This window comes from Polyangiaceae bacterium, from assembly GCA_020633205.1.
Lineage (GTDB): Bacteria > Myxococcota_A > Polyangia > Polyangiales > Polyangiaceae > JAHBVY01.
The window spans coordinates 115,343-576,715 of record JACKEB010000011.1 but is presented as its reverse complement, the minus strand read 5'-3'; the positions used below and the strand labels follow the sequence as shown (position 1 = coordinate 576,715).

The 461,373-nt window shown below is 64.1% G+C and carries 378 protein-coding genes, 1 tRNA gene, 1 other RNA gene and 2 pseudogenes (2 of these 382 only partly in view); 216 read left to right on the top strand and 166 right to left on the bottom strand.

What is annotated here, in order from left to right; translation table 11 throughout:
* Positions 1–1,453: the 5' portion of an extracellular solute-binding protein gene (locus tag H6718_09070; GenBank protein MCB9585537.1), read on the bottom strand. 698 nt of this gene lie to the left of the window's left edge; only the first 1,453 of its 2,151 coding nucleotides appear in the window; the start codon lies at positions 1,451–1,453; its stop codon lies beyond the left edge, outside the window.
* A 525-nt stretch (positions 1,454–1,978) separates the two neighbouring features.
* Here H6718_09070 and H6718_09065 point away from each other — a divergent pair.
* Positions 1,979–3,127, top strand: coding sequence for a hypothetical protein (locus H6718_09065; GenBank protein ID MCB9585536.1), 1,149 nt, complete (start codon positions 1,979–1,981; stop codon positions 3,125–3,127).
* 29 nt (positions 3,128–3,156) lie between these two features.
* Here the strand turns inward: H6718_09065 and ugpC are convergent, their stop codons facing one another.
* Genes ugpC through H6718_09040 form a run of 5 tightly spaced genes read right to left on the bottom strand, consistent with a single transcriptional unit; the run spans position 3,157 to position 10,144 of the window.
* Positions 3,157–4,230 (bottom strand): sn-glycerol-3-phosphate ABC transporter ATP-binding protein UgpC, encoded by a 1,074-nt coding sequence (gene ugpC, locus H6718_09060; GenBank protein ID MCB9585535.1) that lies wholly within the window; start codon positions 4,228–4,230, stop codon positions 3,157–3,159.
* Positions 4,231–4,235: 5 nt separating this feature from the next.
* Positions 4,236–5,372: a chorismate synthase gene (gene aroC / locus H6718_09055; protein MCB9585534.1), complete on the bottom strand. Its 1,137-nt coding sequence runs from the start codon at positions 5,370–5,372 to the stop codon at positions 4,236–4,238.
* A 44-nt stretch (positions 5,373–5,416) separates the two neighbouring features.
* Positions 5,417–6,676: a M50 family metallopeptidase gene (locus H6718_09050; protein ID MCB9585533.1), complete on the bottom strand. Its 1,260-nt coding sequence runs from the start codon at positions 6,674–6,676 to the stop codon at positions 5,417–5,419.
* Positions 6,677–6,716: 40 nt separating this feature from the next.
* A complete protein-coding gene (locus tag H6718_09045) occupies positions 6,717–8,549 on the bottom strand; it encodes an alpha-amylase (protein MCB9585532.1) in 1,833 nt (610 codons plus the stop codon).
* Between the two features lie 2 nt (positions 8,550–8,551).
* Positions 8,552–10,144 carry a carbohydrate porin gene (locus H6718_09040; protein ID MCB9585531.1) on the bottom strand — a complete coding sequence of 531 codons (1,593 nt, stop codon included), beginning with the start codon at positions 10,142–10,144 and terminating at the stop codon, positions 8,552–8,554.
* 579 nt (positions 10,145–10,723) lie between these two features.
* Between H6718_09040 and H6718_09035 the strand changes: the two genes are divergently transcribed.
* The 3 genes from H6718_09035 (at position 10,724) to H6718_09025 (ending at position 15,055) form a co-directional block, all read left to right on the top strand.
* Positions 10,724–13,303, top strand: coding sequence for a VCBS repeat-containing protein (locus H6718_09035; protein MCB9585530.1), 2,580 nt, complete (start codon positions 10,724–10,726; stop codon positions 13,301–13,303).
* A 227-nt stretch (positions 13,304–13,530) separates the two neighbouring features.
* On the top strand, positions 13,531–14,313 hold the full coding sequence (locus H6718_09030) for a FadR family transcriptional regulator (GenBank protein MCB9585529.1): 783 nt from the start codon (positions 13,531–13,533) through the stop codon (positions 14,311–14,313).
* Positions 14,297–15,055, top strand: coding sequence for a hypothetical protein (locus tag H6718_09025; protein ID MCB9585528.1), 759 nt, complete (start codon positions 14,297–14,299; stop codon positions 15,053–15,055). The genes H6718_09030 and H6718_09025 overlap by 17 nt, the downstream gene beginning before the upstream one ends.
* Positions 15,056–15,066: 11 nt before the next feature.
* Here the strand turns inward: H6718_09025 and H6718_09020 are convergent, their stop codons facing one another.
* Both H6718_09020 and H6718_09015 read right to left on the bottom strand, forming a co-directional pair.
* The gene (locus tag H6718_09020; protein ID MCB9585527.1) at positions 15,067–16,617 is read right to left on the bottom strand and encodes a hypothetical protein; all 1,551 of its coding nucleotides are present in this window, start codon (positions 16,615–16,617) and stop codon (positions 15,067–15,069) included.
* The gene (locus H6718_09015) at positions 16,614–19,499 is read right to left on the bottom strand and encodes a protein kinase (protein ID MCB9585526.1); all 2,886 of its coding nucleotides are present in this window, start codon (positions 19,497–19,499) and stop codon (positions 16,614–16,616) included. Before H6718_09015 ends, H6718_09020 begins: the two co-directional genes overlap by 4 nt.
* Before the next feature lie 394 nt (positions 19,500–19,893).
* Here H6718_09015 and H6718_09010 point away from each other — a divergent pair, with 394 nt between their 5' ends.
* On the top strand, positions 19,894–20,187 hold the full coding sequence (locus H6718_09010; protein ID MCB9585525.1) for a hypothetical protein: 294 nt from the start codon (positions 19,894–19,896) through the stop codon (positions 20,185–20,187).
* 141 nt (positions 20,188–20,328) lie between these two features.
* Here H6718_09010 and H6718_09005 read toward each other — a convergent pair whose 3' ends face one another.
* Both H6718_09005 and H6718_09000 read right to left on the bottom strand, forming a co-directional pair.
* Positions 20,329–20,586, bottom strand: coding sequence for a hypothetical protein (locus H6718_09005; GenBank protein ID MCB9585524.1), 258 nt, complete (start codon positions 20,584–20,586; stop codon positions 20,329–20,331).
* 14 nt (positions 20,587–20,600) lie between these two features.
* Positions 20,601–21,542: an HDOD domain-containing protein gene (locus tag H6718_09000; GenBank protein MCB9585523.1), complete on the bottom strand. Its 942-nt coding sequence runs from the start codon at positions 21,540–21,542 to the stop codon at positions 20,601–20,603.
* Between the two features lie 177 nt (positions 21,543–21,719).
* Here H6718_09000 and H6718_08995 point away from each other — a divergent pair, with 177 nt between their 5' ends.
* The 5 genes from H6718_08995 (at position 21,720) to H6718_08975 (ending at position 29,612) form a co-directional block, all read left to right on the top strand.
* Entirely contained in the window at positions 21,720–21,899 is a 180-nt protein-coding gene (locus H6718_08995; protein MCB9585522.1) for a hypothetical protein, read from the top strand.
* A gap of 340 nt (positions 21,900–22,239) precedes the next feature.
* Entirely contained in the window at positions 22,240–24,534 is a 2,295-nt protein-coding gene (locus H6718_08990) for a hypothetical protein (GenBank protein MCB9585521.1), read from the top strand.
* On the top strand, positions 24,531–26,927 hold the full coding sequence (locus H6718_08985; protein MCB9585520.1) for a glycosyl hydrolase: 2,397 nt from the start codon (positions 24,531–24,533) through the stop codon (positions 26,925–26,927). Before H6718_08990 ends, H6718_08985 begins: the two co-directional genes overlap by 4 nt.
* A gap of 189 nt (positions 26,928–27,116) precedes the next feature.
* Complete coding sequence (locus H6718_08980) at positions 27,117–27,905, top strand: hypothetical protein (protein ID MCB9585519.1); 789 nt, start codon at positions 27,117–27,119, stop codon at positions 27,903–27,905.
* Between the two features lie 312 nt (positions 27,906–28,217).
* Complete coding sequence (locus tag H6718_08975) at positions 28,218–29,612, top strand: hypothetical protein (GenBank protein MCB9585518.1); 1,395 nt, start codon at positions 28,218–28,220, stop codon at positions 29,610–29,612.
* 96 nt (positions 29,613–29,708) lie between these two features.
* Here H6718_08975 and H6718_08970 read toward each other — a convergent pair whose 3' ends face one another.
* Positions 29,709–32,858, bottom strand: a complete 3,150-nt coding sequence (locus H6718_08970; protein MCB9585517.1) for a carboxypeptidase regulatory-like domain-containing protein — start codon at positions 32,856–32,858, stop codon at positions 29,709–29,711.
* Positions 32,859–32,935: 77 nt separating this feature from the next.
* Between H6718_08970 and H6718_08965 the strand changes: the two genes are divergently transcribed.
* Both H6718_08965 and H6718_08960 read left to right on the top strand, forming a co-directional pair.
* Positions 32,936–34,141, top strand: a complete 1,206-nt coding sequence (locus H6718_08965) for a VWA domain-containing protein (protein ID MCB9585516.1) — start codon at positions 32,936–32,938, stop codon at positions 34,139–34,141.
* A 17-nt stretch (positions 34,142–34,158) separates the two neighbouring features.
* Positions 34,159–34,440 carry a chorismate mutase gene (locus tag H6718_08960; protein ID MCB9585515.1) on the top strand — a complete coding sequence of 94 codons (282 nt, stop codon included), beginning with the start codon at positions 34,159–34,161 and terminating at the stop codon, positions 34,438–34,440.
* A 74-nt stretch (positions 34,441–34,514) separates the two neighbouring features.
* Here the strand turns inward: H6718_08960 and H6718_08955 are convergent, their stop codons facing one another.
* The 3 genes from H6718_08955 to H6718_08945 form a co-directional block, all read right to left on the bottom strand.
* Positions 34,515–35,186: a methyltransferase gene (locus H6718_08955; protein MCB9585514.1), complete on the bottom strand. Its 672-nt coding sequence runs from the start codon at positions 35,184–35,186 to the stop codon at positions 34,515–34,517.
* Positions 35,187–35,236: 50 nt separating this feature from the next.
* On the bottom strand, positions 35,237–36,460 hold the full coding sequence (locus H6718_08950) for a hypothetical protein (GenBank protein MCB9585513.1): 1,224 nt from the start codon (positions 36,458–36,460) through the stop codon (positions 35,237–35,239).
* Between the two features lie 468 nt (positions 36,461–36,928).
* Positions 36,929–37,690 (bottom strand): hypothetical protein, encoded by a 762-nt coding sequence (locus tag H6718_08945; protein MCB9585512.1) that lies wholly within the window; start codon positions 37,688–37,690, stop codon positions 36,929–36,931.
* 393 nt (positions 37,691–38,083) lie between these two features.
* On the opposite strand from H6718_08945, the gene H6718_08940 reads away from it, so the two are divergent.
* On the top strand, positions 38,084–39,562 hold the full coding sequence (locus tag H6718_08940; GenBank protein ID MCB9585511.1) for a hypothetical protein: 1,479 nt from the start codon (positions 38,084–38,086) through the stop codon (positions 39,560–39,562).
* 4 nt (positions 39,563–39,566) lie between these two features.
* Here H6718_08940 and H6718_08935 read toward each other — a convergent pair whose 3' ends face one another.
* From H6718_08935 to H6718_08925, 3 genes are all read right to left on the bottom strand, one after another.
* On the bottom strand, positions 39,567–42,230 hold the full coding sequence (locus H6718_08935) for a HEAT repeat domain-containing protein (protein ID MCB9585510.1): 2,664 nt from the start codon (positions 42,228–42,230) through the stop codon (positions 39,567–39,569).
* Between the two features lie 184 nt (positions 42,231–42,414).
* Positions 42,415–43,350 carry a hypothetical protein gene (locus tag H6718_08930; GenBank protein MCB9585509.1) on the bottom strand — a complete coding sequence of 312 codons (936 nt, stop codon included), beginning with the start codon at positions 43,348–43,350 and terminating at the stop codon, positions 42,415–42,417.
* Positions 43,351–43,922: 572 nt separating this feature from the next.
* Positions 43,923–44,885, bottom strand: coding sequence for a hypothetical protein (locus tag H6718_08925; protein MCB9585508.1), 963 nt, complete (start codon positions 44,883–44,885; stop codon positions 43,923–43,925).
* Positions 44,886–44,986: 101 nt separating this feature from the next.
* Here H6718_08925 and H6718_08920 point away from each other — a divergent pair, with 101 nt between their 5' ends.
* Positions 44,987–46,162 carry a hypothetical protein gene (locus tag H6718_08920; protein ID MCB9585507.1) on the top strand — a complete coding sequence of 392 codons (1,176 nt, stop codon included), beginning with the start codon at positions 44,987–44,989 and terminating at the stop codon, positions 46,160–46,162.
* Between the two features lie 77 nt (positions 46,163–46,239).
* Here H6718_08920 and H6718_08915 read toward each other — a convergent pair whose 3' ends face one another.
* Positions 46,240–47,202, bottom strand: coding sequence for a phosphoribosylaminoimidazolesuccinocarboxamide synthase (locus H6718_08915; GenBank protein ID MCB9585506.1), 963 nt, complete (start codon positions 47,200–47,202; stop codon positions 46,240–46,242).
* A gap of 247 nt (positions 47,203–47,449) precedes the next feature.
* Between H6718_08915 and H6718_08910 the strand changes: the two genes are divergently transcribed.
* The 4 genes from H6718_08910 (at position 47,450) to H6718_08895 (ending at position 51,457) form a co-directional block, all read left to right on the top strand.
* Positions 47,450–49,315 carry an acetate/propionate family kinase gene (locus H6718_08910; GenBank protein MCB9585505.1) on the top strand — a complete coding sequence of 622 codons (1,866 nt, stop codon included), beginning with the start codon at positions 47,450–47,452 and terminating at the stop codon, positions 49,313–49,315.
* Between the two features lie 206 nt (positions 49,316–49,521).
* Entirely contained in the window at positions 49,522–50,724 is a 1,203-nt protein-coding gene (locus tag H6718_08905; protein MCB9585504.1) for a VWA domain-containing protein, read from the top strand.
* Positions 50,725–50,819: 95 nt separating this feature from the next.
* On the top strand, positions 50,820–51,191 hold the full coding sequence (locus H6718_08900; GenBank protein ID MCB9585503.1) for a response regulator: 372 nt from the start codon (positions 50,820–50,822) through the stop codon (positions 51,189–51,191).
* The gene (locus tag H6718_08895) at positions 51,188–51,457 is read left to right on the top strand and encodes a hypothetical protein (protein MCB9585502.1); all 270 of its coding nucleotides are present in this window, start codon (positions 51,188–51,190) and stop codon (positions 51,455–51,457) included. Before H6718_08900 ends, H6718_08895 begins: the two co-directional genes overlap by 4 nt.
* Here the strand turns inward: H6718_08895 and H6718_08890 are convergent.
* On the bottom strand, positions 51,416–52,270 hold the full coding sequence (locus H6718_08890) for an SAM-dependent methyltransferase (protein MCB9585501.1): 855 nt from the start codon (positions 52,268–52,270) through the stop codon (positions 51,416–51,418). The genes H6718_08895 and H6718_08890 overlap by 42 nt on opposite strands.
* A gap of 176 nt (positions 52,271–52,446) precedes the next feature.
* On the opposite strand from H6718_08890, the gene H6718_08885 reads away from it, so the two are divergent.
* The 6 genes from H6718_08885 to H6718_08860 all read left to right on the top strand — a co-directional run bounded on the left by H6718_08885 (position 52,447) and on the right by H6718_08860 (position 57,270).
* Positions 52,447–53,625, top strand: coding sequence for an acetyl-CoA C-acyltransferase (locus H6718_08885; protein MCB9585500.1), 1,179 nt, complete (start codon positions 52,447–52,449; stop codon positions 53,623–53,625).
* A gap of 71 nt (positions 53,626–53,696) precedes the next feature.
* Positions 53,697–54,371, top strand: coding sequence for a hypothetical protein (locus H6718_08880; GenBank protein MCB9585499.1), 675 nt, complete (start codon positions 53,697–53,699; stop codon positions 54,369–54,371).
* Between the two features lie 67 nt (positions 54,372–54,438).
* Positions 54,439–55,320, top strand: a complete 882-nt coding sequence (locus H6718_08875; GenBank protein MCB9585498.1) for an MBL fold metallo-hydrolase — start codon at positions 54,439–54,441, stop codon at positions 55,318–55,320.
* Positions 55,317–55,538: a hypothetical protein gene (locus H6718_08870; protein ID MCB9585497.1), complete on the top strand. Its 222-nt coding sequence runs from the start codon at positions 55,317–55,319 to the stop codon at positions 55,536–55,538. The genes H6718_08875 and H6718_08870 overlap by 4 nt, the downstream gene beginning before the upstream one ends.
* Positions 55,535–56,191, top strand: a complete 657-nt coding sequence (locus H6718_08865; protein MCB9585496.1) for a hypothetical protein — start codon at positions 55,535–55,537, stop codon at positions 56,189–56,191. The genes H6718_08870 and H6718_08865 overlap by 4 nt, the downstream gene beginning before the upstream one ends.
* On the top strand, positions 56,188–57,270 hold the full coding sequence (locus H6718_08860; GenBank protein ID MCB9585495.1) for a site-2 protease family protein: 1,083 nt from the start codon (positions 56,188–56,190) through the stop codon (positions 57,268–57,270). Before H6718_08865 ends, H6718_08860 begins: the two co-directional genes overlap by 4 nt.
* Here H6718_08860 and H6718_08855 read toward each other — a convergent pair.
* The 3 genes from H6718_08855 to H6718_08845 form a co-directional block, all read right to left on the bottom strand.
* On the bottom strand, positions 57,233–58,570 hold the full coding sequence (locus H6718_08855; protein ID MCB9585494.1) for a D-alanyl-D-alanine carboxypeptidase family protein: 1,338 nt from the start codon (positions 58,568–58,570) through the stop codon (positions 57,233–57,235). The two genes, H6718_08860 and H6718_08855, sit on opposite strands and share 38 nt — an antisense overlap.
* An 804-nt stretch (positions 58,571–59,374) precedes the next feature.
* Positions 59,375–59,860, bottom strand: a complete 486-nt coding sequence (gene coaD / locus H6718_08850; protein ID MCB9585493.1) for a pantetheine-phosphate adenylyltransferase — start codon at positions 59,858–59,860, stop codon at positions 59,375–59,377.
* Positions 59,861–59,951: 91 nt separating this feature from the next.
* Positions 59,952–61,385 carry a hypothetical protein gene (locus H6718_08845; GenBank protein ID MCB9585492.1) on the bottom strand — a complete coding sequence of 478 codons (1,434 nt, stop codon included), beginning with the start codon at positions 61,383–61,385 and terminating at the stop codon, positions 59,952–59,954.
* 360 nt (positions 61,386–61,745) lie between these two features.
* Here H6718_08845 and H6718_08840 point away from each other — a divergent pair, with 360 nt between their 5' ends.
* The 5 genes from H6718_08840 (at position 61,746) to H6718_08820 (ending at position 67,854) form a co-directional block, all read left to right on the top strand.
* Positions 61,746–61,916, top strand: a complete 171-nt coding sequence (locus H6718_08840; protein ID MCB9585491.1) for a hypothetical protein — start codon at positions 61,746–61,748, stop codon at positions 61,914–61,916.
* A 133-nt stretch (positions 61,917–62,049) separates the two neighbouring features.
* Positions 62,050–62,595: an HNH endonuclease gene (locus H6718_08835; GenBank protein MCB9585490.1), complete on the top strand. Its 546-nt coding sequence runs from the start codon at positions 62,050–62,052 to the stop codon at positions 62,593–62,595.
* Between the two features lie 33 nt (positions 62,596–62,628).
* On the top strand, positions 62,629–63,282 hold the full coding sequence (locus tag H6718_08830) for an AgmX/PglI C-terminal domain-containing protein (GenBank protein ID MCB9585489.1): 654 nt from the start codon (positions 62,629–62,631) through the stop codon (positions 63,280–63,282).
* Between the two features lie 334 nt (positions 63,283–63,616).
* Complete coding sequence (locus tag H6718_08825) at positions 63,617–66,193, top strand: MMPL family transporter (GenBank protein MCB9585488.1); 2,577 nt, start codon at positions 63,617–63,619, stop codon at positions 66,191–66,193.
* 74 nt (positions 66,194–66,267) lie between these two features.
* Positions 66,268–67,854 (top strand): hypothetical protein, encoded by a 1,587-nt coding sequence (locus H6718_08820; protein ID MCB9585487.1) that lies wholly within the window; start codon positions 66,268–66,270, stop codon positions 67,852–67,854.
* A 620-nt stretch (positions 67,855–68,474) separates the two neighbouring features.
* On the opposite strand, the gene H6718_08815 is transcribed toward H6718_08820, so the two are convergent.
* Positions 68,475–68,762: a hypothetical protein gene (locus H6718_08815; protein MCB9585486.1), complete on the bottom strand. Its 288-nt coding sequence runs from the start codon at positions 68,760–68,762 to the stop codon at positions 68,475–68,477.
* Between the two features lie 385 nt (positions 68,763–69,147).
* On the opposite strand from H6718_08815, the gene H6718_08810 reads away from it, so the two are divergent.
* The 3 genes from H6718_08810 to H6718_08800 all read left to right on the top strand — a co-directional run bounded on the left by H6718_08810 (position 69,148) and on the right by H6718_08800 (position 72,765).
* Complete coding sequence (locus H6718_08810; protein MCB9585485.1) at positions 69,148–69,924, top strand: OmpA family protein; 777 nt, start codon at positions 69,148–69,150, stop codon at positions 69,922–69,924.
* Positions 69,925–69,946: 22 nt separating this feature from the next.
* Positions 69,947–70,870 carry a Ppx/GppA family phosphatase gene (locus tag H6718_08805; GenBank protein ID MCB9585484.1) on the top strand — a complete coding sequence of 308 codons (924 nt, stop codon included), beginning with the start codon at positions 69,947–69,949 and terminating at the stop codon, positions 70,868–70,870.
* 1,388 nt (positions 70,871–72,258) lie between these two features.
* Positions 72,259–72,765, top strand: a complete 507-nt coding sequence (locus H6718_08800; GenBank protein ID MCB9585483.1) for a CarD family transcriptional regulator — start codon at positions 72,259–72,261, stop codon at positions 72,763–72,765.
* A 147-nt stretch (positions 72,766–72,912) separates the two neighbouring features.
* Here the strand turns inward: H6718_08800 and H6718_08795 are convergent, their stop codons facing one another.
* Both H6718_08795 and trpS read right to left on the bottom strand, forming a co-directional pair.
* Complete coding sequence (locus H6718_08795; GenBank protein ID MCB9585482.1) at positions 72,913–73,410, bottom strand: hypothetical protein; 498 nt, start codon at positions 73,408–73,410, stop codon at positions 72,913–72,915.
* Complete coding sequence (gene trpS / locus H6718_08790) at positions 73,407–74,441, bottom strand: tryptophan--tRNA ligase (GenBank protein ID MCB9585481.1); 1,035 nt, start codon at positions 74,439–74,441, stop codon at positions 73,407–73,409. The genes H6718_08795 and trpS overlap by 4 nt, the downstream gene beginning before the upstream one ends.
* A 147-nt stretch (positions 74,442–74,588) precedes the next feature.
* Between trpS and H6718_08785 the strand changes: the two genes are divergently transcribed.
* From H6718_08785 to H6718_08775, 3 genes are all read left to right on the top strand, one after another.
* On the top strand, positions 74,589–75,644 hold the full coding sequence (locus H6718_08785; protein ID MCB9585480.1) for a site-specific DNA-methyltransferase: 1,056 nt from the start codon (positions 74,589–74,591) through the stop codon (positions 75,642–75,644).
* Between the two features lie 54 nt (positions 75,645–75,698).
* Positions 75,699–76,109 (top strand): hypothetical protein, encoded by a 411-nt coding sequence (locus tag H6718_08780; GenBank protein MCB9585479.1) that lies wholly within the window; start codon positions 75,699–75,701, stop codon positions 76,107–76,109.
* A gap of 72 nt (positions 76,110–76,181) precedes the next feature.
* Positions 76,182–77,204, top strand: coding sequence for a peptidyl-prolyl cis-trans isomerase (locus H6718_08775; GenBank protein ID MCB9585478.1), 1,023 nt, complete (start codon positions 76,182–76,184; stop codon positions 77,202–77,204).
* 85 nt (positions 77,205–77,289) lie between these two features.
* On the opposite strand, the gene H6718_08770 is transcribed toward H6718_08775, so the two are convergent.
* Entirely contained in the window at positions 77,290–77,724 is a 435-nt protein-coding gene (locus tag H6718_08770) for a hypothetical protein (protein ID MCB9585477.1), read from the bottom strand.
* Positions 77,717–78,442 carry a ribonuclease III gene (gene rnc, locus H6718_08765; GenBank protein MCB9585476.1) on the bottom strand — a complete coding sequence of 242 codons (726 nt, stop codon included), beginning with the start codon at positions 78,440–78,442 and terminating at the stop codon, positions 77,717–77,719. Before rnc ends, H6718_08770 begins: the two co-directional genes overlap by 8 nt.
* 115 nt (positions 78,443–78,557) lie before the next feature.
* Here rnc and H6718_08760 point away from each other — a divergent pair, with 115 nt between their 5' ends.
* Together H6718_08760 and H6718_08755 are read left to right on the top strand one after the other, a co-directional pair.
* Positions 78,558–79,232: a hypothetical protein gene (locus tag H6718_08760; protein ID MCB9585475.1), complete on the top strand. Its 675-nt coding sequence runs from the start codon at positions 78,558–78,560 to the stop codon at positions 79,230–79,232.
* A gap of 168 nt (positions 79,233–79,400) precedes the next feature.
* On the top strand, positions 79,401–80,297 hold the full coding sequence (locus H6718_08755; protein ID MCB9585474.1) for a hypothetical protein: 897 nt from the start codon (positions 79,401–79,403) through the stop codon (positions 80,295–80,297).
* Positions 80,298–80,334: 37 nt separating this feature from the next.
* Here H6718_08755 and H6718_08750 read toward each other — a convergent pair whose 3' ends face one another.
* Positions 80,335–81,405: a hypothetical protein gene (locus H6718_08750; protein MCB9585473.1), complete on the bottom strand. Its 1,071-nt coding sequence runs from the start codon at positions 81,403–81,405 to the stop codon at positions 80,335–80,337.
* 297 nt (positions 81,406–81,702) lie between these two features.
* Here H6718_08750 and H6718_08745 point away from each other — a divergent pair, with 297 nt between their 5' ends.
* Positions 81,703–82,233: a tRNA (cytidine(34)-2'-O)-methyltransferase gene (locus H6718_08745; protein ID MCB9585472.1), complete on the top strand. Its 531-nt coding sequence runs from the start codon at positions 81,703–81,705 to the stop codon at positions 82,231–82,233.
* A gap of 57 nt (positions 82,234–82,290) precedes the next feature.
* On the opposite strand, the gene H6718_08740 is transcribed toward H6718_08745, so the two are convergent.
* A complete protein-coding gene (locus H6718_08740) occupies positions 82,291–84,180 on the bottom strand; it encodes a protein kinase (protein ID MCB9585471.1) in 1,890 nt (629 codons plus the stop codon).
* Positions 84,181–84,317: 137 nt separating this feature from the next.
* Between H6718_08740 and H6718_08735 the strand changes: the two genes are divergently transcribed.
* Complete coding sequence (locus H6718_08735) at positions 84,318–86,219, top strand: hypothetical protein (GenBank protein MCB9585470.1); 1,902 nt, start codon at positions 84,318–84,320, stop codon at positions 86,217–86,219.
* Positions 86,220–88,514: 2,295 nt separating this feature from the next.
* Here the strand turns inward: H6718_08735 and H6718_08730 are convergent.
* Positions 88,515–90,203 carry a DnaJ domain-containing protein gene (locus H6718_08730; GenBank protein MCB9585469.1) on the bottom strand — a complete coding sequence of 563 codons (1,689 nt, stop codon included), beginning with the start codon at positions 90,201–90,203 and terminating at the stop codon, positions 88,515–88,517.
* A 191-nt stretch (positions 90,204–90,394) separates the two neighbouring features.
* On the opposite strand from H6718_08730, the gene H6718_08725 reads away from it, so the two are divergent.
* Positions 90,395–91,756 carry a sigma-54-dependent Fis family transcriptional regulator gene (locus tag H6718_08725; GenBank protein MCB9585468.1) on the top strand — a complete coding sequence of 454 codons (1,362 nt, stop codon included), beginning with the start codon at positions 90,395–90,397 and terminating at the stop codon, positions 91,754–91,756.
* 31 nt (positions 91,757–91,787) lie between these two features.
* Here the strand turns inward: H6718_08725 and H6718_08720 are convergent, their stop codons facing one another.
* Complete coding sequence (locus H6718_08720) at positions 91,788–92,138, bottom strand: hypothetical protein (GenBank protein MCB9585467.1); 351 nt, start codon at positions 92,136–92,138, stop codon at positions 91,788–91,790.
* Positions 92,139–92,322: 184 nt separating this feature from the next.
* Here H6718_08720 and H6718_08715 point away from each other — a divergent pair, with 184 nt between their 5' ends.
* The 3 genes from H6718_08715 to H6718_08705 all read left to right on the top strand — a co-directional run bounded on the left by H6718_08715 (position 92,323) and on the right by H6718_08705 (position 94,621).
* Positions 92,323–92,955 carry a methyltransferase gene (locus H6718_08715; GenBank protein ID MCB9585466.1) on the top strand — a complete coding sequence of 211 codons (633 nt, stop codon included), beginning with the start codon at positions 92,323–92,325 and terminating at the stop codon, positions 92,953–92,955.
* A gap of 240 nt (positions 92,956–93,195) precedes the next feature.
* Positions 93,196–94,356, top strand: a complete 1,161-nt coding sequence (locus H6718_08710; protein ID MCB9585465.1) for an FIST C-terminal domain-containing protein — start codon at positions 93,196–93,198, stop codon at positions 94,354–94,356.
* Between the two features lie 10 nt (positions 94,357–94,366).
* Positions 94,367–94,621 (top strand): hypothetical protein, encoded by a 255-nt coding sequence (locus H6718_08705; protein ID MCB9585464.1) that lies wholly within the window; start codon positions 94,367–94,369, stop codon positions 94,619–94,621.
* Between the two features lie 125 nt (positions 94,622–94,746).
* Here H6718_08705 and H6718_08700 read toward each other — a convergent pair whose 3' ends face one another.
* Both H6718_08700 and H6718_08695 read right to left on the bottom strand, forming a co-directional pair.
* Positions 94,747–96,840 carry an elongation factor G gene (locus tag H6718_08700; protein ID MCB9585463.1) on the bottom strand — a complete coding sequence of 698 codons (2,094 nt, stop codon included), beginning with the start codon at positions 96,838–96,840 and terminating at the stop codon, positions 94,747–94,749.
* A gap of 483 nt (positions 96,841–97,323) precedes the next feature.
* Positions 97,324–97,653, bottom strand: a complete 330-nt coding sequence (locus tag H6718_08695; protein MCB9585462.1) for a DUF2288 family protein — start codon at positions 97,651–97,653, stop codon at positions 97,324–97,326.
* Between the two features lie 165 nt (positions 97,654–97,818).
* Between H6718_08695 and H6718_08690 the strand changes: the two genes are divergently transcribed.
* Both H6718_08690 and H6718_08685 read left to right on the top strand, forming a co-directional pair.
* Complete coding sequence (locus H6718_08690) at positions 97,819–100,155, top strand: prolyl oligopeptidase family serine peptidase (protein MCB9585461.1); 2,337 nt, start codon at positions 97,819–97,821, stop codon at positions 100,153–100,155.
* Positions 100,156–100,347: 192 nt separating this feature from the next.
* Positions 100,348–101,718 carry a chloride channel protein gene (locus tag H6718_08685; GenBank protein MCB9585460.1) on the top strand — a complete coding sequence of 457 codons (1,371 nt, stop codon included), beginning with the start codon at positions 100,348–100,350 and terminating at the stop codon, positions 101,716–101,718.
* 22 nt (positions 101,719–101,740) lie between these two features.
* On the opposite strand, the gene H6718_08680 is transcribed toward H6718_08685, so the two are convergent.
* A complete protein-coding gene (locus H6718_08680; protein ID MCB9585459.1) occupies positions 101,741–102,418 on the bottom strand; it encodes a cysteine hydrolase in 678 nt (225 codons plus the stop codon).
* 118 nt (positions 102,419–102,536) lie between these two features.
* On the opposite strand from H6718_08680, the gene H6718_08675 reads away from it, so the two are divergent.
* A complete protein-coding gene (locus tag H6718_08675; GenBank protein MCB9585458.1) occupies positions 102,537–103,529 on the top strand; it encodes a hypothetical protein in 993 nt (330 codons plus the stop codon).
* 14 nt (positions 103,530–103,543) lie between these two features.
* On the opposite strand, the gene H6718_08670 is transcribed toward H6718_08675, so the two are convergent.
* The 3 genes from H6718_08670 to H6718_08660 all read right to left on the bottom strand — a co-directional run bounded on the left by H6718_08670 (position 103,544) and on the right by H6718_08660 (position 108,202).
* Positions 103,544–104,146, bottom strand: coding sequence for a DNA-3-methyladenine glycosylase I (locus H6718_08670; GenBank protein MCB9585457.1), 603 nt, complete (start codon positions 104,144–104,146; stop codon positions 103,544–103,546).
* 145 nt (positions 104,147–104,291) lie between these two features.
* A complete protein-coding gene (rimK, locus tag H6718_08665) occupies positions 104,292–105,197 on the bottom strand; it encodes a 30S ribosomal protein S6--L-glutamate ligase (GenBank protein MCB9585456.1) in 906 nt (301 codons plus the stop codon).
* Between the two features lie 122 nt (positions 105,198–105,319).
* Entirely contained in the window at positions 105,320–108,202 is a 2,883-nt protein-coding gene (locus H6718_08660) for a tetratricopeptide repeat protein (GenBank protein MCB9585455.1), read from the bottom strand.
* Positions 108,203–108,373: 171 nt separating this feature from the next.
* Between H6718_08660 and H6718_08655 the strand changes: the two genes are divergently transcribed.
* Entirely contained in the window at positions 108,374–108,697 is a 324-nt protein-coding gene (locus H6718_08655) for a YbjQ family protein (GenBank protein MCB9585454.1), read from the top strand.
* On the top strand, positions 108,697–109,158 hold the full coding sequence (locus H6718_08650; GenBank protein ID MCB9585453.1) for a heavy metal-binding domain-containing protein: 462 nt from the start codon (positions 108,697–108,699) through the stop codon (positions 109,156–109,158). The genes H6718_08655 and H6718_08650 overlap by 1 nt, the downstream gene beginning before the upstream one ends.
* Positions 109,159–109,198: 40 nt before the next feature.
* Here H6718_08650 and H6718_08645 read toward each other — a convergent pair whose 3' ends face one another.
* The 3 genes from H6718_08645 to H6718_08635 all read right to left on the bottom strand — a co-directional run bounded on the left by H6718_08645 (position 109,199) and on the right by H6718_08635 (position 111,362).
* Positions 109,199–110,089 (bottom strand): SAM-dependent chlorinase/fluorinase, encoded by an 891-nt coding sequence (locus tag H6718_08645; GenBank protein MCB9585452.1) that lies wholly within the window; start codon positions 110,087–110,089, stop codon positions 109,199–109,201.
* The gene (locus H6718_08640; protein ID MCB9585451.1) at positions 110,086–110,427 is read right to left on the bottom strand and encodes a hypothetical protein; all 342 of its coding nucleotides are present in this window, start codon (positions 110,425–110,427) and stop codon (positions 110,086–110,088) included. Before H6718_08640 ends, H6718_08645 begins: the two co-directional genes overlap by 4 nt.
* 116 nt (positions 110,428–110,543) lie before the next feature.
* A complete protein-coding gene (locus H6718_08635) occupies positions 110,544–111,362 on the bottom strand; it encodes a hypothetical protein (protein ID MCB9585450.1) in 819 nt (272 codons plus the stop codon).
* Positions 111,363–111,933: 571 nt separating this feature from the next.
* On the opposite strand from H6718_08635, the gene H6718_08630 reads away from it, so the two are divergent.
* The 3 genes from H6718_08630 to H6718_08620 all read left to right on the top strand — a co-directional run bounded on the left by H6718_08630 (position 111,934) and on the right by H6718_08620 (position 117,353).
* Complete coding sequence (locus H6718_08630) at positions 111,934–114,144, top strand: hypothetical protein (protein MCB9585449.1); 2,211 nt, start codon at positions 111,934–111,936, stop codon at positions 114,142–114,144.
* A gap of 72 nt (positions 114,145–114,216) precedes the next feature.
* A complete protein-coding gene (locus H6718_08625; protein MCB9585448.1) occupies positions 114,217–115,494 on the top strand; it encodes a hypothetical protein in 1,278 nt (425 codons plus the stop codon).
* Positions 115,495–115,679: 185 nt separating this feature from the next.
* Complete coding sequence (locus tag H6718_08620) at positions 115,680–117,353, top strand: IPT/TIG domain-containing protein (GenBank protein MCB9585447.1); 1,674 nt, start codon at positions 115,680–115,682, stop codon at positions 117,351–117,353.
* Between the two features lie 119 nt (positions 117,354–117,472).
* On the opposite strand, the gene H6718_08615 is transcribed toward H6718_08620, so the two are convergent.
* Complete coding sequence (locus H6718_08615; GenBank protein MCB9585446.1) at positions 117,473–119,497, bottom strand: CHASE domain-containing protein; 2,025 nt, start codon at positions 119,495–119,497, stop codon at positions 117,473–117,475.
* A gap of 137 nt (positions 119,498–119,634) precedes the next feature.
* On the opposite strand from H6718_08615, the gene H6718_08610 reads away from it, so the two are divergent.
* The 3 genes from H6718_08610 to H6718_08600 are packed head-to-tail and all read left to right on the top strand — an operon-like array spanning position 119,635 to position 122,799.
* The gene (locus H6718_08610) at positions 119,635–120,627 is read left to right on the top strand and encodes a hypothetical protein (protein ID MCB9585445.1); all 993 of its coding nucleotides are present in this window, start codon (positions 119,635–119,637) and stop codon (positions 120,625–120,627) included.
* Between the two features lie 3 nt (positions 120,628–120,630).
* Positions 120,631–121,107 carry a hypothetical protein gene (locus tag H6718_08605; protein ID MCB9585444.1) on the top strand — a complete coding sequence of 159 codons (477 nt, stop codon included), beginning with the start codon at positions 120,631–120,633 and terminating at the stop codon, positions 121,105–121,107.
* A 39-nt stretch (positions 121,108–121,146) separates the two neighbouring features.
* Positions 121,147–122,799 (top strand): mechanosensitive ion channel, encoded by a 1,653-nt coding sequence (locus tag H6718_08600; GenBank protein MCB9585443.1) that lies wholly within the window; start codon positions 121,147–121,149, stop codon positions 122,797–122,799.
* Positions 122,800–122,824: 25 nt separating this feature from the next.
* On the opposite strand, the gene H6718_08595 is transcribed toward H6718_08600, so the two are convergent.
* The 4 genes from H6718_08595 to H6718_08580 form a co-directional block, all read right to left on the bottom strand.
* Complete coding sequence (locus tag H6718_08595) at positions 122,825–123,808, bottom strand: hypothetical protein (protein ID MCB9585442.1); 984 nt, start codon at positions 123,806–123,808, stop codon at positions 122,825–122,827.
* A gap of 32 nt (positions 123,809–123,840) precedes the next feature.
* Positions 123,841–124,029: a CPXCG motif-containing cysteine-rich protein gene (locus tag H6718_08590; protein ID MCB9585441.1), complete on the bottom strand. Its 189-nt coding sequence runs from the start codon at positions 124,027–124,029 to the stop codon at positions 123,841–123,843.
* Between the two features lies 1 nt (position 124,030).
* Positions 124,031–124,837, bottom strand: a complete 807-nt coding sequence (locus H6718_08585; GenBank protein MCB9585440.1) for a DUF481 domain-containing protein — start codon at positions 124,835–124,837, stop codon at positions 124,031–124,033.
* 63 nt (positions 124,838–124,900) lie between these two features.
* On the bottom strand, positions 124,901–125,938 hold the full coding sequence (locus H6718_08580) for a ferritin-like domain-containing protein (GenBank protein ID MCB9585439.1): 1,038 nt from the start codon (positions 125,936–125,938) through the stop codon (positions 124,901–124,903).
* Between the two features lie 153 nt (positions 125,939–126,091).
* On the opposite strand from H6718_08580, the gene H6718_08575 reads away from it, so the two are divergent.
* Both H6718_08575 and amrS read left to right on the top strand, forming a co-directional pair.
* Positions 126,092–126,859, top strand: a complete 768-nt coding sequence (locus tag H6718_08575) for a TetR/AcrR family transcriptional regulator (GenBank protein ID MCB9585438.1) — start codon at positions 126,092–126,094, stop codon at positions 126,857–126,859.
* Between the two features lie 90 nt (positions 126,860–126,949).
* A complete protein-coding gene (gene amrS, locus H6718_08570) occupies positions 126,950–128,038 on the top strand; it encodes an AmmeMemoRadiSam system radical SAM enzyme (protein ID MCB9585437.1) in 1,089 nt (362 codons plus the stop codon).
* A 64-nt stretch (positions 128,039–128,102) separates the two neighbouring features.
* Here the strand turns inward: amrS and rph are convergent, their stop codons facing one another.
* A complete protein-coding gene (gene rph, locus H6718_08565) occupies positions 128,103–128,867 on the bottom strand; it encodes a ribonuclease PH (GenBank protein MCB9585436.1) in 765 nt (254 codons plus the stop codon).
* Positions 128,868–128,892: 25 nt separating this feature from the next.
* On the opposite strand from rph, the gene H6718_08560 reads away from it, so the two are divergent.
* The 4 genes and pseudogenes from H6718_08560 to H6718_08545 all read left to right on the top strand — a co-directional run bounded on the left by H6718_08560 (position 128,893) and on the right by H6718_08545 (position 132,835).
* Positions 128,893–129,588: a DUF2238 domain-containing protein gene (locus tag H6718_08560; protein ID MCB9585435.1), complete on the top strand. Its 696-nt coding sequence runs from the start codon at positions 128,893–128,895 to the stop codon at positions 129,586–129,588.
* Positions 129,589–129,643: 55 nt separating this feature from the next.
* Entirely contained in the window at positions 129,644–130,426 is a 783-nt protein-coding gene (locus H6718_08555; GenBank protein MCB9585434.1) for a 7-carboxy-7-deazaguanine synthase QueE, read from the top strand.
* Between the two features lie 358 nt (positions 130,427–130,784).
* Positions 130,785–131,633: pseudogene (locus H6718_08550) on the top strand (hypothetical protein).
* Between the two features lie 350 nt (positions 131,634–131,983).
* A pseudogene (locus tag H6718_08545) lies at positions 131,984–132,835 on the top strand (hypothetical protein).
* A 42-nt stretch (positions 132,836–132,877) separates the two neighbouring features.
* On the opposite strand, the gene H6718_08540 reads toward H6718_08545, so the two are convergent.
* Both H6718_08540 and H6718_08535 read right to left on the bottom strand, forming a co-directional pair.
* Positions 132,878–134,752: an SUMF1/EgtB/PvdO family nonheme iron enzyme gene (locus H6718_08540; GenBank protein ID MCB9585433.1), complete on the bottom strand. Its 1,875-nt coding sequence runs from the start codon at positions 134,750–134,752 to the stop codon at positions 132,878–132,880.
* A gap of 123 nt (positions 134,753–134,875) precedes the next feature.
* Complete coding sequence (locus H6718_08535) at positions 134,876–135,550, bottom strand: hypothetical protein (GenBank protein MCB9585432.1); 675 nt, start codon at positions 135,548–135,550, stop codon at positions 134,876–134,878.
* A gap of 238 nt (positions 135,551–135,788) precedes the next feature.
* On the opposite strand from H6718_08535, the gene H6718_08530 reads away from it, so the two are divergent.
* A complete protein-coding gene (locus tag H6718_08530; GenBank protein ID MCB9585431.1) occupies positions 135,789–137,285 on the top strand; it encodes a L,D-transpeptidase in 1,497 nt (498 codons plus the stop codon).
* Here H6718_08530 and H6718_08525 read toward each other — a convergent pair whose 3' ends face one another.
* Positions 137,286–137,543 carry a hypothetical protein gene (locus H6718_08525; protein ID MCB9585430.1) on the bottom strand — a complete coding sequence of 86 codons (258 nt, stop codon included), beginning with the start codon at positions 137,541–137,543 and terminating at the stop codon, positions 137,286–137,288.
* A gap of 155 nt (positions 137,544–137,698) precedes the next feature.
* On the opposite strand from H6718_08525, the gene H6718_08520 reads away from it, so the two are divergent.
* The 7 genes from H6718_08520 (at position 137,699) to H6718_08490 (ending at position 149,579) form a co-directional block, all read left to right on the top strand.
* A complete protein-coding gene (locus tag H6718_08520; protein MCB9585429.1) occupies positions 137,699–139,891 on the top strand; it encodes a CehA/McbA family metallohydrolase in 2,193 nt (730 codons plus the stop codon).
* 470 nt (positions 139,892–140,361) lie between these two features.
* Positions 140,362–140,682, top strand: a complete 321-nt coding sequence (locus tag H6718_08515) for a four helix bundle protein (GenBank protein MCB9585428.1) — start codon at positions 140,362–140,364, stop codon at positions 140,680–140,682.
* Positions 140,683–140,826: 144 nt separating this feature from the next.
* A complete protein-coding gene (locus H6718_08510; protein MCB9585427.1) occupies positions 140,827–142,497 on the top strand; it encodes an SAM-dependent DNA methyltransferase in 1,671 nt (556 codons plus the stop codon).
* A complete protein-coding gene (locus H6718_08505) occupies positions 142,487–143,872 on the top strand; it encodes a restriction endonuclease subunit S (GenBank protein ID MCB9585426.1) in 1,386 nt (461 codons plus the stop codon). Before H6718_08510 ends, H6718_08505 begins: the two co-directional genes overlap by 11 nt.
* 79 nt (positions 143,873–143,951) lie before the next feature.
* Entirely contained in the window at positions 143,952–144,995 is a 1,044-nt protein-coding gene (locus H6718_08500) for a virulence RhuM family protein (GenBank protein MCB9585425.1), read from the top strand.
* A gap of 14 nt (positions 144,996–145,009) precedes the next feature.
* Positions 145,010–148,096 carry a type I restriction endonuclease subunit R gene (locus H6718_08495; GenBank protein MCB9585424.1) on the top strand — a complete coding sequence of 1,029 codons (3,087 nt, stop codon included), beginning with the start codon at positions 145,010–145,012 and terminating at the stop codon, positions 148,094–148,096.
* 145 nt (positions 148,097–148,241) lie between these two features.
* On the top strand, positions 148,242–149,579 hold the full coding sequence (locus H6718_08490) for a flavodoxin family protein (protein ID MCB9585423.1): 1,338 nt from the start codon (positions 148,242–148,244) through the stop codon (positions 149,577–149,579).
* A 5-nt stretch (positions 149,580–149,584) separates the two neighbouring features.
* Here H6718_08490 and H6718_08485 read toward each other — a convergent pair whose 3' ends face one another.
* Both H6718_08485 and H6718_08480 read right to left on the bottom strand, forming a co-directional pair.
* Positions 149,585–150,049 (bottom strand): hypothetical protein, encoded by a 465-nt coding sequence (locus H6718_08485; GenBank protein ID MCB9585422.1) that lies wholly within the window; start codon positions 150,047–150,049, stop codon positions 149,585–149,587.
* A 265-nt stretch (positions 150,050–150,314) separates the two neighbouring features.
* Positions 150,315–151,643 carry an NHL repeat-containing protein gene (locus H6718_08480; GenBank protein MCB9585421.1) on the bottom strand — a complete coding sequence of 443 codons (1,329 nt, stop codon included), beginning with the start codon at positions 151,641–151,643 and terminating at the stop codon, positions 150,315–150,317.
* A gap of 221 nt (positions 151,644–151,864) precedes the next feature.
* Here H6718_08480 and H6718_08475 point away from each other — a divergent pair, with 221 nt between their 5' ends.
* Complete coding sequence (locus H6718_08475) at positions 151,865–152,362, top strand: hypothetical protein (protein MCB9585420.1); 498 nt, start codon at positions 151,865–151,867, stop codon at positions 152,360–152,362.
* On the opposite strand, the gene H6718_08470 is transcribed toward H6718_08475, so the two are convergent.
* The 7 genes from H6718_08470 to H6718_08440 form a co-directional block, all read right to left on the bottom strand.
* Entirely contained in the window at positions 152,356–154,641 is a 2,286-nt protein-coding gene (locus H6718_08470; GenBank protein ID MCB9585419.1) for a sulfatase-like hydrolase/transferase, read from the bottom strand. The genes H6718_08475 and H6718_08470 overlap by 7 nt on opposite strands.
* 80 nt (positions 154,642–154,721) lie before the next feature.
* Positions 154,722–159,266, bottom strand: a complete 4,545-nt coding sequence (locus H6718_08465; protein ID MCB9585418.1) for a response regulator — start codon at positions 159,264–159,266, stop codon at positions 154,722–154,724.
* Between the two features lie 118 nt (positions 159,267–159,384).
* Entirely contained in the window at positions 159,385–160,455 is a 1,071-nt protein-coding gene (locus tag H6718_08460; protein MCB9585417.1) for an isocitrate/isopropylmalate dehydrogenase family protein, read from the bottom strand.
* 102 nt (positions 160,456–160,557) lie between these two features.
* Positions 160,558–162,105, bottom strand: a complete 1,548-nt coding sequence (locus tag H6718_08455; protein ID MCB9585416.1) for a DUF4388 domain-containing protein — start codon at positions 162,103–162,105, stop codon at positions 160,558–160,560.
* Positions 162,106–162,109: 4 nt separating this feature from the next.
* Positions 162,110–163,837: a response regulator gene (locus H6718_08450; protein MCB9585415.1), complete on the bottom strand. Its 1,728-nt coding sequence runs from the start codon at positions 163,835–163,837 to the stop codon at positions 162,110–162,112.
* Positions 163,838–163,843: 6 nt separating this feature from the next.
* Complete coding sequence (dapF, locus tag H6718_08445) at positions 163,844–164,725, bottom strand: diaminopimelate epimerase (protein ID MCB9585414.1); 882 nt, start codon at positions 164,723–164,725, stop codon at positions 163,844–163,846.
* Positions 164,726–164,844: 119 nt separating this feature from the next.
* The gene (locus H6718_08440; protein MCB9585413.1) at positions 164,845–165,135 is read right to left on the bottom strand and encodes a DUF167 domain-containing protein; all 291 of its coding nucleotides are present in this window, start codon (positions 165,133–165,135) and stop codon (positions 164,845–164,847) included.
* A 115-nt stretch (positions 165,136–165,250) separates the two neighbouring features.
* Between H6718_08440 and aroB the strand changes: the two genes are divergently transcribed.
* From aroB to H6718_08425, 3 genes are all read left to right on the top strand, one after another.
* Positions 165,251–166,840 carry a 3-dehydroquinate synthase gene (gene aroB, locus H6718_08435; GenBank protein ID MCB9585412.1) on the top strand — a complete coding sequence of 530 codons (1,590 nt, stop codon included), beginning with the start codon at positions 165,251–165,253 and terminating at the stop codon, positions 166,838–166,840.
* An 88-nt stretch (positions 166,841–166,928) separates the two neighbouring features.
* Positions 166,929–167,648, top strand: coding sequence for a hypothetical protein (locus H6718_08430; GenBank protein MCB9585411.1), 720 nt, complete (start codon positions 166,929–166,931; stop codon positions 167,646–167,648).
* A gap of 35 nt (positions 167,649–167,683) precedes the next feature.
* On the top strand, positions 167,684–168,325 hold the full coding sequence (locus H6718_08425) for a hypothetical protein (GenBank protein MCB9585410.1): 642 nt from the start codon (positions 167,684–167,686) through the stop codon (positions 168,323–168,325).
* A gap of 59 nt (positions 168,326–168,384) precedes the next feature.
* Here H6718_08425 and H6718_08420 read toward each other — a convergent pair whose 3' ends face one another.
* A complete protein-coding gene (locus H6718_08420; protein MCB9585409.1) occupies positions 168,385–168,612 on the bottom strand; it encodes a hypothetical protein in 228 nt (75 codons plus the stop codon).
* 41 nt (positions 168,613–168,653) lie between these two features.
* Here H6718_08420 and zapA point away from each other — a divergent pair, with 41 nt between their 5' ends.
* Positions 168,654–169,037, top strand: coding sequence for a cell division protein ZapA (zapA, locus tag H6718_08415; GenBank protein MCB9585408.1), 384 nt, complete (start codon positions 168,654–168,656; stop codon positions 169,035–169,037).
* Between the two features lie 172 nt (positions 169,038–169,209).
* Here the strand turns inward: zapA and H6718_08410 are convergent, their stop codons facing one another.
* Entirely contained in the window at positions 169,210–169,809 is a 600-nt protein-coding gene (locus H6718_08410; GenBank protein MCB9585407.1) for a TetR/AcrR family transcriptional regulator, read from the bottom strand.
* A gap of 1,503 nt (positions 169,810–171,312) precedes the next feature.
* Here H6718_08410 and H6718_08405 point away from each other — a divergent pair.
* Both H6718_08405 and H6718_08400 read left to right on the top strand, forming a co-directional pair.
* Positions 171,313–172,440 (top strand): 8-amino-7-oxononanoate synthase, encoded by a 1,128-nt coding sequence (locus H6718_08405; GenBank protein ID MCB9585406.1) that lies wholly within the window; start codon positions 171,313–171,315, stop codon positions 172,438–172,440.
* A complete protein-coding gene (locus tag H6718_08400; protein ID MCB9585405.1) occupies positions 172,401–173,060 on the top strand; it encodes a dethiobiotin synthase in 660 nt (219 codons plus the stop codon). The genes H6718_08405 and H6718_08400 overlap by 40 nt, the downstream gene beginning before the upstream one ends.
* A 68-nt stretch (positions 173,061–173,128) precedes the next feature.
* On the opposite strand, the gene H6718_08395 is transcribed toward H6718_08400, so the two are convergent.
* Positions 173,129–173,800 carry an ABC transporter ATP-binding protein gene (locus tag H6718_08395; GenBank protein MCB9585404.1) on the bottom strand — a complete coding sequence of 224 codons (672 nt, stop codon included), beginning with the start codon at positions 173,798–173,800 and terminating at the stop codon, positions 173,129–173,131.
* 341 nt (positions 173,801–174,141) lie between these two features.
* On the opposite strand from H6718_08395, the gene H6718_08390 reads away from it, so the two are divergent.
* From H6718_08390 to H6718_08380, 3 genes are read left to right on the top strand one after another with little or no spacing between them, the layout of a single operon-like run.
* Complete coding sequence (locus H6718_08390) at positions 174,142–175,107, top strand: MoxR family ATPase (GenBank protein MCB9585403.1); 966 nt, start codon at positions 174,142–174,144, stop codon at positions 175,105–175,107.
* A 6-nt stretch (positions 175,108–175,113) separates the two neighbouring features.
* Positions 175,114–176,205: a DUF58 domain-containing protein gene (locus tag H6718_08385; GenBank protein MCB9585402.1), complete on the top strand. Its 1,092-nt coding sequence runs from the start codon at positions 175,114–175,116 to the stop codon at positions 176,203–176,205.
* A complete protein-coding gene (locus tag H6718_08380; GenBank protein MCB9585401.1) occupies positions 176,202–178,352 on the top strand; it encodes a DUF3488 domain-containing protein in 2,151 nt (716 codons plus the stop codon). Before H6718_08385 ends, H6718_08380 begins: the two co-directional genes overlap by 4 nt.
* Positions 178,353–178,505: 153 nt before the next feature.
* Here H6718_08380 and H6718_08375 read toward each other — a convergent pair whose 3' ends face one another.
* The 3 genes from H6718_08375 to H6718_08365 all read right to left on the bottom strand — a co-directional run bounded on the left by H6718_08375 (position 178,506) and on the right by H6718_08365 (position 181,087).
* On the bottom strand, positions 178,506–178,958 hold the full coding sequence (locus H6718_08375; protein ID MCB9585400.1) for a hypothetical protein: 453 nt from the start codon (positions 178,956–178,958) through the stop codon (positions 178,506–178,508).
* Positions 178,959–179,108: 150 nt separating this feature from the next.
* On the bottom strand, positions 179,109–180,212 hold the full coding sequence (locus tag H6718_08370; protein MCB9585399.1) for a hypothetical protein: 1,104 nt from the start codon (positions 180,210–180,212) through the stop codon (positions 179,109–179,111).
* Positions 180,213–180,409: 197 nt separating this feature from the next.
* Entirely contained in the window at positions 180,410–181,087 is a 678-nt protein-coding gene (locus H6718_08365) for a ribulose-phosphate 3-epimerase (GenBank protein MCB9585398.1), read from the bottom strand.
* 337 nt (positions 181,088–181,424) lie between these two features.
* Between H6718_08365 and H6718_08360 the strand changes: the two genes are divergently transcribed.
* The 3 genes from H6718_08360 (at position 181,425) to H6718_08350 (ending at position 183,357) form a co-directional block, all read left to right on the top strand.
* Positions 181,425–181,865 (top strand): GNAT family N-acetyltransferase, encoded by a 441-nt coding sequence (locus tag H6718_08360; protein ID MCB9585397.1) that lies wholly within the window; start codon positions 181,425–181,427, stop codon positions 181,863–181,865.
* Positions 181,866–181,928: 63 nt separating this feature from the next.
* Positions 181,929–182,750: a TIGR02266 family protein gene (locus H6718_08355; protein ID MCB9585396.1), complete on the top strand. Its 822-nt coding sequence runs from the start codon at positions 181,929–181,931 to the stop codon at positions 182,748–182,750.
* A 70-nt stretch (positions 182,751–182,820) separates the two neighbouring features.
* Positions 182,821–183,357, top strand: a complete 537-nt coding sequence (locus H6718_08350; GenBank protein MCB9585395.1) for a cyclic nucleotide-binding domain-containing protein — start codon at positions 182,821–182,823, stop codon at positions 183,355–183,357.
* A gap of 80 nt (positions 183,358–183,437) precedes the next feature.
* On the opposite strand, the gene H6718_08345 is transcribed toward H6718_08350, so the two are convergent.
* From H6718_08345 to H6718_08325, 5 genes are all read right to left on the bottom strand, one after another.
* On the bottom strand, positions 183,438–183,842 hold the full coding sequence (locus H6718_08345; protein ID MCB9585394.1) for a hypothetical protein: 405 nt from the start codon (positions 183,840–183,842) through the stop codon (positions 183,438–183,440).
* Positions 183,839–184,420, bottom strand: a complete 582-nt coding sequence (locus H6718_08340; protein ID MCB9585393.1) for a hypothetical protein — start codon at positions 184,418–184,420, stop codon at positions 183,839–183,841. The genes H6718_08345 and H6718_08340 overlap by 4 nt, the downstream gene beginning before the upstream one ends.
* A gap of 125 nt (positions 184,421–184,545) precedes the next feature.
* A complete protein-coding gene (locus H6718_08335) occupies positions 184,546–184,947 on the bottom strand; it encodes a hypothetical protein (GenBank protein ID MCB9585392.1) in 402 nt (133 codons plus the stop codon).
* Between the two features lie 85 nt (positions 184,948–185,032).
* Positions 185,033–185,869, bottom strand: coding sequence for a prephenate dehydrogenase/arogenate dehydrogenase family protein (locus H6718_08330; GenBank protein MCB9585391.1), 837 nt, complete (start codon positions 185,867–185,869; stop codon positions 185,033–185,035).
* Complete coding sequence (locus H6718_08325; protein ID MCB9585390.1) at positions 185,866–186,732, bottom strand: hypothetical protein; 867 nt, start codon at positions 186,730–186,732, stop codon at positions 185,866–185,868. Before H6718_08325 ends, H6718_08330 begins: the two co-directional genes overlap by 4 nt.
* Before the next feature lie 291 nt (positions 186,733–187,023).
* Here H6718_08325 and H6718_08320 point away from each other — a divergent pair, with 291 nt between their 5' ends.
* The gene (locus H6718_08320; GenBank protein MCB9585389.1) at positions 187,024–188,829 is read left to right on the top strand and encodes a protein kinase; all 1,806 of its coding nucleotides are present in this window, start codon (positions 187,024–187,026) and stop codon (positions 188,827–188,829) included.
* Between the two features lie 175 nt (positions 188,830–189,004).
* Here the strand turns inward: H6718_08320 and H6718_08315 are convergent, their stop codons facing one another.
* The 9 genes from H6718_08315 to H6718_08275 all read right to left on the bottom strand — a co-directional run bounded on the left by H6718_08315 (position 189,005) and on the right by H6718_08275 (position 202,163).
* On the bottom strand, positions 189,005–191,686 hold the full coding sequence (locus tag H6718_08315; protein MCB9585388.1) for a hypothetical protein: 2,682 nt from the start codon (positions 191,684–191,686) through the stop codon (positions 189,005–189,007).
* 745 nt (positions 191,687–192,431) lie between these two features.
* Positions 192,432–193,007 carry a hypothetical protein gene (locus H6718_08310; protein MCB9585387.1) on the bottom strand — a complete coding sequence of 192 codons (576 nt, stop codon included), beginning with the start codon at positions 193,005–193,007 and terminating at the stop codon, positions 192,432–192,434.
* Positions 193,004–194,368, bottom strand: a complete 1,365-nt coding sequence (locus H6718_08305; GenBank protein ID MCB9585386.1) for a hypothetical protein — start codon at positions 194,366–194,368, stop codon at positions 193,004–193,006. The genes H6718_08310 and H6718_08305 overlap by 4 nt, the downstream gene beginning before the upstream one ends.
* 113 nt (positions 194,369–194,481) lie before the next feature.
* Entirely contained in the window at positions 194,482–195,606 is a 1,125-nt protein-coding gene (locus tag H6718_08300; protein ID MCB9585385.1) for a hypothetical protein, read from the bottom strand.
* Between the two features lie 32 nt (positions 195,607–195,638).
* Positions 195,639–196,325 (bottom strand): hypothetical protein, encoded by a 687-nt coding sequence (locus H6718_08295; GenBank protein MCB9585384.1) that lies wholly within the window; start codon positions 196,323–196,325, stop codon positions 195,639–195,641.
* On the bottom strand, positions 196,322–196,879 hold the full coding sequence (locus tag H6718_08290) for a sigma-70 family RNA polymerase sigma factor (protein MCB9585383.1): 558 nt from the start codon (positions 196,877–196,879) through the stop codon (positions 196,322–196,324). Before H6718_08290 ends, H6718_08295 begins: the two co-directional genes overlap by 4 nt.
* Positions 196,880–197,251: 372 nt before the next feature.
* Complete coding sequence (locus tag H6718_08285; GenBank protein MCB9585382.1) at positions 197,252–198,274, bottom strand: hypothetical protein; 1,023 nt, start codon at positions 198,272–198,274, stop codon at positions 197,252–197,254.
* A 117-nt stretch (positions 198,275–198,391) separates the two neighbouring features.
* Complete coding sequence (gene ltrA / locus H6718_08280; GenBank protein ID MCB9585381.1) at positions 198,392–199,609, bottom strand: group II intron reverse transcriptase/maturase; 1,218 nt, start codon at positions 199,607–199,609, stop codon at positions 198,392–198,394.
* Positions 199,610–200,435: 826 nt separating this feature from the next.
* Entirely contained in the window at positions 200,436–202,163 is a 1,728-nt protein-coding gene (locus H6718_08275; protein MCB9585380.1) for an alanine:cation symporter family protein, read from the bottom strand.
* Positions 202,164–202,496: 333 nt separating this feature from the next.
* Here H6718_08275 and H6718_08270 point away from each other — a divergent pair, with 333 nt between their 5' ends.
* The 5 genes from H6718_08270 to H6718_08250 all read left to right on the top strand — a co-directional run bounded on the left by H6718_08270 (position 202,497) and on the right by H6718_08250 (position 209,754).
* A complete protein-coding gene (locus H6718_08270; GenBank protein ID MCB9585379.1) occupies positions 202,497–204,347 on the top strand; it encodes a Na+/H+ antiporter NhaC family protein in 1,851 nt (616 codons plus the stop codon).
* A 223-nt stretch (positions 204,348–204,570) separates the two neighbouring features.
* Positions 204,571–206,898 (top strand): PAS domain S-box protein, encoded by a 2,328-nt coding sequence (locus tag H6718_08265; GenBank protein MCB9585378.1) that lies wholly within the window; start codon positions 204,571–204,573, stop codon positions 206,896–206,898.
* A gap of 39 nt (positions 206,899–206,937) precedes the next feature.
* Complete coding sequence (locus H6718_08260) at positions 206,938–207,369, top strand: response regulator (protein ID MCB9585377.1); 432 nt, start codon at positions 206,938–206,940, stop codon at positions 207,367–207,369.
* 48 nt (positions 207,370–207,417) lie between these two features.
* Positions 207,418–208,740, top strand: coding sequence for a 6-phosphofructokinase (locus H6718_08255; protein ID MCB9585376.1), 1,323 nt, complete (start codon positions 207,418–207,420; stop codon positions 208,738–208,740).
* Between the two features lie 120 nt (positions 208,741–208,860).
* Positions 208,861–209,754 (top strand): hypothetical protein, encoded by an 894-nt coding sequence (locus H6718_08250; GenBank protein MCB9585375.1) that lies wholly within the window; start codon positions 208,861–208,863, stop codon positions 209,752–209,754.
* 6 nt (positions 209,755–209,760) lie between these two features.
* On the opposite strand, the gene serS is transcribed toward H6718_08250, so the two are convergent.
* Complete coding sequence (gene serS, locus H6718_08245) at positions 209,761–211,074, bottom strand: serine--tRNA ligase (protein ID MCB9585374.1); 1,314 nt, start codon at positions 211,072–211,074, stop codon at positions 209,761–209,763.
* A gap of 90 nt (positions 211,075–211,164) precedes the next feature.
* Here serS and H6718_08240 point away from each other — a divergent pair, with 90 nt between their 5' ends.
* The 3 genes from H6718_08240 (at position 211,165) to H6718_08230 (ending at position 214,800) form a co-directional block, all read left to right on the top strand.
* Positions 211,165–211,725, top strand: a complete 561-nt coding sequence (locus H6718_08240; protein MCB9585373.1) for a hypothetical protein — start codon at positions 211,165–211,167, stop codon at positions 211,723–211,725.
* Between the two features lie 122 nt (positions 211,726–211,847).
* Positions 211,848–213,182, top strand: a complete 1,335-nt coding sequence (locus H6718_08235; protein MCB9585372.1) for a hypothetical protein — start codon at positions 211,848–211,850, stop codon at positions 213,180–213,182.
* A 364-nt stretch (positions 213,183–213,546) separates the two neighbouring features.
* Positions 213,547–214,800 (top strand): VWA domain-containing protein, encoded by a 1,254-nt coding sequence (locus H6718_08230; protein MCB9585371.1) that lies wholly within the window; start codon positions 213,547–213,549, stop codon positions 214,798–214,800.
* A gap of 25 nt (positions 214,801–214,825) precedes the next feature.
* On the opposite strand, the gene rnr is transcribed toward H6718_08230, so the two are convergent.
* Positions 214,826–217,237, bottom strand: a complete 2,412-nt coding sequence (gene rnr, locus H6718_08225; GenBank protein MCB9585370.1) for a ribonuclease R — start codon at positions 217,235–217,237, stop codon at positions 214,826–214,828.
* Positions 217,238–217,437: 200 nt separating this feature from the next.
* On the opposite strand from rnr, the gene H6718_08220 reads away from it, so the two are divergent.
* Together H6718_08220 and add are read left to right on the top strand one after the other, a co-directional pair.
* The gene (locus H6718_08220) at positions 217,438–218,592 is read left to right on the top strand and encodes a thioredoxin domain-containing protein (protein ID MCB9585369.1); all 1,155 of its coding nucleotides are present in this window, start codon (positions 217,438–217,440) and stop codon (positions 218,590–218,592) included.
* A gap of 191 nt (positions 218,593–218,783) precedes the next feature.
* Positions 218,784–219,986 (top strand): adenosine deaminase, encoded by a 1,203-nt coding sequence (gene add / locus H6718_08215; protein MCB9585368.1) that lies wholly within the window; start codon positions 218,784–218,786, stop codon positions 219,984–219,986.
* A 335-nt stretch (positions 219,987–220,321) separates the two neighbouring features.
* Here add and H6718_08210 read toward each other — a convergent pair whose 3' ends face one another.
* The 3 genes from H6718_08210 to H6718_08200 all read right to left on the bottom strand — a co-directional run bounded on the left by H6718_08210 (position 220,322) and on the right by H6718_08200 (position 222,504).
* The gene (locus H6718_08210) at positions 220,322–221,266 is read right to left on the bottom strand and encodes a DnaJ domain-containing protein (protein MCB9585367.1); all 945 of its coding nucleotides are present in this window, start codon (positions 221,264–221,266) and stop codon (positions 220,322–220,324) included.
* Between the two features lie 120 nt (positions 221,267–221,386).
* Positions 221,387–222,223, bottom strand: a complete 837-nt coding sequence (locus H6718_08205) for a class I SAM-dependent methyltransferase (protein MCB9585366.1) — start codon at positions 222,221–222,223, stop codon at positions 221,387–221,389.
* A 50-nt stretch (positions 222,224–222,273) separates the two neighbouring features.
* Positions 222,274–222,504, bottom strand: a complete 231-nt coding sequence (locus H6718_08200) for a DNA-directed RNA polymerase subunit omega (GenBank protein MCB9585365.1) — start codon at positions 222,502–222,504, stop codon at positions 222,274–222,276.
* Between the two features lie 221 nt (positions 222,505–222,725).
* On the opposite strand from H6718_08200, the gene H6718_08195 reads away from it, so the two are divergent.
* A complete protein-coding gene (locus H6718_08195) occupies positions 222,726–223,139 on the top strand; it encodes a DoxX family protein (protein MCB9585364.1) in 414 nt (137 codons plus the stop codon).
* Between the two features lie 27 nt (positions 223,140–223,166).
* Here H6718_08195 and H6718_08190 read toward each other — a convergent pair whose 3' ends face one another.
* Positions 223,167–223,958 carry a hypothetical protein gene (locus tag H6718_08190; GenBank protein MCB9585363.1) on the bottom strand — a complete coding sequence of 264 codons (792 nt, stop codon included), beginning with the start codon at positions 223,956–223,958 and terminating at the stop codon, positions 223,167–223,169.
* Between the two features lie 233 nt (positions 223,959–224,191).
* Between H6718_08190 and H6718_08185 the strand changes: the two genes are divergently transcribed.
* The 3 genes from H6718_08185 to H6718_08175 all read left to right on the top strand — a co-directional run bounded on the left by H6718_08185 (position 224,192) and on the right by H6718_08175 (position 226,784).
* Entirely contained in the window at positions 224,192–224,932 is a 741-nt protein-coding gene (locus H6718_08185) for a hypothetical protein (protein MCB9585362.1), read from the top strand.
* 103 nt (positions 224,933–225,035) lie between these two features.
* Complete coding sequence (locus tag H6718_08180; GenBank protein ID MCB9585361.1) at positions 225,036–226,277, top strand: UDP-N-acetylmuramoyl-L-alanyl-D-glutamate--2,6-diaminopimelate ligase; 1,242 nt, start codon at positions 225,036–225,038, stop codon at positions 226,275–226,277.
* Positions 226,278–226,286: 9 nt separating this feature from the next.
* The gene (locus H6718_08175) at positions 226,287–226,784 is read left to right on the top strand and encodes a hypothetical protein (protein ID MCB9585360.1); all 498 of its coding nucleotides are present in this window, start codon (positions 226,287–226,289) and stop codon (positions 226,782–226,784) included.
* Between the two features lie 118 nt (positions 226,785–226,902).
* Here the strand turns inward: H6718_08175 and H6718_08170 are convergent, their stop codons facing one another.
* Positions 226,903–227,712 (bottom strand): hypothetical protein, encoded by an 810-nt coding sequence (locus tag H6718_08170; GenBank protein ID MCB9585359.1) that lies wholly within the window; start codon positions 227,710–227,712, stop codon positions 226,903–226,905.
* A 221-nt stretch (positions 227,713–227,933) separates the two neighbouring features.
* Between H6718_08170 and H6718_08165 the strand changes: the two genes are divergently transcribed.
* From H6718_08165 to H6718_08155, 3 genes are read left to right on the top strand one after another with little or no spacing between them, the layout of a single operon-like run.
* A complete protein-coding gene (locus H6718_08165) occupies positions 227,934–228,449 on the top strand; it encodes a serine/threonine protein kinase (protein ID MCB9585358.1) in 516 nt (171 codons plus the stop codon).
* Positions 228,446–228,631 (top strand): hypothetical protein, encoded by a 186-nt coding sequence (locus tag H6718_08160; GenBank protein MCB9585357.1) that lies wholly within the window; start codon positions 228,446–228,448, stop codon positions 228,629–228,631. Before H6718_08165 ends, H6718_08160 begins: the two co-directional genes overlap by 4 nt.
* Entirely contained in the window at positions 228,631–229,320 is a 690-nt protein-coding gene (locus H6718_08155) for a hypothetical protein (protein ID MCB9585356.1), read from the top strand. Before H6718_08160 ends, H6718_08155 begins: the two co-directional genes overlap by 1 nt.
* A 34-nt stretch (positions 229,321–229,354) precedes the next feature.
* Here the strand turns inward: H6718_08155 and H6718_08150 are convergent, their stop codons facing one another.
* From H6718_08150 to H6718_08120, 7 genes are read right to left on the bottom strand one after another with little or no spacing between them, the layout of a single operon-like run.
* Positions 229,355–230,449 carry a hypothetical protein gene (locus tag H6718_08150; GenBank protein ID MCB9585355.1) on the bottom strand — a complete coding sequence of 365 codons (1,095 nt, stop codon included), beginning with the start codon at positions 230,447–230,449 and terminating at the stop codon, positions 229,355–229,357.
* A 2-nt stretch (positions 230,450–230,451) separates the two neighbouring features.
* Positions 230,452–230,949: a GFA family protein gene (locus H6718_08145; protein MCB9585354.1), complete on the bottom strand. Its 498-nt coding sequence runs from the start codon at positions 230,947–230,949 to the stop codon at positions 230,452–230,454.
* Positions 230,950–230,968: 19 nt separating this feature from the next.
* The gene (locus tag H6718_08140) at positions 230,969–231,724 is read right to left on the bottom strand and encodes a hypothetical protein (GenBank protein ID MCB9585353.1); all 756 of its coding nucleotides are present in this window, start codon (positions 231,722–231,724) and stop codon (positions 230,969–230,971) included.
* Positions 231,725–231,727: 3 nt separating this feature from the next.
* Entirely contained in the window at positions 231,728–232,528 is an 801-nt protein-coding gene (locus H6718_08135) for a hypothetical protein (GenBank protein ID MCB9585352.1), read from the bottom strand.
* A 2-nt stretch (positions 232,529–232,530) separates the two neighbouring features.
* Positions 232,531–232,923, bottom strand: a complete 393-nt coding sequence (locus H6718_08130; protein ID MCB9585351.1) for a tetratricopeptide repeat protein — start codon at positions 232,921–232,923, stop codon at positions 232,531–232,533.
* A 5-nt stretch (positions 232,924–232,928) separates the two neighbouring features.
* Entirely contained in the window at positions 232,929–233,576 is a 648-nt protein-coding gene (locus tag H6718_08125; protein MCB9585350.1) for a hypothetical protein, read from the bottom strand.
* 12 nt (positions 233,577–233,588) lie between these two features.
* A complete protein-coding gene (locus tag H6718_08120; GenBank protein MCB9585349.1) occupies positions 233,589–233,792 on the bottom strand; it encodes a hypothetical protein in 204 nt (67 codons plus the stop codon).
* Between the two features lie 374 nt (positions 233,793–234,166).
* Here H6718_08120 and H6718_08115 point away from each other — a divergent pair, with 374 nt between their 5' ends.
* Both H6718_08115 and H6718_08110 read left to right on the top strand, forming a co-directional pair.
* Positions 234,167–234,718, top strand: coding sequence for a hypothetical protein (locus H6718_08115; protein ID MCB9585348.1), 552 nt, complete (start codon positions 234,167–234,169; stop codon positions 234,716–234,718).
* A 192-nt stretch (positions 234,719–234,910) separates the two neighbouring features.
* A complete protein-coding gene (locus H6718_08110) occupies positions 234,911–236,278 on the top strand; it encodes a peptidoglycan DD-metalloendopeptidase family protein (protein ID MCB9585347.1) in 1,368 nt (455 codons plus the stop codon).
* A gap of 35 nt (positions 236,279–236,313) precedes the next feature.
* On the opposite strand, the gene arfB is transcribed toward H6718_08110, so the two are convergent.
* On the bottom strand, positions 236,314–236,739 hold the full coding sequence (gene arfB, locus H6718_08105) for an aminoacyl-tRNA hydrolase (GenBank protein ID MCB9585346.1): 426 nt from the start codon (positions 236,737–236,739) through the stop codon (positions 236,314–236,316).
* Positions 236,740–237,266: 527 nt separating this feature from the next.
* Here arfB and H6718_08100 point away from each other — a divergent pair.
* Complete coding sequence (locus tag H6718_08100) at positions 237,267–238,727, top strand: hypothetical protein (protein MCB9585345.1); 1,461 nt, start codon at positions 237,267–237,269, stop codon at positions 238,725–238,727.
* Between the two features lie 123 nt (positions 238,728–238,850).
* Positions 238,851–239,300: a hypothetical protein gene (locus tag H6718_08095; GenBank protein ID MCB9585344.1), complete on the top strand. Its 450-nt coding sequence runs from the start codon at positions 238,851–238,853 to the stop codon at positions 239,298–239,300.
* A 2-nt stretch (positions 239,301–239,302) separates the two neighbouring features.
* Here the strand turns inward: H6718_08095 and H6718_08090 are convergent, their stop codons facing one another.
* Entirely contained in the window at positions 239,303–239,995 is a 693-nt protein-coding gene (locus H6718_08090; protein ID MCB9585343.1) for an SUMF1/EgtB/PvdO family nonheme iron enzyme, read from the bottom strand.
* Positions 239,996–240,193: 198 nt separating this feature from the next.
* Positions 240,194–241,111, bottom strand: coding sequence for a metallophosphoesterase (locus H6718_08085; GenBank protein MCB9585342.1), 918 nt, complete (start codon positions 241,109–241,111; stop codon positions 240,194–240,196).
* 13 nt (positions 241,112–241,124) lie between these two features.
* On the opposite strand from H6718_08085, the gene H6718_08080 reads away from it, so the two are divergent.
* Positions 241,125–242,183, top strand: a complete 1,059-nt coding sequence (locus H6718_08080; GenBank protein MCB9585341.1) for a hypothetical protein — start codon at positions 241,125–241,127, stop codon at positions 242,181–242,183.
* 104 nt (positions 242,184–242,287) lie between these two features.
* Positions 242,288–244,645 (top strand): VCBS repeat-containing protein, encoded by a 2,358-nt coding sequence (locus tag H6718_08075; protein ID MCB9585340.1) that lies wholly within the window; start codon positions 242,288–242,290, stop codon positions 244,643–244,645.
* Between the two features lie 11 nt (positions 244,646–244,656).
* On the opposite strand, the gene H6718_08070 is transcribed toward H6718_08075, so the two are convergent.
* Entirely contained in the window at positions 244,657–245,997 is a 1,341-nt protein-coding gene (locus H6718_08070; protein ID MCB9585339.1) for a serine protease, read from the bottom strand.
* A gap of 978 nt (positions 245,998–246,975) precedes the next feature.
* Here H6718_08070 and H6718_08065 point away from each other — a divergent pair.
* The 8 genes from H6718_08065 to H6718_08030 all read left to right on the top strand — a co-directional run bounded on the left by H6718_08065 (position 246,976) and on the right by H6718_08030 (position 256,329).
* Complete coding sequence (locus tag H6718_08065; GenBank protein MCB9585338.1) at positions 246,976–248,322, top strand: sigma-54-dependent Fis family transcriptional regulator; 1,347 nt, start codon at positions 246,976–246,978, stop codon at positions 248,320–248,322.
* 304 nt (positions 248,323–248,626) lie between these two features.
* Positions 248,627–249,655 (top strand): HAMP domain-containing histidine kinase, encoded by a 1,029-nt coding sequence (locus tag H6718_08060; protein MCB9585337.1) that lies wholly within the window; start codon positions 248,627–248,629, stop codon positions 249,653–249,655.
* Positions 249,652–250,803 carry a response regulator gene (locus H6718_08055; protein MCB9585336.1) on the top strand — a complete coding sequence of 384 codons (1,152 nt, stop codon included), beginning with the start codon at positions 249,652–249,654 and terminating at the stop codon, positions 250,801–250,803. Before H6718_08060 ends, H6718_08055 begins: the two co-directional genes overlap by 4 nt.
* Before the next feature lie 87 nt (positions 250,804–250,890).
* On the top strand, positions 250,891–251,295 hold the full coding sequence (locus tag H6718_08050) for a hypothetical protein (protein ID MCB9585335.1): 405 nt from the start codon (positions 250,891–250,893) through the stop codon (positions 251,293–251,295).
* Positions 251,296–251,297: 2 nt separating this feature from the next.
* Positions 251,298–252,176, top strand: coding sequence for a hypothetical protein (locus tag H6718_08045; GenBank protein MCB9585334.1), 879 nt, complete (start codon positions 251,298–251,300; stop codon positions 252,174–252,176).
* Positions 252,177–252,367: 191 nt separating this feature from the next.
* Positions 252,368–254,539, top strand: a complete 2,172-nt coding sequence (locus H6718_08040; protein ID MCB9585333.1) for a hypothetical protein — start codon at positions 252,368–252,370, stop codon at positions 254,537–254,539.
* A gap of 3 nt (positions 254,540–254,542) precedes the next feature.
* Complete coding sequence (locus H6718_08035; GenBank protein ID MCB9585332.1) at positions 254,543–255,289, top strand: metallophosphoesterase family protein; 747 nt, start codon at positions 254,543–254,545, stop codon at positions 255,287–255,289.
* Positions 255,286–256,329 (top strand): dual specificity protein phosphatase family protein, encoded by a 1,044-nt coding sequence (locus tag H6718_08030; protein ID MCB9585331.1) that lies wholly within the window; start codon positions 255,286–255,288, stop codon positions 256,327–256,329. Before H6718_08035 ends, H6718_08030 begins: the two co-directional genes overlap by 4 nt.
* Here H6718_08030 and H6718_08025 read toward each other — a convergent pair whose 3' ends face one another.
* From H6718_08025 to H6718_07995, 7 genes are all read right to left on the bottom strand, one after another.
* Positions 256,330–257,631, bottom strand: coding sequence for an MFS transporter (locus H6718_08025; protein MCB9585330.1), 1,302 nt, complete (start codon positions 257,629–257,631; stop codon positions 256,330–256,332).
* A 180-nt stretch (positions 257,632–257,811) separates the two neighbouring features.
* Positions 257,812–258,834 carry a hypothetical protein gene (locus H6718_08020; protein MCB9585329.1) on the bottom strand — a complete coding sequence of 341 codons (1,023 nt, stop codon included), beginning with the start codon at positions 258,832–258,834 and terminating at the stop codon, positions 257,812–257,814.
* Between the two features lie 11 nt (positions 258,835–258,845).
* A complete protein-coding gene (locus H6718_08015; protein MCB9585328.1) occupies positions 258,846–259,232 on the bottom strand; it encodes a hypothetical protein in 387 nt (128 codons plus the stop codon).
* Between the two features lie 212 nt (positions 259,233–259,444).
* The gene (locus H6718_08010) at positions 259,445–260,503 is read right to left on the bottom strand and encodes an ATP-binding cassette domain-containing protein (GenBank protein ID MCB9585327.1); all 1,059 of its coding nucleotides are present in this window, start codon (positions 260,501–260,503) and stop codon (positions 259,445–259,447) included.
* A gap of 336 nt (positions 260,504–260,839) precedes the next feature.
* Complete coding sequence (locus tag H6718_08005; GenBank protein MCB9585326.1) at positions 260,840–261,709, bottom strand: hypothetical protein; 870 nt, start codon at positions 261,707–261,709, stop codon at positions 260,840–260,842.
* A gap of 178 nt (positions 261,710–261,887) precedes the next feature.
* Positions 261,888–262,433, bottom strand: a complete 546-nt coding sequence (locus tag H6718_08000; protein ID MCB9585325.1) for a YaeQ family protein — start codon at positions 262,431–262,433, stop codon at positions 261,888–261,890.
* A 34-nt stretch (positions 262,434–262,467) separates the two neighbouring features.
* Positions 262,468–263,436 (bottom strand): helix-turn-helix domain-containing protein, encoded by a 969-nt coding sequence (locus tag H6718_07995; protein MCB9585324.1) that lies wholly within the window; start codon positions 263,434–263,436, stop codon positions 262,468–262,470.
* A gap of 131 nt (positions 263,437–263,567) precedes the next feature.
* On the opposite strand from H6718_07995, the gene H6718_07990 reads away from it, so the two are divergent.
* The 3 genes from H6718_07990 to H6718_07980 all read left to right on the top strand — a co-directional run bounded on the left by H6718_07990 (position 263,568) and on the right by H6718_07980 (position 269,330).
* On the top strand, positions 263,568–263,870 hold the full coding sequence (locus H6718_07990) for an antibiotic biosynthesis monooxygenase (GenBank protein MCB9585323.1): 303 nt from the start codon (positions 263,568–263,570) through the stop codon (positions 263,868–263,870).
* 124 nt (positions 263,871–263,994) lie between these two features.
* The gene (locus H6718_07985; protein ID MCB9585322.1) at positions 263,995–264,954 is read left to right on the top strand and encodes a diguanylate cyclase; all 960 of its coding nucleotides are present in this window, start codon (positions 263,995–263,997) and stop codon (positions 264,952–264,954) included.
* Positions 264,951–269,330 (top strand): PAS domain S-box protein, encoded by a 4,380-nt coding sequence (locus H6718_07980; protein MCB9585321.1) that lies wholly within the window; start codon positions 264,951–264,953, stop codon positions 269,328–269,330. Before H6718_07985 ends, H6718_07980 begins: the two co-directional genes overlap by 4 nt.
* Position 269,331: 1 nt before the next feature.
* Here H6718_07980 and dauA read toward each other — a convergent pair whose 3' ends face one another.
* From dauA to H6718_07965, 3 genes are all read right to left on the bottom strand, one after another.
* Positions 269,332–271,068, bottom strand: a complete 1,737-nt coding sequence (dauA, locus tag H6718_07975) for a C4-dicarboxylic acid transporter DauA (GenBank protein MCB9585320.1) — start codon at positions 271,066–271,068, stop codon at positions 269,332–269,334.
* Between the two features lie 90 nt (positions 271,069–271,158).
* Complete coding sequence (locus H6718_07970) at positions 271,159–272,061, bottom strand: haloalkane dehalogenase (GenBank protein MCB9585319.1); 903 nt, start codon at positions 272,059–272,061, stop codon at positions 271,159–271,161.
* Positions 272,062–272,150: 89 nt separating this feature from the next.
* On the bottom strand, positions 272,151–272,747 hold the full coding sequence (locus H6718_07965) for a TetR/AcrR family transcriptional regulator (GenBank protein MCB9585318.1): 597 nt from the start codon (positions 272,745–272,747) through the stop codon (positions 272,151–272,153).
* Between the two features lie 128 nt (positions 272,748–272,875).
* Between H6718_07965 and H6718_07960 the strand changes: the two genes are divergently transcribed.
* Together H6718_07960 and H6718_07955 are read left to right on the top strand one after the other, a co-directional pair.
* A complete protein-coding gene (locus H6718_07960) occupies positions 272,876–273,652 on the top strand; it encodes a helix-turn-helix transcriptional regulator (protein MCB9585317.1) in 777 nt (258 codons plus the stop codon).
* An 85-nt stretch (positions 273,653–273,737) separates the two neighbouring features.
* The gene (locus tag H6718_07955; protein ID MCB9585316.1) at positions 273,738–274,109 is read left to right on the top strand and encodes an antibiotic biosynthesis monooxygenase; all 372 of its coding nucleotides are present in this window, start codon (positions 273,738–273,740) and stop codon (positions 274,107–274,109) included.
* 16 nt (positions 274,110–274,125) lie between these two features.
* Here H6718_07955 and H6718_07950 read toward each other — a convergent pair whose 3' ends face one another.
* Together H6718_07950 and H6718_07945 are read right to left on the bottom strand one after the other, a co-directional pair.
* Positions 274,126–274,761, bottom strand: a complete 636-nt coding sequence (locus H6718_07950; GenBank protein ID MCB9585315.1) for a hypothetical protein — start codon at positions 274,759–274,761, stop codon at positions 274,126–274,128.
* 137 nt (positions 274,762–274,898) lie between these two features.
* A complete protein-coding gene (locus H6718_07945; GenBank protein MCB9585314.1) occupies positions 274,899–275,939 on the bottom strand; it encodes a hypothetical protein in 1,041 nt (346 codons plus the stop codon).
* A 90-nt stretch (positions 275,940–276,029) separates the two neighbouring features.
* Here H6718_07945 and H6718_07940 point away from each other — a divergent pair, with 90 nt between their 5' ends.
* A complete protein-coding gene (locus tag H6718_07940) occupies positions 276,030–276,590 on the top strand; it encodes a hypothetical protein (GenBank protein MCB9585313.1) in 561 nt (186 codons plus the stop codon).
* Here the strand turns inward: H6718_07940 and H6718_07935 are convergent.
* From H6718_07935 to H6718_07915, 5 genes are all read right to left on the bottom strand, one after another.
* Positions 276,587–277,183, bottom strand: coding sequence for a hypothetical protein (locus H6718_07935; GenBank protein MCB9585312.1), 597 nt, complete (start codon positions 277,181–277,183; stop codon positions 276,587–276,589). The genes H6718_07940 and H6718_07935 overlap by 4 nt on opposite strands.
* Positions 277,184–277,432: 249 nt before the next feature.
* Entirely contained in the window at positions 277,433–277,570 is a 138-nt protein-coding gene (locus H6718_07930; GenBank protein MCB9585311.1) for a hypothetical protein, read from the bottom strand.
* A gap of 19 nt (positions 277,571–277,589) precedes the next feature.
* Entirely contained in the window at positions 277,590–278,372 is a 783-nt protein-coding gene (locus tag H6718_07925; GenBank protein MCB9585310.1) for a hypothetical protein, read from the bottom strand.
* A 19-nt stretch (positions 278,373–278,391) separates the two neighbouring features.
* Entirely contained in the window at positions 278,392–278,988 is a 597-nt protein-coding gene (locus H6718_07920) for a hypothetical protein (GenBank protein ID MCB9585309.1), read from the bottom strand.
* Positions 278,985–280,118 (bottom strand): exo-alpha-sialidase, encoded by a 1,134-nt coding sequence (locus tag H6718_07915; GenBank protein MCB9585308.1) that lies wholly within the window; start codon positions 280,116–280,118, stop codon positions 278,985–278,987. The genes H6718_07920 and H6718_07915 overlap by 4 nt, the downstream gene beginning before the upstream one ends.
* Positions 280,119–280,606: 488 nt before the next feature.
* Here H6718_07915 and H6718_07910 point away from each other — a divergent pair, with 488 nt between their 5' ends.
* The 6 genes from H6718_07910 to H6718_07885 all read left to right on the top strand — a co-directional run bounded on the left by H6718_07910 (position 280,607) and on the right by H6718_07885 (position 287,170).
* Positions 280,607–281,086 (top strand): hypothetical protein, encoded by a 480-nt coding sequence (locus H6718_07910; GenBank protein ID MCB9585307.1) that lies wholly within the window; start codon positions 280,607–280,609, stop codon positions 281,084–281,086.
* Between the two features lie 77 nt (positions 281,087–281,163).
* Positions 281,164–283,071, top strand: coding sequence for a hypothetical protein (locus tag H6718_07905; GenBank protein MCB9585306.1), 1,908 nt, complete (start codon positions 281,164–281,166; stop codon positions 283,069–283,071).
* A 169-nt stretch (positions 283,072–283,240) separates the two neighbouring features.
* Entirely contained in the window at positions 283,241–283,837 is a 597-nt protein-coding gene (locus H6718_07900) for a TetR/AcrR family transcriptional regulator (GenBank protein ID MCB9585305.1), read from the top strand.
* Positions 283,838–283,935: 98 nt separating this feature from the next.
* Positions 283,936–285,258, top strand: a complete 1,323-nt coding sequence (locus H6718_07895; GenBank protein MCB9585304.1) for a cytochrome P450 — start codon at positions 283,936–283,938, stop codon at positions 285,256–285,258.
* Positions 285,259–285,636: 378 nt separating this feature from the next.
* Entirely contained in the window at positions 285,637–286,023 is a 387-nt protein-coding gene (locus H6718_07890; GenBank protein MCB9585303.1) for a DUF4156 domain-containing protein, read from the top strand.
* 157 nt (positions 286,024–286,180) lie between these two features.
* Complete coding sequence (locus tag H6718_07885) at positions 286,181–287,170, top strand: hypothetical protein (protein MCB9585302.1); 990 nt, start codon at positions 286,181–286,183, stop codon at positions 287,168–287,170.
* Positions 287,171–287,176: 6 nt separating this feature from the next.
* Here the strand turns inward: H6718_07885 and H6718_07880 are convergent, their stop codons facing one another.
* Complete coding sequence (locus tag H6718_07880; protein MCB9585301.1) at positions 287,177–288,901, bottom strand: hypothetical protein; 1,725 nt, start codon at positions 288,899–288,901, stop codon at positions 287,177–287,179.
* A gap of 314 nt (positions 288,902–289,215) precedes the next feature.
* On the opposite strand from H6718_07880, the gene H6718_07875 reads away from it, so the two are divergent.
* Entirely contained in the window at positions 289,216–289,872 is a 657-nt protein-coding gene (locus H6718_07875; GenBank protein ID MCB9585300.1) for a hypothetical protein, read from the top strand.
* Positions 289,869–292,109 carry a VCBS repeat-containing protein gene (locus H6718_07870; GenBank protein MCB9585299.1) on the top strand — a complete coding sequence of 747 codons (2,241 nt, stop codon included), beginning with the start codon at positions 289,869–289,871 and terminating at the stop codon, positions 292,107–292,109. The genes H6718_07875 and H6718_07870 overlap by 4 nt, the downstream gene beginning before the upstream one ends.
* Here H6718_07870 and H6718_07865 read toward each other — a convergent pair.
* The 5 genes from H6718_07865 to H6718_07845 all read right to left on the bottom strand — a co-directional run bounded on the left by H6718_07865 (position 292,066) and on the right by H6718_07845 (position 299,726).
* The gene (locus tag H6718_07865; GenBank protein MCB9585298.1) at positions 292,066–292,644 is read right to left on the bottom strand and encodes a hypothetical protein; all 579 of its coding nucleotides are present in this window, start codon (positions 292,642–292,644) and stop codon (positions 292,066–292,068) included. The two genes, H6718_07870 and H6718_07865, sit on opposite strands and share 44 nt — an antisense overlap.
* On the bottom strand, positions 292,641–292,808 hold the full coding sequence (locus H6718_07860) for a hypothetical protein (GenBank protein ID MCB9585297.1): 168 nt from the start codon (positions 292,806–292,808) through the stop codon (positions 292,641–292,643). The genes H6718_07865 and H6718_07860 overlap by 4 nt, the downstream gene beginning before the upstream one ends.
* A gap of 67 nt (positions 292,809–292,875) precedes the next feature.
* The gene (locus tag H6718_07855) at positions 292,876–293,880 is read right to left on the bottom strand and encodes a class I SAM-dependent methyltransferase (GenBank protein MCB9585296.1); all 1,005 of its coding nucleotides are present in this window, start codon (positions 293,878–293,880) and stop codon (positions 292,876–292,878) included.
* Positions 293,877–295,793 carry a hypothetical protein gene (locus tag H6718_07850; GenBank protein ID MCB9585295.1) on the bottom strand — a complete coding sequence of 639 codons (1,917 nt, stop codon included), beginning with the start codon at positions 295,791–295,793 and terminating at the stop codon, positions 293,877–293,879. The genes H6718_07855 and H6718_07850 overlap by 4 nt, the downstream gene beginning before the upstream one ends.
* 9 nt (positions 295,794–295,802) lie before the next feature.
* Positions 295,803–299,726, bottom strand: coding sequence for a hypothetical protein (locus tag H6718_07845; protein ID MCB9585294.1), 3,924 nt, complete (start codon positions 299,724–299,726; stop codon positions 295,803–295,805).
* A gap of 450 nt (positions 299,727–300,176) precedes the next feature.
* On the opposite strand from H6718_07845, the gene H6718_07840 reads away from it, so the two are divergent.
* Together H6718_07840 and H6718_07835 are read left to right on the top strand one after the other, a co-directional pair.
* The gene (locus tag H6718_07840) at positions 300,177–301,307 is read left to right on the top strand and encodes a hypothetical protein (protein ID MCB9585293.1); all 1,131 of its coding nucleotides are present in this window, start codon (positions 300,177–300,179) and stop codon (positions 301,305–301,307) included.
* A gap of 104 nt (positions 301,308–301,411) precedes the next feature.
* Entirely contained in the window at positions 301,412–302,401 is a 990-nt protein-coding gene (locus tag H6718_07835; protein MCB9585292.1) for a hypothetical protein, read from the top strand.
* A 2-nt stretch (positions 302,402–302,403) separates the two neighbouring features.
* Here H6718_07835 and H6718_07830 read toward each other — a convergent pair whose 3' ends face one another.
* Both H6718_07830 and H6718_07825 read right to left on the bottom strand, forming a co-directional pair.
* Positions 302,404–303,051: a glutathione S-transferase family protein gene (locus H6718_07830; GenBank protein MCB9585291.1), complete on the bottom strand. Its 648-nt coding sequence runs from the start codon at positions 303,049–303,051 to the stop codon at positions 302,404–302,406.
* A gap of 78 nt (positions 303,052–303,129) precedes the next feature.
* Entirely contained in the window at positions 303,130–304,299 is a 1,170-nt protein-coding gene (locus tag H6718_07825; GenBank protein MCB9585290.1) for a hypothetical protein, read from the bottom strand.
* A gap of 238 nt (positions 304,300–304,537) precedes the next feature.
* Here H6718_07825 and H6718_07820 point away from each other — a divergent pair, with 238 nt between their 5' ends.
* Both H6718_07820 and H6718_07815 read left to right on the top strand, forming a co-directional pair.
* Positions 304,538–305,119, top strand: a complete 582-nt coding sequence (locus H6718_07820; protein ID MCB9585289.1) for a hypothetical protein — start codon at positions 304,538–304,540, stop codon at positions 305,117–305,119.
* Positions 305,120–305,122: 3 nt separating this feature from the next.
* Positions 305,123–305,737: a hypothetical protein gene (locus H6718_07815; protein MCB9585288.1), complete on the top strand. Its 615-nt coding sequence runs from the start codon at positions 305,123–305,125 to the stop codon at positions 305,735–305,737.
* Here H6718_07815 and H6718_07810 read toward each other — a convergent pair.
* Positions 305,668–306,780 carry a hypothetical protein gene (locus tag H6718_07810; protein MCB9585287.1) on the bottom strand — a complete coding sequence of 371 codons (1,113 nt, stop codon included), beginning with the start codon at positions 306,778–306,780 and terminating at the stop codon, positions 305,668–305,670. The genes H6718_07815 and H6718_07810 overlap by 70 nt on opposite strands.
* A 28-nt stretch (positions 306,781–306,808) precedes the next feature.
* Positions 306,809–308,653, bottom strand: a complete 1,845-nt coding sequence (locus H6718_07805) for an SLC13 family permease (protein MCB9585286.1) — start codon at positions 308,651–308,653, stop codon at positions 306,809–306,811.
* Between the two features lie 102 nt (positions 308,654–308,755).
* Between H6718_07805 and H6718_07800 the strand changes: the two genes are divergently transcribed.
* Together H6718_07800 and H6718_07795 are read left to right on the top strand one after the other, a co-directional pair.
* Positions 308,756–309,547, top strand: coding sequence for a GNAT family N-acetyltransferase (locus H6718_07800; GenBank protein MCB9585285.1), 792 nt, complete (start codon positions 308,756–308,758; stop codon positions 309,545–309,547).
* Between the two features lie 191 nt (positions 309,548–309,738).
* Positions 309,739–310,383, top strand: a complete 645-nt coding sequence (locus tag H6718_07795; GenBank protein MCB9585284.1) for a hypothetical protein — start codon at positions 309,739–309,741, stop codon at positions 310,381–310,383.
* Positions 310,384–310,986: 603 nt separating this feature from the next.
* Here H6718_07795 and H6718_07790 read toward each other — a convergent pair.
* The 3 genes from H6718_07790 to H6718_07780 all read right to left on the bottom strand — a co-directional run bounded on the left by H6718_07790 (position 310,987) and on the right by H6718_07780 (position 314,133).
* A complete protein-coding gene (locus tag H6718_07790) occupies positions 310,987–312,486 on the bottom strand; it encodes a hypothetical protein (GenBank protein ID MCB9585283.1) in 1,500 nt (499 codons plus the stop codon).
* A gap of 256 nt (positions 312,487–312,742) precedes the next feature.
* The gene (locus H6718_07785) at positions 312,743–313,945 is read right to left on the bottom strand and encodes a hypothetical protein (GenBank protein ID MCB9585282.1); all 1,203 of its coding nucleotides are present in this window, start codon (positions 313,943–313,945) and stop codon (positions 312,743–312,745) included.
* Positions 313,942–314,133, bottom strand: a complete 192-nt coding sequence (locus H6718_07780) for a hypothetical protein (GenBank protein ID MCB9585281.1) — start codon at positions 314,131–314,133, stop codon at positions 313,942–313,944. The genes H6718_07785 and H6718_07780 overlap by 4 nt, the downstream gene beginning before the upstream one ends.
* 163 nt (positions 314,134–314,296) lie before the next feature.
* On the opposite strand from H6718_07780, the gene H6718_07775 reads away from it, so the two are divergent.
* The gene (locus tag H6718_07775; protein MCB9585280.1) at positions 314,297–315,628 is read left to right on the top strand and encodes a hypothetical protein; all 1,332 of its coding nucleotides are present in this window, start codon (positions 314,297–314,299) and stop codon (positions 315,626–315,628) included.
* A gap of 45 nt (positions 315,629–315,673) precedes the next feature.
* Here H6718_07775 and H6718_07770 read toward each other — a convergent pair whose 3' ends face one another.
* The 10 genes from H6718_07770 to H6718_07725 form a co-directional block, all read right to left on the bottom strand.
* Positions 315,674–316,045, bottom strand: a complete 372-nt coding sequence (locus H6718_07770; protein MCB9585279.1) for a hypothetical protein — start codon at positions 316,043–316,045, stop codon at positions 315,674–315,676.
* A 1,004-nt stretch (positions 316,046–317,049) separates the two neighbouring features.
* Positions 317,050–318,075: a hypothetical protein gene (locus H6718_07765; protein ID MCB9585278.1), complete on the bottom strand. Its 1,026-nt coding sequence runs from the start codon at positions 318,073–318,075 to the stop codon at positions 317,050–317,052.
* A 110-nt stretch (positions 318,076–318,185) separates the two neighbouring features.
* Positions 318,186–321,083: a helicase gene (locus H6718_07760; GenBank protein ID MCB9585277.1), complete on the bottom strand. Its 2,898-nt coding sequence runs from the start codon at positions 321,081–321,083 to the stop codon at positions 318,186–318,188.
* A gap of 20 nt (positions 321,084–321,103) precedes the next feature.
* Positions 321,104–323,290: a hypothetical protein gene (locus tag H6718_07755; GenBank protein MCB9585276.1), complete on the bottom strand. Its 2,187-nt coding sequence runs from the start codon at positions 323,288–323,290 to the stop codon at positions 321,104–321,106.
* Positions 323,287–324,669 (bottom strand): hypothetical protein, encoded by a 1,383-nt coding sequence (locus H6718_07750; GenBank protein MCB9585275.1) that lies wholly within the window; start codon positions 324,667–324,669, stop codon positions 323,287–323,289. The genes H6718_07755 and H6718_07750 overlap by 4 nt, the downstream gene beginning before the upstream one ends.
* Before the next feature lie 381 nt (positions 324,670–325,050).
* Positions 325,051–326,238: a type I restriction enzyme HsdR N-terminal domain-containing protein gene (locus H6718_07745; protein MCB9585274.1), complete on the bottom strand. Its 1,188-nt coding sequence runs from the start codon at positions 326,236–326,238 to the stop codon at positions 325,051–325,053.
* A gap of 492 nt (positions 326,239–326,730) precedes the next feature.
* Positions 326,731–327,225: a hypothetical protein gene (locus H6718_07740; protein ID MCB9585273.1), complete on the bottom strand. Its 495-nt coding sequence runs from the start codon at positions 327,223–327,225 to the stop codon at positions 326,731–326,733.
* Positions 327,226–327,333: 108 nt separating this feature from the next.
* Positions 327,334–327,732 (bottom strand): hypothetical protein, encoded by a 399-nt coding sequence (locus tag H6718_07735; GenBank protein ID MCB9585272.1) that lies wholly within the window; start codon positions 327,730–327,732, stop codon positions 327,334–327,336.
* On the bottom strand, positions 327,729–328,523 hold the full coding sequence (locus tag H6718_07730) for a hypothetical protein (protein MCB9585271.1): 795 nt from the start codon (positions 328,521–328,523) through the stop codon (positions 327,729–327,731). The genes H6718_07735 and H6718_07730 overlap by 4 nt, the downstream gene beginning before the upstream one ends.
* Positions 328,524–328,631: 108 nt before the next feature.
* Entirely contained in the window at positions 328,632–328,964 is a 333-nt protein-coding gene (locus H6718_07725; GenBank protein ID MCB9585270.1) for a hypothetical protein, read from the bottom strand.
* Between the two features lie 120 nt (positions 328,965–329,084).
* Here H6718_07725 and H6718_07720 point away from each other — a divergent pair, with 120 nt between their 5' ends.
* Positions 329,085–330,107, top strand: coding sequence for a WYL domain-containing protein (locus H6718_07720; GenBank protein ID MCB9585269.1), 1,023 nt, complete (start codon positions 329,085–329,087; stop codon positions 330,105–330,107).
* Here H6718_07720 and H6718_07715 read toward each other — a convergent pair.
* Positions 330,104–330,643: a hypothetical protein gene (locus tag H6718_07715; protein ID MCB9585268.1), complete on the bottom strand. Its 540-nt coding sequence runs from the start codon at positions 330,641–330,643 to the stop codon at positions 330,104–330,106. The two genes, H6718_07720 and H6718_07715, sit on opposite strands and share 4 nt — an antisense overlap.
* Before the next feature lie 439 nt (positions 330,644–331,082).
* Here H6718_07715 and H6718_07710 point away from each other — a divergent pair, with 439 nt between their 5' ends.
* The 6 genes from H6718_07710 to H6718_07685 all read left to right on the top strand — a co-directional run bounded on the left by H6718_07710 (position 331,083) and on the right by H6718_07685 (position 340,069).
* Positions 331,083–331,700 (top strand): hypothetical protein, encoded by a 618-nt coding sequence (locus H6718_07710; protein MCB9585267.1) that lies wholly within the window; start codon positions 331,083–331,085, stop codon positions 331,698–331,700.
* Positions 331,701–331,918: 218 nt separating this feature from the next.
* A complete protein-coding gene (locus H6718_07705) occupies positions 331,919–334,303 on the top strand; it encodes an SAM-dependent DNA methyltransferase (protein MCB9585266.1) in 2,385 nt (794 codons plus the stop codon).
* An 89-nt stretch (positions 334,304–334,392) separates the two neighbouring features.
* Positions 334,393–335,667 carry a restriction endonuclease subunit S gene (locus tag H6718_07700; protein ID MCB9585265.1) on the top strand — a complete coding sequence of 425 codons (1,275 nt, stop codon included), beginning with the start codon at positions 334,393–334,395 and terminating at the stop codon, positions 335,665–335,667.
* Complete coding sequence (locus tag H6718_07695; protein MCB9585264.1) at positions 335,664–338,948, top strand: type I restriction endonuclease subunit R; 3,285 nt, start codon at positions 335,664–335,666, stop codon at positions 338,946–338,948. The genes H6718_07700 and H6718_07695 overlap by 4 nt, the downstream gene beginning before the upstream one ends.
* A 57-nt stretch (positions 338,949–339,005) precedes the next feature.
* Positions 339,006–339,527 (top strand): hypothetical protein, encoded by a 522-nt coding sequence (locus H6718_07690; protein MCB9585263.1) that lies wholly within the window; start codon positions 339,006–339,008, stop codon positions 339,525–339,527.
* The gene (locus H6718_07685; protein MCB9585262.1) at positions 339,524–340,069 is read left to right on the top strand and encodes a hypothetical protein; all 546 of its coding nucleotides are present in this window, start codon (positions 339,524–339,526) and stop codon (positions 340,067–340,069) included. The genes H6718_07690 and H6718_07685 overlap by 4 nt, the downstream gene beginning before the upstream one ends.
* Positions 340,070–340,461: 392 nt before the next feature.
* Here H6718_07685 and H6718_07680 read toward each other — a convergent pair.
* A tRNA-Ser gene (locus tag H6718_07680) sits at positions 340,462–340,549 on the bottom strand.
* A 453-nt stretch (positions 340,550–341,002) separates the two neighbouring features.
* On the opposite strand from H6718_07680, the gene H6718_07675 reads away from it, so the two are divergent.
* The 7 genes from H6718_07675 to H6718_07645 all read left to right on the top strand — a co-directional run bounded on the left by H6718_07675 (position 341,003) and on the right by H6718_07645 (position 348,194).
* A complete protein-coding gene (locus H6718_07675; GenBank protein MCB9585261.1) occupies positions 341,003–341,425 on the top strand; it encodes a DUF4281 domain-containing protein in 423 nt (140 codons plus the stop codon).
* Positions 341,426–341,479: 54 nt separating this feature from the next.
* A complete protein-coding gene (locus H6718_07670; protein ID MCB9585260.1) occupies positions 341,480–342,586 on the top strand; it encodes a hypothetical protein in 1,107 nt (368 codons plus the stop codon).
* Entirely contained in the window at positions 342,586–343,731 is a 1,146-nt protein-coding gene (locus H6718_07665; GenBank protein MCB9585259.1) for a hypothetical protein, read from the top strand. The genes H6718_07670 and H6718_07665 overlap by 1 nt, the downstream gene beginning before the upstream one ends.
* 150 nt (positions 343,732–343,881) lie before the next feature.
* On the top strand, positions 343,882–344,892 hold the full coding sequence (locus H6718_07660) for a hypothetical protein (protein MCB9585258.1): 1,011 nt from the start codon (positions 343,882–343,884) through the stop codon (positions 344,890–344,892).
* Positions 344,893–344,987: 95 nt separating this feature from the next.
* Complete coding sequence (locus H6718_07655; GenBank protein MCB9585257.1) at positions 344,988–346,082, top strand: HEAT repeat domain-containing protein; 1,095 nt, start codon at positions 344,988–344,990, stop codon at positions 346,080–346,082.
* Between the two features lie 210 nt (positions 346,083–346,292).
* On the top strand, positions 346,293–346,919 hold the full coding sequence (locus tag H6718_07650) for a TetR/AcrR family transcriptional regulator (GenBank protein MCB9585256.1): 627 nt from the start codon (positions 346,293–346,295) through the stop codon (positions 346,917–346,919).
* Between the two features lie 75 nt (positions 346,920–346,994).
* Entirely contained in the window at positions 346,995–348,194 is a 1,200-nt protein-coding gene (locus H6718_07645; GenBank protein ID MCB9585255.1) for an FAD-binding domain, read from the top strand.
* 10 nt (positions 348,195–348,204) lie between these two features.
* Here H6718_07645 and H6718_07640 read toward each other — a convergent pair whose 3' ends face one another.
* From H6718_07640 to H6718_07630, 3 genes are all read right to left on the bottom strand, one after another.
* On the bottom strand, positions 348,205–349,005 hold the full coding sequence (locus tag H6718_07640; protein MCB9585254.1) for a hypothetical protein: 801 nt from the start codon (positions 349,003–349,005) through the stop codon (positions 348,205–348,207).
* A 142-nt stretch (positions 349,006–349,147) separates the two neighbouring features.
* Complete coding sequence (locus tag H6718_07635) at positions 349,148–350,359, bottom strand: MFS transporter (protein MCB9585253.1); 1,212 nt, start codon at positions 350,357–350,359, stop codon at positions 349,148–349,150.
* A 106-nt stretch (positions 350,360–350,465) separates the two neighbouring features.
* Positions 350,466–351,347 (bottom strand): helix-turn-helix transcriptional regulator, encoded by an 882-nt coding sequence (locus tag H6718_07630; protein MCB9585252.1) that lies wholly within the window; start codon positions 351,345–351,347, stop codon positions 350,466–350,468.
* A gap of 114 nt (positions 351,348–351,461) precedes the next feature.
* On the opposite strand from H6718_07630, the gene H6718_07625 reads away from it, so the two are divergent.
* The 5 genes from H6718_07625 to H6718_07605 all read left to right on the top strand — a co-directional run bounded on the left by H6718_07625 (position 351,462) and on the right by H6718_07605 (position 360,370).
* Positions 351,462–352,355 carry an alpha/beta hydrolase gene (locus tag H6718_07625; protein MCB9585251.1) on the top strand — a complete coding sequence of 298 codons (894 nt, stop codon included), beginning with the start codon at positions 351,462–351,464 and terminating at the stop codon, positions 352,353–352,355.
* Between the two features lie 211 nt (positions 352,356–352,566).
* Positions 352,567–354,888, top strand: a complete 2,322-nt coding sequence (locus tag H6718_07620) for a VCBS repeat-containing protein (protein ID MCB9585250.1) — start codon at positions 352,567–352,569, stop codon at positions 354,886–354,888.
* Positions 354,888–356,411, top strand: a complete 1,524-nt coding sequence (locus tag H6718_07615; GenBank protein MCB9585249.1) for a LamG domain-containing protein — start codon at positions 354,888–354,890, stop codon at positions 356,409–356,411. Before H6718_07620 ends, H6718_07615 begins: the two co-directional genes overlap by 1 nt.
* Before the next feature lie 39 nt (positions 356,412–356,450).
* On the top strand, positions 356,451–358,856 hold the full coding sequence (locus H6718_07610) for a VCBS repeat-containing protein (GenBank protein MCB9585248.1): 2,406 nt from the start codon (positions 356,451–356,453) through the stop codon (positions 358,854–358,856).
* Positions 358,856–360,370, top strand: coding sequence for a LamG domain-containing protein (locus tag H6718_07605; GenBank protein MCB9585247.1), 1,515 nt, complete (start codon positions 358,856–358,858; stop codon positions 360,368–360,370). The genes H6718_07610 and H6718_07605 overlap by 1 nt, the downstream gene beginning before the upstream one ends.
* A 1-nt stretch (position 360,371) precedes the next feature.
* On the opposite strand, the gene H6718_07600 is transcribed toward H6718_07605, so the two are convergent.
* Positions 360,372–362,123, bottom strand: coding sequence for a hypothetical protein (locus H6718_07600; GenBank protein MCB9585246.1), 1,752 nt, complete (start codon positions 362,121–362,123; stop codon positions 360,372–360,374).
* 182 nt (positions 362,124–362,305) lie between these two features.
* Here H6718_07600 and H6718_07595 point away from each other — a divergent pair, with 182 nt between their 5' ends.
* The 3 genes from H6718_07595 to H6718_07585 all read left to right on the top strand — a co-directional run bounded on the left by H6718_07595 (position 362,306) and on the right by H6718_07585 (position 366,520).
* Positions 362,306–363,475 (top strand): hypothetical protein, encoded by a 1,170-nt coding sequence (locus tag H6718_07595; protein MCB9585245.1) that lies wholly within the window; start codon positions 362,306–362,308, stop codon positions 363,473–363,475.
* Between the two features lie 156 nt (positions 363,476–363,631).
* Positions 363,632–365,644, top strand: a complete 2,013-nt coding sequence (locus tag H6718_07590; protein ID MCB9585244.1) for a hypothetical protein — start codon at positions 363,632–363,634, stop codon at positions 365,642–365,644.
* 33 nt (positions 365,645–365,677) lie between these two features.
* A complete protein-coding gene (locus H6718_07585; GenBank protein MCB9585243.1) occupies positions 365,678–366,520 on the top strand; it encodes an SDR family NAD(P)-dependent oxidoreductase in 843 nt (280 codons plus the stop codon).
* A 2-nt stretch (positions 366,521–366,522) separates the two neighbouring features.
* Here the strand turns inward: H6718_07585 and H6718_07580 are convergent, their stop codons facing one another.
* Genes H6718_07580 through H6718_07570 form a run of 3 tightly spaced genes read right to left on the bottom strand, consistent with a single transcriptional unit; the run spans position 366,523 to position 370,825 of the window.
* Positions 366,523–367,407 (bottom strand): hypothetical protein, encoded by an 885-nt coding sequence (locus H6718_07580; protein MCB9585242.1) that lies wholly within the window; start codon positions 367,405–367,407, stop codon positions 366,523–366,525.
* The gene (locus tag H6718_07575; GenBank protein ID MCB9585241.1) at positions 367,407–369,002 is read right to left on the bottom strand and encodes a serine/threonine protein kinase; all 1,596 of its coding nucleotides are present in this window, start codon (positions 369,000–369,002) and stop codon (positions 367,407–367,409) included. The genes H6718_07580 and H6718_07575 overlap by 1 nt, the downstream gene beginning before the upstream one ends.
* Entirely contained in the window at positions 368,999–370,825 is a 1,827-nt protein-coding gene (locus H6718_07570) for a hypothetical protein (protein MCB9585240.1), read from the bottom strand. Before H6718_07570 ends, H6718_07575 begins: the two co-directional genes overlap by 4 nt.
* A 349-nt stretch (positions 370,826–371,174) precedes the next feature.
* On the opposite strand from H6718_07570, the gene H6718_07565 reads away from it, so the two are divergent.
* Positions 371,175–372,002 (top strand): hypothetical protein, encoded by an 828-nt coding sequence (locus tag H6718_07565; protein ID MCB9585239.1) that lies wholly within the window; start codon positions 371,175–371,177, stop codon positions 372,000–372,002.
* Complete coding sequence (locus H6718_07560) at positions 372,002–372,517, top strand: GNAT family N-acetyltransferase (protein ID MCB9585238.1); 516 nt, start codon at positions 372,002–372,004, stop codon at positions 372,515–372,517. Before H6718_07565 ends, H6718_07560 begins: the two co-directional genes overlap by 1 nt.
* Before the next feature lie 55 nt (positions 372,518–372,572).
* On the opposite strand, the gene H6718_07555 is transcribed toward H6718_07560, so the two are convergent.
* The 6 genes from H6718_07555 to H6718_07530 all read right to left on the bottom strand — a co-directional run bounded on the left by H6718_07555 (position 372,573) and on the right by H6718_07530 (position 378,526).
* A complete protein-coding gene (locus H6718_07555) occupies positions 372,573–372,893 on the bottom strand; it encodes a four helix bundle protein (GenBank protein ID MCB9585237.1) in 321 nt (106 codons plus the stop codon).
* 463 nt (positions 372,894–373,356) lie between these two features.
* The gene (locus tag H6718_07550) at positions 373,357–374,067 is read right to left on the bottom strand and encodes a TlpA family protein disulfide reductase (protein ID MCB9585236.1); all 711 of its coding nucleotides are present in this window, start codon (positions 374,065–374,067) and stop codon (positions 373,357–373,359) included.
* Positions 374,064–374,753 (bottom strand): OmpA family protein, encoded by a 690-nt coding sequence (locus tag H6718_07545; GenBank protein ID MCB9585235.1) that lies wholly within the window; start codon positions 374,751–374,753, stop codon positions 374,064–374,066. The genes H6718_07550 and H6718_07545 overlap by 4 nt, the downstream gene beginning before the upstream one ends.
* Positions 374,754–374,761: 8 nt before the next feature.
* Positions 374,762–376,012, bottom strand: coding sequence for a hypothetical protein (locus H6718_07540; protein MCB9585234.1), 1,251 nt, complete (start codon positions 376,010–376,012; stop codon positions 374,762–374,764).
* Between the two features lie 104 nt (positions 376,013–376,116).
* Entirely contained in the window at positions 376,117–376,788 is a 672-nt protein-coding gene (locus H6718_07535; protein ID MCB9585233.1) for a hypothetical protein, read from the bottom strand.
* A gap of 172 nt (positions 376,789–376,960) precedes the next feature.
* A complete protein-coding gene (locus tag H6718_07530; GenBank protein MCB9585232.1) occupies positions 376,961–378,526 on the bottom strand; it encodes an alkaline phosphatase family protein in 1,566 nt (521 codons plus the stop codon).
* Between the two features lie 122 nt (positions 378,527–378,648).
* Between H6718_07530 and H6718_07525 the strand changes: the two genes are divergently transcribed.
* Together H6718_07525 and H6718_07520 are read left to right on the top strand one after the other, a co-directional pair.
* Entirely contained in the window at positions 378,649–379,938 is a 1,290-nt protein-coding gene (locus H6718_07525) for an ATP-binding protein (GenBank protein ID MCB9585231.1), read from the top strand.
* Positions 379,935–380,522: a hypothetical protein gene (locus tag H6718_07520; protein MCB9585230.1), complete on the top strand. Its 588-nt coding sequence runs from the start codon at positions 379,935–379,937 to the stop codon at positions 380,520–380,522. The genes H6718_07525 and H6718_07520 overlap by 4 nt, the downstream gene beginning before the upstream one ends.
* Here H6718_07520 and H6718_07515 read toward each other — a convergent pair.
* Both H6718_07515 and H6718_07510 read right to left on the bottom strand, forming a co-directional pair.
* Positions 380,519–381,868, bottom strand: a complete 1,350-nt coding sequence (locus H6718_07515) for a HAMP domain-containing histidine kinase (protein MCB9585229.1) — start codon at positions 381,866–381,868, stop codon at positions 380,519–380,521. The genes H6718_07520 and H6718_07515 overlap by 4 nt on opposite strands.
* Positions 381,865–382,569: a response regulator transcription factor gene (locus H6718_07510; protein MCB9585228.1), complete on the bottom strand. Its 705-nt coding sequence runs from the start codon at positions 382,567–382,569 to the stop codon at positions 381,865–381,867. The genes H6718_07515 and H6718_07510 overlap by 4 nt, the downstream gene beginning before the upstream one ends.
* A gap of 99 nt (positions 382,570–382,668) precedes the next feature.
* Between H6718_07510 and H6718_07505 the strand changes: the two genes are divergently transcribed.
* The 7 genes from H6718_07505 (at position 382,669) to H6718_07475 (ending at position 395,267) form a co-directional block, all read left to right on the top strand.
* Positions 382,669–383,808 carry an efflux RND transporter periplasmic adaptor subunit gene (locus H6718_07505; GenBank protein ID MCB9585227.1) on the top strand — a complete coding sequence of 380 codons (1,140 nt, stop codon included), beginning with the start codon at positions 382,669–382,671 and terminating at the stop codon, positions 383,806–383,808.
* Complete coding sequence (locus tag H6718_07500) at positions 383,805–386,915, top strand: efflux RND transporter permease subunit (GenBank protein MCB9585226.1); 3,111 nt, start codon at positions 383,805–383,807, stop codon at positions 386,913–386,915. The genes H6718_07505 and H6718_07500 overlap by 4 nt, the downstream gene beginning before the upstream one ends.
* A gap of 195 nt (positions 386,916–387,110) precedes the next feature.
* Complete coding sequence (locus H6718_07495) at positions 387,111–388,019, top strand: hypothetical protein (GenBank protein ID MCB9585225.1); 909 nt, start codon at positions 387,111–387,113, stop codon at positions 388,017–388,019.
* Positions 388,020–388,034: 15 nt separating this feature from the next.
* Positions 388,035–389,813, top strand: a complete 1,779-nt coding sequence (locus H6718_07490; protein MCB9585224.1) for a hypothetical protein — start codon at positions 388,035–388,037, stop codon at positions 389,811–389,813.
* Between the two features lie 232 nt (positions 389,814–390,045).
* Entirely contained in the window at positions 390,046–391,725 is a 1,680-nt protein-coding gene (locus tag H6718_07485) for a trypsin-like peptidase domain-containing protein (protein ID MCB9585223.1), read from the top strand.
* A 16-nt stretch (positions 391,726–391,741) separates the two neighbouring features.
* Complete coding sequence (locus H6718_07480; GenBank protein ID MCB9585222.1) at positions 391,742–393,514, top strand: trypsin-like peptidase domain-containing protein; 1,773 nt, start codon at positions 391,742–391,744, stop codon at positions 393,512–393,514.
* Positions 393,515–393,548: 34 nt separating this feature from the next.
* A complete protein-coding gene (locus H6718_07475) occupies positions 393,549–395,267 on the top strand; it encodes a trypsin-like peptidase domain-containing protein (GenBank protein MCB9585221.1) in 1,719 nt (572 codons plus the stop codon).
* Between the two features lie 77 nt (positions 395,268–395,344).
* Here H6718_07475 and H6718_07470 read toward each other — a convergent pair whose 3' ends face one another.
* Together H6718_07470 and aspS are read right to left on the bottom strand one after the other, a co-directional pair.
* Positions 395,345–396,466, bottom strand: coding sequence for a hypothetical protein (locus H6718_07470; GenBank protein MCB9585220.1), 1,122 nt, complete (start codon positions 396,464–396,466; stop codon positions 395,345–395,347).
* A gap of 139 nt (positions 396,467–396,605) precedes the next feature.
* Positions 396,606–398,498 carry an aspartate--tRNA ligase gene (gene aspS / locus H6718_07465; protein ID MCB9585219.1) on the bottom strand — a complete coding sequence of 631 codons (1,893 nt, stop codon included), beginning with the start codon at positions 398,496–398,498 and terminating at the stop codon, positions 396,606–396,608.
* Positions 398,499–398,854: 356 nt separating this feature from the next.
* On the opposite strand from aspS, the gene H6718_07460 reads away from it, so the two are divergent.
* The 12 genes from H6718_07460 to H6718_07405 all read left to right on the top strand — a co-directional run bounded on the left by H6718_07460 (position 398,855) and on the right by H6718_07405 (position 408,517).
* Positions 398,855–399,181: a hypothetical protein gene (locus H6718_07460; GenBank protein ID MCB9585218.1), complete on the top strand. Its 327-nt coding sequence runs from the start codon at positions 398,855–398,857 to the stop codon at positions 399,179–399,181.
* A 119-nt stretch (positions 399,182–399,300) separates the two neighbouring features.
* Entirely contained in the window at positions 399,301–400,146 is an 846-nt protein-coding gene (locus tag H6718_07455) for a hypothetical protein (GenBank protein MCB9585217.1), read from the top strand.
* 6 nt (positions 400,147–400,152) lie between these two features.
* Positions 400,153–400,461 (top strand): hypothetical protein, encoded by a 309-nt coding sequence (locus H6718_07450; protein ID MCB9585216.1) that lies wholly within the window; start codon positions 400,153–400,155, stop codon positions 400,459–400,461.
* Positions 400,462–400,584: 123 nt separating this feature from the next.
* Positions 400,585–401,154, top strand: a complete 570-nt coding sequence (locus tag H6718_07445; protein MCB9585215.1) for an SMI1/KNR4 family protein — start codon at positions 400,585–400,587, stop codon at positions 401,152–401,154.
* Positions 401,155–401,339: 185 nt separating this feature from the next.
* Positions 401,340–401,714, top strand: a complete 375-nt coding sequence (locus H6718_07440) for a helix-turn-helix transcriptional regulator (protein MCB9585214.1) — start codon at positions 401,340–401,342, stop codon at positions 401,712–401,714.
* A 65-nt stretch (positions 401,715–401,779) separates the two neighbouring features.
* Complete coding sequence (locus tag H6718_07435; GenBank protein ID MCB9585213.1) at positions 401,780–402,190, top strand: VOC family protein; 411 nt, start codon at positions 401,780–401,782, stop codon at positions 402,188–402,190.
* Positions 402,190–402,399 (top strand): hypothetical protein, encoded by a 210-nt coding sequence (locus H6718_07430; GenBank protein ID MCB9585212.1) that lies wholly within the window; start codon positions 402,190–402,192, stop codon positions 402,397–402,399. The genes H6718_07435 and H6718_07430 overlap by 1 nt, the downstream gene beginning before the upstream one ends.
* A 13-nt stretch (positions 402,400–402,412) precedes the next feature.
* Positions 402,413–404,857, top strand: a complete 2,445-nt coding sequence (locus tag H6718_07425) for an excinuclease ABC subunit UvrA (GenBank protein MCB9585211.1) — start codon at positions 402,413–402,415, stop codon at positions 404,855–404,857.
* Between the two features lie 105 nt (positions 404,858–404,962).
* Positions 404,963–406,921 (top strand): hypothetical protein, encoded by a 1,959-nt coding sequence (locus tag H6718_07420; protein ID MCB9585210.1) that lies wholly within the window; start codon positions 404,963–404,965, stop codon positions 406,919–406,921.
* A 148-nt stretch (positions 406,922–407,069) separates the two neighbouring features.
* A complete protein-coding gene (locus H6718_07415) occupies positions 407,070–407,477 on the top strand; it encodes a hypothetical protein (GenBank protein MCB9585209.1) in 408 nt (135 codons plus the stop codon).
* A gap of 136 nt (positions 407,478–407,613) precedes the next feature.
* A complete protein-coding gene (locus H6718_07410; GenBank protein MCB9585208.1) occupies positions 407,614–407,994 on the top strand; it encodes a hypothetical protein in 381 nt (126 codons plus the stop codon).
* A 64-nt stretch (positions 407,995–408,058) separates the two neighbouring features.
* Positions 408,059–408,517 carry a hypothetical protein gene (locus tag H6718_07405; protein MCB9585207.1) on the top strand — a complete coding sequence of 153 codons (459 nt, stop codon included), beginning with the start codon at positions 408,059–408,061 and terminating at the stop codon, positions 408,515–408,517.
* Here H6718_07405 and H6718_07400 read toward each other — a convergent pair.
* On the bottom strand, positions 408,514–409,515 hold the full coding sequence (locus H6718_07400) for a class I SAM-dependent methyltransferase (protein ID MCB9585206.1): 1,002 nt from the start codon (positions 409,513–409,515) through the stop codon (positions 408,514–408,516). The two genes, H6718_07405 and H6718_07400, sit on opposite strands and share 4 nt — an antisense overlap.
* 59 nt (positions 409,516–409,574) lie before the next feature.
* On the opposite strand from H6718_07400, the gene H6718_07395 reads away from it, so the two are divergent.
* Positions 409,575–409,949, top strand: a complete 375-nt coding sequence (locus tag H6718_07395) for a hypothetical protein (GenBank protein ID MCB9585205.1) — start codon at positions 409,575–409,577, stop codon at positions 409,947–409,949.
* Here H6718_07395 and H6718_07390 read toward each other — a convergent pair whose 3' ends face one another.
* Positions 409,950–410,597 carry a hypothetical protein gene (locus H6718_07390; protein ID MCB9585204.1) on the bottom strand — a complete coding sequence of 216 codons (648 nt, stop codon included), beginning with the start codon at positions 410,595–410,597 and terminating at the stop codon, positions 409,950–409,952.
* A gap of 229 nt (positions 410,598–410,826) precedes the next feature.
* On the opposite strand from H6718_07390, the gene H6718_07385 reads away from it, so the two are divergent.
* The 9 genes from H6718_07385 to H6718_07345 all read left to right on the top strand — a co-directional run bounded on the left by H6718_07385 (position 410,827) and on the right by H6718_07345 (position 419,964).
* Positions 410,827–412,236, top strand: coding sequence for a response regulator (locus H6718_07385; GenBank protein MCB9585203.1), 1,410 nt, complete (start codon positions 410,827–410,829; stop codon positions 412,234–412,236).
* 59 nt (positions 412,237–412,295) lie between these two features.
* A complete protein-coding gene (locus H6718_07380; protein MCB9585202.1) occupies positions 412,296–412,736 on the top strand; it encodes a hypothetical protein in 441 nt (146 codons plus the stop codon).
* Between the two features lie 37 nt (positions 412,737–412,773).
* Complete coding sequence (locus tag H6718_07375; GenBank protein MCB9585201.1) at positions 412,774–413,556, top strand: hypothetical protein; 783 nt, start codon at positions 412,774–412,776, stop codon at positions 413,554–413,556.
* A 21-nt stretch (positions 413,557–413,577) separates the two neighbouring features.
* Positions 413,578–415,530: an Hpt domain-containing protein gene (locus tag H6718_07370; GenBank protein ID MCB9585200.1), complete on the top strand. Its 1,953-nt coding sequence runs from the start codon at positions 413,578–413,580 to the stop codon at positions 415,528–415,530.
* Positions 415,531–415,650: 120 nt separating this feature from the next.
* Positions 415,651–416,127 carry a ribosomal protein S18-alanine N-acetyltransferase gene (gene rimI / locus H6718_07365; GenBank protein ID MCB9585199.1) on the top strand — a complete coding sequence of 159 codons (477 nt, stop codon included), beginning with the start codon at positions 415,651–415,653 and terminating at the stop codon, positions 416,125–416,127.
* 8 nt (positions 416,128–416,135) lie between these two features.
* Positions 416,136–416,975, top strand: coding sequence for a dihydroorotate dehydrogenase electron transfer subunit (locus H6718_07360; GenBank protein ID MCB9585198.1), 840 nt, complete (start codon positions 416,136–416,138; stop codon positions 416,973–416,975).
* Positions 416,972–417,889, top strand: coding sequence for a dihydroorotate dehydrogenase (locus H6718_07355; protein ID MCB9585197.1), 918 nt, complete (start codon positions 416,972–416,974; stop codon positions 417,887–417,889). Before H6718_07360 ends, H6718_07355 begins: the two co-directional genes overlap by 4 nt.
* Positions 417,890–418,630 carry an HAD family hydrolase gene (locus H6718_07350; protein MCB9585196.1) on the top strand — a complete coding sequence of 247 codons (741 nt, stop codon included), beginning with the start codon at positions 417,890–417,892 and terminating at the stop codon, positions 418,628–418,630.
* A complete protein-coding gene (locus H6718_07345) occupies positions 418,627–419,964 on the top strand; it encodes a hypothetical protein (protein MCB9585195.1) in 1,338 nt (445 codons plus the stop codon). The genes H6718_07350 and H6718_07345 overlap by 4 nt, the downstream gene beginning before the upstream one ends.
* Positions 419,965–419,983: 19 nt before the next feature.
* On the opposite strand, the gene H6718_07340 is transcribed toward H6718_07345, so the two are convergent.
* A complete protein-coding gene (locus tag H6718_07340) occupies positions 419,984–420,607 on the bottom strand; it encodes a hypothetical protein (protein ID MCB9585194.1) in 624 nt (207 codons plus the stop codon).
* Positions 420,608–420,879: 272 nt separating this feature from the next.
* Between H6718_07340 and H6718_07335 the strand changes: the two genes are divergently transcribed.
* The gene (locus tag H6718_07335) at positions 420,880–421,617 is read left to right on the top strand and encodes a metallophosphoesterase family protein (GenBank protein ID MCB9585193.1); all 738 of its coding nucleotides are present in this window, start codon (positions 420,880–420,882) and stop codon (positions 421,615–421,617) included.
* Positions 421,618–421,623: 6 nt separating this feature from the next.
* Here H6718_07335 and H6718_07330 read toward each other — a convergent pair whose 3' ends face one another.
* On the bottom strand, positions 421,624–422,430 hold the full coding sequence (locus H6718_07330; protein MCB9585192.1) for a rhomboid family intramembrane serine protease: 807 nt from the start codon (positions 422,428–422,430) through the stop codon (positions 421,624–421,626).
* A gap of 182 nt (positions 422,431–422,612) precedes the next feature.
* Here H6718_07330 and H6718_07325 point away from each other — a divergent pair, with 182 nt between their 5' ends.
* The 6 genes from H6718_07325 to H6718_07300 all read left to right on the top strand — a co-directional run bounded on the left by H6718_07325 (position 422,613) and on the right by H6718_07300 (position 427,094).
* Positions 422,613–423,155 (top strand): hypothetical protein, encoded by a 543-nt coding sequence (locus tag H6718_07325; GenBank protein MCB9585191.1) that lies wholly within the window; start codon positions 422,613–422,615, stop codon positions 423,153–423,155.
* The gene (locus tag H6718_07320; protein ID MCB9585190.1) at positions 423,155–423,997 is read left to right on the top strand and encodes an ABC transporter permease; all 843 of its coding nucleotides are present in this window, start codon (positions 423,155–423,157) and stop codon (positions 423,995–423,997) included. The genes H6718_07325 and H6718_07320 overlap by 1 nt, the downstream gene beginning before the upstream one ends.
* 188 nt (positions 423,998–424,185) lie before the next feature.
* The gene (locus H6718_07315) at positions 424,186–424,716 is read left to right on the top strand and encodes a MerR family transcriptional regulator (protein MCB9585189.1); all 531 of its coding nucleotides are present in this window, start codon (positions 424,186–424,188) and stop codon (positions 424,714–424,716) included.
* A gap of 660 nt (positions 424,717–425,376) precedes the next feature.
* Positions 425,377–425,838, top strand: coding sequence for a DUF2203 domain-containing protein (locus tag H6718_07310; protein ID MCB9585188.1), 462 nt, complete (start codon positions 425,377–425,379; stop codon positions 425,836–425,838).
* A 3-nt stretch (positions 425,839–425,841) separates the two neighbouring features.
* On the top strand, positions 425,842–426,414 hold the full coding sequence (locus H6718_07305) for a GTP cyclohydrolase I (GenBank protein MCB9585187.1): 573 nt from the start codon (positions 425,842–425,844) through the stop codon (positions 426,412–426,414).
* The gene (locus tag H6718_07300; GenBank protein ID MCB9585186.1) at positions 426,411–427,094 is read left to right on the top strand and encodes an LON peptidase substrate-binding domain-containing protein; all 684 of its coding nucleotides are present in this window, start codon (positions 426,411–426,413) and stop codon (positions 427,092–427,094) included. Before H6718_07305 ends, H6718_07300 begins: the two co-directional genes overlap by 4 nt.
* A gap of 63 nt (positions 427,095–427,157) precedes the next feature.
* Here the strand turns inward: H6718_07300 and ffs are convergent.
* An RNA gene (gene ffs / locus H6718_07295) (signal recognition particle sRNA small type) lies at positions 427,158–427,247 on the bottom strand.
* A 319-nt stretch (positions 427,248–427,566) separates the two neighbouring features.
* Between ffs and H6718_07290 the strand changes: the two genes are divergently transcribed.
* From H6718_07290 to H6718_07265, 6 genes are all read left to right on the top strand, one after another.
* Positions 427,567–428,310 (top strand): hypothetical protein, encoded by a 744-nt coding sequence (locus H6718_07290; protein ID MCB9585185.1) that lies wholly within the window; start codon positions 427,567–427,569, stop codon positions 428,308–428,310.
* A gap of 387 nt (positions 428,311–428,697) precedes the next feature.
* Complete coding sequence (locus tag H6718_07285) at positions 428,698–429,168, top strand: hypothetical protein (GenBank protein MCB9585184.1); 471 nt, start codon at positions 428,698–428,700, stop codon at positions 429,166–429,168.
* A gap of 112 nt (positions 429,169–429,280) precedes the next feature.
* A complete protein-coding gene (locus H6718_07280) occupies positions 429,281–430,279 on the top strand; it encodes a hypothetical protein (protein MCB9585183.1) in 999 nt (332 codons plus the stop codon).
* A gap of 103 nt (positions 430,280–430,382) precedes the next feature.
* Positions 430,383–431,486, top strand: coding sequence for a hypothetical protein (locus tag H6718_07275; protein ID MCB9585182.1), 1,104 nt, complete (start codon positions 430,383–430,385; stop codon positions 431,484–431,486).
* Positions 431,487–431,627: 141 nt separating this feature from the next.
* Positions 431,628–432,842 (top strand): hypothetical protein, encoded by a 1,215-nt coding sequence (locus H6718_07270; protein MCB9585181.1) that lies wholly within the window; start codon positions 431,628–431,630, stop codon positions 432,840–432,842.
* A 95-nt stretch (positions 432,843–432,937) separates the two neighbouring features.
* On the top strand, positions 432,938–434,101 hold the full coding sequence (locus H6718_07265; protein ID MCB9585180.1) for a hypothetical protein: 1,164 nt from the start codon (positions 432,938–432,940) through the stop codon (positions 434,099–434,101).
* Positions 434,102–434,122: 21 nt separating this feature from the next.
* Here the strand turns inward: H6718_07265 and H6718_07260 are convergent, their stop codons facing one another.
* The gene (locus H6718_07260) at positions 434,123–435,694 is read right to left on the bottom strand and encodes an acyl-CoA carboxylase subunit beta (protein MCB9585179.1); all 1,572 of its coding nucleotides are present in this window, start codon (positions 435,692–435,694) and stop codon (positions 434,123–434,125) included.
* A 282-nt stretch (positions 435,695–435,976) separates the two neighbouring features.
* Between H6718_07260 and H6718_07255 the strand changes: the two genes are divergently transcribed.
* Positions 435,977–436,882, top strand: coding sequence for a fibro-slime domain-containing protein (locus H6718_07255; protein MCB9585178.1), 906 nt, complete (start codon positions 435,977–435,979; stop codon positions 436,880–436,882).
* A 34-nt stretch (positions 436,883–436,916) separates the two neighbouring features.
* On the opposite strand, the gene H6718_07250 is transcribed toward H6718_07255, so the two are convergent.
* From H6718_07250 to H6718_07240, 3 genes are all read right to left on the bottom strand, one after another.
* Entirely contained in the window at positions 436,917–437,804 is an 888-nt protein-coding gene (locus H6718_07250) for a DUF4349 domain-containing protein (GenBank protein MCB9585177.1), read from the bottom strand.
* Positions 437,805–438,211: 407 nt separating this feature from the next.
* Positions 438,212–439,369 carry a KamA family radical SAM protein gene (locus tag H6718_07245; protein ID MCB9585176.1) on the bottom strand — a complete coding sequence of 386 codons (1,158 nt, stop codon included), beginning with the start codon at positions 439,367–439,369 and terminating at the stop codon, positions 438,212–438,214.
* Positions 439,326–440,408 (bottom strand): peptidyl-prolyl cis-trans isomerase, encoded by a 1,083-nt coding sequence (locus tag H6718_07240; GenBank protein MCB9585175.1) that lies wholly within the window; start codon positions 440,406–440,408, stop codon positions 439,326–439,328. The genes H6718_07245 and H6718_07240 overlap by 44 nt, the downstream gene beginning before the upstream one ends.
* A gap of 158 nt (positions 440,409–440,566) precedes the next feature.
* Between H6718_07240 and H6718_07235 the strand changes: the two genes are divergently transcribed.
* From H6718_07235 to clpB, 12 genes are all read left to right on the top strand, one after another.
* Positions 440,567–441,295, top strand: a complete 729-nt coding sequence (locus tag H6718_07235) for a UMP kinase (protein MCB9585174.1) — start codon at positions 440,567–440,569, stop codon at positions 441,293–441,295.
* 220 nt (positions 441,296–441,515) lie between these two features.
* Entirely contained in the window at positions 441,516–442,022 is a 507-nt protein-coding gene (locus H6718_07230; GenBank protein MCB9585173.1) for a hypothetical protein, read from the top strand.
* Between the two features lie 135 nt (positions 442,023–442,157).
* Positions 442,158–444,491 carry a heme lyase CcmF/NrfE family subunit gene (locus tag H6718_07225; GenBank protein MCB9585172.1) on the top strand — a complete coding sequence of 778 codons (2,334 nt, stop codon included), beginning with the start codon at positions 442,158–442,160 and terminating at the stop codon, positions 444,489–444,491.
* Between the two features lie 7 nt (positions 444,492–444,498).
* On the top strand, positions 444,499–445,755 hold the full coding sequence (locus H6718_07220; protein MCB9585171.1) for a zinc ribbon domain-containing protein: 1,257 nt from the start codon (positions 444,499–444,501) through the stop codon (positions 445,753–445,755).
* A gap of 4 nt (positions 445,756–445,759) precedes the next feature.
* Positions 445,760–447,193 (top strand): carboxypeptidase regulatory-like domain-containing protein, encoded by a 1,434-nt coding sequence (locus tag H6718_07215; GenBank protein MCB9585170.1) that lies wholly within the window; start codon positions 445,760–445,762, stop codon positions 447,191–447,193.
* Positions 447,194–447,676: 483 nt separating this feature from the next.
* Positions 447,677–448,816, top strand: a complete 1,140-nt coding sequence (dnaN, locus tag H6718_07210) for a DNA polymerase III subunit beta (GenBank protein MCB9585169.1) — start codon at positions 447,677–447,679, stop codon at positions 448,814–448,816.
* 111 nt (positions 448,817–448,927) lie between these two features.
* On the top strand, positions 448,928–450,049 hold the full coding sequence (gene recF, locus H6718_07205; GenBank protein MCB9585168.1) for a DNA replication and repair protein RecF: 1,122 nt from the start codon (positions 448,928–448,930) through the stop codon (positions 450,047–450,049).
* 352 nt (positions 450,050–450,401) lie between these two features.
* Complete coding sequence (gyrB, locus tag H6718_07200) at positions 450,402–452,876, top strand: DNA topoisomerase (ATP-hydrolyzing) subunit B (GenBank protein MCB9585167.1); 2,475 nt, start codon at positions 450,402–450,404, stop codon at positions 452,874–452,876.
* A gap of 315 nt (positions 452,877–453,191) precedes the next feature.
* Positions 453,192–453,779 carry a hypothetical protein gene (locus tag H6718_07195; GenBank protein ID MCB9585166.1) on the top strand — a complete coding sequence of 196 codons (588 nt, stop codon included), beginning with the start codon at positions 453,192–453,194 and terminating at the stop codon, positions 453,777–453,779.
* A 324-nt stretch (positions 453,780–454,103) separates the two neighbouring features.
* Complete coding sequence (locus tag H6718_07190) at positions 454,104–454,817, top strand: hypothetical protein (GenBank protein ID MCB9585165.1); 714 nt, start codon at positions 454,104–454,106, stop codon at positions 454,815–454,817.
* Between the two features lie 105 nt (positions 454,818–454,922).
* Positions 454,923–455,624: a hypothetical protein gene (locus H6718_07185; GenBank protein MCB9585164.1), complete on the top strand. Its 702-nt coding sequence runs from the start codon at positions 454,923–454,925 to the stop codon at positions 455,622–455,624.
* A gap of 132 nt (positions 455,625–455,756) precedes the next feature.
* The gene (gene clpB / locus H6718_07180) at positions 455,757–458,411 is read left to right on the top strand and encodes an ATP-dependent chaperone ClpB (GenBank protein ID MCB9585163.1); all 2,655 of its coding nucleotides are present in this window, start codon (positions 455,757–455,759) and stop codon (positions 458,409–458,411) included.
* A gap of 74 nt (positions 458,412–458,485) precedes the next feature.
* Here the strand turns inward: clpB and thpR are convergent, their stop codons facing one another.
* Together thpR and H6718_07170 are read right to left on the bottom strand one after the other, a co-directional pair.
* Positions 458,486–459,094, bottom strand: a complete 609-nt coding sequence (gene thpR, locus H6718_07175) for an RNA 2',3'-cyclic phosphodiesterase (GenBank protein MCB9585162.1) — start codon at positions 459,092–459,094, stop codon at positions 458,486–458,488.
* A complete protein-coding gene (locus H6718_07170) occupies positions 459,091–460,365 on the bottom strand; it encodes a competence/damage-inducible protein A (protein ID MCB9585161.1) in 1,275 nt (424 codons plus the stop codon). The genes thpR and H6718_07170 overlap by 4 nt, the downstream gene beginning before the upstream one ends.
* A gap of 255 nt (positions 460,366–460,620) precedes the next feature.
* Between H6718_07170 and H6718_07165 the strand changes: the two genes are divergently transcribed.
* Positions 460,621–461,373, top strand: the 5' portion of a protein-coding gene (locus H6718_07165; GenBank protein MCB9585160.1) for a hypothetical protein. 579 nt of this gene lie beyond the right edge of the window; the window shows 753 of its 1,332 coding nt (coding positions 1–753); it begins with the start codon at positions 460,621–460,623; its stop codon lies beyond the right edge, outside the window.

The following is a 461,373-nucleotide window of genomic DNA, read 5'->3' as shown; positions in this document are numbered from 1 at the left end:
TCAGAAGGGGCGCGCCACGCGCCGTGAGGATCTCCCAAAAGTTCGCCAACCCGACGTAGTGCATGCTGCCCTGGGGCCCAGCGTAGAGGCTCGCCGCCGCGCCAACGAAGATCGGCACGAACACCAACACCCCCACGGCGATCACCGCGTGAGCCACCCACAGGTAAGCAGGCAGAGAGCGCTTGATGGGTGACCACAACTCGCCGCGCTCCGCTTGACGCCAAAGCCGGAAAGCGCCCAGCAAACACAGGCCGCCCACCACCAACAAGAGCGGCGTCGGCGACGCGGGCGGTGGCGGCGGCCGTACCATGTCGTCAAAGCGGCGGGTCGCTTCCTCGAGCGCGGCTTCAGGGCTGACAGCTCCGCTCAACGCCTTCTTCAGTGCACGATTCGCGGGCTCCCAGCTGGTGCGCATGCGGTCACCGGAAGGCATCGGAACCGCATGCTCCGCCTGGTTGGCAAACGCCTGAATGAACGGATCCCCCGCAGCGGAGGGAGGCAACTTGCGCAGCGCCACGAGCTGCCGCCCAACCTTCACTCGGATCTCAGCGCTCTCAGGCCCGGCCAAGTAGCGGGCTAGCTGCAGCGCGCGTGTGTTCTGCGCGCCGCGCGGAGTGAGGGCCGCTGCCTCCACCGTGAGGTACGGCTCCAGCGGCTTGCCAGTGGCCGCCAGCTGTGGCAGCGGTACCGCGCGGTAATTTACCTTGCCGTCTAGCTCACCCGCACTCCACGGTCCGCTGATGTAGGCTGCCGCCTTTCCGCTGATGAACAGCTGCTTGACGACGGACCCTCCAGCTTCCTCCGGGATCTTTCCCCGCTGCATCAGGTCGCGCACGAACTCGATGCTGCGCACCGCCTCGGGACCGCTGAAACCGAAGCTACCGTCGGGGTTCAGTTGCCGCGCGCCGAACGCATGCAAGAACGCAGCGTGGTAGTACGCGTCGTTCGCCTCGTAAACAAGGGGGAACACGCCACTCGGAAGCGGCGTGTCGATCAGCGCCTCGACGCTCTCCGGCGCTTGCTTCAGCAAGTCCGTGTTGAGGTAGAGAACCAGCGCCTTCAGCGCCAGCGGTAAGCCGTAGAGCTTGCCATCGAGGGTCAACGCTTCGACGGCTCCCCGCGGAAATGCCGAAGAGTCGATGCTCTCAGGCAGCGGGGTGACGACGCCACGCCGGATGTAGTCGCCAAAGCGTTCGTGGGCGTCGATGAAGACATCCGGCCCCGCTCCCCCGGGCGCGGCAGCTCCGAGCTTGGACGCGTAAGCGTCGTGGGGCAGCTGGAGCACTTCCACCTCGACGCCGCTCGATTTCTGGAACGCAGCAACCGCCTGATCGAGGGCCGCCTGTTCGCCACCTCGATAGGCGTGCCAGAGGCGCACGGGCTCACCGTCACTCGCAAATGAGTCACGTCCCCAAGTGAGCAAAAATACGAGTGGAAGGAGCCAGCGAAGCATTGGGCGAGATCCCGATCGAGAGCGAGCGCGAACACCGCGACCCCCGAGCCGCAGCACCTCATGGGCCTCGCTCGTCGAGCGCCGTTGGCCCAGTCGCCGGGATGTTACGAGTCGGAAGCGTTCCCGAAAAGAGCGGACACGCGGTTCCAGGCGAGGCCCGAACATCGACCGCTCGCTTCTCTCGTCGTGGAAAGAGGTAGTGAGCCAGGAACACACGCCGTTAATCGGCACACGCTGGCACAGGCAGAGGCGTCAGAAATCACACACCCCGCCCCGTGTAGCCTTAGAAGCCCACGAATTGCGTGCTGTTCGCGTTTGGGGTGGCTGGCTTGGAGGTTGCTTTAATTGAACCTCGCAATGGCACAAGAGGACCTGACCCTGAACGACGCTGCTGAACACGTGTTTGGTTTACCGAGCCTGGAACTGGCGCCACACTCGAGGCCCCTCTCAGAGTCTGAGAATGCAGCGTCCCCAGCGCTTCTCAGCGATCCCCAACGCACGCCAGACAGGAGCTTCGAAGAGCCCGTGACCAGCGCAGCTGACGGTCAGTCCCGCCGTAACGCCAAACGCAACAAGAAGCGCCGCAAGAACCAGCGGGGCCGCCGCTCGGAGGCGCCGTCAGCGCGCACCAGTCAGGCGCCGAGTTCCTCGCGTTCCCCTGCGGAAAAGCAAGCGAGCCCGGAAGCACAGCCGGAACCGCAGGTCGAGCTCTCGCAGAGCAAAGAGACCTCCAAGACTGAGGAGGTCAGCGCGGTCGCCGCGAAGTCGGCCGAAGCGGCCGAGCGTGAGCCGGTAGCCGACGAGGTTGAAGCCAAGGCAACCGCTAGCGACGCGCAGCTGGCGCAGAAGGGCGCAACTGAAAAGGCAGTCGCAGCCACTTCGCCGGTTGGGGGTGAGGAAGCACCCAAAGCAACCACCAAGGCGAAGTCCAAGGCGGGCAAGGCCAAGGGCCACAACGCCAAGTCCAAGCAAGCCGACGGTCGCGACGACTCGGTCCACGACCACGAGGAAGAAGCCGCGTTCTTCGACGCGGGCGAGCGCATCAGCGAGACGGATCACCACCGCGCTACGCTGCACTCCACACCTGAGGAGGACTTCCCCCAGGTGCTGCCCCTCACCCCCGAACAACAACAGCACCACCGCCGTTTCATCCCCTATGTGGCCGGCGTCGTTGGGCTGTTCGCGATCTTGGCGGGCATCGGCCTGTTGAACCGCAGCAGCGACGAAAAGGTCGCAGCGACCGCGCCGCACACCGAGAGCGCAGTCGCCACGGAAAAGGCCGTAGCGGAGCGCCCGGCAGCACCCCTGCCTGAGCCGGCCAAGGCTGAAGAGAACAAGCTCCCCACGGAAACAGCCGAAGCAGCAGAGCCTGCCGCGGAAGAGCCCGCAGCGGAAGAAGTTACAGCTGAAGAGCCTGGGGAGGAGCCGGCGGCAGTCGCCGAAGCGGAGCCGACCGCGGAAGCCCCCAAGCCGGAGCCCGTGAAAGCTGCTGAACCCACGAAGCCGGTCCCCGTGAGCGCGCCAAAGCCAGCAGCCAAGCCGAAACCGGCTCCGAAGCCCGTGGCGGTGAAGCCAGTGGCCGCGCCCCCACCGCCCGCGCCCGCGCCTCCTCCGGCACCTGCGCCCCCTCCCGCCGGCGAGCGCCCGCCAACGGCGAGCTTCCCCGTCAACTGAGCTGCAGGAGCTGCGCTACGATGTCTGCTTCAGCGCAGCGCAGCGCCGCTTTCAGGGTCGAAGAGGTGTAGTTCTTCGGGGGCGGCGCCGAGCGTCAGCTCCTGACCGGCGCTCACCTTTGCGCCGGAATCCAGCCGCGCGACGACGGTCGCCTCGCCGACTTTTCCGTGTGCAAACGTCTCGCTGCCCAGCGCTTCGATTACCTCGACCCGAAGCTTGACCCCGCCATCCGCGCGCTGTTCGAGGGCATGGGGCCGCACTCCCAGAGTGAGCGGCTGAGAATCAGCGATCCCAGACAGCCCCTGCATGGGCGCGCGCAAACTCAGCCCAGGCGCCTCGACGGTCCAGCCGTCTGCCCCCTGCTTCGCCAGCACGTCGATGAAGTTCATGGCGGGGCTACCAAGGAACGCCGCCACAAAACGCGTCGCTGGCCGCGCGTAGATCTCGAGTGGTGCGCCGCTCTGCTCGACCAAGCCTTGATTCAACACGAAGAGCCGATCCGCGAGGGTCATCGCTTCGACTTGGTCGTGGGTCACGTAGACGCTGGTTGCCCCGAGTGCGTCGTGCTGCTTGCGGATATCGACGCGCACCTGGGCGCGCAAGGCGGCATCTAGGTTGCTGAGAGGTTCGTCGAAGAGAAACAGCGCGGGGCGGCGCACGATGGCGCGTCCCATGGCGACACGCTGGCGCTGCCCGCCAGAGAGCGCCTTGGGCATGCGATCCAAGAGCTGCTCGAGGCCGAGCATCGCGCTGACCTCCTTGACGCGTGATTCGATCTCACTGGCGGGTGTCCCTTTGAGTTCGAGGCCGAATGACAAATTTTTCCGCACGGTTAAATGCGGATACAGCGCGTAGGACTGAAACACCATGGCCACGTCGCGCTCGCGCGGCGGGAGCCGCGTGACGTCTCGCTCTCCGAAGCGGATGCTCCCTTCGTCGGATAGCTCCAGCCCCGCGATCAGCCGCAGCAGGGTCGACTTGCCGCAGCCACTGGGTCCCACCAACACGGCGAAGCCGCCGTCAGGCAAGTCGATGTCGACCCCCTTGAGCACCTGAGTCTGACCGAAGCCCTTCTTCAGCCCTTCGATCGCAACACGTACCACCCCGCCTACTCCTCCCCGTGCGCCATCGAGCGCTGCCCTCTCCAGCGCAGCCAGTGGTCAGCCAAGACGATGGCCACCATCGCCTCTGCCATTGGAATGAAGCGAGGCAAGAGACACGGGTCGTGACGACCCCGAGTGGCGATCTGCGTCACTTCACCGTTCTGGGTCACCGTGTCCTGAGGCTGAGAGAGGCTGCTTGTCGGCTTGATCGCCGCGCGCAGCACGATCGGCATTCCGCTGGAGATCCCCCCGAGCATCCCGCCGTGGCGATTCGTCCGAGTCACGATACGAGAGCTGCCGTCGGGGCGTCGTTCGCTAGTGAACACGTCGTTGTTCTCGCTGCCGCGCAGCGTCGCGCAGCCAAATCCGTTTCCGTATTCGACGCCCAACACCGCCGGCAAGCTGAAGAGGGCGTGTCCCAAGTCGGCCTTCAGCTTGTCAAAGACCGGCTCGCCGAGTCCGGCGGGGACTCCCGTTGCCACGACCTCCGCGACGCCCCCGATGGAGTCCTGGGCCATGCGGACCTGATCGATCAACTCGATCATTTTCTGCGCGGCATTTTCATCTGGGCAGCGCACCGGGTTCGGTGAGCCGTCAGCAAACGTTTCGACCTGAGCGAGCTCGAGCGCTTCAGGGTGCTCAATCACCGCTTTGATGTCACCCACCTGGGTCACGTAGCTCAGCACGCGACCACCAAACGCCTCCCAGATCAGCTTCTTCGCTACGGCACCAGCAGCGACTCGAACCGTGGTCTCTCGGGCGCTCGAGCGTCCCCCGCCACGGTAGTCACGAAACCCGTATTTCGCGTCGTAGCCATGATCCGCGTGCCCAGGGCGGTACTTGGCTTTGATGTCCGAGTAGTCCTTCGAGCGCTGGTCTTGATTGCGGATCAGGATCGCGATGCTGGTGCCCGTGGTGCGACCTTCAAACACGCCGGAGAGGATCTCAGGTTCGTCCGCCTCCTGACGTTGCGTCACCAGCTTGCTCTGCCCTGGGCGTCGGCGAGCGAGATCAGGAAGCAGATCATCCACCGAGAGCGGCAGCCCCGGCGGACAACCGTCGATGATCACCACATTGCCGGGGCCGTGAGATTCCCCTGCCGTGGTGATGCGAAACGCCTGTCCGAAGCTATTCCCCGCCATTTGCCGCCCGTCAAATGCACGCGCCGCGCGAGCGCGACAAGCATTTATGCGTCGAGATCCTCACTGCTCGGTGTGCGGCTGTGAGTTCCGGGTTCTGCACTCGAAGCGAACCGCGGATCGACGTCCGCCAACAGACGGCGGATCCGAGCCGCTGGGCGCCGCATCGCCAGCTCATGTAAGTACACGCGCGCACGCTGCGCGATACCAAGTCGGGAGTAGCCGACCGCCAGCCACGCAAACACCCGCTCGAGCTCCGCCTCGTCGCTCACAACCCGGCTGGCGAGTTCGAGCTGCTCGATCCCGGACTCCACATGCTCGAGCTCGATCAACGCCGCCCCTTTGATGCGCAGCGCGTCCGCGGCGTTGGCGCGTAGCCCCAAGGCTAGATCTGCCAAGCGACGCGCATCGAACAAGCGCTCGCGGGTTCCTGCAAGGAGCGCAACCTCGGCGCCAGTCGTGAAAATCAACGCCTTGAGGTCTGTGTCATACGCTTCGAGCTCGCCAAACTCATCGAGCTGTTCAACCGCGGCTTGGTCGTCCCCGAGCGCGGCCCGACACAGCACCCGACTGAGCCGGAGGCGCGGGTGCAGAGGCAGGCGCTCGAGCCCTTGGTCCGTGACCTCCAAGGCCTTCTCGCTCCGCTCGTCGTCAAGTAGGCGCTCGGCACGAATCGCCCAAGGCGCAGCCAGCTGCCACTCCAGTTGTTTCCGCGGAGTAACAAAGCTCAGCAAGAGTCCCATGCCGTCGGAGACACCGCCCTTCACGGCAAAGGGAACCAAGTTGAGCACACCGCCGATCGCCGCAGTGAGGCACACGCTCTGCAGGAGGACCCAAGGCACCGAACTCGTGCGCTGGAGCAAGCGATCGCCAGCAACGAGGTAGGCGATGAGCACCAAGAGCAGCTCGATCCCTGGTCCTGCTGCGAAGACCATCGCTTGCTTGAAGCGAGCGTAGCGCAGGTCGCTAGGGACGGTGCGCACGTGCCCGGTCAGCGGCACAAGCTTCCACCGTATGACCGCATCCCCGAGGACGAAGCGCGCGACATCACGCCCCTGGCCGATCACGACCTCATACACCTGCCAGCCAAGCAATCGCGCCATCAACGCGTGGCCCAGCTCGTGAAGCACCAAGAGTGGTACCCAAGCCGCGACCACGAAAACCAACCCCAGCTTCATGGGGGTGAAGTCACGCAGTAGCTCACCGGCTAGCGATCCAAAGAACACGACGAAAAACAGCGCCGCGATCCACTTCTCGTCCCGCGCGAGCGGACGACGAGGAGCGGGGTCGTAGAGAGGTGAAGACATGCTTGGGGTCAACACTCAACGCCTAGCATGTATGCCGACGCTAGAGACCCGCTTTGACCTGAGCCTGCGGGACTAGAATCTTGCCACTCGTCGCCGGCACGTCCAGCGCTAGGGTGCCGTCGGCGGCTACGGTGTAGCTGGGGCCGCTCGGATCCAGAACGTCGACCAGCACGGAGCCCGCTGGCGCGTTGACCGACATCGCAGTCCCTTCGAACTCCGTACGGCTCGTGTGCGCGGCGTTGCTATTGATCACGACGAGCGCATAGCTCTCACCGGCGTCGCCGCCTCGGCGCTCAAACGCTAGGATTCCAGCGTCTGGCTCGTCTGCCACGCGATCCGTCACCCAAGTGAAGTTCAGCTCGCCTCGCGTAAGTGCCGGATAGTTACGGCGCAGCTTCGACAGACGGCTGATCCAACGGTAGGTGCGGTAGTTCTTATCGTAACCGCTGCTCCACAGATCTTCGCGGTTTGCAGGATCGTTTCCACCGCGGAAACCTTGCTCGGTTCCGTAATACACGCACGGGATGCCGTCCTCGGTGAACAGGAACAGCAGGGCATTCTCCAGCGCCGTATCGTCATCCCGACTGTACTTGAAGCGCGCAACGTCGTGGTTGTCGATGAAGTTGACCAGCGCGCGATTCGGCGCGATGCCAATCCCCTGCTCCTGAGCTTGCGTCCCGTAGAGCCCGCTCTGGTCACGCGTCTGGAACAGGTTGGCGACCTGCGTGGTGGCCGCGCCGTTTTGGAACACGTCACGGAAGACCTGGAAGTGCTGGGGGAAGAAGAAGACGCTATCGACCTCGCCCGGCAACGTGTAGGGCCCCACCACGTCGCTGCGCCCATCGAAGGCCTCGCCGAACATGAAGAAGTTCGTCTTGCCTCGCTCCGCCAAGCGTCGCCGCACTTCCGGCGCGAACACCTGCCAGAACTCATGCTCTACGTGCTTGAGGGTGTCGATGCGGAAGCCATCGAAGTCCGCTAGCTCCACCCAGCGCACGAAGCTGTCGATCAAGACCTCCTGCACTTGTGGGTCGAGGGTGTTCAGATCCTTCAAACCACCAGGGAAGTCGCCTTTCTCGACTTGCTCCGGGATGTCGTAGCTCCACACGCGACCGCGTCGGTTGTAGGAGGAAGCCCGGCGCAGCACGGCTTGGCTCGGCGGCATGTGGTTGGTCGCGGCGTCGCGCTGGAAGATGATGGGCGCTGGACCCGCCTCCCCAAGCGACGTGAAGGCCTGTATTCCGCGCGGATCGAAGTCCGGATCGTACTCGTTGATCGCCTTGACCTGACTGGTGGTTCCGTTGCCTTCGACACGCTCGTCGGGCTGACCGTTCAAGTTGATGTCGTAGTAGAACAGCTGACCCATGTGATTGGTCACGATATCGAGGATCACCTTGATGCCTCGTGCGTGGGCTGCATCGATCATCCGACGCAGGCTCGCGAGATCCCCGAAATGGGGATTGAGCATCGTCAGGTCCTGGGCCCAGTAACCGTGATAGCCATCTACGCCGGCGTCGGTCTCGACGTTCTTTACGATGGGCGAGATCCAAAGCGCCGTGACGCCGAGGTCGCTCAGGTAGTCGAGGTTCTCTTCGATGCCTCGCCAGTCACCTCCGTGGTAGCGAGCCGGCGCGCTCAGGTCGACGCGGTAGTCGTTCCCGCGGTCGCCATTCGCGAAGCGATCGACCATCAGCTGATAGATGACCTCGTCCCGCCAGTCCTGGACGTGAGTGCTGATTTCGCGCTCTCCTTCGAGCCCCTCGAAGTCCATGCAGCCGGTGTTGCACACGCCCATCAAGAGCGCGGCTCCCAGCCAGCGCAGGCCGCTCAGCCGTGAACCTGACCCTTTTTTCCTTGCGGATATTTTGTTCATGATCACTGCCCGTAGCTCGAAGAGTTGAACCACCACTCGGCGCCCACGCCCAAGAACTGCTCGGTCTGGCGACGCGCAAACGGATCGGTGTTCGGGTACAGCGAGCGCGCCCCCGCATCCCTGGATGTCACCACGTAGATCAAGCGTAGCTGAGGCCGCTTGAAGCTGCCCCGCCCCGCAGGGGAAATGAACGGCATCAGGCCGAAGCGGAGCAAGCTGCCCATCAGCGGTTGGTTGTCCACCGTGCTCAGCACACCGCGCTGCTGAGCTTGGTATGAGCCTTCGACCCCGAGCCCCAGATGGTCGGTGAAGTAGACCTGAGGCCGAACCACGAAGATGCCTTCGTCGACGTTGTCGAAGCGGAACTTCTCTGGAGATGCGTCGCGGAAAGAGCGGAAGTAACCCCCGACCAAGACGCTCACCCAGCGGGAGTCCCAGTTTCCGCTGAGCCCAATCAAGAGCTCATGTGCACCGGATGAGTCGTTGGACTCCGAGGTGCCTTGGGGAGTGGAGAACTCACCGTACGCAGCAAGGCCGGTCGAATAGCGTACGAACAAGTTTGCGAAGGTGTCGTCCTCACCCTTGAAGCCACCGACCTGTCCGCCAATCACCGCACCAGAGTCGCCGGGCAGGTCCTCCCGACGACCGTCGTCGAGCTCGCGTTCTCCCGCCGGTAGGTTGTGCACCTCACCGTACAGCACGGCCTTCAGCCCCGCCTTTTCTCCCATCGGGAAGATGTGGCTTAGCTTCAGCGACGAGATGGTGCGCGGGCGATCCAAGAGCGGGATTTCATCCGTTCCTGGCTGATTCTGTGCGGCGGGCCGCAAGACGCTCTGCTGCTGAAACGGATCGTCCACCAGGTTCATACCAACGTGCCACGCGACGAAGGTGTGGTCGTCGTTGAAGCTGAACTTGAGCCCGCCGCCTACCGTGTTCAGATTGTCCAACGGCCAGAAGTCGAGCAAGTAGATGTCGTCTCCGCGATACATGCGCGAGCCGACCCAAGCGCTGAGCCCCGGGTCGAGCACGCCGCGCTCTTCGACGTAGAAATTCCGCAAGGCAATCGTTGCGTCGAACGTCCCGGAGTCATGGAAGACCGGCTCGCCGATGGCCAATGTCGAGACGACGCGAGAGTGGATTCCGTCTTCCCACTCGTCGTCTCGGACCAACTCCAGCTCGCCGTAGCTGCCCTCGTCGATGCGCGCCCCGTGGGCGACGATGTCGGCATCGCGACCGCGGCCACCCCGCAAGTCCCCCGCCGCAACTACTCGGCCATAAGAGCCAAAACTGAAGCTGCCGCGGGGGTAGGTCAGCTCGAGAGGCGCTGGCTTCTCCGGAGTGGGAGCGGAAGGTGCCCGCTCTGCGTTTCCTCGCGGCTCAGTCTCCGCCTGGGGGCGCGTCTCCGGTTTCGGCTCTGGCTTCGCCTCCGGTGCGGGAGGTGGAGCGTCTTCCAACTGGACGTCCGCGGGCTCCGGTTCCGGAGCTGCGGCGGCCTCCTCCGGCAGATCCACAGGTTGAGCCAACAGCCGCGGACTGAACAGGGCGACTCCCAGCGCCACGCTCAACCCCATCCCGCAGAAACGTCGAAGCTCCATTAGTGACTCACTCCAGAGTTACTATACCGAATCCTCCAGGTTTCGGTCGTGTTAATTCGCCGCCCGGGAGGTCGCCAGCCATAGCAGCCCTGGCGTCACGCTGAGTGAGTCGAAGGGCGTATCCACCGAGGAGCGCGTAGATGACTGAAATCGTTCGAGACTGATTGCTCTTTGCCGGCTGGAGCGGGCCTCTCGAATCGCGGCGTCGTCGAGAGCTGGGCCCGCTCGGGGACACACCGCGCAGCGCGTCATCAGCGGCGAGCGAGGCATCCGTTCAGCGCTCCCTCCCCCAAAAATCCGCCTGGAAATTGCCAAGAGCGGTAGTGTCAGCTTTTCTCTGCGTTGCGCTCTCCGCCACGCGGGCCGTGCTCGCTTGGCGCTGTGCTGACTCGACCCGAGGCGACTCGGCCCTGTGCTGACTCGGCCCCAGCGCGCCTGCGAGCGCGCAGACCAAGCGGTGGGGTGCCGACGCGGAAAACCGTTCTTGAGTGACGAGTTACGCAGCTCGACCCAACGCCCGTTCTGCTACCCGAGTCGCATACTCCGGGTGTTAGACTGGGAGCCCTTTTGGAGGTCTCCATGGCTCAGGCTCCCCGATCACGCTCCCTCACTTCTCTTTCCGCACCCACGCTAGGGCGCGGCGCGGTCTTCCGCGCCCTGGGCCTTACCGGGATGGCGTTGTACCTCGCAGGCTGCTCATGCTCGTCGGAGGGCGAGACGGCCGGCTCAGGCGGAAGCTTGAGCTTCGGTGGTTCCGCGGGGAATAGTGGCAGCGGCGGGTCAAGCAGCGGCGGCACACTGAACGGCGGTTCGGGAGGTATCATCGGCGACGGCGGCGGCGGCAAGGGCTGCAAGACCGACGACGAGTGCGACGGCGGGGTGTGCAGTGCAAGCGGCGAGTGTTGCGCCACAGCGGAGCAGGCGTGCGGAAACGTGTGCTGCAACGCGGGCGAGTTCTGTAGCTTCGAGCGCTGCGTGGTCCCAGGCAAGGCCTGCCAGACGCCTGCCGACTGCGAAGACGGTCAGTACTGCGAGACGGCGCTCGGCGACAACGGGAGTGGCGGCGCGGGCGGGTCAGGCAGCGGCGGAGCCAGCAGTGGTGGCGCCGCAGGGACCGGAGGCACCGGTACCACCTGCACGCAACCAGTGCCCCAGAGCGGGCGCTGCGTCGATCTGCCCCCAATCTGTGATCCGAACGGAACCGGCGGGGCCGGCGGCGCGGGCAACGCATGTATCGAGAACTGCGAGTACTTCCCGCCTCCAGGCGCGCTGGATCCGATCATCGAGTGGCAGTGGGGGCTACCGCCTAACACTCCGAAGCAGTACCCGAACCAGGCGGACGTCTGGTCTACGCCCACCGTCGCGCGGGTGTACGATGCGAACTGCGACGGCAAGGTGGACGAGAGCGATCCGCCGAACGTGATCTTCGTCTCGTCGAACAACCAGGGCACGTGTTGTCACTGCAACGGCAGCACACCGCACTCCTGCCTGACCGGCGTACTGCGCATGCTCGACGGACGCAGCGGCGAGGAAATCTGGAGCTTGAACAAGGCCAAGACGGGCAACTTCGGCTTCGCCGGCACCACCGTCGCGCTGGGTGACGTCGACGGTGATGAGCGCGTCGACATCATCACGATGACCGGCGATGGCTACATCGCGTGGATCGATAGTACCGGCGCCGTGAAGGCAATCAGTGACAGCCCGACGGACACCGCGGACACCAACAGCAACGCGTTCGGCTGGGGCGGTGGCATTTCCCTGGGCGACATGGACGGAGACGGCAACGTCGAGGTCGCATACGGCCGCACCCTGTGGAGCATCCAGGGCAATCAAATCGTCCGTCAGTGGGTAGGCACCCATGGCCGCGGCGGGACAAACTCCAACACCGCGATGTCATTCTTCGCTGATGTGGACGAAGACGACAAGCTCGAGCTGGTCGCAGGCAATACCATCTACGAGCGCGACGGCACGGAGCTTTGGCGCCAGACGAGCGTCAGCGACGGTTTCCCTGCGGTAGCAGATTTCGACGGCGACGGCAAGCCCGAGGTCGTGCTGACGGGCTCGAACCGCGTGGACATCCTCGAGGGCGCGACGGGCGCCCCAGAGCTCAGCGTGGCGTTGCCCGACAGCGGCGGTGGGCCGCCAACGGTCGCGGACTTCGACGGCGACGGTAAGCCGGAGATCGGTGTTGCGCAGAAGAACGTCTACGTGATGACCAAGCCAAACTACACGACCAACACCATCGACATCGTGTGGTCTGCGCCGAACCACGACCTTTCCTCCAACGTGACGGGCTCGAGCGTCTTCGACTTCGATGGTGACGGAAAGGCCGAGGTCATCTATGCGGATGAGTGCTTCCTCTGGGTGTACGACGGTACGACCGGCGCCGTGCTCTTGGCGGAGCTAACCACCTCCTTCACAGGTACGGAAAATGCGCTCGTGGCGGACGTCGATGGTGATGGCCACGCGGAAATCGTCATGGTGTCGAATGGCGCGGACCCGAGCGGCTCTGGCTGGAAGTGCGACGTCGCGCCCTGGAACCAGCCAGATCCCACGATGAACCGCAAGGCCTGGGTCAAACCCCAGGGTGCAGCGGCCTACCGTGGCATCACGGTCTTCGGCGATCGTGAGAGCAGCTGGGTCGGCACGCGCACCATCTGGAGCCAGCACTCCTACTACGTAACCAACATCTGCGACTCGCGTGACAGCGCGTGCAACGCGCCTCAGACCTACGGTCTGATCCCCACGGCAGCAAAGCGCAACTGGGAGCTGGGCTGGCTGAACAACTTCCGTCAGAACGTCCAGGACAGCGGCCTGTTCAACGCGCCAGACGCCGTACTCACCCTGAACGTGCTGTGCACCACACCGGTGAGCTTCGAGGTGCGAGTGCAGAACCAAGGCCTCTCGGGGTTGCCGGCGGGTGTAAACGTCGGAGTCTTTGATGCCTCGGGGAACCAAGTTGCGAGCGGCGTCACCACCAAGGAGCTGTTGCCAGGCCAGACGGAGCTCTTGGTGGTCACCGCCACGGATGGCTCCCTCTCCGCGAAGGACACCTACGTCGCGCGCGTCATCATCGACCCCCAGAACCGCACGTTCAACGAGTGCCGTGAGGACAACAACGAGAGCGAGCCCGCGGCGGGGCACTGCGGTCCGTCCTGATCCGCGCACTGCCCAAGCCTCGAGGGCGAGCTGTCAGCTGACGGCTCGCCCTTTGCCGTTTTGCGGGTACCCGATGCATCAGGCGAAGTCCTGATTTTATTTCAGGATTTTTCGGGGGTGAGGGAGCGACGAGGCGCACGCCCAGAGGCGCTACACGCGGCACCGAGCGGCCCTTGAATGGTTCCTCTTGACCAGCTCAATTGGTCGGACCAACATACCAATCCTCAATGAGCCTGAACGTCTCTCCCATCTCCCCTGCGTCCGCCGTCGACGCCTGCGTCACAGCCTTGCAGCGAGCGATCCTCGAGGGTGAGCTGAAGGTCGGCGAACGGCTACCCCCAGAGCGCACCCTGGCCGCCAGCTTCGGGGTGAACCGCGTCACCGTCCGCACCGCGCTCAGCCGCCTGCAGACCGCAGGGCTGCTGAGCGTGCGCCAGGGCAGCGGCTACACCGTGCACGACTTTGCCACTCACGGCGGGCCTGAGCTACTGCCAGACATGGCACGGGTCGCGCGAGAGCGCGGGCAGCTGCTTCTGCTGATCGAAGACCTGCTGCGCATGCGCCGGCACATGGCGCGGGCAGTGCTCGAGGTGCTGCCCGAGCGCGCCACCTCCGAAGACCTCGATATAATCCGCGCGGCAATTAACGAGTTCGAGCGGCTCGCTGGCAGCGGGGATCTCGCCGCTTTGACGCAGGCAGATTTGGAGGTCGTTCGGTGCATGCTGCGCGCGACCCACAGCCCGGCGCTTGCACTATGCATGAACCCGATCAGCAGTGCTGTCTCGGAGATCCCGGAGCTGCCCCCGCTGATCTACGCACAGCCAAGCACCAACGTCGCCGGCTACCGACTGCTGTTGTCCTGGCTCGAGTCCAAAGCGCACGCTCGGCCTGACGCCGCGCTGCTGGTGGCGGAGCTCGAGCGCCGAGACAGCGATACCTTGGCGCGACTCAAGCGACTCCTGAGCCGCCCCAAAGCGAGAGGAAAGAAGCATCGTGACCCAATCGGTTGAAAGCTGCGCGACCGGCGCGCCTCACCCACAAAATCCTGACCTGGACCTGCGCCAGGAGATCCCGTGGCACGCGTATCTGCTCTTGGTGAATCCGCGCAAGGTGCTGGAGTCTCTAGAGAAGATCGCAGACCTGGGCGAGCTCACGCGGGTGCCGAACCTCTGGCAGATAGAGCTGGGAGTGATCTCGATGTGGCATCGCGTCTTATTCCGCTCGGATACAGTCGGAACTTGCAAGGCGGATGCAGTGCGCAGCAACTGGCGCGCTCGAGCGCTTGAGTGGCGGCCACTGCGCTTTCCGTTCTTGCTACGCGAAAAGGCGGTCGCTCCCCTCGACTTCTCCGGCCTGGTGAGCAGCCCGGAGCGCATCATCAGCCATCTGCTTGGTGCGCATCACGACGGCGCTCAGTTTGCCTATGATCTGGAGCTCCTGCGGCTCACTCCCGGAGGGCTCGAGCGCGCGTTCGAGGCGACCTTGACCGTCACTCAGGTTGATTCCCCGCGGAGCCGATGGTTGCGAGACTTGGTCGTCTACGAGGGCTATCACGAGCGCCTGGAAGAAGCCCTGCGCGACGCGCTCACAGACGGCATTTCCCTTCCACCGGAGCAAGCCAACGACCCCGACGTGGCGTTTGGAGCCTACCTGCGCTGGTGCGCGAAGCAGCCCGCAACGCCCCAAGAGACGTATGCTGCTTGGCGGCGGGGGGAGCTGCACCTCTGGCGCACTACCGGCGAGACCGTTTAGCAGGCAGCCTGCTAGGGCTTGCCGAAGAAGACCTGCGCGAGATTGAAGCGGGCTTCTTCGGAAGTGACGATGCGGCGGATCCCGGACACGCTGGTTTGCTCCAGATCCACCTGCAAAGGCACCGACTGAGGATTGCCCTCGGCGTCGGTCACCAAGCGCAGCGCGGGACGGTGGTACGACTGAGTCGCCTTGGGAGCGGAGACGATGGCCCATTCGCCACCCTCCAGCTCCACCACGGTTCCCGTCGGCAGGATCCCAAGCGCCCTGGCCAGCAGGCGCACGATGCCGGGGTGCAAGCCCGGACGACGAATCAGCGCGCCGAGCGCTTGTGGAGGCGCCACACCTGGTCTGCCGCTGCCTGGCGCCACGCACTCCAGGTAGGCGCGAGCAACCAGCAACATACGCGAACTCAGTAGTGCCCCCGCTTGGCCACCGTAGAGTTTCCCGAGCTGCGCCTCGCGCTCGAGCCACGCAACCTCGAACGCCCCGACGGTGCGCAGCCACGCCTGAGGCTCCCAGCCGCCACTGGCGATCATTGCGGCGCTGGTAGCCTCCAGGCTCATCAGCTCTGCGGCATCAGAGGCCGCCGTCACGACCGCCCCTGCGGCCCGTACGCGGCCGACTTCGGCCAGCAGGCACATGATGGCCAATTCCCCAAGGATACGCCTGTCACGCGTAATAACCCGCGCCATGGCCAGCAACAAGAGCGCTGAGTGCACGACCCGACCCGCGACGTCGCGATGGGAAGTCGAGAGTGTGGTGAGGTGGAGGAATGACTCCTCGCCGCTGAGTGCGCTCATCACCCAGCGCTGGGCGAGGCGTTTCACCCGCTTGGGCAACAGGTTGCTCCCCGCGGCAACGTCCTTGTAGAAGTCCCGCATCACCGCGATGCTCACACCATACAAGTCGAGCGCACGACTAGCGGGGTCCCCGCCCTCCGCGCCGACAGGTGCATAGGCCAGCTCAGGTACGTTGCGCACCCTGATGCGGGGATTGTCGAACGTAGAGAGATCGGCACCTTGGTTCAGCGCGCCCACCCACGCATCGACCAACTGAATCAGGTCGTGGCCCGAGACGCCGGCGCCGAAAGCCAGCTCGTTCACCCCGGTCGCCGAGAGCAACGCCCCGAGCTCTCGCGCCGCCTCGTAGGTCACACGTCCCGCGCGCAGCAGCTCCCCGCAAACGAAGACGAGATCGCCCATGAAGGTGAGCCTGGCGGGACGATTCGCTACCGCGGAGAAACGCCGCAGGGCTGACGTTGCTTGCTCCGCCGCCAGGACCACCGCAGCATTGTCGATGCGATGGACCCGCCCGTTCTTGAACAAGCGGAACAGGGCGGTCAGCGGCTCGGCGGCGTCATCTCCTTGGATGCGCCCCGGCGCTTGTGAGCGCCGCTGCGCCGTCGGGGGGTTGCTACGGGGCTTGGGCGCCGCAGACGAGACGCGGATCGGCCCAACACGCTCCATCGACGGCGGCCCGCTGTCCTCGGTTTGCTCTGCAGCGGGAGGTTCGCTTGGCACCCTGGGCTGGGTGGTGCGGGTCTGACGATCCCATTCACTCATTGCTCAGGATCTCCCGGTGGAGGTGGCACGCTGCGGCGTCGCAAAGACTCCAGCGCTCGGGCCGATGCATCGCGAACTCGCTCGCTATTGCGGAACCGACGTCCCTGCTCACGCTCGAGGGCGCGCTCTGCGTCGGCACCCGTCGCGGTTCGCCCCAAGAGCTCCGCCGCAAGCTCCCGCGTCTCGTCGTGAGCGCGAGTAGCAACCAGGGGATTCCGCTCCAGGAGCTCGACCGCGACGTCTTCTGCGCGCGAAGGCAAGAGCCGCGCTAGGGCATCCAACGCCATCCCGCGCTCGTGGGGTGTCAGCTCGTCGAACTCTTCTGAGCGGATGCGCATGGCGAGGGCCGGCCCGACCACTTTGACCTCGTGGTCGGCGATGGTGCGCAGCGTGGCCAGACGCACCTCGGGACTTGGATCTTCCAGAAGCTGGCGCAGCTCGAGGTTGGTGCGCTCTGACGAAGCGCCCAAAGCGTTCAGTGCTTCGAGTCTGACCACGGGTTCCGGGTGCGCACAGGCCTCCATCAACGCAGCGCGCGCGGGCGCGTTGTCACCCCTCGCGAGGGCCCGCACCAGAGTCAGCGCTTGAGCGAGCCCTGCTCGCAAGATCGCTTGGCCGAGGGCCTGTTCGTTTCCGCGCGAAACAGCGACTAGCTGCACCAAGATCGCACGCTCGAAGTCCGGCGACACTTGGGTCAACACATCAGCCAGCGCCTGAGCGTGGTGGTCGTCCAAGAGCCGCGCGAGGCGTGCCCACAACAGCTCTCGCTGCTGAGCCTCGAGCTCGTCGAGCGCCACAACGCTTTCCTCCACCACCCGCGCGGTCAACACGCGGGAAATCAGCGTCTCTCGTAGAGTGGCGTCCCGACCCGCCGTTTCGATCAGGGAGAGCGCGCACTCGAGGCGAACCAAGGCGGACTCGGCCCCCAGTCGGTTGAGCGCTTGCTCCAGGGGCACCAGAACCATTGGCAGCGAGCTGGACCTCAGAGCGTGCAATAGCCCGCTGCTCGCCACGTAGACGAAGCGGTTCACGCCCTGGGTGCGCTCACCCTCCAGGGCAGAGGCCAGCTCCTTGATGCGGTTGGCCTCCGCCTCGAGCAGTTCGCTGAGGCGACGGCCCGTGGCACCCAGTGAGCGCTCCAGCTCGCCCTGCCAGTCCTGCTCGTTAGCTGGGTCGCCGCGAAACTCGCGCCAGCAGTCGCTCAGCTGGACTTGGCTGTCGAACCTCGCGACAGCGACGACGGAGCGACGGACCTCGTCCAGCGCCTCGCGGGCGCGTCCGTCACCTTCTTGAAAAACGTCTACCACCTGACACACGACATGGGGCAGATCCGCGTCCCACAGCAGCGTCGTGAAGTCGTTCAGCGGGTCGTCGTCCAGGTCCGTGAGCATGCACTCGGAGAGCTTCTCCCACTCGTCCAGGGTCATCCCCGCGCGGAAACCCAAGACGCGAACACCATCAGCGAACAAGCGATAAGGGATGCGCTCGAAGCTACCGCTTGGCTCCCAAACCGGCTCGTCCGCCAGCATGAAGGCGTAGGGGCTCAGGTTACACAGGAGCGCGCCGTCAGAGGCCTCGAGAGCGCGGGCGATGTGAGCCCAAGCCCGATGACGCGCGCGCTCGCTCTCCGGGTGCTCCGGCCCATACTGCAGGCTCGCACGCAGCGAGCGCTCCCAGTGTGCAAACAACTCGCGCAGCACCCGCACTTCATCGTCACTGATTGGCTCGAGATCCAGGCTGCCAGATACCCCTTGCAGCTCTTGGGTCGCCGCGCTCGAAAGCTCCACCGCGCCGGGAGACCCCGCTTGCCCAAGCAGCGGGTCAGCAGGCACAGCCGCGTACGTGGGAGACTCCGCCGGTCCGGCCACATCTGCGTGCGCTGCACCAACCCTTGGCGACGCCGCCGCCGAGACCGCTGTCAGATCGGGCAGGGCTGGTGCCGCAGGGATACGTTCGTGAACGACGACCTTGGGTTCGCTCGGTACGTCCTCCCGGGGAATCGGCGGCTGGGTCTTGGCCACAGCGGTCTTCAGCTGCCGAATACTGCTGACGAAACGCCCCGGCTCCTCTAGCTCCCGCAGCCGCCGCGCGCGACGCGCAGCGCGGTACATATCAGCTGCGGTCTGGAAGCGCCGTTCCGGGTCACGCATCAGCGCACGGTCCACCAACTCCACCAGCTCCAGCGGAGCATCGGGCAACATCAGGCCGAAGCTCGGACGGTCGAAACTGCTCGAAGCCCGCGAGAGCGGAGTCTCGCCGGTGAGCAAATTGAAGCAAATCGCGCCGAGAGCGAACAAGTCGCCTCGGGAGTCTAGAGCGCCGGTGCCCTGGCTCAGTCGCTCTGGGGGAACGAAGGCAAGGGGCGCCGCAACACCACCAATCTCGCGCAGCCGCGCGAAACCAAAATCGCGGATCCACACCTCCCCCAGCTCTGACACGACGATGCTCTCGGGGCGCAGATCTCGATGCACGATGTTCTGGCCGTGAGCGACGTCGAGGATCTCCAGCGCACCGCACATCACCTTGAGCGCGTGCGCGGGGCTAAAGGTGTCGGGCCCTAGGGCAAGCAGGTCTGCAACCGACTGCCCGTCGGCCAGTTCGCTCACTAGAAAGGGCAGCCCCTGATGATGACCCGAGTCGAGCACACGCACACAGAAGGGGTGCTGGACCTCATTCGCGATCATCGGATCCCGGAGGAATCGCTCACCAAGCTCGGGGATGCCAGCCAGGTTGGAGTGGAGAAAGCGCAGCACCCCGCGCTTGCCTCCACGCTGTGCACCGAACGCGTGGGTGAGGGAGCCGCTGCCTCGAGAGCCGAGCACGGACCAACCAGCCACGTTCGGGCCGGGGTTGAAATCGGGGAGAGCTGGGGAGCCGATCATGGCGGGGTCCGAGGTAGTAGCTGAGTGTGCGCAAAAGTCACACCCGGCAGAGCCGACCGTAGAATAGATACCAATTCGTATCTAAAGTTGCCTAGCCCTCTTCAGCAAATGGCTCTCAACCGTTTGGTTTTCTTCAAGAATTTACACTGTGGAGGCCGCAGGAATGGCCTGCGATTCTCGCACCTCCGGGTCAGAGTTCGGCGCCGACGCGCAAACGAGAGTGAGCCGCGCGTGGGTCACACCCACGCGGCGAAGCGGCTGACATCCGGTGACAATCAGCGCCCCGCTCCAGGGCACTCCGACAACCTGACATTGTTTGTCACACCGAAACTTGCGCGGCGACGGCAAAGCGAAGATGGTTGTCCCGCGGGGCACAAGCCGCGCAAGGAGCAACATGACCCACCTACGTTCCCCCGCTTCGACTCATCGTTCGGCGCTCCAGCTGCAGCTCCACGCTGAGGCGCTGGAAGAGCTGAAGGCTGGAAACTACGCAGCGGCGCAGGTGCCCTTGTCGCGCTTACTGCTCACCCTCCCTCCGGAGCACCCCGGCCGACCTGGCTGCTTGGCGACGCTGGCGTTCGTGTTCGCGCAGCTCGGCCGCGCAGTGGACGCCAGCCGTACCGCAGAGCAAGCGTTGGCGTTGGCGCCTGACCTCGTGGTCGCCCGCTCATTCCTCCTCGCGAGCTAGTGACGCTAGCCACAGCTGCGGGACAGGACACGAGTGGGACTGCAAGGTGCACGGTGTCCGGCGGGCACGCCGACCTTCAAGTCCAATCAGCCTCAGCCGCGCAAGCCAGCGATGGACCCGCACGGAAGCGGCCGTACGAGACTAGGCAGCAACTCGCAGCGCTTCGGGCTGACGGCGCCGGGGTGTCAGACGTCGCGCCGGTTGGCGCTGAGGGCGACTCGCGGCGCGCACCCGGGGTGCGCGCTCGGGATCGCGAAAAGTACGACCCTTCAGGGCGTCGCTGCGGGGCGTCTTCATCGCGAAGTAGCGCACATCTGCCCAGAGCCACAACACCACCTCTTCCACCGGCAACGTGGGAAATCGCCGGGGTGAGCACTCGAGCGAGGGGTCCGTTTCCATCCGACGCACTCCTCTCAAGCGAACAGCGCCAGGGCCTCGCTGCGTTCCTCGCGGAAACTGTCCCAAGCCGAGTCCAGTTGCGCAGCCGTGAGCTGCAAGTATTCCGCCGCGGATCGCTTCGAGAGGTCCTCGGTGGAGCAGCTGGCGGTTTCTGCTAGGCACTTCTCGATGTTGTCAGCGAGGTCGAGCATCGCGACCATCAGCCCGACATCGCCTCCCGCAGTTAGAGCTCGCCCGAGCTGATGGTGCCAAGCGATTGCAACGGGCAAAGGCTCAGGGACCTCCCACAGACGCAGCGCGTGGCCGCCAAGCACCGCGTGGTCGTATCCCAGCGCCACGCGCTCTCCAAGGTGCACATCGACGCCCCCATCCGGCGCGTAGTCGTATTCGTCAGCCTGCATGATCAGCAGCTTGCCGACGTCATGCAGGAGGCCCGCTAGAAACACCTGGGAGCCGCCGGACCAGCCGCACAGGTTCGCAAGGCGCCGGGCAACCACCGCTACGCCGACCGAGTGTTCTCGTACGCGGAGACCGGCGCCCCACGCGTCCTTGAACAGCCCCATCGCGGCCACCGCCAGGAGCATGTCCATGACCGTCTTACCACCCAGGCGGACGACTGCGGACTCGATGCTTGCGATTTTATTTCCGCGCGAAAATAGGCTAGAGTTTGCCACACGCAGCAGCTTGGTCGCGAGCGCTGTGTCACCCTCGAGCAGCTTGGCGATCTGTCCCAGGTCGAAGTCCGGGTCATTGAGCAGCGCCAGCACCCGTTGTGCGACGACCGGGAAGGGCTTCAGCCCCTGCACATCCGCAAGTCGAGCAGCGAGGCTCGCGGCGGCGTGGGCCTCGTCCTGAGAATCATCCACATCGCCAAACCAGAGCTCCTCGACCACATTGTCGGCTATCGCCCCCGGGCGCTTCGCGCCCGTGCCCCCTAGAATTGCTGCGTCATTCATCTGACTCGACCTCCGCCAGTGGCCCGGCGCCAAGTGGGCGTAGCGGGCTGTTGTTGAATCGCTGGACCTTGGAATCCCCGTAAATCGTCGAGATCTCCGAGAGTCCTGCCCTGCGACAATCCAACATGCGTGCCAACCCTTGCGGCCAGCCCAGCTTCGGGTAAGGAAAGCGGCGTCATGGACAATGGCCTAGTCAACTTGGTCGCCATCGTGGGCTCACTGGTCTGCGCGATGAGCCTCATCCCGGTCATCTTCTTCAAGAACTCGAGTGGCGAGACGAAGGAGCCGCCGATCGAGGAGCAGTTCGCGTGGAAAGACACGGATGACCTCGACGACTTCGTCAAGGCTCGCCACTAGTCCGAGACACTCCGGGTTCAGCTTCGCGTAGGACCCACACATAGAGCCGGTAATCCGCGGATCTCCGAGAGACCGCTGGGCACGGGGTACCGGGTCAGCACTCGTCAAATCGACGAACGCTTTGACAGAAAGCGGCGCGCACTCGCGCGTCGCGACACACTGTCAGGGCGAGCCGACCCACAGGGGGATCATGTCCAGCACCGCTTCGACTCAACACTCGCGCCAGCAGCTACGCCGGTCGCTCGTCCGCCCAACAAGTGCGTTGGGAGTGCTCGCAGCGTTGAGCTTATGCGCGACCGCTCACGCGCAGGTGGCCCCACACCGCTCCACCAATACGCTGGTGTCGACCAATGGACGCTCCGCGGTCGTCTACGACGTGGCTCAACACCGCATTGGCGGCTTCCTTGAGCATATCTATCGAGCGCGAAGTAACGGCGCGCAGACCCGCGACTTCGCCTACGACAGCTACCCCGGCGTGCGGGTTGGCGGAAGCGGCAGCTGGCTCGGCGAGGTGACTCCAAGCCTGGTCGAGTACGAGGTCGGAACGGGCATCATCCACGTCCGGCGTGACGTGATGGGCCTGCGAGTGGACGAGTACATCTTCGCGCCGACTGAGCTAGGTGAGCACGCCTACGTGGACCTAGTACGGGTCGAGAGAACATCCGGCAGCCCAACCAGCGTAGACGGCTACTTGCTGTACAATTTCCACATGGGATCTGGCGCTCCCGAGCCCGCTAGCTCTGGCGAAACCATCGTCTGGCAAAGCAGCGAGAACGCATTCATGGAGTGGGGACCCAGCGGCGCGGCGATCGGATACGGAGCCATCGCGACGCCCGCTCACCATGGCGCCTCGCCGAGCAACCCCTACGGGTCACTCCAGGGTGGTAACGATCTGGCGGACAACGCTGGCACCAATGGCACCTTCGACGACGCGGTGGGGGGGCTGCAGTGGTCCCTCGGCACGCTGAACGTCGGGGACTCAGCGTGGTTCGGCGGCTATGCCGTGGTCGACTCCGGAGGGGACGTGCTGCCGCGAATCCAGGCCGTCAGGAGCTGGATCGCTGGCCGCTCGCCGCAGCAGCTGCTCGAAGCGGAGCGCGCCGAATGGCAAACTTGGCACGCCTCGGCCTCCTATCCTTCGCTGCAAGGGGCAGAGAAGAGCCTGTTCGAGCAGTCGATGGCGATCTTGCGCATGGGTCAAGTGCGTGAGCCGGGGCGGGGCAACGGACAGATCCTGGCCAGCCTGCCAACCGGCATGTGGAACATCTCTTGGGTTCGCGACATGGCGTACGCCGTGGTGGCGCTCGCGCGCGCCGGACACCTCGCGGAAGCAAAGGCGGCCCTGGAGTTTCAGCTCGGAGCAGACTCTGGGCACTACCAGACCGAGGTAGGTGTGCCGTATCAGATCTCCATCACGCGCTATTTCGGTGACGGCGTGGAGGAGACGGACTTCAACGAGTTTGGGCCAAACATCGAGTTCGACGGGTTTGGGCTCTTCCTGTGGACGATCCACGAGTACCTGCAGCAGAGCAGCGATCTAGACTGGGTGAAGAGTGTCTGGGCGGACGTCAGTTCCAAGGTGGCTGACCCACTCCTCGCATTGCAGGAACCGTCCGGCCTCATCGCTGCTGATTCGTCGATCTGGGAGGTGCACTGGCAGGGCCAGCAAAAGCACTTCGCATACACAACGCTCACCGCGGCCAACGGACTTTGCCGCGCGGCAACGATGGCCGAGCAGGTTCTCGACACCACCAAAGCGGCGGCGTATCGAGACGCTGGGTCCGCCGCGCAGAATGCGCTGCTCACGGAGCTTCGCGCCCCAGACCACACGCTCGCCCAGAGCCTCGAGGAGCTGCAGTCGGGCTCCGGCTTCCTGGACGCCGCCGCCATAGAAGCCGTCGGCTTTGGCTTGCTCGATCCTCAAGGTGAGAGCGCGAAGGCGACCCTCGCTTCGATGCGCTCGGCCCTGGTTCCAGCAAGCGGTAGAGGCTTCTTCCGAAACGACGACGGCGGCTGGTACGACAGCCAGGAGTGGGTGTTCGTCGACCTGCGAACCGCCTATGCGATGCGCAAGATGCAGGACCCGGGGCGTACCGAGCTGATCAGTTGGATCACCGATCAAGCGTCGGAGAACTATCGGCAGATCTCGGAGTTGCACGACGCCACGAGCGCAGACTACCGCGGCGAGAACCCCATGGTGGGTTTCGGCGCCGGGGCCTACAGCTTGGCGCTGATGGACCGCGAGGCACCCCAAAATCTAATTCCGTGTGGAACTTATGCGGAAGGCTCTACGGGCAGTGGCGGAGCGGGCAGCTCGGGAGCCGGTGGTTCCAGCGCGGGCAGTGGCGGTAGTAGCCAGGGCGGCTCCGCGGGCGCGAGTTCTGGCGGTATGAGCGCCGGTGCTACGGGCGGCGGCGGCAGCGCAGGGACGGGTGCGAACGCCGGCGCAGGGGCAACTGGAGGCAGCGAAAACGGCGGCGCAGCGGGCGCGATTGACGATGATTCGGGCTGCGGGTGTCGGATGCCTCAGGGCAACGGACGAGGGCTTGGCGGCAGCCTCGCGTTGCTGGCGGGAGCACTCTTGATGCAACGTCGGCGCAGGCTTCGCAACGGATCCGTGGGGAGAAGAGCATGATAAGTTCGACGCTACGAGGTTCCGCCTCGCTCTCGTGGGCACTGCTCGGTGCCTTGTGGCTCGTTGCGTGCAGCGGGGACACCGGAGAACAGACGCCGAAGGGATTTGGCGACGGCGGCAATGGCCAAGGCGGCAGCGCCGCGCAAGGTGGTAGTTCCGGGCAGGCTGGTAGTGCCGGAGCAGCTGCTAGTGGCGGCAGCGGTGGAACGGCCGCGGGTGGTTCAGCTGGCACTTCCCAAGGCGGAAGCGCCGGAATGAGCAGCGGGGGAACCGCCGGCAGCGGCGCAGTGACTGCCGACTGCCCCGTGAGCCTCACCTACGACCCACCTGCAGGCAAGGTGGTAAGTCAAGCCTCAATCGCCGGCGAATGGAATGGCTTCAGCGCTAGCGCGCTCCCGATGCAGGGTCCTGACAGCCAAGGCAATTTCCACGCAGATTTTCAGTTACCACCGGGGCTCTACGGGTACAAGCTGGTGTTGGATGGCACTGAGTGGGTGTTCGACCCCGCGCAAGGCTACCGAAAGTACGTCGACCAAACCGAAAACTCGGGCCTGCGCGTCGAGGACTGCACGCGCCCCCGCTTGAGCGTGACCAGCAGCTCCAAGACGCAGAGCTCCTTCCAGGCGAAGCTCGACGTGTTGCGCGCGATCTCAGGCGCCGCAATCAGCAGCGTCAGCGTGAGCCACAGGAGCCCTAGCGGGGAGCAAGGCGCGCCAAGCACGCTCAGCGCCGACACCATCGATATCGACCTCAGCGGGCTCGCCCAAGGCAAGCACACCCTGGTCGTCCACGTCCAAGATGTGGACGGCCACCAAAGCGACGACTTGCTGCTGCCGTTCTGGATCGAGAGCGCGGAATTCAGCTGGCAAGACGCCGTGATCTACATGGCGGTCACTGACCGCTTCGAGGATGGCGACACGGGCAACGACCCGGGCCCAACCTCTGGGGTCACTGATGCCCGCGCCGACTGGAACGGCGGAGATTTCGACGGACTACGCGCCCGCATCGCCGATGGAACCCTGGATGCCCTCGGTGTACGCGCATTGTGGCTCACCCCCTTCCAAACCAACCCCGCTGTAGCGTACGGGGCCGCCGATGGCGTGCATCAGGTCACTGGCTATCATGGCTACTGGCCCGTCGAACCCCGAACGGTCGAACCTCGATTGGGGGGAGAGGTAGCGCTGAAAGCGTTGGTGAAGGAAGCCCACGCCCACGGTATCCGCGTGTTGATGGACTTCGTCCTCAACCACGTGCACGAGAATCACCCCTACGTGACTCAACACCCGGACTGGTTCCGCACGGGATGCGTGTGTGGGACGAGCGGCTGCGACTGGACCGACAAGCGCCTTGAGTGTCTCTTCACGGACTACCTGCCCGACGTGAACTGGACGGTCACCGCGGCTAGCGAGCAGTTCGTGGACGACGCGGTGTGGTGGCTCGAGGAGTTCGACCTCGATGGCCTGCGAGTGGACGCCGTGAAGCACGTCGAGGACGCCGCGATCCGCAACCTGGCGACGCGCGTGCGTCAGACCTTCGAGGGCGCCGGTAACCGCTACTTCATGATGGGGGAGACGGCCATGGGCTGGAGCGACTGCTCAGTCGACTGCAACAAGAGCCAGTACGACACCATCTCGAACTACATCGGCCCATACGCCCTGGATGGGCAGTTCGACTTCGTGCTGTATCATGCCGTTCCCTATCGGGTGTTCGCCTACCAGGACAAGGGGCTGCTCCACGCGGACTACTGGACCCAGCAGAGTCAGCTTCAATATCCGCAAGGAAGCATCATGACGCCGTTCATCGGCAGCCATGACTCATCACGCTTCGTGTCAATCTCGACCTATCGCGGGCAAAGCGGCTACGACCGCTCCGTAGCCTTCAATCAATGGAGCAACCTGCCCAGCGCCCCGCCAAACTCGGAGCCCTACTCCAGGCAACGGGTTGCGCTCGCGTGGCTGCTCACCCTGCCCGGAGCGCCGCTGCTCTACTACGGGGACGAATATGGGCAGTTTGGCGGGGCGGACCCGGACAACCGAGCGATGTGGCGGGGACCAGGAGCCTTGTCCAGTGACGAAACCACGACGCTAAATTTCACACGGAAAGTGGGCCAAGCGCGACGCGAGCTGGCAGCGCTGCGGCGCGGAGACTACCGCTCGCTCTACGCTACCGAGACCTTTCTCGCGTATGCTCGGGTCTACATGGGACAGGTCGCGATCGTCGCGCTGTCTCTGGATCCGAACAGCACGACGACCCAGATCACCCTGCCTGTCTCCCTTGGACTCAGCGATGGCAGCTCACTCACCGATCGGCTGAACGGTGGCTCCGTCAGCGTCAGCAGTGGCAAACTCACCATCAACCTCGCTGGATTCGGAGCGGCAATCCTCGCCCCTTGAGCCGGCGACAACTGACGCCTGGCAGCGGTTTAACCGGTAAAAGACAGCGCTCGGACCTCAGCGCGCATAAGCTTCGGCCAGAATGAAATCCACCGTGGCCGAAGATCGCCCGACGTGCCTTGAAACCCGCGCGAGAGACCGGCGTACTAGTGCCCCAGCCGGAACACATGCCGGCGCAAAGGAGATTCGATGATTCGACGCATTTGGATGCCGGCACTCGCTCTTGGTCTCGCACTCGGACTCGGCGGGTGTGACGAAGGGCCTTCGAAGAACGCCGCCCCGGTGTCCTCCTCGCTGGAACCTGCCGCCAAGCCAACCGAAGCAAGCGCCTTCGACGTCAAGACCGACGCCTCGAAGGTAACGTTCCTGATGGACGCGCCCATTGAGAAGATCTTCGGCGACGCGCCCGGGTCAGCCAGCGGGGAATTCTATGTGGATTTACACGACGTGACGAAGTCCACGGGCCTCGTGAAAATCGACCTCGAGAAGCTGGTCGTCTATCAGCAGAAGCGCGAAAACGAAAACGCCGAGTTCGGTGAGAAGGTCAAGAGCGACACTCAGAACGAACACGTGATGAACTGGCTCGAGATCGGCAAGGACGCACCCGACGCCGAGAAGGCGAAGAACCGCTACATCGAGTTCAAGGTCAAGAAGGTCGAGACCGACGGCGAGAAAGACATCACGAAGCTCAGTGGCGCCGAGCGCAAGCTCGACCTCACGGTCACGGGAGACTTTCGGCTACATCAGCGCACCGTGGAGAAGACAGCGAAGCTGGAACTCACGGTGAAGTACGAGGGGGACAAGCCGACCCAGCTGTTGATCAAGAGCAAGGAAGCGATCCCCGTGGACATGGAGAAGCACGACGTGCGTCCTCGTGAGGCGTTCGGCAAGCTCGCTCAGGCGACATTCGACACGCTGAGCAAGAAGGTCAACAAGATGCCCCAGGTCAGCCTGGAACTCGAAGCGACGCCAAAATAGAGCAACCTTCGGTTAAGCCGACCGCGCGGCTTTGTAGGACGGATGTGCAGTGCGGATGTGCAGTCCGGATGTGCAGAGCCGCTTCCTCTGCAGAGCGCCCATCCAGAACGGCTGTGTAGAACGGCTGTGTAGAACGGCTGTGTAGAACGGCTGTGCAGAACGGCTAAACAAGGCCAAACACCCGCGGAAGCGTGGCTAAAAGCAGGGCGGGGCTTCCGTAGGAGCCTCGCCCTGCGGTCTATTTTCGTGCAAGACTTAGCTGGGGCCTGTGGCCCGGTTGGGGCCTGTCCTCCACGCTTGTTCGGAGATCTTATGCGCAGTCAACTTTTGGTTTCGGTGTGTTGTCTTGGCCTGCTCGTCGGCTGTGCCGCCAAGGAGCGCGACTCGAATGTCGACAACGGCGGTTCCGCGGGGCAAACCTCTGGCGGTAGCGGAGGGCTCGCGGGCTCAGGTGCTGACGGCGGGATGGGCGGGAGCGCTGGAACCGGAGCGGGCGGCGGCTCCGCTGGAACCACCGGCGGCGGCGGCTCGACCGCTGGAACCGGAGCAGGCGGAGCAGGAGGCTCCGCCGGAACCGCGGGTGCGGGCGGGGCTACCATGTTGACTTGCGTCGCGGGGACGGCGAGGGAGCTGACGACCGACACCTCGTTGCCCCCCATGGACGATGAGCCAAACTTGGCGGTCACCCGCTGCGGCGAGGACGGCTTCATCGCGCGCGAAACCGTGGAGGGCGTTGACTTCTTCCGAGTGCGCTTCGGGAACGACGGCAACCCCATCGAAAACCAGTGGAGCTACAGCGCGGCGGGCGTGACCGTGGATGGGCTGAGCTGCGACGCAAACAACTTGAAGCTGCTGACTCGGACCCCAAACGGGCTCGCCGAGTGGTTGTTCCCTCTGCAGGGTCGCGACCTTCAAACGCCGCTGAATCCCACCGCAACGCCGATCACCATCCCCTCCGAGTGCATCGGGCAAACCAACTATGCGCTACCTTCCTATAACGGCGGGTTGCACTGGATGCTGGATTGCCACCCGAATGCCAACACGACGAAATTGGTCGCCGGTCCCCCCGTGATCGACTTCATCAATGGGCCCAACGGAGAACAGCTCCAGCTGGCCGCCTATGCGTATGCTGGCGGTATCCATGTGGGAATGAACGAGCAAGGCGAAGGCTGGGCAGGCGCCACCGCCGCTCAGCTTGGGGTTACGCAGAAGCTCGCGTTTGAAGACCCAACGCTCCGCCCCACTGCCTTGGCGACCATCACCAGTAACAGCGCCGGTTTCTTCGTGATGGGCATCACCGTCAATCAGCCACCAAATCTGCTGCCGGGCAAGCTCTTCACCGGCCCGGTGCTCCCCTCGAAGATCAACGACATCTTCGTCGGTGGCTCGCTGCCAAGCAGCGTGAAGGAGCGGCGGATGATTACCAGCACCGACGAGATCGGCCCGACCAGCCCGCTCGCGACAGGCATGAACACCGTCGTGTTCTCAACGATCAACCTGAAAAACCAAATCCTCTTCAACATCATGAAGCCCGACGGAGAAATCCGGGCCTGGGCCCAGCTAATCCACGACCCAACCAACGGCGGGACGATTCGCCGAACCGTCTCGCTGACCAACACCGCGGGCAACGGCAACTTCGTCGCTTGGTCCGAGTACGACTCCTCGGACAAGTACCGCGCGTTCATGCGCAGCATGATCTGCCTGTAACTTCTTGCCTCGCGGCAACGTCTCAACGCTTTCGCGGGCAACGGCTGGGGTTTTGCGCCGTTGCCCAACAGCTCTGGAGACGCACGCACCGTTCGGCTAGCGTCGAACCCGCTCGCGCCGCACCCGAAGCGTGAGCGGGCCGCCGTTGCGTTCGATCTCCAGCACCACGTCGCCCCGCACCGGGCCGCTCATGCGCCGTCGCGCATCTACCATGCCGGTCACGTCGACTCCGTCTACCGCAAGCACGAAGTCGCCTGCCAAGAGGCCTGCTCGCTCCGCCTCACTCCCTGGTGCGACGTGAACCAGCACGACGACCACCCCTTGATCCGTATCGTTCTCGCCCAGAGTCACTGCGACTGAGCCAGTCGCAGCAGGCTCCGTGTCGCTAACCGGAAGGTTCAACACGATTCGCACACCCCGCGTGGCATCGCCTTCGCTCACCTCGGTCTTGAGCTGCCCTCGCCCTACATCCGCCGCGTATGCCTCGAGCAGCACTGCTCCAGCGCTCAGGCCGCGGAGGACGAAGTGTCCCTTGGAGTCGGTAACCGCAACTCCCGGCGGCAGCGCGCCGACAGGCAAGAACGCGGGAGCGACGTCCACTGCCACGCGAGCACCGGCGACGGGTTCGCCGTCAGTATCCACGACGTCTCCCTCGACATCGCCGGGCGCGCTGAGGTCCACCGTCTCGAGTTCAACCGGGCGGTCTTCGCGCTCTGTGCGCTCAATGCTCAAGTTGCGCTCGACGCGAGCGAACTCCGGATGGCTCACCACGAGCCGCCCAGGACCCGGCGTCACATTATCTATGCGGAATTTCCCGTCGGAGTCAGTAAGCGCGCCCTTCTGCTCGCCACCGCTGATCAAGAGGATGTTCGCGCCCTCCACGGAGCGCCGACCGCGCACCGCCGTCACCTGGCCAATCACACTGACTGCGGTCTCGAGCTTGACGCTGACCAGCTCAGCCGCCTGCTTCAGCTGCACCTGCGCGCGTGCGTAGCCAGGCGCCGTCACCACCACTTCGAGGGGCAGACCGCGAGCGTCCTCGACCTTCACCTCACCGCGCTCGTCGCTGAAGAAAGTGGCCCGCAGGGGCTCCTCGGGGTCGAGGCTGAGCACGCTCACCTGAGCCATCTCGACCGGATCACCACGCCCTGCCTCCACCCGCACCACAATCGGCTCACGTTCTTCAGGCAGTGTGATCTCGATCTCTTTCTTCCCGCCCTCGGGGACCTCGATCACCTTCGTGATGACCACGCGATCGAAGTCATCGGGTCTGTAGACGTTCAGCAAGATTTGCTCGGGCACTGCAGCAAACGCGAACGTACCGTCGCTCGCGGTCACGGTTGTGCGCTCGAGGGTTCCCTCGAGCGCCATGATGTCGATGCGTGCACCGCTGACCCCAAAACCGCCCTTGTCGACCAGTCTGCCCTCAAGCGTACCACCCGCTTTCAGCACCACCTCGACCTCCGCTTCACCCCCGGGCCCCAAGGTCACGACGTCGCTGATGCCTTCGACGTACGCCGGGTGGCGCACCAGCGCGCGCACGCGACCTGGCGTCACTGGGTGCGCTCTGAAGCGGCCGTCCAGCCCGGTCACCCAAGGCACATAGTCGGATTGGCGTCCCTGATCGAAGTCTTGGAAGACCATCCCCGCGGAACTAGGAGGCCAGTCCTTGGGGATCGGCGGAATCGGTCCCGGCATGACCCCGAGCTCGCCCGCGGGGATCAGCGGACTTGGTCCCGCCAGCGCCCAGGCAAAGTGCAGGTCGCGGAAGGCGGTGAGCTGCGGCGTTTCCGCGACGGGCATGCCGTCGATGTCAGTTCCGATGATCTCGATGGACGCACCGTCAACGGGGTTGTCATTGGTGTCCTTAACCAACCCGATCAGCGTGGCGCCCTTGAGCAAGCTGATCTTCACGGGTCCGTCGAGCTGCTCTGGAACCGGCACTCCCCCTCGCGCAACGAACCCCGTCGCGCGAGCCGAAACCGTCGCAGGCCCTGGCGCGATGGGGCCAAGGGTAACGCTGCCGTCGCTGCCCGTGGTGCCTTGAATGGGAAACGAGCTCAAGCCGAACTCCGTGAGCACGACATCCGCACCTTGGACTAGCTCGCTCTGCTCCTCGCTGCCACCGCTGACCACGACCTGCACCATGCGCCCAGGCAAGAGCTGGAGCGTGACCTCGGCGTGCTCACCCTTGGTGACCTGGTGTCCGATCAAGGTATGGCTAACCGCGCTGGCTTTTTCCGCGCGGATGTCATATGCGCCCGACAGCAAGCCGCCGATACGGGTGATTCCCAGCGCGTCGGTGCGCGCTCGGCGCGCCGGCCACAACCCAGAGCCCGAAATCAGCACGTCCGCGCCTTGGGCCGGCCCACCGCCTACGTCGACCACCTTCACGCTCAGGCTTCCCAGACGACGCAGGGTCAGCATCAAGTCCCCGGTCACTCCCGACTGCGTCTGGGATTCATAACCTCGAGCGGAGGCCTTCACCGTCCACGGCGCGCGCCCCAGACTGGTGAACTCCAGCTTGCCGTGCTTGTCGGTGAGCCCGCCGTGGGGCAATGGGTCACCACCCGTCGCGAGCACGGTGGCGTCTGGAAGCGGGTTGCCCGCTTCATCTTGCACTCTGACGGTCAGCTGCTGCGCGGGCTCGAGCACCACCCGCGCGCGACGCACGTCTTCGGGAGCCTCCAGGCCTTCGACCACGAGCTGGGCGCTGCTGCGAGCGAAACCCTCCGCGTTCACGAGCACCCATGTGGCTCCGCGCGGCAACGCCTCTAGAGACACGGTCCCCTGTTCGTCCGTGGTACCCTGCCCCGACGCGTAGTAGCGATCGCCAAGCCGTAAGAACAGCCTCACCGTCGCGCCAGCCACCGGCGGCGCGCTACTGCAATCCACCGCTCGGTCGCCCCCAGCGTCGGCTCCCGCATCGACAGGGGTCTTCACGCAACCGCGACCATCCACCGCGAGCACCAGCAGCCGTCCGTCTCGCTCCTCGACCGGGGTTGGGGGTGAGGGTGCAACGGGACCTGAGGTCAGCGGCGGGATCAGTCGAGTGTCCATCAGCCCCGCGAGGAACACCAAACACACCAGCGCGGCGAGCCAGTAGGCCCAGCGCGCGAAGCGCTCGCCGCGCACGGCATTCTTCGCTGCGTCCCCGACGCGAGCACCCTTGGCTCCAGCATCCCCTGCTTCCGGCGTGGGACGCTTGCCTGGCGAATCGGCTGATTTGCGTTTCGGGTCGCTCAACCCCGGGACGATACCTCCAGCTCGAGCCCGGACCAGCGTTTGCCGTCCAATACGCGGCGAAGTACCCTGCTTGGGTGGTGAAGTGCGCCCCTCCCCCGCCAGTCAGCGCGCTGCACAAGCGCCTGTCTCAAGCCATCGTGCTGGGCCTCGCGGTGGCTGGGGGAGCGCTGATGGCAGCCGGCTGTGGCGCCGAAGAGCGCGCGCCCCCGCCCGCCGCGACCCAGAAACCGGTCAATGACGCGGGCTTCATCGAGAGCGGAACCGATGATCCACCGCCGCTCGACGCAAGCGGGCTCTGCGGCAACGAGTTGATCCCAATCGTGGATGAGCGGCCGAACCTGTACTTCGTTGTGGACCACTCGGGGAGCATGAACCAAGAGGTCTCTGGGCGGAGCCTCGCGGAAGCAACTCACGATGCGATCAGAGACGTGTTGCAGCTGGTCGGTCCTCACGTCCGCTACGGCGCGGCGGTGTTTCCGAATCCGGGGATCGGTGAGTGTGCCGCCGGCTCCGAGGTGTATGCGCTGCGAGCCGGCGAACCCAACCCGGAATCGGGAACGAGCGCCACCCTGCGCGGTCTGCTCAACGCGCTGGACGACGCGCCCGTGCGAGGCGGCACGCCCGTCTCCTCCACCCTCGAGGTGCTCCGCTCGTCGTTGCTCAACGAAGACCGCCGCACTTACGTGATCTTGGCCACCGACGGCGGGCCAAACTGCAACTCCAAGCAGGACTGCACCGCCGAGGAGTGCCAGCTGAACATCGAAGGGGCTACAGTCGGTGGTTTCGAGTGTGATGCGAAGCTGAACTGCTGCGACCCCAACTTTGCCTTGGGTGCTCAGCTCAACTGTCTGGATCGAGAGCCCAGCGTCGCTCGCGTGGCTGAGCTACGCGCCGGCGGCGTAGATACCTTCGTGATTGGCATGAAGGGCAGCGAGCCTTACCAGGACACCCTGAACCAGCTCGCGGTAGCTGGTGGGCGCTCTCGTGGAGTTGAGCCCCGCTACTATCCGGCGGATTCTCCTCAGGCGCTCAGCGATGCCCTGGTTCAGATTGGTCTGGCGGTAGCGATCAGCTGCACCATCGAGCTCAACGCGAAGCCGCCGGATCGGAACAAGGTGAACGTCTACTTCGACAGCGCTCTGATCCCCAGCGATCAGAGCGACGGCTGGCGCTGGGTAGACGACACGCACATCGAGATCGTTGGCGACCGCTGCGTGGAGCTGCAGAGCGCCAAAGTCGACCAGGTTCAAATCGTCTCAGGCTGCCCGACCGAGCTGAAGTGAGTGTAGAGTAGCCGGCTGTGGACCCCGAGCTAGCTGAGCTGCGAGACGCTATCGACGCGCTGGATCGAGAGATCTTGGAGCTTGTGGCGAGACGCGTGGAGGTGGTGCTGAGAGTCGGAGACTTCAAACGCGCTCGCAACTTGCGCGTCTACGATCCTGCTCGAGAGCGGGACGTGTTGGACAAGCTCTCCGCTGCGTGTCGCTCGCCCCTCACCCAAGAGACCGTACGACGCATCTTCGAGCGCTTGATCGACGAAAGCCGGCGCCTCGAGCAAGTGCACGTGAGCCAGCAGAAATAGCTCGCCACATGGATTGCCGCACGGCAACGCAGTGCATCAGCAAGGCAGCTCTGCATCAGCAAGGCAGCTCTGCGTCAGCAGGGCAGCTCCACGACACCGAGCTCCTTGAGGATGCTGCCGTCCAAACCAGTATCCGTAGGCGCCAGCACCCGCGCGATTTCCCGGGCATTCACGAGCGAAGCATGACCTCGCCCCGGTTCGCCGATGAGCACCCGCACCCCGCGCCTGGCTTGCCGCCGGAGCCACGGGAGCACACGCAAAGCCAGGGCCTCCTCGTACAGCACGTCGCCGACCAGGATCACCTGTTCATCGACGTCACGCCCAATCAAATCCTCGAGCCGCACCTGCATGTCCTGCTTCGGCAGGGCTGGGCTCAAGCCCAGGTTGAGCTGCGCCGCGATGCGCGCCCAGGGATCCAGCTCGCTCAGCACGACGCGTCGCGCTCCCGAGCGGAGCGCCGCCAGGCTGAGCACCCCCCCGCCACCACCAAAATCCAAGACATCGAGCCCACGCACCAGTTCCGGTTGGTCGAGGACGACGCGCGCCAGCGCTTGCCCGCCGGGCCATGCGAAGGCCCAGTAAGGCTCTGGGCACTGCCAAGCGTTGAGCTCGGCCTCGCTGGCGCGCCAGAGCGGCGTTTGGGGAGAGCCAAGCCACATGGGCAGCTCGGGGCAACTGTACGGGGCGCTGACCTCCGTCAAACTTTGAATCCGCGCGGCAATATCGACATCCGATGTCGCAGTCATGGGAAGTAGCCGCGGCACCATCACGCCGACGCATTCGAGCGGCGAGGGCCTCAGTGCAACGTATACCAGGAACCTTCGTGTCGAACCTTGGGCACGCCTCGGTCGCTTGGCGGCGCCATCTCGCCGCTGGGTCGCTCCTCGTCGACTTCTTCCGTGTCGATCTCGCTGCCCATCTCACGCAGCGCAATGCTGGACTCGGCACCGGGAACCACGATGTGCACGCGGACCGCATTTTGTGCCAGAGCGCGGCGCCGGTCTTCCTCCGCCTCTTCGCGTTCCCAGCGCGCGAGCGTCTCGTGGTGATGCTTCCGACGGCGGCGCCAGGCCAAGCCAAACAGCACCAACGCGCCTGCCCAAACAAAGCCACCGCTGAAGAGTACCGGCCAGAAGGTGTAGCGCTTCGCGGCGTCTGCGCGCCACTCGAACTCGAGCTGGCTGAGACTGGTGCCGTATGCGTCATTGAACGCGGCCTCGAAGGGCTGCCCCGGCTTCCCCGCGCGTGGACGCACGCGCTCGAGCAAGCTGCCAAAGCGCTCGGTATCTTGCTTTCGCAGCAGGTAGCGCACGATGTCCGCGCTCTGAGCATAAGCAACGGCGGCCCGGTCAGAATCCGCAGGGAAACCGTTATCCAGAGTCGAAAGCGGGATCAACGTGTTACCGACCGTGGAGACCCACAACGTCTGAAGCCGTGCCAGGGAGCTCTCACCGGAGACGTGCACCGCGAAGCCTTCATTGAACCAGCGCGGAACATGAGCGCCACCCACCGCGTCGTACAGCGCGACGTGCGCTAGCTCGTGGCGAAAAACTTCTTCCAGCACATGGGGCTGACCTGGGCTCACCGGATCGATGGTCAGCAACACCAGACCAATCGAGGAGTAAGCCACCCCGGAGGCGTACGCTGGGGGCGGGTAGCCGTCGGGAGCAAACGACACCATCTCTACTGGAGAGCGCGCCACGATCACCCAAACCGGGGGCTCCTTCTTGTCGCCAGCGAGCAAAACCGGCCGCCCGAGCGAAGTCGACAAAACCTTGCGGAAACTGTCGGCTTCCGCAATCAACGGCTGCACCTTGTCGCGCATGGCGACTGGGTAGACGATGGTGAGCCAACCACCCTGATAGCTGGTGAAGCCAGGGGGCACTCTGCGCGCCGCCACCAGCTCTGGCGGGACGTGAGGCGCGTCATGAGGTGGAACGTAACCCTGAGTTCCGGGCGGCGCGCTAGCTTCCGGCTCAGCGAAGGCGCTGCTCACCCCCAAACCCACGAGCAGAAGCACCAACAGCGCGGCTAGGCGACGAAACCAGTGGTGAGCGCGCGGCGAACCAAGCGTCGATCGACGCCGAGCGAGAGCCGTGCTCGAGGAGGGGTGCGAAGCTGCGACGCGCACAGAAGACAAAAGTTAAGTTTGCCACTGCCCCTCGTCAACGCGACGCGGTGCACTCTTCGAGTCAACCTGCCTTGGCCGGCACGAGCTTTCGGAGAGTCCCCCCGGCCGCGACCTGACAAGGCTGCGGATTGCTCACGCGTTCAGCACATGACGCATTGCGGCCTGCTCAGCTGCATTGCGCTCTGTTCAGCCGCATTGCGGCCTGCTCAGCCGCATTGCGGCCTGCTCAGCTGCACTGCGGCCTGCTCAGCTGCACTGCGGCCTGTCGAGCTGCGCTGCGGCCTGTCAAGCTGCACTGCGGCCTGGAGGCGCCACCAGCAAACGCGACTCCGCCAAGCGGCTTGCGACCCAGGCCGTTCAGCCCCAGAGCCAGCCAGCGCCCAGGCTGACGGGAGCTTGCTTCTGCAAGGTCTCCAGCAAGTCACCGGAGCGCAGCAACACGCCGCTCATGACGCTCAGCAGCAGACACAGCGCGACACCAACCCGCGCCAGCGTGCCGCTGACCTTCGGTAGACCGAGCCAGCACAGCGCGCCAGAGACTCCAATCAAGAGCAGCGCGCCGAGCAGCGCACCCTTGCCCGCCCCGAGCAACGGGAGTGAAGCGTAGAGCAGTCCTAGCGCTCCCACGCCAACGGCGACCTTCAAGAGCAGGGCGGCACGCTTCCCCGCGGCACCGTCACGACCCGCGAAGCTACCCAAGCGCCCTACCACGGCCAGCGCACCCAGCAGGGAGATCAGTGCCAAACCTGCGAACGTCGCCGCACCGAGAGGGCGATGGTGCGTGCCCGTCTTGAGCAACTTGAGCAGAATACTGAGTACCGGCGCGCTGAGACCCAAGCTCGCGACGAGTACCATCAACCCGCGCCGCCCCACAGCACCGCGCCCGAGCTGGATCCTCAGGGCAATGCAGAAGGGCAACAGCAGCAACGCCGAACCACCGACCAGCGCCACCCAGGCCAGAGGGAAAGACGCCCCGGCTGAACTCGCGCTCACCGCGCCAGGCACCGCGCCAAGCAAGCTGGCGATGAGCGCCGCCCACGCGGCCGTGCCGAGCAACTCCAGAGTGGCCGAGCCCTCGGTGTCCGCGTCGGCGATGGTCTGGCTTGCTTCGTGGGTCATGGTTCGTTCGCTGCTTTAGCCTAGCCCCATGTGAGTAGGCTACCTAATGTCGCGTCGCTGAAAACTGAGTCCGCGGCACCTGTCTGCGCCTGATTCCCCTATGCTGCGGGAATGCGGCGACTGCTGGTGTTCGGCGCGCTGATTGCGCTGGGTTGTGGCGAATCGGGTGGCTCAGCGGGGTCCGGCGGAAACCTGGGAAACGCGGGCGGCGGCGGAAATCAAGGCGGCGGCGGAAGCACGGCTGGCGGCGGAGGCTGGCCAGACGGCGCGGGAAACGGCGGCGCAGGCGGAACGGTCGGAGGAGCTGGAGCTGGCGGCAGCGCAGCGGGAGGCAGCGCAGCGGGAGGCAGCGCAGCGGGAGGCAGCGGCGCTGGAGGTAGCGGCGGCGGCTCTTTGGCTTACCCCACGCGCAGCGCGTATCGCATCAAAGGACTCCAGCCGGACTTCTGGAGCCCGATCTCGGAGGTGGTGGGCAACAACGCCGGCGGCGTGGCGATGAATCTGGTGTGGTCCAGCTGGGAAGGCAGCGTCAGCGCGCCGCCTTGCGGCGCTGACAGCCAAGAATACGACGGACACTGTTTCCGTATTGATACGAACGTCGACAACGCAATCCGCGACTACACCGCCGCAGGAGTGGTCGTCAGCGCGGTCGTGTACGGCGTCCCTGCCTGGGCACGCGTGGATAACTGCAGTCCAGTGAGCGCCGGCTTCGAGATCTTCTGCGCGCCAAAAGACGCAGCAAACTACGGGCGCTTCGCGGGCATGCTGGCCCAGCGCTACGACGGCACGCGAGGCAACGGGCGGATCGCAGACTTCGTGATCCACAACGAAGTCAACGCGAACGATTGGTTCGATATCGGGTGTGGTCAGGGCACGCCCTGCGACAAGGACGCCTGGATCAGCACCTATACGGCCAATTACTCCGCCGCATATGACGCCATCTTGGGCGAACAGACCACCGCGAAGGTGCTGGTATCCCTCGAGCACCATTTCGGCGCGTCATTCGACGCCCCTTCGGCCACCAACCCGCTGCTCTCCGGCGAGACGTTCCTCAAGCAGTTTGCGGGCCTGGTAGGCAACCGAAACTGGCGCGTGGCCTATCACCCGTACCCCCCAAACCTGCTCGCCCCTGAATTCTCTGCCGATGATTACCCCAAGGTGACCTACGGCAACATTGGGGTACTGGCCGGCTGGCTGCGGCGTGAGTTCCCGAGCAAGCCGAGCACCTGGGAAATCCAGCTTACGGAGAGTGGAGTCAACTCACTCGCGCCCCAGTCGACCCCAGAAGCGCAGGCGAGTGGTGTCTGTGACTCCTTCCGGAACGTGCTCGGCACGCCGGGCATCGAGAACTACATCTACCATCGCATGAAGGATCACCCTGCGGAAACGGCCGCTGGCCTCGGTCTGGGGCTGCGCGACGAGGCGGGGAACGCCAAGCCCGCTTGGGCTACTTGGGCCCTCGCAAATCGTAACGACCTGAGCCCGCCCCAGCTGAGCTGTGGCTTCGAAGACCTCCCCTACGTGCGACTGACCCGCAGCAGCCACCCCACCCGTGGACACTGGGCATCCACCCGCCTCGCTCCTCCGGGGTTCACCGCCGAGTCATCCTACCGGTTGAATCGTGACGCCGTGGCGGGCTCTCGCCTGCTCTACGAGTGCGCCGTTGGGCAGCACAACCTATTGAGCACGGATCCCAACTGCGAGAATCTTCAGCCCCTCGGGCCCGTCGGCTACGTGATGCAGAACCCAACCAGCGGTTGGGTAGAACTCTACCGTTGCCGCGTGGATTCAAACGGCGATCACTTCGTGTCGACCAGCCCCACCTGCGAGGGGCAAGTCACGGAGAGCCTCCTCGGCTATGTGCTGCCCTGACGGCTCAGCTCTTCGGCTTGCCACACCCGGGGGGTGCCTTGAGCATGGTCTCGGCGGCTTGTTTCGCTGCGCGGGGCGCTTCTGGCTTGAAGAATGGCTCGAGCCGCGCGCGTAAATCCGTGGGGTGAAGCTTGCCGAGGCTCAAGAGCGCTGCGGCGGCCACGGGACGGAGCTCTGGATCCGAAAAGGGGTTCGCCAGTTTCGTCGCGTACGACTCCAGCAGGTCCACCTGGTCCACGGCGCACATCCGCCCCAAAGCCAACGCAGCCGCAGCGCGCACCTCGGCCTTTTCTTCACGATCCTCGAGGCGTTCTGCGACCGCCTTCGAGTAGCGCAATGCGCCCCGCGCTCCGAGTGCCAGCACCACTGGACGGCGAACATGAGGCGACTCGTCCTCGAGCGCCGAAGCCAGCGCGGCGTCGACGCGAGGTGAAGCCGGAAGATCACCCAGGCTGCGAGCAGCGGTTGCGCGCACCAGGGGCCAGCGGTCTTCCGTTAGTCGAGAAGTCAACGGAGCCTCGGCGAAACCAGCGTTGGGCCCCGAGAGCACCGACGCCGCGGCCTCGCGCACGCGCACCTCGCGATCCCCGAGCGCCGTGAGCAACTCCTTCTGGAATTGACTCGGCTCGTCGATGGATCGAGCCGCTTCCGCACGAATATGGCCGCTAGGGTCCTTCGCCAACAGGCGCGAAAGCTCCGCGCGCGCTGCAGGAGACTTCTTCGCCAGCTCGCTCAGCGGCGCTATCAGGAGGTACCGCGTGCGAAAATCGCCGCCTTGGCGCAGCAAAGTATTCAGGCTGGCCAGTGCACCTGGGTGCCTAGCGACACCGCCGCCAAGCGCCCGCAAGAGGTCGATGCGCGCGTTCTTGGGCAGCGCTTTGGCGAGCTGCTTGGCCACCACCTGGGTCGCCGCAGGTTGACTAGCGGCCACCGCAAGCGCCGAACGGTAGGCCGCCCGGAGCTTGCTGTTCTTCACCTGCGCCGCGCGTTGCTGCTTGTACTTTGCGATGCCTGCCTTCGTGCGCGGCGCTGCTGGGGGTGGCTTCGCGCCGGGCGCGAGGGCAACCAATTGCGCCATCAGAGCGTCCACCGCTGCTGCGGGTGCAACTGCCGCGAGGATCTGTGCCGCGCGCGGTCCGGAGGCGCCACCGAGCGCTGACGTCAGCGGCTGGACAGCGGCCTCACCGCAGCGCCGAATTCTCGCTTCCGCATGGATTCGATGAGCCTCATACTTGGAGAGTAAGGCCTCCACATACACGGTCGCGGAGTCAGAGCACGGCGCGTGATCCATCACGTCGAGAGCCACTCGCCGACCGCCGGCATCGAGGGACTTGAAGCGCTTGCGGATCTCCGCAAAAGCGGGCGCGCCAAGACCTCTCAGCACGGCGCCAGCAGCCTCGGCGCGCTCGCCGCCTCCGGCCAGCGCACCCACCAACCCTTCGAGGTTTTGCGTGTCGAAGCTGCTCACGGCGTTCAGCTCGGCGAAGCTGACCTGGGACGACTTGCTCTCGTCGAACGCATCATCCGTCACCAGTGCGACGCAGTCGCTGGTCACTGCCTCGTTTAGTTCCACGCGGTAACGCCGACCAGGGAACTGCCATGCGTCTTCAGGCATCTCTACCTTGAAGAGCTGCTTGGTCAGCGCCAAAAAGAAGCTCTTTGGCGCGCTGCCGTGGGCCACCTCACGACTCGGGGGCCGGATGACGAACTCAAAGGCGCTGAGCGGCACCTCCGGCGGCGACAGCATCAAGGCAAACTCTCCACGCCCGGAGCCTCCGCGTCCCTCCGCCCAGGTAGTCTCGAGATCGCCATCGGTCAACGCGCTCGGGTTCCCCACCGCGCTGCTGGCAGAGATGGCGCGTAGCAAGCTCGGACCGGGCTTGCTCTCGGGGTCGACCACGGTCGCGGTCAGTGAGATCGCACTGGCTCGCTCCTCAGGGGTCAAGCGCTGCACCTTCGCCGAGTGCAGCTTCATGTCCTTTGGGAGCAGCAGTTTGGGGGAGAGGACCGCCGGCCGCCCACACAAGGACATGCTCTCCAACATCTCACCCACGACGACGCGCCGAGAGCCATCGCTGGTGGCTTCAGAGACGTTGACAACTGCACCACTACGTTCGCCCTCAGCACCGGTTACCGGCCCCGTCTCTCCGGCGAAAACAACGACTACCTTGCCACCACGTTGCCCAACCAACGCCTCCCAGGCCCTGCCTGGTGTCCGTGGCACAGCGACGTGCACGACATAGCTGCCTTTTCCGAGCGGAACTATCGAGAGCCTGGCCTTCTCCTTGCTGGCGCGCAACTCCTCGGGCAGGCCCACGCTCTGACCACTGCCGATCTCACACGGCTCCTTTCGGCAGAGCGCGCCCTTCAGATCTCCCATGGCATCGAAGCCAACCGCGAGCTTGGCACCGCCAGGTGGCGCAGGAGTGACGGCATTGGCCCCCGCAGCACTCGCTGCCCAGAGCAACGACGCCCCGGTGAACACGCCGAAGGTCAACGAGCGAAGGAGAGAACGCGACTTCACCCCCAAGCCCGTAGCGAGGCGCTGAAAGCAGCGCAAGCGCATCCCCGCTTCCGCGGCGCACAACGCCCAACAGCCGACCAAAAAATCCGGATTCCGCCCGCCCGCACCCTCATACGGGCGGGCGAAATCCGACCACATTCGCATCGCTCACCTCGGGGCCCCTCAGCCCCGGCGACGGTTCCAACTCGAGCCGTCACGCGGCGTTCAATCTTCGAATGTGGCTCCCCTTCTCTTCTTGTTGCCCCACTCAGTGCCATTCCGCACTGAATGAACTCTGCCGACCCCTGTTGATTCGCCACATGACGTGAGCATTCAACAGCGAGCCGGACTAAAAATCCTGATCCCGCCCAGTGGGCCCGTCAGGCTGTGCCAGCTTCCGGCTCCACAGAAACGCGTCCTTGCGCTCGCCGTGCTGGAGCAGGTGACCTTGTAGGAAGCCCGTACGCTTGAAGCCGTTGATCAAGAACGCGGCCCCGAGGTCGTGATCGTCTACCGCCGTGAGCGCGAAGGCGCTGACCACATCTTGCGCGAGCAGTCGGTCACACACTTCACCGATGGCCCGCGTAGTTAGCAACGTCTCTTTCTCCGTGCGCGGCGCCTGCACCAGCTCGATGAAAGCGTTCGAGTAACACGGCTGGCTCTCGACGCTGACGAGCAACGAGAAACCTCCCCGCGCCGTGCACATGAAGGACTGGCGTTCCACGTCGCGCCCAAACGGCTCGAGATGTGAGAGCACGCGATCCGCGCGCTCTGCAGAGGCCAAGCAGCGCTGTACGTCCGCGTCGCGTCCGAGCTGCACCCGCACCGGGGGAGTTGGCATTGCCTCGCGGTCCTTCGCGAGCTTTCGCGTGGCCTGATAGTGCGCGGCGTTGGGCCCCGTGGCCACTGCGGCTGAGTAGTCCAAGTACACCGGACGCGCACCGGACTCATCCGGGTTCTCCGGGGCTCCCCGCGGAACCAGCGCGCCGAGCAGGTGCGCATCGCTACGCTTGTAGAAGGCTGGGATGCTTCCTTCCTTCATGAAACCGAGTCGCGCCCAGGAGGATACCTCTTCACGCTCCACCAGCGTGTAGACGCGGTCGATACCCTCGCGCTGAGCCAGGCTCATGACGAAGATGCGCTTCGCGGGACTCGGCCCCGAACGGAAGTCGATCACGCGCATCGTGCGAGAGCGCCTGTTCACCAACAGGCACAAGGAGACGCGATCGTTCTGAAAGAAAATCTCATCACTCGCCGCACTCGAGACGTCGATCTTGGTTGCCATCAAACCCCCCGGAGAGTTGCTCCGTCTGTCTCTCGTTTCCCCACCGACTCTGGACGGAAGCGCCGCTTTCGAAGCGACGACTGCCCCTCCAGCTAGCCCCCCCTCACACCACGTGTTGGGTAGCTGCCGACCCGTCTGGAGTTGTTGCTCGGCGGCTCTTCGGTGAGAGCGAACCGAACCGGCGCCTGCCGCCAGCCTGTGTCAGAACCCCCTGATTCGACACAGTTTCAAGATGTTAGCTGGCTTCGGCCCCCCATGACCTTTCAAACTTGAAAACCCGAGTACCACGAGGGTCCGAGTTCGGCAATCCGAGATACCGAAAATTTGCCCGCCGCGAGTGACAACTTATCCCCATACAGTCCACACGAAAGCAACCGGGGCCGAACGTCTGGCCAAGCGTTCAGAAGCTCCTAGACGCGTGTGCAAGTACAGGGCGCCCGGGGCGACACCCGATGCCACCAGACCGTTTCCGCGCGCAATGGTCCGCAAGGGAAAACATTCGCGTACGGCCACGCGACCGAACAACGATCCGAGAATTGGTCTGATGAGCTGACTAGTTCAGGGACGCCCCGTCAGGCGCCAAAGTCCCTGAACGCTTCCGAGTCGACCCGCAAGGCACGCAAGACCATCCCAAGCTGATTGCGAGGGACGCTGACTCGCGTCGGCATGCCCCCCTGGAGACCAAACAGCTCGAGGAAGTTGAAACCGCTGTCATAGGCCGCCGCCACGGAGACGCTGGCCGAGTCCAAAACGATGCTCACCGGCTCGCGCTCCTGCCCAAGCAACAAGAGCAGCGTTTTGTCCACGAGCTTGAAACCCTGAGCAATATCGACGATCGCAACGCCAGGGGCATACCGCACGTAGCTGGCGGCTGCCCGGCGCGTCTCTTTCTCTATGGGAATGAGCTCACGCGCCGCCTCGTCGATGGGTGTCCAAAGGTGGCGGTCAGCGAGCCCGCTTGCCAAGTGGCGAACGATGATGCCGAACAGGCCGCCGTCACGCGGCCGCGCTCGGAGCGCGCGATCGAAGCGCTCTGCCGTCTCGCTCGGGCGCCCCGTACGCGTGTCGATGGCGTGGGCATCCGCATCGCATCCGGGATAGGGCTCATGCCCGCCACGAATCCATTTTGCCGCAGACGCCAGACCGTCAAAATCCGTGTGGCAAACGATCGTGTCCACCGCGCCGATCCGCTCGACCAACGCTTCGTCGATCATCTCGGGGCAGGCGCCGTGTTCCGCCTTGGTCGCCAAGACGAAGCGAGGGTCTTCCGCGTACTCCTGGTGCAGCTCGTGGTCGTGATGATCGACCCAGGCAGCCAGGCGCGGACCGAGACCTTGCAGGAAGGGCTTGGTGATCTTGTCGAAGCCACCTCCGCCCATGCCTGCGAAGGCGATGTCCAGAACCACGACTCGACCGGAAAGGCTCTTCGGTTTCGGCAACTTGCGCGGTGTGGCAAAGGCCAGGGCCGGGGCATCGCCGCCAGCTGTGGGAGAGTCGGGTTTGGTGGCTTGTGAGGCAGATTCGTCAGCAGACACGTTGGGATCCAGGGCGGGGAAGGGCGGCTATACTACAAATGAATCGTGACGCTTCTGCTGCGTCAGAGTCTTTGCATCGAGACTTGGAGGAAGAACGGATGATGAGCCAAGAACCAGCCCCGAGCCGCACGGCGGCGCTAGGCGGCCTGCGACCGCGCCCGCTTTGGGGGTCGCTCGGCTGTGGTGCAGCCCTACTCTTGGCCTTCGGAGCGGTGGCCAGCGCCACACCGGCGACTGCCCCCGCTGACTCGAGCGCGACACCCTTGGCCGAAACCCAGGCAGACGGACCAGAGACCGACACCGGCGCTGGACCGACCTGCATCATCAGCGGCACCGCCGCACCTCCCAAAGAGCTCGAGATCTACGACAAGGCGAGTGGTGGAAGCGTCGTAGCGCGCCTCACCGGCGTGGATACCCCGCTCAAAGCCTTCGAGTTTCCGAAGGGAAGCGACGCTCGGGCGCGCCTGGACACGGGCACCGGGAAGGGTCACTTCCGCATCGAAGGCTACGTGCACACCAAGCGGCTGCCCATCTACACGAAGAAGGCGCTGACGGTGACTCAGGGTCATTTGTGGATCGGCGCCCACCGTGAAGTTCACTTCGACGGGTCAAGCCCGAAGCGTATCCGCGTGGCAAAGCGCATGACGACGCCCCTCGCGCAGACGTTCAAGACCTGGACCTCCTGCACAAACCTCAGCTTCGATCAAGGCACTCCGACGGGTTGGTCCATCGACGGCGATGCGCGCGGCTACAGCATGAAGACCGACTCCATCACGCTCTACGACGACTACGGGCGCGACAAGACGGAGGTCATCACGCTGAACCGAGCCGCAGGGCAAGAGATGCTCTTCTGGAGCACCAAACGCCACGGGGGCTACGTCCAGGTTGCGTACCAGGGCGAGATCATGCTGGAGGCTTGGGCGAAGGCCTCTGCCTTGAAAGCGCTGCCCAAAGGCGAGGTCATGGACCAGTACATTCCCCCGAAGCGACAGGTGTCCGGCTCTCGCGTTCAGGTTCAGGGTGAGACGAAGCTCGTGAAGACCACCCGGGAGCACTATATCCGCTTGGAAGCAAAGGAAGACGCCGCCAAGATCGGTCGCATCGAAATCGATACCGAGGTGTTGGTGCTCGACGTGGTCGCCGGCTGGGCCAGCGTGATGCCAAAGGACGCGACGGTGATGCCGCCCAAGGACGGGCAGTTCTGGGTCAATGCCGAAGACCTGGGCATCAAACCGCCTCCGTCCAAGCCAGCACCAGCGCCCGCACCCGCGGGCTGACCCCTGCTCGATGGCGCCGAAACGAGAACGGGCCGCGACCTCGAAGAGGCGCGGCCCGAGCCGTTTGGCATCGCGAGTCAGAGACCGAGGTTCTTCTTCATGCGCGGACCAGGATCCTCGAGGTTTGGTTCGAAGGCCTCGCCGCTGATCGTCTCGATGGCCTCGATGTAGCGCTTCACGGCTTCAACCTTCACGTCGTCCGGGATCTCCGGGATGGGGCCATCGCCCATGAAGCCCTTGTCCTTCAGCCAGCGCCGCACGTACTCCTTGTCGAAGCTCTCAGGATTTTCCCCAGCTTCCATGCGCTCAGCGTAGGTCTTTTCGTACCAGAAGCGTGACGAATCAGGCGTGTGGATCTCGTCGATCACCACGATGCGTCCGTCCTTCGTCTTTCCAAACTCGTACTTCGTATCCACAAGGATCAAGCCGCGCTCGGCGCAGGTCTTTTGTCCAAAGGCGAACAGCTCCGCTGCCATCTTCGCTGCGGTGTCGAAGTCGCTCTCGGGCATGCCGGTGAGCTTGAGGATTTCTTCGCGAGAAGCTGACACGTCATGATCGCCATGAGCCGCCTTGGTGCTCGGCGTCAGAATCGGCTTCGGGAGCTTTTGGTGCTTCTTCATGCCTTCTGGCAGGTCGTGACCACAGAAGGTGCGCGCGCCATTTTCGTAGTGCACCCAGATGCTGGTGCTGGTGGTGCCAGTCAGGTACGCACGCATCACCATCTCGACGGGCAACAGCTCACACTCGTGGGCCACCATCACGTTCGGATCCGGCACGCTGATCACGTGGTTGTCCGCGATGTGGCGCGTCTTCTCGAACCACCAGGCGGCGATCCAGTTCAGCACCTGCCCCTTCAACGGCAACGTCCCGAGCACACGATCGAATGCACTGATGCGATCGCTGACTACGATGTACCGCTTGCCATCGGCAGAGCTGTAGTTGTCTCGTACCTTGCCCTCGTACTTCTTCCCGAGCGCGTCCAAGTCGCTTTTCAGGAGGGGGTGAGAGAGCGCCTGTCGGATGATTTCGTCGCTGACCACGGGGGCGCGAACCTAACGAAGGTTGAGGCGCCGTTCAATGCGTCCCGCGAACAGATTTCGCGAATCGGCGCGGAGTGGTTACGACGCACCTCCCCCCCAAAAACGCGTAGGCAACTGCAGTTGCTAGCGCAGCGGTGGAGTGGACTTCCGGAGCTTCAAGGCCGCCACACGGTGACAAGCGTGCAGCATTGTTCCGATTGCGGCGCTTCTGCTCGGCGGCGGCGTCGATATTGGTACCCTCCGCCGCATGGCGAATACCTGGGTGTTGGTGATCAACTGTGGCAGCTCGTCCATCAAGCTCGATGTGCTGGACCCCGCGACCGGCGAACGCGCCAAGCGCGGAGAGCTGACCCTCAGCGGTAAGGTCGAGCGGGTTGGCAAGCCTGGGTGTCAGTTCACGTTGGGAACTCAAACGCAGGACTTGGATGGTGCCGACCATGGGGCTGCGCTCGGGCGCGTGCTGCCTGGGTTCCTGGAAGGCATCCAGATCGCCGCGGTGGGTCATCGAGTGGTGCACGGCGGCGCGGACTTCAACAGCGCAGTGCGCATCGATGAGTCCGTACAGCGCAAGATCGACGAGCTCTCGAAGCTCGCGCCGCTACACAACCCGCCGAACCTGGCTGGGATCCGCGCGGCAATGGAACTGTTGCCCAGTTCTGCCCATGTGGCCGTCTTCGATACGGCGTTCCACAGCACCTTGCCAACGCGGGCAAAGGAGTATGCGCTACCCGCGAAGCTGCGCGAAGAGCACGGCATCCGTCGTTATGGCTTTCACGGCCCGAGCCATCGCTGGGTGGCGAGTAGCGCCGCAGCGCACCTCGGAAGCGACATGCGTGACCTGCGAATGATCACGTGTCACCTGGGGAACGGCGCGAGTGTTTGTGCGGTGGAATACGGACGCAGCATCGACACCAGCATGGGCATGACACCTCTCGAAGGCCTGGTCATGGGGACACGCTCGGGCGATGTCGACGCCGGAGTGCTGCTCGAGCTCTTGCGGCAGGGCAAGAGCGTCGATGAGCTCGACGATTTGTTGAACCGCCAGTCAGGCCTCGCGGGGCTGAGCGGCGTTGGCAACGACCTGCGAGACATCGAAGCCCGCGCCGCGGAGGGCGACGAAGCCTGCCGCCTGGCATTGCAGGTGTTTACCCACCGCTTGCGCAAGTACATCGGGGCCTACGCCGCGGTGCTCGGCGGCGTAGATGCGATCGTTTTCACCGGCGGCATTGGCGAGAACTCCGCGCTGATCCGCCACCGCACACTGCAGCGGCTCGAGTTCTTGGGCGCACGCCTGGACGAGGACAAGAACCGCGACGCCAAGCTCAGTGAAGCCTCCCCCGTCGCTGAGATCCACGAGCCGCACAGCCGCACCAAGCTGCTGGTGGTGGCAACGGACGAGGCGCGCGCAATCGCTCAGGACGCGGCGCACCTGGCCAAGCTCGACGACCAAGTGGAGCGCGGCCTGAGCATCCCGATCGCAATTTCCGCGCGGCATATACACCTGACGGATGAGGCGGTCGAGGCACTGTTCGGCAAGGGACATCAGCTGACACCCAGGAAGGACCTCAGCCAACCTGGGCAATACGCGTGCGAGGAGACGCTCACGGTGGTCGGCCCGAAGGGGCAGCTGGAGCGAGTGCGCGTTCTTGGCCCGACGCGCGGAAAGAACCAGGTCGAGGTCTCGCGCACCGACGAGTTCAAGCTCGGCGTCGACGCGCCGGTGCGTGATTCGGGGGACACCAAAGATAGCCCCGGCGTGACCTTGATTGGACCCCAGGGCAGCTTGACTCTCGAGAGCGGGCTCATCTGCGCGCGCCGTCACATCCACATGACACCGGCCGACGCCGAGCGCTTCGGCGTGAAGAACAAGGACGTCGTGGAGGTTGCGATCGACTCTGACGGTCGCGATCTAGTCTTTGGAGACGTCTTGATTCGCGTCAGCGATAAATACTGCCTGGAAATGCACATCGACACCGACGAGGGCAACGCCGCAGAGATCAACCCGGGAATGGGCGCGGCGATGCTACCGGACAATGAAACGTTTCAGGACGGTATGCTGATCCCGACCAAGGGCACGGCACGCCTCAGGCGCCGCAGCACTCGCTTCGACTGATCTCGGGTACGTCGATGTAGGCGCGTTTTGCGGGTTTCGATGCGAGCTGCCGCAGAACGCGGTGAATTGTCACCCTGGCGCACGCGAGAGGAGAACAATCTCCACTCCCGCTGCTAAACTGCCAGCTGCTTTTGCCCATGCATATTTCGCCTCGCTCCGCCTCTTCAGTTCGTTCCAGCCAACCCAAGCGTCAGTTGCCGAGGCTGGTGACGTTGGCCTCGCTGATGCTCCTGCTCAGCCCGTTCGCGGCATGCTCCGCCTCGAGCTCCAGCCCTTCCAGCAACGGAGGCTCGAGCTCCGCGGGTACTGGTGGAAGCGGCGCCGACGGCGGCTCCGCCGGCTTCGGCGGTTCGCTCCTCGATTCGGGCAATGATGCGGAGCTACCCGAGTGCGCGACGGATTCCTACACCGGCGCGGTGATCCCCCTCGACATCTACGTGCTGCTGGATCGCTCAGACAGCATGCTCGACGCGGACACCAACGGACTGCAACGCTGGAGCGCGATCACGCAAGCGATCAAGAACTTCGTGGACTTACCAGGCAACTCCGGCATCGGCTTGGGCCTTGGTTATTTCCCCGTGGCACTGACCAAGCCGTTGCCCACGAACTGCACCAACGCGGACGGCTGCTTCCCTTACATTGCGCAGTGCACGCTCGGTTCGTGTTGCTACGGCAACTTGTGTAACGAGAAGCCAACTAGTTCCTGCCTACCCACCGACTACGTCACGCCGGCAATCGCGATTCAGGCCCTGCCAGGTGTGGCGGCGATGGTGAAGCAGTCCATCGACAACACCAACCCAGAGGGTGGCACGCCGATGGGCCCCGCTCTCGAAGGCGCCATCGACTACGTGCAAACGTGGGCGGCGGCGCACCCCGATCACATCACCGCAGTGGTGCTCGCGACGGACGGAGCGCCCTCCGGCTGCAACCCCGAAGGTACAGACGTGGTGGCGGCACGGGCCGAGGAGGGCAAGAACCAGAACCCCTCGGTGCTGACATTCGTGATCGGTCTGGGGGAGCAGCTCTCCACGCTCAACTCCATCGCGCTCGCTGGCGGCACCAAGTCGGCGACGCTGGTCGACTCAGGCGTCAACGCCGGACAAGAGTTCCTCGATGCCCTGAACAAGATCCGCGGGGATCTACAGTGCACCTACTCGATTCCGGTGCCCAAGCAGGGTGACGTCGATCCTGAAAAGGTCAACGTCACGTTCACTCAAGCCGGGATCCGTGAGTTCGTGCCGCGTGTGGACGGCGCTGCAAACTGTGGCCTCGGTGACACCGCCGGCTGGTACTACGACACGCCAACCAACCCATCTCGCATCACGCTCTGCAAGCACTCCTGTGAGGCCGTTCAGGGTGGGGGCGTGACGGTGGATGTGGTGTTGGGCTGCCAGACGGTCGTCAAATAGCGGCGAAGCGTGCAAGTTCGCGCCCGTTGGTAGCGAAGTTGAAAAGCGACTTCAGTGACCCTCAAGTCGACGGGGCGTCTGCCGTTTAGCTGGAGGTGAACGCTGTACCCGACGCCACCCATGGAAAACGCATCTTGGTCGTCGACGATGTCGAGATGTCCCGCCGCGTGGTGGCGCGCATGCTGAGCCACGCTGGGTACGAGCCGATTTGTGTTCACAGCGGGGGCACGGCGCTGGCTTGCCTGGAGCGTGCGCACTTTGACGGCATGGTGCTCGACCTCAAGATGCCAGGCATGAATGGCTGGCAGGTGCTGTACGCGGTGCGTACGCTGGCTCCGGATTTGCCCATCGTGTTGCACAGTGCCCACGAGCTCACGGATCCGGTGCTGATGACCGACCAAGTGTGCTTCTTGCGCAAGCCGTACCGCCCGGGTGACCTCCAGGCAGCCCTGGAGCGAGTGCTGTGAGCGAGTCGGGAGCGCTAGAGCATAGCCTGCTGAACCTGGCCCATGAGCTCAGGAACTATCTGCTCGTGGTCCAGGGCAACATCGGACTCATTCAGCGGCAGCCGGCAGACGTGTCGGAGGTGCTCGAACTGGCAGGCGACAACGATGAGGCTTCCCGCCGCGCGGACGAGGTTGTCACCGCGATTCAACGTAAACTGCGGGAGCACTTGAACGCCGCCAGCGGCTCAAGCCCGGCGCGCGACCACGAGGCGTTCCCACACGCGTAGGCCCCCAGGAGCGTGCTGCCAGTAGCGCTGCGCCCAGTCGTGAGCGTCGGTGTCCGATAGCAGGCTAAAGCCGCGACGCTCGAGGCGCTCTCGAACCTCAGTCTTTTGCAGGGTGCCGAGGATCGGTTCGCGTATTTTCTTTGCGGAAAGTAAGCCGGCGCGACGAATCACTCCGCTCTGGGGAGTGACGTAGGTCATGCACAGCACACTCCCCGGCGCGCTATAGAGCGACACGGCATCCAGCGTCGCGTCGATCGCACCCGGCGTCAGGTACATCGTGACGCCTTCCCAAATCCAACAGCTCTTGCGCTGGGTGGCGAACCCCGCTGCCCCCAGCACTTCGCCGATCGACTGCCGTTCGAAATCGATGCTGCAGAAGTGCACCGATTTCGCCAGCGGGTCGAGGGAGCCGACGCGCAAGCGCTTGTAGGCCTGGGTGCTTGGGTGGTCGAGCTCGAAGACTGTGCACTCGGAGAGCTCGGGTAGGCGATAACCTCGAGCATCCAGCCCAGCGCCGAGCAAAACCAGCTGGTCGCAGCCTGTGCTGGCCTCTTCACGCAGCACTTCATCGATCGCCGCAGTGCGGAGCGGAACTCCATAGGAGAGTCCGAAGCTCGCGTGACCCAGGGCGCGATGCACCAGACGGGAAACACCGGGTTGCCCCATCGCCCGCACGAGCAGGGTTAGGGGGAGAGGGAGCAAACTCGAGGCGACGGGATCGCTCGCAACATCCAGATCCGCGGGAGTCTCGCTGTAGAAGGCGCGCATCGCGGCGACCAGATCGCTGGTGAAGCTACGGTGTTGGTCTCTCACGCGTTCACTCTAACCCAGATGCCGACGGAGCCACCCTTGGAAGCGTTGTTGCGACCCCGGAGACACGTAACGCCGTGCGCCATGGCGGCCAACACCAAGGGAAGACGCGGAGCAGCGCTCCTCGGCGCTTTTCAGGGGTGGTGACGGGGCACCCTTGGCGATACATGTCCATCGCTATGACTCGAGAGGTTTACGTCGTCAGCGCCGTGCGCACACCCATTGGCTCCTACCTCGGTTCCCTGAGCGGGCTGAGCGCGCCCGCGCTCGGCAGCACCGCGATCGCCGCCGCGCTCGAGCGAGCGAAGGTGAGTCCCGAGCAGGTGGAAGAAGTCTTCATGGGCAACGTACTTTCCGCAGGGATTGGTCAAGCGCCCGCTCGCCAAGCGTCCCTGGGCGCGAAGATCCCCAACACCGTGCCCTGCACGACGGTGAGCAAGGTCTGTGGCTCCGGCCTGCAAGCGGTGGTTTTCGGCGCCAAGACCGTGTTGCTCGGTGATGCCGACATCGTGGTGACTGGCGGCATGGAATCGATGAGCAACGTCCCGTACTACCTGGACAAGGCTCGCCAAGGCTATCGCATGGGTGATGGGAAGCTGGTCGACGGCATGATCTTCGACGGCCTGTGGGACCCCTACAACAATTACCACATGGGTAATGCCGGAGAGCTTTGCGCCCGCGAGTACAAGCTCACTCGGGAAGCTCAGGACGACTACGCCAAGGAGAGCTATCGCCGGGCGATGGCCGCGCAGAAGGAAGGGCTCTTCAAGTCAGAGCTGGTCGACGTCAGCATTCCGCAGCGCAAGGGCGACCCCATCGTGGTCAGCGAAGACGAAGAGCCTGGCCGCGGCAATCCAGACAAGTTCGGCGCGCTGCGACCGGCCTTCGCCAAGGAAGGCACGATCACGGCGGCCAACGCCTCCACCATCAACGACGGCGCGAGCGCCCTGGTGTTGGCGTCGGAGAAGGCAGTGAAAGAGCACAACCTCACCCCCCTCGCCCGCATCGTTGGCTATGGCAACGCGGCGCAGGCCCCGGAGTGGTTCACCACCGCGCCGGCCAAGGCGATCGAGAACACCACGAAAAAGCTGGGCATCGACAAGTCCAGCATCGACCTTTGGGAGATCAACGAAGCGTTCAGCTGCGTGACGATGGCCTGCAATCAGCTCGCAGGCATCGACCCGAAGACAGTCAACGTGCGCGGCGGCGCGGTGGCCCTCGGCCACCCGATCGGGGCGTCGGGTGCACGCATCCTCACGACGCTGCTCTTCGCGATGCAAGATCTCGGCAAGAAGCGCGGACTTGCGACGCTGTGCATCGGCGGTGGTGAAGCCGTGGCGCTCGTCGTCGAGCGCTGAGCCAGGCGTTCCGAAGCGAGCACGCGGAAACGCGAGCGCTCCGCGGCGACCTTTCAGGGTAGGTTGGCCCCATGGCTAGCCACACTTGGAAGGTCGCCCTGCTTTGCGGGCTCTTGCTCGCGGGATGCGGTGGCAAGAGCGTCAACAGTGACGTCAACGGCGCTGGCGGCACTGGCGCTGGTAGCCAGGGCGCGAGTGGCGGCTCCGGTGGCACGACGTCGGCTGGTCAAGGCGGAAGCAAGGGCGGCGGAATGGCGGCAGGAGGCGGGCCCTCCATGGGTGGTTCCAGCGTCGGAGGCTCTGGGTTTGGCGGTGAAGCTGGCTCCGTCCCCGAATGTTTCCCTGGGGAAGAGAACACATGCAACTGTGGTGGCTTCTCGAGCTGCCAGCCCGATGGCACCTGGAGCCCGTGTGACTGCCCCGGTGGCGCTTGCGACAACGACGAAACTCAGACGCTGGACGTCTACGGTCAGTGCACCCGCGTGACGTGTATCGGAAAACTTGGCGGCCCAGACTTCCGGCCGTGCGTGGTTGAGTGCGCGGAGCAGCTGGTGGGGGTGAGCACGGGTTGCGCGAGTTGCCTCTCAGAACTGGTGGAGTGCGCGGCAACCACGTGCATCAACCAATGTCTCAATGACACGACCGGCGCGTGCGACGCCTGCCTCTGCGAGACCGGTTGCGCCCAGCGTGTCGCTGATTGCGCCGGGCCGAACACCCAAGGTTTTCCCGTCTGTGAGGTCCCTTGACGCTCCGTGGAGGTTAGAGCCGCCTCGGGGTGTGGCCACCCGAGCCATTGAGCACTAGAACCACTCCATGTCTGCGACGCCCGCCTCCCCCGTCGAGCGACCCATCGAGATCGCGCCGGGGCTCGCTGCGTTCGCGACGCTCACGCCCACGCTTCCGCCGGCAACCCACACGAACAGCTACGCCCTGGGGGACCGCGAGATCCTGCTCGTGGAGCCGGCCACGCCCCATGAGGCGGAGCAACGGGCATTCGTCGAGTGGGCGCGCGGACTCGCCTCCGGGGGCAGAAGGCTGCGAGCCATCTTCGTCACTCACCATCACATCGATCATGTGGCAGGAGCTCACGCGCTGAGTGAGGAGCTAAAGCTCCCGCTGCTCGCCCACCGCGAGACGGCGCTACGCCTCGGCGATGCCTGGCGCCCGGAGCTCGGCCACCGACACCTGAGCGACGGCGACGTGATCGAACTCGACGGTCCGACGCCCCAGCGCTGGGAAGCACTGCATACCCCTGGGCATGCCCCAGGTCACCTCTGCCTCCACGAACCGAATCTGAGCGCGCTCGTGGTGGGCGACATGGTAGCGAGCGTCGGCACCATCTTGATCGAGCCGCAAGACGGCCACATGCAGACCTATTTGGAACAGCTCACGCGGCTGAGCGAGCTCTCTGCGACCCGCGCACTACCTGCCCACGGAGCGGTCATCGACCAGCCCAGCGCCTGGTTCGACCACTACGTGAGCCACCGCAAGATGCGCGAGGCGAAGGTTTTATTTTCCGTGCAGCAACTGAGCAGGGCGTCCTTGGATGAGCTGGTGGCGCTGGCCTACGACGATACACCGCGCCCAATTTGGGGTTTGGCGAAGCTCAGCCTGGAGGCCCATCTGATCAAGCTCGTCGAGGACGGCTTGGTGCGCCAGGAAGGCGAAACCTACGTGACGGACGGCAACCGATGACCCCCGAACATGACGGATTCCAGCGAGGCTTCGTGGCTGCGGCCTACCTGATCGGGCGCCGGGGAAAGGGCCTGCTCGATGGACTACCAGAGCCCAGCGCGCGCACGAAGAGCCTGGCGTCACAGCTCGCCCACCCAGAGCGTCAGTCCCGCGCCGCAGCCCTGGCGCCTGAACTCGCTGCGTTGATCCGAAGCTTGGATTCTCGGAGGTTGGTGTGAAGATCCGCAGCGCACGTCGCATCCCCCGGGAAACACTACCGGCCAACCTCGCGCCCATCGGCACCGGCCCCGACCCGGCGCCGCGCAAGGCGCGCCTGGTGTTGCGCCCCGAGTTGGAAGCTGAGGCACGCGCCAAGACGATCGTCGAGCGAGCCGAGAACGAAGCGCGCGCCATCTTGGACCAGGCCGAGCGCGCCGCCAGCGGCGTCCGCCTGATCGCTGAGGCGGAGGGCCGCGCCAACGGCGCCGCGAGTGTTGCCGCCCAGGCGCTCAAGCTCGCCAAGCTCGAGCGAGAACTCGACAGCCGGCACCTGGACCGCAGCATCGCCCTGGCCCGCCTGCTGGCAGAACGCTTGATTGGAGCGGAGTTGGCTCAACATCCCGAGCGCATCGCGGAGCTCGCGCGCACGGCGCTGCGAGAGACCGGCGGCGCGCGCCAAGTCGTGATCCACGCGCACCCCGAAGACGCAAGAACACTCGAAGCGACCCGGGAGACGCTGGGCTTGCCCGCCGAGGCGGTGCGAGTGCAGCCAGACGTAGGCCGCGGTCGAGGCAGCCTGCGACTGGATACGGAGATCGGCGTCTTGGATGCGGAACTGGCGCCGCAGCTCGAGCGCTTGAGCCTGAAGCTGAGAGAGACCTTGGGCGCATGAGCGACTCGCTAGCTCCTCCTGGCAGCTTCCCTAAGCCCCCGCAAGGCTTCATCCCACCCCAGCTCGAGCAGCAAGCTGGTGAGCCTGTTTGGGCCGATGACGGCTATGGCGCGCCAGCATCCGAGCCGCCGCCCTTCGCTCCTAAAGCGCGCACCAATGTACTGCTGTTCTTCGCGACGCTCGCCAGCGTGTTCTTCGTGGGCAGCCACTACGCGAGCGCGCACTTCAAGATCGACTCGCTGTTGCGTTCAATTGGTGCCGCGTGGATCTACGCAGTGCCACTGATGGCCATCCTCCTGGCCCACGAGTTTGGGCACTACATCGCCGCGCGCATTCACAAGGTACCGGCCTCCTTGCCCTATTTCCTGCCGCTGCCGATCTTGAATCCATTCGGCACACTGGGTGCCGTGATCGTGATGCCCGAGCGAATCCGTTCGCGCAACGCGCTGATGGACATCGGCGCCGCAGGTCCACTCGCTGGAATGGTCGTTGCCATCCCGCTGATGTTCATCGGCATCCGCTTGTCCGACGTGACGCCGGGCCTGAACCAAGGCGTCGTGGTCTATGAAGGGGATAGCCTATTGTATTGGGGCTTGAAGCGGCTCGCCCTTGGAGAGTTGCCGCCCGGATACGACATCCAGACGCATCCGTTGGCCCTCGCCGCGTGGGTCGGCTTCTTCGTTACGTTTCTCAACCTGTTCCCGATCAGCCAGCTGGACGGCGGCCACATCGCCTACGCCTTGTTTGGGGAACGGCAGAATCGTTTCGCGCGCTGGTTCCGCTTTTCGCCGCTGATACTCGCCGTTTACAACTTCGTCGCCCACGGTGTGCCGGCGATTCAGCGCTACCTTGCCAACGGCCGCAAAGAGACCCTGGATCTCCTGCCGATGGGCACCATCGTCAACTGGGTGATGCTGTTCTTGCTGCTGTGGTTCATGACCCGCAAGGTCGGGCCGGGGCATCCGCCGGTGGACGACGATCAGCTGAGCCCCGGACGCAAGGTCATCGGGGTGGTCAGCTTGATCGTCTTCATTCTGGTGTTCACACCGACGCCTTGGCTGCAGTACGTCTTTTCCTGAGCAGCACCAGCGCGCCGCCGAGGATCAACCAACCCACGCCGCTGCCGGACTGCTGCCCCGGAGCCGCCACACTGCAGCTCGACGAGTCCCGCGTCACCGTCGAGGGGCCAAAGCCGTTTTCGGCTCCAGCGCCGCCCGCTCCGCCGCCTGCGCCTCCTACGTACTCACCTTCACCCGGCTCTCCGCCAGTGGCCCATCCACCACCGCCGGTCCCGGGCTCGCCGCCGGTACCACCGACTCCACCGTTGCCTGAGCCTGGCTCGAAGGTCCAACACAGGTAGTTGTCGCCCCACGTGTCGGGGTCGTTCGGCTCGTTGAACTGCACGCAGTCCCCAGCGAGTGGGCCTGCGGAGCTCCAGGTGAAGTAATAGGGTGAATCCGGCGGCACGCAGATGAAGTTGTCATTCCACGTGTCGGAGTCCGAACCCTCGGTGATCGCCGTGCAGCGCATGCCCGCGATCTCCCCGGCATTCGACCACTGCAGCCCCAGCTCGCCCTCGCTGCACAGGTAGTTGTCGTCCCAAGAGTCAGGATCTGCCGGCTCGGAGATCTGCACGCAGCTCAGCGAGTCGATGGGTCCAGCGCAGTCCCAGAAGAAGGGCGCGCTGCCGTTCGCACACTGCACTGGCTGAGGCGGCTCAGGGTCGCAGGCGCCCTTGGCGAAGCCACCCGCCGGCGACTTCGCGAGACGCGCCTCTGTCTGCGGACCGTAGGCGCCGTCTTCATCGATGATGTCCTCGGGGTGATTCACGTTCCAAAGGTGCTGAAACGCGAGGATCGCGTCAGCGCGCCCGTCGCTGCCCGGGCAATCGAAATGCACCGGATCGGAGCTGCCGAGCCAGGTGCACCCGGCACTCTGCAAGGCACTCTTCGCTGCCGAGTAGTTCTGCACGTCGATCGCGCGCCCCGACTGGTGATTGCTCTTGCCAGGCTTGGCGGCGAGCCCACATCCGCCGGAGTAGTAGAGGACGTACTGATCCGCGAGGGTACGGAACGCGCTGTTGATCGTGATGTTGAGCTTGCTCGCGGCAGACCACAGCGCGTCCCTCGCGCTCGCCTGCAAGTAGGGGTGAATCTTCGAGGAGCTGAGGGTTACGCCAGCGTGCGGCGCGAACTTCACGAACGCATCGGGGCGGATGCACATCTGAGCCTCAGCCAGCTGCTCCGAGATCCCTTCAAGACCTGAAGTGCTGCACTGGCCGCGAGCGGCCAGGTCCGCGACGGTCTGCGCCTGGGCTGCTCCGGCAAAGACGGAGAACGAGAAGAAGACGGGCAAGGAGAAGAACAGAGTTCGCTTCATGGCTCTTGCTGGGCCAGCACACCCTCGAGGGGGTTTAGGGGGTGAGGTGCGCTCGCGCGCGCTCTCCACTGCACGCGCGGTGCCAGCCCAAAAAACACCAATTTGCCCGCGTTTAGGCTGTGCGCCGGGATCAGCTGCACGTCGTTGCGCTGCACGGATTGTGCAAGCCTTCACAAGCCTGCACAGCAACGCACAACCGCGACTCTAGCGGTGCCAGCAGCCGGCATTCTGCACAGCGGGAATCTTCCGTTGTGAGTCGTTCTCTTCTGGAAGCGTATGGCTACTCTCGCCGAACCCCGAGCGTCATCCTCATCGGCTGATTGACCGCCAAGGACGCCAAGAGCGCAAAGGACTTGGGGGGGCTCGCTCTATTAGTGCCGCAAGGAAACACAGATGGGCAAAATGAAGCCTAGCGTGTCCCAGCGCTAGGAAATCGCCTGTCGGTAGCTTGGGGCGCATTCCAAAAAATCTTGGCGCCCTTGGCGGTTCCCTCCCCAAATCGAGACCCGATCCAGCCCGCAACCCGCGTGGCTACTCTCGCGGACCCGAGCGTCATCCTCATCGGCGGATTGACCGCCAAGGACGCCAAGGGCGCCAAGGGTTGGGGCTCGCGCTCTTAGTACCGCAAGGAAATGTATCGAGGCGAAACGAGCCGTGAGAGGGGCAAGCGTGTCGCAGCGCTAAGACATCGCCTTCGGGTGACTTAGGGCGCATTCCAAGAAATCTTGGCGTCCTTGGCGGCCTTGGCGGTTCCCCTAAACTTCAAAGCGGCGGCCCCTGCGCGTCGAACGAAAGAAAAGGAGCTCAGGCGAACTTCTTGGAGAGCGCGTCGCACACCGCGGGTGGTGCGTAGCGGCTCACATCGCCGCCGTGGCTCGCGATCTCTCGCACCAGGGACGCGGAGATGAATCCGTAGTTCGCGCGCGTAGGCAGGAACACCGTATCAATTTCCGGGCGTAAATCAGCGTTGGCGTGCGCGATCTGCAGCTCATACTCGAAGTCCGTTGCCGCACGGAGACCGCGAACGATGACACGCGCGCCGACGGACTTCCCGTAGTCGACCAGCAGGCCCTCGAAGGAGCTGACCCGCACGTTGTCGAATGGCTTGCAAACCTGCTCGAGTAAGCCGATGCGCTCCTCCACAGAAAACAGCGCTTTCCGCGTCGGGTGGATGCCCAGAGCAACAATCACCTCTGGGAAGAGCTTGGAAGCGCGCTCCACCAGATCCAGGTGCCCGTTCGTCGGCGGATCGAAGCTTCCGGCGTAGATCGCAAGCTGGGCCCGGTTCATGGGCGGGCCTTATAGCACGCCCGCCACACGCACCTCACTCGTCAGCTCACGCCATCCGCGATCGCGTGAGCTCGAGAGACTGCCGCTTGAGCTACTTCTTCTTCGCCGGCGGCTTCGCAGCGCCTGGCGGCTTGCTTGGCTTCTCGTCGTCGTCGGCTGGCGCCGCGACATCCGGTGGTGCGAGCTGAGGCGCTTTCATCCCAGGCGCCTGGGGGACCACCGGCACATCTCCAGGGGCCGGCAGCTCGGTGTCCGGCGCCTCGTCCGGAGGTGCCGGGTGACTGCCGTCGCGCAGCTGAGTGGTGTCCTCGAGCCACATCGAGCGGCCGCCGTCGAACAGCGTGACACGGAACGCCGCCAGGAGCGGCGCGCCGATGGTTCCGTCGATCTCGATCTCGAGATCTTTCGGCGCATCTTCGAGGTGCACGGCTTCAACCTTGGGCAGCTCGAAGGCGCCGATCTGCATGTACGGGATCACGCCGGCTTTCAGCTGCGGCGCGCCGGGTACGGGTTGCAGACTGGCCAGCGCAACACCCGCCTTCTTCCAGCCCGGATCCGCAAAGGCGAAGGGGAAGTTCATCGAGGTGTCGACGAACAGCGCCACTTGAGGTGCCTTGGCGTCGCGACCGAGGGCGCTCCGCAGCACCATGCCACCGCCGCGCACGTAGTTCACGTGCACCGTCGTAGCGGCGGGAGGAGGCGGCGGCTCGAAGCTGCGCACGACGAACTGTCCACCCTCGAAGTCGAAGGTCGGGTGCAGGTGCCGCAGCAGGTTCACGCCGAGCAACACCTTGATCGGAGCGTTGAGGCCCCGCGACAGACCCGAAAGGTCCTTCGTGATGGCGGGAACGTCCTTCACCTCGAGGTGGGACGCGCCGGGCTGCCGTGAGTCACCGAAGCGCAGGGAAATCCAAGTTGGATCGCCGGCCCCGTCGACCACAGTCTCGGCGTAGCCGGTGTGCACCAGGCCCAGCGCTTCTTCACCGTTTACTTCGACGGGGATCACCAGGCTCATGTTGCTGGCGCTGATGCGCGGCATCTCGCCGTAGCCGAGCAAGCCGGACAGCGTGAACGGCGACCGACCACCGCCACGACGGGCGAGCTTCGCGACGTTCTCCGCCCACTCGTCGCGCACGTTGGGATCAGCGAGCAGCGCCTCGAGCTCGTCAGCGGCTTTGTCGATGTTGCCCGAGTACCAGAGCGCACGACCACGGATGCTGCGCGCGTCTTGAGAGTCGACGCCGTTCAGCAGCTTGACGGTGCGATCGTAGTCGAGCTTCGCGAGCGCGACGCGCGCGCCCAGGAGCTTCACCTCCTCCTTCTCGGGAGTGATGCGAAGCGCGTTGTCGATGGAGGTCTCGGCGTCCTCGATGTCTGCCGCGCGGTAACTCTCGAGGGCGCGGTCGTACCACTTCTTCGAGAGCGGCGGCCACGCGGGCCCCTCGCCCTCACCAGCGCCGAGCGGGGTGCAACCGGCAGCAAACAAACTCAGGCCGACGCCCAGTACCGTCACGGCGCGCAACACGCGCTGGCGTCCGCTGCGAGGCGAGCGAACAGGGACTGAAGTGGACGATGCGGATGTTTCGAACAAAGGGTCCTCCGGTGCGCCGTGCCGCGAAGAAAGACGAGGGACACGTGCGCCAGGTAGCTCCGGTTGGACGAGGATCAGCGCCAACCGGCTCAATCGGCGCCTCGCATAGCCCGACTGACTACGGCGGTCGAGCCACACAGCATTGGCCAAGCAGCTGCTCCTCCCCCCCAAACCCGACACGTTGCTCAACGCAGGAAGACAACTCCATGAAATTTCTAATGAATCGTTCGCGCCGCCGGGCTTCGTGTGACGTCTATGAGGCAAACTCAAGCGAACCTACTGAACGAAGCTTCCGTGCTACAGTCCCTGGAACGTGAGGACGCAACGGGGGAAGGGCTCCGCGGCACACGCGGAGGGACCAAGACAACCGGCGAACAGCCGGTCTGCTCCTTCGGTCTCGGCCAGGCCGGCCTCTTCGGGGAAGGCTTCTTCGAAAGCGAAGAGCCGTACTCGCCTGAAGAATAGTCGCCTCAAGGGTTCGATCGACACGGCGCCCCTTGAGAATCATTCCCGCGCGGAACCGGCGACAGTCTCCGCTTTGGATGACCATCGCGAGCGACCGCGCACGCATGGCAACGTGCTCAACCTGCCGGTGCTGGTGCTGAATCGCTTCTTTGCGCCGGTGTGTCTGACCACCGCCAGGCGAGCGATCTTGCTCTTGTACGGTGGCGCTGCGCACGCGCTGGACGAGAGCGGCGACCTGTACGCCTTCCCGGAGTGGAGCCAGCTCGCGCCCCGGCTGGTCGACGACATCGTGCCGACGGTGAGCGGTGGGTTACGGGTACCGCGGGTGCTTCACTTGTTGCGCTATGAGCGCAATCCACGTGTGGATATCCGCCTCACGCGAAAGAACCTGCTGCTGCGCGACGACCACTCCTGCCAGTACTGCGGAGTGAAGCCTTGCTTGCGGGACCTCAACGTCGACCATGTCTTGCCCCGCTCCCGTGGCGGCGCGGATAGCTGGGAAAACCTGGTGATTTCGTGCCGGCGCTGCAATTTGGTCAAGGGTCATCGCACCCCGGAGGAGGCGGGCATGCGCCTGAGGGCTCGCCCCAACAAGCCGCGCTGGTCAACCACCAAACACATCTTGTTGAGCGCCAAGCAGCCCTACAGCGAGTGGTCTCCGTTTCTCCAAGCGGGCTGAGGGTTTCTCCTAGCTGAGTGATATAACGAGCGCATGCGGACCTGCGCCTGGACCAACTTGCTCACTGCCTCCGTGCTCACTGGGGTGATCCTCTTCGGCTGCGAGGCGTCGACCTTGCGCAGCACAGCGCCCAGCGACACCGATAACACGGAGGTCGCACCGCCCACGGTTGGGGAACCAACGGGCAACAAAGCGGGCGACTCCAGCGGGAGCGCGGCGGGTGGTGACGAAGGCAGCACAGGCGGCGCTGAAGGCAGCACTGGTGGCGATGAAGGTGGTGAGGGAGCACAAGCAGGAGGCACGAACCCCGCCGACGGAAAGAGCCGCACTTGGTGTCCCCTCGATGAGGGCGACGGCTCGAAGGCACCCGAAGTCGCCGGCGTAGCTGGCAAGCCTCGAGACATCGAGACCATGCAGAAGATCGTGCAGACTTATCGCGGCTGCGTGCGGCGCTGCTACGAGGCCGTGCAGAAGGAAATTCCCGGACTCAAAGGCGACCTGACCATGAGCCTGGTGATCACCCCGAAGGGCAAGGTGAAGGAGGCGACCATGAACAAGGATCGCTCCACCCTGTTCACCCCAAAGATCGTCGATTGCGCCGCCAACACCCTGAAGAAGCTCGAGTTCGGCGAGCACCCGAAAGGCATGGAGAGCAAGCTGAACTACCCGTTCAACTTCGCTCCCTGAGCGGCTCCCTCGCGTTCCACGGATTTTTGGGGGGAGAGGTCCAGCGCACGGCGTGGCAATGGCTCCCAAGGACGCCTCGAGCGGGGAAACCGACCAGGATCATTGGTGAGGCTCGCGCGACGAACGGGTGAAAGCGCGAAGGCGTTCAGCCTGACGTTCGACAGCGCCCACTGATCCGGGTAAGAGGCAGCACCTACATCGACGCCTTGCTCGGCGCGTCGCTTGAGTTGGGCTGGCACGTGCACTGCACAGGTAGCCGCAAGCGGGCCGCACCGGCCCTCACTGCCTTACTTCTCGAGACTTGGCCGCCAGCGAGCGGCCGCTCCCAGAGTCCATGAACGACCAGAACGTCCTTGCTCGCATGCACCGCTGGTTGGCAGCGATCCAGGTAAAACATCCTGGAATCGTGCTGATCGTGGCGCTCCTGACGCTGCTACCCGCCGGCTTCTTCGCCAGCAAGCTCAGCCTCAAGAGCAGCTTCAAGGAGCTGCTCCCCGATCACAAAGCCAGTGTTGTCGAAATGCGACGCGTGAACGAGAAGCTGGCCGGGGCTTCCACTCTCACTGTCGTCATCAGCGGCTCCAGCACGGAATCGTTGAAGCGCACCATCGACGCACTCAGCCCGAAGCTGCGCGCGCTGCCTGCAGACTACGTGGTTGGCGTGGATGATGGCACGCGTGCCGTGCGGAAGTTCTTCGAAGACAACAAGGCGCTCTACGCCGACCTCAAGGACATCCAGCAAATCCACGACGACGTGGAGGAGCGCTACGACTGGGAGGTCCAAAAAGCCGCCGGCACCGCCCTCGATTTTGGTGAAGACGAAGTCCCCGACTTGAGCGCTGAAGCGCTCAAGAAGCGCTTCCAGCGCAAGGTCGACGAAGCCAACAAGAAGAGCCCTGGAGTCGATGGCTACTACATCGGAGAAGACGGCAAGCTCGGCGCCATCCTGGTGCGCACGCCCCTGGGTAGCGGCAGTCAGGAAGCGTTCGAGCTGCAACGAAAGATCGAAGCGCTCGTTGCTGACATCAACCCGAAGAGCTGGGACCCCGCCACGGAGGTCCACTTCACTGGGAATCTCATCACCAGCGCGCAGCAACAGAAGGCCATCACCGACGACTTGATCAGCGTTGGAGGCTGGGGCGTTGGCCTGATTTTGGGCGTCGTCTTCCTGTTCTTCTTGCGTTTCCGCACGCTAATGGCGATGGGTATCACGATCGCCATCGGCTGCGTGTGGTCGTTCGCGTTCGCGTACCTGAGCGTCGGCTACCTGAACATGGCCACCGGCTTCTTGGCGTCGATCATCGCGGGCAACGGCATCAACTTCGGTATCATCTACATGGCGCGCTATGTGGAGGCGCGACGCGACGAGAAGCAGCCAGTCGAGCAAGCCGTCTTGACGGGTCACCTCGAAACCTACCGCGCGACCCTCGCCGCCTCCCTCGCCGCGGGCATCGCATACGGTTCCCTCGCGGCAACGGATTTCCGCGGCTTCAAGCACTTCGGCATCATCGCGGGCTTGGGGATGGCGCTGTGCTGGGTCGCGACCTACTTCGTGCTGCCTTCCATCCTGGTGCTCAGCGAGCGCATCAAGCCGATGTACAGCGACCGGGAGGCCGTGTGGCGCACCAAGCTACGCGGCGTATACGGTGTTCCCTTCGCCTGGGCCGTCAACAAATTCCCCAAGAGTATCGCGATCATAGGCTCCGCCCTCGGAGTCATCTGCGTGGTCCTTTCGGTGCGTTACTTCGTCAACGATCCGATGGAGTACGACCTCAGCAACGTTCGCAATGAGCGAACGCAGCCGACCGCCGCGGGTCTGCTCTCGGTGCGCGTCGACAAGATCGTGGGCCGCCTCGGCCAAGACGGAAAGGCCATCGTCACCGATCGCATCGACCAAGTGCAGCCGCTGGTTGAAGAGCTGAACAAGCGTTACCGTGAGGCACCGCCTGACAAGAAGCCCTTCGAGAAGATCGTCAGCATCTACGATCTACTGCCGGACAAACAGCAAGAGAAGCTCAAGCTCCTCAAGGAGACGAAAGACCTGCTCGAGCGTGCTCGCAAGCGCGGCTTCATCAGCGACAAGGACTGGAAGGCAATTGAAGAGAACATGCCGGAGAAGCTCGCTGCGATCGGCATCGCAGAGCTACCGGAGCTCGTCGCACGCCCATTCACCGAGAAGGACGGGGCACGGGGACGCGTCGTCTACATCGTCCCGAAGGAGGGGCGCAGCGTCTACGACGCGCACTACTTGATGCTGTGGGCGGACTCCTACCGCGACGTGAAGCTGCCGAGCGGTGATGTGATCCATGGTTCCGGCGATTCGGTCATCTTCGCCGACATGTTGATCGCCATCGGCGAAGACGCCCCCATCGCGGTACTGCTCTCGCTGATCGGTACCGTGCTGGTGATTCTGATCGCGTTCCGTGGACGTGCCGCGGGTTGGGCCACCCTGATCACGCTGCTCTGTGGGGTTGCCTACCAGATAGGCACGATGGCGCTGCTCGGCATCAAACTGAACTTCCTGAACTTCGTCTCGCTGCCGATCGGTATCGGCGTCGGCGCTGACTACTGCATCAACGTGATGAAGCGGCGTGAGCTGATGGGCGACCGCGACCTGCAGCGCGTGCTCATCGAGACGGGTGGTGCGGTCGTGCTGTGTTCACTCACCACCACGCTGGGCTACTTGGTGCTGCTGACCAGCATCAACCGGGCGGTGCAGAGCTTCGGCCTGGCGGCTGCCATTGGAGAAATCACCACCATCGCCGCCGCGGTGCTGGTCCTGCCAGCGGCGCTGAAATGGCGCACCATGCGAGCGGGTAAAGACGGCTCTGGAGACTCCAGCCGTCAACGCGCTGCGGACCCAACGAACGCGAAGCCCGCAATCGCCGACAAAGCCGCAGTGGCGGAGTAGTCGCCTGCGAAGCGCGCTAGCCAACCAGCGCGAAACCTGAGACGGTTCGCGGAGTGATCGACTCGCTGCTTCCGATGCGCAGCCTGGCACCCTCCGCGCCAGACACGGACGCCTACGACGATCTGCTCACGCGCACCCGCGGCCTGCCCCGGGAACAGCGTGCCCAGCGCGACTTCTGGTTCTCGACGCTGCCCCTCGAGGCCAAAGATGACGTGCTCTTCGAGCTCGAGATCTTGCTCAAGAGCGCCGCCTGCTTCGCAAACCCGCGAAATCATCCAGGGCCTCCGCGCCGGGCGCCGGTGGTCGCGCAAGACTTCCGCCAGCCGATGATGCTGTTCCGCGACGGCATGCAACGCATCATCGAGCTGCAACGACAGCTGCTCGGTTCCCGCGACCGCACACTCGTCTTTCAGCGCTACCTCGAGACAGTGATCCCTGAGGATTCCATGCGCACGCGCCTGATGCGTACAGGGGAGAACCAGCACACTCCGGAAGAGAGCTTGGTCTCGTTGCGCACCTCGCTCACCAGTACGCAAGAGATCATCGAAGGCTTGCTGCGCGCCCCGCGCATTCCCTTTCGGCTGTTCTACTCCGTGCTCTCCACGGTGCAGCGTGACGTTGGGCGCAACGTCTTCTTCAACCCGCTCACCGCCCTCGAGTTTCGCCCGGAGTTCGACCGCATCAAGAGTCGTCAGGTGCTCGACCTGATTCGCAGCGTGCCGGGTGAGGAAGCGCATCGCCTGGTCGCGCTGACGTTCCTCAGCCTGTTCCGCATGCTGCGCTACCTGCGGCTGCTCGAGCGTACGTTGCTCACAGCGCCGCGACGGCGCGGCTACGCAGGCCGCACCCACCTAGTGCTCAGCGTCCTGCGAAGTGACGCGCGCGCGTTGTCGGACTACTTGAGGCGTCGTTCAGGCACGCTGCTGGCCGAGAGCTTCGAGCGCGATCTGTTCCGAGTACGTGCCACGGATCTCTCCGCGCGCTCGGATAACCTGCGCGCTGCAGGGCATCGCCTGCTCGGCATCAAGAGCGCCCTCGAAGGCATCTCAGGGAATATCCGCCTGGAAATGCGCCGAGCATTCCAGCATGACTTGCCGCCGCCTGATGCCCAGGTGAACGACACGGATCTACGCGATGCGGTGACGGCAAGCATCAGCAACCTGCGGCCCGCGATTCGCGGAGCCATCCTCTTCCTTGGCAAGGCCCTCGGCGTGAGCCTGGAAGGCGACGGTGTGTTCGATGACGGCGCCGCCCAGCGCGAAACCAGCGAGCGGTTGCGACGAGATATCTGGATGTTCGCCCAGATCGTCCGCGCGTTTTCCTCCAAGGCGCAGCACTCACCAGCCGAGGATCGCTGGGCACCGGTCTACAACTTCCAGTACGTGCGAGAGTTCCTCGCCTACTTCCGCGCCATGGGTTACCCGCTGCTACGCGCGAGCGACTACCCGCGCTTTGATGCGTTCATGCAGGCCATGGGTCGGCTGGAGGATACGGACCTCGTTGACCCGCAGCGCTTGGAAGCCGCGATCGACGAGTGCATGGCGTTCCACGGCTTCTTGTTGAAGCTGTTCGACGACATCTCGAAGCGCGATGCGCTGGATGGCGTTTCGTTCGACCGACGCGCGGCAGCTTCAGCGTTGAAGCTGTACCTCGGCGACTGAGCGTCGGCGGGGCATCTCACAGCGCGACCCTCACCCCCAAACCCGCCGCGGGGAGGGGTTGGACAACGGACGCCCGGCGCAACAAAACGCCAAGAACCGGAGCACTGTTTCGCCTCAGCAGCTCACGCGAAGCTTATTCCGCGCGGCAGTAACTGCTGAAGGAACGCACAACCGGTTCCAAACACATGAGGACTGGGTGCGGAACGCAAGCGAACCACGCGCCTCTCGCAGAGAGACTGCCAACCCCTGTGTCGCCAAGCGCGAATGACGCGCCTTTGGCTGACGATCACCCCTCTGTGCAGTCCGCCAACCGCACGGAAAGTAAGGCCCAAGGATTCACCTCGCGCAGGGCCTAGCTCGCGAGGCGCCTGACCCAGCTGATGTCAGGCTATCAGGCACCCTCCAAAGGACGGTGCGTTTGAGCTTCTGCGTTCGCCGACCGGAAGATCCGATCATTGAACTCGACGGGCGACCGAAGTCGCTTCGTCGAAGGTTGACTCGTCCCGCGTCCTGAAGGCCCGGCTCTGAACTCCCAATGGAGGCTCTCGGCTCAGGCCCGATTCCAGCCACCCAGGAAGGCGCTGTCTCAGGACGCGGTCAGAGGCACTTCAGCAGTCGACTCAGGCCTTCTTGGCGGCCTTGCGCTTGGCAGCCTTACGCTTGGGCGCCTTCTTGGCGACCTTCTTCGCAACCTTCTTGGCTGCCTTCTTCGCCGCCTTCTTCGCGGGCGCCTTCTTGGCAACCTTCTTCGCAGCCTTCTTAGCGGCCTTCTTCTTGCCCGCCTTCTTGGCGGCCTTCTTCTTGCCCGCCTTCTTGGCTGCCTTCTTCGCGGTGCGCTTCTTGGCAACCTTGGGGGCTGCGGCGGGAGCGCTGGTCTTTGCCTTGGTCTTGGTCTTCTTTGCGGCCATTTGTGCCTCCTACGAACGAACCAGGGATCAGCACCGAATGAACTAATCCCGAGGTATGTTGCACGACGTATATTGCCACCTATTGTGATGTGTCAACGAAAAACTTTCAGGGAGGGGTTGCGCGAGCCTTGGAAACATGGGGTGGTGACCACGCAACGAGTGCGGACCGAGCACCTGTTCAGACCCCTCCAAACGCACCCTGTGGCGGCTGTTCAGGGGGTAGGAAATCGCCCCGCGTTGACGTCAAAAAGTTCTTTCAACACGCATGCTTGACGCGCCGCACACCAGAGCGCTAAGCCCAGCGACCCACCCCCTCTGAGGACCCCTCTGCATGTCTTTCACGACCCCGAAATTTCGCCCTCGCCAGCTGCTGATTTTTTCCCTGATGGGCGCCGGATTTTTTTCTTCGGCGTGCGGGTACAGCCAGGACGAGTGGGACCAAAAAGTACGCGAGCTCGAAGCCGCGCGTAACCAACTCGCCGCGCAGCGCACGGCACACAAGAAGTGCGAACAGGATCACTCCGACGCGGTCGCTGAAGTCGACGCGTTGAAGAAGCAACTGCGCGAGCGCGGTGTGAACCTCGACAACCTCAGCGCCTCGCTGAAAGAAAACATGAAGGCGCTAGAGGAGTACAAGCGCCGCGCGGAGCAGCTCGATCAAATCCGTCAGCGCTTCGAGAACCTGCGCGACCGACTCAAGAAGCTCACTCAGCTTGGGTTGAAGGTGGAGGTGCGAGACAACCGCATGTTGATCCAGTTGCCTGGCGACGTGCTCTTCGACTCCGGCAAGGACAGCTTGAAGAAGGAAGGCATTTCCATCCTGAAACAGGTTGCCGAAGTCATCAGGACTGACTCCGAGCTCTCCAAGCGCGAGTTCCAGGTCGCCGGTCACACCGACTCCGCACCACTCAAGGGCGGCTTCTTCAAAGACAACTGGGGCCTCTCCGCAATGCGCGCTCGCTCAGTCCTCGTGTTCCTCACGGATTCGGAGGACAAGGGTGGTGGGCTGGACGCCTCCCACTGGAGTGCCGCTGGTTACGCGGACACCGATCCGGTCGCGAGCAACGACACCGACGAGGGCCGCGCAAAGAACCGTCGCGTCGAACTCGTGGTGCTGCCTGACGTCGAAGAGATGCTCAACTTGAACAGCCTCGCGAAGTGAGCGGGGCGGGACTCCAATCCCCTTGAAGCAAGACCAACAGCGCGCTGCGGCGATCGACATCGGCACCAACTCGGTGTTGCTTGCGATCGCCGAACGCGCTGAAAACAGGCTGGTTCCGCTGCTCGAGCGGGCCACCATCACGCGCCTTGGTCAAGGCGTAGACAAAACGCGCACGCTCGCCCCCGAAGCGGTCGAACGCAACCTCGCGTGCCTAGCGGACTACGCCGACCTGCTGCGGGACTTTGGTTCCCCACGGCTACGGGTTGTGGGCACCAGTGCCATGCGCGACGCGGCCGGGGGTGAGGACTTCCGTGAGCGCGCCGCTCAGCTCCTTGGGGTAACACCAGAGGTGATCAGCGGCGACGAAGAGGCGCAGCTGACCTACCGTGGAGCGCTGAGCGGACTGCCGGTCAACGAAGAGCCGGTGGTCGTCTTCGACATCGGCGGTGGAAGCACCGAGATCATCCAAGCCACCGCTGGCAAGATGCATGCTGCGGTCAGCTTGAACATCGGTTCGGTGCGTCTCACCGAGCGTCACTTGCCCACGGACCCCCCGACGCAAGAAGAGCTCGCGAGCCTCCAAGCGGACATCGCGAGCGAACTCGCAAAGGTCCCGCCGCCAATCCCACAAGCGCATCTGATTGGTGTCGCCGGCACGCTCACGACCCTGTGCGCCGTACACCAGCGCCTGACCAGCTACGACTCGACCCGAGTCCATGGCGCGGAGCTGAGCCTCGAGCAGGTGCAGGAACTCTGCAGCAGCCTCGCGGCGTTGCCGGTCGCGGCGCGGCGCGAGCTGCCCGGTCTCGAGCCGAAGCGCGCGGATGTAATCGCCGCCGGCGCGCAAATAGCGCTGGGTGTTCTGACGTGGGCCGGCGCGCAACATCTCACGGTCTCGGATCGCGGAGTGCGCTGGGGCATCCTCGAGCAACTGCTCGGCAGCTGACCCGCTCGTTGCCCCACGGCAACGCTCCGCATTGTTTCCGCGTGAATACGAGGCTATCAACGCCCGATGCACGGTCGCGGCCAGCGTACAGGCCCCCCGAAGGTGCGGCTCGAGCGGCTACTGGTGAGCACTGGACATCCGTCGCTGGACAGCTTCCGCGCCACGCGCAGAGTGTTCAGTCGCGCCACCCCGCTGACCGCTCAACGCGCGAGAAGTCCGCGAAAACGCGCAGGAATAGCCCCTCCACGAGCGCTCGAGCAAGTTTCTGCTACGATTTCTTGACGAGTTAGGCGCGTCTGACTAGAGTGGCGCGCCTGGCGGACCTCTACCCCTTGGTTCATGACGCCGCCAGAGAGCACCAAGCACCGGCGCTCAGATCTGTCATAATTGTCTGTTCGCGCCAACGAGGGCGCGACGTGTTCACGCTGCAGAGCGCGAAACAACGCCGAAACAGTACGCGCTCCGAGAGCGCTCCAGGCATCTGCAATTATCAGGCGGAGAGTTCGAATAGCGCAAAGTTCAAATAGGCGCAGCGTCATCAGGCGCAGGTTCGCAGAGTCAGTCAGCCGAACGGCGCCAGGTCAGAGTTCCACCCCGGTTTACTCGCTCCACGACGGACCCGGCGATTCAAGAGGTGGACCCGTCACAAGGCAACGACGGCGCCTGGATTCAAACAACGAGCACGGATGCAAAAACGAGGAATCAACCCCAGCGAGCGCTCCCACAGCGCCTTCCAGCAGACCTCCGCAGCGAGCCGCTCAGCATCTCCGAGCGGCAGCCCCGGAACCAGGGCCTTCACGGCTCGGTCGAGCGCGGCTGATAGCTCTCCGAGCTTTCAGGTCTGCGCCAAGGGAATCACTGGGTTCTTGACCTCTTGAGTCTTAGTTCAGCGTGAGCTCGCTGGCGCGGTGTCAGCGGGCTTTCGGCTGTTCCATGGTTCTGGCGTGAGTCAGAGCACGAATGAAATCGAGGAAAATTAAAGCGTCTCAGACGGTTCGGACTCCCAACCGTTGGGTCGCGTAAACACTGAATCGAAGAAACGTTGGAGGCGGCAGTCAGAGCCGTACGGCGTTTCTCAACTAGAGCGTTTGGCGGAGACAAGCGGAGTTCAATCACTCCCAATTCCACCAAGTGTTCAGAAAACAGAAAAACCACAGGGAATGATTCCCGTGCCCAGCCGTTGAGCGCCAAGCACCAGTGGCTGAGCAGCCCGCGCCAAAGCGATAGCAAGCAAAGCAACCTACGCAGAGCGAGCACAGAGCCCGAGCAAGCCATGAGCGATGCAGGGCAAACGCCAACAGCGCGAGCAGCAACTCTACGAAACAACATTGGCCGGGTCTGAGACTTCAATCGAAATCACTGACCCTCGGCCCGCGACAGGAGACGACATGCAGGCAAGCCCCGAAGTTGAGTTCAAGATCGGTGACAAGGCCGTCTACCCCGCTCAGGGCGTGGCGGAGGTCATCAGCATTGACGAGAAGGACATCGCAGGGCAGCGGCAACGCTTCTACGTGCTTCGGATTCTCGATACCGACCGCAAGATCATGGTTCCCGTCTCCAACGCGGACGCCGTGGGCCTGCGCCAGGTGATCAGCGAGCAGGAGATCCGCGAGATCTTCGACATCCTGAAGGAACGCACGATTGGCTTCGACACCCAGACTTGGAATCGCCGCTATCGCGGGTTCATGGACAAGATCAAGACTGGCTCCATCTACGATGTCGCCGAGGTCTTGCGTGACCTGTACCGGTTGAAGGCGAACAAGCAGCTCTCCTTCGGCGAGCGTCGCATGCTGGACACCGCGCGTTCGTTGATCGTCAAGGAGATCGCAATCGCGCGCAAGCAGACCGAAGAGGATGTGAAGACGGAGATCGAAGCGATCTTCTTCTCCAACTGATCCCTTTCAAGACGCGACGAGAGGCGCGGCCGCAAGGTCGCGCCTCGTTGCTTTTTGTGGGCCGCATGTGTCGTCGCTCCAACGCGAGCCAATATTCCGCAAGGAATCTGGCGGCAGGCGACTCTGAGCTCTTCCGGGCGGCGACGCTCAGTCTTCGGTCTTGCGCTTGCGGATAGGCGGCGGCTCGGGAATGTCCATCACGACGCGCCATCCCGACTCTTCGCGCACACAGTGCACGTCGAAGCGCTCTCCGGGGGACGCTCCAATCACCGCAACCACCGCGCGCTGCCCTTCAACGCGGGCCTTGAAGCGGTGCGGCTCGAAACGCAGGGAGAAGCGCGAAGGCGCGAGCATCTCTTCGGGCCCCAAGTTGCGGCCCACCACGGCGCTCGCGCGCTTGGCACGCTCCGTGAGCACGCGCTGGGCGTCAGACCACATCAGGTCGTAGGCCAAGCGGGCCATCTTCGGATCGCCATGCACGCTCTCCATGCGATCGATGAACAGCTCGACGACGCGCTCCGGCGTCTCTTCTTCCTGCTCGCGGCCGCAGGCCGGCGCCAACACGAGGCATGCGGTCGCGAGCAAGCAGTAGCGCAGGCAAGCGCTCCCTCTATTTCCTCGCGGTAGCATGCTGGAGCGATTCACTTCTTGTAGTGCCCTGTGCCGAGGCCCATCGTTTTGCGCACGTCGCGCATGGTGCGCTCGGCGAGCCGAGTGGCTTGTTCACGGCCCTGGTCGAGGATCTCGAGCACGCGCTTCTTGTCGGCGCCAAGCGCTGCAGCGCGCTCGCGGATCGGGTCGAGCTCCCGATTCAAGTTCTCGCAGAGCGCGGCCTTGCAGGTGCCGCAGCCAAGCGCGCCGCTGCGGCAGTCGCGGTTGATTTCCGCGACTTGCTCTGCGGGGCTCACCGACTTGTGGATGGTGAAGATGTTGCAGATGTCGGGGTTACCGGGATCGCCTTGACGCAGCTTGTCTGGATCGGTGAAGGCGCTCTTCACCTTCTTCTCGACGACCTTCGCCGGGTCCAGCAGGTCGATGCTGTTTCCGCGCGATTTGCTCATCTTGGTCTTGCCGTCGACGCCCATGATGCGCGGAGCGACGGACAAGAGCGGCTTCGGCTCTGGGAAGATCGCTTTGAAGCGATGATTGAACCGGCGCGCGATCTCGCGAGTCAGCTCCAGGTGTTGGACTTGGTCATCTCCAACGGGGACCACCGTCGCGCGGTAGACGAGGATGTCTGCCGCCATCAGGATCGGATACGTGAAGAGCCCCGCGTTGACGTTCTCTTTGTGTTCGTCGCTCTTCTCCTTGAACTGCGTCATGCGGTTCAAGTCACCCATGGGTGTGACGGCAGCCAGGTACCACGCGAGCTCGGTGTGCTGCGGAACGTCGCTCTGCACGAAGATGGTGCACTTCTCCGGATCGAGACCGGCAGCGATGTAGCTCACTGCGGCATCGAGGATGCGTTGCTTGAGCAGCTTCGGGTCGTACTCGATGGTGATCGCATGAGCGTCAACGATGCAGAACAGCGCCTCGTGCTCGCCGGCGTTGACGAGCCCCACCCAGTTCTTGAGCGCACCCAGGTAGTTACCGATGTGGAGACCACCGGTAGGTTGCATGCCTGAGAGGATGCGGGGCTTTGGCCCAGAAGATGGGAGGGGTTGCTCTTCGCTCATTGGACGAGAGGAGGTAACCCCAGTGGCTCAGCTCAGCAAGCACTTGCACCGAGTTGGAGCGTAGGGCCGCATGCCCTCACCCCCAAAAAACCGGCGTGCAACAACTTGGCCCCGTGGGATCGCCGCCAGCTACGATTTCGAACGAGCATGAGCATCAGCGAGCCTCGCGTCCGTTTGACTTGGGACGATAAGCCGAGTGAGCCAACGCCGAGTTCCGCGCGCCTCGAAGTGGTGGAGCCGGGACATCCGTCCAGCATGTTGGTGGAGGGGGACAATCTCGAGGCGCTGGGCGCTCTCGCGCGGCGTGCCGGCGCCTCTGTGGCGCTGGTTTACCTGGACCCGCCCTTTCTCACTGGCAGACAGCACAACCGCGTGGAGCGGGGACGCGACGCGAGCGGGCGCATCCAGCGCAGCGAGCGGCCAGCGTTCGACGATCGCTGGAGCGGCATGCACGACTACCTCGGGGCGCTGCACGGTCGCTTGAGCCTCGCGCGTGACCTGCTGGCGCCCCACGGCAGCCTGGTGCTGCATGTCGATCCGAAGACGAGCCACTACGCCAAGGTGATGTGCGACGAAATCTTTGGACCAGAGTGCTTCGCAAGCGAAATCGTGTGGCGCTACCGCCGCTGGCCGGCGAAGACCAAGAACTTCCAGCGCGTACACGACGTGCTCTTGCGCTACGTGAAAGATCCCGACGGCGAGCCACGCTTCAATCAGCTGTATGAGCCGCTGGCCGCGTCGACGCGCGCAACCTGGGGCACACGGAAACAGCGCGCGGTAACGGACGACAGCGGCCGACGGCAACGCTCGAGCAGCACCGAAGAAGAGAGCCCCGGCACGCCCCTCGGCGACGTGTGGGAGATCGGCATCGTGGCACCCGTCGCGCGGGAGCGCACCGGCTACCCAACCCAGAAGCCGATGGCGCTGCTCGAGCGCTTGGTCGCGTCGCTGACCGATCCCGGCGACTTGGTCGTGGATCCCTACGTCGGAAGCGGCACCACGCTGGCGGTGTGCGCAGCGCTCGGCCGCCGCGCGATCGGCATTGACCAGAACCGTGAGGCGCTGGAGATCTGCAAGCAGCGTCTCGGTGAGCTTGGCATTGCACCGCTCAGAGAGCGCGTCAGCGCCACGCTGAGCGTCCGCAAGGCGGCTCCGGCGTCCGCACCCACCGCATCACGTAAACGCCTCAAGCGAGCGAGCTGAAGCGCGTAGCGCCGAAGTGTTGCGAGGCTCACGCTTGTGTGAGCAACTTCGGGTGTGGCGAGCAACAAGCGCGCAAGCCGTGAGGCCATCCAGAAGCGCCGTGCAGGGCGCGCGCTGAACGATCTGTTCGCCGGTCGGGGTAACGGACCGCTCGATGGGCGCACCGAGAAGCGTCGTCAGCGCCTGCTGGAAGAGCTGCGCGAGAACAAGCGGCGCGGGTCTGGTGAGGAGCTCAAGCCTCTCGAGGTCCTGAGCCACGCCAACGAGCTGCTCGATATGGGCGAGACGGTGGTGAGCCTCCGCAAGCTCTGTGCGCAGCGCAAGCCGCCGGGAGACCGCGACCAGCTGGTCTACGTGGTGCGCCAGGTGCACGAGGCGTATGGCTTTCGCTCCGAGGTCTGGGGCCTGGTGGGCGTCGCAGACGAAGTGCTGCGCGAGGCTGGGGTGCCGCTGGTGGAGGAGTGACCGTGCTGGCGTGCCCGGCCGGTATCAGCGGCCTGCGTGCGCCAAGGAGAGTGTGCTAGCGATAGCGAGCCCATGGGAATCCTGCAACTCCGCGTCCGCCAGCTCGCGAGCCTGGCGCTCTTGACCGCCGCCAGCCTGGCCTCCAGCGCAAGTGCTCAGGCGGACGATCCGGTGGTGGTGCGCATCGGCAGCGTCGAGCTGCGCCAGAGCGATGTGGAGCGGCGCTTGCGTGAAGTGCCGGCCTTCCAGCTCAAGCAGTACGGCAACACGCCGGAAGAGATCAAGCGCGCCTTCATCGAGCGCGACTTGGTGCCCGAGGTGTTGCTGGGCCTCGACACCAAGCTGGACGACGCGATGAAGTCTCCGATTGTCCGCGCGGAAATCAACCAGGCAAAGCTCCAGGCGCTACAGTCCGCGTTGCGCAAGGAGCTCGAGCAGAAGAAGCCGGTCACCGACGCCGACATCGCGAAGTACTACAAGGACCACGAGACGCGCTTCAAGACGCCTGAGCGCATCAAGCTGTGGCGCATCCTGCTGCCGACTGAAGAAGCAGCCAATGAGGTGCTGAAGCAGGTCAAGGCCAAGGGCGACGTGAAGACCTGGAGCAAGATCGCTCGTGAGAAGTCGATCGACAAGGCGACGAACATGCGCGACGGCGACCTTGGCTTCGTGCTCCCAAGCGGACTCACCAACGTGCCTCGCGTGCGCGTGGAGCCGTCGCTCTACGAAGCAACCAAGGACCTGAAGAACGGTGAGCTCGCCTCCAAGCCGATTCCGGAAGGCAAAGGCTTCGCCGTGGTGTGGCGCCGCGGCAGCCTGAACGCCGTGGAGCGCAGCCTGGAGAGCGAGAGCGGCAACATCCGTCGCCTGCTAGAGCGCGAGCGCACCCGTAGCCAGCTCGATGAGCTCGTCAAGCAGCTGACAGCAGCCCATGTGAAGGACCGCAACGACGCCCTGCTGGAGAATGTGGCGCTCGACAAGATTGGCGCCATCGGTGCCGAGCGGAAACCAGGCCTGATTGAGGAGCACCCGCCCAAAGGCGACGTGAAACCGACCTCCAGCGGGGACGAAGCCGCCGGCGCCGGCAAGCGCTGAGCAGACTCCTCCAGTCGCTGGTGCGCTTCTTTTGGGGGTGAGGTGCACCGCAGCTCACCCGAGCTGGCGCTGTAGATTCGCCTCACTAGACGCTGGGCAAGTCCCAGCCAAGCTGCTTGAGCACGCCGCGGAAGATGCGCTCTTCTTCCCGCGCCTCGAGCTGCTTCTTGAAGAACTCCGCGTTGTCCCCCTTGGTGGCGGCGTGGGTCGCGCGCTCGTAGTGCTCGAGCATCATCAAGAGGTGGGGGTGCGCGTCGGCGACCTGCTTCGGCACCTGCATGTGCCGCGCGGAACTAAGTCGCGAGTCAGCTTGCTCGTGGACGTACTCTGCCAGATCCTTGTCGGACAGGTGATTGCGCAAGAAGTCCGCTTCTTTGCGCGCGTGGGCGACGATCAGCGCCGCGCGGTCAAGGTAGCTTCCGGCGAACGCTTCACTGGCCCAGGCGATGGCCCCGAGGGGCAGCGCGCACAACAGGGCGCGACGAAGCTCACGCTTTCCAAGAAGTTGTCTACTACGCATCTTCGGCTCCGACGGGTGTCTCCTCGCGGATCCACGATTCACTCTCGAGGGCGTTTTGCGCCGCGGCGCGTTCTGCCAAGCGCTTGCTCCGACCGCGCCCTTGCCCCAGCGCGCGACCCTCCACACTGACTTCGACCTCGAACCAGCGCTCGTGGGCGGGACCGCCTTCATCGACTACGGCGTACGCGGGCACAGCGCCACCACCGGCCTGCAAACGCTCTTGCAGCTCGCTCTTGGCGTCGCGCCCCGCGTCTGCCTTCAAGCCCACGACGTGGGGCTCCAGCAAGCGGCGACACACTTGGCGAGCCAACGGCCAGCCGCCTTCCAAGAACGCAGCGGCGATCAGCGCCTCCACTGCGTCAGCGACGACGTTCAGGCTCCCCCTCAGACCGGCGCTATCCGCGCCCTTGCCCAAGCGGAGCGCCGCGGACAGCTCGAGCTCCTGCCCAATGCGCTGCAAAGACTCCGCGTTGACCAACTGGGCGCGGAGCCGCGTGAGGCTGCCCTCGGGCGCCTGGGGAAAGCGCTCGAACAAGAGCTCGCTGGCGCACAGTCCAAGCACCGCGTCTCCCAGAAACTCCAAGCGCTGGTTGTCTTCCGCCGTTTGACGCTCGTTCGCGAAGCTCGGATGAGTCAGAGCTTGCTCGAACCATTGCGACTCGGTGTTCAGCCCAAGGAGCTGAGCGAGCGCCGCTGCGGATTGCTCGGAATTCGCCATCTCAAGAACGGAGGCAGCTTTGCCATATCAGCCTCTCAGGGCAAGGCTCTTGCCCCAGGAACTCGAGGGGCAGCTCGGGTGTCGATGCTCGCTGCCCATGAGCTATGCTGCCGCCGTGAGTCGCCTGTTGGCCTGCCCCTTCTGCCGCGAGCTGTACACCGAGGGCGAAGCCGCGCGCTGCAAGGAGTGCGGGGTGGAGCTGCAACCCCTGGAGAAGCTTCCACCTTCTCATGAAGCGCTGCTCGAGGAAGCGCTGGAAGCCGCAGAAGCCGGAGAGCTTCCGCCGGAACCAATCCCGGCCGTGGACTATCCGTTGCCGTGGTCCTTCATGGGGCGCGGGCGACTTGCGCTCGTGCTGTGTGGCTTGGTCGGCATTGGGATGTTCTTTGCGCCGTGGGTCTCCGTGGTGAAACCGGATCTGGCGCTGCTCAGCGGCTTCGATCTGGCGCGCGGTCGCGCCGGTTGGCTGTGGAGTGGGCTCGCCGGTTGGCTCACGTTGATCCCGCTGGTCGCGAGTCGGCGCACCGTGAACAAGATGCGCGGCGTCCGCGCGGTGTGCGCGATGTTCGCGAGCATGACGCTGGTGGAAACCATCATGCTGCTCGCGCGACCACCAGAGAGTCATCCACGCGTTCCCGTAGAGATACACTGGCAGTGGGGGCTGTACGCCAGCTTGGGGGTCGCTGCCCTCGGCGTGCTCTTCAGTCTGCGCTTTGGCGGAAAGGCGGATGATCTTCGCGACCTTCCGTTGCCTGGCACCGCCTCGGACACCGACGAAACGATGCACTGAAGTGTGTCCTTGAGCTGCACGATGCTGCGGTGCCGCCTCCCCCCCGAGATCTCAAGCTCCCGTCATACGTAGGAGCCCGATCGGAAGCGCGACGCAGCGCTTGATCAATTGTTCTCGCCATCACGGGCGCAATTCGCCGCGAACGCCAGTCCGTGCTACCGCTCAGACATGGTGCCCAGGGCGGATGTGCGCTCAGATCCGGAGCTCGCGGAAGCGAGTGAGGAAGAGCTGCGTCCGGATGCTGAGCCTCGGTTGAGAGCCGCGTTTGATTCCGAGCCATCGTTTCCGGCGGCGCGCTTGGTCAGCGATCCCGAGCTCACACCTGAAGAAATCGAACTGACCGACGTGCCTGCTGCGGTCGTCGAGATCCCCCAGCTGGATGATTTCGACTACGGCTCGGGCGTCGTCGTGATCGTGCCTTGGGAGCGACCGCTGCAAGGTTTCTGGCAGCGCTTGTGGAACACCGCAAAGCTCACCACGCAGCACGGGCAGACATTCTTCGCGCGCTTCCCCGATGGAGACTTGGTGAGCGCGGCGCGCTTTGCGCTCACCGCCGAGGCAATCGCGGTGAGCGGTCTGTGTTTGATCGTTGGCCCCATTCTGTGGCTCGTCGTTCCAGGCTTGTCCGAGGTGGCGTCCCAGGACCCGGTGCTGGGCAGCCTGCTCTTGCGCACCATCGTTGCCGGCGTGCCCACCTTGGCCATCGCCATGGCGCTGCTTCACGCGCTGTATGGGCTCGGGCTCGATCTGGCGGCACGCCGCGAAGGCGGACGCGGGCGCCTGGGGCACGCGCTGCGCTTTGGCCTCTACAGCGCCGGCTGGGATTTGGTCACCATGCCGCTCGGCTTGATCGCCCTCGCCCTCTCCGACGGGGTGAAGAGCGCCGGACAGGTGGCGCGCAACACTTGGATGTTGCCACGCACCTGCTCTCAGGCTTTTCTCTGTGGAATTTATGGACTGAGCAAGGAAGCTGCCCAGCGCGCACACCGCGCGGCAATGCTCAGCACCATCGTTGGGCTCGCGCTGGGCTTGGTCGCCTGCATCGCCCTCGCGATGCTGCGCTAGGCCGCGTTTAGAAGCCGCGGCTCCAGAACACGCCGCTTTAGAACATCGCACCGAGGTCGATGATCACCGACCACTGGCGATCTTCACCCTTGAGCGCTGCCTTCGACGCGTCGTCGCTCTGCGCGTCTGCAGGATCCACCAGGTCCGTGATGAACTCGCCACCGACGGTCACCATCTCGTAGCGGTAGTTCAAGCCAAACATCAGGCGCTGGCGCTTCAAGCGCGCCTTGTCGAACACGACGTTGTTGTTGAAGTCCTGCGCGCTGCCGCCGCGACAGACCGGCTGCCCGTCGTAGATGTGCTGGCCTTGACCGTCCACCTTGCTGGGGTTCCCCACGTCGGGGTTACCCGGCACATTGGGCCCGGCGTAGTTGCAAAACCCGATCGGATCCGTCGCCGGCGTGGTGTCGATCAGACCCGAGTCGCCGAAGATCCACACGTACTGGTAGCCAACCCAAGGCGTCAGCACCTGGGAGTCGGCGATGGGCAGCGGCTTGCTGATCTGCATGTCCAGCGCCGCGACGGTCAGCTGAAACTGCGGCGTACCCGTGATGGTGCGCACCCCGCCACCGACGGCGAAATCCGGGAGGATCCCGCCCACTCCCGTGCGGAAACCTTCGAGCAGGCTCATGCGCACGTCCGCACCACCGGAGATGATGCTGGTCTGGGGGATGAAGCCCACCTGACCCGTCAGCTCGAGACCAAAGCCGAAGCCCTTGCGGATCTTGACGGAGTACAGGTTGAGCGTGCTGTCGGGGCTCGAGTTGCGGATCGACGCCTTGTCAGAAGACGGATCACGCGGACCTTGAGTACCCTCTTTCCAGTAGCTCTTGCTCTCGTCGATGTCGTGGATGCCCATCTCCAGCGACAGGTTGAAGCCGCCGAAGCCGGTGGTGCGGGCGGAGTGCATCGCTGAAGGCGCGATCACCCAACCCCACTGATTCATCAGGCGCTTGAACGCTGCATTATCCGCCCGGCAAGTCAGACCCGCAGCGCCCGCGGTACTGATTTCGCCAGAGTCGGTGCGACAGCCCTTGGTATCTTCAGTGACCAAGCGCTCCATCGCGGGATCCATCGGTTCCGCGTGAGCCACATCAGGCGCACACAACACCGCGCCCAACGCGGCGACGCCTAGCCCAACGGCGAGCGCGCGACGCGCAACGCCAACATGGACTCCAGCGCGCTCCCCCCGGGAGGCAGCAAGCGATTCGGGCGCCTGGTCAGGCGCGCAAACTGAACTTCGTGCACGAACGGCGCGAAACAACGACTTTCCCAAGAATCAGGCCTCCGCCGAGGGGAGGCTACTGACCGACGGAAGCCGGCGTCAAGCTTGGGGACCGAATCCGCCTTCATCCCATCGAATCCCCTGCAACCGCCCGCCAAAGCCGCTAGACACAAACCCGCGATGGACACCCCCGAACGGCTGCGCGCGCGCCCCCAGCAGGCGCCCTTTCACGTGGTGTTGGTGGAGCCGGAGATCCCACCCAACACCGGCAACATCGCGCGCCTGTGTGGGGCGACGTGCGCGCCTCTGCACCTAGTGGGCAAGCTCGGCTTCCGCATCGACGAGCACGCCGTCCGTCGCGCAGGACTGGACTATTGGCATCTGGTGGAAATCCACACCCACGAGACGCTAGGCGACGCCGAGGCGTTTATCCGCAAAAACAGCCCAGATCGCACACCTCAGACGTGGCTCTTCAGCGGCAAGGCCCAGCGCAGCTACCTCGAGGTGGAGCTCAAGCTGGGAGACATCCTGGTGTTCGGTAAGGAGTCTGTGGGCCTCCCGGAGAGCCTGCTGGCGGAGCGAGCCGACGAGGCGCTGGGGATCCCGACCCTCGGCGCGGTGCGCTCACTGAACCTGGCGAACTCGGTCTCCATCGCGCTCTTCGAAGGCCTGCGCCAGAACGGGGCACTCAGCGTCCAACGCGACACTTAATGAAGCGCGCTGCAGAATGACGCGCGCCGCGGAGTGACGCGCGGCTGAGCGGCGCGGCTACTGAATCACTCGAGGGGTCGCGCCGGTGAAGTCGACGTGGACGCGCTTGGACTGACCCGCCTTGAGCTGGATCTGCGCCGGGACGCGCTCCCCCAAAGTCGGATTGGTGAAGACGACCAGGTACGCGCCAGGCGCGAGCTTGAGGCCCATGATGGGTGTCGTCCCGCGGGCGCGGCCGCCGACGGAGACCTGAGAAGGAGGCATCGAAGTCAGGTTCAAGGTCGCGTCCTGCACTTCGCTCGGCGCGCTCTTCACCGGTGCCGCCACGGATTGGGTCCCGCTCGGCTCCGGAATTTGGGGGGGAGGCGCGCTGCCTGCCACCCGAGCTGATGTGGGCGCGCTGTTCTCGGGCGCGCTCGATGACCCGCGCGGCGCTGAGGCGGAAGCAGTGGGCTCCGCGGACAGGCTTGGCTGCCCAGACGGCTGAGGCGCTGCCGACTGGTTCCCCGCGGCAACACCTGACGACTGAAGCGATGCGCTCGGCACGTCACGCGAGGCGGGTACTTGGCCGCTCTGTTCGTCCCCCGCGAAGACTCGACTCAAGACGAAGAGCAGCGCCCCAACGCCCACCAGCGCTGCCAACAGCCAAACGAAGCTGGGGCTGGACTTCGTCTCACTCGCGTCTCGCTGCAGCGCGCTGTCCAGCTCTCCGCTAGGCTCGTGCTTATCCTCTGAATCGGCATGAGCCAGCTCGTCTCCGCCCTTCAGCGCCGCTGCCGGCATTTTTGGTGTGCCCTCGGACTCGATGCGCCGGGTGGCAGGCCCGGTTTCCGCTTCAGGGCCGGGCGTCGAGGGGCGCGCCACCGGCGTGACTGGAGTCGGCTGGGGCGTCGCGCCGTCGAGGAGCTGGTCGACGTCGCCATCTTCTGGGGCGACCCCATCGACGCGCCGAGTCCAGATCTCGATCTCCTGATTTGCGGCAAACGTCTGAGTGCTTCCGTCGGGCAACGTCGGCACCCGGCCGTCGCCCTGGGGGCGCTCGAGGTCGGGAATCGACGCGACCGAGCCCGCGGCTTCTCGCCGCGCGAGGCGCACACGGCGCCCGAGCCGCCGCTCGACCTCACGCCGGTCCGAGCGGCGCAGAAAGTCGCGAAGGGGCTTTGCCAGCTCTTCCGCGTCTGCGGGGCGCTTCCGAGCGTCGGGATCGACGGCGAGCCCAATGACTGTATCCAGCTCCGTGAGCCGCTCGTCGTAGCGCGACGGAGCGGCGGGGCGCTCCTTCATCACCGCCTCGTGGGACGCCTTGGCCGTTGCGCGACGAAACGGTGGACGCCCGGACCAAGCCTCGAGCAGCAACGCTGCCACCGCGAACACATCCGTGGCCGGTACGACTTCGCCCTTGAGCTGCTCCGGTGGCATGTGCCCCGGGGAACCGAACGCCTCGACCGTTTCGCCGTCGCTGCGCACTGGAGCTGCGATACCGAAGTCGATCAAGCGCACGGCGCCTTCCTCGTCGATCAGCACGTTGCGCGGCGTAACGTCGCGATGCACGACCTTCGCGCGGCGGTGGGCGTAGTCCAGCGCACGACACGTCTCAACGCCCAGGTACGCGCCCTCTTCGGCGTCGAGGGGTCCAGTCGCCGTGAGCAAATCACCCAGCGTGATGCCCTCGCAGAACTCGAGGGCGATGTAGTAGACGCCTTGCTCGACCCCCAGCTCGTAGACGGGCACGATGTTCGGGTGGTTCAGACCAACGGTGGTCTTCGCCTCCTCCACGAAGCGCGCGACGAATCCTGGATCCGATGCCAGCTCCGGTCGGATCTGTTTCACGACCAGGCGCTTCTGAAAACCCACGGCACCGCGCAACGTGGCCAAGTACACGTGAGCCATGCCGCCGGAGGCGATCTCTCGCTCCAGCACGTATTTCCCAAAGATTTGGGGAAACATTCAAACGCCTTCAAGCAACCCGACGGGCGGCTTGTAACAGTAAGTGTGCTGAATGTTTAGGCAGCGCGCACTGCCTGGCTCGACGTATCCTGTTTGAGTCGGCAATCACCGTGGGGTTTGCCTTCAGTCTTCGCTCCATGTCAGCCCGAATCGGTCATCCAGCGCGCGCTCGCAGTTGCCTGCTGAGTCTCATGCTGGCGCTCGCGAGCAGCCCCTTTTTGGGCTGTCGCCCCGATCCGGAGCCCGATCAGCTGCAACCCATCGCGGTGCACACGTTCTCGGCCTGCGCACCAGGTCGCGACGCAACCCTCGACCTGAGCGCCCTCGGTGACTTCACGGTGGACAACTCGAGCGCCGAGTCGTTGCCGTTACACGCCGAGAACCGCGCGTTGCGCCTGCCCCTCGCCACGGAAGCGCTCGAAGGCGTGGCGCGGGATGGCAGCGGAGAGTGGCAGGGAGTGGGCCTCGTGCGCGGCGCTCACGCCGACCTGAGTCTATGGCCCAGCGACCAAGCATGTGAGTTGGCCCGCGCCAACGACTTTCCCCTTGCCTCGAGCTCGATCGGAGTCAATCCGCGCAGAAACGAGGTCTTGGTTGTTGGGGGAGAGGACGCCGGGCCCAATGCCGCCCGCGCGCTGCTCTTGAATCTCGACACGGCGGAGGCCAGCGAAGTACCCGGAGGCATCCTTCCAGCCCGCGCCGACGCACGCCTCAGCCCGTTCGGCGATGGCATGTTGCTGAGCGGCGGCATCGATCCTCGGGAGCGCGGCGACGAGCGCTTCGACCTTGCGACGCCTCTCGGCTCGGCGATCGCCTACGACCCGGAGTCCGGGCGCTTCGACCTCAATCGAGAGATCGTGATCTCAGCGCGGGCGGCACACGCCGCGATCAGCCTGATCACCGGGGAAACGCTGCTCGTTGGTGGACGTTCGCCCCAGAGTCCTGCTCTGGCGAGCATCGAAGCCGTCTCCCCCGAGACCCTAACAGCGCGCATCGCCGGCCTCACCCAGCTAGTGCAACGACGCGCGGGTCCGATAGCCTTCGTCGTAGAAGACGGTCGCGTGTTCGTCGGCGGCGGAGTCGACGCAAGCAAGCTACCGGTACAAAGCGTCGAGTGGCTGAGCCCAGACGCGAGTCAGCACCTGGGCAGCACCGCGCTGCGCACCTCCGAGAACGCACGCTTCACCCCAATGCCCGGCTCCAGCGTGCTGGGCGTCGGCGTGTGCGCCGTCAGCGACCCCACGTGTGATCCAGCCCGCGGCGCCGTATGGCTTGCGGGGGAGCGGGTGTACCCGCTCCCGCCGCTGCCCGTCGCACTGGATGCTCCGGTGTTGATCCCAGCGGCACGCGGCGAACCGTGGCTGATCACGGGCAGCGGCCAGGAGCGCGTAGGCTACCGGTTTTTCCCCTGGGAATCCCGGTTCGTACCAAGTCCTGACCCCCCGTCCGCGCTCCCACCGCAAGCCGCCTTTGCAGTGGACGCTGGTGCCTTCGTCTGGAGCGAAACGGGGCGCCTCTTCGGGGTGCGCAGCGACCTGCGCGAGGCCTACGCACGAGACGTAGGTCCGCAACTGCTGACCCAGCCTACCCTCGCCACCAGCGTCGTACCCAGCGCACCGCCAAGCTTGGAGGACACCACGGCCGCCATCAGTTACACCGCAGCGGGCCTCGGCTTGCGCAACGTCGGTTCCGTATGGATTAGCGAGACGACTTACGATGGCTTTGAGCTCGAGCTGGTGCGCGTCGCCGGACCGCCACCACGAGTGATCCTGCAAGGCGCCAACTCAGACTGCAGCGGAGCGGAGTGCGGCGCCTCCAAGCGCCTGGGCGAAGCAGACTGCGCGTGGCCAGCCACCGCGACCGAAGCCTCAACCTTGAACGTGCTCCGCAAGGCATCCGCCGTGACGTTGAGCGCCGGAGACGAAACCACCACGTGTGCGCTATCCACCCTGGCGGAATCCCGCGTCCGCATCGGCCTCGCCGCCGCCAGCAATGAAGTCTCCACGCTGCGCAGTCTCGAAGTCGTGCGCAAGCGCTGACTGAGGCAATCGGCCGAAGCCCCGAGCCGTGAAGCCTGAGGCAATGGGCGAAGCCCGAGCCGTGTCGCAAGCCTAAGGCAATGGGCGAAGCCCGAGCCGTGAAGCCTGAGGCAATGGGCCGAAGCCCCGAGCCGTGTCACAGAAGCCTAAGGCAATGGGCGAAGCCCGAGCCGCGTCACAGAAGCCTAAGGCAATGGGCGAAGCCCGAGCCGCGTCACAGAAACCGGAGGCAATGGGCGAAGCCCGAGCCGTGTCGCCAGAAACCGGAGGCAGTGGGGCGAAGCCCCGAGCCGTGTCGCAGAAACCGGAGGCAATGGGGCGAAGCCCCGAGCCGAAGTGACTCGTGCCCACCCCGCCAAGACCCAAAAGCCCGCCAGCCTCCAATCACCATGAGTCACTGCCGGAGGCAATGGGGCGAAGCCCCGAGCCGAGACGTAAGGCGCACAAGGCGACGGAAGGCTCAGTCTCCCCGAGGCAACGCCGAGACGTAAAGCGCACAAGGCGACGGAAGGCTCAGTCTTTGAGAGACTCTGAGCGCCTTCGCCCCTGGAAATACGAGGGAGTTGTGGAGGCGGCGGAACGGCCCGCAGGGGCGGGCGCAGAGGCGGGCAATGAGGCGATCACGCAAGCCCTCACGATGCTCTTCAGAGAAGGCGCAGGCCGTACTGTATCCAATGTTCCAAGCGAAGGCCGAGACTAGCCAGTTACCGCGCGGTAACAAGGCGATTCAAGCCCGCCCATCGCGGGCAGGCGCTCTACGACTGAGTTAACCGACTCTGAGCGCCTTCGCCCCTGGAAATACGAGGGAGTTGTGGAGGCGGCGGAACGGCCCGCAGGGGGCGGGCGCAGAGGCGGGTGAGCGTAACCGAAATGAGGACGATCACGCAGCGGGCCCTCACGATGCTCTTCAGTAGAAGGCGCAGGCCGTACTGTATCCAATGTTCCAAGCGAAGGCCGAGACTAGCCAGTTACCGCGCGGTAACTTAGCTAGCGACCCCATTCAAGCCCGCCCATCGCGGGCCGTGGGATGCCGCCGCGCTCTACGACTGAGTTAACCTCAGTCTTTGAGAGACTCTGAGCGCCTTCGCCCCTGGAAATACGAGGGAGTTGTGGAGGCGGCGGAACGGCCCGCAGGGGCGGGCGCAGAGGCGGGTGAGCGTAACCGCAATGAGGACGATCACGCAGCGGGCCCTCACGATGCTCTTCAGTAGAAGGCGCAGGCCGTACTGTATCCAATGTTCCAAGCGAAGGCCGAGACTAGCCAGTTACCGCACGGCAACTTAGCTAGCGACCCCCATTCAAGCCCGCCCTTCGCGGGTCGTGGGAGCCGCCGCGCTCTACGACTGAGTTAACCTCAGTCTTTGAGAGACTCTGAGCGCCTTCGCCCCTGGAAATACGAGGGAGTTGTGGAGGCGGCGGAACGGCCCGCAGGGGCGGGCGCAGAGGCGGGTGAGCGTAACCGAAATGAGGACGATCACGCAGCGGGCCCTCACGATGCTCTTCAGTAGAAGGCGCAGGCCGTACTGTATCCAATGTTCCAAGCGAAGGCCGAGACTAGCCAGTTACCGCGCGGTAACTTAGCTAGCGACCCCATTCAAGCCCGCCCATCGCGGGCCGTGGGAGCCGCCGCGCTCTACGACTGAGTTAACCTCAGTCTTTGAGAGACTCTGAGCGCCTTCGCCCCTGGAAATACGAGGGAGTTGTGGAGGCGGCGGAACGGCCCGCAGGGGGCGGGCGCAGAGGCGGGTGAGCGTAACCGAAATGAGGACGATCACGCAGCGGGCCCTCACGATGCTCTTCAGTAGAAGGCGCAGGCCGTACTGTATCCAATGTTCCAAGCGAAGGCCGAGACTAGCCAGTTACCGCGCGGTAACTTAGCTAGCGACCCCCATTCAAGCCCGCCCATCGCGGGCCGTGGGAGCCGCCGCGCTCTACGACTGAGTTAACCTCAGTCTTTGAGAGACTCTGAGCGCCTTTACCCCTGGAAATACGAGGGAGTTGTGGAGGCGGCGGAACGGCCCGCAGGGGGCGGGCGCAGAGGCGGGTGAGCGTAACCGAAATGAGGACGATCACGCAGCGGGCCCTCACGATGCTCTTCAGTAGAAGGCGCAGGCCGTACTGTATCCAATGTTCCAAGCGAAGGCCGAGACTAGCCAGTTACCGCGCGGTAACTTAGCTAGCGACCCCCATTCAAGCCCGCCCATCGCGGGCCGTGGGAGCCGCCGCGCTCTACGACTGAGGCATCCCTTCGCGGGTCGTGGGAGCCGCCGCGCTCTACGACTGAGGCCGCCTGAGTTAAGATTTGTCCTTCTTGAACAGCTTGCCCCAGATCTGACCGATGTCGGCGTTTAGCCCGCCCTTTCCCGGAGGTTCCGAGGTCTTGGGTGGGGGCCCAGACGGCTTGACCGAGTGACCTGTCTGGCGCCGCATCTCGTACAGGCGGACCTCGCGCTGCGCGTCGACATGACGCGGGTTCTTCTCTAAAACCCAGCGGAAGTCCCGGATTGCAAGCTTCACATTGTCGGCGCGCTTGTGGAGTTGCCCGCGATACCAACGGCAACGCAAGTTCTCGGGCTCCTGTGCGACACAGCGGTCCAGCAATACGATCAGATCGTCGTAGCGGTTCTGCTCCAGCCGCTCTGGGAGCTGGCTCGTCACCCAAGCGTAGAAGGCGAGGTAGTCAGCTTGCTCGGGGTCATCGTCCGCCGCCTTCTTCGCCAGCTCCGCGGCACCTGCGAGGTCGCGCTTCTTGAGTAGAACTTCGGCCTTCTGAAAGCTCTGGGCAGCGCGCAGGACCTGCTGCACCTTCTCCTGCTCATCTGCGCTCGCGCCGCCCTCGCGCATCAAACGCTCGTACTCGCCACGCCGCTCGTCGTCGGTGAGCACCTGGTTCGCTTCGCTGATGCGTGCGAACACCTTGTTGACCTGCTCCCGCAGCATGGGCAGCTGAGACGCGACCTTGTCGGGGTGGAAGCGCTTGGCGAGCTGAAAGAAGGCGCCCTGGATCTCGGTCGTACTGGCGGTCTCCGGCACGCCCAGCATCTCGTAGTAGTTCTGCTTGTCGATGACGGTGAAGCGGTCCATCACCTCGCGTCTGAGTTCCTTCGCCTCTGGGGAGAGGTCCCCAGCAGCCGTTTCCGCGGGGGTATGCTCGCTAGGCTTCATGCTGCGCGGCTCACCCCGCGGACGACTCGGCTCTGGCCGCCGAGAGGACGCGGGGCCTGCCTCACCCCCGATGGGGTCGCCAGAGCCCTCCCCCAGATCGAGATGCCGCGTGATGAACAGTACGAACACCAGACGCTTCAACGTTTGCGCGTCGACGAGTTCGGCGCGCATCAGCGACGAAACGGGTTGAGACTTGGCTCGAACCACGTCGATCACGGAGTTTTCCGCGTTGTTCAGGCCAAACTTTTTGATCGCCGCGTCGGGGTGAAAACGCAGGGGGCGCTCACCAAGGCGCTGCAGCGCGGCATCGACTAGGTGATTCGGCCCAAAGCGGCGCACGCCCCGCCACAGAGCCGCCAAGGGGCGAATTGGCGTAGGCTCACCACCATATCCCTGCAGAAAATCGACGTCCTGATAGAAACCGTATGCGGTTGTTTCGGGCAGACCGCACATCCACTCGACCTTGCGCGTCACCTGCTCTTGGAGAGACTTGATCAGTTGCTCGCGCGTCAGCGCCCCTTGTTCCAAGAGGAGCTGCCCGAAGAGCTTCTTCTCCGAAACGACCCGAGATAGCGTGGTGGCTTCAATGTTGTCGTCGATCAGCCCTTGCTCCATGAGCAAGCGGCCGAGGTAGATCACCGCGTCCGACGTGCGCGCCTTGGCGGGCACGCCGCGCACGAAGCTCAGCGCGCTCTTTGCGCCATCAGGGGTTTCCAGCACCAAGGTTCCGCTGAGTTCTCGGTCCAGGATGTAGACCAAGAGATTGCTGAGCGGCGTCTTGGAGAGGACGCCGGAGGCAACTGGCCGGGGCGCGCTCATGGGTCTCAAAGCCTACAGCGAGCATTCCCGGAGGTGGCGATGTTCTGCGCGGTCCGGACGAAATCGCTCCGGGCGCCGCGGATTCGCCGCGCAGAGCAGGCTTCGCCCAAGAGCCCTCGGCACCTTCCTTACACCGTGAAGCGAGGCGTCGGGTAGTCGCACACTGGAGGGGCTTGGCGTAGGCTGTCCCCATGTCTCGAGCCCATCTGTTGGTGGTGGATGACGAAGTCGCCATCTTGAGCACGCTGAAGAAGGCGCTGACCCTTGAAGGTTACTCGGTGGACGTGGCTGGGGGCGTCGGCTTGGCGGCTGAGCGGCTGAGCCGCGGCAGCTACGATCTGATGATCCTCGACGTGGCGCTGCCGGACGGTGATGGCGTCGACCTGCTCGAACGACTACGCAACGAGGGCAACGACACCGCGGCTATCATGATGAGCGGACACGCGACGATCGACGCCGCGGTCAAGGCAACGCGCCTCGGCGCGCTCGACTTCTTGGAGAAGCCGCTCTCCACCGACCGCTTGCTGCTGGTGGTTGAGAACACCTTGCGACTGCTGCGCGCGGAGGCCGAGGCTCAGGAGCTGAAGGCCGAGGCCGGTTACTTCGATGAGCTGATCGGCGAGAGCCGAGCGATGGAGGAGCTGCGCGCACAAATCGGCAGAGCCGCAAGATCCCAAGCCAGCATTCTCATCACCGGTGAGCGGGGCACCGGCAAAGAGCTGGTTGCTCGAGCCATCCACCGAGCGTCGCCTCGCAGCTCCGGCCCTCTCGAGAAGCTGAACTGTGCGGCGGTCCCGAAGGATCTGATCGAGAGCGAGTTGTTCGGACACGAGGCGGGAGCTTTTACAGGAGCAACCAAGCTGCGCCGCGGCAAGTTCGAACGTGCGAGCGCTGGCACGCTATTCCTCGATGAGGTCGGCGACATGCCCCTCGACATGCAGGCCAAGCTGCTGCGCGTGCTGCAAGAGCATGAGGTGGAGCGAGTCGGCGGGAGCGAGACCTTCAAGGTCAACGTACGCGTGGTGGCCGCTACCAATCGCAACCTGGTGGAAGCCTGCAACGAGGGGCACTTCCGACCCGACCTGTATGACCGCCTCAACGTCGTGCCTCTCGCGCTTCCGCCGCTCCGAGCCCGGCGCGAAGACATTCCGCTACTCGCCGCGCGTTTCCTTGCGGCAGCAGCAAAGCACAACGACCGCCCTGGAGTGCGCCTTTCACCGGAGGCCGTGGAGAGCCTGGGGCGGCACTCGTTTCCTGGCAATGTGCGGGAGCTGAAGAACCTGATCGAGCGCCTGGTGATTCTCAGCCCGGACGACACCGTTACCGGAACTGACGTGGAACACGCGCTCGGAATGGGTGCTCAACCAAAAACAGCCGGGCTCTATCGGCCGGACGTGCCCTTCCGGGTACTCGTGGAAGAGGCGGAGCGAACCATTTTGGAGGAAGCCCTCGCTCACCACTCTGGCCAAATGGCGGCGACGGCACGCGCGCTCGGGCTGGAGCGCTCCCACTTGTACAAGAAGGCCAAGTCCCTCGGACTGCGGGACGAGTAGTCCCTGCGTAGGCGTGTCCCAGACAGGCGTACTAGCCGACCTTGGGCAACGTGCCGCTGGACAAGTTCATCAGCCGTCTCGCCAGCGTAGCGCGCATTGGTCGACTGGACGACTCCACGCGGAGCACTTGGCGCACCCGTTGGTCCAACTGGGGCAAGCCCTCGAACAGCGTCTTGAGATAGTCGTACGAGAGCGTGAGCGGGCCATCCAGTACCAACACGACGCGTGAGTGCTCAGCCACCGCGGGCAGCAACACGCGGCTCCGAAAGCGTGCTGGAGGCAGCGTCCCCACAGGACACGTGCCGCCGTCGAGCACGCTGACGTACTCAGCCAGCTCGATGCGCACTTCCGATGCGCTGGTTTCGCGGACGCCCAAGATCATCGTGCCAACACTGCCCCTTACACCAAACACAGTCGCGCCAGAGACAGCGACCGCGCCGTCCCAACGACTGCTCCAGGCCTGCTAACGACCGTCCAACGTACGCGCTGTAGCGCAAACCGACCTGGTTCTCGTCATGAGGCCGACAAAGCTGTGACCGCCGCTCGAGACTGGGGACAATGGCTAGGTGTCGTCCCCAGCAAAGGAACTCGCTGCTCGTTTGTCTGCCGGGGAAACGCCGGACGATGAGGCTTTCGACCAACTCCTGCCGACGCTGCAGCGCGCTCACTCGCGGCAGTATTGGACCCCGGTGGCGGTGGCCTGCCGCGTCGCGGAGTGGCTCGTCGAGCAGCGCTGCAGGCGCTTGCTCGACATTGGCTCCGGCGCCGGAAAGCTCTGCGGGATCGTGGCGCTGAAGACCGAGCTCAGCGTAGTGGGGCTCGAACACCGCGCGGACCTGATAGACTGCAGTCGTTCCCTCGCGGAATCTCTCGGTGTCGCGGCGCGCGCGACCTTCATCCATGCGGCGCTGGGCGAAGTCGCCCTGCCGGCGGTCGATGCGTACTTCCTGTACAACCCATTCGGGGAGAATCTGCTGGGCAACGACGGGCAGATCGACCAAAGTGTAGACTTCAGCGAAGCGCGCTTTCGCCAAGACGTGCGCCTCGTTCAGGGGTTACTGCGACGGGCACCCCAGGGGACGTGCCTGATCACCTACAATGGCTTTGGAGGTGTGATACCTCCCGGATATGTGGACCAGCGTGTGGAACGCCACGGCTTGAACGATCTCGTCCTGTGGCGCCGAGATGGACCAGCGTAGGACGGAGCCAAGGTGCGGCGGAGCCAAGATGCGGCGGAGCCAAGATGCGGCGGAGCCAAGGTAAACAGTTGCTTCGCGGAAATGTCTTCCAACCAAGGCGGCAGGACAAATTCGTCCGGGCCCACGAGCCGAAGTCGGCTTGAACAGAGAATATGGGGCGCTTGTGGCAACGAATGACTGGTCGCGTTCCTCGCCCTCAAGGGTGCGCACAAAGCGCCGTTCCTTCTCAGGAGACTCCCGATGCCGACTCACATCGCCACCGCGATAGCACCTCGCCTGGACACGGTGCTCGACACCTTGGTCCTGCGCCTCGACCGGCAGGAACCGGTGTTGATTCTCGCCTTCGCCTCACCTGAACACCCCCTCGGGGATGTCCTGGATGGTGTCGCGACGCGCTTTCCTGGTGCGCAAGTTCTGGGTGCGTCGTCGGCGGGTGAGTTCACGGAGCAACGAGAGGCGAAGGGCGCAATCTCACTGTTTGCGTTGGCTGGAGACTTCCGCATCGAGACGGGACTCGGCATCAGTTTGACTGAAGACCCCGAAGCCGCGGTCCGAAGCGCCCTGGGCGAGTCGACGCCAGACAGCGAGTACCCCAACGAGACCGTGATCATGCTGTTGGATCCACTCACCGGGCGCGGTGAGGAGGCGACGTTGCTAGCAGCCTCGTTGCTGGGTCCGTCAGTGCCCCTGGCAGGCGGCGCGGCTGGAGACGACCTCGCGATGACGAGTTGCCAAGTCGGCATTCCTGGGCGCTCGGGAAGCGACGCGGTGGCCATCGCGCGCGTGCGCAGCAGACGCCCCCTTGGCCTTGGCGTAGCCCATGGTCACAGTCCGCTCGCCGGGCCGTTCCGGGTGACACGCGCATCGGGCAGCGTGATTCACGAACTCGACGGCAAGCCGGCGTTCGAGGTGTGGGCCGAAGCAACTAGTCAGGACGCGCGCACCCGGGGGATGGATCCGCTGCTGCTCGAAGCGGACCAACTTGGTGGTTTCCTCCTACAGTATGAAGCCGGTCTGCCCAACGGAGACGAGTACAAGGTGCGTGCCCCGCTCTCCAAGAACGAAGACGGCTCACTCAACTTCGCCTGCGGAGTCGCCCAGGGGGCGCAGATCCACGTGATGCAAGGGCGACCCGAACAGCAGATCAGCAGCGCGCAGCGTGCGGCGGCAGCGGCCCGCAAGGACTTGAAGGACGAGGTAGCGGGCGCGCTCGTGTTCGATTGCATCTGCCGAAACCTAATCCTCGGGGAATCCTTCAACGAAGCCCTCGCAGAGATCTCCAAGGAGCTCGGCGGCGCGCCGCTCGCAGGCTTCGAAACCTACGGAGAAATCGCGCTGGCCGCAGGCGATTGGTCCGGTTTCCACAACACCACCAGCGTGGTGCTCGCGTTTCCCCGTTGAAAGCATCCGAATGAGCGCATCCCACAGCTTCGCAGCCCGCCCGCGCATCGACGCTTCGACACTCGTCGAGCTGCTTGCGCCTGCGTTGGGAAAGCAAGCAGCGCAAGAAGCAGTGGACCATGCCCGCATGGTCATCGGGGAAACGCGCCCCGACCTGAGTCGCGATCAGGCGTTGCACCTACTTGAAGTCGTCGCGGAGCAGCCGGGGCTGGTGGGCATCACCGGGCGCTTCGCCAAGAGCCGCGTGCTCTTGCAGTGGAAGTAGGGCGCTTCCTCGGCTTTCCTACGGCGCGCCCTCCCCCCCAAAATCACGAGTTGCTGCCGTCGACCCTACAAACGCGAAAAGGCCCCCGGAGTTAACCGAGGGCCTTTCGCGTCGGAGCTAGCGGCTCACTTCTTGGCGAGGCGAGCTTCGCGCTCCTTCACTTGCTCCTTCACCTTCTCGACGATCTGGCGCGGGCAAGTTGAGTAGTGGCTGAACTCCATCACGAACTGGCCGCGGCCAGCTGTCATGGAGCGCAGGTCACCGATGTAGCCGAACATCTCGGACAGCGGGCATTCCGCACGGATATGCACGTTGGTAGCGCCCGGCTCCTGGCTCTTGATCATGCCGCGGCGGCGGTTGAGGTCGCCGATGACGTCACCGACGTTCGCGTCGGGCACGTAGACGTCGACCTTCATGATGGGCTCGAGCAGCTCGGGGCCACACTTCGGCATCGTCTGGCGGTAGGCGGCACGCGCGGCCGTCTCGAACGCCATCTGCGAAGAGTCGACGGCGTGGAAGCCACCGTCCCGCAGCGTGACCTTGATGTCGACGACGGGGAACCCACACTGCGGGCCCTTGTCGAGCATCATCTTGAAGCCCTTCTCGACGGACGGGATGAATTCCTTCGGAACGTTACCGCCGACGACGTTGGACTCGAAGATGAAGCCTTCACCCTGCTCGAGAGGCTCGATGGTGTAGTCGATCTTCGCGAACTGACCGGAACCACCCGTCTGCTTCTTGTGGGTGTAGCTGTCGTCGGTGGCCTTCGTGATGGTCTCTCGGTAGGCAACCTGGGGCTCGCCCACGGTGGCCTCGACCTTGTGGGTGCGCTTGAGGATGTCGACCTTGATGTCGAGGTGAAGCTCGCCCATGCCCTTGAGGATGGTCTCGCCAGACTCCTGATCCACTTCCACGTGGAAAGAGGGGTCCTCGGCGACCATCTTGGAGAGCGCGTTGCTCAGCTTCTCGCTGTTGGCCTTGTCCTTGGGCGTCACGGCGACGGAGATAACCGGATCCGGGAACACCATGGGCTCCAGGGTCGCGGGCTGCTTCTCGTCGCACAGCGTGTGGCCGGTGCGCACGTTCTTGAGACCGACGATCGCGATGATGTCGCCAGCCTGAGCCGAGTCCACCATGGTGCGATCGTTGGCGTGCATCTCCACCATGCGGCCGATACGCTCGGTCTTGCCCGTGGCGGTGTTCAGCACGGTGTCACCCTTGTTGATCTTACCCGAGTAGATGCGGGTAAAGGTCAGGGCACCGAAGCGGTCGTCCATGATCTTGAACGCCAGCGCGCGCAGGGGCTTGCTGGGATCAACGATCGCGAACTCACCCGTCTCGTTGCCTTCCAGGTCAACCTCGGGCTGCGGGGGAACCTCGGTGGGGTTCGGCAGGTAGTCGACGACGGCGTCGAGGACTTGCTGCACGCCCTTGTTCTTGAAGGACGAACCGCAGAACGTCGGGAAGAACTTGAGCTCGATGGTGCCCTTGCGGATGCACTTCTTGATCGTCTCGACGTCGGGCTCTTCGCCGCCGAGGTACTTCTCCATCACGTCGTCGTCCATCTCGACGGCCGACTCGATCAGTTCCGCACGGTACTTCTCGACGTCGTCCACCATGTCGGCGGGGATGTCTTCGACCTTGAAGTTCTCCGGGAGCCCGGAGTCGTCCCAGACGTACGCCTTCTTCTCGAGCAGATCGACGATGCCCTTGAACTCGCTCTCGATGCCGATCGGCAGCACCATGACCACGGGACGTGCCGCGAGCACTTCCTTGATCTGCTTCACCACGCGGTAGAAGTCAGCGCCCATGCGGTCGAGCTTGTTGACGTAGATGATGCGCGCGACCTTGGAGTCGTTCGCGTAGCGCCAGTTGGTCTCCGACTGGGGCTCAACGCCGCCGGAACCGCAGAACACACCCACGCCGCCGTCGAGCACCTTGAGGGAGCGGTACACCTCGATGGTGAAGTCCACGTGCCCGGGAGTGTCGATGATGTTGAAGCGGTGCCCCTTCCAGAAGCACGTCGTGGCGGCGGACTGAATCGTGATGCCGCGCTCCTGCTCCTGCTCCATGAAGTCGGTCGTGGCGGCACCGTCGTGCACCTCACCGATCTTGTGGATCTTGCCGGTGAGCTTCAGGATGCGCTCGGTGGTCGTGGTCTTGCCCGCGTCCACGTGGGCGAAGATCCCGATATTGCGGTATAAACTCAGGTCCGTCATGGCTTCTCGATTTCGCGCCGACCAGGCGCAAGGTTCAGGGGCTGTTGGGGGGAGACTCGACTGACTGTGCGCCTAGGGCGATCCAGTCGGGCACACCTTCTAGCGGTTTGGTGTGGGTTACTTTTGGGCCGCGCTGACACCAGCCGCGCGTTGGATTCGGTCACGCGCGGTTCCGCCAAAGGGCAGGAAGGGGCCGCGTCGTGGCGCCGGGACGTAATCGATCTTGGGCCGACAGTCCAATGCAGTATCCAAACCGCGGAGCCGGGAGCACTGCGATCGCCGCACGGATGTCGGCCAGGGCGCGAAGCGTGCTAGGCGACGGCTCATTTTGACTAGTCATTTCACAGAGTTAAAGAAGCAACTCGGGTCGTGGCTACACACCCGCTCAGAGCTTCGGGCAGCCATGTCCCAGCTCATTGGCCCGCCGGATTTGGGGGGGAGGGGTGGAGTCCTTGGTGAGAGCGCGACGGGGCGCGCGTGACCTCAGGAGACATCGCCCATCTCCCGCGTGACCTGAACCAGCACGTAGGGCTGCACGACGATGGCCGTCCAGGCGGCGTCCGCCGTATCCGCCCAACGCGACCGCTCCTGACGGCTCGGTTTGCGCAGGTGCCCAGCCTCGATCAGGCCGTGGACGCGCTCCACGTCGTCCAACGCGACCGCAACACCGCACTCCACCAAGCTCACCTCGGCCGCCACCACGAACACCGCGTCCCGCACCAAGTGTGCTTTCAAGTCGCTGAAAAACACCGGCCCAACCGTCTCACTCAACCTCGTGCGGATCGCCGTCTCTTTGTTCATGGGTTCGGACATCGGGCCCAAGCATGAACGCACCGACCGCATGGCACAAGTCGGCCTGACACGTACTCCGCCTGACCTGGGCACAGCTCGGTCCCATGACCTCCAAGCGCTCGCTTCCGCACGGTTTCGCCTGATTCGATGACAAGCCGCGATCCGAACCGCTAAGCTCTAGCGGTGATGAAACGAGTCTTGCCAACGTTGATCTGCTGCCTCGCCGTGGGTTGCACCAAGGCCCCACGCGGAGCCGAAGCGCCCGGCGCCGCGCAGCCAGCCAGCGCTCAAGCGAGCGGGCCCCAGCTCCTGCTGCAACCGCAGCTCGTCCGCCAACAAGGCGAGCCAACCTTCAACGGCACTGCGTTCTTCTTGACCACTGGCAAGCACGCGCTGGTCGTGTCCTCAGCGCACTTCATCACCGAGAAGATTGACGCATTCAATTTCTGGAGCATGCAAGGCAAGCCGCTGTTTCAGTCCCGCTACTCGCTATGGGGATTCGACGAACAGGGCACGGATGGCGCCATCCAAGACCTTACGCTGGACTTGATGGTGACCGCTGTTCCCCGCGTTCCCGCGGGCTTTCAGGTGCTTGAAGCCGACCCGCGCAAATACATCCCTCCTGGGGAGCGGGTGTGGCTCCCGAACAAGCAGGAGAGCGCGGCGGGTCACGAACGCGTCGAGGGTCGCATCGTCGAGTGGGATCCTGGCTTCGTGGACGTGGATCTGGACCGTCCCATTCAGTTTCACTCCCAGAGCGGCAGCCCGGTGATCAGCGTCACCTCCGGAAAGGTCGTTGGGGTGGTGAGCCGCGTCGGTGGCAACAGCCGGATGCGACTGACGCCGATTTGGATCGCGCATCAAATGCTCCGCATGTTGGTCGTTGGACCGAAGGACCAGTCTAGGCTCAGCGAGAGCGGGCCAGCTGACGTGGGCTCGTCAGTTCCTCAAGGCAACGCTCCGCGGTCCATCGCGCCTACCTTCGCATGGCCCGACGCCGATTGGTCACTCGTAACGGCGACCAGCAACAAGGACGACCTGTCGTTCGCCAAACAGAACATCCAGGTGCGCAAGGTGGAGAGCGGCGCGCATGTGACCTCGCTGACGGATAGCTCAAGCTACTACGAGTTCGACCTGAGCGCAGATGGCAGCTCGCTCCAGAACTTCCAATTCGCACCCACGTTCCGCAACAGGCTCAGGGCCGACGCCGCGCCGGGCGTGACAGACCAAGACATCGACGCCTACCTCCGCCGTCTTGAAACCGAATACAGCGGCGCATTTGGCTCGTTTTCGGTCAACTGGGTTGGTCAGACGTTCCGCGTGGGGTCCGACTACGAGCGAAAGATCGACGTCAATCTGTTTGGGATACCAGCAACACTCCACGAAACGTTCAGGCTTACGCGTACCCACCGCTGCATGCGTGAAAAGGCCCGTCGATGCGTAGAACTCAAGCTCCGTCGCCAGTATGGTGCCACTGAAATCGCGCGTATCCACTCGGAACTGGCGCTGCGCGGCGACCCGCTCGCAGCGCAAGAGATCCCAGACGTCCGCTACATGGCGAGCGTCAGCTTCGAGGAGCAAGGGATGGTCCCCCACACGCTGGTTACGTGGCGCACTGCGTACACCAGCGAACCCAGCGTTACCTGGAAGCTGTGGTACTTCGCCCACCCAGATCCCGCACGAGAGCGCACGAAGGCGGATTCACGCAAAACGGCTGACAGCGGGACGACGCAGCCGCGACTTCCCAATGACGAACCGATTCCGGCGTTGGGGGTCCCCGTCAACGCTGGCGTTTCCCTCAGGGAGCTCCGCGCGGCGGCAAGACCCCTCTACATGACGGGTCCAGGCCCGGAGGCAGCGCCTGTTCCGCCTCCGCCGGGCGCCCAGGAGATGCTCTACACCAGCGGCGCGCTTCAGCTCCGCGGCTGGCTAGCCAAGCCGAACGCGCCAGGGAACGCGCCGATCGTCGTGTACCTACACGACGCTTTCAGCCCAAGCCCGGCTGACTGGAGCGCGGCGGGCGAGTTCTTGAAGCGGGGCTTCGCAGTGTTCGTCCCCCAGCTCCGAGGTGAGGCGGGCAACCCTGGCGCATTCAGCCTGTTCTTCAACGAAGTAGACGACGTAGTCGCCGCGGGCAACGCTTGCGCCGGACTGCCTGGTGTTGACCCGAAGCGCATCTACCTAGTCGGCCGCGGGAACGGCGGCACCCTCGCGCTGCTGGTGGCGGAGCAACCAAGCCCGTTCGCCGCGGCAGCCGCGATCACCCCCGTAGAGACGACACGGCTAGCCTTTCAGTACCCCCTTGCGATGCCCTTCGACACGAGCGACACGCGCGAACTGGCGCTGCGCGACCCGTTGCGGTTCCCAGGCGAGCTCCGATTGAAAACGTTGATCCTCACCCCCAATCCCGCCCAGCCAGCCGCCGCGTTCTGCACGAAGGTGCCCAGCGGAGGCTGCAGTGTGAGCAAGCTGGGCGAAAGCCCCGCGGCAGATGCGCAAGCGATAGTTACCGCGTGGCAATAACGCTGCGCACGTGCAGTGGCGCAGGCGACATCCATTCCCTGCTAACGCGCTGCGACTCGTGAGTCCCTGAACCAATCAACACAGCGTTTCCTCGTCTCAAGAGTAGAGAGACAGGACAGTTTGTCCCAGACGAAGCGGACAGACAGTTTCCGCCGGACTCCACGGCGATCGCAGTGCTAGCGTAGCTCCAAGGTGTCCGAGCCGAGCGAGCCAGCGTCGGGAGATGTAGCCCGAAACCCCGTCCGCGACGCGTCGGAGCCAGGCGAACCATCCAGATTTCGCTATGCGCTGGGGTTGATTGGCGTCGCCGTCGCATCCGCTGGTTTCGCCATCGTGTTTCGTGCATCCCTCGCGTGGCTGAACAAGACCTTGTTCGGGGCGTCGGACGTGGTCGCCGCTGTGAGCACCCTGAAGCCTTGGCAGCGCGCTTTGATGCCAGCGATTGGCGCGCTGGTGGGCGGCTTCGTATCACGTCTAGTGACCCGCTCCGGCGGAGTCGGCGATGTGATGGAGGCCGTCGTCCTGGGGCGCGTCACCCTCTCGATGCGCAGCACGCTGCTCAAGTCTACTGCTTCCTGGCTCGCGATCGCGAGCGGCGGCTCCCTCGGGCGAGAGGGGCCCTTGATTCAGTTCGGCGGTGCCGCGGGGCAAAGCCTCGGCGGCGCGCTCCGCCTCCCCCTCAGTCAGACTCGGATCTTGATCGCCGCAGGCACCGCAGCCGGCTTCGCCGCGGCCTACAACACTCCGTTTGCAGCAGTGCTCTTCGTGCTCGAAGTGGTGATCGGCGTGGTCGTGCTCGAGGCGTTCTGGCCGCTGTTGATCGCGACTGTGTTGGCCACCAGCATCACCCGCGCAGTAGCTGGCCCTGGGCCGATCTATGGGGAGCACAGCTTCGCCATGAACAGTCGCTGGGAGCTTCTGGCGTTCGCGGGGCTAGGACTCGTGGTCGCCTTGGGCGCGCAAGTCTTCATGCGCTTGTTGCGCTGGGGCGAACACGCCTTCAAACGGCTACCCGGCGGCAAGCCTTTCCGCGTGGCAATCGGCGGGCTGCTCGCAGGCACGGTAATCGCCTTTCTCCCCGAGGTCGCCGGGAACGGCTACGAGCCGCTAAATCAGCTGATCAGCGGGCACTTTTCCGTGACTTTCGTGCTGCTCTTGCTGTTCGGCAAGATGGTGGCGACCACGTCCTCCGTATCCTCAGGCAGCCCAGGTGGTGTCTTCACCCCCACGCTGCTGGTGGGCGGCTCGATCGGCTTCCTGGTTGCGTCAGGCATGGTGCAAGCGGGTTGGCTGCCAGCCACGGCGATCGGGGGCTACACGCTGGTGGGGATGGCTGCGGCGACGGCGGCTACGACCCACGCGCCGCTACTCGCCGCGGTGATGGCCTTCGAGCTCTCTGGGGACTACGCGATCGTGCTTCCGCTGCTCCTGGCCACGGCGCTCGCCGCGGCCTTCTCCCGACGTCTGCGAGCGCAGTCCATCTACACCGCAGAGTTGAGCGACGGCGGAGCCGAATGGCAGCTCACCCTGAGCGGACGCCGCGGCAGCGTGAACGACGGGTGACTTGCGCTCGCCGTGAGCAGCGCTAGACCGCTTTGGGCTGGCTCTGTGCGGGCCGCGACGCCGTTCGATGTTTCCCCGAGGCATCGTAGAGGCGCGCATGCAGGTCTTCGGCCGAAACCATTTCACACAACGGATCGAGGATCTCCAGCGCCATGTCGTGGCGCTCCCGCGACCCCGAGGCGCAGCAGTCTTTGATCACCATCACGCGAAAGCCGCGGTCAAAGGCCGCGAGCGCCGTCGCAAGCACCGCGTAGTGAGTGACCACTCCAGCGATCGCGAGTGTGTCGATGCCCCGCTTGTTCAACCAGTGCCCCAGGTTACTGCTCTCGAAAGGCGAAAGCGTGTTCTTCCAGAAGACATGCTCGTCCGCCGTGGGGATCAGCTCAGGCACCTGAGCGGTTCCAGACGTCCCTCGCTCAAAGGCGGCGCTCTCCATGACGTAGTTCTCGAACGAGCTCAATCGGCCACCGACCAACTCTGGATAGCCAGACTCGAAACCATGGGCCACGAACGCGTAGTGAGGCGCGCCGGGCGGCAGATCCCTGAGCTGCTCGAGTAACCAACCCGCCTGGGAGCGGACGCCCTCGAAGCTAGCGATCACTTCATCGGATTGGCTCACCATGCGCCCACCGCGAGCGCATACATCGTGCTGGAAGTCGATAAACAGCACGGCCGTATCATGAACGTTGATAGACGCCATGTTCCCCCCTCTCCAACGCGGCACCGTGAGGCGCCAACATCCAAGGGTAGCGCGCTCCGGCGAGTCGTAAAAGTCAGCTCCCGAGTCACACTCTGGGGCTCATCGTCGATAGCTCCTCATGCCTTCGCGTACCGTCCGAATGCTGATTGCGGCTGCAATCCTGCTCTGCTCCACAGCGGCAACTGCGGAAAAGCTCGGCAAAACTCGCAGTTCCGGGGCTAGCAAGAGCAAGCCTCCAGCGTCAGCCCCGAAAGCGGAGGCGGGCTGGGGGGACGCCTACCCAAGCATCAAGACGGATCTCGAAGCGGGCAGGCCGCTCTTGATTCACGTCACCGTGCCGCTGTGCTCCAACGCGCAAATCGACTGCGGTGCGAGCTGGGCAGGTCAACCGGGACGCCTCGAGACGAACCTGTACTGGGGAGCCATCTTCGGCGCGCGCCGCATCTTCGATGGCAAGCGCAGCGGCTGGGAGCGCGTCGAGGTCAAGCAGCAAGACGACGTCTACCTCGAGCGAGTCGTCTATCGCCGCTACGTTTCCGCGAAGAATTGGAAGTTGGCTCGCTGCACCAAGCACGCGACCGCAGCAGGGGAGCAATCCCCCGAGTGCCGGATCGAACAGCTGGTGGTGCTCCAGGCGGTGCACGGCAGCAAGATTGATCGCGCCGTCGACGATTTGTGGAAGAACGCCACCGAAGGAGCGACCGTTAGCTTCAACGATCCCAAGCGCCCCGAGGGCAAGCAGCTCAGGAGCGAGACGATTCACGTCGCAGGCTACGCAGGCCACAACCGACTGATGGACGGCAAGCGGCTGCCAAGCCCAACACCAGCAGATGCGCTCAAGCGCCCCCAGCCGGCGCACCCAGCCTTCGTGCTCGCCTGCTATTCCGATCGCTACTTCAGCAACTCACTCGAGCAGGCGGGCTCGAAGAACTTGGTCTCTACCCAGACCTTGATGGCACCCGAAGGCTACCTGGTCGACGCGGTCGCCAAAGGCCTGGGAGAAAACGACTCGGACAACCAGCTCACCGAGCGCGCGATCCGCACCTACGCCAAGTGGCAACGCATCAGCGTCGGCCAGGCCCGGCGCACTTTCCGCGCGGCTAAACGCTAGAGTGGAAGCAGGGGCTAGCCCCGCCGCGCTGCCTCCACCTGCAGACGCACTGGGCAACCTTCGACGTGGTCGTTCACCAGACCCATCGCCTGCATGAAGGCGTACACCGTGGTGGGCCCGACGAAGCTAAACCCCCGCTGCTTGAGCGCCTTGCTCAGCGCCACGGACTCCGGTGTCTTCGATAGAGCCAAGAGCGCCTGCTTCGTGCAGCGCTTCGGTCGGGTTTGGGGGGGAGGGGTGAAACTTTGCACGAACGCATGCAACGAGCCGTGTTCTTTCACCAGCTCCAGCGTGCGCTTTGCGTTGTTGATCGTCGACTCGATCTTCCCGCGATGGCGCACGATGCCGGCATCTGCGAGCAGACGCGCCACGTCCTTGTCCGTGAAGCGCGCGACCCGCGCGAAGTCAAACCCCTCAAATGCCTTGCGGAAATTTTCTCGCTTGTTCAGGATCGTGAGCCAGCTCAAGCCGGACTGAAAACCCTCTAGGCAAAGCTTCTCGAACAGGCGCTTGTCGTCGCTGACGGGGAAGCCCCACTCCGTGTCGTGGTAGCGCTGGTAGATCTCGGGCTGTGCGCCCCACCAACAGCGCACCACGTTGTCTTCCCCACGCACCAGTCCGTCTGCGAGCTTGGTCACTGGGCGACGCTACCACTTCCGCTCCATTGCGAAGCAGGCCACGCCGTTGCTCCTGACACTGCGCTGGCAGTAGCAGTGTTGTGGCCCGCCGAGTGGCCGGCTCCGCTGAGCCTGGGAAGTCAGGTCAGCCCTTGCCCTTCGTCTTGGTCTTGTTCGGCTTGGCGTTGGCCTCGATGAACTCGATGATCTTGCCAGCGACGTCCACTTCCGTCGCCTTCTCCACGCCCTCCAGGCCGGGTGAGGAGTTGACCTCCATCACGACCGGCCCAGTGTTGGAGCGGAGCATGTCCACACCGCAAACGTTGAGCCCCATCGCCTTCGCGGAGGCGAGCGCCGTGGCGCGCTCCACGCTGCTCAGTTTGACGGCAGCGGCGCTCCCGCCTCGGTGTAGGTTGGAGCGGAACTCACCTTCCGCGCCCTTGCGCTGCATCGCAGCGACCACCTTGTCGCCAATCACGAATGCGCGCACGTCGGAGCCGCCAGCCTCCTTGATGAACTGTTGAACCAGGATGTTGACGCCAGCACCGCGGAACGCCTCGACCACGGACTTGGCGGAACGTGGCGTGTCGGCGAGCACCACACCGATGCCCTGGGTCCCTTCGAGCAACTTGATCACGACCGGCGCGCCACCCACCGTCTCGATGATTTCCCCGGTGAAGCGCGACTCATGGGCGAAGGTGGTGTTCGGCAAACCAATGCCCTTGCGAGCCAGGAGCTGCATCGAACGCAGCTTGTCTCTGGAGCGGCCGATGGCCACCGACTCGTTCAGCGGATAGGTGCCGATCATCTCGAACTGACGCAGCACTGCCAGGCCGTAGAAAGTAACCGAAGCGCCGATACGCGGAATGACAGCGTCGTAGTACTCGAGCTCCTTGCCCCGATAGAACAGCGACGAACCCGAAGCCTTGATGTTCAGGTAGCACCGTAGCGTATCGATGATGTCGAACTGGTGGCCGCGCGCTTCCGCTGCCTCCTTGATACGCTGATGGGAGTACAGGTTGGCGTTCCGAGCCAGCATCGCAATTTTCACGCTTCGCCCCTTTCCGTTGCGGTGAGCGTCGACAGTATCAAATCGTCGGGCGCAAGTCTGCCAAGCAGCTCGCGCCAGCGCGGCGCAGATTGCCTCGATTTGTTCCCCGCGGAATCCTTGTGCTACTTGGCTTTCTTCAGCACTTCGGTCGCGAGCTTGCGGTGTTTAGCCGCCTCCTTCGCGTTCGGAACAGCGGCATAAGCTCGGGCCAGTAGGTCGTGGACCTTGGCTTGGTCCTTCGGGCGACCCCTGCACAACAACGCGGATTGGCCCTCGAAGATCGCCCGCGGCACCATTTTTGAAGCCAGCAGCACTTCCCCGAACACCCGGTGCGTGTCCATGCCCTCTAGGTCGGCCCAGGTAGCCGCTTCTCCCGCGGCCCGGGCCTCTGCCAGCTCCTTCTTCTCGAGCAGGCGCTCCATCAAGCGGCGATAAACCCGTGGATCGTGCTGCTCGAGCTTCGCGAGCTTACGGAGGCCGTCCAGCTCCCCGGCCGCGTCTTTGCTCTTGGTAGCCAGGTCGACCAACGCTTGCACCGGCTCAGCCATGCTGGGGTCGAGCTTGCTTGCAGCCTCGAGTTCAGCCTTCATGCCCGCGGCGTCGCCGGTGGCTTCGGCAATGTCCGCGAGTAGCATCCTTACCGCATAGCCATCGTCGCCGTTGGTGATGAGCTGCTTCAAGAAGCGCTTGGCTTCGCCAGCGTCGCGCTTGGCCATGGCGAGCTGAGCCTGGAGATAGATCGCATCGGCAAACTTCGGGTCAGCCTTCACCGCAGCCTGAAGCGCCGAGTCTGCCTGCTTGGCTTTGCCTTGGCGTAACAGCGCTAGAGCGTAGACGGTCTGGGCGCGTGCGTTGCTCGGGTCTTTCTTCGCCGCATCTTCGGCGTCCTCGAACGGGCCCGTGCGGCGGATGGGCATGAACTGTGTCTTGTAGCGAGCCAAGAGCTTCCCCGTGAACGCCGCAAACTCCTTGTCGAGCTCGGTGCTGTCCTTGCCCAATGCGAGCTTGAGCACCTCTGGGGTACGTTTGCCCGCGGCCCACAGCTCGAGCATCTTGTTGAGCTTCGCGCGGCCGTACTTCTCCCCCAGCATCACCAAGATTTGGCTCGATGCGTAGTACGCGGTGGCGATGTCGCTGAGCTCTTCGGCACGCGTGAACGCCTTGTTCATATTGCCGAGCTTCGGCAGGCGATCGTCCCGCAGGGCGGCGAACAGATCTTGATCTTGCTCGCGCTGCCACTCCGGCCGCGCGACGATTGTCTCGTACTCCGCCATGCCTTCGGTGAACCAGCGCGGAACGTGGCTCTTGCTCATTTGTATGTGGAAAACATGGGCCAGCTCATGCCACACCGTCATGCCGACATTGAAGGTCTCGTTGTAGGGGCTCATCGAGGCCAGCGTCTTGCCGAAGCACACGCCCTGGATCGCCGTGCCCGGTAGGCCGCTGGTACGGATCGCGAAGTCTTGCCGCTCCGCATACAGCTCCACGCCGATCGGCTGACTCGGAGTGAAGCCGTAGTACTTGACCATGGCCTTCCAGGCGTCGCGCATCAGTCCGGGGATGTAGCGCTCGAGGATGGCCTTCTCCTTCTTGTAGTAGCGGAAGGTGAACTGGCCTTCTTGCACGGACTCGTAGTCCTTGCGGATGGTCTTCTCGTACAGGTTGAGCGTGTTGAACACACGCACGTTGAAGGCGTCTTTGTCGAAGGCGGAGTTCAGCGCCTTCAGGCCCTCCTGGTCATTTCCGGCGCGGATCAGGTTCAGGCCCAGCTGAGCCTCTGCCTTGGCGTCCTCGGAGTCGATCTTGATCGCCTCGCGCATCATCTCGACGATTTCGTCGTAGCGATGCTCCCACTCCGCGTACTCCCCGACGATCTGGAACATGCGCGAGTACTGTGGGTTCAGCTTGAGCACCTTGCGCTTCGCCTTCTGGAAACCGGCGTCATCATCCGCGAGGAAACGCACCGCCGCCTTGAGGCTCAGCAGGTCGAGGTCTCGAGGGTTGTACTTCAGCCCGTCGTCCAGGTGTTGATCCGCGTCGGCGAGTTCCATGTCCCGCAGGTTGATACCAGCGAGCACGAAGTGGGCATTCCCCAGCTTGGGGTTGGTCTTCAGGGCCTGGTTGACCAAGCGAGTCGCCGCGTCGAAATCCAGCGCTTGGGCCAGCTTGACGTGGGCCATCCACACCAGCGCCTCGGGGTGATTCGGCGCCTGGGTCAGTACTTCTTTGATGACCTCTTCGGCGTGTCCTGGATCGTACTTTTCGAGGAACAGCTCAGCGCGCCAGAGCAGCGTTTGGATGTCCCCGGCCTTGGCGCGCTCCGCCTCGTTGAACGCATCGTTCGCGTCTTGGGGTGAGCGTAGGAGGTGGGCAGCGCGCCCGACCATCGCGAGGCCGGTGGCGTCCGTGTCGTTGATCTTATCGCTGTTGTAGTCTTCGATCAGCGTCATCAGCGGCGACTCCGCTGCGCGACGGTCGCCTTTTTCCAGGAGGATTTCTCCTTGGAGTAGGCGCGCAGCGCGAGCGTCGGGGTCCTTCTCGACTTTTGCCAACCAATCGAGGGCCTCGTCCAGCTTGCCTTCGGCGCGCAGGGCCTTGGCGGCGATCGTGCTGGCCTCCGCCTTGAACTGCTTGCTCTTGGCTGCAGATTTCGCCGTCGACACCGCATCGTCGTAACGACCGGTGATCAGCAAGAGCTCCGCTAGGCGGGTCTCCGCCTCCGCCTTTTGCTTGCCCACTAGCGCCGCCCGCAGGTTGGCTTCCGCTTCGGGGTACTTGCTCTTCACCAACAGGTCTTTGCCCTGCTCGAGCGCCTTCGCGGGATCGCGAGGCGGCTTCGGCGCGGCCTTGACTGCCTTGCCGGGGGCTGCCGCGGGCTGTGCTTGTGCACCAGCGCAGGCGCATGTGGACCCTGCCAGGGCACCGCACAACAAGAGCAGCGAAGCGAACGGGCGACGACGCCAGGAGGCAGTGGAGGTGGACCCGGTGGCGGAGGAAAAATGCATCAGACGCGCAGGCACCCCGGAATACTGTCGGAGCTACCGCAGCGAGGCCAGCGCGGATTCCCCGGCGGGCCGCTCTTGCGTGGCGCAGTCTGCTCGCAACACCCGCCGAAGGTGTACGGGAGCGCACTCCCACTGCTCGCCGACGCCAGCTTGTGCGATACCAAACTCCTGATGATCGTCGTCAACACCGAAACAGTAGCGGGCTATCGCGTGCAGCGGGTGCTGGGGCTCGTCCAAGGAAACACCGTGCGCGCCAAGAACTTTGGCCGCGATTTCCTAGCTGGGCTGAAGAACATCGTGGGCGGAGAGCTCTCGGAGTACACGGAGCTGCTCACAGAGTCCCGCCAGCAGGCGACGCAGCGCATGCTGGACGAGGCGACTCGCCTGGGTGCAAACGCCGTAATCAACGTTCGCTACTCCACGAGCGCGGTGACTGCCGGCGCCGCCGAGCTGTATGCCTACGGCACCGCCGTTTTGCTCGTTCCGGAGAGCTGATGGAAGCGATCATCGGAGTTCTCTCCGTCAGCTCGCTGCTCTTCATCGGTTGGTACTGGGGTGCGCGCCGACGGGCGCGTCATCGCGAGTCCCTCGCCGAGCGCGAACGCGAGCTCAGCCATGTGCGCGTCAGCAACGCGAAGCACTATGACGGCTCGCCTCAGCTTCCGCCGCGCTTGGTCACCGTGGAGCTGGTATGGGGCCTGGATCGCTTCCAGGCGTTTTTGGCTGCGCTGGTGAACTTCTTCGGTGGGGAGATGGAGAACGTCAGCGAGGTGATGGCGCGCGCACGCCGAGAAGCGTTGGTACGACTCAAAGCCGACGCCGAGCGCGCTGGGTACGACGCACTTGCCAATCTCCGCCTGGAAACGGCGGACATCGGCAACGACCCCCAGCAGCGCGATCTGAAAGTTGCGGTGATCGGCAGCGCGACCGCCTACAAGCAACTCCCGCTGGGATGAGCTCGTTCAACAGCGGTCTCGCGGGTCTCGCGTGGCTAGTTCAATCGGGGCGCGCGGCGATCTCGAGCAACCGAACGCGGCTGCTCACCCCCCAAGAATCCGCGTTCGTTGGAGGATCACCGTGCAACAGCCGCGTTAGTTGCCGCGCGGCACTACCGTTGCGCTCGGCGATTTCCAGAGTGCCGAAGGAGTTCACCAACGCACACAGCTCCCCCTCCGCGACCTCTGAATAGGTGCGGACGAGCGGGATATCCAAGTGCTGTACGCGCACGCGAAAGCGGCGCGGCTCTTTGAGCGCCTCGGGGCAGTACTCCGCGAGCTCGAGGTTCGTGATGCCATTGCCGAAGTGGTCCACCACCACCACCTCCGCCTCGAAACCAGTGGCCAGCTTCAAGACGGCTTGGTTGGGAGTTGGAACGACTTCGTGGACCTCCGCGCCGACCTCCGCGAATGGCAGGCCCGCCACCAGCTTGGCGCCGACCGGCGCGAACAAATCTCGCCCGTGAAATGTGTGACTCGTGAGCTCGACTTTCAGCCCCGGCGAGCTCACGTCGATCTCCCGAACCTCCGCCTGATCGCCCCGACGCCGTGCCAGCGCCAGCACCTCCCCCACCAAGCCGTTGTCAGGCAACACGAAGCAATGTCCTTGCACACTGACGACCAGTGCGCGGCGCTGACTCCCGACCCCGGGGTCGACCACCGCCACGTGGACGGTGCCTCGCGGAAACCAATGAAAGGCGTGCCGCAGGTAGAAGGCTCCAGCTCGAATGTCTTGAGGGCGGATGTGATGAGTCAGATCCACGATGCGCGCATTGGGCGCGCGCTGGAGTACGATGCCGTGCATGATGCCAACGAACGGGTCCTTCAACCCGAAGTCGGTCAGCAGCGTGAGCACACCGCTGCGCTGACCAGCTGGCCCGCGGTGGGTCACGCCGACGACGACTCCTTCCCTGGTAGCGGCGCCCGCCAGCGGGTCAACCGACGTGGGAAGTCGTCGACCTTCGCGGTGCGAGGCGATTCCACGCCTCGCCAGGCTGAACGCAGCGCCGCAGTGACGTGTGCCGCGAGCCAGTCCGGGGGCGCCTCATGTTTTTCCCCAAGGCAATTCAGCTCCAGCTCGACCCCGCCGCGCTCCAGCTCGACCCGGGCCACACCGGCCCAATCCGCTTCCGGGGTCGAAAGCGCGAGGTCGTACTGGACGCAGCCGTCGGTCAGCGTGATGCGGCGCGCCACGAAGCGGCCACCGGTGGTTGGTCGGCTAGCAGACACTGCGGGACCATAGCACCTCCAACGCATTGGAGGGCCGCCCACTCACACACCAGCACCGGTCGCCCCCACGCGAGTTCGCGCCGGCAAGGCGCAGACAAGCAACGGGTCTGAAGCCTTCAGGATGGCCGCCCGGAAACTAACGGAGCGAGCCGCTGCTCCAAGACGCTCTGCAGCGTGGCGAGTGCTTGATTGAACCCACGCAGGCGCTCCCCGCGTGTGGACTCGATGTCGAGGTCGCACAGCAAGAGCCGCAGGGGTTCGATCACGGTGGGGAGCATGCCCCCCGCCTCACCGAGCTTGGAGAGGAAGTCCACGTAAGTCAGGCACTGCAAGGGGCTTGCCGGACTACCAGGGGCTACGGGTTGAGTGACGGCCTCACCAATCGCCTGCTGCTGCAAGCGAAAGACCTGACGATCCCCTTCGCCGGTGTGGAGGCGATTGCTGGACAGCTCACGGATCATGCGGTCGAGCTCACTCACCACTTCGTCCTTTGCATCGCGAGCGCCGAACACCTCTTCCCCGATCTCGAGGCGCAGGATGCGATCCATGAAAAATAGCCGAGCGAACAGGTAGAGCGTGGAGTTCATGTAGTAGCTGTGAGTCATCGACCAGCTGGGGGCGATGTGCTCCTCGCAGTCTTGGGCCAATGCGACGTGGGCGCCGCTGACCAAGATGTTGTCGAGGCGCCGACGCAGGCTCTTCACCGCGTCGAACGCGTCGTCCCCCCAGCGGTCCACCGCTTCGCGAACACGCTCCCGGCGCCGCGCTTCGCCCTCGCTCGCCTGCTGATGATCGAAGCGTCGCGTGGCCAGGTCGCTCTCGAGCTGCTTGATGCGCTCCGTCGTACGGCGGGTGATGAAGTGCTGCGTCAACGCGCTCACCACGACCGCGGTCACGGCGGGGTTCACGACGGCTGCGATCCACATCGGGTCCATTGGCCGCAGTTTCCAACGTTGGTGCGATTGTGGCAACGAAACAAGCCTTGCGCGCGCGAGGTCGGACTTTGATTGACAGGCTAGTCCGAATCCAGCCCAGTTCGCGAGCGCTGCGAAGGTCGGGGCGCCGCGTATCCGCACGGTACGTTGTCCAAAGCGCCTGCTTCGAGCGCTGGTGGCGCGAGGCACGTCGTGGTCAAGCTGGGCGGGTCTAGTGACTCTGCCGGGAGGGTCTAGTGACTCTGGGTTCAGCTTTCGCACGCACGCTAGCGATGCCCCAACGCCGTGTCAGAACCGGAACCAAGACTCGCATTTGGCTGACCAGCCGAATGGGCTGCGAGGTTGCGAGTACGACTCAGGCTACGCCTGGCTAATGCGGCCTCCCTGGGCGGCGCCGCGTTTTGCGCACGAAAACGCCATCCGCCTCGAGCGCCGTAGGACTGAAGGAGCTCTGTAGCGCTCGCTCCAAAGGGAACGAACCCTGCGTTCCCATCCGCAAAACGTCAGAGCACGGCCGTTGTGCACCAAAATAGAGGCGGCCACGTAACGCGACTCGCGTTAGCCTGGCGAAATGCTTGGGAGGACATGGGCGCGACGCGCTCTTGGGACGAGTCTGATCAGTGGTCTGGCGCTGCTAGCGAGTGCTGGTGACGCTCATGCGTTCTCGACCCGCATTCACATCATGATCGCCAACGATATCCGCAAGGAATTGATCGCTGGTGGAGGCAACAGCGTCGCCCTGAAGCTGAGCGGCTACAGCGTCAGCCTCAGCGAAGAGGACGCGCGCGCCATTCGGGACAACCCATTGGAGTTCCGCGCAGGTGCCATCGGTCCGGATAACACCGTGTTCCCCGGCATGACGGATCCGAGCCACGCGCTGCACCAACAACCATACGCCCAGTGCCAGCTACTCTACGATGAAGCGCTGACCGACGCCGAGCGCGCGTACGCGCTGGGTTGCTTTCTGCACGGCTCGACGGACGCGATCGCGCATCACTATGTCAACTACATGAGCGGTGAGACGTTCACCCTCACCCCCATCACCTCAGCTCGGCAGTCTTCCTGGGACAACGTGGTGCGCCACATTGTCGCCGAGTCTCAAATCCAGAAGGCCGCGTACGAGCAGAGCCCGAGTGCTTTCGGCGCGGGCACCCTGGCGCACACGATTCCGCAAGGATTCGTCCTCCGAACCTACTTCGGAACGCAGAACCCGGTGTGGCTCGCGATGACCGAGCATGCACGGGCGAAGTTCGAAGCAGCGAAGAGCGCCAACCCGGGCGCCTCCTTCGTCAGCATCGTCAACTCCGCGGAGCTGCCGGCCGCGGACCACCTGGCGCTTGCCCCGTTCTACATCGAGGAGATCGACCGCGAGCGACTGGACATCCGCTTGGATATCGAGACGCGAATCGCCGAACTACAGGACCCAAGCACGGCTGACGGGTTCGAGCTTGGAGTCACTGCAGGCAGCGACGGCCAGCTGGGGACGCCAGACGACCAAACCGACTGCGACTTCAGCTGCCCCGTGCTGTTCTCCACCTACAAGACCTACGTCGCGATGCTGACGCCGCGCTTCGATGCGAACAATCAGCCGCTGCCAAGCGCGTTCGACAAGCTCAGCGAGAAGCTCCACGACGACCTCTACGGATTCATGCCGGCGTACGCGCAGACGGTGACTGGGCTGTCAACCGAGCTGAACAGCCCCCTGACTCCGGGCGCTCCCCAGTTCAGCCTCAGCAAGAGCCGACTCGGCGTGCTGATGCAGCCGATGAAGGACTGGGCGAACAACATCACCAACCTGGACTACGAGACAGTCGCTCAGGCCGTGTTGCCCCAATGGTACCTGGACTTGCAGAGCACGCTGGAGACCCTGGGCATCAACATCCCGCCAGCGGACATCATTCGCGCCGTGTTCGATCCCATCGTTCAGCCGATCAAGGACACCCTGAAGGACAAAGCCATCGACCTGGCGGAGGAGTACGTCGGGACGCTGATCGACGAGCTGGAAGCGAAGGAGGACGCAGTGCTCAGCGAGTACGACACGCGCCTGAGCGCGGCAGCGGACCCGAACCTGAACGGCACGGCGCTCGACAACCTCTTCGACTCGGGGCTGTATGCCCACGCCTTCAACATCGCCGCTGTCACCTTCGCCGACCACCGCATGGTCGTACCGGCGAGCGGTGATCAAGGACCAGCCTCCTTCGACGCGAGCCATACGCCCGCTTGGATGCAGCCGGGTGTGTGCGACTACCTGCGTCCGGCCGTGTTTCCGCTCGGCATCGATACCAAGGCGCTGCTGAGCGTGCGCAAAGACGGCACGGACTATCCGGCGACCATCACCGAGGACGCGCCGGTCGAGTGCCACTCCGGGAAGCTCGAGAGCTTCGCTCCCAATGCGTCTACGGCGGACTGCGCCGTCACCGACCTGGCAGCTCTGATCCTCGACCCTGGACATCAGGGCTCCGTGAGCCGAGCCTTTCCGCCAGGGCTCTCAGACGCCCCAGCGACCTGCTTGAACGTCGCTGTGCCTGGGCTCCCGGATCCACCAGCGAACCCGAGCGGTGGCGCTGGTGGCACTGCGGGCACTGCCGGCACCGGCGGCGATGCGGGCAACCCGAGCGGCGGAAGCGCTGGAGCTAGCGGTTCCCCGGGGAACAATGCAAGCGGTGGAGGTGACGACGGCGGCTGCGGTTGTCGCACCACCGGTGGGGGCGACAGCCACGGTTCCACCGCGCTGCTCTTCGGCCTTGGCTTGCTTGCGCTCCGTCGGCGCAGGCGGGGCTGAGCCCCTCGAGCCACTCATCCTCCAGCATTTTCCACTTTTGAACGCCGCGAAGCGCGGCCCAGCGAGAAGCCAATGAAGATCCCCATGATGCGGTTGAGCGTGTTCGGTGTGTGCCTTGGATGCGGGCTGTTCGTTGCCTGTGGTGGAGACGACGGCGGAGGCGGAACAGGTGGCAGCGGAGCACAAGGCGGCGTAGGTGGAGTCGCGGGAGCGGGAGGCAGCACTGCAGGGGTTGGCGGCGACGCCGGGAACGCCGGGAACGCTGGCACCGCCGGCGCCGCTGGGGGCGGCATGGGTGGAACTGCCGGAGTCGGCGGGGTCGCGGGAAGCGGCGGGAACGCTGGCACCGGGGGTAATCCAGCCGGGGAGCTGCTCGCCGACTTGGGGCAGTCCGTGTGGCACGGCCTGCAAACCCGAAACGGCGTGGAACGCGCATACGAGCTCTCTTTCGATGCAGACCAAACGCTATGGGCCGAGGTGCAGAACCCCTTCGGTCCCGCAAGGAAACGCGAGATGCGGGTCTTCAGCGTCGGCAGCGATGGCGCGAGTGTCTCCACGACGGTGATCACGCCCCAGGGCTGGCCAGTGCCGCAGAACAACGGCGAGAAGAAGGACTACACGGTGACGGTCGTCGACGGCTCCCCACGCCAGTTGGTGGTCGAGCGTGACGGGGCAACCGAGACTTATGACGAGGGTCCCTATCCAGAGCCTCAGACGGGTCTGACGGCCTTCGTGCGGGTCTTTCCCTCGAGTGGCGCGGTCTACGATGCCTTTTGCGGGAAGGGCACCCTCGAGCTACAGCCGGACCGCTTGCCCATCTGGGACTTTGCGCGGGACAACTCCCTGGAGCAAGAGCTGGGCTCCGATATCGTCGCTGGCGTCCCCTTGGACACCTGGAGTGATCCGAGCGGAAACAACCAGTTCGCGGTGCGCAACGTGCCCGGCTTTGACCAGCTCGGTGGAACGGAGCTGAGCGACCAGTTCAACTTCATCGTGACGTACTGGGGAACGCTGACCCACGCTGGCGGCAACATCGCCCTGCGTGAGCAGAACGACCAAGTGCAGGACGCGCTCTGGGCGTGGCTCGGTGACGGCGTGGGCAGCAACAACACGAACGATCTGTTCCTAGAGGTCCACAGCCTCGCCGGCGCTGATCTCACCCCGGACGAACCTTCAGCGAGCTTCGCTGCTGGCTCGGTCGACTTCGAAGCCATGGTGCTCCGCTGCAACGACGCGATCACCAAGCAGATCGACGTGCAGGTTCGCTTTGGCAACGGCGCCTGGACGCTGGTTGGGAACGCTCCCACCACGCCGCTGATCAACGACAGCCTGTTCCCGCCCGCGTTGTAGCGCGCCTCAGCCCGCCCGCGCCCTCGACTGGCGTACCCCTCACAACCTGCGGTCGGTCGCCCGGCGCTCCCTCACCCCCAAAGCCGAAGGAGCTTTTGGGTGACCTGCGATCAGTCCGAGCGGCGCTCGCTTCGGTGAGCTCGTCGTGCAACCCCAGTGTGCCTGTGCTCAACTGGGATGTAGCAATGACAACTTCTTACTTTTGTCAGCGGGTGTGCTTGTGCCTCCCCCTGGTCGCCCTAGGCTGCAACGGCATCATCGGTCCTGAGCAGGGGATCACCAGCGCGGCAGGAGGTGCTTCCGGAGCGAGTAGCGGGGGCGACGCCGGAACCGTGTCAGCGGGAGGCAGCGGTGCGGCGGGCAGCAACGTGGGAGGTAGCGCCACGGGAGGCAGTGGTGCCCAGGGCGGGGACGCGGGCAGCGCGGGCGCTGGTGGCAGCGGCGGGGCTACGCCGACTGGGCCCATTCCGAAAATTTTCTATACGGATATCACGCATGCACCCGTCAGCGGCGGTCCTGCCGGCGGCGGTGCCCTGGTGACCCTCTACGGTTCTGGCTTCGGTTCGACCCAGGGCAGCGTGGAGTTCAACGGTCAGCCCCTCACCCCTGTCAGCTGGGGTGCCGATGCGGTCCGCGGGTTGAAGAAGGTGGTGGTCCAGCTACCACCGGGCACCCCTGCGGGCGCCGGCCAACTTCAGCTCGTTACCTCCGGGAATCAACGCAGCAACGAGCAGCCGCTCGTCGCGACCAACAAGCGGATCTGGTACGCGACGCCGAACGGAAGCGGAGACGGCGAGAGCGTCACCACGCCGATGTCGCTGTCGGACATGGGCTCGGTGTACCTACCCGGTGACCTCGTCTACCTGATGGATGGTGACTACGACTACGCAACTCCCAACTGCTTTGACACCACCTCCTGCTCTTGGTTGCTGAAGCTAACGGACGCACCCTCAGCCAGCGAGCCTGTGCAGGTGATGGGTTACCCTGGAGCACTCGCGCGCTTCAGCGGGGAGCCGTTCGGGATCCGCGTTGACCAGAGCTACACCCGCTTGGGCAACATCAGCGTCCGGTTGCCCGACGTGGCTGGCATTGGTGTGATGGTTCACGGCCGAAACGTGACGCTGGTAGGCAACGACGTGAGCGCCGTTGGACACACCCAAGGCGCGAACAGCGGCGTAGCCATGGGAGAAAACGCGTCGGATCTAGACGTCGTCGGGAACTACTTTCATGGTCTTTTTGGCGGAACCGAAGTGTTCAACGGCGGCGCTCGCGTCGAACGCTACAACGAGTTTCGTGCCCTTGCCCGTGTGGTCTCCGTCGACCCTTCCGCGCCGCTGGCCCACTACGCGAACCACGCAGTCGACGTGTACCAGTACGCCATCGTCGCCTCCGGCGGCGGGGCACCAGCGAAGGTCGAGCTGTTCGACAACGTGTGCGAGATGGCGCGCTACGCGATCTATCAAACCGCGAGCGCGGCCACCGGGGAAGTCTTGATTCGGAACAACACCATCGACGGCGAGTGCCTGGTCGGATCGGACACCGACGGAGTCAGCATACCCGTGCGCCTCGAGGCCAACGCATTCATCCTGAGCGCCGGGCACGCGTGCACTGACGAGCCAGGAGCGACGGCCACGCTGACTTTTGGTGCCGCAGGGAACCACTGGGGAACGATGGGAGCACCGACCGAAGACGCGAGCCCAAGACTTGGAGACGCTCAGCTCGATTCCGACCTTACACCCGGTGCAGCGAGCGCCTTGTGTGGGGCGGTGCCGAAGCCCGCCGCCCCGGACGACTTCGACTACCTGGGCGAGCAGCGACGCGACCCCACGGCCATTGGCGCCTTCGAGTGCCCCCAATAGGGTCAGCGAAAAACCGGTGTTTCGGGCTCGCAACTGATACGAAAGGGGAGCCACCGAGCGAAATTCGCGTGCGCACATTTCCGCGCAGCAACGCTCAAAGCGACCGACACCGCGTCAGGTCAAGACCTGGAGCTGAAGTCGACGGTGATGGTCCGGCGATTGCCCGACACCGGTCCTTCCAACACTTCCACTTCCGGATTGTCCTTGCGGCTCCACCACAGCCGCGCCGCCTCGGGGTCCCAAGGAGCGACACCCTCCAGATGCTGAAGCCGTCGCAACACCTCGAGCGCCGAACTGGGACGGTTCGCCACGTCTTTCTCTAGCAGCTGCAGGACCAGCGCCTCGAGCTCTGGTGGCACCCGGCGCCCCAAGCGGGACGACGGTGGCTCCGGTTGTTGGTTGAGGTGGCCCATACAGACCTCGACGGCCGTGGCTGCCTGAAAAGGCGGCGTTGCCGTGAGGAGATAATACGCGAGGCCGCCAACCGCATACAGGTCCGCAGCTTCTGAGACGGTCTCGTCCCGGATCTGCTCTGGCGACATATAGGCAGGAGTGCCGATGGGCACGTTGCGGCCGGTCAGTGTCTCCTGCATCGACAGGTCACGCACCAAACCGAAGTCGAGCACGGTCACGAAGTCTGGCACCCCGCCCTTGCTCTGAATCATGATGTTCGCCGGCTTGATGTCGCGATGCACCAGCCCCTCCGCGTGGGCCTCTGCGAGCGAGCCGACGATCTGTTCGAGAAAGTGCACGACCCGTGCGGGAGACTGCGGCCCTTCACTCTTCACCAGCTCCGACAGGCTGATGCCAGCGACGAACTCCATGGCGTAGTAGAGCGCGCCCTCCGGAGTGCGTCCGTAGTCGTAGATCTGTACGGTGTTTGGGTGACGCAGCCGTGAAGTGACCCGCGCTTCACGCTCGAAGCGCGTCCGCAGGCTCTCGCTAGGGCGCGTGAGCAGCTTGATGGCCGTCGCCCGGCGCAACGTGGAGTGGCGAGCCTTGTAGACGACGCCCATGCCGCCGCGGCCGATTTCCTCGAGCACCTCGTACTGCCCAAGCTGCTCCGCTGCGCGGGACGCTGCGTTGACCACGCGCCGGGTGCGCACCACCGCAAGAGTGAGCGCCAGGAGTAAGGTCAACGCCACGCCGCCTATTGCCACATGGAAACGATAGCGTGGGGACAAGCGTTGAAAGCCGATACCTGGGGCGAACATCGCCCGGAGCTTGCGGTCCCCGAGGCGCACAGGAAAGGTCGCCGCCTCGGGCGCTGCCTCGATCCCAACTTCTGCACCCAGGGAGCTCTCGTACAGCAGCGCTCCCTCTTCGCTGCTCGCGCCTGGGTCGACCAGGGCCACGTCGAGGGTCGCGGCGTCGAGACCAGCAAGACCATTGGGGACCAGCTCACCTGGGCGCAGCACACCGGCGACGACCCCCATGAAGGCATCTCGACGTTGCTGCTCCGAAGCCACCGGTTGCCCCGGCCGATACACAGGGATGTACGCCGCCAAAGCGGGCGCCGGTTGCTGCTCCTCAATCAGCTCGAAGCGCTCGGAGACGACCGCCTTGCCCGAGTCTCGAGCGCGCTCCACATTGCGACGCCGAGACTCCTCGCTGTAGAGATCGAAGCCGAGGATCTCTGGGTTGGCGGGCTCGACGAACAGGATCGGGACGTACATCGCGCGCGCGTCGGCGTGCACCAGCAGGCCGGCGCCCTTTGCCTCGCGGATCTCGTAGTTCTTCGCGACGTCAGCCTTGGCAGCAGCTTCGAACTCCTTGCGCTGCCCCTCCGCGACCTTCGGCGCCCACTGCAATGCGGCGTGCTCCTCGCCAGCCTGACGCACGAAGCGCGAGAAGTCGCGAGAGTTCAAATCCGGCTTCACGGCGATCAGCGCTGGCACCGTGTTCATCAGCTCGAAGGAGCGGTCCAGACGCTTCTGCAACATAGCCGCGAAGAGCCTCGCGTGCTGACGGAAGGCGGCGACCTCGCGCTGTTGGTCGAGCACCCGTGCGTACCAATAGGCTGCCGCGGTCGCGACCAAGCCAACCAGCACGACCAGCGTCGCGCGGTCCAACCCCAGTCGCCTAGCCCGCCGAGCGAGGCTGCTGGGCTCAGGCCCCAGCGGTGGCTTGGACGGGGCAACCATCGCAGAAAGCACTAGTGCAGGCCCCTGGAGAGGTCGAGCGCCGTCGAAGATTCGTCTTCAGACGTCGGACCCGTCCTGGCGCGTGGTGCACATCGGTCAGCCGTTTGGTTGTGGATCAGCCGTGTTACGCTTGCGTGATGAAACTGCGACACGGGGGGCTCCTGGCGGTTTGCCTCGGCGTGTGGTGGGGATGCAACGCCGAGCAAGACGCGGTCTCTGGGGGATCGGGGGGTGAGGGTGCGATGTCGGTCGGCGGCAGCGCCGGAGCGAACACCGGCGGCTCCGCTGGCGTCGCTGGCAGCCTGAACAGCGGCGGAACAACTACGGGTGGAACCGCAGGTGCCGGCCCAAGACGCTGCAACGGCCACGCAGCGCTGTGCGACCGCCCCTTCGACCAAGTCGCGTTCGCGACCACTCACAACTCGATGTCAAACGCCGACGAGGGCTGGATCGCCCCAAACCAAGAACACGGCTTGGAGCAGCAGCTCGCCGACGGGATCCGCGGCATGCTGCTCGACACCCACGACCTCGACGGAGTGCCGTTCCTGTGCCACTCCAATTGTTCCCTGGGGAAACGCGACCTGGCGGATGCGATGAGCGCTGTGAGGAGCTTCCTCGAGCAGCACCCCAACGAGGTGCTGGCGTTCCTGATCGAGGACTACGTCAGCCCAAGCGACACCGCGAAGGTGTTCGACCAGACAGGCCTCACGGCGCTCACGTACTCCCACCCGAGCGGCGCGCCCTGGCCGACGCTCGGTGAACTAGTGGACACCGACCAACGCCTGGTGGTGATGGGTCAAGACGGCGCACCTCCCCCAAGCTGGTACCTACACCTGTGGGACGAAGCCTGGGATACCCCCTACTCCTTCAAGAACGTGGGTGAGTTCAGCTGTGACGAGAACCGCGGCTCCCGAAGCAACGCGCTCTTCCTGCTGAATCACTGGGTGGAGAACCCGCTAGCCAACAATTCGCTCAGCGCCGAAGCCAATCGGTACGAGGTGCTGCTCGGTCGCGCTCAGCAGTGCCAGATGGAGAGCGGCAAGTTTCCCAACTTCATCGCGGTCAATCACTACGCCACGGGTGATTTGTTCCGAGTGGTGGACGCCCTCAACGGGGTGAGTTCCAATTGAGGGGTGCCGCTGCTCGTCTTCTCTCAGGTCGCGTTGGAGCCTTCCGGCCTGCTCAGGGCGGCAACGCTGGTGAGCCGCAGCCTGCCGAGCCCCTTGGATGTCGACGTCGCGGGCTTTGAAGACAACGCGCACCTCGGCAGCGGGATCGGGAGCGAGGCAGCGATCATTTCCGCGCGGCTTTCCGTGGACGTGCGCTTTGGGGAGCTAGAGGGGCGCTTCGCGTTACAACAGCGCGCAAACCACGAGACAGCGCTCAGCCTGGCGCAGGCCGCTGAGCAGCGTGGCCAGGCACACGGTATGGCGCAGCTCGCCCAGCGCTGCCCCTGGGTGTGGGAGCTCGACTCCGAGGAACCCCTGGAGTCCGCGCTCGCGTGGCTATTCTGCGCCGCGCTGGCCTCCTGGGGGCTCGGCCCCATCTTGCCCTCCGACCACTCCACGCTGTTCGGAGTGCGCGGCGCCCGGTTGCGCGCGGGCGTGTAGCAATCGACGTTGCTCGCGCTCGCTGCTACGTCTCGCCCCATGGCCAAGCTCGAAGTCCGCGCGCGGCAGCTGCGAAAGTTCCTATCAATCCTGCTGCTCGCCTGCGTCTGCCTGCTCGCGGGAGGGGCGAGCGCCAATCCGCAGCCGGGGCTGCCGAAGCCCCCAACCGGCTTGGACCGCTCCACGCCCCAGCGCACCGTCGACTTCTTCCTCACCGCCACCCGCGAAGGCGACTTCGCGAGCGCCGCCTACGCGCTGGATCTCCGTGGGATCCCCGCCGCTCAGGAGCCCAAGCGTGGCGCGGAGCTCGCCCGAGAGCTGCGCTACGTGCTCGATCGCGGCCTGTGGATCGACCTGAGTGACGTCAGCGACGACGAGCAGGGGCGCCCCGACGACGGCGCGCTGAACGAGACCCTCGGCACCATCCCACTCAACAACTCCCATGTCGGGATACGCCTCCAGCGGGTGCCCGTGGCCGGCGGCGGGGCCGTCTGGGTGTTCTCACGCGGAACCGTGGCCGCAATCCCGGACCTCTACGCGCAGCACGGCCCCGGAGAGATCGGCCGCTACCTCCCGCGCTGGTCCCATCGCATCAGCTTCTTGCAGCTTGCCATCTGGCAATGGATTGCGCTCTTGCTCGCGAGCGTGCTCAGCCTGCTGAGCGCGATGGTGGCGACACGCTTCATCCTGCGCTTCGCCACGAAGCTCGCCGCCCGCACCGCGAACAAGTTCGACGACGCGCTGGTGACGCGCCTCCGGGGCCCGATGCGTTTGCTGCTCAGCACCTGGATGCTGTCTGCCTTGATGGAGTTCACCAAGCCTTCGATCCCCGCGGAAGGAACCATCGGGCGCATCGTCGGCACCTTGCTCATCGCAGGCTTCGTCTGGCTCACCACCCGCGTGGTTCATGTGATCGCGGACACCGTGCTCGCCTCCATGACCATCGCCGAAGAGGCAGACCAAGAGCTGGTACGCCACGGCCAACACATGCGCGTGAAGGTCGCGCGCCAGGCCATCAACGGTGTGGTGTTCTTCATCGGTCTGTCCCTGGCGTTGACCCAGTTCGAGGTCGTCAAGAAGGTCGGCGTCTCACTGCTGGCCTCAGCCGGTGTTTTGACCGTGGTCATCGGTTTTGCCGCGCAGAAATCAGTTGCGAATTTGCTGGCTGGCATCCAGATCACCGTCGCTCAGCCGATCCGCATCGGTGACCGTGTAAACATCTCGGGAGACGTCGGCTGGGTGGAAGAGATCACCCTGAGCTACGTCACGATGAAGACGTGGGACGGACGGCGGCGCGTCTTCCCCATCACCTTCTTCCTGGACAACCAGTTCGAGAACTGGACCAAGAACGACACCCAAAAGACCAGCATCGTGATGATCCACACGGATTACCGGGTGCCCGTCGAGAAGGTCCGAAAGAAGCTGGCAGCGATCGTCGAGAGTCGTGACGAGTGGGACGGAGAGGTGTGCAAGCTGGTCGTCTACGACGCGACCCAGCAGTCCATTCAGCTACGCGCCACGGCGAGCGCCGTCGATGCGGGCAAAGCCTTCGATCTCGGCTGCGCGGTGCGCGAACAGCTGATCGACTACTTGCAGGAGCTCGATGGCGGGAAGTACCTGCCGCGCACTCGCTTGGAGATGCCGGGGCCCGCAGATCCAGCGAATCCCAGCGAGCAACCGAAGGAGGCGTGAGCAGCGCTACACCGACTGTTCCTGATCAGATGTGCCACTGCCGTCGAGGGCGCACCGGGTAGCGACCTCCGTGCATAGACCACAGCAAGACGTCTAGGTCTGCTGGCGCCGCGCCTTCGAAGGGCACATCAAGAAAGCACTCGTGTGCTCCAGCTTCGGACGAACTCACCAATTGCACCTCGAACGCACGCGCGGCGGCGACGCTGGTGAGCACGTCGCCCGCCAGCCGATACTCGAACTCTCCGCTTCGAACCTGATGCCGCCCAAGCTCGAGGAGCCCGATTGGAACCAGCTGCTCGAACCATTCAAAGAGCCGCTCGGATGTGCGCTCAGCTTCTGGCTCGACGCTGACGGACAAGTCAGTCGCCGCGTTCTCGAGGCCGCACGCCTTCAACAAGCGCTCATGAACGCGCAAGGCTAAGTCACGCGGCGCATCGTCCGCCCGTTTCCCCCCGGCAATTCTCAGCGCCTCACGCAGGGCTATCGGCTCGCGAAGGGGAGCGACGGGCGGGTCCGGTCGATCTTGATCTGGCTTAGGAGCGTGTAAAAACGTCGGCACATCTACGCCAACCCAGGCCTCGAGCACCCACACTCCGTTTTCAGTGACATCTAGCCCAAGCACGCCCGCGGGCCGCTTGGAGAAGGTGAAGTGCTCTCGCCCGAAGTAGTGCGCCTGAGCGCCACAGCCGACAAAAGCGCGCAGAAAGGGCCGCACCATGCGGTTGATGAAGTTTCCCGCGTGGGCATCCGCTACGAGCGCGTTCACCGTGGGCAGAGCGATCAACTGCTGAATGGCTAGTCCGGAGACCAACGCGCTCACGCCTGAGGTCGCCCGTGTTTCCGCCGGGTACGCCGCCAGGTCCGGGAAGTGCCAACGCACTTGGGTCTCACGCTGCAAGGCGCCCATCACCAACGCGTGGCCAGTCACGACGTGAGTCGCCACCCAGGGCACTTGCGTATCCGCGACGGCTTTCGCGATGGCGCGCGTGCGCGCGATCGCTGTCGACACATCGACCTCAGCAACCTCTGGCCAACGCACCTTCACAAGTCACCCACCACGCTCAGCTGATACTCACCCCTGGCTTCATCGTAGGTCGCGGTGATCACCAGTGGGCGGCAGCACACGGCACAGTCTTCGACGTACTGTTGGTGCTCTCCCCCCCCTGGATCCGGATAGGTGTCCACGAGTTCGAAGCAGTAAGGGCAGCGCGCGCCTTCTTCGCTCAACACATCACAGCTCCAGTCCGAGGGTGTTCACCACAGACCAATCTGTGGACTCCACCCCGCCCGGAGGCAAGCTGTCGTAGCGCAGCATGAGCGACATTCCGGCTTTGAGCACCGTGGCCACGCCAAAGTCCGCGCTCAGCTGGCTGAACAGGCGGTAGTCGCTGGGCTCGTCGAAGCGCGGCTGGTAGTAGGTCGTCGACACGAGGCTCACCCGCTCGTCTACCAACCAGCTGAAGGTGAGGTAGTTGCTCGAGCGATGCACCAGGGCGGGACGATCCGGCGGCGTGACGTCGCTTGCGAGCTCGGTGTGCTCCAGCATGTACGCGGTACCAAAGAAGGCTTGCAGCTCATCGGCGTCGAACAACTGCAGGCGGGGCCCCGTCCCAACCAGCTCGCGTAGCCGCACGGCAATGAACTTGTTGCTCTCGAGCTGGCCAAACAGCTCCCACCAGAGCCCTTCGCTGAGCTCGTAGTTGTAGCGCGCGTGAGCGAAGGAGCGGCGCACCTGGGTCTCACCGTCGAGGTGACTGTAGTCGCCCGTGGCCGCAAAAAAGCCCAAGTGGCGCCCCGTGCGCCCAGCCAGCTGCAGGCTGGCACCCCAAACCACGCCGTCGGTGTTGCCGCCATACGCTTTCAGCGAGCCATCGAGCTTGGCGGTGATGGAGCGCGTGTGTTCCCCCTCACGGTCGCTCTGCAAGCTACCGAGCTTGCGTCGTAACGCCTCGGTATCCACCTGACCGATAGCGGGGCGCGGACACGAGGCAAAACAGCCCAGTCCAAGAGCTACGGCGACAAACGGCGAGAGGCGCACGGCGATCCATATAGATCACGACGCGCGCCTCACTCAATCGACGGCCGCTGGCCGTAGTCCTGCTTACTCAGCCGCAGCGCCAGCGAGGCCTTCTTCGGCCTGCTCCTCTTCCGCGCGCTTGAGGCTCTCGAAGGGATCCTCCCAGTTCTCGTACTGCAGGATGTCGAGGGCCGCGAAGCGCTCGCGCTGGCGATCCGACAGGAGACCGATGCGCTTCACCGCGGGGACGATCTTGGAGAACAAGATCTGCCGGAACTGCTTCTGGCCTTCATTGTTCATCGCGATCTCGCAGCACTCTTCGACGGGGTAGCCGAGCTTCTCCCACATCTGCTGGAACAAGAAGCGATCCCGCATCAGCACGGCCGCCTCGTAGATGAAGTCCTCGCGCTCCTGGCGGTCCTTCTCGCTGACGTCGTTGTAGTAGTCGCGCAGGCTGAGCACGCCGTAGGCCACGTGGCGCGCCTCGTCCTGAATCACGTAGGTGGTCATGTCGCGGAGCAGCGGCTCCTCCACCGTCTTCGCCGTCACACCGAATGCAGCCAGCGCCAGGCCTTCGACCATGATCTGCATACCGAGCAGCTTCATGTCCCAGCGTGAATCCGTGAGGATCAAGTCGAGGAGCTTCTTCAGGTAGGGACTCACCGGGTAGGAGAAGCCAACCTTGGTGTGGAGGTAGCGATCGAAGACCTCCACATGACGCGCCTCATCCACCACCTGGGTGCCGGCGTAGAGCTTCGAGTCGAAATCCGGCACGGAGTTCACGAGCTGTGCCGCAGCCAGCAGCGCGCCTTGCTCGCCGTGGAGGAACTGCGACTGCGTCCAAGAGGCCATCTCCTTGCGCATGACCACGTGATCCGCCTCGGTCATCTTGTTGTAGATGTCCGAACCGAAGAGCGGGTGCATGAAGTCCGGCACCGCTTGCTTCTCGATGTCAACGTCCTGGCTCCAGTCCAGGCGCACCTCAGCGTCCCACTGGAGCTTCTTTGCCTTGCGGTAAAGATCACGGAGGTCCTTGCGCGTCTCCTGGTACGTCCAGTTAAACGTGACGTCCAGCTCCGCCATGATGTGCTCGATGTCGATCCGCGGCGTGGCTTCGCTCATGACTACTCCTCCGGTGCCCCTCAGGCTGACGAGATCTCTGGAGACAAGGGTGGCTCCCCGCCTCGCCTCCAAAAGATGAAGTGAGCTTCACCTTCCGTCCAACAAAAAGCGAAGCCGGCTTCACTTTTACTCCGTTTCAGCTAAATAACCCTCATGTCGAAGCCCAAGGCACCGTCCGAGAGTCCGGCCGCGCTGCTCGATCTGGACCCCGCCGGGTCGGACGATGCACCGGAGAGCGGTCGCGTCGTGCCCCTTCACGGTCGCAGCAAGAGCGTCCCTCCCCCCACTCGGCATCGTCGCTCGTTCTCCCAGCAGCGCGCTCACGACACCTACACTTCGCTTATCCGCGCGGCAGCAATCGTGTTCGCGCGCATGGGCTTCGACAGCGCACAGACCACGGACATCGCCCAGGAGGCGGGGGTCAGCGTCGGCACCTTCTATCGCTACTTCGCTGACAAGCGTCAGGCGTTCATCGAGATGATCACGGAGCACCTCGAGGATGCCTATGAGCGCATCCTGGCGAACTTGAGCCCGGAGGTGTTCGCCGCGGAGCGCGACAGGCAAGCGGCGGTGGACCTGGTGCTCGACGTGTTGTTCGAGCACACGGCGGAGCACCCCGAGCTGCACCGCGTGTTCCTCGGCATGTCACTGCGAGACATCGACGTCGCGCGCATCCGTGCGGAATTCGAGTCCCGGGGACGCACGGTGCTTGCGGCTCTGGTGCGTGAGGTGGTGCCCCAGAGCCACGTTCCCGATCCCGTCGCCGCTGCGGAGGTGATTCAGATCGCCGCGCAGGAGATCGCGGTGTTCACCGTCGGAGGGCGCGGCGTGAAGTCCGAAGCGCGCGCCGAAGCGCTGCGTGAGGCCCTCGGCAGTATGATCTTCCGCTACCTATTCGCTGACGCCCCAGCGACGGACTGAGCCTCTGGCCTCTTCCGGCTGGGCCTCGCGCACACACGCCGGGTGCGCCATGCTTTGTGCTGAGAGGTTTTCTTGGGGGGAGAGGGCGCGATGACAGGCAGCGGGCAGGCGGCGGTTGGTCGATGGCAGCACTTCGAGGGCGAGCGCCTGCAGTGCGATCTGTGTCCGCGCCACTGTCGCCTTCAGGATGGGCAGCGTGCCTTCTGCTTCGTGCGCCAGCGCCAGGGCGACGACATCGTGCTCACGAGCTTTGGCGCGGCGACCGGCTTCTGCATCGACCCAATCGAGAAGAAGCCGCTCAATCACTTCTATCCAGGGTCCAGCGTGCTGTCGTTCGGCACCGCGGGGTGCAACCTCGGCTGTCGCTTCTGCCAGAACTGGGACATCAGCAAGGCGCGAGACGTCGCGCGGCTCTCGGAGCGCGCACTGCCCGAACGGATCGCCGCTGCTGCGCGAAGCAACGGCTGCCAGAGCGTCGCCTTCACCTACAACGACCCGGTGATCTTCGCGGAGTACGCCATCGATACCGCGGTCGCATGTCGCGAGCAGGGAGTGAAGAGCGTCGCGGTCAGCGCCGGCTACATCAGCGACCTCGCGCGGGAACCGTTCTTCGCCGCGATGGACGCCGCGAACATCGACCTCAAGGCTTTCACCGAGCGCTTCTACCAGAAGCTCTGCTTCGCGGAGCTGGGCCCGGTGCTGGATACGCTGCGCTACATCAAACACGAGACGCGCTGTTGGCTAGAAGTCACCACGCTGCTCATCCCCGGAGAGAACGACTCCGAAGGCGAGGTAGAACAGCTCGCAGGCTGGGTGTACGAGCACCTCGGCGCCGACGTTCCGCTGCACTTCTCTGCCTTTCATCCCGACTACAAGCTCACCGGGCCTGAGCGTACCCCCGCGGAAACGTGTCTAAGGGCCAGAGATCAGGCCAAGGCCATCGGCCTCCACCATGTGTACTGCGGTAATATCCATCAACCCGAGAGCCAGTCGACGTACTGCCCCAGGTGCCAGGCGCGACTCATCGAGCGCGACTGGTACGCGCTTGGGGAGTACGCAGTCGCCAGCGGCGACGAAGCCACCGGAGCCTGCTCCCATTGCGGTGAACCCATCGCGGGTCGCTTCGCCACCGAAGCTGGAGCCTGGGGACGCCGGCGGCTGCCGATTCGTATTGAGTGACTCGCGAGGTTTCCGCTGCTCGAGATTGACCGCCAAGGACCCAGCCTTGGCGGTTCCCGCCGAGCTACCTACGGATCAGCAGCTTCTCGAGCTCGACCCCGGCGCCCTTGAGCGCGTCGGCTTGGATGGTGCAGAGCTTGGTCACCCCTTCCATCGCGAGATCGATCATGGCGTCCATATCGGAGCGCGCCACGGCTTCGCCCTCGGCAGTGCCCTGGATTTCGATCATGCCGCCACGCGCGGTCCCGACCACGTTGAGGTCGACGCGCGCGGTGCTGTCTTCCGCATAGCAGAGGTCGAGAGCGTACTGCCCATCCACGTGCCCCACGGAAATGGCGGCGACCTGATCGCGCAGCACCGGGATCTCAAGCAGGCGATTCTGACGCAGCTTGTACAGCGCCTGAGCGAGCGCGATGAAGCCCGCGGTGATCGACGCGGTGCGCGTCCCGCCGTCTGCTTCGAGCACGTCACAGTCGATGTGGATGCTGCGCTCCCCGAGCTTCTCGAGCTCCACCGCAGCGCGCAGCGAGCGACCGATCAGCCGCTCGATCTCCCGTGCTCGCCCGCCGAGGGGCCGCTCACGACCATCCCGGCGCTCCCGGCGGCGCGGATTCGCGCGCGGATGCATCTGATACTCCGCCGTGACCCAGCCCTTGCCGGTGCCCTCGAGAAAGGGTGGGACGCTCTCGTCCACCGACGCCGTCACCAGCACGCGGGTCCCGCCGCAGCGATACAGCGCGGAGCCCTCCGCCAGGGCATGAAATCCAGTTTGCACTTCGACGGGACGCGGCTCTCGCAGATCCCGTCCACCACGCTTGTCACGAGCCATGGCGCCTGCCTTACCATGCAAAGTCATGGCGTCGCAGTCGAATGTCTCCGAGCCCGCTTCCACCGACCCCAGCGTCGCCAAGCGGCGCGTCGCGCGTCCTGGGCACCAGCGCTTGCCGTTGATCTTGCTGGCGGTTGGCGCGCTGATCCTGGGGCTCAGCCTGATCAACCCGCCTGCGGGGCGCTTCAGCTGGTCGCTGGAGGTGGTGCCCGGCCTGATTGGCGTCGCCGTGATGATCGGCACCTACAAGAAGCTCCCGCTCTCTCACTGGATCTACATCAGCGTCTTCATTCACATCTTGATCCTCAACTACGGCGGCATCTACACCTACGCGGAAACACCACTAGGGAACTGGGCGAAGGACACCTTCCACCTCGCGCGCAACCACTACGACCGCATCGGCCACATCGCGCTTGGGGTGTTCCCCTGCTTCATCATTCGTGAAGTGCTGCTGCGTCTCACTCCACTGCAGCGCGGAGGCTGGCTGTACTTTCTCGTGGTCTCGGTGGTGCTGGCGATCGCAGCGTTCTGGGAGCTGCTCGAGTGGTGGGTCACACTGATCGTCGCTGGGGATAAGGGCACGGCGTTCCTCGGGACCCAAGGCGACGTCTGGGACGCGCAGTGGGATATGTTCCTCGCTCAACTCGGTGCGATGATCGCGCTGCCGCTGCTCGGGCGCTTGCACGATCGCTCGATGGCCAAAGTCTTCGTCAACGAGTGACTGGCCTGGACGCGCGTGGCGCACTACCACTGCCAGAACCAACACTGCCTAGCCCATGGATCCCGAGCGCGCCCTCCCCCCCAACATCCTGAGGATCAGCGAAGTCTTCGCCAGCATCCAGGGCGAAGGCGCGAGCACGGGGGCACCCTGCGTCTTCCTGCGGCTCGCGTTGTGTAACCTGCGCTGCAGCTGGTGCGACACCAAGTACACCTGGGATTGGAAGCAGTTTCGCTACGCCGACGAGGTCAAGGAGCGCTCGGTGGACGACCTGGCCGAGGAGGTGAGTCATCTCCTCGCGGATCTAGACCTCAAGGGGGAGAGGAACGCCGCCAAGCCCCCGAGCTACCCAAACAACGCACCGCACCTGCCGCGCCTCGTGATCACCGGGGGCGAACCGTTGATCCAAAGCAAGGCGTTGATCGCGCTGCTGGCCCAGCTGCCAGACGACGTCGTGGTCGAAGTGGAAACCAACGGCACCTTCGCACCCACGCTCGAGCTCGCGGAGCGCGTCAACCAGTGGAATGTATCCCCGAAGCTCGCCCACGGCGGTGACCCGGAGAAGCGCCGAATAGTAGACGACGCGTTGCTCGCGCTGGGTGACACTGGGCGCGCATGGCTCAAGCTGGTGGTCGAGGGCGAGCAGGACTGGCGCGAGATCGAAGCCCTGGTCGAGCGCCTCGAGTGGCCTCGGGAGCGAGTGATGCTGATGCCCCAAGCGACCGACCCGGAGTCGCTGAAGCGACGCTTGCCGCTCGTCGAGTCCATTGCCGCGCGGCAACACGTGAGAGCTTGCACGCGCCTGCACGTCGAGCTTTGGGGCGGCCGCCGGGGCGTGTGAGTGTCGGGGGCGGGCCATGTAAGCCCACAACGCAAGTGCACGACTCCAGAATACAACCCTCTGAAATTCCAACACTTTTGAGTTCACATGACCAACCGGTCATGTTTTGAGTTTCCAAGCCAGAATTGGCTGAGCTAGCGTGTGCGCCGAGGAGGTTCCCATGGGACGTCACACTTGGCTTGGGTTGCTACTGATCAGCGCGGCGGGGTCGCCTTGCCTGATGGCTTGTGGAGACGACAGTAGCGGCGGTACGGGCGCGAGCGGCGGCACAGCGGCGAGCGGCGGTACAGGCGCGACTGGAGGTAGCTCGGGCGCCGGCGGCAGCGGCAACAGCTCAGGCAGCGGCGGTGGCTCTCCCCTCGGCGGTTGCAGCCTTTTCCCGGCGGATAATCCATGGAATACGGATATCTCCGCCTATCCAGTGCACCCGAACAGCGACACCTTCGTCGACTCCATCGGGCGCAACCGGAATCTCCACGCGGACTTCGGCACCGAGTACAATGGAGCGCCGATTGGCATTCCGTACGTCGTCGTGCCGCAGAACCAAGCCGGCGTGCCCATCAACTTCGACAACCCCGATGAGAGCGATCCGGGGCCCTACCCGGTGCCTGCCGACGCGCCCATTGAAGGCGGCCCGGCCTCCGACGGCGACCGCCACGTGCTCGTCGTGCAGCAGGGCAGCTGCAAGCTCTTCGAACTCTACTACGCGTTTCCCGAGAACAGCGGTGCGAGCTGGAGCGCGTACTCGGGCGCGGTGTTCGACCTCTCCAGCAACGCTCTGCGCCCCGACCGTTGGACGTCGGCGGATGCCGCCGGCCTGCCGATCTTGCCGGGCCTGGTGCGCTACGACGAAGTCGTGGAGGCTGGAGAGATCCGCCACGCGCTGCGCTTCACGGTCAGCACCAGCCAGGACGGCTACATCTCACCAGCCACTCACAGCGCGGGCTCCGGGGGAGCGAGCGACCCACCGATGGGCATGCGTTTCCGCATGAAATCGGGATTCGACTGTAGTGGGCTGTCGAGCGAGGTGCAGGTGATCTGCACGGCGCTCAAGCGCTACGGGATGTTCGTGGCAGACAACGGCTCCGACTGGTTCATCAGCGGCGCCCACGACATGCGCTGGAGCGATGAGAACTTGAGCGACATCGCGCAGATCAGCGGAGACGCCTTCGAGGCGCTAGACACCGGCGCGATCACGCCCTGGTGAGAGGGAAAGAGGAGGTTGTGATGGGACGACAGACCTGGACTACCAGCCTGGCGGTTGCCGCCATCGGGAGCTTGCTCTTGGTTGGCTGTGGTGACGATGGAACCAGCGGCGATGGAACCGGCGGTTCCGCGGGGAGTAGCGGCAGCGGTGCGAGTGGTGGCAGCGGCGGCAGCGGGGCAAGTGGCAGCGGCGGCAGCGGTGCAAGCGGCGGTTCGGCTGGCAGCGGTGCGAGCGGCGGCTCTGCCGGCAGCGGTGGATCGAGCGGCAGTGCCGGCAACGCGGGCTCGAGCGGCAGCGCCGGCAGCGCGGGTTCCAGCGGGAGCGGCGGCAGCGGAGGAGGTGGGGGCGCGACCCTTGGGGGCTGCGACATGTTCCCCGCGGATAACCCGTGGAACACCGACATCTCCGGCTACACGGTGCACCAGAACAGCGACACCTATGTGAACTCCATCGGCCGCCAGACGCGACTCCACGCGGACTTCGGGACCTTCTATCAGGGTGCCCCGATTGGCATTCCGTACGTCGTGGTGCCCCAGAATCAGCCCCTCGTACCGATCAACTTCGACAATACGGGCGAGAGCGATCCAGGCCCCTATCCCGTTCCGCCGGACGCGCCGGTCGAAGGCGGCGCGAGCTCCAGTGGGGATCGCCACGTGCTGGTGGTCCAGCAAGGCGCTTGCAAGCTCTTCGAGCTGTTCTACGCCTACCCGAACAACAGCGGAGCCAGCTGGGACGCCTCGTCGGGAGCGGTCTTCGACCTCAGCAGCAATGCGCTCCGCCCCGATCGCTGGACCTCCGCCGACGCAGCGGGCCTGCCCATTTTGCCCGGGCTCATCCGTTACGACGAAGTCGTGGAGCAGGGAGAGATCCTCCACGCGCTGCGCTTCACCGTCAGCGTCAGCCAGAACGGCTACATCGCGCCGGCTACTCACAGCGCCGGTTCCGGCGGAGCCAGCAATCCCCCCATGGGCATGCGTTTCCGCATGAAACCAAGCTACGACTGCAGCGGGCTAACGAGCGAGGTGCAGGTCATCTGCACAGCCCTGAAGCGCTTCGGGATGTTCGTCGCAGACAACGGCTCCAACTGGTACTTGAGTGGCAGCCACGATCCACGTTGGAGCGATGACAACCTGAGCGACCTCGGGCAAATCCGTGGCGACGCCTTCGAGGCGGTGTACACGGGAGACATCACCCCCTGGTAGTCCCACGCTGTCACATGAGCTGAGCGGGTGGAGACGGCCCGCTCAGCGCGCGGCCTGGCAGCAACGGAATCCGGTCTGTGCCCCAGCGTAGTTCTCGCCATGAGACCCCGTTGCCGCACGGCACCGGTTGCGCCCCTTCAGCCACCAGCCGCCGCGCAACACCGAGCGGCGTCCGCCGCCCCCCCGCGTGGTCCACTCGTCCACGTTGCCGATGATGTTGTAGACGCCAAACGGGCTCTTGCACTCGTTCAGTGAGTCTCCGGGCACGCGCTGGTCGTTCAGCTTGCCACGCGAGGTGAACAGGTCCGGCCGGTCGTGGTTGCAAGCTTCACCGTCTCGCTTGTAGCCGTACGGATAGGGCAGCGCCTCGGGGCCCTCACAGGCAAACTCCCACTCCGCCTCGTAGCACAGGCGCTTGCCCAGCTTGCCGCACATCAGCTGCGCCTCACCCCAGGAGACATTCACGATCGGGTAGGTGTAACCCGGCGGCGTGAACTCGTAGCGGTCGATGCAGTAGCGCATGGCTTGCTTTGCGCCTTTGCACACGCTGGGTTCGAACTCGCCGCAGGAACGGTTGGGCATCCCAGGGTCGTCCACCCAGTACTTGCACTCCTGAATCGGCAGCGTGCAGCGCTCGCCCTCGACCAGAACCATATCCGCGGGGCAAGCGTCTTCCGCGGTGGAGTAACCGGCACGCTGGCCCACGTCGGGCAATGGCGCGCCCGGGTGCTCGAAAGAGCGCTTGCCCGCAGGGTCTCGCGGACCTTCTTGAGCCTGAGGCGCCGCTGCGACGGCCTCGGGCGCTGAGGCTACAGGTGCGGGAGGCGGCGCTGGCTCGACAGCCACAGGGGCTGGAGGCTTCTCCGCGGCGGGCTCTGCAGGGGCGGCGTCGGCTTCTGCCGCTGTCGGCGCTGCACAGCAGCGGAAGCCGGTGCTGTAGTCGTGATAGTCCGCGCCGTGGCGCATGGTGACGTAGCGACACCCATCGCCGTTCTCGTGGGAGTCCAGGTAGTAGCCGCCCATCAACAGCGGGCGATCGCCTTGGGTCCACTCGAGCAGGTTCCCGACTAGGTCGTACACGCCCTCGGGGGACACGCATTGGTCGAAGGAGCCCGTCGGCGCGACGGTGCCGCCGAGCTGGTTGATGCGCGGGTCGTTCATCCAGTAGGAGTCGGTCTTGTGGCGGCCGTGGTGCAGCACCATGGTGGGGCTGCCTGGCTGATCCGCGTTGCACGCATCGGCCTGCTCTTCGTTGCCGTACGGATAGCTCCGTAGGGGGCGCTTGGAACTCCCGGCGCAGGCGTCCAGCCACTCTGCCGTGGAGCAGAGGCGCTTGCCAGAACGCTGACAGGCGGCGCCCGCCTCGTTCATCGAGATGTAGCCTTGAGGCACATTGCCCTTGCCGGTCGTCGCCTTGAGCTTCTCTGCTCCAACCGACTGGTAAGGCGAGTGCGCTTCGCCGCTCGCTGTCTCGAGGCTCGCCTCCCAGCGGTCGATGCAGAAGCGACCCTGGATCAACGCCATGCCTGGGGGACAGCGCTTGCCCGATTTGACGTCCGCGGTCACGGGCTCGTCAGCTTCGGCGCTCGCGAGGCGAGTCTCGGCGTTCGCCTCGGCGGTCTCGTCAGCTTCCCGATCCGTAGTAGCTTCGGGGTCCGCTGCCTGTTTTGGGGGGGAGGTGCGCTGGGTCCCGTCGGGGAGCAACTCTTGTTGCCCCGCGGATTCGTCCGCCGCAGCCGCTTGGGGCCCGCTCGGCGAGTCATCGGGGCCGAGCTTGAAGGCGCCGCTCAGCGCGTCGCAGCCGCCCAGGGACCCAATGCTGCTGAGCAGGCCCAGGCTCAGCGCGGCACGGCTCAGCGTGCGGCGTTTGCCGTTGGTCCGCGGTTCAGCTCGCTGTGCCCCCCGTTGCTCTGCCATGCGCCTAACAAAGCATCCCACCCCGTCAGAGCCGGGGCCAAAAATGGCGGGAGCAACTTATGCAAGCGCTCCCCTCACCCCAAAATCCGGAGAGCGATCAAGAGGTTCGATGGGAGGCGTGGCTCACGCGGAGCACGGCGCGATGGCGTCGATCCAGAGCAACCGCCACTGATGATCCACCTGGCCGAAGAAGAAGCCGTAGTTGACTTGCTCCATGAACAGGTAGTGCGTTGCGAGGGACTCAGAGCGCTTGGCTGCTGGGAGGCGACGTTCCCCTTCATCCGCGGGGATCAGCTCGTACTGAACATTCAGGGAGATGAGCTTGGAGAGCGCTTCGCTTCGAATCGTGCCCAACACACACGGCGCCGGGACGTCGTACCGCTCGGTGTCGCAGCTGTACTCTGGGACGTGGTCATCCGAGGTGAACCAGTCAGCGTCCGTGCACACGTCTGCCAGCTGTCCGAGGAGGTACCGGGGACCCTCGCGGTGGATGTGCGCGAATGAGTCGTAGTGGGTCACCACGTGGAAAGCACCGGGGTTGGTGAGCAAGAAGATCCCGAGCTCGGGCGCGACGTAGCGGTCCAGGTCTTGTCCGCGCTGCAGCGCCGCGGCGAACTCCCGCGCAAACGTAGGAAACGCATCCGTCTCTGGTTGAACGGCAGGCTCCTCCACCGGCGGTGTCTGCTCTGCGGCGATCTCAATGGGTGCGCTCGGCTGCACCGCACTGCTGCTACACGCGGCGCCACTACACGCAGCACCCATTCCCAGCAGCATCCAAGCCATCCACCTGCGCCTCATGGGTCGTTGGATACATCGATTCGCCTCGGGGCTCATCGGCTGATTAACGCGCAGAGTTGGCTGGCGCTTCCGGCAGCAGCAGCGATTCGCCGCCGAAATGGGCCATTGAGCGCATCCGTGGCAGGATTCGGTTGTGCTGGGGAGGGGGAAAACCGGGTCGAAATGCTCCGCGACGTGGCTCGCGCTCCTCGGACTTGCAGGCGTCGCGTGCTCTGGGGAAGCGCCTCAGAGCAGCGGCGTGCAGGCTCCGCGAGGCGCCGCGCCGAGTGCCAGGGCAACGCTGACGCAGCCGGAGAGCGCCGACGGCGAGCCCGCGAAGGTCGAGTTGCTGGCCCCGGCAGCGAACCCGGCACCTTACGGACGGGTCTACAGCGTGCGCTACATCTCCTGGGTTTGGATCCCCAGGGATGTAGAGAAGCCACGAGGCAAGTGGGTCAAGCTCGGCTTCATCCGCACCGGCTACGGCGTCCCACTGCGAGAGGCCGAGCTGGCCCCGCCGCGGGACCAGTGCCGCCAAGGCTACTATGCCATTGAACCGCGCGGATACGTGTGCGCGGATGGCACCACGACCCAGGACCCAGAGCACCCCGTCGTGCAGGCCATGCAAGAAGCGGGCGCCGACCTGATCGAGCAAGATCCCGAGGCGGTGTTTCCCTACCACTATGCCTTCAGCATCGGCGCTCCGATGTACGAGCGCTTGCCGACGGATGAGCAACACCGCCTGGTGATGATGCGCTTTCGCGAACGCCCGCTGAAGCTCGGTGACTGGGCAAAGGGCTTCGAAGACCTGACGACTCGGGAGCCCATCGCAGCCAACGGTCCTCCGCCGCGGTTCATTGCCGAGCAGGGCAAGAGCCCCCTCGCCGGTGACAACCTGGTGCGCAAGAACCTGCCCCACGGCAGCATGGTTTCGTACTCCCGGGCGTTCGAGGCCAAGGGCCGTGTGTGGCTCGTGACTCCGGATCTCACCCTGGTGCCCGCCGACCGCGTGCGCCCCTACACCCCGTCGCATTTCCGCGGGGTTGAACTGGGGGCTTTGAAGCTGCCCCTTGCCTGGGCCCGCAAGAAGCCGCGAGCTCTGTACCGGCTGAGCGGCGACGCAGCCGCGCGCACCAGCAGCATGGAGCCGACCGGGGAACAGCTCACGCGGGCTGCGCCCATCGAGCTCACTGGGGAGGAGCGCAAATTCAAAGGTGATCGCTACGTCGCCACCCGCGACGGCCGCTGGCTCCGCCACGACCACGTGCGGATCGCCCGCGAGGTGAACCCCCCAAGTGCCATCAGTGGTGATCGCACCTGGATCTATCTCTCCCTCACGGAATACACCCTCGTGGCTTACCGCGGGGCAAAGCCAGTGTACGCGACGCTGCACGCGCCGGGCCGCGGCGGCACGCATCGCGGCAAGGGCAGCGTGAAGAACTACACCACACCCCTCGGCGCCTTTCCCCTGAACTGGAAAGAACGCTGGGGAACGATGAGCCCAGATCCAGGCGCGCCCACCAGCTTCTGGATCAGCGACGTGATGTGGACGCAGTACTTCAAGCAGCCCTACGCGCTCCACGGCGCGTACTGGCACGAAAGTTTCGGCGAGCGCATGAGCGCGGGCTGCCCAAACCTCGCTCCGAGAGACGCCCGCTGGCTCTTCGACTTCAGCGAGCCCAAGCTGCCAGCCGGCTGGCAAGGCATCAGCCCGGCCCCGGGCGCGGAGAGTACGCTGGTCGTCCTGGGTGGCTAGTCACGCGGCGCTGTGGCGCATGGCATCCGACGAGCGCAGCACTTGGCTCGCGAGCTGACTCGCCACGACCAGGCCGCTCATCGTCAGCCGGGCACGGCCCGCGTCCACCAGGCCCCGCGCCTCGAGCCGCAGCAACGCCTCTGCTGTTTCCGCACGGCTCAGGTCGAGGGCGCGACCCAGACTCCGAGAGTTCGGGTGACGGGTGTCACGGGATTGTAGGTAGAGCTCGACGAGGACTTGGCTATCGCTGGCGGTCATGAGCCTTTGGTAACCGAACTACTGTAAACCTGTCCAGTTTCTGACAAGCAGTACACAGCTTTTGTTCAGTATCCCCTCACCCCCAAACACCCCAATGATTTCAGCAGTTTGAGTAAATTCAGGTCGGTGTCCCCGGCCTCCGCTAGCCTGTGCGCGTGCGATTTTTCTCCACAAGCCGGCGGGGAGTTTGGATTGGGTTAGGTGCCACGGTCCTCTGCCTGCCCCTGCTAGCAAGCAGCCTGGTTCAGGGTGAGCCGCAACCCGGTGTGGCGCCTCGCAAAGCGACCGCTGAGGAGCTCGCGGCTCACACCCGCGTGTTCGCTCGGGCTGGAGATTGGGCGCTCTCGAACCCTCAGCTCACCGCCGTGATCCGCAAGCGCGACGGCTGGCTCACCGACCTCTGGCGACGTCCAATGATTCTGCCCAGCGTGCCGGCGCTGGGAGTCGACACCCAAGTGGACGCGCTGTGGCAGTTGAACCAGGTCGCCAGCGTGGGCAAAAAGGACTACCCCTTCAGTGCGAAGTCGACGCGCGCGCTGACGGACGGCGTGGAAGTGACAGGCGAGCTCGAGCTGAATGGACGCATGCTGCGCGCCATCACGGTGTTCCGTGTGGATCCAAAGCAGCCCAAGCTGACGATCGAGACGCGCTACTCCGCGAAGGATGGCGCAGCGGTTGGCGCGCGCCTTGGAGACTCCTTCAAGTGGGGAAACGTACAGTACTACGTGGCGGGCCTCGGCAAGCCACGCATGAAGTACAAGGGAGCGGCGAAGTGGATCGGGCGCAAGGGTGCTCAGGGCGATTTGCTATTGCGGCCGCTGGCGGGGACCAACATGAGCCTCGACTACGGCGCGCGCATCCGCGGCTTCCAGGGCACGATCAAGGCGCACTACTTCAAGGAGCTGGGAGCGGGAAAGGAGCTCGTGGCACGCCGCGAGCTGAGCTTCGAGCCACTGCCCGTGGATCCGCCGTCCCCCACCCCGACGGGCCGCCTCGAGTTCAACCTGGTGGACGAGCAGGGGCAAGCCATCGCGGGCAAGCTGACCATCGACCGCGTCGGCAGCAAGCAGCGAGTGTTCGATGAAGACGGCGGCTTGGACGGCGCCGACCGCTTTGCGTGGACCGGCAATGGTCACCTCTCCATCCCGCTCCCCGTCGGGCGCTACAAAGTGCTGGCGACGGCGGGCCTCGAGCGAGACGCCCGCAGCTACGACGTCAACATCAAGCTCGGAGAGACAACTCGTTTCCACACGGAGCTGCCCCGGGTCTTGAAGACACCGAGCTGGACCAGCGCCGACTTCCACCTGCACCAGGTGCCGAGCGTCGACGCGGACATCTCGCTGCCCGCCCGAGTCGTCTCGATCGCCGCAGAAGGCGTGGAGATCGCGGTGGCGACGGATCACTATGTGGTGACCGATCTGGGGCCAACGCGGGAGGCGCTGCTCAAGCAGGGCGTGCTAACTACTGACTTTCAGACGGTGACGGGCTGCGAGGTGAGCACCCTGGGCAATCGCTTCGGGCACTTCAATGTGTTTCCTCTCACCCTGGACAAGAACGTCGCGTATCAAGGCACCACCCCCGGAGGCCTGTTCGCCAGCGCGCGCAAGGCATCTCCCCACGGAATCCTGCAGGTGAATCATCCGCGCTGGGATCCGGCCATCAGCTACTTCTCGGCGTATGACGTGAGCGAGACGGACGGCGCGCCAGGTAGAGCGGGCTATGACGGAGACTTCGACACCATCGAGGTCTACAACGGCGATGACGCCCGGGATCTCAAGAGGGTGAAGCCCGTCCTGCTCGACTGGCTGCACCAGCTGGGGCGAGGGAAGCGCTACGTGGCCACTGGGTCAAGCGACTCCCACAAGCTAGGGATTCTGGATCCCGGTCTACCGCGCACCTTCGTGCGCTGTCGCGACGCAAAGACAGACGCGGAAGACGCGAAGGCGCCGTTCGACCAGTGCCTCAAGGCGCTGAAGCAGGGCAAGGCGCAGATCACCAGCGGGCCGTTCATTGACGCCAAGGTGCTCGGCAAGGGCCCGGGGGAGACCGCGAGAATCAAGGGAAAGAGCTTCGAACTGGAGCTCACTGTCCAGGCGGCGCCGTGGATCGACGTGAGCCAGCTCGAGGTGCTGGCCGGCGCCGAAGGCAAGCGCATCCATTTTCAGACGTTCAAGCAGACGCGCGGAAGCGTCGAGCGTTTCCGCGGGAAACTGACCCTCAGTCTGCCGGAGGGGAGTTCGTTCATCGTGGTGGTGGCGCAGGGGAGTCGGGGATTGCCCAATGTTTCGCGGGAGTACACGGTGCCGTTCGGGTTTACGAATCCCATATGGATTAAGAGTGGGGGTTAGGGTTAGGGCTAGGGTTAGAGCGGGGGTGGGGGTTCGGGCTAGAAGGAGAGTGGGGGTTCGGGCGAGGGTGAGGGCGGGCGTGGCGAGTGGGGCCGGGCATCGGCTTCGCCTGGCCCGGCGGTGGAAGGCGGGCCGGGCATCGGCTGCGCCTGGCCCGGCAGTGACTCAAGGTTGGCCGGGCATCGGCTGCGCCTGGCCCGGCAGTCTCTTGTTTTCCGCGTGGCTTTTACTCTGGCCCTCACTCGAACCCTCACTCGAACCCTCACTCGAACCCTCACTCGAACCCTCGCTCGAACTCGAACCCTCGCTCGAACTCGAACCCTCGCTCGTTCGAGCATTCCGATTTTGCCGGCGTGCTCGGCGCTGTCCAGGCCGGGGCCGGGCTGCGCCCGGTGCTCGCTCCGCTCGCAGCCTGGACAGCGCCTGCGACTCGCCGGCGTGGCGATCGGGTGATCGAAAGGAGGTCACCGATGCTCGAAATCTATCCATTCATTCTCGAAACCATCACTCTAACTCGGCCCTTGGCGGAGCGCATTTGCCGCGCGGATCCGGACCTTGGGCGGCAGCTCAGGCGCGCACAGTCGTCCATCGCGCTGAACGTGGCAGAGGGCTCGTACAGCCGCGGGCGCAACCGGGCTGCGCGTTATCACACGGCCATGGGTTCTGCTCGGGAGACGCTCGCTTGTCTCGAGGTTGCTGAGGCGCTGGGCGCCGTAGGTCCGCTGGATGAAGAGCTGCGTAAGCGCTTCAACCGCATCCTGGGCACGTTGCATCGGCTGTGTGTGCGGTAGCTGCTAACAGCGCGGGGCGGCTTCGGTCGCCTCGCGCTTCGGGCTTGGTGCTTTGCGAGCGCGCGCATTGAGCTGCGGGATCCAATCTCCTAGGATGCCGCGACTGAGTGCCTGGTGCTCCGGGACTTCGAGACGTAGAGATCCATGGCGAAGAGCAAGACGACACAGCCGAAGGCGAAAGACGCCCAGACGAGTGGCAACGAGACAGCGCTGAAGAAGCGGGGGCGACCGAAGAAGGACGCAGCTGCCAAGGGTGGGCGCGGGACAACCTCTGCTGCGAACCTGGGCTTCGAGCAGACGCTGTGGCAGGCGGCGGACAAGCTGCGCAACAACTTGGATGCGGCGGAGTACAAGCATGTGGTGCTTGGGCTGATCTTCCTCAAGTACATCTCCGACGCGTTCGAGGAGAAGCACGCGGCGCTGACTGCGGAGATGGAGAGCGGCGCGGATCCTGAAGACCGGGACGAATACCTCGCGGAAAATATTTTCTGGGTGCCGAAGGATGCCCGCTGGCCGGCGCTGCAGGGCAAGGCGAAGCAGCCGGAGATTGGCAAGTTGGTGGATGACGCCATGCGCGCCCTGGAGAAGGACAACGTCACGCTGAAGGGCGTGTTGCCCAAGGACTACTCGCGGCCGGCGCTCGACAAGCGACGCTTGGGCGAGCTGATCGACCTGATTGGTACGATTGGCCTCGGAGACAAGGCGAACCGTTCGCGAGATCTACTCGGGCGCGTCTACGAGTACTTCCTGAGTGAGTTCGCTTCTGCCGAAGGCAAAAAGGGCGGGCAGTTCTACACGCCCCAGTGCGTGGTGAAGCTCTTGGTGGAGATGCTCGCACCCTACAAGGGGCGCGTGTTCGACCCGTGCTGCGGCTCCGGCGGCATGTTCGTCTCCAGTGAGAAGTTCGTGGAGGCGCATGGTGGCCGGATTGGGGACATCAGCATCTATGGGCAGGAGTCGAACCCCACGACTTGGCGATTGGCGAAGATGAACTTAGCCATTCGCGGCATCGACGCGAACTTGGGCGCCGAGTGGGGTGACTCTTTCCACAAGGATCAACACACGGAGCTGAAGTCCGACTATGTGTTAGCCAACCCTCCCTTCAATGACAGCGATTGGGGGGGAGAGGGGCTAGCCAATGACGTGCGTTGGAAGTTCGGTACGCCGCCGAAGGGCAACGCGAACTTTGCCTGGGTGCAGCACTTCATCCACCACCTGACGCCGACGGGCACCGCGGGCTTCGTGCTGGCGAATGGCAGCATGAGCTCCCAGCAATCCGGCGAAGGAGAGATCCGCAAGGCAATCATCGAGGCCGACCTGGTGGACTGCATGGTGGCATTGCCGGGCCAGCTCTTTTACTCCACGCAGATCCCAGTGTGCCTGTGGTTCCTGTCGCGAGACAAGAAGAACGGCCTCGGCGAGCGCGGAAAGAAGATGCGGAACCGCAAGGGCGAGACGCTGTTCATCGACGCCCGCAAACTAGGCAGCCTAATCGACCGCGTGCACCGCGAGCTAACCGACGAAGACCTGAAGCGAATCGCGGGCACCTATCACGCCTGGCGTGGTGACGGCGCCGGCAAGTACGAAGACGTTGCAGGCTTTTGCAAGAGTGCGAGCACCGAAGAGATTGCCACTCACGGTCATGTGTTGACGCCAGGCAGATATGTTGGCGCCGAAGACGTCGAGGAAGACGATGAGCCCTTCGACGACAAGATGGCGCGCTTGACGGCCAAGCTGGATGAGCAGTTCAGGGAAGGGGCGAAACTGGAGAAGGCGATTCGGCAGAATCTGAAGGGGTTGGGCTATGGTTTCTAGCCCGAGGGAGTCGCTACGAGAACTGCTCGCCACGGCTGGCTTCACAAAATTGCCGAGTGACTGGAGCGCCATAGCTCTTGGCGATCTCTTTTCCGACGACCGCGGTATTTCAGTTGGTGTCATGTATCCAGGCGAACACGACCCAACCGGCGTCCCCCTAATCAAAGCGGGAGACCTATCCCACAACCGAATAAACCCGCACCCTGACTACCGAATATCCGCCGCGGTTCATCATGAATATCGGCGCACAGAACTGATGGGGGGTGAGATCCTGATGACCTTGGTGGGTAATGTAGGGTCTTGCGCTGTGGTGCCTCGGACAATGCGGGGCTGGAATGCCGCTCGCGCTGTCGCCGTGATGAGGCTGCGAGAACCGCGCGACGCCACGTACGTGCGCGCTTGTCTTCAGAGCAAACAAATTCGCCACCTCATGGACGTGTGGTCGAACACGACAGTTCAGCAGACTCTGAACTTGCGGGAGATCAGGGAGCTGCCGCTCCCATGGCCAGATGCGAAAACACGCGACCTCATCACTAACATCCTCGGAAGTCTCGACGACAAGATCGAGCTCAACCGGCGCATGAACGAGACGCTGGAGGAGATGGCTCGGGCGTTGTTCAAGTCGTGGTTCGTGGATTTCGATCCGGTGCGCGCGAAGGCTGCCGGACGGAAACCGAGTGGGATGGATGCTGAGACGGCGAAACTGTTTCCGAGTGAGTTCGAGGAGTCGGAGCTGGGGGAGATCCCGAAGGGGTGGACACACGTTCGCGTGAGTGACGTCTGCGACGGCCTCTTCGATGGCCCGCACGCGACCCCTCCGGAAGCTGAAAGCGGCGCCGTCTTTCTTGGCATTCGGAACTTCCGGCCTACTTCACTAGACCTTTCAAACATTCGGCATATTGCAGAGTCCGACTGGCCGCGGTGGACGAAGCGCGTAGTTCCGCAACACAATGACATCGTGTTCACGTACGAGGCGACGCTTGGCTTCTTCGCGCTGATACCTCCGGGGCTCCGCTGCTGTTTGGGCCGGCGCACCGCGCTAGTCAGACCTCGAGCTGAGGAGAGCGACAGCCACTTTCTGTTTCACTGGTTCGTCTCAAGGCCATTCCAAGAGTTCCTTCGAGCGCACAGGGCCCCGGGTTCAACGGTCGACCGGATTTGGCTGAAGGACTTCCCTGACTATCCCGTGCTTCAGCCTCCATCCGCCTTGGTCTCACGATTCGAGAAAAGCGTTGCTTCGCTTTGGGGGCGCATCCACGCCAGTCAGGGCGAATCGCAAACCCTCGCTCAACTCCGCGACACACTCCTCCCCAAGCTGCTCTCCGGCGAGCTCTCCGTGAAGAGCGCCGAACGTATCCTCGAGGCAACGGCGTGAAACCCAATCACCGCCTCAGCCACACCAAGCGACTCGCCCACGAAACGGAGCGACGACATCAGGCGAGGAGCGTCCACGCGTGACCTCCCCCCCGCCCACCTCGGAGATCATCCTTTATCAAACCGAGGACGGGCGGACGCGCATTCAGTGTCGCTTCGAGGACGAGTCGCTGTGGCTGAGTCAGGCGTTGATCGCGGAGCTGTTCCAGAAGGACGTGCGCACCATCAATGAGCACCTGAAGAACATCTTCGAAGAGGGGGAGCTCAGCCCCGAGGCAACTATCCGGAAATTCCGGATAGTTCGAAGTGAGGGAAATCGTGAGGTTTCTCGCGAAATCGAGCACTACAGCCTGGAAGCGATCCTGGCGGTTGGCTACCGGGTGCGGAGCCAGCGGGGAACGCAGTTTCGGCAGTGGGCGACGGCGCGGCTCCGGGAGTACCTGGTCAAGGGCTTCGCGCTGGATGACGAGCGGCTGAAGAACCCGCCCGGGCCGGGGCACCTCGACTACTTCGATGAGCTGCTCGAGCGGATTCGGGATATCCGCGCTTCCGAGCGGCGCTTTTACCAGAAGGTGCTGGAGATCTACGCGACCAGCGTAGACTACCAGCCGAGCGCGGAGCTGACGCAGCGCTTCTTTGCGACGGTGCAGAACAAGATGCACTACGCCAGCCACGGCCGCACGGCAGCGGAAGTAGTGCATGAGCGGGCTGACGGGACCAAGCCGCAGATGGGCATGCGCACGACGCGACCCGGAGGGGTGATTCACAAAGCCGACGCGAGTGTGGCAAAGAACTACCTGGAGGAGTCCGAGCTGCAAGTGCTGCAGCGCATCGTGAGCTTGTACATCGAGTATGCGGAGCTACAGGCCCTGGAGCGCAAGCAGATGACGATGCAGGACTGGATCGTCAAGCTGGATGATTTCCTCAAGGCAACGGGGCGCCAGCTGCTGGACCACGCGGGCAAGATCTCCGCGGAGACGGCACGGGCCAAGGCAGAGCAAGAGTACGCTCGCTATCGAGAGCTGGAGGATGCGAAGCCCCGCGCCATCGACGCCGAGTTCGAGCGGGTGACGAAGCAGCTGCAGGCTCCGCGAGCGAAGAGGAAGCGTTCAAAGAAGGGTTGAATCCGGGGGGAACGATGAGCCAGTTCAGCGAGTCGGTGGTGGAAGAGGCGACGCTCGAGTGGTTCGAGGAGCTGGGCTATCAGGTCGTCCATGGGCCGGAGATCGCGCCTGGGGAGTCCGGGCAAGAACGCGGCAGCTATCAAGCGGTGTTGCTCGAAGGTCGCTTGCGGGACGCGCTCGCTCGCATCAATCCGGATGTGCCCCCTGCAGCCATCGATGAAGCGTTTCGCAAGCTGACGCAGATTGCTTCTCCGCAGCTGATCGACGCAAACCGCGAGTTCCACAGCTACCTGGTGAACGGTGTTTCCGTGGAGTACCTGCGGAGCGACGGCACGATTGGCTATGATCCGGTGTGGCTCGTGGACTTCGCCGAGGCGGAGAACAACGATTTTTGCGTGGTGAATCAGCTCACCGTCGTGGAGGGCAGTCACAAGCGGCGGCCCGATGTGGTCGCGTACCTCAACGGCTTGCCGATTGCCGTGATCGAGCTGAAGAACGCGGCCAACGAAGACGCCACGGTTTGGGACGCTTACCACCAGCTCCAGACTTACAAGGCGGAGATCCCGAACCTCTTCACCTGCAACGAGCTGCTCGTGATCTCCGACGGACTTGATGCGCGCATCGGGACGCTCTCTGCGCAGAAGGAACGCTTTGCGCCTTGGCGCACGATTGAAGGTGAAGAGCTGGCCCCCGCGACCCAAAGCAAGCTCGAGGTGCTGGTGCGGGGTGTGTTCGAGCAGCGGCGGCTGCTCGATTTGCTGCGCTTCTTCATCGTGTTCGAGGGGGACGGCGGGCTACCGATCAAGAAGCTCTCCGGCTACCACCAATTCCACGCGGTAGCGAATGCCCTCGAAGCAACCATCGCTGCGTCTCAGCCCAAAGGGGACCGCCGCGTTGGCGTGGTGTGGCACACCCAAGGTTCTGGCAAAAGCCTGACCATGGCGTTCTACGCCGGGCGCGTGGTGCTGCACCCGGAGATGCACAACCCGACGCTGGTGATCCTCACGGATCGCAACGACCTCGATGAACAGCTGTTCGACACTTTCTCACGCTGCCACGACTTGCTGCGGCAAGAGCCCGAGAAGGCGAAGGACCGGGCGCACCTGCGAGACTTGCTGAAGGTGAGCTCCGGGGGCGTGGTGTTCACGACCATCCAGAAGTTCCTCCCGGAAACACGTGGCGATAGCTTTCCCTTGCTGTCAGACCGCAAGAACATCGTGGTGATCGCCGATGAAGCACACCGAAGCCAGTACGACTTCATCGATGGCTTCGCCCGGCACCTGCGGGACGCGCTGCCGAGTGCATCGTTCATTGGATTCACGGGGACTCCAATTGAACTCACCGACAAGAACACGCGGGCGGTGTTCGGGGACTACATCAGCATCTACGACATCCAGCGCGCCGTCGAAGATGGCGCGACGGTGCCCATCTACTACGAGAGCCGGCTGGTGCGCATCTCGCTCAAGGCAGATGAAGTGCCCGTGCTCGATGAGGGCTTCGATGAAGCCACCGAGGGCGAAGAAGAGGCAGGCAAGGAGAAGCTGAAAACGAAGTGGTCCGCGCTGGAAGCGCTGGTCGGCGCCGACGACCGGGTCAAGCTGGTCGCAGAAGACCTAGTGGCGCACTTCGAGCAACGCCTGGAGGCGATGGATGGCAAGGCGATGGTCGTTTGCATGAGTCGCCGCATCTGCGTCGACCTGTACGACGCGCTTCGCAAGCTGCGCCCGGAGTGGCACGACGAGGATGACGCCAAGGGCGCGCTGAAGGTCGTGATGACGGGCTCCGCGTCGGACCCGAAGGACTACCAACGGCACCTGCGCAACAAGCCGGGACGTGAGGCCCTGGCTCGGCGCTTCAAGGATCCAAGCGATCCGTTCAAGCTCGTGATCGTGCGCGACATGTGGCTCACCGGCTTCGACGCACCGTGCTTGCACACGCTGTACGTGGACAAGCCGATGCAGGGCCATGGCTTGATGCAGGCGATTGCGCGGGTGAACCGCGTGTACCGCGACAAGCCGGGTGGCCTAGTCGTCGACTACCTGGGCGTCGCCGATCAGCTGAAGCAAGCCGTCCACACCTACACCGAGAGCGGCGGGCGCGGAGACACCGCCATCGACAAGAACACAGCCGCCGCGGTGATGCTCGAGAAGTACGAGGGCTGTTGCGACCTGTTCCACGGCTTCGACTGGAGCACCTGGACCAGCGGCAAGGCGAGCCAGCGCTTGTCGCTGTTGCCCGCTGCGCAGGAGCACATCTTGGCCCAGGAAGGCGCGAAGGATCGCTTGCTGCTGGTCGTGACCGAGCTCTCCAAGGCGTTTGCGCTCGCGGCGCCCCACGCGGAGACGACGCGCATTCGCGATGACGTGTCCTTTTTTCAGGCGGTGCGGAGCGCGATTGCGAAGACGACGACTGGCGATCGCAAAGCATCCGGCGACATCGACCACGCGATTCGGCAGTTGGTGTCCAAAGCAGTGGTGTCAGACCAGGTGATCGATGTGTTCGCGGCAGCTGGGCTACGCAAACCTGAGATCACCATTCTGTCAGACGAATTCCTCGCGGAAGTGGAAGGTCTGAAACAGAAGAACCTGGCGGTGGAGCTCTTGCGCAAGCTGCTGAACGATGAGCTCAAGCTGCGCGCGCGCCACAACCTGGTTCAGTCGCGGTCTTTCGCCGACTTGCTCGACAAGTCCGTGAAGCGCTACCAGAACCGCGCGATTGAAGCCGCGCAGGTGATTGAGGAGCTGATTCAACTCGCCAAGGAGATGCGTGAGGCGCACCGCCGGGGTGAGGAGCTGAACCTCAGCAAGGACGAGCTCGCCTTCTACGACGCCCTCGAAGTGAACGACAGCGCGGTCAAGGTGCTGGGTGATGACACGCTGAAAACGATTGCTCGAGAGCTAGTCGAGACCGTGCGGAAAAACGTCACCATCGACTGGACGGTGAAAGAATCCGTCAGAGCCAAGCTGCGCGTGATCGTAAAGCGCATCTTGCGCAAGTACGGTTATCCGCCGGACAAGCAGGAGGCGGCGACGAATACGGTGTTGCAGCAGGCGGAGTTGTTGACTGAGTTTTGGGGGGCTGGGGCGACGGCATCACCGTAGCGTGTGCTCTGACGCTCAGGGGCGCGATCTGAGCGGCTCTCCAGCTGCGTAGCCGCAACGCTTTCGCGTTCCCCTCCCCCTAAAATCCAATAGATCGCGCAGATCTGATGGGCGAGCGCGGCACACAAGCTGCATCGCGCGGGGTATGAAAGCCGTCGTCCTCGCTGCGCTGCCCGATGATCATGGGCCCCTGAAGGCCGCCTCTGTGGATCTCCTCGCGGAACTGGAGCGCGCCGGTTACGACGAGGTGTCGCTGTTCGAGTTGAACAACGCGCCGCTCGCCTACTGTCAGGGCGAGTTCGACTGTTGGCTGAAGACGCCTGGCAAGTGCCGGGCTCACGATCTGGAAGGGGACATCGTCGCGGCGGTGCATGATGCGGACGCCCTGGTCACACTCGGTCGCCTGACGTTCGGTGGACACGGGCACAGCGTGAAGCGCGCAGTCGATCGGCTCATCTGCTTACTGGAGCCCTTCTTCGAGAAGCGCGCTGGGCTGACGCATCATGTGGGTCGCTACGATCACCTACCCGCCTGGTTCAGCGTGAGCTGGGCGCCATCGGCGAACACACTGGAGGCGGAGACCCAGCTCGACCTGACCGAAGCCAATGCGCTCAACTTCTTTGCTCCGCGCTTTGGCTGCGCGGTGTTGTTGAAGGGAGAGGAGCAAGCTTGGGGCGCGCAGATCGCTGCCGCGCTGGCGTCCAAGAAAGTCCCGGGAGAGGCGATTCGCTCACGGGACCCGCTGCGCTCCGACTTGCTCGCGATGGCCGCGCCGGATCTGAGCGCGTTAGGGCCTACGTCGGTGCGCCGCGCGGCGATCCTGGTCGGCAGCCCGAAGGTCAAAGGCACCAGCGCCTCCGAGGCTATGGCTCGTTCGCTGGCGGCACGTCTGGAGGCGGAGGGCGTGATCGCCGAGATCCACTTCGCGACGGAGTTCGTACACGACAACGTGCGATCCAGACAGGCAGCTGAGGCAATCGCCTCGGAGGATCTGTTCGTGTTGGTGAGCCCACTCTACTGCGACGCGTTTCCTTCGCTCACCACCCAGGCGCTCGAGCTGATCGCCCATGCTCGTACCCTGCGGAATCAACCCGCGCGTTTCGTCTTGCTGGTCAACTGCGGTTTCCCCGAACCCGAACAGAACCGTACCGCGCTGCGCATCGCACGGCACTTCGCGGAGGCGGGGAGCTATGCGTACGGCGGTGCGCTACCCGTCGGAGGTGGCGGGGTGGTCCAACCCGGATCGGAGCTGCGCGAGCCGCAGGGACCGGTGAGTCACATCGTCAAGGCGCTGGACATCGTAGCGCCAGCCCTGGCGCGAAATCAGGTCGTGCCGACTGCCGCCGTCGAAGTCATCAGCGAATCCATGCAGCCCGATGTCGCGTACCGGCTGATAGGCAACCTGGGTTGGCGCTGGACGGCTCACAAGAACGGGCTCAAGCAAAGCGAACTGCACGCGCGGCCCCTCGACCACGAGCGCTGACGCCGCTACTGTCCCTCCAGCGCCTCTACGTCCGCGAGGTCCTTATGCCTGCCGGCGGCCCGCTTATTCCGAATCAGCGCAGATCTTCCGATGTATGGGATACGGCAACCGCCGACCTCGAAGTACTGGGACTCCGCGCTTGCCTCGTCGAAAGTCACTCCGCTGATCTGGGACAACACCTCGACCTTGAGCGGGGCGACTCCAAACCTGTAAGCATCTCCCTCGACGGCGAAGTGATCTGGAGTAACGCCATGAGCAGACAGCGGCGCACCGAAGGCAGTTAGAGCGTCGAACACACGCCTTGAGTTCGCGTCGTTGGGTCGCACGAAAACGTCTAAGTCGTCAGTTGCCCGAACGAGTCCGTGGAGCACAACCGCCCAACCACCCACGACGACGAACTCAACGCCAGCCTCGGTCAGTTCAACGAGGAGGTCGGCGAAATCCTCAGGAAGTAGGTCTTCAGTCGACACTCTCGCGCCCGCACTTGAACGTCTCCCCCGGCCACTCGGCGCGCGGCAAGCGGACGTCTCCACGAATTTTCATATGGTAAGCAACGAGCCTGGTGGCGGCGGCGAGGCGCTCGGCGGGAGAGTGAGCCAGGTAGGCTGCTGGCTTTATGCTTCCGAATGGCACAAGCTCCCCAGTGATAAGCGCTCGTCGCCGACGCGCTCGTTCGGCTCTTGCTTCCTTCTCCGCCGGGGTGGGCATGCAGCAATTCTAACTCCAACCACCCCGTTAGGGCACCGTCGTGATGCGACCGGATCCCCGCAAGCTGATGATGACATCCCCGTTGGGCGCCACAACCATGCCGATGGGTTGTTCATTGGTGAACGCCACGCGATCGATTTCCGCGAAGGTGGTGCTGTTCAGCCGAACCACTTCGGCGGTATCCCGGCTGTTGACCCACATGCGGCCGTCACTGGTGAAGGCGAGCCCTTCCGGAGCGCTGACGGCCGGCGTCTGGATCACCGTCGAGACGAAGGTGCCGCTCGAGTTGAAGCGCTGGACCACCGAGTTGGTGCGACCGCTGACGAAAAGCTCGCCGCCAGGCCCGAACACCATGCCCTCCGGGCTGCCGAGCTGAGCAGTCGTTGCGAACACACCGAGGTCCGTGCCGCTGGGAGAGAAGCGCACGACGTTACCGGTATTGCGCGAGCTGACGTAGAGGTTGCCGCTCGGGTCGAACACCATCGAATTCGGGAGATTGAAGGTCGTCGTCGCGAAGGTGTCGATGAACGCGCCTGTCGTTCCGTCGAAACGCACGACAGAGTTCGCGCCACGAGAGGTGACATAGAGCGTGCCGTCGCTCGCCACCTCCACGTCTTGCAGATCCGTGACGCCGGTTTGAGTTGCAAAAGCGGTCGCGACGCTCGGCGTCGCGGGGTCGATGCGATACACGGTGTCCGACTCCACGACGAGCAGTGCGCAGTCGTTGCTGAAAGCGACGCCCTCTGGAGAGTTTCCGGGCAGGGTCACACCGCCCGCTGGCAAGCCCGGCCACGTGCAGCTGGGTCCACCACCGGTTCCGCCGGTGCCAGTTCCGCCGGTGCCGCCCGCGCTGGTTCCACCGGTTCCGCCGGTGGTGCCGCTGCCCGCGCTACCTCCAGCTCCAGCGCTCCCTGCGGCGCCACTAGTTCCCCCGGCTCCGGCGCTGCCGCTGGTTCCACCACTCCCGCTTGCGCCACCGGAGGTCGCCCCCGCGCTGCCAGCAACGCCACCGCTACCAGCTGCGCCACTGCTCCCGCTCGCACCACCGGCAGTCGCACCACTGCTGCCTGCCGCACCCGCGCTTCCAGCGGCTCCGCCCTGGGTGCCCCCAGCGCCGCCACTGCCGCTCGTGCCTGCACTGCCGCCGGCGCCACCCTGAGTGCCCCCCGATCCCGCGTTACCACCTATCCCCGCGGAAGCACCCAATCCACCCATGCCCCCGCTGTCAGTGCCTCCAGCGCCCATGCCAGTGCCGGCGCCGGTGCCCCCAGCCTTTTTGGTGTTGTCTTCACCATCACAGGCGACGACACAGCTGAGCGCACAAAGTACCGAGAGCGTGTAGGAGGCAGTTCGCATTGCCGCAGATATTACACAAATCCCGCAAGGACTGGGATGGCGGCGCAGGGATAACCAACCCGGAACTCTGACCAGACAGACTCGCGATCGCTGGAGGAGCGACCGAACAAGATTGCGCGCCCGGGAGGCGCGACCAGGCAACAATGCGCGCAATCACCGCCAGCGAAAGCGAGCCCCCAGTTGCTTGAGCTGTCCAACGCGCGGCTCCTAAGCTCGCGCCAATGAGGCCTCTTGCGCTAGTCGTTTCCATGTTGATAGCCGCTCCGCTGGTCTCGTGCAGCAGCGACACCGATGCCGAAGCTCCCAAGCTCGAGGTAGAGTGGACCGCCACCGACGTCTGCCCAATGAGCCCGGCCTACTGGGAGTTCGCGCTGTTCGAGTCCGACTGTCCCGATAACACCTGCGGCGACCTCGAGGCTCGCTTGACGGCCGGGGACACTGCGGGCGCGCTGAGGCACCAGGTGACCACCAGCATCCCTGAGGCCCAGACCGCGAGTGAACTGGAGAGCCGCAAATATGCGTTTGCTGTCGTCGCCCGCGATGCGGACTGCAAGCCGATCGCGACGGGTTGCACCTGCGCTGATGCCGCGGACATCAAGCTCGTTGAGATCAACGTAGCCGCTTGGGCTAACTGCGTATCCGCGGGGCAGTGTTCGATGACTGAGGCCTGCTCCCCACTCAGCGGCGGCGCTGCAGGGGACTGCAGCGGCGCTCAGTAACCCCACACGGTGAGCGCGGCGTTCTCGTCATCGTCGAGCTGCGCGCGCGAACCGCTCTTGGCGACTCGCCGCGCTTCGATCTCGAGCTTGTGAGTCGCGCGCCAGAGCGCTCGCGCGGCGATGGGTCGCGACTCGAAGGCGTCCGAGACACAGGCCGGGTCCACATCCAGCTCACACAACGACGGCTTGCGACCCAAGCGACCCGAGAGCAGCAACAGCCCCCATCGCGAGGAGTAGTCGTTGCCCAGAGTCGCTTCCAAGGGACGCCCAAGCGGAGGTTCCACGCCCACGGCAGACTGATACAAGTCGACGCCATCGATGTGCCGCGCAGGCTTCAAGTCAAATGCCGCGAGGATCGTGGTGGCCACGTCCATCGAAGTCGTCGGCAGCGTGACCTGGCTGCCGGACAGCGCTCCGTGGGGAAACTTCACGTAGAGCGGCGCGAGCAAGCGATCCTCGCGCAGGGGTGGCGCTGGATCGAACGGCACCTCGGGCGGATCCCCCATGGGCACGTCACCCACGACGACGATCATCGCGTCGTCGTAGGCACCCTTCTTCTTCAAGAGTGCGAGTAGCTTCACCAGCTCCGCGTCCTGCTTGATCAGCGCCGCATCGTGAAAGGCGTGGAGACGCTGCCAGTCTTCCGTGGCCAGCCGCCGGGTGTTCGCGCGCCGTCGCGCGCGCACATCGTGCAAGATGATCGCGCCGCGCCGCGCGTGCAGCAGCCCTCCGTATTCCAAGGGTGGTAGCTGCCCGGCCTCCGCGGTGGTCAGGTCCCAAGGTGGATGACCTCCGCGCAGGTGAGTAACGACCAGGCGCCGGCTCTTCGAGTCCAGCTGCTTCTCGAGCCAGGCCGTCGCCTGAGCCAACGGCTCCGTCGCCGGCAGGTCTTTCACCGGTGAGTACTCTTCGAAGCGGTCCCATCCGCGGTCGAAACCAAACCCAGAGAAACTAGTGGGCACGCCCGTGAACATCGCCGTGCGACCGCTGGCTTGCTTCAGGATCTCGGCGACGCTCCGCACTTCCTCGGGGATGCGTCCGACCGGATCCTGAAGGCCATGTGCGCGGGGAGATACCCCAGTGAGCATGCTAGCGACAACCGACGACGCGACGGTCGTGGGGGTACGGTAGCCAGTAAAGCTAACACCCGCTCGCATCAACTCCGCCAAACCAGGCAGGTCGCGAGGCGGGGCAAACGGCGGTACCCGGCGGCGGTCGATCCCCGACATCACGATCACGATCACGGTGTTCGTGTTGGGGGTGGTCTGACGCTCGGTCACGCCATCCAACTGAAGCTCGGGATCACCGAACACCAACCGCCCGGAGTCGACACCCGACGCGGCTCGAAGCTCGATCGCGACCAGGCGGTCGGCGTACTCCGTGAGGTCGATGTGAACTGGGGTCCAAGAAGCCCCTGGTCCACCGTGCAGCTTGCGGCGCTGAAGCACCAGCGGCTGCTTCCCGTCCTCTAGTAGCCGTAGTTCCGCGTCGCCCTTGCCGGTGCCCCAGAAACCCAGATTGACGTTGAACGCCGCACCCTTGGGAACCCACAAGGGGCAGCGCACCGCGCTCGGCGCTGGCAACGTGAGGGCCTGACGAGGGACCCCGTCGATCGCGATATCGCGAACGATGTCCTCTTCTCGCAGCGGTGTGAACGTTGACTTGATGTCGTCGCTCACCGCGAGTCGAATCCAATCGACATCGATTCGACCCTTGGGGCTAGCTTTTCCGCGCAGATTTAACGTAACAGTATGCCGACCGGGACCGAGCTTCGTGTCCAGGGTCCGCGTGCGCACGTTGTCGATGTCGTCCTTGAACTTGAGCGTGGCGACATAGCGATCGTCCAGGTAGATCCCCGCACGACTGACGCTCCCGGCAGCGGCTCTGAGCTCGATGAACGGTTCCTCCAGCTCGGCGTCGAGCCAGAAATCGTACGCGACCTTGGAGGTGTCGATGCGTGCGACTTGCGTGCCCTCGCGATCCACCGACTGAGTGTCCAAGAACGGTCCAATCGCGAACTCACGTCGCGCCTGAACGTCCTTGCCCGCCAGGTCGACGAACGCCCCGCGGTGGTAGAGGTCGCAGCGCGACAACAGGCTCAGCAGGCTGGTGCGACGCGCCTTGGTCGGGGGTGCCTCGGCGCCAGCGTCGCCGCTGGACGCCACTGGCTGAAGATCGGTCTTCGGCGCCTGCTTGTCATCACAGCTCACGCCGGTGAAGGCCAATGCACACAGGGCCAACACCGAGAGCTGCGGGAGCTTGCCGAAACCGCTCGTCACAAGCCCCCACTTGTCCCCATGTCGGGTCCGGGTCAAGCGCTGCGTGACTCTGGGCCGCAGAAACGTCGGCTTTTCGCCGATCAGTCCTCGTCCTCAGCGCCTTGAACCTCGAACAAGGTGGTACGCCGCGCTTCAATCTGAACCTCTTGCTTCAGCTCTTCGCCGTTGAGCTTGAGGCGCACGTCGTGCTTTCCGGTTCCGAGCGGAACTCGTCTCCGGGGTCCCCGGCCGACGAACTGCTCGTCTACGTAGATTGAGTGGCGGGCGCCGGTGTTGAGTTCCAGCAAGCCCTTGTCGGCGTCGAGGGTGATGTCGTCGGGCGCATCGCCAAACGTCAGCTTGACGTTGCCACCGACCTTCGCCTCATGCTTCTTCTTGGTGGCCTCCGGCGCGGACTCTGCGGGTGCCTCTGGCGTCTCGGCGCTGCTCTCCTCCATGGGCGCCTCTGCGGCGGCCGCAGGCGTTTCCTCGAGGTTTGTGTCCGCTGCCGCGGGCCCCATGAGCATGCGCACGCCAAAGTATGCGACTAGTCCAGCCGCAGCGGCCGCGCCAATTGTTCCAGCGCCTCGCAGCCACTTCGGACCACCGGACTTGTAGACTCCGTTGGCCGCCAGTGCCGCGGGCGTCTCGTCCTCCAGACGAGGCATCGGACCTTTGTCAATCTTCCGTACCCGCGGCTCGTCGAAGCGGATCGACTTGGTACCGGGAAGCCGTGAGGCCGACTCGCGATCCCCTTCGTCACGTTCTTCGGATTTCGCAGCATCGCGCTTCGCGTCGAGCGCCTTGAGCCCGATACTGGGCCCCGCAGCCTTCTCGCCCTCAGTTCCAGCCTTAGGCTCAGCCTCCGACTCGGGCGTCTCTTTCCGCACGGGTTCATTTTTCCGCACAGACTCATCGTTCCGCGCGGCAGCATCTTTCCGTGCGGCTTCAGCGATACTCTTGAGGCTTTCGGAGATTTTCACCTCCGGCTTCTCTTCCTTGCGCGCTGCCTGGGGGCCGGGTCCTGGGCCGAGACCCATCTGAGTGTCGACCTTGGCCTTGGCGCGCGCGACGGGCACGGAGTCAGAACTCTGCTCCAGCACCTGCGACGTCGGGCTCTCAGCCGCGGCGGACGCGCGGGACTCACTGGGTGCGCTGACTTCGGCTTCGGCGGCACTAGCACTGACCGCGGGATCCACGCTCTCCGCCTTCGGCGGGGCTGCCTTGGGCGCCTCGCTGATCACCGTCGCGGGCGCTTCGCTGATCTCCTCGACTGGCGCCTTGGCCTTGAACTCCACTTCCTTGGTTGGGGGGAGAGGAGCAGTGTGCTCGAGCTTCTCGCCTGGCTTGGGCATCACCACCGTCTTGACGGCAGGCGATTTGCTCTCGACGGAGGGTCTCCGCTCGAGACCGCTCACCAGTTCGCTACGCAAGCTCTTGACTGGCGCTTCGATTTCCTTCGTTGGCGGGAGCGGGGCCGTTTGTCCCTGGGCCGCTTCAACGTCACTCGCGGAAGGCTCCGCGCGCTCGGAGTTCGCTTTCTTCGCGGAAACAGGGCCGACGGTACCCAGCGGTGCGGTTCCGTCTTTGCCGCCCAAGTCCAGGGTTGGACGCGGCGCAGCAGGCGGCGCCGTCGCCGTCGGCGACTGCACAACTGGTGGCTCTTCGGACATCCCCTCTGCCGGGGGCGCGGCGGACGCATCGGCGTCGGCCGGTTCCATGCTCATCGCCGGGGGTGCGACGCTTTCAACGTCCGGTTCCACGCTTGCGTCGGTGGGCTCACTCGCCTCCGGCGCAGCGCTCACTTCGGGTGCCTCGCTCGCGTCAGGTACGACGCTCTCCGCCTGGACGACGGCCTCAGGTGCGGCGCTCGCCTCGAGAGCAGGGTCGGCGTCGGAGGCTGACTCCAGCGCGCCGACGTCCGCCTCAGGCGCCTTGCTCTCGGCCTCAGCCGCAGCGCTCTGCGCTTCAGGCGCGACGCTCGGCTCCAGCTCGGCTGCGCTGGGAGCTTCGCTAGCGACCGCCTCCGGCGCCTTCTCGCTCCAAGCGTCGTCGACGTTCTCCGACGCGGGCGGCACCTTGGAGGCGCTTTCTCCAGCTGCCTCGGCCATCGCAGGGGACGGCTCGGGCTCGATATCGAGTTCGGAATCTGCGATGGCCTGACGCGCGGCTTCGGTGACGCTCAGCAGCGTCGAGCTGCGCTTGAACTCGATCTTGCGCACCGGCAGCTTGGCGATGTCTTCCTCTGCCGAGCTCGCATCGCCAAGCGCTGACTCGTCCCTCTCCCCCTGATCCTCCGCTGGCGGATGCTCACTCAGGTGATCGAGGACACTCTCGATCTCCTCCTCGTCTTGAGCGCTCAGGGCCGGCTCCGCTTGCTCATCAGCCTCCAGCAGCCCCGAGAAGTCGGACTCGTCGTCGGAAGACGGCGGCTGAGAGAAGGCCTCCTCGATCGCTGGGGCTTCATCCACCTCGGGCGGCACCGATGACTGCTCGAAGCGCAGCGTGAACTGCGGCGGCTCGAGGCTCTCCATCACCGGAGGCGGCTCGCCCGTCGCGGTCACTTCGCTCATCAACTCAGCCGCACGCGGCAGCAAGTCTTCCGAGCTTTGGGTAACGATGGCGCGCACCCCGCCGTGCTGGGCGAGGTCGAGCAGCACAGCCTCGACCAGGCCAACCTCCACGCCCTCCTTGACGAGTTGCCGCACGGGAACGCCTTGCGCCACCCGCCGCGCGACGTCACGCGCCGCATCGGGAGTTGCGCGCATGTACGCGTCGAGCACCGCGGGATCGAGCGCCACTTGACTGACCTCGAACAAGCGCCCCTCACCCAGCGCCGCACGGGCGCCGCGAGCAAGTCGGATCGGCTCCTCGAGCACGCCAAACAAGTCATGCTCGAAATCGCGCTGAACCTCGGCATCGCTCGGCTTCACCGCGAAGCGACCAGCGCTCACGCCAAGCAGCGCCGAGATGACTTGCTTGCCCCGCACGTGGCTGCCCTCTTCGGAAGTGCGCGTTGCAGCGACCGGCTTACCCCGGCGGATCTCAATCTCGTATAGGTAGGCCGCATCGCGCACCGTCAGCACGCAGTTGGGCAGGCGCTTGCAGGCCAGCTGAAGGATGAGCCGCGGCGTGATGTCGCCGAGGCGCCCTTTCACCTCACCGCCCGTCGCTAGACGCGCCTCGATACGGCTGCGGGGACGCAGCACCTCACGCAAGCGCTGAACCACCAGCGAGCCGTCGGCTTCCTTCTTCAGGTAACCGTCTGCGCCAGCTCCCAGTTCGCGCACTCGCTGCAGCATGTCCTCTTTCCAGGACAGCAAGATCACCGGGACATCGCGCACCGCGATGTCGCCCTTTACCGCGCGGCAAAGCTTGAAGCCGTCGAGCTCGGGCATCAGGATGTCGCTGACGATTGCGTCAGGCCAGTGCCGCTGCGCTAGCTCGAGCGCACGCCGCCCATCGTGGGCCTCCATCACCTGCGCTCCAGCGCTGCGCAAGAGACCGCTGATGAACCAAGTCACTGCCGGGTCATCGTCAGCCACCAAGATGAGCCGGCCATCCAGCGTGACGTCATCCCCGACACGACCACCGGCAGCGCGCTCACCAGCGCGGCGCTCTCCGGTGACCCAGGGGGCGACATGGATCGCACCCTCCGGCCCACGGGGGTCGAAGCGTACGTTGCCGCCGGAGCGAACCGTAACTACCTCGCGGATACGCGCAATCGCGCCCCACACCGCAGCCAGCACCTCGGAGCCGTCGCCCAGGTTGACCAGTCGCTCGACGGTGGCGGGGTCCACCGTCCCCTTGAGTCCTTCTTCGAGTTCACTCGCTACGCGGGTCGCGAGCTTTTCTACCGTCAGTTCACCGAAGCCGCGCAGCGCCTCGGGTTTGCTCGCCGAGCGCCCAAACACATCCAGCACCGTCGCGCGTAGCGTGCTGGGGCTGACGGGCTTTGGTAGCACCCGGTTGACCCCGAGCTTGGCGAGCCCAGAGGCCGCCTCCGGCGAATCGAAGGAGCCAACCACGACAATCGGAGCAACCTCGAGAGCTCCGTCGCCAAGCAGCGTCTCGATCAGCTCCTGAGCGCTGGGGCGGTCGTAGTCCACGAGGATCACGTCCGGCGCGTTCTCGAAGGCGAGGCCGCGTGCGCGCATCAGGCTCTCGGTGCGCTCGACCTCCAGGGCATGCCCAGTGGCGAATGCCAGTTCGCTCTTCAGCGAGTCGGCGAGCGGTGGCGTACCAAACACCAGCGCGTGCATCGGATACGCGCGTCCGGCGTTGGCCGCCGGCTTTACCGCACGGAATTGTCCCGAGCCTCCGGGGCTCAACACCAGGCTTGGCATCAGCTCCAGCCGCCGCACCAGTTGGGTGGCGCGCTCGGAGCTCAGCGGTCCGGAAACTTCGGCTTCGACTTCGCTCAGCGCTTCGGCCAAGCCGTCGAAGGCGAGCACCTGTGCCGCTGCCTTCAATGCGTGGAGTCTTCGCTGAGCCGACGCCTGACGCTCGCTGGCGTCCGGCGCTTTGTTCAGTGATTCCAGCAGGTTACGGATAAACTCCAGCCTCCGCCCCAGGCTCTGTACGAACTCGGTACGCGCGGCGGCGACCGCCTCAGGCTTCTCTTCGGCTCCCGGACCCTCGACCATGGTCGGCCGTTATCATGCCACGCTTCGACCGGGCACGTTTCCTGCGAACGTTTCGCTAAACGCGTCGCTGAGTGACAGGGCCGCTTTTCGGGTCGGTGCGGGGCAAATCCCCGCAGAATCAGCCTTCAGCCACTCGCTGGCGGACCCAAGCCGCGGCGTCCGTGGTGCTCAAGCTGCCGCCCAGGTCTCGGGTGACCTGCTTTTCCGCCAGAGCCGCGGTGATCGCCCCTTCGATGCGGCGCTCTTCATCCGGCCAGCCCAGATAGCTGAGCAACGCACCGACGGTGAGCAGCGCGGCAAAGGGGTTCGCGATGTTCTTTCCGGCGAGGGGCGGCGCGGAACCGTGAACCGGCTCGAACAGGCCGACGCGATTGGGATCTGCTGGATGTACGTTGGCGGAGCACGCCATCCCAAGGCCGCCCTGGAGGCCAGCACCCAGGTCCGTAACGATGTCCCCGAACAGGTTGTTGGTGACGATCACCTCGAACTGACTGGGGTCCTGAACCAGGTACAAGCACAGCGCGTCGACATAGACGTGTGCGCGCTCGATGTCTGGATAGCGCTTGCCCACTTCGTCGAACACGCGCAGCCAGAGCTCGTGCGCGTGGCGCATGGCGTTCGATTTGTCGGCCATGTGGACCTTCTTGCGGCCGTGCTGCTTCGCGTACTCGAAGGCCGCGACGATGATGCGCTCCACGCCATAGCGCGTGTTGATGTCCTCGTTGATCGCGACTTCGTGAGGAGTATTGCGGCGCATCTGCCCGCCGACGCCGACGTACACGCCTTCGGTGTTCTCCCGGAACACCACCATGTCCACGTCTTCCTTCTTCTTGCCCTTGAGAGGCACCAAGTCGTCCGACAACGCACGCACGGGACGGATGTTGGCGTACAAGTCGAAGCCGAAACGCAGGCCGAACAAGATGTCTCGCGCATGGGCCATATCAGGCACTCGCGGATCGCCCAGGGCACCGAGAAACACCGCCGCGCAGTTGTCGCGGATCTTGTTCTTTATTTCCTCCGGGAAAGTCGTGCCGTCCTTCAGGTAGCGATCGGCTCCCAGGTCGAGGTCCCACAGTTGAAGCGGCAGGCCGCGCTCCTTGATGTACCACTCGAGGAGCAGCCGCGCCTCGCGGGTCACCTCGGGGCCGATGCCGTCACCACCAATCAGCGCAATGGTCTTGGAGCTCATACCAGCTCTGCATACGAGTGCGCTCTGCCCGGAGCAATATGCAGTATGCGGCGGCTGCGGCGGACCTCTCCCCAAACCCCTGAACAGCGAGAAGTCGACGCTTCAGGGAGCGTGCCCGGCGACCTGCTCCACGCTCATGCGGATCAATGCGGCAGCCTGAATCGGGTCGGCTTCGTCGATTTCCCCCAGCAAGGCGACCGCCTCCAGCAGTGGAACCTCGGCCACTGAACAGGCGGCCTCGAGGAACGGTGACTCCCGGTCATCCAGGCGCACGACAGCGGCCGCTCCTGCGAGGCAGAGGGGCCAGAGCGGTGCGTAAGCCTCGAGCTCCGGGAGGGCTACGATGTCCAGATCGACGCTCTCCCCCAAGCGAATCGACGCGATCACATGGGGCACTGGTGCGGTGGGAGTCGATTCCGTAGGAGGAATGGCGTCCGCGATGCGCCGCGTTGCGTGGCCCAGGCCACCGAGGCGCTCCGGGGGCCCCGCGAAGATCAGTCGCGGGTTGCCACCAAAGCCGGGCCGAACGAGCCGCGCGACCATCGCGCTGAGCACGCTCATTTGCTCCGGCTCCGTGAGTACCGCACGCACGGCGCCCTTCGGGATGAGCCGCACGATCCCCGAGGCCAACATGCCCTCGATGGCGGTCAAGATCTCCAGATCGCCCTGGGGCAGCTCGTCCGTGAGCTCGTCGACAGTACGCGGGGCGATCAACAGATCCCCCACCAGGCGATCCACCTGTGGCGCGTCGCTGGACACGGGGCACACCAACAACAGTGCGTCAGACACGGGCAGCCGAGTCTTGAGCGCCGCCACCTCGTCCACACGGCGCATGCCCTCCATCAACAGCGAGTGCGTTGGCGTTTCCACGCGGCGAAGCGCCGAGGCATAGCCGCCGGCAAAGGAGAAGGTGCCCTCTCGCTCGCCAAGCAAGCGATACAGCGCCTTCTCACCCTCGAGCCGACGATACACCGCGTCCACGACCTCGCCGTCTTCCAGCCGCACCTCCCCGACGCCGCTGCTGGTGGTGACGCTCAAGGCGCCGGTGCGCCGATTCATGCCGAGCAACTGCAGCAGATCCACGACGCCGACCTGGTGCAAATCCCCGCGGAAGTCACCGCTCTCGGCGCGCACCCCGCGTACCGCTGCCTTCGGCACCGCCATCACGCGCTGAGCGATCTGGTCGACATCGGCGCGATTGAGCTCGACACGTGGGCGCTGCGCATCCTGCCCCGGGGGCTCACTCGAGTGATGCTGGGAACTCGTCGGCTGGCGACTGCTGAGCGGACTGCTAACCGGCGGATTCGAGATCGGATCGCTGGGAGGGCTGGAGCTCGGTCCTATTCCGTGCGGTATGACTTGGGACGAAGCCCCGACGGCACTCGGCGTCTCCGAGATGGGTCGCGGCACCAAGATGAAGCGTGGGATGTCGCGCAGGCTGCGGTCGGCCGCGAGGCGCGCCTGGAAGTCACTGCTCAGCGCGACCTCCTCGGCGATCAGGATCGCGTCAGGGCGGTTCCGCTCCGCGCGCTCCAGCGCCCGCTCAGGTTCATCCGCAACCGCAACGCTCAAGCCGCGGGCGCGAAGCACGCTCGCTAGCTCACCGAGCGCGTCGAGATCCGAGTCGACTAGCAAGACCGAGCGTGACATCGGGTTACTCCAGGAGCCTCAAGCCAACGGCCTCGCCGAGGCGTTGAACGACCAGGTCGACCAGCAACGGATCCGCAGCGTGGACTGCGCGCATCAGGCCACCTCGCTCGCTGCGCCCCAGCAAGACGTAGCAGCCGTGTTCGGCGACCAAGGCCAGCGCCTCGATATCCATCAGCTCAGGCTGTGCGCCCAAGTCCACGGTGATCAGCTCCGCGCCCTCGCGCTCCCTCAGGTGCGCCTTCACAGCCATACCGAGGCTCACGCCACCGCGGTGAGTGGCGACGACCCGTGCGCGGTCGCTGCGCATGGCTTCGCTGACCGCCGAGACGGCGACGCCCAGCATATCCATCTGTGGCAGCTCGAAGCTGCGCGGCTGTTCTACGGAGTCGCCCTCAGGCACGTGCCACAACAGCGTGTCGAGCACTTCACCCAGAGGCATGCGGTCGAGGCCCAAGCGCCGAACGACCGACGCGAGGCTTGCTTCCGCGCGGTGCTTGGCAACCCGCAACAACCGTGAAAGGTCGGTTCCGTCGTGGGGATAGGTTGCCATCCCCATGGTCAGCTCGAGACCACTGCCGTTCCCGCGGCGGCCGTCTGGCTCCGCACCGCGTTGTACTCGGCGCCGGCAAATGTGCGCACCAATGCCGCCGGTCTCGGGAAGCAGCAGATAGAACTCGCGCTCGTCTACTCGGGCCAGCACGTCGGTGTCACGCACTGCGCCCAAGATGCGTTCGACGCTGGCGACGCTCGGCGGGCCAGCGCCGGTGTCCTCCGCGTTGACTGCGATCGTCGCCAAGGCGAAGCGACGCCCGTGGCGCCGAGCCTTGTCGATCTCTCGCCCCGCGACGTCCACGAAGTAGGCGAATGTGTAGGCGCTGGAGGATGGATCCTTCATCGCCCCGCGGTGAGAGTGCTCGCGCTCTCCAATCAACGCGAAGGTCGTCGCCGCTTGGGCTGCGATGAGCTGGATCAACTCTTCGCAGCCGCCACCGCGCCGTGGCGAGCCTAACACCACCAAGCCACTGCGTTCCTTGCTGATCGCGAGGGGCACCACCTCCCAGTCGTGATTGCGCGAGTAGTTCAGGAGATCCATTTCCTCACAGAAACTCGGCGCATCACCGATGTCACCCAGGGAGTGAACGCACATCAGCTGCCGGGTGCGTTCGCCTGCCGGGAGGTAGACCAGCACGGTGTCCGCTTGGGTCGCGTCCGTGAAGATTTGTGCGAGCTCGCCCGCGGCGCGGCTGCGGTCCGTGTGCATGGCGATCTCGGCGACCCGCGCAGCCATCGACAGTCCGCGGCGCGACACCATCGCGGCCTCTTCCAGGCGTTGGCGCTCGATGCGCTCGGCGATGCGCGACCGCACCGGACCGACGGCGGTCAACAGCTCGTCGCCACTCACCGGTGTCACCAGCATGCCAGTGGCGCCGAGCGCCATGGCCTGAGTCGCCAGGCTCACGTGGGCTTCGTCTGCCAAGGCGAGCACGCTGGCCCCAGGAGCGACGGCGCGTAGGTGGTGAACGATCGCCACACCGCCGCCCTCGCCCATCGCGACATCCACGAAGACCACGTCGGGCACTTCCGAGGCGCTGCGGGCCAACCCCTCCGCCAGGTCCGTGGCGACGACGCACACGTCCCCGGCCTCAGCGAACACCCGGGCGACGAGCCGCGCCTGATCGCCGTCGGCCACCAGCGCCAGGACGAATAGTTCGCTAGTTGGTTCGGCGTTCACAGCGCCTCAGCGCTCCCCCTGCGAAGAACCCAAAAGCGAAGAACCCAAAGGCGACGGCTGGCCTACAGCCCGCGACAGAAAGCCCTCGGAGACGGTACCCGAGAACACCAATCGCGCTGGCCCTCGCATGTGCACCGCGAGGTCCGCCCTGGTCACTTGGATCTCCAAGGGTCCGCCGGGAAGGCGCACCTCGATGGGCGCGTCGTACGGGCTCTGACCAGCGAGCGCAGCGGCGACGGCGGTTGCGCATGCTCCGGTGCCGCACGCCATGGTTCGCCCAACCCCGCGCTCGAACACCACGAGATCGATACTCTGGGCGCCGAGCAGCTGCGCGAACTCGACGTTCGTCCCACCGGGAACCGCCGCATTCACCTGCGCACCGAAAGCGTCGATGTCAGCCAGCGAGTACCTACGCCCGAAGACGATCGCGTGGGGGTTGCCCATGGAAACTTGGGCGAACTCAACCTTCTCCCCGCGGAACTCACCGAGGTATCGCCCCACAGCGACACCGCGCCCCATGTCAACGCCAACCGTTGCCCCGAGGAAATCGTCCGTGGTGACCGAGCAAGCCAACAGCCCAGCGTCGGTATCCACGCGGATAGTACCCTCGCGCACCGCGTCTCGTCGCGCCAAGTGCAGCGCCACACAGCGGATGCCATTGCCGCACATCTCGGGTCGGGACCCGTCGGCGTTCAGCACCACCATGCGAGCGCTGGCCCCCGGGCTGGAAGCGGGAGCGACGAGCAGCACGCCATCGCCGCCTACGCCGCGGTGACGGTCGCACAGCAGCTGAGCCTCGGCTGGGCCCAACGCATCGGCAGACTCCACATCGACCACGAGGAAGTCATTGCCCAAGCCCTCGTACTTGGTGAAAGCCAACTCAGCCATTGGGGGAACGTAAGTCTACAGCAAAGGTTCAACACCGGCAGAACTACCCAGCGAGTGTGCCGACTTCACGAGTTCTTATCGAAGAGCGTGTCGGCAGACTGCCCACACGAGGCCTGTCGTTAGCCCATGAGGCGGCGACGAAGCTCGTCCGCGCTCAAGCCTTGGACCACGACGCGCTTGTGCTTCGACGTCTCGCCCGCGACCAGCACCACCGAGCTCTTGCTCACGCCCAGCGACTTCGCGAGGGTCTTCAAGAGCTCGGTGTTCGCCGCCCCATCCACCGGCGGAGCCGCGATCGCCACCTCGAGCGCGCCCTGCTTCACCCCAAGCACGCGGCTCCGACTGGCGCGGGGCTTGGCAAACACCAAAAACCGCAGGCCGTCAGCGACGGGGGTCAGCTCGAGTTCCATCACAGCCAGAGCGTGCGGCAAACCGGGCCGGCTGCTCAATAGTCACTCGGCAGCTGGCGCCAGCTTCTCGCACATTCGTTGACGAGCGCACCGCAGTCGCTCAGGTTGCCACCCGATGACCGTCCCTTCTCGTCCGTTGCTGCTCACTGGCTTCATGGGCACAGGCAAGAGCACCGTCGGCCGCCTGCTGGCGGACTCAGCCGGTGTGGACTTCTGCGACCTCGACACGGAGATCGAGCGCCGAGCGCTGAAGTCCGTCCGCGAAATTTTCGCAGACGACGGAGAGGCGGGCTTTCGCTCGCTCGAGGCGCAGGCGCTGCGAGATGTATTGTCCGCCAGAAGGGCGCAAGTCGTCGCACTCGGAGGCGGCGCTTTGCTCAAGCGCGAGCAACGGCTCCTGGCCCTGGAACGCGGCGTGGTGGTGTGCCTGCAGGCGGACGTGGATGAGCTGTTGCGGCGGCTGAGCGGGGACACCAGCCGACCGCTGCTCGATGCTCCGGATCCCCGAAGCCGCATCCTGGAACTGATGGACGCGCGGCGAGCAAGCTATGCCGAAGCGCATCTGCAGCTAGCAACCGCAGGGAAACAACCCGAGGCGCTCGCGTCCCGGCTGCTCGAGTTCTGGCAGCGCAACCCAATTGCGGTGGCCGCTGGCGCGGACAGCTACACGGTCGAGGTGACTCATGGCGACCTGACGGCGCGCCTCGGCGAGCGCATGGCTTCCCTCACCCCCACCCGCGTGGTGTGTGTGAGCGACACCAACGTCGACCGCGCACACGGTTCCTCACGGCAACGTTTGCTGGATGGATTCGGGAGCAAGCACACGACCGTGCTCCTAGAGCCTGGGGAGGAGCACAAGTCGCTCGACGCACTGGCTCCGATCTATCAGGCGGCGCTGGACGTCGGCGCCGACCGCAAGAGCGTGTTTCTCGGTCTCGGCGGCGGCGTGGTGACGGACATCACGGGCTTTGCCGCTGCTACCTATATGCGCGGCGTGCGTTGGCTCGGCGCCCCGAGCACGTTGCTTGCCATGGTGGACGCCTCGGTTGGCGGCAAGACAGCCGTGGATTTCGGCCCGGCGAAGAACTGCGTGGGTGCTTTCTGGCAGCCAAGCGGGGTGGTCTGCGACGTCGAGCTGCTCTCCACCGAGCCGGAGCGTGGCTATGTCAGCGCGCTCTCCGAGGTGATCAAGACGGCGCTGATTGGGGATGCGGAGCTCCTGAGCTTGGTCGAGCGGGAGCAGCGAGCGATCCTGGCGCGTGACCCGCAATTGCTTGTGGAAATGTTGCAGCGCTGCGTCGCGGTGAAGGCAGGCGTCGTCAGTCGCGATCCGCGTGAACGCGGCGAGCGCGCACACCTCAACCTGGGGCACACCCTGGGACACGCGATGGAGGCCTTCGCTGGCTATGGTCGGCTCACTCACGGCGAAGCAATCAGCCTTGGGTTGGTCGCCGCGCTGCGTTTGGGTACGCGCTTAGGTCACACGCCAAGCGAACTCAGCACGCGGATCGAGCACCTATTGAAGCAGCTCGGCTTACCCGTCGATCTCAAAGCGCACCAGCTTCCGGCAGCGAGCAGCCTGCTAGGTCACGACAAGAAGCGCGCGGGAGATCAGGTGCGCTTCGTGTTCGCGCGGGATGTAGGTGATGTGTTCACTGAACACCTTGCACTCGATGCGCTGCACTCCCACGCACAAACGCTGTAGGCATCGCGCTTACTGAAGCGCCCGATTGTTTGGCGCGCAGCGAAGGCCACCGGTAAGCTTTCAAGTGTACTCGCGTCGAGGTCTATTCATGCGCCGTTCACTCAAGAAGCTCTTCGCCCTCATTACCTTTGGCTTATGTGCAGCTGCTGCTACCAGCGGCTGTGCCGACAATGAGAGTCAGCTGTTCATCGTTGGGGTAGCTATCCCCGATGGAGAGTGCCTGGTGACGCCGGACGAAGGCACCGCCATCTACCTGGGAGGCGTGATGGATGTGGCGTTCACCAACACGTACACCGGCACGCTCTTGGTGGGTAACCAAGTCACCCAGCGCGGCTCGCGCGAAGAAACCAAAACCGAGACATCACGCATCGCGATCCGCGGCGCTGAAGTCCAGATCTTCACGCCGCAGCAGCAGCTGATCAACGAGTATACGGTCGCCGCGACAGGCTTCGCGAACCAGGCCCCCAACGGGGACGCTGCTTACGGCGTCGCCTCGGTCACCCTGATTGACGGCGCCACCGGTTCAACCCTCGCTGGTCAGGTCGCTGGCGGAGGCACCACGGGAGTGGTGGTCGAGGTGCGTGTCTTCGGCGACACCCTCGGCGGCTCCGAGATCACCAGCGCGAAGCTGACTTACCCGATCACCGTGTGCGAAGGCTGTCTCTTCACTTGCCCGCCAGAAGACCCAAACCTTCCCATCCCATGCTCCATTGGCAACGACCAACCCGTGGACTGCGGGGCCTGCGCCAACCCGCTGGATCCCAACTTCTGCGACGCAGCACTCGCAGCTTCGATGCGCGGCAATTGAACAGTCAGCAGCGGACGCTGGTATAACGGGCTCCCATGCCCGCCCCCCGTTCGACTTTCAACGCCACCTCCGCCAAGCGCCGGGGTGGCGTTGTTGCATCTGCCCTCAGAGCAGCAGCAAGGTTTGGGGGTGAGGGACTCCTCTTGGCCAGCGTGCTCTACTCCACGCCCGCGTACGCCGATCCCCAAGGAAACGTCTCCATCATCACAGGCCTGTGCGGCGAAGGCACACGGGATGAGCTGTGGCAAAGCACTTGTTGGTACAACGCGCTCCACGGCGACGTGATCCTTGGGCGCGACCGCAACTCCGACTTTGGCATTGGCCCCTACCTCGACGTCGGCACAGCTGGTTTCGACGATCTGCGACTTGGCGGAGGCGGCAGCCTCCACATACCGGTGCATCCCTACGTGCCCGCCGTACTGTCACTGGGTGGCTATGCCCGCCGCTTCAGCGACGGCTGGGAGCCAGGTCTGGCGGGCGACTTGTTCATCGGCTCCCGCAGCTATAATTTCCACTCGGCATATGTGATGACCGGTGGAGTTTCCCTAGGCGCGCGCTACGGCGTGGGGGACTCCAAGGAACTCACGTTGATCATCGCGGCCCAGCTCGACAGCTCGGTGCTCTGGTTGCCCGCGGTCGTTCTCTACAACTGGATCGCCGGCGCGCCGGACAAGTAGTCGCTCCGAGCCGACGGACGGGGCGCGTCGGACGTTGGCACCCGACCGCGGGGGCGTGGTCAAGCATCGACGGCGCTCACAAGCTGTCCACCCTCGACGCACAGCTTCTCCACACGTTGCCGCATGTGCTTGGCGTTCGTGCGGCGCGCCCCAGGTGGCCCAGCGCGCGGCTTTGCCCAGGAAACCAGCGAGTTTGCTAGCCGTCGCGCACGTTGACTGAACGTGTGCACCTGCAAGCGAACGGCACTGCCCCAAAGCGCCACCACATCGATAACAGCGATTTCCATGATCGGCAGCGGGTGCTACCGTCAGGCGCATGGATCAGCGGGTGGAGCGGATCCCCGTCGAGCTGCAGGTGGGGGGGCAGAAGTATCGCGTCCTCGCGTCCGCTGGTGACGAGACCTTGCTCCGCCTGGCTGCGCTGGTTGACAGCAAGCTCCGGGAGCACGCCGGTCCTCACCTCAACTCGCCCCAGGGTCTGCTGCTCGCCGCGATGGCGCTGGCCCACGAGCTCGAAGAGGAGCGGGCGAAGCGTCAACAGGTGGAGCGGCGCTCGCGCGAGGTTCTGAAGAGCGTGCTGTCTCGAGTCGACTCCGCCCTCGGCACGCTGGAGACCGCGCCCAGTTCGGTTGATGCGAGCGAGGAGCCGGCGCTGGTTGAGGTGCGGCGTAAGGGCGCCGATCGGGCCGCCGACATCGGCCGCGACGACTGATTCGCTCGCCGTGGCCTAGATTGCTGCCCCGACGCTAGGCGGGGCTACCTAGACGCTGCGTTTGGCTGAGCGCCGGGTGGGCTGGCTCGAACGCCGTTCAGTAGAATGCGCGCGCGGGACGCGAGCCTAGCGAACAAGCGCGGTTCGACGCGCGCAGCCCCGAGACGCGAGCTTAGCGAACGAGCGCGGTGCAGCCTCGAGCGAGCCGTTCCGCCATATCGCCCAGCGCACCCCCGTGCAGCACCAGCTCGACCCCCGCAGCCTCAAACAGCGCGGCCAGCCAGCGTACCGTGACGTTCGCCCCAGGGGCGGCCAAGCCTGCGCGACGAGCACCATCCAGCCAGTCCTGCACGACCGGTTGGAGCAGCACACACTGCATCGACTGGGCCTGAAGGACATCCGGCACCAGCGCCCCAGCGAGCACCAGGTGGGGATGGCTCTCCACCTCAATCAAGTAGGCGGTCGCCATCGCCTGGAGCTGCCCGCGGGGAGTCGGTTCGCCTGCGAGGGCAGCGCGGCACGGCGCGACGACCCGCTCCTGCAGGAGCTGCACCACGTCCGCAACGGCGTGGGCGAGATCCTCGTAGTGTTGGTAGAACGTGGCGCGACTGATTCCCGCGTGGATAATAATGTGCTCCACGGTTGTGTCGCTGCGCCCACGCGCGGCCAGCTGCTCCGCCGTGGCCTGGAGGACCCTGGCGCGCTGGGCAGCGTCCCGCGTGTCCTCATCCAGCGTGCGGTCGTAGCGGCCACGAGCGGGTGCTATTTCCACACGAGATTTGAGTGACGGAGCGGCCATCTGAACGTGGATATTTTATTACTCGACTTCTGACCACTCAAGCGCGTTTCGACGCAACGCTCGGGACTCCCCGGTCGGCCACAGGTGACGGCTTTTGCGGCCCCGGGAGCGCAAATTGGCGCCTGAAAAGTCGTTGAGGCTCGGTCGTACGCCCGAGGAAGTCGACGCGGATGAGCCTCACGGATCTCGTATCGCGTTGCGTCATTCTGGTGTGCATTTTCAGTAAGACGATGATGTTTTCCTGGGTTTGGGGCCGAGTCTAGGTACGGTAAACACTCGAAGTCATTGGCGTTTCAATAGTACGTGTCTGCGTTTTTAGCGGCCGGATTGGGGTGGTTCGGGGTGGCTGAGTCGGCTTGAAGCCGCCAGGAGGTCGGCGGGGGTTGATTTTGGCGACTTCGAGCCCTCGGCTCCGTGCTGTTTCACGTTCCACGATCATGCCGACCGGCGCTGACGCGCCCCTGATCCGCCCCTTGGGAGCCCTCACGGACCGGTGATCGGCGACTCGTTGGCCCCGAGGGGGATTTTCCAAGGTCGAGGCCGTCGCTCGGCTCGCCCAGCTCAGCCGAGTTCGCCCTCCGGCTGTGCTTTCCGGCTTTGCTTTCCGGCTCTGCTTTCCGGCTCTGCTTTCCGGCTCTGCTTTCCGGCTCTGCTTTCCGGCTCTGCTTTCCGGCTCTGCTTTCCGGCTCTGCTTTCCGGCTCTGCTTTCCGGCTCTGCTTTCCGGCTCTGCTTTCCGGCTCTGCTTTCCGGCTCTGCTTTCCGGCTGTGCTTTCCGGCTGCTTTCCGGCTGTGCTTTCCGGCTCTGCTTTCCGGGCATCGCGTTCGAGCACGCCACATCGACCGAGTCCGCCCAACGTACCGTTGCACGCCGTAGTGCGAGGCCAGTGGGCGGGTTCTGCGGGGAACGGCAGCGTTGAGCGTGGGTCTCGGCTCTGCTGGTTTCAGCGCGCGGGTCGAGCGGTGCGCCTAGGGCTGAGACTCTCTCTTCCGGGGCGTGTGTACCGTTGTTGCGGCTGCTCTTCGATCCTCGCCTCGTGCCAGCTCGGCCTGTTCGCTCTGTTCGCTTTCGGTCCTTCCCGCTCCTCGCAGGCGGGTTCGCCCTTGTGTTGGCGTGACGGGGCGGAGGCGGGCTGCCTTTTGCTCTCGCGCGACTACCGGGCATGTTCTCGTTCCTGCAGTTCCCGTCGCCTGGCGTCGCCAGCGATTGCGTTGAACGGGGAAAGGCTTTGGGGGGTGCTGGCGCAGGATCCGCTTTCCAGGTCGTTGCAGTTGCGTGTGGACGCCGCACGGCGAGAGGGTTCGTGGCGCTCGGGTCGGTTAGCAGGCTCAGACTTCTCGCCTGCTTCCATGCTGGGGCGAAACCCGACGACGGTACTTCTCGCTCACGGCGGCGTGTGGAGTTGCCTCTTGGCCTGCTCGAGCCGGCCGCGATGGGAGCACTGGTGGTGGTCTCCCTTGGCGACTAGAAAGCGGCGGTGGCTCTCGAGTTCTTGGACGATGAGTTGGCGGCGCTCGAACGAGCGGGCCTGTTGCGTGTTCCCGCGGTGCCCTCCGCGGCTGGGCTTCTGGACTGCTCCACCAACGACTACCTGGGCTACGCCCGAGATGTTTCACGTGAAACATCCCTCGGAGCCGGCGCGTCGAGACTGATTCACGGTACTTCCACGGAGCACCTCGACCTAGAGCGAGCCCTCGCCGACTGGGTCGCCCTCCCCGCGGCTCTTCTGTTCTCGTCAGGCTACGCCGCCAACGTGGGCCTAATCCAGGCGCTCGCCGGGCCCGGAGACGTGATCTTCAGCGACGCCCTCAACCACGCCAGCCTGATCGACGGCTGCAGGTTGAGCCGGGCCCGCGTCGTGGTGCTCGAACACAACTCGCTAGAACACCTCGAACGCGCCCTCGAGGCAGAACAGGGCCGACGACGTTGGGTCGTCACGGAGAGCTACTACTCGATGGACGGGGATGGACCCGACCTCCGAACCCTGCGGGCCCTGACGGAGCACCACAGAGCCGGGTGGTTGGTGGACGAGGCCCACGCGCTCGGAGTCTACGGGCCCGTCGGTGCTGGCCGCTGTGCGGAGGCGGGAGTGAAACCAGACGCATTGGTTGGCACCCTGGGAAAGTCCCTTGGAAGCGCAGGCGCGTTCGTCGCTGGGAGCGAAACACTCAGAACCTACCTCTGGAATCGCGCCCGTAGCCTGGTGTTCTCGACGGCCACTAGCCCCCTCCTCGCCCTGAAGACCTTGCCAATGGTCGAGCGGGTGAAGGCCAGCGACCGCGAACGTAGCGACCTGCTCCGCAAGGCGCAGACGCTGGTCAGTCGCCTTCGAGAGGCGGGGCTGCCGTTCCCACGACACTACTTGGTCGGCCCCATCGTCCCGGTAGTCCTTGGAAGCACTGAGGCGGCGCAACACCTGGCCATCGACCTCACCGCGCAGGGCTTCCTGGTTCAGCCGATCCGCCCACCAACCGTGCCTGAAGGCACGTCACGGTTGCGAATCACCTTGCGTCCTCAGCTGGAAGACCTGGCACTGGACCACTTGGCGACGCTACTGATCGCGGGATGGAAGCGCTGGTCGTCCTCGGCACCGGAACAGAGATAGGCAAGACCTACGTCAGTCGCGGCCTGGCAAAAGCGTGGCCAGGGTGCTGTGCCCTGAAGCCGGTGGAAACGGGAGTAACGCCGGGCAACCAGGCGGAAGACGCCGCCGCCCTCAGCCGCGCCGCCAACCACGACTACCAGCCGCCGCTCTACGCCTTCGAGCGGCCAGTCTCGCCCCATCTCGAGGCGCGCCGAATGGCCCGCCCGATCGACCTCCTCGAAGTCAGGAAGTGGGTGGCTGCGACAGCTCGCGCTCTGGGGCGGGAACGCGCCTTGGTGGAGTCAGCGGGCGGCGCGTTCTCCCCCCTCGCCACGGAAACCTTCAATGCTGACCTCGCGGAAACGTTGCGAGCTGGGTTCGAGTGTCGGGTGCTGCTCGTCGCCCCGGACCGCCTTGGCGTGTTGCACGATGTGGTGGCAACCCAGCGTGCACTGGCTGCCCACTCGAGAGCGGCAGACGCCATCGTACTGAGCCAGGGCACCGCCGGCGAACAACGTCTCGGCAACGCGGAAGAGCTGCGAGCGCTCCAGCCCGCGCCAGTGTTTGAAGTCGCACACGGCGCTCCCTCACCCCCGACCCTGGTGAGATACCTGGAGGAGACCTTTCGGGCTGGCCACTAGCCAACGCCGCCGAAACCCAAGCATGGGTCGCGCGTTTCCGCGCGGCAACACAAACGCCCGCGGCGCCGCTACGCCTCGAGGCTGCCCTCGACCACCACATCCTCGGTCACGCTGTGGACGCGGCCGTTCTCCAAGCGCACGATGCGGTCAGCGATGCGGGTGGCAATGCCCCGCGAGTGACTGACCATCACCACCACCGCCCCTCGCTGACGCTCTTCGTCCACCAGCTCCAGCAGACGCTTCACGCTGCCCGCGTCGAGCCCCGAGGAGGGCTCGTCCAGTAGCAGTAGGCTCGGCTGGTGTACCAACGCTCGAGCCAGTGCAACCCGTTGGCGCTGGCCGCGGCTGAGGGTGGAGACGGGTCGATCGCAAAAAGTCAGCGCACCGACGCGCTCGAGGCTTTGCTGGACCCGTGCCTTGCCGCATCCGTGAAGCGCCGCTGCGAGCTCGACGTTCTCGCGCCCACTCAGCTCTCGATAGCAGTGCGAATCGTGGGCTAGCCATCCCAGGTGGCTACGCACACTGGCCGTATCCGCGAAAGGTAGGTACTTCACCTTCCCGCTGGTGGGCTGAATCAACGTCCCGAGGATGCCAAGCAGCGTCGACTTCCCGGCGCCGTTCGGACCCTCGAGCACCGTGACCTGCCCAGCGGGAAAACTCGCACTGACTCCGCGGAGCGCGAGGGTCGTCCCAAATGTCCGGGTCACGCCCTCGACCTCGACGCGCTCGACACGGCTCATTGGGGCGCATCTTGGCATCGGAAACCCGACCCGCGCGAAGAAACAAGCTCCCAACCCGAAGACCACCAAGAAGCTGAAGCTGCGTTGGGTCCAATCACGCACCCCAGTCGCTACGCGTGCGCATGTCGAATCGTGGAACACCGACCTCGCCGACCCAACTCAGTGGCTAAAGCGAGCCACCCCCTCGACGCGACCAAACGTCAACTGGAGGCCGATCTCGGCACGAACCTCCACCGACCCAACCCACACCCAAGCTGCATGCGGCAAAAAAACCCGGCATCCCATCCACTTGCCCATCACAGATGCAAGCAGGCTGACCCTCCCGTGCTACGATGCGCACGATGACCACTTCCGCGGTCGCAGCGGACTCTCAATACCTTGAGCGCCTCGTCGATCTGCGGCGAGCGGTGGAGCACGCGTTGGAGGGCAAGCCCCGCGCGGTTGAGCTCGCCTTGGTTGCGCTCTTGGCGCGCGGTCATGTGCTCATCGAAGACGTGCCCGGGGTGGGAAAGACGACCCTGGCTCGCGCCATCGCCCGAGCGGTCGGGGGGGAGATGAGCCGCGTTCAGTTCACCAGCGATCTGCTGCCCAGCGATGTGCTTGGTGTTTCTGTCTTCAATCAGCATCAAGGGGACTTCGTGCTGAAGCAGGGGCCCATCTTCAGCAACCTGCTGCTCGCCGACGAGATCAACCGCGCGAGCCCGCGCACACAGTCCGCTCTGCTCGAGGCAATGAACGAAGGCCAGGTGTCGCTGGATGGGCAAACCATCCCGCTCCCAGATCCCTTCCTCGTAATTGCCACGCAGAATCCTCAGGACTTCACCGGCACCTTCCCGCTACCTGAGAGCCAGCTCGACCGCTTCATGGTGCGCATTCGCATCGGCTATCCTCCGCCGGAGGTCGAAGCGCGTCTGATGCTGAACCCCGACGGGGATCGCGTCGACCGCGTCGCTCAGGTGCTGGACCCCCAGTCCCTAGTGGAGCTCCAGCGCCACGTGATGCGAGTGGATGTCGACAACTCGCTGGCTACCTACCTTCAGGCCCTGATTGCCTCGACGCGCTCGACTCCGACGCTGGCCCTGGGTGCGTCCACCCGGGCGGGCATGAACCTCTCGCGCGCTGCTCGGGCCCGCGCGCTGCTCCACGGACGGCGCTACTGCATCGCCGACGATATCTACGAACTGGCGGTGCCGGTGCTCGCTCACCGGGTGCGTCTGGCTGCCCACGCAGAGGGTTACGTTCCCAGTCGTGAAGAGGCCGAGGCTGCGGTGCGCGATGTCGTCGCGCGCGTGCCCACGCCTCTGTGAGGTGACGTGGCAGTCGGCCGGCTGTCCCTCCATCCCAAAGTGCAGCGCTCGCTGCGGCGCCCACTTCCACCCGAAGCAGGCAAGCTACGCAGGCTGTACGCGCGCTTCAGGCCGCCCCGGCGCCTGAAGCTGACCCGCGAAGGGAAGTACTTCATCGGCATCACCTTCGGGGTGGGGTTTGCCGCCATCAACACCGGCAACAACTTGCTCTACCTGTTGCTCGGCATGTTGCTCAGCCTCATCGTCGTCTCGGGCGTGATGAGCGAACTGAGCCTGCGAGCGCTGACTGTCGTCCGTCGCCTGCCGCCGCGCGCGCAAGTTGGGCGGCCCCACTTGGTGGAGATCGAAGTCTACAACCACAAGAAGCGCATCCCGAGCTACGCCATCGAGATCGAGGATCTGCGCGCAGGCCAGCCAGCAGACAAACGCTGCTTCTTCCTCAAGATCAGCCCGCGGTCCGCGCAAGTCGCCGCCTACCGCCGCACGCCCGCGCGACGTGGCCGCGACCACCACATTGGTTTCCGCGTGGCAACGCGCTTTCCGTTCGGGCTCTTCGAGAAGTCGCGAGAGCTGGCCGCAGACGGGGAACTGATCATCTACCCCGCAGTCGACCCAGTGCGGCTTCCGCCAGCAGCCAGCGGCCAGCGCGGCGGTGCGGTGGGCGCCGTCGCGCGAGGCTCGGGAGATGACATCTTGACGGTGCGCCCAATGCGGGAAGGGGACGACCCGCGAGACATCTACTGGCGCAAGAGCGCAAACATGGGGCAGATGGTGCTGCGAGAACGCGCCCGGGAGACCCAGCGTAACGTTGAACAAGTTCTCGACGTTACCTTCCTCGGGGAAACACCTGACGATGAGTGGCTGCAGCGCTTCGAGCGACGCATCCGCGACGTGGCCTCGCGGGCCGTGGCGCACCTGAAGCGAGGGGACGCCGTGACGGTGCGTACTACGACCGGGGAGCGCGCTCGGGCCAACGGCTCGATCGGCGCCGATCCCATCCTGCGCTTCTTGGCGCTCCTCGAGGCCAAGCCGGCGGAGCCGAAGGAAGACGACCCTGCTCCCAGCAAGCCATCCCGTAGCGAGCAGGAGGCCGCGTGAGGTTCGGGCTGATCCATCGCATCATGACCGATGCACTAGCCGCCCTCGGCTTGCTCTCGCTCATCACGAGCGGTGAGCTTGGGCGCGGTGTCAGCATCGTGATGCTGGTGGGCCTGCTGGGTTCGATGCTCATCCCCGAGCGTTGGCAGGACCGCACTCCGATTCGGCAGTTGGGTGTCGCGGCGCCAATCCTCCTCCTGCTGACTCAGGCGGCCCGGCTGTTCCTCGGCGCACCCGTGCTGCAGCTGGCCATCGAGTTCGCGGCGGCGTTGCAGATCGTCCGTCTCGCCACGCGGCGGGGTGCAGCTCACGACCAGCAGGTGATTGTCCTGGCGCTGCTCCACCTGATCGCGGGCACCGTGCTGGGGACTGGACTCGCCTATGGCCTGTGCTTCCTCGGCTTCTTGGTCGTCGCGCCAGGCGCGCTGGTGCTGAGCCACTTGCGGCGGGAGGTGGAAGGAAACTACCGCCAAGGCGCGCGGGACCGCACCGGGCTCCCTGTCGACGTGCCGCGCATCCTGCGTAGCCGGCGCGTGATCGGCAAACAGTTCCTGCTCTTCACCTGCTTGCTGTCGGTACCGATCTTCATCTTCACCGCGATCATCTTCGTGATGTTCCCGCGCGTGGGGCTTTCGCTGTTGCTTCTGAATCACGGCAGAGCAGAGCGCATGATCGGCTTCAGCGATCGCGTCGACCTTGGCGGGGTTGGCAAGCTCCGCAGCGATCCGACCATCGCCATGCGTATCGAGTACGATGGGCTTCCGGAGAACCCGCCGCCTCGCCTCGCGCTGTATCTGCGCGGCACCGCCTTCGACAAGTACGACGGCCGCTCGTGGTCGCGCACCCAGGTGTTGCGAGTGCCCGCGGCGCGCGAAGACGGCAACTACCTGATCAGCCGCGCGCCGGACCCGAGCGATCGCCACATGACGATCGACCTGGAGCCGATCGACCCGCCGGTCGTGTTTCTGCCGCCCGACGCCGTTGCGATCCATCTCGCAAACCGCGGGGAAACGACGGTTGGAGGTAGCCCGCTGCTCTTCTCCGGGCCCGAAGGCGAGTTCAAGTACCGCACGCGAGACGAGCGAGGCGTACGCTACGAGGTCTGGACGCCCACCAGCGTGCCCGCGCCGGTGAGTGAGCTCCAAGCCACCGAACGTCAGCGCTATCTCGCGCTGCCTCCGAGCTTGCCTGGACGGGTGGCCCAGCTGGCGCGCGACTGGGTGGGAAGCGAGACGGATCCGGCGAAGCAGGCCAAGATCATCGAGACGAAGCTGCGTACCGAATACAGTTACGACCTCGCGTCGCCGTCGGGCTCTCAGGAGAACCCCCTAGACCACTTCTTGTTCGAGTCGAAGCGCGGCCACTGCGAGTTCTACTCGACGGCGATGGCGGTACTGCTGCGGACCCTCTCGGTTCCGAGCCGCAACGTGACCGGGTTCATCGGCGGCACCTACAACCGCTTCGGGCACTTCTACGCCGTCCGCCAAGGCGACGCCCACAGCTGGGTCGAGGTCTACCTACCCAAGAAGGGCTGGACTCGCTTCGATCCGACCCCGCCAGGAAACTCAGCTCCCCGTAGCGAACTGAATGGGGCGCTAGCCTTCGTGCGTGACTTCGTCGAGGCGTCCGCTCAGCGCTGGAATCGCCATGTCGTGGGCTACGACCTGCAGCAGCAGGTGGGGCTCTTGAACTCGGTCAGTCGCACCTACTCGAGCGTGCGCAGCCGATCTTCATTCCTTAGCGGGCCGATGGGTTCCCCAAGGCGGCTGGGCGCACTGGGCGCTGGAGCGTTGCTGCTTGGTCTCAGCGTCTACTGGTTCCGGCGCTCGCGTCGCCAGCGCAAATCCACCCGCACGGAAACGACCCACAAGCTACTTGCCACCAAGCGCGCGATGAACCTGTACGAGATGGTTGAGGGCGCTTTGCTGAAGCGGGGCATTCCGCGTCCCCCGTCGGTCCCGCCGCTGCGCCACGCCAGGAACCTGCAAGCACTGAAGCATCCCCTGGCGGACGAAGTCCTCGCCTTGACGGAGATCTATCTCGAGGTCCGCTTCGGTGGGCGAGAGCTCGATGTCGAGACCGCGCGGGACTACAACCTTCGTGTACGGGCCCTCAAGGAAGAGCCACCCACCGCCGCGGCCGCTTGACCGGTGTTCACACCGTTCACATCTGAAACGGCCTTCCGTTTCAGAAAGGGTCAGCCCACTGGCCGACTGATGGTGCTCTGACGTCGCACCCGTGACTACGCTGTCACAGCAGGCGTGTCCAAACGATCACAGCGTGCGGTTGCTGACGCACGCTCAGGCGAGGTCGAGCCGAACGGGGTCGCCTTCGACGGTGCTGAAGCGCGCCGAGGCGGACGGCTTGGCCAGCATGCCGTCGTACTCCAGGTCCGCTTCGCCACGTTCCACCCAGGCGACCAGGATTTGACCTTCGCCGACCTCGCCCAGACTGACCAGGCTGACCTCAACGCCGCGCCGCAGGTCCTCTGCAGTTACGGAGCGTTGGATGCTCGCGATGGGACGGGCTCCAGCAACCGGCGTGGCCGTTCCGGGCCGCAGATCGCGAACGTCGTAGGTCTGGACAATCAGTCGCTGGGCCCCGACTTCGTCCGCCACTTCGGCAGAACTTACCCGGGCTTTGACTTGCTCCACCTCGGCCACCCCAAGGCTCGTTGCGGCCACCAAAGCGAGCCAGGAGACGCCGGTTGCGGCGTTTCTGACGCTTTTGGGGATGGGGGGGAGGGGTGCCATGTCTTTGTTCCAACCAACGCCGCAGAGGTGCGACTCGTTACAGGTGCAAAGACATAAGCACCATCCGTGCCAACGCAAGTGCCGGCCAAGTGATGGAATTGACATGGCGACCCCCTGGGGCGCGCATGACCTGGGTCGCACTTTACCGGGTCAATCGGAACCCAGCGCCGCGTGCTTCAGCACCTCGCGCGCCCAACCCAGGGATTTCGCGCAGTTTTGCGCGGCCTTCCCAGAGACGGGGTAGGGACCGACGGCTAGTGCTAACCAGGCGCCCTTGCGCTCGAGAGCGATCGCTCCGCGCTGCCCTCGTCCGCACCCCGCCTTCAATCGGTAGCCCTTACGCAGTGCGTCTTCCAAGCGCTTCGCCTGTTGCTCATCGTCCCAACGCATCAGCCAGGCGACCGCCCGCTCATCGCCCTTGGCGTACACCGCGATGCGATCGCCACCCCAGCCACTGGCGGCCAGCACGCTGGTGGGGTGATCCAGCCACTCCTCCAGCAGCACCCGAACCGACTGCTCGCCCATCACGTCGTGGTACGTGTCCGCCCAGCCAGCCCCTGGCGGCCGGGGCAATTCCACATGCAAAGGCGGCTCGTCCGACGCGTACTTTTCCGGATGGATAATCTGCTCGGTGCTCTTCGGCTGCCGTTTCCACGCGGCATCCACCGCCCGCCAGCCGCCGCGATTCCTCAGGTGGTGAACAAAGCTGAGTCCGTCGCGGTAGGGCGCCACGATGGACCGCACGATGATCCCGGGCACCTTGCCAGCCTCCGGCGGTAGTTCCTCCGCGCCCTCTAGAATATCCCCAGGGATATCCAGTGCCGTCTTGCCCTGCGGTCGTACCATTAGGTCGACCATGAGGCTGGTTGCGTCTCCTTCGGCCAATGCGTGGAGCGCGGCTTGCTCGTCGCCAGCATCGTCACGATAGTCGAGCTTGGTGCCGAGATCGAAGTGCTGGTCCTGGAGCGCGTGGACCAGCTCATGATTCAGCGTGATGATCTGCTCCATCACGGGCAGGTCTTGAGCCAGAAACATGGTCTTCGTGCGGGGCTGATAGAAGCCTGCAAGCTTCGCTGTCATCACACCCCGGATCGCCGCGCCGTAGTCGAAGTCGGTCGGCGCCATGTTCAGCGCCACCAGGATCTCCTGGGTGCCATCGAGCGCCCGCTTCGGCACCTCATTGGCGATCTCGCGGTCCACTTCGTCGAGCATCTCGTCGCGAGTGACACGCCGCCCGATGACTCGTCCCTTCACTGCAAGGCCCCGCGCAGCCGCCACTTCGAGCAGCGTTCCAGCAAAGGGGTCCGCTGGCGCCGCTGGTTGTTCCGCCTCTTGAGTCTCGGCGGGGGCAACGCTCGCTACAGGTGCTGGGGGCGCGACGCCGGGTTCGCGCGCGTGCGGAGAACAAGCAACCAAAGCCGCAAAGCTCCACCAAGCGCGCGACCGCCGCCTCATGTGGCCGCTCGAATGGCTGAGATCGCCTCACGGCGGTCGGGCCGCCCGAACACTGCGCTTCCAGCGACCAACACGTTCGCTCCGGCGCTGACTACGCGCCCCGCTGTCTCCGGGGTGACTCCACCGTCCACCTCGATGTCGACGTTCAAGCCCCGCGCCTCGATCTGCTTACGCAGGCGCTCAATCTTAGGCAACACCTGCGGCAGGAACGCTTGTCCCCCGAAGCCAGGGTTCACGCTCATCACGAGCACCAGGTCCAAGTCTTCCAGGACGTACTCGAGACTGCTCTCCGGCGTATGGGGATTCAGCACTACGCCTGCCCGCTTCCCAAGCCGCCTTATTTCCGCGAGGGTACGCTGCAGGTGGAGAGAAGCCTCAACGTGGACGCTGATCACATCCGCGCCCGCTTTGGCAAAGTCCTCAACGTAACGCTCGGGCTCGACGATCATCAAATGCACATCGAGGGGAAGCTTCGTGACCTTACGCAACGCCGCGACCACTGGAGGGCCGAGTGTTATGTTGGGCACGAATCGGCCATCCATCACGTCCACGTGAATCCAGTCCGCTCCTGCTTCGGCGACATCACGAATCTCGTCGCCGAAACGCGCCATGTCGGCGCTGAGGATCGAAGGCGCAATGAGCGTAGGGCGATCAGCGGACATGGCGCACGACATACACCGCGAAAGGAGGTCAGACCAGTCGCCATCGGGGCTGTATTCGCCGCTGCTATCCCTACCCAGTCCGAGCGCGGGCGTTCGCCTTGAGGTCCCCGCGGCGGGTCCACGATTCGCTGAATGATTGAACGCGCCGCGCCTCGTTTCAGTGGCGCCATGCAGGCGCAGCGAACTCCCGCGCCCCAGCGAGCGGGGGTGGGCGAGGTTCAGGGCGAACTCAGTGGCAGGAGACTAGAACTGCCGGAGTTGATACGCCCGGCGCCTGACCGCCGCTTTCGATTGGAACGGAAGGCGTACGTGGGTAAGGTGGGCGAAACTCCAGCTCGACGTCGGAACTATGATTACGCGCCCGCTCGGCAAGCAAGACTACGACCATATCGTTCAGGTCATCGACCGCTGGTGGGGAGGACCAACCAGTGCGCTGGCCCACCCCATCTTCTTCTACGAGCTCGGCCAGCTGGCACGCGTCGTGGAGCACGACGGAATTCTGGTCGGCTTCCTGTTTGGCTTCATCGCGCCAGGACCGCCGAAGACGGGCTATGTGCACCTCGTAGGTATCCACCCTGACTACCGACGTCGTGGCGTGGGCAAGGTGCTCTACCAAACCTTCGAGGAGGACTGTCGCAAGGCAGGCTGTACCCGCCTCAAGGGCATCACCACGACCGGCAATGAAGGTTCGATCGCGTTTCACAAGGCGGCCGGTTGGACGGTGTCCCATGTAGACGACTATGCTGGACCGGCCCGCCCCCGAGTGGTCTTCAACAAGACCCTGACCTGAGCGGCGTCCCTCCTAGTCTCTCCCCACCCTCCGTCACCTGACCGCCGTGACCATCCAACCGCTGTGACCGACGACGCACCGGCAAGCTTTCCGGCTTCAGGCCCCGCTCGTGAGGCCCGGCGGCTGCTTAGCAACGCTCTCGAGAGCCTCCAGCTGCGTGCCGGACAAACATCGAGTGTCCGGCAGGCCATAGAAGCTGCTGCCGAAGCTTCGAGTCATCTCTACCTGGTGGAGACCGGCGAGTCGGACAGTTCGTTCGAAGGGATCCGTGCGGCAATAGAGCAACTTGGTGCGGCGTTGGCCTCGCTACAGCGGGACTCTCTCAGCGACCCCACGGTTCTTTCCGCGACGGAAACGATCGCGCGAACACTAGCGCTGCTTTATCCGGTGGCACGCGCGCAACAGCGTGCCCGGCGCAACGTCATCTTCCATACACGCGCGCCCGTCGAAGCATCAGAGCTGAACCTACCAGAGGACACGGTGCCCCCGGCGCCACCTGCTGGTCGCCCACGTATCCACACTCCGAGTTTCCGCGGCCACGAGCAGCGAGCCCGCGGCGAGCGTGTCTTCGTAGAGGCCGACATTGGACTGCTCTCCGACTCACACTTCTACACTGGGCTGAGCCAAGATCTCTCGAGCGGCGGCGTGTTCATCGCCACCTACCAGCCTCAACCGGCAGGCACGGAAGTTGGGCTCTACTTCGCCCTTCCCGATGGTCACGTCGTCGAAGCCAAGGGCATCGTGAGGTGGACTCGTGAAGGCGGAAATGACACGCCACCCGGTATGGGCGTCGCTTTTCAGGACCTCAGCCAGCCGGATCTCGAAGCAATCGAGCACTTCTGCGAGAGCCGGGCCCCGCTGTATCACGACTCCGCAGACAGCTGAGCTTGCTCTCACCCCGCTCAGCGGCGGTGCGACTGGCCCAATGGGCGCCGAGCGGGTAGGGTGAAGCGCCATGGCGCATGACGCCGGCGGAGGTTTCGTGTCTCACCGCAAACCCGTAACGGCCGATGAATTGAAGCGGATTGGGCTCTTCGGAGCGCTCTCCACCGAAGTGCTAGATCATCTCGCGACCTCGCTCCCGATCGTGGAGCCGGACCCTGGCGATCTGGTCTTCAAGGAGGGTGACACCGCACGCGAGCTATTTGTCCTGCTCGAAGGCGAAGCGGAAGTGGTCAAGCGCTCGCGCTCCGGCGTTGACGCGCGAGTCGCGGTGCTAGGGCCCGGCGACTGGTTCGGTGAGATGGGCGTGCTTGACGTACAGCCTCGCTCTGCGAGCGTACGCGCCCTGGCCCCGTCGCGCTTGCTGCGGATCCGCGCAACAGACCTCGACGCACTCTATCGCCACGATCTCAAGGCCTACGCACTGGTCGTGTTGAACATCGCCCGTGAACTCAGCAGACGCCTGCGAGTGACGGACGGTATCCTCGCGGATTTTCTGGTCAACGTGCTCGACGTCGTGGAACGACGCCAAGCCCCACGCGCTGACTAGGCCAGTGAGGCGAAATCTGTGATTCGCTCAACAAGTCGACACAGCGTTTCCGCGTCTCAAAAGTAGCGCGACCAGGAACACTAGTTCGCAGCGTCGGCTGTGGCGTCGCCGGCCTGACCATCTGCGGCGTCTGCGTCACCCGCGTCACCCGCGTCGGTCGCAGCGTCGCCGGCGTCGCCGCCATCCAGACGGCCGCCATCGGCGTCGGTGACTGGCGCATCACTGCCGGCGTCGGACACTCCCGAATTGCCACCAGAGCTACCGCCAGTCCCGCCGTTTTCGAGACCGCCGCCGCCGAGTGCGCCGCCTCCACCCGCAGCGTTGATGTCGCCGCCGGCGCCTGAACCGCCATTGCCCACGGCACCCGCGCCAGCGCTAGACGACCCCTCTGCAGGCGGCTCTGGTTGTGGGTTGAGACTACACGCAGCAGCCACGAGGCCGACGACCAGCCCCGTTAGTGCGATCCGCCAGCCGCAACGACTCACGCGCCTGTCCCGCCTGATGTCCCCGCGGAACCGCCCGCGGTACCACCAGTCCCAGCTGCGCCGGCAGCCCCAGCTGCGCCGGCGGTCCCAGCTGCGCCGCCAGCGCCAGCAAAGCCACCAGCTCCACCAATGCCGCCCGAGCCGCTCGTGCCACCGATGCCGCCCGAGCCGCTCGTGCCACCGATGCCGCCTGAGCCAGCTACGCCTCCGGTGCCAGCGCCACCAGCTGCACCACCGCTGCCAGCTGCACCACCGCTGCCAGCTGCACCAGCCGCGCCGCCGCTGCCGCCCGAACCACCGGAGCCGCCCGAACCGCCCGACCCACCAGAACCACCGGAGCCGCCCGACGCGCCGGAACCACCAGACCCACCGTTACCACCGACTGCGCCGCTGCCACCGTTGCCTGCGTTGCCGCTTCCACCAGAGCCGCTGGAGCCGCCGAACGACGAGCCGCCCACGCCGCCGTTTCCGCCCTGACCCGTGGGTGGCTCGGGCTGGGGGTTCAAACTACACCCAGTCACCAAGGCGATGGCCGCCACCCAAACAAGCAAGCGCATTCGCATACCCCGCTGGTCCATTAGCACACGCGTACGTCTGCAGGATGCAGTCCATACCCTGGTTTGCCAAACCACGGGCCAAGGCACCGCGAATGGCGCAGCTTGGCACAGCCTCGGACATGTACGACGCACTCAGCGTCAGGGCACTAGAGGGCGAGTTCACCGTCGGCAGCGGAGTCGGAGTCCGCGTCTTCTGCCGCGTCAGGCGCATCACCAGCGTCTCCCGAGTCAGGCGTCTCGCCCCCCTCACCCCCATCCATGAAGGCATTGGGATCCGCGTCCCCGGCTTCTGGCGCTGGCGCACCGCCATCGAAATCGAAGCTACTACCGCCGCTACCCACAGCTCCAGAACCGCCGTTTTCGGCTCCTCCCGAGCTGACCCCGCTGCCGCCGGAACCTCCCGCGCTGCGCCCACTTCCGCCCCGCCCTCCGTCGCTCGTCAGGTCCTCCACCGGAGGCTCAGGCTGGGGATTCAATCCACACGCCACGCAAACAAAAGTGGCCAACGACAAGCACAACAGCCTGTCCCAGCGCAGCAGCGTGGTCATTGCGAGCCTCATCCCGTCGCGTCCGAAGCAACTTTCGCGCCCAGCACTGAGTCGCGCTCGAAGCACCTTTTTTACTGCGAGCCGCTCACCAGCGCTTCAGGCGGCGCGCCTCGGCCAGCAACTCTAGCGCTGCGGAGACGTCTCCACGCGCAAGGCTCTCGCGAACCGTCCTCAGCTCGCTCTCGAGCTCCTCCAGCGCTGCTGCGACTTCAACGGAGTTGCGGGTGAGGATGCCGCTCCACATCCCTTCCGGCCCACCACCGACCCGGGTCGCGTCCGCGAAGCCCGGTCCGGCGAAGCGACGGCGGTCCCTTCCCGCGAGCTTCACCATCGCGCTCGCCACCAGTTGGTTGGCATGACTCGTCAGCGCCACGCCGTGATCGTGCGCGTCAGGGGCAACCACAACAGGCTGCGCGCCCAATACCAGGGCGAGTTCACGGACGCGTTCGACGCTCGACACGTCGGTCGTTTCCGTGGGGCAGATAAACCAGCTGCGCCCGCGAAACAACTGCGCCGAGGCGTGCTCGAAGCCACCACGTTCCTTGCCCGCCATCGGGTGTCCGCCGCAGAACCGCGTGAGCCCGAGCTGCTCCGCGCGCTCGCACACGTCGCGCTTGGCGGATCCACAATCCGTCACGCACACCGCCTCGGAAAGCCAAGCGAGCTGCTGCTCAATCACGGGCAAGGGAGTCGCCAGGACCACCAAACCGGCGCGAGCCGAAGCGTCTTTCAAACTGGATTGATCCGCCTCGATCAGTCGACTGAAGAGCTGCGGCTCATCGATGGCGGCAAGCCCCCTCGGCAAATCGGCTCCCCAGATCTCACGCGCCCCCGCGTTGCGCAGGCCGAGTGCGATGGAGCCGCCAATCAGGCCCACCCCGACCACGAGCACTGCCTCGCCGGGGAAGGGCTCCGCGCTCATTTCCGCACGACCTCGCCGATGGCGCGCAGCTTGTTTGCGAGTTCCACTGCCTCTTCCCAATGAAGCGTGGCCGGCTGAGTCGGAAGGTCGCCAGATGGCCCGACCCACACTCGGAGCACCACACCGTCGGCGCCAGCTCCGATGGCCGCGCTGGCGACCGCCGCGCAGTAGCGGGCGCGCTGAGCAATCGTGGGCACATCCACCACGATCGGCAGGTGGGTGCGGAGCTTCGCCCTGGCGATGGCTGCCACCTCCAACGTTCGCGCACCGTTCGGGTATTCACCACCCGCTTCCATCAACACCACCGTGCCATTGCGCCCAAGCTCTCGCTCGGCCGCGCCAATCCACTTGTTGGCCCCCCAGCTCGGCTCCCGCACCACGAACGTGATCGGCCACTTCGGAGACTGGGGCGTTGGGTGCAAGCTGACCCACGAAAGCGAGCCTAGCGACTCGGGCACGTTGCGCCCCCGGCTCACGGCGGCATCGAACGGGCGACCAGCGGCGAGCGCATAAGGCAAGCTCACTGGAGGCTGATCTGCAGTGGTCTCCGGGAAGCCGATCGGCTCGATGGCGATCCACGGTCGCTCTCCACCGATACTGCCAAAGTCTCCGTCGACCACCGTCTGCCGCTGGCGAAACTTGCGCGACGACAGGCGATACGGCTCGCTGACGCGCACCACCTCGGCGACCGCCTCGATCTCCCGCACGACAGCCACATCTGACTCGGTGACGTCTCCAACCACACCCAAGATGGTGCGCGTCTGCCCACTCGAACGATGCACGTCGAAGTTGTTCTGAACGAGGTACGCGATTACGGCCTCGATGGCGGATTCCGGAGCATCCGACTCCATCACGACGATCATGGGACCGAGCAGCCTATCAGAAGTGCGCTACTTGGGAGGCTCCACCGAACCCGCCCGGACCGAATCTGACTCCGGCGGCAAGAGGAAGGCACGACGCGATGCAGCGGCCCTCGTGTCCTGTCTGGTTTTTCCGCGCCCGTCTGGGACGACGTCACCTGGCGCGCGTTGGGGCAGGGGCGAGCATCGGAAAACCGCGATCCCTTGGCGCTTGGCGGCGGGGATTGTAGGTTTTCCCGACGTGCGCTCGCTCGCTTCCCGGCGGCGGCCGCTGCACGCCTCGAGGAGCCCTGCGTGAGCCAAGCGGATCAGAACTCGGACCCACTCATCGATACGCTCATAGCCGGGCGCTACCGCGTCGTGCGTCGGCTTGGTGAGGGCGGCATGGGCGAGGTCTACCTCGCGATGCACGAGGCAATCGAGAAGAAGGTCGCGCTCAAGGTCTTGCGCCCGGAGTATTCGGCGAAGGCAGACATCGTCACGCGCTTCCAACAAGAGGCCATCAGCGCCTCGCGCATCAAGCACCCCAACGTGCTCGAGATCTTCGACTTCGGGCAGCTGGAGACGGGTGCCTTCTACCTCGCGATGGAGTTCCTCGAGGGTCACGACCTCGCGGACGAGCTGCAGCGGGTGGTGGTGCTGTCACCGCAGGACGGAATTCGCATCGCGCTGCAGATCTGTCGCGCGCTCTCCGCTGCACACGGCAAAGGCGTCGTCCACCGCGACATGAAGCCGGAGAACGTGTTTCTGCAGCGCGTCGCTGATGGGGAAGAAATCGTCAAGATCGTCGACTTCGGCATCGCGCAGCTGCGCAGCAATGAAGAGGCAGAGAAGCAGCAGCCTACGCGCCGGCGGCTCACCAAGACCGGCATGATCTTCGGGACCCCGGAGTACATGTCGCCGGAACAAGCGGCGGGCAAAAAGGCAGATCAGCGCGTCGATATCTACGCAACGGGCATCATCCTGTACGAGATGTTCACGGGCGCGGTTCCTTTCACTGGGGAAACGTTCATGGCGGTGCTCGCCGCGCACTTGAACGATTCGCCGCCGCCCATGCGCATGATCGCGCCCGACCTGCAGATCTCTGCGGAGCTCGAAGCGGTCATCATGCGCTCGCTCGCCAAGAAGCCGGATGAGCGTTTTCAAACCATGAACGAGATGGCCCAGGCCCTGATGGGCACGCCAGAAGGTCTGGGCGCCGGCCCGGTGACGCGCCAGCTCATGGCGTCGGATCCTCAGCTCTCCATGGCAGCGGGCCACGGCTACAACCCGAACCAGGCGGTCGGCGCCGTGACCGGGCACCAGTTCAGCGGGCCAGGTCCACAAACGTCTGCACAGTTCACGCCGGGGCAGGCCACACCCAACCCGCTGTCCCAGGACCCGAATCGCCCATCCTACAACCCGCCTACGGCTGTGTCCCCGGGGGTCCCCCCGTATCCCCAGGGTAACATCCCGCCAATGCCCACGCCGCAGGCCGCTCAGCAAGGGCCAGCACAAGCGATCACGATCGGCGGCGTTGAAGACCCCAATGAAGCGGACCGCTTGTCGAGGGCGCACACCTATCTCGAGGCGACGGGCCCAACTCGCCCCCCCGAAGAGAAGAAGTCGAAGCTCGGCTTGATCATCGGTGTCGCCGTGTTGCTGCTCGGTGGCGCGGGTGCGGCGGCGTTCGCGATGCGCACTCAAGGCACGACCGACGGCCCCGCCGCGGAACCCACGGCTTCCAACGTCGGGCTGCCTGAGCCACGAAGCGTAACGCCGCCCGTAGCGAGCGTGAGCGCTCCACCCCCGGAGCCGGCGAAGCCCGAGAAGTACACCTTGAAGATCACGACGGAGCCTGAGGGTGCCATCCTGAAGAAAGGTGACTTTCAGGTCTGCCCCAAGACGCCGTGCGAGCTGGTCGCAGACCCAGATGAGCAGCTCGAACTCAGCGCCACCAAGGGAGCGATGAAGGGCAGCGAGAAGGTGTTGGCGCAGAAGGACGGCCAGAGCGTGGTGATCAAGCTCAAGGCGCCTGCGGTTCAGCGTCCGCCGACCTCGGGTCCTCGCATGTGTGAAGTCGAGGTCGACGGGCTCAAGATCTTGCGCCCGTGTCCCTGAGCCGGTCTCGCTGATCGCACCGCTGCGCTGGAGTGAGCTTGCTCTCTAGCCATATTTTCCGCGCGGCCATTCTAGGCTTTCGACGCCCTGGAGCGTCCTGCAGCGACCAAGCCCCTACAAAGCGCGCAGGCCGCCGGATCACTCCGACGGCCTTTCGCTGCTCGCATGCTTGTTGTTAGCCCGCGGTGGGGTAGCAACAACCGGTCACACAGAACTCGCCTGCAGGGCACTCCGCTTGGCCCGGTTGTCCACACTGCTGGCGGCCCGTGGGGCACTGCTGCTCGGTGCAGTCTGCGGGAAGGTCCGGCTTGCCCAAGCAGATTTCACAGTGCTCGCAGGTGTTCAGGCACGCAGGTACCTGATCACACGGACGGCACTTGGTGGGATCGTTGAGCGTGTCCGGCGTGCAAGTGCCATCACCGCGGTTGTCCTCTGAACCGAGATACACCGTGGTGCTGGCCCCTGGGATGGCGCAACAACCAAAGCAGTCACAGCCATTGGGAGTGAGCGGGCCGCAGTAGCTGGCGCAGGCGTTGCTCTGAGTTTGGTAGGCCTGTGCGCAAGACATCTGCGTGCCAGGTAGGCTCGCGCCCGGGTCGTACTGGCACTTCTTGCCTTCGGGATCGTAGTTCGGCGCAACCTCATGGGTATCGCACTCGTGGCTCCAGTAGCAGTCGTCGTTGCCGGAACCGGAGTCGCCGTCGAAGTAGCAGTCCGCCTTGCAAGGCGCTGAGTTTTGACCGGGGATCTCGCCCTTGTAGCCTTCCTCGTTGTTGTCACAGGCGCCGAGACAGCTGACGTCCTTGGAGTCGATCTTGCCGTCGTTGTCGTTGTCGAGACAGTCACCGCACTCGTACACCTTGCCCTGGCACGCGCGCACGACGCAGTAGTTGCCGCAGCCCTGCACTGGGTCGCACGTCTGGGTGCCGGTGCAGAGGTTGTCGTCGGGGATCGCGACACAGCCACCCGCCGACTCGGAGCACATCTGCGTGGTGCATGCGACGCCGTCGTCTGGACAGCTAAGCGTGGTGCCGGCGACGCAGCCCGCTGCGTTGGCGCCAGACGTTGCAGGCTGACAACGTTCGACACCGTTGCACACCGCACCGTCGGAACAGGCCGAGTCGTTGGGAGACGCCTGACAACCCAGCGTCGCGTCGCAGTAGTCCGTCGTGCAGCTGAAGCCGTCGTCGCACGTCGGCGCAGTGCCCGCGACGCAACCATCGGAGTCCGAGTTCGGGTCACTTGGAGAGCAGGTCTCCACGCCGTCGCACACCGTCGAGTTTCCACAACGGATATCCTGCGGTGCGTGGAGGCACGCGCCGGTGCCGGCCTCGCAGCTGTCCACGGTGCAGTAGAGTCCGTCGCTGCAGTCCTTCGCCGTGCCCGGCACGCAGAGCCCGGTGCTCAGGTTGCACATCTCGCCGACGGTGCACGGATCGTTGTCGTTGCAGTCGGAGTCTTGGGTGCAGGCAGTGCCCGCCACACACCCCGTCGCCAGACAGGCCTGACCCGCAGCGCAGTTGCCTTGATTCGGCGTGAAGACACAGCCTGCAACGTTCTCGTCGCAGGCGTCGTCGGTGCAGCCCACGCTGTCGTTGCACACCACCGGCGAAGCAACCAAGCAGCCGTTCGCGTCACCCGCGCCGTTCGTCGCGCACGTCTCGGCGCCGTTGCAGTACACGCCGTCGTCGCAGAAGTTGTCGTTGGCGACCGCCTTGCACGAGTCGGTGCCTTCGTCGCAGCTGTCCGTGGTGCAACCGATGTTGTCGTTGCAAACGACAGGCGCACCAGCGACACAACCTTGAGCGTCGGAGCCAGGGGTACCGGGCGCACAGGTCTCTGCGCCATCGCAGTATTGACCGTTCGAACACACGGAGTCGACACCGACGTGAACACAGCCGGAACCTTCGACGCAGCTGTCCGTCGTGCAGCTGAAGCCGTCATTGCAGTTCGGTGCGCTGCCGGAGACACAGCCTGATGCGTCACTGGAGCTCGCCGGGTCACAGCGCTCGACGCCATCGCAGAACAAGCCGTTGGAGCACAACGCATCCTGAGGCACGGAAACGCACCCCTGAGCCGCCTCGCTACACACCTCGGTGGTGCAGTCCGCGCCGTCGGAGTTCGTGCAAGTGACCTGTTGCCCGGACACGCAGGCACCGGTGCCGGTGTCGCACGTCTCTGCGCCGTTGCAGAACAAGCCGTCGTCACACTCGCTGTCGAGGGTGCAGCCGCCGCTCGTGCCGCCAGTGCCCGCCGTGCCGCCTGCGCCCGATGAGCTACCCCCCGTCGACGTGCCGCCAGCAGACGTTCCACCTGCCGAGCTCCCACCCGCTGAAGATGTTCCACCTGCCGAGCTTCCGCCGGCTGACGTGCCGCCCGAGGAAGTCCCGCCTGAGGATGTTCCGCCTGAGGCCGTGCCGCCCGATGACGTTCCGCCTGAGGATGTACCGGCCGCGCTGCCGCCGCCCGCTGAGGTTCCGCCCGACGTGGTCCCTCCCGCAGAGCTACCAGCCGCAGAGGTGCCGCCCGCAGAGGTGCCGCCCGAGGACGTTCCACCCGAAGAAGAAGTGCCGCCCGCAGCGGCCCCAGAGGAACCGCCCACGCCGCCGTTGCCGCCCACGCCGCCGTTGCCGCCGGCGCCTGTTCCGCCTTGGTTGGAACCGGAGCTACCGCCCTGTGCGTTGCCGGCGGAGCCGCCCTGAGCGTTGCCAGCGGAGCCTCCTTGAGCGGAGCCAGCAGAGGCGCCCGTACCGCCGGTGGCGCCGTTGCCACCCGCGCCCTGCGTCTCGTCGCCGCTCCCGCAAGCAACCAACCCCAAAGATAACGTCAGGGCAAACCCTGCCAAAGACTGCCGCATGTGTCCTCCGCCAGCTCCTGCTGTTTCCGAACGCGGGCACATCTTTCCCAAGCACGTCGACTTGAGACGCACGCGCGCCAGAGCCACTCAACCAGAGGCTTTCGTGGAGGGTTTCACTCGGCTTTATGAGCTCGCGCCCGGTTTTCCCTACGCATACGGATCTAAGTGAATCCAGCGCTTCCGCGTTCTCTGACAGCCCCCGCAGAAGCACTTTGCAGAGCGAAACACTCGCCGCTGAGCACCCCGTTGCATGGGACTTCAGCGCGGATTGAGGGGTTGGGGGTGAGGCGCACCGCCACAGTCGACTGGAGGTGTCTCACGGGCGCGCGGGTGACTTCCGCACCTGACGTTCGCCGACGGTTCAACGAGCGTCTCCGGTTCCACGGCGTAGCCCGTTCCGCGCTCATCGACCTGCGCCGTTGGCCGCGACCCCGCCACCTCAACACCGCTCCAGTCCGAAGTCGCGGGGCCACCACCGCGCGCCTGCGCATCAGCCGCAGTTGGCCGCCGGGCGGCGCCGCCTCAGCGCCCCCAGTGCACCATTTCCGCACAGCAAACCAGTCTCAAACCGCACCAGCGGTCCGCGTAAATTTTCCACGCAGCAACTTTACCGCGAACCTCGCATTCCCCCACGGCAACATTCGCCAATGCGCCAAATTCAGGTTCCTCGCGGCAATGTCGCTTCCGCATGGCATCACGTGACGGCAAGCAAGCGCCGCCACGCGCATATCCTCCGGGCAACGTTCTAGATAAAGAACGACACACCGAGGCTGGCCACAGGGTGTCCCACACGCAGCGTCAACGACGCCCAATCAACGAAGTGCCAGCGCCCACCACCGTAGAAGACGAACGCATCGAACTTGTCTTTGCGCTTGCCTTCGCGGCGCAAGCGGATTGCCGCACCTGGCTCACCAAAGACGGAGAACTTTGGATGCAACCAGAAGTTCCACTGCATCACGATCGGGATGCGGTCGACGTTCTTCTGATGGTCGAAGCCAAAACCGATCCCCACCGTGTTGTTGATCGTTTTGACGAAGCCGTTGTCCACCAGCTCGAACGTGCCGCGAAAGCCGAAGCCTACGTCGTCATCGTCGCGATCGAACGGGGCGAGCGGACCCAGCAGCAAATGGGGCTCGGCTTCGAATGTGTAGTCGATGTGGCTACCTGGCCGCTTGATCTGCCCGAAGGCAGAACCAGCGGCCACCAGCACGCTCAAGCCGGCAAGAGCGGCGAGCGCTGGACGCAGCGCCCGCCCGCTGCGGCGAAGGGCGCGAGGGGCACGCTGCTTGGCTTTCAGTGAGACTTTAGGGAGGCGGATCATTCCGCGTAGAATACTCCCTTGAGATCTTCCGTGCTGGAGATCGGCACCCCGCTCTTCAAAGAGATCGCGCGGTACTGGTAGTACATGCCGGGCGTCAGTGCCGGACCATCGTAGGTCACCGTGGCCGGTTTGCTGCCACCGGGGTCGAAGTTGCCCTCCGTCTCCCAAACCTGCGTCCCGAGCGCATCGAACAGAGTCACTCGATACATGTCCTCGCTCGAGTCGTCTTCCCACTCGAACACCGGATTGCCGCTTACGCCTTCGGGTCCATCTCCACCGGGAGAGAACACCGCTAGAGCGCCGGTTACCTTGAACCCCTCACTGATGGGCAGGTCGTTGCCGGTGACGTCGATGCGTACCAACTCGGTGCCGCCAATCGAGGTGTCCGGGTCCCGCACCAGCCCGTCGTTCTCGAAGGCCGCGAGCACGACGTAACGCCCCTTCGGCACGCCAGCTATCGACCAAGCGCCGCTGACGTCAGCTGCTCGCAAGCCACGAGGCGCTTCTCCGCGCAGCGCAGTCTCATCGAACGTTTCCTCGGGGACAAGGATCACGGAGGTCACCGAAGCACCCCCGCCGTTCACGATTTGGATCTGTCCACTCACGACTGCCGTGGCTTCCCCCGCAGCCTCGAGATCGACGCCTTCCGTCGTCTCTCCCGCCTTCACGTCGGCGGTGTTCGGCGTGAGTTCCAACCCGGATGCGTAGCCGTGGACCCCAACACTCCCTGCGGGCACGTTGAACACGGTGTACGCTCCATCGCTATCAGCGATGCCAGTTTCGCCCCCCGCAACGACCAAGGTTCCTCCCGGGTTGTCCGCGTTCACGTGGCCACTGACCGCACCCAATCCGTCGGTTGCACCCAGCGCGATCAAGCCGATATCCGTCGCCACGTTTGCGACCTTGCCGTCGCCATCCACGAGGCTGACGTCAACCGGCAGGGCGACCCGCGGTGGCTTCGGGAACGAGAGATAGCCTGAAGCGTCTGCCCGCAGCGTGTACGAAGTAGACACCGGCGTGCCATCTGCGTTGCGCTGCACGGGGACACGTAGGTCGTAGTTGCCTTCCTCGTCCGTCACGGCAACGCTGGACACTGCAGCACCGTTCGCGTCACGCGCGACCACCAACGCCGCCTCGATGGCGGAGTTGTCAGCGGTATCAAAGACCTTTCCCGTCACCGAGACCGGCGCGTAGCACGCAGGCTCACCGCCGACGGTCTCTTCACAGACTTGGTCCTCTTCGCAGCCAGTCTGAGCGACAAGGTCACAGCCCTTCGGTTCCTGCTTGGGCGGGTCGTCATCACCGCCACATGCGGCAAACGTCAAACCCAAGCAAAACCAGCCAATTTGTGCGTAACGCATGGACTTCCTCCTACTCGGCGCGCAGCCACGCGCCGAGTCCTGCCGACCCGAAAAGGCCGGCACATGACTCCTCACGGAAATAGCTCTTGGGGGCGTTCTAGCGCCTCAGCCAATCAACGAGGCGCTTCGATGCAGCAACCGGTCACGCAGTAGTACGCCGACGGGCACGGCGACTGCCCGGCCAAGCCGCAGGGCTGGACGCCTGCTGCACACTGCGAGCTGCCACCACCTGTGCCACCCGTTCCTTGCCCCGCGGAACCGCCTGCGCCGGTCCCACCTGCGCCGCCCGTGCCCGGGGGGTTACAGCTCTCAGGTAGCGTGTCCTTGCCGATGCACAGCTCGCACTCCTCGCAGGTGTTCAAGCAAGAAGGCACCGGAGTGCAAGGATGGCACTTCGTTGGGTCGTTGACGTCTTCCTTGGTGCACGTGGGATTCTTCCCTGAATCCTCAGAGCCCAAGTAGACGTACTTGCCGCCGCCCGCCGGGAGCTCACAGCACCCGAAGCAGTCGCAGCCGTTGGGCGTCAGCGGGCCGCAGTAGCTCTCGCACATCGGGTCCTGCCCCGTCTCGAGCTCGCTACAACCCTTGCCGGTACCCGGGATGTTCGCATTGGCATCGTACTCGCACGCGCTATCACCACTCGGGTAGTAGTTCGGCGGCGTCGAGAGCTTGTCGCACTCATGCGACCAGTAACAGCCGTCGTTGTTACCGGTGTCTTGGTCGAAGTAGCAGTCCATCTTGCACGGGGCTTCGTTGCCTCCGGAGATGCCTGAATCGTAGGAGTCTTCCGTGTTGTCACAGGGCCCCAAGCAATCGGGGTCCTCCGAATCGATCAACCCGTCGTTATCGTCGTCGATACAATTTCCACACTTGTAAAGGTGCGCCTGACACATCGTCTGCACGCAGGCTCCGCTCCCGCCGGCTCCTGTCCCAGCCGTCGTGCCAGCAGATCCGCCGCTGGCGGTTGCCCCCGTACCCCCCGTGGTGATCACCGTTCCGCCGCTGCCGCCAGCCGCGCTGCCGCCTGCTGCGCTGCCGCCTGCTGCGCTCCCCGCGGAACCGCCCACACCACCACTGCCACCGTTGCTCGTGCCCGCACCACCGTCGCCCATGTCTCCAACCTGGACGTCGTCACCACACGCCGCCGCGAGCGCACCCACACCTACAACGGTGCTCAGCGCAAGCCAACGACGTACGACCCGGCCCATGCCTGGGCGCGCATTCTGATGTTGCAACACGACGATGCAGTGGTGCCCGTCGGAGCGGGTTATCACTCGTCGAGGATCGACTCGACCTTGCGCTGGTGCGCCGACTCGGGATGTTCGGCTTCGAACGTCTCCGCGCGGCTCTTCGCCTCGCCCTCGCGCTTGAGCCGCTTCAGCGCCTCGATGGCAATGACTTCACGCTCTTGCGCCAGCACCCCAGAGGGGTAGAGCCGCTTGTGCTCTTGGGTGGCAGCCAGCGCCGCCCCAGGGTTCTTGCTCAGGTTCCGACGGGCTCGCTCGAGGATCGAAGCCTCGCTTGGCGCCGCGGGTTTGCTCGCTTTTTGTGGTGCCTCGACTTCAACCGGGGCTCTTTGCTCCACTTCGACCTCGGCGGTCGGCGCCGGAGCGCTGGGAACTACCTTCGGTTCTTCGACTGGAGGTGCGACCTGTTCCGGCACCTCTTCGAGGCGCGGAGTGGCGGACGGAGCTCTCTCACCCCCAAGTAGAGCGTATCCCCCAGCTCCTAGCCCGAGGCTAATCCCCACGGCAATGACGAGCTTGGCGGCTCCGCTCAACCCGGCGCTGCTACCGCTCGCACCAGCACCCGCGCTGCCATCTGTGGGCGCAGGAGGTGGACCGACGGGCAATCGCGCGGCCATGCGGGCGATGGCTTCCGCTGAAGGAGCGTCCACACGGGCGCTACCAACCAAGCGACCAAGCTCACTGCTCGCGTTCAGTCGCTCGTCGCTCATGCGCCCTCCTTACGGGAACTCTCCGCAGCGACCTCGGCCTCCGACTCGTGGGGCTGAGGCGCGATCTGCAGCGACTCCTCGAGAATCTTTCGGGCCGCGCGCAAACGCGAGTACCCCGTTTGCAGCGGACAACCCACAAGTGCCACCACGTCCTTCATCTCCAACTCCTCGATTTCGTAGAGGACGAAGACTTCTCGCTTGGCATCGTCGAGCTGTTCCAGCGCGGCCACGAGGCGATCTCGCATCTCGCGGTGCTCGACCTGTCGCTCCTGATTCGGATTGAGCTGGGGCTCAGGGAACTCCGAAGGGAAGCGTTCTCGGCGGACGTGGGCGCGTCGCCGATAGTCAGAGGCCACTCGCAAACAGAACGCGTATATCCATGTGCGAAGGCTCGAGCGCCACTCGAACTCTCCAAGGCGGCGGTGAACGGCGACAAAGACCTCTTGGACATGGTCTTCAACGTCGCGCTCGGCAACCCCAAGGTACCGCAAGCTGCGCCAGACGAAGGCTGCGTGTTCATCGAAAATCCGCCGAAATTCGGGTAGCTCACTCATCGGCGGATTCACCAAACAGCCCCCACCGGGGGGTCAACTTGGGTCCTCGAGGAAGGGTGGCGCGCCCTGATGGCGCTTTCTCCTCGAGAACTGGACTCAAAACCTCTTGGCTCTGTCCTGTCTCATGTTGACAGGAATGTCCACGTCACCGCCACACACTCTGTGGACGACGGCGCGGTCGATTATGAAGGGCTCAGCGCCAAGGCGCCGAGGCTTTAAGAAGCTTACTCGGCGTCCCGACATTTGCCTACGTGAACCTAGCTACACCCCGGCGTGGTCCCGATACGCCTCGGATCCAGCCAGATTCAGCTGAATTCATGCGCGAGAGCGCGCGAAATCGGACTGCGATAGGGCGGCGCAGTCAGAGGGCAGTCAGAGGGCAAGGCGAAACCCCAGGGTCAACTTTCCCCCCACCGGGGCAACCTGAAAGAGCTCGATCTGCTCACCTGCGCGCTCATAGAAGTAGCGATCCTGGACCATGGGCACCAGCGCCTCCGCTCCAACCACCAGGTGGTTTGAGCCAACCTCCGCCGCCCAGCGCACGCCGAGAGATAGTTCCCCACGGATCCGGCTGCGACTTCGGTTGTTCTCCAGTTCGTCTCCCTGGGCCCATACGGCACCCACCCGCTGACCAACACACAGCTCCAGCCCGAAATCCAACGGACACACGAGCAGACCCGAGGTCACTGAGTTCAGAGTGAGGCTGCCTTGGTCGTTCGTTGCCCGCCCATGATCGAGGTTCGCGCTCAGCTCGATGGGCCAGAAGGTACCTGGCTCCACGCGCAACCCCAAATCTCCGCCGAAGCTACCCAGTGGCAGCGCGCCAGCCGTCGTCGTCGCGTCTAGGAACAGGGAGTAGCTCCACGGCGGAGCGACGGGTGGCTGAGGTGGTGGCGCCTTTGGAGGCGGCGGCTTCGGCAGCTGCAACGGCGTGCCCAGCGGCGGAACGGCCTTGGGCTTCTCAATCGCCGGCTCCGGTTCGTCCGGCGGGGGCGGGGGAGGCAGCTCCTCCCGTGGCACGTCGATCATGATCGAAGTGACCAGGAGCAACGAGTCGTCGAGCACGTGGCAGTCCTCGCCCTCCATGTCGAGGTCGCGGCTGCCAACCAATGTACCGCGCTTCCCAGTAGGGGTGTCCGCGGTGCGTAGCTCGAGCTCTGCGTGCGCCTTGCCGTCACGAAAGGCAACGTTTCCGCGCAGAACCAGATCGGCGTTCTCGTCGAACACGGATCGCCCCAGCCGGCGGTCGACTCCCGCGCGCAGTTGCTGGGCACTCATGCACTCATCGCTGCTCTGCCACACGACGCGAGTCGTGGCGGGAGTGGCCAGCGCGGAAGCCGGCCACCCAAGCCACACGAGGAGCGCAAAACGCCGAGCTATGCGCCCGAAATCCATTGGTAGATCCTTACTCCTTCCCGCCAGGCGGGCGATGGTCAAAGTCAAGACCCCCGTACAAACCGTGCATGCGGATTTCCCGCACACGGCTTACCAGTAGCCACTCAGCGCACAGCATTACGCGGCCTCCATCAAGATGGATTGCTCCGGATAGCGGACAGTGCCTCGGAGTTGGTACAGGCCCAGACGGTAGAAGTAGTCGCGATCCCAGCGTGTAACTTGTTTGGGTTTCAAGTGGCGACCCTTGCGGGCCACCAGCAGCCCTTTCAGCTGCTTCCAAACATATGTGTCGAGCTGATTGAATCGCTTCGCGGCATTTCCCGTGCGGAAGTAGTTCCCCCAGCCCCGCAGTACGGGGTTCAGCTGTTCGATGACATCGCGGATATCCGCGTGGCATCTCGAGCGGGGGGTGAGCTGCTTCACACGGCTCCGGATCCGCTGCATCGCGCGCTGCGACGGCCAGCGATGGAGGAAGTAGAGCCGTTGGCCCGACCTCTCCAGCACCTTGCCGCTCAGCCGCTTGTGCAGATGACAGCCAAGAAAGTCAAAGCCCTGCTTGCCATCGTAGAGCTCGACTCGCCTGGTTTTCTCCGGATGTAGCTCGAGACCGAGGCGCTGCAGGATCACTCGGACCCGCGCCTCGGCCAGCTCGCAGTCCTTCTTGGTGCGGCAGATCACCACGAAGTCGTCCGCGTAGCGCACCAGCGTTCCATGCGGAGCGCTGTGGCGGGTCCACAGGACGTCGAGCACGTGCAAGTAGATGTTGGACAGCAGAGGGGAGATCACTCCCCCTTGCGGCGTGCCGCGCACCGACGCCTTCACGACGCCGTCCTCCATCACTCCTGCTTCGAGCCACTGCCGCAGCAACTTCAGCACCCGACGATCCGAGATGCGTCGCCCCACCAGCTTCATCAGCTTGGTGTGGTCGATGCTTCCGAAGTAGTCGCGGATGTCGGCATCCAGCACGTGATGACCACCCTTGGCACCGAGTTTCCTCAGCGTCTCGAGCGCCATCGTCGCGCTGCGCCGGGGACGAAACCCATAAGAACAAGGCAGAAAATCCGCCTCGAAGATGGGCTCGATCACCAGCTTTGCCGCCATCTGCACTACCCGATCGCGCACCGTCGGGATGCCTAGTGGCCGCTTCTTACCATCGGCTTTGGGGATGTACTGCCGCCGTACCACCTGCGGCCGATACTTCCCCGCTTTCAGCTCAGCTTGTAATTCCTCGAGGAATCGCTGAGCCCCGTACCCCTCCACGTCGCAGATCGACTGGCGATCCACGCCCGCGGCTCCTTGGTTCTGTCTGACTCGCTTCCACGCCTCCTGGAGGATGTCACCCCGCCAGATGTGGTCGTAAAGGGCGTGAAAGCGCCTATCCGGTGCCCGCTTGGCTGCTGCATATAGTTGGCGTTGTAGTTGTTGCGCTTTTCCGTGCGGCTTACGCCTACCGGGGTCGTTAGGTCCGGACTTGCCGGCCATTCCCTCACGCTTACCTACGCTTCCAACACGACTACCGCAGGGACCCTTCCCTCCTGCCGCGTTTTGCCGCACGGCATTCGTTCCCGCTGGTTGCCTAGCGGTCTTCGGTACCATGATCCCCTCGGACTCCCGCTGTGCAGTGGCCGATTTCGCCTTTGGCTTATACGACGCACCTCGCCCTGACTTGGGCCGCACAGACGGGCCTCCCGAGTTCCGCGTTTCTCCTTGCACACGTGCTGCCCCCCGTACCCCGCCGGAGCCGACGACGAGCTTCGGTGCTCTCGCCGTCGATGTTGCCTTCGCCGTGACATGAGCGGCTCGGCCTCCGGATTGTTTCTCTGTCGAGGCTGCAGGTTTCACTTCATGTTGCGGCCCGCGTGCTTGCTCCCCGCTACGCAGCTCTCGCTGCTTCACGAGCTTTTGACACCCCGCTCGGGCAGGGAGATCTCTCTCCACTACCTGGGGCCTGCTACCCGGCGCACCGACGCTTACCGGGACGGGACTCTCACCCGATGGAGAAACGCAGCTAGCGAAACACCCAGCATCCTGCGAACAGGCTTCCGAATCTTTCGCGTCACGGCGCACCATGCACAGCAGGCTAGCCCAGCCCGAGTCCGGCCAGGTACGCTGAGTGTGCACTATGTAGCCTTTTGCGAGCCGGTTGGCCCCTGCGCCCCCGCTACTCAGCTGCGGCAGGCTCGTAAGGCTTCATTTCACCGCTCTTGTAGCGGGACCAGTAGTCCTGGACGTGTTTCAGCAGCGTCGGGGCGAGGATCACGCTGCCCACGATGTTGGGGAAAGCCATGCACAAGATCATCAGGTCGCTGAAGTCCAGCACCGGACCGAGCTTGGCCACCGCGCCAAACCAAGCAGCGATCACGAACAGCACGCGGAACACCATCACCGAGCGCAGCCCCGCGCCCTCACCCAGGTGGTCCACCAGGTAAATCCAGCCGCGCTCACCGTAGTAGCACCAGGAGATCATGGTCGAGTACGCGAAGAGCACCACGCACACGCTGAGCACGTAGGGGAACCAGCTGATGACACTGGCGAAGGCCTGGCTGGTCATCACCACGCCTTGATCGACGTCTCCGGCGCTCGCCAGGCTGGACTTCCAGGCACCAGTCACCACGACCACGAGGGCGGTCATCAAGCAGATGATGATGGTGTCGATGAACGGTCCCAACATCGCCACCATGCCTTCGCGCACCGGTTCGTCGGTCTTCGCAGCTGCGTGGGCGATGGCTGCACTCCCCAAACCGGCTTCGTTCGAGAACGAGGCGCGGGTGACGCCGATCACCAACACACCCACCGCGCCACCGAAGATCGCGTTCTTCGTGAACGCCATGCTGAAGATGGTCCCGAGGGCTTCAGGGATGTGCTTGGCGTTGACGAGGATCACGGCGACCGCAGCCGCGACGTAGATCGCACACATGGCAGGCACGACGCGTGAAGTGGCGGCGCCGATACGCTTGATCCCGCCGATGATCACCGCAGCCACAGCCAACGCGAGCACCGTCGCGTACACGTACTTCGCGCTGGGTCCCAGACCGACAGCGTTCTTGAGCACAGCGTAGGATTGGTTCGACTGGAACATGTTGCCGCCACCAAAGGCGCCACCCATCACCATCACCGCGTAGATGCAGCCAAGGGCCTTGCCAAGTGGCCCGATCCCCAGCTTTTTCAAGCCCAGATCGAGGTAATACATCGGACCACCGCTCATGCTGCCATCGGGATTGTGGCGGCGGTACAGGACCGCGAGCGTGCAGCTGGAGAACTTCGCGCTCATGCCAAACACCGCCATCACGATCATCCAGAACACCGCGCCTGGGCCGCCCTTCTGGATGGCGATCGCAACACCGGCGATGTTGCCAAGGCCTACGGTTGCGCTGAGCGCCGACGTTAGCGCACGGAAATGCGAGATCTCACCTTCATCCGCGGGGTCGTCATACTTGCCGCGCACCACGTCGATCGCGTGGCGAAAGCCGCGCAGGTTGATGAAGCGATACCAGAGCGTGAAGAAGATCGAACCGAGAGCCAGGATGGCGACGATGAAGGGAATGCTGGCCCCCTCCATCTCCACTTTGCCGTCCTTACCCACAACCTCTTTCCCTGCGGCATCGAGCTTCGGGTGCAGGAACGCACCGCCAGAGATATCGAAGAACAGCGCACCCGCCACCCAGCCGTTGAACTTGCTCAGGCCGGCTCCAAACGCAGAGAGCTCCTCTTCCTTCTTCTCCGCAGGTGCCTCGGCGCTCGCGGCGGCAGAAGCGCTCGGCGCGGCGCTGGCGGCGGCTGCAACGGCTTCTGGAGGCGGCGCCTTGTCAGCGAACGCAAGGCCGCTGAGGGTCAGCACGAGGGACACCACGGCAAACAGGCTCGCGCCTCGGATCCAGGACTTATTCACGCTCTCTCCGTTGGGCGCAGGGGCGCCACGCTACACACCACTCCAGCGAGGGGGAGCACGCGCTGGGCTCCTCCCCGAAAGCCTGGGGGACCATCGCACAACTGATGCTTCCACCGTAAGTCCCGTGCGTGGCCCCAAGCCCCCAACAGCCGGCCGCTCGTGCCTAGCCGCGAAATCCGCATGATAATGCAGGAGCCGGGGTCAGGGCCTGCGCTATGCACCGCGACCGACGACGCACTGCGGCTAAAACTCGGGCGAAAAACCGGGGTTCCTCAGCGCGAATTGGCCAACCGGCGAGTGGCAGTTCTGGAGACGCCGCTGTAGCGTCCGCGCGTGACGGACGAAACTCAAGCGCCCACAAGTCAGCGCCTCTCCGACAGGCCACCGCGCAGCGTACCTGACCCGCACAGTCGCAAGTCACAGGCGCGGGCGTCGCTGACTCCAAAGACGCCGAGCGGGATCCGTGACCTGCATGGCCGGCTGATCGCCGTGTCGCTGGGTGTTGCCCTGCTTGGACTGCTGCCGCATCTGCTGCCGAACGGGGTGCATGAGGGACGGCAAGTGGGCTGGACTGCATTGGTGCCACCGCTAGTCGCGGTGGTCGTGACGCTGGCAACCCGACGTCTACTCCCAGCGCTTGGCGGAGCAGTGCTGATTGGTGCGGTGCTGCGTTTCAAGTCCGACGCCTTGGTTGAAGGCAGCAAGACCTACATCTGGGAGAACGTCAGCAACTCCACTCACCTCTACATCATCGGCTTCACGCTGGCGCTGCTCGGGATGGTCCAGGTGGTGAGCCGCGCCGGCGGCACATCGGGAATCGTTGAGTGGGTGACTCGTTACATTCGTTCCGCGCGCTCGACGGAGATTGGCGCGGCGTTGATGGGCCTGTTCGTGTTCTTCGATGACTACGCGAACTGCATGCTGGTTGGGCCGACGATGCGTCCGCTCACCGATCGCTGGAATATTTCCAGGGAGAAATTAGCCTACATCGTCGACTCCACCGCCGCTCCGGTGGCGGGGCTAGCAGTGATTTCCACGTGGATCGGTCATGAGGTAGGCCTACTAGACGCACAGGCACAGGCGCTGGGGCTCGACCAACGTGGCTATGCCCTCGTGCTCTCCGCGCTACCTTTCCGCTTCTACTGCGTTTTCTCCCTGGTGTTCGTGTTCGCGTCGTCGCTCATGGGTCGCGACTTCGGGCCCATGCTGAAGGCTCAACGGCGCGCTCGGCATCTGAAGAAGCCATTGAGAGACGGCGCTCGTCCCATGGCTCAGGCGAACTCCGAGCTGATGGCCCCCCCCGACGACAAGCCTCACCGCGCGCGCAATGCGCTGATCCCGATCCTGGCAGTAGTGCTGGTTGCGATGGTGGGCTTCGTGGTGGATGGCGGCGGCGCGAGCAAGCTTCAGAGCAACCCGGGCGCCGCGCTGAGCTTCACGTTCTGGCGGGAAACCCTCGGGGCGAGCGAGAACAACGTGAAGATGCTGCTGCTCGCAGCGAGCGTCGGTTCTGTTTTGGCGATCGCGCTGCCCCTGGCTCAAGGCATCCTCGGGATCGGCGCCGCCCTGCGCGCTTACTGGAACGGCGTCCGTCACGCAGCTGCAGCGGTGGTGGTTTTGCTCTTGGCGTGGGCGCTCGCGCAAGTGTGTCAGGACCTGGGCGCACAAGAAGTCCTGGGAGCGACGCTGAGCGGCAGCATCGCCAACTGGGTGGTGCCTCTCGCAACGTTCGGCCTTGCCGCTGCGATCGCGTTCGCTACGGGCACGTCGTGGGGCACGATGAGCATCCTGATCCCAATCGCGGTACCGCTCGCGCACTCGATGGGGGGCCTACCGCTCATGATCCTCACCGGCGCCGCGGTGCTCGATGGCGCGATCTTCGGAGACCATTGCTCGCCGATCAGCGACACCACGCTGATGTCGAGCATCGCCTCTGGCTCGGATCACCTGGACCACGTGGAAACTCAGCTGCCCTACGCGGTGTTCGTGATGTTGATCGCGGCCACCGTTGGCTACCTTCCAATCGCGCTGGGCGGACCATCCTGGCTGCCTTACCTGCTCGGAAGCGTCCTGATCATCGCCTGGTTACGCATCGTCGGACGTCGCCCCGAGGACGGCTCGCCACCGGTCGAAGACGATGAGTTCGAGGACGAAATCGAAATGGCTTCCGAGCGACTCGCCTGAGCGGCGGAGGAATTCCAGCTATCCCGGGGCGAAATGGCTCACCCTAGAGGGAGACTCCCAACGACTGGGTGAGCGGCTTTCAGTCAGCAAACCAGTCTATTCGCGACGCAGCCCGTTGTGATTCCTGCCCTCCCCCCCTAACCTCGGGGAAGCCATTCACTCGCGGCGAGCGGCGTGGCTCGTGCCCTTGGAACCTCGCGCCGCCCGCGGAGCTGAGAAGAAGTTGGACCGTCGCCTAGCGCTGATGATCGGATGCCCGGCTGAGCTGGAAACGGTGCTGCATCCCTGGTTCGAGCCCCGGGTCGCACCCGATTGGCGCGCCCTCGAGGAGGTCAAGGGACACGCGCTGATTCTGGTTGGTCCCGATGAGCGCGAGCCCGAGCTCGCGGCCCAGCACCTGGCGAAGGAAGCGCCGGGGTCGACGCTCGTCATCTGTGTGGCACCTTTCCGCAAGGATCAAGTTGCAGGCTCGATTCAGCGCAGTCCGGACATCCCGCTGACGACCCTGGTCCTGGCCTTCCCGGATCCGCCAGCGCTGGAGCGGACGCTAAGTCAGCTGGCCACTCGCTTGGACCTCGAAGAGGCTCGGGCGCACGACCGTGCGCAGGCTGCGGACGGCGCATTCCAAGCCTCCTCCAGCGCTCCCCCTCCCTCTCAGGCGCCCCCGTCGACGCTCTACTATCGCTGGTGGCTCGCTCATCGGGAGGCACTGACCCCGGAAATCTTACAGACGCTTCTCAGCGCCCCAGGTGGGCAGGCGCTGATCGAGGTGATCAAGAATGACCGCCTGGCGGGCATCACGGAGCGGCGTCAAGAGCTTGAGCGGCGAGCGTTCCTCGAGGGCGACTTCCCGCCGTTCGTCGCCGACTACGAAGAGCGGGGGCGATACTTCGCGGAAATCGGCCTGTCGCTAAACACCTGGCTGAGCATCCTGACGGGCATCCGCCGCGCTGTCTGGAAGCACTACCCGAACTCCCCGGAGTTTGACGCCAACGATATTGCGGCCTTCGCTCAGGGGCTCGAGCACTACACCGAGGTCACGTTCGGTGCTCTGCTCCGAGGTTGGCAGGCTGCTCTGAAGGAGCGGAACCAGCGCGTCCAGGAACGGGAAAGTCTCTACACTGCATTGGTCGAGTCATCCCAAGACGTCATCCTGAGCAAGTCCCTCGACGGCACCATTACCGCGTGGAATCGCTCGGCGGAGGACCTCTACGGCTATCCCGCTAGCGACGCCTTGGGTCAGCACATTTCGCTGATCGTTCCTCCCGCCCGTCGCGGAGAGCTCGATTGGATCCTGCGTGAGGTGGCAGCTGGACGCGGGGTGCAGAACTTGATCACTCAGCGCGTGTCTCGCGATGGGCGCATTCACGACGTGGCGATCAGCGTCTCAGCCATTCGCAACGCGCTGGGCGAGGTGGTCGGAGCCTCCGCGTTCGCCCGTAATGTCAGCGAGCGCATGCGGCTCGAGCGGCGCAACGCGGCGATCCTCGCTGGCGCGTTGGACGCGATCATCACCATCGACGACCGCGGCCGGGTGGTGGAGTTCAACCGCGCGGCTGAGGAGCTCTTCGGCTACACCACGCGGGAGGCCGTGGGCCAAGAGCTGGCGCAGCTGGTGATCCCGGCGGTGGATCGAGAAGCGCACCGCGAGGGACTCGAGCGCCAAAGAACCGGGCAGCCCTCACGAGTGCTCGGCAAGCGCATCGAGCTCACGGCCCAGCGTAAGAGTGGCGCCTCGTTTCCCGTAGAGGCGAGCATCGTGAAGCTCGCAGGCAGCGACCCACCCCTCTTCACCGCGTTCCTGCGCGATCTCACGGAGCTGAAGCGCACCAAAGAAGACTTGAAGCGCATCATCGTCGACCTCACGCGCTCGAACGCAGACCTCGAGCAGTTCGCCTACATCGCCTCTCACGATCTGCAGGAACCCTTGCGCATGGTCTCGGCGTACATGGACCTGCTTCAGCGTGATTACACGGCGCAGCTCGACGAACGCGCGCTCCGTTTCATCGATTACGCAGTGAACGGCGGAAAACGCATGAAGGAGCTGATCGACGATCTGCTCGCCTACTCCCGACTCGACGCGAGCGCGGTGGTGAGCGAGCCGGTCGAGACCGCAGCGATCCTGCAGACGGCCCTGCAGCACTTGGCCCCGCTCATCCAAGAGAAGCAGGCGAAGGTGACCTGGAGTGACCTGCCTACCGTGAGCGGGGAGGCGAATCAGCTTCTGCAGGTGTTCCAGAATTTGGTCGGGAACGGGATCAAGTTTCAGCGCGAGGGAGTTGCACCCGAGGTGCGCGTCACGGGGCAGCAGGCGGGCGATGAGTGGCTGTTTTGCGTGCGAGACAACGGCATCGGCTTCGACGCCAAGTTCGCCGAGCGCATCTTCCAGATGTTCCAGCGCCTACACTCCCGCACCGCGTACCCTGGTTCGGGCATTGGCCTCGCCGTAGCAAAACGCATCGTGGAGCGTCACGGTGGGCGCATTTGGGCCGAGTCGGAGCCGGGGCACGGCACCTTGTTCTACTTCACGCTGCCGTCACACTCGCGATAGTTGGCCGACAGCGCAAGATTTTCGGGCTAGGCTGCAGGCGTGCCCAAGCTCGCGAACGACAACGCCATCGTGATGGTCGACGACAACGACGGCGACTTATTCCTCGCGGAAACTTGCTACAGCAGATCGCAGCTTCGCGCACCCTGGCTCGCCTTTCGCTCTGGGCGCGCGTTCATCGACCACCTGGGGCAAGTCAAGCTTGGACAAGAAGCGATGCCCGCGTTGGTGCTCCTGGACATCAACATGCCAGAGATGAGCGGCATCGAAGTGCTCGAGCAGCTGCGTCAGGATCCCTTCTTCAACGATCTTCCGATCGTCTGCATGCTCACCAGCTCGAACGATCCCCGGGACAAGGCACGAGCCAGCAAAGCGGGTGCCCGGGCGTTCTTCACCAAGCCCTCGACTACCGCTGACTACGTCGCGCTGTTCGACTCTTTCGCGCCGGGTGATCCAGAAGCCCTGGGAGCCTGAACGGAATCTGCCATCGATCTGAGCAGGGCCCGGGCGTACGCTGAGTCGATGGACGCCGACTCTCCTCTCCCCCAAACCCACACCCAAGCGGACGCGCAGATCCAGCGTGTCGGTATCGTTTTCTCAGGGGGACCTGCGCCAGCAGCAAACGCGGTCATCTGCTCGGCGGTGATGTGCTTTCGGCGTCAGGGGAAGGAGGTTCTGGGGTTTCGCCACGGATACAGCAGCCTGCAAGAATTCAGTCAGGAGCTGTCGGAGCTCGTCGCCGAGGAGCACTACTTTCGCTTTGAAGATCACCACCTGCGTGGGTTGCGCAACGCCCGCGGCATCATCATCGGCACGGCCCGTGCGAACCCAGGCAAAGCCATCCGTGGCCCGGCGGATTTGCGTATCCCCGAGAAAACGCGCCGGCTGGACAACGTCTATCGCGCGCTGTGCGAACTGGGTGTGGATGCGCTGATCAGCATCGGTGGTGATGACACGCTGAAGACCGCCAACTTCCTCCACGAGTATCAGAAGACACTGCCCGAAGGCGCCAAGCGTATCCGTGTGGTTCACCTGCCGAAGACCATCGACAACGACTACCGCGGGATTGACTTCACCTTCGGCTTCTTCACCGCCGTAGATTTCATGGGGCAAGAGCTGCTCAATCTACGAGCAGACGCCATGGCGACGGGCTCCTACTTCGTGGTGGAGACCATGGGGCGCAAAGCCGGGTGGCTCTCGTATGGCGTCGCCATTGCGGGCGAAGCACACATGGTCGTCGCCGTGGAGGACGTGCAGGGCGACCTCGCAATGAAGCAGGTGGTGAGGGATGCTCACGGAGAGCGCGAAGAGCAGCGCTTGAACATCGAGGCCCTCGCCGATCGCATCGTGGACTTGATCCTCACAAGGGAGCAGCGAGGCAAGAACTACGGCACCGTGGTCCTAGCGGAAGGCCTTGCGGAAATGCTGCCCCAGAGCTTCCTCGACGGCGTATCGCGCGATGAACACGGACATATCTCCCTGGGGAAAATCGACATCGGTAAGTTGGTGGCGCAAATCGTCACGGACCGCTTCCAGGAGCGCACCGGCCGCAAGAAGAAGCTCACCGGTGTGCAGCTCGGCTACGAGTCCCGGTGCACTACTCCACACGCGTTCGACGTGATGCTGGGTTCACAGCTTGGGGTTGGGGCCTATCGCGCACTGATGGAGGAAGCGTTGGATGGACACATGGTCAGCGTGACGGGTCAGCTCGACCTGCAGTTCGTGCCCTTTTCCGCGCTGATCGACCCGAAAACACTCCTCACCGAGGTGCGCTTCGTCGCGACGGACAGCGACTTCCATCGCCTGGCGCGCTTGCTTGGCACGCGCATCCAACGCCAAGACTGAGGCGATTCAACACCAACGCAAGCTCGCGTACGATACTTGCAAAGCGACCGAGGGAACAGGGTGGGTCGCCCACCACAAGGAGTGGTCTTGCGATGATCAGAGCATCGGGTTCGAGGTTGGTTGGGGTTAGGTGCGCTGTTCGCCAGTGTGCTGCCCTATGGCTGCAGTAGTGATGACGGCGGTGGGAGCGTGTCGCAAAGCGACGCGCCAAACGCAGTCGCCAAGGCGCTATGCGGCGACTACTACGGCTGCAGCTGCGATGAAGACAACCCATCGGTGTTCAGCAGCCAGGACGACTGCGAGTTTCAGATCGCTGCAACCGTTCAGCAAGCAATCGACGAAGGCAAGGCCGCGGGGCTCAGCTACGACGACACCTGCATTCCGAAGCTGCGCACGGTCGTTTCCACGGTGAATTGTCGAAGCGGCTCCCAGGTCGCGCTGGACAGCAGCTTCCTCGAGGCCGCGTACGAGTTCACCGACTGCAAGATCTACTACGGGCCGAACCAGCCCGGCGAAGCGTGCCAGTCGCTGAACGACAGCAGCGGCGACGACTGCGTCAAAGGCTCCGTGTGTGTAGCCGGAGTCTGTGGTCCGCTGGTTGCTCGTGGTGGTGTCGGAGCCAGCTGCCAGCAGAACGCCGAATGTGACCCCGGGCTCTACTGCATCGGTATCGACAACCAGAACGCCAAGACCTGTCAAAGCCTGCCCAGCGTGGGCCAAACCTGCCTGGGCACTCTCGATCTATGCGCCACCACGGCGTACTGCGATCAAGCAACGAAGAAGTGCGCCAGCCTTCCAGGCGTCGGGCAAGCCTGCGCGCCCAGCCCGAATGTGTTGCTCAGGCGCTGCGCCGACGGCAGCACCTGTAACCAGGACACTTGCGAAGCTGCACCCGGCGCGGGTGAAGCCTGCGCGCTGGAGTGCGCCGTCGGCTACGCCTGTGAGGCAAACCGCTGCGTGAAGCCACCCAGCGCGTCGTGTGAGTACACACGAGCCGTAGCAGCTGGAAACTGAACCCGCTCAGCGAATCACGTCGGTGCCGAGGCGCTGCTGTAGCGCCTCCGGCACCTTCACGCTGCCGTCTGCCTGCTGATACTGCTCCAAGATCGCCACCAGCGTGCGCCCCACGGCGAGCCCGGAGCCGTTCAACGTGTGCAACAGGCGCGGCTTGCCTTTCGGTTCCGGACGGTAACGGATCTTGGCGCGACGCGCCTGGAAGTCGCTGCACACCGAGCAGCTGGAGATCTCGCGGAAGGCGCTCTGTCCCGGCAGCCACACCTCGAGGTCGTAGGTCTTGGCCGCGCTGAAGCCCATGTCTCCGGAACACAGCGCAGCGACTCGGTAGTGAAGGCCAAGGCCCTGGAGCACCTTCTCCGCGTGCCCGGTCAGCACCTCGAGTTCGTTCAGCGAAGTCTCCGGCGTGCACAACCGCACCAGCTCGACCTTGCCAAACTGGTGCTGGCGGATCAGACCCCGCACGTCCTTGCCGTAGGAGCCCGCTTCACTACGGAAACAGGGCGTGTACGCCGTGTAGGCCACCGGCAGCTGCGCGGCGTCGAGCACCTCATCAGCGTGCAAGTTGGTCAGCGACACCTCTGCGGTGGGCAGGAGGAACAGCGGCGAGCTATCACCTTCTTTGTCGCCCTCTGCCAAGCGGCGTTGCGTGCGGAACAGATCTTGCTCGAACTTCGGGAGCTGCCCCGTCCCGAGCAGCGCCTCGGCCTTGACCATCAGTGGCCCGGAGACCTCGGTGTAGCCGTGCGTTCCCGTGTGCAAATCCAGCATATAGCCGGCGAGCGCCCGCTCTAGCCGCGCGCCGAGCCCTGTCAACACGCTGAAGCGCGACCCGCTGAGCTTCGCGGCGCGCTCGAAGTCGAGGATGCCGAGGCGCTCACCAATCTCCCAGTGGTTCTTGGGCTCGAAGTCGAACGCGGGGGCATCGCCCCAGGTGCGCACCACCTGGTTATCCGCTTCGCCTTGACCGTCGGGCACGCTCGCATCCGGCAGATTCGGCACCTGCAGGAGCTGCTCAGCCATCTCGGCCTCGACCTTGCCAAGCTCTCCCTCGAGCTCCTTGATCTGCCCAGAGAGCTGCTTCAGCGCGTCGCGCTTCTCGGCGAAAGCAGCTTTGTCGGGTCCTTTTGCGAGAGCCGCCATGGCCTGGTTGGCAGCATTGCGCTCCGCCTGAAGGGACTCCGTCTGCCCGATCAGCGCGCGCCGGCGTTCGCTCAGCGAGGCGATCCCATCCAAGGTGCTGGCGGCCGCGGCGGAGCGCCGGCCAAGCGCGGTTCGAACCTCATCCAGGTGGTCTGCAACGTATCTGGCGTCGAGCATTTGGGCGGCCTTATAGCTCACTCAGCGCGTCACGCCCATCGAGGGGAGCGCGGCGTGCCTTCCCGCCGCCCTCGCGGTAGATTCAGGGGTGTGAAAGCGCTTGCACCTCGCCTCGCTGGCTCACTCAGCGGACTCGCCTTGCTTGGAGTTGGGCTCCTCACCCTCGGCTGCAGCGCCAACCCTCCGCCTCGCTGGCAAGAGGGCGGCGCGCCACTGTTGATTCAACCCGCCCGCTGGGATCGACCCGACGATGACCCGATCGAGATCTTGCCCAACGGTCAGGTGCTCGAAGACGGCGAGCCCATCCTGCTCGTGGACCGCGCTGGTCGCGTGGTGGACGACGACAACGACCCCGTCGCCATCTTGTTGCCCGACGGATTCGTCGGCGGAAACGACAACGAGCTCCTGGGGCGCATTGGCGTTTCGAATGCTTCGCCCCCGAACTCACCTGCTGCGTGGCTCGCGATCACTCCTGACGGCACCGTGGTGCGCTACGACTATGAAGGCGAGCAGGCGAACGACGGCCGCTGGGTGGGCTGTGATGGACCAGCCCGACGCACCTGCACGTTGGTTACCCACATGCTGCTGCTGCGCGAGTACCAGCGCCGACCACGTTCCGGCGTGAGCGTTGGCATCGGCGTGGGCTTCTGAACCCAGCGAGCGCTCCAGGCGTTTGACGCCTGTGCTTCACTAAGTCCGGGTAGGCCAATCCTTGCGGGTTTTTTGGCGGTTTTCGCCGCGCAGGGTAGCGAAAGCGTAGAGGTCTTCCCGCCATGCGCTTCCGTCCGTACTCAAGCCCTGAATTTCCGAACGACAATCACCAGCTGCATCTCGGCGCTTCCTGGGTGTGCCTGAGCCCGACGGGCGCGCCACGCGCGGTGATGCGCGCTGCCCGACCGCTGGACCAACCAACGCTGGTCCCCCTCACGCCGCTGCCGCCCAGCGTAGCTGAGAGCGTGCCCGCGCCCAGCGTCGCGCCAAGCTCGAAGATCCCGCTGCCCCCCGCCAGCATCGTACAGAGTGTGATGCAGCGTTCCCCTGACGGGATGGGCTTCACCATCCGCGTCCCGGATCCCCAGCTCTTCAATGAGTGGGAGCGCCCCGCACGCACCGACGAGCTACATCTCACCGAGGCGCCGGGACCGTTGCTATCCCAGCTCCTCGAGCGCTTCGACAGTTTGCAGTTCCAGCTCACGGACGAGCCAAGCGTAGACGGGGAGCTGGGGACCTACGACCCGGCTCCTGAGACGCGCCGCTCGGTCTCTCCGGAGCTCGAAGTGCCCCAGGTGCTCGAGCCCGAAGCCAGCGTCCCCCCGCCTGTTGCTGAGCTGATCGAGAGCCTGCCAGCCTCCACTCCCATGAACGAGAGTCAGCTCGAAGCGGACGACCGCGCCCTGAGCGCGGAGCTCTTCGAAGTCCTCAAGACCTTGGAGATCATCGACTCCGAGACGGAGTTCAGTCAGGTCGACGCGCCGCCGAGCGGCGTACAAATCACTCCAATCATCAGCAAGAGCGCGGTGGACGACTTGGCAGACGCGGTCGCCGAGGCGCTTTGCGCGGAGTTCGGCGTCGGCATGGATCCCGACGCCACATCGGATACAATCGAGTCGCCATCCGCCGTCTGTATCCCTGAGGAATCGATCTGCGCGCACAGCGATGAGGCGGCGCTACCTAGCGAGAGCGCCGATGGGAGCGCTGTGGAGTTGCCGAACCACTACGGCGACTTCGTCTCCGCCTTGTGCGGGGTCGCTTTGGACAGCGGTGCCACCCGCGCCGCAGCCGTCCTGCCGCGACTCCTCGAGGGCAAGCTCCTCGACGCCGGTGCCCTCGCGGATGAAGTGCAGAGCAGCCTCGAGCTCGCTGGCATCGCCAGCCTGCGTGGCTCCTGCATCGAGCCGTCAGAAGACTTCAAGGCCAACGCCAGCGCCTGGAACCGCGTCCTGAGCGGCGCGAGTGATGACCTCTCCGCGTGTGGAGACACCCTGGATGGCTTCGCCGCAACGCTACTCGGCGCGCTGCTTGGACCGAACAGCGACCCGAAGCAGCTGCGGCGGGAGCTCCGCAAGCGCGGAGTGGCGGCCTTCGGCATGCTCTCCGTCGCAGCGTGAGGCGGCGGCCGCGTGGCAAGCGGCATTCTCTCGACCAAACGCTTGCTCTAGTTCAACGACCAGCGGTGTAGGACGACGTAGGCGGTCCGTTGTTTCCCAGATGGGAATGCTGTTCATTCCAGGTGCACTGGAGTGGACCAAAGCCGGGCGACTGGTGACTTTGGGTCAGCAGGGTGGCGATTACGCTGCGTAAGCAACGGAACAACCGAACAGGGGCGGCCGACCCTTGAGTGTGGCACGCAGTGTTATGCCACACGGAAAGCCCTCACATTCGGCACCGTCGGCTGCTGAGCCGACACACGGCGAGGTGGGTCTTGGGTTCGCGAGCGCTTGGCGAATCGCCTTGCGTGCTAAGCTCTTGGATATGACTTCTCCTCTCCACAACGCTAGCCGGCACGGCCTCGTCTCTCGCGCGCTCGGTGGCGTCGCCCTGGGCGCGTTGCTTTTGGCGGCAAGTCTGTTTCCCGGCGGTTGCAGCGGCTCATCCGACGGCGCCTCCGTGTGTGACCAACTGGAAGGCGCTTGTGGCGGCGAGTGTACCTTCGACCAAGACTGTCCAGCCGGCACCCACTGCGGACAGGGGAGTAGCTGCACGGCAGAGTGCACCACCGACGGCGGGCAGTGCGGACCGGGCAAGCACTGTGATTCCACAGGGCAATGCCAGAATGGGGACGCCGGCGCAGGTGGCTCGAGCTTCGGAGGCACCGGCGGTATCTCGAGTGGCGGCACCGGAGGAAACGGCTGCATCGAAGAGGACGTCAAGTTCGAGCCACAAACTCCCACAGTAGTCCTGCTCGTCGATCAATCGGGCTCAATGACGGACAACTTCGGCGGAACGGACCGCTGGAGCGCCGTCTACAACGCGCTCTTCGACCAGCCAAACGGCGTGGTGCTCCAGCTACAAGACAAGGTGCGCTTTGGCTTGAGCCTCTACACCAGCCACGGTGGCTTCAACGGCGGGGAGTGCCCAATCCTCACGGAACAAAGCGTAGCCCTCGGCAACTACACCGCCCTGGAGGCGCTCTTCTCCGCCAATCAGCCAGAGGGCGACACCCCCACTGGCGAGAGCATCACAGCCGTCGCCGCTGAGCTGGTTCAAGTCACCGAGCCCGGCGACAAGGCGATCGTCCTAGCGACCGATGGCGAGCCCGACAACTGCATGGACGCCGACGCGCACAACGCCACCTCCCAGAAGATCTCGGTGGATGCAGCGGCGGCGGCGTTCAACCAAGGGATCCGCACCTACGTCATCGCCGTGGGCTCGGACATCAGCGACGCCCACCTGCAAGACGTCGCGAACGCTGGGACTGGCACCAGCGGTTCCAATGCGCCCTTCTGGAAGGCCAACGACCAGTCCGGTCTGATCGACGCCTTCAACACCATCATCGAGGGCGTGCGCTCCTGTGTCTTCGACCTGAACGGCACTGTCTCAACCGAGGCGCAGAACCAGGGCAAGGTCACCTTGGACGGCAAGGCCCTTAGCCAAGGCGACGCAAACGGCTGGCAGCTCAACTCCCCAAGCCAGGTGGAGTTGGTGGGTGACGCCTGCGACGCCATCAAGAGCGGCGATCACGACATCAAGATTTCGTTTCCCTGCGGCTCCATCACGCCGCGCTAGTTTGCCGAGACGCCGCGCCAGGCTACTACTTCTTGCGTCGGCCCTTGTTCTTGCTGGCCTTGTCGCCCGCTTTGCCGGGCTTGCCGCCGGCCTTGCCAGGCTTGCCGCCCGGTTTGCCTGAACCCGACTTGGCGGAACCTTTGCGCCCCCCCGCGTCGCGACCCGTGGCGCGGGGACCGGCGCGCCCCTTGTCCTTGCCGCCCTTGCGCGAGTCGTCCTTGCGACCGCCGCGCTTGTTCAACACCTGCTCGAGGGTGCGGCGCCCACGGCGCCCCCGCTCTGGCTGCTCCTGCAAATCGTCGGGCGGGATACGTCGCGCGAGCACCTGGCGGCGCAGCACCGAGACGTCTTCAATCTCCACCAAGATGCGGTCGCCAATCTGGATCAAATCGCCGCTGTTCAGCCCGTGAGCGCCCAGCTCGTCCTCCGTCATCTCGTAGCGATCTGGACCTAGGGACTCGAAGCGAACCAACACATCGACGAATGGATCGTCCAGGCTGACGTACAGCCCAGAGCCGACCACCGCGCTCACGCTGCCTTCCAGCTTGTCCCCAATGCGGTTCCGCATGAAGAGCGCCCGATACAGGTCGGACACCTCGCGCTCCACATCCATCACCGAGCGTTCGCGCTGACTCGAGCGTGTCGCTGCAGTCGCCGCGACTTCCCGCGCGGAATCACTCGTATCCACCGCGCCGCCCCGGAGGATGTGCTTCACCTGTCGGTGCACCATCAAGTCTGGGTAGCGACGGATGGGCGAGGTGAAGTGCAGGTACGCGTCTGACGCCAAGCCAAAGTGACCGACGTTCGCGATGTCGTAGGTCGCTTGCTTGAGGGAGCGAAGCGTCAGGTTCTCGAGCACGGTCTTGCGTGGGTGCTCCTCGATCGAGCGCAGGAACTTACCCAGTCCGAGCGGTTCGAGCATCTCGTCCAAGTCGAACTGCACGCCGAGCTTGTGCGCGACCTCACCCAAGCGCTCGAGCTTCTGCTCATCGGGCTTGCCGTGTACGCGATAGATCGCCAGCGCCTTGCGCCGACCCAGCCAGCGCGCCACCAGCTCGTTCGCCAGTAGCATCAGCTCCTCGATGATCTGGTACGCCTTCTTGATGCCGGGGTCCTGGGTGCGGCGGTAGATGGCCGTCGGTGCGCCCGTCTCCGGGTCCACGACGATGCGCGCTTCCGGCAAGTCGAGGTCGAGGGCACCGCGCTTCATACGCGCGCGGCGCAGCTTGCCGCTGACCTCTGCGAGCACCTTCAGCTCACGCTTGAAGGCGTCGGCCTGAGCGCTGCGTGGCGGCTCCTCCGTGAAGCCCAGCGCACGCGCCACGCCGCCATAAGTGAGGCGCGCAGCGGAGCGCATCACGCCCTCCACGATCTTCACGCGCTTGACCTTCGCTTGCTTGTCGAGCTCCGCGATCACGCACAAACACAGGCGATCCGTGTCCGGCAACAGGCTGCATAGATCCGCAGCGAGCGCCGAAGGCAGCATCGGAATCGCGCGATCCGGCAAATAGATCGTGCAGCCACGTCGCAGCGCCTCAGCGTCCAATGCAGAACCCGGCTGCACGTACTCGCTCACGTCGGCGATCGCGACCCAGACCTTGTAACCGTCGCCGTCACGCTCCGCCCACACCGCGTCGTCATGGTCCCGTGCGTCCTCGGGGTCGATCGTGGGGAGAGGTACACCGCGCAAGTCTTCGCGGTTCTCCGCGGCAACGCGCCGTAGCCTGGCGGCCATGCCTTCGGCTTCCGCCATTGCCTCTGGCGGGTGCTCTTCGGTGACTTCTTCGCGCACCAGGATCTTCGCGACCTCAACCTGCGGGTCGCCGTCAGCGCCGAGCACCTCGACCAGCTCTGCCTGGGGATTCTCGTTGGCTGAGTCGGGCCACTGAGTGATGCTCACCACCGCGGCGTCACCGTCTTCGCCGCGCTTTTCCCCGGGCGGCAGCGTGATCGGCCCACGAATGCGCGTGTCGTCCGGGTCGAGCCACAAGCTGCGACCACGACGTCGCATCACGCCCGCCACGCGCGGACTGCGCCGTTCCACGATTTCCTCGATGCGCCCTTCGACGCCGCGGGCGCTACGCCCCACGACTCCCACTCGCACGCGGTCGCGATGCATCGCACCGCCGATGGCCTCGGGCGGAACGTAGACGTCGTCCTTGCCAACCTGGACCACGAAGCCGAATCCTCGCGGATTCACGTTGAGGAAGCCTTCCCAGCTCTCGCTCGCGGCGCGCGTCTTCACGTCGGCGCGGTACTTCCCGCCCTTCGCCTCTCGTAGCTTGCCCTGTGCCACCAGCTGGTCGAGGAGCTCCGGCAAGCGCCGCTTGGAACCCTTGGGCACGCCGCACAGATCTCCAATCTCCCCCACACTGAGCGGGCGGCCTTCTGCGAGCAGCGCTTCAACGATTGCCTCGGGTTTCGGTAAACGAGCCATGGCCCCCGCTATAGACCGTCCCGCTGCCGCACCCAACGCCTAGCTGCAGGCGGGCACCTGTCCCACAGCCGGGGCCCCAACACCTGGCTCGCGCCTCCACGGCGTTGCACGACCGCCGTATCTGTAGGACCCAACAGCCCAGATCCCGCCACGCACGCCAAATGCTTCGACTCAGAGCCTCTTGGCGCTAGAACGCGGGAGTGCAGAGAGGACACTGGCTGCTGCTGTTGCGCATCGCCACGTTGCTGGCGTTGGCCGCCAGCATGGCGCTGTTGATCGACTACACCACCCCCGCAGAAGCGTTCTGCGGCGCGGACTCTGCCTGCGCGAAGGTGCGCGGCAGTGGCTACGGGTACCTGTTCAACGGACTGCTCCCAGTGCCGGCCATCGGCTTGGCCGGCTTCGCGAGTCTGTACCTGTTATCCCTCTGGAAAGACTCCGCGACGGGACGCAAGGTCCTGCTCTACACCGCAAGCTTCGGGGCGGCCGCGGCGCTGTTCCTGATCGTGCTCCAGGTCGCAGTGGTCAAGCACCTGTGCTGGCTCTGCATGGTCGCCGACACCAGCGCGATCATCGCTGGCTCTGCGAGCATCATGTACACCAAGGCGTTCAAAGACGCCGAAGCCGCGAAGCAGAAAGACCGCTCAATCCCGTACGGGCCAGACTTCGCACCGTGGGCGCTCGCGCTGATGGGTGTGATCGCCGTCGCAGGGCCCGCCATCTGGCCGCGAGTGAAGCCGCTGCCGCCCGTACCCGCTTCGATTGGCGCCCTCTACGTCTCGGGCAAAATCAACGTCGTCGAGTTCTTCGACTTCGAGTGCCCCCACTGCCGCGCGCTGCACCCGAAGCTGATGAAGCTCAAGGAGCAGTACAAGGATCAGGTCCACTTCGTCCGCAAGGATTTCCCCCTGGCATTTCATATCAACGCCCTCCCGAGCGCAAAGGGGCACATTTGCGCCAAGAACCAGGGCAAGGGCGAGGAGTATGCGGAGCGCATGCTCACCAGCGAGCCCATCGGGTCCATTGGCGCAACCAAGACCGCCAAGGCCCTGGGCCTCGACATGGACAAGTTCGAGGCGTGTGTCCTCGACCCAGCGACGGAAAAGACCATCCAGGCGGACCAGAAGATCCTGCGCGACGCCGAAATGGTCGGGTTACCCACCACCTATGTGGGCGGTCGACGCATCATCGGCAACCAAGACGAGTCGGTGTACGCCGATGCCTTTCGCCGCGCGGAAGCAGAGCTGAAGAGCGGTGAGCACGAAAACGGCGTCCCCGCTTGGCTGTACGCGCTGATCTGCTTTGGTGCTGTCGGCGCGGTTGGCTGGTTCGGGCGCCGCGAAGCCGACAGCTGAACGTCTGACGCAGTCGCCGTCCGGCTGCGGTTCAACGCGCCCGGGCAAACCGAAGCCTGCTGGTGCGAGCTCGGGCTCGAGCCCAGCATTCCTCACCCCCAAGAAATCCGCGCGACCGTCACACTGCGGTGTCGGTCGTCGCACCAGCGCCTACTCGAGTTGTTTCGGGGCTATTGCACGGGACAAAACCGATGGTAGAGTCCTCTATGGAACAGAAAAGTAAGCAATTGCCTGAAAGCACGAACGGGTCCGGTGCCCGCGTCGTGCCCTTCGAAGTGTTTCAGGCGCTCCCCAAGACCGACCTTCACGTCCACCTGGATGGCTCTCTGCGGCTGTCCACCATCCTCGAACTGGCGAAGGAAGAAGGCATCAGCCTTCCCGCCAACACCGAAGACGGCCTGCGCAAAGCCATTGGCTGCGGCAATAACTTCGGGTCCCTCGTCGAGTACCTGCGCGGCTTCGAGATCACCCTCAAGGTGATGCAAACCGAAGCCGCGCTCGAGCGCATCGCGTTCGAGCTGGCAGAAGACGCGCACAACGAAAACGTGCGTTACATGGAAGTGCGCTACGCGCCGATGCTGCACACCCAGCGCGGCCTGAAGCTCACCAAGGTGGTCGAAGCCGTGCTCAACGGTCTCAGCCGCGCACGCGAGACGTACGGCATCAAGTGCAACGTCATCGTGTGTGGGATCCGCAACATCTCCCCGGAGTCTTCCTACGAGATGGCGGAGCTCGCGGTAGCGTACAAGGGACGCGGCGTCGTCGGCTTCGACCTGGCCGGAGCCGAAGCGGATTTCCCCGCGGCACACCACAAGCGCGCTTTCCAGCTGGTGCGCGACAACAACATCAACTGCACCATCCACGCGGGTGAGGCGTATGGACCGGAGTCCATCGCCCAAGCCATCCACGTGTGTGGCGCTCACCGCATCGGCCACGGCTGCCGTCTGCGGGAGAACGGCGATCTGTTGCACTACATCAACGATCACCGCATTCCCCTCGAGTGCTGCCCGTCGAGCAACGTGCAGACCCAAGCGGTAGAGACGCTGGAGAGCCACCCACTCAAGCTCTACTTCGACCTCGGTCTGCGCGTGACCATCAACACCGACAACCGGCTGATCACTGACACGACCGTCTCCAAGGAACTCTACTTGGTGCACACCAAGATGGGTGTTCCGTTCAAGGAGATTAAGAGCATGATCGTGGCTGGCTTCAAGTCGGCGTTCCGGCCCTTCCACGAGAAGCAAGCCGCGCTCCGGCATGTGGTCGCTGAGCTCAGCCGCTACGACGACGAGGGCAACCTAGTGGAGGCTCCCCTCAAGGAAGGCAAGCGCGCCCGCGCGAGTGCGGAGCTGAGCAGCCCGCCCGCAGCGGCCCCCGCACCCGCAAAGGCCTGAGCGACACTCAGCCTGTCCGAGGGCCCTGCACCACCCGGTGTGGGGCTCTCTTGCTTTTGTCGCCCTGCAACCTCCTGCCGCCTGGATTTTGAACCGCCAAGGACGCCAAGGACGCCAAGATGCCAGGGATTGCACCCCAAGCCAACGTCGCGCGACGTCAGCGCGACGAACCAACAGCAAGGCGCGCTTCGCCGGCCGCCCCCGAAACGTTTCCTCGCGGCTCCTAAAGGAGCGGCCCAAACCCTTGGCGCTCTTGGCGCCCTTGGCGGTCCAACCAAAATGCAAAGCCCAAGCCCAACGGCACGCGCAGGCAGCGCAAACGCTGAAGCTCGCCCTCAGAAGCGCAAGTCGGAGCGCACGTCACCCGTCGCTTCACCCAGAGTCTTGATCGCCGCTTCGATGGCTTCGTCTTCACCCTCCGGGAGCTTGATGATGAAGCGCGCGTAGATGTCGCCCACCTTGTCCTTGCGCTTCACGCCGCGCCCCTTGAGCCGCGCGAGCTGGCCGCTCTGCGCGCCCTTGGGCACGGTGAGCGTGACGTCTCCGCCGGGCGTCGGGACACGCACTTTGGCGCCGTAGTAGGCCTCGGTGACGCTGATCGGCAGGTCGACGTGGAGGTCCAGCCCATCGCGCTCGAAATAGGGGTGAGGTGACACGCGGATGCTCAAGATGAGATCTCCCGCGGGTCCGCCGCCCATCCCCGGCGCACCGTGACCCTTGACGCGCACCTTGTCACCATCGTCGGCGCCGGGCGGTATCCTCACGGAAACTTCCTCGCCACCATCCTGCAGGCGCAGCTTCATGGTGGAGCCAGCAATCGCGTCGACGAAGCTCACCTGAACCTCGCTGAGCACGTCGCTGCCCTTCATCGGCATGTTGCCGAAGCCGCCGCCGCCGTTGCGCCGCCGGCCGCCACCGAACAGGTCGCCGAACATGTCGCCAACGCCACTGCCCTGGGCAGCGCTGAAAATATCCTCGAAGTTGATGTTGCCTTGAGGTCCGCCGCCGCGTCGCCCTCGAGAGCGGTACGCGCGATAGACGTCAGGATCGAAGCCTTCGCGCAGCCCCTCTTCACCAAACTCGTCGTAGAGCGCGCGCTTCTTCTCGTCGCTCAGGACCTGGTGCGCGCGGTTCACCGCCTTGAAGCGGCGCTCCTTGTCGGCGTCTCCCTGGTTGCGATCGGGGTGCAGCTCCTTCGTGAGCTTCTTGAACGCCTTCTTGATCTCGTCGGCGGAAGCGCTGCGGCTGACACCCAGCTCGTCGTAGTAGTCCTTGGCCATGCTTGGTTTCCTGATGGGGTGCAGTGGGCACCCGCTCGCCAGCGCTCAGGCGCTAGCCGGTGGGACAACGTAAATCGCTCTCGCCCGCCGGCAACCCTCGTTCCATCGGGGCTTCTGAGGCTATTTCCGACGCTTAGCCTGCTTCGCGCGATGTGGGCTGCGACAACTCACCACCACCCAGTCACTGTCCACATCGAGGGGGCGCTCTTCGAAGTCGGCGCTGAACTCGATCTCGCGGAAACCGGCGTAGTGCAGGAGCGCCTCCATTTCCTGGGGGAAGAACTGGCGATGAGTGAGTGGCACCGCCCACGGCTCTGAGCCATCGAGCGGTTGAAACTGCATCCAGCACAGCTGAATCTGCCGCACCGGGTCGTATTCAAACCGCTCCGAGTACTTCACCAGCTTGCCGCTGCTCGGATCGCGCAGTCGCATCCCGCTGTAGTTGCGGTCGGGATCCAGCGCCAAGTCCGCTGGACGTGGCAGCGAGAAGTCGAAGACGAAGCGTCCACCAGGAACCAGGTGAGCCTGCACGCGGCGAAAAAAGGCCTCGACGTCGTCGCGCGTGTAGAGGTGGAGCACGCTGTTGAACGCGCTGATGATCAGCGGAAAGCGTCGGCGCGTCCGCCACGTCCGCATATCGCCGCGGGCAAGCTGGATGCGCCGCTGAACGTCGCGCTCTTCTTTCCCCAGGCGCTCCTTGAGTGACTCGAGCATGGGAGCGGAAAGATCGACGCCCCACACATCGAGCCCAGCGCGCGCCATGGGCAACGCAACGCGCCCGTTGCCGACTGCATATTCGAGCACCGGACCACCAACGCGCTCCGCCAGGCGCACGTAAAACTCAACGTCTTCGCGGCGCGTGCGGTACGCCTTCGAGTAGTAGGCTGGGTCCGCGTAGTGGGCGAGCGCTCCAAAATCACCCGCGTGACCGAGCTTCGAGAGATCCAGCCCGGACACGCGTCAGCGCTCGCTCTTGAAAGTGACGTTGCCCGGAGGCAACGGCCGCTTCAGATGCGGTTCTCTTCGATCCACTCGCGCACCACTTCCGTGCTGTCGCGGTGGAAGCGCACCTTGCCCGTGGCAATCTCGCGCAAGGCGTTCACTGCGTCGCGATTGCGGGCGCGGACCAGCGGATCCGAGCCCTTCATCAGCTGACGAGCGCGGTTGGCCGCCAACACCACGAGGGCGAAGCGGTTTTCTTCTTTCTCCAAGCAATCTTCAACGGTAACGCGAGCCATAGGGGAGGGGCACGCTAGCGAGCGGCCGCAGCCTGCGCAAGGCGAACGCCTCAGCAATTCGCGCCCGGGAGGCGCGAACGAACAACAATGCGTCCGCCAAACCACCCAATATCCGCACGGTTGTTCAGCTTCACTGAACAGGGGTTTAGCTTTCTCAGGCACCGAAGTGTTCCAACTACCCCCACACTGGAACCCCGATGGCCGTGGCAGGCTCCCCCACGATGAACCTGCTGAAGCGCTTGGCCCGTTCGAATCCCCTCACCACCGACCTTGGCCTACTGGCGTTGCGGCTGTGGTTTGGCCTGACGATGGCCATCGTGCACGGCTACGGCAAGCTGATGAACCTAGGCGACTTCAGCGCCAAGGTAGCGAAGCTCGGGCTACCAATTCCCAGCGTGCTCGGCCCGGCAGCAGGCTTGAGTGAATTTCTGGGCGGAATCCTGCTCGCGTTGGGTCTGATGACACGACTCTCCGCGGCGAGCTTGATCTGCACCATGAGTGTGGCGGCCTTCGTGGTGCACGCGAACGACCCCTTCCAAAAGAAGGAACTGGCGCTTTGCTACGCCTTCGCGGCAATCGCGCTGCTGCTGGCCGGCCCAGGCCGCTTCAGCGCGGACGCACGTTGGCTGAAGTAGCGCGAGTCCAGCGCGCTGGTGCCTGAGTCACCAGAGGATCTCTTCACGCACGACGAACACCTGGTCGACGATCTGAGGCAGCGCCGCTAGCGACTGCACCCGACGCTCAGCCGACCACGGCTCGATCGCTTCGAGTTCGGACAAACTCAGCAAGTCGATTGCGTCTTGGTCCTCAAGCGCCCCCACGAAGCGCTTCCAGACGATCTCCGGGCGGTGGCCCAAGGCGACCCACAACCGCATCGCCGCCTGCCAAATTTGAGGCGGAGCGTCGCTGTGTAGCGTCTGCTGGTCGAGCCGCTGCGCCACTGACTCTAGAGGATCCCCCGCGGGCAGCGCCCAAAGCTCAGCTTCCTGCCGACCAAGCAGCATGAGTATGCGTGAGCTCGAGACAACGGGTGCGGCCTGCTCGGTGAGGCCGAAATCGATGCTGCCTGCGGCAAGTTCTATGGCTTCCACCAACTGTGCCCGCCGTTGTTCTGGCGCCGCACGCCGAATGCCCATGAAACGGTCGTGGAGTTGCTCCGGCGAGGGTCGCTTGGGTTTCCTCGGGGAACTTGACTGCTTGGCGTTCAACGCGGCATCGACCGCGGCTTGGAGCGCTTCCTCGGAAATCGTCTCGGCACCGCAGCGCTCGATGCGTTTGAGGAACCCTTTGGCCTTGGCCCCGAGAATCACCACGTCGGCCGATTCATCGAACTCGGGGATGAGCTCACTCTCGAAACAGCGCATCAGGTCGTTCGCGAGGGCACGGCTCAGCTTTCCCGCGTAACGCTGGACGAGCTTCCCGGCGACGGTGATGCGTTTCCTGTGGAGATTCATGCTGTGGAAATAGATACGGCGGTGGAAATAGGTATAGCGGATCCTTTCCCGCCGACGTTCGTCTTTGCCTGAACTCGAAGGCTCCTCGAGTCGATCGAGCTTGCGACAAGCGACGCAGACCGGGAGATTCGGGAGTTGGGGAAGAGGCTACGCCGAAGGGGCGTACGTATGCTGACGGCGTGTGCGTGGGGGACGTCTTCTCGCCGTGACCGTGGGCTGGGAGGAAGCTTGAGATGCTGATCGATCGAACCAAGGCTTTGTTGTTGGTAGGTGCGCTGGCGACCAGCGCGTGTGTCGTCAAAGAGAGCGCAGACGACGCTGATGGGGGCACGGCGGGCAGCGGCAACGCCGGCAACGGCGGCTCCGGAGGCAGCACCGCGGGCACCGGCGGAAGCGGCACCGCAGGCTCCGCGGGCAGCTCCACCACCGGTGGCACAGCGGGCACCACGGGTGGCACCGGCGGGGCAAGCGGTGGCGCCGGCGGCGCGACGGCAGGTGCGGGCGGCACTGGCGGAGCAACCGGCGGCACAGCAGGCACTGGCGGCGCGACCTGTGACGACAGCATGGGCACCGCCATCACCGACTGCAGCACGGAGTTCCCCGCGCCCACGACGGAAGGCGTGTGTGACATCCGCAATGACCTCTGCAACTTGGTCGCTGGCAAGCTCAAGCCGGGCCGCGACCAAGCCATTGCAGACTGCATGACGAACCTCGGCGATGTCTGTGACTACACCACGGGCTACGCTTGTTACTTCGACGCGCTCAAGGCCTCGTGCCCGGATCCCGACGTCACCCAGCCCTGCGCGGACATGGTCACGGCCTGCTCAGCGACGGTCGCCGTGGATCAAACCGAGTGCGAGCAGTACACGAGCGGTATGACCGCCGCCTCGCGCGCCGTTTTCGCGAGCTGTATGGCCACGGACTGCGACGTGTACCTGTGTGCTGAAGGCGTGCTCTTCACGGCAACTGAGTAATCGGAAAGGACACGGGGAGCTCGCATCTCCCCGTGATCGGTGGCGCTCGAAGCATGGCTCGGGCGCCGCTTTTCGTTTGGGGGTGAGGGTATAGTCTTAACCCATGGCGCACAAACCGTTCCCTGACCCTCCCAGCTGGAGCGAGCGCTTCTTGAGCGTGGGCATCACCGGGACCAACGGCAAGACCAGCACCACGAGTTTCCTCGCGGCAATACTTGACGATTTCGCGCCGCCAGTGCCGCGCACCACCACCCTGGGCCTGTGGCTCGGCCCCGAGCAGCAGACTGACCTGCCCCAGACGTACCTCGGCTTCATCCGCCTGCTAGAGCGCGCCAGAGACCGCGGCGCGCGCTTCGCCAGCCTGGAGGTCACCAGCGAGGTGCTAGCTCAAGGCTTCGCGCAGAAATGGCCATTCCGCGCGGCAATATTCACGAACCTGAGCCACGACCATCTGGACGCGCACCAGAGCCCGGAGCACTACTTTGCTTCAAAGGCTCAGCTCTTCGTGCACCTCCCTCCGGGTGCAAGCGCGGTGATCAACGGCGCCGACGAGGTATCGCCGCTCCTCGCGGAGGTCACGCCAGCCCACGTGAACAAGCTGTTCTACGGCGTCGCCTCCCGCGGAGCTCCGCAGCTGCCGCTCGATGTCAGCGTAGAAGACATCAGCCTGAGCTGGCAGGGGACGCGGGCGCGGGTGGTGGCTTTGACGGAGGCTGCCCGCGCGCTCGAGCTGCCAGAGCAGCTCGAGCTCGGCGCGATCGGCGAGATCTTCCTGGAGAACGCCCTAGCCGCGCTCATCATGGCCACAGCCCTCGGAGTGCCCGCCGACCGCGCCGCCCGCGTCCTCGCGCTTGAGCAGGCACCCAGAGGTCGCTTCGAAGTGGTGCACGAGTCGCCCCACGTCATCATCGACTACGCACACACACCCGATGCCTTGAGCCGCACGCTGCGCACAGCGCGCTCGCTGTGTGGCGGGGAGCTCTGGGTGATCTTTGGTGCGGGCGGTAACCGTGACAAAGCCAAGCGACCCGAGATGGGTAAAGCCGCCAGCTGTGCTGACCACGTCGTCTTGACTACGGACAACCCTCGAGACGAATCACCCCAAGCGATCGCCGAAGCCATCGCGGAAGGACTGAAGAGCGTCGACGGCGCACCTCTCCCCCAAATCCAACTTGATCGAGGACTCGCAATCGCCGAGACGATCCAGCGAGCGCACCCCAGCGACACCATCGTCGTGGCGGGCAAAGGGCACGAGTCGGGGATCCTGCGTGACGGCGAGCTCCGTGGCCAAAGCGATCACGAGTTGGTGGCGCGCGCGTTGCCAAACGCCCCTTCGACTGTTTAACGTTCCGGCATGAGAACGCGGACGGCGATGCTTGGGCTGTTGATGTGTGGGGCGGCGCTGCTCGCGTGCAAGAAGGTGAAGGTGGCGCCGGAGTGGGAAGCCTATGTCCCCACGGAAGGACTCACTTCCGCGATCCCGATGAGCACCTATGGCTCCCAGCCTCCGCAGATCCGGCTCTTTTACAAGCGCAGCAAGGTCGACATCAACGAGCTGAAGAGCGGCTTCGAGACCAAGTACACCGGCATGGGCCTGGAGAAGATCTGGGAATGCACGGACATCCCTGACAAGCCCGCCGCCGGTTTCGCCAAGGCGCCGATGCAGTACGTGGACTACTCGGTGATCCCGCTGACCGCGGACACCTGGGATGCCATCGTCGCCAAGACCAACAAGATCACACGCATCGGCCTGCCGTTGAAGCGCAAATGCGTTTGGCTCCCCGCGGCCGCAAAGGTCTGCGGCGGAGTGCCCACGAGCGACGAGTGCCGCATCTCAATCCAAGCTCAGTGACGCTGCTCCCTTCGCCCGCCTCCTGGGCGGGCGCCAAACATGAGGCGGAGCGGCTCGCTACGCGAGCCAGATCTGTCTCGGTGCGATCGCAGGCTAGCATTGCCTCAGGGAAACAACACTACTGTTCGAGATCCTTGAAGCTTGGCAGCTTGCCGAAGTTGAAGCCGATGCCTGCGACGTAGGTGGTCCAGTTGGTGTCGTCCAAGGCCCGAAGGAACGTCACCTCGGGGTGCACGGCAAAGCCATCACTGACGCGGAAGTCGAAGCCAATGCCAGCACGGGCAATGAAGCCTGAGTTGCTGTTCACGTCGGTGAAGATGGTGTCGCTGCTGTGGTCGATAGAAGAGCGCGCGTAGGTGACGCCGGGAGCCAACACCATGCTGATGCTCGAGCTGAAGTTGAGATCGAGGATCAACGGCAGGTGGCCGTACACCACAGTGAAGTCCTCGTCCCCAGCGCTTGCCCTGAACACCTGCACGCCCGGATCGATAGCCAGGTCCACCGCGTCTTTGAGGAAGTTGTATTTCAGGTCGACACCCGGAGAAGCGAAGTTGTAGGCGTGGAACCCAAAATCCAGCTCATCGCTCAAACCGTAGCGCAGCATGAAGGTGGGTGGCAGCGGCACGGAGTGCGAGGTCGTTTCCGTGCTAACGTTTCCGCTGCTGTCTTCGACGCTGGTCTCCGCCTGAAAGCCGAGCGCCTCGGCGGCCACGCTGTAGCTGAGCTTGCCCTTCGGTGTGGTGCGCGCCGTTTGGTACAAGTTGGGGTTGGGGCAGCCAGTCAGGCACGCACTGACACCCACCATCAACAGCAGCGCTGGAGCCCGGCTTGTTACCGATAGCCAACCGCGCACACCGCCCCGCTGGGGGATGGCTGAGCGAAACGGACCGCCGAACGAGCGAACCAAGGCAACACCAGCGCGGGACATGAGGCGGCTTGGTAGCACGACTCCCTGTTTGTTCCGCCTAGTGGAGTGCTCGTATAGTCAGCGAGGCTGCGGTCAATCGGCTGAAATCACTAGGCTTTAATAAGTGAGGTGAGGACCTGTTCGCCGAGCCTGAGGCGCGTGGAAACCATGAAACGTGCCGTCAACACATCCGCTGAGATACTCTCCACAGTCCGGTGCTCTAACCCGCCCGCAAGGATCTCGTGGCATATCTGAGTGGATCGACCCAGAGCATCCCCGCTGGGACGGCGCTAGGGCGGTATGCCGTCGTCGACCTGGTGGGGATGGGCGGCGTAGCTGAAGTCTACGAAGCCGTGCACTTGGGTCTCCACAAGCGCGTCGCCCTCAAGGTGCTGCGTAAGGAGGTTCGGGAGCACCCCGAGGTGCGCGCGCGCTTTCTCCGAGAGGGAAAGAACGCCTCACTGATCCGCCACCCCAACGTCGTCGATATCTACGACGTCGGCGAGCTCAACGGCCTGCCCTTCTTGGTGATGGAGCACCTCGAGGGCGAGAGCCTCGCGGACCTGATGGACCGCGAGGGCCCGCTGGACGAGATGCGAGCCGCGCAGCTCCTGCTCCCGGTGATCGCTGGCGTCTGGGCTGGTCACGAGAAAGGCGTCGTGCATGCGATCTCAAGCCCGAGAACATCTTCCTCGCCCGAGACGGCAGCCGGCGCACCACACCGAAGATCCTCGATTTTGGTGTCTCCAAGGCGATGAGCGCGGCGGACGCGATCACGCTACCAGACACCGCGATTGGCACGCCGCACTACATGTCTCCGGAGCAAGCGCGCGGCGAGCGCCCGGTGAAGCCGTACATGGATCAGTACGCAATTGGGGTGACGCTGTACGAGATGATGACGGCCGCCTGCCCCGTCAGGACCTGCATGGCAACGAGCTGATGCAGTCCATCGCCTTCGGCAGCTTCGAATCGCCGCGTGCCTGGCGACCGCAGATGACCCCAGAGATGGAAGCTGTGATCCTCACGGCAATGGCGCCTGCTCCGGGCGACCGCTTCCCCAGCTTGCGCGAGATGGGGCTCGCGATGCTGCCCTTTGCCTCGACCCGCGCTCAGGATCACTGGCGCCCGGAGTTCACTCAGGTCAAGCCGCCGAGTGAGCAGCTCGCGCGGCGCGCGACGGATCCCCCGCCCGGTTTCGCCGTCGACGATCAAACCGTGGTCGATGACTTGCTCGCCGCGAGTCACCTGGCAGAGCTGCGCGCATCGGACCCGCGCATGAAGGCAGAAAAACCTGTGTTCCATAGCCTGTGGGACGACGACGAGAAGACCGAGTTCACCGAGATCAATCGCCTGCTGGATCAGCTGCCCCCCGACGTACGCGAGGTGATGACGCGCTGGCGCAAGGTGCGCGCCGAGCGCCTGAGCACTGAGCGCAAGCGGGCAGCCGCATTCGCCGAACAGGTACGCAACAGCGGCCGACCACCGCCCATGCCGAGCTCCACCTCTGGGGTACCTTCTTCGTCCGCCGCCGCCGACTTCCGCTCCAATCGCTGGGTCGCCGTACTGGGGATCGCAACGCTGGTTGTCGCAGTGGTGTTGACACTGCTGGTCGTGTTTAGCGGGCCGTAGCGCGACCCGTTGCCCCGCGGCAACAATCGCAACGTCAGGGATAGAGCTTCAGGTTTTCGCGTAATCGCGCATCATCCGGCGTCCTCTCGAGCAAGCGCTCCAGGGCGCTGCGCCCCACCGCGAACTCCTTGACGTAGAACGCCGCCGTTCCCACCAAGTCGAGCAACTTCGACTCATACACCGTCACGTCCACGAACAGCTTGGACTGCTCAGGGAAGGGGATCTGCGCGCCGCGCTGGGCAAACAGATAACACAGCGGCCAGTTTTGCGCCTGATACCAGTACCAGGCCACGGCGAACAAGGGCTCCGCACGGAAAGGTGAATGAGCGTGAGCGTCGAGGTACAGCTGCTGACACTCAGACCAAGGGCGCGAGCGTGCCTCGGCGACTCGCCCAAGGCGAAACATGGACTCGTAGACCTCTTCTTCCCAGTCGCCGAGAGCGATGCGCTGCCGATAGGTCTGCTCCGCCTCTTCCAGGCGACCCAGGCACTCGTAGGTCTGCGCGAGGTAGAAGGTCGAGCGCGCATCGCCCGGGCGGCGCTGTAGATCCGCGCGGAGAAGCTCCAGGTCCTCCTCCCAGCGCTTGGTTCGATCGTCCTCCGGCCGCAGATCGTGCTCGATGTAGGCGTCGGGAACGCGCTCTGTGGGAGGATTGCGATCTGGGTGACACAAGATCTCGTGAGTCACTCCCAGGTAGCGCCAGCCTGCAGCGGAGCGCACCACCCGCGGCGAGTCGTGGATCAGCTCGGCGCTGTAGCGCACCCGCACCTGAAAGGCCTCGTCTTCGACGCGCTGACTCGCCCGCCGCGACTCGCAGAAGCGCCGCAGCGCTGCACCCTCTCGCAAGGCGTCGTCGCCATTCAGCAGCAAATTGAAGACTGCTCGCTCCCCCGACAGCTCGAGCGCGCGATTGCGCGTCTCCTCGAAGTTCACGAAGGGGCCGGAGTGAAGGTCCCCCGGGAGATCACCCAACACCTCGCGAATGATGTCTTGGGTGCCATCTGTCGACCCGGTGTCGAGGATGCTCCAGCTATCCACGCAGTTCCTCACGGATTCAAGCGTACGGCGCATGCCAGCAGCTTCGTTCTTGACGATCATCACCAGCGCGATCAGCGGCTTCTGCTGCATGTTCAGCTACCGAAGCCGTGTTCTGTGTGCCACTTCGCGAGGCTCGTGTCCGGGTACTCTTCGAAGCGCTTGTCCGTCGGCCCTAGCTGCGGCTCCACCCAGCTCACCTTGGACCCGAGCATCATGTGCGTCGTCTCCGGCGACTTGGGCAACTCGGTGTCGATGGCGCTCGACACCGGATGCACGAGCTCAGGCCAGCGACTGTTGAAGGCCCACAGGTGCGAGCCACATTCCCCACAGAAATGCCGTTCATGGCGGCTCTGGTACTGCTCCTGCTCGCCGGCGTCAGTGGTGCGCGCGAGCGTCGCGCGATACACACGCACGTGTTCGCGCCCCTCGACCTCGAGCGTGCTCGCGTCACCGCCCAGGTTGATCATGTAGCCACCGGACCCGCCCGTCTTGCGGCAAATCGAGCAGTAGCAGCGCTGGTACGGAACCGGCTCGTGGCTTTCGAGCCGGAACCGCACCTTCCCACAGTGGCACGAACCCTCGAGTTTCATGCCGGGGAGTATAGCCATTTCATCCGCGGAACAAGGCAGACTGCTTCGCCTTGTTGTCCGCGTCGTTCATCTCACGGAAGAAGTCGATCACGGCTCGGATTTGATCATTCGCCTTGTCGACGTCGTCTTGCATCAGCATGCGCCGCCTATCCGCAGCGTCTGCCGCCGCTTGATGCTCCTCAGCGCTCGCGTCGTGCTCCGCTGCGCTAGCGTCGTACTGTCCCTTCACAATCGACCCTGCGCCAGCAGCGCCGCTGGCCGCACCATCCAGCACCTTCGAGACACCATCCGCCCAGTCGGCCTGGGCGCTGGCGATCTTCGCCGCCGCCTCCGCCTGTGCGGCTTGCGCGCTGTTCGCTCCCGCCTGAGCCTGCACTTCCGCGAGGTCTGCTTCGGCCTTCAGCTGACCGCTGGCGGCGTTGGCCTTCATCACGCCCCCCGCAGCGGTCAGCGCTCCGGAAGCGATCTGCGACACACCTGAGGCCCACGCCCCGCTTCGAATGTCGTCGGCCCGCGCACGCATCTCGGCCACACGGGCGCGCGCTTCCTTCACCAGGTTCGCGTCTTCGATCATCGCCTGCTTGCGAGACGCTGCCCGGTCCTGTTGATGGCTCTTGGTTAGCAACGCCACCAGCGCCAACACGGATCCGGGTTCGAGGCTAGCTTGGGGGGAGGGGAGCAACGCGCTGTCGGCGTCCCCTGTCACCGGCGCTTCACTGCCATCGAGCGAAACCCCTGTGGCCCCACTGCTTGCACCCACACTCAAGTCACTCATGGCTCAAATCCTCCGGTAGAAGCACGCCTCGAGGGTGCGCTGTTGTTCGTCGAGGGAGCCGCGGATGCTGCTCAGCACCCGCTCCGAGCCCTCGTCCTCGTCCTTCAGTGCCTGGAGCAGCACTTGCTGCAGTCGTTGCATCCGCGCGGCATCGGCTTTGGCTGCTTCAGCGTCTGCCATCTTGCTCTGGGCCTTGGCGTCTGCCTCACCTGCCTGGATGGTGGCCACGCCAGCGGTCGCCGTGGCTGCGCCTTGAGCCGCCATCGAAACTCCCTGCCCAACCCCCATCGCCGACGCGCCAGCGATGCCGCCGCCAGCCACGGACATCCCGAGAGTGGTCCAGTTGGCGGCTTCGTCACTCATCCCGAGCTTCTGCAAGATCTGCGTCTCCCCCTGCAAAAAGGCTCCGGAAGAGAGCGCCAGCGCGACCACAGGTGCCGCCGCGCCACCCGTCGCGACCACCGCCGCCACGCAGCCCGCCACCGCCGCGAGCTTCGCGACGGTCGAAGCCACGCTGGCGACCTTGTGCCAGAAGCCACCTTTGTTCCGCGCCTTGGCGGCGTCCGCGATGGCCTTGCGCAGCTTCTGCAGCGCTTGCTTGCGCAGCTCGTGGTTGTTCGCGGTCTGCTTGCTCGCCGACTTGATATTGATGGCGCGGTTCGCGCTCTGGTAGGCGAAGAGCGCCATCAAGCCGTCTTCACCCGTTAGAGGGAGCAGGCTGACCTGGCTGAGGTCAGCCGCAGGGGCTTGATTGTTTCCTTGCGGCATCGCTGCTGCCGCGTTGTTCGATGCTGTGACTTGCATATTCAGTGCGCCTCTCGCTCACAAGCGTCCAGAATGGGGAGGAGCTCTTCGGCGTCGGCCTCGTAGATGCAGTCGCGGGCCAGCGCAAAGGCCTCGTCGGCGTCTTCTCCCAGGTTCTTCAGTAGCCGCGCGCGGCCCAAGGCGCAGCGCGGCGCCGGCTCAGCCTCGACCATGCCGACGCCGTACATCTCCAGGGCAACGCGCTGGTGACCGACGCGCTCATGGCACTCGCCCAGGGCCACCCAGGCGCGCTCGTCGTTTGGTTTGGTGACCGCCAGCAAGCGAAACAGCGTGGCGGCATCCGCGTAGCGCTCGGCTTCGAACAGCCAGTGCCCCGCGGCGTAGAGCAGCTCGGGGGAGGGCTCCTCGGAGCCCTCCATTGCCGTGTGGATCATGACGCTCAGATGTTCTTGGCGATCATGTCCGGAGCCGCCTCGAGCTTCTGGACGATGTTGGTGGTGAGCTGAACCAGCGTAGTGCGCTTGGTCATATGGCTCTGCAGCGTGAGCATCTCCATCTCCGCGTTGTCGCCGAGGTTCTCAGCCATGTTGGCGATTTCCTGCTTGTCAGCGACCCAAGCATCCTTGGAACGGGGAACGTATGACACGATCCCCTCGACCACTCCCTGGGTCTCCGTCGAAGGAGTCGTCATGGTGACACTGCAAGCGCGGTTCGCACCGTCGAGTCCCGATAGCTGTTGCTCGAGGTCGGACCGAACCGGGTCACCTTCCGGCAAGGAGTTGATTGCCTTCTCCATGTTCGTTCGCATCTTTTGGTACTCCGCGTCGTTTTTGGGCGGCTGAAACTCCCCCATCGCATTTTCAAAGTCCTTGATCGCTGAGCGCTGCTCGATGCGCTTCTTCTGATCGGCCATCATCACTTTCACTTCATCGTCGAGCTTCCCGAGCCGCGTCGACAGCAGCACCATCATCTCCTCCACGCCAAGGTAGGGGCTCTGCGGAATGCCGGAGCACTCTTCGCTCCCGCCGAAGTTCACGGCATCGATCGCCGCGTAGTTGGGTCCAGTCGGTGTCACTCCTTGATTCATCGTTCGTTCCTTTCAGCAGCGGGCGGCGAAGGCCGCGAGTTTGGGCGCCGGAGGCGGCGCGGTGAGCTCTTCGAAGGTCTGTTCGTCTAGCACCAGGGTTGCGTCCTTGAACTCGGCCAAGGCGGCGAGGGCTTGTTCCCAAGCTTTGTTCTGCTCTGCTAGCTCGTGCTCGATGCGGTCCAGGGTCATCAGGGTCAGCTTGTCTCGTTGGGTCATGGCTCTCTTCTTTCCTTGGGGATTAAGGCCTTGGGGATTAGAAGCCTCGGCAATGGCCCTCCACGCTTGACCCCAGCGGAATCGAGGGCACGTGCCGCACGCTCCCTTGCGAGCGGCTGCGTTTCCCCAGGTCGATTTGCTTAGAGCTGAGTGCCCTCGAGGGAGGCGCGCGCCGGGTCATGGCTTGGGGTACGACCCGGCGCGCTTGCCTCACTGGAGGGCCATTGCCTTGGCTGGGTCTGCTTTCGCCCCCTGGAGCCACCGGTTGCGCAGATTGTGGGCGAACAGCGCAGCTGCGTGCGGCCGCCGCTAAAATCGGCGGTTCTGCGAGTGACCAGCGCGACGACCGCGAGGCCCCAGAGTATGCTCAGGCGATGCGATTGGGGATGGGACTGGTTGGTGCGCTCTGCGTGGGCCTCGCGGTTTCGCTAGCCGTGGGCTGTGACGATGAGGACTCCGTGAAGAACCGCACGGGCGTGGACGCTGGCAACGGCGACGGCTCCGTCAGCAGCGGCGGGAGCGGCGGTGCGACATTCGGTGCCTGTGTCGCGTGTAACCCTGAGGAAGCAATCCTCAGCGCGCAGACGGCGAACCTCTTCGCCGCCGGCGTCAGTTTCACGACGACGGACGCTAGCTGCGCGGCCAGCCCCACGCCTCCCGCCGCCGACCAGCTCGCCATCGACTTCGACTTCGACACCATGGCCTGGACCGGTTCCGGCAGTGGTTACACCGTGGCGTCGATCAGCGCTGGCAGCTTCTTCAACGACCCGATGGGCTTCTACGAGCTGACCAACTTACCGGTGAACACACCCATCACCCTGGTACTGGTGGAGGATGGCAGCGGAACCACGGTGAGCATCACCTTCACCGTCAGCGACGACGTGTCCCCCATCTTGCAGAGCGTGTGCGTGGCCTTCGAGTCATGACAGGGCACCCTCACGCTCGATTCCACGTGGATATATCCGTGGTCCGCTTGTGCAGGGTTGTGCAAGGCAACAGGCCCAAGTGCACAACACGGTCGAGCGGGCGACGCTAAGTCCCCGACACTCCTCACCCCCCGAACGGGCATGGCGATTGCTTCTGCTTCACACGTCGACCACCGCGGTCGAGCCTTGAGTATGAAGCGCACGTCAGCTTGCTTGCTTGGTTTGGGGTTAGGTCTGCTGTACGCCGGCTCGGCTGGCGCAACGCCCCAGTTGGCCGCGCCCTGGCCGTGCGGCGTGACCTGCTCCGTCACCCAAGGGCACAACACCGGTAGTCACACCGCAGAGGGCGCCTACGCCTGGGACATCGGCATCGGCCTTGGAGGCGAAGTCAGCGCGCCCGCGGATGGCACCGTGCGCATGATCCGCATGGATTCGAGCTCCTACGGTTGTGACTCCGCCTACGCAAACGATGCCAACTACGTGATCATCGCCTTCGGTGACGGTACGGAGGCGTTGTTTCTCCACCTGCAAGCCGGCAGCTCGAGCCTCAGCGTCGGACAGTCGGTGAAACGTGGCGACGTGGTCGGCCGCGTCGGCAATAGCGGATGGATCTGCGGCACGCACCTGCACTTTCAAATCCAGCAAAGCTGTGGCTCCTGGTGGTGCCAGAGCCTGCCCAGCACCTTTCAGAACTTCGGTGATCCGAGCCTCGGCACCAACATCACGAGCGACAACTGCGGTCCGCCCCCAAGCTGCGACGCCCGGCTGAACGGCTCGGAGCTGGTGATCGACGAGAGCGACTCCGCCTGCTTCGAGCGCGCCACTTCCTACTGGTGGGATGTCGCCGAGGGCTACGGGGACCACCACTACTACACATTCACCACCGACGCCGTGGACCAGGAGACCTACGGTCGCTGGCACTTCCACGTGGATACGCCCGGCGACTACGAGCTCTCGGTGCACGTCCCGAATAGCGAGGCTAGCTCCCAGAACGCCGTGTATGACGTGTTCGATGGAGCAGGCATCACGAGCAGCCCTAGCGTCAATCAAGCTGCGCAAAAGGGCTGGGTGAGCCTGGGTGTGTACTCCCTCACTCAAGGGGATGACCGCTACGTGAGCCTCGGCGACAACACCGGGGAGAACTACGACAGCCTGATGCGAAAGCTCAGCTTCGATGCGGTGCGCTGGACACCCGCAGGCGCCGGCAACGGAGGCGCGGGAGGCGCCGGCGCAGAAGGTGGCGCCGCGGGCGCAAGCACTGGCGGCAGCAACAGCAGCAATGGGGGCGTGGCAAACGGAGGCTCAGCTGGTTCCGCGGGGAGTTGGCCAGGCGGTGGCAGCGGCGCCGACAGCAGCGGCGGCGCAGGAGCGGCAGGCAGCGCCGGGGCGGGTTTCAACCCCGCAACCAGCACCTCCGACGGAGACTCCGGTTGTGCCTGCCGCCTGACGCGGAACGACGCCCCAAGGCAGTCGCCCAGCGCGCTGTTTGCACTCCTTGGGTTGCTGCTACTGAGGCGGCGGCGCTCGCGCCGCTCTGCGCTAGGTCCATCGCAGGCCTAGCTCAGTTGCAGGGCTGGCTCAGTTGCAGGGCTGGCTCAGTCGAAGCCGGCCTGGCGCGAGCGCTTCTTGTCGCCCTGACGCTTCTTGGCGTCCAAACGCCGGGCGGTGGCCGCGCGGCTCGGCTTGGTGGGGCGCCGGCGCTTGGGGCGAACCAACGCCTGACGCACCAGCTCCGCCAAGCGCTCCCGCGCGAGCTCCAGGTTCCGCCGCTGATCGCGGGTGTCTTGGGCGACGATCACGATCACGCCTTCCAAGCTGGCTCTCGAGCCTGCGAGCTGAATGAGGCGCGCGCGTGTCTCTTCGCTCAGCGCCCGGGAGTTACCCGCGTCGAAACGCAACTCAACCTTCGAGGCGACCTTGTTGACGTTCTGTCCGCCAGGCCCCGACGCGCGCACCGCTGACCAGCTCAAATCAGAAGCCGGGATTATTATCCGCGCGGTAATCTCTAGTGCATCAGCCATGGATCGACTCCGTGGAGCTCGCCGCCTCCCCTGCACGGGCACGCACGGCTCGCCCTCCTCGCCGGGGCGCGGACCATAGCTCATCCCCCGAACGCCCGCCGTTGCCCGGGCTGACGCCGGCACCAACCGCCAGCCTCACCCCCAAAAAAGCAGCCGAAATCCTCTCGATTGGTCGATCGAAAAAATTCGATCGCGGTTGGGTTCGAGCCTGAGGCGTCACCAACCCGCGCGTGTCTCGTCACGCGAACGCGTGAGCAACCCAGGTCTTTCCAAGTGGGTTTGGTCACGCGAATACGTGTTGAAACAAGCGGAGTGGCATCGAGTGATTTCGAGTGCACTTTCGATATCAGGCACTGACATCGCCTTTCCGCCCACATCCGGGGATAGTTTGTCATCAGGTCCGTAGACATTCAGGAGCGAGCAAGCGACGGTATTGAGCGAGACGCTGCAAACGCAGCGACGACAGGCGCGATGCTCGAACGCTTGCTCATTGAACCGCCTAGCAGTCGTGCGCGGAGGTACGAACCGTGACTCCAAAGACCCATCCATCGCAACCAAGGGCCTCACAGGGCCTGAATAGCCTGACCAAGCGCCAGCGAGACGTGCTGGATCTCTTGGCGCAGGGCTATCCCAACCGGGAAATCGCCGGGCAGCTTCAGCTCTCGGTGTCCACCGTGAAGACTCACGTCGAGAACTTGCTGAAAGCTCTCGGCGCGAGTAACCGCACGGAAGCGGCAGCCATCGCCCGTACCCTGGGTGACATCACCGCGAGCGACACGGGTAGCCACACTCGGCTACTCTCCGCCGCACCCTTCGAAGCGCGACCCGCGGTCGCCGTGCTGCGCTTCGACTGCTATGGCGATGATCCGATAGAGGCGAGCTTCGCCGCAGGGTTGGTGGACGATCTCATCACCCTGCTCAGCAAGTGGCGCTGGTTCCCGGTCATCGCGCGCAGCACGAGCATCCACGTTGGCGGGAGCGACCATCCGACGCAGCAGCTTGGAGAAGCGGTGGGCGCCGAGTACCTGGTGACCGGCAGCGTCCGTCGCTCCGGAGAGAGCCTGCGAATCACCGTGCGCCTCGACGCCGTCAGCAAGGGTCACACGTTGTGGTCGGAGAACTTCGACGTCAACATGGGGCTCCTGTTCGAGCTGCAAGACGAGCTCGCTCGCAACATCGTCGGCAAGGCGTACCCTGAGTTGATGCGCGCCGAAGGGGAACGCAGCATTGGTTTCCCCACAGAAAATCTCAATGCCTGGGAGCTAACTCATCAAGGGCTGCTCGGCACTGACGACCGCTCGCGCGATGGCAATGAAAGGGCCCTTGATTTTTTTGAGCGAGCCCTGAGCCGTGACGGCAAGTTCATGCTTGCGCTTTACGGACGGGGCTATGCGCTGTACCAGAACATCATCAACCAGTGGGTCCCCGACGTGACCCAAAGCCACGACGCGCTGCGAGCAACTGCCGAGCGCGCGCTAGCAACCGACTCGAAGGACGCGATCGGTTGGTACCTCAAGGGCCGCTCGGAGATGAGCCAGGGGAACTACGATTCGGACCGGCTGTTTCAAGCATCGACGGACATCAACCCGAGCTTCGCGTCCGCTCACGCTGCCCTGGGCCACGTGAAGCTCGCGCGAGGGGACCAGAGCGGCTTCACCAGCATGCGCCTCGCTGCGCGGCTCAGCCCACGCGCCTACGCCGCCGGCCTAGGGTTTGCGCACTTCATCGCGAACGACTACGAAAACGCCGTGAGCGCTTGCCGGGACGCGCTGGTTACACGGCCCCAGTACGCCTTCGGGCACGCCCTGTTGTGCGCCTCCCTCGGTATGGCAGAACGCAACACCGAAGCGCAGCAGGAACGGGTGCGCCTGCAGGGCTATCACCCGAGTTTTCGCCTCGCCGGCATTCACGCGATGATTCCGCGCGGACAGACCGACGTGGCCGATCGCGTGGTAGAAGGCCTGCAGCGCGCAGGCTTCGAGGAGTAGCGGGCGCGCCCACCCCAACGGGTAGGTACGCTGGTGAACCGCCAAACCTACGGTTTGGCACCGGTGTGAGACATCTGGGCTCTTGCGTCCTCCAGGGGTCGTTCCGCATGCTAGAGACCCAGCGTGTCGGAACCCTTCACGATGCAGCGCCGAGTTGGTCGGGTGATCGAAGCGAGAGTCTTCGCTCTGAAAACCCGCGACGACGCGGACATTTATTCCCAGGCCCTGGCTGCGGAGGTGATGAGGACGCCCGCCACCATGCAGCCCATCTTGTGTGCGGATCATCGCCCGGTGCGCATCTACCCCCAGCCCGCCGCGGATCGCCTGACCGAGTTGTTCCAGAAGATGAACACCCGGCTCGACCGCATCGCGATTCTGGTGTCGCCCACCAACGCGACGCTGAACCTGCAGCTCCAACGCATCGTACGCGAAGCGGGGTACGAGAACCGCAAGGTGATGCATGAACCAAGCGAGGCCCTCGCCCACCTACACGACAGCCTGAACCCAGAGGAACGCGAGCGCGTGCGGGAATTCCTCGCGGAATATGAAGATAAGGGGCAGACGTCGTTCTAGGACTAGCGATCAGCGCAGCAGCGGAACCCGGTTGAGTAGTCGTGGTAGTCCGGCGCGTGGGTCGCGGTGACATACAGGCAGCCGGTTCCATGCTCACCGTGGGAGCTGAAGTAGCCTCCCATGAACACACCCATGCCGCGCTTGCCCAGCCACTGATCGCCCTTCTCTAGAGGCAGCTCTTGCCTGAGCTTGGCGCTCACGTCGTCGGCGACCCACTCGTGCAGGTTCCCCATCATGTCTTGAGCGCCCACCTCGCTCTTGCAGTCCGCGTACTCCCCGGTCTTCGCCAAGAAGCCTGGCTCCAGATTCAGCTTCGGGCTGTTGTAGTGCGCATCGTACGTGTAGTTCACGTTTCCGAAGAGCTTGTGCAGCAGGTGACCCTTGTCCACATTACAGCGATTCTTCTCGAACTTGTTGCCGTACGGATATTTCGTATGCCCGGCACCTGCACACGCTGCATACCACTCCCGGGCCTTGCACAGGCGTTTGCCTGAAGCCTCGCAAGCCGCTGAAGCCTCCATACGATTGACGTAAGCTTGAGGTTTCACGCCGCCAACCGACACTGCACGGTACCTCACGCCTCGCGCAGGGCGTTGACTTGCGGCAAGCGCGGCGCCGCCATCGGCCTCCACCAAATTAGCTTCGTAGCGATCGACGCAGAAGCTCGGCTGCTCGGGAAGCTGAACCGGCAGCATGCCTCGCGGGCAGCTCAGCCGGACTGCAGTCGCCGATGGCGCGAGCGGCTCCACAGAACTTGAGGTTTGGGGGGGAGGGGCAGGCGCTGTCTGGCTCTGGCCTTTGGCTTCACAGCCAACGCAAGCGAGGACCACGCAGCATGAGCTGCGCAAGCACAAGGCAAGCGCGACCCTGGCAGAGGGGAGGCCAGTCACTCATCAACTTGTAGCACCCCCGGTGTCTGGTCTGTAGCTGCCTTCCCAGTCCGAGTTGCGAAAGCCGATGAGCGCAGGCTCCGCTGGGCGCTGCTCCGTACCAGCAACGTACCGCCGCGTGTCTGTCGTGGTGAAACCGAAGCCGTCGAAGGTCTCGACCCGCAGCGTCACCCCACCATCGCCAATCTCCAGGCGGTTGTAAGCGTTGCGGTGTCCTCTCAGGCGAGTGGAGGTAGCTGTCGATGCCTGCACGAAGAGCGTGTTCAAACGCCCGTCGTGGCTCGAGCAGTGGCAGCGGGGCCCTGCCCAACTCTCGTGCAGGTGCCCAGACAGCGCCACGTCGATCTGCAGCTCGTTCAGCAGATCCACCAAGCGTTCGGGCACGCGGTGCCGCACGCCACGCTCCGGGTGAATCAGCGGATGATGCGACGCCAAGATCCTGAATCCGCGAGGCAAGTCGGCCAGGACACGTCTCACGTCTGCCAGCTGACCGCGGGTCAACGAACCTTCCTTCGCTCGCCAGCGGGAAACGCTGTCTATGCCGATGGCGATCAAGCCGTCACGCTGCACGAGCTCGATGTCGCCGAGAAAGCGTTGGTAGCGGCGACGCGGGTAGAACAGCCGCGCGAGTGGCCGGAAGAATGGCGCGATGTCGTGGTTGCCGGGCACCACAAGCTTGGGACAGGGGATGTCATCCAAGAAGCGACGCGCCTGGCGGAACTGCGACCGGCGCGCTCGTTGAGTCAAATCGCCAGTCACGACCAAGAGGTCGGGGGGCGAGTGAACGAGCGCCTCTGCTAGCGCCCGAACACGCAGTGGCTCAGTGCGGCCAAAGTGGAGATCCGAGACGTGCGCTACCTCGAAATTTTGGGAAAAGTGCTGTCGCTCGTTCTGGCCTATGGCTTGCCAATCACCGGTCATGTCGAAGCGATCGATGCAACCCCCGTTCCGCTCCTATCGCAGCTTGATCCGGCGTATTCGCGCAGAAAACCGCCGACTTCATCGTCAGCTCAGCTCGAGGCAACTCGCTACGGTCGAGGCGGGAGCGCTGCGCGAGATCGACGTTGCCCCCCAGTCAGGCTCGAAGCCGCTGCACATCCTCGAGTCCCCCGACGGCGAACGGTTCATCTTCAAGCGAGGGGAGCCCGCACTCCTCGAGGCTGAGGTGGTGGCCTATCACCTGCGTGACCTCGCCAGGCGCCCGACTGTCCCTGCGCAAATCCGCGAGGTAACGCTCGAGGGCGTGACGCTGCACGGCTTGCTCAAGCCATTCGTCAAATGGGACCCGAAAGCTGAGCTGCCGGCGGACACGACCCAGTGGAGCGAGCTTCAACGTCACGTGATGCTCATGGAGCACGCGTGGGAGTGGTTCCTCGACAACCTGGACACCAACTGTGGTCAGTTCGCGCTGCTCGGACGCTCTGGGTTCCCGGTCAACATCGACTGGGACCGGGCGTTCGCGCAGGACGGCGAAGGCGAGCTATCGCGCTTTGCCAAGTACAAGGGCACGCTACCGAGCGCGCGCACGTTCCTCTACGCCGACTACGTGGAGGGTCGAATCGACCTACGCCTGGGCATGCTGATCGAGGAAGCGCGGCTGATCCGCAAGCTGCCGAAGCACCAAGTCACCCAAGCGTTGAGCCGGTACGCTTCGGTACGCTTCGAGACCCTGGAGGAGCGTGCCCGGTTCATCTCAGGTGCCCTTGCCAAGCAGGTGCACGCTGAGCAGGCGTTCCGCCGTTTCGCCCGCAGCCTGATCGCAGAACGCAAGGCATTCGCGAAGGCTCGGCGACCGGAGTCCCTCGGCCTTGGGGAGCGGATCGCAATTTTCCGCGCGGGATTATGGAATCGGACCCAGCACGCGTGGCACAGCATCTCTCGCGGCGCTCCTGGAAAGCTAGGACGCAGCGCGTTGAAGGCAGTGCGCGGCTTGAGGCTCGGTACCCCGATACAACGTCGCCAGCCGGTTGGTGGATTCAGAGAATCCAGCTGAGACACTGCTGACTGAGGGCGCGATGGCTGACAGCGCACCCAAAAACAGGCCGCCAGTCAGCATCCTGGTAAGACGAACGGGCGTTAGTCCAGTAGACTGCTCCGGTGGGAACCAAGCGACTTGGCATACTGGGACTGACTTCGATTGGAGCGATCGCGCTGGGCGCTGGCGCCCTGAATGGCTGCGGCTCGGACAGCGGGAGCAGCGTGGGCGGCGGGAACTTCCTCGACTCAGGCGCAGGTAGCGGCGGCTCCGGAAGCGGTGGCACCGGGGGTTCCTCCAGCGGTGGCACCTTCAACGTCGATGGCGGCGACTGCGAGTGCGACGGCGGTGTGTGCATCCAGGGCGCCTGTTGCCTCGCGGATAAGGCCTGCGGCGCGGTGTGTTGCGGCGACAGCGACGTCTGCTCGTTCCAGCAGTGTGTGACTCCGGGCAAAACCTGCGTCGACTCAGACGACTGTGGTGGCGGAGACTACTGCGAATATTCCCTGGGGGATCCCGCTGAAGAGCCTGACGCCGGCGCTGGAGGTGCAACCTGCACCGGAGGCGTCTCACTAGCGACCGGACGCTGCCTCCCGAGGCCGCCTCAGTGTTCCGCTGGGCAGGACCCGGGCGATCCCATCACTTGCATCGAAAACTGCGAGTACCACCCACCAGCTGCCGCCTTCGACCCAGAGCTCAAGTACCACTGGGACGGTGGCAACGTGATGATGACGCCCATCGTCATTGAACTCGACGACGACAACTGCGACGGCAAGGTCGACGCCAAAGACATCCCAGAGATCCTGTTTACGACCTTCGAGTACACGAAGCCTGCGACCGGAGACAACGGCAAGGCCATCTACTCCCAGAATGGAACGCTCCACGCGATCAGCATCGTCGGAGGCCAAGTCGTCGAGAAGTGGAGCTACCACCCCGATACCCCGTTCGATGATCGCCTCAACCCTGGCACGCACCTGGCGGGGGGCGATATCGACGGCCAGCCGGGGAACGAAGTCATTGTGTGCACGCAAGATGGGCGCACCCGCGCGCTCCACGCCGACGGAACCGAGTTCTGGGTCTCCACAGCCACGGGCTGCTTCATGCCGGGCATCGGCGACATCGATCACGATGGGTCACCCGAGGTGCTCACGGGCAGCGCCGTGCTGAACGGCTCCGACGGCAGCACCAAGTTCGCCGTGGCTGGCGCGAGCACGGGAGTCTTCGCCGACATCACTGGCGATGGTTTCCTCGAGGTAGTGACCCCAACCAGTGTCTACGACCACAACGGAACGCAGCTCGTCGCCACTGGCCTCACAGCGGGGCATATGGCGATGGGTGACTTCGACAAGGATGGCAATCCAGAGATCGTCGCCGTCGACTCAGCGTCCCACCTGGTCCACGTCTGGCACTACGACCCCGCAGAGACGGGCAGCTTCAAGATCCTGCGGCAAAACATCGACATGAACGGGACGTTCGTGAACAACTGCCCCGCTGGCTCGGCTGGCGCGACTCGAGGTGGTGGTCCGCCGACCGTCGCTGACTTCGATGGTGATGGGACCGCGGACGTGGCCATCGCTACAGGCATTGGCTACACGGTGCTCGGCGGGACCAAGCTCCTCGACACCAACGTCGCAAACGATCAGACCAATATTTGGTTGAAGGAAACCAAGGACTGTTCATCCGCCGCGACGGGTAGCTCAGTATTCGACTTCGACGGCGACGGTAAAGCGGAGGTGGTCTACGCCGACGAACACACGCTACGCATCTACGATGGGACCAACGGCACCGAGCTCTGGAGCACCTGCAATACCAGTGGCACCTTGACGGAATACCCCCTCGTCGCGGACGTGGACAACGACGGGCACGCTGATCTGATCGTGATCTCCAACGACTACTCTGGGATCACCTGTCTAGGCGACGGGACGACGAAGGTGCGCGGAGTGCGGATTTTCGGAGATACCGCAGGGAAATGGGTGCGCACGCGCCGGATCTGGAATCAGCACACCTATCACGTCACCAATGTCGAGGAAGACGGCCGCATTCCCCTGAATGAACTGGCCAACTGGAAACAGACGCGGCTGAACAACTTCCGACAGAACATCCAGCCCTCCGGTGAGTTCAGCGCACCAGACCTGGTGGTCGACCTGCGACCCAAATGCGACGGCGCCTATGGCTTGATCGCGCGTGTGCGGAACATCGGCTTGGCGAGCGTCCCTCCGGGCGTCTTGGTCGGATTCTACGAGGGCGACCCGACAGCCGGCGGCACCAAGCTTGGTGAGGGGCTAACCACGAAGGCATTGGCGCCCGCAGAAGCCGAAGACGTCACGCTCGAGTTGCCGTCCGCCTCGATGGCTCTCACAACGGGCCAGACCCTAGCGTTCGTCGTGCTGGACGACGGCAACCCGCCCCATGCGTGGGTCCAGTGCCGAACGGACAATGACACCGACAGCGCCTCGGGGGCCTGCGGCGGAGTTCGCTAGACCTAGAGGACCTATTGTTTGGATTGGGCCTCGAGCTTGTCGATCACCCGCGTCAGCCCGTCGAAGCTGTCGCGTAGCGCCCATGCGCGGCGCGCATCGTCGGCCTGCTTGGAGGCCTTCTTGCGCCCATCTGCGAGCGCCTTCTTCGGACCTTTGCAGCTTGCCGCTAGACTGCGTTCGAGGTCGCTCGACGCCCCCTCGTAGATCTGGGCACAAGCGCGGAAGTTCTTCGAGTTGTAGAGGGGTGCGCCTACCTTCACCGCTTCCGCGATCAGATCTCGAATCTGGCGGTAATCTCCCTGGCCACACCCCTTGAGGAGTTTCACGTCGTGCTGTGGGATGTCCCGCTGAATCAGCGGCAGATCGCTCGCATCAGCTGACTTCTCCTCCGGTTCTGCATCATCCCCGGACGAGTGCGGAGGCGTCAGCTTCGCGACCTCCTCCCGCGAGAGGAAGTGAGGCGTGAGCATCAGTTCCTTCAGGTAGCGAATTGGCATCCCGAACCCAAGGTTGCTGCCCCCGAGGATCACGAACGTGCTGATTCCGATCACCTCGCCGTATTCGTTGAAGATAGGTCCCCCGGAGCTTCCCGGAGAAATCGGCGCGGTGATTTGCAGCACCTTGGTCTTGTCATCCATCTCCCGCACGCCGCTCACGATGCCCTCGGACAGCGTCGCCTTGAGGCCTAGCGGGTTGCCGATCACGATCACCTTCTGCCCCATGATCACCGCGTTCACGTGGGCCAAGGCCACAGGCGCGACGTTCATATCCGTCTGCAGAGCAGCGACGTCGTGTTCTGGATCCGCCGCTACCTCAGGCTTTAGCTTCAACTCAGCGCCGTTCATCAGGAACGCCTGAATCTTCTTGGCCCCAGCGATGACGTGGAGGTTGGTGGCGATGACGCCCTTGGCGCTAACGACGAATCCAGTGCCCGCACCCAAATCCGTACGGATATATACGATAGATGGCAGAGCCCGGGAGAAGAGCTCTGGGGCCGCGAGGCGTTCGTGCGAACGCGCGGCGCCAGCCCTTGACCAGTCGGGCTCTTCGCTGGCTGCTGGCACCGGATCGTCCGGAACCGCGCCCAACGTCGCCACCTTCTGCCGCATGTCCGCGCACTGCCCCAACATCCCCGAGTCGCGCTCAGCCAACCGACACGCGTCCAAGCACTTCTCGTCTCCCTTGCAGCGCTCATCATCCTGACTAGCCGGCTCCCGCTGCCCGATGGTGCTCCCCCGGTGCAGACAGCTCGAGACAAGCAACAGGGCACTGGCGCCCGCGCCGAACACCAGCTTTGAAACGAATCGACGAGAGGTCGGGAAGAAGACGATGCGACGCACCACGGCAAGCATGGCGGCAAGATATCACCGGTGCTCAAAAGCTCCAGCAGTCTGACGATTCCGCGCGGTCTGCTGGTGTTGGAAGCCGCCCGGGCGACGGAGAGACAGCAAGCGAGCACGCGATGATCGACAAGATACGCTGGTTTTCACCCGCGTCGCGTCGGTCGAGCGAAGGAGCTCGTCGAGACGTCGCCAGGCATTGTCGACGCTGGGGGTACTACCTCTCCCCCCCCTTGACCACACATCGGTGAGAACCGATCAGCCGCGGCGAGCGCCCGTTTCGGACCTCCGTTCGAGCTGAAGCTGACCCGGGTGGATCCGTGGGGCGCGCCCCCTCCCACACCAATTCCACTGGTCCTGTGTGCAGCAGCGCAAGGATTGCGGCGCCTCGTTTTTCCACATGCGAACGTGGCGATGCCAGCCTCGGGAAGGAGGTCGTCGCACTGGAGAAACTGGAGTTACTCCAAAGCGCCCGAGAGCTAGGCAAGCCACACCTCCTGACGAATGTCGCTTTCGCGAGGAATCAACGGCCAACACTGTCGGAGACCTGGCCGTTCTGGCCATCAAGGCCACCCAGTGCCGTAACCGACAACCCAGTGCCGTAACTGCCTCGATCTGAGCCGCCTCGATCTGCGCCGCCTCGATCTGCGCTGCATCTATCTGCGAGAGCTACGAACAAGAAGTAAAGCTGCAGGTCCTACAGGCCGTTTATTGGCCCAGACTTGGCTCACGATGGAAGCTCCGCGACCGATAGCCCTGAGGTGTGGGCGCTGACCTTGGCCGGGGCGGAGATGGATAACCGCGACAGTCGGCCAGGCGGTCACACCAGACGTGCAAACAAGCAACGGCGGCCCAATAAGCAACGGCGGCCAAAAAACCAAGGCGAAGACGTTCTCGTGTAACGAGGAAGCAGCTAAGCTCAAAGCGTTGTCTCGTGGAGGGTGGAGTGAACTCGAACGGAAGTGACACGCGAACCGAAGCATCCTGTTGGTGGATGACGATCCGGCAATCGTGCGCTACCTGCGCCACGGCTTCGAGCGCCGGGGTTATCGGGTCACGACCGCAACGGACGGGGTGGACGCGATTGAATTGTTGAGGAAGCAGTCGTTCGATGGCCTGGTCCTCGACTTGCATATGTCCGAGATGGACGGCTGGAGCGTCATCCAGCAGCTAAAATGTTTCCCTGCGGCACCGTTGACAATCCTGCTCTCGGGCTATATCGACGTCCCAGCCACTGTCACGGCAGTGCGCGCCGGCGTGTATGACGTCGTCGAGAAGCCAGTGACCATCGACGATCTAGACCGCAGGTTCCGCAAGGGCTGGCAAGGGACGGACAACGCGGATCCAGCGCCCCGCCACGTGGAACCGCTGAGGGATGCCGCCGATCGCATCCTCGGGGAAACTCAAGGTGTTCGCCACGTGCGAAATCAAGTGCGTAGCGTTGCACGTTTCCCCGATCTCTCCGTGCTGATCATGGGGGAGACTGGAACCGGAAAGGAGCTCGTCGCCGAAGCCATCCACAAGCTGACGCACGAGGAACAACCGTTCGCGTCGTTCAACTGTGCAGCTATCCCGGAGGCGCTCTTCGAAAGCGAGCTGTTTGGCCACGAACCCGGTTCGTTCACCGGCGCCCGGGGGACACGCGTCGGTCTGCTCGAGTCCGCTGGGTCTGGCAGCGTGTTCCTGGATGAAGTTGGGGAGATGCCCCTCGCGCTGCAGCCCAAGCTGCTTCGGGCGCTTGAAACGCGGCGCTTTCGCAGACTCGGGGGCACGCGAGACATCCCCCTCCGCGCGCGTGTGATCAGCGCCACCAACCGCGTGCTCGATCAGAGCGACTCGGAGATGCGCTCGGACCTCTACTTCCGACTCGCTGGGTTCACCATTTTCACGCTGCCCTTGAGGGAGCGCTTCGCCGACATCGAGCCGCTGGCCTTGCATCTGCTACAGGCGTTCGCCGCGCGTTATCCCGGCGTCCCCACGCAGTTGAGCCAGGCCGCGGGTGATGTACTTCGCCAACACGACTGGCCTGGCAACGTGCGCGAGTTGAAGCTGGTGATCGAGCACACCGCGGTGATCGCAGGTGGTGCGGTGATTGAAGCAGAGGACCTTCAGCGGGCCATGCGCCAGAGGAGCTCCCACAACCCGCAGTCTGGGAAGTTTCCTGTCTTCAATTCCGGCGAACACCAATCGGACGTGCGTGGGTTGAGAGACGTCGAGCGCGATATGATCGTCGCCGCGTACGAGGGCAGCGCTCACAACCTGAGCCTGGCTGCCCGCAGTCTCGGCATCCCTCGCTCCACCCTGCGTGACAAGCTGCGCAAGTACGGCTTCCGCTAGGCGTCGTGACCACGCGCAGCGCTGGCCAAGCCCGAGCGTCAAGCCTTTGACACCCACAGCCCCGCAGGCGACTCGGTCGACCAGCGATGGGATCGTGGCGCCACCGCACACCGTTTTGGACACTGACGGACTCCGACTGACCAAGGTGTCGGATTCCGACAGCCAGGACATCTTTCCGCGCAGAACCACCTGACGCCGTCAGCGTCGCTGCCACTTTTAGCGACAAAATCCTGCTGGTGCCCTCGCCCGAGAACGCGAGGGGCGATGGACTGTGGGTTGCATAGGCATCGAGTCTCTGGCTCTGATGACTGACTTCGACGGACTGCATCTAGACCTCGCGCAAGTGGGCGCAGCCCTTGCGGTGTGCGACCGCAATGGACGGGTGGTTGGTCTGAGCGCACAAGCGAAGTCGACCTTCGAGCGGGTGGGCATCGACTGCGACTCCGTTCCGTTTGCGCTTCCCCACTCGCTGTGGACACAGCTCGGCAACCTGCAGCTCGGGGACGCAACCGAGTGGTCACCGGAGCACGACCCGGGCACGTACCTCGGCTGTTCGCCGTACCTCCTGGGCGATAGCCATTTGCTGTTGGTGATGCGCGAGGTCTCAGACAAGCGCCTCAAGCTCTCGCGCGCACTACATCGTCAACGGCTCGAGAGCACCGGCAAGCTCGTCGCTGCGATCGCACACGACCTTCGCGCTCCGCTTTCGAGCATTGTCTACAACGCGGAACTCCTCACTCAGCAAAACACGCTGGAGGAGATGGAGCTTCGCGAGGTCGTTCACGACATCCGCATCGCCTGTCGGCGCTTGAAGCGGACCATAGACGGCCTCCTCGACTACGCGCGACTTGGACCTCAGGTCGAGATCGACCTCTCGCTGAAGGAGACCCTGGAGCGCGTCGGTTCCTTCGTTCGGCCGCTGCTCCGCGACGGCAAACACAGCCTGGCGTTCACCGTAGGACCGGGAGCTGAGTGGGTGAGGGGAAACCCGATTGTCATCGAACAAGTCTTCGTGAACCTGGTGGTGAACGCCACGGAAGCAAAAGGAGAGCGCGCTCACATCGAGATCGAGGCGGACTCATCTGGTGGGTCGCTGGTGCGCGTGTGCGTTCGAGACGACGGTCCAGGTGTGCCAGCCCAGCTCCGCGATCGCATCTTTGAACCATTCTTCACTACGAAGACCAAGGGCACCGGACTGGGACTCACTACCTCGCGGCAAGCCGTGCGCGACCTGCAAGGCGATCTAGTGCTCGAACCGAGCGACACCGGCACCAGCATCGTCGTGCTGCTGCCGAAAGGACAACCCGTAGCGGAAGGGACTGCTGAGCTGTGACTTCGGTGCTCGTAGTCGACGACGACCAGCAACTCGTGTCCGCCATCTCGCGCGACCTTCGAGCCAACGGATACGACGTACTCTCTGCGTCATCCGTCGATGGTGCGCTGCAACAGCTCGAAGCGGCAGTATCGGACGTCGTGCTCACTGATCTGCGCATGGCAGAGGCCGACGGCATCGACCTGTTGCTTGCCATACGGGAACGAGGACTGAGCAGTCGGCCAATCCTGATGAGCGCCTACGCTACCGCACGGGATCATCAGAAGGCCGTCGAGCTCGGCGCAGTGCGGGTGCTGTGCAAGCCCTTCGGTTCACGAGAACTACTCGATGCAATCCAGCAGGCCATTGATTGCGCAACCGGATTCCGCGGCACTATCCACGGCCTCAGCTTGATCGACATGCTCCAGATGTTCCACTACGGGCGGCGCTCGATCACGCTGCGGGTCGACGACACGATCCCAGGACAAATCCACTTCGAAGACGGCGAGATCGTACATGCGGAGCATGGCGAATCGACGGGTGAAGAAGCGTTGAAGGCGATCTTGGCGATGCCCACCGGATCGCTCAGTACGGGAGCGTTTCAGAGCGGGTCCACGACCATCGAACGCTCCTTTCAATCTCTCTTGCTCGACCTGTTGCGGTCAGTCGACGAACAACAACGCGACGACGCCGAACTCGACCTCGGCGAAGCAGATTTCTTCGGAGCGGCGCTCGAAGGGGAAAACGAAGAGGAAGCCATGATGGGGAAGATTGATGAGGCCTGTAAGGAAGTGGTGAACAACGTGGATGGCGCTGTCGCGTGCGGTGTCGTTGACCTCGACACAGGCATGTTGCTGGGCATCCACAACTCGGCTCAGTACACGCAAACCCTGAACGAGGTCGTAGCCGCGGCCACGATGGACCTCTTCAGAGGTCCAAACGTCGGGCGCGTCGAGCAAATGGTGCGAGCTCACCGGGGCATCCCCGAAGACGGCGAGCACTACTTCCAAGAAGTGCACATCACGTCGGCCAACAACTACCACTTCGCGAAAACGATGAAGGGCGGAAAGGCCGTGATGATGTTGGTAACCAAAAAGACCACGAACATTGGCATGGGATGGGCCGAGCTCAAGGCGGCCCTTCCCAGAGTGGAACCTTTGGTGCCGTGAGGATCAGCAAGAAGTGATTGTTCGCGCCTCCTGGGCGCGCGGTGTTGATTGTTCGTCTACGAACGAGAAAAAGAAGGGTGGAAGGCAATGAGTCTTGATGATGCGTTGAACAAAGTACGGTCCACGGTTCCCGAGTGCGTAGCAACGGGCTTCGTCGACATGAAGACGGGCATGCTGCTCTCGGTGAAGACGGTGGATAGCCATCCACAAGAGGTTCTGGACTTGGTTGCTGCTGCAACCGGCGAGCTGTTTCAAGGTCAGAACGTTTCGGCGATTGAGAGCACGTTCAAGCGGATGCGGGGAGTCCGCGACGATGGTCACCACTACTTTCAGGAGATCATCATCATGTCCGACAACCTCATTCACGTGTTTCAGCGCTGCAAGCGCAACGAAGACATGGTCCTGGTGGTCGTATGCCGAATCTCAGCCAACCTCGGTATGGTGCTGACCAAGAGTCGAGGAAACCTCGAGGCAGTGGAAGCGGCTGTCTAAACATGTCCAGTGGACGGCGCGATTCCCCGACGATCCCATGTCGTGACTCGACGTCGTCTCCGGCTCATTCCGTACCTCCGGCGGCGGTCATTCCACTCTTCCAGCGCGTGGAAGAGCTGCCGGAGGGTGCCACTGGGGCGCTGGTGTTCGGAGCCGAGCGCGCACCGGCGGGTGCCATCTTGGTGGAGGCAGGGCGAATCTGCTGGGCGGCTGTGGATAGCATGCGCCGCCGCCTCACGGACTTGCTGCGTCAGAACTCCGACCCGCCAATCCCCGCGGAAGTGCTCCAGGCGGCGTTCAAGAAGTGTCGCGCTTCTGGGCGTCCGTTCGGAGAGACCCTGGTCGCCGACGGTATCGTCTCAGAGGACGGGCTAAGACGAACTCTGCGCCAGCACAGCGCTGAGAGCATTGCAGTCCTGACATTGTTGGGGAACCTGCCGGTTGCGTTCCGAGAGAGCCGAGAACGGCTCTACGATGCGCGTTTCACCTATTCTCCCGCGGAGCTGTTGTGCACCATTGGCGCTCTGCGTGAACCAAGCCTGGCCACTCAGGCGCGGACGCGTCTGCGTGAGCTGCTCGCTCAAGGTGGCCTTGGCGTGGCGTTTCATCGGTCCAAGTCATCCTCGCTTCCGACCCCAATCGGCGTCGTTGGCGCGGATTTGGTCTCGGTCAGCGAGATCGTCGAGGCGGGCCAATGGAGCGTTGGCGCGCAAGACGTCTCAGCTGCCATGGGCGCCCGGGCCGACGTGTATGCCGCGGGGACGAGCAGCGGTCGGTTCGCGACGACTTGGCTGGAAGGAGACGTGGTCTACACCGTCTTCTGCGAGTCGACGGCAGTGCTCGCGCGTGTGCTCTCCAAGCGCACACACACGCCAACCTAGCGGTGTGTCCGCCAAGAACTCTAGCAGGGTGTTGAAAAACACCCTGCCAAACAACAACAACCGTGCCCGCGCACAACTCGGCGAGCGTGGTTCAAAGATCCGCGCGGATAAGCACGCAGGATGCTGAAAAACGGAGTTCTTCAGCATCCTGCTAGAGGCGCATCTCGATGAAACAAGCAGGGGGATGAACCGTGGCCGTTTTCGACGAGCGAGAGCAAAAGATCGTCGTGCGCGTCGTCTACGATGGCCCGGCACTCGCCGGCAAGACGACGAACCTCGAGCAGCTCTGTCACTTCTTCACGCCGCTACGCAGGAGCGAACTCTATTCGCCGAAAGCGCTCGCTGGCCGCACGCTGTTCTTCGACTGGCTCCAGCTCGAGGGGGGCGTGGTCGCGGGTTACGGCCTGCGTTGCCACCTCGTGACCGTGCCTGGGCAGGCTGTGTTGTCGCGCAGGCGCTGGCACCTCCTGGACATCGCCGACGTGGTTGTCTTCGTCACCTCGAGTTCCCTCAGTGAGCTCAAGGACGCGCTGCCAATGTACAAGTTGCTGCGCCAGCACCTGCAGAACACGGATCGGGGTGATATCCCCGTCCTCATTCAAGCAAACAAGCAGGACCTGCCCGGGTCCGCCGCTCCCCACACCGTTGCAGAGGCGCTGGGTACCCCGAGCGCCACGGCCATTTCAGCCAACGCGGCTACCGGCGCGGGCGTGCGCGAAACGGTCGTACTTGCAATCCGCGCGGCAGCGGAACGCGTGCAACGACAAGTGCTCGAGCGTGGCTTGCACGCACTGCAGGGCGAGGTGCTCGGCGGCGAGGCGCTCATGCAAGAGATGGCAGCCCGCGAGGAGCAAGATCCCAAGTCGCCCCTGGACGTGGTGCTGAGCCATCACAACACGCTCGCGACTGAAGAGCCAAAAGCCGGCAGCGCGCGCATTCAAGACTCACCCTCTCCAGCATCCGAGGCACACGACGAGAACGGTGATTCGGAGCCGCCGCCCTCGAGCGAAGCCATCACGGCGCGGCGGTTGAGCGATGGGTCGAACGCGGCAGCGGCATTGGACGAACCCGCCGCTAACGCGGTGGACGCTGAGGACGAGCCGCTCGAAACCAAACCGCCGTCTACCGCGCCGGAAGCTCCAAGCTCCAAGTACCCTCAAGCCCGTGAGTCAGAGGTTCCGACGAGCTCGGAGGTCGACAGCTCCTGGTCGGTCCCATGTGGTCCGCCAGAACCCGAAAGCCAGGCAGAACTCGTCCACGACCGAAACCTCCCGGAAACGCTTCCCGCGCCTCCAAGCAACGCCCCATCCGCGGCGACGCTCACCCGCGTCGAGCCCCTCCCGCCAGTCAAGCCGAGCGACGATCAACCGGCGATGGATCCTCACGCGGCGCTGGTCGCGGCGGCAATCAACTCGCGGGCTGGTTCCGCGGGACGCGTTACAGCGACGCCAATCTCGAGCCGACCGGGTGCCGAAGGCGGGTCCAGCCAGTTCGCCTCAACCCTTCAAGAGCGCCCAACCAGGCCGCCCCCAAGCTCGAGTCGCGTGCTCGAACCGCTGCCTCCATTGCCTCGCGCGGATGTGCCAAGTGGCTTGGTTTGGCCGTCAGCAAACGGTCGGGACATCCTGCAACGAATCCCGATAGACGACGCGATCCTGCATAGCGAGCTCACGGGACGCTCCGGAACCGCGAACGGGAGCGGGCGCTCCGACGCCTACATCTACGAGGCAGGGATCTGGTGTCTCAAGACCGCCCTCAGGAGGCGCTACCTCGACGCGGACGAAGCAAGGGACGCGTTGCTCCAGCTGGTGCGGCACAAGATCTTGCTCGGCGACCTGCTGGTGCAGAACACGGTCCTCACGGTCCAAAGCGGACCAACCGGGGACTTCTGGTTGTGGACGATCACGCCCTGGCTCACCACGCTGCGAGGTTCGATGAGCCACGCCGTGCACCGAAGGGACGGAGCAGAGCTCGAACGTAGCCTGGTGATCTTTGGAGAACTGGCGGTGCGCTCGCTGATCCTCGCGGCAAGGTCCGACATCATCCTCGACATCCATCCGTCAAACTTCGCTTCGCTACGCACCCGCTGCTACTATCTGGATGACGATGTTGCACGGGGGTCGCGCTTGCCCGCCGTGGGTTTTGCCTTGCTCAAGCGAGTGGAAGAGTACTCGGACTGGCCAGCCGCCACCAAGGCGTACGTCGACGTGGTTGCCGCGGGCTTGGCAGAGCACTTGACCCAAGCGGATGTCGAGCGGCTCGACCTGAGGCGCGCATTGCAGGATGCGATCGTTCGCTCCCCAGGCGCCCTGGATGCCAAAGACCGTTTCCTCGCGGCTATTTCTTCGTGCGCCCCAGGTTGATGCATGCGCGTCGGGGTCATTGCAGACGTACACGCGAATCTCGCCGCTCTGGATGCGGTGCTCGCGGCACTGCGGACCCAGGACGTAAGCGAAGTCATCTGCCTCGGAGATATCGTGGGGTACAACGCTCAACCCCGCGAGTGCGTAGACCGAGTAGCCAGCGCGTGCTCAGCGACGGTCTTTGGCAATCACGACCACGACATTCAAAACCCAGCAACCACGATGGGCACCCGCGCCGTTGCCCGGATGGTGCAGACGTGGACGAGGGAACGGCTCGACTCGAGTCAGCTTGACTGGCTCGCCTCGCTCCCCAATCACCTGATTCACGAGCAAGGCTTCATCGCGGTACACGGCTGCTACCTCAACGATCACCACTACTCGGGTTACGTCACCTCGACGATGATGCCGGCAAACCTGGAGCGAATCGCAGCCCGTGAGGACTGGCCGAACATCGGCCTGGTCGGACACACGCATACTGCCGTCGCCGCGTGGCTCTACGCCGGACAGGTCATCGAAAGGGCCGACGCAGTCTGCGAGTGGCCAGCACAAGCCAAAGCCGTGCTACTCAATCCCGGTTCCGTAGGGCAACCTCGCGACGGCGACTGGCGAGCGAGCTTCGGCGTACTCGAGGTCGATCGCAATCGCTTCGAGATTCACCGTACGGAGTACGACCTCGAAAGCACGATCGCCGCGATCAACGCTGCTGGTCTACCCGCGGAGCTCGGAGAACGTCTGAAGGAGGGACAATGACCGATACACCAGTGTTCGAGATCGTAGACGGCGGGCTTTGCGGACCAGAGTCGAACCTCTTCAGCGGACTATCGTGGAAAGTAGAGGCAGGACGAGTCACCGCGCTGATTGGCCCCGCGGGAGTCGGCAAGAGCTTGATCTTGCGCAGCTTGGCCGGAGCTTTGCCATCGGACTGGCAGCGCAAGGGTCGCTGGTCATACGCCGGCGCTGATACGCCGCCGACAGACGACTTGTTCTGGCTTCGTCAGTTACCTCGCGGCAACAGCCAACCTTGGGACGTCGATGACCTCATCAAACAGATCAGCGCCCACAGAGTCGCCTTCCTGGACGAACCTGAGCGCTGTCTCGAGCGGTCCCAGCTTCAGGAACTGGGCAACGCCCTGCGTTCGTATACCGGTACCACCATCCTCGTCACCCATGACGTAGCTTTCGCTCACGAGTTCTCGCACCGCGTGGCACTGCTGTGCGCCGGCCGTCTATTCGCCGATGACACAACCGCCTGCGTCTTCGAAAACCCTCCAAACGAGCTCACGGCCCGCTTCATTCGCGACGGCAACTGCTGGCCACGCCCCGAAGCCGAAGCACCACCAAGCCACTTCAAATGGGTGATCCCGGGTGCCCTCGCCGGCATGGGCAAGCCAGGTCTGTTGGCTCCGCTGGAGGACGAGCTAGCCGCAATCGCCATGGCCGGAATTTCGATGTTGCTCACCCTCACCAACGAAAGCTTCTCACCCAGCGAGCTCAGCCCCTTTGGGCTGGAAGCACGTCACTTTCCCATCGAAGACATGGGTATCCCCACGGTAAGCAATGCGATTCGCCTGTGCCGTACCATCGAGAAGGCGCTCGAGCGCGGAGACCGCGTTGCCGTTCACTGCCACGCCGGTCTCGGGCGAACCGGCTCGATGCTGGCAGCCTACCTCATCTACAAGGGCAGCACGGCGGAGGAGGCAATCGCGAAAGTGCGCGAGGTGCGGCCGGGGTACATTCAATCCCAAGCGCAACTCGACTTCCTGACGCGCTTCGAAGTGGACTGCCGCTAGCTACTCCGCAGCAGCACCCACGGGCTCCGCTTGGATCGCTCGACGCTCAACCTGCGCCATGCGCAACAGCCAGCGAGAGCCGACGAGCAACCACAGCAACACGCTGCCCCCGGCCAAATGAAACACCGCACGGTAGGCCACGCCGGGCGCGTTACTCGACTTGAGGACCGCGCAAAGGATACCTGCCACTGCAGGACCAAGCAGCATCCCAAACGCGCCCGCAGCGTTGACCCACGCCATGGCGCTGGCGCGGGACTCCTCACGCGCCTGAGCGGCATAGTTGAGCGTCGTCGCGAACAACAGCGCAGATGAGATCCCCGCGGCAACCATTAGAAGCGGCAGCCACGCGGGCGGAACGTGACCCAGCCCATTCAGAGCGCCACCGTAAGTCGCACCTCCACCCAACAGCAGGAGCGCTGGCGGCACACGTTCAGCAAGCCGCGCGGCGGGATACATGAAAATCGCGAAGCTCAGAGTGAGAGCGCTGAAAAGAAGCCCGATATGGGAGTCGCCCAACCCGTGAACGCGATGGGCGAACAATGCAAACGTCACCACGATGCAGCCGACAGTGAAGCGCCCGACGAACGCGGCTCCGATTGGCACGAGCAGTTCGCGGCGACGCAGCAGCGTGCTGAGCTGAAGGCCTTCTTTGCAGCGCTGCAGCCCAGCCGAAGGGGCGGTGCGCCCCGCACAGCCCGCGATGCCAAGAGCCAACACACCGCCGGCCCAAAGCGGGGCGCGGCTATCGAGTGCAATCAATAGCGAGCCCAACGTATTACCCAGAGCGATCGCAAAGATGATGGCCGCCCCCGCCAATCCCATGACGCGGGCGCGTCCCTTCTGACGCCCAAGCCCAGCCATCTCTGCCAGCAGGACGGTGGCTGCACCCACATGCGCGGCGCCCTCCACACAGCGCAGGCCCAACGCCAGCGGAGTCGATATCCGACAGCTGATCGCCAGCAGTAGGACGCCATCCGCCATGGCCAAGATGGTCAGGATTCGTCGAGGATCAGCCCCGCGATCCAGCAGGCGCCCGACAATCGGTGCGGCCAGGGCAGCCCCCAGCATGTTGAGCGCGCTGAACGCGTGCATCGCGCCTTCATTTCCGCCATGAAATGTGGCGAACAAAGGGCGGATTGCCGGAATCACCAGAGTGGCTGGCAGCATCTGAAAGAAGATGATGATCGCCAACGCACGCACGCGTCGGGGTAGGGGGTGAGAATCAGTCGTTGCTGCTGCGTCCACGGACTCAAGCAGAGCAAGCTCCGTGCCGCGCTGCCGCTCATAGGCACGGCCGCTCATACACGGTCGCTGGTACACTGACGGCGAAGCGCTGGCGTTGCCGCGAACGCCGCCTGCAGCTCATCTCCCCGGAACGAAATCACCCCAGGGCAACTCCGAGCTGTCCGCAAACCAGCATACGCCCGCTGCCGAGCTACTCACCGGTCAACGCCTGGCACGTCGACCTCAAGACGGGTGACTCTACTTTCGCTCGCTGAATCGTCTCTGAGACTCAGGAAGCTTCGAAACCGGGTGGGCGCGCTCGACTACCCAACTCCCCGCGGAAACTTTTCCACCAATTCGAGCAAGCAACTGCTCCAGGCACACACGCAGCTCGAGACGCGACGCTTTGCGACCCAACGCCTCGTCCAGCTCCGCGTCCCTACCCATCAGCACACGAGCTTCTCGCAAGACCTCCTCATCCGTGAGCTCATCCCACGTGGCCAGCAACTGGGTGAGCATGAGCTGATCGTGTTCGAGCAGCTCAGGGCGCTTGTTCACCTCCAGCGCGATCTCCACGAAGTTGTGATACTCGCCGAGCAATCTCTGGCCGCTCAGTATCGACACCTCAGAGACCTTGTCCCCCGCTAGCCATTCGCGCATCTGCCGCTGGAGCTGACGCACCAACATGCGGTCGTGGATGCGGAGATCCGGATAGCACTCTCGACCAACCAACTTGGCTAGCGTGGTCGCCGCACGGCGAATCGAGAGTTCCACGTCACGCTCGTTGGTGCGGCTCGCCTCGGTGCGCAGCTTCGCGTACGCGCGCCGCGCGGCCAGCGCCTGCTGGAGTTCGTCCAGGTAGTATTCAGTTTCGGGTTCGCACCCCAGGACTTGGCAAGCAAGCAAGTCGGCGGACCGCAGGCTGCGCAGCAACTCGCGCCGCACCTTGCTCGCCGCGCGAATCACGGACCAGCTGTCCTTGTTGGTCTCGGCGCGCTTCAGTTCGCCGCTGAGGCCGCCCAGCGCGAACCGGCCGACGAACACCGCATCCGCAAGGCGTACCAACGCGCGAGGGCGATCACCTGAGTAGTTATCCAGGCGTTCTGAGATCGCGCCGTAGGCTTCCCGTGTCTGTTCGAGGGCAACACGGGCCAGCCTGTGCAGCACAGCAACGTCGCCCTCCTCCTCGAACGCGGGTGCGTCGATCGCTAGTGCAGCCTGCACTGCACTAGCGACAAGCCCTTTGGCGTGCTTGCTGAGTTCGCTCAGCTCATCGGGCATCACATCCTCTGCTACAGCGAGGCTTCCACGATGCCGACCGCGGCTCGAGACTTGACGATCACCATACCGATGTTCGCGCTGCCACGGGTCACCAGCACGAGCGCGTGATTCGGTTCCTTCTTGCCGCGAAGAAACACGTGAATCAGGTTCTCGCTGAGCACCAAGATTTCTTTGAAGTAGTGACGGTCGTCGTTCGGCATACCCCGGGACTGCTTGAACAGCTGCTCGATCGCGACGACGTTGGACCCCTGGAATAGATCGGCCGTCGCGGCAGAAACGAGGTCCAACACTTCACTGGGGTGGGAGTCTACCGTCCTGACCGCGAGCAACATACCAGTTGTCATGTCTACGTAGCCCGCGGCTACACATTCGGGGACGGATGCTTGGGCTTGAGCAATGGCTGCAGTCCGTCAGGCGAGTCGAACCCCGCTACGTCCAAAGCGCCGAACAGGTGCGCTTCCTTGAAGTTTTCGAAAGGCGCTATCGCGCTGCTTCGAGTTCTCAATCCCCTCACATCTGATCCCCTCACACCGCGGCCGTACCGGCACGATGCTCGCCGCTTACCTGATCTACTCCGCCGGTCTGCGCGCTGAAGAAGCGCAACTAGGAGCTAACGAATGTCCCTCGAGAAAGCCAGCCCGCCCTTGCAATGAAACACCACCCGCTTGCCGCCGGCGATGCGCGACTCGACCTGTTGCAATACGGGAATGCATTCCGACAGCACGGGGGCTCCCATGTCGGGGATGGGGAACCACAGATATTCGAAGTGGGGAGACAGCTCGATTTTTGTTTCTTCGAGACCAACCAACGTATCGATTTGTAGGAGTCGTAACCCCGCCTCGTCTTCAGCGCCTTCGCGCAAGAGCCCTGGTCGCGGTACGCCGCCCAGGCGATCTCGAATGACCCAACGAAAGCCGCGCGGAATCAGGGCCGCGCGGCTCGTCTCCCCAGAAGGCGGTATGCTGGGAGCTGGCAACGCGCAGTTGCCGCTGTCGACGTACTGGAGCCCGGCGGTTGAAGAAGGGTTCAGAAAAAACCGCTTTGCTTCGCCAACCTCTTGAATCGTTCCCCCGCTGAGCAACGCAACGCTTGCGCCCAACTCGAGCGCGTCCCGCCGGTTGTGAGTGGAATAGACGACACCACAAAGCATCGAGAGTCGCCGGACGCAGTCGATCAATGTCTCTCGCTCGGCCTCATCCAACCCGACACTCGGTTCGTCAAGCAGCACCAGTTGCGGTTGACGCACCGCAGCTCGAACAATTGCGACCAACCGCCGCTCGCCCGCGCCGAGCGCGAGCATCTTCTCTTCCTTGCGTGCGCTCAGCTGCTCCACACCAAGCCGCGTGAACAGTCTCTCCAAGATCTCTTCCTGTTCGAGGCGCGTCAGTCGAGAGCGATTCGGCAACGCGCTCACCAGGTTCTCTCGAACCGTCGAGACGTAGTTCACCGCACGCTGGGCGACGAGCTCGACCGCGTCGGGATCTGGCATCAACTCGCCTGAAACGACCAGCTCCGGTTGACTGGTGTGCATTCCCGCGAGGATACGCAGCAGCGTAGACTTACCCGCCCCACCCGGCCCCATGAGGGCGAGCACACCCCGAGCAGGCAGCTCCAGATTCACCCCCTGAAGCACTGCCCGCTCACCGTACGCTGCGGTGAGGTCAGGCAAGGAGACCAGGCTAGGGGACGCCACCCGCCCCGAGCAAGCGCATTCTGTAGCAATCCTACATTCGAGAGTTGATGGAGTCCTCGACAATGAAAATCAATTTCAGATCGCTTTCCCCGAGGAACCAAGTGGCCTGTCCATCTCGTTTTGAGACGCTTGAGACCCTTGTCCAAGGGTTGTCCAAGCCGTGTTGTCCATGGATCAGCCAGTTGCGAGTCTATCCACCTGGAAACCCGGACTATGGTACGGCCCGGAGCCGCACCCCAATGAGCGCAAGCATTACGCGTTGGTCGCGAGGGGTGTGGTCGTGTCGCTTTGTTCCAACGCGTTGGCTAGCCCTCAGCTCAGCAGCGCTTCGTACAGGCGGATCTGGTACTCGAGCTCGTCCCCTTCAGCTTCTCGACCAACGTCACGCAGCTTGCGCTGCTCGAAGCAGAGGCAACGCTGAACGACCGTGTGCGCCTTGGGCAGCTCTCCGTACTGGTCGTAGTAGGCCCGCGCTGATGCAGCGAGCTTCGCTTGCTCTTCCACGGACTCAGGTACGGGGAACATACGCTCAGCGCGCTCCGCAAACGCCGCAATTTCCGCCCAGGACACCGAAGGGCCTGGTTCGATCGAGCCGCGTAGGCCATCGAGCATCACCACGTCGAACCACAGTCGACCGGCGAAGCCCCGATACACAACCTGACGGGTCAGGCGTGCGATGCGTCGCAAGCCCGGTTGCAGAGGTTCAGCGCGGTCCACGGCGTCCCCTTTGGACTTGGCACCTCCATCCGCCGTCGCTGAGCTCCAGCTTCCATCGGTGGTCAACAACACACCAAAGCGTTGCACCGAAGGCCCGAGCTTCGAGAGGTCTTGGGTGAGGCGCTCCACTCGTTCCTCGAAGGTCTGTCCCTGAGCGAGCTTGGCTTCGCGGATCTCGACCCCGATGGCTGGGGCCGAGCCGATGCTCAGGCTCAACCGAGCGGCCTTCTTCTCCATTCCACGCGGAATCATCAACAGATCCATGCGTCGCTCTTCGACCAGGCAGGTCCAGCCCAAGGGTTCCAACGCCGGGTCCAGCTGAAACGCCAACTCGAGAGCCAGCCAGCTCTCGATGCTGCCCTTCGACAGGTGGTGTCCGAGCGCCGGGTTCGCAGCAACCAGCGCCAGGGACTCCAGCAACGAGCGCATGGCGAGGCTACCCGGAAGCGGGGCGAGGGGATCCATCGTAGGAATTGAAGTTTTTGGAACCTCCGCTGTCAATCGCCGTCAGCGACGCTGACGAAGATTCCAACCTGGAAACAACACGCCTGATGGCACTCCAGGTCAGCGCGAGTCGCAGCCGTGTGCCGGGTTTGTGACTGATGACGCCCTCGGCGTTCTCGGAAAGGCCGGTTGGAACCGACTACTCACGCAACTGCTTGCAGCACAGCTCCGCCTCGCGCACCTCACCCGACAGCGTCACATATAGGCGCCCGTCGTTGCGCACCAGCTCGAAGCTCAGTGCGCGCCCGTCGTGCTGTTCGAGCCACCCCACGAAATCGGTGGGGAACTCCCAGACCTTGATTAATTCCTCACGGAAAATTTCTTGCTTCTCGAGCTGTCGCTTGAGGTGAGTCAGCGAGTCGTCCGTGTATAGCTCGACGCGGTCACAGGACTTGGACGCCTTGTGTAGACGCTCGGCCGAAGGCGCACCCACGTCGATCCAGGCCAAGCGGCGACCCGTGAGATCCGTAATCGCCACCGGAGGCTCGGAAGTGTCCGACAGTCCTCCCTTGGAGAAGCCAATGCCCTCCTCGTACGCCAGGCAGTACGCGAGGGTCCGTAGCCACAGGTAGCGCATCGACTCCGAAGGGTGACGCGCGAGGCGCAACTCGAGCTGCTCGTACACGCCGCGCTCGACATCGGAGAGCGTCACGTCCCAGCGATAGATGGTTGCGGTGAGGGCCACGACCTGCAGTCTATGCACGAGCTCAGTCGACGATTCAATCGGGCCAGAGCCGCCGCAACTCGCGCACCCCCCGCCCTGTCTTCTTCCGTAGCAGGTTGCGCAACGTCACGCCGTCCAGGTAACCGACCTCCCGAGCGATGTCGTCAACGCTCGCGTCGGTCGTACGCAGCCGATGGATGGCTTGCTCGACGCGCAAATCTTGAACGAATCCCAAGGGGCTCCGGCCCAGTACTCTTTGGGTGCGTCGGGCCAGTGTTCTGACGCTCGTGCCGATGGCTCTCGCCGCATCTTCCACTGAGAGCTGCTCAGCAATGTGTCCCCGCGCCCAGCGCTCGAAGGCCTCCACCAGGGGATCCGCATGAGCAAGTTGATCCGGGATGGCGTGCAGCGCCGGGGTGGAACGCGCCTCGACCAGCAAGTAGCGCGACACCAACGTGGCCAACGTCGGGCTCTTGCTGCGCACGAGCCACAGCGCGAGGTCGAGGTGCGCCAGCGCAGCTCCCGCCGTGACGCAGCGACCGTTCTCCACCACCATCGTCGAGTCGTCGAGCTTTACCTCAGGGAAACGTTTCCTGAACGTTGGCCCGAGCCACCAGGTCGTCGTGGCGCTTCCACCATCCAACAGGCCCGTCTCGGCGAGCACGAAGGTACCCGTGCAAGCCGCAAGCAGGCGCGCGCGCTCCGAGTAGCGTTGACGGAGCCAGGCGCACGCCTCACTCACGTCGCTGCGTTCGAGCGCCTCGCAGATCGTCTCCGGCGTCTTGCAACCCAGGGCCGGGAGCAGCACCACACTCGCCCGGGCCTCTTGCTTCAAGGCAACGACAGGCACCCTGAAGCCAAGCGCGGTATGCACGTCTCCGCGCAGCCCCAGCGTACGCACGTCGAAGCGTACTCGCGGTCCGGGCACGTTGGGCGCCAGTTCATTCGCGGTCTTCAACGTGTCCAGCAGCGCCGCCAGGCCCAGGTCGAACACCCCATCCAGGACGAGCACATCGATGCGCATGGCTGAAATGATATCAACGTTGTCGCTTCTGCCAATGGGCCCCAGCGACTCAGACATCTAGGCTCACTCCTCGAAGCGCCGCACCTTCGCAAGAACAGCGACCAACCCGCGCGCGCTGAAAGGAGCTACTCATGGTCAAAGTCGGACTACTCGCAACCATCAAGGCCAAGCCCGGTAAGGAAGCCGCCGTCACAGAGCTGCTCTCGGGTGCTGTCGCGCTCGCCAATCAAGAAGCCAAGACGGTGGTCTGGTTCTCGTTTCGTATCGACGACTCCAGCTTTGGCGTCTTTGACGCGTTCGCCGACGAGAGCGGCCGCAAGGCGCACCTCGAGGGTGAGATCGCCAAGGCCTTGATGGCAAAGGCAGAGGAACTCCTCGCGGAACCGCCGAGCATCAAGCCCGTGGACCTCTTGGGGGTCAAGCTCAGCGCCTGACCCGTCGTGAAAAGTGGCACCTCACCCCCACCTGCCCTCCTGGATGCGACAGAGCTTCTGTGGGCTTTCGAGGGTTTGGGGGTGAGGGCTCAAGGTTTTCCACGGCTTAACCGTTTGGCAGGCCATGGACCTCCCTCGCATCCTAATCGTGGACGACGATCCCGGCGCGATCCACATCTTGGCTCGTCTGCTCTCGGGGATCGCCGCGCTGAGTGTGGCGACGACGGGCGCCGACGCCCTGCGCATCGCCGCAGAGACACCGCCAGATCTGATCCTGCTTGACGCAGAAATGCCGGGAATGAACGGCTTCGAGGTGTGCGCCGCACTGAAGCAGGAGCCGGCGCTCGCGCACATCCCGGTGATCTTCGTGACCTCGCACAAGGACGAGGACTTCGAGGTCACCGGCTTCGACGCCGGTGCGGCGGACTTCATCGGCAAACCGATCAACCCGCGCCTGGTGCTCGTACGCGTGCAGAACCAGCTGAACGTCAAACGCATGGGCGATCAGCTGCGCCGGAACGCGAACACAGATGGCCTGACCGGGCTGTTCAATCGGGCTTGGCTGGATCACGCGCTGACGACGGAGTGGCGTAGAGCCCGTCGCAGTCGCGAGCCGCTCTCCATGCTGCTGATCGACGTCGACCACTTCAAACTCTACAACGACCACTACGGACACCCAGCTGGAGATCGCTGCTTACAAGCCGTGGCGGAGGCACTACAGGAAGTCTGCCGTCGCCCCGCGGATACGGCCGCGCGCTTTGGTGGCGAAGAGTTCGCCGTCTTGTTGGCCGATACCGATGAACGCGGCGCGGAGGTCGTCGCACAGAAGTTGCTCGCCGCCATCGCGTCCCTCGGGCTGGAACACGGGAGGTCCCCCACGTCGCCGCTGGTGTCCGTGAGCGTCGGGATGGCAACCTGGGATCCGCGCCCTTTCGGTAGCCTCAGGCCGCCCGATGAGTCTGACGTAGAAATCGCAGCATTCATCGAACGCGCAGACCGCGGCCTGTACGCAGCCAAGCACGCCGGTAGAGCCCGTGCTTGCTGGGCTCCCGAAACCGACGAAGTGAAGGCTACCGGGACGTGAACCGAGGGCCGCGACCCCTACGTCCGCTGTTCGCCGCGCTCGGGATCTTGGTCGCTGGCCTCGCGCTCTCGCTCCTGCTGGCGGAGCAGCAAAAACAACACAACGAGTCCATCGCACGGGAGCGCTTTCAACGGCTCAGCGACCACGCCCTGAACAGCATCCAGCAGCGGGTGCACCTCTACGAGTACGGTTTGCGAGGCGCGCGAGGCGCCGTGGTAGCTCAAGAGCCCACGCGCATCACGCGTGAGCAGTTCATTGCCTACAGCCGCACCCGCGACATCGACCTGGAGTTCCCCGGGGCGCGGGGCATGGGGGTGATCTGGCGGGTACCCCAGACCGACGAGAAGTCCTTTGTTGAATCCGCGCGGCATAATGGCTTGGCAGACTTCAAAGTCTCGGAGCTGGCACCGAATCGCGAAGAACGCTACGTGATCGAGTACATCGAGCCCGCCTGGCGCAACCAGCAAGCAGTTGGGCTCGACATCGGTTCTGAGTCCCGGCGCCGCGAAGCCGCTACCCGCGCCATGCTGGAAGGGCGGGCGATCCTCACGGCGCCGATCACTTTGGTGCAAGCGACTGGCAACCCGCTGCAGTCGTTCCTGTTGCTGCTGCCCATCTATGAGCCTGGCAAAGCCAGCCGGACGCTGGCAGAGCGCCAGCGGGCATGCATCGGCTGGTCCTACGCTCCGTTGGTGATGGCCGAGGTGCTCGAGGACGTCACCCTTGGCGAAGAAGTAGCAGTCACGCTGCGAGACGCAGCGACCCGCGACGAAGCTCCCTTCTTCGCGGCTGGGGACGCGGACCTCACCCAGACTCGCCTCCATACGACCAAGCAGTTCGAGATGTTCGGCCGGACCTGGGAAGCAGAGCTGCAACCGACGCCCCACTTCACGGAGCACCTGGAGCTCACGAGCCCGGGCCTGGTCGCGCTAATCAGCAGCTTGATCACCCTCCTGCTCAGCGGACTCGCCTACCAGGTGGCACGCACTCGGCAGCGTGATGCCATTATCCGTGCGGAACAGGATTTGCGTGCCGCGATCGTGGAGACCTCCCCGGATGCGATCATCGGCGAGTCCCTGGACGGCATCGTCATCCAGTGGAACCGGGGCGCTGAGCGGCTGTTCGGCTACAGCGCGCGGGAGGCGATCGGCAAGCCATTGGCTCAGTTGATCCTGAACGAAGAGCAGGCTCGCGAGGACGCCGGGTTGTGCAGGCGGGTGGCGCAGGGCCAGCAAGTGCCGGCGTTCGAGGCGGTGCGCAAGACGAGGCTCGGCGCGCTGATCGACGTCTCGATAGCCGTCTCCGGCATACACACCGACCCACGCGGTGGACGCTTCTTCACCAAGACCTTGCGCGACATCCGCGAGACGAAGCGAGCGGAGCGAGCTATCCGCGCGCTGAACCACGACCTAGAGGATCAGGTCTCGGAGCGCACACAGAAGCTGAACGCCACGCTCCACGACCTGGAGAACATCCTGGATGCGCTGCCATCGCTCGTGTCGTACTGGGACAGAGACCTCAAGAACCGCTTCGCGAACCGAGTGTTCAAGGACTGGTTCGGGCTCGATCCGCTGACGCTACCAGGCAAGCACATCCTGGAGGTGATGGGTGAGCGAGCCAAGGAGATCCTACCCGCGTTCGAGGCGGCCCTGCGCGGTGAGCCCCAGGTCCTCGAACGTCATCTCGTAGATCCACAGGGCAAGAAGGTATCCAGCGTCCTGCGCCTGATACCCGACTTCAAAGACGGCGAGGTCATCGGCTTCTACGCGATGGCCTTCGACATCACGCCTCAGGTCGAAGCGCGGCTACAGTTGGCACAAGCCTCGCGTGACAACCAAGCCTTGCTCGGCACGATTCACGAGCTCGCGATCGTGTCGGTGACCGATCGCAAGGGGCGCATCATCGACGCGAACCCCAAGTTCTGCGAGATCTCCGGCTACACCCGTGAAGAACTGGTCGGCCAGACCCACGCCATCATCAACTCCGGTGAGCACGACGCTGCGTTCTGGCGCGACCTCTGGCGCACGATTGCCGCTGGTAAGCCCTGGCGCGGGATCGTGTGTAACCGCAACAAAGACGGCAGCCTGTACTGGGTGGATAGCATGGTGGCTCCGTTCATCGGTGCCGACGGCAAGATCCAAAAGTACGTGTCGATCCGCTTCGACATCACCGAGCGCTATCAAATCGAGCACGCGCTGCTCGCAGCCCACGAGCGCGCCGGACTGGCAACCGACAGTGCCGGCATTGGCATCTTCGAGCGCGACATCACGAGCGGGTCGCTGGTCTGGGACGACTGGATGTATCGCCTCTACGGGCGTGAAGTCGGAGATGCTGAACCCCAAGAGATCTGGGCACAGGCTCTACATCCAGACGACGCCAAACGCGTGTTACTGGAGGTAGGTCAGGCCGTCGCCAGCGCAGACAGCTTTGACAGCGAGTTCCGTATCATCCGGCCGAATGGTGAAGTTCGTCACCTCAAGGCATCCGCGAAAATCACCCGAGACGCAGACGGCAAGGCCCTGCGCATGGTGGGCGTCAACTTCGATATCACCGCGCGGAAGCGCGCGGAGCTCGACCTCTTGGATGCCAAGGGCAAGGCCGAGCGGGCGAATCAGGTCAAGGGACAGTTCCTCGCCAATATGAGCCACGAGATCCGCACGCCGATGAACGCGGTGATGGGCCTCACCTTCCTCCTCGGTCAGACAGCGCTCGATGCCGAGCAAGCCGGCCTGCTCAAGAAGATGCAGAAGGCGAGCAAGTCGCTGCTAGCCCTGATCAACGACGTGCTGGACATGTCCAAGATCGAGGCGGGCGAGTTGAGCGTCGAGCACGTCCCGTTCGACCTGCACGCGTCGCTCGAGGAGCTGTGTGACCTCGCTCAGGTTCAGGCAGAAACCAAACACATCTCCATGACCCTGAGCATCGACGCATCAGTTCCTCAGGGCATCGTGGGGGACATCACCAAGATCAACCAGATCTTGAACAACCTGGTTTCCAACGCGATCAAGTTCACGGAACGCGGCGGAGTCAGCTTGCGGGTGAGCGCGGAGAACTTGGAGCACAACGCGGTTCAGCTGGTGTTCGAAATCCAAGACACCGGCATGGGGATGACACCCTCCATTCAGGCCAAGCTGTTCCAACCCTTCGTTCAGGCGGATGCTTCGACGACACGCCGCTTTGGGGGCAGCGGGCTCGGCCTGTCCATTGTCAAGCGCCTCGCGGAGTTGATGGGCGGCGGCGTGGTCCTTGAGAGCGAACTGGGCAAAGGCAGCAGGTTCCGCGTCAGCTTCCCAGTGGAGCGCGCTGACTTGCCGTCTGTTCCGCTGCAGCTGACTCAGTTACCGGAAACTGCCGCCTCTCTGCAGAACGTGCGTGCGCTAGTCGTCGACGACAGCGACACGAACCTATTCGTCGCGAGGCGCATCCTGGAACAGCAGGGGGCGAGCGTCTCACTCGCGACCAACGGCCGAGAGGCAGTGGATCTGCTGCGCGCCAATCCAGAAGGCTTCGACATCGTGCTGATGGACGTGCAGATGCCGGAGCTCGATGGTCGAGCCGCCACGCGCATGATCCGCAAGGAACTAAAGCTCGAGCTGCCCGTGATCGCGCTCACAGCAGAAGTGCGCACAGTCGAACGTAAGCGTGCGCTACGTTCAGGCATGGACGACTTCGTCAGCAAGCCGTTCGAGGCGCGAGAACTCATCCGGGCTATTCAGCGGCAGCTGTACGGGCGCGGGACGTTGAGCTCCCTACCAGCCAACGATGCCGACAGCCGGTGGCCAACGCTCCGGGAGATCGACGTCGCTGAGGCCAAGCTGCGCCTGAGCGGCGACTTCGAGCTATTCAAAGACCTGATCGGCCGCTTCCTCGAGGAGCACACCCACGCGCCCAGCGCGTCTCACCCCCAGACCGAAGCAGGCCGCGACGCCCTGGCAAAGCAGCTCCACAAGCTGAAGGGAGCGGCGGGTGCCTTCGGTGCGAAATCGGTGCACCAGCTCGCGACACGGGCGGAAGCCTCTTGCCTCGAGACGGAGGACGTCCACACCGATCTGCTGCTCACCGCGCTGGAGCAGGCCGTGACCAGTCTACGGGGGGAAATCTCCGAGTACCTTGCGGGTCCGACTCCAGAGGCGACTCGCACCTCCGAGCTAGACCGGGAGACCGACTGGAGCGCGCTGGAAGACTTCTTGCGCCTGCTGGAGCTGCAAGACTTCACCTCACTCGCGCGCTTCGAGGAGCTGCAAGCGGACATCGCAAGCGCGCTCGGGCCGACGGGCACTCAAGAGCTGAAGAGTGAGCTCCAGGGCCTGGACTTCAACGCCGCCTCGAACCGTCTCCGCAGGGCAATACCCACAGAGCACCGAGCCTCGGCGTAGCTCAGAGGAGCTTCGACCGAGCTACCTCAACCGCCTCCTCCAGAGAAGCACAGACGAGCACGTCCTCGTTCAGGAGCTTCGCTTTGGTGAGCAACCCAAGGGGTTGTGGACACACTCCGCAGAGCAGCGCCAGGCGCCCTTGATCGTGCAGGCTAGTCAGCGCGCTCTCCAGGGCCACCAACCCGGTGGCGTCCATGGCGTGCACCTGATCCATGCAAAGGATCACGACTCGCGTGTCGCCGTCCACCACCTCGAGCGCGGCCATCGCCTTCTGCGCCGCACCGAAGAACAGCGGACCGGAGATTTCGTACAGCGCCACGTGGGGAGGCAGCTCGGCGCGGGCAACGTCGGCTCCCGACTCCGCCAACCGCGCCTCCGTGACCTCCGCCATGCGTCGCATGAACAGGAAGGCCGCAAGCACCATCCCCACGGAAACTCCGATCACCATATCGAAGCCCACCGTGAGCACGTAGCAAGTGAGCAAGACGGCCACGTCGCTCTTCGGAGCAACCCGCAGCGTGTGAGCGAAATGCTTGGCCTCTGACATATTCCAGGCCACCAGCAGGAGCAGCGCCGCCAAGGCGGCCATCGGCAAGTAGCCCAGCAACGGCGCCAAGAGCAGCACGGCGCTCAGCACCGTGAGCGCGTGCACCATCGACGCGATGGGTGAGCGCGCACCTCCACGGATGTTCGTCGCTGTTCGGGCGATGGCGCCGGTGGCCGGAATGCCACCAAAGAATGGCGTGACCAGATTGCCAACCCCCTGAGCAATCAGCTCCGCATCGGGATCGTGCTTCGTGCGAACCATGCCATCGGCGACCACCGCCGAGAGCAGCGATTCGATGGCACCGAGCATCGCGATCGCCAGTGCACCGGGGAGCAGTTCCCTGAGCGTCTCGAAGCTAACGTCGAGCGGCCGCGTCCCCGCCTCCCAGGGCAAACCAGGCAGCGGGGGGAGCTGAGGAATACCGTTGACCAGCCTTCCATTTATTTCCGTATGAAAACGCTCAGCGATCGTCGCGACGTGAAACTCGGGTACGGAGCGCGTCAGCACCCACGCCATGAGGGCGGCACCAGGCAGCGCGACCAAGGGGGCCGGCACCCGCCGCGTGAGCTTCGGTACGCCGAGCAGCAGCACAAGGGTGAACACCCCCACTCCAAGTTCCCACTTGGACGCCGTACCTCGAGCGGCAAACATCGCCCACAGCTTGCCGGTGAAGTGCTCTGGGTTGCTCGCCGTGTGCAGGCCGAGCAAGTCCTTGATCTGGAGACTTGCGATCACAGTCGCGATCCCCGCGGTAAAGCCCGTGGTCACGGGATGGGGAATGAACTGGATCAGGCGCCCAAGCCGAAACAGCCCCATCGCGATCAAGATGGCCCCGCCAAGCAGGCCGGACACCAACAAGCCCGCCGCACCGAACTTGGCGTAGATCGGCGCGAGGATCACGATGAACGCCGCGGTTGGCCCTGTCACCTGCGTGCGCGAACCACCAAGCAGCGCACACAGAAACCCCGCAACGATCGCCGTGTAGAGCCCGCGCTGCGGCTCCACACCAACGGCGATCGCGAGCGCCATCGACAGGGGCAGCGCGACCACCCCGACGACGACGCCGGCTAGCGCGTCTCTTCGGAACTCACCCCAGCCGTAGCCTTCCCGGAGCACAGCCCGCAACGCCGCCCCGGGCAAGCTCCCGAGGGATATCGATTGAGAAGCACCCAAGTGGCGGGTACGCGCCATAGGTGGCGCCTCCTACTCCTCGTCGGATACGAGTCAAGGCGCAAAGCCTGCGGCGGCCGCGAACGAAGCGTTCGTTGCCAAACTCTCGGGTCAGCTCACCACGAAGCGATGCACGGCTTCTGCGAGCTCTGGACCACGGTCCTCCTGCAGGAAGTGCCCGCCACCCACAATCGTGGTGTGCGCCTGGCCAGTTGCTCCTGGGACGATCTGTTGGAGCACCTTGTCCAGGCCGCGCATGATCGGATCCTCGTCGCTGAAGGCAGTCAAGAACGGCAGCTCCAGCGCCATCAGCTTCTGCAGCGCCTCACGGTTGGCAGGCGCTTCGGGGTCGTCGGGGGTCGCCGGGACGAGCAGCGGAAACTGCCGCGCACCCGCCTTGAAGGAGTCGTCGGGGAAAGGCGCGTCGTACGCCGCCACCACATCGGCGCTGAGATCCGTGGTGCAACCACCGTTGACGATGCCCCCGACCGGGAACTCGGGTGAGTTCTGGGAGAAATTTTTCCACGCAGCAAATGCGGGTCCTGGGTCGACATCCCCGGTGGGCAACATGGTGTTTGCCGCCACGCAGCGCGCAAAGCGCTCCGGTTGCTCCACTAGGAGTCGCAGACCCAGCAGTCCTCCCCAATCCTGACAGACCAGCGTGATTCGCTTCAGATCGACCGCCGTCAGCCAGTCTCGCAGCCAACCCAGGTGGCGCGCATAGGTGTAGTCCTCGCGCTGCGTGGGCTTGTCGGAACGACCAAAGCCGATCAAGTCCGGCGCGACACAGCGGTGGCCGTGCTCGACCAGCACCGGAATCATCTTGCGATAAAGGAAGGACCATGACGGCTCGCCGTGGAGCAGCAAGATCGGCGCCGCGTCCCGCGGTCCCTCATCCAGATAGGCCATACGCAGGCTGCCGCCGTCTCCCGAGGGAACCTCCACGTAGTGCGGCTGATACGGAAACTCAGGCAGGTTCTCGAAGCGTTCCTCGGGCGTGCGTACGTAGTCCATGGTCTCTCCTTGTATTTGAATACTCACTCAAAAATCGGGCACGAAAGGCTGGATGCAGGAGCGAAACGCCGCGCCTCACCCCCAAAAAACTAGTGAGGGCTGAGGCCTAGCTGCTGCAGCGCTTGATCCGTCAGCTCGATCAGCGACGCGCGGCGACTGGTCATTCGGCTGGCCACCAAGATCCCTTGAAACGCCACGGCGAGGTTCTTCGCTGCCGCCCGTGGATCCACGCACTCGGCGACTTGTCCAAGCTCCCGGGCGCGCGCAATCTGCCGCTGCATGCCCCGCTCCACCAGTCGCATCCCCGTTGCCACGCGGGAATGCACCTCAGCGTCTTCCATCCCGAGTTCAACCGCGGTGTTCAGCAGCAAGCAGGCAGGGCTGGGTGAGCCCTTCGAAACATGGGCAAAGGCGGAGGTGATGAACTCCCGAAGCTCCGTCAGCGGCGGGCCGTCACACTCCAGGTAGTGTTGTACCCGCGCGGTAATGACGCGCTCGATGTAGTGATCGATCACCCGCAAGAACAGCGAGTGCTTATTGCCAAACGCATGATACAGGCTGCCCGGCTTCAGCTTGGTCGCGTCCTCGAGGTCCTTCACGGAAGTCGCGCGGTAGCCCTGGTGCCAAAACACCAGCATGGCGGCGTCCAGCGCCTCACGCTCCTCGAAAGCCCTCGCCCGACCCATAGCGCAAACCCTAGCAGCGATTTTTAGATGATCACTCAAAAACGACTTGGCCCATCTTTCCGCGCACTTCTTGCATTTCTTGGGGGGAGAGGAGCGCCGGAACCCAGCGCTTGCGCTACACTCCCTCTGTGCAGGCCAGCCTCGCCAGCTCGGAGGACTTCGAGATCGTGACCCGGTCCACCGCGGTGGGTGGCCCGAGCTGGCGTCCGCTGCACGTCCATGACGACTTCGAGCTCAGCTACATCGAGGCCGGCCGCCTAGATTTCCGCACGTCAATCGGTGAGTTTGAAGCCGAGGCGGGTGACGCAATCTTGATGCTGCCCGAGGTGGGCAATCAGCCTCGCCTGGCGGGCCGGCTCACCCAGCTGCATCTATCGCGGTGCCAGCTGCAGGCGGCGAGAGATGCGCTGAACGTGAAGGTCCCGGAGCGTGTGCAGCGTTTCTCGCCGGGCGCGACCACCGCGCGGCTCATGGCGTTGCTCGCGACGTGCGCACGGGAGCTACCGGCCGGCGACCTCCAGCTCACGTCACTGGTCGACGCGATCACCCTGAGCCTCCTGCCACGCAACCCCGGGCGCGCTCAGGAGCCGCGGGACGCACGGATCCGCACGGCGATAGACTTCATCCACGGCAAGCTGCGAGAGGCAGTGAGTGTGGACGACATGGCGCGCGCCGCTGGCTTGACGCGCTTCGTGTTTCTGCGCCAGTTCAAGGCGCAGACCGGCACCACCCCTTATCGCTACTTGCTGGAGCGGCGCTTGGACTCCGCCCGGGAGCTTCTGCTGCAGAGTGAGAGCAGCGTGTTGAGCGTCGCGCTGGAGTTCGAGTTCAGGGATCCCGGCCGTTTCAGCCGCGCGTTTCGCCACCGCTTTGGTTACGCGCCAGGCGAGCTGTTGAAGCGCTAGCGATTCAGGCAGCCAGCGCACGAAGAGCCTAGTCTTCGTCACCATTCACCGAGACCCAAGGTTCGTGAGTCGCCAGGCTCCGTGCATGGCCCTCACCAACCAGCTGTGGCTCGCCGACCGCCAACGTTATCCCCGTATTCAGTTCCGCGTGGATCATTTCGTCGTCCCCGAGGCCGCGCGGGAAGCCTTCCTGGAGGCGAGCCACAGAAACTTCGCGTTCATTCGCACGCTGCCCGGGTTCCTTGGACACGTCATCCTGGAGAAGAGCGGCGGCCCGACGCGCTTCAACCTGAGCACCATCGCCGCCTGGGAGAGCCCGGAGGCGATCGCATCAGCGGTGGAGAAGGTGCAGGCGCACTACCAGTCGATCGGGTTCAATCCGCCAGCCTTCATGCGCGAGCTCGGCATCGAAGGTGAGCTGGGCAACTTCGACGCCCCGCACGCACTTCAGGAATAAGGTGCCAAAAAACCGCTCAGAAGCGCAGTCCTGCACTGATCCCCGCTTCGACTCCGAAGGGTGCCGCGTCTGGGTATTCGCGGCGATCGGGATCGGGACCATTGTATCCAATGTCGCAATCCTCCCCCACGGATCCTCCGAAGTTGTGAGCGTAGCCCACGAACGGTCCCACCCCGAAGGAGCCGCTGACGTACTGGGCCCGCACGCGTCCTCGCAGCACGAGGGGCGTGTAGTTCCGTGAGGCACAACCTCCCGTCTTGACCGTTTCACCAACCCCGACCCCCACGGCGGCGTCTCCGCCAACGCGCAGGGGGACTCCAGCTACGTCGAAGTGCAGCCCCAGCACCAAGGGGAACAGCTCCCACACGCCGTAGCTGGTGTTCTCGTCGCGCACCTCATCATGCAGTGAGAGCTGGTAGCGCGAGAATTCCCCTCCGATCGAGAAGGCGCCGTAGTTGGCGCTGATGCCCAGGAAATAGGCAGAGCGGAAGGCGCCGCCCCCCGGCAGCCAGGCAGCTGCAGCGCTCAGCTCCCGAAGCCAACGCTTCTGGGGGTGCCCATCCTGCGCCTTGGCCACCGCCGGGCCAACGAGCAAAGCCAGCGTCGCCCCCAAGATCGAACACACAGTACGACGTCCAGATCGAGTCTTCACAAGCGAGCCTCCAACGCGAGCCGGCGGCCGTTGCCACGCGGTCGCAAATTCCAAGAAGTAGGGTCCAGTTAGGTTAGCAGAGAAGCATCACCTCGCAGCGACCTGCTTCGTTCGTGGCAACGAATCGACTGCGAGACTCATGGGCAGCTCAGCGCCTGCTGCTCTTGGCGCACGCGGTCTGCACACTGCTCGAGTCGCAGCTTCAGGTCGCTCTTGGCGCTGACTAGCGAGTGGCCGAGGGACTCCGCTTGGAGATCCAGGGCAGCGCAGTCAGAACCGACCACGCAAGCCTCAGTTGGCACTTCGCCTGGCTCGATGCACAAGCCCGCGGCGCTGCAGTCTGCCGTTTCGAAGCAATTGCAGCTTCCTGGTGAGTCCGAGCTGCACCCTTCGATACCCGTGGGGAAACACGTGGGCTCCACCAGGCTTGGAACGAAGCACACTTGATTGGAGCCGCAGTCGGCGCTCTCCTCGCACAGCGTGCGGGGGCAACCGTTGGCGTCGAGCCGCGAGGTCGCACCACCACAACCTTCGGTGTTGCACAGCTCTTCCAGTAGGCACGGGAAGGCGCCGTCGCAGGCGCGTGCAGTGTGAGGACAGCTGAGTTCCTGCTGTTTGGCGTAGATGCGCGACAGGCACTCGCGGGTGCTCAGCTCGAGGTCGCCGCGGGTAGAGCCAAGCGCCAGCTCGAGGACCTCGACCTGTTGGTTGAGCGACGCGCAGTCCGTCGGCACGAAGCATGTTTCCCCAAGGATTTCAGCTTCGGGGATACAGCGGCCAAACAGCCCGCCGTCCAGCGAGTTGAGACACTCACAGCTACCGTCTGCCTTCATCTCGCAGCTGTCCATGGACGGCCCGAACTGAAGAATACACCGCTCACTGAGGCCGCAGTCGCCGGTCTCGGTGCACCCTAATCTCTGACAACCGTCCGCGCCGTAGCGAGCGTCCATGCCACCGCACTTCCGCTTGGTACACAGGCTCTCCAGCGTGCAGCTCCCCGGGCCACACGCTCCAGCGTGGGTGGCTTCGGGATCCGAGCTCGAGCAGCCGCCCATGACTCCAAGCGTCAAAGCCACACCCAGGAACGCCAGCGCTAACCTCACGTTGGGGAATGTGCGCTGACTCAGTGCGGCGTAGCAAGCTGCATTCGCTACCGTACGGCGACGCGAGCTTTTCACGACGACAGAAAGCTTTGCGCCGCCGTCACCCGCGCGTTGCTCGCCGGAGCTGCAACCCTTAGCCTGTCCATGGATGAGGGGGCAGCACCCATGAGCCTGGGGTTTAGGCCGACATTTCACCTGGAAGTGACTTGTTCGAGCCGAGAGGTACGCAAGCGGCTCCAGGCGCGCCTCGCGGAAATGCCCGTCGTGCTCGGGGTGACGAAGGTCCCTGGCGGTGGCTCCGAGGGCGATCTCGTCAGCGACCACTTCACCTTGAGCATCCCTGAGGCGGACCAACATTTTTGGTCCCCATGGCTCAACCTGGAGATAGCTCCCCACGGAAGCGGTACCCAGATCTCCGGGCGCTTCAGTCCGCACCCCTCGGTGTGGACTGGCTTCATGTTCGCGTACCTGGCTCTCTCGGTGCTGACGTTCTTCGCGCTGGTGTTCGCCGCGGCCCTATCGATGAGCGGAGGCGCTCCGTGGACGCTGGGGCTGAGCGGCCTGTGCATCGCCGCGATGATCCTGCTGTGGTGGGCGTCCCAGGTCGGGCAACGCCTGGCCCAGAGCCAAATGGATGAGCTGCGCGGGATTCTGGACGGCGCCCTCGGTGAGTGCGGGTGGGCGCTGCAAGAGCACGCTCAGCCACTGGGTGAAGCGACCACCTAAAACGTCCCCTGCCAGCCGCCCATCGCGGAGTGTTGGCTGACCTGAAGCAACGGCGCAGAGGCCGCCTTCGGAGGTTCGCGCTTCGGCCGCGTCTCACGCGCCAACCAGGCGGCATCAAGCGCGATGGCTGTAGCGACGCCGGCTATCGCGCCAAGCAGCGGAGGCCCGTAGCCGTGGTCACCTCCGTTATCCAGGGCGATCGCCCCAAGCGCGAAGCCAATGGGCAACACGGATCGAAATCCAAAGCTCGCGAGCGCCGCCCCGGCTCGCCCATGCGCCAGGTGGATAATGGGTACCGCAAAGAAGTAGCCAACCGCGCCCACTCCTCCGGTTGTGACAGTAGCCACCGCGGTCAGGCCATCTGCGGTCAGCGTCTGCCAACCGTAGGAAACCGTCTCCATCTCTGGCTCCGCGGGCGTGAGTTCTCGCTCCGACCCGGGTTGCCCCCAGCCGTTGCTCGGTGTCCCCCAGCCGGAGGGCGGCGCGTCGTTGCCCCAGCCATTCGTAGCCCCCGGTTCCTGCCACTGAGCAGCAGCAAGCGCCGGCGCTCCAAGGACACACACCGCCAAGGCGAGACTCAAGAGCCACTTCATACCCCCAGCTACAGCAGGAAGCGGGCCAGCGTCGCGGACTCACGTTTCCGCACGGTCTCTATCGCCGGATCCAGCAAGATTTCAGGGGGAGAGGCGCGTTGTCTCGCGTCGGGGGCCCGCGCGTGGCCGCGCCATCTAGGCCTGCGCACCTTGGAGGTGTTGCTGCGCCCCGACAGCCCGCTGTGAATCTCAGGAACACCTCTAGGCACCTACAGCACACCGCTCAGGTTGCACCGTCGGCGGCTGCACTCACTCCCGGTCGCGACCAAAGCGCGCCAGGCAGTGCCACACCCGCTTGAGCTGCTGCGGGTCAAAGCGGGAGCTCGACCGCGCGGCGCCGAGCACCGCTGGGGTCAGGCGACCAGCCTCAGCGACCTGCTCCGCCACGCCGGCGATCTCTTGCCACTCAGCGTGCCTTGGAAACGCGCTCGAGCGCCTGCTTGAGCGATGTTTCCTCGAGGATGTGCCCTCCAGGGAACTCGAAGTGTTCGACGTCGGCTCCCTTGGCCACCAAGAGCTCGTACAGGTGATGTTTAGGGTCGAAGTTGTAGCTGTCTTCACGCCCACTGAGGAGCAGCAACCTGCCACAGCCCGCGAGAGACTTGGGCTCTGCCTCGAGCTCGCCCTCGCCCTCGAACCTGGCGCTGCCCACACCGATCAGCCACTCTGCCTTCGGCAGCATCGCCTCGAGGCGGCAGCTGCGCAGCAACTTGTTCAGCAGGTAGCCTCCATTCGAGAAGCCGAGCACGCCGTAGGGTTTCCCTGGGAAGCACCCGGTGGCTGCTGCGTCGATTTGGGTCGCTGCAGCACTGGCTTCCGCCTCATCGAACTTCCAGCCCCAGCACACCGATCCAGCCCGAGTGGGGCAGGCCATGCTGGCCCGCGGCAACGCAAAGCGCACGCCCTGTGCCTTCGCCAGCTTCGCCAGCACTTCGCGATTGTGCTGCTCTTGCTCGCTGGGTGCTTCGCTGTCCATGCCATGCAGGTAGACGACGAAGCGCTCCGCGGTCGGCTCCCCGATGCAGTCCAGTTTTGCTCCAGCTGGCGCGGCAACCGTTGTCGCTGACTCGGCTACCGAGGCTGCAGCCGATGTCACCACAGCGGGCTTTTCCGTGTGAGATCCTTCACGGGAGCACGCCGCCACGAGCACCAAGCTCGCAGTGCTCAGAGCTCTGCGTCCCCCCGACATACGCCGGGAATATCACGCCTCAACGGCTGCGGTAGAGCTGAAGTGAACCGCCACCCGGCAGCGCCTCGAGCCACGGCAGGTCAGGCAACGGGAGATCGACGCAAGCCAAGCGCAGCTCACGTTTCTGCGCCAGCGGTCGCAAGCCCGCGAGAAAGCGCTCGAGGCGTTCACCGCTAAACGGACAATACAGAAACAGCACGCTCGCGCTCTCGAGCGCCCCGAGTTGCTCCACCGCGTCACCCAGCACGAAGCTCACCCGCTGCTTGCCAAGTCGGGCAAAGAGCCCCTGCGAGGCCTCCAGGAGCTGGGGTTGCAGCTCGACGCAGATCACCTGCGCATCGCTGAGCAGCTGGAAGAGCGCCGCGGCGCGTCCCACTCCAGAGCCCACATCGACCACCACGTCGTCGGCGGTGATCGCAAGTTGATCCACGGCACCGAGCACCGTATCCACCGGCGCAGGCAGGTAGGGTACGCATCCGCGCGGCAACTCGCCGTCGTCCGGGATCTCCTCCAGCCCGAGCGCGCGGGAGAGCCAAGCGTCTCGATCCAGGGGCGGCACCGCGAGCAGGGCTCGCCTGAACGCGCTGGGAGTTGAAAGCTCGCTGGGAAACGTCACGGCTCTGGAGTGCCGTCTAGCACCCAGGGCAAGTTGAAGCGATGCACTTCGATGCCGCGATGGGAGCCGTCTGCCTCGATACGCTCGACTAGCGCCGCGACGTGGAAGTCTGCGGTCTTGGTCATGCTGGAGTAGCCACCCAGGTTCTTGTCGCAGGTCTCTTGCGCCGTGAGCGTATCGTGGAGCTGGCGGCTGATGGGCCAGGTTGCGCCGTCATCGTAGCTGATGCGCACGCGCATCTTGCAGCGACCGACGGTCGAAGCCGGGTTCAAGAAAAAGATGCGATGAGGATTGGTCGAGTAGCGGATCGCGCTGCCCTCCACGCGCGGGTCGAGCAGCGTGTCGTGGGGCGCAAACGCGGGGAAGCTGCCCTCGATGGTCCCGGTGCTCAGCCAGCGCCGCGCTGCGGTGTTCCATCTGCTGCCCGTCGCCCGGTCGTTGCGCTGGAGCTTGCCGTCCGAGAGCTCCACCACGGTACCCTCGCTGGTTCCTCCGGGAATCGACTTGTACTTCCAGGTCACGCCGTGGTCGTCACTGTAGATGTTGCGCTGGATCGCCGGGACGATCAGCCTGCCAGCGGTCGCGCCCACGCTGGTGTAGATCCCAACGCCGGGTCCTACCGCGTCCCAAGCGTTGCCGTTTGGCTGCAGCGTCGCGGTCATGTTGACGGGCTTGGTCCAAGTGGCGCCGTCATCGGTGCTCTTGCTCAGGTACACCGGGCGGTCCCCAGGGCCGACGGCAGTCGTTGGGTTGCCCGTACACGGGTTCGTGCCCGGGTTCTGGCTGATGTTCTCGGCGTTCCAGTTCATGAACAACCAGATGGTGCCGGTGTCTTCATCCACCACGGCGGTTGGGTTGCCCCACGTGCCCGCACCGGAGCCCACGACCTCCGCCAGGTTCGTCCATGTCTTGCCGTCGTCGAAGGAGCGCTTGTAGACGAGGTTGATGTTGCCGTAGTCCGCAGCGGAGCACTGCCGGCCCTCCGCAAAGGCGATCAGCGTGCCCTTGGTGGAGCGCACGATCGAGGGGATGCGGAAGCTGTGATAGCTGATGTTGAACTCGTCCTTCGCCGGATTGAACAGCAGCTGCGACGTGTGATCCTGAGGGCGCAGATGCGGGGGCACTTCCATGCCGCCTGTACCGCCCGTTGCAGCTCCGCCCGTTGCAGAGCCGCCCGTTGCAGCGCCGCCAGCTGCAGCGCCGCCAGCTGCAGCGCCGCCGGTACCACCTGTGGCTGCGCCGCCACTGCTGCTCGTTCCGGCGCTCGCCGCCGTGCCGCCACTGGAGCTACCGCCCGTTATATTCCCCGCGGAACCTCCCCAGGCGACCCCACCGCTGCCACCAGTCGCAGAGGTCCCAGCGCCGCCCCCGCTCGCGAACGTTCCACCGCTGCCGCCGCTAGCTCCACCGTCAGACCCACAGCCCACGGCCAACAGCGACGCACCCAAGAGCATCCAACGCATCTCTTCATGGATAGTGCAGCCGGATTGCGGCGGCCACGAGCTTTCGCTGAGTGCTCTACAATTGCACTAGTTGTGTCCCGTGCTGTGCAGGGATACACAGACAGTTGCACAACTGATCGGTTGTCCTCACCCCCAGATCCGTGGGGAATATCAGGATGGACGAAACATTGCGAGCAATGCTGTTGCAGCACGACTGCGCCACGGGGTGCGAAATCCCGCGCAACGACTGGCGCGTATTCCCCTATGCCGACCTGCAAAATAGCGTGTTGCGTATTCAGCGAGTGTTGAACGAGGAGCGGGGGTTGCCCTTCGAGCGCGATGGCAACGTGCAGGATGCCTCCCTCCACGACGAACTCTCGATCACCGAGATGGCGCGCGACCCTGCGAGCGGAGAGCGTCAGCGCTACGTCCAAGTGACCCGCATTTGCGTCTCCTTCTCCAACTTCGGCCGGCTTTGCACCATTCACGGCAACAACCTCGGGGACTACCCGCTCGAGACGATCGAACAGGTCATTCAGAACGAGCTGTGGACGTTGGTGCCAAGCGAGGCCCTCGACTCGCCCTACGACGGCTTGAATGAGGCGCTGCGCAAACACGGGATCACCTGGTTCACCCGTTTCTTCTCCTACCTCTGACGCCCGCAGGTTTGGGGGTGAGGGGCACACCTTAAAGCTACGGAAGCTCCGTCTGCCAGCTAGCGTATCTTGTAGGAATGGCTCTGCGTGGGTGGGTGACGTTGGGAGTTCTTGTAGGCGGCTGTGTGTTCGCTGCCTGCAGCAGTGATGGCGGAAGCGGCGGCGGCACTCAGACGTTGCCGTGCGGCACTGAAGTATGCAACGCCCACCAGCAATGCGACGAAGCCGGCAAGGAACCGGTGTGCGAGTGCCAAGCGGCGTACACAGGCGCGGACTGCGACGCCTGCGCTCCGGGGTATGAAGACACTGGCGGCGCTTGCTTGCCCATCAAGATCGACTGCGACGCGGACAACCCCTGCGTGTATGGCGCCTGCGTGCAGATCACGGGTCAAGCGGACCGCTGCGATTGCCTGGAGAACTACACTGGGCCAACGTGCGCTCAGTGCGACACCGGCTACCAGGACAAGGACGGTAACGGTACCTGCGACATCGGCTGCGACCACCCGACGGAAGCACCCCAATGCGACGCACCCCGGGTCTGCGACGACGCATCGGGCAGCGCCATGTGCGCGTGCCCCGTCGGCACGCAAGGGGAGCGTTGCGAGCTGTGTGAAGACAGCTACGCCCGCCGCGGAGATGAGCCGTGTTACCAGACGTGCAGTCACTCCGACGTGGTCTGCGCAGAGCCTCAGTTCTGCTTCGACGACGGCGGGCGCCAAGCGGCGAAGTGCGTCTGCGAAGTCGGCTACACCGGGGCCAGCTGCAGCGAGTGCGACAGCGGGTTCACCAAGCAAGGCGAGCACTGCGTGCGCGCCGACCTGAGCGGCATCGACCTCTTGAGTGTCGCCAAGGTGAATGGACGCAACGCCATCGTCGGAGTGAACGCAACCAGCGGCGCGCTGACTCCTCTGCGCACGAACTCCGGCGCCGAAGGCTTGGTCTACGACGCGAGCGCAAAGCAACTCTACATCGCCAACTACCAAGGCGCGCTGAGCCTCGATCTGGCTTCGGGAGAAGCGACGTTGATCGCCGCCGAACAGATCGGCCATGGCAAGCCACTGGCGTGGGACTCGCGCAGCAACGTGCTGCTCAGTTTGCGTTCGAGCGACTACGAGCTGCTCGCCATCGACCCCAGCTCCGGCAACATCACGGAGCGCGGAGACACGGGTTCGAGCTGGGTGTGGGACGCGACCTTCGACGCCAAGAGCTCCACGCTCTACCTGCTACGCGCCCAGGGCAGCACACCCAGCGTGCTCAGCGCCGACCCCGACACGGGCGCCGTGACCGAGCTTGGCAGTCTGGCGGAACTCGGCTCCATATCGAGCGAAGCGCTCGCAGGCATCGCGTCCCTGCCAAGCGGTGACTTGGCAGTTACCGCGCGGCAAAACATGACTACGGATGAAGCCGCGCTCGCTGCGTGTCGCGAAGCGGCAAACCGCCTCGGCTTCGACGGCTACGAGGCAGCGCCCGGCAGCGTGAAGACGAACGACCAAGGAGACTCCACGCTCAGCTCGGCGCAAACCTCCGGCGTCGAGCTCGTCGTCTACCGTTCATACTCTCGCAATGCGCCCAGCACCCTGACGTTGAACGTCACCAATCCGGACGCCTTCGTGTGCATCGCCACCTACGAAGAAGATTTGATCGTGAGTATCCCTGCCAACGCACGCTGGGCAGGCGGCCTCGTCTTCGACTACCGGGGGAGCGTCAACGCGACCGTGGCGGACGGCTTTCAAACCGCGAACACGCTGCAGCTGCTCGGTGGCTCCGAAGCCAACCTGCTCGGCGCAGCGGGCTATCCTCAAGCCTTCCGTCTGCTATCGAGTCAAGAAGGCAGTGATCGTCGCCTGCCCTCGCTCACTGACTTCGACAGCTACAAGCGCGCCCACGCGCCGTATCGCTTGCTGACCGTCACTCCGCCGACGCTCAGCGTGAAGTCTAGCGTTGCTGTGCAGGGTGAGCTGGCGGGCGGACTGTCGAGCTATTAGGCGCGTCTATCGAGACACATGGGTGCCGTTCGGCGGGCACGTACGAATCGCCGCCCCCTAGCTAGGCTGCCTCGAATCGCCGATTTCGCCTCCGCAGCTTGACGCTTGGCCCCCTGGGAATAATATGGGTGGGCGGTCAGTCATATTAATTTGGCTGTTTTGAAGCGCGATGGCTCGAATCACTCAAGAAGCGCAGGCTCAGACCCGCGAGAAGCTGCTGTTCGCCGCGGCCGACGAGTTCGCGGAGCATGGGCTGATCGGCGCCAACATCAACCGCATCAGCGTGGCTGCGGGCCTGGCCAAAGGCACGGTGTACAACTACTTCGACTCCAAGGAAGAGCTGTTCTTCGCCGTGGTCGAGGGGGCGTGCCGCTTGGCCGTGGAGCAGGCGAATGAGGACCCTCGAGGCACCACCCGAGAGCGCCTGCTGGCGTTGATTGCGTCGGACATCGCCTGGTTCGAGAAGCACCCCGCGTTCGCACGAGTTTTCCTCCGGGAATCACTCGATCCCGACCCGGAGGCACACGCGAGGGTCATGGCGGCCGCAGCCCCCTTCGTGATGCGGGTTACTCAGGTGCTCGAGGAGGGCGTAGCTCGGGGGGAGGTCACAAACGCTCGGCCCCCGCAGGTGCTGGCGATGACCCTGGTTGGCCTCGACACGCTCGCGCTATTTCAACACGTCGCCTCCGGCGGCGCCTGGCCGACCCTCGACGAGATCCCCGAGTTCGTCGTGGGGCAGTTCATGGATGGTGCAGCCCCACGCTGACGGCCGAACTCAAGAGATTCCGCACGTGCCTTTCGACACGCGCCGGTGTGAATTGGCGGGCTGCTTTCAAGCACCTGCAAGCAGAAAGGTGATGGATCATGCTCAAGTATCGCGACCTTCCCCACGCCAACGGCTGGCCCCTGCTCGGCGACTTGCCTGGCTTCAGTAAAGATCCTTTGGGCTTTCTGACACGCCTGCACGCTGAGCACGGGAACATCGCGCGGCTGCAAGTGGGGCCCATCAAGGGTGTCAGCATCAACGACCCCGAGCTGATTCATCAGGTGCTCGCGAAGCAGCACGAATCCGTACGGAAGTCTATCGACACCCGCTGGCTCAGCTCGGTGCTTGGCGACGGCTTGGTTACCTCCGAGGGTGAGTTCTGGAAGCGTCACCGCAAGCTGCTCCAGCCAGCCTTCCACAACACCAAGATCCGCATCTACGCCGATATCATGGACCGGCGTACCCGTGAGCTGGTTTCCGAGTGGAAGCCCGGTGTGGAGCTTGATGTACACGAGGAGATGAATCAGCTCACGCTGCGCGTGGTCGCAGAGGCGCTGTTCGGTGTCGACGTGAGCAAGTACTACGACGACATCGCGAAGCCACTCGATGTCGTGATGCGGCGTTTCGAGGAGATGCTCACGTCGATGGTTCCTCTGCCTCCGCAGATCCCGGTCGCTGCCAACCGTCGCGCAGCGAAAGCGGTCAAGCAGCTCGACCAAGCCCTGGCGGAGATCATCCGCGACCGGCGCAAGCTGCCCGAAGGCGATGATCTGCTCAGCGAGCTGCTGCGTGCCGAACCCGCAGAGCGTTTCAATGATCGCGAGCTCCGGGATGAGTTGCTCACGCTGCTCGTCGCTGGCCACGAGACGACGGCGCTTGCGCTCACCTGGGCCCTGATGCTGATCGCACAGCACCCGCGTGTGGAGGCTAAGCTCCTCGAGGAAACGCGCGCAAAGCCCGGAATCGTACGCACCACCCGGGAGCTGCCATACCACGAGCGTGTGGTGAATGAGGCCATGCGGCTCTACCCACCGGTGTGGGGCATCGGCCGCGAGCTGGTGCGCGATGCGGACATCGGCGGCTATCACCTCACCAAGGGCACACAGCTCTACTTCGCTCAGTGGGTCACCCAGCGAGACGCTCAGTACTTCGAGCGCCCCAAGGATTTTGATCCGGAACGCTGGGAGGAGCCCAAGCATCCGCGGCACGCGTTCTTTCCATTCGGTGCCGGGCCGCGGGTCTGCGTTGGCTTGAACTTCGCGATGCTGGAGGCGGTGGTGATCCTCTCCCGGGTGGTGGAAGCCTTCCACCTCGACCTCACCAAAAACCAGGAGATCGACCTGATGCCGGCGGTCACACTCCGACCCCGCCATGGCCTCCTCGCAACCCCGCGGAAACGTGTAGAGGAACAGGCTGCCTAGTGATGGATTTGAAGGGGTGATCGCTGCTCGCAGTGTGAACGCGGGTTGACTCACCGACCGAGGACGAACGTTCGCACTCGACTACCCAGTACTGCGCACTAAAACCCCCAGTTTCGCTCGTTCAAGGCGTCAGTACAGCGCGCCTAAAACCATGAGCAACGCGCTTGTCACACGCGAGTTGCCCAACGAAATTCGCGAAAATTTCTCCCCCAACCGAGCGGCACCAGGCGCTCGGGTTCCATCGCAAAGCCAAAATCCCGTGCTTCCCTTCGAGCGAAATCCGCTCGGATTCTTCGAGCGCGTGGAGGGAAGAAATTAACCGCGCGGAAGCGTCGATTTGGCTTTGACGGGCTGAGACCCCTAAGCTACCTGCCGATCATGCGCACACAACTCGCACTCCTCCTCTCAGTCGCAGCCCTCGCCCTCGGGGGTTGTTCAACCGCTAGCCTCACCGCCGAGGGCGCCAAGGTCGCGCCGACGCGCGATCCGCTCCCCGAGAGCTGCCAAAACGTCGGCCTCGTCACCGGTAAGGGTGGCGGCACCTTCGGTGGTGGCATGGTCAGCAACGAAGACCTCATCGAGTACGCCATGAACGACATCCGCAACAAGACGGCGGAGCTCGGTGGCACTCACGTCCGCACGGACCCGCCCCAGCTCGGAAGCGGCGACGGCACGACGACCTCGGTCACCATCACCGGCACCGCCTACAAGTGCCCCGGCGCTGCAGGCGCGGCGTCCGGCGTTCGCGTGATCGAGAACTTCTGATCCGCCAATCGGTTGGGCGCTGACCGCTCGGGGACCAAGCAAAGCCCGCTGGTCCCCGCCGATCTTTCTTCGACTTTTTTCTGCGACACACCCTGACGAACTCCATCCCAGGGAAAAGGCCCACGCTTTTTCCACTTCAGGGCCTCGGAGTTCCCACATGTCGCACGCTTGCATTCGCCTAATCCGTTGCTCCCTGCCGCGCCTCGGCGCTTGTGCTTTGGGGCTCTGCTTTGCGCTGTCCAGCAGTGCAGCCAGCGCGGCAGACGATCCCACGCCCAACACCACCGCGACAGATGAGGTGGCGGACGCTGCACCTCCCCCCCAAACCAGCCAGCCAAAGGGCAACCAGCAGTCACCGTGGGACTATAGCGGGGAGATTGGCGTGCCCAAGCTCGCGAGCAATGACTTCAAGCTCGTGGGCGGTGGGCAAGTCGGTTACCGCAAGGAAACATGGGGGATCGCCGCGGAGCTGGCGTTCGCCTCGTACGCCACGAGCTCGGACCAGGCGTTCAACTCGACGTCGCGCAATTCGTTTGGTGTGAATGGGCTGTGGGCGCTGAGCGAGCCGCATGCGCCGACTCAGCTCTCGCTTCAGGGCGAGCTGAAGTACGCGTCGTACGCCACGGTCTACATCCCCATCGACACGAACGCCGGAGATCTACTGAGCGAGTTCTCCGGGATGAGCCGCTTGTCCGCGTTGCTCGGAGTCGAACGTCAGGTGGACCCGAGCTTCGCGTTGCTCGCTGCCGTGGGCGTCGGCTTTCAGAACGAGAGTTACTCTGCGTCGTCAGATTCAGGCATCGAAGCCAGCACATCCGGCTCCGCCCGCTTCTTGGGTCGCGTGGGCGCAGACTACGCGCTGATGCCTGGCACCGTGGGCCTCAGGCTGCGCTCGGAGCTGAGCTATGCGTCGGTGACACGCACCCAGTTTGCGGTGAACACCGACGACCTCACTGCGGCACCGACGCCCGAGAACTTCAAGTTGATCGAGGCCAACAATCGCCTCTTTGGCGATCTCGAAATGGCCTCCTTCGCTGGCATCGTGCCCAATGTGTTCGTCGGCCTCGACGTGTTCGCCATGACTGGCGACGCCGGTTCCACGTCGACGCTGATCCCGTTGGCGGGAGTCGGCTTGTCGAACTGGTGACGCAGACTAAGGGCACTCGAAGGCGCCAAACGCTGTTGGGTCGCTGCGGGTGAGTCCGAGGAAATCCACATCGACGGGCGCGGGCAAGCGACTCGTGCCTGAACAAGCCGTGCTGGTGCTGTTTGGGCGCCCGACGGAGTCCAAGTTCAGCGCGCCGTTCACACCCATGGAATCGTCAACGGGAACTGTCGTGTCGCCCCAGTGATTCAGCTTTCCCACGAAGGACACGCTCGTCGCCTGGGGTAGTTCGTCGTCGATGCAGGTCGCCGCGCGGGTGGGGGTGAGGATGTTCCCCTGGAGATCAGCCTGCAAAGCAACAGCTGGATCGTTGGAACCGGCAATGCACAGCGTGTCCGTCACGGTGTTGTGCGCAAACGAAACGACCGCGCTGGTCGAGTTGGTTGCAAACTGGTACGCCAGGTACCGCGCGGAACTAATTGAGTTGTTATACGATCGCACATTGGCCGCGGTGGTGGGAGTATCACAGTTGCTGCCCGGCGCCGCGCACCCCTTCAAGAAGCCGTACAGGCCTACAGCCGTTGCGGTGTTTCCGTAGTCCTCGATCCGGTCGTCCAACATCAGGTCGACCTCGAACACGCGCGCAATGACCTCGAACTGGTTGAAGCGCAGCAGTCGGGAACCGATGGGGCTGTAGTTGAGGGTGCCCACTCTGAAGTTGTGGATGTAGTTGCCAGTGAGTTCGTAGCTGGAGTCCGGACCACCGCTACCAACCGCCGCTGCCAATTGGGTATCGGCCTGCAACTCGCTTGCGACGACTGCAACGTTCTTGGCGTCGACCACGACCACAGCGGAGTAGGTCCCGGCGCGGAGCTTCACGTTCGCAAGACGCAAATAGCTTTGGTGCACAATCAGGGTGTCGTGATGATTGTAGAACTCCACCGCGTCCCCGGGATATCCCGCGATCTGCACGGGATTGCTGCTGGTCGCAGTCGCGGTCAAATCGACGATCCACGCACAGTCGTCGCCATTCGAACACGCTGAGATGTTCTCGTTGTAGGTGCCCGCGGCGAGGTAGACCAAATCGCCGGCAGAGTATGCCGCCTTCAAGCTCGCCAACCGAGTGGGCGTGCTGCGACTGCTCCCGTCCCCCGTGCCGTCGGTGCTCACATAGAGGATCTTCTTCGAGGTAGTGGTCAGTGGCAGCTCGTTGCTGACCTGATTGCCCGCGCTGACTACCTGCAAGGCAGCTTGCTGCGGAGCAGAACCAGCTGGGATCTGCGCGACGATCTTGCTCATGCCGCGATACGCCGCGCCGCCCCAGCTCTTCACGCTCAAGTCGCTGCCTGCGAACGTCACACGCCCCGCAGTCGCACCCAAGTCCAAACCATAGATGGTCACGAACGCGCCGCCACCATCCGGCCCGCCGCTGACGGGCGCATGCGTAATATCCGTGTAGAAAATGCGCGGAACGGGACCGGTTGGCGGGGCACCACCGCTGCCAGCCGTTCCCGCACTGCCAGCCGTTCCCGCACTGCCAGCCGTTCCCGCGCTGCCAGCCGTTCCCCCGCCGCTGCCCCCACTGCTGACAGCGCCCGAGCCAGCGCTCGAACCCGCAGCACCGGCGCTGCCGCTTGCTCCACCGCTGCCTCCAGCCTCACCACCCGAGCCACCAGCCGCCTGCCCTCCCGGCGCTCCATCGCCCAGGAGAGAGTTGCAGCCAGTCAGCGCTAGGACGCTGAGAGCGAGGCAAAGTCTGCGGTGCGAAGTCATCTTCGGTCCAATGGGAAGCACATCTCTTACGCCGGGGCACGTAGAGAACTGCCCCTCGCATCTCTTGGGAATCGATCGAACGATGGGTCGACTCACGTCGCCGAGTTCGTAGTGCTCATTTCCGATTGTTCCGTGGCGCAATTCTGCGCTTCGGCCACGCCCGTGCTCACTCCGACTGCGCGAGCGCGGGCTTGCACAACTTGCAGTGCAGCCTTGCACAGACTGTGAAGTGCAGCGGCTGTGCAAGCCTGACATGTTGGCAGCTTCTGCGCGTCGGGCCTGATCAAGCTCAAAAGCTCTGATAAACACGGGCTGTGAGCGGCTTTACTGTATGGCAATTGCGAGCATGGCAACTACAGGTCGCGACCGCTGGAGCGCTGCTGTGTAGCGCTCTAGTAGCCGCTGGCTGTAACCAGAGCAAGATCGATCAGCGCGCGGGCGCCGCAAGTAGCGACGAGGAGCTGCAGCTCGCTGTTCCTCCGGGATACAAGCTTCGGCAGCTCGACGCGCCGGCGGTGCGCTTCAGCATGCCAGAAGCGCTCTCGCTCAAGGTGGAGAGCTTTGACCCCACGTTGCCAGCACAGAAGTTTCGCCATGAGCTGATGCTGATCGACGACCAGGACATCCAGGTGATGATCCACGTCTGGGACAACCCGAAGCACCTGGAAGTTCAGGACTGGTTCGAGCTCAATATGTCGGGCTTCATCACCGAGCATAGCTCGCTGCGTCAGACCCGTGTCACCCCTCAACGTTTCCCCGCGGTGGTGCTTGAAGAGCCCGCGTCGGAACAAGCCGCATCCCAGGAGCTCACGGTGTTCGCGACTCGAGATCACGTCTACAGCATCACGTGCATCGACCCAGTCTCGAATCCCCCTGCAAAGAAGCTGTTCGATCACGTCGTGGAGAGCTTTGCGCCGCTTGCCAAGGAAGACGGCGCGGCAGATGTATCGCCAGCGGAGGCACGGCCATGAGCCAGCTCAAGCGCCTGTGCGCCGCCGCCCTCGGCCTGGTGTTGTTCACCCTCACCCCCCAAGCCCACGCGGCCTTCAGCTGTGGTGGCCAGTCGCATCAAAACACCTGTGGCAACTCCACCAACATCTATCCGTGTTGCGACAACGGCGGCAACTGCACCTGGTGGGCGTGGGAGATGGTGTGCCGCAACTGGAACCTGTCCCTCGTCAACTGGGGCAACGCCAACACCTGGGCATCCCACGCGGCGCTCGACCCGCGCTTCGACATCGTGAACTATCCGGTCACCGGCAGCATCGCGACCAGTACCCTGGGGAACTATGGTCATGTCGCCTGGGTCAAGTCGCCGGAGAGCGGTGGCTCCCAAGTCACCGTGTCTGAGGAGAACTGCTGCTCCGGTTGTGCGCCGGGCGTGCGCACCATCACGTATAGCTCTTCCAAGTTCAACAGCGGCTACGTGGTGCGCAAAGGCACGCTGTGCGACTGCAGCAGCGGCCAAACCCAAACGGCAGACTGCAACGGTTGTGGCGCTCACACCCGCACCTGCGGCAGCAACTGCAAGTGGGAAAACTGGGGCGCATGCAAAGGCCCTGCGGAAACTTGCGACGGCATCGACAACGACTGCGACGGTCAGGTCGACGAGAACCTCGAGCGTGAGTGCGGCAGCGACGTGGGTGAGTGCCGAAAGGGCGTACAAACCTGCGGCGGCGGCGACTGGGGCAGCTGCGAAGGCGGCGTGAAGCCGCAGTTCGAAGCTTGCGACGAAAAGGACAACGACTGCGACGGCGAAGTCGATGAAGATCAGGTGTGTGAGCTGGAAGAAGCCTGGCAAGCCGCGCTCTTCGACAGCGGCACGCACAGCGACTTGAACGGCGACGGCGGCGCGGACGTGTGCGCTCTGAGCGACGCCGGCATCACTTGTTCGATTTCCTACGGAAACGGCTTCAAGCCTACTCCAGACATCGCGCTGCACGACGCGGACTTGTCAGCTCCGGGGGTCTTCTCCACCTTGCGCATGGGCGACATCACCGGCGACGGGCGCGCGGACGTGTGCGTGCGCCTGCCAACTGGCGTGCGCTGCTGGAAGGGCACGCAGTCTGGCCTTGGAGACTCCATCCTGGGGCCGAGCTTGAGCGACGCCGATGGCTGGGGAGAGACGCGCTACTTCAGCGCGATTCGCCTGGCGGACATCAACGGGGACGGTAAGGCAGATCTGTGCGCCCGGGGCAAAGACGGCCTGGCCTGTTACCCGAGCCTCGGCGACAGCTTCGGCGATGCGCGTATCCTCACGGCACTAAGCGACGCCGCCGGGTTCGACGACGTGAACCGCTACGGCACGCTGCGCCTCGGCGACGTGAACGGCGACGGTAAGAGCGATGTGTGCGCGCGAGAGCACCAAGGCATGTCCTGCTGGCTCGCCAGCGACGCCGGCTTCGTCGAACGCATCACGGGGCCCGCGTGGAGCGACGAAGCGGGCTGGAGCGACTGGCACAACTGGAGCACGATTCGCCTGGCGGACGTGGATGGCGACGGGCGCGCCGACTTGTGCGCGCGGGAGTCCGAGGCGCTGCGCTGCTACCTGTTCGACGGAACCGGCTTCAGCAAGCGCCTGGACGGCCCGGCGTTGCCTGCACCCGGTATGCAGTCACGCTCCGCGCTGGCGTCGATCCGCATGGCTGATCTGGACGGCGACGGGAAGAGCGACTTCTGCGTGGCCAGCGAGAGCGGGATGGAATGCTGGCTCGCGACTGACGGCGGCTTCGACCGGCAGGTGCTGGGGCCGAAGCTGCCTGCGACCGACGGCTGGCACAAACCCGACAGCTATCGCACCCTGCGTTTCGGCGACATCAATGGCGATAACCGCGCGGATATTTGCGGACGCTCGAACCGCGGCTTCGCCTGCTGGCCTTATGAAGGCGGCGGCTTTGGTTGGGAACTGGCGGGCCCCACGTGGAGCGACGCTCAAGGCTGGAACGTCCCAGAGCGCTACCAGTCGATTCGCCTAGCCGGAAGTTTTGGTGGGGGTGAGGTCGGGCCACAAGGCAGCGCGGGTACCGGTGGCACAGCGGGCGTTCCAAACGCTGGGAGCGGTGGTAGCCAAGCGGCAGCCGCAGCAAGCGACAGCAGTTGCAGCTGTCGTTTGCCGGGGAACACCTCCACGTCGCAGTCGGACTATCCGATGATGCTCCTCGGACTCACGCTGTGCGGCCTGGTCGCACGGCGTCGCAGGAGCGGCTGATCCACTCAGCAACCACCTTCACCACCCCATCAGGCTGCTTGGCCCAACCGGCGTGCCCCAGGTACTCGCCCTGCTCGGCGGCTCCAAGCACGCGGCGCTCGACCCGCGCACCCGTGAAGGGACTGACCGCACGCTTGAGCGCCTCAGGGGACACCAGGTCGTCGCGCTCGAAGGCGAGGGACAGTACCGGGCCGGTGAAGCGCGCGGTTTGTTCCTCGGGGTTACGCATGCGCCCGGTGTCGAACTTGCCGCTTTGCGCCCAGGTGCTCCACTGCCGCATCAGGGTGCGCGCCTCGTCCCCACCGAAGCCAAAGCGTGTGCCGGGGTAGTAGCCGAACAGTCGCGTCACAGCTGGCATCAGCCGCGTCAGAAGCCGGATGCGCAGGCTGCTCTTGAGTCCGTAGTCGTACAGCTTCGCCCGGATCCCCAGCGCAGGCAGCAGCAGTAGACTGGCGCGCAGCGCTTGATCCACGGGGAACCAGCTGATCGGGATCTTAACGGCGTCCGCCGCGGTTAGCTCGATCTCGGACTTCATGGCAACGCCGTGGTACCACATCGGGCAAGGAGCGGGGCATTACCCCCCTCGTCCGCGCCTGATCGATGGCGTTGCTCGGCGAAGTCACCGCCAAAGTGGTGGTGCACCCCGCGCGCGGTCGTGTTGACCTTGAGGAAGAGCGGCGCCTTGCGTCGAACGTTCATTCACTGGTCTCCCGCAGGGAAACAGGCGATCACGAAGAGCCCACCGGAATCGGCGGCACGGCGGACCTCAAGTGCGAGAGAGCAATAGCCATTGCAGGGCAATCGGTGGGTCATCCCCTTTGAATGCGTCGTGACCCTGGGTCCATGATTCGTACCAAGACGTCGGCGGCCAGCTCAACGCGCGCTTGCGCTCATAGGTGAGTACAGGCTGCTGTTCGACGGCCTTCCAACCGCTATTCGCACAGGCGGTCATGAACTCGTCCGGCGTTAGGAATGCGGACCACGCGACCTGCGCTGCCTCCCGGGCCAGCTGCGACGGCTGATAGCCGGCATGCGAAAGGAAGACGCTCACCAGCAGACTCGCATCGGGCTTACTGAGCGCAGCTAGCCGGGTCAGCAGACGAGTGACCTCGTCGACTGAGCGCAAGTGCGGCAAGACCTCAGCTGCAATCACCAAGTCGAACGGCGCCAGCGGGATGACGAGATCAGGATCTAGTGCACTGCCGCAAACCACAGGGAAGCTCATGCGACGGCTCTCGGCCTCATCCTGGAGCACGTCTGCCAGAGCAGGCGCCAGCTCGATCGCCACCACCTGATGTCCGGCCTCTGCGAGTGGAATCGAGTTGCGCCCCGTTCCGGCCCCCACATCGAGGATCCGCAAGTTGGTAGGCTTCGAGCCAACGAGCTCGAGCACCCGGGCGTCAGGATTCCGACCGAAGAGCGATCCGACCCGCTGACTCACCCAGTACTCATACTCCTCCTCGAGGGAGCTAGCGGCGCTCGCGATCTCGTAGAAGATCTCCCCGGAGCCCCGATCAAGCTGGTAGCGCACGAAGACGTTCGACTGAGCGCCACTTGCGTGGGCCTCGGTCAGCTTCGCGCCGAGCAACTCTAGCAGACCCGTGCGCTGCTTGTCGGTCATCGGTCGACCGAGGGACTCGAAATGATGCTCCAAGATTTCGGCGTAGTGGTTGAGCAGTGTTGGTACCGCGGGGAAAGTGAGCTCACAGCGCGCCGAATAGCGCTGCTCCACGGAGGCCAACCAAACTGCGCTGTCGCTGGGCTCGCTCACGACGGCTTTCCTTTGCCACGCTTGACCTTGGCCTTGGTGGTCTTCACCTTGGCCTTGGGTGCCTTGCCTTTGGCCAGTGCATCCACGATGCGCGTGCGGAGCCCCTCGAGGCTGCGCCGATCGCTGCCGACCTTGGGCTCGAAGCGATCCAACAAGGGAAGAGCACCCTTACCGAGCTCGACCAGAGTTCGCTCCGCGAGTTGCTTCTCGGCCGGGGTGAACGCCCGGAGCGCGAAGCGCGCGATCTTCTCGACGCTGCGTTCGCTGACCCAGGTCTTCATGAAGGGCAATGAGTTCGAGCTGACCGTCAGCCCCTCGACCAACGGGCCACGGAGCTTGTCTGGCAACTGCGCGACCTGAGTCAAGAGGGGCTCAGGCACGCGGGCGGCGGAGATCCCGTCAGCAATCAGCTCCAGCTCGGGCGACGATGGCGGGGACTTAGCGCCGAAGGTCAGCAGCGCCGCCGCTGCCAGGGTCCGGTTTAGGAACAGGCCCCCTTTGGACCACGGTTCGTTTCCGCGTGGCGATAGCGCTGGCTTCAGCAGCGCCTTGATGTCTAGCCCCGCCGAATGCGCTCGTGTGATCAGCTCGAAACAGAACTCCGTGCTGAGCCGCCAGTCCATCCGGTCGCCCAACGTTTCGTTCATCGCCATCGTGGCGGTCGAGTGGGAGCACGCGAGCATCGCCACCTGCTTGGGTTCGAGCGCCTTGCAGATCGCGTCGAGGGACATGTTGCCATCGACCTCTCCGACGATCACTCCGCCCAGGATGTTCGCGAAATGGCGCTTCTCGGTGCTGGAAACAGCGATTGGGCACCAACTGAGCTCCTTCTGAGCCAGGAACGCCTTGATGTCCGAGTTGTGGTGGCTTGGCAGACCGAGCTCACTGGGAACGATGCCTTGGAACTCGCGCTGGGCAAACAGCTGGAGCACCGCTCGCTGCGTCGCGCTCAACCCATGCGCTACGACGCCAGCCTGGGTCAGCGAAGCTGCCGAAGCAAAGGCCAAGTGCGAAATCAACCCCGCGTACGCAATCAACTCGCCGCGCACCTTGGGGCGCTTCGACTTGAGCAACGGAGCAAGCAGCGGCTGCGGCTCAGCAATGCGAGAGACACGCAGCACAGCGGTTACAGCCAGGCTCAGGCGGATTGGCTTCGCGTCGGCGCCATACCACCCCCATGCCTCTGGCACCGCACCAGGCTTCGTCAAGAGCGCGGTGAGCACACCAGCCGCGAGCTCACCAACAGCGTCGACGCGGCCCTGAACATAGGCCGCCGCGAAGCGCACAAGCGCTTGCTTATGGCCGAGCTCACCCTCAATCAAGTTGACGACACTTGCGGCTTGCGAAGCGTTCAGACCGTGACAGCGCGAGCCCAACAAGATGAGCAGCGCGGCCCTGGCTGACGCATCCGTTTCCTCAGGGATTAATTCAAGGAGCTGACCAAGCGTCGGTTTCTTCGTCCAGCACAGTGCCATGGCGGACGCCGCGCGCAGGGCGGCGCCATCCGCTCGAAGGTTCGCTTCGAGCTTGGGAGCATGCTTTGCGATGGCACCCGCGACATCTGGCTTCAAGTCCGGACGCTTCGAGACTCGCTCCGGCGCCAAAACGGCGGTGGGCGAAAAGGCGCACGCGCGAACGACCCACGCCAAGACCTGCGCCGCGTCGTGGGGCGTGAAGCGCGAAACACAGTCCAGGAGCGCGTTGACCACTTTCACCCCAGCGACTGCCTCGCCGAGGAACGCCTCGTCCACCCCTGGAAGCTTGAGAATGGCCGTGACGGCGGCTGCGCTTTGGGCGCTCGCGATGGCGCTGACAAGCGTCGCTTCAGCCTCCCGCCACTTCTTCGGGGTGCTAGCGCTTTGAAAAACTTCTTGGAGTTGCCGCAGGGCAACGTCCTTCTTTGCTGCTGCCATGAGTCAGTTTCAGCCGTTTCTGTCTCTGAAGGTCTGAAGCGCCTGATCGTAGGACTTGTAGGGCCAACCGCCCGGCCCACGTCCACGACGCCCCGCCGGTGGGGGCGAGAAGTTCGTCCAGTTCTCGCGACGCGAGTTGTGGAACGGACGCCCTTCCCCGATGTTCTTGGGGTCGGGCGCACCATACTTGGCCATGAGGTTCGCGAACAGCTGACTGCAATTAGGACAAGGCGCGCGCTTGTTCTTGTTGTCCTTCTGGCGCGCAGTCACCTTGTAGTCTTTGAGGTGCTTCTGCACCGTGTCGATGTCATTGGGATCGATGGGCGGAGGCTCACGGCTCCGCAGGAAGTCTGAGAGATGACGCGGCTCAGCACATGCCGCAGGACTCCGTGGCGAACCGTGAGAGTCCGCCAGGGAGGGTCGCGCGAGCGACGCCTCCACCACGGGGTGCAGGAGCCCAGGACGCGAGGAGGGAATGCCTTCCGTGCTCGCACTGCCGCGACCACGCACGCCGGAGCCCGTTGCCATCATTCCTGCGCGCCCATCGATGTCTATGAAGTCGAAGGGGCGGTTGCGCGCGTAGCCGAAGACATCGGTCCCCCCCGCGAGGCCAATCGGTTCTGGACTCAGATAGCGCCCAACCTCCGGATCATAATAGCGAAAGCGGTTGTAGAAGATCCCCGTCTCCTCGTCTTCCCAGTGACCGGTGAAGCGAGCCTGAGTATCCGCCTGCGCTCCAGGTAGCGGGTGCAACTCGCCGAACGCGGCGGGCTCATAGACGGTGAGCAATTGCCCCGCGGAATTAATCAACGCCTGAGCGCGCCCCGTTTGGTCGTTGAGGTGGTAGACCCAGTCCCCGTTGTCGTTGCCCACCTGCTTGCGGTGCGCGTACGGGTTGAGCTCACCCGGCATGTAGGCGAAGGTCAGGAGTTCCTCACGCGTGCGCTCTTCGCCTTCCACGCTCTCCTGCACGTCATGGAGGCGTGCATCGCCATCCCACACGGTGCGCTGTACCCTCAGGAGCAGGCCATCCCTGTCATGGTGCCGCTTCTCCACCCGCCTCGCGAAGCAGTCGTAGACGTACTCGTACCGATCGCCACTCGGCAGCACCACGGCGGAGACCAGGTTGGCGGCATTCCATTCGAACTCGAACTTGAGTGTCGCGTCTCCTCGAACCACATGCTTCGCGACCACGCGATGGGCGGCATCGTACTCGTAGCGGGTACTTCCTGCCTGGTCGATGCGGCCACCCGGAGCGTAGATACACGCGCGGCCCTGCGGTTGCACCTTTCCGTCTGGCTGATAGGCAAAAGTTTCCGTGGAGAACTTCGGATTCGACAGCTCCAAGATCTGACCGAGAGGGTCGTGCTTGAAAGACGTGGTACCCAGCACGTTGTCTGCAGCCTGCTCAGGAAGCTGCGTACCTCGAATCCAGGTAAACGCCTGATCAAAAACCGCGTTGGGATTGCGCCCCACCCACTCCGGCTCGCGAGTGTTTGGCGCAGCCGCCTTGGAGAGTTCCCTGAAGGCAAGGCGCCGGTTCTGGTCGTACACAGTGCGGACGTGGGCGCCGCTCGCGAAGCGATGTTCGACCTCCGCGTCGCTCGCGTCCCAGGCTAGATGGCTGATCTGTCCGTCCAGATCGAGCAGTAATGGCATTCCACCGGGAGTGAGTGTTTGAGCGAGCTGATAGCCACAGGACGTCGAGATCCTCACCCGCCCGACGTCATCGTACTCACTCTCGATGGTCTCGGTGCCGCTCGCGAGCTTCTGAACCTCACGTATCAGTTGCCCTCTTGGATCGTAGACAAACTCGGTCTTCACGACGTCGTTGTCAGCACTCAGCGTGCGCCCGACCCAGTCGTAGGTAAAGCGCTCGACGGTTCCGTCGGGCAACTCCCGCTCCGCAATCCTACCTAGCGGGTCATACGTGATGTCCGTGATGCCACCGAGTGGGTCCTCGACCCGTACCAGCTGCCCCATGGCGTCAACGGTGTAGCGCTGGCGTCGACCATCGAAGGTCTCTTCCTCGACGACACGACCTTCACTGTCGCGATGGATACGATGATGTTCGCCTGCGGCGTTGATCACACGCACCATCGAACACTCGCGGTCGTAGCGGAAGTGCACGACTTCGCCGTTGTTCTTCCGCACGGCGTGCACCAGATCGTAGCCACCCCACAACAGCTGTTGCGTGCCGAGCGGGGAGACGATCTGAGTGAGATGGCCGTCCGGGTTGTACGCGTAGTCCATGCGGCCACCGTCAGGCATCACCACGCTCAAGAGCTCGCGCTGGCGCCCGTAGCCATACACCGTGCGATTGCCGTGTTCGTCGATCTCCTGGGTCAGCAAGCCAAAGTAGTTGTAGGAGAGCTCGCGGCTGCCGCCGTTGGGCTCGGTGATCTTCACGGGGTTGCCCATGGAATCGTACTCGAAGCGCGTGGTCCCGTTCGGTGACACCGCTCTCACGATCTGCCCGAAGACATCCCGTTCGTAACTCACGAGCGCACCCATCAGGTCCGACGCTTGGAGCAGGTCACCCTGATCGTTGCGGACATAGTCCAGCGTATTGGTTGGATAGACCGCACGAACGAGGTGACCGCGGTCGTCGTACTCCCAGCGCGATTCATTTCCGAGTGGATCAATCTCCGCGGTACACAACCCGCGCTCATCGTACTTCCACTCCCAGATCGCCCCCACGCCGTCCTCATAGTCGACGTGATTGCCGTCGTCGTCGTAGTGGGATTCATGGACGCCGTCCCCAAAGATGACCCGCTCCAGCGCCCCGTTCTGCACGTGGTAGCGCCTCAAGCTGCGCGAGGTGACGACTTCTACGTAGCCATCGTCTCCATACTCGATCCGGTGATGCAGATAGCCCCTGGCTGGACTTCCGTCGGCGAGTACATCCGGAACGTCTTGATCCAGGCACTGATCACCGGGGGGTGGCTCACACCAGGTCTCGAAGCAGCGGCCAAGCTGATTGTAGCGATAGCGCGTGACTAGCCCCGTAGCACTCGAGTGGGAGAGCAAGCGGTGAGCCTCGTCGTAGGTGTATGAAACCGCATTCCCGTAGGAATCCGTCGCACTTGCGAGGTTGCCCGCAGAGTCGTAGCCATACGAGCGAAAGCGCACCCAGTGCCCGTGCTCGTTTTGGATTTCGAACGCGACTATCTTGCCTGCGTTTCGCACGACGCGCCCCACGCGACCCGCGGCGTCGGAAAACTGCTGAAGCTCAGGTCCAGCGTAGTGGCACCTGACCCCATTTCCGTACGGATCTAACACGGCGCTAAGCACATACCATGCACCCGACTTGCCGGAGCCAGCGGAGCCAGGCAGCTCTGGCTCAAACAGATAGGTGAGCGAAGCCGCCCCATCCACCACACGAAAGCCATTGGGAGTCTTGGTGATCCGCAGATCTCCAACCCGTGCTTCGCCGACCCGCTCGGGCAGCGGCACCTCGAACTGATTCCCGTGGCCATTCCACAGCTTGAGTCGGCGCCGCCCGGCGTGGATCTGCCACCCCAAGGAGTGCGTCCAACCCGGTCCAAGCCCGATGTCACGATCCTTGCGGAGGCTGTCGTAGCTCCTCTGAATGAGGAATGTCATCGGCCCCGTGAGGACTACGTCAGTTGCCGCGACGGTAAACACGCGGCCGCTGCTGAAGTCCACCGGATCGCCTGCGGTCGTGCCGTTATTGCCATGTTTGGGATTCGGGCATCCACCGCCGGATCCTTCTCCGGATCCATCAGCATTGTTCCCCTCGCCCTTACCGTTCTTGTCATCCTTGTCGCCCTTACCTCCCTTGCCGTCTTTACCGCCCTTCCCATCTTTCCCGCCGTTGCCTCCACCACCGGAGCCGGCGCCAGCGGCGAAGAGACCGGGGTTCATTCCGGGAATCGCTGGGAGGTTCGGAACCGGAGCGGTGCGTGCCATGAACGAAGTCTAGGCCGACATGTGCATAGAGCGTCAACACCGTGGCTCATACGCATTCCCAATCGCGAGCCCGTTGTGTTTCAGCGCTATAAGTCGAACTACGCTCAGGTTCGGCGCTAAGGGAAGGTCGTGTATCGCTCAGCGTAATAACGCGGGACGTTCAGGGCGACTCCCACCCCGTGATTCCCGAACGCGATGTCCGCATTGCCGTCCTTCATCAACGGGCGCGAACGAAGCAAGTCCCCCACGGAAACGCTCGACCATCCTCAGGGTAGCCAGCGGACGCCCAGCGCAGCCGGGCACCGATAGTCCGAGCCAGCGCCTCGAGATGGCCTGGCGATTGCGGATACCGTAGCTTTCCGTGGCGCCTTTTTTGGGGGGGAGCGTCCACGCTGAGCCGACTACGCGCAGAGGTGGCACTCCGCGATCTTCACCGCTACCCTTGAGGCCATGCGCCTCCCTCCCTGCTTGTGTGCCTTGGTGTTGCTCGTTGGTTGTAGCGGGAGCGACGACGGCGCCGGTGGCGCTGGGGCGTCAGGCGGCTCAGCTGGAGACGGCGGAAACGCTGGCCTTGGTGCAAACGGCGGGAGCAGCAGCGGTGGCAGCGCCGCTGGAGGCAATTCAGGCGCTGGTGGCAGCGCAGGAAGCTCTGGCGGCAGCGCAGGCGCGGGAAGCAGCGGCGGGAGCAGCGGCGCGAGCGCTGGAGGCAGCAGTGCTGCTGGTAGCAGTGCCGGAGGCAGTAGTGCTGGCGGCAGCAGTGGCAGCGCAGGCAGCGGGGGGGGCACGAACCTCGCGGTGCTCCCCAGCGCGGGCTGCGGCAAGACCGGCGCCGCCACGGGCAAGCTCCCAGGGCAAAGCAGCAGCGTCAACGGCGTACCTCGCGGATACGATCTCTTCGTGCCCAAGGCCTACGACGAGACCAAGCCCATCGCACTGGTCTTCACCTATCACGGCGCGGGCGGCACCGCGAACACCAACCAGTTCAAGTTCGATGACTTCAGCGAGGCCCACGGCGGCACGTCGATTCAGGTCGCGCCTCAAGGCTGGACAACCCCAGAGTGGGACTCGAACCATTTCGTCCCCTTCAACCTGGACGACAGCGTTCAGCTCTTCGATCAGGTGCTGGACGAACTATCGAACAACTACTGCATCGATCTAAACCGCGTGTTCGCCATGGGGCACAGCAACGGTGCCCAGATGGCCTTCCACCTGGGATGTCTCCGCGGGGATAAGCTGCGCGCGATCATGCCCAACGCCGGCCGCTGCTTCTCCTACGGAGCAGGCGTGTGCGATCCGGATCACTCCGCTTCGAGCCAGCAGTGCAAGGGCAGCGTGATGGTGTTGAGCGTGATGGGTGAAGACGACACCACCCGCCACGCCGACGAAGCCGCCACGGTGGAAGGCTTCCGCCAGCGCGCCGGATGCAGCACTCAAACCGAAGCGCGCGACCCATCACCCTGCCAGCGCTTCCTCGGCTGCGATGCCAACGCCGAGGTGGCGACTTGCCGCATTCCCGGCATGGCCCACGCAATCTGGAAAGCCGGCGAGGCCGGCGTGTACGACTACCTCTTGAGTTTGTAGTCCTCGCCGTGAAGTTCGCGCCCGGAGGCGCGAACGAAACAACAATTCACCGAGTGTCAAACGCGAGCTGGCGTTCCGCGCGGACCTGGGACAGCGTGCTCCGTATGAAGCTGTTCGCGCCGCTGGCGATCTTGGGTTGCGCGCTCGGAGTCGTGGGAGGCTGTTCGAGTTCCACACCGGAGGAAGCGCGAGTCGGCGCGTGTGATGGCCAGTCGACTTGCACCGTGGAGGAGCTCTGCGCAGTCGCCAAGTGTGGTGGCGCCGCGACAGCACGCTTCAACGCCGACGGCTGCATCCGCCGGAATTGCACCGCCAGCAGCCAATGCGCGACGGGTGAAGTCTGCTTCTTGCCAGGCCTGGTGGAGAACACCTGCCTACCCAGTGGCCGCAGCTGCGAGATCTATGAGGGGCGCTGCACCTGCGGTGGGACGGCCGACTGCGGTGGCGGTGGCCTCTGCGTACCGGAAGCCGAAATCCCGGAGGATACGTGTGTCGTCCCGGACGACTGCAACAGCCTGAAGGATCGCATCGAGAACCTCGAGTACTCGAAGTTCCACGGGGTCTTCACACCAGAGGAGGACGTGGCCCTACAAGTCGATTCCTGCCTCACGGAAATGCGTAAGCGTCAGATCGAGCTCGCCTGCAACAACGCCCCGTGCGCCGCCCAGGTCTCGTGCTCGAAGGAGTCAGTCTGCGCCAGCGAGACTTGCGGCGGCCCAACCGCCCGTTTCGACTCCGAAGGCTGCGCGCGTCAGCCTTGTGAGCAGAGCAGTGACTGTGAAGGAGACCAAGTCTGCTTCTTGCCAGCTTTGGTGGCAGACACGTGCGTCGCCTCGAACGTCGAGTCCTGCACGGAGGAGGACGGCACCTGCAATTGCTCGAAGTCCGCTGACTGCAGCGGCTCAGGCTTCTGCATCGCGCCGTCAGAAGTACCAACCGAAGACTGCGTCGTCCCGAGCGACTGTGACGCCCTGAAGAATCGCTACGACCAACTCCAGCAGGCAGCCACTACCGCGCAATCGGATCTCACGGATCGCATCACCGCCTGCATCGCCAGCGTCGAGAGCAAGCGCCAGGAACTGAACTGTCAGTGAACTCAGCTAGCGGGCGGAACATCGAATTGATACGCCGTCGCGCGAGCGGACTCCCGTGTTGCGAACTCCTGCGCGAAGACGCGTAGTCGAGGATACGCCTCGAGAGGCAGCGTCTCACGCCACTGGATGTGATCCAGCACACAGAACAAGGCCACTTCGCACAGGCTCGTCAGGCGGTCGGGTGGGAGTTCCTCGAGCACGCTTTCCAGGTGGCTTTCTAGCCAGGCGAGAGAGCCTTCGAAGCCACGCTTGCCCTTGAGGAAGAAGATGTTGTCCGCGTCTAGCTTTCCGATGCCGGTTCCGAACACCAGCTGCACCTGAGCCGCCATGGCGTGCCACACGAGCTCGCTGGCGTTGCGGCTGAGGTGGGTCGTCAGCGTCTCGGGCCAGATGATGTTGGATGCCTTGCCACTGCGCTCTGCGGCATGCTCAGCCAGGCGCCGACAGATGTTCATGGTACCAAAGAGCGGCTCTCCATCAACGCTCTCCCGCAACATCGGGATCTTCAACGTCGGATTGTCTCCGTAACAATCCGCGTCGACCTGGGTCAAATCGAAGACCGGAACCAGGGTCACCGGTACGCCGAGCTCGTGAGCCACGATGCGTACCACCCGAGTGAAGTGTGAGCTGCTGCGACCCGTGAGCTGCATGGTTCCAGTGCATAGGGAACTGGTGCACTCAACGCAAGCGAGGCCGCCGCGGCGACAACGCGCCTACGTTACTCTCATTCAGTTGCCCTTCAGCCACTCACCGAGCGCCGCTGCCGTTGTCGGCAGTCCCCAACCACGCATCATCGAGGCGTAGTTGCCAAACACGGAGCCCCGCCAAAGGAACGCACCGTGATCGCGAATCGCCTCGAGCGCCTCCCGCTGCGTGTGGTTGAGCTCACTGGCCCGCTTTGGAACTTGAGATGCACCGAACGCCAGCTGCAGCAAGCTCGCAGTCAGGGTCAGCCCGGCAGGCGCTTCGCAGCCCCGATGCTGCCGAGCAACGGCTGAGACCGCGGCTGCCCGGTGCTCGTCGGGTAGCTGTACCAGGCAGCGGGCAACCAAGCTCTGAAGCGTCTCCGCGTGAGGTGACTCAGCCTCAGCCAACTCCTCTGGCAGCGGCTCGAAGATCACCCCCAGCAGCTCAATCGGTACAGAGGCGGCGTCGGCCAATACCGCCGCGCACGCGCCGTGGATCGCTATCGTGCGATCACTCGACTTCGCCAGGCGCAGCGCATCCGGTAGGACACTCGCGCCACTCAAGATCGCCAGAGACAGCGCCGCCCAGGCGCTCCTCACCCCCTCCCCCCGAGCTAGCGGTTGCAAGAGCGGAACCGTCTGTGTTTTGACGCGCGGAAACGATGCGCAGAGCGCAATCACTTCTCCGGCGACCTGATCCGACTCCGAATTCAAGCAGGGCAACACTGCTTCGATATGTTGTTCGACAGCCTCGTAGCAGTCGCGAACCCAGATCAAATAGGGCACATCACCGCTGTAGTCTGGCTCTCCTGCTGGCGCCACTTGCCCCGCCACGGAGGCGAAGTCTGCATCAGGATCGACCCAGCAAGGGAAGCGATCTTGAGGATAGCTCATCGCGAGATGGTGGAGATAGCACACCACGAAAGCTTGCAGCGCGGGGTCCCTTGGGCCCTCCAAGAGAATATCCGCAAAGAAAGGCACCGTCGCTGCACTCGCCTGCCACACGGTCCCCTGATGAAAGACATTCCCCCAGAGGTGATACGTCACCCGATCGAAGATTGAGGTGTTGTGCTTCGCCGCGTCTTCACGCAGCTCCTTGGACGCGCGCTCGGGGTCCATCAAGGACCACAAGAGATCCGGCACGTCGGTTGCCTGACCATAGGCATGGTGAAGCTTGTCCCAGGGCACGGAGTCAATCTCGGAAAACGGCATGAACCGCAGTCTAGCCGAGTCGGCAGCGTTTGGCGCGGGCTGCATTGCCAAGGGCGCCGGACGGCACGCAGTGATGCGCCCGTGCGGATCTACTGGTCCTGCCTCGTTTGCCGGCCCCCAAGAAGACCGCGCGGATACAAGCAGCGCAACGAATTCCGCAATCGCGAGTGGCCGAGTGAACTTCGTCGGCCCGCTTCGTGATAGGCTTCTCGACTGAACGTCGGTCCCAAGAGAAAGCATGCGACGCGCAACCACCCTCCTGCTCGCCTCGTTTGGGCTGTGTCTCAGTCACGCGGCACATGCGCAGTCTGCAGGGCAAGACCTCGGCTGGAGTCCGCCTCAGGTCAGCTTCAGTCCAGGGCGCGAACGGGAAACAAACGACAAGCCAGCGTACACTGGGCCCTACAAGCTCGAGCAGCGTTGGTACGGCTGGCAGACACTGACCCTCGACGCGGTAGCCATCACGCTGGGCGCGGTCACGAAGAACGCCTACGTATTTCTAGGCGGATATGCCGTAACAGGTCCAATACTGCACCTCGGGCACGGCCAGCCCGCCAATGCCATCGGCAGCCTCGGTATCCGAGTCGCGGCGCCGTTCATCGGGATGGGGGTCGGCAAAGGTCAGGGCGGCAATGGTGAGGACGGCGATCCGGGTATCGTCTTCGGCGCCATCGTGGGGCTAGCCGTCGGTGCGATCGTGGATGCAGCCTGGCTCAGCTGGAAAGACGAGCGGATCCCGCTCCAGCAGGGCTCGGCGACGGCGCCGCTGTTCGCGGTGAGCCAGGACTCCGCGATGGCAGGCTGGCAGGGGAGCTTCTAGGCAGTGGCTGGTTCCTCTCGGAAAAGCAATGCGCTGCTCGGTCTAGCTCTGCTCGGGGCGCCCCATCCCGTAGCGCAGGGCACTGACGCGACGCCGGCAGCGCAGGCCACTGACACCTCCCCCGCTGATTCCGAACCGAAGAAGCCAGCCCAAAGCGTCCCTCCAGGCTGGCGCGCGGAGCTCGGTGTGTTTGGCGCGTGGATGCCCAGTGAGGGGCGCGGTCTGCGGCACGCTCACGGGGTGCGCCTCGGTGCAGGTTATTCGATGCTGTCCTTCGGACTCGAGTACTCACTCTATCGCGTGCCGTGGGACGGCGGTTTCTCCGACGAGTTCGAGATGGCTGTGCCCTATGTGGCGGTCAACTTCGACCTCGGCACCGCCCTCCGCGCGAGCCTGGAAGCGGCAGTGGGCTTCGGCTCTGAGGAGTACTCCGACGAATCTCCCATCGTCCCCCGCGCACGCGCCGGCATCCAGTTCGTCCAGCACTACTTCGCCGTAGGTCCTTTCGTCGGCTACAGCCACAACTTCGGCGAAGGCTACCGCGATGCCTATCGCGACGGCACCCCGGTTCCGTTCGGATTCGAACTGGGCGGGACGCTGAGCGTGTGGCTGTTTTGAGAGGTTGGGGGTGAGGGAGCAGGGTCCGAGGGTGCAGGGTCCGAGGGAGCAGGGTCCGAGGGAGCAGGGCCCGACGGCGCCGGTGGCGTCAGGGGCGCCAACTTGAAACGCTCAGGGTGGGTCGGCTTGCTGATGCCGTCGCTATTCACCAACCACGCAACGCCTGCCTGATCCGTGATGTCGTCCGCCTCGACTCCCTCAATCTCCGTGATCTTGCCTGCGCTTGAAACCAGAAACACACGCCCCGCGACGCCGAGCGTGCTTCCGTCCGCGAGTCGTCGGAGCTTGATGCCAATGCCCCAGGGCGCCGGCTGACGTACCCACTTTTCGTCGGTGCGAATCCACAGGGTGTGCGTCTCCGCAACCATCAGCGGAGCCCCCGCACCGTAGACGAAGGTGTCTCTGACCTCTGTGCGGATGGGCACATCGCGGAGCGCTTCATCGAACTGCTGCGGAAGTGGGGGCGGAGCCTGGTGCCGCTGTGTGAACGGCGTGTTCTCCCAACGCTTTGCCGTGTACGTCGCGCTCGGCAGGAGATCTTCTCCCATATCTGCCTGGGCGGCTCCATAGGCGTACACGACCTCTGGATAGGAACCGGAGAACTGCACGTGAGTCACGATGTGCTCCCCTTCGATGCCCTTGAGGTTAGCCCAAGCCTTTGCTGGCCAGAGCTCCGGCGCTTCGCGCAGCTTGCCGGCTTGCACTAGCCACACCTTCGGCGCGGGATCGGACGGATACTCGCAACGCTTCTCGCACAGGATCACCGCCTTTCCCACAGGGAAATATTCCGCGTCCGCAACACCCTCGAACGGGGTGAAGTCGCCGGTCGGTTCGTCCACCTTCGCGGGCTCAGCCGATGCGACGCTCACCGCCGGCGCGGCAGGCTCCTGTGTCGCAGCTGCTGCAGTTGCAGAAGCCACCGGGGCGGCACTCGGAGTCGCCGAAATTGGCGCGGAAGGCTCTGGGCGCAACGCCTCCGCATCTTCCTTTTTGGAACACGCGAGCAGACTCAGTACGGCCAACCCCAACACAGCGCTTCGCATGCCATCTCCCTTCTTGCAGCCCGGCATCTTAGTAGAACGGGAAGAGCCAGGGTACAATCAACAGCGAAACCAGGAGCAGGACCAGTTGCAAGGAGACACCCACCCGGAGGTAGTCTCGGAACCTGTATCCTCCGGGATTCAACACCAGCGTGTTGACCGGCGAAGCAATGGGAGTCGCGAAAGCGGTGCTCGCGGCGATAGCGATGGTCATCAAGAACGTGTGGGGGGAGAGGCCCAAATCGCTAGCCACTTTGTAGGCGATGGGAGCCACCAGCACGGTCGTCGCGGTGTTAGACACCACCTGGCTGAATGCGGACGTGAGCAGAAAGAGCACCACCAGGAGCACGTACGGACTGTGACCACCAAGCCCACTCACCAAACCGTCGACAATGAGCCGCATCGCACCCGTCTTTTCCAGTGCGGTCGCCATGGGCAAGATAGCAGCGATCAAGACCACGCTCTCCCAGTTGATCCCCCGATACGCCGCATTCGCGTCGAGGCACCGAAAGAGCACCATGCATACAGCGGCAAGGATCACCGCAATCACATTCGGGAGGATGCCGAAGGCCATCAGCACCAACATGCCCAGTGTGATCAACAGCGCAGCGAAGGCCCGGGCTCCCTCGATCTTCACATCTTCCGGCTGGCGAGGTTCGGTTACCATCACGAAGTCGCGCCGCTCGCGCACTAGGTGTTTTAGGTGCTTGATGCGACCCGTGATCAATAGCGTGTCTCCGCTCTCGAGGCGCAGATCGTGAGTTGCGAAGCCATCGCCCGCCTTCTTCGGCGCCTTGCCCACGCCGCGCACCGCGAGCACCGTCGCGCGATATCGATCCCCGAAACGCAGCTGTCGCAATGTGCGCCCGACCAGATGCGAGCGCCGGGGGATGACGACTTCCGCCACTGATTCGTCCCCAGGCAACTCGAGCTCCGTTACCTCCCGGAAACTGTCTAGACCGAGCTCGCTCGCGGCGCGCTTCGCAGCTTGCGCATCGCTCTGCACGAGCAAGACATCGCCGGCACGTAGCGTGGCGGTGGGCACCACGGGGATGGCCAGCACATCCGGCCCGACGGTACGCGCGATGCCGACCACGGTGATCTCGAAACGAGTGCGCAACTGGAGCTGTGCCAGCGTGCTCCCCGTGCAGGGCGCGCCGGGAGGCACGCGCAGGCGGTGGAGCTGCTGCTCGAGCCCGTACTCGCGCACGATATCCCGCATGACGACGCTCTGCGGTGCTTGGTCGTGCTCGCTTGGCTGACCACCCCCGGGTAGCAAGCGCCTGCCAACCAACGCCATGAACGCGACGCCTACCCCCAGCAAGATCACCCCCGCCGGGGTGAAGCTGAAGAAGCGAAACGGCTCGAGGCCTTGCTGACGTAGCTGGTCCGCTACGACGATATTTGGTGGCGTGCCGATCAAGGTGAGCAGGCCGCCGAGCAGCGAGGCGAACGCCATTGGCATGAGCAAGCGCGAAGGCGAGACCTGGGCTCTCTGAGCGAGCGTTCCGACCACGGGCAGCAGCACCGCAACGGTACCGGTGGAGCTCATGAACGCTGACAACAGCGCGGTTGCGAGCATCACCACCACCAGCAAACGTGCCTCGTTCGTCCCCGCTAGCAGACTCAACTTGCCCCCTAGCCAATCCGCAACGCCGGTGGCGCTCAGCGCACCGCCCACGACGAACAAGCCCGCGATCATCAGAACGATAGGATTCGAGAACCCCTGGACCCCTTCCGCTGGAGAGACGACCCCGGAAAGCACCAACACAAGGAGTGACAGCAACGCCACGACGTCGAGGCGCAGGCGATCGCTGACGAAGAGCACGATGGTGCCAGCCAGCGTCGCAAACACGATCAGCACGTCTTGAGTCATCAGCGCCGCCTACGTACGCGGTCCAGCGCCGGCCGACAACATCCGCCGGAAATCGTGAACGGACCACGGGAGTCGGTGGCCTCCCTGACATACGATTCCGGTGTGAACCAAGTCGTCGAGACCTCTGACCGCGCCGCAATCGAGCGCTTCCTCCGCCGCGACCCATTCTTGCATCTCTACGAGCTCGGAGACCTTGATCCGTTCTTCTGGCCACACACGCGCTGGTTCGGCTGGATGGACGAAGCCAACGAGCTGCAAGCGCTAGCGCTGCTCTACACTGGAACTGACCTACCCGTGTTGCTCGGGCTCGGTCGCGACGACGAAGGCATGCTCGGCGATCTGATCGAGGCGGCCACATCGCATCTCCCCGCGGAATTCTATGCACACCTCTCCCCAGGCCTCGCTCAGCGTCTAGCGCACCGCTTCACCGCGACCGGCCACGGCCTCCACCTAAAGATGGCTCTGCAACGAAAAGAACTGCTCTCAGACATTGATATGCACGGCGTGACGCGGCTCACACCCAGCGAACTCTGTGAGATCCTCGCGCTATACGAACACAGCTATCCCAACAATTGGTTCGACCCGCGTATGCTCGAAACCGGCGAATACTTCGGCCTTAAACACCACAACGAGCTCGTGTGCGTCGCCGGCGTGCACGTCTACTCGCGCGCGTTCCGGGTCGCCGCCCTGGGCAACGTCGCGACGCACCCAGCACACCGCGGCCAAGGCCTCGCCCGCCGAGCAGTCGCGGCATTGTGCGCGTCCCTGCTAGAGCACGTCGACTTCGTCGGGCTCAATGTGCACGCCGACAATCGCGCGGCTATCGCCTGCTATGAGCGATTGGGGTTTGTTGAGGTGGCTCAGTACGAGGAGTTCATGTTGCGGGAGCGCTGAGCAACGACGGGGATCCCGGCCCTACTCACACACCCAGTTGAGGCCCGGGTCGTCCCGCTCGACGTCGTCCAGGTCTGCTCATCGATCGGATCTACGCGCCAACGCGCCTGTTTGAAGCGCGCTGCAACGGATCCGCGCGGCTCCAATCGATGTCTATCGACGCCGCAGCCCAAAGTGCTAGCTCAAGCTCGATGACTAGAAGTCGGGTCGTTCTCCAAGCGCTCACGCTCCTCGTGTCCTCCGGTTGCGGGAGCGATCCTGAAGCACCCGAGCCCGCGCGCTGCGAGAAGACCGAATCCACCGTAGCCCTAGACGAAGCGACCTTCCTTGGTCAAACCACCGAGGAGCTATTAGGACCCTTGCTCACTGATTATGACTGCAGTTGGTCCTGGCAGGACCCATCCCCCGTTGCGACCATCACAGCTCCAGCGAACGAGAACTCGGCACACGTCGCGTTCGCCTTTGCGGACGATCACGCAACGCTGATCACTGCCGAACGCATTGGCCCCCGTGAGCAGCTGTCGGAACCATGCGAGTCATCACTCACGGTGAAAGTAGCAGTCACGATCGAGACCAGCGAGGGGACGCTGAGCGCCAGCTATCCGCTCAACTTCACCCTGCAGCCAGGCGGCACGGCCTACGCTAGCCTGGACCTCAGCGACCACGAACCCTCGAACTACGACATCACGTGGTCAGACGGCTTTACGAATCACCGCCACATCCTCGATGTATGGATGGCGCCCGATTCCGCCGTCGGCATCATCAGCGTCTATGGCGACCGCGACGATACGCGATACTCGGAGTTCACCGGAGGCTTCACCTGTCCCAAGCTGTAGCAGGCGCAGGTGACGACAAACGACGATCAAGCCAAAGAACTCCTTTCCGCACAGCTATTAGACGCAACGGGTCGAGATTGCGTGAACCTACTGTCGCTGGTTCCACGGTCACGTGCCGATGAACCGACGTGAGCGCACGTCTCACGCTCGCCCCACAACCACTCGTCGGTTAGCTTCTTGGGATGGCTGCTTCAGACGACGAACCAACGTTCCCCGAGGCCGCGTGGATCAGGCGTCATCGGCGGGACCTCCTGCGCAGGTTCCCGGCGGAAGTCGTCGCGAGCCCCAAAAGGTTGAGCTTGGTCGTGCAGGAAGCCATCGACTTCGAGACCGGCTGGTGTCCGGACTGGCTCTCTGAAGACGACGCACGGACACTGCTCCAATTTCTACATCGGCACGCTGCAGGTCCCGGCGACGAACTCGTAAGCGCTTTGGAACGGCGCCGAGCGACCGCTGGACGGGCTCTTCAGACATCGAAACAGCGGCGGGGATCGCGCCAGTAAGCGAACACTAGCGTCAGCTTCTCATGCACGGGCAGCCAGCGCAGCCAGCCGCCCCATGCATCGACCAACGACACCGCCTAGGGTGTCACTATGCCTCCAACTAGGGCTTCAACACCCACTCGGAGAACTCGAGGTTGTCCGCGATGAAGGTCTTGTTGAGCGCGTTGTTCCGCAGCACGATCCGGACGTCCCGCACATCGTCGTGAGCGCCGAGCGCGGACAGCGGAATGCGCAACGTTCCCATGTGGAATTGCTCCTTGATACTCAGGCAGGCTACGCCCGTGCCCGATACGCACATTTCAAGGGGTTGAGCGATCTGGCCATGGTCGGTGATGCGAACCTCGGAGGACCAGGTGTTGCCGTTGCGGATCCGCACGAAGACGTCGCTGGCGGCGGTGCCGCTGATCTGGCCAAGGCGCAGGCTGAGCCACTCGAACGCGCTGGCGTCCCGCTTGCCATCGGGAATGTTCCATTGCACGTAGGCACCCTGAGAGGAGCCACTGACTTGCAGGACCCGGGTGTTGTGGGGGTGAGGATCTGCCGTGGCGCCGAGGTTAGGCACTGTAGTCGTCGTGCCGAATTGGATGACGGGCCCGCCAAGCGTATTGGTGGGCAAGCTGCCGTCCTGAAAGTTGTCAATGGTCCTGCGGTAGAAGCCATCCGCGTACTGACTCACCACCGGGTCGGCCCATCCGTGCGGAACTGCGTCCCCGCGGACATAGTCCTCGTACCAGGTCGCGTCTCCTGCGAGGTGCGCCTTGAGGAACGCCAAGACATAGCCCCGCGTAACGGCTTGCTGATCGGCGCTGCCTGTATCGTGGAACCCGGCATGGCTCGCTCCGTCAATCAGCTTCATCGCCTTGTAGGTGACCTGCGAGTCCCAAGACGGGTCGAACTGAGACGTCTCCGTGCCGGCAAAGTCGAAGTGCTTGTAGACACCGCCTGGGGCCACGTCTGAGTCGCTCGTGCCGTACAGGCTCAGGTAGCTCTCTGCCTGCGTCCCCTTGATGTAGAGCGTGTCCGAGCCGGTTGGGGCGAGGGTCACGACCGACTTCACGTGGAAGGTCGGATCACCTTCCAGGTAGTGAGCGAGCGCACGCGCGGTACCGCCGCCGCGGCTGTGTCCGATCACCCCCACCGCATTGGGATTGATATAGGCGCTCTTGCTCCAGTTCGACCAAAGGTAGTCGTGCACGAAGTCCCAACCTTGCTCGGCGGCGGCGAGGTGGTCGCTGTTGTTCTGACTGTCCGCGAGGACGTCGACGCTCACAGCGATGAAGCCATTCCGCGCCAGGTGCCGCAGCAGATAGTGGTAGCCCGTGTAGCTGTAGTTCGTGCCGTGGAAGAGCACGACCAACGGACTGTAGACGCTCGCGCTGCAGCCACCATTGGACGGGTAGTAGACGCGGCCTCGAGTCCCGTTCCAGATGTAGCTGTTGTAGCAGTACCCGGACTCAGCAACGTCGGAGGGGTCCGTCGCTATCTCCTGGGCAGTACTCGCAGTCGGCTCCTCGGTCGGCGTATCCGACGAAGGCTCCACGGACTGTGTACATGCGGAAACAGCGACCAGACAGAGGGGTAGGAATAGATTTCTCTTCATGCCCACGCCAGTGCAAGCAGCGTGCTACGACCAGCTCGCTTTTGTTTCTACGAATAAAACGCCGTGCGCGCCTGTGCACTGTTACGTCAGCGAACCCGAGTCGGGCAATCCAGTGCCCAGGGTCGCGCACCGTTCAACTCAGCGTGGCAGGAACGCATTCAGGGATAACTCCAAAACGCGAAGGAGTGAGTCACCGAATGTGGACGGGTTCGGGGAGGGGAAACGGAATGCGTTGTAGTCTGGTTGGCTGACCAGGCTACTCGCACACCCAGTTGAGGGCTGGGTCGTCGAGGTCGACGTCGACCAGGTACTTGTTCTTGCCGTCGTTCCAGTAGCCGTACAGGTGGTGGCCGTGGAGCGATGAATAGTCGCCCACATGGAAGTCATCCAGGTGGCAGCGCTGATTGGTGTTCAGGTCCATGCGTACCAGGCGAGTCGCGGCGTAGTAGAGTTCGCCAGCCTGCCCAAACGTCTTGGCGCAAGTCCCGCAGGGCTCGTGCCATACGACCCAGTCAGTGCCCACTGCCGCAAACGTCTTCGCGATGCCGTTGTCCGGTGAATCAGACGTCACGCGCTTCGTCGTCCCCGACGGGATGTCGTGCAGGTAGATCTCGGCTTCTCCACGGAAACCGTCGTAGCTCGATGCTTGCCCTGCGCCCCGGTGATCCACCCAAACGATCTTCTTGCGGTCAGGAGAGCAGGCGCCTTCGACTTGTAGCGCACCGCCGTCGTCGATGTGCGTGAGTTCGCCAGTCTCCTCATCGATGCGATCGACTCGGCCGGTGTTGGTGTTCACGCAGTAGATCGCGCCCTCGGCGGTGCAGCCTTCCCGACAATCCAAGCGGTCGTTGCTCAGGTGACTGACCGCCTTCGACTTGAGATCGGCTTTGAACAAGCCTGCGCTCGTCGTCCAAAGCACGTTCTTGTCCGTGATGAAGGTGCCCGTAAAGCCGTGGTCCCGCGAATCGGGAAACGAATAGTAGACTTGCCGAGTCTTGTTCGTGGCGTCGATGACGGCGATCTCACCTTGGGGCCACGCGTCGAAACCAATGTAAGAGATGTGGTCTCCGTTGACGCGAGCGAACGCGGACTCCTGTGGCACCGTGAACGTCTCATCTGACCCAACTTGGGCGTACGAAACCTCGTACTGATTGGTGTCGGCGACCCATGTCGTGCTGAAACCATGGCCCCAAGCCGCGTGACGCACTGGTCGCTTCAGCGCGATGCGACAGCCAGGCCCACAGTCAGGCAACGCCTCAGCGTCCGCGTCGATCGTTGCGTCGGGCAACGGCATCGCGTCGCCGTAGTCGGGAGCGTCGGCTTCGGTTGACGCGTCGGTGATGGCTCCTCCGGCGCCGCCAGAAGCGTCCACGCCGGAAGAAGAGGAACCCGAGTCACAGGCCACGGCGACTACTGAAATCATCGCCAATCCCAGGGCGCAGAGTTTCGCGCGCTTCATGGCAGGTACTCACCGTCGAAGGGAACGTAGTTCACCGTGATGAAGGGTAGCACCTCGACGCGGCCCGCGAGGAAGGGGAGGTGCGCTGATCCATGCGGTCGCGAGCAGCTAGCAGCCTGCCAGTACGCATTCCACAGACCGCTACGCTGCCCGTGTCCGGGTCCCGCAAACAAGTCGGTCCCCGGCACCTCCTGCCCCTCGCAGAGCCAAGCACAAAGGTAGCACGACTCGCCGCGGACGAGGGTCGAGGAGCTGGAGGCGGTCTTTGGGGGCTCCAGCGCTCGCGTGCTACAAGTTGGACGCAGCGTGGGCGCTGCCTTGAACCCATCGCCCGTCGGCACCGAACACTAGATGAAAACCGTACGGAAAGAACACAGTGCCGCCACGAAGAAGCGACTGACGACGCTGGGCTCACGAGCCCAAGCGCTGGAGGCCGTCTTCGCATGTGGCGGTGAAGTCGAGCTGGCGTCGCCGCTGGTTCTCGGTGGGAAGGGTAGGAAGCGGCTCCAAATCGTGGACCGGTTCGACATCGGGCGGCCGAAAGCTGGCAAGAGGCTCTACGCCTGGTGCGCTCCGGCGTCGTTTGGGGAGGGTAAGACGACCCGGCAGGACGCGCGCGTGCGCGAAGGAGGTCAGCTCTACGCTCGAGACGGGGCGCTCACGGTGGAAGGCTTCGATGGAGCGCTGCGCCAGATCCTCTCTGAGATCCACAAGTCGCTCTGTCCTCACGATTCGGCACCACCGAACGCCCATCTCCACTCGCTCAACGTCTACCGTCACGGCGGGCACTTCGTTGCTCACAAGGACACACCGCGGGATCCAGGCGTGCTGGGCACGCTCGTGGTGTGCCTACCCCTGCATTTCAGCGGTGGTCGGTTGATCATCGGGCAAGAGTCGACCACGACGTTTGACTGGCAAACTCGTGCGTACTTCGGGTCGAGCCCTATCGCGGACGGGCTGCGCGTTCGTTGGGCGGCGTTCTTCGGCGACGTGGACCACCGCATCGAGACCGTCACCTCTGGAATCCGCGCGACGCTAACGTACGAGCTACGGCGCGCGCAGGACTCGCGGGATGTCCTGCCGAAGAACGGCGGCGACCCCGAGGCTGCCTTCGCCACGGCTCTGGCTGAAGCGATCGCCGATCCAAGGTTCGTGCCGGACGGCGCGAAACTCGGGATACCCTGCATACACCTGTACGCCGTTCCAACCACGGAGGGCGGCTGGCCTGGGATGGAGAGCCTCTGCGACCACCTGAAAGGGCGAGATCGCGGTGTCGCCGTCGCCCTGGAGAGCGTCGGACTCCTACCTCGCGTCGTCCCCTATGTCTTCGAGACGTGTGGTGGCGAGAGCTGGCGTCTGCGTCGTCAGGCCAACGCGCGCGAAAAGCAGATCTTCTCCCAGAAGAGGCTGAAAGGATCGAGCCTTGAGCGGCGGCTTCCAATTGAATTCCACGCGGAATGGGACAACCCGGACGACGTGACCTGGCTCGCTCGTCCCCCCTGGGTCAGCACGTATCGAGAGATACCTGACGGCCGTCCCGAACCAGCCGTTGAGCTGCTCGGGGAAACCGAATACAGCGCGACGAACTACTTCGGAAACGAGTCATCCGACGCCGCGTTCTACGCCGCTGCAGCGATCCTCTTCGAGGTGCCGCCAAAATCCGCAAGGAAGCGGAAGAAGTGACCCCGAGCTCGAAGATGACTCAGCGCGGAGGCGCCTGGGAGGAACTCACACAGCGGTCAATGTGAACCGGGCAGGTTCGACGGTTGGCTCATGCTCGAGCAGTGCATCAACCTGCTGCTCAGCCGAATCCAACAAGCTTTGCAGCTTAGCCGCCACGTCTGCTGCAAGCCCATGGGCCACGTACTGCTCACCAAGGCGAAGAGCGCGCAGAGGTTCTTTCGCACTGAGCGCCGAGGCGACCGCTCCCAGTCGAGCGATCTCGCCTTCCAGATCCTGTGGACTGGTGAGCGAAGCGATCTCCTCTTCAAGCTTCGATACCTCGCGGAAAGCCGCCCACGCCCTGGGAGAGTCCTTGGGGAGCCCTTCGGCGAGGGTGATGGCGTTCGTCACGCGCTGATTGAGGTCACTTAGGCTCATCGGTCTGGAAGACGGCTCGGGGTGCCTTGAACGATACCACGCATACGGCCGGAATCGCGCCCTTCCTCTGAACCCACAGCGAGGCCCTCGTCTGGCGCAACGCCTCAGCAAGGGGCAGCGACCCTTCGTCCGTGCCTTTCACTTCCAGCGCGTACACCTCGGACTGGCCTTGGAGGATCCAGTCCGCCCCTTCACTTAGCGAGGACTGCAACCGGCGCAACACCCTCCACTTCTTGTGTCGGTGCGCCAACGCGACGGCGATGCTGGAGCCCACGCGCTCGTTGGCGGAGGGACTGTCGTAGTTCAGGCGTCATCACTGGCTTCAGTCTATCCGATCAGCGTGGTTGGTCGACGAAGGTCGACGGCCGCTGAGCCTGCGACGTAAGACGGTGGTGCTGGAGACGTTGTACCTCGCATTGGATAGCCTTGCGGTCCGGGAGAAAGGCCGCGCGTGGACGTTGTCGGTCCCGTTCCTCGCCGGTTGCTGATCTTCAACACCGACGGACACGGCACGGCCCGAACAAGCTCTGCGATCACCGCCGCCTCCATTCCCCGAACGATGAGGTCGAGCTCCGATCGGCGCTAACGGCGGATGAACCGGCGTTCTATGGCACAGGGCGGAGGAGGAGAGACTCACTAGCGCACTCCGCCCTTCGGCTCGCAGTGGATCGCCGAACGTGGCCCTCACTGACACCTCCGTCCAGCGAGCTGGACTCCGTGCAGTTCGGGTCGAACTCCCGGTAGCTTTCACTACGGCGGTTTTCAAAACGGAAAATCCTTTGTTTCCGCAAAGCAATGGCTCATTCGCTAACCATCCGAAGACACACCAGAAACTAGGTCATCTCGTAGGGTTACGTGACAAGCGAGTGGGCTAGTTGGGGGTGAGGGATGCGACGAGACGCGACGGGAGAGGACGCGAAGTGACGGTGGATTGGGCAACGAGGGGGAAACGGCGGAGGGGTGGTGAGGTTGGCTGACATGCTTCGGGATAGACCCGCGCCGAATCATTGACCAGCCTTTGGGCTGTCGCTCTCAGTCCTTGCTCCCTGTCGATTGCGGCGCTCTACCAGCCGCTGTCTTGCGGCCTCGACTGCCTGTTTCACGTCCTCCACAGTAGCTAGGCTTTTCACCTTGGCCGAATCTTCAATCTTGTAGACGTCACCCAGAAAGATCTCGTCTTGGTTCGCTGCCGCTTCGCGAAAGGCGTTCACAAGCACGACCTGGATGGCGGCTGCCTCGCGATAGTTCCGAGTCTTCTCAAGTTCAGCCAGGGCCTCTTTAGAATTCGCCTTGATGGTGGCCAACTTCGCATCAGCCTCGGTTGCTGCCGCTGCAGCCTTGTCGCTCGAGGTCCGCGCACTCTCAGCCTGCTCGGAAGCCGTCTTTGCGCTGCCGTCCGCCGCAGCCTCCGCGCCGCTCGCGGCGTCAGCCGACTCCTTCGCCGCCGCAGCTTGGCGCTTTGATTCCTTCATGGCTGCGTCCAGTTTCTCAGACGTACTATTCAGCTGGTCGCTCAGGGCTCGCGCAGCCTCACTCTGCTCGTGAATAAAGTCCGCACGAGCCTGAACGCATTGCCGAAAGCGCTCTTCGTCGTTTTGGACGCTAAGGGCGTTTCCGCTTGTTTCTTCAAGCGTACCCGCCGCACGTCCTCTTGCGAAGAAGTACACCGACAAAGCGCCCAAGACGGTACCAGTGACGCCAAAGATGAGCTGCCCCTTCCTCTGAATGAATGTTGGGTCGTCGGGTACCGGCTCTCCCGCTCGCTCTAGCGAGGCCTTCTGCGAGTCCGTGAGCTCCGTTCCGCTGTCAATCCCAAGCGCCGCCGCGAAGGACGCCACCCCAAGAATCCCGCTACCAATGGCGAGCCAAGTGTACCTCTCAGTGGGAGCTTGTTCGATAACCTCTTTGCAGTATCGGTGTCCTGGATAGGTGTGTCTCTGCTTCAGCTGGGCGTACGGCTCATACGGCACGTTGACCTGACATGCGCTGACGAGGGTCGCGGCAGCCAGAGTTCGAAAGATTGCACCCATCACTCACCTCCCAAAGTACACGTGCTAGGCAGCACCGTTAACGTTGCATTTCTCTTGAATACGACAATCATCGCCCACATCGCAATCGACTGACGAACACCCGAATCGACCTATGTCACGGAGCGACTAGGCCCCAACTCCACCCTCAACGCCTCAGCAAACCCCACCGGCAAACTCCGCACCGGCTCATCCGCTAGACCATATTCATCAAAGTTCGGCGGAGCTCCCAACAGGAACTCCATCCAGCGTTCGCGCATCCGCACGGTTCGTTCTAGGCGTTCGTCGATTGTGTTGCGGATGAGTGGCAGTGTGATGTCGAGCGTGGTGTCTGGGCGCCGGAGGCGCTCGCGGGCGACGAGTGAACCAAGGCGGTCGACGCGGCCGACGCGTTGCTCGAGCTGGGCTGGATTCCAGGCGAGATCGTGGTGAATGACGCGGCGGCAGTGGTGGTGAAGGTCTAGGCCTTCTTGCATCACTTCGTTGGCCACCAACACCATTGGGTAGAGCGGCGTGTTGAACGCTTCGCGGAGTCGTTCGCGGCTCTCACCGTCTACGGTGTGCCGGACGATTGCGCCTGCTTTGAGGACGTCGTCGAGCACCTCCTTGCGATGGGCTTCGTCGAGCTTGTCCATGTAGACAAGGAAGCAGCGCAGCTGGTCGCACCAACGGCGGCCGGTTGGCGTGGTCCAATAGCGATCGATGACAGGGACGAGCGCGCGAGCCTCGATGCTCTCGACGTCAACGCCTTGCTCTTTCGCGAACGACAGGAGGTCGGGGAGGAACGGTACGTAGCGAGACACCAAGTAAGCTGCGAGCCTCTCCACGGTGCGAACACGCAAGTCAGCGGGCACATCGAACAAGGGCGACTTGAGGTGAGACCAAAGGTGGACCTTCGGGATCACCAGCTGCGCATCCTCTGCCTTGATGCTCCAAGTCGCGGTCTGGTCACCTTCTGTGGTGAAGCTCTCGACGTCATCCGCTTCAAGATCGAAGCCCAGCAACACGAAGCGTGGATCGAGGATTCGCTCCATCACTTCTGGCTCGACGTCGTCGGCACGACCCGCGTCGCGCAGCGCAAGAGCGGTCGCTTGCTCCACGCAGCGCTTCAACAGCGACCAATCGGCGCGCTCGGCATGGGCCTTCGGGAGCTTGAGTCCGCGGAGGATGTCGTTAGCTCGATCAACGATGTCGCCCAGGTGCTCCTTCGCGAACCCACTCGCCTCGAGAAGGGTCGGCACGTAGCGCTCTCGCAACGCGAGGTACAGCGCGTCCTGTGGGCGCTGAAACCGGTTGCGGAGCTTCGAGTGTCGCCCACGGATTCGAGACTCATCTTCGGTCGTGTCGAAGATGTCTGAAGCCTGCGCTCCGGGAAACACTCGCTGCCAAGCGGCGAGCATGCGGTCATTCCACTCTGCTTCGATCTCTCGCTTGAGCTCATGCAGCGTGGCGACGCGCGCGCAGAAGATGAGCGTCTTCTCGTCATGCTCGGCGGCTTCGACCGCGTCGCGAACAACGTGGGCAACCTTAGGATGTCCGCCGGTCGTGTCCTTCAATTCACCGAGCACACCCTGAAGCAGCTTTCGATAGGCTTCCGCGCTGTCGGCGAAGTTGCTTCGCTCTTCGTCCCTCAGTAGCGCTCCGTCTCGCGCAGCTGCGTAGGAGGACACCATGTTGATCTGGACGGCGGCCTTGTGAGTAGGTGCTTTCGTGCGGAATAGCTCTGCGATGAAGCGCTCGTAGAGCATGAAAGGGACGCCGTCGCCGCCCGTCGCCTGCACGCGCCGGGGGTCGGATTTGCGGTACTCCCGCTTGTCCTCGCGCAGGCTGCGGATCATCCATCCGCGGAAGCCGGGCTCGATGCGTTCCTGCTTCAGCTGCAGCAACCGTCGGCCGTGCGCGACCACAGCTCGCAGCGCGGGGTCATCAGGTTCTTGCTTCAAGCTAGGGTCACGCGCGAACCACGCACTGAAGTCAGCAACGCCCGCGCCGTCCAGCATGCGCCACAGCGACTCGAAGTCGTTGTATGCCTGAGTGTACTCAGCAACATCGTCGAGCAAGCGCTCCGCCTGCTCCTCCAAATCCATCGGGGCGGTCCGTGAAAGCGCGAACAGCGCGAACACCTGGCGTAGCTCGTCGACGGTGAGCTGAAACGGTGTTGCCGTAAGGAATAGCGCCTTGTCGAAACGTCCACCGAACACCGTGCGCACTCCCGTCGCACGCAGCGACTCGGAGTTCTTCAGCTTGTGAGCTTCATCAACGACCAGTAGGTCGATCATCGGGACCAGCTCGCTGAGCACGCGGAACTTCAAGTCTGCGAGCGCAGCATCGACTGCGCGCTGATTCTTGAAGGCGTCATAGCCGCCTTCCTCATAGAGCGCGTTCAGCGACCCCGGTGCCTTGCGATGACTCGCAAGGGCACGCTCGAGAGGACGCTCCATTCTCGCCCAATCGAAGGCATCCAAGAACAACACTTCGTGGTTGGTGACGCGCTCGAGCTGACCGTGGCGATAGCGCTTGAACAGCGCCGCGATCTGATTCCCCGCTAGGCCGTGCTCCGTTGCCCACGCGGAGAGCAAGTACGCTTGGTCGGCGGTAGCGCGACTCCCAGCGAAGACGTTGGCTGGCGCGACGACGATTGGCGCTTCGTCCAGGACGCGAATCAACGACGCCAAGTTCGTGGCGGCGCGCACCTTGTCTCGGAAGCCGGCATACATCGTTCGGGAGCGATCTCCGAAAGCGCGCAGCTCCTTCTCCCACTTCTGGTTCAGGTCGGGCCCAGGGGTGAGGATCACTGTTCGGGCGCTTGGGTTCTCTTGTTGTCGCGCGGCAATGACTCCCAGCGCTTCGTACGTCTTGCCCATACCGACTTCGTCGGCGAGCACGACGCCGGGCTGCTCATCAAGCAACGACAGCGCACGCAAGACGGTGTCTTCTTGCCGCTCGACATCGCGCTCGGGCACCGTAGCCCCCGCGTCGGCTCGTGCATCAAGCCGAAGGAAGCCGCGCAGCCACTCCCGGTTTCGATGAGTCACACCTCACCCCCAAACCCGTAGAACTCGCGAACGGCGGAGAGCCAGGGACGCGCGGAAGACTGGGGAGAGCGCTCATCCAGTTCGGCTGCAAGTTCACGAGCGGCTTCGTCGAGCAGCGCCTGTTTGGTTGGCGTGTCAGCCCCATCGGGGAGTTCTACCGCCTTGAGTTCGCGTAGGAGTTCGCAACCGTAGACCCATACCTCATCAGCGGAGAGCTGCTCTTCCGGTACCTCGCGGAGATGCCGCCAAACAGTGAGAACCCCTGTGGGCCCGCTGAGTCGGAAACGGAAAGCGGCTATGGTTGCGGCAAGCTTCAGATCCTCCGCGGCACCCCACCAGGCTTTGAACACATCGGTCGGGCCGAAGCCTTCGCCGAAGACGGCGTCCAGCACGCTGGATAGGCCTTCGATGCCGCGCTGGAGCTTGAGCGTGGCCAAGCGCTCCGCGCCCACTCTCCGCCCAAGCAGCGCGAGGAGCTCTCGCAACCCGAGTTGGGTGAGCAATGGGTTGGTGGGAAGCGCGGCGAGGTCCAACACGCGAATGGGAACCTGCCACTCACGCCCTGCGGAAACGAAGGTGAGCTCCGCGCTCGTGGCGCTGAGGTCGAAGTCCCGAACCAGCATTGGCGAGGTGGGAGCGCCATCGCCTTTCGCGAGTGACCGCTCAAGGTAGCGCAGCTCCCAGTCGCCCAGGCTTGCCGGACCCTCGCTGCGCCAGGTGACTTCCAGCGTCCGATTCTCCGCGTCGTACACCACGTCATCGATCCACGCGGAGAGGTCGACTTCTGTCTCCATCGACTCTCGTTCGACGAGTTCAACGCCGTTCAGCTCATACGCAACCAGTGACGGCAGCAGATCATTGAGCGTGATCTCGCCGTCGAAGCGACACAGCACGCAGGCTTCCACATTGCCCGCTTGCTCGAATCCTCGGTCAAGCGCCGCGCGGGAAGCGTTTGCCGAACCAAGCAGCGCGTACGTGTAAGTCTTGCGCCCAACGTCGGCGGTCACGAGCACCGCCTTCGCGTGCAGCGGTCGCCGCTGAGCGTGCCCTGCGGAAAGCTGACTCGTGGGGTGCAGCCAAAGCGACACCGGATACTCCGCCGCGATGCGCTGGAGAATGCGGCGGGGCGCGTGCACTGTTGGTCGACTCACGGGCCATAGGCGATGATCGGCGATCGCACGTTCGCATTCCGAGCGCTCGAACCGACACGACTTCCCGGCGGCGTTGATTGCTTCGATGCGCTTCGCGCTCGCACTCGTAAGCGTGAAGTAGTCCATACGCTCGACTTTGCCGTCCGCGGACTCTTCCAATCGGCGCCAGCCCCAGAGCGATCCGACTGAACCATCGAACGTCGGCAGCTCACCGTAGGGTGGGGACGCGAGCGGCGCGTCGTCCCAAGGCACACCGACATCAAACTGGATGTTGGATCCCGAACGTAGCGCCAGAAGCTTACCGAGGACGGCATGCATCCCGGCCTGCTCGTCGCTGACGGCAAGGTCGTCCTGCTCGAAGAACGGAGCGAGCACGCCGACTCGCGTGATCCGCGCGGATGATGCGATCACTGCGTTCAACTGCTCGAGGAGGCTGGGACCGAAGGTGCTGACGAATCCCACGTCCCGCGACGCGCCCTCATCCGGCACATGACCCGACAGTCGATTCGCAAGTGTCTGTCGAATCAACGGTAGCTGGCTTCCCTGCGTTGCCGCGAGCTCCGCACACTGACCGAGGAACGCATCCACCTCGCGGAGCAGCGTTGCGTCCGCAGGTTCGCTGTAGCGCAGTGTGCGAAAGAAGAAGAGCTCCGTGTTCTGCTCGAGTCCGCTCTTGGTCAGGTTCCCAGAACCGATGGCGAGCCAGGCTTCCTCGTCAAAGAGAGCCAGGTAGACTTTGGGGTGGAACGTGCGACGTCGAACCAAGTGCAAGTCATAAGGCAAGCGACGACCAGGCCGGCGTACCGACGCATCCACGAAGCAGACGACAGGGGTTGACTGGAGTGCCGCGACGGCTTCCTCATGGTAACGGCCTGCGTCTTCCTCCGGATCGCCGCTGAGCCGCAACACCACACGCAGCACGTCGTCTTCGAAGTACGCCGGGTCGAAGGTGTAAGAACAGAACGCGGCGCCGAGGCACGGCTGGTCTGACGCGAGTAGCTGGTCCAGGAAGCGGCGTTCGACGAGCTTCATTGCGCGCCCTCCGCCGAACTCGGGACTTCGAAGGGAAGGCGACCGAGATCGGTCAGCAGCGTACGCACGACGTCGAGCTTGAAGGACGGATAGCGTGGTGAGTCTGGGCGCGCGGTGTAGGACGTGACTCCGAGCGTGAGCTTGCCCGACTGCTCACGTATCCAGCTCGCACCTCGGCGGCGGTCCCGTTGCACGGCGCCGTGATAGGTAAGGAGTAGATCGAGTGCGTCCGAAGCGTTCGCGGCGACTAGGTACTCCGCGAGGCGAAGGCACGCGGCGCCATGCATCGGAAAGCGTCGGATCTCCGCGACGGCGGGAGCGTCGAGCAGTACCCGACACGCATCCTGCAACTCGGACAGCTGAACCTCCCCAAACACGCTCTGCACGACGGCGGCGCGGTCCACGATCCAGCCGCCCAAGTCGATCGTGGAATAGACGCGATCGAAGCTGCCCAACAACAGCTGCATGAAGTCGCCGAACGCGCGTGCCGTGATCAGCAGCGCTTGAAGCTCGGGTGACGTCGGACCGAACTGACCAGCGATCGCGCCGTCGAGGATCTCGCGCGGCGTGAGGACATCGACGCGCGTAGCCGACTCGACGATGTGGCTCACCGCGAAGGTGTGTGGATCCCGCGCCCTCTCAAAGAGCGCAGCGTACAGGCGTTGTTGTTGTTCCGTGCGGTGCAACTGAATCAACGCTAAGAGCCGGGAGCGCTCGCCGACCTTGCTCAGCGTCAGGTTGACGTGCTTGCGCGGGAACTTGGTACGGTCCTGTTCGAGAACGAGCTTCGCGAACTCCTCGTAGCGACCCGTGTGCTTGTTGGCGCCGGCCTCGTCCCAGAAGTTCGCGATGATTTCCATAGCCGCAGGCGTCGGCCGAATGCCTCCGTCTACGACTAGACCAGAGCGTCGGAGCGGCACCAGGTACGCGCCGAGGTGACCCAGCTCTAGCTGACGGGAGATGAGCTGAAAGTCGAGCGGCAGCTTGTCCCCGGTTTCCCTCCACGCCTTCGTCGCCCCACGCACACCGCGCATCGCGTCCCAATCGCCGCGCGGCAACGGCCCCTGGCGATACTCCAGTGTCGCCAACGCCCAAAAGCGCTCCCAACGCTCGAAGAGCTCGCGGCGTGCTTCATCCGTTGGTGGGTAGTCGAACTCCTCGGTCGCGCGATGCACGAGGTCGAGCCCGTAGAGCACCATCGCGTACGCCTGAGCGCGAGTGGAGCGCGTCGTCAGTCCTGGGAGCAGCAACAGCCCGACTTGCTGAGCCACGTAGTCGAGACCCAACGGATCTTCCGTGGTCATCTCGCTGGAATCGCTGACTGGCGCGGTCCAGTAGAAGGATCGGTGGGGTTGGGTGAGGGTAGTCAGTTGGAGCATCGGTGCCGTCACTCACCTGCAAGCCGACACTCGAGGACGCTGTGCTCCACGACTGCAAACATTGCAGCGCGCTCAGAAGGGCGGAGCGCAGTACCCTTCAGAGTAGGGGAACTCGTCCACTGCTGGCTAGCCATTTGTACCTGGAAACATTCCTGTGACGAGCCACAGAAGATATCCACAGGGTTACTCTACGGAAGGCTTGCGCTTCCACGCGTAAGCGCTTTGACCGTAACGAGTTCGAGAACGCCGATTCCTACAGAGCAGTACAAAGCGCGACACCGCTCCTTGGGTTCAAGGCGTCGTTTCACCACCGGGCTCGCCGACAATGCTTCCTGGCTGAGTCACGGACGACCTACGGAGCTCGGTTCGTCAGAGCTTCGCCTAGGCTCCTCTGCATATGTCGAGGCTTCGTGCGACCACACCCGCGAGTCCCCATACCTGATCGACGCTATCAATGTAGATTCTGGAAGCACCGAAAGCGGCCGGCGCCTCTTCGATCTCGAAGCCGCCCGCTAGCTCGCGCGCTTCCTCTACCGGAACCAACGTGGTGACGGCCTTCCGACGACCGCCGCTGAACAAACGGATAAACCACTTCGTTGGCGCGTTGAAGCTCACGTTGAAGTAGGTCTGAGTGTCTCGATACAGAATTGAATCCGGCGCTTCCCCGTTCCGAACGCAGATGTCGCGCACCTTCTGGTGAAACTCGAGCTCTTCCTCAGTCGTCTCGATGCCCTTGGAGGCCAACGGGTCGCCAGCTTCGTCTCTTTGCATGTCAACGCTAGGAAACGGCGCTGGTTCAGGGGTCAGACTAGCCTCAGCTGGCCGGGAAACCTCGTTGATCCGGGTTCGCAGATTCGCCAAGAAGTCGTCGCCGATAGTCCGGAGAATGGCAGGCTGAATCGCCTCGCGGGCGATGGTTCCAAGTCTCTCGAGAACAGCCTGGGTGCGCTTACCGTGGTAGATCCCATCACTCAGCCACTTGATGAACTCTTCGTCCGACTCAGGGTTCCGAAGGATGCTGACCACCTTCTCGATCATCTGCTGGCGGTAGTTGCTGTCTTCAGCATCCGCCACCAGTTTTTCTGTGCGGAATTGTTCTTTGCTGAACTTGCGAAGAAAGCTAGCGACTGAGTCAAAATCGAGCTTCGGATCGGCCAGTGAGAAGGAAAAGAATGGGTTCTCGTCCATTACGTTCGGGCTGACGAGGTCCCCATAAAAGAGGTAGTCGCATCCGTCTGTGATCACGCCGAAGCGAAGGGATGGCATCTGACTCATGTACCGCGCGAGCTGAGGCGAGCGCGCACGAACGTCGAAGCCGAGCGGCTTGGCTTCGATGACCAGCATAACGCTTCCCCCCGTAGGGTCGAAAATGGCGTAGTCCATCCTGTCGGGCAGCCGCTTTCCATCATTGGCAGTGAACTCCGCTGTGTACTCCAACCGCACTTCTCGGGGGTTGCTCGGGTCATAACCAAGGGCGGTAATGAACGGCACGATGAGCGACGCCTTGGTCATCTCCTCATTGGTGATGAACTCCCTATTGTCCTGGTATCGACGCGCGAGGTCGCGCAAAGTCTTCGCGTCCATGTTCCTGTGCCACACCGGGGGTGATGACCGGGTGGATCCGAGATTATCCGGAGGCCAATCCTCGGAAGTCAACCGACCAAGCCGCGGATGCCCATCATTTAGTCCTACAGAAACCACAAAGCGCACCTAACCAGGACTTGTTCTTCGGCAATATCCGCATGGCATTGATGGAACAGTGAAGGAACGTCCACCACCCCGAGCTCGCTGGGGCTGGCGGAACCAACGGTCTCTTGCCGCCAACCAGTGCACGTAGGCGTTGCTAGAGCCCGAACACGGTGCTCCGCGGTAGGAGCAGGTCGCACCGGTCGCGCTTCCACGCGTAACCGGGAAAGCTGTGAAGCGACGATTCTTAGCCGTCAGCAGAGTTTCAGGCCTGGGTCCTAGAGCCGAGTAGTGGTTGACGCGGATGGTCGCGTGACGCCGAAGGAGCGTGAGCGGTTGATGGAGTTCCAGGCGGTGCTTGGCCGGTGGCCCCCTTCAGGGTTCCGTTGCACTAGACACCCCCGCCCGGCCCCCGACGTCATTTCGGCCGAACCAGCTGTCCGCGGACCCGAAGTACATCGCCAAGACTCCAAATAGCAGGCAGATGATTATGACCAGGGCCTCATCCAATCGGGAGAAGGAGCGATACCTTGCGGTACCCGTCGAAAGCTTCACGAGTTCCCACTCCGCGGCAAAGAACCGAACCGGGAACCGAACCTCGATCTGGTGGATGATCTTGAACTTGGCGCTGTTGAGCTGACGATGCGACCGGATGGTCTGAAGCCAGTACAGCGCGAAGACGACGCCAAAGATGCACGCGGCAACAAGCGGCCACCTTGCGGACTCCCCTGCGGCCTTCACAACCCACCCAAAGGCCGCCAGCATTCCGCCGACTGCGGCAAGTCCGAATTGATTCGCACGGTAGCGCCACTCGGTGACGCGGAGCGAGCTATCGACCGCCATCTTGTACTGCTCGAGCAGTAGCGCCATGTCGACTTCCTGATCGGGTCGCGACCACACTTGGATTGGGCTCGTCGAGGTGTCCCTCTCAATCACCAAGCTCTCCGGTTCGGACGGTGCGCGCGACTCCTCCATGGCCTAGACGTTTGGCCTTTCCCCTCGCAACAGGGCGGCGACTGTTGGCCATGTCGCCGGGTACATTACCTCATCCGGTGCGGCTGATGAGGGGCGAGTAGCAGGGCGCTGCCGCGAGGCCCGAAGCAGGAAGTAGGGCTTCCGAAGTTCTTTAGCGAGCTGAAGCTCGATGTGCTGCCCCTTCGCTTGATGGGTTTGAACCCCGCATAGAATAGCAACGTAATCGGACGCGGCGATGAGCTTCCGCGCTTCTGCGACCCATGGCTCGCTCAACCTTTCCTTGATCGAGTGATCAACAAAGTCGAACGGGCACTTCGGATCCTTGGATTGAGCTACCAAGCCCTCCTTGACCGACCGATCGTGATCGTAGTCGAAACTGATAAACACCTTGGAACGTGTCATGGGGCCTCAACCTTAATCATCCGCGTGGTACCGGATGTCACGAGCTGCGCGGAATAGCGCTTCTCGACCTTGTACATGCCGACAGCGGTACCGACGGCCGCTCCCCCGAGCGCGCCAAGCACTCCGCTCTTGGGATCCCCCGAAAGAAACCAAGCCATCCCGCCGAAGATGGTACCGAACACCAGAGCATGGTTGGCAACCACTCTGGTGTCTTTCGTGCCCCAGGTCAGTTGCACCCCATGAGCTGCGAGTTCTTGCTGCAACCTGCGAAACGCCCCGATCGAGCAACCGACGAACACGAAGCTCATCAAAGCGGCCCCAGCGGCAAGCGCGCCCACCAGTCGCCGCCGGTCGGCCACCTCCGCAATGTCGAAGAGCCGAGTATCCAACGGATACTCCCCGCGGATAGCCCGTCCGACAGCGTCAACACGCCAGCCCACATGTCGGTAGACATGCCCATCGAGTACGGCTGGCACCGGAAGATGGAAGTCTTGGTGTGGTTGCACGACGACAATGCGCTTGTCCATCTCGACGGCTCGAATCATCTCGTAAGTAGACGTCTCACGGACGTGCAGCCCTGGGGCGTTTACCACGACCACGGCGGTGGAAAATCGGAGTCGATTGTCAATCCCCTGGAGCACCTCAGCCCTCGAACCAGGAAGAGCGCGCTCCGGCAGCACAGTGTAGTGCGCGAGGGCGGGGTCAGCCTCGCGTAGGAGGGACTCGAGACGACGGGCGCGGGGCGCGTCGGTGTATGGATGGATGGCGAACACGTTGGCACGTCGTTTCACTTGCTTGCTCCGATCATCAAGACGCAGCCAGAGCCGGCTCTAAGGCAAACGCCCAGGGACGATGTTTTAGTCGCGACCGATGGCAACGTGTGGGGCTGCAGCCGACCGTTAGCACGCGCGGACTCCCAAGACGTGTCGCAGCTGTGTCAGAAAAGGCCACACGCGGTGCACGTTCTCGCAAGACTCCGACAACTCGAATTTATGCCAGAGGTCGATCACCTCTTGCTCGCTGCCGTTCGGACGCCGACCACCGCCGCCGCGTCCAGCACAGCACGGCATAGCGAGGTAAACGTTCAAGTGCGGGTTCTTCAGGGTGATCGACACGCACGTCTCGAGCCCATCGCGCTTCCGCGCGTTGATGGTCTGCTGAACCCACTGCGCATCTGCGTCTTCTAGCGCGCGCTCCGCGCCTCCGATGTTGATCCGATAGTCACAGCTCATCGCCTGCCTCCTTCTGTTGGGTGACGACGGAAGTAGTGATGCGCTTGAATTCGCACGAGACAACAGCAGCCCATTCACTAAGTCCATGATGGACTCGCTGGTCCATGATGGACTCAGGACATGGCGAAGAAGACGAGAACTGAGCCGCAACGAGAGGGGACACTCCGTCTGCTCGCGCAGCTGATGAAGGGGCGGACGCATACGGCCACTTCAGCTGCGAAAGAACTCACGATGAACCGCGAGGGAGCGCTGCGCGTGCTCAAGGCACTGCACAAGCACGTGCCCGGCATCCAAAAGAACGACTCCAGCCAGCCCCATGTCTTCAGCTTCTCCACGAAGGAGATCCACGGCCCCTCGGCGCTCGGAGAGCACGCGTCATTTGCCGCAGGGATATCAGCCACTTTCGGAGCTGCTTTCGCAAGACTGCTTCGCGGCACCAGCTACCATTCGGAGTTCATCAAGCTACGCGACACCGTCGTCGCTCGTTTGCGAACCACCTGGCAGCCTCACTTTGAGGACCTGGGTCGGAAGTTCATCATCCGGTCCGGGGGAGAGGAGAACCTCGATGACCGCTCTGGGCTGCTCGACGACATCATCGAGGCCGTCCTCAAGAACCAGACGGTCCTGATTGACTACACGCGGTTCGACGGAAGTCAGAAGCAACTGCGGGTCTCGCCGTACTCCTTGGTCGTGTACGACGGCCGCCTCTACGTCATTGGGCTCCGGCACAATGACGAGCGGCCCCTTCGCTCGTACAGGTTCGCGCGCATCGCCAACGTCGAGAGGACCGACGAGACCTTCGCGTACCCCAGCGCCAACGAATACAACCCCGATGCACTCCTCCGGGAGAGCATCGGCATCTTCATGGGTGGCGAGGAACCCGTGCGGGTCCGTCTGCTCCTCGCAGAGCCTTGGGCGATCTACGCGCATCACCATCGTTGGCATGAATCGCAGACCGTTCGCGAACTCCCCGACGGGCGTGTTGAGGTGTCTCTTCGCGTGCGCCCCTGTCCGGAACTCGAACAATGGGTGCTGAGCTTCGGGGAGAATGCAGAAGTGATCGACCCTCCCGACCTTCGTGAGGTGATCGCGAGGCGCCTTCGAGCCGCCGCGGCGCACTATGAATCCGCCGGAGAAGGCTAGGCAGGGTACACCACGCACGGAGGACGAACGACCCGCCCGTTGTACCGGAAGAACTGCTCTTTCTCATCCCAATCAGGCGGCAACTTGAGTAAGTGTCGGTGCTCGTTCGCGGTCACCACCGCGGCGATACACAGACGTGCCAGAACTTCGTGAATCGTGTCGACATGACAGTCGCCGCCCAGGATCTTGCGACTCAGGTACGCCTTCGGGACGACGTGTTCATGTTGAAGTCCTTTTCCCCATGCGCTCTGGCGCTTCCGCGAACCCCTACGGTTCTTTCCGTGCAGGTCCCACGCGGCCTGAGTGTGATGGAGGTATCGTAAATCGTGCTTAATGGCGTCACGAACAACGTGGCCGTCGGGATGAATTGCGTCCGCGGTCCAGTACCAAAAGATGCCGTCCAACCGGTTCTTCGCTAGTTCCCGCATGGAATCCCCAAGGTTCGCTAGATTCGCATAGTTGGACGCCCACTTCGCCAGCTCGCGCTTCTCGCGCTCCCCCAGCGGTTTCCAATCCACGTTCTTCCGCTTGCTCATCGGTCGCACCTCCGTCGCTTATCAACCCCCGATGGTCGCACTCGATCGTTCGCCTCACAACGATGGAACAACTGCGAGTGGCGACCGCGCGCCAAACAACAGAACGACGGTGGCGGGTCACGCAGTGCCATGCGGTCGCGACGACCAAGGCATGACATGACTGGGATCATTTCGGCAGTCCATCGATTGAGCCGACGCGAGGAGTGTGGATGGCCGCGAAGTCCGAGACCCGAAGGGTTCTTGAGCTGATGTCGATGGATGACCTCAGGGAGCCATCGACCACTACGACCCCTGACGGGTCCACGGCCACTACGAGACCGCGGCACCACTGGCTTTCAACTGGATTGTCGAGCGTTGACTCGCGATCCTGGCTGAGGTTCCTTGTGGATTCCGCGGGGCGTCGAACGCACGGTGCCCGTCGATTCCAATAGGGGGAGCCATGACCGACATCGATCTAGATGAACTGCACCGGACGGTGCTCGAGGCGTGCAAGCAAGTGACGGCCAGCAACCACTTCGCTCACCACATGTCCAAGGCCTCGATCGAACCTTGGTTCGCTTTTGAGCTGGCCGCTGCGCTAGACGGCAAGCTCGGTCGCGTAGCGTTAGTTGAGCGAGGTGGTACCCAAGGGGCGAATCCCCTCGGCAACATTGACGTTCTGCTCGTGGATCCTCGGCAGGCCAGGCATGAGCGTCGGCTCGGAGCTCCTCCACCACCCTGGGATGGAACAGCGATCGCCATAGAGCTGAAGGCCGCCCACCTTCGCGACAGCGAAAAAGGATATCGCAACGCTCTCGTGAGCGATCTCCTGGAGAAACCTGGCAAGGCGCTGCTCGCAGACAGGCCGTGCGCGGCATGGCTCGGGGTTCTCATCACGACGGACGGTGGCTGGGGACCTAGCGTGCCCGGGGGCGATTTTCTTCAACGCCAGAAACTGAAGCACGACAAGGCCCTCCCGCTCGCTCCCGGTCTAGTGGTCGTCCACACGTCCCAACGCGAACTTGCCTACCGCGAATGGAAGGGAAGCGTTTGGGTTGACCTAGTCCGCAAGACTTGATCCGCCCAAGGCTAGACCCTTGAGGATATTATCCCCACGGCAATTAAGCGCGTTCTTACCAGGTCTTGGGGTTTGGGGGAGAGGAGCCACGGGACGATCTACAGACGGTTTGCAAGCCGACGCTCGCAGATCACGTCGCGTCTTGAACCATGTACCCGAGCCGGCGTCGGCGATATAGTCGGCCCCCTTTGGCCCTCACCCCCTGACCCTTCTAAGCAATGTCCACGAATACATCCCAGCTCGCCGCCTACATCTGGACCCTCGCCGATCTGCTGCGCGGCGACTTCAAGCAGTCCCAATATGGGCGCGTCATCCTGCCCTTCACGATCCTTCGGCGCCTGGAGTGCGTTCTGGAGAAGAACAAGAGCAAGGTCCTCGCGGAAGCTGAGCGCCGCGCCGATTTGCCGGCCGAGGCGAAGGAGAAGTTCCTGCTCAAGGCCGCTGGGGAGTCCTTCTTCAACACGTCGCCGATGGATCTGTCCAAGCTGGGCACCACGGACATCAAGAGCAACCTGACCAACTACGTTCAGAGCTTCAGTCGGGATGCTCGGGAAATCTTCGAGCACTTCCGCTTCGACGAGTTCGTGCAGAAGCTCGACGAGTCCAATCTGCTGTTCAAGATCGTGCAGAAGGTCGTCAGCATGGATCTGCACCCGTCGTCGGTCAGCAACCATGAGATGGGGCTCGTCTTCGAGGAGCTGATCCGGCGCTTCGCTGAAGGCAGCAACGAGACGGCTGGTGAGCACTTCACTCCGCGAGACATCGTGCGGCTGACCACCTCACTGGTGTTCATGGAGGACGATGAAGCGCTGCGCGATCCCGGCATCATCCGCACCATCTACGACCCCACAGCAGGCACCGGCGGCTTTCTGTCCAGCGGCATGGAGTACGTGCATGAGCTCAACCCTAAGGCGGTGATGCGCGCCTTCGGTCAGGAGCTGAACGCCGAGAGCTACGCAATCTGCAAAGGCGACATGCTGATCAAGGGCCAGGATGTGAGTCGCATCAAGCTCGGTAACACTCTAAGCGACGACCAGCTGTACGCCGATAAGTTCGATTACATGCTCTCCAATCCTCCTTTTGGCGTGGACTGGAAGAAGATTGATAAGCAGGTGATCGAAGAGCACACGGTCAAGGGCTTCGACGGCCGCTTTGGCCCTGGGCTTCCCCGCGTGAGCGACGGCTCGCTGCTCTTCCTGATGCATCTGCTCAGTAAGATGCGCGACTACGACGCCAACGACTCCGCGCGGAATGGGAGCCGTATCGGCATCATCCTCAACGGCTCACCGCTCTTCACCGGCGGCGCCGGCAGCGGCGAGAGCGAGATCCGCCGGCACATCCTGGAGAGCGACCTGCTTGAGGCCATCGTCGCTCTACCCACGGACATGTTCTACAACACCGGCATCTCCACCTACGTTTGGGTGCTGTCGAACAAGAAGAGCCCCGAGCGCAAGGGCAAGGTCCAGCTCATCAACGCGGTGCATCTCTACCAAAAGATGCGCAAATCTCTCGGTTCCAAGCGCCAAGAGATCGGTGAAGAAGACATCGCTCTGATCACCAAGACCTTCGGGGAGTTCGAGGCGGTGGAGAGCTACAGCCTCGACAAGGAGCCTGACGAGAAGAGCACTCGCGGCCGCCCCTCCAGCAAGAAGGCCGAGAAGAAGACCTTCGGCTGCAAAATCTTTGCGAGCCATGAGTTTGGCTACCGCCGCATCACGATCGAGCGCCCACTGCGCCTGAGCGTTCAGTTCACCGGCGAGCGCCTGGAGAGCCTACGCTTCGACAACGGAAAGCTCGGCCCGGCGATGCAACGGCTCTACGAGGAGTTTGCGGGGGTTTGGGGGGAGAGGGTTGAGGCGGGGAGCTCTGGCAGCCGATCGGGTAGGAAGGGCGACGCCTACGGTGATTTCTCTGCGGCAATTGCCGAGGCGCGCCAACTGCTCAAGGCGGAATTCGGCGACCTGAAGGAGAAGCAGGTCAAAGACGTGCTGAACCAGGAGACTTGGCTCGCACAGCTGCGACTGCTGGAGAAGGGCCGCGCGCTGGCCAAAGTGATCGGTGAGGCGCAGCACAACGACTTCAACACATTTGAGAGTGTATTGAGCAAGGCGGAAAAGACCGCGAAGCTGGCTGATGGAAGCTCTGCCAAGCTCGACCCCAAGGAGAAGAAACAGCTGCTAGACGCGGTGAGCTGGAGCAACCCGGAGGCGGAGCCCGTGATCAACAAGCCGCTCAAAGGCAAAGCCGACCCGATGTACGGAGCCTTTGAGTACAAGGGCAAGGTCGTCTCCTTCAAGCCCGACAGCAGCCTGCGAGACAACGAAGACGTGCCCCTCACCGCGGAAACGGCGCGCGGAGCCAACGTGAACGAGACGAACGAGGCGTACTTCCAGCGCGAAGTCGCGCCCCACGTGAAAGACGCTTGGATCGACAAGAGCAAGACCGACGCCCGGGACGGCGAAGTCGGAGTGGTTGGCTATGAGATCCCGTTCAACCGCCACTTCTACCAGTACGAACCGCCGCGCGATCTGGCGGAGATTGACGCGGACCTGGATGTGCTGAGTCAGGAGATCATGCAGATGTTGCGAGAGGTGCACTCGTGACCGCGGCGCATCTTCCCCCCTATCCGAATCTGGCAGCCATCGGCGTGCCGTGGCTTGACCGCGCGCCATCGCATTGGAAACCGGTGCCAATGCGATACCTGGCATTGGGGACAGGCACGCTGTTTCTTGATGGCGACTGGATCGAAAGCAAAGATCTCGCGGAGACGGGTATCCGGTACATCACCACCGGAAACGTCGGAGAAGGAGTGTACAAAGAACAAGGCTCAGGATTCATCACGGAGGCCAAGTTCGAGGAGCTTCAATGCACCGAGGTTCTGCCTGGCGACATGCTTGTCTCAAGACTCAACCGCCCAATTGGCCGAGCCTGCGTGGTACCGGAACTGGGATGCCGGATTGTGACTTCGGTCGACAATGTGATCCTGCGAGCGTCGCCCCAGTATGACCGATCGTACCTGGTCTACTTGTTTTCCTCTCAAGACTACTTTCGGCACACGGACAACCTGGCCCGTGGAGCGACAATGCAACGGATAAGTCGAGGACAGCTGGGGAGCGTTCGGGTAGTGGCTCCGCCCCTCGAAGAACAAACCCAAATCGCCAGGTTCCTCGACTACGAGACCGCGCGGATTGATGCGCTGATCGAGAAGCAGCAGCAGCTCATCGAGTTGCTCAAGGAGAAGCGCCAGGCGGTGATCAGCCACGCGGTCACCAAGGGCCTAGACCCCAAAGCACCCATGCGCGATTCTGGGATCGAGTGGCTGGGGCAGGTCCCGGCTCATTGGACAGTGAAGAAATTGCGATACTTCGCAACCATCCTCAGAGGAAAGTTCACCCACCGACCGCGCAACGATCCCGCCTTCTACGACGGTCGCTTCCCTTTCGTACAGACTGGCGACATCACCGGAGCGTCAAAATATATCACGACCTACAAGCAGACCCTGAACGACAGGGGAGCGTCAGTGAGCAAGGAGTTTCCGCGTGGTACATTGGTAATGGCTATCGCTGCGAACATTGGCGATGTCGCTATCCTGGATTTTTCAGCCTATTTCCCAGACAGCGTTGTCGGCCTTCTACCAAACGCCACAAGCGACGTGATGTTCCTATACTACATGATGCACGCCATGAAGCAGCCGATGCTCCAGCGGGCAACCATCAGCACCCAGCTGAACCTCAACGTCGACCAGATTGGATGGCTCACCTCCGCGTGCCCGCCAATTGATGAACAGCGTCGGATCGCGGCGTACTTGGATGACCTCCTTTCCAGAATTTCCCAGCTTGAGATTAGAATCGCAGATCAGCTCGAACTCCTCCAAGAGCGCCGGACCGCGCTGATCTCCGCTGCTGTCACCGGCAAGATCGACGTACGCAACTGGAAGGCCCCTAAGGCCCAACAAGAGGTCGCATGACTGCTAGCTCTGCCGAAGCCGCGTTCCAACAAGACATCATCCAGGAGATGCTGGAAGGCGGCTGGGTGCAGGGCCACGCCAACGGGTACGAGCGCAAGTCTGCGCTGTACACCGAGGATTGCTTGGCGTTCGTGAAGCAGTCCCAGCCCCAGACCTGGCAAAAGTACCAGCAGCTGTACCCCGCGGATCCAGAAGCGGCGTTCTTGAGCAAGCTGGCGAGCCAGCTTGGCAAGGTCGACCCCAACGCCTCAGACAAACACCTGCGCTTGTACGGCACTCTCGGAGTGCTGCGCCACGGCCTGAGGGACAAGGGCTGCCACTTCAAGCTGTGTCAGTTCAAGCCGGACCATGGCTTGAACCCAGACACCTTGGCCATGTACCAGACCAACATCCTGCGTGTGGCGCCCGAGCTCACCTATAGCCCGTACGCCACCGCGCAGCACCTAGCTGCCTCGGGGAAACAAGCCAAGGCCTGGCGCATTGACCTGGTGCTGTTCGTCAACGGGATCCCCGTTGCGACCCTGGAGCTGAAGAGCGAGTTCAAGCAAGACGTCGACCGCGCCATCAAGCAATACAAGAAGACACGGCTCCCCAAGGACCCAGTAACCAACCAGCCAGAGCCGCTACTTACCTTCAAGCGCGGCGCCTTAGTTCACTTCGCCGTCAGTCAGTACGAGGCGTGGATGACCACCCGCCTCGACGGGGACAACACCCGGTTTGTCCCCTTCAATCGGGGCACTTCAGAACAGGGCGCGGGCAACGACACGCCGGAAGACGAGACGCGCTACGCCACCGACTACCTGTGGCGCGACGTGCTCTCCACGGACAACCTTCTAAACATCATCGGTCGTTTTATCCACTTGGAAATCAAGACCGTCGAGGCGTGGGACGGCAAGAAGACGAAGGAAGAGAAGCTGATCTTCCCTCGGTACCACCAGTGGGATCTGGTGACCAAGCTCCTGGCAGCCAGCCGCAGCGAGGGCCCCGGCCACAAGTACCTGGTCCAGCACAGCGCGGGATCCGGCAAGAGCAATTCCATCGCGTGGACTGCCCACCAACTCTCGTCGCTCTACACAGACGATGGCCAGAAGGTGTTCCACTCGGTGATCGTCATCACCGATCGCACCGTCCTAGACTCCCAGCTGCAAGACACCATCTACCAGTTTGAGCACCAAGACGGCGTGGTCGGTCGCATCAACCAAAACGAGGGGCAGGGCAGCAAGAGCGAGAAACTCGCCAGCGCCCTCGAAAACAGCACGCCAATCGTCATTGTCACCATTCAGACGTTCCCGTTCGTGCTGCAAGCCATTGAGGACAGCGTCAGTTTGAAAGAGCGTTGCTACGCGATCATCGCGGACGAAGCTCACTCGTCCCAAACCGGCCGCACCGCCAACGAGCTGAAGGCGGTGCTGAGCAAGGGAACTACTGACGGCGAAGCTGAAGAGCTGAGCGCTGAAGATCTCCTAGCGGCCAGCGTCGCTTCACGCCGTGCGACTCAGAACCTCAGCTACTACGCCTTCACCGCAACGCCCAAACCGAAGACGTTGGAGCTGTTCGGTCGCCCCCCTCACCCCCTCGAGCCCCCCTCTAAAAAGAACAAGCCAGAGCCGTTTCATATCTATTCCATGCGGCAAGCGATTGAAGAGGGATACATCCTCGACGTGCTGCGGAACTACACCAGCTACAAGGTCGCGTGGCAGCTGGCGCAACAAGCCACCAAGCCCGACACCGAGGTGGACGCGCGACGGGCCAAGTCCAAGCTCGGCCAGTGGGTGAAGCTGCACGACTACAACATCGCGCAGAAGGTCCAGGTGATCATCGAGCACTTCCGCGAACACGTCTCCGGGCTGCTCGGCGGCAAGGGCAAGGCGATGATCGTCACCGGTAGCCGCAAAGAGGCGGTGCGCTACAAGCTGGGCGTCGACAAGTACATCGCCCAGCAGGGCTACAAGGGGCTGACCGCCATGGTGGCCTTCTCGGGTGAGGTGGAGTTCTCCCCACAAGACCCCAACACCGAAGGGCTGCTCGGCGAGAAGTTCAGCGAGACGCGCATGAACCCCGGCCTCAAGGGCCGCGACATGCGCAAGGCCTTCGACACCGACGACTACGCGGTGATGATCGTGGCGCAGAAGTTCCAAACCGGCTTCGACCAGCCCAAGCTGTGCGCGATGTATGTGGATAAGCCGCTAGGCGGAGTCGAATGCGTGCAGACGCTGTCACGCCTCAACCGCATTCATCCCGGCAAAGCGGAGACCTACGTTCTGGACTTCGTCAATGACCCTGAAAAGGTACTTGAGGCCTTTCAAGAGTATTACCAGACGGCAACGCTGCTGGACGTGAGCGACCCGGATCACATCTGGGAGCTGGAGGAGAAGCTCAAGCAAGCGGGCCTATTCCAGATGAGCGAGGTGACGCACTTCTCCGAGATCTTCTACCTGAAGAGCAAGAGTCAGGCGGCGCTGAGCAACGTGGTGAAGCCCGCGGTGGAGCGCTGGGAGAATCGCTACAAGGAGGCGCAACAGGAGGCACACAAAGCTCGTGACCTCTTCGAGCGCACCAAGAAGACCGGGGACGCGGTGCTCATCGCCAACGCCGAGGGCGAGCTCAAAGAAGCCCGCAAGGAGCTGGATTTCCTCGGTGGCTTCAAAGCCGACTTGCGCACCTTCACTCGCTACTACGAGTTCATGAGCCAGATCGTGGACTACGCCAGCACCGACCTAGAGAAGCTCAGCCTGTACGCGCGGCACCTCTATCCATTGTTGCGTGAGAGCAGCGTCGCCGACGACCCCATCGATCTGTCATCGGTGGAGCTCTCCCACTACCGCCTGAGCAAGCTGCGGCAGCAAGACTTGCTCCTCGTTCGCGACAGCCAGCAAGGCCTGAGCCCCGCCTCAGCGGTGGGCACCCGCAAGGCTCGCGACAAGAAGGAGGAGTTCCTCTCCCAAATCATCGCTCGCCTCAACGAGACCTTCGTCACCGACGGCCTCACCGAAAACGATCTGCTGAACTACGCCTACACCGTCCGCGACAAGCTCAGCGAAAACCAGTCGGTGATGATGCAGATTCAGAACAACGCCCCGGAACAAGCAATGCTCGGCGACTTCGCCAGCGCCCTCGACGACGCCGTAATGGAATCCAGCGAAGCTCATCAGAACCAGATGAACCAGGTGCTCGCCAACAAAGAAGTGGCGGCAGGGTTCGGCCGCATCGTGTTCGACATGCTGGTCGCGCAGATGAAGGCGAGCCAAAAGGATGCTGTCCCGGAGAGTGGTCGGGGCTAGCTGAAACTCGCCGGCCGGCTGCTTCTCTCGCCTTTAGGGTGGTGCTAGTCTTCCAGGATGACGAGCGCCAGCAAGTTCTTGGAAGCCGTTCGCAAAGGCCGCCCAGGCGGGAATGATGGCCCCGAGTCTGAGGCTGATTATTGGACTCGCCAGCAAGAACAGTGGGTTGCCGATCTTAGAGCACTCCGAGAGTCTATTCGCGGTTGGCTGGAGCCCCTGACTACGGAGAGAGCAGTCAGGCTTCAGAACATCGATTTCTCGACCACTGAGCCAAACCTCGGGCAGTACATGGCGCCGGGACTCGCCATCGAGATTCTGAGTGACCCGCCCAAGCGGGTTGAACTGCGACCACGAGGGATGGGGATTGTCGGTTTCGTCGAGCCTGACGGAACACGGATTGTCGGAGCGAGCGGCCGTATCGATCTTGAGTGCGAGTTCCGACGTGAAACTGTCCTGCGCTTTCGGGAAGAAGGCGGCACGCGGTGGTGCTGGTTCGCAGGTGGTAAGAAGGTCGAAGTCGACGAGGCGAGCTTCTTCGATCTCTTGGGTCGCGTCACGAACATCCACTCAGAGTCATGACGCCCGACGAGGCGCACGAGCTGTACCTCAGAGAGATCGCGGTTTTGGAGGCAGAGGGCCAGAGCGCTAACGCCACCCGAGACGCCAATAATCTGTTCTTCGGATATCCCTACGATGACTACATCGCAGCGCTCCGCGCTGTTCGAGATGAGGTCGAGGAACGAGCCTACCTAGCGATCGTTGCCGCGACGGAAGGCGTGCTGCAGCAAGACTTCCGTGCGCGGACCCGCATGAAGGCGAGGGTGCCGTTGAGCAAGACCGCGAGAACTCTGCTGAGGAACCGCGAGAAGGACGGGCGACGAGTTGAGCTCGAAGACATCCTGGATGCGTGGGCCCGCGAGGTGCTCGGACTGAAGGCGGTGATCGGCGAGTTCAAACAGCTAATGACCCATCGTCACTGGCTGGCCCATGGTCGCTACTTCGTCGACAAGTGCGGCGTGCCAACCGGTCCTGACTTCGCGTACGCTCGAGCGTGTACGCTGCTCGACCAGCTTCGTAATGTCGACCCCGCGTTTCCACTCCGCTTACCCTCAATGACCTAGCTGATGTCCCATCACAGGCAACCAGCGAGGCTCACCCGCGCGTTCCGCGCTTCGGCTCGCAGGGGCTCGCCCAAGTCTCTGAGCGGCCGAACGTCGCACGGTCGCCGCACACGCCAGTCGCACCTGCGCAACTGCGGCGTCCCCCGCTGCGCAGGTTCCGAGCCGAAGGCGAAGGCCACTCCAGCACCTGCCTCACACCGCAAGACACCACAACGCGGAGGAGGAGAGATTCACTAGCGGCTTCGCCGCTTCGGCTCGCAGGGGCTCGCCGAACGTGGCCGTCCGTTGACTCGTCCAGCGCGCTGGACTCGTCCACTCCCGGTCGAACTCCCGCGGACCGGCAATCTCTCCTCCGAAGGCAACCTCAGCACGCGCTTCGCGCGAGCTGAGGTTGGCGGAGGAGGAGAGATTCGAACTCCCGGTAGCTTTCACTACGGCGGTTTTCAAAACCGCTGCCTTCGACCACTCGGCCACTCCTCCGGTCTCGACGGATCGAGGTCACGTGGTTTGGACCAGAGGCGTGCTTCAGTCAAGATTTGCGCTCAAAGGGCGGGGATTTCGGCTGAATTTGGGCTCTTTTGGGTCCTGGCACCGCAGCTCTCAGGGCTTTTCAGGGGGCTGCGGGGGGGTGGGGTGGGCGCACGGGAGGCACCTGGTTGTCCTCACCCCCAAACCCGGATTTTGGGGCATATATCCTTGGGGATACGCGCGAGGTGCAACCTGGCGATCCGCGGGCAGAACCTAGGCATCGCTCGTATCCGCGCTGAATGGCTTGCGAAGCTGCAGGCACGCCGCTAGTCTCCTCCTCGGCGTGAGAACCACGCCGCTCTATGACCTACTGAACCACCGCTTCGTATCGCTCGCCGTCGACGCCGCTGTTTTGTGAAAGCGGTCTCAACGTGCGCAATTCCGTGTGGTTTTTTCGGAGGTCGTATGCCTGCGTTTCTGTTCTCTTTGTTGAACGGCTTGATTCTGCCGTTTTGGTTGTTGCTCATCGTGGCGCCGCGCTGGCGCTTCACCCAGCGCATCGTGCATGGCGCTGCGGTGTTCTTGGTGCTCGGCGTCGTCTACGGCGTGTGTCTGTTCAAGAATGGGCTCGTGCCGCTCACGGATCTCGAGAGCGGCATGCGGGCGTTTCAAGAGCCGTGGTTGTTCCTGGCGGGCTGGACTCACTACCTGTCTTTCGACTTGATGGTGGGGGCTTGGGTGAGTCGCGATGCCCTGCGCCACGGGGTCAGCCATTGGTTCGTCGTCCCGAGCTTGCTCTTGACGCTGAACCTCGGGCCCCTTGGGTTGTTGCTGTATTTGGCGGTTCGCCTGGTGGTGAAGAAGCGTTGGTCACTGGCTGAGGCTTGACGCAGGCCGTTTCTGCTTGGAACGGGACCCATCGTCGGCGCATCGTTGCCGGCGATGGGACGCTATTGGTGGGTCGCAAGCGTGGCCGTGTTGGCGCTGGGGTGTTCGCCTCGGGCAAAGCCAATTCAAGATGTGCCTGATTTGCTGCCCGATGCGGCGCCTCCAGCTTCAGCCTCGAGCAGCGATCCCGGCAGCCAGAAGCCGGCTGAAGAGTCACCGGCGGTGGCGGAGATCGAGCGCGCCGCCAAGGCGCTGGAGAATTGCCGCCCGGAACCGGTGGGTGCGTACGAGAACTGCACCGAGTGGGAAGAGTGGAGTCGGCGCCGCAGCGACTGGTTCGATGGCAAGGACCGCGATGAGCTCTTGATTGGCTTGCTCGCGTCAGAGCACGCGGCCGTTCGGTATGCCGCAGCGGATGCGTTGAGCCTGTGCACGCGCTTTCAGACGGACAAGGCGCTCGCGAGCAAGCTGTTGACGGCGATTGAGAAGGAGCAAGACGCGCAGGTGGGTCCCGCGCTGGTGCGCGCGCTGCAGGTGCTCGACTTCGCCAGCGTCGGGCTCTTGGATCGCGCCCATGGCATCGTGAAGGCGCACCCGAACAAGGCGCTCCACCTCGCGGTGGTGCAAGAGGCCGGGCTCATCCCGGAGACGGCGGCCATCCTGCTTGGGATGTATGACTCGGCGGACGTCGAGCTGAAGCGCGCCATCGTCCAAGGTGTTTTCCTCGGGGAAGAGAAGAGCGCCTGCGCCGTCTACGCCAAGGCGCTCAAGAGCGGGGACAACGACATGGCGGACGATGCCGTGGCAGCCATCGCGACCACGAATCGTTGTCAGGACTTGCTGACGCCTGCTCTGGCTTGGCTAGGCAAGCTGAAGGAGCCACCCGCGGACTCCAACGTGGGCGAGAACATCGGCAACCTTTGCGCCTGGCCGGGCAACCCGCGTCAACACGCGCAGCTCCTGGCTCAGGCCAAGCGCCTGGCGATGAGAGGGCGCCCGGAGATCCGTAGCGGCGCGCTCAAGTCGGTGATGCGCTGCGACGCGAAGCTCGGCCCCGGGTTCGTGCGGGCCTTCACCAAAGACAAGGACCCGAAGGTCGCCGAAGCCGCACGGAAACTCTTGGCGGAGCCGCCGGGCCAAGCACACATGGATGTACTCTGATGCACTCGCGCAGTTTGTTAGCAGCCCTGTTTCCGCTCGTCGTTGCGTGCGGGGGCCAGTCCCCAGCTCAATCCCCACCGCCCACAACGGCAAAGCAGCCCGCAACAGCGACCCCGGAGGCGCCAGTCGAACCCGTGAACCTGGAAGATCCAAGGCTCGTCCAGCTGCGGGCGCTAGCCGACGAGCTCGCGCTCTGCACGGAGCCGAGCGACTCTCGGGAGTCCTGCCCCCGCTGGGAGGAGTTTCTGGCGTTCGACTGGGCCGCTCCAGATGCTCCAGTCTTGTACCTCTTCGCCTTGGTCGGCTCCCCGAATCCAGTCCAACGGCAGGTCGCGGCTTATGCAGTGACTCAAGCCAAGGCGCTGAAGCGGTACCCAGAGCTCGCGACCAGGGTGCTCGACGTCATGGAGAAGGAAACCGACGACATGGTGGCCGCGGCGTTCGCGCCACTGATCGATGAGCTACTCGCCAACCCGAAAAACCGCGAGCGCCTCTACGCCCTCATCGAGCACCACACGAATCCGGGTGTGCGCTCCGTGCTCGTCGACGCTCTGCAATACGACTCCAAGGCGGGTCCGCTGCTGTTGCGCATGTTCGATGCGGCCGAGCCGGAGGTCCAAGAATCCATCGTGCGCGCCGCCACGTTCGCCGCACCCGAAGTTCGCTGTGGAGTCTACGAGAAGGCGTTCGCCACCCGAAGCTCGGGACCTGGTGAGTCGGCGTTAATCAATCTGGTCAGCGTTGAGGATCACTGTCCCAAGCAGTGGGACGCCGCCATCGCCTGGCTCGAGACCAGCGAGCTCTCCAAAACGACACCGCATTTCCCGGACGAAGATGAGGATATGGACGAGGCCATGTCCCCCGAAGGGTTCTCCGCAACGAATTCGATTGGTGACTTCTGCGGGCTGAAGGTCAGCGCTGCCCAACGCGCTCGCCTGCTCATGCAAGCCAAGCGCTTCAGCAAACCGGAAGGTCCTCCGGAGCTGCGCGTGAACGCACTCAAGTCCGTCCTGCTGTGCGATCCCAAAGCCGGGCGCGCGTTCGTGAAACTGTTCACTGGGGACTCCGACGACAAGGTTGCCGAAGCCGCACGGAAATTACTTGGCGTGCCACCTCAAGCCAGCGCGAAGAGCACCCAGCCGTAAAGCGCCTGCTTGATGAGCGGCTGATTCGATCTGACAATGCACGGGGAGACGGGTACCAGCGTGAGGTTCGTGAGCGGGTTGGTTGGACTGATTGGGCTGCTGACTGCGTGTGGGTCAACCCCAGCCCCCCACAGCACGCAACGTGGCCCAATGGCAAAGGAGCGTCCAAGCGCTGTCGCACCCGAACCCGTTGCGGCGCCGGACGACCCTCGACTCAAGGAGTTCAGGAGCGCAGCCGAGAAGCTCGGTGCGTGCAAGCATCCGGCGGAGTATCGAAACAAGTGCCCCGGAGCGAAGGAGATCTGGGCCATCGATTGGGCTGCGGAGGGCGCGCCGATCGCCGAGCTCGTCCAGCTGCTCCGCGCTCCGGCTCCCGCCCAGCGCCAGGCCGCGATCACCACCCTCTATCGGTCACCACACGCAATCGCGAGCGAAGCCATCGCCGCCGCAGTCGTGGACGCAAGCGTAAGCGAGAGCGACCCCGAGGTTCGACACAGGCTCACTCAGTTCATCGCAAAAGTGGCGCTACGATATCCGGAGCTACGGCGGCGAGCCTACGATTTGGTGAAGCGTCACCCCGAACTTGCTTTCCGCGAGGATTTGATTGATTCCCTGACCAACGACGCTGGGGTTAGGCCGCTTCTCCTGCGACTCTACGACCAATCCGACGGTTCGATACAAGGCGCGATCGTTCGCGCACTGCGCTTTGCGGAACCGAAACAGCGTTGCACCATCTACGCAAAGGCCATCGCGGGTAAGCCGCGGCTACCTGCGGAGCTCGCATTCGATGGCCTGGCAGCGGACCTGGACGACAGCTGCTCATCGAGCTGGGACGCAGCGATCGACTGGCTGGCTTCCGTGGAGCCGCCCAGCGAGGAAGAAGACGAGGAGGACATTGAGGAGTTCACTCTCTCAGAGTCGATAGGGGACTTCTGTCGCCGCAAGCTCAGTTCAGGTCAACGCGCGCGCTTGCTCAAACAAGCGAAGCGATTCAGCCAGGGCAAGGCGGCAAGCGACGTGCGAGCAGAGGCGCTGGCGAGCGTGCTGATCTGTGACCCCAAAGGGGGGCCCGCCTTCGTGCGCAAGTTCACGAACGATCCGGACGAAGGCACCGCAATCTCCGCACGCCAACTCCTAGAGCGGGGCGCGGCCAAGCAGTGAAACGCATGCCTCACCGGTTGCCAACTTCAGGAGCGACCAGCCACTCCGAGGAAACTCCTGGCAGGGCCGCCAGGCCAAGCGCACTTGGACGTGTTGTGATTTCGCGCTCTGCGTTCTCCGCCGCTCGGTCGCTGTTGATTTGCGGGGCCCTGTTCATCTCAACTGGCTTGGGCGCTTGCGGCGCCACCCCTCGGCCCACGGAACCCAAAGCGCTGAGTGTCTCCGAGGTCGATTCGGACGCGGAGGCTGCGCCGCAACCGCTGCACGAAGATCCGCTGCTGGTCCGGCAAATCAACGGCCTCAAAGTGCAGCTCGCGAGCTGCAAGCTGGTGGAAAAGAAGGGGCCTAGCTGCGATGCGTGGAAGGCCTGGCAGGAGCTCGACTGGAGAGAGCTCGAATCCGCGCGCGCGACGCTGTTCAGTCTGCTTGCGTCGACCGACGACGCCGTGCGCTTCGCGGCCGTCTACGCGTTGGCGTCGGACAAGGCGAGCATCACGGACGCCACGGAAGCGAACCAGTTGATCGCGGCGCTGGCAGAAGAACACAACGAGGCGGTGCGCGTGCCCATCGCGAAGTTGGTTGGTCAAATCGACTTCACGCAGAACTCAAAGGCCGGGACGCTTCTGCTGGACCTGATGGACCACGCCCCCGATTCGGATACGCGAACCGAAATGTCCATTCTTGCGCGCAAGGTTCCCGGTGTCGTAGCCCGGGTGCTGCGACGGTTCGAGGCGGCAGCGTACGCAGAACGCCTGTCGATCGTCGTGATGAGCATGTACATCACCGTCGAGGACAACTGCCCGATCTATGACCGCGCCCTCGCGGATGACCAGGTCGCGGAGGCTGCGCTTGGGATCCTCGCCATCGGCTTTTGCAAACCGCTCTGGGACAAAGCGATTGCTTGGATCCCTACGGCAAAGATCGACCCGTTCAACAGCAACGTAGCCACGTCCATCAAGATGCTCTGCAGTCAGCCGGTCAGCGACGCGCAGCGCGCGCTCCTACTGGCGCAAGCCAAACGCCTCACGAAACACAAGAGTTCAGCGAGCCTCCGCGTGGACGCGCTGCACGCTGTCCTGGCGTGCGATCCGGAGAACGGCCGCAGCTTCGTCCGCGGCTTCACCTCCGACCCAGATACCAGCGTCGCCGTCCCAGCACGTGAGCTCTCGCAGCCCCCAGAGCAGGAATAGCGCCCGTGAGCAACGCTTGCACGACGGGGAAGTCGCTGTTCGGCTGACCTCACCCCCAAAAACCGGGGCAATTCATGGGTTTCCGTGACTTTCTGCGGCGCTTGCGTTGACATCGCGGCGGATGGAGCCATCCTCAGACCCACAGTTCGACCACTGGTCTAAACGCTAGTCGGACCACAGGTCGAGCGGCTTCGCCAATAGGCTGCCGCCATGCCGCTTCCTCGATTCTACAAACTGGACCCAGAGCAACGGGAGAACCTCCTGGGCGCCGCCCGCGCGGAGATGCTCGAGCATGGGTATGAAGGCGCGTCGTTCAACCGCGTGATTGAGCGCGCCGGCATCAGCAAGGGCGCGATGTATTACTACTTCGCGGACAAGGCCGATTTGTACCGCACGGTAACGGAAGCGATCGCCGAGGAGGCGATGGCCGCCTTTGGTGAGCTCGGCCCGGTGAGCTCGGCGGCGGAGTACTGGGGCGGCCTGGAGGCCATGATGCAGCGCGCGCTGACGTGGATCACCGCGCAGCCGCAGCTCGCGGAGATTGGCAAGAGCGTGTACGCCAACCAGGGCGGCGTGCTCGATGCCTTGCGGGCTCGCTTGCTGGAGGGCGTGAGCGACGTGCTCAAGCAGGGGCAAAACGTTGGAGCAATCCGCACGGATTTTCCCCTGGGGCTGCTCGCGGAAGCAGCCACCGGGATGATGATGGGGGCCGATCGCTGGTTCGCTGAACACTTCGCGGAAATGCCCGCAGAGGACGTGATGCGGATCTCCTACGCCACCTATGGGTTGCTCAGGCAACTGCTCGAGCCACCTGAAACGCGCCCTGCGGAAACGTAGCAGCAGCGCAGGTGTGAAACGCCTGGCGCACGAGTGAACAACCACCCGCGACGCCGACAGAAAGTGAAAGCAAGAATGCGAATCGCAATCAACGGAACGGGAGTCGCGGGTCCGACGCTTGCCTATTGGCTGCGCCACTATGGTCACGAGCCGGTGCTCTTCGAGAGCGCACCCGCGCTACGCACTGGCGGCTACATCATCGACTTTTGGGGCGTCGGCTACGAAGTCGCGCGCCGCATGGGACTCGAAGCACAGCTGCAAGCCAAGGGCTACGCGATGGACCGCTTGAGCCTGGTGGACGCAGGGGGGGAGGAGACATCGGGCATGGGACTCGATGCCATGCGTGAGCTGGTTGGCGGGCGCTTCACGACGATCGCGCGCGGCGACTTGGCAGCGCTGGTGTATGGCGCTTGTGAAGGCATCGAGTCCCACTTCGGCACCTTCATCGTCGAGCTCCAAGAGGCGGACAGCGGAGTCAGCGCGATGCTGTCGGACGGTACGACCCGTGACTTCGATTTGGTGATCGGTGCCGACGGGCTGCACTCCCACATTCGGCGACTGATGTTCGGTAACACCGACTGCGAGAAGCCCCTCGGCGTTCACGTCGCAGCGTTTCGCGTCGCTGGCTACCCACGGCGCGACGAACTCACGTATGTGTCCCACACCGTGCTGCAGAAGCAGGTCGCCCGGGTCAGCCTGCGCGACGACCAAACGCTCTTCCTGCTAACTTTCCGCTCGGAATTGCTCCCAGATCGATTCAAGCCGAGCAAGGTCAAGCCCAGTGAGATCAAACCCAGTGAGGTGAAGCAGGCGCTACGCCAGATCTACGCGGACGTGGAGTGGGAGATGCCGGAGATCTTGCAGTGCCTCGCCGCGTGCGACGACGTGTACTTCGACAGCGTCAGCCAGATCCATTTGGATCACTGGACCCAAGGTCGTGCGGCATTGATCGGCGACGCCGCGGCTTGTGCCAGCTTGCTCGCAGGGGAGGGCACCGGCTTGGCGATGACTGAGGCCTATGTGCTCGCCGGCGAGCTCCAGCGAGCCAACGGTGACTTCGCCAAGGCCTTCGCGGAATACGAACACAAGCTCAAAGGCTTCCTCGAGGAGAAGCAACACTCGGCGCTGAAGATGGCCTCCTTCTTCGCGCCCCAGTCGAAGTTCGCAATCAAGGTCCGCGACTGGGGGATCGCTCTCGCGTCTTATCCATTTCTCACCAAGCTGGTCGCCGGGCGCTCCATCCGCGACGACTTCGACTTGCCCGACTACCAGTGACCTCGTGGCGCTAGAACGTCAGGCTCGCCCCCAGCATGCCGCCGCCCTGGGTGGGGGCGAAGCCGACGTTCCACTGCGGCTCTGGGGGCTTGCTCTTCGCGTCCTTGTCGCCGTCGTAGTGCTCTGACCACTCCGGCTTGAACGAGGTGCCGAACATCACCCAGCCAATGGGCACGGCCGCAAGCGAACCGAGGAACACCCAAGCACCGGCCTCCGCTTTGCTGTCGTTGCCGCTGACCGCGCCGTTGAGCAACAAGGAGAGGCCGACGCCCATGCCGATGATGCCGCCGACACCCAGCACCAAACCGACGGTGCGATGCTGCGTGGTGTCGGGATCGATCACGATGGTGACGTCGTCTTGAATGTCGATCACCCGGGAGCCGGACAGGAAGGAGTCGTCCCCCACGGTGTAGAACTTGTAGCGCCCGGGCTTCACGTAGGTGCTGCAACGATCGATACAGGAGACGATGGGCTGGGAGTTTTCTGGATCCGCGCGGCGATAGTGTAGCTCGACGCGCACGCCGGGTTCAGCAGACTCCAGCGTCACCTTCACCAAGCCGGCTCGCGCATCGACGGGACCTACGGGGCCTGCTGGAGCCGGGGTGCCGGGCGCCGCACTTCCCCAGCCCGGCGCACCGCCGGAGCCTCCCCAACCACCATTGGTCGGAGGCGGAGGTGGGGGCGGAGGCGGAGGCGGAGGCACAACCACCCCTGGCTCTTGAGCCTGCACTGCGCTGGAACCAGCGAACGCCGTGGCGGCAATCAGTGCCGCAAACGCGCGGCGGGCAATCCAGGTGTAGCCGTATGACATCATTCCTCGTGTTGCCCTGGGCCACAGGGCTGACCCAACCGCGCGACTTTGGGCGCTGTGGGTGCGCAACTCCGCTGAGCTAAGCACGAAGCGTGCCGCCTTGCCTATAGCTTCACTCGCATCCGACCGCGAGGAAACAGACTCAGGCTGCCGCGCGAGCCCCGCGCATCAGTCCAACCAGGCGCAACGTGGTGAGCGCGCCGAGAAGCGCGATACCCGCAGCGACCAAGAACACGGCGCGCCCGCCCTGCGCCTCGTACAGGGTGCCCCACAACAGCGCGCCGCTGCTGCCACCCAGCGCCGACGCCGTACTGAACGCACCTTGAGCCGTCGCCCGGGCGCTCTGGGGCGCTTGCTCCTGGATCACAGCCAGGGCTGACAACCATGTCAGGCCAAAAGAGATCGCGTGGAGCGGCTGCAGCACCAGCGCCAAGCCGAGGCTCGGCGCGGCAGCGAGCAAAAGCCAACGCAGCATGGTGCCGAACAGGCCCACGCTGAACAAAGCGCCCGCGGAGTAGCGCCTGAACAGCGGCGCAGAGAACGCCATCAGGACAATCTCCGCGGTGACGCCGATACCCCACGCAATTCCCACATGGGAACCCGTGCCGCCGAGATCTCGAAGGTGCCGACCAATCACCAGGTCGTAGCCCGAGTGGGACGCAAACCAGAAGAAGGTCACCAGCAAGAACAAGCGGAAGCGGCGAGCGCTGAGCAGCTCCTTCACGCCGTCGTACACCGGCCCGGCGGGCCGCGCCGCACGAGCAGGCATGAACCACGCCGTGAGGAACGCAGCAAACAAGCTGAGCCCGACGAAGAGCGGCAGCCCCGTCGCGCTCTTCACCTCGAGCAGCTGACCAGCGATGAGTGCCATCGCCATGAACCCGAGCGACCCCCATAGCCTGAGCCGCCCATAGTTGCTCGGCGTCTCCATCGCCGACACATCAGCCACCATCACCAGGGGCGAGCGAAAGAAGGCAAACGCGGCGATCAACAAGAGCACCGTGACGAGACTCACCGGCAGCCCGAGACCACCCATCAGGCCGAGCACACCAATGCACAAGACCGCGCCCCCGCAGGCGACGCGGATGATCGCCGCGCGGAGCGCGTAGCGATCCGCGATGTAGCCAAACGCCAGCGGCCCAAAGAAGCTCGCCAGGGGGATCACTCCGGTCACCAACCCGAGCTCCCAGCCGCGGATCCCGCGCGCCTCGAGCCAGCTGGGGAAAAACGGCACGAACACGCCGAGCGCCGCGAAGACAGCCACGTAGTACACGCGCAACAAGGTCGCCGCCCTGGAGGCGGAGATCGGCGCGCCGCTTGGAGGCGCGGCAACGGGAGCGTTCACGATGGCCAAACGCGCCGAGTGTAGCGACCGCCGGGCGCTGGGCAAGGCGCGTCCCACCTCGGTTCCATGGCGGAAACCTATCCACTCCCGGTCAACCGCTCATGGCGGAAACGCGTCAGCCGACCTTCGAGCGCGCGTTCAGCGGGGCCTCGGCGTTCAGCGCAGCCTCGGCGTTCAAATCCGGCTGCCAGCCCTCTGCCAGGCGCTCCAGGGCGAGCTCCGTCTCATCATCCGCGGGGAAATACGTCTCGAGGCTGAGCTCCTGTAGGGTCACGTCCAGCGGCGTACCGATGGCGCTCAAGGTGGTGAACAGATTCAACCTCAGCTCGCCGCGGCTCAGCACCAGGGGGATGAACGGATTCGTCGCCGCGCCCAGGTCGAGCACGCGCCAGGCCGGAGGCACTCCAGGCATGCTGAGCACCGACTGCAAGAGCTGCTTCAGCTGCTTGTCGTCCTTCGCTGCAGCTTCCCGCGAGAGGCGCAGCACCGTTGCGTGCGCGACGGCCTCCCAGTTCTCGATCGACTCCTTGAGGCCTGCGTGAGCGAAGATGGTGTGCACCAGGTTGAGCGGCTTGCCGCTGGCCATCTGTAAAATCGTTTCCGCCGGGAGTAACAAGCCGACCATACGCATGGCGGCTTGATTGCTCATCAGCACATTCCAGTGCCTGTCGAGCACCACGACGGGGTACGGCTCCTGGCGCTCGAGCACGATCTCCAGCATGCGGCGCACCTGGGTGAGCTCCGGCGAGCCGAAGTCCAGTTCAGAGTACCGCGCGGAAAAACCGGCCGCATCCAGCAGGGCGTTGTGTTCCCGGAGCGGCAGGTCCATCGCCTCCGCCAAGCCGAGCACCATCTCCCGGCTGGGGCTCGAGCGCCCCGTCTCGAGGAAGCTCAAATGGCGCCCGCTAATGCCTGCAAGCCCCGAGAGCTCCAGCTGACTCATCCGTCGGTGTTGGCGCCAATAGCGCAACATCTGCCCAAAAGCGGCTCGTTCCACGCCTCCCATCTTACCTCTCCCCCAAACCCAAACCCGTGTAGAGCGCCTACGCCAGTGATTTGCTTACCTGCCAGGTAAGTGTCGTTGGAAGCCAAGCAGCCCAGGCTCCAGCACATGACTCACGACACGAACACCTCGCTGGACCAGAACCTCAACCGTGTGCGGCTCTCCGACGGAGAGCTCGAATACCTCGATGAAGGCAGCGGCCCGGCCGTGGTGTTGGTGCATCCCTTCCTCACGGACACGCGCCACTACCGCAAGCTGGTGCCGCTCTTGAGCCAGAACCACCGTGTGATCGTGCCGCTGCTGCAGCTCGGCGCGCATCGGGTTCCGCTCCCCGAGAGCTCGAGCAACACTCCGCTCGACCTCGCGCGGCGAGTGGCCGAGCTGATCCGTGAGCTGCGACTTGGACCGGTGACGTTGCTCGGGAACGACAGCGGCGGCGCCATCTCACAGATGGTCGCTGCCCATCATCGCGACGTGGTCGCGCGCCTGGTGCTGGCGAACTGCGACGCCTACGAGGTGTTTCCACCCAAGGAGTTTGCATACCTTGGAGTCGTGGGACGCAGCCAAGCGCTCCTGCGACTGACGAGCTGGCTGCTCCAGCGCTCGAAGGCGCTCCGCCACGGGCCGCTGACCTTTGGGCGGCTCAGCCAGGACCGTATCCCGGACGCGCTGGTCAAGAGCTACTGCGAACCGCTGAGCGATCCAAAGATCGCTCGTGACACGGCGAAGCTCTGCGGCGCTTTCAGTCCCCGTCAGACCCTGGAGGCTGCGCGTATCCTCGCGGCAAAACCGTTACCCCTGCGGCTCGTGTGGGGCACCGCGGATCCCTTCTTCTCCGTCCAGCTCGCGGAGCGCCTCCAGCGTGACGTGCAGGGCGCGGTGCTGGTGCGTTTGCCACAAGCCATGGCCTTCGTCCCCGAAGACGATCCCCAGGCGTTGGCTGACGCAGTCCGCGCAATCGAAGCCACGGATGCTGCGCAAGCCGCTTGCACAACCAACTGATGAGATTGCACAACTTGTGCAACTCAAGCTGGGCCTGCGCAAAGAAAACTGGCGGTTTCTGTAGGCTTTTTCCTGGGGGAGAGGCGCGGCGTCCGGCGATTTCGTGCGGAAATAGTCCCTGGGCGAGCGCTCCGCCAAACGGTTGAACCGCATCGCGTCAGCAACATACCGCGCAGTGGCACGGGGGCTGCAGTGGTGAGGCGTTCCCCCCATGCGCTTCACTTCCTCATGGCTAGCCCCGCTGGCTGTGCTGGTCTGGTCCAGCATTGCCAACGCCGCCCCCGAGCCCCCGACACCAAGCTTCGGTGCGGCCATCGATGGCTTCGCGTCGTACGTGGGACAGACCACCTGCGATCCAAGCGAAAAGCCAGGCGTCGCTGGTTTCCGGGATCTGCTGCTCGACACCTACCCAGGCACACGAAACCTGGGGATCATCCGCGGCTGTAGCGTCGGCGGCACCAGCGAGCACAAGGAAGGGCGCGCCTTCGACTGGGGCGTCAACTACTACAACGGCACCGAGCGCGACATCGCGTACACGGTGATCGACTGGCTGCTCAAAACGGATCAGCACGGAAACGCCTGTGCCATCGCCCGTCGCTTTGGCGTGATGTACATGATCTGGAACCGCCAGATCTGGAGCGCTTATCGTTCGCCAAACGGCAGCTGCGCTGCCTCTGGCTGGTCTGGCTACAGCGGCAGCAATCCCCACACGGATCACGTGCACCTGAGCTTCTCCTGGGCTGGCGCGCGCAAGGACACAACCTGGTGGGACGGCGGCGGCCCCGTGTGCACGCCGCACACCGAGGTGTGCAACGGCAAGGACGACGACTGCGACGGCCAAGTCGATGAAAACGCAACCGCCGAGGTGTGCAACGGCAAGGACGACGACTGCGACGGCAAGATCGACGAAGACTTGGTGCGCACCTGCGGGAGCGACGTCGGTGAATGCAAGCAGGGCCACGAGACCTGCAACGCAGGCAAGTGGGGCGCGTGTGAAGGCGCCATCGGTCCGCAAACGGAGGCTTGCGACGAGCTCGACAACGACTGTGACGGCGAGACCGACGACGAGCAGGTGTGTGAGCTGGAAGAAGCGTGGCAAGCCGCGCTCTTCGACAGCGGCAACCACAGCGACATCAACGGCGACGGCGGCGCTGACCTGTGCGCACTGAGCGAGAGCGGCATCTCGTGCGCTCTTTCGCGGGGAAACCGCTTCGACCCCACACCGGAAGTCAACGTGTTCGACGCCGACTTGGCGTCACCGGGTGTGTTCTCCACCTTGCGCGTCGGCGACGTGAGCGGAGACGGCCGCGCCGATGTGTGCCTGCGCCTGCCGGAAGGCGTGCGCTGCTGGCAAGGCACGGACACCGGGCTTGGAGACGCCATCCTCGGCCCGGAGCTGAGCGACGCCAAGGGCTGGGGCAAGACAGAGTACTTCAGCGCCGTGCGCCTCGCCGACATCGACGGTGACGAAAAGGCTGACCTCTGCGCCCGCGGCAAAGATGGCTTGGCGTGCTACCCGAGTCGCGGCACCAGCTTCGGGGACGCGCGGATCCTCACGGCACTGAGCGACGCCGCGGGCTTCGACGACGTCAATCGCTACGGCACGCTGCGCCTCGGTGATGTGGACGGCGACGGCAAGAGCGATGTCTGCGCCCGTGAGGCCCAGGGCATGGCGTGCTGGCTCGCGACGGATTCAGGCTTCGTCGAGCGCATCGCGGGACCTGGCTGGAGCGACGAAGCCGGCTGGAGCGACTGGCACAACTGGAGCACCATCCGTTTGGCAGACGTCAACGGCGACGGGCGCAGCGACCTGTGCGCTCGCGAAAACGAAGCGTTGCGCTGCTACCTGTTCGACGGCACCGGCTTCACCGAGCGCCTGGATGGCCCCGCGTTGCCGGCTCCGCTCTGGGACACGCGCACGGCGCTCGCTTCCATTCGCATGGCCGATCTCGACGGCGACGGAAAGAGCGACGTGTGTGTGCGCAGCGAACAGGGCCTCGACTGCTGGCTCGCGACGGACACCGGCTTTGATCGCCGGGTGCTGGGCCCGGCGCTCGCGGAGACCGACGGCTGGGCTCTCCCCCAAAACTACCGCACGCTGCGCCTAGGCGACATCAACGGAGATAACCGCGCGGATATCTGCGGTCGCTCTCGCGACGGCATCAAGTGCTGGCCGTACGAAGGCGGCGGCTTTGGCTGGGAGGTCAGCGGACCCCAGTGGAGCGATGGCGCGGGCTGGGACCTGCCAGAGCGCTACCACTCCATTCGCCTGAGCGGCGTGCTCGGCGGTGGTGAAGTGGGAACGGGCGGCGCGGGTGGAATGCCTCACGGAAACGGCGGAGGCGCGGGTGCAGCTAGCGGAGGCGCAGCGAGCGGAGGCGCGGGTGGAGATGCTACCCAGCCGAGCAGCTGCTCAATCGCCGCACACACGGGAAATAGCCAGCAAACGAGCTGGATTGGACTGATGAGCCTCCTCTCGTGGGGGCTCCTACGGCGCCGAGGAAACGGCGCGAAAGAGACGAGGAGAGACTGATGCGACGCTTGGTTTTGGCTGGTGTTCTGTTCGGGTTGACGCAGGCTTTCGTGGGCTGCGCGGGTGGCGATGACTCAAACGGCGGCAGCGGCGCGACCGGCGGAACCGCAGGCCAAGGCGGCAGCGGCAACGGCGGCGGGGGCGGGGGTGAGCCGCTGACGACGCTCGCAGCGGAAGACTTCTGCGATGAGCTGGCAGCCATCGCCTGCGATGCGGACCAAGGCTGTTGCGACTCAGCCGCTGCCTGGCCAGGCACTGGTGAAGGGGATACCCAGCCCGCGAGCTGCACCACGACCCAGCTCGCTGCATGCCGCGGTGGCCTCGGCAAGCTCGCTCAAGATCCTCGCACCGGCTACGACGCAGAAGCCGCTGCTTCCCTGGTGAATCAGCTGCGGAGCGCCGCCGGCGGCTGCTGGGAAGACCAGGTCGACTACGCCTCCGTGGTCGGGATCTTCAAGGGCACCGGCACCGAAGGCGCGAGCTGCACTCCAGAGGCGACGAACACCAGCGGGCTGCAACTCGCTTCGCTGTCCTGCTCCGCAGAGCTCGGTTGTGAGATCTACCTGAACGCATCCGGCGAAGCTCGGGGCCGCTGTGAGACGCGCGCCGAAGGCATTTGTTCTCACCCTCTCGACTGCGCAGCGGACGCCTGGTGCGACGCGAGCGGCTGGAAGCCAGGCGTGACTGGTCACTGCAACCCGCTCAAGGCAAACGGCTGGGACTGTGCGAGCGACTCCCAGTGCGAGAGCCAGTTCTGCGATGCGTCCAAGCGCTGCGCCGCCACGGGACCGAACCGCATGTGCCTCACCCAGCCTTACGCCTCGGAGGTGGAGACCGATGCCCCCAACCTCTATTTCCGCATGGCAGAGGCTAGCGGCAGCATGAACGACGCTTCGGGTCAGGGTCACAGCGGCACACGCATGGGTGACGCGGCGTCCCTGAGCCCGGGCGCGCTAACCGAAGACGGCGACGCCGCGCTGGCGTTCGACGGCGTGGATGACGGCGTGGAGGTCGCCCAGGGCAGTATCGACGCGAGCGGTGGCTTGGCCATCGAGCTGTGGTTCAGCTTCCCGGAGACGACGTTCGGCGAGGAAGGCTCACCGAGCTACCCCATCCTGACGTTCGGTGCGGGAGACTCCCTCGGCGTCGCTGCGGTGATCAACACGAACGGCGAACTCTACGTCAACCTGCGCGATACGATGGGCGAGGATCACGAGCTGATCAACACCGACAAGAAGCCGAGCCACACGGACTGGCACCACCTGGTGATCAACTACGATGGATTCCTAGCGGAAACGTATCTCGACGGCAGCAAGCTCGCGGGCCTGGAGTCGGTGTTCGTGCCCGACGTGAGTGGCAAGCTGCGTGTCGGCTTCACTGACGCGGGGAGCCACTTCAAGGGCGGCATGGATGAGTTCGCCATCTACGAAAAGGCGCTGCCCTTGGGCCGCCTGCTCGAGCACCGACGCATCGCCAAGAAGGGCCCCGCGCGCTCCTGGCCGGTGTTCAGCTGGTTCCAGTGAGCTGAACGGTAAACCACAGCTAAACCCAAGAAAAACAGCATGAAACGCGCTTGTTTGTTCCTCGCGTCGATGGCGTTGACGTTGTGCGCGCTGGGTGTGGATGCCCGCGCACAGACCGTCGCTGACTTGGCGGCGCGAGGCTGGTGCAGCACCTCGGGCCTCAGCGGGATCTCTGACCAACTGGCAGAGACCCAGATGTGTATGCGCCCCGGCGCGTTCGTGAAGTTCACCCCGCACTCCAACGTCACGCTCAACAACTCATCGATCTATCCCTACCTGCAGGCGAGCGCTCGCGACGCGTTGTGGTCGGCCTCGAATCACCTGCACATCTACGTCAACAGCGCCTTCCGTACCCTCGCGGATCAATACGTCCTCTACTACTCCGGTGGCTGCGGCTTGGCCGCGAAGCCCGGGCAGAGCAACCATCAAACGGGGCGCGCTCTCGACGTGCAAAACTGGAGCGCTGCACGCAGCGCGCTCCAAAACGCCGGCTGCACCTGGCTCGGCTCGAAGGACCCAGTGCACTTCGACTGCCCCGGCAGCGACGGACGCGCCGACGCCATCCGGGCGTTTCAGCGCCTGTGGAACGTGAACCATCCAAGCGACACCATCTCCGAAGATGGCTCCTATGGGCCGGCGACGGAGTCGCGCTTGGCCCGGAGCCCCGCGGGCGGCTTTGCGAAGAGCGGCTGCGAAGCAGCGCCCGTATGCACGCCTCACACCGAGGTCTGTAACGGCAAAGACGACGACTGCGACGGCCAAGTCGATGAAAACGCCACCGCCGAGGTGTGCAACGGCAAAGACGACGACTGCGATGGCAAGGTCGATGAAGACTTGAGCCGCAGCTGCGGCAGCGACGTCGGCGAGTGCCAGAGCGGCACCCAGAGCTGCAGCGGAGGCAGCTGGGGAGCGTGCGCGGGCGAAGTCGGCCCACAGACGGAAGCCTGCGACGAGCTCGACAACGACTGCGACGGAGAGACCGACGACGACCAGGTGTGTGAGCTGGAAGAGGCGTGGCAAGCCGCGCTCTTCGACAGCGGCAACCACAGCGACATCAACGGCGACGGCGGCGCTGACCTGTGCGCACTGAGCGAGAGCGGCATCTCGTGCGCTCTTTCGCGGGGAAACCGCTTCGACCCCACACCGGAAGTCAACGTGTTCGACGTCGACCTGGCGAGCCCAGGCATCTTCTCCACCTTGCGCGTGGGTGACGTGAGCGGCGATGGCCGCGCCGACGTGTGCCTGCGCCTGCCTGAAGGCGTGCGTTGCTGGCAAGGTACGGACACCGGGCTTGGAGACGCCATCCTCGGTCCGGAGCTGAGCGACGCCAAGGGCTGGGGCAAGACAGAGTACTTCAGCGCCGTGCGCCTCGCCGACATCGACGGTGACGAAAAGGCTGACCTCTGCGCCCGCGGCAAAGATGGCTTGGCGTGCTACCCGAGTCGCGGCACCAGCTTCGGGGACGCGCGGATCCTCACGGCACTGAGCGACGCCGCGGGCTTCGACGACGTCAATCGCTACGGCACGCTGCGCCTCGGTGATGTGGACGGTGACGGCAAGAGCGATGTCTGCGCCCGTGAGGCCCAGGGCATGGCGTGCTGGCTCGCGACGGATTCAGGCTTCGTCGAGCGCATCGCGGGACCTGGCTGGAGCGACGAAGCCGGCTGGAGCGACTGGCACAACTGGAGCACCATCCGTTTGGCAGACGTCAACGGCGACGGGCGCAGCGACCTGTGCGCTCGCGAAAACGAAGCGTTGCGCTGCTACCTGTTCGACGGCACCGGCTTCACCGAGCGCCTGGATGGCCCCGCGTTGCCGGCTCCGCTCTGGGACACGCGCACGGCGCTCGCTTCCATTCGCATGGCCGATCTCGACGGCGACGGAAAGAGCGACGTGTGTGTGCGCAGCGAACAGGGCCTCGACTGCTGGCTCGCGACGGACACCGGCTTTGATCGCCGGGTGCTGGGCCCGGCGCTCGCGGAGACCGACGGCTGGGCTCTCCCCCAAAACTACCGCACGCTGCGCCTAGGCGACATCAACGGAGATAACCGCGCGGATATCTGCGGTCGCTCTCGCGACGGCATCAAGTGCTGGCCGTACGAAGGCGGCGGCTTTGGCTGGGAGGTCAGCGGACCCCAGTGGAGCGATGGCGCGGGCTGGGACCTGCCAGAGCGCTACCACTCCATTCGCCTGAGCGGCGTGCTCGGCGGTGGTGAAGTGGGAACGGGCGGCTCAGGAGCCGGCGGCAGCGGTGGAGCTGCGAACGGCGGCGGCGCTGGAGAGCCTGGCAACGCCGCCTCACCTGGCGACTCGGACGGCGCCTGTGCGTGCCGCTTGGGTGATCCGACCCAGGGCGACCCACGCTTCACCTGGTTGTCACTCGCAGGGCTGATGTTGGGCTGCGTGCTACGCCGGCGTCGCCGCAATCCTGGTAGGGTCTCGTGATGCGGCGCGCGGTTCTGACGAGTTTGCTGACGTCCCTGCTGCTAGCGATCGGCGCTTGCTCCAGCGGAGACGGGAGCAGCGGCGGTTCGGGTGGCAACGCAAGCGGCGGCAGCGGCGGTGCAGGTGCGAACGGTGGCTCAGCCGGGGTTGGGGGTGAGCTAACGACGTTAGCCGCTGAAGATCTCTGCGCTGAGCTGGCGCGCATTGCCTGCGACGCCGACAAGGACTGTTGCACCGCAGCGACGACGTGGCCCGGCGCAGAAGCGAGCCCTGATTGCCTCAACACCCAGCTTGGCGCGTGTCGTGGTGGCCTGGGCAAGCTCGCAACGGATCCTCGCACCGGCTATGACGCTGCGCTCGCTGCTTCCGTGGTGAATCAACTTCGCACCGCAGCGAGCGGCTGCTGGGAGACCCTGCAAGACTTGTCCGCCATCAGCGGGGTGTTTCAAGGCACCGGCGTGGATGGCGCGAGTTGCACCCCCGAGGCGACCAGTGAGCCGGGGCTACGCCTGGCAGCGCTGTCCTGTGGTGCTGAGCTGGGTTGCTCGCTGTATCTGAACGCATCGGGAGAGACGCGCGGGCGCTGTGAGGCGCGCACGGGTTCGTTGTGTTCGCACCCCCTCGACTGCGCGAGCGACGCCTGGTGCGACGCCACCGACTGGAAACCCGGTGTCACCGGTCAGTGCAGTCCGCTCAAGGCGAATGGCTGGGACTGCGCCGACGACAACCAGTGCGAGAGCCAGTACTGCGACGCCGCGGGGCGCTGCGCGGCGGCAGCTGCAGGCCGCATGTGCCTCACTCAGCCCTACGCCGGCGAAGTGACCCTGGACGAACCGAGTGTGTACTACCGCCTGGGAGACGCCGGAACTACCACCAGCGATTCCGCAGGGCAAGGTCACCACGGCACACTGCTTGGGGATGCAGTGCCAAGCAGCGCGGGCGCGCTCATGGGAGACACCGACCTCGCTCTGGCTCTCGACGGCGTGGACGACGGCGTGCAGGTGGCGAGCGAATTCCTCGACGCCAGCGCCGGGTTGGCCATCGAGCTGTGGTTCAGCTTCCCTGAGCAAACAGCGGGCGACGACGGCTTCCCCGCGCTGCCGCTCCTGAACTTCGGCAGCGCAGATCACATCGGTGTCGCGGTCGTGCTCGACTCCACAGGCGCGGTCTACGTCAACCTGCGGGATACCTTGGGTGAAGATCACGAGCTGATCGACCCCGACAAGCGCCCGAGCCACACCGATTGGCACCATCTAGCAATCAACTACGATGGATTCCTAGCGGAAACGTACCTTGACGGTAGCAAGCTCGCGAGCCTGGAAGGTGTCTTCGTGCCCGACCTGAGCGGCACCCTTCACGTGGGCTTCACCGAGAGCGGCAGCCACTACGTCGGCGCCCTGGACGAGCTCGCCATCTACCCCAAGGCGCTCCCCCTCGGCCGCCTGCTGGAGCACCGCCGCGTGGCCAAAAAGGGCCCGGCGCGAACCTGGCCCATCTTCGAGTGGTTTGAGTGAACTAGAAACTCACCTGGCGCACCCCAGCGCCAAACACCGGCGACGTGCCAGACACGCTCGAAGCGTCGGACTCGATGCTCAGGTAGTCCACGCCACCAAACAGCCCGGGCACAAAGCCAAAGAAGCGCGCGGCTTCAATGTCAAGGAAGCCGCGCGCGTGGAGTTCCGTCGTCGTGACTTCCTCCGCAGATTGGCTATTTTGCACGCTACCCGGCTGCAGCAACGTGGACTCCGTCTGTCTCCCTACGGAATAACGGACGAAGTCGGCGCGCGCGCGCAGCGCCAGGTAGCGCGGCCAGACGTCGAGCTGCGCCCTGAGGCGCGCCTCGAGCACCAGGGTGCTCCGGGTCTCGTCGCTCAGCAGCACTTGCTGAGTCGTGGAGACCAGGAGCGGTGAGTAGTCTTCATATTGATAGCCGCCACCGACCCACGCTCCGACCGCAGCGGTCGTCGCCGGTTGTGCTCGCAGACCGAGCAACAGCAACCCGCGGGCGAGATTGGACGTCTCATCCAGGAAGTCCCCGCCGGGATCCAGGCGCGTGGAGTCCAGGTAGACGTATTTCCCCTCGATTCGCGCCTCGAACGTCCACTGCGGACTACCCAGCCCGAGCCAACCCTCGACACCTACCTCACGCTGGCTGATCTGCAGAAAGCTGTTCGCGTCCCCCAGGTCGTATTCGTAGAGCGCGCCTCGCGCGTCTCCTCCAAACGCCTCCACCTGATAGCCAAGCAGTGCATCTCCGGCGAAGGTGTAGCCGCGATCCGAGAGGCTCGCCGCGCCCAGGTTCAGATCCAGAAGGAAATGATCCGCCCAGGGACCCAAGTCGAGCACCGCCTTTGCGATGGCCCGCTTCGCCTGCGCTTCGTCGCTCGCCACGGCGACGCCGTACAACACCTCGAGCGAAGTCTCGACGCTGGTCGGCAGTGTGATGCCGCCACCGAACTCGCCGAGCCGGTGTATGACCTCGGGCATGTCCAGTAGGCCGAGCTTGCCTGAACCAAAAGGAAAAGAAGCGACGACAGACGGTAGCTCCAAGCCAGCGACCCGATAGCTATCGCTCAGGAGCCCGAGCCAGGTTGAATACCGCACGGATACGTCTGGGCTCCCAGGCGCTTTGATTTGGGTGAGGAGATCTGCGAAGGCGCTGAGGCCAGCCGGAGAAACGCTGGGTAGCGCAGCTTGTAGCTTCGCTTGGGCCTGAGTGACGTCTAGGTCCACGGACTCCCACGCAACGCGCAAGGGGATCACAGCATGAGGTAGCTGAGCTTGAGTCGTAGGCAGGCTGCAATCACCCCTCAGTAGGGTCTCAGTCTTGACCGGCGGCGAGCCGAGGCGTGCGACGAAATCTCCAAGCTTCCCCTCGGTGAGCCACGTGTCGATCAGCGCGCTGAGCAGGGCCAGTTGTTCTCGTTGTTCAGAGTTCAACCCGGGTCGGTAGTAGGCGCTGGCAGGCAACCTGAGCGCATCGAGCACCACTCGCCGGCGCAGGTCTGGCAGGCCGCCTTGAGTCAGGCAGGCCGCCCCGGCATATTTCCGTGTGGTTTCGTCACACACTGCGTCCACAGCGGACGCGACGAGTGCGTCTCCGGCGGCGCCCGTGTCGAGCTTGGAGCCTCCTCCGAGCACCTCCGCAGCGCGAATGAGCTCCGGGTTGCTCAGCGGATTTGGACACGCCGCCTGTGCGTGTAGGACGGAAGAGCACAGGACGGAAGAGCACAGCACGCTGCAGCACACCACGCTACGAAACAACACAGTTGGCAGCGCGACGAGGAGCCTGCCAGCGAACCCCAAACGGCGCGAAGCGCATCTTGTGCCCATCAAAACACCTGTTCTCACCCCCAAACCAAGCCGTCAAGCGAACAGCAATGGGATTGTGAGAGGCGGTTCTCTGAGGTTATCCTCAGGAGTCTTGGGTTCGAGCTTTGGGGGTTGATATGCAGAAGCGACGCTGGTTGTTGTGGGTGGGGTTGTGTGCGGGTCTTCTGCATTGCAGCAAGGACAATCAAGTCACGCAGAACAACGCAGTCGATGTCGGTGGCCAGTGCGCGGAGAGCTCGGATTGTGGGCCTTCAGCGGTGTGCGCTTTGGGCTTCTGCCGTCAAGGCTGCACCACGGACTCCGAGTGTCCCCAGGGCTCGCTATGCATTGGAGATCGCGCGCCCTACGGCTGCACCTTGCCCGTCGAGCTGGCGTGCTCCAGCAGCATGCCCTGCGACGCTCCATTGACGTGCGGAATCGACGGCAAGTGCCGGATGCCGTGTAGCCAAGACGCCGACTGCCCGCGCAACGAGCAGAGCTGCAAGGCAGGTACGTGCGTTTCCACTGCAGAACCCAACGCCGAGAAGACATGGTTCAGCTGCGAAGATGGCCGGGCGACATGTGGTGATCCCCACATCAGCGGGGGAGGCGACGTCACCAGCCTCAGTAGCCGCTGGTCAGGGAACTACGTGACTGACATCTGGGCATGCAACGTCACTGAGCCCGGCCTCGCCAAGGTGTCGAGCTGCGCCCAAGGCTCCAGCTGCATCATCATTCGAGACGACCAAAACGATGTCTTCCCGCCAGCATGTTGCAGTGACACGAACTGCGTCGAACCCTATCGGGGCAGCTATTCTGCAAGCTGCAACACGGCCTGGGAAGCTTGCCGCGCGGCACCAAGCTGCAAGCCGTGCGTCGATGACGTGATCGTTGGCGAAAATCCCTTCAAGCCGCAGGAACAGACGATCGCCATGATCCCCTACGCCTGTTTCAGCGATCCGCTGTTCCTCACGCTCGGAACCTGCGGAGGGGACTGCAATGAGGTGGGCGAAGCGTGCTGTGAGTCAGACTCGTCCAACGCGTTCTGCACCGGTGGGCTCAAGTGCAACCCGAGCTACATATGTGAAAATGCCGGCAGTGGCGGAACCGGCGGTAGCGGGGGCGCTGGTGGAAGTGGCGGAAGTAGTGGCAGCGGAGGAACCGATCCTTGCGACGCGCTGGCAGACTGCTGCACGTCGCTAGGCGACGCCGACCGTAGCGAGTGCGAAGCAACCGCCAGCGCCGGGGAAGCGAGCCAGTGCGACGCGGATCTAACCCGGTATCAGAACTTGAGTCTTTGCCCGTAGGGCCAGGGTCTAGAACCGCGCTTTCGGGGGGAAGCGCGCGAAGCTTAAACCCGCGCTGAAACACGGGTGCAGCACGCACATTCGACGACAACCCAGCGGAGCCGGCAGCCCAGCTGGCGGATAGTAAACTTTAGCCAATTCGACTACATCGGGAGCATGCGTCGCGCTCTTCCCTCCCAGCTGCTTGCCTCCCAGCTGCATGTCTCTCAGCCGCATGCCCCTCGAGTCCTCGCCCTGACCGCCGCAATGAGCTGTGCCTTGGCCAGCGCTGGGTGCAGCGAGCTGACGCTGCGCGGCTTCTTCGTGGACAGCGCCTACCCGAAGACGGTGGAACCCATTCCGCCGCGGGACCTGCTGCTCAGCGTGGATGCGAGCGTCGCGCCAAGCCTGATCATCAGCTACAAGAAGCCCCACGCCGCCGCGACCTGCCTGGACGAAATCTCAGCAGACGACGCGGCCATTGGAGCGCTCACGGCATATGGGGCGTGCCTGGCGAGCGGCAACTCCGAGGAGAGCTGCAGCCCGAAGTTGCCGTGGATCGCTACTGCCGCTGGCGGTTCGGTTCCTCCGGGAAACATCTGCCCGAAGAACTTGCCGAGCGCGCTCGATCAGATGCGCATGTATCTCTCCTTGGGAGACACAGCGCGCGCTCTCTACGACTACCACCTCGATACCCGAGGCCAAGCGGCGCTGGGCAAGCCACTGAAACCAGAGCTGCTCCAGGCCTTCAAGGACTCGTTGAAGCACGCGAGTCAGATCTTGGCTCTCGACCCTCGAGACGATGGCGACCCCAAGCTGCCGATCTTTGCTCAGAGTGGCGGTGCAGCGAACGGCGCCTTCATGGCGGGCTACAGCTATGGGTTGTTCTGGCTGCGTGAGAAAGCCCGGCTGTACGCGACACCCGAGCAAAAAGCCGCCATCGACTCCTATCGCTTCGGCGGCGCCGCGACCTCGAGCGTGGGCACGCTAGTCGCCATCGCGCTGGACCTGTACTTCTCCGACCAGACCCCCTCGCCACCTCAGGAGCAAGCGTTGGATGCATGCATCGCCAAGGCGGGCCAGCCCGTATCCGGTGATCCGAAGCGCAAGTTGCAAGATTGCGCCCTGGCGACGCTGAAGACCAACTTCAAGCAGAACGAGTGGGACCTGCTGTGCGCGCAGAAGGGCACGGTGCTCACGCTCCTGGGGGACGACTTCCACGGCTTGTTGCGCTTCGACCCGCTGCAGAACAACATCCTCGAGCCCTACTTCAAGAACTTCAGAGAGATTCTGCTCGGAAATAACTTCATCCGTACGCCGATGGCGGTGGACATGAATCAAGCGGTGCTCGCCGGGCTCGACGAACGCGCGTGCCGCATGCCAGGCATGGACTCGCAGAAGTGCCTGGTCACCGGCACCTTGTCGTCGATCATCGAGCCGATCTTCGCGGCGCCCCTCGACGCAGTGTACTCGGGGCTCAAGGGCCCCGCCGGTGAGCGCGGCACGTGGATCGACGGCAGCATCCGCTCCCTGAACCCCGCCGGGCGCGGCGCAGCGTTTGGCGCGGGCAAGCTCTTGGTCCTCAACCCGACGCGCTCCGAGGGGATCCCCAGCAAGCGCATCACTCAGATGACCGAGCAGTTTCTCCAGACGTCGGACGCCCTCGGAGCAAGCCAGCGCAGCTGGGAAATCGGCTACGCCGACGGTTACCTTCAGCAGCGCAACGTCCGCGCCTGCACGTTGGCGAAGCTCACGAGCAACTTCAGCCTGTGTCCTGCAGCCGCCCCCGGTGCTCCGGCGAGCGTGCCCGCGACGGATCCCGGAGGAGACAGCATCCGCGTCTGGGTGCCCGAAGACATCGAACCCAAGACGCTGTTCGCGAGCGGCTACACCTTCGACCCGCTGGTGATGTCCGCGCTGTTCGCCTGGGGACAGCAGCAGGCGTTGGCCGACCGCAAGCGCGTCTTCGGTTGGCTCGGCTGGTGCGCCCTCCTGGCGATGGAGGACGGCGCGGTGAAGTGCGACGTGAAGGGCGTCTCCACCCTGTATCGCCAACGTGTGGACGCCCACAAAGTCGAGGTGCGCACCGAGGTGGATAGCTACCGCAAGTACAACGACAAGGTGCTTTGGCAGAAGCACCTGGATGAACGCCGGGCGCTCTTGAAGAAGAACTTCAAGGACTGCCGCTGACGAAACCGGCGCGCGTGTCTTAGACTGCGCGCCATGGCGGCGCTGCAGAATCAAATCGTCTTGGTCACTGGTTGTTCCTCGGGCATTGGTCTCGGCTTGGTGCGCGAGCTCAAGCGCTTGGGGCACACCCCCATTGCGAGCGCACGGCGATCCCAGAGCCTCGATGAGCTGAAAGCGGAAGGCTTCGAAACGGTCCAGCTCGACGTCGTCGATCGTGCCAGTGTGGATCGCGCCATCGCCGAGGTGGTGGAGCGCCACGGCCACATCGACGTGCTGATCAACAACGCCGGCTTCAACGTCTACGGTCCACTGCTCGAGGCGCCCATCGAAGACCTGGATCGGCTGTTCAAGACGAACGTGATCGGGCTGATCAGCGTGAGCCAGGCGGTGTTCCCCCACATGGCCAGGCGCAAGGCTGGACGCATCGTGAACATCGGCAGCGTGGTCGGCGTGATGCCCACGCCCTTTGCCGCGGGGTACTGCGCAACCAAGAGCGCCGTGCACACGCTGAGCGACGTGATGCGCCAGGAGGTGGCGCCGTTCGGCATCGAAGTGGTCGTGGTGCAGCCGGGTGGCGTACGCTCGAGCATCGCGGATAACGGCGCGGAAGGCGTGAAGCGCTACGACAACCCGCAGTCGATGTACCACCGCATCTACGACCACATCCAGAAGCGCGCCTTCGCCTCCCAAGCGGCGCCGATGGAGACCGAAGACTTCGCGCGCCGCACGTTGGCTCAAGCCTTGGCCAAGACTGCGCCACGGCTGGTGCGTCAGGGGCGTGGCTCGACGGCGCTGCCGGTCCTCTCCAAGCTGCCCGGGCCAGTGCTCGACCGCATCATGCTGCTGCAGTCGGGCTTGAAGAAGCTGCGCGACTAGTCTCAGAACCGGCCGGAATAGCCTGCAAACGCCCCGCCAGGCAGCGCCACCAGGTCCAATGCTGGGCGCTTGGCCTGGTCGCCGGGAGCAGCAGAGGAATCCCCGCCATTCAAGAACAGATACGCGGCAATGCCCAGTGAGACCACGCCGATCCCCAAGGAAACATCGGCAAGCAGGAACTTCTGATCCACCTCGTCGATTTGGGACTGAGTGCAATTAGGCTTGCAAGAGGACTCGAGGTCGCTGCGCTGTGCCTTCCCGCTCAGGCCAAAGTAGACAAAGCCTGCCACGCCCAACACACCAACTCCGCCCAGGACGTATGGCAGCACTGAACCGCTGCCGGCTTCATCCTCGGGGATCTGCTGAGTCGCCTCCACAGGTGACTCAGCCGGCGCGGTGGCCGCCGTGGAGAGCTTGAAGGTCAGCTCCACCATGCGTCGGTGCTCGCCTTCCCTGAGGACGATCTCCGTCTCGATGGGCTCGAGCCCCGCGGCGGTCAAGACCAGCTGGTGCTTGCCTGGATCCACTTCGATCGCCAGGCTGAGAGACCCTTCGAGGGCTTTGCCATCGAGGGTCGCCTTGAAATCCATCACGTCCGTGCCGTGTTCATCCTTCGCGACGATCACAAACGACGGGATGCTGCGCTTCACGTCTTCGAGCCAGGAAGCGCAGTCCTGGCGAATGAACTTCGGGCACTGGTCCTGAGAGCACACCAAGAGCTTGTCCCGAGCGCTCACGAGCTGCGCTTGCTTGCGCGCCTCCTGAGCGCCCTCATAGGCGGTGCTACAGACCTTGGCCGTGTCGTCAGCCAGCGCCTGACTCGCGAACAGGCTCAAGCCAGCAACTAGCACCCCACGGAAACACCGATGGCGAAACGAAGCCGACATCATAGGCACTCTGGTTTCACCCGCTTGATCCCCTGAGCGTCGATCGAGTACGGCGGGTTGCAGTTGACCTTCGGCTTTGCTGCCTTGACTGGAGGCGCCACATGAGTGGTCGCCCGTGGCCTCGCCGCCGCAGCGGGCTGCTTGGCTGCAGGTTTGGCCGGCTCTTCGGCTGCCGCTTCGGCTTTGGCTGGCTCTTTCGCTGCCGACTCGGGACTGGCAACCTCAGTCGCTGCCGCGGTGTCAGACCCAGCGCCGGCTGAATCGGCGGGCGCTGCTGTCTCCGTGGCCCTTGGCGCCGCTTCTGCCGCAGCTTCTGCCGCAGCGGGCGGAGACTCAGGCGCTGGAGTCACGGTAGGTTGCGCTTTGGTGCTCTCCGGCGCCTCGTTGCCGCTCGGGCGCAGCAAGACGACGATTAGCAGCACCAGCACCGCGCCTCCCAAACCCGCGGCCGCAAACCCCAGCACCTTACGCAACGCGGAGGGGCGACCAGGAGCGACCACGAGCGTGCGCGCCGTGGATAGGTCCGTCGACTCCACGATTGGCATCGAAGTGCGCGCAGACACAGGAGCGGCCACAGCGACGGGTTTGGCAACGATGTGGCTGCTGCTCTCCACTTCGCTCAGGCGCGCTGAACGCTCCCCCAGTCCAATCGCGGCGTTCGTGTCGACCCAAGCGCCGATTTCACGCGAGGAGGCGACGCGCACCGCGCCCTCGATCGCCTCCGCGAAGGCCAAAGCCGTGGGGAAACGCTGCTCGCGGTCCGACGCCAGCGCTTGCAGCACCACCGCATCGAGCTCAGGGGTGATCTCCGGGCGAAACTTCGAGGGTGCCTCCACCTTGCCAGACGCGATGCGCCCGAGCGTCTCGGCGACATCTTGCCCTGCGAACAACCTGCGCGAAGTCAGCGCCTCCCACAGCACTACCCCGGCAGCAAACACGTCTACACGGCGATCCATCTCGCCGCCACCGAACTGCTCCGGCGCCATGTAGGCGATTTTGCCTTTGATCTGTCCGTCGCGAGTGGTGCTCGCGCGCATGGCTGCCTTGGCCACGCCAAAGTCGAGCACCAGCGCGACGCCATCAGCGCCGACCATGATGTTCTGGGGCGAGACATCTCGATGCACGATCCCGAGGGGCTCGCCTCGCTCCGTCTTCGCTTCATGCGCCGCGTGCAACCCCAGCAACGCCTGGCTCACGATGCCCGAGGCGACGCTCAGCGGAACGAAGCCACCCTCGGCGCTGGCAATCCGCACGAGCTTGGAGAGGGACTCCCCATGGACGTAGTCCATGACCAAGAGCAGCTCACCGTCGCTGTTCACAACATCCAGCGTGGACACCACGTTGGGGTGACGAATCCTCGCGGCAATGCGAGCCTCGTCCAGGAACATATTGACGAAGTCAGGATCCTTCGAGAACTGCGGGTGCAGGCGCTTGATGGCGACGGTACGCTGAAAGCCCGCTTCACCCTGGAGCCGCCCCAGGTGCACGGTCGCCATGCCACCCGCGGCGATTTCGCCGTAGATGGCGTAGCGCCCGACAACAATGGGCGGCCCAGACATCGAGGGCCGGCTGCTGGCGATGGGGTCAGAGTTCATGGACAAATCCCGCAGCCTCCACCGCACTGCGCCTCACAAGTCCCGCCTGAACAGATCTTGCACGAGCCCGTGCAAGCCGTGTTGCAGCAGTTGCCGTCAGCACAGAACCCGGACGCACACTCCACCGTACGCGAGCAGCTCGCCCCCAGCGTTTGGGGCGTGATGCACTTGCCGGTGCTGCTCTTGCACACATAGCCCGTGGCACAGTCACTGTCCGCCCCACAGCTCGTGGCGCACGCGGTGCCGCTGCACTTGTATGGGCTGCAGCTGCTGGTTCCCGCGGTCTGGCAAGTTCCCGAACCATTGCAGGTACGCGCATTCGTCTGCGTGCTGCCGCTGCAGCTCTGGGCTACGCACTGCGTCCCATTGCCGTACAGCTGACAGCCGCCTGAGCCATTGCACTGGCCGTTCGTACCGCAGGAGGCTGCGCCTTGGTCAGCGCAGTTCCCATCGGGATCTTGCCCGGCGATCACGTTGCCGCAGGTTCCGTTGGCGCCCTGGCCCTTTTTGGCCGCGGAACACGCTTGGCAGCTGCCCGTACACGCAGTGTTGCAGCAAAAGCCATCCACGCAGTTGCCGCTGCTGCACTCGCCTCCGCCACCACAGGAGCTGCCGTTGCCCTTCAGCGCTTCACACCTGGAGTTGCTGGTGTTGCAGTAGTTGCCGCTCGCGCACTGAGTGGAGGAAGAGCAACTCGTCCCGCAGGCATTACCTGCACACAAGTAGTTACCACAGCTCGAGGACGACGGCGTCTTGCAGCTGCCCCCGCCGTCGCAGGTTGGCGCCCCCGTGTAGGTCGAGCCGCTGCAGCTCGCGTTTCCGCACGTAACCGAGCCACCATAGAGGCGACAACCACCGCTGCCGTTGCAGGCGCCGTCTTGACCACACGAGCCAGGCGCATCAGCCGAGCAGTCGCCATCGGGATCCTGCCCCGCGGCATGGGGTGAGCAAGTACCGCTGCCACAGCCGTAGCAGCTCCCGCTGCACGCCGTGTTGCAGCAGGTGCCATCGACGCAGAAGCCGCTCTGGCAGGCGCTCGGCTGGCCCGACTGGCAGGCATCTCCGTTGGGCAGCTTCGGCGTGCAGTTGCCGCTCAACGTGTCGCAGTACTTGTCACTGGTGCAGTCCCCGTCCACCTGGCACTGCCCGAGGCACACTGGCCCTGAACAGCTGCCTTGAGAGCAATTCTCAGTGCCGTTACCCTGACAGGTACCTGCGCCGTCACAGGTGCTCGGCAGCGTGCGCACGCCACCACTACAGGACGAATCCGTGCACTGCGTATCCGCAGGGTAAAGCGCACAAGCGCCACCCCCATCGCAGAAGCCGTTTTGCCCGCAGCTCGTCGCACCCTCATCGGTGCACTCATCGTCGGGATCCGTGGCGTCAGCCACGGGGCCACACACGCCGTCAGTGCCGGTGCCCTTGCTCGCGGCGCTGCACGACTCGCAGCTCCCGTCGCACGCCTTGTTGCAGCACACGGCGTCGACGCAGAACCCAGAGTCGCACTCGCTGCCATTCGCACACGGATCGCCGTTGCTCTTGGGGCCCGTACCGCCACTACCTGCGTCGCCCCCCGCGCCTGCTGTCGCACCGCTTCCGCCGCTAGCGCCCGTGCCACCGTTACCCGCACTGCCACCGTTGCCCGCACTGCCACCGCTCGCGCCGGTCCCACCAACGCCACCGTCACCGCCGCTCGCGCCGGCGTCACTGGAGTCCCCCGCGCCGAGGTCGCTGTTGTCGATCAGCGTACACCCGCCAACTCCGAACACGGAGCAGGCAAGTATCCCCACGGCAACGGATTTGAGCGCCTTCAACATGACCACTGCGCACGTCCTTCGCAGCTCGGGACAGCTGAGGACCCCCGCCTGACCGGAGGCATACCGGAGCGTTGGTCACCTACAGCGCGGCAGCGAAAAAGCTTCGATTGATCGTTGATCTGAAACAGAACCTCTCAAGGATATCCAAAGGATCGGGTCCCGCCCAACTGAAAGCGGTCAAGCGTCCTGACAACGGAGGCACTGCGAACTGACTTTTTCGTCACGGTTATGCGAACCCAGACTTCGTCGCCCAGCGGGGCAGCGGGGCTGCTCACTCTTCGAACCCCTCCGATCGGTTGATCTCTCCACCTGGAGCGCCTACTGCAAGTGCTCTTAGTCGCTGGAATCCTCTGACATGCGCCTACACAAGCCGTCTTTGCCGCACCAACTGCGAATCATCACCGGGATCCTCAGTTTGTTGGCTTTGGTGTTGTCCACGCGCGCAGCACGCGCGGACCTCGCGCTTGACGATCGTCGGCCGGTCGAGCGGCGAGTCGTGATCTCGAACCTAGCGGACTTCGCGGGCTGGAAGATCGTCGCCTACCCCTACAACTTCAGCGCCGGCGTACCTGAAATCGGGCTGGCGCCATTCGACGTCATCGGCCTCACGCCTCCGCGCTTCACTGACGCCCGGGTCTACGCAATTCCTCCCGGTAACGAAGTCGACATCCCGAGGAATATCGGAAACGAGGAAGGCCTCAAGCGCCTGAAGGCGGCACACGCCCTCGACTCGGGGCTGGCACTCGGAGGCGACTCGAGCGTCGACTATGAGTCGCAGATCCGCTCGGTGCGCGAGGTGTTGCGCATCAAAGAACTCACACCGGACTCGTTTCAGCTGGAACGCATCGCGCTCGAGTACGGCCTCGACGGTGACGTAGAGGAGCGCGTCGACTGTCCAGCACGCGGCGCGTGCCGAGGGCCGGCGCGTGAACCCGGTGTGCGCCTGGCCTTGAGCCATCACGTGGACAGCAACGGGGACAGTCCGACCCTCGCTCCCAGCGCCGCCTCGCAGGAAACTCCAGCAATCCCTTCGGCCCTCGCGAACGCCGCCCCCGTGAAGGACCGAAAGCCGCCGGACCCTCCGCTGAGCCCGCTGATCTGGGTGGCGATTGCCGCGCTGATCCTCGGAGTTGGCCTGTTCATCTTGCGTCCCAAGAAATCCGACTCAGATTCCGCTGCTTGATGAGCGACGCCCCCATCGTGCTGGAGCCAGCGCGCGACAAGCTGGCGTACGACGTCGCGCGCTGCTTGTTCACCGACTATGCCGAGTGGCTGGGAGTCGATCTCAGCTTTCAGGGCTTTCAGGCTGAGCTCGACAGCCTGCCGGGGAAGTACGCGCCCCCTCAGGCGGGTGCCCCTGGTGGTGAGCTGCTAGTGGCTTGGCGACAGGGCGCGCCGTCAGCTGTTCCCGCACGGCAACCCATGGGCTGCGTCGCGGTGCGCCCCTTCGCTGACGAAGCTTGCGAAATGAAGCGCCTTTGGGTGGTCCCCGACGCCCGCGGTACAGGCCTCGGCGTGCGCCTGGGAACCGCAATCCTCGAAGTAGCTCGGGAGCTCGGCTACCGCCGCATGTTACTCGACACCTTGCGCAGCATGCACGCCGCAAACGGGCTGTATCAGCGCCTCGGTTTCCGTGAGGTACCGTCGTACTATCACAACCCACACCCGGACGTGGTCTACTACGCCCGGGAGCTGTGATTCGCTACCGGGCGCAACGTTCGTTGGCGTGAGCCGACGACCCACGCCAAGCTTGCTACTTGATGGCGAGCCGGTGAAGGGTGCCGATGATGCGGTTGAAACGCTTGCGCAACGACTCATCTACGGGGCCAACTTGACCGAGCGCCGCAGCAACCTCGAGACATGCCAGCGTCTCCCGGGCGGAACCCATGGCGCTGTGAAAGCGCGCCGCCTGATTGCGCCCGCGGCTGTACGAAGCCTCCGCGACGTTCAGTGCGATGGACGACTGCGCACGTTTGAGTTGGCGGCCCAAGTCCGGATCCTCCCGATAGATGCGGTTCGATAGCGGCTGAATGAGGGTGATGGTTTCGAGAATGAACGGATAGATTTCGAGCATCGAGTGACTCCTTTCGATCACCCTCAGAGAGTTCGGGTTCGGGTTCGGGTTCGGGTTCGAGCCAGAGTCAGAGTTAGAGTTAGAGTATAAAACCGCACGGAAACTGCCGGCCAGGCGAAGCCGACGCCGGCCAGCCTTACGAGCCTGCCGGCCAGGCGAAGCCGTCGCCGGCCAGCCTTGAAGAAAGCCTGCCGGCCAGGCGAAGCCGACGCCGGCCAGCCTTACGAGCCTGCCGGCCAGGCGAAGCCGATGCCGGCTAGCCTAACGGAACTGCCGGGCGAGGCGAAGCCAACGCCCGGCCAGTCGGCAAGAGACGGCGGAACGTAACCCCACGGAAACACGCCGTCCCGAACCCGAACCCGAACCCGAACCCGAACCCGAACCCGAACCCGAACCCGAACCCGAACCCGAACCCGAACCCGAACCCGAACCCGAACCCGAACCCGAACCCGAACCCGCTCCCCTACTCAATCAACTTCCGCAAATCAGGCAAATCCCGATCCTCAACCGCTCCCTGGATCACGCACCGCACCTCGCCCTTCGGGTCGAGCAGCACATGAAACGGCAAGTTGGGATCCGGGTCGAGCTTCGCAGCGGTGAGCCAGCTCTCTCGCGGCTTGCCCTCTTTCAGCCAGTAGCTGCCTTGTAGGCCCTCGCTGCTTTGACCCTTGAGGAAGGCGTCCAGCTGGCGCTGATCGTCGTCCAGGGTAATGAACGAGACGGCGAACTTCTTGCCTTCGCCGGTGAGCGTCTTTTGCCAGCCCAAGAGCCGCGGGATCTCTTCCTTGCAGGGCTCGCACCACGCCGCCCAGAAGTTGAGCCACACCCATTTCCCTGCGGGAACGAGATCGCCGCTCGCCTTGCCTACGTGGTCGAGCTTGGTGTCGGGCAACGCGTAGCCCGGGCTGAGCTTGCCGCCGCACAACGCCTTATGGGGTTTGGGGGTGAGGTTCTCCGTCTTTGCGCTGCTCGGCGCTTGCTTCGGCTCCGAGTTTGCTTCGGCGGATGTCTTCGCGAGTACCGCCTGATTGCGATCCCGGGTCACGCTCGTCTGGGGCTTTTCCTCGTCGCACCCGGTGAGGAGCAGCGCACCTAACCCCCAAAAAAAGCAGACGGAGCTGAGCAAACGCTGGGGGCGACGTGAGGCGCGCTCGCCCGTGAGCAGGAGGTTCATAGACGGCAGTCTACCCAGGAAACGAAGGCGGAGCGATTGATGGCGTCTTCGTCGCACTTCTTGTCGGGGCGTGAGTTGTTCCAGGCGCAGTAGCTCTTGGAGAACTGCGCGAACTCGTTGCCGAGCCACAAGAGGCCGACCTTCTTGTCGACCTCGGGATCGTCCTTCGCGGTCTGCTTGATGTGAAACATGACCGAGTTGGCGCGCCGATGAGAGAGCGCGCGGTTCGCGGATTGAGTACCCGTCTTCGAAGCGCGCGCGACCACGAAGAAGTAGCGGGCGCCCTTGCGCTCGAACCACTTCTCGTCGAGGAGCTTCTGCGCTGCGGGGTCGAGTTCGTCTTTGCCGGTGTCGAACATCAACACCGCGCCGCGCTCCTTGAGGGGCGTGAAGAGCTCGTTGAAGTCTTCATCGCTGATCGACGCAAATGTCTTCACGTCGGCCGGCTTGCAACCGCGGCGATCTTCACCCGCTGACAAGCCACAAGAATGCAGCACGCGCTCGAGCACCTCTTTGAAGCGCGGCGTGCAGTAGCCAACCTCTGCCTGGTTCGCGACTGCAACCTTCGGCTTCTCTGCCTCGGGCGCGACCAGGCGTTCCTTCGCGGAGCTCACCGATGAGCTCACGACGCCAAGGCCGGTGATTGCAACGATCAGCGTGACGGCAGCGCCGACTCCGGGTCCAATCCACTTGTTCATTTGAAGAGCTCCGGTGCGAGCTGGCCGAGCGTGTAGCGCAAGCCAATGTCCGTGTCCTCGTCGCATACCCGCTGCCCGCTCAAATAGAGCTGCGGGGTGGAGACGGGGATCGAGTTCGCGGCGGCGAACTGCAGGTGACGATTCAAGGTGTCTTTCGTCGCCTTGCTGTCGATGCAGTTCATCATCGGCGGGCCCCAGCGCCCCTGGATTGCAGCGCGCAGCGGATCCTTGCCGGCCTTGCCAGCCGCGGTCAGCTGGTCCTGGTTCTCGTAGGCCCAGTCGAGCACCGCGCGGGGCTGCTCGCCGCAGATCACCGCTTTGCTCACGGTACACGCGCCGGGGTGGAGCGCGGTGTCGAGCATCCAGTTGCACTCGGTATCCAGGGGGAAGAGCGCGAGGTCGCCGTTCAGCTTGTCGAAAATGTCTTCGTGCACCAGGCGCTCGTGAAAGGCGCGGCAGGTGGGACACAGCGGATCTTCGAAGATGGTCGCTTGCCGCACGGATTTAGGTGTCACCAGCTTGACCAGCTTGTCCTTCTCCGCGCCCGCCACCTTCAGCTTGCCGCACTGGTTCAAGTACGGTCGGTGATCCGGAACCTGACCGGCGTACACCAGGGAGGGCAGCAGCGTGAGCAACCCCAACGCCGCGAGCCAACCGAGCGGCAACAGGTAGTTGAGCGCCGGGGAAGGCTTGCCCTTGGGTGAGCCGTCCATCTCCAAAGTCGGCGCCACGTTGCCAACCGGCTTCTTCGCAGCGACTGCAGGTGGCACGGCGGCTCCCCACCAAGCGCCAATCGCCAGCAAGGTAGAGCCGATGTAGATCCCAGCGCACGTCTTACACACCGACCCGAGCTGAGTCAGGCTGATGGTGAGCATGCCAAGAGAAACCAACAGCGGCGTGCTGCCGACGATGGCAAAGAACACCCGGGAGCGCTTGGGTGCGCTGCTGCCGGCGACGACCAGATACACGGCGAAGCCGAGAAAGAAGCTGAACGCGCCCAGGGCGAACAGGGAAATCGGAATGCCGCCCCAGTAGGCGTCCTTGAAGAACGCGGAGTAGGGCGAATACATTGCCGCACGGCAAGCTTCGGCTTCGGACGTCGGTGCAGCCCCGGGGATGAAGCTGCAGTGCACGTCGTGCAGGCGCCGATCCAGGTGGGCTGAGTAGTCGAGCGTCGAGTAAAAGCCAAAGATCAGCCCGAGCAGCGCCCCAAGCAGGGACACTCCGTAGGGGAGACGTGCTTTCATGGGCGGAACCTTGCTCACAACCAAAGCAAACGCGCAAGCGGAGCACTCGACTCCGCATCGCGCGTTCAGGTCAGGCGTGGGGCGTAGTCACCCCACTTCCAGAATCAAATCAGGCTTTCACGCTCGTGTTGATCGCGATGGGGACGGGGCGGGTCCACTCGAACCGCGGGTGACGGTTGAGCTGGCACGGTATCAGCCAAGCCAAGCGCCTGAGTGGAGCCGACCTGAATCACGCCATCCACGATCTTGGTACGGATCTGGCTTGTGGAGTGGGTCGGGTCGGGCTGTGGCATTTGCGCGCTGGCGCCTAGCTCTTGCATCAGGTCCGCCCACGTCTGTCCGTGGTCGACGCCCAGGATGCGCGCCACCTGGTCGATGGCTTGCGTTTCCTCGCGGCTCAAAGCCCAGGGCGCGGCAGCGGCGCGAGGATCACTCACGCCAGCCCGAGCCACCGCTTCTGCGTGGCTCATCAACGCCTGTAGCAAGTCGTAGTCGATCTGCGGCTCGTCCACGGCGCTCGCCAGGTCCCGCAGCTCCGCCAGCGCGTGGCTCACGTAGCCTGCCGAGGGCCGTTCGCGTAGCCAGCGCCTCACGACGCTCACCGCACGCTCGTTGAGTTCGAGATCCTTCATCATCTGCTCGAGGCCCGCAGCAGCGCCGGCGCTCAGCGTGCCCCCCGCCCACGCGACGTACACGGCGGGCAGCATCAGCAGCGCGCGGTAGGTGGTCGAATCGAGTCCAAGGGTCTCTAGTTTGTCCTCGTGTAGGTCGGTCATGTGGGATCTCCTGCGCGCCTCGGGTCGGTGCGGCGCCATCCCGAATGGAGCACAGCACGTGCCACCTGATGCGTGAGCGCAAACTACTGAAATCTCAGCTTAATCGCCGCACGCAGGAGACCCATGGCTCGCGGCTTTTCGCCCCACACGTGTCGCGCGTGATGTCGAAGCCTCAGCCAAGCGCGCCGCTCGAGAACACCTCGATGGCCTTGCCGTCGCGTCCTGGTGCAAGCAGCTGGATGCGCACGTCATAGCCACCCTCCCGTGGATCCACGCGGATCAAACCCGCATTCAGCTCCGGCACTGGGTTTTGCTTCGCCGCGCCAATGCCCTGCAAGAGGTCGAAGCGCGAGGCGTAACGGCTATCGTCAGACGCCACGCTGAGCCCCCGCTTCATCAAGGGCAAGAGGCTCGCTGCCCAGGTCTTCACTGGGCTCTCCAGGTTGCTCACCGCGCTGGACACGAGCTGGTACATGCGGAGACTCTCCTCTTGTTTCCGCTCGGTATCGGTAACCTGAATCAGACCGGCGACGCCCACATGCACGTCACCGGCGGCGATGATCAAGCGCTGCTTCGGCGCCGCGAGCTGGTGCTCACACAAGAGCTCGAAGAGCTCATCCCGCGCTCCGTGAGCCTTCAAGTAGGACCAGCGATCCGCGGCGTCACTCTGCTCACCCAGCATCAGCGCTGCGGCCCCGACCATCCAATCGGGGATGTGCACCAAGGGCACGCTCAAGCCCAACACGACCACCGACGTTTCACGATTGCGCTCGAGGAAGGCGCGCAGCTCATGAAACTGCCGCGAGTCGAACATTTGAATGCGGTCGCCGTCGTTGCGCTTGTGAGAGCGCAAGTCCATCACGAAGCCGGCGACCGGGCCATAGTCCCACTCGAAGTGATAGCCGCGCTGAGTCCGCACCTGTGGGATATCTAGTCGACTGGCTTGATAGTCCACATATGCGTCCAGCGCGCCGCTCTTGATCGCCGCAAAGCGCGCGCTCCGGTGCTCCGTCGCGGAGCCGAAGTTGTCGCGAATTTCATGGTCATCCAGGATCGGATAACAGGGGAATTTCTCCTGTAGACGCTTGAAACCCGGCGCACTGAAGAACAGCCGGTGGCGATCCTGAAACAGCCGCCGCACTTCCTCGCGGGTGCAATCGAACAGCGAGTTCATGCCCCTGGGCATCACCTCGCGGAAATAGCCATCATCGAAGAGCGAGCGGGTCGTCGGGCAATCGGCGTACACCTGATCACCCATCAAGAGCACGCGCTTCACCCGGTGCTCTTCGAAGGCTTCAGGCAGCTTGTCCAAGAAGTGTGTCGCGGTCTCCGTGAGCTTGCCTCGGGGATCGAACGGCTGGTGGCAGGAGATCACTGCGATGCTGAAAGGGTCCGCGTACTCATGCACCTCGGGCGCTGTCTCGAACTCCAGCGTCAGTTCTTCGCCATCGTCCAGCTCCAAACGCAGCTGGTAGCAGGTGCTCGGAGTCAGCGGGTCCGCCCCATCAAAATCCGTAGGGTAATGCAGTGAGTACGTATGGTCCGTGGAGTCGCTGCGCGGCAGGCTGAGCTCGAATCGCACCTCGAAGCCCTCCGCCCGCAGCCGCACCTTCAGCGGACGCACATTGGCTGAACGCAGCCAAATTCTCGCGCTACGACTGCCGACGCTACCCATAGCGGCCAAGTGCCGTTCGAGCTCGAGATCGAACCCATGCACCCGCTCCGGCGATTCACTCATCCCAAGCATCCTGGCCCGGGTTTGGGGGTGAGGACAACTTGGTCAGCAACTGGGGCAGACTTCCTCCCGACAGATCCCCTACAATGGAAGAGCCCGACGATCGACGTCCCCCACAAGAAGTCATGCTCGAACGCCTCAGACTCAAAGAGATCGGCCCAGTCGCTGACACCACTTTCGAGTTTCATCCGCGGATGAACGTGATCACTGGCGACAATGGGCTCGGCAAGTCGATTGCGTTGGACGCTGCGTGGTACGCCCTCACCAGGACGTGGCCTGCGGCTTGGCCGGGACGAGGCTTGATACCCACTGAGGATGGCGCGCTACTTGAATGGGTGGACTCCACTTCGCTTCCACCCAACGCCCGGCAAACGTTCAGCTATCAGTTTGGTGAAGGACTTTGGAAAAATGACACACAGGTGTCCGGAGGTCCGTCGAACACTTTGGTCGTGTACGCAAGGGTCGACGGCGGCTTCTCGGTCTCCGACCCATTGCGCACCGGGGAGGAGTTCCGAAGACCTTTCCGCGTTCCTGCTTTAGGACGGTCGAGTTGTTTTCACTTTCGGCCAAGCGAAGTGTGGGAGGGCCTGAAGCTTGACCGCGAGCCTGGCGGAGCCCTCGTGTCTCAGGGACTGGTTCACGACTGGCTGCACTGGGCTTTTGAGCCGGATGGGACCACGTTCGAACAACTCTCAGCGATCGTCTCATCGCTTTCCCCCGCGGAACCACTCCGCGCGTTGAAGAAGGGACAGCGAGTCTACGTCGACGACGCGCGCGACTTCCCCGTCCTGGCCACGGCCGGGGGGGAAGTGCCGATCATTCACGCCTCCGCCGCCGTCCGCAGAATCTTGGGCCTCGCTTACGTCCTCGTATGGACATGGCGGGAGCATTCAACTGCCGCCAGATTGCGAAAAGTGCAGCCACTCGATCAGCTCGTGCTTCTGGTCGACGAGGTCGAGAACCACCTGCACCCCCGCTGGCAACGACTGATCCTCCCCGCGCTATTGGAAGCACAAAGACAGCTGAGCGAGTCGCTGGCGGTTCAGACCATCGTCACCACGCACTCGCCGCTCGTGCTCGCTTCCCTTGAGCCGACCTTCGAGGAGGAGCACGACCAACTCCTCCACCTCACGGTCAATGAAGATAACCGTGCGGAAGTAGTTCCGCTGCCCTGGGTACGTCAGGGTGACGTGGTGAACTGGCTGGTCTCCGAGAGCTTTGGGCTTCAGCAGGGGCGCTCCGTCGAGGCGGAGAAAGCTATCGAGGCCGCGGAAGCTTTCATGCGTGGGGAAGCGACTGCGCTGCCACCCAACCTCAACACGAGGGGCGCAATCCACGCGGAGCTGTTGCGTCTGCTGCCGGACCACGACCATTTCTGGCCCCGCTGGATCGTCGCCAACCGAGACACACCATGATGCGCTTCGAGCGAGTGGCACAACCCGCTGACTTCGAAGTTCGGGCGCAAACTCCTGGAAATACGTGGCTGGCCGAGCACCCTACCAACGGGCGTCCTCCCTCTAGATACTGGAAGCCCTTCCTCAACGACCTTCGAAGAGGATTCAGAGAGCTGTGCGCCTACTCCGCCATGCTCACGCCTGTGGGGAGTGTCGATCACTTCGTGAGCATCGACGAAGACAGGGGTCGCGCGTTCGACTGGACGAACTACCGCTTTGCCTCTGAGCTCATGAACTCTAAGAAGCGGCACGCGCGCTCAACGTCCCTCCTCGATCCCTACGGAGTCGAGGAGGGCTGGTTCGAGATCTTGCTCCCGTCTCTTCAGCTGGTTGCCACCGACCGCATCCCACCTGCCAAACGAGCGCAGGCAGAGTTCATGCTGAAGCAATTGGGATTGCGACATGACGAGCGTTTCATTCGTCAACGGAGGAGCTGGTACGAAAAGTACCAGGACGGCTTGATCTCGCTCGAGGCGCTCCAAGCGTTTGCTCCCCTCATCGCCGCCGCCGTACGGAAACAAGGCGACATCGGCGACCCTCGCTAGCTCGCAGCCGGCAAGGTGACGCGGAAGCACGTGCCCTGAGGCGCGGCGTCACGGATCTCCACGTTGCCCGAGTGAGCTTCCAAGATCCGCTTCACCAATGCGAGTCCCAGGCCCACACCACCTGTCGCTCGGTCCCGGCTGCGGTCTGCCCGAAAAAACGGCTCGAAGACGCGAGCGCGATCGCTCTCTGCGATCCCATGACCTTGGTCCTGGACCTCGACGACGAGCCCTTGCTCATCCCGCGCGGCAGACAGCTTCACCGCCTCCTCTGGGTTCGAGAACTTGGCGGCGTTGTCGAGCAGGTTGTCGAGCACCCGTCGGAGCAACGTCGGATCGGCTTGGATCAACGGTAGGGGCTCGCTGAAGTCACGGACCAAAGCGCGATCCGGATAGCGACGCTCGAAGCGGTCACACGCCGCCTCGAGCACGGAGATCGCCTCGAGCTGCTCGACGTGCAGGGGTGTTTGAGAGTCTCCAACCTCGCCGCGAGCGAGGTCGAGGCGCGCCGTTGTCATCACGTCATCGAGCAACTGCTCGAGCTCGTGCAAATCGTCTTCGATGTCGGCCAGGTAGGTCGAGGCGCGGTTGACGTCGCCGTCTCGCACCAGGTCTAGTGCCATGCGGATACGCGCCAGCGGTGTGCGCATCTCGTGACTGACGTTGGCGAGCAGCTCCTTCTCCGAGCGCCTGAGCTGGACGATGCGCTCTGCCATCTCGTCGAAGGCCCGGGTGAGGTCGCCGATTTCATCTGGCTGCTGGCTCTTCAGCCGCACCTTCAAGTCGCCCGCGCCGAACGCGCGCGTCGCCCGGGTGAGCTGCTCCAGGCGCGCCGTGATCGAGCGCGCCAGCGGAATGGACAAAAGCCCCAGCACGCCAAGCGCGGCGAGGAGCTGCGCGATGCCGGTTCCAAGGGGTAGTTCAGCCTGCGGGTAGGCGATGTATGCGTAACGCTTCACCTCACCCCCGGAATCGCGGCTTGCCACGAGGCCGATTCCGTCAGCGAAGACTGTTTCTTGAGTGGCCAAGCACGCGAGCTCGCGCGCCCCAAGCGCCTTGGGACGTATCTCCGCGTTGGAAGCGATCAGCGTGCCGTCGGCGGTGAACAGGGTCATTTCCACGCGGGATTTTTTGAGATCCGCGAGCTCTTCCTCGATGGGCTCGCCCCGCGCCTCTTGATTCAAGAGGTGCCACGCGATCCAGGCGGTGGCAGGTCGCGCGGGCTTCTCCACGGCAGGCTTGAGCACGTAGGTCCCCACGACGAAGCTCGCGCCACCAGCCAGAAGCAACATCAAGAAACCGAAGAAGTACACCCGCCACAACAGGCGTGCGCGAAACGCCGGCTTCATTGCTCGTGCCCCGGCGTGAGCACGTAACCAGAGCCGCGCACGGTCTTGAGGAAGGCGGGCTGCCGTGGGTCGTCACCGAGCTTCTGGCGCAAACGCGAGATGCGCACGTCGATCGAACGGTCGAACACGTCCTCGGCGTTGCCCTTGGCGAGCTCGAGCAGGCGCTCACGCCCAAGCACGTGGCCAGCGTTCTCTGCCAGGGCACGCAAGAGCGCGAACTCGTAGGAAGTAAGCGGCAGCAGCTCACCATCCAGCGTCGCGGTGAGGCTCGCGACGTTGATGGCCAAGCGCCCCACCTTGAGTTCTTGAGGCGGTGGTCCAGCCTTGCCCCTGGCTCGCCGGACTACCGCGTGGATACGCGCCAGCAGCTCGCGCGCCGCAAACGGCTTCGTCATGTAGTCGTCGGCGCCAAGCTCCAGCCCCAGGACGCGGTCAGCCACCTCGACTCGCGCTGTCACCGCGATGATTGGTACGTGGGACTCCTGACGGATCGCCCGACACACTTCGAAACCATCGCGCCCGGGCAGCATCAAATCGAGGACGACCACGTCAACCTCACCGCGCAATGCCTCGGAAACCGCGCTGATACCGTCGCCAACCAGCGTGACTTCGATCTCCCGCTGCTCGAGGTAGTCCCGGGTGAGGCGAGCCAACTTGGTGTCGTCTTCAACGAGCAACACACGCAGCCTGCCGAGGTCCATGAGCACCAGCTTACATGAGGCGTGTGGCGAGACTGCGCCAGACACATTCCGACACATTCCGGTAAGACTGGCGACAGCAGCCGGGCTTAGGCAGAAGAGGTGATAACCAGAGGTCTACGTGGCGTGATTGCCACGCTCGCGCTGCTGTCGGTGATCGCGTGCTCACGCAGTGAGGCTGCCAAGGCAGGAGCGAAGCCAGCTCCCGTGCGTGTGGGAAAGGTCGAACACCGCGACCTACCGCTCAGCGTGCAGACGTTTGGCAGCGTGGAGGCCAACCGCAGCGTATCCGTGTTGCCGCAGGTAACCGGCCTGGTCACCGAGGTGCATTTCAAAGAGGGCGAAGCGGTCAAGCAAGGGCAGCTGCTCTTCACGATCGACGCGCGAGAGTATCAAGCGTCTCGGGCGCAAGCTTCGGCGGCGCTCGCCAAGAACCAAGCGGCAGCGACCCAGGCCAAGCAAGAAGCCGAACGCACCGAGCGCCTGGTCAAGTCTGGCATCGCGAGCGAGCAAGATCTTGTGGCGGCTCGCGCGCTGGCAGACGCCACCGCAGCCGAAGTGCGCCTGGCCCGAGCCCAGCTGACGAGCGCCGGACTCAGGCTAGGCTTTACCCGACTCGTGGCGCCGATCAGCGGTCGCACAGGTACGCTGTTGGTTCACCGCGGAAATCTCGTGGTTCAAGGGACGACGTCGCCGCTCGTCGTGATCCGCAATACCCAGCCGGTGTTCGTGCGCTTTTCCGTGTCGGAGCGCTTCCTGAGTGCGATCCGTGAACAGTTCGCCAAGGGCGAGCTACGCGCCATCGTGAATCCTCGCGGCAACTCCAAGCAGAGCTACGAAGGCCCCGTCACCTTCATCGAGAACAGCGTGGACGTCAGCACCGCCACGATCGCCCTCAAGGCCCGCTTCGACAACGACGCGGAGCAGCTCTGGCCCGGCGCCTCGGTGGATGTGAAGCTCGTGCTGCGAGTGGACAAGCAGGCGCTCGTCGCGCCAGAAGGCGCCGTGCAAGAGGGGCAAGACGGCCCCTACGCATTCGTCATCGATCAGGAGAACAAGGCGCGTCTTCGACAAGTGGAGGTCGTGCGACGCACCGAAGACTGGGTGCTCGTCGGGGCCGGCTTGAATGCTGGAGAGCAAGTCGTAACGGACGGCCAGGTACGCTTGCGCGACGGCGCTCCAGTCAGCGTACTCGACGCGGCGCCCGCCCAACCGGCGCCGAGTAAGGGGGGTGAAGGATGAACCTCTCCGCTCCGTTCATTCGCCGCCCGGTGGCCACCACGTTGGTCATGCTGGCGCTCACTGTGTTCGGTGTGCTCGCGTACTTGAACCTGCCAGTCGCCGCACTGCCGAACGTCGACTTCCCAACCATCGAGGTGCGAGCGAGCCTGCCCGGCGCGAGCGCGGAGACCATGGCCTCTTCGGTGGCCACGCCCCTGGAGCGTGAGTTTTCAGGCATCGACGGCATCACCTCGATGAGCTCGGAGAACTCGGAAGGAGCGACCAACGTCACCTTGCAGTTCGATCAACGGCGAAATCTCGACGCCGCAGCCCAGGACGTTCAGGCGGCGATCAGTCGCGCCATCCCGCGCCTGCCGAGAGACATGACCTCGGCACCCAGCTACAAGAAGGTGAACCCAGCGGACGAAGCCGTGTTGCTGCTCTCCATGAGCTCCGCGACGCAGCCGCTGTACAAGGTCAATGAGTACGCCGAGGGTCGCCTGGCGCAGTCGATCTCCCAGGTGCGAGGTGTCGCCCAGGTACAGGTGTACGGCTCCCAGAAGTATGCCGTGCGGATACAAGCTGATCCAGGGCGGCTATCCACGCTAGGCGTAGGGCTGGACGAGGTCGCCGACGCGGTACGAGGCTCCAACGTGAACCTGCCGAACGGCAGCGTACAGGGACCACGCAAGGCGTTTTCTATCCAGACCAACGGCCAGCTCGAACACGCCGAGGAGTACCAAGACGTGATCGTCGCCCACCGCGATGGCGCGGCTGTGCGCGTGCGAGACATCGGAAGGGCCTTCGACAGCGTCGAAAACGACAAGACTGCGGCGTGGCGTGGGGATCCACAGGATCTCCAGCAAGCTGTGGTGCTGGCAGTCCAGAAGCAACCCGGCGCGAACACCGTGGAGGTCGCTCAGGGGGTGCGTGACCTGTTGCCCAAGTTCCGCCAGGAAATACCAGCATCGATGGAGCTCGAGCTGTTGTTCGACCGCTCCTTGAGCGTTCGGGACGCGGTGCACGACGTGCAATTCACGTTGATCCTGACGCTGGTGCTCGTCGTCCTCGTCATCTTCTTGTTCCTGCGTCGGGCGGTGGCCACGCTGATCCCGAGCCTCTCCATGCCGTTGGCGGTGCTCGCCACCTTCGCGCTGATTCAGCCCCTGGGCTTTTCCTTGAACAACCTGTCGTTGATGGCGCTCACCCTGAGCGTCGGCTTCGTGGTCGACGACGCGATCGTGGTGCTCGAGAACATCGTGCGTCACATCGAAGAAGGGCAAGCACCCTTCGAAGCGGCGATCGATGCTTCCAAGCAGATCGGCTTCACCATCCTCTCGATGACGATCTCCCTCGCGGCGGTGTTCATCCCGTTCTTGTTCATGGGCGGCATCCTTGGGAGCTTGTTCCGTGAGTTCGCGATCACCATCGCGATCGCGATCTTGGTGTCGGGCTTCGTGTCGCTGACGCTGACGCCCATGATGGCCGCGCGCATGCTGCGCCCAGCGAAGGACGAGAAGCAGCCCGGTCGACTCTATCTCTTGACGGAGCGCGCCTTCGACCGCATCGCGAACGCGTACACGAGGAGCCTCGCCCGAGTGATCCGTCATCGTCGCCTGACGATGCTCTTCTCCGGAGTGATCCTCGCGGCAACGGTTTGGCTCTTTCAGCACATGCCGAAGGGCTTCTTGCCTACCGAAGACACGGATCAGGTGAACATCACCGCAGAAGCGGTGGAGGGGATCTCGTTCGAGGGGGTGAGGGATCGCACCATCCAGATGGCGGAGGTCGTCCGCAAGCACCCAGATGTCGAGGCGTTCATGGCCATCGCCGGCGCCCGTGGAGGTCGCGGCGGCTCGAACCAGGGCCGCATGTTCATCCGCCTCAAGAAGCGCTCGGAGCGCAAGCAGAGCTCCGAGCAGATCGCACAGGATCTGAGCCGTCAGCTGGCGAACCTACCTGGGATGCGCGCCTTCATCTCGGTGCCACCGCCAATCCGCCTGGGCGGCCGCCGCACGAAGAGCGAGTACCAGCTCACCCTCCAAGGCTCGTCCCCCACTGAGCTGTTCAAGTACACGCCCCTACTCACGGCGGAGCTCGCAAAGTCCGACATCCTGCGGGACGTCACCAGTGACGTGCAGCTGGAGAGCCCCCAGGTCGACGTCAAGGTGGATCGCGACCGTGCCGCGGCCCTCGGTGTGCCGGTGGAGCGCATCGAAGACGCGCTCTACAGCGGCTACGGCTCGAGGCAGATCAGCACCATCTTCTCCAAGAGCGATAGCTACCAGGTGATCCTCGAGCTGGACCCGCGCACCCAGCGCGAACCAAACGCGCTGTCCAAGCTGCGGGTTCGCTCCGACTCCGGCAAGCTGGTGCCGCTCTTGTCGCTGGCGGAGCTCGATCAGTCGGTGGGGCCGCTCTCGGTGAATCACTCGGGTCAGCTCCCCGCGGCAACGATCTCCTTCGACGTGCGAGAAGGTCACTCGCTGAGCGAAGCGGTGAGCCTGGCGGAGAGCAAAGCCAACGAGACGTTGCCTTCAAGCATCACCGCCACCTTCCAGGGCTCTGCCGAGGCGTTTCAGTCGTCGCTCTCCGGATTGGGCTTCTTGCTGTTGGTCGCGGTGTTCGTGATCTACGTCGTGCTCGGCATCCTCTACGAGAGCGCACTGCATCCGATCACGATCCTCTCCGCCTTGCCCTTCGCCGGCTTCGGAGCGCTCGTCACGCTGCTGGTGTTTGGTCACGACTTGAATGTGTACGCGTTCGTCGGCGTGATCTTGCTCGTCGGCCTCGTGAAGAAGAACGGCATCATGATGGTCGACTACGCCGTGGAGCGCCGCGCGGATGCGAACGTGAATGCGGAGGACGCAATTCAAGAGGCCTGCGCCGTGCGTTTTCGCCCCATCATGATGACCACCATGGCTGCGCTCTTCGGCACGCTGCCCATCGCGCTTGGGATCGGCGCCGGCGCGGAGTCCCGTCAGCCCCTGGGCCTTGCGGTGGTGGGCGGGCTCTTCTTCTCACAGCTGCTCACGCTGTACGTTACCCCGGTGTTCTATCTCTACATGGAAAGGCTGCGAGAATGGGCAGCGCGCTCGCGCGAGCCTGATCCAGTCCCCGCAGAGTGAGGGCTGCGGTGCGTCCCGCTCACATCAGGGCGCTGCAGATCAAGCGCAGCGCAGCGTCAGTGGCGACAGACCTGGCAGCCTCACCCCAACCTACACTCGAATACAGAAAGTCGTGACTCGGGTGTTTTGCATACGAGAACCGCGCGGCAGCTTTCGGGTCAAGGGCCAACCTGAGCTGTTACACTCGTCGTCTACATGCGTCCCTCGCGAATCTCGCGTCTGCTTGGTTACACGTCGCTGCTCGTCGTCAGCTCGGTGATGTCACCCGCCTGGGCTGAAGCTCCCAAGCAGGCTGCGGCCACCAAAGCGGAGTGCGGAGAGGCGTACGAAAAGGCCCAAGAGCATCGCGCGAAAGAGCAGCTCGCTGCAGCGCAGAGGCAGCTGCGGATCTGCGAGCAAACAGAGTGCCCAGACTTCATCCAGAAGGACTGCAGGAACTGGTCCGCCGAGGTGAGCAAGTCGATTCCGTCGTTCGTGATCGTGGTGACAGCGTCCGATGGCTCGGACATCGCAGACTTCCAAGCGGAGCTCGACGGAGAGCCCTTGAGCGGCGTGGACGGGGTGATCGATGTCGACCCAGGGGCCCATCGGCTCATCGTGCGCGCACCAGGCTTCCCCGACGTGAAGAAGCGCGTCGACCTCAAGAAGGGGGACCAGCGCAAGCTGGTGAAGGTAGTCTTCACGCCTGCCCAGGCCGCAGAGACCTCAGAGGTGCCCACTGGCGCGCCAGCTGAAGAGCCGCGCGCCGATAGCTCCCGCGACCTCACTTGGCCGCTTATTTCCCTGGGGATAGGTGCGGTGGGTGTCGGCCTCGGTGGCTTCTTTCTACTTCGTTCGGCCACCAAGCGTGACGAGGCGGATGCTTTATATGCAGAGTGCAAGCGCGACAACGGCTGCCTCAAGGCAGACCCGCGGAGCGCTGAGGTGTCGCAATACGACGACGACGCGCGCAGCGCACAGACCGTTGGCGTGATTGCACTGGCAATTGGTGGCGTCGCCATCGCAACCGGCGTGACCCTGTACATCCTTGAAGGGGACAGCGGGGAGCCCGCGGTGCAAGCTTACGTGACCCCCCTGGGTGGCGGGCTAGCGGGTCGCTTCTAGATCTCTGGTTTTTGCATGTGGAATTTAGCCCGACATAAGCTGCCTGCTGCCCTCGCCGCGTTGCTCTTGACGAGCGCGTGTGCCGGTGCGGATCCGAACGACGATGCCGCGGACGAAGCCAGCTCGGAGGCAAGCGGATCAGAGGTAGTCGCGACTCAGCAGGAAGCGCTCTGCAACGATCCTCCGCTCTGTGACGACCTCGAGTGCCCGCTGCTCAACGGCTGCAACGAGTGCTACCTCAACGCTGCGGGCTGCGCCTGCAAGTACAGTAATCTGCCCGACGGCACCGGCTGCCCGGGTGGCTCATGCTTGAGCGGAAGCTGCTGCAGCGGTTGCGTGAGCGGCACCACGTGCAACGCCGGCACGGCGCTCAACGCCTGCGGCAAGTCGGGCAGCGCTTGTCAGAACTGCGACGACGGCAACCCGTGCACCACGGACAGCTGCAACGCGAACGGCACCTGTAGCCATACCCCGAACAGCAACTCTTGTTCGGGCGGCAAGTGCTACAACGGCAGCTGCTGCACCGGCTGTTGGAACGGCTCGAGCTGTGTTGGCGGCGGTTCAGCCTCTGCCTGTGGCAGCGGCGGCGGCGCCTGCTCGAGCTGCGCTGACTCGAACCCATGTACTCAAGACGTGTGCAGCGCAGGCAGTTGCTCACACCCCGCGGTAACGAACGGCACCTCGTGTGCCGACAGCAACCAGTGCAACGGCACGGAGACCTGTCAGAACGGCGCGTGCACCGCCGGCAGCGTTCCAAACTGTGACGACGGCAACGTGTGCACAGACGATGCGTGCAACCCAGGCACCGGCTGCACCCACACGGCGAACAGCGCCGCCTGCAACGACGGCAACGGCTGCACCACCGGAGACAAGTGCAGCGGAGGTTCCTGCAGCGGCACAGCGACTTCCTGCGACGACAGCAACCCATGCACCGACGACAGCTGCAGCGCTGGCGCGGGCTGCGTGCACACCGCAAAGTCGGACGGAACTGGGTGCGACGACATGAACACCTGCTCGTCGGCGAGCGCTTGCATGGGTGGGCAGTGCGTGGCGACGGCTGGCTTGAACTGCAACGACGGCGACGTGTGCACCACCGACGGCTGCTCCGGAGGAAATTGCTCACACGCCTCCGCGGGGACCATCCCGTGTGACGACGGCGACCCTTGCACCGAACACGACACCTGCGGCGGCTCTGGTTGCGTCGGTACCGCACGGAACTGTGACGACAACAACCCGTGTACGGTGGACACCTGCGACGCGACCGACGGCTGCAAGCACACGGTGGACGACGGCGCCAGCTGCAATGACGGAGATCCTTGCACCACCGCGGACAAGTGTGTCGGCGTCACCTGCAAAGGCGAGGCAGTCACCTGCCCAGCAGTCGACGAGTGCCACGAGGCGGGGAGCTGCGACTCAGCGACCGGCACGTGCGACCCGGGAACGGTGCTGGCTGATGACACGCCTTGCACGGGCGGCACCTGTGTGGGGGGCAGCTGTGTGAGCGATGAGTGGCCGGGTGGCAGCGGCGGCGCGACCAACGGCAATGGCGGCGCCGGCGGTGAGGGCGGACAGGCAGTCGCCGGGACGAGCGGCGTTTCGAGCGGCGGCAGCGGCGGATTCGGAGGCACGACCAATGCGGATCCAACCGCGGTCTACGAGCGCAATCCCGGTGGCTGCGCCTGCCGGGCGACGGGCGCCGAGGAGACGCAGCGCCAACAGCTGCCCGCGTTGTTCGGTCTCGGAATCGCCTTGGCAGCGACCATCCGACGTCGCCAGCGTCGCGACCTGAAGTAGCGCCCTGTAGTCACGCGATGTAGGTCGCTCGCCCACGCTGGCTCCGGTGTACGCGCCGACGACTACACACGATTGACGCCGCGTTCCACCGGGGAAGCCGTGCGGAACTGGAGCCGCGGCTCGTGTTCCATCGCGACCGCACGGCCGCGTCCGATGTCACCGCTCCGTCGCTCTGGTTTGAGGCATTCTGAACCAGCGCGCCGAGGGATCGATGCTAGCCTGCGCGCCCCCGATGACACGCCTCTCCCTCGCTGCACTCGTCTTGTTCGCATGCGTGCTCGCTACTCTCCCAGCGGCCGCCGACGATCTGGCGTATTCCGACATCGACCGCGCGACCGTGCGCGTCCTGGCCCTCGGCACCGTCGACATCGAAGAGGTCGAGCACAAGCAGGTCAAGTACCCGGTGGCGATCCCCCTCGCCGGTCACGGGAGCGGCGTGTTGGTTGGCGCGGATGGTCTCATCCTGACCGCGGAGCACGTGGTCGCGGACTCTCGCGCTATCGCCGTCATGATCCCTGGCTACCCCAAAGCGTTGCCCGCGGTGGTCGTGTACGAGAATGAAGATCACGATGTCGCGTTGGTGCGCGTCCTTGGGACCTACACCCAGGTCGCCAAGCTCGCAGACCCAAGCGATGTCTTGGCGGTCCGGCAAACGGTGTTCGCCATCGGCTACCCGCTCGACGCGAAGCGAACGGACCCCCAGAGCACCCAAGGCATCGTCTCCGGAAAGCTCCCCGACGGCGCGCTCCAGCTCGGCATGACGGTGAACCCGGGAAACTCCGGTGGTCCCGTCGTCGACGAGCAGGGCCTGGTGCGCGGCATCGTGATCGCGCGCTCACGCCTCGATCAGGGCGCCGTGGGCCTGGCCTACGCCGTACCCCTCGGCAACATCGTCGGCCCGGTGAGCCAGCAGGAGAACACGCCACTCTCCACCGAGAAGGATACTTATCTCCGCACGGATGCGGCGCAGCTCTCCGCCGAGCTCACGACGGCGATGAGCCAGTATGGGCTCGAGGTACTCGAGGCGTCGCTCTCCGGTGGCTCCTTGGACCTCGACCCGAAGCTCCGCAAGACGCTGAACGAGGCCTCTTACGGTGAGCATGCGTCCATCGACGGCCGCTTGATGAGCGCCGCCATGTACTGGAACCAGTCCCTGGTACAGCAGGCGCGCGGCAAGAGCGTCTGGCGCAAGTCGCGGCAGTACGCCGTCAAGCTAGCCAAGGAGGCGGTGAAGCTCGAGCCAAAGCTCAAGAAGGAATCCAAGTTCATCAGCGTCGTACTGGCGGGCGATCCCGGCGACGGCACGTTCCACCCGTTCGCGAACACCACCCCCGTGCCTTCGAGCGGGGGAAACATGGACACGCTATCGCGCTTCGATAGTGGGCCGACGACCTTTCCTGACGACGAACCCAAGGACAAGAAGCCCAGCAAGACCAAGGGCGGGTACTTCGACTTCGAAGTCGGATACGCCAACACCAAACGTAGCGACAATGCGAAAGGCGCGAGTGACTACTTTGGGGGCGGGTTTGGCTACTGGACCGGGGACAAGGCTCGATTCAAGGTCGGGGGCGTCTTGCGCCGCCACAGCGGCACCACTTACACCCAGTGTCAGACGGTGACCACGGGCTACGGTTTCTCGGGAGACCGTTGCGAGAGTGGCTCCCTCGCAACCACGTTGGTGGGCGCGACCGTCGGCCTGGGCATCGAGCGCTACTTCGCCGTCGGCTTGGGCCTCGACTACATCAGCGTCACCGACAGCGGGGTTGCGGAGGACGAGAGCGGGGTGGCCTTCGAACTCGACGCCGGACTGCGCATTCCGATCAAGACCGTCGATCTCCAGCTGAACACGCTGCTGCTGACAGGCGCGGTCACCATCGCCGGCGTAAGCGCCGGAGTGGGCGTGTTCTTCTAGGCTTCGCGAGCAAGGCATGAAACGACGTCTACTACAAATCCTCGCGGCAATTCTTCTGACTCTCCTCGCCCCAGGCGCGCTCGCTCAAGCCGTCGCCTACGACAACATCGATCAGGCGACCGTACGCGTGCTCGGCATGGGGAACATCGAGCTCGAAGCGATAGAGGATGAGGGTCAGACGTATCAGCTGGCAGTGCCCATCGCGGGCCACGGCAGCGGCGTACTGCTCTCGAAGGACGGCTTGATCCTCACCGCGGCTCACGTCATCGACGACACTCGGGCCCTCGCGGTGTTGGTGCCCGGACACCTTGGGCCGCTGCCAGCAGTCGCTGTGTACACCGACACGACAAGGGACTTCGCGCTGCTGCGCGTGAAGGGCGACTTCGAGCACGTCGCAGAGCTCGCCGATCCAAAGGCGTCGCTCGCCATCCGTCAAAACGTCTTCGCCATCGGTTACCCCCTCGATGCGACGCGCATGGATCCGCAGTCCACCCCCGGCATCGTCTCCGGCGTCTTGCCCACTGGCGAGCTGCAGCTCGGCATGAGCGTCAACCCGGGCAACTCGGGCGGACCCGTGGTGGACAGCGACGGCAAGGTGCGAGCGATCGTCGTCGCGCGATCTCGACTCGACGAAGGAGCGATCGGTCTGGCCTACGCGGTCCCTCTAAAGACCTTCGCCGAGACGGTGACCAAGTATCTCACCAAGCCAGCCGACGCGACCCAGCTGGCTTATCTCGAAGCGGACACCAGCCGACGCTTGGCGGATCTCACATCGCTGATGAGCCTCTATGGGCTCGAGGTGATGAAGACTTCGCTCTCCAAGAGCGAGATGGAAGTCGATCCGCGCATCAAGGGCGCACTGGACGAAGCCTCCCAGGGCGCCCACGCCTCCACCGACGGGCGGCTGCTCAGCGCGGTCTTCTACTGGAACCAGAGCCTCGTGATGCGTCGCCGCGGGGATACGAACTGGCCCACCGCGCAGGCCAAGGCAGTAGGTCTGGTGCGCGAGGCCGCCAAGGCGGAGCCGGCGTTGCAGACCAAGTCGCCGTTCGTGAAGTTACTGCTCGGGCTGCCTCCTACGGCGCCTGGTCCGGCGAGCGGGACGGGAGACCCCGCGAATCCCTGGGGAACGACCTACGGCTCCAGTGTGCAGCCACCAACGAGCGCACCGGCGACGGACAAACCGAAGCAGCCCGAGGGAAAGCCGCTCAAGCTCAACCTCAAAGTCCTGCTTGGAATCGAGATTGTTCCAACCTTGTACAACATTGATCTCCACTTCGACGCTAGGTTGAGCGCCGGAGTGAATCATCGAGAGCATCACGGTCGCACGGTGCTCGCGTACGGCGCGAGGGTTGGGTTCCAAACGGCTGGAACCTGGAGCGTGATCTTTGGCGGCGAACTGCAGCAGGCGAGCGGCTCGTTCACGTGCGATTACTGTTACGAACCCACCACAAGCCAGTCCGGCGGCATCGATATCGACTGGAGCACGACCCAGTTGGGCCCTTACGCAGGGCTAACTTTCAAAGGACTGTATCTTGGCGGCAAGGTTCTCTGGTTCCTGCCTGGTTCAAACGGCGACGAACCTTTCCACGTCGATGGCGCGGCGCTGGGCGTGGAGGGTGGCTATCTCTACTCCTACAAACGGTTGAGAGCGGGGGCGCTGCTCGGAGCATATTGGGGTTCTGGTGAAGTCAGCGAGTACGAGAACTACGAGTTTGGCTACTACGACACCGTTGAGACCTCCGTTCGTGCCGTACAGCTCTCCGCAATGGCACAGCTCGCGTTCTAGCCAAACCATCCAGCTCTCCCACACCAGGAATGCGATGTCGTTCGCCCAACTTCGTTTCCTCACGGTTCTCTTCGCCTGCCTGTTCGCGCCCAGCGCATTCGCTCAAGCCGTTGCCTACGACAACATCGATCAGGCAACGGTGCGCGTGCTCGGCATGGGGAACATCGAGATCGAACCCATCGAAGACGAAGGTCAGACGTACCAGCTGGCGCTGCCCATCGCGGGACACGGCAGCGGCGTGTTGCTGTCGAAGGACGGCCTGATCCTGACGGCGGCCCACGTCATCCAGGACACGCGGGCCCTCGCGGTGCTGGTTCCTGGACGCCTGGGGCCTCTCCCCGCGGTAACGGTCTACGTGGACACCACGCGGGACTTCGCGCTGCTGCGGGTGAAGGGCGACTTCGAGCACGTCGCCGAGCTCGCTGATCCAAAGGCTACCCTGGCGATCCGCCAGGACGTGTTTGCCATCGGCTACCCGCTGGATGCTACTCGCATGGATCCCCAGTCCACTCCGGGAATCGTCTCGGGTGTGCGCCCAAGCGGGGAGCTACAGCTGGGGATGAGCGTCAACCCGGGCAACTCCGGTGGACCCGTGGTGGACAGCGACGGCAAAGTGCGAGGGATCGTGGTTTCACGCTCGCGGCTCGATGAGGGCGCCGTTGGCCTCGCGTACGCCGTCCCGCTGCAGACCTTCGCCGAAACGGCAAAGAAGTACGTTGGCACCCCCGCGGACGCCGCTCAGCGAGCCTACCTGGAGGCCGACACCAGCCGTCGCCTAGCAGACCTCACCTCGCTGATGAGCCTTTACGGTGTCGATGTGCTCAAGACCTCGCTCTCGAAGAGCGAAATGGAGGTCGATCCTCGTATCAAGGGTGCGCTCGACGAGGCATCCGAAGGCGCCCACGCCTCGACTGATGGGCGGCTGCTCAGTGCGGTCTTCTACTGGAACCAGAGCCTGGTGATGCGTAGCCGCGGGGATACGAACTGGCCCAACGCGCAAGCCAAGGCCGTCAGTTTGGTCAGGGAAGCCGCCAAGGCGGAGCCCACACTGCAAACTACATCCAAGTTCGTGAAGCTGCTTTTGTCGCTCAGTCCGGCCCCACCGGTAGGCGCAGCGCCAGAGCCAGGACCCAGCGGTGGCTTTGGTAGTGTCAACCTCCAGCCGCCCGCGGATACGGGGCCGCCCGCGCCTCCGACGCGTCCAAGAGAGAAGCCCGTGCGCTTCTTCCTAGAGGCGGGAGGGGACTATCTGACGTTGACTGGTCACCACGTGTCAGCACCGAAGGGTCCTTTCAATTTCAGCGAATCGACCAGGCCAGACGCCAGCGGCTTTGGGGTGAGCGTAGGCCTTGGACTCGCTTTTGCGATCGCCAACGAAGCATCGATCCCAGTGGCGATTCGTGTATCCCATGCGAACCTCGACATGGATTGCGGTGACTGCACCGCACCTGACGGCGAGGGCGACGCAGGCACCGATTGGACGCAGGACGGGTATGGCGCCTCGGTCGGCTACCAGTGGTCTTGGATATACGTCGGCGTTCGGCTCGACCACGTCAACGTCAGCGTCGAGAACAGCGACATCGATGCTTCGCTGCTGGCATATGGGATGGACGGCGGCATCGTCCTGCAACGTGGGGCCCTTGGATTCAAGGCCCTCGGCGGTATGGCGATCGGCGAGTACAGCGGCGACAACGAAGAATCGCTGAGCTACATCAGCTTCAACCTGACCCTCGCTGGACAGCTCTTGTTCTAGACACTGCCTGCGTCGCGCCCGACCCCCAACTTGCTCGTGGATCGCGTGGTTCGAGGAGGGCGGCTATCGTCCTAGCCTCACGGCATGATACGCAGACCCTCGAGGGTGTAGTCCTTCGGGTCATTGTCATTCTTGAGCTTCACACCCTTACGCGGGTCGAAGCTCGGGCGAATGCTCAGGCCATGCCAGGCGTGCTCGTCCCCTGAAGTGCCAGGAGGCGTCCCCGTCTGATGCAGCACGATGGTGTCGCTGTCGTGGGCGCGCTCGTGCTCGATCTTGCCCTTGAAATCAAACGTCGTGATCACCGGGGCCGCCGCGATCTGGGTGCGCGCCATCCAGATGTCGATGCCCTTGATCGCGCTCGGGCCTGTCCCCACGGAAACACGGGTGACGTTGAACCGTGGGTCGTCGATGCCGAGCTGTTTTGCGATCGCTTCTGGTTCCTGTTCAAGCAGCTTCGGCATGCCGGCGAGCTTGGTCACGGCGTGCTGCAACATCTTCCAAGCGACCTCGTCGTCCTTCACCGCGACGACCTCGTCGGGCATCGCAACGATGATGTAGCCCCTGAGCGTTTCATCGGTGAGCTTCTTCACGGCGCCGATGGTGTCTTTCAGCTCCCCGCGATGAGACACGGCGACCGACGCGATGCCTGGTCCCCACAGGTCGAGCTTCCCGGTGGTTTGATTGGAGCCGAGGTACCAGTTGCGAGTCGCCCAGGCGCCTTTGGTCGCCGTGGTGATCACCGGCTGCTTCACGCCCATCGCCGTGGCCAGCTCCTGAGCGGTAGGCGCTGTCTCGAACTTGACCTCCACGAAGCGCGGGCCGGAGAACCGAACACTGACACCCTTCGGCGGCTTGAGGGCAGCTTCGAGCTCACTTGGCGTCTTGTAGAAGAGCCCTGGGGTACACGCCAGCTCACGCGTCACGCGGGCTATCTCGTGAGCCAATCCAGTTCCGTCAGGCAACGCCTGGCAAGGCTTCGCATCGCTCGGCTTTGCTGGCTCCAAGAAGGACGGCGTGTTGCGCTCCGCCTCCGGCGGGAGTGGCGCGACCGCTACCTCCGGCCCCGCCGGCGCAGAAGCACTTGCGGGGACGTTGCTCGAGTTGGTGGTGTTCGTCGACTCCTGGCTTGGACAGCCGCTGAGGAAAACCGCAACCAACACACTCAGCGAACAGGCGGCAATACGTGAGACTCGCATAACAGCAGGGTATCAGACGTCTCAGCCCGGCCTCCGGTCTGCCCCGTCAGCGATCTCGCTCAACCCGTGAATGTGCTCACGCCCAAAGCAAGAAAGGCGCCCCTCATGGGGCGCCTTTTCCACCTGAGAAGTCGAGCGCTTAGCCTTCGTCACTCACGAGCGACGCGACGCGCAGCTCGGCCAGCTGCTCCGCGGACACACCACCGGGCGCGTCCGTCATCAGGTCGGTGCCCTTTTGAGTCTTCGGGTAGGCGATCACGTCGCGGATGCTATCGGTGCCCGCCATCAACATGCTGATGCGGTCCATGCCAAGGGCGATTCCGCCGTGGGGCGGCGCGCCGTAGCGCAGCGCCTTGAGCAAGAAGCCGAACTTCTCTTCCGCCTCGGCGTCGCCAATGCCGAGGGTGCGGAACACCCGGGCCTGCACCTCGGGGTCATGCAGACGCACCGAGCCGCCGCCGATCTCGAAGCCGTTCAGCACCAGGTCGTAGCGGTAACACTGCACGAGGCCCGGATCCTTCTCGAGCAAGTCGACGTGATCATCGAACGGCCGGGTGAAGGCGTGATGCGCCGCAGCCCAGCGCTTGTTGTCCTCGTCGTACTCGAAGAGCGGCGGGTTCACGACCCACAGGAAATTCCAGTTGTCGCCGTGGCCAGTCTCCGGGATGAGCCCGAGCTTTTTCCCCAGGGCAAGGCGGAGGTTCGCCATCACGGTATGCACCAGGCTGGTCTTGCCCGACTGGAACAGGATGATATCGCCTTCCTTCGCCTCGCACGCTGCGTTGATGGCGTTGCGCATCTCGTCGGTGATGCTCTTCGCCAGCGGGCTCTGGGTCCACTCGCCGCCTGCTCCGACCTTGGCGCGCGCCAGGCCCCCGGCGCCCATACCGCGCGCTTGCTTCTCCAGCTTGTCGCCGTCGGCGCGGCTGAAGTTGGCGCTGGCCGGGATGACCATGGCCTTGATGATCTCCGCCGGCAGATCCTTGCGGTAGGTGCCGTTCTTGAACTTCTCGGCGATGGGCTGGAAGAACGGGATGCCGCCGCCGTCGTGCTCCGTGATGAGCTCCGTGAGGTCGACGTGGGGCATGCCGAAGCGCAGGTCCGGCTTGTCGTTGCCGTAGAGCCGCATCGACTCTTCGAAGTCCATGCGGGGGAAGTGACCGCTCGGGTAGATCTCCTTCAGGTCCACGCCGTTCGCCTTCCACATCGCGAACACCAAGCCTTCAACCAGGTTGAAGATGTCGTCTTGGTTCACGAAAGACAGCTCGATGTCGATCTGGGTGAACTCAGGCTGGCGATCGATGCGCAGGTCCTCGTCGCGGAAGCAGCGCACGATCTGGAAGTACTTTTCGTAGCCGGCCACCATGAACAGCTGCTTGAAGAGCTGCGGACTCTCAGCCAGCGCATAGAATTTCCCCGCGGAAGTGCGGCTCGGCACCAGGAAGTTACGCGCGCCACCCGGGGTGTACTTGACCAAGAACGGCGTCTCGAGCTCGAGGCAGCCGGCCTCGCTCAAGTAGTTCCGCGCGGCTTGGTTCAGGTTGTGGCGCATGCGCAGCGCGCGCTGCAGGGGCGCCCGGCGTAAATCCAGGAAGCGATACTGCAGGCGGATCTCTTCCTTGGTGTCGACCTTGTCGAGCAGCTCGAAGGGCGGCGTCTCACTCTTGTTGAAGACCGTCGCCTCCATCACCTCGACTTCGACCTCACCGGTAGCCAGGTTGGGGTTGGTGGCGCTGACCATCTCACCGGTCTTCTTGCTCATCTGCATGCCGCGTGAGCGCACCTTGCCCTTGATGCCGACGCACCACTCACCGCGCAGCGCTTCCGCTTGCTTGTGAGCCTCGGGCGCCGTATCCGGGTCGAAGACGATCTGGGTCAGACCTTCGCGATCTCGCAAGTCGACGAAGATGATGGAGCCGTGATCTCGACGATTATTCACCCAGCCAAACAGCACGACCTCGGAGCCGATGTCCGATGCGCGCAGCGAGTTGTTGTCGTGGGTTCTCTTGAGCTCGTCGATGAAGCGGGCCACAGGTCGTTTCCTTGCTTGCGAGCGCTCACGCCACCTCGAGATTTCCCGAGCTGACCCGAGCAGTTGGGCTCCGGAGCCGCCGAGACCATCTCGCGACCACAGAGCAGCTGACGCCTTGCGCTAAATCCTAGGATTGGGCAAGCGCCTGGCGGCGATCTAACCCGAAGCGCGCCCCGTGAGAATGCAACAAATTGCCGATTTCGAGGCCAAAGCCGAGCTTAAACATGGCGCCATGCGTACGGCCGCTGAGGTGCGAGATTTCAGCTGGCTAGAGCGAAAGCCACGCAATTCGCTGGGCGGGTGCGACGACTCGTGGAGCCAAGGAGGCAAACCTGGTGCGTGCTACCCTCTTCCAAGTGTCCGACAAGGAGCAAGTCGCGACGGACCTGATCCGCCATCACTTCGAGGTGGAGCCCCACCTTGTTGAGGTCTGGCGCTTCTTCGGGGACAACGAAGCCTCGCCCAGAGAGCCGATCAAGCTCCTCGAAGTGAACGTCGCGACCGTCTCGACCGGTGGTGTCACACCGTTCCGCTTCCGCCCAAGTCATGAAGTGCCGTTCGCGGTCATCATCGCCGAGATCACCCCCGAGGAGTTCGAAGCGGTGAAGCAGAATCCGTCTCTGCTTCCGACCGGGTGGAGCTTGGCACCCACGCGGGCGCAACGCTTCGAAAGACACGCGTGACAGCTGCGGACTGCACGCCGGCCACGCATTGAGCAAACCACGGAGCAATACGGTTCATGCAGGGCCGTCCATCAGACCTACCACGCATCCAGCAAACCCACTTGCGCGCCCAAGCGGACATGTTTGCCGCCGTGGCTTCCCACGGAACCATTATCGGAACCGCACGCGAGATCGCCCTGATCGATTTCTTCCGAGGCCTGATCCCCCAGCGCTACGAGATCTTGTCCGGAGCAATCGCGACTGAAACCAAAGGAAAGCTCGACAGGGCATCGGGGCAGCTAGATGTGATGGTGGTCGATACGTTCGAGTACCCGACCGTGCTTCGGACTGGCGATTTGGCGGTCGCGCTCGCTCCATCCGTTCTAGTCGTCGTTGAGTCCAAGAGCGACCTCGCATCGGGGGAGAAGTTCTTCGACGCACTACGGCAGATTGGGAAGGCGAAACTGGTCGCCGGTCCTGGCACGCTCACGGCTCTCTTTTGTTTCGGTGCACCAGCAAAGTCCGAGACACTGAGGAGTTGGCTCAACCAGCTCATGCAAGAGAGGACGCACTTGCTCCACGAGGCACGAAGCGCGGACGCTAACCTCGCCGCTTACGAAAAGCTTTCCAAGTCTGATATAAAATCCCGGCGGAAACCCCGTACGAAGAAAGACCTCCTTGAGGAGGTCACGCTTTACAACGCCCCAGCGCTGCCCGACATCATCGTTTCAGACCGCGGAGCGATCGCGATCCGGATAGACGACGCACAAACTAGCTACCAGTTCTACAGACCCAAGAAGGGGTATCCCTCGGTGGTTGCACTCGCGTCTGGAGTGCTTGGGCATATATCAAGAGCAGTCGGCGACCCAGAACGTGCTGTGAAGGAACAGTCGTTCAGGATCCTTACCACTCACCTCAATGCTGGTTTTGAGAGAGCCCAGGACGTGCCCGACCTCGACGTCACCGACACACAGCCGCATAATTGAGGACCCATGTACGTGGTTCAGATCAGCGATCGCAACACCTTCGCCAACAAGGTAGCGTCGGAACAGCTACCCGTTCGCGTCGTGCGGACACCGACAGCCATTCCGGTTCAGCAGGGCACCGGGGTCGTCATGCACCCCGGCCTTGCATTAGACTACGCTCTCGACTTCGACGACCCAAACATGGGCGAGACGACGTGGACGTTTCGCGAGGTGGTGCTCACCAACGCCCAAGGCGAGGTGCTGCTCACGAACTCACTGTTGGCGATGCTTCCGAAGGCAAACGTCGACATTGTGCACCGGAGCGGTTCCCTCTAACCGAAGGTTTACCAAGAGGCGGGCGCGCGCGTTCAGAGCCTACGAGACGCTGCACATCGCCTGATCAGACACAGGATTGGATCCCCATGGATTCACCACTCAACACGAGGCTAAACTGGCGCCATGCGTACGGCCGCTGAGGTGCGAGATTTACTGAAGAAGCTGAAACAGCGCGCGGCTGACGAATACCACGCAACGTGCGGACACCGCTGGAGGTTGAACCCTCGAGCCACTGAGGCGGAGGTCGCTGCGTTCGAGAAGCAGTGGCGCATTCGGCTTCCAAGCGAGTATCGCGAGTTCCTGCTCACGCTGGGAAATGGAGGCGCTGGTCCCGGCTTCGGCATTGACCCTCTGGGAACCATGCAAGAACAGGCCATCGGCAGGGATGTGCTGCGCGCGCTGAAGGTGGAGTTCGACGCTGACCTGGCAGAGGAGTGGGACGAAGTAACGGAGCCAGAATCTTGGGATGCGCGCAAAGACGTCATGGCCGGCGCGATGCCCATCGCGACCCTCGGCTGTGGTGACTGGTTCCGCCTAGTGATTAGCGGTCCCCACGCGGGTGAGATCTGGTTCGACAACCGCGGCGGTGACGGCATGCCTCCCGACCCCGTCGTCGACGACGAAGGCGAGCTCACGTTCCGTTCGTGGTACGAGGCGTGGCTCGACGAGTGCGAAGCGCGCTGGCTCAAGTAGCCCGCAACATATCCTCGGGGATTCGTGATCCCGCTGCTCGCGTTGGATTTGGGGGAGGGCGCTTCAAAGGCAACAGAGCGCACCCGCTAGACAACCGCGAACCATCTGGCACGATCCGCTCAGTGACCAACACCCGCGACGACTACCTGAAGGATCTGGTCAAGCTCAGGCGGGTGCGCGATCGCATGGATCGCGAGTATCAGAAGCCGCTCGATGTGGAATCCCTGGCGCGCGGCGTGGGCATGTCCGCGGGACACTTGAGTCGGCTGTTCAAGAAGGCGTACGGCGAGTCACCGTACTCGTACTTGATGACGAGGCGCATCGAGCGCGCGATGACGCTGCTCCGTCGCGGCGACCTGAGCGTGACGGAGGCCTGCTTCGAAGTGGGCTGTTCGTCCCTTGGCACCTTCAGCACACGCTTCACGGAACTGGTTGGAGTGTCACCCAGCGCCTACCGTGAGGATCAGCAGTCGACTGAAGGCATGCCCGCTTGCGTGGCCAAGCAGGTGACTCGCCCGGTTCGCTCCGTTAAGCCCTCCCCCAAAAAAACAGCTGAATAGCGCCAAGACAAAACCGGTCAGGAATCGAGAAGCGCGCGTCTCGAGGGAGAACTAGCTTCTCGAACATGGAAATCAGCATCCACTCGAGCTTCCTCCCGCAAACCGATCCCGAAGCCTCTCTCGCGTTTTGGCGCGACGTGATGGGCTTCGAAGTCCGCAACGACGTTGGCTACAACGGCTTGCGTTGGATCACGATTGGCCCGCCGGGGCAGCCTGGCACCAACATCGTACTCTATCCGCCGCAAGCAAATCCAGGCGTCACCGAACAAGAGCAGTCGACAATCGCGGAGATGATGGCCAAGGGCACGTTCGGCAAGATCGTGCTGGCGACCACGGACGTGAACGCCACCTTCGAGAAGCTGCAAGCCGCCGGCGCTGAGGTCGTGCAAGAGCCGATGGATCAACCGTATGGCTTGCGCGACTGCGCCTTCCGCGACCCTGCAGGCAATGACCTGCGTATCCAGGAGCGCAAGTGATGAACCGCTGGATGCGCCAGTTTCATCGCTGGGTGTCGGCGTTCTTCGTGGTGAGCGTGATCGCCACAACCGTCGCGATGGCGCAAAAAGAACCCATCGTCTGGATGTCGTATGTGCCGCTCCTGCCCCTCGCCCTGCTTTCGCTCACCGGCATCTACTTGTTCCTGTTGCCGTACTTCAAGCGACGTCCACAGCCCTCCGAAGCGTGAGATAACAGCCGCAATGAGCGCCAAGAAGAACGCAGCCTCGACGACTCACGCCGCGGACAGCCACGACACCATTCGCGTCGTGGGCGCGCGAGTGAACAACCTCAAAGACGTGAGCGTCGAGCTGCCCAAGCGGCGCCTCAGCGTGTTCACCGGCGTCTCGGGCTCCGGCAAGAGCTCCCTGGTGTTCGGCACCATCGCCGCCGAGTCCCAGCGCATGATCAACGAGACGTACAGCGCGTTCGTCCAAGGCTTCATGCCGACGATGGCGCGCCCCGATGTCGACGTGCTGGAAGGGCTCACCACTGCGATCCTCGTGGATCAAGAGCGCATGGGAGCCAACGCGCGCTCCACCGTGGGCACTGCCACCGACGCCAATGCCCTGCTGCGTATCTTGTTCAGTCGCCTGGGCAAGCCGCACATCGGCTCACCTCAAGCCTTCTCCTTCAACGTAGCTTCGGTCAAGGCTGCGGGCGCGCTCACCGTAGAGAAGGCTGGCGGCAAGAAAACCGTACGGAAAACCTTTCAGCGCACGGGTGGCATGTGTCCACGCTGCGAAGGCATGGGCCACGTCACCGACATCGACCTCAAGAAAATCTACGACGAGAACAAGAGCCTGGCTGAAGGCGCGCTGAACATCCCGACCTACACCACCGGCGGCTGGAACTACCGCCTGTACGCGGAGTCCGGCTTCTACGACCCAGAGAAGCCGATCAAGAAGTTCACCAAGAAGGAGCTGCACGATCTGCTCCATAAGGAGCCGGTGCGCATGAAGATCGCCGGCATCAACATGACCTACGAGGGCATCATCCCGCGCCTTCAGAAGTCGATGCTGGCCAAAGACAAAGAGGCGATGCAGTCCCACATTCGCGCGTTCGTGGATCGCGCGGTGACCTTCACCACCTGCCCCGACTGCAGCGGCACCCGGCTCAGCGAAGGCGCACGTTCCTCCAAGATTTCAGGGAAAAACATCGCCGATGCCTGCACGATGCAAGTCAGCGACCTGCGGGACTGGGTGCGCGGTTTGAAGGAGCCAAGCGCGAAGCCGCTGCTCGAGGCGCTGGGCCTGTTGCTAGATTCCTTTGTGGAAATTGGCCTCGGTTACCTCTCCCTGGATCGCCCGACGGGCACGCTCTCTGGCGGGGAAGCGCAACGCACCAAGTTGATTCGTCACCTTGGCTCTTCCCTGACGGATGTGACCTACGTATTCGATGAGCCCACGGTTGGGCTGCATCCCCACGATATCCAGCGCATGAACCAGCTGCTGCTCCAGCTGCGGGACAAAGGCAACACGGTGCTCGTGGTGGAGCACAAGCCGGAGGTAATCGCGATCGCCGATCACGTCGTCGATCTTGGTCCCGGCGCGGGCAGCAACGGCGGCACCGTGACCTTCGAAGGTGGCGTCGCCGCGCTGCGCACGAGCAAGACCGTCACCGGAAAGCACCTGGATGATCGCGCGGCCCTCAAGGCTGAAGTGCGCAAGCCGACGGGTGCCCTCAAGGTACGCGGCGCCAGCACTCACAACTTGAAGAAGGTCAACGTCGATATCCCCCTCGGCGTGCTGGTGGTCGTGACTGGCGTCGCAGGCTCCGGCAAGAGCTCCCTGGTGCAAGGCTCCGTCGCCAAGCTGGAAGGCGTCGTCTCAATCGATCAAAGCGCCATCAAGGGCTCCCGCCGTAGCAACCCGGCGACCTACAGCGGGCTCCTGGATCCTATCCGCAGCGCCTTTGCCAAAGCCAACAAGGTCAAGCCGGCGCTGTTCAGCGCCAACTCCGAAGGCGCCTGCCCGGTGTGCAACGGCGCTGGCGTGATCTACACGGACCTGGCGCTGATGGCTGGCGTCGCGACCACCTGCGAAGAGTGCGAAGGCAAGCGCTTCCAGGCGGATGTCTTGAAGTACAAGCTGGGCGGCAAAGACATCAGCGAAGTGCTCGCGATGCCGGTGAGCGAAGCCACCGCGCATTTTTCCTCCGGGAAATCTAAGGTGCCAGCGGCGCAGGCTATCCTCGAGCGCCTGAGCGACGTAGGGCTGGGCTACGTCACCCTCGGCCAGCCGCTCACGACGCTCTCCGGCGGTGAGCGCCAGCGTCTCAAGCTCGCGACGCAAATGGCGGAGAAGGGCGGGGTCTACATCCTGGACGAACCGACCAGTGGCCTCCACTTGGCCGATGTGCAGCAACTGCTCGGCTTGCTGGATCGCCTGGTGGACTCGGGGAAGTCCGTGATCGTGATCGAGCACCATCAGGCGGTGATGGCGCACGCCGACTGGATCATCGACCTGGGTCCAGGCGCAGGGCATGAAGGCGGTCGGGTCGTCTTCGAAGGCACGCCGGGCGACCTGGTCGCGGCGCGTGCGACGCTCACGGCGCAACACCTGGCGGACTATGTCGGCGCCCCGGCAGCCTCCCCCCCGAAAAAGCAGCCGAGCCAGGCCAAGTCGAAGTCCGCCAAGCGCAAGTAGTTGCCCGCTTCGGGTCCGCGTAAGCGACGCTTACGTAGCTCATCTGCTAGTCGCTGAATCGCCAAAAACTGGGCCAAATCCGCGGCCTTGTGGCACCCGCGAGGAGTGAAACCGGGATCTTTCGTCGCCCAGCCCACGAGCCGCCAGAATCGAGCGCGGCCAAGTGCGCCCCCAGCGTCCGAGCGCGAGGTTCGCGACGACGAATCCTCACGGAATCAACACGCCGACGACGCTGAGCTATCCGAGCTCCACGTCGAGCCGCTGACGTCACCCGGCGGTGAGTGGCTGACGCCGGTGTGCGCCTGGCTCTCCCTGGCGCTGCCCCTGGGGCTCGCCCTGCTACGCGCTAGCGCTGGCGCCCAGTGGCGCGGCGATATGTCTCTGGTGCGATCCGTAGGGATGGTCCCCATTGGACTCGAAGGCGCGCTGAGCAGTGTGCTCGCGCAGCTGATGAGCTTGGTGCCCATCGGGGGGCGCCACTTGCGCACGGCATTGGTCAGCGCCATTGCCCTGGGGATCGCCGGTCGGGTGATCTACGCCATCGCGCGGCGACTGCTCGCCGCTCATGGCTTCACGCCTCGGCTCACCCCGTCGCTCGCTTTGGCAGCCTCTTTGATGACCACGCTCGCGGTCACCTGGCAGCTCGAGGGCACGATTGGTGGCGGCGCGACCGTCGCAGCCGCGCTTGGACTCGGGACGCTGCTGGTGCGTCCAAGCCGCCGCACGACAGACCTCCGCATCTGGTTCGGGTTTGGGGGGTTAGTCGCGCTGGCCACTGCCGAGAGCCATGTGGCAGGCGCCGCTGTGGCTGTTGCTTTGGTGGTGCAGGCGCTCGTCGTTGGGGCGATTCCTCCACGCCGCGCATTGCTGGGTCTCGGCGCTGGTTTCGCGCTGGTCGCGCTGATTTGGGTGATCCCGATGTTGGTGCGCCCGTTCTCCGATCGTGCCGGCGTACAGCTCGGCATCGACTTCACGGCGCACGCCGTGGCTGGCCTCGACTCCGAAGCGGTCAAGCAGGGCGCCTTGGCGGCGTGGCTGAGTGATGTCGGCTTGGTGAGCCTGGCGATCGCCGCGTTCGGCGCTGCCGTGGGGATCCTCCGCCAGAGCACACGTTGGCTGGTCGCCCCGATGCTGACGCTGGTCGCTGCGGACGCGCTCTTGCCTGCGGTGGACGGCAGCGTCTTGGCGCCGGACCCGTTGATGCCTCTGCGCTTGATGGCCATTGGCGCGGTCGCGGTGCTGACGGCGCTAGGTGTCCACGCCGCGGTGTTGTTCTTGTCGACGGCGCGCATTCCCCTGGCGCGCCCAGCGGCGACCTTGATGGGGCTTTTCACCTTCGCGCTGGTGCTGATGACCAGCGAGCGAGCGACTCACATCGCCGACCGCCGAGCCCAGCTGGGTGCTGAGGTGTGGACGGATCACGCCCTGGGCAGATTGCCGTACGGATCCGTTCTCTTGGTGCGCTCTCCAGCGGTCGCTTGGCGGCTGTGGGCGGCGCGCGTGGTGCGCGGTGAGCGACCGGACATCTTGGTAGTTCCCACGGGCATGCTGGACAAAGGTTCCGTCGCGCGGGAGCTCTTGAGTCGCGAGCCGACGCTCTCACCGCTCTTGCGGGATGTCGCGGTGAGCGGCGTGCCGGGAGAGTTTGCGCTGTCGAGCTTGGCCGATGTGCGTCCGCTTTACGTGGAGCTCGACCCCCGCTGGGACACCCGACTCGTCGACCACCTGGTGCCTGAGCCGATGTGGCTTGCGTTCGCGCCCACGGCCCTGGGCCGCTCGGATCGTGGAGCAAGCCTCGAAAAGGGCCGGGAAGCTTTCAGCGAAGTGCTGCAGATCGCCAAGAACCCGAAGGGCCGAGACGAGGCGACCTTGGCGATGCTCGAAGTGCGCGCAAAGGAGCAGGTGCTGGCGCTCGCCGCGCTCAACGACAAGCAGTCGGTGGCCTCGCTGGTCGATGACCTGAAGCAGATTGATCCGACGGATCCGCTGGTCGCGCGCCTGGAGAAGCAGCTGGAGACCCACCGTCGGCGGCGCCTCGATGTGAGCCACATCCTCCCAGAGTGATCACAACGGCGTCAGTCAGTTGCTGACAATCCCAGTCAGAAGCTGTGGAAGCTGCCAGATCCAGCTCAGGGTCTTGCTGCAGCGTCCGCTCAGTTTGATGACGATGTCCAACGTTTGGAGACCTTCCGCTCACAGCAGGTGGAAGCCGTTGCAGCTACACCCCTGGCTGGGGCAGCTGGACACTCAGATCTACGTCGCGAACATCAAACACATCGACACCGACGCTCAGTTCGCTGACTTCGTTGCCGCTGTAGAACAGCTCACGGCAGCTCAGAAGGAGCCCTACGCCTGGATCGCGAACTTGGGTCCGCTCCTCAACGCTTCCGCGACCCAGCGCCGCATGTTTGCAGACGCGGACAAGCGGATGGCCCCGAAAGACGCACAGCTCTGCGCTGGGTTGGCAATCTTCGCTCCCTCGCCAATCGCCCGCGGGTTCGTGACCGCAGTCTATTGGTTGAGCCCCCCAGCGTACCCAATGCGCGTCGTCTCCTCCTTCGACGAAGGCGTTGAGTTCGCTCGGGCGCAGCTAGCAGGGCCAATCGGCGCTGTCGGCTGATGCGCAAACCCAAAGAGCCACAGATCGCTTCAGTTCCTCGCGAACTGATCCGTTCCTGGTGGTGATGCAGGCTCGCTGGCAACCGTCGGAGAACAGCGCGTGGAGACCGCTCTCAATCCACCCTTGGCTCAGTCAGGTGGACGAACGGATCTTCGTTGGAGCGCTAAACCACATCGAGTCGGACGCCGCGCTCGCCAAGTTCCTCGACGCGGTCCAACACCTTGCGGAGTCTCAACGGGCTCCCTACGCCTGGATCGCGAATCTGGGTCCGTTGCTCAACACGACCGCGACCCAGCGGCGCATGCTCGCTGAGGGCGAGAAGCGACGCGAGCCCTACGCCTCGAAATTCTGCGCGGGGATCGCAATCTTCGCCCCCTCCCCAATCGCGCGCGGTCTGGTGACGGCGGTGTACTGGTTGAACCCCCCGACTTACCCCCGGCGCATCGTCTCCTCCTTCGACGAAGGCGTCGAGTTCGCTCGGGCGCAGCTAGCCGGGCCAATCGGCGCAGTCGGCTGAAGCCTGGGTTTAAGATTCACACTAGCTTCAGTTCCTGGCCGAGCGGTCCGTTCCAAGAGGTGTGATGCAAGCGCTCTCGCAACCTACGGATCACGGCGCGTGGAGACCGCTCTCCATTCATCCTTGGCTGGGTCAGGTGGATGAACGGATCTTCGTAGCCGCAGTTCCCCACATCGATACCGACGCGCAGCTCGCAGCGTACCTGGACGTAGTCCAGGCGTTTACCGAGGCTCAGAAGTCGCCCTACGCGTGGATCGCAAAGCTCGGACCGTTGCTCAGCACGACAGCGACCCAGCGACGGCTATTCGCCGAAAGCGAGAAGCGACGTGCCCCGTACGATGCGAAACTCTGTGCGGGGGTGGCGGTCGTTACGGAATCACCCGTCGCTCGAGGTCTGGTCACCGCAGTCACCTGGCTGAGTCCACCGGCGTACCCCAAGCGAATCGTCTCCTCCTTCGAGGAGGGTGTGAGGTTCGCGCGCTTGCAGCTGGCGCTACCCATCGACCCAGCAGATCGAAGCTAGACAGTCAGCACGAAGCAGCGGTGTGCTGCGCGGCGGGAGAAGTCTTCAGCCTGCACCTGGCTCGTGATCTCGCGGATCTGCAAGCGCCCTGACAGCGACTCGAAGGCTGGTTCGAAGCGTTGATGGTTGGTGGAAAACAAGATGCTGCCCCCCGGCGCGAGCAGATCGGCGACGGCGCCGAGCAGCTTCGGGTGATCGCGCTGCACGTCGAAATCCGTGTGATTGACGTTGCCCACAGAGGAGAAGCTCGGCGGATCGACCACGATGTAGTCCCAACGCTGGCGGCGCTCCCTCACCCCCGAAATGAACTTCGCAGTATCTTCCTCGAGGAAACGATGGCGAGAGGTGTCCAAGGCGTTCAGCTCGAAGTTCTTGCGAGCCCACTCGAGATAACGCCCGGAGAGATCGACGGTCGTCGTCTCCGCACCGGCCCGCGCCGCGTAGACGCTGAAGCTGCCAGTGTATGCGTAGAGGTTGAGGAAGCGCGGCGCTGGTCCCCCCCCGGCCCGCTCTTCCAACGCTTTGCCAACGAAGGCGCGCGTCTCGCGGTGATCGAGGAACAGCCCCGTGTCGACGAAGCTCTCTAGGTCCACCCAGAAGCGCTGGTCGCCCTCGCGCACTTCGAGCTCGAAACCTTTTGGACTCAGCCGCCCGTAGCGGTGACCTCGCTTGCCCGTGGTTCGACGCTTGAGATGCAGCCGGGCGTCGCGTTCCGCCTCGGGGACTTCTCCGAGCAGCGCCTCGCCCGCTGCTTCAGCCATGCGTTCGAGCCAGGGGATGCCTGCGGTCTGCTCCCGCACGTACTCGGCGATGACCAAGTGACCGGCGTACCAGTCCAGCGTTGCGCGGATCTCCGGAATGTCCCAGTCGTACACCCGAAAGGCCTCGATTCCACGACGCTTGAAACGCGGTGAGAGGTGCCGAAAACGCTTGCGAAGCCGCGATGTGAACATCTCCGCCTGGCGTTCCAGCGCGCTCTCGTCGACCCAGCCTTTCATTCTCCCGTCCTTATAGCGCTTGCACCTCAGGCTCACACTGCAGATGCTCTCTCCGCGCGATGAAGAGCTACTTGCTACTGCTGCGTCAGGGAGACCTGAGGCTTAGCCAGGCAGAAGCCAGGGAACGCTTAGCCACGCGTCTCGTCGAGTGGTGTCAGAAGCTCACCGCCGATGGGCGCTTGGCCATGCACGAGTTCCTGATCCACGACAATCGCTGTCGGGTGCGCAAGAGCGCGGATCGCTTGGTGATTGACGGCCCGTTCGCCGACAGTCGCGACCTGATCATCGGCGTGCTGATCCTGCGTGCCGCGAACATTGGCGAAGCAGCGCGCTTGGCGGGCGAGTGCCCAAGCGTCTCTCAAGGCGGCGAAATCGAGGTGCGTGAGATCGCAGACCCGCCGCCAGCAGAGAAGCCCTTCGACGACGCCGGCTGACTAGTCCGCGGGCCGCGACTCAGGCAGCGGCTGCATCTCGAGCTCCTCGTCGGGAAAGCGCTCACGAATCTCTGCGGAAATCCCCGAGGCTTCGACTCGTTGTCCCTTGGCGGCATGGAACTCACGCAGAGCGCGCAAACAGTCCAAGTCTGAGCTGAACGCTGACAAGCACCAGCCGAGGATGTTCCTGGTCTCACCCATCGGATACTGCTGCGTGTAGCTGTGCACACGAACGCGCTGGCAGGCCTTATTGCTAGGGTCCACCTTCAAACAAGCCATCGCCTCGCCACGCGCCCGGGCAAACTGCTTTTCCTTGAGTAGCCCCTGGGCGCGCTTCATTGAAGCGGGTGCTGCTGGGCTCAAGTCGTCGGGCTCTGGCAGCTGCTCGGAGTCCCATTGCCGGCTGGTGTCCTCGGGCGGCGGCAAAGGAGGATTGGAAGGCGCCTCCCAACCCTCATGGGTCACTGCCGTCGACGGCTGCTCCGCCTCTTGGTTGGTCGCCGATCCCTCTGGAGCGGCAGTTCCAGCTCCGTCGGTTTCTGGGTTTGGGGGTGAGGGTTTGCGCAACGCCACCCAACCCAAGGCGAGCACCAAGCCAACGACGATGGGCAGCCACAAAGCCGCTGGGTGGACCTTCGAACCCGCCATCGCAGCGCATCCTATGCGGCGGAGCATGCGCACCGAAAGCTTTCACGCGCCTAGCGCGTGTGATCGCAATCCGGCTCCACACGTCGCGTAGCCAATGGGGGGCAACGCAAACGGTGGCGCATCGCGTTGTTTGTTTCGCGCACGGGTCTGAGCGGCCGCCCGCTTTCGGGAACCTTGTGCCCAATGCGGGCTTCAAAGCGGCAGCTTTTCGTCTACGCTCGGGCGCCTCATGGGCGGCCGTATCTTGGTAGTGGATGACAGCTCGACGATTCGCAAAGTCGTCAGCTCGATCCTTGAGCGCAACGCGTTCAAGCCGGTGGAGGCCAAGGATGGTCAGTACGCGCTCGAAGAGCTGGAGCGCGACCCCGAGTTCGATCTGATCCTGCTCGACTTCGTGATGCCGCGCATGAACGGCTATCAGTTCTGCCGAGAGCTGCGCGCCAAGCAGGAGATCAGGAACCTACCCGTGGTGCTGATGAGCGCCAAGGGCGACAAGATCCGCGGCCAGTTCGTCCAGCAAACCGGCGCCATCGACGCGATCACGAAGCCCTTCGATGCGCGCGGCCTGATCGCAGTCGTTGAAGGGGCAATCCACAAGCACAAGGAAGGTCGCGCGCGTCCGGTACCTGACGCCGAGACGATGCTGGAAGAGGACGACGTCGTCGACAGCATTCGCCCGAGCTCGCTCTCCTGGACCCAGTCGGGTGGGGTCAATCGTGTCCGCGTGGCAATGGACTTCGCCGACGCACTCGCTGACATTCTGCGACCCGAGTTGCTGCCGCCTGGCGGAGACGATCGCAGCTATCAGATGGCGTTTCAGCGCATGCTGACCCCAGACACGGTGATTCAACTGGGTCAAACGCTCGGTGGCTTGCTGGAGACGAGTCAGAACGCAGATGCGCTTACCGGCAATGTGTCGGTCATTTCCATCGCGGAAATCCTTCAGCTGCTCTCACTCCAGCGCCAGACCGGCAGCCTCACGGTACGGACGCGCAAGGGCGCGAGCATCTTGCTCTACATCAAAGAGGGTCACCTCTGCTTGGCTACCTCGGCGGGGCTTCATGGTGAGTTCCGCGTCGGTCGCTACCTGGTGCAAGACGGCGCGCTGAAAGAGGCACAGCTCACCGAGTACCTGGAGCAGAGTCCCCCGTCTGGGTCCCAGTCGGGCTCGCTCGTGCGCACGATGATTGGTCAGGCGATGATCGAGCGCGGGCTGATCAATGAAGAGCAGCTGAAGAAGGGCCTGATTCGTCAAGCCAGTGAGCTGATCTACGAGGTCGTGCGCTGGAACTCCGGTCGCTTCAGCTTCAAGCTGGATGACCTGTCAGAGGCCGCGAGAGCCGCGGATTTGGGCCTGCCCACTGGAGCAATCGTGATGGAAGGCTTCCGCCGCGTCGACGAGTGGCGGCTCATCGAAGGCAGCTTCGACTTCGAGAACGTGCTGTACCAAGATCCGATGGCCATCGAGCGCATGGGCAAGCAGGGTGAGCTGACGAAGCTCGAAGCCACTGTGCTCGCCGCGATCGATGGCGAGCGCACGGTGCGCGAGATCGTCGCCGAGGTGCACGCGAGCTCCTTCGACGTATGCAAGATCCTCTACCAGTTCGTAAACTCCCGGCTGGTGCGCATCGAAGGCTAGAGCCGGCCCGCACAGCCGCCCCGGCGGCACCGGACGGCGCGACCTGACCACCGGGGACCATGCAAGGAAGAGCCGAACCTGACCAGACCACGCCGCGTGGCAAGGCTTACGGCTTGGTGCTGCAGATCGCTCGCACTCAGCAGTCGGCGTTCTTATCCGCGCGGATCGCACAGCGAGTAGTGAGCGGCGTGACCGTCTCGGCGCTCCCAAACTCACGGCTTGGCATGGCGCTGGTCACGGGCCAGGTCATTCCCGTAGTGGCGCTGGGCGAGTCGACCGCTGGCACCGCCGCGGAGCTTGTCCTGTGTGAGCTGTGGGAGAGCGTGACATCCAGTGTGGACCCAGCACCCGCAGATGGCCCCACCGAGAGTGTCGCGATCAGTGGCGTGAAGGTCCTGGCGAGCGGTGCCTTCGAGCGCCTGGACGCATCCCACGTGGAGTTTGGAGGCCAGTCGGTGGAAGCGCTCGACCTGGCCCAACTGATGGACGCATTGGAGTAGGCTGTAGGCGCACTCTGGATGGTCCCGGGAGAAGCCGATGTTCAAAGCCCAAAAAGGCGGAACGCTAGTCGATGGCTTGATGAGCCTGATGGCCAGCGCCAGTCGCCGCCGGGAGTCGAAGAAGAGCAGCGCTATCGACGACGCCCAGCTCTTCGAGCAACACGACGCCCTGGTTCAAAGCACCAGCCGCACCCTGAGCTTGCTCGGCGGAGCAGGCGCCAAAGCAACCCAGCAGCGCAGCGCGCTCGACGGCGTGCGCCAGCACCTACACCGCACGAACGAGCGCCTGCGGGAGCTGAAGTCCAGCGCAGCGCCGATCAAGGACGCCCTCGAGCGCATCAAGTTGATCGCGTTCAACGCTGGCCTCGAAGGTGCGCGCCTGGGCGAGCCCGCGGGTACTCCGCTACTCCTGGTCGCGGAAGAAGTTCGCGCGCTGGTGGAGCGCGGCCTCGAGGCAGCCGAAGGCTACGGCGCGCAGATCATCCATTTGGACTCGGAACGCGAAGACGCCCTGGCAGACCTGGAGCAGGCGCAAGCCCACGCCCAAGACATCGCCAATGAACTCTTGAGCGCGCAGGCGGCGGGGCGACAAATGAACGACGACGTCCAGGAGCTGGGTCGCCGGGTCCAAAAAGTCACTGGCACAGATCCCGAGCTTGCCAAGCACGTTGCCGCGGCGGCAAGGCACGCCGAGGGTCTGCTCTCCTCACTGACTCAACTGACGAGCAAGAGCTCCGCGGCCAGCGCGCTCGAGCCTCTGCTGCCAGCCATCTCCGAGCTCAAGCAGGTGCTGAAGAGCCTGAGCCGAAACGAGCCTTAGAAACCGCACGGAAATACCAGCGTGAGCGACGGCGAAGTCATCGAACTGAGGAAGCTCTTGGCGACGGAGATCGGTCGCCGGTTGCCCCACGCGAGTGACGATCCGGCTCAGGCTCGCAGCGTGCTCCACGCCCTACGAGGCTCCGCGGCGATGGCAGGGGAGTCAGAGCTAGCGCTGGTGCTGAACCAGCTAGGCGGCAGACTTCGCGCGGGTGAAAACGCGGCCACCCAGATGGTGCGCGAAGTGCTCAGCCAAGCGGCGGTGCGCTTGAGCACGGGTCAGTCGGCGTTTGCTACTCAGTGGCCTGCGCCGCCGTTTGGGCTTGGGCCGCTCTCGAAGCCGTCTCGAGTGGAGTACCTGGAGGCGATGCGCGAGCGCATCTCGGCTCTCGACGCATTGCTCGCAGCGCCCCGCCTAGAGCCGCGCGCCCTGGATGAGGTGTACCGCGTGGTGCACAGCCTGAAGAGCGCCGCGAGCGCCGAGGGCGACAATGTAACCACCTGGTATTGCCACGGCCTCGAGGAGCACATCCTGAATAGCCGCGGCAACCTGGAGCGAGAGAAGCAACTGCTGGTGGAGGTCGCCCGGCACCGCGCGGTGCTCGCGGCACTGCTCGACGACCCCCGGCGCGCCCTGGCAACGCTCGCACGCCTCGCGCGGACGACTCCAGAGAGCAGCCCGCCGAGCAGCAAGGGTCAGCCGCCGCCGCTTTCGGAGCCCGGACAAGGCAGCATCCAGGTTCCAGAGCAGGCGCTGGACGCGCTGCTCGATCGACTCCAGCGCCTCGAGCAAGTCCACGACGACCTGAATCGCGCCGCAGATCTCGCCGCTCAGTTCGGTGCCCGCTCCCGCCAGCAGCGGGAAACCTTGAACGACGCGCTGCGCATGATCGGGCCGCCCCGCCCTTGGGGTGCGCCGGAGGCGGCGCTGCGGCTGGTCGAGCAAGTTGCCCGTGGGCTCGGTACGTCTTCAGGTTGGGCGGCCCGCGGCGTGCAAGCGATGCGAGCCAGCAGCGATCGTATCCGCGCAGAAACAACCAGCACTCGCGGGGACCTGACCGGGCTCCGCCGTACGAGTCTGCGCTGGCTGCTGGGGCGCCTGGAGTCGGCGGCGCTCGAACTGGCGGAGCAACAAGGCAAACAAGTGCGGGTGCTGCTCAAAGGCGGTGACTTACCCATCGATCGCCGCCTGGCTGAGCGCTTGTTGGACCCGACGCTGCAGTTGGTCCGCAACGCGATCACCCACGCTTTCCCTGACGACGGGCGCGGCCAGCTGTGGCTCACCGCGAGCCGCGTCGGGGGCTGGCTCCGGCTGAGTGTCGAGGACGACGGGCGCGGCTTCGATGCCCAGGGGCTGCAAGCGCTGGTGCCCGGAGCCGAGAGTGTGGACCCCGCCAGCGCAGCGCTGACGCCATTCGTATCCACGCGGCAACATCCGGATGCGTTCGCGGGGCGAGGGGTTGGGCTGCCGATGGCGGAGGCGGTGCTGACGAAACTCGGCGGCACCTTGCACCTCACGAGCCGCGAGCCAAACGGGGCGCGAGCGTTGATCGAGCTGCCCGCGGAGAGCGGCATGATCGATACCGTGTGGTTGACCCACGACGAACACTGCTTCGCGCTGCCCGTGATGTACGCGCGCCGGGTGGTGAGGAACTCCGAACGCATCGGAGCGATATCCCTCGGGCGTTGTCTCGGACTACCCGCCAGCAAGAAGCCCCTCCCCACCGCCATCGAGCTGGACATCGCTGGCTTGACGCCAGTCTACCTTGCGGTGAGCCGCGTGCTCCCAGTGGAGACTGTGAACATCCACCCAGTGCCACCGCGCATCGCCCGCCGCGGGCCGTACTCAGGCGCGGTGCTGCGACGCGGTGGTCAACTCGCGCTCGTGCTCCACGGCCCTGTCGTGGCCTTGCGCGCCCAAGTCGTTGCCAGCGGCTCCGCATCGAGCATTCCTCCCAGTAACTCCCAGCGCTGAGCCTACCCGCGCGAAGGAGACCAAAGTCAGCTGCACCAAAGGAGACAGCTGCGCGCAGAACTAGTCCGCGCGCTAGAACCCGGTTGCAGTCCGCAGCGAGCTTGGAGACCCTGAGCGGCAATGCAGATCAGCCGCCTCACTCCCGCAGACCACAGCGCCGTGCTGGAGATTGCCGCGGAGGCAGCGACCCCGGTGGAAGCCGACGAGCTAACCCGAGACGTTGCCCACGTTTGGGTGGCGCGCGCCAACCCCGATGAGGTGGCAGGCTTCCTGTTGGCTTGGGCGGTGGCGGACGAGGTGCACCTGATCAACATCGCGACGCGCCAGCGCTTGCAACGCCAAGGGGTCGGGCAAGCGCTGATGGTGACCCTCCTCGACTTCGCCGCGCAGATGCGGGCCCGCCTGATCGTGCTAGAGGTGCGTCGATCCAACGCGGCGGCGATCCGGCTCTATCGCTCCAACGGCTTTTGTGCCATCGGAGTCCGGCGCGGCTACTACGCTGACTCAGGAGAGGACGCCGTCGAGATGATGGTGACCCTCGACCCCGAGTCCGGTGAAGTCCAACCAGGCCGCGACGAGATCAACCTCAGCGCCTGACCTCTACAATGCCCGACCCCTCGAGCCTCACCAAGAGCCGCACGCCGCGGCGCCAAGTCACCGCGCCGCTGTTGCGGCGTGACAGCATGGGGAACGCCTACCACGTGCTGACCTTCGACCTGCCGGAAGGCATGGAAGCGTTGCCCGGCCAGTTCGCGATGGTGCGTGGCGCCGAGTGGGGAGACGCTCCCCTGTTGCCGCGCCCCATGAGCTTTCTCACCGGAGGCAACCGCCCCTCAATCTTGATCAAGGTGTTCGGCGAAGGCACGATCCGCATGGCTCGAGCCATTCCGGGTGAGCCCTTCGAAATCCTGGGCCCCCTCGGGAACACTTGGCCAGCTGTATCCCCCGGGAAACGACCGCTACTGGTAGCCGGCGGCGTCGGAGTCGCCCCGCTTTTGTATCTCGCGCGCGAGCTCAGCTCCGCCGGCGAGAAGCCGATCGCCGTATATGGCGGTCGCTCCCATCGCGATTTGCCGCTGAACGAGGAGCTTGCGGACGTCAGCGAGCTGTACATCACCACGGAAGACGGCTCGCGCGGCGCCGCTGGCCGCGTGACACTCCCGCTGCCCGAACTCTTGAGCGACGACGTCGAGGTCTTCACCTGCGGACCCGACCGCATGATGGCAGCGGTGGCTGAGCTCTGCGCAGCCAAGGGCATCCGCTGCATCGCCTCCCTGGAGACACCCATGGCCTGCGGCTACGGTGTTTGCCTCGGTTGTCCAGTCAAGCGCGCCGGCGGTGGCTACCTCTACGCATGCACTGACGGTCCGTGCATCGACGCCACCAGTATCGATTGGGGTGAGGGCAACCATGCTCCACGTCGCGTCGAGCGAGGTGAGCGATGAGCGACCAGCGCATCCAAATCGGCGGGCTCACCCTGCAGAACCCGGTGCTCACCGCGTCGGGCACGTTCGGCTACGGGCTCGAATACGACGATTTCTACGACGTGGCGACGCTTGGTGGCATCTGCACCAAGGGGCTGAGCCGCGAGCCCCGGTACGGAAATCCGCCGGAGCGCATCTGCGAGACACCCGCGGGCATGTTGAACGCCATCGGGCTCGCAAACGTCGGTGTCGAATTTTTCTGCAAGGAAAAACTCCCCGTCTTGCGAGAGCGCGGCGTGACCGTCGTAGCGAATATCTTCGCAAGCTCGGTGGAGGACTTCGTCGCGATCACCGAACGCCTGGAGTCGGAGACCGGCGTCGCCGCGATCGAACTGAACGTCAGCTGTCCAAACGTCAGCAAGGGTGGCATCGAATTCGGTCGCGACCCGAAGCTCGCCGCGCAGGTGACAGCGGCCTGCAAAGCCGCCACCAAGCTACCGCTGTGGGTCAAGATGAGCCCCGAAGCGGGGGACATCGTTGGGGTGGCGAAAGCCTGTGAAGACGCAGGCGCTGACGCGGTGACAGCCATCAACACGATCCGCGGCATGTCGATCGATACGAGCACCGGGCGCGTGCGCCTGGCGAACCGTACAGGCGGCTTGAGCGGCCCAGCGCTGCGCCCCATCGCGCTGCGCATCGTGTGGGACCTGGTGGGCGCCTTGAAGATCCCGGTGATCGGCATCGGCGGAGTGTTCACCACAGAAGACGCCGTAGAGTTCATGCTGGCCGGCGCCAGCGCCGTTCAGGTCGGAACGGCGAACTTCTCGGATCCATTGGCCGCTAACAAGATTCGCCTCGGCATTGCCGAGTACTGTGCCGCTCGTGGCCTCACTGCTTCGCAGTTGATCGGCCGTGGCCGCCCCGAAGGAGCTTAGATGTTCACTGCCCTCACGCTCGCCGATCAGAGCAAGGAACTCCAAACAATCATCGATCAGTGCAAGGCGCTCCGCAGTGGCCAGCAGCGCGCAGTGGTCGTCTTCGATCTGGATGGCACGTTGCTCGACAATCGCCCACGCACGGTCGCTATCCTGCGGGAGGCCGCGGACCACTGGGCCGCGGCTCACCCCAAGGCTGTCGAGGCGATTCACAGCCTGGACCCTTCCCAGCTCGGCTATTTGGTCACCGATGCGTTGCGCGAACGCGGCGTTGATGAAGCGCTGGTCGGCGAGGCACTCGAAGTCTGGAAGCAGCGGTTCTTTCGCGACGACACGCTGCTGCACGACGTGCCCCTTTCCGGCGCCGTCGAGTTCGCGCGCGCGTGCTACGAGGCGGGCGGCAACCTCGCCTACTTCACGGGCCGTGACCTGCCCAATATGGCGCTTGGCAGCCTAGCCAGCCTGCGCGATCGCGGCTTCCCCGTTGGTGTGCCGGGCACGGAGCTGGTGCTGAAGCCCGATTTCGAGACGCCTGACTTGGACTTCAAGCGCGCGGTCACGCCTGAGTTCAAGCGCATCGGGCACGTAGTGGCGACGTTCGACAACGAGCCGGGCAACTGCAACGTCTTCCACGAGTTTTTCCCCGAGGCAACGCACTACCTGCTCCTGACCCAACACGCCCCGAACCCGCCGGCGCTCGCGCAAGGGGTGAGGGTCATCAAAGACTTCCGCCTGGGATGATCACCGAAGCGCCCAACCTAGCGTCCTCGAGCCGCGCCTTGCTCCTCGCCTGGCTGGCGCTGGGACTCTGCGTTGGATGCGAGGAGAGCCAGCCGGAACCGACGGGTAAGGGAACCAGCCCGAACGCCAGCATCAAGCCCGCGCCCCTGGCGAGCGGTGAACCCGAGCTGCGGCCGGAGCTAACGCCAAAGCCGTTCGACGGCGGTGTGGTCGGCATCCCCGCGGATTCAGCTGGGCGCCTGATCATTCCCGACGCGGGGCCGCCCCCTCCAACACCGCTACGCGCGGACGAAGCCCTCGCCGGAGACGACATCACGTTCCGTGACTCAGGCGGCCTCACGTTGGCGGTTGAGTGGGCCTGGGACAACGCGGACAAATCACCCTCCGGCATGGCGGCCAACGCCGAAGCCATCGAGACCCTGCGAGACAAGACCACGCCGCGCATGACTGTCGATCTGGCCAACGCTGGTCGGATGCGAATCGGCTTGGACAGCGTGGTGTTCCCGCTGCCGCCAACGACTGAGATCCGCAGTCGCCTGGAGCGCCTTGGTCATGTCGTGGTTTGGCCAAACCGACGCGCCTACCGCGGGGTTCCTCCCGGCGGAATGCGCGCACTCTTCGCAGAACGCCGAGCGGACGCAACGCCGCTGATCAAAGGCAAGGTCACGGCGAAGGGCAAAGGAAACAAGCTCGGCTTCGAAACCACCAAAGCCGCCGTAGCCACGACGTTTGGTACGCTGAACATCGAGCAAGCCCGGGTACAAGGCACGACCAGCGGCAAGCTCTTCTGTCGTTTCCTCGTGGAACTAGTCGCTGCAGATCCAAACTCGGAAGTGTGCGAGGCAGGGCTGGTGCCCGTCGCCGCGCAGTTCTCCTGGAAGCCAAGGGGCGGTATCAGCCTGAGCGTAAAGAGTCTCACTCGGCGCACGGATCTACCGGTGAGCGACATGCGCGTCCCCCCGGCGGGCGCGCTGGTCAAACCAAGTGAGCTACCGCCTCAAACAACGGGTATCCTGCTGACACAGAAGGACCTGAGCGCCATGCGGCGTTCAGAAGGCGAGGGGATTTCCCCGGGACCCGATGCACCCGGCGAGGGGCTGCGGGCGGTGAACCATAGCGAGGGTCTGCGCTATGTCATGCTCGACGGCGTACCCGTTGCCTGGGTCGAGCCTCTGAGCCAGACCTACATCATCGGCCCAGCGAAGAGCTACTACATGCTTGGCTGGCGCGACTTCCTTGGCGCCAACGTGACCCCCTCCAGCAAGGTGGCACTGCCTGCGCGCGTGCTTCTCGGCTCAGAAGAGGTCAACCCAGACGCCGGGGCTACGCCCTAATTTTCCTCCAGGAAATACTTCAGGAAGTGGTCAGGTAGTCGTCCAGCTCGAAGCGAACTTCCTGATGCCCATCGCGCGAAGCCGCCTCACGTAGAGCCGAGACGGCGATCTCGACCACGTCGAAGCGCGTGGTCAGCAGGTGGAAGTCCTCTTCGCGGACCTCGGGCAAGAGAGAGAGCCGCTGATCGACCAGCGCGGCGTCTTCTCGATCCAGCCTGAGCTCGGAGCTGGGGCCGTCATGATCGCGATGCCCGTAGAGCGCGTCGTACACGGCACCCACGGGGTTCAGCGACAGGAACACATCGTGAGAACAGACCAACCAGCCGTGCACGTCGTCGCTCGGCACGATCCAGAAACCATTCAGCAGCGGTCGGATGACCTCACCGAAATACGCCCCCACGCTGCGAGTGATGAGCGGCACGAGCTCTGGACGCTCCTCCAGAGTTCCACGAGCCTCGACCAGGTAGTGGTCCACCAGAGATAGCGTGTCCGACGTTTGGTCGATTTCGATCCCGACCGCGCCGTGTACGAAACGTGCCGCGGCCAGGGAGAGTTCGATGATGCTCTCCGGCGCTCCAATCGCGAGATCTTGGCTATCGGTTTCTTCTTCCGCTGGAGGGAAGGGCACGTCGTCGTGGCTCACGGCGCTATTCCTGCCAGCACCCCGCTAGCCAAGCAACCCTCGCCGCAGCAGTGGCAGTGGAGCTTCACGGCCACTGGCTGTCGTGGCTGCGGCGTGGCTCAAATCGAACCTGTCCACATGCCGCGGTGGAGAAACGTCAGGAAAACGGAGAAGTCGGAAAGAGAGAAGTCGGAAACCCTCAAAAACAGGCTTGCGCCCTCGCGAGGTCCATTCGATAGAAAGTTCCGGCACGTAACCTCGGCCCCTCATGCTACTCTGAGGCTTCACCCACGATGCGCATCGGCATCTTCAGCGACACGCACGCCAACTACGAAGCGCTCAGCGCGGTCTTCGAGGCATACCGTCATGAGAACATTGACGAGTACTACTGCCTTGGAGACACGGTTGGCTATGGAGGCTCCCCCAACGAGTGCTCCAACATGGTGCGTGAGACCGCCAAGGCGACCATCTTGGGGAACCACGACGCAGCGGTCGCGGGACGCATGGACTACTCGTACTACTACGAGGCCGCGCGCCAGGCACTGGACACCCATGCCTCCATGCTCTCCGAAGAGAACATGGACTGGCTGCGGCAGCTGCCGTACTCGGTGAAGCTCGACGACATCGGCGTGCACCTCTGCCACGGCTCCCCCGTGCGCCTGGAGGAGTTCGAGTACATCTTCGCGCCCGAGCAAGCTCGTGAGTGTCTGCCCATCTTCGACGAGCTGGGCCACATCACGCTGATCGGCCACTCCCACCTGTGCAAGGTGTTCGCGTTGACTCAGAGCAGCGTGGAGGAGCTACCTCCCGTCGACTTCGAGCTGTCTCCCGATCGCAAGTACATCGTCAGCGTCGGTTCCGTCGGACAGCCCCGCGACTACGACAACCGCGCCAGCTTCACGGTTTTCGATACGGAAAAAAAGCGCTTCGAGTTCAAGCGCATTGAGTACGATATCGAGACTGCGGCGGACAAAGTGCTGCGTGCCAAGCTCGAGCGCAACTTCGCGCACCGCCTGTTCATCGGCGTCTGATCGCCGCTACTCGCCCCAGCGTCCGTCGAAGCGTCCTGGCGTGACATCGACGACACGCACGCGCTGGTTCGATTGCCGCGGGGTAGCGAACGGTTGCTTCTGAATCGCGGGGCGTCGCCAACCTTCCCAGCGCTCCACGCGGGCCAGACTGCGGCCCCAGCTCAGCGGGCGGATCAACAGCAAGCCCAGGATGAAACCGCCCAGGTGCGCGAAGAACGCCACTTGGGAGCCTCCGAAGCCAGCGAGCTCACCCAGCGCGGGCATCACGTTTTGCACCAAGAACCAGAATCCGAGCACCAGCCAGGCGGGAGCGAAGAAGGTGAAACCCAGGATGAACCAGAGCGGTGGGATGGTGTTGAGGATCAGCACCTTCGCGCGGGGGAAGAGCACCAAGTAGGCGCCCAGCACGCCAGCGATCGCCCCGGACGCGCCGACCATCGGGATCTGGCTGGTGGGATCGATGAGCACCTGTGCCAAGGCGCCAGCGATCCCGCTGAGCAGGTAAAACAGCGCGAACCTCGGCTTACCCAGGGCGTCCTCGATGTTGTCCCCGAAGATGTAGAGGAACAGCATGTTGCCCGCGAGGTGGCCGAAGCTCGCGTGAAAGAACATCGAGCTCAGGATGGTCGGCGCCTCGAGCAGCGGGTTGGCGACGAACCGCGCTGGAACCACCCCAAAGCTGAATCCGAGCCCTTGCACCCCGAGCATCGCCAGCCCGCTCTCCCCCAAAAATACGAGGATATTCAAGGCGATGAACGCGTACGTCAGGTAAGGCGTAGTGCGCGTCGGGTTGATGTCGCGGATGGGCAACATGGGGCCTCGTCAATCTAGGTCCGCTCGACGTCCTTGGCGAGCGCGCGTGTTGGGTTCCAACTCAGAAACGTCGGCGCCTTACAGCCTTGCCCGAATGAAGCGCTTCGCCTCACTCGAAAAAAGCCACCCTGGACCCGCCGAAGCAAACGGCATCAGCGCCGGGGGATGATAAACCCCGGACGATGCGCTGGGCAGCCACGGAACCCAAGACCGCCCGCCTTGGGCGAGCCAAGTGCGCATGGCTGCTAGCTTTTGCACTGTTGGCGAGCGCCTGTGGTGGCCCGAGCTTCAACGGTCGAGTGTACGAGAGCGACGAGCTCAGTTTCGAGGTGCGAGATGTGCCGAGCAATTGGGAGACCATCGACGCGAGCCATGCGTTAGTCAGTTTCCGCGACGAAGGCGCACAGACAACAATCGCCGTGAGCGGTCGCTGTGGGGAAGACGGTGATGATGTCCCGCTCACCGCCCTCACTCATCACCTCTTCCTGACCTTCACGGAACGCGAAGTGCTCAGCCAAGAGGAGAGCATGCTCGACGGACGTGCTGTTTTACGCACGGAAATAACTGCGAAGCTCGACGGCGTACCCAAGCACTTCATCGTCTACGTGATGAAGAAGAACAACTGCGTCTACGACTTCGTTCACATCAGCCCCGAGGGCGGAGACGTCCGGTCGCGATCAGATTTCGATCGCTTCGTGGCTGGCTTCCACACGCGAAGGCCCTGATGTCCGTCGCCGAGGAGGAGCCGCAGAGCCGCAGATCGTTCCTGCCACCGCCTGAGCCCAAGGCTGGCGAGCAGATGCAGGCGCGCGCCTTGGGCTTCATCAGTCATCTGGGTCGGCTCTCCCAGATGACCGCGGGGACGTTGCGCGCATCGGTGCGCCGCCCTCTGGAGTTCAAAGAGTTCGTGCGCCAGCTCGAGAGCCTGGGCGTTGCTTCCCTGGGGATCGTCGTCGTCACGAGCGTCTTCATCGGCATGGTGATGAGCGTGCAGTTCGCCTTCGGTCTGCAGAAGTTCGGCGGCATGGAGTACACCGGCCGGGTCGTAGGCCTGAGCTTCTCCCGCGAGCTCGCGCCAACGCTGACTGCCGTGATCGTGGGCGGCCGAATCGGCGCTGGGATGGCGGCGGAGCTCGGATCCATGGCCGTGACGGAGCAGCTCGACGCCGTGCGGGCGCTGGGCGCGGATCCGCTGAAGAAGCTGGTGTGGCCCCGGCTCGCGGCGTCCATCATCGTGATGCCGATCCTCGCGGCGCTCGCGCTCGTGCTCGGATTCAGCGGCGCGATGCTGATAACTGACATCGAGTTCAACATCCCGGCGGACTTCTTCCTGCGCAGCGCCCTCGGCACTGTCGGCATGAAGGACTTCCTCAGCGGAATGTTCAAGACGCCGTTTTTCGGCGCCATCATCGCTTTGGTCGGGTGTCACTTCGGGATGACGACTCGGGGCGGGACCGCAGGCGTTGGAGACAGCACCACGCGCACGGTCGTGGTGATCTCCATCTCGATCCTGATCGCGGACTTCTTCCTGACCAAGGTCGCGATCATCCTCTGGCCCGCTTTCTGACGCCGAAATCTGGCCGCAAACCCAGACTTTCCGCAGAGTTTGAGCTGCTCGGGCGGCTCCCCGAAGACTCTGCGCATTCCGGGCGAGCGCCGTTGGCGGCTTCGGGTTTGGGGGAGAGGAGCATCGTCCGGGCGTTGCTTGACCGTTCCCAAGGCACTCCATAGGCTTGAGCAGCGGAGGAAGCGCGCGTGGCTGACGACAACAATCGGGGAGTGGACGGCGGCAATGGCGCGCGACGGGATGGTCTGCTGACCACCGGCGACATGGCTCGGCTCTCCAACAACACGTTGCGTACCGTGCGCTTCTATGAGGAAGCGAACATTCTCCACCCAACTCAGCGCACCGATGGGGGACATCGGCTGTTCGCTCAAAGCGAACTCAGAAAGCTCGAATTGGTGAGCGAGCTGCGCGCGGCTGGTCTGAGCTTGGAGGAGATCCGCGATCTGTTGGAGGTCAAGCAGCGGGCGACGAACGGCTCCAGTGCGTCCCGAGATGCTCTGGACCGCCTCCAAGGGCAAATCGTTCGCCTCACGGAGCGCATCGACATCCTCACGCGCCTGCGTGACGACCTGGAAGCGTCCCAGGGTGTGCTCCAGGAATGTCAGAAGTGTACGGGCAACAACCTGTACCCCGACGGCTGCCGGAACTGCAGCGTGATGACCGATCAGACTTCGCTGCCCAAAGCCGTCAGCGTCGTTTGGTCTATCGACCGAAACTAGTCGGGTCGCGCGGACGGGTTTCTGTATTGAAAAACGATCCGCGGTCTTGCGGTCGGATGTACCAACCCAACCAAGGGCTGCGAGATTCCGTTCGAAAACCGGACGCGAGGCCAGCAACAAGAACGCCTCACGCGACGCGAGGTTTGAAAAAACCCGCCACGAGTCCCCACCCCAGCGGTCCCGGGGGGCGACCCATGGGTGCACTCGGCTCAAGTGAGTGTGGGGGCTACTTGCCCGTTGATTCTGTGAGGCGGAACGCGCCTCGTCGCGCGTCATTCAGATACTTTAAGTTCAAAGGGGTGTAGCCCTTCGATGCGCGGGCGCAGAATAAACAGCGGCGCAGAATAAACAGCGGCGCAGAATAAACAGCGGCGCAGAATAAACAGCGGCGCAGAATAAACAGCGGCGCAGAATAAACAGCAGCGGCGCAGAATAAGGATCGAGGCGTACACAACAACGCGAGAGCCAGAAGACGCCGATGTAGCTCAGCAGAGCACGGCTAGCTCCGGTGTGAGAGAGCTTGCCACCAGAACGCGCGGCAACTCGCAAAGCGTCTCGACTCGAAAGAAAAGCCGCGCAAGGCTCAAGGTTCCGCTCGGGGGAACGATCGGAGGCGGTGGGGCTGTCCGCACGGACCCACACAATCTCTAGGTGGTGGCGATGGGCACGACAGGGCAAACGGTACGGGGACAACAGCGGGTGTTCACGGTGCAGGAGGTGGACAACCTGATCCCATCCTTGAGTTCCAAGGTTGGAGACTTGTTGATCGCCCGCAGTGAGATCGAACGCTTGGTGGCCGAGCTGTCGGAGCAGCTGGGTTACGAACCGAAGTCGCTGGCGTTGGATTCCAGCGACTCAGGCAGCGTCGCTTCCATGAAGCAGGACTTGCGTCAGCGCATGAGTCGCTACGAGGCGGGCTGGAGCGAAATCGAAGCGATGGGCGCTTTCGTCAAGGATCCCAGAATCGGGCTCCTGGATTTCTACGGAAATATCGAAGGTCGTCTGGTCTGGTTGTGTTGGCGCTACGGGGAGGACTCCCTCGGCTACTATCACGAGCTGAACGCAGGCTACGCTGGACGACGCACGTTGGGTCGCCGGGAGCGAGCGCTGCTCTTGAATTGACCCATGACCATCGATCGCGAGCGGGCCCAGCTAGCCATACGAGACTTTCTGCAAGCGCTGGGGCACGACCCCGCGCGCGACACCGAGCTGGAGGGCACACCAGAGCGCGTCACTAGCGCGTTCGCCGACGAGCTGTTGCGCGGCTATGGGGTCGATGCGAGGCAACTGGTCAGCGAAGCCCTCAGCCCCGCCAACGGCGACGAAGACCTGGTCATCGTCAATCAGATCCGCGTGGCAACGGTTTGCCCGCATCACCTGATGCCCGCGCTGGGAGAGGCGCTTGTCGCCTACCTGCCTGGCAGGCATGTGTTGGGTATCGGCACGCTGGCTCGGCTCGTGCAGGCTTTCGCCGAACGCCTGACACTCCAGGAAACGATTGGGGAACGCGTCGTCCAGAGCTTGATGACGGACGCCGGAGCTCGCGGCGCTTGTTGCCGCTTGAGCCTGCGGCATAGCTGCCTTTCTGCCCGCGGCAGTCGAGAGCATCTTGCGCAGGTAGACTCTTGGGCCCGCGCGGGCGAACTAAAGACGATGGAAGGCGTGGCGCTGCTCAACCTGGCGCTGAGGGACCGATGAGCGCTGAAGGACCGATCAGCGATCGCGGCCCGATCAGCGATCGCCTTGCGGGTGCGCTAGAGGAGCTTGGGCTCTTTCCGCTACCAGAAGTGGTGCTCTTCCCAGGAGTACTGCTGCCGTTGCATGTCTTCGAGCCACGCTATCGCAAGCTCACCGAGGACTGCCTCAGCGGTTCTCAGATCATGGGGATCGTACAGATCACCAGCTCGGAGCCTGTGGATCGTCATGGGCACCCAACGCTTGCCCGCATCGCAGGAGTCGGGGAAATTGTGCGCTCGCAGCGCCTACCTGGTGGCCGCTTCAACATCTTGCTCCGAGGAGTGGGCCGCGTACGACTGCAGGAGCTGCCCTTTGACGGCCCCTACCGCAGGGCAAGAGCGACACTTCTCCAGAGCCTGCCGTCGAAGCACCCAGCGACCGATCTAGCGGCGCTCATCTCGTCGTTACGGCTCGCTCGCCCCGCTGGTAGCGGCGGCGGGGTCGACCTGGCCGCCCTAGGACTTGAAGGCGGGGACGACCTCGCACCGGGTGAGCTAGCAGACTACTTAGCGGCCGCGCTGGTACCCGACGGAAACGACCGCCAGGACATCCTGGAGACCCTGGATACCAGCGCGCGGGTGGCGAAGGTGTGCGGGCTGATCAGCTGTGGAGCACGCCGCGACGACAGCCTGCTGAACTAGTATCCCGTCTCCGCTGCCCTCGGGCTGCTATCGAGACGAGGCTCAGGCCGCGGAGGCCACAAAAGCAAAGTGGCCCACCACACCCGCTTTCCTCTACCGTTGCTCCCTTCCGGGCCTGGCGGGGTTCGAGGTGCGCTGTTGGCGGGCCGCGAGTCAGGTACAACGCGAGCCGGAGCTTGTCCAGTCGCTCTCGCTCACGGGTTGGGCAAAAGCGGTGCAGGAGCGGCGAGTTTGGGCGATTCGGGCCCACATTGCGCGTGATGCAGCTGCCTGGGGCAAATCGGCCCAGCGTTTGACTCTGCGCACCAAGCGCCCAAGCATTGAGGTTCGAGGCAAGAATCTTCGAGGCTTCGCTGCCGACCGAAGACACTTCAATAACCCAGGCCATCATGATCGCACCCCTAGTCCGTAGAGCCCCAACATCGTGATCGGTCCCGGTCTCCAACCCACCTGGCGAAGTCGGCTTTGGTTCGTGGCTTCTGCAGCCTGCGTCGCACTGGGCGCGCACCTCTCGCTGCGCTCTCCGTGGATCGCTGGGCTGATCGCCGCGGCGGGGATCTGCATGGCGACCTTGCATCTGCTCAGACGCCGCAGAGTGATCAAGACGCTGACGGCTGGGGACCCAGACGCCGTCCTCGAGCTATGGGGACCGACCCTCGAGGGACTGCCTCATGCGTCGACGTTGGTACCGCTCATGGCAGCAACGGCGCTCGCTGCGTCTGGCCACCTTGAGCGCGCACGCGGCATGCTTCGAAGAGCCACCCGGGGCCCCGCCTGGGAGGCGGCATTCGAGCACCGGCTACTTCTCGAGACCATGCTGGATGCTTTCGAGGGGGAGCGCGAGGCTGCCCTGACCAAAGCACGCGAGCTCGAGGCGCTACCCCTCCCGTCAAGCAACGCTTCACTGGGGAAGCGGGTGAGCGAGCTGCGCGGTGCACTGAGTGCCCTAGCACGGGCCTTCGCGCGTCAGAGCCAGGCCGGCGATGCCGAGCGCCTGGAGCGCGCCTCACGAGATACGCCAGTTCTGCACTGGGCACTTCGCTATGCGGCGGCTATCGCCCGGATTGAACATGGCGATCGACAGCATGCGCAGGCGCTTCTGAAAAACGCCCCCAGCTGGCCCGAGGAGTCGGCGTTTTGCTCCTTCCATCGTGAGCTCAGCCAACACGCCAAACGGACGGCAGACGCACACTCAGCGGGCCCCGACGCAGCTTAAATTTGCACCCAAAGACTCCGGCGCGACCGCGATCGATGCGCCGGGACGATGACCGCTTCTTTCCCCACGGATGTCAAAGCGCACACCAACAGACAATGTGTGACAGCGCCGCCAATAGACAGCGCCGCCAATAGACACCGCACCTGACCAACGCTGCAGCCTGGACAACACTGCAGCCTGGACAACACTGCAGCCTGGACAACACTGCAGCCTGGACAACACTGCAGCCTGGACAACACTGCAGCCTGAACAGCGCTGCAGCCGACCGAACGCCGCGACTGACCGAACGCCGCAACTGACAAACATACTGAAATCGGTTTTCAGCACGGAATCAAACGCATGGAATAATCGGCGAGGCGCCCAGTCCTAAGCTATGCTCGTGAGGTTATGGGTGGGAAGTGGCCGCAGAACCCTGGGTCAACCTCCGGTGTACCGGAACTCGATCTGTTCGCGCGCACCCCAGCCTCGGGTCCACGCCAGTCACGCCCGAATCCACAAGGAAATCCAAGTGGGGACCCCCAAGACCTCTTCGGTGCGGGCACGTTCGACGCCGACTTCTTCGGTGGGGAGAGCGGTGGCAAGCTCGACCTGAACGACGCACCAGGCGGGATGATCGGCGGCATGGGCTACGGCAACGAGCTCACGCTGGAACCCGGTGCGGCGAGCAACTTGGAGCTCGGAGGCCAAGGGCCTTCCAACCCCGCAGCGGATCCTTCGCCAACTACGGCAGCAATCTGGACTTCGGTGACTTCGATGAGGCGCTTCCGCCAGTCCCCGGGGTGCCCAGCCGCTCGCTTTGCTCAGCCCGGATCTGGAACCGGAAGCGGATCGCTCCGGAGAGTATCCCTCACGGCCTAGTCAGTCTGGGGTACACGGCCGGCCCCGTCAAAATTCCTTGTCGGCTTTGCCAAGAGAATATCCGCGCGGAGATACACCGGCGCCGAACGAGCTACCCATTGACCAGGTAGACGTGGAGGTTGCCGCAGACTTCGGCGAGGCCCCGAAAGGCTGGCTCACGGCTCCAGCGTATGCCTGGCGAGTGTTTCTGCGCCGACGCGAACTGAAGAGCAAGATCCGTCTGGCGGAGCACCGCTTAGTCTCACTCGAAACACAACGCGATCGCGCTCTGGCAGAGTTCGCAGACACCCTGCGCGTCGAGATCGAGCAAGACCGGTCGACATCACGGCTGTTACAGCCACTCTACGATGTCGAGCAGCGCGCCGGAGAGCGCAGCAATGCCTACGCCGCGGTGGAGCAGGAGTTCCAAGAGAAGTGCGGGCTACTCGACCAGCGCGACATCGATCTTCAGGTCGAACAAGAGGGCCTGCGTCAGCAGATTGGTGCCCTCGACCACGAGGCATCCCGATCTAGAGACCAGTACAAGCGCGCCGAAATCGCGTTCAAGCGCCTGCACATCGAACTGCGGTCGACCAACGAAGTGATCAGCAGGGCGGCCGAAGGCGTTAGCCCAGCGGATCCGGCGGCCCTCGCTCAACGCGCTCAAGAGCTCCAGCAACGGATCGCGGAGGAAACTCCCGGCGTACAACAACTTCGTCAAGAGCTGGAGCAGCGCGAGCGACCGCTGCGTGAGGCGCTTCACCGCATGGAAACGCTGGAGCGGGAGCGAGGCCAGCTAGCGAAAGAACGCAAGCAGCTGAGCGACGCCTTCCGCAAGCAGACCAGCTTGCGAACCCGTGGCCTGAACGAGGCTCAGGCTGAAGTCATTCAGGCCCTGACTGAAGTCGGGCGGCAGGTGCTACGAACTCCGGGTAACCTTGCCGTCGAGGAAGCCCAGCTACGTCCGATCCGAGAGCAGAGCGAGCGAGTCTACGACGCAGCGGTCGAACTCGAGCTGTGGGCGAGGGCGATGTTTGCGTTCGACGAAGTCGCGTACCGGCGCGGCGGCCAGTTGATCTTTGGGTCGCTCGGGCTGCTGGTGGTGGTGTGTATCGTTCGAGTCTTGATCTAGCCGGGGGCCTCGTACGCATCGCTCACACCGGGGATTGGTCGCCTCCGAGCGCCTTGTGCTAAGAGACGGCGGCGACGCCTGCGCGTCGCTCGGGAGAGCGGTCTTGAAGTGGTTTTGGCCTGTTAGCATCGGTTCAGTGCTCTGCCTGTGTGGCGGTCTGTCGGTGTTGGGGATGCCCGCTGCTCTGGGCCTCCCAGCGACGTCGCAGCCAGACGTCGCTGGAGCGCCGTCCGACGCGCCCGATTCAAAGCAGGCAGCGCCAACGCGCGCAGGGACAGGAGCCGGGGAGGTCGAGCAAGCGTCCCCTCCCCCCCAAATCCAGGAGCCTCGAGAGACCTGGCCCGTGTTGCCAGATCTCACGCAGACGGATCCCGCGCTCGGCGTCGCCGGAGGCGGAAACTCACACTGCGGCCCGGTCGCGGTTTCGAATGGCTTGGTTTGGCTGAGCCAGCACGGCTACCCGGAACTGCTTCCCGCGGCCGCTGAGGCACCAGGTGCTGTGGATGCTTCCGCAGGGAATGATCTACCGGAGCGGATCCATGAGCGCCAGCTGGAGCTCGTGCGGGAGATCAGCGCTGCACCATTCATGGGTACCAGCCGTTGGAGCGGCACCGGCCCCGTCGGCGTGTTGCGCGGGCTACACCGCTTCGTCAAGCGTCACGGCTACCGCTACCAGCGCCTCGAATATCAGGGCTGGCGGGGACACCAAAAGGCGTTCAGCACCGGGGTGCGCAAGCCGCAGTTACCCTGGATCGCCGAGGCGCTAAAGCAGGGTGGCGTGGCGTTCATCCACGTCGGTTGGTACACGCCAGTGCCCCGCTCGAAGGTGCTGCAGCGAACCGGGGGCCACTGGTTGACGGTGATCGCGGCCGGCGTCGATGAGCATTTCCTCGCGGATCCTAACGTGCTGGTCCTGCATGACCCCGCGCCCTATGCGGGAGACGAGCCGGCCAGGTCCTTCGCTACCGCGCGGGAGCTGAAGGAGGGCTGGCTGCTCGCTCGAGGGAGTCGGCAGGCGTTCTCCGCGAAAGGCTACTATTCCTTGGAAGGCGGCATGCACATCAAGAAGGCCGGCGATCTAGCCGTTCTCGACGGGGTTGTCGTGCTGGTGATGGATCCCGCCACGGCGAACGGCACAGCCAAAGCCGAGGCAAAACGTGCCAAGTTGGGCCCTCAAGGGCGTGCACTCACCGCATCGCTGCCCTGAGGCGGCACATCGGCGCCTGAGCGCGCCAGATCGGCACGGTTCGGCGCACCCAGTCCCAGCTCGACACACATGCGGGGACCCCAACGCTCGTGTTTGCGCGTGGGTGCTCTGGAAGCTCAGACCATAGGCTATCCTAGTAGCATGTTCGCCCGATCCGTATGGAAGCGTAGCGCCTTGCTCACCTTTGCCGCGTGTACCGTCTTTTCGTGTGGGAAAGCGACCGGTGACTCGGAAGAGAGCGGTGGAACCGCCGGAGACATGTCGGGACCCTGGGGCGGAAGCCCCGCAGTGAACGGCGGCTTTGGTGGCGGTAGCCCGGAAGGGGGAACCTGGGGCAACGGCGCCAACGGAGGAAACGGCGTCGGAGGCTACGGCGGGGGCGTTGGGAACGTAGGCGGCTCCGGCGTTGCTGGTTCCGGCGTTGCCGGCACTGGCAGCGGATCTGGTGGCACGAGCTGGGGAGGCGTTGGGGGCGTCGCCGGATCGGTGTCGGTCGTCGGGGAGGGCTTCGTCGTACACCGCATCGAGCTGGGAGATCGGGATCCGAACGGCGACCCAAATTCATCCGCGTGGAAATATTTGGGCGCAGACATCGACGGCCTCAGCTCTGACGGGAACTCCACGAACCACTGCCAATTGTTGCCTGGAGCGAATCCTTCGGCGGTGAAGACCGACGGCCTCGGGGGTATCGACAACAGCTTTGGTGCCAACATCATGCAGCTGCTGCTTGCGCTCCAGCCCACATTGAGTGACGACCTCCAGTACAGCATCGATCGCGGTCGTTCGTTAGCTATCGTTCTGAGCCCTCACTTGACGGGTTCCGACGTCGCGGGCAGCATCGGCCGAGCGCACACTCGCGGCACCGGCTACCAGCTGTCGGAGCCTTGGTGGGCCTACGAAAACGGCTACCCCAACGGCGTGCCGCGCTGCGAGCTGATGGGAGGAACCTTCCAAGGCGAGCTCGAGCTCTCCGGCAGCGGTTTCTGGGAGCTGCATCTCCCCATCGTGGATACGGATCTCATCGTCAAGGTGCGTAAGACCCGCCTGATCGCGGACATCGATCCGGCAACGGAGCAGCTCTCCAACGTCATGCTCGCCGGCGTGATCCGCACGGAAGAGCTCATCGAGTCCTTCCGGCAGGCAGCCGGCGGATTCGATCTCGCGCTGTGCGATGGCTCGACCTTCGACTCAATCGCAGCCCAGATTCGAGCGGCAGCGGACATTCGTGACGATGGCCAGAACGGCGACCCATCTGTGCCATGCAACGCCATCTCCATTGGCATCGCCGTCGAGCTCGATCCCATGCTCTTCTTTGGCTACGACGGGGGCGACGATCAGAAGATCACTTGCTTCTAGTCAGCACCCTTCTCCTCCGTCGACTTCAGCGCGAGGCTCGCGTTTGCGGGTGGCGCAACCGCCGATGAGCGTCTGCGGCTAGACTTTACGTCAGCATGGTTTGGGGAAGACGAGGACTAACGGCCCTGCTCTCGGCGCCTTTGCTGATGGGCTGCGGCAAGGTCTCCAACATCGGAGCTGACACCGGCGGCGCGGGAGGTAGCGCTGGATCAACCGGTGGTGTGGCCAATGGCGGCGTTTCTGCCGGTGGCAGCGGCGGTGTGGCTAACGGTGGCTCTGGAAACGCGGGGAGCGGCACGGGGGGCACGGGTACGGCAGGCAGCGCCTTCGGAGGTGGACCCGGTACGGGTGGGAGCAGTGCAGGCGAGTCAGGCATCGGTGGTACGGGTGGCTTTGCTGGCGGGGGCTCCTTCGTGGATGAAGGCTTCTCCGTAAGCGAGTTCCAACTCGGCACTACGAACCCGGACGGCACCCCGAGCTCGAGCGCCTGGCAGTACTACGGGGACGACATTGACGGCCTCACGTCCTCCCAGGCGTCTTCCAATCATTGCACGCTGCAAGCTGGCGCGAACTCCAGTGTGAAGCGCGACGGACCGGACGGAGTCGACAACAGCTTTGGCGCAAACATCTTGCCGCTCCTCCTGAACACGGATTCCAGCGTGGAACAGGAACTCAACGCACGCGCTCAGGCAGGCGAATCAATCGCCATCGCGACGGGCCCTGGACTTGGGGTGGTGCTTCCAGGAAGCATGGGGCGCGCAAACACCTTCACGGGGAACACCCTCGGAGACTGGTGGGTCTCCGACCAAGACTATCCGGGCGGCAATGCCAATTGTCCACTAGAGGGCGAGACCCTCAACGGCGAAATCTACATCTGGGGCCAAGGCTTCTGGGAGTTGCCGCTGACTCTCGCCGGGTCGGAACTACTGGTTAGGGTTCGGCGTCCCGCGATTCGCGGAATACAAGCCGCGAACGGCCTGCCAACGGAGATGCGGCTCACCGGACTGATCCGCACGGAAGAGCTGGTGGAGTCGTTGCGTCAGGTGGCGGGGGCGCTGGATCCGTCGCTCTGCAGCGGGTCCACCTTCGACTCGATCGCCCAGCAAGTGCGCGCCGCGTCAGACATCCGGGACGACGGCACGAACGGGGACCCCAGCCTTGAGTGCAACGCGATCTCCTTCGGAATCGGGGTGAAGCTGAGCGGCGCCCTGATTCGGGGCTTCGTCCACCTCCCAGAGACGCCGAAGAGCTGCCCGTAGCGTCCTGTTAGAGCGCACCGCTTACAGCGGGATGTTGCCGTGCTTCTTCGGCGGGTTCTTCTCGCGCTTGGTGCTGAGCATCTCGAGCGCGGTGCAGAGGCGCGCGCGCACCTGACGCGGGTAGATGACTTCGTCGACAAAGCCTAGCTCCGCGGCCTTGTAGGGGTTCGCGAACTTGTCCTTGTACTCCTGTACGAAGGCCGCGCGCGTCGCTTCGGCGTCATCCGCCTTCTCGATTTCCTTGCGGTAAACGATGTTGACGGCGCCGTCGGAGCCCATCACCGCGATCTCAGCGGTGGGGAAGGCGAGGTTCACATCACCGCGGATGTGCTTGCTGCTCATGACGTCGTAAGCGCCACCGTAGGCCTTGCGGGTGATCACCGTCAGCTTCGGTACGGTTGCTTCGCAGAACGCGTACAACAGCTTGGCACCGTGGGTGATGATGCCCCGGTGCTCCTGGGTCACGCCGGGCAAGAAGCCGGGCACATCGACCCAGGTCACGATGGGTAGATTGAAGCAGTCGCAGAAACGCACGAAGCGCGCGGCCTTGATGCTGGCGTCAATGTCGAGCACACCGGCGAGCATCGCGGGCTGGTTTGCGACGATGCCAACCGGGCGTCCACCGAGGCGCGCGAAGCCGCAGACCATGTTGCGCGCGTACTGCTCTTGAACCTCGAAGAGGTAGCCATCATCGACCGCCGCGCGGATGACATTCTTCATGTCATACGGCTTGTTGCTTTCGCGCGGAATCATCGTGTCGAGGGCGCTTTCCTCACGATCCAGCGGATCAGACACGGGGCGGCGCGGAGGATCTTCCGTGTTGTTCGACGGCAAGAAGGAGAGCAGCTCACGCACTTGGGCGAGGCACGCCGCGTCGTCGGGCGCTGTGAAGTGACAGACGCCGCTCTTGCTGGCGTGGGCCGAAGCGCCACCGAGCTCTTCTTTGCTCACCTCTTCATGGGTCACCGTCTTGATGACGTCGGGCCCCGTGATGAACATGTAGCTCGACTCCTCCACCATGTGGATGAAGTCCGTGATGGCTGGGCTGTACACCGCGCCACCCGCGCACGGCCCCATGATCGCGCTGATCTGCGGGATGACACCGCTCGCCAACGTGTTGCGCAGGAAGATGTCGGCGTAGCCAGCGAGTGACTCGACACCCTCCTGAATGCGTGCGCCGCCCGAGTCGTTCAGGCCAATCACCGGCGCGCCAACCTTCATCGCCAGATCCATGATCTTGCAGATCTTCGAGGCGTAGGTGGCGCTCAAGGAGCCACCAAAAACCGTAAAGTCTTGAGCAAAGACGAACGTCTTACGGCCGTCGACGAAGCCGTAGCCAGTGACCACCCCGTCACCCAGCACCTTCTGCTCGTTCATGCCGAAGTCACCGCAGCGGTGGGTGACGAAGCGATCGACCTCGACGAATGAGCCGGGATCGAGCAACAGGTCGATGCGTTCCCGCGCGGTAAGCTTGCCAGCGGCGTGCTGCTTCTCGATGCGCGCCTTGCCCCCGCCCTCGAGGGCCTGGGCGTTCAACGCGTCGAGCTTTGCCAGAGTGGGATCAGCGGAGGGGGAGCTGTTATCGGACGACATGGCGCTCGCGCTGCTACCACGGAGAGCCTCATGAGTCAGCCTACACAGCGCGCCGTTCCGCTGCGGTTTGTGGGAGATTCTGCGGGTTTGCACCTGAATGTTTCAGCTGTGTTTCACGCGGTACCTGGCGCGGACCTACCGGCGCACCTCTCCCCCAAACCCGCTGAACAGTAAGTTTCAGCCACCCGCCGTCGAGAAAAACCGCAATACACTGCAGATTTCCCGGTTCGAACCGGACTCCAGCTTCCAGCCAAACTAGAATGCAGAAGCTTGGAGGTCGAAATGAAGCACGTCGCCTACGCAGTAGTTTTGTTCGGGTGCCTGGGGTCCGTTGCCTGCGGTGGATCCGGCGATGGCAGCACCATCGACAACGGGGGGAGCTCGAGCGGCGGCTCTGCGGCGAACGGCGGCTCCGCAGCGAATGGCGGTTCCAACAGCTTCGGCGGTACATTCAACACGGCAGGTCAAGGCAGCGGCGGCTCGTCGAACGGTGGCGCCGGAGGTGGCAAGTGTGATCCGAACCTGACGGGGCTAGTGCGGGACTTCAAGGCAGCAGAGGAGCCTGGAGGTCACCCTGACTTTCAAGCGTTCACCGGCAACGCCGCGTCCAAGGGCATCGTCGAGGACATGCTCGGTGCGGACCTGAAGCCCGTTTACAAGCCGAACGGAGCGTACGTCGGAGCCCAAGGCCAAGAGACAACCAGCAAAGAGCGCTACGACGAGTGGTACCGAGACACCGACGGCGTCAACAAGACGATCCAGTTCACCGTGCCGCTAACCGAAGGGCCGAACGGCATCAGTAGCTACGACAACGGCGCGTTCTTCCCCATCGATGGCCAGGGCTGGGGCAACTACCAGGCGTACAACAACGGCGAGCACAACTTCCATTTCACGTTCGAGCTGCACACGGAGTTCGCCTACAACGGTGGCGAAGTGTTCACGTTCACGGGCGATGATGATCTGTGGGTCTTCATCAACAAGCGCCTGGCGATCGATCTCGGCGGATTGCACCCCGAGCTGAGTGACTCCGTCAACCTGGACGACATCGCTCAAGACTTTGGCCTAGTAGTCGGCGAGACGTATTCCCTCGATCTGTTCCACGCGGAAAGACGCATCGAGGCGAGTCACTTCCGCATCGACACCAGCCTCGAGTTCACGAACTGCGACCCGATCATCGTACCCAAGTAGCGTCCACCAGCGTTTGAGCGCGCCCTTGTCGTGCTCACTCCGCTGACGCCTTCGCGGGCAGCTTGAGCGCGCCCACGCGCCTGAGGAACCAACGCCCCAGGTAGAAGCCAGGCAAGAACACCAGGAGCAGAATCGGGATCAGCGCACCAATCATGCGCATCAAGAAGACGAGCGTCGCTCCACCCACGTTGAGCACGTCCGCCCCGGCCTGACTGAAGCCTGCCCCCACCGCCGCAAAGGACGCACGCACCAGGGGCGCCGGCTGCTCGAAGTCGATGGTCACGGTGGAGAGGCTGATGGACTTGTCCAGGAACCGCTGACGGCCTTCAATCCTCTCTATTTCCGTACGGACACTGGCCAGCTGCTTCTGCACCGCAAGCAGGTCCTCTACCTTGGATGCGCCCTTGAGGATTTCCAGGTACTGAGTCTCAAGCGCCTTCTGGGTCTTCAAACGGGCCTCGAGATCGATCCACTCATCGGTGACGTCTTCGCTGGAGATGCGCTCGTTTGCTTCGCCCTGCTTGATGGCACGGAGCTCGCCGAGCGCGGTGTCCAGGTCGTCCGCCTTCACCTTCAACACCACCCGGAGGTGCTGATCTCGCGCGCTGTCCGTTCCGCGGCGCTCGGAGCTCACGACGTAGCCACCGTACTTCTTCGCAACGTCGGTCGCCGTCTTCTGCGCGTCGGCCAGGGACTTCACCTGAAGCTCGAGCTCCGCCTTGCGGATGACCTTGCGCGAGGCCACAGCGCCGGCCTTCGAAGACTCCTCGGTGGAATCAGTGGGCGCTGAGACCGCCTGAGGCACCGCGCCTGCACTCGGTGCTTCGTCACTCTGGCCCGCGCAAGCGCCGGATCCCAGAGCCAATGCCACGCACGCGCAGCTCAACGCAGCGTAGCTTCCCCACGCAGTCCATTTCGACATGAGCGAGCAACGGGTAGGGCGGCGACACCTTACACGGGCACCCTGATTTTTGTGTCATGCCGCGAATACGGCGTGAATCCAGGACCACATCGGGCTCGGGAGCATCGCTCTCGGCGTGGAGGGGGGCGGTCAATCGCGTCCTTCCGTGGATGCTCCAATCTCGCTGGGTTCCAATTGAACCGCGCGGAATCAGATGACCAAGACGCGCGACTGTGCGACCGCGAGGCACCCAAAGGGCCTCGAAACGGTCGGCCCCGAACTTGCAGCGTACGCGAAGTGGGTCGGCGTTCTTCCTTTTGGGTTTGGGGGTTAGGGTGCTTGCTCTGCGTGAGCTGGAGTCCGAGCCGCTGCTCCCCATGGCTCCGCCAACTGTAAGCGCGCCTAGCCTGCAGGCGAACTAGACAGCATCAAAGGGGCGGGTCGATGTAGTCCACTTCAACGCCACGCCAGGTGCGGAGCGTCGTGGAACCCGGCGCGACGTCGGTCGCGGCGCGCCGGCTGACGACCCACTCGGGTAGCACCGGTACCTTGCCCATGCCGCCGGGAGTGTCGACAATGAACTTCGGCACCGCGATACCCGTGAGGCGCCCTTGGAGCTGCTCCATGATGCCCAAGCCCACGTCGAGGGGCGTCCGCAAGTGCCCGGTGCCGCGCACCGGATCGGCTTGCAGCAAGTAGTACGGTCGCACACGCTCACGGATCAGGCCACGGAACAGCGCTTCCAGCGTTTCCGCGCGGTCATTGACTCCACGCAGCAGAACGCTCTGATTCATCACCGGAAAGCCCGCGTCTGCCAGTCGATTCAGTCCGGCGCGCGCTTCAGGCGTGAGCTCCTTGGGGTGATTGAAATGGGTCATCACCCACAGCGGATGAAAGGGCCGCAGCGCGTCGAGCAGCTCCGTGTCGATGCGCATCGGGAGCACGACAGGCACCCGCGTCGCCAGACGGATCGTCTCCACGCTTGGGATCGCTCGCACCGACTCCACGACGCGCTTGATGCGGCTGGTTGCCATGCTGAGCAAGTCACCGCCACTCAAGATCACATCGCGAACTTCCGGATGACTCTTGAGGTAGGCCAGGGCTGGCTCGAGGCGCTGATCGGGTCGTGGTCCCTCACCCGCGCCAACCATGCGGCTCCGCGTGCAGAAGCGGCAGTACACCGCGCACTGATCGGTCACGAGCAAGAGCGCCCGGTCGGGATAGCGCTGCACCAGCTCGGGCGCTGGGGAGTGCGCCTCTTCACCCAGCGGATCCCGCAGGTCCCCAGGCACTTCCGTCGCCTCCTCGGCGCTGGGCACCACTTGACGGCGAATCGGGCAGCTGGGGTCCTCTGGATCGATCAAATCGAAGTAATACGGCGTAATCCCGATAGGAAAGCCTTGGGATGCCGCACGCTCCGCGCCTTGCTGCTCTTCCGGCGTCAGACGCAGGCGCGCGCTGAGCTGCTCTACGCTGGAGACCGAATGACGCAGCTGCCAGCGCCAGTCGAGGGGCGATGCCGGGTCGACTCGAAGCTGCACGTCAATTCCCCGCGGAACTCGATGGCGCGACAGCAGCTGAGGCAGCCGCTGAAGGCGCGGGAGCGGCGCTCTGCTCCGAAGGTAGCTTCACCTTCTCCAACGCCTTCTCGTCGATCTTCACCGGATACTTCTCACGCAGCTCTTTCTCGAGCTTCTCTTCTGCCGCGCGGATATGCTCCTGGACCAAAGACACACGAATGCTGCGCTCCGCTTCCTTGAAGGGGCGGTCGCGCGCGTCGGTCTTGCCGATCAAGCGCACGATGTAGAACCTGCCGGAGTCTTCCACCACACCGTCGCTCACCTCGCCCACCTTGGCGATCTTGAAGACGGCTTCGCGCACGGCGTTGGGAACACGCTGGTTGGCACCGCGCTCGACTCCTGGCGCGGAGACGATGCCCAAGTCGCCGGCGAGCTCGAGGGGAGCGGTGGGCGACGGGTTTGGCGGCTTCTCGAGGGAGTTCTCCATCACGAGCTTGCCCCACTGCATCGGCGTCGCTTTCAGTGCCTGAGGCAACAACGTCTTCGCCTTGCCAGCGTCGCCGAGCACGATCACCGCCACGCGTCGACGCTCGGGCTCGCGGAAGTCGTCTCGATGCTTCTCGTAGTACTTGCGAGCGTCAGCCTCACTGACGGACTCGGGACCGGGGACGTCACGACGCAGCTTCTTCAGCACTTCGTTGCGCAGGATGATGCGGACGCGCTCCTGAGTTTCAGGGCGCTTGTCCAGGCCGCGGCGCTCGGCCTCTTGGGCCAGGAGCTCCACCTGAATCATCTCATCGAGCAGTTGCTTGCGCCGGTCGGGCGACTGGTAGCGCAGCCGCTCGAACTGATCCATGCGCTCGAGGGTGGCCGCATACTCACCCAAGGTGATCTCTCGGTCGCCCACCTTGGCGAGCACCTTCGAAGCCAACTCCGGAGGTAGTGGGCCACTGCTGTTGCTCGACGCGGGAGCCTCGCCCCCATTGCCTTCGTCGCAGCCGCTGCACCCAATCAATCCAGCGCACGCCACACAGGCGATCAGTGTGCGTCGCAGCGCCCCGTGGAGGGAGCTTGGCGCAGAACCAGGCGGAAAGACGAAGCGCATTCGAGCCCCCGGGATACTACGCGTCGCCAAACGGCGCCAGACAGCTGCACCATACACCGCACAAGATTCCGCCAGGTTGCGCCGCCCCCCGCGGCGAAACACATCAGGGCGCGCGCGGATGGTTGCGCGCCCAAGTTCACGTGAGTAGGAAGCTGCTCGTGAGCGACTCTGGAGATCTCAAGTACCGTCGTATCGTCCTCAAGCTGAGCGGTGAGGCGCTCTGCGGGAAAGAAGGGGGCTTCGGCATCGACACCGCCACCCTGAAGAACACCGCGAGAGAGATCGCCGAAGTCGCGAAGACCGGCGTTCAGCTCGGCCTGGTGGTGGGAGGCGGTAACATCTTCCGCGGCCTGAAGGGCGCCAGCGAAGGCATGGACCGCGCGCAGAGCGACTACATGGGCATGCTCGCGACGGTGATCAACTCCCTCGCGCTGCAGGACGCGCTGGAAAACAGCGGCGCCAAGACCCGCGTGATGACCGCCCTCGAGATCCGTGACGTCGCGGAGCCCTACATTCGCAGGCGTGCGATTCGCCACCTGGAGCGCGGCTACGTGGTCGTGTTCGCTGCGGGCACCGGCAACCCTTATTTCTCTACGGATACGGCCGCCGCGCTGCGCGCCATGGAAATCCGAGCCGATGCGCTGTTCAAGGCAACGAAGGTCGACGGCATCTACGACCGCGATCCGCGCAAGCACGACGACGCGAAGATGTACCGCCAGGTGAGCTACGATAAGTTCCTCGCGGCACATCTCGGCGTGATGGACTCCACGGCGGTGACGTTGTGCCGCGAGAACGGCATGCCCATCCGTGTGTTCAAGATGATCGAGGGGAACATCCGCGCCGTGGCCAAGGGCGAGGACGTGGGCACCGTGGTCGGCGAAGACTGAGCGGCGGCTCGGGGTCTGTCGCGGTGGCCTTTCAGGGCACCTCACCCCCAAACTCTGATGGAGTTCGCGAGTGGGTTGAGCAATGCTTACCGCTGGCTCAAGGCGATCTAGTCTCCGGCGGAATTCCCGAGTATTTTCGGGGGTTAGGAGCACTAGGCTCAGGCTTTTTCGGACTTTTCGAGGGAGGCGCTGAGCTTCCCCGCGTAAACTGAGGGCGGTTATGGCTGACGATTGTTCGCGTCTTCGAGGGAAGTGGCTGAGTCGGCGGGCGGCGCTGGTCGTGGCGCTGATCGGTCTGAGTTTCAGCGGGCATGCCGTTGCAGCAGACGAAAAGCCTGCCCCAGCAGCCGCGGCCGCGTCGCCATTGAGCGAGCGCTTCGAGCAGCTGAGCAAGACCATCGGCTCGATCGACGCGAGCGGTGTTCCGTGCAAGCTGGGTGACCAAGCGGTGGGCTGCGCCGAGGCGGCGAAAGCGGCAAGCGTCGACCTGAAGCAAGTGCGCAAGCAGCTGACCCGCGAGATCCGCCAGCTGCGCAAAGCGAAGGCCAAAGAGAAGCTCGCGCGCGCGCTGGAGTTCGGCAGCAGCCTGAACCGGCTCAAGACCGGCTTACGCAAGTTGGGGGCCGCAGACAACGCGGAAGCCGCACAAGATGCGCTCAGCCAGCTGAACGAGCAGCTCGGGAAGGCGAAAGCGCAGCTGCAACAGCTGAACGCCGACGCCTCGTAAGCAACGTTTCGGCGTAGCCAGCTCACCCCAACGGGTGCCGTTTCGTAGGCTGACCCCCTGCGACAAAGCGCCGACGCGCTTTCCTGCGCAGGGTTCCGGCGTGTGCGGGAAATCAGGGTAGAGTGCCCCTACGTCATGTGGGAGACACTACCGGAGTTTGGCACTGGAGTTTTGTACGCCGTGCTCGTCGCGGCTGCATACACGTTCGCGGTGTCTATCGCCTCGGCCCGGGGTAACCCGAGGCTCCTGAGCGCGGCGCGCTGGGGTGCGTACGGCACCTGCGCGATGATTGGGCTGGGCGTGCTGCTGCTCGCGTACGCCTTCATCACCCATGATTTCCGCATCCGATATGTAGCTCGCTACTCGGATCGCTCGATGACCGACCCGTACCTGCTGACCGCGCTTTGGGGTGGGCAAGACGGGTCGCTGTTGTGGTGGTCGTTCCTGCTCGCCATCTACACCTCGAGCGCTGTTGCGTGGATGCGTGGAAAGTACCGCGCGCTGCAGCCTTATGTGATCGCGACGCTGATGGTGGTGATCAGCTTCTTCGGGATCCTGATGCTGTTCGCCGCGAACCCGTTCGAGGTCGCGATCGGTGGTGGCAAGCTGGATGGCGAGGGTTTGAACCCGCTGCTGCAGAACTTCTACATGATCATCCACCCGCCGAGCCTCTACATCGGCTTCGTTGGGTGTTCGATTCCGTTCGCCTTCGCCATGGCGGCGCTGGTGACGGGGCGCCTCGACAACGAGTGGATCAATGCCGCGCGGAAGTGGATGCTGTTCGCCTGGCTGTTCCTCAGCATCGGCAACGCGCTCGGCATGCTCTGGGCCTATGAGGAGCTTGGCTGGGGCGGTTACTGGGCCTGGGATCCAGTGGAGAACGCGGCGTGTCTGCCCTGGTGGACTGCCAGCGCCTACCTCCACTCGACCATGATCCAGGAGCGGCGCGTGATGTTCAAAGTCTGGAACTTGTTCCTGATTTGCCTCACGTTCTTCCTCACCATCTTCGGGACCTTCCTGACGCGCTCGGGGATGATCGCCAGCGTGCACTCGTTCGCGCAGAGCGAGATCGGGATCTTCTTCGTCTACTTCATGGTGTTCATCTTCCTGGTGAGCACCGTGCTGATCATCCTGCGCATCCCGAAGCTGACCAGCGAATCACACATCGAGTCCGTGGCGAGCCGCGAAGCGGCGTTCGTGCTCAACAACTGGGCGCTGCTCGCGATCATGGTGTTCATCGCGATCACCACGCTGTACCCGAAGATCAGCGAGCTCATCTACAAGGAGTCCGTGAGCGTCGGCGCGCCGTTCTACAACCGCTGGCTGGCGCCGATGGGCATCGCGGTGTTCTTGCTGATGGGCGTCGCTCCGCTGCTTGGCTGGCGCAAGACATCGCCAGACGCATTGCTCAAGGCGGCGGCTATTCCTACGGCGGCCGGGGTGATCGCCGGCGTGTTGCACCTGCTCGTCGGCAAGAGCTTGGGCTACCCGGCCATCGTGGAGCAGGACGTGTTCTACGTCGAAGCCTGGTACGGGCCGGCGCTGCGCTACTTCGGCATGGTGGTGCCGGTGCTCATCGTCTCGCTCAGCGCGTTCAACCTCGCGGTGATCATTCAGGAGTTCCAGCGCGGCACCGGCGCGCGCATGCGCAACACGAAGGAGGGCGCCTTCACTGCGTTGGTGCGCCTCGTGGGCAAGAACCGTCGGCGCTACGGCGGCTACGTCGTGCACCTCGGCATCGTGTTCATGTTCATGGGCTTCGTCGGTCGCTCCTGGGGCGCCGACAAGGAAGTCAGCTTGATGCCGGGTCAGACCTACCAGCTGCGCGACTACGAGGTGCAATACAAGGGTCCGCGCATGGAGGTCGACACCACCAAGCGCATGATTTTCGCGGACATGCTGGTGAGTCATGTGTCCAAGGACGGCACCCGTACCCTGGTTGGTGAAGCCAGCCCCGCGAAGTTCATCTATCGCAAGGGCGGCATGCCGACGACCGAGGTGAGCATCCTTCGTGGTTTCCGTGCAGATTTTTACTCGATCCTCGGTTCAGCGGATCCCAGCAGCAAACGCGCGACGTTCCACCTGCACGTGAACCCGATGGTGAGTTGGATCTGGATCGGCGTGGCGATCCTGATCTTGGGCGCATGCGTCAGCCTTTGGCCCGAAGTGAGCTTGAGCGAGGCGACGGTTCTCAGCTACGCGCGGGTGACGGTCGGCGCTGCAACCGGACTGATGTTCGCGGTGATGTTCGCGGCAGCGCCCGCCACCGCCTCAGCGCGGACTCTCACTGCCCGTGCGCCACCAAGCGCCCAGGCGTCCACGGAGATGCCAACGCTCACTCGCATGCCCTGGGAGATGCTCGCAGCGAGCGCCGGTGGCCTGGTGCTGGGCGTAGGCACCGTGGTCGGTGTATATCGACGCCGCCGCAACGCCCGGAGCCAGGGCGGCGGCTCCAAGCAGCCTGCCTGAGCGCCGCATGAGTCAACGCGAAGAGTCCGCCTCCAAGTCCGCTGGCAAGGGCAAGTCCGGAAAAAAAACCGGAAAAAAAGCCGGTAAGCCGGGCAAAACCGTTCCCAAGAAGCAGTCGAAGCGCCGATCGGGTCAGCACTCGACGGATCCGTCGACGCCCAGGTCCAAGCTGCAAGACAAGCTGCGGGAGGCGGAAAACCGCGAGTACCGCTCGTCGCGCACCGACAAGGTGGTGGGTGCTGCAGCAGCGCCGACCAAGCTTGATGAGTTCTTCGACAGTGTATCCCAGCACAAGGCCTGGGCGATTCCGCTGATCGTCGTCGCCGCGGTGGGCGCGGGGGCCTACGCGGGCGTCGGGACGGCGCTGTTGGTGCTGGCGGGCGCCTTCATGCTGTTCGTCATCTCGAGCTTCTGGGCGTCAGTGCAGAGCCTCACCGGTGAAGCCGATCTGAACCTGGACGAAGCGCTCAGCCTGGCCGCGCCTAGCGCCGAGCTCGAGCAGAAGCGCGCCACGCTGCGCGCGCTCAAGGACCTGGAGTTCGAGCACAGCATCGGCAAAATCACCGACGCTGACTACAAGGACCTTTCCGCGAGGTACCGCGCTGAGGCCAAGCGCTTGCTCCAACAGCTGAGCGGCGTCGAGGGCAAGTCTCGGAAACGAGCCGAGAAGCTCCTCGAGCTCAAGCTGCTCGAAGCGGATCCCGACGTGAAGATCGCGTTGCCGTCTGAAGTAGAGGACAGCCTCGCCAACCTCTCGGAGGACAAGCGAGAGCGGGTGGAAAACCTGCTGAAATCGAGTGCTTTCAACGCGGCCCGGGCAAAGGCCCAGGGCTTGCTGGACGCGGAAGACGAAGACGAAGCGGCCGCAAGCGATGAGGCCGATTCAGCCGCCGCTGCCGCACCCGCTGAGGACGCCGAAGGGGAACCCGGAAGCGACCAGGACGAAGACGAAGACGAGCACAACGCAGTCGAGTCGCAAGAGGAAGACTCGGACGAGGACGAAGACTCGGACGACCAGGACGAAGACTCGGACGAGGGCTTCGTGGACGATCCGGTGACGAGCAAGCAAGGCGTGACTGGACCAAGTCGCCTCTGCAAGGCCTGCAAAACTCGCAACGTCTTGGCCAACACGCACTGCGCTGAGTGCGACGCACCGCTCGCGGGACCTGAAGAGCTGCTTTGCAGCGCTTGCCCTGCGGTCTACTCAGACTCCGAAGACGCCTGTCCAGTGTGCGGCGTCGCCGCGCCCGAGGACCAGGACTGATCCGATGAAGAGCGCTCAAACCTCCCGCCTCGCGTGGCTGATCGCCTGCGCCTTGTGCCTTTTCTCGAGCTCTGCCGCGGCTCAACCAGCTCCGCAGGGAAACGGAACCCCGGCACAAGCAGGAGCGGCGAAGCCTGGATCGCCCGCACAACCCGGCGCAACGAAGCCCGGTGCAAAGCCGACGCCGAAAGCTGCGCCCAGCGCGGCGCCCTCTGCTGCACCGTCAGGCTCTGCCGCGGCACCGTCAGCCGCGCCGGATCCCCACGCCGGTGGCATGCCGAGCGGCCATCCTCGGGTGAGCCCAAGCGACAGCGAAATGGGCTTCAATCCCGTGCCCGACCGCAGCACGCCGAGCCCGTTGGTGCCGAAACACACCATCGAGGTGCGTGTGGTCGACGCGGACGGAAAGCCATTGCCAGGCGTCCAGGTGAAGCTCGGCATTTTGCGTCAATCCGTAGCAGCTGGCGAAGAGCGAGAACACCGCACGGCAACGGCGGACGCGAGCGGCATCGTACACTTCGAGAAGTTGCCGGGGCACGACACCAGCTACTCCTATCGCGTCAGCGTATCCCGCGACGGTGCCAACTTCGCAGCCGCCCCATTCAACCTCGACGAAAACAACGGGCAGCAAGTCATCCTGCATTTGTATGACGTGGTCCGCGATCTCGAGACCACGCGCCTCGGCATGTTCGCCATGCTGTACGTCGAGACGCGCGACGACGTGTTCCAGTTCGAGGTGATGTTCCGGGTGTTCAACATCGGGCGCACCGCGTGGGTCCCGCAGAACATCACGATCGGGCTGCCAAAAGGCTGGAAAGCGTTTCGCGCTCAGGATGCCATGAGCGACGTGCGCTTCGAGAGCGTCGACGATCGCGTGGAGCTTCACGGAACCTTTACCCCGGGGCAACACGAGGTCGGCTTCCAGTTTCAGGTCCCGAACGACCAAACGGAGACGCGCAACTTCGACATCCGGCTTCCACCACGCGTGGGGCAGATGCAGGTGATCGCGGCCGCACCGCAGACCATGGATCTCGAGGTGGCGGGCTTTGATGCGGCGCAACCCACAGCCGCCCGCGACGGCTCACGCAACCTCGTCGCCATCAAGCGCATGAAGCCCGGCGATGGCGCCCTCGATCGGGTGAGCATCACGTTGAGCGGCATCCCGACCCGCGGTCCCGGCGCTTGGATTGCCGTCGCCATCGCTCTGGCGGCGGTCGCGGCGGGCCTCTTCTTCGCGCTCCGCAAGCAAGCTGATGCCGAAAAGAAAGCGCCTGAAGAGCTGCTCGAGGCCCAGGAACTGATCCTGGACGAGCTGGTGCGGCTGACCCACGCGCACGAGCGGGGCGAGATCGGCCCGAAGACCTTCCAGAGGGCCCGCCAGGGGCTATTGGACGCCGCCGCTCGGCTGAACCAGCAGCTCACGGGCGCAGCGTCCTGAGACTCGCTGGCGCTCCTCAGGCGCGCAGCAGCGAAAAGTCACCCGCTTCAACCACGACTGAAGTGCAGCAGGCGCGGACGTTTGTGCGTCCATCCGCCAGAAATGTTCCATTCACCGAACGCTCCAACCGATGAATGTAATCCACAACCTGGGGATAGCTTTGGGAAAACCCTGCTGAGAGTTCGGGTATGGATCTGGGAGAAACCGGAAGGTCCGGATTGGTACCCAAGTAGCCTACATCCGGCTACCAGCATCCATCCCCATGGACGTGGATACATTTCCAAAACGATTTCAATCGGTTGCCGAGTTGTCCCCGCTCTCCACAGCCCCTACTACAACTACCCTAAATTTAAATTTCTAGAGATCTATTAGAGTAGTAAGCAAGTCCCGATCCTGGTTGACCGTTCAGTAGAAAAAAGGTGCTTCGAGAGGTCCTCTCAACGGTAGCCCTCAGCCAAATCCACGACTAGACGTGATGCCCTCATGCACGTCGTCGTCAGCAAGAAGGACCTCCTGCGCATCCTCAATCGCTGTCAGGGAGTGGCCGACAAGAAGAGCACCATGCCCGTGCTGGGCAACGTCCTGCTCGAGGCGCAAGCCGGCTCAATCCAACTCTCAGCGACGGACCTCTACGTGGCGGTGCGCGGCTCCGTGAAGGCGGAAGTCGAGCAGCCCGGCACCATCGCCGTGGGTGCACGCGATCTGTTCGAGCGCGTGAAGATGATGCCCGAGGGACAGGTCTCCATCAGCACCTCGGAAGGTGCTGCAACGACGATCCGCGCGGTTGGCTCGGCACGCCGCTACACCTTGCATGGGATCCCCGGTGATGAGTTTCCGAAGCTGCCCGCGCCCGATGACGCGGCACCCTCGATGAGTCTCCCCGTGGATACGCTTCACGACCTGATCGCCAAGACGCACTTCAGCATTTCCACGGACGAAACTCGCCTGCACCTGAACAGCGCCCTGTTCGAGTGGGACGGTGAGCGTGTCCGCATGGTAACGACCGACGGTCACCGGCTGAGCAAGATGGAAGTCAGCGTTCCCGGCAAGAACGCGACGGCTACCATGCTGATCCCGAACAAGGGCATTCAGGAGCTGAAGCGGCTGTGTGAGGAGGCCCGCAGCGAGAAGACGGATGAGGCTTCGCCTGAGCTCACTATGACCCAAAGCGGGCCCAACGCATTCTTCTCGCTGGGCGGTTTCCAGTTCAGCGTCAAGCTCGTAGACGCTCAGTTCCCGCCCTATCAGCGCGTGATTCCAGAGCAGACCGAGCGGGCCATTCGTGCGCCCAAAGACGCCGTGCAAGAGGCGCTAGGTGCCGTCAGCGTGGCCGCGAGCGATCGCACCGGTGGCGTGAAGCTGACCATCACCGAAGACAAGATCCGCTTCGAGTCGGAGAGCCCCGAGAGCGGTGCGGGCTTCGACGAGATCGCCGTGGACTACCGCGGGGCAGAGGTCACCGTCGGTTTCAACGCCCGCTACTTCATCGACGTGCTCAAGGTGGTTGATGACGACGAAGTGATTCTGGGGATCAGCGGCGAGCTGGATCCCGCCGTGGTGCGGCCCGCCCATGAGGACACCACCAAGAATCACGTCGCCGTGATCATGCCGATGCGCATCTGAGCCGCGCCCGGAGCGGCGCTTCGTTGCTCCAGCGGTCTCAAGCGTTGCAGCAGCAGTTGCGGCAATATCGGCCCCTGGCTGCTCCGCGTGGCAGCCCAAAAAGCTTTCCGCATGGTCAACCCGCTGGTCATCGAGTCGCTCTCGGTTCGCTCCTTTCGCAACATCGAGCGCATCGACCTCGAGCCGGCTCCGCGCCTGAATGTGCTGGCGGGTGACAACGGGCAGGGCAAGACCAGCCTGCTCGAAGCCATCTACTACCTGGCCACGAGTCGCTCGTTTCGCGCCGAGCGCATGCGCGAACTCGTCCGCGAAGGCGACGCTACAGCCAGCGTCAAGGCGAGCATCCTCGAGCAAGCAGAGCGTCGCGAGCAGCGAGCAGCGATCAGCGGCGGCCGTCGCAACCTCAAGCTCGACGGCAAGACGCCAGAGCGCCTCTCGAGTTACGCGACGCGCACGCCGGTCGTCGTGTTCCATCCCGGCGATCTTCAGCTCGGTAGTGGACCCGCGAGTGTGCGCCGAACGTTGCTCGACCGCGTCTCGCTCTACTTCGAACCCATCGCGATGGACCATCGCCTGCGCTACACGCGAGCGAGCAAGGAACGCCAGCGAGTGCTCGAGGAGCGCGGAAGTGAAGCGTCAGAGCTCGAGGTTTTCGAGACCCTGATGGCTCGCCATGGTTGTCACGTCCAGGCGGCGCACCGGCGGGCAGCAGAGCGCCTTTCAGCGGCTCTGGCGCCGGCGTTTCAGCGCATGGCGGCGCCCGATCTAGTTTTGGGGGTGAGGTTTGCTCCGGGCGGCAGCGAGGACCAAGCGGAGTTCCTGCAAGAGCTGCGCGTTCGTCGCCGTGCGGATATGCGCGCGCGGCGTCCGGGCTTCGGGCCACAGAAAGACGAGCTGGAGCTCTCCATCGATGGGCGATCGGTGCGTCGCCACGCGTCTCAAGGTCAGCTGCGGATCCTCACCCTTGCGTTGAAGCTGGCCGAGCTCGAGTGCGTGCGTGAGGCCCGTCAGGCACACCCCATCTTGCTCTTGGACGACGTCTCCAGTGAGCTCGACCCGGAACGCACGGGCGCCGTGTATCGATTCGTGCGCGAAGCGGTGTGCCAGGTGTTCGTCACGACGACTCGCCCAGAGCTCTTCACCACGCCGGATCTGGAGCCCGGAGAGCGCCTGGATTGGCGTCTCAGAGCGGGTGTCTTGAGCGCTGTGAATGGCCCGCTGGGTGCGCTCTGAGCGCACGCTTGCAGTGGTCTCGTCCCTGCCCCGCGGCGGCATTGGACAACGCTCGGAACGAACTGGCGAAGTGTTCGATATCGCAGGGGAATCTGAGGCACTTCTGGGGCGTTTTAAGTGGCTCCAAAGGGCCCTTTTCGCTATAACTTCAGGCGCTCTAGCCCTGCGCCCAACAGCCCTCGGATCCCAAGCTCATTCTGGGCCACTCATCAGACGAAAGCGCGCCGCAGCGACGCCCTCAACAGTTCGCTCGCGCCCACCAAGACGAGGCTCAGCCTAGCGCTAGGCGTTCGCGCCGCCCCGACTCGCAGCCGCATGGTGCGAACCAGAACAATTCACAAGGACAGTCCCTTTGAGTACGGAAACGATCCCCGCAACGGACGCCACTGAAACCAAGTCTGACGACTACGGCGCGAGCAACATCAGCGTGCTCGAAGGCCTCGAGGCGGTACGCAAGCGCCCCGGCATGTACATCGGCGACGTGCACGATGGCTCGGCGCTGCATCACCTGGTGTGGGAAGCCGTCGACAACGCAGTGGACGAACACCTGGCGGGGTTCTGCGATCGGATTGGCGTCACCGTCCACTTCGACAACTCGATCAGCGTCGAAGACAACGGACGTGGCATTCCCGTGGGGCAACACGAGCGCGGAGTCAGCGCGGCGGAGGTCGTGATGACGGTGCTCCACGCCGGCGGCAAGTTCGATCACTCGAGCTACAAGGTCAGCGCCGGTCTCCACGGCGTCGGCGTGAGCGCGGTGAACGCGGTAAGCGAGCTCTTGAAGCTCGAGATTCGCCGCGAAGGCAAGGTTTGGTACCAGGAGTACACCCGGGGCGCGCCCAAGGGCCCGCTGCGGGAAATCGGTGAGACGGAAGACACCGGGACCAAGCTCACGTTCAAGCCCGACCACGAGATCTTCACCTCGGTCGAGTACAGCTACGAGATCCTCGCGAAGCGCCTGCGGGAGCTGGCGTTCCTCAACTCCGGCTTGGTGATCGACCTCGCCGACGAGCGCGGCCAAGGCACCAAGGAGCGCTACGAGTTCCAGGGTGGCATCAAGGAGTTCGTGGAGTTGCTGGGCCAGTCGAAAGAGCCCGTGCACCCCGACGTGATCTCGTTCACCTCCGAGGCTCCGGGGCCGGAAGGCGCTGGCGCACCGATTCAGCTCGACGTCGCGCTGCAGTGGACCTCGAGCTACGTCGACCAGCTGCTCTGCTACACAAACAACATCCACAACAAGGATGGCGGCACCCACCTCACCGGCCTACGCGCTGCGCTCACCCGCTCCTTGAATAGCTATGGGCAGAGCTCGAACCTACTCAAGGACGTGAAGGCCGGTCTGAGCGGCGAAGACGCTCGTGAAGGCGTAATCGCGGTGGTGCACGTGAAGCACCCCGACGCCTCCTTCGACTCTCAGACCAAGAGCAAGCTCGTCTCTTCAGAAGTGAAGGGCATCGTGGAAGGCGCCGTGGCGGAGCACGTTGGCCGCTACTTCGAGGAGAACCCAGGTACCGCCCGCAAGATCCTCGAGAAGGCCGCGATGGCAGCCAAGGCGCGTGAAGCCGCACGGAAAGCCCGTGAGGTGGTGCGCAAAGGCGTGCTCGACAACACCAGTCTCTCGGGCAAGCTCGCTGACTGTCAGTCCAAAGACCCGGCGATTAGCGAGCTGTACATCGTCGAGGGTGAGTCCGCCGGTGGCAGTGCCAAGCAGGGACGCGACCGGCATTTTCAGGCGATTTTGCCGCTCAAGGGCAAGATCTTGAACGTCGAGCGCGCACGTCTTGATCGCATGCTGAGCTCGCAAGAAGTCGCGACGCTGATCAGCGCCCTCGGTTGCACTGTAGGCGAAGACGGCGCCTTCGATCTGAGCAAGCTGCGCTACCACCGCATCATCCTGATGACGGACGCCGACGTGGACGGCTCTCACATCCGCACCCTGCTGCTGACCTTCTTCTACCGGCAGATGCCGGAGATCTTCGAGAAGGGCTACCTCTACATCGCGCAGCCTCCGTTGTTCCGCGCGCGCAAGGGTAAGAAGGACCAGTATCTCAAGAACCAGCCCGCGCTGGACGCCTACCTGATCGACAACGGCATCGACGGGCTCACCGTCCAGTCGACTCAGGGACCGCAGCTCAGCGGAAAGCCGCTACGACACCTCGCAGAAGGCCTGCGCGCCTACCGTGGCACGCTAACGAAGATCGACCGCCGATGTGACGCGCGTGTGGTTGCTGCTCTTCTCCGTACGGAACCGCTGTCGAAGGACGACTTCCGCGACGCGAGCAAGGTCGAGTCGGCTGCCCAGGTGCTCAAGGCAGAGCTGGAACAGCGTTACCCCGATCTACTGCCGGTTACGGTAGAAACCGAGTGGGAGAAGGCCCACGGTTCGGGTCGAATCGTGGTGTCGTTCCGCCCGGGCGCTTCCAACCGCCCTGCAGTGCTCGATTGGGTGCTTGCTGAGAGCGCCGAGTACGAGGATCTGCTTGAGCACCACCACGACATCCTGTCGATTGGACCAGCGCCTTATTCCGCTCGGATCAAGGAAGGCGAGCCGATTTCCCTGGAGAATGTGGAGGCGCTGGACGCCTTCATTGATGAGCGCGGTCGCAAGGGCATCATGATTTCCCGCTACAAGGGTCTTGGCGAAATGAACGCCGATGAGCTCTGGGAGACCACGATGAACCCCGATGCGAGAACGCTGCTCCAGGTTCGCGTCGACGACCCAGTGCGTGCCGACGAGCTGTTCACTGTCCTGATGGGTGACCAGGTCGAGCCGCGTCGAAAGTTCATCGAGGACAACGCGCTCAACGTGCGTAACCTCGACATCTGAGCTGCTTGCGAGGCGTTGCCGCGCAGCGCGCGGCGCGCTCTCCGGCGCACCGCTACTTGTTCGTGCGCGCCCTTCGAGCATGGGAAAGACGAGGCCGTCAGGTCGCTGTGAGGCGGCCGCGGCCTCGAAGGTTTTGTGGCGCCGGTTTGGTTCGTGGCGCTTTTTGCGGGCGCTCGGGTGACGGAACTGGAAACTTCTATCCACGCGAGAAACTCAGAGTCTCAACCTGACCTATCCTTCAGTTTTGTTTGGTGCTCATGTTTCGGCCATGGTTTGGTGCGGTTCGCTTCCAAGCCACCCAGGAGGATTCGGGAAATGCTTTCATTCAAGGTTGGTTCGATTGGTTTCATCGCGCTCTGCGCGGCTTGCTTCGTTGGTTGCTCGAGTGACGACGACGGCGGCAGCGGCGGCAATGCTGGCACCGGCGCGCAAGGCGGTTCCGGCGGTACGGGCGCTCAAGGCGGCACCGGCGGCGGCGGCACCGGCGGCGGCGGAAGTGGCGGCACCGGCAACACCGGCACGACCTGCGGCGCTAACATGTGTGACGGAGCGGACGTCCTGTTCGACGGCAGCCCGGCCTACTCGTTCCCCGCATGCTGCGCGGACGCTGACGCCTGTGGCGTCGACGTGAGCGAAGCGGAGTCCGTGATCGGCATTAGCGGCTGCGTGGAGCTGAATCGCGCCGGCACCGAGGACGCGGCCTGTCCGGCAGTCACCGTGAGCGTCGCGGGTACCGACGTCATGCTGCCTGGCTGCTGCCAGACGGCCACCAAGAAGTGCGGTGGAGAGGTCGACGTGGCGGAGCTTGGTGCTGGTCTAGGCGTCAACCTCGAGGGGCCCAACTTCGGTTGCCAGAGCCCCACGCTGCTCGGCGAGGCCGAGGGCGGGGACTGCGGCGGCTGATCTAAGCCGGTTCCGATAGCTCGCGGGGCGGCTTCGGCCGCCCCGTTTGCTTTTGTCTGTGGTCGCTTAGCTTTTTCACGTGGCAATTCGCGGGAACAGCAGCCATTCGTGGTTGGCGGGGCCGCTGAGCAGGACTCCCGTGACGCGGTCTCAACGCTCGTCGTGCTCGCGTTTGCCCGCATGGATACTTTGACCCTAAAACTTTCCTAGACTGGCGAACCTGACGCAACGAAAGCAGCCCGCAGATCGCATCGGGTGGCGCATACGGGATGCATCCACCTACCGATCGTCTGGTAGTCTTGGCGGGTCTTCAGGGAGGTCGTGATGAAGGGTGTCTACTTAGGCTTGGTTCTGGCAGCGAGTGCGTGTGGCTTGGTTGCGGCGTGTGGCGGCGACTCGAGCAGCGAGGGCAGCAACGGCGGAACCGGCGGAACGCTGACTAGTGGCGGCACGGGCGGTACGGGTGGCAGCAGCGCAGGCACGGGTGGCACCGGCGGCAGTGCTGGCAATGCAGGCAGCGCAGGCACGGGTGCCGGCGGCAGTGGCGGAAGTGGCGCTGCGGGCGCTGGCGGCACCGGCGGCGGCGGTGGTGGCAGCGTGATGTGCGGTACTGAGAACTGCAACGACTACTCCATCCTCGGCTTCAACATCCCTGCTTGCTGCCCTGACGGCATCGACAACCAGTGTGGCGTCGACGTGTCTCAGGCGGAGCAGTTCATTGGAATCACCGGTTGCGTGCAAGAGAACGCGCCCGGAGATCTGGACTCGAGCTGCCCGGCCTATTCTCCCGTCGCACAGCTCTCGTTCCCCGGCTGCTGCCTGCCGAGTGGCGTGTGTGGCAACGTGGCGGACATTAGCGCCTTCGGTGGTCCGAACATGGGCTGTGTCGACATCAACGCCGCGACCGATGCTGGTGCGTCGCAGCCGTGCGGAAGCGGAACGGGTGGCGCAGGCGGGACCGGTGGCACCGGCGGTTCCACGGGCGGCACTGGCGGTTCCACGGGCGGCACTGGCGGCACGAGCGGCGCCGCGAACTGACGCTCCAGCGTGGCAGCAAAAGGAAGGCCGGGCAGAGACGCCCGGCCTTTTTTTGCGAGCTTTTTGCGGGAGACAGCGTGGCTCCGCCTGTGCACACTACCGCGTATGCGAACCAGCCGGCGCTTGGCACCCCTTCACCTCTCGCTACTTGTCGGCCTCTTCGTAGGTTGCGGAGGGGTAGCGGAGGGAAGCGGGAACGCTGGCGGTAGCTCTGAGGGCGGCGCTAGCGGCAGTAGCGGAAGCGGCGGAGATGGCGGGAGCGCCCAGGGTGGTTCTAGCGGCAACGGCGGGTTCAGTGGCAACAGCGGCAGTGGCAACTCCGGCTCCAGCGGCAACGGCGGGTTCAGTGGCAACAGCGGCTCCAGTGGTGACGGCGGTGCCAGTGGCAGTGCTAGTGGTGGCGGTAGTGGCAACGGCGGTTCGTCCGGTCTGATCTGCGGTCAGAACACCTGCACGCCCGCGCCTATCACTGGCGACGTCACGCTCGATTTCCCAGCCTGTTGCGCGGCTGGCAACCGGTGCGGTGCCGATGTGAGCGATGCAGAAGCCTTGTTTGGATTCACGGGTTGCGTAGAGCTCAACAAGCCAGGTGAGCTGGATCCTGCCTGCCCTGACTTGCCGATCTGGGTAGCGGGTTCAGAAGTCCAGTTGCGTGGATGTTGCCAGGCGAACGGTCGCTGCGGTGCGAACGTCGACGTGACCGCGCTCGTCGCGAACATTGAGGGCGTGAACATCATGGGACCAGACTTCGGATGCCAGAGCCCCACGCTGCTCGGCGAAGCTGACGGCGCAGGCTGCGGGCAGTAGCGCACACACTTCGCCCTCGGCGCGGATCGGCTTCGACGGGATCGCGCAATCCGTGCGGACATGTCGCACCTTGGCACGGCGTTTGTCCTCACCCCTTGCTCAACCAACGCATGGACTTACTTTGGCCCGACCATGCGAATGGACAGACTCACCACCAAGAGCCAACAAGCGCTGCAGGCGGCATTGAGCGACGCATTACGGCGCGGAAACCCAGAGATCATTCCCGAGCACCTGCTCGTGGCCATTTTGGAGCAAGAAGACGGCGTGGGCGCGCCGCTGGTCGAAAAGGCCGGCGCAACCGCCCCCGTGCTCAAGCGTCAGCTCCAGGAGCGACTCGAGAAGCTCCCCACCATCAAGGGTGGTGACGAGCCACGATTCGGGCGCCGGCTACTCCCCCTCACCACCAAGGCCGAAGACGAAGCGAAAGCGCTCAAGGATGACTACGTCTCCGTCGAGCATTTCCTCCTGGCAGCGGCGAAGCACGACAAGGACATCCAAGCGATCTTCGACCGCAACGGTTTGTCTTACGACGTGCTGCTTAGGGCGCTCGCCCAGGTGCGCGGCAACCAGCGCGTCGTCGATCAGGATCCGGAGGGCAAGTTCCAGGCGCTGGACAAGTACACCCGCGACCTGACGAAGCTCGCTGAGCAAGGCAAGATCGATCCGGTCATTGGCCGCGACGAAGAGATCCGTCGGGTGATGCAGGTGCTCAGCCGCCGCACCAAGAACAACCCCGTGCTGATCGGTGAGCCCGGCGTGGGTAAAACGGCGATCGCCGAAGGCATTGCCCACCGCATCGTCACCGGCGACGTTCCGGAGAGCCTCAAGAACAAGCGCCTGGTGGCGCTCGACCTGGCGAGTATGGTCGCCGGCTCCAAGTTCCGCGGGGAATTCGAAGAGCGCCTCAAGGCGGTGCTCAAGGAAGTCGAAGGCGCGGACGGCAGCATCATCCTGTTCATCGACGAGCTTCACACGCTCGTTGGTGCGGGCGCCGCGGAAGGCGCGATGGATGCCGCCAATATGATCAAGCCGGCGCTCGCACGTGGTCAGCTGCGAGCCATCGGCGCGACCACCCTGGACGAGTATCGCAAGCACATCGAGAAGGACGCCGCCCTCGAGCGCCGCTTCCAGCCGGTGATGGTGGATCAGCCTTCGGTGGAAGACACCATCGCCATCCTGCGCGGGCTCAAGGAGCGCTACGAGGTGCACCACGGGATCCGCATCCAGGACGCGGCGCTGGTGGCTGCGGCGACGCTCAGCAATCGCTACATCACGGATCGTTTCCTCCCGGACAAGGCCATCGACCTGGTCGATGAAGCTGCCTCCAAGATCAAGATGGAGATCGACAGCATGCCGATCCCCATCGACCAGCTGGAGCGCAAGCTACTCCAGCTGAAGATCGAGGAGCAGGCCCTCAAGCGCGAGCGCGACAAGGCCAGCAAGAAGCGCCTTGAAGAGCTCAAGCGCGAAGTCGCTGATCTCACCTCGGAGCGCGACGCCGCCAAGGCGCAGTGGCTCAAGGAGAAGGAGATCATCGAGCAGGTGCGAGACGCCACGCGCGAGATCGAAGAGTACCGCACGGAAGAGGAGCACGCGCGCCGCGCGGGTGATCTTGGCAAAGCCGCGGAGATCCAGTACGGAAAGATCCCGTCCCTCGAGCGCAAGGCGCAAGAGGCGCGCAACGAGCTGCAGCGCATCCAGCAGGGTCAGTCGTTCCTCAAGGAGGAGGTCACCGACGAAGACATCGCCGGCGTCGTCTCCAAGTGGACGGGCGTCCCCGTGAGCAAGATGCTCGAGAGCGAGATGCAGAAGCTGCTCCACATGGAGGAGAACCTGCGTGTCCGCGTCGTTGGACAAGACGATGCGCTCGTCGCGGTGGCCAACGCAGTCCGGCGTTCACGCGCTGGTCTTGGTGACGAGCAACGGCCGATCGGCTCCTTCTTGTTCCTCGGTCCGACGGGCGTCGGCAAGACGGAGACGGCGCGCGCGCTGGCTGAGTTCTTGTTCGACGACGAGCGCGCGATGATCCGCATCGACATGAGCGAGTACATGGAGCGCCACAGCGTGAGCCGCTTGATCGGCGCGCCGCCTGGCTACATCGGACACGATGAAGGGGGGCAGCTCACGGAGCCCGTGCGCCGCCGGCCCTACAGCGTCGTGCTCTTCGACGAAGTGGAGAAGGCGCACCCCGACGTGTTCAACACACTGCTCCAGCTGCTCGACGACGGTCGCCTCACGGACAGCCAGGGCCGCACCGTCGACTTCAAGAACACCGTGATCATCCTCACCTCCAACGTGGGCTCTCACGAGCTAGCCGCGGTGGAGGAACGGCGCGATCTCGAGGACGACGACAAGCTCGAGCTGATGAAGCGCGCCGCGATGGAATCCTTGCGGAAATTCTTCCGTCCGGAGTTCATCAACCGACTCGACGAGACGGTGGTCTACCGTCGGCTTGGCAGGGACCAGCTGGCACGCATCGTCGACATTCAGCTCAGTCGCGTCGAGCGTCGGCTCAAGAACCGTGAGCTACACCTGCACGTCACCGAGGGTGGCAAGGAGTTCCTGGCTCAAGCCGGTTGGGATCCGCAGTTTGGTGCGCGTCCACTCAAGCGCGCAATCCAGCGTTACCTCGAGAACGAGCTCGCTCAAGAGGTGCTCGCCGGGCGCTTCATGCCGGGTGACGTCATCGAGGTCGACGCGGCTCCGAGTAACGACAAGCTGGTGTTCAACGTGAAGCGCGCGAGCGTGGAGCCACAGGAGCACGCGACGCCGGCGCCTCCCAACTGATCGACACTCGACCCCTTTTTGAGCGGCGCCAACTTCGCTGATGCAGGTTGGTGCCGCTCGCCTTTTTTGTAGGCTCAGCCCGCCAGGGGCACTTCAGCCAGCAAGTCGTACACGCCACCTCTGGGAGTCAACGTCGAGCGGTAGAAGCGCAGTGTTTCCCCAAGGAATTTTTCGGGGGGGAGGTGCAGCGCTTTCTCAACCAACCAGTGTCGCACGTCCCCCGGTGGCTTGACCCGCGCCAAGGTGATGTGGGGCGTGTAAGCGCGTCGCTCAGGCTCGAAGCCTTGTGCCTTGAAGAGTCTTGCAAGGTCCCCTTGCAGCTCTGCGAGGCGTGAAGCATCGGGTCCAACGACAGACGCCACAAGCGCGCGGGCGCGCCGCGGGGAGCCGAAGACTTCCAAGGTTTCTCCCACTGCGAGGCGCAGCGCGGCGCGTTCGTGCGCCAGCTCAGCCAGTACGTCACGCAAGGGCTCGAGCTGATCGCCTCGCGTATCACCGAGGAAACACAGGGTGACGTGCATCTGCTGGCGCACGATCCAGCGCACGCTGGACCCTGCGCGCCGGTTTTGTTCGGCCAGCTCGAGGCGCCGTTTGAGCCTTTCCTGGGCGCCTGCCAGTGCTTCGGTCACGGCATCCGGCACATGCAGCGCCACGAACGTCCGCTGAAGCTCTGGGAGCGTCACGGCGCGTGCCCGCTCAGCAGCACCTGACGCAATAGGGCCAACGCCTCCCAAGCCGCCCGCGTGCGCACCCGCTCCCGCTCCCGGCTGAAGACCATCTTGCCCTGACTGAGCCCCGCACTGCGTCCGACGGCCCCCGCCTTCGTCGCGACTGCGTAGTGCACCAAGCCAACCGGCTTTTCCTGCGTTCCGCCCCCTGGGCCTGCGATGCCCGTGAGCGCGATGCTCACGTCACCGCCCAGGCGATCGAGGGCGCCGCGCGCCATGGCTGCCGCAACTTCAGGGGACACCGCGCCGTGCTCCTCGATCAGCTGTTGGTCAACGCCCAGCACATAGTGCTTGCTGGCGTTGGTGTAGGTGACCGCGGTTGCCGTGAAGTAGCGTGACGAGCCCGCGACGTCGGTGATCAGTTTGCTCACGAGACCGCCGGTGCAGCTCTCTGCGGTCACCAGCTGGAGCCCGCGCTCGAGCAACAGCTGGCCAAGCACTTCGGGTAACCCGGCGTCGCCTTCGCCGTACACGATGGCGCCGAGGCGCTGCCTGGTCTCATCTGCGGCGGCGCGGGCAGCCGCTTGTGCCTGCTCCGCCGTCGCGCGCCGTGCGAGGAGCTTCACTTCGATCTCCGGGAAGTGCGCGCGGTAGCCGACGATCACATCACGCGCCTCTTCGAGCCCCACGAGCAAGTCGTTGACCTTGCTCTCCGGTAGACCGAAGCTCCGCAGCCTGACCTGGGCCACGTGGCTCTCCGGGCTCAGCGAGCGCGCGAAGTCCGCCACGTGAGTTTCGAACATGGTGCGCATCTCATGGGGTACGCCGGGCATGAAGAAGGCGCGCGCCCTGCCGATGTCCACGGCAAAGCCAGGTGCGGAGCCCACGGCGTTGCCTAGGATGCTGGATCCTTGCGGAAAGTCGGCCTGCTTGGCGTTGGACGGCGTGAGCTGGTTGCCGTAGCTCTCGACGCGGCGCTTGATGATGGCGAGGGAATCCGCATCACGCAGCATCGGCACACCGAGCAGCTTGGCGACGGTCTCGCTGGTTAGATCATCCGTCGTGGGCCCAAGGCCGCCGGTGGACACGATCAAGCGGTGCTTCTCGCCGAGCCGCCTCAAGCTTTGGATGATGTCTTCAGGATCATCCGCGACGGTCTCGGCGTGCGTCACTTCCACGCCCAGCGCCGTGAGCTGACTCGCGAGCCAGCTCTGGTTGGTGTTCGTGATTTCTCCCCGCGTGAGCTCGGTGCCAATCGAGAGCACGGCAGCAGTCGTGTGAGTCACGCGCGCTTTCTAGTACCGGCCCCCGTAGGTGCCAACCGACCAAGCAGCTGTCCGCGCCCGCGGTTCGGTGCTGGCATGGCTGTTGCGTAGCGCGCCGGTATCGGGGACCCGGGGTCGCCAATCAGGCGTGATCTCAGACGCCAGCGGGGGCTTTCCCAACCTACCGTCGCTAACGGCTTCAGGAGTTGGGTTCCCAAGTCGGCAGTCCAGAGCACTCGAGCGCTCGGTTCGCCACGCATTCGAAAGGAAGAAGTGATGATGAAGTTGACGCTCGTTGGAGCGCTAGCGCTGATGGCCATTGGGTGTGGCTCGGATAGCAACTCCGGCGCCTTCGCGGGCGCGACCGGTGGGAGTGCGGGAGCGGGAGGCAGTGTCGGAGGTGCGGGGGGAAGCGCGAGTGGCGGCGCCGCGGGTGCCGGTGGTTCCACAGGCGGCGTTGGCGGAAATGCGGGGTCGGCTGGGACTATCGGCGGCGCCGCGGGTAGTGCGGGAGAGGCTCCCGTCTCGTCCCTCGACGACTGGTCGGGCAGCCAAGACATCAAGGCCACGGTGCTCTGGCACTTTGGCGACGTGGCGGACGTGCCGGACTTCGTCGCCCCCGCACCGAACGGCGGCATCAACGTCGCGAGGAGGGTGTTCGACCCATTCTTGCGTCAGTACGACGCGACGGGCGCCCTCAGCTGGACGGAGCTAGACGACTTCCCCTTTTTCGCGCTCACCCAAGACGTGATCACCGCCAGTGATGGTTCCTTGTTGGTGTTTGGCGCCGATGCACACCCCGATGACCCGGGTTGCTACGTCAACCACTATGCTCAATCAGGAGACTCGCTGGGTGCTGGCCGCCTAGCGTCGCCTCAGAACCTTGACTGGTGGCAAGACGTCGACGTGAACCCGGAGGGTGACAGTGTGGCCCTCTTTACGACCGAATCTAATATTTCTGTATGGAAATATTCAAAGACGGGCGACGTGGTCTGGCAGAACTCGATGGAGCGTCCAGTGCGCTCGACG

Coding starts and splice junctions, on each gene's coding strand:
- H6718_08825 (MCB9585488.1), top strand. CDS start 63,617: ATGAACGACCAGAACGTCCTTGCTCGCATGCACCGCTGGTTGGCAGCG.
- H6718_08430 (MCB9585411.1), top strand. CDS start 166,929: ATGCGCCGTTCACTCAAGAAGCTCTTCGCCCTCATTACCTTTGGCTTA.
- H6718_08295 (MCB9585384.1), bottom strand. CDS start 196,325: ATGAGCGACGAGCGACTGAACGCGAGCAGTGAGCTTGGTCGCTTGGTT.
- H6718_07725 (MCB9585270.1), bottom strand. CDS start 328,964: ATGAGCTGTGACTATCGGATCAACATCGGAGGCGCGGAGCGCGCGCTA.
- H6718_08810 (MCB9585485.1), top strand. CDS start 69,148: ATGGGCGCCGGATTTTTTTCTTCGGCGTGCGGGTACAGCCAGGACGAG.
- H6718_07620 (MCB9585250.1), top strand. CDS start 352,567: ATGCGCTTCACTTCCTCATGGCTAGCCCCGCTGGCTGTGCTGGTCTGG.
- H6718_07625 (MCB9585251.1), top strand. CDS start 351,462: ATGACTCACGACACGAACACCTCGCTGGACCAGAACCTCAACCGTGTG.
- H6718_08120 (MCB9585349.1), bottom strand. CDS start 233,792: ATGACCCAACGAGACAAGCTGACCCTGATGACCCTGGACCGCATCGAG.
- H6718_08650 (MCB9585453.1), top strand. CDS start 108,697: ATGGAAGCGATCATCGGAGTTCTCTCCGTCAGCTCGCTGCTCTTCATC.
- H6718_07480 (MCB9585222.1), top strand. CDS start 391,742: ATGAAACGACGTCTACTACAAATCCTCGCGGCAATTCTTCTGACTCTC.
- H6718_07185 (MCB9585164.1), top strand. CDS start 454,923: ATGCGAACCAGCCGGCGCTTGGCACCCCTTCACCTCTCGCTACTTGTC.
- H6718_07430 (MCB9585212.1), top strand. CDS start 402,190: ATGAACCGCTGGATGCGCCAGTTTCATCGCTGGGTGTCGGCGTTCTTC.
- H6718_09050 (MCB9585533.1), bottom strand. CDS start 6,676: ATGTCTTCACCTCTCTACGACCCCGCTCCTCGTCGTCCGCTCGCGCGG.
- H6718_07220 (MCB9585171.1), top strand. CDS start 444,499: ATGAGTCAACGCGAAGAGTCCGCCTCCAAGTCCGCTGGCAAGGGCAAG.
- H6718_08020 (MCB9585329.1), bottom strand. CDS start 258,834: ATGCCCGATGAGCTGAGCGAACTCAGCAAGCACGCCAAAGGGCTTGTC.
- H6718_07525 (MCB9585231.1), top strand. CDS start 378,649: ATGCTCGAACGCCTCAGACTCAAAGAGATCGGCCCAGTCGCTGACACC.
- H6718_08025 (MCB9585330.1), bottom strand. CDS start 257,631: ATGAGCGGCCGTGCCTATGAGCGGCAGCGCGGCACGGAGCTTGCTCTG.
- H6718_08540 (MCB9585433.1), bottom strand. CDS start 134,752: ATGGCAGAGCAACGGGGGGCACAGCGAGCTGAACCGCGGACCAACGGC.
- H6718_08885 (MCB9585500.1), top strand. CDS start 52,447: ATGACTCGAGAGGTTTACGTCGTCAGCGCCGTGCGCACACCCATTGGC.
- H6718_08490 (MCB9585423.1), top strand. CDS start 148,242: ATGAAAGCCGTCGTCCTCGCTGCGCTGCCCGATGATCATGGGCCCCTG.
- H6718_07775 (MCB9585280.1), top strand. CDS start 314,297: ATGAAAACCGTACGGAAAGAACACAGTGCCGCCACGAAGAAGCGACTG.
- H6718_08375 (MCB9585400.1), bottom strand. CDS start 178,958: ATGGCACCCCTCCCCCCCATCCCCAAAAGCGTCAGAAACGCCGCAACC.
- H6718_07485 (MCB9585223.1), top strand. CDS start 390,046: ATGACACGCCTCTCCCTCGCTGCACTCGTCTTGTTCGCATGCGTGCTC.
- H6718_07915 (MCB9585308.1), bottom strand. CDS start 280,118: ATGGAAGTGCCCCCGCATCTGCGCCCTCAGGATCACACGTCGCAGCTG.
- H6718_08955 (MCB9585514.1), bottom strand. CDS start 35,186: ATGACTGCGACATCGGATGTCGATATTGCCGCGCGGATTCAAAGTTTG.
- H6718_08935 (MCB9585510.1), bottom strand. CDS start 42,230: ATGCGAATGTGGTCGGATTTCGCCCGCCCGTATGAGGGTGCGGGCGGG.
- H6718_07475 (MCB9585221.1), top strand. CDS start 393,549: ATGTCGTTCGCCCAACTTCGTTTCCTCACGGTTCTCTTCGCCTGCCTG.
- H6718_08235 (MCB9585372.1), top strand. CDS start 211,848: ATGCGCTTCCGTCCGTACTCAAGCCCTGAATTTCCGAACGACAATCAC.
- H6718_08975 (MCB9585518.1), top strand. CDS start 28,218: ATGCGCAGTCAACTTTTGGTTTCGGTGTGTTGTCTTGGCCTGCTCGTC.
- H6718_07285 (MCB9585184.1), top strand. CDS start 428,698: ATGGGTGGGAAGTGGCCGCAGAACCCTGGGTCAACCTCCGGTGTACCG.
- H6718_07765 (MCB9585278.1), bottom strand. CDS start 318,075: ATGGGTGCAATCTTTCGAACTCTGGCTGCCGCGACCCTCGTCAGCGCA.
- H6718_08690 (MCB9585461.1), top strand. CDS start 97,819: ATGAAACGAGTCTTGCCAACGTTGATCTGCTGCCTCGCCGTGGGTTGC.
- H6718_08875 (MCB9585498.1), top strand. CDS start 54,439: ATGTCTGCGACGCCCGCCTCCCCCGTCGAGCGACCCATCGAGATCGCG.
- H6718_08115 (MCB9585348.1), top strand. CDS start 234,167: ATGCGATTGGGGATGGGACTGGTTGGTGCGCTCTGCGTGGGCCTCGCG.
- H6718_07380 (MCB9585202.1), top strand. CDS start 412,296: ATGCAAGGAAGAGCCGAACCTGACCAGACCACGCCGCGTGGCAAGGCT.
- H6718_07740 (MCB9585273.1), bottom strand. CDS start 327,225: ATGGCGCTACTGCTCGAGCAGTACAAGATGGCGGTCGATAGCTCGCTC.
- H6718_08150 (MCB9585355.1), bottom strand. CDS start 230,449: ATGCAGCAGAAGCCGCTGATCGCGCTGGTGATGATCGTCAAGAACGAA.
- H6718_07425 (MCB9585211.1), top strand. CDS start 402,413: ATGAGCGCCAAGAAGAACGCAGCCTCGACGACTCACGCCGCGGACAGC.
- H6718_08720 (MCB9585467.1), bottom strand. CDS start 92,138: ATGATCTTGGGCGTCCGCGAAACCAGCGCATCGGAAGTGCGCATCGAG.
- H6718_08535 (MCB9585432.1), bottom strand. CDS start 135,550: ATGAGGCGCAGGTGGATGGCTTGGATGCTGCTGGGAATGGGTGCTGCG.
- H6718_08625 (MCB9585448.1), top strand. CDS start 114,217: ATGAAGATCCCCATGATGCGGTTGAGCGTGTTCGGTGTGTGCCTTGGA.
- H6718_08315 (MCB9585388.1), bottom strand. CDS start 191,686: ATGCGGCAGTCTTTGGCAGGGTTTGCCCTGACGTTATCTTTGGGGTTG.
- H6718_08700 (MCB9585463.1), bottom strand. CDS start 96,840: ATGACGGACCTGAGTTTATACCGCAATATCGGGATCTTCGCCCACGTG.
- H6718_07790 (MCB9585283.1), bottom strand. CDS start 312,486: ATGAAGAGAAATCTATTCCTACCCCTCTGTCTGGTCGCTGTTTCCGCA.
- H6718_07890 (MCB9585303.1), top strand. CDS start 285,637: ATGCGCACACAACTCGCACTCCTCCTCTCAGTCGCAGCCCTCGCCCTC.
- H6718_08195 (MCB9585364.1), top strand. CDS start 222,726: ATGAACCTGCTGAAGCGCTTGGCCCGTTCGAATCCCCTCACCACCGAC.
- H6718_08820 (MCB9585487.1), top strand. CDS start 66,268: ATGCGCAGCCTGGCACCCTCCGCGCCAGACACGGACGCCTACGACGAT.
- H6718_07770 (MCB9585279.1), bottom strand. CDS start 316,045: ATGAGCCTAAGTGACCTCAATCAGCGCGTGACGAACGCCATCACCCTC.
- H6718_08475 (MCB9585420.1), top strand. CDS start 151,865: ATGAGGCCTCTTGCGCTAGTCGTTTCCATGTTGATAGCCGCTCCGCTG.
- H6718_07215 (MCB9585170.1), top strand. CDS start 445,760: ATGAAGAGCGCTCAAACCTCCCGCCTCGCGTGGCTGATCGCCTGCGCC.
- add (MCB9585368.1), top strand. CDS start 218,784: ATGGTAGAGTCCTCTATGGAACAGAAAAGTAAGCAATTGCCTGAAAGC.
- H6718_08145 (MCB9585354.1), bottom strand. CDS start 230,949: ATGAAACTCGAGGGTTCGTGCCACTGTGGGAAGGTGCGGTTCCGGCTC.
- H6718_07785 (MCB9585282.1), bottom strand. CDS start 313,945: ATGAAGCGCGCGAAACTCTGCGCCCTGGGATTGGCGATGATTTCAGTA.
- H6718_08655 (MCB9585454.1), top strand. CDS start 108,374: ATGATCGTCGTCAACACCGAAACAGTAGCGGGCTATCGCGTGCAGCGG.
- H6718_07265 (MCB9585180.1), top strand. CDS start 432,938: ATGGTTTGGGGAAGACGAGGACTAACGGCCCTGCTCTCGGCGCCTTTG.
- dnaN (MCB9585169.1), top strand. CDS start 447,677: ATGCACGTCGTCGTCAGCAAGAAGGACCTCCTGCGCATCCTCAATCGC.
- H6718_08135 (MCB9585352.1), bottom strand. CDS start 232,528: ATGCAAGTCACAGCATCGAACAACGCGGCAGCAGCGATGCCGCAAGGA.
- H6718_07850 (MCB9585295.1), bottom strand. CDS start 295,793: ATGGCAGCAGCAAAGAAGGACGTTGCCCTGCGGCAACTCCAAGAAGTT.
- H6718_08030 (MCB9585331.1), top strand. CDS start 255,286: ATGACCGATACACCAGTGTTCGAGATCGTAGACGGCGGGCTTTGCGGA.
- H6718_07470 (MCB9585220.1), bottom strand. CDS start 396,466: ATGCGAGTCTCACGTATTGCCGCCTGTTCGCTGAGTGTGTTGGTTGCG.
- H6718_08985 (MCB9585520.1), top strand. CDS start 24,531: ATGATAAGTTCGACGCTACGAGGTTCCGCCTCGCTCTCGTGGGCACTG.
- H6718_08755 (MCB9585474.1), top strand. CDS start 79,401: ATGGTGCCCAGGGCGGATGTGCGCTCAGATCCGGAGCTCGCGGAAGCG.
- H6718_08770 (MCB9585477.1), bottom strand. CDS start 77,724: ATGCGTAGTAGACAACTTCTTGGAAAGCGTGAGCTTCGTCGCGCCCTG.
- H6718_08130 (MCB9585351.1), bottom strand. CDS start 232,923: ATGATCCACACGGCAATGGAGGGCTCCGAGGAGCCCTCCCCCGAGCTG.
- H6718_07270 (MCB9585181.1), top strand. CDS start 431,628: ATGTTCGCCCGATCCGTATGGAAGCGTAGCGCCTTGCTCACCTTTGCC.
- H6718_08870 (MCB9585497.1), top strand. CDS start 55,317: ATGACCCCCGAACATGACGGATTCCAGCGAGGCTTCGTGGCTGCGGCC.
- H6718_07660 (MCB9585258.1), top strand. CDS start 343,882: ATGGCAAAGGAGCGTCCAAGCGCTGTCGCACCCGAACCCGTTGCGGCG.
- H6718_08930 (MCB9585509.1), bottom strand. CDS start 43,350: ATGGCAACCAAGATCGACGTCTCGAGTGCGGCGAGTGATGAGATTTTC.
- H6718_08800 (MCB9585483.1), top strand. CDS start 72,259: ATGCAGGCAAGCCCCGAAGTTGAGTTCAAGATCGGTGACAAGGCCGTC.
- H6718_08460 (MCB9585417.1), bottom strand. CDS start 160,455: ATGAGCTCCAAGACCATTGCGCTGATTGGTGGTGACGGCATCGGCCCC.
- H6718_07935 (MCB9585312.1), bottom strand. CDS start 277,183: ATGAAGTGGCTCTTGAGTCTCGCCTTGGCGGTGTGTGTCCTTGGAGCG.
- H6718_08035 (MCB9585332.1), top strand. CDS start 254,543: ATGCGCGTCGGGGTCATTGCAGACGTACACGCGAATCTCGCCGCTCTG.
- H6718_07325 (MCB9585191.1), top strand. CDS start 422,613: ATGCGCTGGGCAGCCACGGAACCCAAGACCGCCCGCCTTGGGCGAGCC.
- H6718_07865 (MCB9585298.1), bottom strand. CDS start 292,644: ATGAAGTCCGAGATCGAGCTAACCGCGGCGGACGCCGTTAAGATCCCG.
- H6718_08675 (MCB9585458.1), top strand. CDS start 102,537: ATGCCTTCGCGTACCGTCCGAATGCTGATTGCGGCTGCAATCCTGCTC.
- H6718_08125 (MCB9585350.1), bottom strand. CDS start 233,576: ATGAATCAAGGAGTGACACCGACTGGACCCAACTACGCGGCGATCGAT.
- arfB (MCB9585346.1), bottom strand. CDS start 236,739: ATGGCTGATGCACTAGAGATTACCGCGCGGATAATAATCCCGGCTTCT.
- H6718_08080 (MCB9585341.1), top strand. CDS start 241,125: ATGCAACCCCCGTTCCGCTCCTATCGCAGCTTGATCCGGCGTATTCGC.
- H6718_08600 (MCB9585443.1), top strand. CDS start 121,147: ATGGCCAAGCTCGAAGTCCGCGCGCGGCAGCTGCGAAAGTTCCTATCA.
- H6718_08070 (MCB9585339.1), bottom strand. CDS start 245,997: ATGCTTGCCGTGGTGCGTCGCATCGTCTTCTTCCCGACCTCTCGTCGA.
- H6718_07440 (MCB9585214.1), top strand. CDS start 401,340: ATGGATCGCGAGTATCAGAAGCCGCTCGATGTGGAATCCCTGGCGCGC.
- H6718_09020 (MCB9585527.1), bottom strand. CDS start 16,617: ATGAGTGAATGGGATCGTCAGACCCGCACCACCCAGCCCAGGGTGCCA.
- H6718_07225 (MCB9585172.1), top strand. CDS start 442,158: ATGTGGGAGACACTACCGGAGTTTGGCACTGGAGTTTTGTACGCCGTG.
- H6718_07535 (MCB9585233.1), bottom strand. CDS start 376,788: ATGACCGACCTACACGAGGACAAACTAGAGACCCTTGGACTCGATTCG.
- H6718_07375 (MCB9585201.1), top strand. CDS start 412,774: ATGTTCAAAGCCCAAAAAGGCGGAACGCTAGTCGATGGCTTGATGAGC.
- H6718_09000 (MCB9585523.1), bottom strand. CDS start 21,542: ATGAATGACGCAGCAATTCTAGGGGGCACGGGCGCGAAGCGCCCGGGG.
- H6718_07335 (MCB9585193.1), top strand. CDS start 420,880: ATGCGCATCGGCATCTTCAGCGACACGCACGCCAACTACGAAGCGCTC.
- H6718_07900 (MCB9585305.1), top strand. CDS start 283,241: ATGGCTCGAATCACTCAAGAAGCGCAGGCTCAGACCCGCGAGAAGCTG.
- H6718_08085 (MCB9585342.1), bottom strand. CDS start 241,111: ATGACCGGTGATTGGCAAGCCATAGGCCAGAACGAGCGACAGCACTTT.
- H6718_09045 (MCB9585532.1), bottom strand. CDS start 8,549: ATGAACAAAATATCCGCAAGGAAAAAAGGGTCAGGTTCACGGCTGAGC.
- H6718_07360 (MCB9585198.1), top strand. CDS start 416,136: ATGCCCGACCCCTCGAGCCTCACCAAGAGCCGCACGCCGCGGCGCCAA.
- H6718_08555 (MCB9585434.1), top strand. CDS start 129,644: ATGGATCCCGAGCGCGCCCTCCCCCCCAACATCCTGAGGATCAGCGAA.
- H6718_07580 (MCB9585242.1), bottom strand. CDS start 367,407: ATGTCGGCTTCGTTTCGCCATCGGTGTTTCCGTGGGGTGCTAGTTGCT.
- recF (MCB9585168.1), top strand. CDS start 448,928: ATGGTCAACCCGCTGGTCATCGAGTCGCTCTCGGTTCGCTCCTTTCGC.
- H6718_07585 (MCB9585243.1), top strand. CDS start 365,678: ATGGCGGCGCTGCAGAATCAAATCGTCTTGGTCACTGGTTGTTCCTCG.
- H6718_08610 (MCB9585445.1), top strand. CDS start 119,635: ATGAAACTGCGACACGGGGGGCTCCTGGCGGTTTGCCTCGGCGTGTGG.
- H6718_07500 (MCB9585226.1), top strand. CDS start 383,805: ATGAACCTCTCCGCTCCGTTCATTCGCCGCCCGGTGGCCACCACGTTG.
- H6718_07755 (MCB9585276.1), bottom strand. CDS start 323,290: ATGAAGCTCGTCGAACGCCGCTTCCTGGACCAGCTACTCGCGTCAGAC.
- H6718_07390 (MCB9585204.1), bottom strand. CDS start 410,597: ATGGCGGGTTCGAAGGTCCACCCAGCGGCTTTGTGGCTGCCCATCGTC.
- H6718_07720 (MCB9585269.1), top strand. CDS start 329,085: ATGGCGAAGAAGACGAGAACTGAGCCGCAACGAGAGGGGACACTCCGT.
- H6718_07895 (MCB9585304.1), top strand. CDS start 283,936: ATGCTCAAGTATCGCGACCTTCCCCACGCCAACGGCTGGCCCCTGCTC.
- H6718_07450 (MCB9585216.1), top strand. CDS start 400,153: ATGTACGTGGTTCAGATCAGCGATCGCAACACCTTCGCCAACAAGGTA.
- H6718_07650 (MCB9585256.1), top strand. CDS start 346,293: ATGCCGCTTCCTCGATTCTACAAACTGGACCCAGAGCAACGGGAGAAC.
- rph (MCB9585436.1), bottom strand. CDS start 128,867: ATGGCTCGTGACAAGCGTGGTGGACGGGATCTGCGAGAGCCGCGTCCC.
- H6718_08465 (MCB9585418.1), bottom strand. CDS start 159,266: ATGGTCGAGGGTCCGGGAGCCGAAGAGAAGCCTGAGGCGGTCGCCGCC.
- H6718_08160 (MCB9585357.1), top strand. CDS start 228,446: ATGAGCGCGGCGGACGCGATCACGCTACCAGACACCGCGATTGGCACG.
- H6718_07835 (MCB9585292.1), top strand. CDS start 301,412: ATGAAGCTGTTCGCGCCGCTGGCGATCTTGGGTTGCGCGCTCGGAGTC.
- H6718_08390 (MCB9585403.1), top strand. CDS start 174,142: ATGACCACTTCCGCGGTCGCAGCGGACTCTCAATACCTTGAGCGCCTC.
- amrS (MCB9585437.1), top strand. CDS start 126,950: ATGACAGGCAGCGGGCAGGCGGCGGTTGGTCGATGGCAGCACTTCGAG.
- H6718_07640 (MCB9585254.1), bottom strand. CDS start 349,005: ATGTCATACGGCTACACCTGGATTGCCCGCCGCGCGTTTGCGGCACTG.
- H6718_08525 (MCB9585430.1), bottom strand. CDS start 137,543: ATGACCGCCAGCGATAGCCAAGTCCTCGTCGAGCTCTACCTACAATCC.
- H6718_08635 (MCB9585450.1), bottom strand. CDS start 111,362: ATGGACCCGATGTGGATCGCAGCCGTCGTGAACCCCGCCGTGACCGCG.
- H6718_07520 (MCB9585230.1), top strand. CDS start 379,935: ATGATGCGCTTCGAGCGAGTGGCACAACCCGCTGACTTCGAAGTTCGG.
- H6718_09010 (MCB9585525.1), top strand. CDS start 19,894: ATGACCCACCTACGTTCCCCCGCTTCGACTCATCGTTCGGCGCTCCAG.
- H6718_08580 (MCB9585439.1), bottom strand. CDS start 125,938: ATGAGCGAAGCCACGCCGCGGATCGACATCGAGCACATCATGGCGGAG.
- H6718_07710 (MCB9585267.1), top strand. CDS start 331,083: ATGACCGACATCGATCTAGATGAACTGCACCGGACGGTGCTCGAGGCG.
- H6718_07995 (MCB9585324.1), bottom strand. CDS start 263,436: ATGCGCATCGATGTGCTCGTCCTGGATGGGGTGTTCGACCTGGGCCTG.
- H6718_07985 (MCB9585322.1), top strand. CDS start 263,995: ATGGACCTCCCTCGCATCCTAATCGTGGACGACGATCCCGGCGCGATC.
- H6718_07885 (MCB9585302.1), top strand. CDS start 286,181: ATGTCGCACGCTTGCATTCGCCTAATCCGTTGCTCCCTGCCGCGCCTC.
- H6718_08395 (MCB9585404.1), bottom strand. CDS start 173,800: ATGAGCCGTGTCGAGCGCGTCGAGGTCGAGGGCGTGACCCGGACATTT.
- H6718_08495 (MCB9585424.1), top strand. CDS start 145,010: ATGAGCCAGTTCAGCGAGTCGGTGGTGGAAGAGGCGACGCTCGAGTGG.
- H6718_08560 (MCB9585435.1), top strand. CDS start 128,893: ATGGCGTCGCAGTCGAATGTCTCCGAGCCCGCTTCCACCGACCCCAGC.
- H6718_09040 (MCB9585531.1), bottom strand. CDS start 10,144: ATGGAGCTTCGACGTTTCTGCGGGATGGGGTTGAGCGTGGCGCTGGGA.
- H6718_08425 (MCB9585410.1), top strand. CDS start 167,684: ATGCCCGCCCCCCGTTCGACTTTCAACGCCACCTCCGCCAAGCGCCGG.
- rnr (MCB9585370.1), bottom strand. CDS start 217,237: ATGGCTCGTTTACCGAAACCCGAGGCAATCGTTGAAGCGCTGCTCGCA.
- aroB (MCB9585412.1), top strand. CDS start 165,251: ATGACCGTCCCTTCTCGTCCGTTGCTGCTCACTGGCTTCATGGGCACA.
- H6718_08255 (MCB9585376.1), top strand. CDS start 207,418: ATGGACGCCGACTCTCCTCTCCCCCAAACCCACACCCAAGCGGACGCG.
- H6718_07990 (MCB9585323.1), top strand. CDS start 263,568: ATGGTCAAAGTCGGACTACTCGCAACCATCAAGGCCAAGCCCGGTAAG.
- H6718_09005 (MCB9585524.1), bottom strand. CDS start 20,586: ATGGAAACGGACCCCTCGCTCGAGTGCTCACCCCGGCGATTTCCCACG.
- H6718_08210 (MCB9585367.1), bottom strand. CDS start 221,266: ATGGCCAAGGACTACTACGACGAGCTGGGTGTCAGCCGCAGCGCTTCC.
- H6718_07405 (MCB9585207.1), top strand. CDS start 408,059: ATGCAAGCGCTCTCGCAACCTACGGATCACGGCGCGTGGAGACCGCTC.
- H6718_08420 (MCB9585409.1), bottom strand. CDS start 168,612: ATGGAAATCGCTGTTATCGATGTGGTGGCGCTTTGGGGCAGTGCCGTT.
- H6718_07965 (MCB9585318.1), bottom strand. CDS start 272,747: ATGGGTCGGGCGAGGGCTTTCGAGGAGCGTGAGGCGCTGGACGCCGCC.
- H6718_08855 (MCB9585494.1), bottom strand. CDS start 58,570: ATGAAGCGAACTCTGTTCTTCTCCTTGCCCGTCTTCTTCTCGTTCTCC.
- H6718_08005 (MCB9585326.1), bottom strand. CDS start 261,709: ATGGATCCCCTCGCCCCGCTTCCGGGTAGCCTCGCCATGCGCTCGTTG.
- H6718_07955 (MCB9585316.1), top strand. CDS start 273,738: ATGGCCCTCACCAACCAGCTGTGGCTCGCCGACCGCCAACGTTATCCC.
- H6718_07250 (MCB9585177.1), bottom strand. CDS start 437,804: ATGTCGAAATGGACTGCGTGGGGAAGCTACGCTGCGTTGAGCTGCGCG.
- rimI (MCB9585199.1), top strand. CDS start 415,651: ATGCAGATCAGCCGCCTCACTCCCGCAGACCACAGCGCCGTGCTGGAG.
- H6718_08090 (MCB9585343.1), bottom strand. CDS start 239,995: ATGCTGCCGGTTCAGCTTCCCGAGCAGCCGAGCTTCTGCGTCGATCGC.
- H6718_08745 (MCB9585472.1), top strand. CDS start 81,703: ATGGACACCCCCGAACGGCTGCGCGCGCGCCCCCAGCAGGCGCCCTTT.
- rnc (MCB9585476.1), bottom strand. CDS start 78,442: ATGGCGAATTCCGAGCAATCCGCAGCGGCGCTCGCTCAGCTCCTTGGG.
- H6718_08155 (MCB9585356.1), top strand. CDS start 228,631: ATGCAGTCCATCGCCTTCGGCAGCTTCGAATCGCCGCGTGCCTGGCGA.
- H6718_07510 (MCB9585228.1), bottom strand. CDS start 382,569: ATGGACCTCGGCAGGCTGCGTGTGTTGCTCGTTGAAGACGACACCAAG.
- H6718_08400 (MCB9585405.1), top strand. CDS start 172,401: ATGGAAGCGCTGGTCGTCCTCGGCACCGGAACAGAGATAGGCAAGACC.
- H6718_08505 (MCB9585426.1), top strand. CDS start 142,487: ATGGTTTCTAGCCCGAGGGAGTCGCTACGAGAACTGCTCGCCACGGCT.
- H6718_08695 (MCB9585462.1), bottom strand. CDS start 97,653: ATGTCCGAACCCATGAACAAAGAGACGGCGATCCGCACGAGGTTGAGT.
- dapF (MCB9585414.1), bottom strand. CDS start 164,725: ATGGCTGAGTTGGCTTTCACCAAGTACGAGGGCTTGGGCAATGACTTC.
- H6718_07905 (MCB9585306.1), top strand. CDS start 281,164: ATGGCTCTGCGTGGGTGGGTGACGTTGGGAGTTCTTGTAGGCGGCTGT.
- H6718_08710 (MCB9585465.1), top strand. CDS start 93,196: ATGCCGACTCACATCGCCACCGCGATAGCACCTCGCCTGGACACGGTG.
- H6718_07880 (MCB9585301.1), bottom strand. CDS start 288,901: ATGACTTCGCACCGCAGACTTTGCCTCGCTCTCAGCGTCCTAGCGCTG.
- H6718_08575 (MCB9585438.1), top strand. CDS start 126,092: ATGTCGAAGCCCAAGGCACCGTCCGAGAGTCCGGCCGCGCTGCTCGAT.
- H6718_08730 (MCB9585469.1), bottom strand. CDS start 90,203: ATGAGCGCGCCCCGGCCAGTTGCCTCCGGCGTCCTCTCCAAGACGCCG.
- H6718_08515 (MCB9585428.1), top strand. CDS start 140,362: ATGCTCGAAATCTATCCATTCATTCTCGAAACCATCACTCTAACTCGG.
- H6718_08340 (MCB9585393.1), bottom strand. CDS start 184,420: ATGGACCAGCGGGGTATGCGAATGCGCTTGCTTGTTTGGGTGGCGGCC.
- coaD (MCB9585493.1), bottom strand. CDS start 59,860: ATGAACCGGGCCCAGCTTGCGATCTACGCCGGAAGCTTCGATCCGCCG.
- H6718_07670 (MCB9585260.1), top strand. CDS start 341,480: ATGGGACGCTATTGGTGGGTCGCAAGCGTGGCCGTGTTGGCGCTGGGG.
- H6718_07575 (MCB9585241.1), bottom strand. CDS start 369,002: ATGAACTCTGACCCCATCGCCAGCAGCCGGCCCTCGATGTCTGGGCCG.
- H6718_07455 (MCB9585217.1), top strand. CDS start 399,301: ATGTTTGCCGCCGTGGCTTCCCACGGAACCATTATCGGAACCGCACGC.
- H6718_07400 (MCB9585206.1), bottom strand. CDS start 409,515: ATGAAAGGCTGGGTCGACGAGAGCGCGCTGGAACGCCAGGCGGAGATG.
- H6718_07675 (MCB9585261.1), top strand. CDS start 341,003: ATGCCTGCGTTTCTGTTCTCTTTGTTGAACGGCTTGATTCTGCCGTTT.
- H6718_08060 (MCB9585337.1), top strand. CDS start 248,627: ATGACTGACTTCGACGGACTGCATCTAGACCTCGCGCAAGTGGGCGCA.
- H6718_08455 (MCB9585416.1), bottom strand. CDS start 162,105: ATGTCACGCTCGGTCTTGCTAGTCGACTCGGATCTCGACGCGCTCGGT.
- aroC (MCB9585534.1), bottom strand. CDS start 5,372: ATGGCGGGGAATAGCTTCGGACAGGCGTTTCGCATCACCACGGCAGGG.
- H6718_07355 (MCB9585197.1), top strand. CDS start 416,972: ATGAGCGACCAGCGCATCCAAATCGGCGGGCTCACCCTGCAGAACCCG.
- H6718_07255 (MCB9585178.1), top strand. CDS start 435,977: ATGAAGCACGTCGCCTACGCAGTAGTTTTGTTCGGGTGCCTGGGGTCC.
- serS (MCB9585374.1), bottom strand. CDS start 211,074: ATGCTCGACGCCAGATACGTTGCAGACCACCTGGATGAGGTTCGAACC.
- H6718_08660 (MCB9585455.1), bottom strand. CDS start 108,202: ATGCATTTTTCCTCCGCCACCGGGTCCACCTCCACTGCCTCCTGGCGT.
- H6718_07605 (MCB9585247.1), top strand. CDS start 358,856: ATGCGGCGCGCGGTTCTGACGAGTTTGCTGACGTCCCTGCTGCTAGCG.
- H6718_08620 (MCB9585447.1), top strand. CDS start 115,680: ATGACAACTTCTTACTTTTGTCAGCGGGTGTGCTTGTGCCTCCCCCTG.
- H6718_09015 (MCB9585526.1), bottom strand. CDS start 19,499: ATGATCGGCTCCCCAGCTCTCCCCGATTTCAACCCCGGCCCGAACGTG.
- H6718_07540 (MCB9585234.1), bottom strand. CDS start 376,012: ATGAAAGCACGTCTCCCCTACGGAGTGTCCCTGCTTGGGGCGCTGCTC.
- H6718_07830 (MCB9585291.1), bottom strand. CDS start 303,051: ATGCAGCTCACGGGTCGCAGCAGCTCACACTTCACTCGGGTGGTACGC.
- H6718_08725 (MCB9585468.1), top strand. CDS start 90,395: ATGTCTCGAGCCCATCTGTTGGTGGTGGATGACGAAGTCGCCATCTTG.
- H6718_07530 (MCB9585232.1), bottom strand. CDS start 378,526: ATGAGTGAATCGCCGGAGCGGGTGCATGGGTTCGATCTCGAGCTCGAA.
- H6718_07445 (MCB9585215.1), top strand. CDS start 400,585: ATGCGTACGGCCGCTGAGGTGCGAGATTTACTGAAGAAGCTGAAACAG.
- H6718_07715 (MCB9585268.1), bottom strand. CDS start 330,643: ATGAGCAAGCGGAAGAACGTGGATTGGAAACCGCTGGGGGAGCGCGAG.
- dauA (MCB9585320.1), bottom strand. CDS start 271,068: ATGGCGCGTACCCGCCACTTGGGTGCTTCTCAATCGATATCCCTCGGG.
- H6718_07810 (MCB9585287.1), bottom strand. CDS start 306,780: ATGCGAAGCGCTGTGTTGGGGTTGGCCGTACTGAGTCTGCTCGCGTGT.
- H6718_07490 (MCB9585224.1), top strand. CDS start 388,035: ATGTGGAATTTAGCCCGACATAAGCTGCCTGCTGCCCTCGCCGCGTTG.
- H6718_07685 (MCB9585262.1), top strand. CDS start 339,524: ATGACGCCCGACGAGGCGCACGAGCTGTACCTCAGAGAGATCGCGGTT.
- H6718_08680 (MCB9585459.1), bottom strand. CDS start 102,418: ATGGCGTCTATCAACGTTCATGATACGGCCGTGCTGTTTATCGACTTC.
- H6718_07840 (MCB9585293.1), top strand. CDS start 300,177: ATGCGCCTCCCTCCCTGCTTGTGTGCCTTGGTGTTGCTCGTTGGTTGT.
- H6718_08615 (MCB9585446.1), bottom strand. CDS start 119,497: ATGGTTGCCCCGTCCAAGCCACCGCTGGGGCCTGAGCCCAGCAGCCTC.
- H6718_07495 (MCB9585225.1), top strand. CDS start 387,111: ATGCGTCCCTCGCGAATCTCGCGTCTGCTTGGTTACACGTCGCTGCTC.
- H6718_08815 (MCB9585486.1), bottom strand. CDS start 68,762: ATGGCCGCAAAGAAGACCAAGACCAAGGCAAAGACCAGCGCTCCCGCC.
- H6718_07260 (MCB9585179.1), bottom strand. CDS start 435,694: ATGTCGTCCGATAACAGCTCCCCCTCCGCTGATCCCACTCTGGCAAAG.
- H6718_08200 (MCB9585365.1), bottom strand. CDS start 222,504: ATGGCTCGCGTTACCGTTGAAGATTGCTTGGAGAAAGAAGAAAACCGC.
- H6718_07690 (MCB9585263.1), top strand. CDS start 339,006: ATGACGAGCGCCAGCAAGTTCTTGGAAGCCGTTCGCAAAGGCCGCCCA.
- H6718_07560 (MCB9585238.1), top strand. CDS start 372,002: ATGAGCGACGCCCCCATCGTGCTGGAGCCAGCGCGCGACAAGCTGGCG.
- H6718_07805 (MCB9585286.1), bottom strand. CDS start 308,653: ATGACTCAAGACGTGCTGATCGTGTTTGCGACGCTGGCTGGCACCATC.
- H6718_08980 (MCB9585519.1), top strand. CDS start 27,117: ATGATTCGACGCATTTGGATGCCGGCACTCGCTCTTGGTCTCGCACTC.
- H6718_08110 (MCB9585347.1), top strand. CDS start 234,911: ATGAAGCGCACGTCAGCTTGCTTGCTTGGTTTGGGGTTAGGTCTGCTG.
- H6718_07350 (MCB9585196.1), top strand. CDS start 417,890: ATGTTCACTGCCCTCACGCTCGCCGATCAGAGCAAGGAACTCCAAACA.
- H6718_07435 (MCB9585213.1), top strand. CDS start 401,780: ATGGAAATCAGCATCCACTCGAGCTTCCTCCCGCAAACCGATCCCGAA.
- H6718_08860 (MCB9585495.1), top strand. CDS start 56,188: ATGAGCGACTCGCTAGCTCCTCCTGGCAGCTTCCCTAAGCCCCCGCAA.
- H6718_08045 (MCB9585334.1), top strand. CDS start 251,298: ATGTCCAGTGGACGGCGCGATTCCCCGACGATCCCATGTCGTGACTCG.
- H6718_08330 (MCB9585391.1), bottom strand. CDS start 185,869: ATGAGCGCGGAGCCCTTCCCCGGCGAGGCAGTGCTCGTGGTCGGGGTG.
- H6718_07515 (MCB9585229.1), bottom strand. CDS start 381,868: ATGAAGCCGGCGTTTCGCGCACGCCTGTTGTGGCGGGTGTACTTCTTC.
- H6718_09030 (MCB9585529.1), top strand. CDS start 13,531: ATGAGCCTGAACGTCTCTCCCATCTCCCCTGCGTCCGCCGTCGACGCC.
- H6718_07230 (MCB9585173.1), top strand. CDS start 441,516: ATGGCTGACGATTGTTCGCGTCTTCGAGGGAAGTGGCTGAGTCGGCGG.
- H6718_07300 (MCB9585186.1), top strand. CDS start 426,411: ATGAGCGCTGAAGGACCGATCAGCGATCGCGGCCCGATCAGCGATCGC.
- H6718_07395 (MCB9585205.1), top strand. CDS start 409,575: ATGAAGAGCTACTTGCTACTGCTGCGTCAGGGAGACCTGAGGCTTAGC.
- H6718_07555 (MCB9585237.1), bottom strand. CDS start 372,893: ATGCTCGAAATCTATCCGTTCATTCTCGAAACCATCACCCTCATTCAG.
- H6718_07385 (MCB9585203.1), top strand. CDS start 410,827: ATGGGCGGCCGTATCTTGGTAGTGGATGACAGCTCGACGATTCGCAAA.
- H6718_08285 (MCB9585382.1), bottom strand. CDS start 198,274: ATGGATTTCGGGCGCATAGCTCGGCGTTTTGCGCTCCTCGTGTGGCTT.
- H6718_08170 (MCB9585359.1), bottom strand. CDS start 227,712: ATGTCCCGCGCTGGTGTTGCCTTGGTTCGCTCGTTCGGCGGTCCGTTT.
- H6718_07860 (MCB9585297.1), bottom strand. CDS start 292,808: ATGAACGTTCGACGCAAGGCGCCGCTCTTCCTCAAGGTCAACACGACC.
- H6718_07940 (MCB9585313.1), top strand. CDS start 276,030: ATGAGCCTGGGGTTTAGGCCGACATTTCACCTGGAAGTGACTTGTTCG.
- H6718_07870 (MCB9585299.1), top strand. CDS start 289,869: ATGAGCCAGCTCAAGCGCCTGTGCGCCGCCGCCCTCGGCCTGGTGTTG.
- H6718_07610 (MCB9585248.1), top strand. CDS start 356,451: ATGAAACGCGCTTGTTTGTTCCTCGCGTCGATGGCGTTGACGTTGTGC.
- H6718_07925 (MCB9585310.1), bottom strand. CDS start 278,372: ATGTCGGGGGGACGCAGAGCTCTGAGCACTGCGAGCTTGGTGCTCGTG.
- H6718_07645 (MCB9585255.1), top strand. CDS start 346,995: ATGCGAATCGCAATCAACGGAACGGGAGTCGCGGGTCCGACGCTTGCC.
- H6718_08910 (MCB9585505.1), top strand. CDS start 47,450: ATGGCGAATACCTGGGTGTTGGTGATCAACTGTGGCAGCTCGTCCATC.
- H6718_07190 (MCB9585165.1), top strand. CDS start 454,104: ATGAAGGGTGTCTACTTAGGCTTGGTTCTGGCAGCGAGTGCGTGTGGC.
- H6718_08630 (MCB9585449.1), top strand. CDS start 111,934: ATGCTTGGGAGGACATGGGCGCGACGCGCTCTTGGGACGAGTCTGATC.
- H6718_07345 (MCB9585195.1), top strand. CDS start 418,627: ATGATCACCGAAGCGCCCAACCTAGCGTCCTCGAGCCGCGCCTTGCTC.
- H6718_08180 (MCB9585361.1), top strand. CDS start 225,036: ATGGCGCACAAACCGTTCCCTGACCCTCCCAGCTGGAGCGAGCGCTTC.
- H6718_08185 (MCB9585362.1), top strand. CDS start 224,192: ATGCTGATCGATCGAACCAAGGCTTTGTTGTTGGTAGGTGCGCTGGCG.
- H6718_08325 (MCB9585390.1), bottom strand. CDS start 186,732: ATGATCGTCGTGATGGAGTCGGATGCTCCGGAATCCGCCATCGAGGCC.
- H6718_07320 (MCB9585190.1), top strand. CDS start 423,155: ATGTCCGTCGCCGAGGAGGAGCCGCAGAGCCGCAGATCGTTCCTGCCA.
- H6718_08350 (MCB9585395.1), top strand. CDS start 182,821: ATGGCGCATGACGCCGGCGGAGGTTTCGTGTCTCACCGCAAACCCGTA.
- H6718_07195 (MCB9585166.1), top strand. CDS start 453,192: ATGCTTTCATTCAAGGTTGGTTCGATTGGTTTCATCGCGCTCTGCGCG.
- H6718_08705 (MCB9585464.1), top strand. CDS start 94,367: ATGAGCGCATCCCACAGCTTCGCAGCCCGCCCGCGCATCGACGCTTCG.
- H6718_07700 (MCB9585265.1), top strand. CDS start 334,393: ATGCGATACCTGGCATTGGGGACAGGCACGCTGTTTCTTGATGGCGAC.
- H6718_08365 (MCB9585398.1), bottom strand. CDS start 181,087: ATGTCGTGCGCCATGTCCGCTGATCGCCCTACGCTCATTGCGCCTTCG.
- H6718_07305 (MCB9585187.1), top strand. CDS start 425,842: ATGACCATCGATCGCGAGCGGGCCCAGCTAGCCATACGAGACTTTCTG.
- H6718_08190 (MCB9585363.1), bottom strand. CDS start 223,958: ATGAATCTCCACAGGAAACGCATCACCGTCGCCGGGAAGCTCGTCCAG.
- H6718_07970 (MCB9585319.1), bottom strand. CDS start 272,061: ATGGACTACGTACGCACGCCCGAGGAACGCTTCGAGAACCTGCCTGAG.
- H6718_08440 (MCB9585413.1), bottom strand. CDS start 165,135: ATGGAACTCGAGCTGACCCCCGTCGCTGACGGCCTGCGGTTTTTGGTG.
- H6718_08305 (MCB9585386.1), bottom strand. CDS start 194,368: ATGCGTTACGCACAAATTGGCTGGTTTTGCTTGGGTTTGACGTTTGCC.
- H6718_08880 (MCB9585499.1), top strand. CDS start 53,697: ATGGCTAGCCACACTTGGAAGGTCGCCCTGCTTTGCGGGCTCTTGCTC.
- H6718_07615 (MCB9585249.1), top strand. CDS start 354,888: ATGCGACGCTTGGTTTTGGCTGGTGTTCTGTTCGGGTTGACGCAGGCT.
- H6718_08310 (MCB9585387.1), bottom strand. CDS start 193,007: ATGATCCGCCTCCCTAAAGTCTCACTGAAAGCCAAGCAGCGTGCCCCT.
- H6718_07795 (MCB9585284.1), top strand. CDS start 309,739: ATGACTAGAAGTCGGGTCGTTCTCCAAGCGCTCACGCTCCTCGTGTCC.
- H6718_08050 (MCB9585335.1), top strand. CDS start 250,891: ATGAGTCTTGATGATGCGTTGAACAAAGTACGGTCCACGGTTCCCGAG.
- H6718_08175 (MCB9585360.1), top strand. CDS start 226,287: ATGAGAACGCGGACGGCGATGCTTGGGCTGTTGATGTGTGGGGCGGCG.
- H6718_07595 (MCB9585245.1), top strand. CDS start 362,306: ATGCAGAAGCGACGCTGGTTGTTGTGGGTGGGGTTGTGTGCGGGTCTT.
- H6718_08230 (MCB9585371.1), top strand. CDS start 213,547: ATGACTTCTCCTCTCCACAACGCTAGCCGGCACGGCCTCGTCTCTCGC.
- H6718_07565 (MCB9585239.1), top strand. CDS start 371,175: ATGCGCCTACACAAGCCGTCTTTGCCGCACCAACTGCGAATCATCACC.
- trpS (MCB9585481.1), bottom strand. CDS start 74,441: ATGAGCGAAGAGCAACCCCTCCCATCTTCTGGGCCAAAGCCCCGCATC.
- H6718_07845 (MCB9585294.1), bottom strand. CDS start 299,726: ATGGCACGCACCGCTCCGGTTCCGAACCTCCCAGCGATTCCCGGAATG.
- H6718_07310 (MCB9585188.1), top strand. CDS start 425,377: ATGGGCACGACAGGGCAAACGGTACGGGGACAACAGCGGGTGTTCACG.
- H6718_07735 (MCB9585272.1), bottom strand. CDS start 327,732: ATGACACGTTCCAAGGTGTTTATCAGTTTCGACTACGATCACGATCGG.
- H6718_08785 (MCB9585480.1), top strand. CDS start 74,589: ATGAGCATCAGCGAGCCTCGCGTCCGTTTGACTTGGGACGATAAGCCG.
- H6718_08945 (MCB9585512.1), bottom strand. CDS start 37,690: ATGACCCACGAAGCAAGCCAGACCATCGCCGACGCGGACACCGAGGGC.
- H6718_08740 (MCB9585471.1), bottom strand. CDS start 84,180: ATGTTTCCCCAAATCTTTGGGAAATACGTGCTGGAGCGAGAGATCGCC.
- H6718_08920 (MCB9585507.1), top strand. CDS start 44,987: ATGAGCCAAGAACCAGCCCCGAGCCGCACGGCGGCGCTAGGCGGCCTG.
- H6718_08290 (MCB9585383.1), bottom strand. CDS start 196,879: ATGAGTGAGCTACCCGAATTTCGGCGGATTTTCGATGAACACGCAGCC.
- H6718_08480 (MCB9585421.1), bottom strand. CDS start 151,643: ATGCGAACTGCCTCCTACACGCTCTCGGTACTTTGTGCGCTCAGCTGT.
- H6718_08775 (MCB9585478.1), top strand. CDS start 76,182: ATGGGAATCCTGCAACTCCGCGTCCGCCAGCTCGCGAGCCTGGCGCTC.
- H6718_07695 (MCB9585264.1), top strand. CDS start 335,664: ATGACTGCTAGCTCTGCCGAAGCCGCGTTCCAACAAGACATCATCCAG.
- H6718_08995 (MCB9585522.1), top strand. CDS start 21,720: ATGGACAATGGCCTAGTCAACTTGGTCGCCATCGTGGGCTCACTGGTC.
- H6718_08510 (MCB9585427.1), top strand. CDS start 140,827: ATGGCGAAGAGCAAGACGACACAGCCGAAGGCGAAAGACGCCCAGACG.
- H6718_07820 (MCB9585289.1), top strand. CDS start 304,538: ATGCGACGCGCAACCACCCTCCTGCTCGCCTCGTTTGGGCTGTGTCTC.
- H6718_08360 (MCB9585397.1), top strand. CDS start 181,425: ATGATTACGCGCCCGCTCGGCAAGCAAGACTACGACCATATCGTTCAG.
- H6718_07590 (MCB9585244.1), top strand. CDS start 363,632: ATGCGTCGCGCTCTTCCCTCCCAGCTGCTTGCCTCCCAGCTGCATGTC.
- H6718_07825 (MCB9585290.1), bottom strand. CDS start 304,299: ATGCCGTTTTCCGAGATTGACTCCGTGCCCTGGGACAAGCTTCACCAT.
- H6718_08830 (MCB9585489.1), top strand. CDS start 62,629: ATGCGGACCTGCGCCTGGACCAACTTGCTCACTGCCTCCGTGCTCACT.
- H6718_07550 (MCB9585236.1), bottom strand. CDS start 374,067: ATGAACCTCCTGCTCACGGGCGAGCGCGCCTCACGTCGCCCCCAGCGT.
- H6718_07665 (MCB9585259.1), top strand. CDS start 342,586: ATGCACTCGCGCAGTTTGTTAGCAGCCCTGTTTCCGCTCGTCGTTGCG.
- H6718_09035 (MCB9585530.1), top strand. CDS start 10,724: ATGGCTCAGGCTCCCCGATCACGCTCCCTCACTTCTCTTTCCGCACCC.
- H6718_07330 (MCB9585192.1), bottom strand. CDS start 422,430: ATGTTGCCCATCCGCGACATCAACCCGACGCGCACTACGCCTTACCTG.
- clpB (MCB9585163.1), top strand. CDS start 455,757: ATGCGAATGGACAGACTCACCACCAAGAGCCAACAAGCGCTGCAGGCG.
- H6718_08140 (MCB9585353.1), bottom strand. CDS start 231,724: ATGAGTGACTTGAGTGTGGGTGCAAGCAGTGGGGCCACAGGGGTTTCG.
- H6718_07910 (MCB9585307.1), top strand. CDS start 280,607: ATGGACGAAACATTGCGAGCAATGCTGTTGCAGCACGACTGCGCCACG.
- H6718_08335 (MCB9585392.1), bottom strand. CDS start 184,947: ATGACCACGCTGCTGCGCTGGGACAGGCTGTTGTGCTTGTCGTTGGCC.
- H6718_07705 (MCB9585266.1), top strand. CDS start 331,919: ATGTCCACGAATACATCCCAGCTCGCCGCCTACATCTGGACCCTCGCC.
- H6718_08735 (MCB9585470.1), top strand. CDS start 84,318: ATGTCAGCCCGAATCGGTCATCCAGCGCGCGCTCGCAGTTGCCTGCTG.
- H6718_07750 (MCB9585275.1), bottom strand. CDS start 324,669: ATGCTCCAACTGACTACCCTCACCCAACCCCACCGATCCTTCTACTGG.
- H6718_07240 (MCB9585175.1), bottom strand. CDS start 440,408: ATGCGCTTCGTCTTTCCGCCTGGTTCTGCGCCAAGCTCCCTCCACGGG.